Here is a 451,158-nt window from a genome sequence, read left to right as displayed (position 1 = left end):
AAGGCGCGGAGCAGGTTGAGCGTCGCCGCCGACTGGCTGTAGGCCTTGATCATCCGCTGCGGATCGGGCGCGCGGCCCGCCGGCTCGAAGGCGATGTCGTTGATGATGTCGCCGCGATAGCTGGGCAGCGAGACGCCGCCCTGTTCCTCGGTGTCCGACGAGCGCGGTTTGGCGAACTGCCCCGCCATGCGGCCGACCTTCACGATCGGCAGCTTGGAAGCATAGGTCATCACCACCGCCATCTGCAGCAGCACGCGGAAGGTGTCGCGGATGTTGTTCGGGTGGAATTCGGCGAAGCTCTCGGCGCAATCGCCGCCTTGGAGCAAGAAAGCCTTGCCTGCGGCAACCTCGGCCAGAGTCGACTGCAATTCACGGGCTTCACCGGCAAAGACCAGCGGCGGATAGCTCGACAGTTCCTTTTCGGCCGCGGCCAAAGCCGCAGCGTCCGGATATTCCGGCATCTGCACCGCTGTATGTTGGCGCCAGCTAAGGGGCGTCCAGTTCGTCGCCATGTCCAGTCCCACTTCCTTTCAGGGCGCTCCCCATGCGCGCGGGTGCTCCGAAAGGCAAGGGGAGGGTGGCTATCGATGCCGCAAGCTGCGGTTTTCGGAAACCGTCGGATCCGGGCTGCCAGGCCCGTAAGCCCGAACGCGCGCCCGAGCTTATGCGAGCATAGCCAAGCGCGCGGATGCGCGCGCCGGCGTCTGAGGAAAAATCAACGCTTTTTCCACCACATATAGGCATTGGCGAAGATGCCGAGCAGGATCACGCTGGCGATGCACAGCGCGATATAGGCTGCGTGGAAAGGCGTGACTTCGATCCAGATAAAGCCCGCAGCATAGCTGAGCGCGACCGAGACGACGAAGGTCTGGAGCGAATTGGACCCGATCACCGCGCATTGCCGCATCGGCCATAGCCGCTGCAGGCGCGGCCACATCCACAATATGCTCATGATCAGCCAGCAGACCGACAGCGCGTGGACGACCCGCACCGGCCCGATACGTATCTTGCTCTGATACTCGACCTGGAAGGAGAACCAGCCCTGTGCGAGGAAAAGAACGGTAAGCCCGGTGAAGAGCAGCGCCGGCAGCACCAGCCAGCGCCAGTCGCCTTCGGCGCGGCGCTCCATCCGGGCGAGGAGGCGATAGCGGCCGGCGGCCATCGCGCCGAAGAAGACCAACTGCCAGGAGGCGGGGTTGAAATTCCAATGCCAGTCGCCGACCGGCGAACCGCCGATGACGTTGAACCAGGCATGTTCATGCGCGAACCAGTAGAGTGAGACCGAGATGGCGAGCGCCACGAAAGGCTGAATACGCAACAGCAGTGCGAAGAGCGGCGCGGTGGCCAGCAGCACCATATAGGTGACGAGGATTTCCAGGCAGTAAGGCTGGATATAGAGGATCAGGAAGTCGATCAGCGTTGCCGGGCCGCCCTGAATGAACCAGCTGTAGAAGCTCAGGCGGGCAAGATCGCCCGACAGCAGGCACAGCGGCAGCAGGACCAGGAACAGCACTAGATTATAGACATAGAGCTTGCCGGCGCGACGCCACACCTTTCCGGCGAAATCGAGCACGGGCGGATCACGGTCCGCGCGGAAATAGACCGCGCCGACCAGATAGCCCGACAGCATGAAGAAAATCTCCGCCGCGCTGGAGAACCCCCACAGCGTCAGCGTCGGAAACTGCATGCCGACCATGTGCATGCGATCGGTGAAGCCGGTGATATGGTTGATGGTGATGGTGATCAGCGCCAGCCCGCGCAATATGTCTATACTGGCGTCGCGCTGGCTCGGGCGCGGCCCGCTGGCTTCGTTCGAATCTCTGGAGGTCACCGCGGCGGCTTACCGCAGATGGGCAAAATTTCAACTTGGTGCTCAACTCTCTGCCGCGTTCATTGATCCTGAAGAATAGGGGGACCATATAGGGGTGGAAGGTTGCGCCCACGCGGCGCTCCGATCGGAGACTGCATGACTGAGAATCTGCCCGTATTGCCGCTGCGCGATATCGTTGTTTTTCCGCACATGATCGTGCCGCTGTTCGTCGGCCGCGAGAAGTCCGTGGCGGCGCTCGAATCGGCCATGGCGGCGGACAAGTCGATATTCCTGGTCGCCCAGCTCGATCCGGCCGAGGATGATCCCGACCGCGACGCGCTCTACGACCTCGGCGTCGTCGCCACCGTGCTGCAACTGCTGAAGCTGCCCGACGGCACCGTTCGCGTGCTCGTCGAAGGTAAGCAGCGCGCAAAGCTGGAAGAGCTGCGCAGCGACGAAACGCATCTGACCGCGACGGTCGAACTGATCGAGGAAGCGGTGGCTGAGGGCACCGAAGTTTCGGCGCTGATGCGCTCGGTGATCGATCAGTTCGAAAATTATGCGCGCCTCAACAAGAAACTGCCGGCCGAGACTTCGGTCCAGCTCGGGCAGATCGAGGACGCGGCGAAGCTGGCGGACGCGGTTGCCGCCAATATCTCGATCAAGGTTGCCGACAAGCAGGCGCTGCTGATCGAGCTCGATCCGGCCAAGCGGCTCGAAATGGCGTTCGCGCTGATGGAAGGCGAGCTGGGCGTGCTCCAGGTCGAGAAGAAGATCCGCAGCCGCGTGAAGCGGCAGATGGAGAAGACCCAGCGCGAATATTATCTCAACGAGCAGCTCAAGGCGATCCAGCGCGAGCTGGGCAATGGCGAAGGCGAAGAGGGCGGCGACGAGCTGGCCGAACTCGCTGCCAAGATCGCCAAGCTCAAGCTGTCGAAGGAAGCGCGCGGCAAGGCCAATGCGGAGCTTAAGAAGCTGCGTACCATGGCGCCGATGTCGGCCGAAGCCACGGTGGTCCGCAATTATCTCGACGTGCTGCTCGGCCTGCCCTGGGGCAAGAAATCGAAGCTCAAGAAGGACATCGCGGCCGCGCAGGCGGTGCTCGACGCCGATCATCATGGGCTTGAGAAGGTCAAGGACCGGATCGTCGAATATCTGGCGGTCCAGGCGCGCACCAACAAGCTGAAGGGGCCGATCCTGTGCCTCGTCGGCCCTCCGGGCGTCGGCAAGACCTCGCTCGGCCGCTCGATCGCCAAGGCGACGGGACGCGAGTTCGTGCGCCAGTCGCTGGGCGGCGTGCGCGACGAGGCCGAGATTCGCGGCCATCGCCGCACCTATATCGGCTCGCTACCGGGCAAGATCGTCACCAACCTCAAGAAGGCCGGGACGTCGAACCCGCTGTTCCTGCTCGACGAGATCGACAAGCTGGGCCAGGACTTCCGCGGCGATCCGGCCTCGGCGCTGCTCGAGGTGCTCGATCCGGAGCAGAACAACAAGTTCCAGGATCATTATCTGGAGATCGATGTCGATCTGTCGGACGTGATGTTCGTGTGCACCGCGAACAGCCTGAACCTGCCGCAGCCGCTACTCGACCGCATGGAGATCATCCGGCTCGAGGGCTATACCGAAGACGAGAAGGTCGAGATTGCCAAGGAGCATCTGCGCGACAAGCAGATCGAGGCACATGGCCTGAAGCCCGAGGAGTTCGAGCTGACCGACGCGGGCCTGCGCGACCTGATCCGTTATTACACCCGCGAAGCGGGTGTCCGCACGCTCGAGCGCGAGATCGCCAAGCTCGCCCGCAAAAGCCTGCGCCGCATCCTCGAGGGCAAGGAGACCAAGGTCGTCATCACGCCCGAGAATCTGGCGGAGTTCGCCGGCGTGCGGAAGTACCGTTTCGGTATCGGCGAGGAAGAGGATCAGGTCGGCGCGGTGACGGGCCTGGCCTGGACCGAGGTGGGCGGCGAACTGCTGACCATCGAGGCGGTGACGGTGCCAGGCAAGGGATCGATCAGCACCACCGGCAAGCTTGGCGACGTGATGAAGGAGAGCGTCCAGGCGGCGTTCAGCTTCGTCAAGGCGCGCGCACCGGCCTACGGCGTCAAGCCGAGCCTGATCGCCCGCAAGGACATCCACATCCACCTGCCCGAGGGCGCTGTGCCAAAGGACGGGCCATCCGCCGGTATCGGGATCACGACGGCGATCGTCTCGACACTGACCGGCATTCCGGTGCGCAAGGAAGTGGCGATGACCGGTGAGGTGACGCTTCGCGGACGGGTGCTGCCGATCGGCGGGCTCAAGGAGAAGCTGCTCGCGGCCCTGCGGGGCGGCATCACCACCGTGCTCATCCCCAAGGAGAATGAGAAAGATCTCGTCGAGATTCCCGCCAATATCCGCGAGGGGCTGAAGATCGTGCCGGTGAGCCATGTCGACGAAGTGCTGGCGCTGGCGCTGGCCGACCATGTCACACCGATCGACTGGACCGAGGCCGACGATCTCGCGCTGACGATCAAGGGCGCGACGGCGCCCGACGGCGGCGAGGTGCCGGTGCGCCACTGAGCTTGCGATGATGAGAATGAGAGGGCCGGGCGGAAACGTCCGGCCTTTTTTGTCCGGGACACAGCTAGCTCGTCGCTAAACCTGCGCTTATTTTGGCTTTATGGTGATTATATATACCAAATGCGAGGACCACCAACGTCGGATAGCTCCATAGCGCTTCGGCATTGTAGTAAGTCCATGGCAGCATATTCGGCATCAGCGGCAGGAAATGCGCGAGAAGTGTCATGCCCTGCATCGCCACGACCCATAGCGGCCAATATTTCCGGGATGGGAAGGCGACGATCAGCAAGATGACGAGCAATGCTATATCGACAGACAGGACTTGTACCTCGACCTGTCCGAAAGGGTCTTCGCTGGGTTCTCGCAGAAGCACTGAGAGATATGCGGAGACGGTGACGCCGGTTATGGCCAACTTCTCTTCCCACCCGCCGCGCCGAAACGCATAGATGAAGACAGACCACATCAGGATCCCGAAGAACATCGATCGCCACATCTGTCGATGTTTGGCCTTGCGAAATGTCCACCGTCAATAATGCGCGTGCCAAATATGCAACAAAATTAGCGATGATCGGACGCGATCGATGGCCTTCGTTGATGCCGGTGGATGGCGAATGCCAGGATGAACCACTGAGGCCAACTCCACAGCGCCACCGCCCTATGCGTGGTGTAAGGCAGCATATTCGGAATCAGCGGGGCTGCATGCGCCAGCACGGTGACGCCTTGAATGGCTGCTAGCCACAGCGGCCAAAACCTATTCGACCAGAGGCCAATGCACCATAGGAGGACGAACAGGCCGAAATCCGTCAGAGCCATGTTGACTTCGACCTGGCGGAACATGCGTTCGGGAGAACTGACCACCAATACGCTGACGTAGGAATCTACGACCATAGCCGCAGCCGCGGCTCGCTCTGTCCACCCACCACGACGGAAGGCGTAGACCGTTACGATCCACATCAGCACGCCGTAAACCATTGCCCTCCACATATGACTTTCCAATCATCGAAAGGGCTTCACAGCGATACCGTGCTGTGGTGGGAGGATGTGGTAGGCAGCATGCCGTACAGCAGCTGGGCGAGATGGCCGACCATGGTTCCTCCGCGAGGCAACTATATGGTGATCCGCGATAGGTCGTCCACAAGTCACTCTGACAAGCCTGATCCCGCCGACCTTCGAGGAGTATGGCGGTGAATTGCGAAAGCCAGCACAACCAACATCGGCCAGCTCCACACGGCTACAGCTCTCCAGTAGCCCCATGGAATCATGTGCGGAACATATGGCGCCAAATGTGCCAGAACGACCAAGCTCTGCATGGCTGTAAGCCATAGCGGCCAGAATTTGTCCGATCGGATTGTCACGTACAGCAGGACAAGCAGCAAGCCGAGATCGACAAGCATGATCGAAACTTCGAGTCGATGGTAGCGGGTCGCGCTTGAGGTGAGAAACATAGTGGCGGCAGTCGTCATGTAGGAGTTGACAACAATGCCGACAGCGGCGCTCCGCTCTGCCCATCCGCCGCGGCGGAATGCGTAAAGGCATACCCCCCACATGAGGATGCCGTAGAGAATTATGCGAATCACCTCTTGAACGCATTGAATGCTGCTCGATGCGCGTCAAGAGGCAATCCGAAGAAAAGTTTTATGCGACGCGCAGCGATGGTGCTCCGGCCTCGATCAGCTTCTCGGGCGGTGTCTTCTCGCCGCCTGCCACGACAGGCAGGTTAAACTTGCGCTGCACCACAGCCAGCGCGCGATGTCCGTCTACGACCTGTCCTCGTGCCGTGACGATCGTCGAAAGCGAGTTATAAAAGTGCGTGAACGCACCCTGCGCCACCTCCATGGCAAAGTTCCCGTCAAGGCGGGCCTGCGGCAGTTCGGCTGCGAGCAGCGCGCCATGCTTGGCGGCCATATCCAGCGCCCGCTCATATTCTTCGAGCGCGGCATAAACACGCAGCGTTGCGTCATCACGGTTCTTAGACATAGCTCTCCCCTTGCGCCGGAACGGGCGCCCCGATGGGTTGATGGAAAATCCCTAGCGCTTCAGCGCCAGGAGAATGTTCGTCAAAGTGGCAAAGCCAGACAGTAACGCGCCGGCGCCCAGTCCCATTCCGAAAATCAGTACCGCGATCCAGAACAGGCGTTGGGCGATGGTCAGGTCATTGCGTGGTTTGCTCCTGGTTGGGACGGGAAGCGGAAAGTCTATGAAGCTCGTTTCACGAAAGGTCCGGTAAGGAACCTGGTCTTCCCGAAGCGCGCTCACTCCATTCCCCTGCCTGTCACCGACGATTGCCGGTGAGGTCATGATGGGCGCTTCGAGCCCGGAAACAACGGGTTCCGGTTGACTAGTCAACCGCTGACTAGGTCTGTCGCCACCCTCGAGCTCGTACGCTTCGAGGAGGCGCGCAGCTTCGAGGCGGTTCGAAACCCCGAGGGTCTGGATCGCGCTACGGAAGTGGTTGTCGACCGTCATCGGGGAAATCCCCAGCTGGCGGCCTATTTCCTTGGACTGCATATGTTGGAGGACGAGGCGCAGGCAATCGCGCTGCCGGGCTGTCAACTTGGTGATGGCCTCGTTTTCCATGTGCCTAAAATGAACGCTTCGCTGGGCCAAGTCGATGCGAAAGTTCGGCGAAATGATGCGAAAGTCTGATCCGGAAAGGGACTCAGCCCGGAAAAGCGCGAATTTCAGGCCTTGGCCGAATCAGCCCTCGGGATAGCTGATGGCTAGAATTTCGAGTTCGCGATCTCCTCCGGGCAGCCGAACCCGTCGCGTATCGCCCACAAGTGCACCTTTGAGGGCATGGGCGAGCGGCGATCGCCAGCTGATCCGGCCCTGGCCTGCATCTGCCTCATCCTCCCCGACGAGGGTGACCACGCGCTCGAGGTCATCCTCGTCGACCACTTTCACGGTCGCGCCGAAATAGACGCGGCTGCGGTCGGCCTGCCGTACGGGATCGATCACCTTCGCCGCCTTCATCCGCCGAGACAGATGGCCGAGTTCGCGGTCGATCTCGCGCAGCTTTTTGCGGCCATAGATATAGTCGCCATTTTCCGAACGGTCGCCGTTGCCCGCCGCCCAGCTGATCACCTCGACCAACGCCGGACGCTCGGTGCCGAACAGATGATCGTAGCGCGCCCGCATCGCTGCGAACCCTGCGGGGGTGATGTAATTGGGCCGGTCCGCGCTCATGCGCCAGACGTCTTCCTGGGTCGCCGCTGGTTGAGGACCTCATAGGCCATCACAGCCGTCGCGACCGCCGCGTTCAGGCTGTCCGCCTTGCCGAGCATCGGCATCTTCACCAGCAGGTCGCACTCGGCTTCGTAATCGGCGGGCAGGCCTTGCGCCTCGTTGCCGACAAGGATGAAGGTCGGCGCGGCGTAGCGCGGTTCCTGATAATCGTGGGTCGCCTTCAGGCTGGTGCCAACAAGCTGCCCGGGGCCGGCGCGCAGCCAGCCGAGAAAGTCGCTCCACCGCGCCATGGCGATCCGCTGGGTGAACAGTGCCCCCATCGTCGCGCGGACCGCTTCGACCGAGAAGGGATCGACGCAGTCGTCGATCAGGATGAGGCCGCCCGCTCCGACGGCGTCGCCGGTGCGCAGGATCGTGCCCAGATTGCCGGGATCGCGCAGCGATTGCGCAACGATCCAGATATCGGCGGCCGCGCGGTCTATTCGATCGAGGCTGGTGTCGAACTCGCGATAGACGCCGATCACGGTCTGCGGATTGTCCTTGCCAGAGAGCTTGGACAGAATGTCGCGATCGGTCTCGATCGCTTCGCCGCCCCTGGCTTCCACCTGCTCGACCAGCCTGCGGGTCAAGGGATGATCGGCGCCGTCTTTCGCAAAGAAGATCATGTCGGGCAGGACGCCGCTGTCGGCCGCCTCGGTGAGGATGCGCAGCCCCTCGGCCAGGAACAGCCCTTCGTCTTTCCGATGGCGCTTCTCGCGCAGCGACCGGACACGCTTGATCAGCGGATTGGAAAAGGCGGTAATCTGGCGGGGCAGGGAACTATCCTCTTTCTGTCATCCTGAACTTGTTTCAGGATCCACCGCGCCACAAGTCCCGACAGTGTGGATGATAAGTGGATGCTGAAACAGGTTCAGCATGACGAGTTCAGCACGACGGTTTAGTGAACCGCGCGGCTCATTCTTCGCCGAATTTGCCTTCGATCAGTTCGACCAGCGCCGCGAGCGCCTTTTCCGCCCCATCGCCCCGTGCCGAGATGATCACGCTGTCGCCCTTGGCCGCGCCGAGCATCATCAGGCCCATGATCGACGTTCCGGCGACCTTCGAGCCGTCCTTCTCCACTTCGACCTCCGCGCTATGCGCGCTTGCCATCGTGACGAACTTTGCGCTCGCCCGGGCGTGCAGGCCGCGGATATTCGTAATCTGGACCTCGCGTTGCAACGTCATGCAGCGGCTTCCCCAAGCACTTCGGACGCGACCGAGATATATTTGCGCCCGGCATCGCGCGCGGCGGCGACGGCCGCCTTGATCTTCATCATCTTGCGAGCGCCTTCGAGGCGAATCAGCATCGGCAGGTTGATGCCGGCGATCACCTCGACCCGGCCCGGCTCCATCAGCGAAATGGCAAGGTTCGACGGCGTGCCGCCGAACAGGTCGGTGAGCAGAATCACTCCCGAACCGTCATCGACGGCCTTCACCGCCCGGGCAATATCGGCGCGACGGCCTTCCATGTCGTCGTCGGGACCAATGCAGATCGCCTCTATGGCGGTCTGCGGCCCCACGACATGCTCCATCGCCGTGACGAACTCGGCCGCGAGACGGCCATGGGTAACGAGCACCAATCCGATCATTCGACTAACAATCCAACGGTCATGATCCTACGCCTGGCACGGTGCTCTCCCGAGCGTTCGACTTCGCCTGAGTCAAATCGCGGTGCCGGACCGTGGGCGAAAATCCCGCCTCGCGCAACTGGCTTGCTAGGCTTTCGGCGAAATGCACCGATCGATGCTTGCCGCCGGTGCAGCCCACCGCGACCGTAATATAGTTTTTGCCCTCGGCGTCATAGCGCGGCAGCAGCAGCGTGATCAGCCCGCTTATCCGCGCCGAAGCCTCGGCATAGGCCGGATCGGCGGCGATATAGGCGGCGACGGCCGGATCCAGCCCGGTCAGGGAACGCAGCGCCGGATCCCAATGCGGATTGCGCAGGAAGCGCATGTCGAACATCAGGTCGGCTTCACGCGGGACGCCGCGCGAGAAGGCGAAGGACATCACCGTCAGGGTGATACCGGTGTTCGCCGATTCGCCGAACCGCTCACGCAACAGGGCCTGCAGATCGTTGGTGGCGCGTCCCGTCGTGTCGATCAGGTCGTCGGCGGCCGCGCGTAACGGCGCGAGCAGTTCGCGCTCCAGGGTGATGCCATCCTCGATCTGGCGGTCCTGCGCCATCGGGTGCCGGCTGCGGGTTTCCGAATAGCGCCGGGTAAGCTCCGCACCCGACGCATCGAGGAACAGGATCGACGTGTCGCGCCCACCGTCGCGCAGCGACTGCGCGCGGCGGACGAGCTCGCGGCTGTCGAAACCCCGGGTGCGGCTGTCGATGCCGAGCGCCAGAGGCCGCTCGTCGTCCCGGCTGCCCTCGGGCGGGCTGGCGGCGAGGAGGCGGTCGAGCAGCGACACCGGCAGGTTGTCGACGGTCTCCCAGCCCATGTCCTCCAGCGCCTTGAGCGCCGTCTTCTTGCCCGAGCCCGACAGGCCGGTGACGAACAGGATGCGCCGCGGGCCCGGCTTGCTGGTCATGTCGTCCCTCCAAGGCCATGACGAAGCAGCGCCTGCTCCGCCTTGATCGCCGATGAGGCTTCGAGCGCGGCGAACGCGATCACGGGGATGTCCACGCCGCACAGCGGCGTCATGGGCAAGGGGGTGTCGGGCATGCGATCGGGCGCGCGGTCCAGATCGAGGATCAGCGCCACCGGCCCTTCGCCGGCAAAGGCCATGTCGACGATCCCGATCCCGCGAACCTCCATCTGACCCGCAATCCGCGCGGGCGGGCTTGCGTAAAGAACGCCGTCGCGCGTCGAGAGATCGGTGTAATCGTCGGAGACGAGCAGCGCCCCGCGATCGATCAGCCGGAGCGCGAGATCGGATTTGCCGCACCCCGACCCGCCGGTGAGAAGCAGCACCCGTCCGCTGATCATCACGCTGGTGGCATGGAGCGGGCTGGCCAGCGGGACGGCGGCCATCATCGGCTCCAGGCGGGGAGGCGGATCACGAATTTCGCGCCTGAGGGAGCATTGTCCCGGTCAGTTGCGATGATCGTGCCATGATGTCCCTCGACGATAGCCTTTGCGATGGCGAGACCGAGGCCGCTGTGACGGCCGAACTCCTCGCTCTCCGGGCGGTCGCTGTGAAAGCGATTGAAGATCGCCTCGCGCGCCTCGGGCGGAACGCCGGGGCCTTCATCCTCCACCCGGATCACCACATCATCGCCATCGCGGGTGGCCGCAACCTGAACGAGGCCGCCCGGCGGCGAGAAGGAGACCGCATTTTCCACGAGATTCTCGATGACGCGGGTCAGACGCGAACCGTCGCCGAACACGACCGCCGTGCCGCGATGCGGCCGGGCGAAGGCAACGCGCACCTGGCCATTGCGGCCGCGGTCTTCGCGCGTCGCCAGCAGGCCTTCGATCATGATGCCGAGGTCTATAGACTCGAAGCGCGCGCGCGCCAGTTCGGCGTCGACGCGCGACGCTTCGGCAATGTCGGTTATCAGCCGGTCGAGCCGGCCGACATCGTCGCGAATGACGTCGATCAGTTGCTTCTGGAGCGCTGGATCGGTGACCAGTCCCAGGCTGTCGACGGCCGAGCGCAGCGAGGCGAGGGGGTTCTTGAGTTCGTGGGTAACGTCGGCAGCGAAGGCTTCGGTCGCGTCGATCCGCTGGCGGATCGCGAAGCTCATGTCGGACAGCGCGCGCGCCAGCGTGCCGATCTCGTCACGGCGTTCGGGGAGGCGGGGCACCTGCACCTCGCGTGCCCGGCCGAGACGGACGCGATGGGCGGCCAGGGCCAGGCGGCGCAACGGACGGACGATGGTACGCGCGAGGAACAGCGAGAGGCTGACCGAGACGAGCACGACGATGAGCAGCACGACGCCGAGCCGTAGCCGTTCGGCGCGAACGATACGGGTGATGTCGCGCTGGTTCTCGGTCGACAGCAGGACGTTGCCGCCGCCGTTTGTCCCGCGCACGTCGATTGCGGCGATGATCATTGGCGTCCGGTCAGGCGCGCGTTGGACAGCGGTCACCATGTTGCGATCGTGCAGCGCCGTGAGCGCCTGCGGCCAGGCGGCGAGGGTGTCGACGTCGGGCTCGTGATAGTCGGTCGGGCGATCGGCGGCGACGATGACATCGATCGACCGGTCGAGAAAGCGGGCGACGCGCTTCTGCCATTCTTCCTGGCTGGGGTCGCGCAGCTGATAGGTCGCACCCGATAGCGACCAGCTGTCGAAGGCCCGTTTGATCTCCGCGGGCGGCGCGGCGGGATCGGAGTAGTGATAGACGCGCAGCCTCGTGTCGGTGAGCAGGCCGAACTTCGCCAACAGCGCAGGCCGGCCCGCCGGAGGCGTCACCGAATAAGCCTCGGCGATCAGCCGCGTCTGGGTCGCTGTCTCGTCGAGACGGGCGTCGATTAGCTGCGAGCGATAGCTGTCGAGATAGAAGAAGCCTCCCGCCAGCATGGCCAGCGCGAAGATGTTGACCGCGAGGATCCGGGTGGTGAGCGATGTGCGCGCGGCCGCCTCGGGCGTGCCGAGGGCGCTGTCATTCCTCGGCAAAGCGGTATCCCACACCGTACAGCGTCTCGATCGCCTTGAAGTCGGAATCGACCTGGCGGAACTTGCGGCGAAGCCGCTTGATGTGGCTGTCGATCGTGCGGTCGTCGACATAGACATCGTCCTGATAGGCGGTGTCCATCAGCTGATCGCGCGATTTGACGAAGCCCGGGCGCTGCGCGAGCGCTTCGAGTATCAGGAATTCGGTGACGGTCAGCGTCACGTCCTGCCCGTTCCACTGTACGCGGTGGCGGGCGGGGTCCATCGCCAGACGCCCGCGCACGATCTTTTCGGCGGGTGGCGCGTCGGGCTGGTCGTCATTCTGCGCGCGCGCCTCGGTGCGCCGCAGGATCGCGCGAATACGGGCGATCAGCAGACGCTGCGAAAACGGCTTGGTGATATAGTCGTCCGCGCCCATCGCCAGGCCGAGCGCCTCGTCAAGCTCATCATCCTTAGATGTCAGGAAGATGGTGGGAACGCTGCTTTTCTCGCGCAGCCGGCGCAGCAGCTCCATCCCGTCCATGCGCGGCATCTTGATGTCGAGCACCGCAAGGTCCGGGGGATTGTCCAGCAGCGCTTTCAGTGCGGCTTCCCCGTCGGAATAGACCCGTACGGTGAAACCTTCGGACTGGAGCGCGATCGATACGGAAGTCAGAATGTTGCGATCGTCATCGACCAGCGCGATCGTGGGCGTCATGGGACCGGAAGGCCTCCTGCTTAGATTATGGCCGTCACGCCATGGCCCGAAAATTGTGCGTCCTGCCTAGCGCAGCCCCCGGGCCCGTTCAACCTTGCTCCGCACCCCTTTACGATCCCCGCCTTTGAAACTATGCGCGATGGGAAAGATAAAGGCACGAAGGAAGCTCCCGCGCGGTCGGGGGCTCCGCTCGGGCTAACATTAGGAGTGCACTCCCGAAACCGGGGGGCTCACCCGAATAGGAGAATAACGTGCCTCAGCTCACGCCCGCCTTTGGCCTCGATAAACAGGGAATCGATGTCGGCGCCGACCTTCACTGGAATCTTGGAACCGCGCCGCTCGTCGAGCTGGCCGTGCAGCGTGGCGAAGGCCTGCTCGCCAAGGACGGTCCGCTGGTCGTCAAGACCGGCGCGCACACCGGCCGGTCGGCCAATGACAAATTCTTCGTCCGCGACGCCGAGACCGAGAACTCGATCTGGTGGGGCAAGACCAACAAGAGTATGACGCCCGAGCAGTTTGCGGCCCTCAAGGCGGACTTTTTCGCGCATCTGAACACGAAGGACACGCTGTTCGTCCAGGATCTGTTCGGCGGCTCGCAGCCCGCCCACCGGGTCAACGTCCGCGTCGTCACCGAACTCGCCTGGCACAGCCTGTTCATCCGCACGTTGCTGGTCCGTCCCGAGGCGAGCGAGCTGGCCGGCTTCATGCCTGAGTTCACGATCATCGACCTGCCGACCTTCGTCGCCGATCCGGCGCGCCATGGCTGCCGCAGCGAGACCGTGATCGCCGTGAACTTCACCGAGAAGCTGATCCTGATCGGCGGCACCCGCTATGCCGGCGAGATGAAGAAGTCGGTGTTTGGCATCCTCAACTACAAGCTGCCGGTCGCGGGCGTCATGCCGATGCATTGCTCGGCCAATATCGGCCCGAACGGTGACACTGCCGTCTTCTTCGGTCTGTCGGGCACCGGCAAGACGACGCTGTCGGCCGACGCCAGCCGCACGCTGATCGGCGATGACGAGCATGGCTGGTCGGACGAGGCGGTCTTCAACTTCGAAGGCGGTTGCTATGCGAAGATGATCAACCTTTCGCCCGAGGCCGAGCCCGAGATCTACGCGACGTCGAAGCGTTTCGGCACGGTCCTCGAAAATGTCGTGATGGACCCTGAGACCCGCGAGCTCGACTTCAACGACAACAGCCTGGCGGAGAACAGCCGCGGTTCCTATCCGATCGATTTCATTCCGAATGCGTCGAAGGACAATCTGGGGCCGGTCCCGAAGAACATCATCTTCCTGACCGCCGACGCCTATGGCGTGCTGCCGCCGATTGCGAAGCTGACCCCGGATCAGGCGATGTACCACTTCCTCTCGGGCTACACCGCGCGCGTGGCTGGCACCGAGATCGGCGTCACCGAGCCCTCGGCGACCTTCTCGACCTGCTTCGGCGCGCCGTTCATGCCGCGCCACCCCTCGGTCTACGGCAACCTGCTCAAGGAGCGGATCGCCAAGGGCGGGGTGGATTGCTGGCTGGTCAACACGGGCTGGACGGGCGGCAAATATGGCGTTGGCAGCCGCATGCCGATCAAGGCGACCCGCGCACTGCTGAACGCCGCGCTCGACGGCAGCCTCAACGACGCGGAGTTCGTCGTCGATCCGAACTTCGGCTTCCGCGTACCGCTGGCGGTGCCGGGCGTCGACAGCAAGATCCTGCAGCCGCGCGAAACCTGGGCCGACAAGGCCGATTATGACGCGACCGCCCAGAAGCTGGTCGGCCAGTTCATCGAGAATTTCGCGCAATTCGCGGATCATGTCGACGAAGGCGTTCGTCAGGCGGCCCCGAAGGCAGCCTGATGTAACTCTCGAAAGGCCTCACGGCTTTCAGGAGGGCGCCCCGGCTTCGGCAGGGGCGCCCTTCTTCTATTTTGGGGGAATGAAGATGACCAATGAAGAAGGACCGCGGCTGTTCGCGGACGACGATGCCATACGCCACATCGGACGCGGCCTGCTCGACCGCAGCCTGCCGAAGGAAGATTGGACGCACGAGGCGCACCTCGCCGCCTGCCTGTGGATAGTTACCGAACGTCCGGATATCGATCCGGATCGTGATATGCGCGCCATCATCAGCGGCTATAACGAAGCGGTTGGCGGGGTTAATGATGATCATGGCGGTTACCACGACACGATAACCCATTGCTTCATCGCGGGCGTCCGCAACTGGCTCGCGCGCTGTGAATCGCGAGCATTGGTGGAGCGGGTCAACGGTCTGCTGGAAACCGACGAAGGACAGCGTGATTGGCCGCTGCGCTTCTACAGCCGGGACCTGCTGTTCTCGGTCGACGCGCGGCGCGATCGGGTCGCGCCGGACATCAAATCTTTACCATGATCGCTCTACTGAAAATTAAGACCAAAAGCCTATGCCCGGTCGTGAACTTCTCTGAGCGGGTGTCATGTTCGAATCGAAGCCTCCTTCTTCCGCCGGCCGTAAGGGCTGGAGCCTGGACACGCTGCTTGGCCGCACGGCCGAGCCTGCCGCTGTTGCGCCTGCTGCGCCTGTGGCGCCGGCGATCCTGCATGAACCAGCCCCGACGACCGATCTTTTCACCCGGATCGGCGGTTTCCTGAAGGCGCAGCGGCTCGATCCGACCCCGGTCAACTATGACCTCGCCTATCAATATCTGGGTGGCAATGATCCCGCACTGGTGATCGCCGTCGATGCGGCCATCGCACGGGACGGCATATTGCGTCCCGACGTGGCCGAGGAGATTACGCAGGAAGCGGCCAATCAGGTCTCGTCCGAACTCGTCGAGAAGCTGATCGATCAGGCGCACCAGAGCATGACGCTGGCCGCGAGCCTGGTCGGCCAGTCGCGCACCGACGCCAAGGCCTATGGCAGCGCCCTCGACAAGGGAGCGGCGGCGATGGACGCCGGCGGCGAATCCGCGACCCGCGCGCTCGGCCTGATGGTCGAGCTGACGCGCACGATGATCGACAAGACCCAGGACGCCGAGCGCCGCCTCGCCGAAATGGGTTCGCAGATGGAATCGCTGCAGGACGACCTCGCCGAAGCGCAGGCCGTGGCCGAGAGCGATCCGCTGACCGGCCTGGCCAACCGCCGCGCCTTCCAGTCGCGCCTCGCCCGCGCGATGGCGCAGGCTGCCGCCGAGGGCACGCCGCTGTCGGTCGCCTTCTGCGATATCGATCACTTCAAGTCGATCAACGATAATCATGGCCACGATACCGGCGATCGGATCCTCAAGATGGTCGCCGACGCGCTGTCCGAAGGCGCGGGCGAGGACGCCTATGTCGGCCGCTTCGGCGGCGAGGAGTTCCTGATCCTGTTCGACGGCATCATGGCGCGCCGCGCCGCAATGCGCGTCGACGAGATCCGCGACGAACTGTCGGGCCGCCATCTCGTGTCCAAGACCACGGGCGAGCCGCTCGGCACCGTCACCTTCTCGGCGGGCGTGGCGCAGCTGCTGCCGGGAGAAGGGGACGGAGAGATGCTCCGCCGCGCGGACGAGGCGCTGTACAACGCCAAGAACAGCGGCCGGAACCGGGTGATCATTCACGGCGAAGATTGAGGATTGCCGTCGCCCCGGTCCGCAGGTGCGGGCCGGGGCGACGTTTATGTTTCAACCGCACTAGCGGTTCGCCGCGCGCCGACATATATGGCCTCGAATCCTTTATCACCTCGCGGGGATTCGACTTCATGGACATCAGCCTCGGCCTCACCTTCGACGACGTGCTCCTCCGGCCCGGCGAATCGGACGTGTTGCCGAGCCAGGCGGACACCGCCACCCAGGTAACCAAGTCGATCCGGCTCAACATCCCGATCCTGTCCTCGGCGATGGACACCGTCACCGAAGCCGACATGGCGATCGTGATGGCGCAGCTCGGCGGGCTCGGCGTGCTTCACCGCAACCTGACGGTCGAAGAGCAGGCCGCCGCGATCCGCGCGGTGAAGCGCTTCGAATCCGGCATGGTGGTCAATCCGATCACGATGCGCCCCGAACAGACCTTGTCCGAAGCGCTCGAACTCATGGCCCGGAACCGGATATCGGGCATCCCCGTGGTCCAGGCTGACGGTAAGCTGCTGGGCATCCTCACCAACCGCGACGTCCGCTTCGCGGAAAATCCCAACCAGCCCGTCGCCGAACTTATGACCAGCCAGAACCTCGCGGTCGTCCGCACCGGCGTCTCGCAGGAAGAGGCGCGGCGCACGCTGCACCAGCGCCGGATCGAGAAGCTGCTGGTGGTCGATGACGATTATCGCTGCGTCGGCCTGATCACCGTCAAGGATATCGAGAAGGCGGTGAACTATCCGTCGGCGACCAAGGACGCCAGCGGCAGGTTGCGTGTAGCGGCTGCTACAACGGTCGGCGATAAGGGCTTCGAGCGCACCGAGGCGCTGATCGATGCCGAATGCGATCTGATCGTGATCGATACCGCGCACGGCCATAACAAGGATGTCGCGCGCGCAGTCGAGCGGGTGAAGCGCCTGTCCAATTCGGTTCAGGTCATTGCCGGGAACGTCGCGACCGCCGAGGCGACCCGCGCGCTGATCGACGCCGGCGCGGACGGGATCAAGGTCGGCATCGGGCCGGGCTCGATCTGTACCACGCGCGTCGTCGCAGGGGTCGGCGTGCCGCAGCTCAGCGCGGTTATGGAATCGGCGGCCGAAGCGGCGAAGTCGGGCATTCCCGTGATCGCCGACGGCGGTCTGCGCACCTCGGGGGATTTGGCTAAGGCGCTGGCTGCCGGGGCCGGTTGCGTCATGGTCGGATCGCTGCTCGCGGGCACCGAGGAAGCGCCGGGCGAAACCTTCCTGTATCAGGGGCGCGCCTATAAGAGCTATCGCGGCATGGGTTCGGTCGGTGCGATGGCGCGCGGTTCGGCGGATCGCTATTTCCAGCAGGACATCAAGGACCAGATGAAGCTGGTTCCCGAAGGCATCGAAGGACAGGTCGCCTATAAGGGCCCGGCGCGCGACGTGATTCACCAGCTGGTCGGCGGCGTGAAGGCTGCTATGGGCTATACCGGATCAAAGACGATCCCCGATCTCCAGAAGCGCGCCAAATTCGTTCGCATCACCAATGCGGGCCTCCAGGAAAGCCATGTTCACGATGTATCGATCACCCGCGAGGCGCCCAATTACCCCACCCGGTAGGGCGTAATGACGCCCGGAGGGCGCGCGCAGGCCGCGATAGAGCTGCTCGACGAGATCATCGTTGCCGCGCGGGATGGCGGCGCCGCGGCCGACACGCTGATCGCCCGCTATTTCAAAACGCGGCGCTATGCCGGATCGAAGGATCGCCGCGCGATCCGCGATCTGGTTTATCGCGCGATCCGTCGCGCCGGCGATCCGCCCGCACATGGCCGGGCGGCGCTGGTCGGTCTGGCGCGTGAGGATAAGGAACTCGCGGCGGCATTTGACGGATCGCCGCACACGCCCGCGCCGATCACCAACGAGGAGGCCGCGACCAAATCCGGTGTGTTGCCGCGCTGGCTCGCCAAGCAGATCGACCGTGCCGAACATGCCGCCCTGCTCGAACGGGCGCCGCTCGACATTCGCGTCAACAGCCGCAAGGCCGACCGCGATACCGTCGCCGCGATGTTGCCCGATGCGGTCCCGACGCCGCATGTGCCTCATGGCCTGCGCCTGCCCGAGGGCAGCGCGGTCGAGGCGACCCAGCCATGGCTCGACGGGCTGATCGAGATACAGGATGAAGGCAGTCAGCTGATCGCACTGGCGGCCCGCGCACGCCCCGGCATGACCGTACTCGATCTGTGCGCGGGGGCGGGAGGCAAGACGCTGGCGCTGGCCGATGCGATGGCGGGCGAGGGGCGCCTGATCGCTACCGACACCAACCGCGCGCGGCTGTCGCGTCTGGCCCCGCGCGCCCAGCGGGTCGATGCGGGTTTCATCGAGACGCTGCTGCTCGACCCGGGCCGCGAGGCGGCGGTGCTCGGCGACCTCGCGCAATCCTGCGATGTCGTGCTGGTTGATGCACCCTGTTCGGGCACCGGCACATGGCGGCGCAATCCAGAGGCACGGTGGCGGCTAACGCCCGATCGTCTCGCCAAACTGGTCGAAACACAGGCGCGGCTGCTCGATATCGCCGGTAATCTGGTCAAGCCCGGCGGCGCGCTCGTCTATGCCGTCTGCTCGCTGCTGGAGGAAGAAGGCGCGGGCCAGGCGGCCGCTTTCCTGGCGCGCAGCATTGGTTTCACGCCCGACAGGGATATCTTTACTGCCGGGCGCTATCTTGGCCCCGGCAAGCTGCTGAGCCCCGCCCATGACGGCACCGACGGCTTTTTCGTCGCCAGGTTCCACCGCGCATGATAGAAGGGCGCCATGCTTCTGTTGTGGAGATGTTGATGCGTTTTTCGCCTGTTGCGATTGCTTTGTCGCTGACCCTGTTGGCGGTGTCGAGCGGGGTTAACGGCCAGAAGGCCGACGATCAGATCAACCCCAAATCCCTCGCGCTGCTGGCGCAGGGGCAGGCCGCGCTGAAGGCCGGCAATCTGGCCGAGGCCAATGACGCGCTGGAAACCGCGCTGGCGATCGATCCGCGCAACCGCGGCGCGTTCGTCGCGCTGGGCCGCGTCGCCCAGGCGCAGCAGCTGCCCGGCAAGGCGATCCGTATGTATTTCGAGGCGCTGTCGCTCGAGCCGAACGACGTCACCGCATTGTCGGCGCAAGGCGAGGCGATGGTCCAGAAGGGCGCCGTCGAACGGGCCCGCGCCAACCTCGCGCGGGTCAAGGCGCTGTGCAAGAATGAGTGCGCCCCGGCGACCCAGCTGGCCGCCGCGATCGCCAAGGGCCCGCCGCCCGCCGTCGTCGCCGCGCAGAACAGCGACAAGGTCCCGCTGAAGGGCGAGGAAAAGAGCACCGCCGGTCAGAAATAGGATTCCTTGAAATCCACCCAGCGCCGGGCGCAGAAGGGTATCAGGTCAGCGCGCGTCCCAGCGCGACGAACTCGTCGACGGACAGCGTTTCCGCGCGCCGTTCGGGATCGATCCCGACGATGGCCAGCGTCTCGACCGCGCCCTTCACGCCCTTCAGGCTCTGCCGCAGCATCTTGCGCCGCTGGCCGAAGGCGGCGGCGGTGAGGGCCTCGATAATGCCGATCGAAATACCCTCTGGCTGTTCGCCGGGCACGACATGGACGATAGCCGACATCACCTTCGGCGGCGGCACGAAGGCCGAGCGGTGGACGTTCATCGCGATCACAGGCCTGGCGCGCCACTGTGCCAGCACCGCGAGCCGCCCATAAGCGGCGGTGCCCGGCTTGGCGACAATCCGTTCGGCGACTTCCCTCTGGAACATCAACGTCAGCGACCGCCACCAGGGAGGCCAGGCATCGAGCGTCATCCAGCGCACGAACAGCGCGGTACCGACATTATAGGGTAGATTGGAGGCAATATGCGCGCCGTCGCCCGCTTCGGCGCGTTCGTCGATCTTCATCGCATCGGCGGCTATGACGCGCAGCCGACCGCCCGACGCCTGGTTGAGTTCCGCGAGCGCGGCCATGCAGCGGTCGTCGCGCTCGACAGCGACGACCTTCGCACCGGCGCCGAGCAGGGCACGGGTGAGCCCGCCGGGACCCGGTCCGACTTCGTAGACGGTTTGTCCTGACAGATCGCCGGGAACACGGGCAATCCGGTCGAGCAGCTGGCCGTCGAGCAGGAAGTTCTGGCCAAGTGCCTTGTTGGCGCTGAGGCCGTGGCGCGCGATCACCTCGCGCAGCGGCGGCAGGTCCGGCAATGCTCCGCTCATGCGTGGATGAGGCGGTTCCGCGCGGCTTCGCCGGCGAGCGCGATGGCGGCGATCATCGCGCCGGGATTTGCCTCGTTCCGCCCCGCAATGGCGAAGGCGGTGCCGTGGTCGGGCGCGGTGCGCACGATCGGCAGGCCCAGGGTCATGTTGACGCCTTCATCGAAATGCAGCGTTTTCAGCGGAATCAGCGCCTGATCATGATAGAGGCACAGCGCGCAATCATATTGGGCGCGAGCGCGGGGATGGAACATGGTGTCGGCGGCCAGCGGCCCGACGATGTCGACCCCTTCGGCCTGCAGAATCTCGACCGCGGGAATGATCAGCTCGATCTCCTCGCGTCCGATCGCGCCTTGTTCGCCGGCATGCGGGTTGAAGCCGGCAATGGCGAGGCGCGGCCGCTCGATCCCGAAATTCTTCGCCAGGCCGCGTTCGGTCGCACGCGCCTTTGCCAGAATCAGATCGATGGTTACATAGTCGGAGACATCGCGCAGCGGCATATGGGTTGTGATCGGAACGGCCCGCAGGCTGGGGCCGGCGAGCATCATCACGGCATTGGACGCCGCGATCCCGCAGCGCTCGGCGACGAACTCTGTCTGGCCGGGATGCGCGAAACCGATCGCATAGAGTTGCGCCTTGGCGACCGGCGCGGTCACGAGACCGCCGACCATCGGCGATCGAGCGAGACCGGCGGCCAGTTCGAGCGAATCGAGCGCGCAACGCGCGCCGGCCAGATCGGGTTCGCCAGGAATGATCACGCCGGTGTCGACGATCTGTATCAGCGGCAGCGCTTGCCCGAAGCATGCGGACGCTTCGTCGGGGCTGTTGATCAGCTGGATCGGCCCAGGCCAGACCGCCTCGATCGAGCGCTGATCGCCGACAGCGAAGAAGGGAGACAGCCCGTGCTGCTCACGCGCGTCCCATGCCTTGGCAACGATCTCCGGGCCAATTCCGGCGGGGTCGCCCAAGGCTATGGCGAGCGGGCTTATCTCCATCGCTTCATCGATACTCGATCACCGCGTCGCGGCGAAGGTCGCGCAGATAGCGCTGGGCGCGGCGATTCACGCGTTCTTGCTCGATCTGTGACTGGATCTGTTCGAATGACGGGCCGGCGGTCGGCGGCGGATCGTCGCGGCCGCACAGCACCAGCGCGCGAACGCCATCGGTCAGCGATCCGAAGGGCGGCGTCGCCTGGCCGACCTGAAGATTCAGCATCACGTCCTGCAACTGCGGGGGCAAGTCGCGGATTTTCATCGCGTCGTTCTGGACGACGTCGGCGCCCACCTTGGCCGCGATGTCGTTGGCGGTGCCGCAACCCTGGATGGTCTGCAGCGCCTTCGCGAAGGCCTCCACTTTCGGCGTGGCCTGCGCCTGTGTCATGCCCGCCGGGAAGGCGATGGTCAGCTGCTTCAGCGACAGCTGCGCGTCACGCGGGTCGGTGCCGAGCACTTGGCGCTTGTCGATCAGGACGATGATCGAATAGCCGCCGGGTACGGCGATGGGCTGGCTGATCTGGCCGGAATTGAGCTGGGTCAGCGTCGCCGAAAGCTGTTCGGGAAGCTGTTCCGCACGGACCCAGCCGAGGTCACCACCGACCGCCGCGGTCGAGGCTTCCGAGAATTGGCGGGCATAGGCCGGGAAGGACGCGCCCTTGCGGATCTGGTCGATGATCCGTTCGGCATTGGCCTGCGCCTCGCCCATCGTTTCCGGCGTCGCCGACAGGAATATCTCGCCGACATGATATTCATTGGCGCCCTTGGAGGCGTTGAGGCGGGCAATGATCGCGTTCACCTCTTCCTCGCTGACCGCGACGAAGGGTTCGACCCGACGGCTCAGCACGCGCCGCCATGCGGCCTCGCCCTCGATCTGGCGTTTGATCGAGGTGTCCGAGGCGCCCTGGTCGCGGAGGAATTTGCTGAACTCCTTGGGCGTCTTCTTGAAATTGGCGGCGACGCGCTCGAAGGTCTGCTGCACTTCTTCGCGCGAAACTTCGATCTTTTGCGCTGCTGCTTCCTGAATCTGCAGCGTTTCGTCGATCAGGTTGCGCAGCACCTGGAGGCGCAGCCGTTCCTTCTCCTCCTCGGGCAAGCGGCCGCCATTGGCGGCGACCACCAGGGCGAGGCGCTGATCGACATCGGTCTGGGTGATGATCGTGCCGTTCACGATCGCGGTGGCGGTACGGACATTGGGGTCCTTGTTGCCGAATATCGTGATGTCCTTGGGGATGTTGAGTCCGCCCGAAACCTCGTCGTCGCTCGGCACGGTCTGGCCTATCAGCGGCGCGGACAGAGCCATGGTTCCCACGACGGTAAACAGGAGAAACTTGCCCCGCATCAGCTTCCTTCCACGCACCTAATCACATCCTCGATCATATGGAGTGGGCGTCTCCTGTCACGCGCCCGCTGAACGCACGCTTAGCGGCCCAAATTCTTGAGCGCCAGCCGCAACAGGAAAGTATTGCCCCGGCGGGCATCCCCGATCGCGTCATATTCACGCCGCCAGGTGACACCCAGCTCGATGCAATCGTCGTCATACAGCACGCCCAGGCGATGACGGATCGGCTGATAACCATCTGAAAGCGTGAGTGGATCTTCCTTGCGGCTCGTCAGGTCGACGACGGTCGACCCGAAGATCGACCAATATTGCGCGATCTGGATACGGCCGCCGAGGCGGACCTCCTCGCGGTCGCGGAGATCCTCGATGCCGGCGGTAATGTTGCGGTTCAGCTTCAGATAGCCGACTGTCGCATAGGTCCTGCTGGTGCCGATCGTCGCGTCGATTTCGTTGCGGCGGATCGCGAAATTGTCCTTGTCGAGCCGGAAGCGGTGGGTGAACTCCAGGAAGCGGCCATATTTCAGCGTGGTTCGTCCGACGATGTCCGACAGCCGGTCGGACAGGCCGGTGCCAACCGGCAACAGGCTGGGCTTGTCGGTCAGGCGGTAGCTCTGGCCGACCACCGTGCTGAAAGCGATTCCGGGGACATCGATAGCCCATTCCGCACCATAGGTGATCCGGCTGCCGTCTTCCCAGCGATCGTAGCCAGAGAAGCGATTAAGCGCGAAAAGATTGGAATCCTCAAGGTCGATCGAACGGGCGTCCTCGTTCGGCAGGCTCAGATTACGCGTTTTCGGGCTGGCTACGATCTGGACGCGTGGGGTGATCCGCTGCGATCCGCTCATGAAGGCGCCGATCAGCGGCCAGCGGACGTCGGCGGCGAGGGCGGCGATTCCGCGCGCTGTCCAGCCCGGATCTCCGCGATAGGCGACTGTCGCTGTCCGGCCGACCTGATCGGTATGATAGATGTCGCCCCGGCCATAGGCCGTCAGCGTCACTTCCTGGCCAAGCGCGGTATAGCGGCGCAGCGTCCATTGCGCGGCGGCAAAGGCACGCTGGGTATCCTGGCCGTTGGTGCGCAGCAGCGCCAGCGAATTGGCCTGGAGCTGGATGATCCCGCCCGCCACCGGGTCGGTCATCCGCATGCGGAAATCGATGGCGGGCAGGGCAATGGGCTGCTGGCCCTGCGGATCGCTGGTACGCAACGTCTGCACCGCCCAGCCCTTGATCGACAGATAGCTGTCGGCGGTGATCCGCTCGGCATTGATCTGGTTGCGCAGCCGGTCGTCGCGCGAAATGTCGTAGCGGCGCAGGAAGGTGCGGTCGCTCGCGCCGCGCAGCGAACCCGTCAGTGTCCAGTAGGGGCCGAACTGAAAGCGGCCATTAGCGTCGATGTAGCCGCGGATATCCTTGTCGCGGTTTGGCACCGCGGCGGATGCGGAGAAACGCGAGCTGTAGGTCAGCATGCCTGCCGCCTGCCAGGCGCCATTGTCGGTCAGCGCGCGATATTGCGCTTCGATCGCCGGCAGCACCTTGGTGTAGACATGTGGAGTGATCGTCAGGTCGCGGTTGGGCGCGAGCTGGATATAATAGGGCAGGCTGAACTCGGCCCCGTTGGTGCGGCTATACTGAATGTTCGGCAACAGCAGGCCCGATCCGCCGCCAGAGCTGCCGTCGGGATGCGATAGGCCCGGCAGCCACAGGATCGGCGCGCCGAGGAAGCTGATCCGTGCGCCGTCATAGCTGATACGGTGCTTGACCGGATCATGGACGACGCGGACCGCACTGATCTTCCAGATCGGTTCCTTGGGACAACCGTCGCTGTCGATCACCGCACAGGGGGTGTAGACAGCCTTGTTGAGCGTCGAGACGCCGTTCCGCCGCTCACCATGGACGGCGGCGAGCCGCCCGCCATCGTTGAGCACGATCAGCAGATTCTCGATCACCCCGTCGCGCAGGGAGTCGGTGAGCTCGACCGAATCGCCATAGAGCGTGTCGTTGCCCGAATTGACCACGGCGACATTGCCTTCAGCGCGGACCACGCCGCTCTTCTGGTCCCAGGATATTTTGTCGGCGCGCAACCGGTCGCCACGCCGCATCATCCGGACATTGCCGGTCGCGGTCACCACCTCGGACTGGTCGTCGTAAGACAGGCTGTCGGCGGCGAAGGTGACCTCGTCCTCATTGGCCGGGGTGGGTGCATCGCCCTGCAGCGGCGGGCCCGCCGGCGGCGTCGCGAGATCCTGAGCGAGCAGCGGCGCGCCCGTTCCGAGCAGGGGAAGGGTGGCGGCCAGCAGGAAATGGATAGGCTTCTTCACACAACCCCACATGATGGGCCCACATGACGGGCGTGAACGAGCGGGCCTTCGCATCGCGTTCGCGCCGCCTATCGTACCCGGCCCCGGGCTGCAATCCTCTGGCACCTACCCTTTCGTCGGGGAAGCACCCATCAGCACCGTTGCGGCACGGAAATCGCCATCCTAGATGGGACGCACGAAGATAATAAGGAAATTCAACACATGCGTATCAGCTTTGCCGACAGCCGCCCCGCCGCGCCGCATGCGCTGGCGATCGTCGTGGCCCCCGCGACGATCAGTGGCGCCGGTCTGGCGGTCCTCTCCGAACCTGCCCAGGCGCTTGCCCGGGCCGCGGCGCAGGCCAATCGCTTCGATGGCGAAAACGGCGCCGTCGTCGAATTCTTCGGCGAGAGCGACGCCGCGCACCGCCGTTTGCTGCTCGCGGGGATCGGCTCAAAGAATGATTACGAGCGCGCAGGCGCGGCGCTGGCCGCCCGACTGCTGACATCGGGCGAAAAGACGCTGGTGGTCGATATCGCGGCTGTCGCGGGCGACAAGCCCGCCGAAGCCGCGGCCTCGCTGGCCTTCGGCGCGGTGCTGCGCAGCTGGCGGCACGACGTCTATCGCACGAAGCTGGAAGCCAAGCAGCGCCCCTCGCTGGAAGAGATCGTCATCGTCGGCGGCGGTGCGGACGCCGCAGGGCTGTGGAAGGACCGCGAGGCGGTCGCCGAAGGGGTGATGTTCACCCGCACGCTGATCACCGAGCCCGCGAACATCCTCTATCCGGAAAGCTTCGTCGAACGTTGCCGCCCGCTCGCCGATCTCGGCGTGAAGATCGAAGTCCTCGGCCGCGATGCGATGGCGGAGCTCGGCATGGGCGCGTTGCTCGGCGTGGCGCAGGGCTCGGTACGCGAGCCGCAACTGCTCGTCATGACCTGGGACGGCACCAACGGTGCGGAGCCACCGGTCGCGCTCGTCGGCAAGGGCGTCACCTTCGACACCGGCGGTATCTCGATCAAGCCCGCCGGCGGCATGGAGGACATGAAGTGGGACATGGGCGGCGCGGGTGCAGTCGCGGGGATGATGAAGGCATTGGCGCTGCGCAAGGCCAAGGCGCACGTTATCGGTGTCTGCGGCCTTGTCGAGAACATGCCCGACGGAAATGCCCAGCGACCCGGTGACGTCGTCACCTCGATGTCGGGCCAGACGGTCGAAGTGATCAACACCGATGCCGAGGGCCGTCTGGTCCTGTGCGACGCGCTGACCTGGGTCCAGAAGACCCACAGCCCCAAGACGATCATCGACCTCGCGACGCTGACTGGCGCCATCATCATCACCCTGGGCCACGAATATGGCGGCATGTTCGCGAATGACGACAGCCTGGCCGATGAACTGGCGTCGGCGGGCGCTTCGGTCGGCGACAAGCTGTGGCGGATGCCGCTGGGTGACACCTATGACAAGCTGATCGACTCGCCGATCGCCGACATGAAGAATGTGGGTCCGCGCGAGGCCGGCTCGATCACCGCGGCGCAATTCCTGAAGCGCTATATCGACGATGGCGTGCGCTGGGCGCATCTCGACATCGCCGGCATGGTCTGGTCGTCCAAGCCCGGCGCGACCTGGGACAAGGGCGCGACCGGCTATGGCGTGCGCTTGCTCGACAGGTTCATCGCCGATACCGTTGAGAAATAATAGCGACTGTTCAATTTAAGCTATTGAAAAATATTGGAAGGGGTGGGCGATATCGATCGCTCGCCCCTTTTCATGTTTTTGGTTGTTTCGGCCGGATCATAAGCCTAGAGCGGCGGTGATTTCGGGCTGGCCCGCTGATCGGAGCGGCCACCCGGCCCCGGGGAGCATCGTTCGATGTTCGACGCTTTCGATCCCGTCCTGCTCGCGCGGATCCAGTTCGGATTCACCGTCAGCTTCCATTTCATTTTCCCATCCTTCTCGATCGGATTGGCCAGCTTTCTGATGGTGCTCGAGGGGCTCTGGCTCGCGACGGGCAAGCATGTTTACGACAATCTCTACCGCTACTGGCTGAAGATCTTCGCCATCGCCTTCGCGATGGGCGTGGTCTCCGGCATCGTCATGTCCTACCAGTTCGGCACCAACTGGTCGGTGTTTAGCGACAAGGCCGGGCCGGTTATCGGACCGCTGATGGCCTATGAAGTGCTCACCGCCTTCTTCCTTGAAGCCGGCTTCCTGGGAGTGATGCTGTTCGGTGTGAACAAGGTCGGGCCGAAGCTCCATTTCGCCGCGACCTGCGCGGTGGCGGTCGGTACCTTCATATCGGCCTTCTGGATATTATCGGTGAACAGCTGGATGCATACACCGACCGGCTATGAGATCGCCGCGAACGGCCAGTTCGTGCCGGGGCCCAGCTGGCTCGCGATCATCTTCAACCCCAGCTTTCCCTATCGTCTCGTACACACCGTCATCGCCGCCTATCTCACCACCTCGCTGGTGGTGGGCGCGGTCGGGGCGTGGCATCTGATCAAGGCCCCCGGCAATCGCGGCGCGCGAACGATGTTCTCGATGGCGATGTGGATGGCGTCGCTGGTCGCGCCGATCCAGATCCTCGCCGGCGACGCGCACGGCCTCAACACGCTGGAGCACCAGCCGGCCAAGGTGATGGCGATGGAGGGCCATTATCAGAGCCATCCCGATGGCGCGCCGCTGATCCTGTTCGGCATACCGAACAGTACGGAAAAGCGCGTCGACTATGCGATCGAGATCCCCAAGGCGTCGTCGCTGATCCTCAAGCATGATCCCGATGCCCCGCTCGCCGGTCTCGACACCGTGCCCGACGACCGCGAACCGCCGGTCGGCGTGGTCTTCTGGTCGTTCCGGGTCATGGTCGGCATCGGCTTCGCGATCTTCGCGCTGGGGCTGTTGAGCCTTGTCGCGCGGGCGCGCGGCCGGCTCTATGACTGGCGGCTGCTTCACCGGCTTGCGATCCTGCTGGGCCCGGCGGGCTTCGTCGCGGTGATCGCGGGATGGATCACCACCGAGGTCGGCCGCCAGCCCTATACGATCTACGGTCTGCTACGGACCGCCGACTCCGCATCGCCGCTCGCGGCCCCCGCCGTGGGCGCGTCGCTGATCGCCTTTGTGATCGTCTATTTCGCAGTATTCGGCGCGGGGGCCTGGTATATCCTTAAGTTGATGGCCAAGCCGCCCAAGGCGTTCGAAAGCGCGGATCCGGTCGATCAGGGCCCAATCCGCAGCGCGGGCATCACCCCCGCGCCCTCGGTCGATGGAGGCAAGGCATGATGGGCCTCGATCTCACGATCATCTGGGCGGGGATCATCGCATTCGCGGTCGCCGCCTATGTGCTGATGGACGGGTTCGATCTCGGCATCGGTATCCTCTTTCCCTTCTTCCGCGTCGGCGGTGAGCGCGACAAGGCGATGAACAGCATCGCGCCGGTATGGGATGGCAACGAGACCTGGCTGGTGCTGGGCGGGGGAGGGCTGCTCGCGGCCTTTCCGCTGGCCTACGCGGTCATCCTGCCCGCGCTCTATGCGCCGCTCATCGCTATGCTGCTCGGCCTGATTTTTCGCGGTGTCGCCTTCGAGTTCCGCTGGCGCGATCCCGGTCACCGCGCCTTCTGGGATGCCGCCTTCACCGCCGGGTCACTGCTCGCGACGATGGCGCAGGGGATCACGCTCGGCGCGCTTCTCCAGGGGATAGAGGTGGAGGGCCGCGCCTATGCCGGAGGCTGGTGGGATTGGCTGACGCCCTTCTCGCTGCTGACCGGTGTCAGCCTGATCATCGGCTATGCGCTGCTCGGCGCGGGCTGGCTGATCTGGAAGACGCATGGCCCGGTGCAACAGGACGCGCGCCGGCTTGCGCGCTGGCTGGCGGTCGGCCTGCTGGTCGCGATCGGCGCGGTCAGCGCGGCGACGCCCTTCCTGGAGGGGCAATATTATCAGCGCTGGTTCGCCTTTCCGGGGCTGCTGGTGACGATCCCGGTGCCGCTGCTCGTGGCGGCGGCGGGTGTCTGGCTCTGGCGGTCGATCGGCGGCGAGCGCGACGGCCTGCCGTTCCTGCTGACCCTGGTGCTGTTCGGCCTGTCGATGGCGGGCCTCGCCATTTCGATCTGGCCCGACGTCATTCCCGGCCGCGTCTCGATCTGGCAGGCCGCCGCGCCCGAGCGAAGCCAGCTCTTCATGCTGGTGGGCGCTGCGGTGATGGTGCCCGTGATCCTCGCCTATACCGCTTGGGCCTATTGGGTGTTCCGCGGCAAGGTCGATGAAGCCGGATACCACTGACGCCGGGCCATGGTGGCGCAGGCTGGCGTGGTTCGCCGCCATCTGGGCGGCGAGCGTCGCCGTGATCGGCGCGGTCGCCTGGCTGCTGCGGGCGATATTGCTCAAATAATCGCTGGGTGAGATGTCGGTTTCCGCGAGACTGGTTCGTCGTTCACTTGCCAGGCCGATAGAGCCGTTCGAGTGAGGAGTTTGACCATGCGTGTGATGGTACTGGTGAAGGCCACCGACGACAGCGAACAGGGCTTCGATCCATCGCCTGAGACGATGGCGATGATGGAGGCCATGGGGCGCTTCAACGACGAACTTACCAAAGCTGGCATCATGGTTTCCGGCGATGGCCTCACGCCTTCCTCTCGCGGCAAGCGCATAGCCTTCGATGGCGCCGATCGCACTGTGATCGACGGCCCCTTCGCGCATCCCAGCGAACTCATTGCCGGCTTCTGGCTGTGGAACGTCAAGGACATGGACGAGGCTATCGCCTGGGTGAAGCGCTGCCCCAACCCGATGAAGGGTCCCAGCGAGATCGAGATTCGGCCGCTTTATGAAATGGAGGATCTGGGGCTGGACTGATCCGGTTCGCTTTGGTCCGAATTGAACATTTCTCCGCATGACGCGGTGATCCAGCTGTGAAACATAACATGAACACAATTTCGGGAATTTCTCATGGTTCAATTCACGGTCGGCGCTGGCTCTTCTGTCGATTTCTCGGAACTGGACCTTATCTCGCTATTGGATGGCGAAATCATCTCGCGGTCGTCCACGCAGCTGGTGCTGGGTCTGGACAGCGGTGAGCTGGAAACCTTTACGGGCGTCGATTTTATCTATGATTCCGACGGCGATCCTCTTGGTGGGACGATCACGGGGATCCGGGAAACCCTCAATGGTCAGACCGTGTTCGAGATGACAGGGCTGAACGTCTCGATCGCCCAGTTTGTCGACTGGGTGCTGAGGGACGCGAATGCAGAGGCATATCTGGGTCTCTTCTCCGGGAATGATAATGTCGTCGGCAGCGCAGAAGATGACGTGTTGGGCGGCGGTGCGGGGCATGACAATCTGTTTGGCGGGGCCGGATCGGACGATCTCGAAGGCGGCGACGGCAATGATCATCTATACGGTCAGTCGGCCAATGGCGGTGCGGACGAAGGCGACCTGATCTTCGGTGAAGCCGGCAGCGATTATATTCAGGGCAATGCCGGCAATGATTCCCTGGATGGCGGTATTGGTTCAGACCGGATTCAAGGCGGTCGTGACGAGGACAGTATAAGAGGTGGTGAGGGCAATGACACCATCAACGGCAATCTCGGCAATGATAGCGTAGAGGGCGGGACCGGGAACGATTCGATACGGGGCGGTCAGGGCAACGACCAGCTCAACGGCGGCGACGGGAATGATACTCTGTCGGGCGATCTGGGTGCCGACACGCTGACCGGTGGCGCCCTAGCGGATGTTTTTCTGTTCACCGGGGCGGGATCGCCCGTCAGCGCTTTCGACAGGATCACCGATTTTACCGACGGCGTGGATCATCTTTCGGTGGGGTATGCGCCTTTGGCGGTGCTCGCCGGCGGTAGTCTCAACAGCTTCTCAGCGGCGGCGGCTCAGGCTCAGAGCCTGTTTGACGGCCATGCCGGCAATGGCGAAGTCGCGTCGATCGCCGTGGGCAGCGATACCTATGTCTTCTTTTCGAGCAATGGCGGGTCGGTAGCCGATTCCGCCGTCCTTCTCGCCGGATATCCCTTGGCCAGCACCATCACGCTAGATGATTTCATCTGACGGTGCCGTGCGTCTGGCGATGGCCGGATGTGGCGCGCCCGACAGGATTCGAACCTGTGACCCCAAGCTTAGAAGGCTCGTGCTCTATCCAACTGAGCTACGGGCGCGCACACGGCCCCGATAGCGTGGATTGCGCTGCGATGGAACGAGGTTAGTCTGTCTTTCATGACGGATGTGACCCACGCGCCGCAGGCGCTCGATGCGGAGGCCCTGAAAGGGCGGCCGTTGCGCTATTTCGATTTCGTGATGGCGGCGTTCGTCACCATATTGCTGCTGTCGAACGTGCTGGGCGCGGGCAAGGTCGCAGTGGTCAATCTGCCTGGCATCGGCGACTGGCCGTTCGGCGCGGGCATATTGTTTTTCCCGATCGGTTATGTGCTCGGCGACATCATGACCGAAGTCTATGGCTATGCGCGCGCGCGGCGCTGCATCTGGGCGGGGACGGTGGCGCTGCTGTTCATGGCGTTCATGAGCTGGGTCGTGGTGGCGCTGCCGCCCGCCGCTGACTGGGGCGGCCAGGCAGCCTATGAGCAGGTGTTCGGACAGGTGCCGCGCATCGTCTTCGCCTCGATCGCCGCCTTCTGGGCGGGCGAATTCGTCAACAGCTATGTCATGGCGCGGATGAAGCTGCTGACACAGGGCAAACATCTATGGACCCGTACGATCGGATCGACGGTGGCAGGACAGGGCGTCGACAGCCTGATCTTCTATCCTCTCGCCTTTCTGGGCGCGGAGGGCTGGACGACGGGACTCGTGCTCAAGGTACTCGTCACCCAATGGGTGCTCAAGGTGAGCTGGGAGGCGATTCTGACACCGGCGACCTACCTGGTCGTCAACTTGCTGAAGCGGCGTGAGGGCGTCGACATCTTCGACGGCCATACCGACTTCACCCCGTTCAAGACCGGCGTTTAGGCGGCACGGGGCGCCAGCAGGATGACCGCGCTGCCCGCGATGCAGATCAGCGCGCCGATCATGTCCCAGCGATCGGGGCGGGCGCCTTCCACCGTCCACATCCAGCCCAGCGATGCGACGATGTAGATGCCGCCATAGGCCGCGAAAGCGCGCCCGGCGGCGGCGCTGTCGATCCGGGTGAGGAGCAGCGCGAACGCCGCCAGCAGCACGACCCCGCCGATGGCCCAGAACGATGATCTGCCGAGCTTGAGCCAGAGCCAGAAGGCATAGCACCCGCCGATCCCGGCCATCAGGCGACGGGCGGCGGCTGTTTCTCGACGCTGGGAATTTCGGTCGAGATGCAAGCCCATTCGGGCGCCTGCGAGGTCCAGATCGTCATCTGCGGTCCCATAAGATTGGGATCGTCGAGCGTACCGATGCGCAGGAAGATCAGGTGCGGGCGGCTGAGCGCCGCGCTGGTCAGCGGCGTGCCGCAGGTCGGGCAGAAGCCGCGCCGCAGGACATTGCCGCTATCGGCGACGCTGTCATGATAGCGGATCTCGCCGGTCCAGCTGACCTTGTCCGCCGGGAAGCAGATGTTCGCCGTCGCGGTGCCGCCGCCGAGATATTGGCATAGCCGGCACCAGCAGGTCCGCGCCGCCATCGGTTCTGCGTCGATGGTGAAGCGCACCGCGCCGCAGAGGCAGCCTGCGCCGTGCATCGTCAGGCCACCGTTTCCAGCAGGCCTTCGAACAGGCGGCGTCCGTCGCTATTGCCATGCGCCGCTTCGATGACGCGTTCGGGATGCGGCATCATGCCCAGCACATTGCCGGCGTCGTTGAGGATGCCGGCGATCCCCTTGGCCGAGCCGTTAACGGCCTCGGCATAGCGGAAGGCAATCCGGCCTTCGCCCTCGAGCCGGTTCAGCGTCTCGGCATCAGCGGTATAGTTGCCGTCATGATGGGCAACCGGGAAATGGACGGTTTCGCCCTTTTCATAGCGCGCGGTGAACGTCGACTGGCTGTTCTCGACCGTAAGCGCGACATCGCGACAGACGAAGTTCAGCCCCTCGTTGCGCATCAGCGCGCCCGGCAGCAGGCCTGCCTCGGTCAGAATCTGGAAGCCGTTGCAGATGCCGAGCACCGGCACGCCGCGCCCCGCCGCTTCGACGATCGCGCGCATGATCGGGGAGCGCGCGGCCATCGCGCCCGAGCGTAGATAGTCGCCATAGGAGAAACCGCCCGGCACCGCGATCAGGCCAATGCCTTGCGGCAGCTCGGTCTCGCCGTGCCACAGCATGTCGGGCGCATGACCGGTGACGTCGCGGATCGCGACGGCGAGGTCGCGATCGCAGTTGGAACCGGGGAAGACGATGACCGCGCTCTTCATGACCTGGGCCCTTCCTTTACGCGCCGCGTTCGATCCGGAAATTCTCGATGACGGTGTTGGCAAGCAGCTTCTTGCACATCGCCTCGATGTCGGCATCGCTGACGCCATCTTCATGGTCCAGTTCGATCAGCTTGCCGGCGCGGACATCGTTGACGCCCGAAAAGCCGAGCGAGCCGAGAGCGTGGTGGATCGCTTTGCCTTGCGGATCGAGAACGCCACCCTTGAGGGTGACATAGACGCGGGTTTTCATCGCGGCCTCATAGCTGGAAAATATGCCGCCCCTATGAAGGCGAAGGCCCGGCGGGGCAAGGGGGCGTAACCCTAATATTCGAGCATTTCGGCAAGGGCAGGGCTGATATGCTCACGATCGTCCACGAAGCGGACGGCGAGGCCCTCACGCGCGGCGAGCGCGAGCCCCTCGCCGACGCCCAGCACGGTCAATGCGGTGGCCCAGGCGTCGGCGTGCATCGCGCTGGCGTGGATGACGCTGACCGAGCGCAGCCCAGCGCTTGCGGAACGCCCGGAGCGCGGGTCGATCGTATGCGCGCCGCGCCGATAATCCCCCGATGTCGCCACGGCGAGGCCGTGCAGTGCAATCCGCAGCGGGGGAAGAGCGGCGCCGGGCGGGTCCTCCAGATCGACCCACCAGGGATCGCCATCGGGCCGCACCCCGCGGCCGGCAAGTTCGCCGCCTATCTCGACCAGCGCATGAGCGATGCTTTGATCTGCGAGGCAATCCGCCACTGCATCGACGGCATAGCCTTTGGCGATCCCCGAAAGATCGAGTGCAAGCCATCCCGGCTGCAGCAGCCGGCCATCTTCATGGCGCAGGCGATGCCAGCCCGCCTTGTCGAGGATCTCCGCGATCACCGGCTCGTCATCGTTGCGGAGAGCCGGATCGGGCCCGAATCCCCGCAGATCGACGACATGACCGATGGTGGGGTCGAACGCGCCGCCACTGCGGCTCGCGATGTCGAGTGCTGCCGTGACGACTGCATCGAAATCGTCCGGCAGGGTGGTCCAGCTGCCCGAGGCTGCGCGGTTATAGGCAGAAATCAGCGAATCCGCGCGCCAGTGGCTCATCTCGGCGATGATCGTATCAAGGCGCGCTTCGATGCCCGATCGGACGGCTTCTATGTCGATAGCGGGCGGCGCGGCGAAGCGCACCGACCAGCTCGTTCCCATCGTTTCGCCGCCAAGCATCGCCACCGGCCGCGCCGGATCGCGATCGGCGAAGGCCGGGATCGCGATGTCGCGCGGCAGGGCGATACGCATGCTCAGGGGAGCAGCACCTCTACCGTGGTGGTATAGCTCAGCCGCCGCTGGCTCGCTTTGGCTTCGGATGGCTTGTCATCGGTCAGGGTCGCATTGATCCAGTAGAGACCAGCCGCCGGCCAGTCGATCGCGACCAGACCATCGGAACCCGTCGTGAAGTCGCGCGCGCCATCGTCGTTGCGGTAACGCTTGCCCCCCGGGACCACGGTAACCTTCAAACCGCTGGCTGGCTTGCCGTCGATCAGGAAGCGGAAGCTGGCCTTTTCGCCGACGACCAGCTCATCCGGGTGCGTCACGGGCGCCAGTTCGATGCCCTTGCCGGTCCGCGCGAAGACCGTAGTGGTGGGTTGATCGGCAGTGACATAGATCTCGTTGCGGCTTACGACTTCGGTCAGCTTTACGTCGGTCGCCTCGGCCGGGATGTCGGCCACCGATATAGCCGGCGCGCGAGGTGTTCCGGCGCCGGGCTGGGCGCCGGGATTCATGCCGCCCGGCCGTCCACCAACGCGCTTTTCCTCTCCATTGAGCCTGAATGTGCCAATGACGTTGCTGGTCTGGGTGCCGATCTTCCAGGTGCCGGCTTTGTCGAGCTTGACGTCGAAGGTCGAACGGACTTCGCCGGTGGAGCCGTTCGCGATCGCTCCGGGACTGCCGTCGGGCGTCCAGACCTTGACGCCATTCAGCGGCATCGCTCGGTGATCGGCGAAGAACAGATCGTTCGAACTCGCGGCATCGACCGTCACATAGCTCGTCGTCCCGGAGAAGACGGTGGCGCTCGGCACCAACCACTGCCGATGGGCGGATGCGGCAGCAGGCAGCGTAAGCAGGGCAGTTGCGGTGAGCAGGCGAAGCTGGAAGCGCGTCATGGTCGGTCCTTTCAGCGGGCGGAGAGCGTAATCGCGCCGAGTTCGGTCTTGCCGCTCGCGCTCGCACCTTTGGCGGGCACGCTGATCGGCAGGGTGACGAGCTCGCGCCCGCCCGTCTCTCGCGCGGCTTCTACGTTGAGGATATAGGCCCCAGCGGGCAGGTTGGCCGGCAGGGATATGCTGTAGGTGCCGGGCGCGCGGGTCGCGCCGCTGATGCCGTCGGCGGGCATCTTCAGGCTCTTGCCACCCTTACGCCACCAGGCACGCAGCTCCGACAGCCATTTGGTGCCCGGCTCCTTGTCGTTCTTCTTGACCTGATACCAGACCGACAGCGTGCGCGCCGCCCCGCCGCCGGCGGGCTCCAGCCACACCGCGACATAGGGTTTATGATATTCGGCCACCTTCAGCGCCGGGATGGTGATGTTCACCGAAGCGGCCGACGCCGGAACTGCGGCGATGCCGCCAAGTAGAAGGAAAGGCGAATAACGCATTGATTATACTCTCAATGAAGGAAGAAGAGGATGATCAGCAGCGGCGCCAAAAGGCCTAGGCCGACGAGCGGCCAGGTGAGCGGGCGCGGCTTGCTGTGCATGTAGAGCAGGACCAGCCCCGTCAGCGTGAAGAGGATGCAGGCGCCCGCGAAAATGTCGATGAACCAGCTCCAGACGCCGCCGGTGTTGCGGCCCTTGTGGAGATCATTGGCATAAGAGATCCAGCCGCGGCGGGTGACCTCGGCGCTGATCGCGCCGCTCTTCCGGTCGATGCTGACCCAGGCGTCGCCACCCGGGCGCGGCAGCGCGACATAGACCTCGCTATCGGACCATTCGCCCTCCTTACCCGCGGCGTCGAGGCCGATCCGCTGGTGGATATCCGCGACGACCGGCGCGGGGAGCGGGATCGTGTCGGACGTCGGATTGTCGAGCCGGGCCAGCAGCGGGCGCGGCAATTGGCCCGTCAGCGTTCGGACCTCCGGCGTGGTGTTGATCGATGCGGCATGGTTCAGCGTGATTCCGGTGGCGGCGAACAGCAGCATGCCGATCAGCGAGATCGCCGCACTCATCCAGTGCCAGCCGTGCAGCTGCTTCAGCCACCAGCCGCGCGAGCGGTACCAGGGCTTGGGCGTCGGCTTGCGCCTGGCGGCAAAATTGGCGGGATCGGGCGGCTGGTTCACAGTCAGCCGGGTAGCGCGAAGGTCGAGTGCTCGCAATAGCTAATGCGAATAAATCGCAATACAGCCATGACATATTATGGCGTGGCTGTAACGAAGACCTTACACCGTGCCCTTCCTTCTTTCCCGTCGCGGGCGAAGGCCGGGATGAGGGTCTTTCCTGCGTCCTGATGAGCCTCCAGCGACGGCAGGCAAGGAAGACCCTCACCCAACCCTCTCCCGCGCAAGCGGGAGAGGGCAGGCCGATGGGTTTAGAATTTGGCCTTCAGTTCCACGCCCAGGATGCGCGGTTCGTTGATCATGCCGGTAAGATTGTTGAAGTCGATCGCGCTGATGCTGCGGATCTGGTTGGTGATGTTCCGGGCGAACAGCGCCGCTTCCCATCCGCCATTCGCCTTGTAGCCGAGCTTCGCGCCACCCTCGAGCAGCGACCGGCCACGGAATTCGCGCGCGGTGTAGAGGAAATAGTTGATCGCGCTGCGATAGGCCCAGTCGGTATAGGCGAACACCTCGCCGTCGCCGACCGGGATGGCATAGCGCGCAGTCGCGTTGGCGACATAGCGCGGCGCCTGCGGCAAGTCGTTGCCGTCGATGATCGCGCGGCCTGCGCCGTTGAGCGGATCGGTGACGGTGCAGAGCGAACCGCACGGCGCGATCGAGATCGTCTTGTCGCGGATCTCGGTGAAGTTGTAGCTGCCGCCCGCGGTGAGGACGAGTTCGGGCACCGGCTTGAATTCCACCGTGCCTTCGAGGCCATAGCCGACCGCCTTGTCGGCGTTGATCAAGCTTGCCGAGTTGGCCGCGCCGCCGACGGCGGTGAGCTGCAGATTCTTGGTGCGGTACCAATAGGCCGACAGGTCGAACGAGACCGCGCGGTCGCTGCTGGCGCCCTTGATGCCGGCTTCACCAGAAATGGTCGTCTGCTTCTTGGCGACCGAGGGCACCGAGAAGAAGGTCACGCGGTCCTGGATCGCCGGGCCGAGATAACCGGTGGCGAAGCGGGCATAGACATTGACCTGATCCGACACGGCATAGGTCGCGCTGGCGTCCCAGGAAACGTTGCTCGCCTTCGCGCGGTTGATTTCGGACTGCCCGGCAAGCAGCGTCGGCACAGCGAGGATCAGCTGGGTGGCGATGCTCGATGCTGCGAGCGTGGGATCGAGCGTGATCGTGTCGCGCTTCTTGTCATGCGAGTAGCGCAGGCCGGCGCGCAGCGTCAGCGCGTCGGTCGCCTTATATTCGCCCGACGCAAACAGGCCGTAATTCTCGTTCTTGTTGTCGTGCAGGATCTCGCTGACCCGGGTGCCGGTGCCGTCATAGGCAAACTCGGCGTAATCGAGCTTCTGGTGGAAATAATAAGCGCCCGCCTGGAAACGGAAACCGTTCATGTCTTCGCTGGCGAAGCGGAATTCCTGGCTGAATTCCTTCGGCTTGGTGCGGCCGCCGGTGTTCACCGGGAACAGCGCGATGCCATAGCCGAGCGCAGGGAAGGCATAGGTCGCGCCGCCGTCGATATCGCCGGTGCTCTCGACATTGGCCTTCTCATAGGCCGTGGTCGAGAAGAAGGTGCCGAGGCCCTCCGCTGCATATTCGAGATGCAGGTTGGCGCCGAACTGGGTCATGCTCTGGCTGGTGAGGCCGTCCAGCGTGACATGGTCCTTGTCGAACCCGGCGGTGAAATGGTTGCTGCCCTGCTGGAAGGTTCCGGCGCGGAAGACGCGCGGCGTGCCCTTGAGATCGCGGGCGTGGACATTGATCAGCGCGCTGAACGGGCCGCCGTCATAGGCGAGCTGGAAGCGGCCGGCCAGATCGCGATAGCCTTCGAGCTTGCGGTCGGCGAGGGTGACGAGCGTGTCGTTCTTCACCCAGTCGTCACGGCGCTGAAGCATGCCCGAGGCGCGGAAGCTGAGCCCTTCGCCCAGCGGGCCGGTGAGCGCGGCCTCGGCGTTGACGGTGTTGTAGGTGCCCCAGCTGACGCTGCCATAGCCACCGAACGTGTCGCTCGGCCGGGCCGAGTTGATCTTGACCACGCCCGCGGGGGTGTTGCGGCCGAACAGCGTGCCCTGCGGCCCGCGCAGCACCTCGACGCTCGCCACGTCGAAGATCGGGAAGGCCTTGAGCATTGCGTTTTCGAGCGCAACGTCATCGAGGACCACCGAGACGGGCTGGGCCGCGTTGGGATCGAAATCGGTATTGCCGAGGCCGCGGATGTAGAAGCGCGGGAAGGTGCGGCCGAACGAGCTTTCGACCTGAAGGCTGGGCGTGCGCGACGACAGGAAGCGGATGTCGAGGCCGCTCGAATTGAGCACCGCCAGCTTCTCGCCGCCGATCGCGGTCACCGCGACGGGGACGTCCTTGATATTCTCCGCGCGGCGGGTGGCGGTGACGACGATTTCCGTTTCATCGGCGGCCGCGTCGGGTGCGGCCTGGGCGTAGAGCGGCGTCGCGATGCACAGAGCGGCCAGGCTGACGCCGGCGGTGCGGATGGTCTTGGAAAATATGGATGTCGTGATCGATGGCATAGAAGGTCCCCTTTGACCTGTCGCACCCATCCCCTAGATGGCTTTTATCGTTGGCGGGACGCTATTGGCGGGCCCGCTAACTGTCAAAGCTGAAAGTAGCGTGATGCGTTGCACCGGGGCCACAGCCGCGGTTAAACCGACAGGGTGAGGCAGCTACCCTTCTGGCCGCGAGGCAATGTGGGCCCAGCGGTGGGCGCCTTGGCGGCCTGCCTTGTTCTCATTCTGCTTCTCATGCGCGCGCGGGGCATCTGGCTCGATGAAGCGACGAGCCTGTGGCTCACCCGCCATGACGTCAGCTTTGCCGACAGTTTCTTCGGGCGATGGGCGACCGACGTCCATCCGCCGTTGTTCAGCCTCTACGCCTGGACGCTCGAACCGCTGCTGGGCGGCTCTGTGCGGTCGATGCGGCTCGTCAATCTGGGCGGGCTGCTCTTCGCCGCGATCACCGCCATCCAGGCATGGCGGCGCGGGGGCGACCGCGATTTCCTTTTTCTGTTCGCGGTGATGGTGGCGGGGTCGCCCTTCTTCGTCCTCTATGCTGCCGAATTCCGTTCTTATTTCCTGCAACTGGTGCTGAGCGCCTGCCTGATCGTCCAGCTTCGCCTGGTGCACGAGGGCAGGGCGGCATGGCCGATGCTGGCGCTGACCGCGCTGCTGCTGACCAATCTCCACTATATGGGCAGCCTGATCGGCCTGATCCTGATCGGGGCCGAGGCGATCCACCTGTTCCGGACGGGGCGAGGCCGCGCCGCCATGGCGCTGCTGCTGATCGCGGCCGGTGCGGCGTTGCCGCTGGCATTGGCGCTCTGGCTGATGCTCCGGGCGATCGATCCGGTGGCAGTGAACGATATTTCCGCGCTGCGCAGCCTGATGGCGATCGGTGCGGTGTCGATGTCGGCGGTGCTACCCTATGTTGCGGCGCTGGGATTTCTTCCCCGCATATCGGCGCCCGAAGAAGAGAGGCGCAGTTTCCTGTGCGTGCTCACCCGGGCGCTCGCCGCCATCATGCTCGGCTATGCGCTGCTCAACCTCGCCACCCATAATCTTCTGCCGCGCCATATGATTGCCGCGGTGCCGATCGGCGCCTCGATCCTCGCTTTGCTGCTCGAAGATCTGGTAAAGGCCAACCGCATCGCCTTCGCGCTGATCTGCGCCAATGCGGTGCTGCTGGCGGGGGCGGGGACCGCCTATGGGCTGACGCACAAGCGTTGGGAAACCAATGTCCCGCTGATCGAGCGAACCCGCGCGGCCTGCCTTGGAACCCAGCTCTACGCCCTCAACCCGATGAGCCTGCTCGGCCGCAACGATCCGCTCCACGGCGTGCCGGATATCGGCCAGTTTTTCGCAACGACCTATCGGCTCATCATGCCCGACGCGGTGATCCTGCCCGATGGCCGCGTGATCCTGCCGCAGGGGCGTTGTCCCGCGCTGCTGTGGATCGAGCATCATTATGCCCGCACCGATCTCGACGATGCGGAATTGGCCCGGATTGCAGGCTTCGGTGGTGCGATACGGATCGTCCGCCTGCAACGCGGCGATGCGCGGGCGCTGTTGGCGATCTATCCAGCCCAATGAAAATCGCCCCGGCATTGGCCGGGGCGATCAAGGTCTTGATTATTGGTCGAGGAAGCTGCGCATCTTGCGGCTGCGGCTCGGATGCTTGAGCTTGCGCAGCGCCTTCGCCTCGATCTGACGAATGCGTTCGCGCGTCACCGAGAATTGCTGGCCGACTTCCTCCAGCGTGTGATCGGTGTTCATGCCGATGCCGAAGCGCATGCGCAGCACGCGCTCCTCGCGCGGGGTCAGGCTCGCCAGGACACGGGTGACCGTTTCCTTGAGGTTCGCCTGGATCGCCGCATCGACCGGGATGATCGCGTTCTTGTCCTCGATGAAGTCACCGAGATGCGAATCCTCCTCGTCGCCGATCGGCGTTTCGAGGCTGATGGGCTCCTTGGCGATCTTCATCACCTTGCGAACCTTTTCGAGCGGCATCGACAGACGCTCGGCCAGTTCCTCCGGCGTCGGCTCGCGGCCGATCTCGTGCAGGATCTGGCGGCTCGTGCGGACCAGCTTGTTGATCGTCTCGATCATGTGGACCGGGATACGGATGGTCCGGGCCTGATCGGCGATCGAGCGGGTGATCGCCTGCCGGATCCACCAGGTCGCATAGGTGCTGAACTTGTAGCCGCGGCGATATTCGAACTTATCCACCGCCTTCATCAGGCCGATATTGCCTTCCTGGATAAGATCCAGGAACTGCAGGCCGCGATTGGTGTATTTCTTGGCGATCGAGATGACGAGGCGCAGATTGGCCTCGACCATCTCCTTCTTGGCGATACGCGCCTCGCGCTCGCCCTTCTGGACCATGTTGACGATGCGGCGGAACTCGCCGAGCGCCATGCCGGTCGCCTGGGCGATCTCGCCGATCTCGTTGCGGATGCGCTCGACCGCGTCGACCTCGTTGGTAGCGAAATTCGCCCACTTCTTGTCGATCTTCGCGACCCGCTCGAGCCAGCCATCCTCCATCTCATGATTTATATAGGCGTCGAGGAAGTCCTTGCGCGGTACCTTGTGGCGCTCGGCAAGGCGCAGCATTTGTCCGCCCAGCGTGGTGAGGCGGCGGTTGAACGAATAGAGCTGGTCGACCAGATACTCGATCTTCTGGCCGTGGAACTGGACGCTCTCGACTTCGGCGGTCAGCTGCTCGCGGAGTTCCTGATAGCGATCCTCCTCGCGCGCGGGGAAGTCGTTGCCGACGCCAAGCGCGGCGACACGCGCCGCCTGGACGGCGGAGAAGCTCTTGTACAGGTCGGTGATCGCCGCGAACCGCTCGAGCGCCATCGGCTTGAGCTGCTCTTCCATCTGCGCAAGGCTGAGGGTGTTGTCCTCGTCGTCATCCTCCTGCGGGCGGGGCGCACGACGCTCGGTCATGTTCTCCTCGTCCTCGTCGGCGGGCTGCTCCTCCTCGGGCTCCTCCTCTTCCTTGAAGGTCGGGCCGGCGGTCTCGGCGGATATCTCGCCGCCCTCGTCCTCATTCTCGACCTGCTCGGCGGTCGGGCCCTTCGAGAGCATCGCGTCGAGATCGAGGATCTCGCGCAGCTGCATCGTGCCTTCGTTGAGCGCGTCGGACCAGTCGATGATCGCGTTGAAAGTGATCGGGCTTTCGCAAAGCCCCAGGATCATCGTGTCGCGACCGGCCTCGATCCGCTTTGCGATGGCGATTTCGCCCTCGCGGCTGAGCAGTTCGACCGCGCCCATCTCGCGCAGGTACATGCGCACCGGATCATCGGTGCGGTCGACGGTTTCCTTCTTGACTGTGGTCGTGAGGGTAGGGCCGGTATCGCCCTCGTCGGCGGCCGCGGCATCGTCCGCGCCGTCCTCGTCCTGCTGGTCGTCCTCGCCGGCGTCCTCGTTCTCGACGATGTTGACGCCCATCTCGTTAAGCGCCGACATGACGTCTTCGAGCTGGTCGGAGGTCATCTGGTCCTGCGGCAGCGCCTCGTTGAGCTGCTCATAGGTGATGTAGCCCTTGCGCTTGGCGCGGGCGATCAGCTTCTTGAGAGAACCTTCGTTGAGATCGATGAGCGGAGCGTCGCCTTCGGCCCGATCGCCAGCTTCGCTCCCATTCGTCTTCGCCATTAAGACAACCCTCAATCAAAAGTCCGGATCGCTCCGGTAAAATAGTTAAAGGCTCTCGCCGTCCCCGCCCTGTGCGAGATCGGAAAGAGCACGCTTCGCTTCCGCCAATGCTGCGGACACGCGCTGCTGCTCCGACAGGTTAGCGTCGGTAGTTTCGATGCCGAGTCTCTCAGTCGCTTCGCGGACGGCCATCTCCAAAACTGGGATGGCTGCTAAAGCGTCGATTGTCGCCGTGAGGTTCTGCACGGCGCGATTATACTCGGCATTGCCACGTAAAAATGAAAAGGCAAGCGTCTTCGTCGTCTTGAGCTCCTCGATCACCGCCCCAAGACCCGCTTCCCGCAATATGGTTTCGAGGCTGTCCTTTTCAAGCGGGGCGCCCGAAAAGCTGGCATCGAAGGCGGCGGCGCGCAGTCGCTCCAGGGGTTCGTCGTCGATCCTGATGGCGCCGACCGTCTCGATATTTTCGGCGAGAACGCTCGGATATTGCAGCAGCCCGGCCATCACCGCTCGGATCACGCGCGGATCGATCCCCGTCTGGTTGACGGCGTGGGCCAGACGCGACGGCGGCAGGATTTCCGGTTTCCATGGTTGCCCACGGCGCTGGCCGCGCGGTTGGAAGGGGGGGCGGTCGAAGCTGCGGCGGGGCTGGGGTCCGAAAGCTTCATCGAAGCGGCGGCGGAACTCGGACTGATATTGTTCGCGGACGTCGCGGTCCTGTATCGCGGCGGCGAGATCGCCGAGCCGCTTGCGCAGACCCGCGCGCGCCTCGGGCGTGCCGAGCGGCTGCGCCTCATATTCGGAACGCCACAGCAACTCGTCGAGGCTGATCGCCTGGTTCAGCACATTTTCGACCGCCGCCGCACCGCCGCTCTTCACCAGATCGTCGGGATCCTGGCCATTGGGCAGCAGCGCGAAGCGCAGCGTCCGGCCCGGCGCGATCATCGGCATCGCGCGATGGGCGGCGCGGACGGCGGCTTTCTGTCCGGCCTTGTCGCCGTCGAAACAGAGGATCGGCACCTCGGACATCCGCCACATACGTTCGAGCTGGACCTCGGTCATCGCGGTGCCGTTCGCCGCCACCGCCTCGTCGATCCCGGCCTTGGCCAGCGCGATCACGTCCATATAGCCTTCGACCGCGATCACCCGGTTGGCCTTTCGCGATGCAGCGCTGGCGCGTTCGATATTGAACAGGGTGCGGCCCTTGTCGAACAGCGGCGTGTCGGGCGAGTTGAGATATTTGGGCTCGCCCTTGTCGAGGATGCGCCCGCCAAAGGCGATGACCCGCCCGCGCTGGTCCTGGATCGGGATCATGATGCGGCCTCGGAACCGGTCGTAGGGCTCCTTGTCTTCGACCAGGATCAGCATGCCCGTCTCGATCAGCTTGCCGTCGCCGAAGCTCTTGAGTGCGGTCCTGAGCTTGCCGCGCGAATCGGGTGCGAAGCCGATGCCGAACTTCTTGATCAGTCGCTCGTCGATCCCGCGCCGCTGCAGATAGGCGCGCGCCTCCGCCCCCTCGATCCCGCCCAGCTGCTCCTGATACCAGCTCGCCGCCGCTGCCATGACGTCATGCAGCCCGGCCTGCATCTCGTTGCGCTGTGCCGCGCGCGGATCAGGGGCAGGGACGTCCATGCCCGCGGCGGCGGCAAGTTCCTTCACAGCATCCATGAAGGGCAAGCCCTTCGCCTCGGTCAGGAAGCGAATCGCGTCGCCATGCGCCGAGCAGCCGAAGCAGTGGTAAAAACCCTTGTCGTCATTGACGTAGAAGCTGGGCGACTTTTCGTTATGGAACGGGCAGCAGGCCTTATATTCGCGGCCCGCCTTCACGAGCTTCACCGACTTGCCGATGAGCGTGGAGAGGGTGGTGCGGGCGCGCAACTCGTCGAGGAATTGGGGAGAGAGGGACATTACTGCTCCCCCTCCCTGCCAAGGGAGGGGGCCGGGGGGTGGGTCACGCCGCCGAGAAGTTCGGCCTTGGAAGGGCGTCCCTTCGCCGCCGCAACTATCGTCGACAATACGCCATCGAGATTTTCTCCGACCTCTGCATTCGTAAACCGCAACACCTGATACCCCATGCGCCCGAGCGCATAGTCTCGCTCGGCGTCATGCGCTCGCTCTTGGGTATCACCATCGATCTCGATCACGAGACGCAGATTGCGACAGACGAAGTCGCAGATGAAGCCCCCCAGTATGATCTGGCGTGAGAATTTCAGGCCGCCGAGGCGGGAGGCTCGGATCTGTTGCCACAGCTTGTCTTCAAAAGGCGTGGGTTGTGCCCGCATGTCGCGGGCAAAGGTGGCAAGCCTGGGATTTACCCTTCGCGGAATGACCCACCCCCAACCCCTCCCTCGGCAGGGAGGGGAGCTTACGAAAGACGCGCCTTCACCAGCCCGCTGGCCTTGGCCATGTCCATCTGCCCGGCATGGCGCTCCTTCAGCGCCGCCATCATCCGCCCCATGTCCTTGACCGACGCTGCGCCGATCTCGGTAGCGATCGCGTCGATCGCGGCCTTCGCCTCGTCCTCGCTCATCTGCTGCGGCAGGAAGCGCTCGATAACCGCCACTTCGGCGGCTTCGGCGGCGGCGAGCTCGGGGCGATTGCCCTTTTCGTACATCTCGATCGATTCGCGGCGCTGCTTGATCATCTTCTGCAGCACTTCGGTGATCAGCAGATCGTCGTCGGGCTGGGTCGCCGCAGTGCGCAATTCGATGTCGCGGTTCTTCACCGCCGACTGAATCAGGCGGATTGCCGCAGTCGTGGTGGCGTCGCGCGCCTTCATCGCGACGACGAGCGCCGTCTTGATATCGTCTCGAATCATGGGGAACCTGTCATGGAAGGACCGGGAAAGGCGGAGCGTTAGCACAGAGAAACTTATTTTAATAGAATTGACCCCGGGCGGATGGCTGCTAGTTACGCCGCCGTTTGCCCAGCACCCCGTTGCCAAGAGGAGAGCCCGATCGTGGCCGAAACCGAACACGCGCGTCTGACACCCCCCGAGGGCGCCACGGGCGTTTTGGTATTGGGCGATGGGACCGTTATATGGGGGCGCGGTTTCGGCGCGATCGGCGATGCTGTCGGCGAAGTGTGCTTCAACACCGCGATGACCGGCTATCAGGAGGTGATGACCGATCCCTCCTATGCCGGGCAGATCATCACCTTCACCTTCCCGCATATCGGCAATGTCGGCACCAACATTGAGGATATCGAGGCGATCAACCCGCATGCGCTGGGCATGGTGGTGCGCGAGGATGTCACCGATCCCGCCAATTTCCGCTCGACCCAACCGCTCGACGCCTGGCTGAAGGCCAATGGCCGCATCGGCCTGTCGGGGGTCGACACCCGCGCGCTGACCCGCGCGATCCGCGTGGGCGGCGCGCCCAACGGCGTGATCGCGCATGATCCCAAGGGGCAGTTCGATATCGCCGCGCTCCAGAAGAAGGCGCGCGAATGGCCGGGGCTGGAGGGGATGGACCTCGCCAAACAGGTCTCTTCGACCCAGAGCTATAAGTGGAATGACGGGCTGTGGACGCTCGGCGAGGGCTATGATGTCGACGCCGCGCCCGCCGATGCGCCGCACGTCGTCGCGATCGACTTCGGCCTGAAGCGCAACATTCTGCGCAACCTCGTCGCCGCGGGCGCGCGGGTGACCGTCGTACCCGCCACGGCGAGCTTCGACGATGTGATGGCCCATAATCCCGACGGCGTCTTCCTGTCGAACGGGCCGGGCGACCCCGCCGCGACCGGCGAATATGCGGTGCCGGTGATCCGCAAGCTGCTCGAGATCGGCAAGCCGATCTTCGGCATCTGCCTCGGCCATCAGATGCTCGGCCTCGCGGTCGGCGCGAAGACCTTCAAGATGCATCAGGGCCACCGCGGCGCGAACCATCCGGTCAAGCGCACCGACGACGGCCGGGTCGAGATCACCAGCATGAACCACGGCTTCGCGGTCGACACCGAGACGCTGCCCGCCAATGCCGAAGCGACCCACATCTCGCTGTTCGACGGCTCGCTGGCGGGCCTGCGCCTGACTGACAAACCCGCGTTCAGCGTGCAGTATCACCCCGAAGCGAGCCCCGGCCCGCAGGACAGCCATTATCTGTTCGAGCAGTTCGTCGGAGGTCTTAAATGAATGAGCCGACAGATTATTTAGTCGCTGCGATTACTTACCGTTTTGCTCAAGAGGGAACTGATTTTGATTTTCCGGATAATTTCGCTGATTTAAAAAAAGATTTGGATATCTATTTTTCGATTGATATCGATCATTCTTTTTTACGGCATGCCGTGGAAATTATGGATAAAATTGGCATTATATCTTTTACAGAAGATAGATATGCTGGGGAATCTCTATCAGCAAAACAAGACGATATTGATGATTATTATAAAAAGGCCGCAGAAGATGAGGGGACTGTTTTTGTCCCAATCTCTGAAAAAGCCTCCGAATTTTATGATAGAGTTTTCGAAAATAAGCAATTCTGGATTGATTTACAAAATCAAATCAGCAGCGAAATTTCTGGTGATATCAGAAAATTAACAGCCGTTCCCGCTTCCGATCGAGTTGTCACTATTCTTCATAATTCCGAAGAAGGTCGAGTTATTGAGGAATCTCTGGACTTAATAATCAGTGATCTAAATCTTAATAATGAAATAGCGAGCAGCGCGGGAGCTGATCGACCAAGATTTATAGCTGAAGCCAAAGCTGCGAAAGAACTCGTTCGCGGAGAAAGTGTTCGAAAATCAGCACTAATTGAAATTTTGTGGAAATTTCTCAGGGAGATTTCCGCCAAATTTAAAGAAAAAATTGGTGATTGGGGTATCGAAAAAGTTCTGCAACTTCTTGATGATATGTTGGATTTGATAAAATAATGCCCAAACGTACCGACATCTCCTCGATCCTTATCATCGGCGCCGGCCCGATCGTCATCGGCCAGGCGTGCGAGTTCGACTATTCGGGGACGCAGGCGTGCAAGGCGCTGCGCGAGGAGGGCTATCGCATCGTCCTCGTCAACTCGAACCCCGCGACGATCATGACCGATCCGGACATGGCCGATGCGACATATGTCGAGCCGATCACGCCCGAGATCGTCGCCAAGATCATCGAGAAGGAGCGGCCCGACGCCGTCCTGCCGACGATGGGCGGGCAGACCGCGCTCAACACCGCGCTGGCGCTGTTCAACGACGGCACGCTGGAAAAGTACGGCTGTCAGATGATCGGCGCCGATGCCGAGGCGATCGACAAGGCCGAGGATCGGATGAAGTTTCGCCAGGCGATGGACAAGATCGGCCTGGAAAGCCCGCGCTCTGACGTCGCTCACACCCTTGACGAGGCGCTGCGTGCGCTCGACCATGTCGGGCTGCCTGCGATTATCCGGCCCAGCTTCACCATGGGGGGTACCGGCGGCGGCATCGCTTATAACAAGGATGAGTTCGTCAAGATCGTCACCGGCGGGCTCGATGCTTCGCCGACCACCGAAGTGCTGATCGAGGAATCGGTGCTCGGGTGGAAGGAATATGAGATGGAGGTCGTGCGGGATCGCAACGACAACTGCATCATCATCTGCTCGATCGAGAATGTCGATCCGATGGGCGTCCACACGGGCGACTCGATCACCGTCGCCCCCGCGCTAACGCTGACCGACAAGGAATATCAGATCATGCGCAACGCGAGCATCGCGGTGCTGCGTGAGATCGGCGTCGAGACCGGCGGTTCGAACGTCCAGTTCGCGGTCAACCCCGCCGATGGCCGCCTCGTCGTGATCGAGATGAACCCGCGCGTGTCGCGTTCGTCGGCGCTGGCGTCGAAGGCGACCGGCTTCCCGATCGCCAAGGTCGCTGCCAAGCTGGCGGTCGGCTATACGCTCGACGAGATCATGAACGACATCACCGGGGCGACCCCGGCGTCGTTTGAGCCGACGATTGACTATGTCGTCACCAAGATCCCGCGCTTTGCCTTCGAGAAGTTCAAGGGCGCCGAGCCGCTACTATCGACCGCGATGAAGTCGGTCGGCGAGACGATGGCGATCGGCCGCAGCATCCACGAGTCGATGCAGAAGGCGCTGCGCGGCCTGGAGACCGGGCTGGCCGGCTTCAACGTGGTCGACAGCCTGAAGGGCGCGTCCAAGGCCGAGATCGAGGCCGAACTGGCCCGGCCGACCCCGGATCGCCTGCTCGTCGCCGCGCAGGCGCTCCGTGAGGGCCTGACCGTCGAAGAAATCCACCGCATCTCGAAGTTCGAACCCTGGTTCCTCGACCGGCTTGCCGAGATCGTCGCCGCCGAGGAGCAGGTGTGCCGGGACGGTCTGCCGCAGGATCCGGCCGCGATGCGCCGCCTGAAGGCGATGGGTTTCTCCGACAAGCGGCTCGCCTGGCTGGCGCTGCAATCGGCCAATCTCGCGGGCATGGCGCGCGAGCAGGCGCGCGGCAGTGGCATCGTCCATGACGCCGCCAGCGCGATGACCGGCGGTATCACCGAGAAGGAGGTGCGCGCACATCGCCACAAGCTCGGCGTGCGCCCGGTCTTCAAGCGGATCGACACCTGCGCGGCTGAGTTCGAGGCGAAGACGCCCTATATGTACTCGACCTACGAGGCCCCTAGCTTCGGCGAGCCGGAGTGCGAGAGCAACCCGACCGACCGCGAGAAGATCGTCATCCTCGGCGGTGGTCCGAACCGGATCGGGCAGGGGATCGAGTTCGACTATTGCTGCTGCCACGCCTGCTTCGCGCTGGCGGACGCGGGTTATGAGACGATCATGGTCAACTGCAACCCCGAGACCGTCTCGACCGATTACGACACCTCGGACCGCCTCTATTTTGAGCCGCTGACCGCCGAAGACGTGCTCGAAATCCTCCATGTCGAGCAGTCGCGCGGTACGCTGAAAGGGGTCATCGTCCAGTTTGGCGGCCAGACGCCGCTCAAGCTCGCGCAGGAGCTCGAGGATGCGGGTATCCCGATCCTCGGCACCTCGCCTGACGCGATCGACCTCGCCGAGGACCGCGAGCGCTTCGCTGCGCTGGTGAGCCAGCTTGGCCTGCGCCAGCCGCGCAACGGCATCGCGCGCAGCCGCGACGAAGCGCTGATCGTTGCCGAGCGGGTCGGCTATCCGGTGCTGATGCGGCCCAGCTATGTGCTCGGTGGCCGCGCGATGGAGATCGTCGAGGATCCGGCGCAGCTCGAACAATATATCAGCACTGCGGTCCAAGTATCTGGTGATTCGCCGGTTTTGATCGATCAGTATCTGCGCGACGCTATTGAAGTCGACGTCGACGCGCTGTGCGATGGCGACGATGTCGTGGTTGCGGGCGTGCTCCAGCATATCGAGGAGGCGGGTGTCCATTCGGGCGACAGCGCCTGCTCGTTGCCGCCCTACAGCCTGCCGAAGGAGATCATCGCCGAGATAGAGCGCCAGACCGATGCGCTGGCCCGCGCACTGATGGTACGCGGCCTGATGAACGTCCAATATGCGGTCAAGGACGGCGCGGTCTATCTGATCGAGGTCAATCCGCGCGCCAGCCGTACGGTGCCCTTCGTCGCCAAGGCGATCGGCCAGCCGATCGCCAAATATGCGGCCCGGGTCATGGCGGGCGAGAAGCTGAAGGCACTGCCGCCGATCAACCTCGACATCGATCATATCGCGGTCAAGGAAGCGGTCTTCCCCTTCGCGCGCTTCCCCGGCGTGGACCCGGTGCTGAGCCCGGAGATGAAGTCGACCGGCGAGGTCATGGGCATCGACAGCGATTTCGGCCGGGCCTTCGCCAAGGCGCAGCTCGGCGCAGGCATGAAGCTTCCGCTCGGCGGCACCGCCTTCGTCTCGGTCAAGGAAAGCGACAAGGGCCACATCCTGCCCGCGGTGAGGCAGTTGATCGACATGGGGTTCACGATCATGGCGACCAGTGGCACGGCGGCCTATCTGCGCGGTCAGGGGCTGGAGGTCGAAAGCGTGTTGAAGAAGCACGAGGGCCGGCCGAACATCGTCGACCGGATCGTCGACGGCGACGTCGACCTGATCTTCAACACCACCGAGGGCTGGCAATCGCTGCTGGACTCGAAGGCGATCCGCACATCGGCGCTATATGGCCGGGTTCCCTACTTCACCACCGCCGCCGCGAGCGTCGCGACTGCACAGGCAATCGCGGCTTTGCGGGAGCGCAAGCTTGAAGTGCGCGCGCTTCAATCCTATTATTCAGCTTCGCACGCCTGATCCCCACATTGCAGGAGACGGTGCGGGCGGCCCAGACCGGGCCGTCCGGGGATCAGGGTTTTTGACGAAGGGGTTCGTGTACGATGGCGAGCGTTGAGAAGATGCCGATGCTGGCGGAGGGGCAGAAGATGCTCACCGAGGAGCTCGCACGCCTCAAAGCCGAACGGCCGCTGATCATCGACGCGATCGAGGAAGCGCGCGCGCATGGCGACCTTTCGGAAAATGCCGAATATCACGCCGCCAAGGAGCGTCAGGGCCAGATCGAAGCCTCGATCGCCGATATCGAGGACCGGCTGAGCCGGGCCCAGGTCATCGATCCGCGCGACTTGTCGGGCGACAAGATCGTGTTCGGCGCAACGGTGACTCTGCTCGACGACGATGACAAACCGATCCGCTACCAGATCGTCGGCCAGACCGAGGCGAATGCCAAGGAAGGCAAGATATCGTACAATTCGCCGCTCGGCCGCGCGCTGATCGGCAAGAAGGTCGACGACGAGGTGGAGGTGACGGTGCCGTCGGGCGACCGATTCTACGTCGTCTCCAAGATCGAATTCATCTAAGCGCGCCGCGGCATCGATGCGATTGCCGCGCACGCCAGCAACCAGCTTCATCGCCGCAGCGACGGTGGCGGTGCATGTCGTCGTCGTCCTGACGGGGATGGCCGAGGCCGCCGACATGATCGGCGGTTTCATACCCGCGCGGGCAAGCGGCTATACGCTGCCAGGCACGCTGCCCGTCTGGATCACGCCGCTGACCGCGACCTTGCTGCACGGCGGGCTTGTTCATCTCGGTTTCAACATGCTGATGTTGATATTCTGCGGCAGGATGGTCGAGGCCGTGACCGGCTCCGCCGGACTGGTCGTCCTCTATCTGATCGGGGCCTATGCCGCTGCGGGGGCGCAATATCTCGCCGGCCCCTATGACCTGTCGCCGATGATCGGGGCCAGCGGGGCGATCTCCGCGATCTTCGCGGCCTATGCGCTGCTCTACGGTCGCCCGCGCGGCTTTGCGGCGCATCCGCGTATCGGCCTCGCCGTCAACATCCTGTGGCTTGCTGCCGCGTGGATCGGCGTCCAGTTCCTGATGGGGCTGGCTTTCGCCGACATGGGCATGTCGATCGCGACCGCCGCGCATGTCGGCGGGTTCATCGCCGGGCTGGCGCTTATCAAACCCGTGCTGATGTGGCGGGGACGTAAAGGCTGAGATACTCCCGCGCCGCTTCAGCCCAGCTCGGGTTCCAGCAGCTTGTGGAGATGAACCACGACATATTTCATCTCGGCGTCGTCGACCGTGCGCTGTGCCGCCCCGCGCCATGCCTTCTCGGCGCTCTTATAGTCCTCGTAGAAACCGACGACGTCGATCTGGTTGAGGTCCTCGAAGTCGAGCCCGCGCGGATCCTTGACGCGGCCGCCGAACACCAGGTGGATCTTGCTCATCCGAAATACTCCGTTGGTCGCCGCGATGGACGAAGCTGCGTTTCGCTCCCATGTGAAGCGGCGACCTTCGGACTGGGGAGGAATGGGCCGCCTTCCGCGAAGCGGATAGCCCAATATCCCTGAATGGCAAGGGGGGGCGGTCTGCGCCCGGCCCCCCAAATGGGTTTAGCCGCGGGCCTTCATCATCGCGATCAGGCCGTCGATGCCCTTGCGCTGGATGATCGCGTCGAAGTCCTGCCCCTGGGTTACCGCCAGGTTGATGTTGGCCACGGTCAGATTGGTGACCTTGAACGCGCCGCCGACCTTGGCGACCGACCATACTGCCGTGATCGGCTGCGCGCCGGGCTTCTGAACCTGCGTGGTCACGTTAAAGCCGCTGCCGGCGGGGGCGGTGCGGATCACCTTCATCGTGGCGTTCGCATAATCATAGAGATTGTCCGAATAGGTGCCGATGATGAAGTTCGGGATCGCCTGCTTATAGGCTGCCTTCTGCGCCGGGGTGATCTGGTTGACCCAGCGGCGGATCAACCGGTCGCCGATCGCGTCGATCGCGAAATGGGTCGACAGCAGCTCGCGGAACTTGGCGCGGACTGCGGCCTTGTTGCCGGTCTTGAGCACCGCGAAGGATTCGGTGCCCAGCGAGCTGATGAAGGTGGCGGCGTCCTGATTGGCGACCACGGCGGCCTGCGCCGGGGCGATCGGGGCGGTCAGCGACGCGGCGGCGATCATCGCGGCTGCGGCAAAGGCGGAATAGCTGTTCATTATCTTCATCTTCTCCATCGGCACGCCAGACGGTGCACCGTTCAGTCATGTGTGTAGGAAGGGGGCGATGAACCCCGATTGAACCGTGGCGAAACGAACCAGTCAGTGCCGGGCGGCCTCGACCGCGGCGCTGCCGGCGGTTTCGGCGACCTGAGCGATCGATTCGATCAGCTTGCCGACCTGTTTGCCGGCGGCATCACCGCTGATCCCCAGTTCGTCGAGCTTGGCCTGTCCTGCATCGCGCGCGGCGAGCGCCGCATCCTTCGCGCGTTCGTTCAGGCTTTCGCCGAGCGAGCCCAGCAACTGCTCTTCCTGCCGGGTACGGGGCAGCAGCGCACCCACGACCGCGCCGAGCGCAAGCCCGCCCAGCAGCGCGGCGACGGGGAAGTCCTCGACGCCTTCGGCCGCCTTCCGGGTCGCCGTCTGCCCGCTGCTACGAAGTTTCTCGCCCGCGCTCGCTACCCGCTGCTTAATGGGAGCCTTGTGCGGGGCTGGCTTTTTGGGAGCCGTCATGAACCTGTCTCCTCGTCTGATGATGCCGGTCGTCCGGCATGCTTGTTCGTGAAACTCGCGGGGCTCTTGCCGGTTGCACGGCTCCACAGTCCCGTAGCGATGCGATAGAGCGGCGGCCGGGCGATCAGCAGGATAACACCAAAGATCGCCGCCGCGGCCTTGCCGGGCCGCCGCCGGGCAGCGTCGATCGCGCGATGGCTGAGCGCCTGGGCATGATCGACGACCTCATCGACCAGATCCGCGATCAGCGCCTGCGGGTGCAGCCGGATCTGGGTCTCGTCGACAGTCGAGGCAAGTTGATTACGCGCTGCTCGCGATTTTGCGCGCATCCGTTCGAACAATTCGTCGAGCGGAGCGATGCCCTTGGCCTGGTCGCGGTCCTCCTCGTCGAAGTCCTCGACGACCAGCATCAGCTTGCCGACGCCGATCCTGATCAGCGCTATCGCCAGGCCGATGCCAAGCAGCACGGAAACCGTCGCCCCGCCGAGGCGTCCGATCCAGGGGGTCAGCACGAAGGACAGCGTGACCAGAAAGGTCACCGCCGCCGCCTGGCCCATGATCGCGCCGATCAGGCACAGCAACGCTCCTGTTCGAGCCCGGCCGATCCGCCGGTAGAAATCGGTACGGAACAGCGCGAGTTCGGCCTTGGCGAGCGCGCGCGCATCCTCGATCAGCCGCGCCAACAGCACGCCGATCGGTTCACGCTCCTGTTCTGGCCCCGTAAACAAGGATCAGGCTGCTGGCGTCGAGCCGTCCGGCGCCGGGTTGTCGGCGATCGGGGTATCGGCAAGCGGTGCCTTGGGCGCGGCGGCCCGAGCCTTGGGTTTCGCCGCAGCCTTTACCGGCGCGGCCTCGGCCGCGGTGGGCTTCGCCGGAGCCGCCTTGCGAGCCGCGGGCTTGCTTGGCGCCGCCGGACGCGCCGCCGGGGCAGGGGAGGCAGCAGGCGATTCACCGGTCGCCTTGGGGGTGAGCCCGGACTTCACGACGCGCGCCACCAGGAAGCCGACCGCCGCCGCCGCCGCGACCGCGATGGCGGGCGAACTGCGCACCGCATTGCGCGCGTCATCGAGCAGATCGTCGGGATCCTTGTCGCGCAGCGTGCTCGCAAGGCCGCTCACCGCGTCGGCGGCCTGCTGGATATAGCCGCCATATTGCTCGCCAAGCTTGCCGCTCACCTGATTGGCGGCGTCGCCGACCAGGCTCGCGACATTGTCGAGTGCATCTACCGCGCGGTCCTTGCCCTGTGCGGCATAATCGCGCGCCCGCGCACCCGCCTGCTCGCTGAAGCTGGCCGCCGTGTCGCCGAATGCCTTCTTCGCGCTGTCGAACGGGCTCTCGCCACCGGTGCCCATATTGTCGGTCGCCATGTCGATCGTCTCCATGAGAGGAAAGTTTCCCCATCAACCAAGTGGGATGAATAGCGTTCCTTTACCAGACCCGAAACGACTTCATATTTGCCTATCTTTCGTCACGCGGATAGAGCGCGCGCATCCTAACGTCATCAGCAAAAGGTTGAGCCGCCCATGACCGCCATCGTCGACGTCCATGCCCGCCAGATCATCGACAGCCGCGGCAATCCCACGGTCGAGGTAGACGTCACGCTGGAAGATGGCAGCTTCGGCCGCGCCGCAGTGCCCTCGGGTGCGTCGACCGGCGCCTATGAGGCGGTGGAAAAGCGCGACGGCGGCAAGGCCTGGCTCGGCAAGGGCGTGCAGGATGCCGTCGATGCCGCCAATGGCGAGATCGCCGACGCGATCATCGGCATGGAAGCCGAAGACCAGAGCGAGATCGACGCCCGTATGATCGAGCTCGACGGCACCCCGAACAAGGGCCGCCTTGGCGCCAACGCAATTCTCGGCGCGAGCCTCGCGGTCGCCCGCGCTGCCGCCGATGCCCGCGCGTTGCCGCTCTACCGCTATGTCGGCGGCGTCTCCGCCTCGGTGCTGCCGGTGCCGATGATGAACATCATCAACGGCGGTGCGCATGCCGACAATCCGATCGACTTTCAGGAATTCATGATCATGCCGGTCGGCGCGCCGACCTTGTTCGACGCGGTGCGCGCGGGTTCGGAGATCTTCCACACCCTCAAGAAGGCGCTGCACGACAAGGGCCTGGCGACGGCGGTGGGCGACGAGGGCGGCTTCGCGCCTAATCTCGCCTCCGCTCCCGACGCGCTCGATTTCGTCATGCAGTCGATCGAAAAGGCCGGCTACAAGCCCGGCGACGACGTCGTCCTCGCGCTCGATTGCGCGGCGACCGAGTTCTTCAAGGACGGCGTCTATGATTTCCACGGCGAAGGCGTGAAGCGCTCGCCCGCCGAAATGGCCGCTTATCTCGCGGATCTCGCCGCCAAATATCCGATCGTCTCGATCGAGGACGGCATGGGCGAGGATGATTTCGAAGGTTGGAAGATCCTGACCGACAAGATCGGCGGAACGTGTCAGCTGGTCGGCGACGACCTGTTCGTCACTAACCCGAAGCGCCTGGCGCAAGGCATCAAGGACGGCCTCGCCAACTCGCTTCTCGTCAAGGTCAACCAGATCGGCACGCTCAGTGAAACGCTCGAGGCGGTGAACATGGCGCAGCGCGCCGGCTATACCGCCGTGATGTCGCACCGCTCGGGCGAAACCGAGGACTCGACCATTGCCGACCTCGCGGTCGCCACCAACTGCGGCCAGATCAAGACCGGCAGCCTGGCGCGCTCGGACCGGCTCGCCAAGTATAACCAGCTCATCCGTATCGAAGAGGAACTGGGCACTGTCGCGACCTATGCGGGGCGCAACGCGATCAAAGCACTCCGCTGAAACCGTTTCTCGGGCAAAAACATGGTTTTGCCCGGCGACATGCTGCGATACCCTCGCTCGCCACTGGCATGATTCACCGGCGAGCGAGGCTTAATATATGGATTTAAACCGACTGGTCGGCTTGATCATGATCCAGCACAGGATCACGGCGGCGGGCGGCGGCCTCCAGGCGGTCATGCAGGCGATCGTCGACGAACAGTCGGTGATGCCCCAGGCCAATGGCATCGTGGTCGAGCTGCGCGACGGCGATCAGCTTTATTATGCCGCTGCCAGCGGCTCGTCGGCTGAACTGGTCGGGCTTCGCCTTCCACTCAACGCGAGCCTGTCGGGCCTCAGCATCCTCAGCGGCGAGCCGCTCGAGTGCAGCGATTGCGAAACCGATGAGCGGGTCAACCTGCCCGCCTGCCGCCGGGTCGGCCTGCGCTCTATGATCGTCATCCCGATCCCGCATCAAGGGCAGACGGTCGGCGTGCTGAAATATCACGCGCCGACGCCGAACGCCTTCAGCCAGGAAGACAAGCTCATCGCGCACCTGCTGGTTGGGCCGCTCGCGGTCGGCTTCAGCAGCATCGCCGAGGCGGATGCCGAGCGGGCCAAGGCCGAACTGCAGAAGATCATCAAACTGAAGGAGCAATTCGTCTCCACCGTCAGTCATGAACTGCGCACGCCGCTGACGTCGATCGCGGGCGCGCTGACGCTGCTCAACAGCGGGAATGTTGCCTTGCCCGACACGGCGACCCCGCTCGTCGAAATCGCTTCGCGCAATGCCAGCCGGCTCAAACGCCTCGTCGACGACCTGCTCGACCTCGATCGGATCGACGGCGGCCGTATGAACTTCAAGATCGAATCGACCGACATCGGCGCGGTGCTGCTCGACGTGATCGAGCAGACCTCGACCTTCGCTTCGCAGGCCGGCGTCCGGCTGACGCTCGACGTGCCGCGGACCCCGGTCTTTGCGATCACGGACGGCGATCGCCTGTTTCAGGTCGTCGCGAACCTGATCTCCAACGCCGCCAAATTTTCACCTTCCGGGTCCACGGTCGGCGTCGTGCTGGCGCCGAAGCCCGATGGTGTGCGTATTCGGGTCACCGATCAGGGGCCCGGTATTCCTGCAGAATTCCGGTCACGCCTGTTCGATCGCTTCAGTCAGTCTGTACATACCCAGGGGCTTACGAAGCTACCGGGCACGGGGCTTGGCCTCGCCATCTCCAAGGCTATCGTCGAGCAGTTGGGCGGCAAGCTGAGCCTCGACGAGAATTATGTGGCGGGCGCGGCGTTCGATATCGACCTGCCGCTGGAAGCGCCAGCGCAGCAGCAGGACGCGGCCTGAAAATCAGTCCTTTACTGCACTGCAGCAAAGTTAAACGTCCGCAGGGTGGCATTTCGCGACGGCATCGCCTAACCGGGCGGCGACTCTCGCACCCTTTCAGGAACGCCGCGCATGAAAACTCCGACCACGCCCGCCCCCGATAAAGTCACGATCAAGCGCGCGCTGCTCTCGGTGTCGGACAAGAGCGGTCTGGTCGAACTGGGTAAGGCTCTGGCGGAGTGGGGTGTCGAACTGGTGTCGACCGGCGGCACCGCCAAGGCGCTTCGCGAAGCGGGCCTGGCCGTCAGGGACGTTTCCGACATCACCGGATTCCCCGAGATGATGGATGGCCGGGTCAAGACGCTGCACCCGATGGTCCATGGCGGCCTGCTCGCCGTCCGCGACGATCCCGAACATGCGAAGGCGATGACCGACCATGGCATCGGCGCAATCGATCTGGTCGTCGTCAATCTCTATCCGTTTGCGCAGACCGTCGCCCGCGGTGCCGAACGCGAGGAGATCATCGAGAATATCGATATCGGCGGCCCGTCGATGGTCCGCTCGGCGGCCAAAAATCACGGCTATGTGACGATCGCGACCGACCCCGCCGACTATGCCGAGATCATTTCGACCGGCGGCGCGACGACGCTGGAACAGCGCCGCCGGTTCGCGGCCAAGGCGTTTGCGGCGACCGCGACCTATGACTCCATGATCTCCTCCTGGTTCGGCCATGCCGATCAGGGCCAGCTATTCCCCGAAACGCTGTCGGTGCCGGTCCGCAAGGCCGAAGGCCTTCGCTATGGCGAAAATCCGCACCAGCAGGCGGCGCTCTATGTACCCGCCGGGTCGGGTGCGCGCGGCATCGCCCAGGCGACGCAGATCCAGGGCAAGGAACTGAGCTACAACAATTACAACGACGCCGACGCCGCGCTCGAACTGGTCAGCGAATTTCGCGACGGACCGCCGACCGTCGTGATCGTCAAACATGCCAACCCCTGTGGTGTTGCGACCGGCGAGACGTTGATCGAGGCATATGAGGCGGCGCTCGCCTGCGACAGCGTGTCGGCATTCGGCGGCATCATCGCCGTCAATCGCCCACTCGACGGCAAGACCGCCGAGGCGATCAGCGGGATCTTCACCGAGGTCGTCGCCGCGCCCGATGCCGACGATGACGCCAAGGCGGTGTTCGCGAAGAAGAAGAACCTCCGCCTGCTGCTCACCGGGGATCTGCCCGATCCCGCGCGGCCCGGCCTGTCGATGAAGACGATCGCCGGCGGCCTGCTGTTCCAGACCCGCGACAATGGCCGGATCGGCGAGGCTGACCTGAAGGTCGTCACCAGGCGCGAACCCACGCCGCAGGAGCTCAAGGACTGCCTGTTTGCCTGGACTGTTGCCAAACACGTCAAGTCTAACGCAATCGTCTATGCCAAGGACGGATCGACCGCCGGCGTCGGCGCGGGGCAGATGAACCGGCTCGAGTCGGCGCGCATCGCCGCGTGGAAGGCCAAGGACGCCGCCGACAAGGCGGGCTGGGCCGAGCCTCGTACGATCGGTTCGGCTGTGGCGTCGGACGCATTCTTCCCCTTCGCGGACGGCCTGCTGGCTGCGGTCGAGGCGGGCGCTACCGCGGTGATCCAGCCCGGCGGATCGATCCGCGACGCCGAGGTGATCGCCGCCGCCGATGAGGCCGGGCTGGCCATGGTCTTCACCGGCATGCGCCACTTCCGGCATTGATCCGAAGGGCCGCGCCCGAATCGTCCGGCGCGGGCCGGGCAGGAGAATGAACTGACATGGCCGATGGCGGCAGCGAAGCGACGGGACGAATCGGGCCTTTCGACCCGCTGCGTCACCGGCTGTTCCGCCGGATCTGGACTGCCAGCCTCTTCTCCAATTTCGGCCAGCTGATTCAGGGTGTCGGTGCCGCCTGGGCGATGACCCAGCTCACCGGGCGCGCCGATCTCGTCGCGCTCGTCCAGTCGGCGACCTTCGCGCCGCTGATGTGCCTGTCGCTGATCGCGGGCGCGATCGCCGACAGCTATGACCGGCGCAAGATCGCCCTGTTCGCGCTCAGCATGGCCTTGCTCGGCGCAGCGGGCTTGAGCCTCATTACGGCGCTCGACCTGCTCACACCGGCCTGGGTGTTCTTCTTCTGCTTCGTGGTGGGCACCGGTACGGCGCTGTTCGGACCTGCCTGGCAGAGTTCGGTGGGCGAACAGGTTCCACAGCGCGAGCTGCCCGCGGCGATCGCGCTCAACGCGATCAGCTATAATATCGCACGCAGCTTCGGGCCGGCGATCGGCGGTGTCCTCGTCGCGGCTGCGGGCGTGCTCGCCGCCTTCGCGTTCAATGCGTTGGCCTATATCCCGCTGATCGTCGTGATGTATTTCTGGCGGCGCTCGCCGGAAAAGTCGCGACTGCCGCCGGAGGCGCTGGGGCGCGCGGTGATTTCGGGGGCCCGCTACGTTCTCCATTCGCCGACCATCCGGGCGATCCTGATCCGCACCGCGCTGATGGCGCTGGCGGGGACTTCGGCATCGGCGCTGATGCCGCTGATCGCACGCGAGCTGCTTAAAGGCGACGCGGGACTATATGGCATCCTGCTCGGTTGCTTCGGCGTCGGCGCGGTCGCCGGCGCAGTCCTGCTGCCGCGACTCAAGGAGAAGCTGTCCGATGAACGGGCCGTGGTCTTCGCGTGCCTGCTGATGGGTGTCAGCCTGATCGGCACCGGGCTCAGCACCCATGCCGTGCTTACCGGCCTGCTGCTGGCCGGGGTCGGTGCGGGGTGGATGATCGCGCTGTCGGTCGCGGGGATCAGCGTCCAGATTTCCTCCCCGCGCTGGGTCACCGCGCGGGCCCTGGCGGCCAGCTATACCGCGGTCTGCGGCGGCATGACTTTGGGGGCCTGGGGATGGGGCAGGGCAGCCGCCAGCTTCGGCACCGACATCGCCCTGGTCGTGTCGGGGCTGGTGACGATCGCGACCATCGCGGCGAGCCTGCAATGGCGCATGCCCGCCACCGAGCAGCAGCGCGATCCGGAGCAACCGCTGTCCGATCCGGAAACCAACCTCGAACTGACGGGACGCAGCGGCCCGATCTCGGTGGTGCTCGAATATCGCGTGCCGGTGGAGCAGGCGCGCGCCTTTTACACCGCGATGACCGCGCTCGAATCGATCCGTCATCGCACCGGCGGCTATAACTGGTCGATCGCCCGCGACGTCGGCGATCCGGAGCTGTGGACCGAGCGCTATCACACGCCGACCTGGCACGATTATCTCCGGCAGCGCAGCCGGCTCACGGCCGCCGACCTCGAAATCTGGCAACGCGCGGTCGATTTCCACAAGGGCCCCGGCGACATCCGGGTCCGCCGGATGCTCGAACGGCCCTATGGTTCGGTCCGCTGGAGCGAAGATGTTCCGGACCGCGGTGTCATCGTGCCTCTCCCGGGGCAGGGAAACTGATCGTCAGGCTTTCCGGAACAGCATCCGGTCTTCGCTGGTGAAGCCGAAGCGCCAGATCACTACGCCGAAGGTCAGCAGGATCGCGGGAACGCCGAACGCCAGCTCGACCCATTCGGGCAGCCGTGTCGCGACATAGCCTACCACCCCCGCCGCCATCGCCGCCCAGATCAGCGGCCATCGCCAGCTGAACACCGGGGCATGGAGCAATTGCGCCAGCAGCCGCGCCTTCAGCACCGACGCGACGCCGAGCGCCAGCGCCAGCGCGATCGCGGGCCCCGCCGCCTGCCAGAGCAGGGGAAGGCCAAGGTCGCGCATGACGAACACGATGGCGAAGCTCAGCGCGATCTGGATCCCGATCATGCCGAGCGATATCCACAGGTTGAGGTGGCGCGCGACATAGATCAGCGCCGCTTCGGAAACGACGGCGGTCGCCGCGACCACCTCGGCGAGCAGCAGGAAGGCGAGCGCGCCGTTACCGCCGACGAAATTGGGGCCGACCAGACCCATGACACCTTCGCCCGGAATGCCGAGCGACAGGCCGATCGCGGCCTGGGCGGCGATGATCCAGAAACCGACCTGGGCGACCTGCTTCGCGACGGCAGCGCGGTTGCCATTCTCCAGATTGCGGGTGATCACCGGGCCGAGGATCGGATCGAAACTGGTCTTGAGCTTCTGCGGCAGCGAGGCGACCTGCTGCGCGACATAATAGATGCCGACGATCGCGGGCGAGAAAAACAGGCCGAGGATGGCGATGTCGAGGCGGCGCGATCCCCATTCGATCGCATCGGCGGCGGCGAGCGGCACATTGTGCCGGGCGAGCATGAACAGGCTGGCGGGGCGCGGACGCCAGCCGCGGGGCCAGCCGAAACTCCTGAACAACGGCCAGGCCGACGCGATCAGCGCCGCCGCCATCGAGACGACATAGGAGATGATCAGCCCGTCGCGCAGCGAGTAGAAGGCGAGGGCAAAGGCGGCGATGCTGATCGTCCACGGTTCGATAATCGACCGCGCCCGCACCGTCGCGCCGATGTCGAGCCGGTAGGCGAGCGCCGCGAGCGAAATATCCGACCAGGCGAGCGCGAAGATCGTCAGCGGCAGCAGCCATTCGAGGCCGTTGATCCCGCTGTTGGGGAACATCAGCTGCGGCACCATCGCCAGGATCGCCGCCGCCACCGCCGAGGCGATCGCCGCGACCAGCAGCGCATCCCAGACGACATGGACATGCGGCCGGTCGGTCGACGACAATTGCTGGGCGAGGCCGCGCTTGAGGCCCAGCGTCGCCAGCGTCGCCACGAACTCGACGATGATCACCGCATAGGCGAAGCGGCCCAGCGCCTCCGCGCCATACCAGCGGCCCGCGATGATCAGAAAGGGAATGCGCGCGGCGAGGCGGAGCAGGAAACCGAAGAAATTGGTCCGCCCGCCCTTGGCGAGCGCCTGGATATCCGCGCCGTCCTTCAGCGCGTCAGGCGTGAGGGGGCCGGCGTCGGGAGCAAGGCTCAATGCGCGGCGCCCCAGCTCGTGCCGGTGCCGATCTCGACGCCGAGCGGCACCGACAGGCTGACGATCGGCTCGGCGGCGCCCGCCATGACCTCGCGGATCACCGCCGATGCGGCGTCGACCTTTTCGGGCGGCAGTTCGAACACCAGTTCATCGTGAACCTGGAGCAGCATCCGCACGTCGGAGAGGCCGGCGGCGGCGAGCGCGGGCTCCATCCGGATCATCGCGCGCTTGATGATGTCGGCGGAGGTGCCCTGGATCGGCGCGTTGATCGCCTGCCGTTCGGCCGACTGGCGCTCGCCCTGCTTGGCGCTGCGAATCCAGGGGAGGTGGGTCTTGCGGCCGAACAGGGTGGTGACGAAACCCTGCTCGCGCACCTGGCCCAGCGTCGCCGCGATATAATGGTTGATGCCGGGGAAGCGGGCGAAATAGCGGTTGATCATGTCCTGCGCTTCCTCGCGCGAGACCTCGAGACGGCCGGCGAGGCCCCAGGCGGAGATGCCGTAGAGGATCGAGAAGTTGATCGTCTTGGCGCGGGCGCGGGTGTCGCGGGTGACTTCGCCGAACACCTCCTGCGCGGTCAGCGAATGGATGTCGTCGCCCCGGGCGAAGGCATCCTTGAGCGCGGGCACATCGGCCATATGCGCGGCCAGCCGCAATTCGATCTGCGAATAGTCGGCCGACAGGATCACCTTGCCGGGTTCGGCGACGAAGGCGTCGCGGATGCGGCGGCCATGTTCCGAGCGGATCGGGATATTCTGTAGGTTGGGATCGGTCGAGGAGAGCCGCCCGGTCTGCGCCACCGCCATCGAGAAGCAGGTGTGGACGCGGCCCGTCTCGGGATTGATCTGCTGTTGCAGCGCATCGGTATAGGTCGACTTGAGCTTGGTGAGCTGCCGCCAGTCGAGCACGAGCCGCGCGATCGGCACGCCTTCGCCCGCCAGCCGCTCCAATTCGGTGACGTCGGTCGAATAGACCCCGGTCTTGCCCTTGCGCCCGCCCTTCAGGCCCATCTTGTCGAACAGGATGTCGCCGAGCTGCTTGGGGCTGCCGACGGTGAAGGGCGTGCCCGCCTCGGCATGGATCTCGGATTCGAGGCGGGTCGCTTCGCCCGAAAATTCGGCGGACAGCCGCGCCAGCTCCTCGCGATCGACCCTGATCCCCGCCATCTCCATCCGCTGAAGCACGGGCACGAGCGGGCGATCGACCAGTTCATAGACCCGCGTCGCCGCCTCCCCGGCGAGACGGCCCTTGAGCCGCTGCCACAGGCGCAGCGTCACGTCGGCATCCTCGGCGGCATATTCGGTGGCGACGTCGAGGGTCACCTTGTCGAAGCTGATCTGGGTCTTGCCGGTGCCGCACACCGTCTTGAACTCGATACAGGCATGATCGAAGTGGCGTTTCGCCAGCTCGTCCATGCCATGGCCGCCAAGCCCCGCGTCGAGATCGTAGGAGAGCAGCATCGTGTCGTCATAGGGCGCGACGTTGATCCCGGCGTTCCGGGCGAGGACGACCATGTCATATTTGATGTTCTGGCCGATCTTCAGCACGTCGGGCGCTTCGAGCAGCGGCTTGAGCCTGGCCATCGCCGCCGCCATCGGGATCTGCCGCGGCGTTTCCGACAGCAGGCCGTCGCCGACATGGGCGAGCGGGATATAGCATGCCTTGCCCGGCGCGGTCGCGAGGCTGACGCCGACCAGGCGGGCGCGGACCGGATCGACATTGTCGGTCTCGGTATCGACCGCGATGCGGCCGCAGGCGAAGCCCTCGGCGATCCAGCGGTCGAGCGCGGCCTCATCGACGACGGTCTCATAATCCTTGTGGTTGAACGGCACCTGCTCGACCAGCGGGGCGGGCTTCTCGGCCGGGCCGGGGGTGAGCGCCAGCATGGTCGGGCCGCCGCCGGGCAAGGTGGCGGGACCATCGCCGCCACCGACCTTGGCAAGCAGCGACTTGAAACCCTGATCCTCCAGAAAGGCGCGCAGCGGCTCGGGCGGCAGGCCCTTCAATTCGAGCCCGTCGAGCGGCTCGGGCAGCGGCGAATCACATTTCAGGCGGACGAGCTCGCGCGACAGGCGGGCATTGCCGGCATGATCGATCAGCGACTGCTTGAGCTTGGGCTTGGTGATCTGATCGGTTCCGGCCAGCACCGCCTCCAGCGTGCCGAACTGCTGGATCAACTGGCTGGCGGTCTTGGGGCCGATGCCGGGGACGCCGGGAACATTGTCGACGCTGTCGCCCATCAGCGCGAGGACATCGCCCAGCGCCTCGGGCTCGACCCCGAATTTCTCCAGCACATGCTCGCGGCCGAGGCGGCGGTTGTTCATCGTGTCGAGCAGATCGAGGCCCGGCCGGATGAGCTGCATCAGATCCTTGTCCGACGAGACGATCGTCACCTGCCAGCCCGCCGCCAGCGCGGCTTCGGAATAGCAGGCGATGATGTCGTCGGCCTCCAGCCCGATCTCCTCGATGCACGGCACCGAAAAGGCGCGCACCGCATCGCGGATCAGCGGGAATTGGGGCACCAGATCCTCGGGCGGCGGCGGGCGGTGCGCCTTGTACTGATCGTACATCTCGTTGCGGAAGGTCTTCGATGAGGCGTCGAGAATCACCGCGAGATGGGTGGGCCCGTCGGCCTGGTGAAGCTCGTTGATCAGCTTCCACAGCATCGTCGTGAAACCATAGACCGCGCCGGCCGGAATTCCGTGGCGGTTGGTGAGCGGCGGCAGGCGGTGATAGGCCCGGAAAATATAGCCCGAACCGTCGACGAGATAGAGATGCTTGGCTGACATGGGTGGGGTGGATAGCAGGGGCCGGGGCAGGGGGGAAAGAAATAAGGCGGGGTCCGCGGCCGCCAGGGCCATCATATCTGGAATGCGTCGTCAGGGCCCCGAACGGGGAGCCCGCTTCCTTCTCTGGCCGAACAGGAAAAGCGGGATCCCGGATCAGGTCCGGGAGGACGGTGGTAGTGGAGGTGGAGGCGGCGGTGGCGCGAACGCCCCCGGCCGGCGCCTGTTCGCAAGGTGCATGGGGTTGTTTGCCCAGATAGATGGGGCGCCCTTCGAGACGCCATTCCGACGAGCGCAATGGCGCCCCGGGATGCGCGGAAAGATATGAGGCGCCGAGCGTCGCCAGTCTGGCCCGGGCGAGGAGCAGCCCGGTCGCGCGAATATAGCGGGCGATGTCGCGGAGCCGGCCCGACCGGCCGCCATGTTTCCAGGCGTTGCGATTGCCGCGCGGCGCGCCGCTTCGCTTGCCGCCGTGCATCCGGCAGCGTGCGCCGCCGTGGATCGCCGGCGATCGGCACGGCCCGCCCGTACGGGTGCGCGCGCCGCAGCGGGGGGCGGCAGCGAGGCGCGGGGGCTGCATCGCTGTCCGCGCTCTCAGATGTCGGCCGGGTGGAGATCGGCAGAGTTGACGTCGCCGGGGTGAACCAGGCGCAGCCATGCCGGCAAGGCGCCGGCCCGATCGAGCAATGTGATGATGTGGCGGAGTTGCTGTTCGACCTCCGCGTCGCTCATCGCGGCGATCTGATCCTCGCCCGATGGCGCGGCGGGCGCGAGCGCGGCGGCGAGGTGGACATAGCGTTGCGGCGCCCATGTCCGCACCCGCCGGATCGCCTCGCGGCCATGCTCGCGCCAGTCGGCGATCAGTTCGTCGACGAAAGCCGGGGGGATCGTGGCGGGCGGCGCGGCGCGCGCGGCGCTGACGGACCGGCCTATGCGCGCGGCGGCGGGCGGGCGGTTGCGGCTCATAGACCGGCCCCGCCTTCGGCGTCGCCATGGCGCGCGGCCAGCGCCTCGCGATAGCGAAGGCGCGACATCGCCTCGATCGAGGCACGGCAGTTCCACTGCGCGCGAAAGGCGAGCCGCGCATAGGCCTCGGCGGCGACGGGAAAGTCGGTGATGTTGGCGGCGGCGTGGCCGACGAGATCGGCGAACAGCGCGTCGAGCGACTGCGCCTGCGCGGCGAGCATGTCGCTCAATGGAGCGGTGGGATCGGCGGGGGCGGGGCGGTCGAACGCTGTGGGGTCGGGAATGCGGTTCATGGCGGCGGGGTGCTCGGCGTTTCAGAGTGGGCCGGGCTGCCTTAGCAGAAAGGGGTGGAAAAAGCAAGAACAAAGAGAGAACATGGCTTTCGCGATGGGTCATATAGCGGGTTCGATGTTGGCGGATAATTTGGGCAAAACCGAGATTGAGCGCGTGTCTCAATCGGCATGGCCCAAGTTTGAACCCAGTGCTTAAATCATGTCCTCATGCGTATTTTCAACGGCCGCACGATCGACAGCCTACCTGTAGAACCACCCGCGTCGTTTTGGAGGTGATCTTTTGACTCTGACAGTCACTCGTTTCTCTATCGCCTCCAATGCGCTGCGCCCGGATCAAAGTGACGACGGTCAGTAAAAAACTCTTAGGTGCGCGTAGCGACGGGTTATTGATTCAGTTTAAGTTGTTCGACCCTTACACATAATTAGGATGCGGTCGTGAAATGCATGTTCAGCAACGATGAGACATCAAGCGAGGAGCATGTCTTGCCGCGCTGGATGCAGAAACGATTTTCGCTTGCGAACCAGACTTACACACTCCCGAACGGGAGTCAGATCGCCTATCGGAACGCGAAAGTGCCCGCGGCTGCTATCCACAATGGGAAGTTCGGCGAGATAGAGGATCGACTTTCCCGGGATGTCGCGTCCTTGCAGGACATGTATCTCTGGGCCTTTAAGGTCCATATCGGGCTGATCTATCGCAGTGCATCCCTTCGCATTGATATTCGTAGCCCGACTTCTCCCAATTTTTGGAAAGTAGAGGGCTTTGGGCAGGAAATTTGGCTGTTTCAGCAACTGTATGCGGTCTGGGCTCGAGGAGGCACGATTCAACCCGATCCATTTGGCTCGGTGTTCCGCATGAGGGCGTTGACCCCTGCGCCACGCTTTGACTTCATCCATAACATACAGTCAGGAACGCTGTTCTTCCAGCTCGGCGACGACGTGATTTTTGTGGCGCTCTACGATCAGGCGCGTGCGATGACGTCCAACATTCCGGCCCAGTTTGAATGGTCTCGCGGCTACATATCGAAGCTTCCAGAGGGGCAACGCGACGACGCAGCTTTCATGGCGCAACGCATCTGGGCTTCGGAGAGCGCCTATTTTCTCTACAGATCTCGTGGAGGAATGAGCTACGTCGCGACGGAGGACTCCTTTTCTGTCATTCCTCCGTTTTCGCCGCCGGTTACCCGTCCTAGCGACAAGGACGAATATCGCAGCTTTTGCCGCTCCTTTGGTTTGAAGCTCGAAAGTTTCGGCGGTGAATCAGGTCATGCCTACTCGCCGTTCTCATCTGAAGACGTCGCTGCGCTCCGGTCTGGCCAAGCACCGACGGCTTGATTGCACGTGCGGTCTATTGCGCTGCCAAGGCCTGCGCCGCGATGTGCGGCTGGGGAATCGGCCCCGACCATTCCCCAGATTCCGTTGGCAAATGGGCCGTGTGCGACCTGTCGGCTTTCGGGTAGATAGCGCTGGAAAACTAACATTAGTAGCGCGTCGCGGCTTCTGCATTGGTCGGCGTTACCTAGTCACCAGTCCCCGCGATCCATATCAGCGCGCTAATATCTGCCAGATGCCCGCAGAGTAGAGCCGGGAGCTATCATAAGGTCAAACGACGCTTCGAGCGCAGTATGATGTCACCCCCTTGTTCGGATCCGCGTCCGATTAGACAATGCGAGTTGCTCCGCCTTCGACCGTCACCCTATAAAGCAGGGGGCGGAGGATCGAAAAGCCATGACGGTGGATGAAGGGTATGAGGCCGCAGCGGCAATCCTAAAGGAGGCAGCAGATCGGTTGCCCGAAATCCGTTCAGAAGAGGATGCAAAGGTCCAGATTATCACCCGCCTCTTGATCGAGGCGCTCGGCTGGCGCCACGGAGATATGGTTTGCGAAGCTCACCATGAAAATGGCTTTTCCGACTACCTGGTGAGCGATGGCGAGCGGAAGGCGTTCGTCGTCGAGGCGAAACGCCTCGGAGAGATCGTCCTTGGGACAAGCTCGAAGTCGAAGGGCTATTACAAGCTTGCCGGGCCGGTCCTGAAGCAAGCCCACTCCGGCATCATTCAAGCCGCATCATATTGCCAGCCCTACGGCATTCCCGTGTCCGTGCTCACTGATGGCATCAATTGGGTGATCTTCCGACCATGGGTGCCCCAAGCCTATTACATGGATAAGCAGGCCATCGTGTTTCCGGGACATGAAGCAATTCTCCAGGATTTTTCTCTCTTCTATGAGCTCCTATCCAAGGAAGATCATCGCCGATCCACATATCAAGTCGTGTTCGACCGCATTCATGAGAATCGACTGGTTCTCGACCAAGCCCTCACATCGCCGATCGCGTCATCCGAAAATGGGATCGTTCAGAAGTCCTCTCTCGCATTCGATCTGGAACAGGTCTTCTCGAACTTCTTTGCCGGACTTACAGGCGACGACGACCCTGGGATGATCATTGATTGCTTCGTGGAGACGCGCGAGAGCCGCGTCGCGGATTTTTCTCTCGACCGTATCACTCGAAACGTGCTCGGCAATCTTAACCCGCAAGAAAGGGACATTGGCGAGGGGCTGAAGACGATCGTTAAGGAAACGGTCGCAGGGGAGGTGGGGCAGACGATCTTCATTGTCGGCCCGTCGGGCGCGGGGAAAAGCACCTTCCTTCACCGTTTCTTTGAGCGGACCCTCTCTCCTGATGTCCGTGAGCGCTGCATTGTCATTAAGGTTGACGCCTTGGATGCGAGCGGCGCCGAAGCCGTTGCTCTCCCATGGATGACAGAACGCGCGATCACATCGATAGAGAAACAGCTGTTCACCGATGGATATCCACTCTGGAATGAACTTTTAGCGCTTTACCATCTGGAATATAAGCAGAAATCGAATGGTATTGACGCTCTGCTGTACCAAAGGGACAAGAACGCGTTCAAGGAAAAGTTTGCCGGTTTTGTCGAGGAGCAGGTAGCGAAAGACCGAGAGGGATACCTTAGACGCCTGCTATCGAATATCGTAAGAAATAGAAAAAAGCTTCCAATTTTTGTTATCGATAATACCGATGAGTTTAGCCTTGATTATAAAATCGTTGTCTTTCAATTTTTTCAAGCCCTTCGTCGCTCGGTAGACCATTGTTTGCTTTTATTTCCGGCTACCGATCGCTCGGCTTGGACGTTCTCTAATTTGATATCTTTAATATTTATTCCTCTAGGTCATTTTTCCTTCCCACCCCGTCTCCTCGAGAAATGTTTCGTAAAAGAATTGAATATCTAAAAGGGAAATTGAGGGCCGATACCGAAAATCGTCGCACCAATTATTTTTTAGGAAGGGGCATAAAGGTAAAAATAAACGACCTTTCGGCCTTTGCCGAGGTAATAGAAAATATTTTTGTGGATCAGGATTATGTTGCCAAGCAAGTCGGAGAGCTATCCAACTACAATATGAGAAAATCGCTAGGACTTTCAAAACGCGTCATCACATCATCAGTCTTGAAGGTGGATGATTTGGTGCGGTCTTATCTCACTGGTCAAATCGTTACGCCAACGCCTGAGCGGTTCATGAATGCCCTCCTGAAAGGAGACTATGAGTTCTATAAACCTGGCGACGAACCTCTCATATTTCCGATTTACCAAGTTGACTCTACGATCAAACAGTCTCCCCTGATTCATCTTAGGATACTAGTATATCTACATGACCTTTTTCGCGGCACGTCGGACGATGCGGAGCGGTACGCATCGGTCAGCTCGCTGTTCGCCTATTTCGACGTAATGTCTATTTCGGAAGTTGCGCTTCAGCGTGCTGTTGCAGCTCTACTTTCAGCCGGCCTTGTTCAGCCGTATGACCTCTCCAAAAAGGGATATTCTGATGATCAGCGGATCGCTATCACTGAAAGTGGGCTGATCCATCTGGAGCTAGCGATATATAATCCGGTCTTCTTCGAGCAGATGGCACTTACCACGCGCGTCACCGACCCTGACGCCGCTCAAAAGATCAAGGAAGCCTACACGGCAAAGGTCCCGCTGAACCAACGGCTCGAGAATGTGAGGAGTCTATTCTGCAAGTTTCTTACTTCTGAGGATATGCAGCACTGCAAAGTCCCAGAGGGAGCCGAGTTCCACGCACAAGCCGAGATCGCATTTGAGCTTGCGCGCAGATGGCAGTCATCTTCTGCATCGGTCAACGAAATGTTGCAGCTTCCCGAGGTTGCCGCTGAAGGTGTGCGAGGGATAGTCGAGCAGTTTGACTACGCACGCGGCTTCGGTTTTGTCGATATCCCCTCCCTAAAAGATCGCGCGTTCCTTCATGCCTCAACCATTGAGCGAAGTGACGCGGGTGATATTTGCGATGGTGATGATATTATTTGCGACATCGCCCGCAACAATAAGGGACTGGCAGTTTCAAAAATCGTCGAGGTCAGCCGCGCCGAAAGCCCAGCCTTCCGCAGCGTTGTCATAAAAATCCTTGAAGAGCGGGGTTACGGCTTCGTCCATATCGAAGAAACCGGAATTGACGCCTTCTTCCACTTTCACCTTTTGTCCTCTCGACAGCGCTCAGAACTATACGAAGGCCAGGAGTTGTTGGTCGAGGTCAAAACCGACAAGCAAGGCAAATCCCAGGTCCGGCGGGTCATTGGCTAAAGCGGTGTTCAGAACCGCCTGTCTCCTATCATCTTCCGACGACATATCCGGCTCTGGCCATAACCGAAAAATTCGCGGAAAGATGGCGCGGCATAACAGGGGAGGGTGGATATGGCGTCAGCGTCCGAGGAGTCCGGTCCGAAGCATCACCGCGCCACGCAGAATGAGAAGCTGGTCATCGCCGCTTCCTCGCTCGGCACCGTGTTCGAATGGTATGACTTCTACCTCTACGGCCTGCTGGCGACGGTCATTTCGGCCAAATTCTTTTCGGGGGTGAACGAGACGACGGGGTTCATCCTGGCGCTCGCGGCCTTTGCGGCGGGGTTTGCGGTGCGGCCCTTCGGGGCGCTGGTGTTCGGCCGGGTCGGCGATCTTGTCGGGCGCAAGAACACCTTTCTGGTGACGATGGGGATCATGGGCCTGTCGACCTTCGCGGTCGGCCTGCTGCCATCCTATGAGACGATCGGCGTGGCCGCGCCGGTGATCCTGGTGGCGCTGCGCCTGTTGCAGGGGCTGGCGCTGGGCGGCGAATATGGCGGGGCGGCGACCTATGTCGCCGAGCATGCGCCGAACAACCGGCGCGGCCTGTATACGAGCTGGATCCAGACGACGGCGACGCTGGGCCTGTTCGCGGCCTTACTGGTCGTGATCGGGGTCCGCTTCGCGCTGGGCGAGGATGCGTTTGGCGACTGGGGGTGGCGCGTGCCCTTCCTGGGGTCGATCATCCTGCTCGCGGTGTCGATGTGGATCCGCCTCCAGCTCGCCGAAAGCCCGGTGTTCCAGAAGATGAAGGACGAGGGCACCACATCCAAGGCGCCGCTGACCGAGGCATTCGCGCGCTGGGGCAATCTGAAATGGGTGGTGATCGCGCTGACCGGCGCGGTCGCGGGGCAGGCGGTGGTCTGGTACACCGGCCAGTTCTACGCGCTGTTCTTCCTCGAAAAGACGCTGAAGGTGGATGGCGCGACCACCAATATCCTGACCGCGATCGCGCTGGGCATCGCGACGCCCGCCTTCGTCTTCTTCGGATGGCTGTCCGACCGGATCGGGCGCAAGCCGATCATCCTGGCGGGCTGCGCGATCGCCGCGCTGAGCTATTTTCCGCTGTTCAGCGCGCTGACCGAAGCCGCCAACCCGGCGCTGGCGCGGGCGCAGGCTTCGGCGCCGGTCACCGTCATCGCGCATGACGGCGATTGTTCGGTGCAGTTCGACCCGATCGGCAAGAACAGGTTCGACGCGCGCAGCTGCGACATCGTCAAGGCGTTCCTGGCCAAGGGGGGCGTCAGCTATGGCAATGCCGACGCGCCGGCGGGGACGATCGCATCGATCCGGATCGGCGGCGCGACGATCATGGCGCCCGATCCCGCGAAGAGCAGCGGTGCGGACCGTAAGGCCGCGATCGACGCCTTTCAGGACGAGGCCGGCGCGGCGCTGCAGGCGGCGGGCTATCCGGCCAAGGCCGATCCGGCGGCGATCGACAAGCCCAAGGTGGTGCTGGTCCTCACCCTGCTCGTGCTGCTGGTGACGATGGTCTATGGCCCGATCGCGGCGTTGCTGGTCGAGCTGTTCCCGAGCCGGATCCGCTATACGTCGATGTCCTTGCCCTATCATATCGGCAATGGCTGGTTCGGCGGCTTCCTGCCGACCATCGTGTTCGCGATGGTCGCCGCGTCGGGGGACATGTATTACGGCCTGTGGTATCCGATCATCGTCGCGGCGGCGACCGTGGTGATCGGGCTGGTCTTCCTGCCCGAGACGTACAAGCGCGATATCGATCAGTAGGAGCGAGCGAGCTGCGCCCTAGCGCGCGGGCTCTTCGATGTCCTCGTCGCCCAGGCGACGGCCGCCGAGGCGGGGCAGGCGATTGATCTGCCCCATCTCCATGATCTTCGAGCGCAGTTCGGCGCGCTTTTCGTGGATCGAGGCGATCACCGGGCCCATCGCCACGCCGAGATCGACGAGCACCGCCTCCGACAGCTGGAGCGAGGATTCGAGCGTTTCGGGCACCGCGTCGGTCGCGCCCGCCCGATAGAGTTCGGCGGCGTGGTTCGGATCGCGGGCGCGCGCGACGATGGTAAGCTCCGGGTGAAGCTCCCGCGCGTGGCGGGTGATGCGGACGAGCTGCACCGGATCGTCCATCGTCAGGATCAGTGCGGTCGCCTTGGCGAGATCGAGATGCTCGATCATCCCCGGGCGGGCGATATCGCCGAACATGATGTCATAGCCGCGCCGCCGCGCGCTGATCACCGCGTCGATATCGGCATCGACCGCGAGATAGGGGCGGCCATGCGCGTCGAGCATCTGCGCGACCAGCCGGCCGACCCGGCCGAAACCGGCGATGATCGCGCGGCCCTGCGCCGTCGCGGCGATGGCGGGATCGGGCTGGCTCTCGCGCTCATCGAACTTGCGGGCGATGTCATGGCCCACCTTGGCGAGGATCGGCGTGATCGTCAGGCCGATCGCGGTGACGACCTGCCAGAAGGCGGCGTCGGCGGGGGCGATCAGCCGGGCCTGCGCCGCCGCGCCCAGCACGATCAGCGTGGTTTCGGACGGGGAGGACATCAGCAGCCCGGTTTCCGCCGCCACCGCCCGCTTGGCCCCCCAGAAGCGCAGCAGCAGCGCGGTGATCAGCGCCTTGGCGATCACCACCGCGACCACGGCGAGCGCCAGTTCCTGCCAGTTGGCGAGGATCATCACCGGATCGAGCGACATGCCGACGGTGATCAGGAACACGCCCAGCGCCAGCCCCTTGAACGGCGCGGTGACGAGATCGACCTCGGCATGATAATCGGTCTCGGCGATCAGCAGGCCCGCGATCAGCGCGCCGACGATCGGCGACAGGCCGGCCACCGTGGTGGCGATACTCGCCAGGATGACGACGAGCAGGCTGGCCGAGAGGAACAGCTCCGGATTCTTCGCGCGCGCGGCCTGGGCGAACAGGCGGGGGAGGACGAAGCGCCCGCCGATCATCATCACCGCGATGACCGCGAAGCCCATGCCCAGCGTGCGCAGCAGCCCGTCCCAGCCCGCGCTGTCGCCATAGGGCGCGAGCGCGCCGAGGATGAAGATGATCGGCACCAGCGCCAGATCCTCCAGCAGCAGGATCGCGAAGGCGCGCTTGCCGACCGCGCCGGTCGTCCCGACCATCGGCAGCACCAGCGCGGTCGACGACAGCGCGAGCGCGAGGCCGAGGCCCAGCGCGCCGGTGGGCAATGCGCCGAACAGCCAAAGGCCCATGCCGATGATCCCCGCCGACAGGAGCAGCTTCGACGAACCCAGGCCGAAGACCGCGCGGCGCATCCCCCAAAGTCTGCGAAAACTCAGCTCCAAGCCTATGGAAAACAGCAATAATATGATGCCGAACTCGGCAAAGGGCTCGATCGAGTGCGGGTCGCTGATGGTGACGTAGTAGAGCCACGGGAAATCGTCGGTGAGATGGCCGAGCGCATTGGGGCCGACCAAGGCGCCGACCAGGATGAAACCGATGACCGGACTGATCCTGAATCGTGTAAAAGCGGGAATGACGAGACCGGCGGCGCCAAGGATGACGAGCGCGTCGCTGAAGCCGACCGAAGACAGAGAAAAGGCCATGTTTGCGATAGTGGCGGCAAAGCAACGAAAACGCCACCCGTCAGGGGAGAGGAATGACGATGCATAAACGATTGGTGATCGCGGGCGGCGGACCCGCGGGCATGATGGCCGGGCTATTGTTCGCCCGCGCCGGAGTCGAGACGCTGGTCATCGAGAAGCATGGCGATTTCCTGCGCGACTTTCGCGGCGATACGGTTCACCCCTCGACGATCGAGCTGTTCGACGAGCTCGGCCTCGGCGATGCGCTGCTCGAACGCGAGCATGACGAAGTCATCGACATCAGCGCGCGGATCGGCGGGCGCTATTATCGGGTCGCCGACCTCAGCCATCTGCCGGTGCGGCATCGCTTCATGGCGATGATGCCGCAATGGCATTTCCTCGATTTCGTCCGCGACGTGGCGTCGGCCTGGCCGGCCTTCTCGCTGCGCATGGACGCCGAAGTGACGGGATTGACCGAGCGGGCGGGCAGGGTGACCGGGGTGCGCCTGGCCGATGGCGAGGAGATCGGCGCCGACCTGGTGATCGCGGCCGACGGGCGCGGATCGGTCCTGCGCGACGCGGCCGGGCTGGAGAAGCAGGATCTCGGCGCGCCGATCGACGTCTTCTGGTTCCGCGTGCCCAAGCGGCGCACGGCGCATAACGAGACGGCCGGGCAGTTCGCCCCGGGCACGGTGATCGCGATGATCGACCGGGGCGATTACTGGCAATGCGCCTTCGTCTTCGCCAAGGGCGGGGCGGAGAAGATCCGGGCCGAGGGGCTCGAAGCGTTCCGCAGGCGCGTGGCGTTCGCCGTCCCCGAGATCGCGGATCAACTGGACGCTGTCGCGTCCTGGGACGATGTGAAGCTGCTGTCGGTCTCGCTCGACCGGCTGCGCCGCTGGCACCGGCCCGGCCTGCTCGCGATCGGCGACGCGGCGCATGCGATGTCGCCGGTCGGCGGGGTGGGCATCAATCTGGCGATCCAGGACGCGGTCGCCGCGGCCAACATCCTGGCGCTGCCGCTGTCGCGGGGCGAGCCGGTCGATGCGCTGCTCGGCGCGGTGCAGAAGCGCCGGCTTTTCCCGGTGCGGGTGATCCAGGCGATGCAGCGCGCGGTCCATGCCGGGGTGCTGGGGCCGACGCTCGGCGCGACGGCGCAGATGGAGGCGCCGCTCGCGGTGCGGATGCTCGACCGCTTCCCGATGCTCCAGCGCATTCCCGCGCGGATCGTCGGGCTCGGCGTGCGGCGCGAGCATATCCGATCGCCCATGAAAAAGGGCGCCATTCCAATGGAATGACGCCCCTGTTTCAAACTGGCGCCGAACTTACGCCCAGGCGGCCATTTCCTTTTCGAGGTTCACACGGATTTCCTCGAAGAACTGCTCGGTGGTCATCCAGGGCTGGTCCGGGCCGATCAGGATGGCGAGATCCTTGGTCATGCCGCCCTTTTCGACGGTCTCGATGCAGACGCGCTCAAGCGTCTCGGCGAACTTCACGACGTCGGGCGTGTCGTCGAACTTGCCGCGGAACTGCAGGCCCTGCGTCCAGGCGAAGATCGAGGCGATCGGGTTGGTCGAGGTCTGCTTGCCCTGCTGGTGCATGCGATAGTGGCGGGTGACGGTGCCGTGCGCGGCTTCGGCCTCGATCGTCTTGCCGTCGGGCGACATCAGCACCGAGGTCATCAGGCCCAGCGAGCCGAAGCCCTGCGCGACGGTGTCCGACTGCACGTCGCCGTCGTAATTCTTGCAGGCCCAGACGAACTTGCCGCTCCACTTGAGTGCGGAGGCGACCATGTCGTCGATCAGGCGGTGCTCATAGACGATGTTGCGCGCCTTGAACTTGGCGGCGAACTCGGCGTCGAACACTTCCTGGAACAGGTCCTTGAACTGGCCGTCATAGGCCTTGAGGATCGTGTTCTTGGTCGACAGATAGAGCGGCCATCCACGGTCGAGCGCATAGTTCATGCTGGCGCGGGCAAAATCGCGGATCGATTCGTCGAGATTGTACATGCCCATCGCGACGCCCGACGACGGATAGTCGAACACTTCATGCTCGATCCGCTGGCCGTCTTCGCCTTCCCACACCATGCGGAGCTTGCCGGGGCCCGGGACGCGGAAGTCGGTGGCGCGATACTGGTCGCCGAAGGCGTGGCGGCCGACGACGATCGGGTCGGTCCAGCCCGGAACCAGCCTGGGGACGTTCTTGATCACGATCGGCTCGCGGAAGACGACGCCGCCGAGGATGTTGCGGATCGTGCCGTTGGGCGACTTCCACATCTTCTTGAGCTTGAACTCCTCGACGCGGGCTTCGTCGGGGGTGATCGTCGCGCATTTGACGCCGACGCCGTACTTCTGGATCGCCTTGGCGCTGTCGATGGTGATCTGGTCGGCGGTCTCGTCACGCTTCTCGACGGAGAGATCGTAATATTTCAGGTCGATATCGAGATAGGGAAGGATCAGGCGTTCGCGAATCCACTGCCAGATGATGCGGGTCATCTCGTCGCCGTCGAGTTCGACGACCGGGGTCTTCACCTTGATCTTCGCCATGTTTCTCTGTCTCCGGGGAGGGATATTTCGCGAGGTCCCTAGGCCACGAAATCCGTGGGATCAACCGTCGCCGCGTCGATTTTTTGGGCATTTCGGGCCGAGCGGGGGAACGGGAACGCGGCGGCGGCGATTGTCAGCCATCGCGCGGACGCCTAGGGTGGTGTGATGACTTCACTCGATAAACCAGACATCGGAACCACTTCGGTCAAGTGGCGCTGGCCCAGCGTGCACCCCGAAGGCCGCAAGTTCGTCCTGCTCTCGGCGGTGATCGCGCTCGTCTTCGCGCTGCTCGCCTGGGAGACGCTGGCCTGGCCGATGCTCGGCATCACCATCTGGGTCGCGGCCTTCTTTCGCGATCCGATCCGCACCACGCCGACCGGCGACGGGCTGGTGATCGCGCCCGCCGACGGCCTCGTGACGATGATCACCACCGTGCCGCCGCCGCGCGAAATGGCGGGCGAGGACGGACTGGGGGATGCGCCGATGACCCGCGTCTCGATCTTCATGTCGGTGTTCGACGTCCACATCAACCGTACCCCGATCGCGGGGACGGTCCGCAAGGTCGCCTATATCCCGGGCAGCTTTCTCAACGCCGACCTCGACAAGGCCAGCGAGGAGAATGAGCGCCAGCATATCCTGGTCGAAGGCGCCGACGGCACCCGCATCGGCTTCACCCAGATCGCCGGGCTGGTCGCGCGGAGGATCGTGCCCTTCGTCAAGGCGGGGGACATCGTTGGTCTCGGCCAGCGCATCGGCCTGATCCGATTCGGCAGCCGCGTCGACGTCTATCTGCCCGCGGGCACCGGGCATCGGGTGACGCTGGGCCAGCGCACGATCGCGGGCGAGACCGTCATCGCCAGGCTCGGCGAAGCCGAACGGACCATTGGTGCGGCGCAATAATCCAGAAGCGAGGATGACGAAGCGATGATGCGCGGACGTCGGGCGAATATCAGGCGTGGCATTCCGGCGCGGGCGGTCGCACCCAATGCGGTGACCGCGCTGGCGCTCTGCTCGGGCCTGACCGGCGTACGCTTCGCGATCGCGGGCGATTGGGAAAAGGCGCTGCTCGCGATCCTGATCGCCGGCATCCTCGACGGGCTCGACGGCCGGATCGCGCGGCTGCTGAAGGGTGAGAGCCGGTTCGGCGCGGAGCTCGATTCGCTTTCCGACGTGATCGCGTTCGGCGTATCCCCCGCGATCATCATGTTCCTTTGGTCGCTGAACGAGATACCGCGCTTCGGGTGGATCTTCGCGCTGGGCTATGCCGTCTGCGCCGCGTTGCGCCTGGCGCGCTTCAACGCGTCGATCGACAGCGCCGAGCATCCGCGCAAGACTGCCGGTTTCCTGACCGGGGTCCCGGCGCCCACCGGCGCAGGGATGATGCTGGTGCCGGTGGCGATGTGGCTGTGGAGCGACCTCGATATCTTCCGCGATCCCTATTTCATCTGCGGATGGGCGGCGCTGATCGGCTTCCTGATGATTTCGGACCTCGCGACCTACAGCTGGTCGTCGCTCCATATCTCGCGCGCCTGGCGTCTGCCCGCGCTGCTGCTGGTAGCCATGGCGGGCGCTGCGTTGTTCACCGCACCCTGGCACACGCTCAGCGCGCTGATGCTGTTCTACCTCGCGACGATCCCGTTCAGCGTCCTCGCCTATGCCCGGATCAGGCGGCAGCGCGGAACGATTGCCGCGACGCAGGCTGCGCCGGGCGAATGACCCGGACGCGCGGTTCGCGCGTGTTGTGGAGCGGTGGAAGCGGCGCGGGATCGATGCCGAGCGCGCGCAGGATATAGGGCAGCTCAGCCTTGACCGTGGCGACGATCGCCAGGATCGAAATCAGCGTGACCGTCGAGAACAGCGCGAAGGAAAGAAACTGAACCATCATATTCATCCTTTGTCGTCCGTTCCCCACGCTTTGGCGATTGCAGTGCCGAAAAAGCGCCTGAAACGGTGTGCTGTTCCCTATGTTCATGTTTTGTTCTTGCATGTCAACCCTTGATTTTGCACGGCAGGTCGCATAGAGGCCCGCGCATTCCACATGTGGGGCATCCATACCGGTGCCGGGTTTCCCGGTTCCCGCCCCACAGAGGTTCAACCGGGTAAGGAGAAAATCCTATGGCGGCTCCCACCGTCTCCATGCAGGCGTTGCTCGACGCCGGCGCGCATTTCGGTCACCAGACTCACCGCTGGAACCCGAAGATGAAGCCGTATCTCTTCGGAGACCGCAACGGCGTCCACATCATCGATCTCTCGCAGACCGTTCCGCTGTTCGCGCGCGCGCTCGAGTTCGTGGCCCAGACCGTCCAGAATGGCGGCAAGGTCCTGTTCGTCGGCACCAAGCGCCAGGCGCAGGAACCGATCGCCGAGGCCGCGCGCCGTTCGGGCCAGCATTATGTCAACCATCGCTGGCTGGGCGGCATGCTCACCAACTGGAAGACCATCTCGAACTCGATCAAGCGCTTCAAGGCGCTCGAAGAGCAGCTGTCGGGCGACACCCACGGCCTGACCAAGAAGGAAGTCCTTCAGCTCACCCGTGAGCGCGACAAGTTCGAGCTGTCGCTCGGCGGCATCCGCGACATGGGCGGCATCCCCGACGTCATGTTCGTGATCGACGCCAACAAGGAAGAGCTGGCGATCAAGGAAGCCAACACGCTGGGCATTCCGGTCGTCGCGATCCTCGATTCGAACGTCAGCCCCGACGGCATCGCCTTCCCGGTGCCCGCCAATGACGACGCCGCCCGCGCCATCCGCCTCTATTGCGAGTCGATCGCCGAGGCCGCGACCCGCGGCGGCAACGACGCGCGCCAGGCGCGCGGCGAGGATTTCGGCGCTGCGGCCGAGCCGCCCGTCGAGGAAGCTCTGGCGAACTGATCCGGCGGCGGCCGGAAGGCCGCTGTCATAAAAGTGTTCGGGCTTAACGCCGACACGAGCGGGGGTAGGGGCGGCAACGCTCCTTCCCCCGTCCCGTAAGCAAGAAGGAAGAAGAATATGGCGGAGATCACCGCTGCTGCCGTCAAGGAACTGCGCGAGAAGTCCGGCGCCGGCATGATGGACTGCAAGAAGGCGCTGACCGAGACCAATGGCGACATGGACGCCGCGATCGACTGGCTGCGCACCAAAGGCCTCGCCACCGCCGCCAAGAAGTCGAGCCGAACCGCGGCCGAGGGCCTGGTCGGCGTTGCCGTCGAGGGCACCAAGGGCGCTGCCGTCGAGGTCAACTCGGAGACCGACTTCGTCGCCAAGAACGAGCAGTTCCAGGATTTCGTCCGCACCGTCTCGGCGCTTGCGCTCAAGACCGGTGACGACATCGCCGCGCTCGGCGCTGCCGCCTATCCGGGCGGCGAAGGTTCGGTCAGCGACAAGCTGACCTCGAACATCGCCACGATCGGTGAGAATCAGACGCTGCGCCGCGCGAAGATCGTCGAAGTGTCGCAAGGCGCGGTCGTGTCCTACATGCACAACGCCGTGTCGCCGGGCCTCGGCAAGATCGGCGTGCTCGTGGCACTCGAGGGCGACGCCCCGGTCGACGCGATCGAGGCGCTGGGCAAGCAGGTCGCGATGCACATCGCCGCCGCCTTCCCGCTGTCGCTCAACGAGGATGGCCTCGACCCGGCCGTGATCGAGCGCGAGCGCGCGATCGCCGTCGAGAAGGCCGCCGAATCGGGCAAGCCCGCCGACATCATCGAGAAGATGGTCCAGGGTGCGGTCGCCAAGTTCCGCAAGGAAAATGCGCTGCTCAGCCAGGTCTTCGTGATCGACAACAAGACCCCGATCGCACAGGTCGTCGCCAACGCCGCCAAGGCGGCCGGCGGTTCGATCACGCTGAAGGACTATGTCCGCTTCCAGCTCGGCGAAGGCATCGAGAAGGAAACGAGCGACTTCGCCGCCGAAGTCGCCGCCGCGGCCAAGGGCTAAGCCCGAAAACCAGGCCCGCCCTCCCGCGCAAGCCGGGAGGGCGGGCCTTTTTCATGCACGCTTGGCAGGCTCGAAACCTGCTTCTAAGGTGCCCCCCGCTTCCCGTAAGATATGAGATCCGAACCTATGGACCGTCCGCGCTTCAAACGTATCCTGCTGAAGCTGTCGGGTGAGGTGCTGATGGGGCAGGGGCAGTTCGGGATCGATCCCGACACCGTCACCCGCGTCGCCCGCGAGATTGCCGATGTGGCGGCGAATTACGAGCTGTGCCTCGTCGTCGGCGGCGGCAACATCTTCCGTGGCCTCGCCGCCGCGGCCAAGGGGTTCGACCGGACGAGCGCCGATTATATGGGGATGCTCGCCACGGTGATGAACGCGCTCGCGGTGCAAAATGCGCTCGAGCAGATCGGCGTCGATACCCGCGTCCAGTCGGCCATTCCGATGAGCACGGTGTGCGAACCCTTCATCCGCCGCCGCGCCGAGCGCCATCTCGACAAGGGCCGGATCGTGATCTTCGCGGCGGGAACCGGCAATCCATATTTCACCACCGACAGCGCCGCCGCGTTGCGCGCCGCCGAAATGGGCTGCGACGCGCTGCTCAAGGGCACCTCGGTCGACGGTGTCTACGACGCCGATCCAAAGAAGGTGCCCGACGCCAAGCGCTATGACACGGTCACGTTCAACCGCGTCCTCGCCGACAATCTGAAGGTGATGGACGCCAGCGCTGTCGCGCTGTGCCGCGACAACAACATCCCGATCGTGGTATTCAACATCCGGGAGCAGGGCAATCTGGCCCAGGTGCTCGCCGGATCGGGCACCGCCACGATCGTCCAGAATTAAGGGGAGACGACAATGCCCGCTTTCGACAAGGCCGATCTCGAACGGCGCATGCATGGCGCGGTCGAGGCGCTGAAGAGCGACCTCATCGGCCTTCGCACCGGCCGCGCTTCGGTCAACCTGCTCGATCCGATCACGGTCGAGGTCTATGGCGCGCACATGCCGCTGAACCAGGCCGCCACGGTGACCGCGCCCGAGCCGCGGATGCTGTCGGTACAGGTGTGGGACAAGAGCAATGTCGGCCCGGTCGACAAGGCGATCCGCTCGGCCGGGCTCGGCCTCAATCCGATCATGGACGGGCAGACGCTGCGCATCCCGATCCCCGACCTGACCGAGGAGCGCCGCAAGGAGCTCGCCAAGCTCGCCGGCCAATATGCCGAAAAGGCCCGCGTCGCCGCGCGCAACGTGCGCCGCGACGGCATGGACAATCTCAAGACCGACGAGAAGAAGGGCGAGATCAGCGAGGACGAGCGCAAGCGCCGCGAAACCGAGGTGCAGAAGCTGACCGACAGCACGATCGCCGAGATCGACGCGGCGGCCGGCGCCAAGGAAAAGGAAATCCTCGGCAAGTGAGCGGCCTTTCGGCCAGCCCCGTTTCCACCGCCGATGCGGCGACGGGCGCTGGTCCGCGCCATGTCGCGATCATCATGGACGGCAATGGCCGCTGGGCCAAGCGCCGCTTCCTGCCACGCGTCGCCGGCCATCGCGCCGGCGCCGAGGCGGTGCGCGTCACCGTCAAGGCCGCCGCCGACATGGGGCTCAAGGCGCTGACGCTGTACGCTTTCTCCTCGGAGAACTGGCGGCGGTCGACCGAGGAAGTCTCAGACCTGATGGGGCTGCTGCGCCATTATCTGCGCAAGGAGATTGCGGGCATGGACCGCAACGGCATCCGGCTGCGCACGATCGGCAATATCGATGGCCTCGATAACGAGCTCATCAACCTCGTCCGCGAGGGTGTCGAGCGGACCAAGAACAACCGCCGGCTCGATTTCGTGCTGGCGCTCAATTATGGCGCGCAGGACGAGATGGTCCGCGCGATCCGGGACATCGCCACCGACGTGCAGTCGGGCGTGCTCGCGCCGGAAGATATAGATCCCGCCGCGATCGAGGCCCGGCTCGATACCAGCGATCTGCCGCCGCTCGACCTGCTGATCCGCACGTCGGGGGAGCGGCGTCTCTCCAACTTCCTGCTGTGGCAGGCGGCTTATGCCGAACTGTTGTTCGTCGACACGCTCTGGCCCGATTTCGACGGCGAGGCGCTAGCCGCCGCCATTGCCGATTTCGGTACGCGGGAGCGCCGCTTCGGCGGACGATAAACCGGTCATGAACAAGGCCCCGGCCTCCGAACTCCAGCTGCGCGTCCTGTCGGGCGTCGCGATGATCGTCGTGGCGATCGGTGCGCTGTGGCTGGGTGGTATTGCCTTCTGGGCGCTGGTCTCGCTGCTCGCGGTGCTGATGATGGTCGAATGGGCCGCCATGGCGCAGGCCTCACGCTGGCAGACCATCCTTGCCGCGCTGTTGGCCGCTGGGCTGATGGTTTCGGCTTTGGCCCTCATCAACCCCATCGATCTCGCCGCCTATCAGGACCGGCTGATCGCGCAGACCGTCGATCTCACTGGGCTCGGCGCGATCCTGCTCGCGGTCGTTACCTTCCGCGCTCGACTCGGTGCGGGGCTGCTCTATGCTGTGCTGCCCGCGGCCGCGCTGATCTTCCTGCGCGAACAGCCGGGGCAGGGGCTCATCCTCGCGCTCTGGACGCTCGTGATCGTCTGGGCGACCGACATCGGCGCCTATTTCGCAGGCCGTACGATCGGCGGGCCCAAGCTCGCGCCGACGCTCAGCCCGAACAAGACCTGGGCAGGGCTGATCGGCGGGATGGCGGCGGCGGCGATCGCCGGCGCGGGGGTGGCCTCGCTCGGCAAATTGCCGCTCGCCTGCTGGATCGCGGGAGCGCCACTTGCCGCGGCGGCGCAGATGGGCGACCTGTTCGAAAGCTGGCTGAAGCGCCGTTCGGGGGTGAAGGACAGCGGCAAGCTGTTGCCCGGCCATGGCGGCGTGCTCGACCGGCTCGACGGCGTGGTGCCGGTTGCGGTGCTCGTCGCGGCGGGCGTGGCGGCCGGACTGATATGACCGTGCGCAGCATCTCCATCCTCGGCGCGACCGGATCGATCGGCACATCGACCCTCGATCTCCTCGAGCGCGAGCCCGATCGTTTTCAGGTCGCCGCCCTGACCGCCCAGCGCGATGTCGACGGCCTCGCCCAGGCGGCGCGGCGCACCCGCGCGAAGCTGGCCGTGATCGGCGACGCTTCGCTCTACGGCCCGCTCAAGCAGGCGCTGGCGGGTACCGAAACGCTGGTCGCGGCGGGGGAGGCGGCGATCGTCGATGCTGCGGCGCTCGGCGCAGACTGGACGATGGCGGCGATCGTCGGGATCGCCGGGCTGAAGCCGGCGATGACCGCGCTCAACAATGGCGGTACGGTTGCGCTGGCCAACAAGGAATCGCTGGTATCGGCGGGGACGCTGATGACCGGCGCGGCGAAGGCCAATGGCGCGACACTCTTGCCGGTCGATTCAGAGCATAATGCGGTCTTCCAATGCTTCGACCATGCCGCGCCGGGCAGCATCCGCAAGGTCACGCTGACCGCGAGCGGCGGCCCGTTCCGCGACTGGAGCATCGATGCGATGCGCGCAGCCACCCCGGCGCAGGCGGTGAAGCATCCCACCTGGTCGATGGGCGCGAAAATCTCGGTCGACAGCGCTACGCTGATGAACAAGGGCCTCGAACTGATCGAGGCCTATCACCTCTTCCCGCTGCCGCCAGAAGCTTTCGACGCGATCATCCATCCGCAATCGGTTGTGCATGCGCTGGTCGACTATATCGACGGTTCGGTTCTGGCGCAGCTCGGTACGCCCGACATGCGCACCCCTATTGCACACTGTCTTGCATGGCCCGCGCGCATGGCGACACCCTGCCGCACGCTCGACCTCGCGGCGATCGGCCGGCTCGACTTCATGGCTCCCGATCCCGAACGCTTTCCAGCGCTCGGCCTCGCCCGCGCGGTCCTGGCGGCTGGCGGCGCACGCCCGGCGATCCTCAACGGCGCAAACGAGGTCGCGGTCGCAGCGTTTCTCGCGGGACGTATCGGCTTCCTCGATATCGCGTTAATCGTACAGAAGGTCTTGGATCGCTATGATCCGGCGGCTCCGGCTTCGCTCGACGACGTTTTCGCGATCGATGCCGAAGCCCGCAGGGCCGCGCAGGCGGCGATGGAGATTATCACGGCGTGACAGATAGTCCTGGTATCCTATTCACGATCCTTGCCTTTCTGCTCGTCATCGGGCCGCTGATCTTCGTCCATGAGCTCGGCCATTACCTGGTCGGGCGTTGGTGCGGGGTGAAGGCCGACGTCTTTTCGATCGGCTTCGGCCGCGAGATTGCCGGCTATACCGATTCGCGCGGCACCCGCTGGAAACTCGGCTGGATGCCGATGGGCGGCTATGTGAAATTTGCCGGGGACATGAACCCGGCCAGCCAGCCGACCCCCGAATGGCTCGCCCTGCCCGATGAGGAGCGCGCGCAGACCTTCCAGGCCAAGGCGGTATGGCAGCGCTTCCTGATCGTTCTCGCGGGACCGGTCACCAATTTCCTGGTCGCGATCGGCATCTTCATGGCCTTTTTCGCGGCTTACGGTGTGCCCCGGACCCCGCCGGTCTTTTCGGCAGTGATCGAGGGCTCCCCTGCCGACAAGGCCGGATTCCTGCCAGGGGACCGCGTCGTCGCGATCCAGGGACGGCCGGTCGACACCTTCGACGATCTCGCCGAAATGATCCGTTTCCGGCCCGACGAACGGCTGAACATCGACATCGTGCGCGGTGGCGCCCAGCGGACCCTGCCGGTCCTGACCGCCGCCAATATCGAGCGCGACCGCTTCGGCAACGAATTCCGCAAGGGCACGATCGGCGTCATGTCGGGCGAGCAGATCATCGAGCCGGTGCCGCTCGTCCGGCTGCCGCTGGAGGCGACGAAGCAGACCTTCGGCATCGTCCGCACGATGGTCGACACGCTCGGCCAGATCATCACCGGCCGCCGCTCGGTCAAGGAACTGGGCGGTCCGATCAAGATCGCCCAGGTGTCCGGTCAGCAGGCGTCGCTGGGCCTGCTCAACTTCGTCATGCTGATGGCGCTCATTTCGATTAATCTGGGATTCATCAACCTCTTGCCAATCCCCATGCTCGACGGGGGCCATCTGGTCTTTTACCTGTTCGAAGGTTTGGCGCGGCGGCCCGTGCCGGAAAAGGCGATGGAATGGGCGTTTCGATCGGGATTGGCGGTTCTTTTGTCCTTCATGCTGTTCGTGACGCTCAACGATATTCTTGCCCTCGGGGCGCTCTAGAAGCTTGCCGGGTTGATCGGCTGAGCTTGTTGGGGCAGTGCATGCGCACGCGTCCTTGAACAAGGCGCACGGATTCTATGAAGGCGGGGAACGCGTGACGGCGACGACGACGAATTTCACTCGGGCGCGGATGATGTCCGCGCTCCTCGTCAGCACGATGCTCGGCGGCATGGCGCAACCTCTGCTGGCGCAGGAGGCGGCTGCGCCCGCGCCCGCCCCGGCGGCGGCTCCGGCAGGGGCAGGCATCGTAAAGTCGGTTAACGTCGCGGGATCGGAGCGGCTGGAGGCCGATACCGTGCGCTCCTATGTCAAGCTGACCCCGGGCGAGCCCTATACCCGCGAAACGCTCGACGAGGCGCTGAAGGACCTCTACGCGACCGAATTGTTCGCCGACGTGCAGATCCGCGACGATGGCGCGGGCAACATCACCCTGCAGGTTCGCGAGAATCCGGTGGTCAACCGGATCGTCATCGAGGGCAACAAGCGCCTCAAGGCCGAGAAGATCAATCCCGAGATCAAGCTCGCCGCGCGCCAGATATTCACCCGGTCCAAGGTGCGCGCCGACGTCAACCGGATCATCGAGCTCTACCGCCGCCAGGGCCGCTTCGCCGCGACGATCGAGCCCAAGATGGTGCTGCTCGACCAGAACCGCGTCGACATCATCTTCGAGATCCACGAGGGCGCGAAGTCCAAGGTCCGCAAGATCAACATCATCGGCAACGAGAAATTCTCGGACGGCCGCCTGCGCGGCGAGATGGCGACTAAGCAGACGGGGCTCACCAAGATCTTCTCGTCGGGCACCAGCTATGACCCCGACCGCATGTCCTATGACCAGCAGAAGCTGCGGCAATTCTATCTGACCAACGGCTATGCTGATTTCCGCGTGGTCTCCGCAGTCGCCGAGCTGACCCCGGACCGCAAGGACTTCATCATCACCTATGTGGTCGAGGAAGGCTCGCGCTATAAATTCGGCGACGTCGACCTCGAAAGCGAGATCCGCGACATCAAGGCCGCCTCGTTCAAGCATCTGCTGCCGATGAAGAAGGGCGACTGGTATAACGCCAAGCTCGTCGAGGACACCGTCGACTCGATCACCGAGGCGACCGGCCTGTTCGGCTTCACCCCCGATGTCCGCCCCGATTTCACGCGCGACAAGGACGACCTCACCATGGGGGTCGTCTTCAAGATCAACCAGGCGCCGCGCGTCTATGTCGAGCGGATCGACATCAACGGCAACACCCACACCAAGGACAAGGTGGTCCGCCGCGAATTCCGCCTGTCCGAAGGCGACGCGTTCAACAGCTTCAAGGTCAAGCGCTCGCGCGACCGCATCCAGTCGCTCGGCTTTTTCCAGGAGAAGCTCGAGGTCGAGCAGAAGCCGGGCTCCGCGCCCGACCGCACCATCCTCGAAGCCAATGTCGAGGAAAAGTCGACCGGCGAGCTGCAGGTTTCGGCGGGCTATTCGAGCCTCGAGAAGTTCATCGTCGATCTGTCGATCCGCGAACGCAACTTCATGGGCAAAGGCCAGGAAGTCCGCGCCGGCGTCAGCTATTCGACCTATTCCAAGTCGGTCGAGCTGGGCTTCACCGAACCCTATATCTTCGACAAGAACATCGCGGTCGGCTTCGACATCTTCCGCCGCGATTACAATTCGTTCCAGTACGGCACCGGCGGTGATCGCAACACCACCTATGAGCAGTCGACCACCGGCTTCCAGATCCGCGCGGGCGTGCCGCTGACCGAGTTCATCACCCTCGCGGTGCGTTATGGGCTGAGCTATGACGACGTCTCGCTGAACAAGTTCACCTATTACACCAATGGGGCTTGCGATCCGCTCATTGCAGGTCGCTATCTCTGCGACGCGATCGGCAAGCGGCTCACCTCATCGGTCGGCTATTCGCTCGTTTACGACAATCTCAACAACCGCATACGCCCGACCCGCGGCCAGCGCGTCGTGCTGAGCCAGGATTTCGCCGGTCTCGGCGGCGAGGTCCGCTATATCAAGTCCTCGTTCGAGGCGACCAAATATTGGGGCGTCGGCAGCGGCTTCGTTTTCTCGGCCGGCCTCGAAGGCGGCTATATCAAGGGCCTGGGGCAGGCAGTGCGGCTCACCGACCGCTTCTTCCTGGGCGAGCCCGACATGCGCGGCTTCGGCATCCGCGGCGTTGGCCCGCGCGTGAAGAGGTCCTTTTACAGACCCGGTGAAACTCCGGCGTTCCCGGACAATAAGAACAACACCACCGATGATGCGCTGGGCGGCAACACCTATTATCGCGGCCGGCTGGAACTCGAGATTCCGCTCGGCAATGGCGCGCGGGAACTGGGCTTGCGTCCGTCGATCTTTTTGGACGCCGGCGCGGTGTTTGGCGTGAAAAAGCCCTCACTGATCGCGCCCGAGATTGCGGGCTACCCGTTCGGCGTGGACTCCAACGGCAACTTCATACCGAGCTCCCGCAACCAGCTCGACAGCAAAGGCCGGCAAATCTATCAGGTTCCTGAGAACGCCGGCGCAAATGTTGGCGCATTAACGCTGTGCTCAACCGGCTTTTCGAACTCGGCCAAGGATCCTTGTGTCGGATCGTCGGTCAACACTCCTTACTCCACCCCGATCCAGCCCTTCCGGGAGGATTTCTACGGCGACAGCGCGATGCCGCGCGTCTCGGTCGGTTTCGGCGTCAACTGGAACTCGCCCTTCGGCCCGTTCCGGATCGACGTCGCCAAGGTCCTTCTCAAGGAGAAGGGCGATAATACGAAACTCTTCACATTCAACGTAGGGACACAATTCTAATGAAATCGCTTCTGAAGTCGGCCGCGCTGGCGGCCGCCATCGCGCTCGTGCCCGCCGCCGCGAATGCGCAGGCCGCAGCAGCCCCCGCCGCCGCGATCAACACCGGCGTCGCGGTCGCGAACCTTGAGGCCGCGATCGCCAACTCGGCTGCCTACAAGGCCGCGATCACCCAGATCCAGACCACCTACAAGGCGCAGATCACCGCGTTCCAGACCCGCCAGACGGCGCTGCAGAACGAGATGACCCCGCTCCGCACCGAGATCGAAACGCTCCAGAAGAACCCGGCGACGCCGCGCGCGACCCTGGAAGCCAAAATCGCCGCCTTCCAGACCAAGGGCCAGAACGCCCAGAACGAACTGCAGCGCCTGACGATGCCGTTCGCACGCCCCGAAGCCTATGTGAAGGAGCAGATCGGCGCGAAGGTCGAGCAGGCGCTCAAGGCCGCGATGTCGGCCAAGAAGATCGGCATCGTGCTGGCCCCCGAAGCGGTGGTCGCGGTGCAGGGCGCATCTGACATCACCCTCGACGTCGTGACCCAGCTCAACGCGCTGGTTCCCAGCGCCTCGATCACGCCGCCCGCCAACTGGCAGCCCGGCCAGGCCGATCAGGCTGCCGCGGCCCCTGCTGGACGCTGATCGGCAGCAATGAGCGACGCTGAAGCCCCGGCCACGCTGGGTCCGCTGGACGTCCGGCGGGTCATGGCCGCCTTGCCGCACCGCTACCCCATGCTCCTCGTCGATCGCGTCGAGGAGCTGGTGGTGGACGAGCGCATCTCGGCCATCAAGGCGGTGACGATCAACGAGGAGTTCTTCCAGGGGCATTTCCCCGGAAGGCCGATCATGCCGGGCGTGCTGATCGTCGAGGCGCTGGCCCAGGCGGCCGGCGTGCTCGCGGTGGAATCGCTGGGCCTCGCCGGCACGGGCAAGCTCGTCTATTTCATGGCGATCGACGAAGCGAAGTTCCGCGCGCCGGTCGAGCCCGGCGTGCTGCTGCGGCTGGACGTCGCCTTCGTCCAGAAGCGCGCGAGCGTTTGCAAGTTCGAAGGCAAGGCCTATGTCGGCGACAAGCTCGCCGCGCAGGCCAATTTCACCGCGATGATCGCGGATCCGCCCAAGGAATAAGCGGACCCTTGCCAATCCATGGCACAGGCTGTAGGGGCGGCGCTTCGCTTTCCGGGCTGGTTGGAACCAGCCGCCTTTTCGGAGCCAGACGATGAAGAAAGATATCCATCCCGATTATCATCGGATCACGGTGCAGCTGACCGACGGCACCACTTACCAGACCCGTTCGACCTATGGCGCTGAGGGCGACACGCTTCAGCTCGACATCGATCCCTCGGTGCATCCGGCCTGGACCGGCGGCCGCGGCACGATGCTCGATTCGGGTGGTCAGGTTGCCCGCTTCAACAAGCGCTTCGGTGGTCTCACGCTCGGCAAGAAATAAGCCGGGCGTCCCCTTCGGGCACATGGATATGGCTGGGCATTTGCCCGGCCATTTTCATTTAGGGGTATCGGGATGCTGATTGAAACCTACCGCCGCTTCCGTACGCCACTGTTCTGGGCATTGGTGGCAGGGGCCTATGTCGCGGCAATCGTGCCGAGCCGACAAGCGCCCGATATCGGCGCGGGCGACAAGGTCAACCATATCGCCGCCTTTCTCGTCATCACACTGGTGGGACGAACAGCCTATCGCCGCAAGCCCGCCTGGCTGCTCGCAGGCGGGCTCTCGCTGTTCGGGGTGCTGATCGAGCTGACGCAGGCGATACCCGCGCTCCAGCGCGATGCGAGCCTGTGGGACTGGGTGGCTGACAGCATCGCGATCCTGGTGGCGCTGGCCGCCGCGGGCGTGATCGAGCGTTGGGCGCCCCGCCTGTTCGCCGCGTGACCCTGGCACCGCCCAGACCCGGCAGCGCGGCCCAGCGCCGTTTCGAGAGAGCTGCGGAGGCGGCGGCGTATGACCCTCGCGACCGCTGGGTCGGCGGCTATGCCGATTATGAGTGGAATCATCTCCGCCTGGCGCTGGATGCTTACAGGATCGACGTCGCCGGCCGGGATGTGCTCGAGTTCGGCTGCAATGTCGGCGGGTCAGCGGTCGTTCTCGCGGCGCTCGGCGCGCGCGTGCAAGCGGTCGATATCGATCCGCAGCTGACCGCGATCGCCGAAGCCAATCTCACGCGCTACGGCCAGAAGGGAATGGTCACGCGGATCGACGAAGGCCGGGTGATGCCTTTCGCCAGCGCGAGCTTCGATCTGATCGTCGCCAACAGCGTGCTCGAATATGTCGACCCTTCCGGGATCGCGATGGTAGCCGACGAGTTTCGCCGCCTGCTGCGTCCCGGCGGACGCCTGTTCATCTGCGGCACGGCCAGCCGCCTGGCCCCGCGGGAGCGCCACAGCGGCCGCTGGCTGGTCAACCTGCTGCCGCGTTTCGTCGATCGGCTGACGGGCAAGAGCTTGCAGCGAGGGCTGTCACCCTGGACGCTGGCGCGGGCTTTGCGCGACGGCTTCACCGCCGACGATGGCGACGGCTGGCTGCTAGCGCGCCAGTCCATTCACGGCCGGTCCTCATTGGCCGTGCGGGTCCTGGCGCGGCTGGGGCGCCTGATCGGACATACGCCGGGGTGGTTTGCACCTACGATCGAATTGTCGCTCCGGCGCGACTGAGCTGCGGCGCACGATTCGTCGCATAGTCGTTACACGCAAGATTCTATTAACCTGTCGGAAAGCCTGACGCGATAATCCGGACAGAAGCCGCCCATTGAGCGGCTGAGATCAAACACATCAACATCTTAACCGACATTGTTAAGCCAATGTCGGAGCGGAGACGCTCGGCCCGGGCGTCTGACGGGAGGCGATGCGATGGCCTATCTGAACTATTTCGGGCAGGTGATGCCCACCACGCCCTGGTCGTCCAACGTGATCACCGGAAGCAGGCTTGCCGAGGATGCCGCGACCACGCTGATGGGCACGGCGGGCAGCGACAATATCGTTCCCAAGGCGGTCCTGAACCTAGCGGGCGGCGCGGGCGACGACGGCTATCAATATGTCACAAGCGCCACCAGGGTGATCGAAGCGGCGGGGCAGGGCACCGACACGCTATTCGTGTCGGGCGACTATGCGATGCCCGCCAATGTCGAGAACCTCACCATCTGGTACGCACGCGCGGTGATCGGCAACGCGCTGGGCAACCTGATCATCGGCAGCAGCGGCAACCAGACGATCAACGGCGGCGGCGGCAACGATCTGCTCCAGGGCAAGGGCGGCAATGACGTCTTCCGCTTCGACGCGGGATCGGGCCATGACGTCATATCGGACTTCGCGACCTCGGGTGCCGACGCGGACATGGTGCGGCTGGCCGGCTACAGCCACTATATCAGCTTCGCGCAGGTCAAGGCGGCGATGACCCAGAACGGAAGCGACGTGATCCTCCAGCTCGACGGCAATGACGCGATCAAGTTCACCGGGCACGGCATCGCCGATTTTCGCGCGGAGAATTTCGAACTCGGGCTCGATCGCAGCACGCTCAAGCTGACCTTCAACGAGGATTTCAATGCGCTGAGCCTGTGGAACGGGTCGACCGGCACCTGGCGGACCAATTTCGGCAATGATTATAATCCCGATGCGCTGAGCACCCGCACGCTCAACGACGAGCAGGAAATCTATATCGATCCGATGATGAAGGGCACGGGCACCAGCCCGATCGGCATCAGTCCCTTCTCGGTCAGCGACGGCGTGCTGACGATCACCGCCGCGCCGACCCCCGATTCGCTGAAACCGGTCCTGTACGACATGGACTATGTCTCGGGCCTGCTCACCACCAAGCAGAGTTTCGCCCAGCAATATGGCTATTTCGAAGCGCGGATGGACGTGCCGTCGGGCAAGGGGATGTGGCCGGCCTTCTGGCTGCTGCCCGCCAATGGCGATTGGCCGCCCGAGATCGACGTGATGGAGAATTACGGCGCCGGACAGACGAGCTTCACCGTCCACAGCAATTCGACCGGTGTCGAGACCCAGGCCTATTCCTTCGATTTCGATCCCAATGTCGCCGAGGGCTTCCACACCTATGGTGTGCTGTGGAACGAAGCGAAGATCGTCTGGTATCTCGACGGCGTCGAAATATACGAGCAGCCGACCCCGCCCGACCTAAACCAGCCGATGTACATGCTCCTCAACCTGGCAGTCGCCAAGGAGGCGCAGCCGGGCATGACGGGCGAATTGAAGATCGATTATGTCCGCGCTTATACGGTCGATCCGAGCATGGCCAATGTCCAGAAGCTGATCGGGACATCGGCCAACGACAGCTATACGGTCACGTCGAGCGGCGACCGGATCACCGAGCTTGCCGGAGGCGGCACCGACAGCGTGATCGCCAAGGCCGATTATGTGCTGCCCGACAATGTCGAGAAGCTGACCCTGTCGGGCACCGCCATCAGCGGCACGGGCAATGCGCTGGCCAACAACATCACCGGCAACGCCCTCGACAACCGGCTGACCGGCCTCGGCGGCAACGACACGCTCAACGGTGGCGCGGGCGCCGACCTGATGACCGGCGGTGCGGGCAATGACAGCTATTATGTCGATAATGCCGGTGATCGCATCGTCGAGCTGGCGGGCGAGGGCACCGACAGCGTGTTCGCCACGGTCGATTACAACCTGTCCGCCGAAGTCGAGAATCTGACGCTGACCGGAAATGCCCTGCGCGGGATCGGCAACGACCGGGCCAATTCGATCACCGGCAATGCGCTCGACAATGAATTGCAGGGCGGCGGCGGCAACGACATGCTGAAGGGCGGCGCGGGGGCCGACCGGATGATTGGCGGTGCGGGCAATGACAATTATTATGTCGACAATGCCGGCGACACCATCGTCGAACTGAGCGGGGAGGGGACCGATAGCGTCTCCGCGTCGGTCAGCTTCACCCTATCGTCCAACGTCGAAAATCTCACGCTGACCGGCGCCGCCGTTCGCGGGACGGGCAATGACCGTCCCAACATGATGACGGGCAACGACCTCGACAATATTCTGGAGGGGCTCAGCGGCAATGACACAATGAAGGGCGGCGCCGGGGCCGACACGCTGATCGGCGGGGCTGGCAACGACAGCATGACCGGCGGGACCGGAAGCGACATGTTCGTCTTCGCGCCGGGCTTCGGCAAGGACGTCGTGACCGATTTCGACGTTGCGGCGGATCAGATTGACTGGAGCGCGCTGTCGGCTGCCAATATCCTGCCGCTGATCTCCGCCACCAGCGTCGGCTCGCTGGTCGTTTTCGGCACGGACAGCATCGCTTTTCAGGGCGTCACGCCCGATCAGCTGCTCGATCACCATATATTCTGAGGACCGGCCTTCGTCGTGAGAGCCGGTCCTCGAAAACTTACGCCTTCGCGGCGACGATGATGATCTCGACCTTGTAATCCGGGGTTGCCAGCTTGGACTCGCCCGTGGCCCGCGCGGGCGGTTCATTGCCCGCGATCCAGGCGTCCCAAACCGTGTTCATCTCGGCGAAGTCGGCCATGTCGGCCAGCCAGATGGTCGCGGAGAGCAGATGCGCCTTGCTGCTGCCGGTGCGGGCCAGCAGCGAATCAACCTGATCGAGCACCGCCCTGGTCTGCTCGGCCACCGGCGCGCCCGGCGCGCCGACCTGTCCCGCAAGATAGACGGTGTCATTATGGACGACCGCCTGGCTCATGCGGTGGTTGCTGTCGAGGCGGGTGATCGTCATGCCAAATCCTTGAAGATGGTGGCGGAGAGGGTGGGATTCGAACCCACGGTGAGCTTGCACCCACGGCGGTTTTCAAGACCGCTGCCTTAAACCACTCGGCCACCTCTCCGCAGGGATGTCCGAGCGGAACGCTGCCCATATCGCCGCTGCGCCCTTCCGTGCAAGCCGCGAGATCAAAGCATTTCACCACATCGCCAAGCTGTGGCAAGGCAGTTCCCGAAACGAAGGGGACAGAATGCGTAGCGTCTTGCGTGCGACGGCGATGGCTTTGGGATTGGCGCTGGCGATCGGACAGGGTTTTTCCGCCGCCGCCCAGACGATAGCGGGGGAGGGGCAGTCGCCCGACGACGCCGCACAGATCCCCGACACCCCCGCGCCCGCCATTCCGACCGAGACCGCCAATCTGCGCGCCTATATCGCCACCTTGCGCGATCGCGCCATCGCCATGGGGGTCACGCCCACGCTGTTCGACGCGACGCTGCCGACGCTCAATTTCAACGCCCGCGTCATCCGGCTCGATCGGGCGCAGCCCGGCGCGACCCCGGCGAGCGTCGCGAGCCCGCCCGATTTCGCGCCCTATCTGGCGAGCCATGTCGACCGCGTCCGCATCGGCATGGGCCAGTCGCGCTATGGCAAGCTGCGCCCGCTGCTGGTCGGTATCGAGCAGAAGACCGGCGTGCCCGAACAGATCATGCTGGCGATCTACGGCCATGAAACCGGCTACGGCACCTTTACCGGCAATTTCGATCTTCTGAACTCGCTGGGCACGCTCGCTTATGAGGGGCGGCGGCGCGAGCTGTTCGCCGGGGAATTCCTCAACGCGCTGCTGCTGCTCCAGCGCGGCGTGCCGCGCGACCAGCTGAAGGGCAGCTGGGCCGGGGCGACCGGCTATCCGCAATTCCTGCCGAGCGTCTATCTGCGCCTCGGCACCGACGGGGATGCGGACGGCAAGATCGACATCTGGCGCAGCGAACCCGATGCGCTCGCGTCGATCGGCAATTATCTGCGCGATGCGGGATGGAAGCCGGGGGTGCCGTGGGGCGTGGCAGTGCGCGTACCCGAAGGGATGGATCGCGCGGCGGTTCGGTCGCCATTGGCGTCTCCGCGCTGCCCCCGTGTCTTCGCACGGCAGAGCCGCTGGCTCACCATCTCCGAATGGCGCGACAAGGGGGTGATGATGCTGAGCGGCGTCGTCCCCGCCGAAGACGAGCTGGCCACGCTGATCGAACCCGACGGCAATGGCCGGACCGGCTATCTGCTCACCAGCAATTATCGTGCGATTCTCGACTATAATTGCTCGAACTTCTACGCGCTCTCGGTGGGCCTGCTCGGCGATGCGATCGTCCAGTAGGGCCGCGGCGCTCGCGCTGGTCCTGCTGCTGGCGGGCTGCGGCATCCCGCGCCCCGAAGCGCCCTCGTCGGGCCGCCCCAAGCCAGGCCGCCCTGTGCCGCCGCCGCGCCCGCAAAGCCCGGTCGCCGATTCGCCGGTGAAGATCGGCAAACCCTATCAGGTCGCCGGCATCTGGTATTATCCGGCCGACGACGGCGGCTATGACGAGGTCGGCCTCGCCTCCTGGTATGGTGCGCAATTCCATGGCGGGCAGACCGCCAATGGCGAGCGGTTCGACATGGACAGGGTCGGCGCGGCCCACAAGACGCTGCCCCTGCCGAGTTATGTCGAGGTGACCGCGATCGACACCGGGCGCACCATCCTGGTCCGCATCAACGATCGCGGCCCCTTCGTCACCAACCGGATCATCGATCTGTCGCGCCGGTCGGCCCAATTGCTGGGGATCGAGCGGAGCGGCGTGTCGCGTGTCCGCGTGCGCCGGGTCTATCCGTCCGACGCCGACCGGCTGGCGCTGCGATCGGGCCGGACGGCATCCGAGCGCCCTTATGCGACGACCGCCGAGCTCGCCGCGCTGAAACAAAGGTTCGCGGTCCGGCCGCCCGATCCCGTCGCGCCGCCGCTGGTCGCCGCCGCGGTACCGGTTTCGGCGGTGCCGGTCGGCGGCTGGTTCATCCAGGTGGCCGCGCTCAGCAACCGCGACAAGGCCGAGGAGATCGCCGAATTCGTCGCCGGGCGGGTCGAGCAGGCCGGCGCGCTGTGGCGGGTGCGGATGGGGCCCTATAAAAGCGAGGCGGAGGCGACCGCCGCGCTGGCGCAGGTCCGGTCGGACGGCTATCAGGATGCCAGGCTGGTCCTGATCGCCAGCAACAGCAAGATTCCAGAGGGAACGACATCACGATGACGCGCCGCAAGATCGCCCTGCTTCCCGCCATTTTTCTCCTTGCGGGCCTGCCTGCCCAGGCCGCCGCGCCGGTGTTCGACACGCCCGCGCCGGTGGCTTTCATCAAGGACCTGTCCTCGGGCGCGGTACTCTTCGCAAAGAATCCGGACCAGCGCATGCCCCCCGCATCGATGGCGAAGATGATGACTGTCTATGTCGCCTTCGACCTGATCAAAAAGGGCGAACTCAAGCTCGACGCGATGGCGACGGTGCGGCCCGAAACCTGGAAGCAGTGGCATGGCCCCGCCGCCGGATCGACGATGTTCCTGTCGCCGGGCGAGCAGGTCAGCGTCGCCAACCTGCTGTTCGGCATCGTAACCCTGTCGGGCAATGACGCCTGCGTCGTGCTGGCCGAGCATATCTCGGGCACCGAACAGGCCTTCGTCGCGCTGATGAACCGCCGCGCCAAGGAAATGGGGCTGACCAACAGCCATTTCGGCACTTCCAACGGCTGGCCCGACGGCGGCGTCACCTATGTCAGCGCGCGCGACCTGGCGACGCTCGCCGAGAAGACGATCGAGGAGCATCCCAAGCTCTACAAGACCTTCTACAGCCGCCCCAATTTCACCTGGGGCAAGACGATGGGCAGCGGGACGGCGATCACCCAGGCCAATCGCGATCCGCTGCTCGGCCGCGTCGCGGGCGCGGACGGGCTGAAGACGGGCCATACCGAAGAGGCGGGCTATGGCTTCACCGGCTCGGCCGAGCAGAATGGCCGCCGTCTGGTCATGGTGCTGTCGGGTCTGACCTCGTTCAACCAACGCATCGACCAGTCGGTCAGCTTCATGAACTGGGGCTTCCGCGCATGGCAGGCCAAGCCGCTCGTCGCCAAGGGCCGCAAGGTGCAGACCGCCGAGGTCCAGCTGGGCGACAAGCGCGAGGTCGGCCTGGTCGCGCCAAAGGATCTGAGTGTCACCATCCCGGCGGGGCTCGGCTCCGACCTGCAGACCAAGGTCGTCTATCAGGGGCCGATCAAGGCGCCGTTCAAGAAGGGCGACCATATCGCCGACCTCGTCGTCAGCGGGCCCGACATGGTACCGCAGAAGCTGCCGCTGGTCGCCGACAGCGACGTCGGCGAGGCCGGTTTCTTCGGCCGGATGATGGCGGGGCTGCGCTGGCTGTTCGGCCTAGCCTGAGGCTTTTGGCGTGACGTTGATCGGTCATGATGCGCAGATCGCCGCCTTCCGCGAGGCGGCGGACAGCGGGCGGCTGCATCATGCCTGGCTGCTGACGGGGGCCGAGGGTGTCGGCAAGGCGAGTTTCGCACTGGCCGCCGCGACACGCCTGCTCGCCGATGCGGCGGGGCCGCGCGTGCATCTGCCCGGCCTGGAAACGCCCGAAGACCATCCGATCGTCAACTATATCCGCGCGGGCAGCCATCCCGACCTGCGCATCCTCGCTCGGCTCGCCAAGGACAAGTCGGAGGATCTGGCGCGCTCGATCAGCATCGATCAGGTGCGGTCGCTGCAAGGACTGTTCGCGACGACACCCAGCCTGTCGCCGCGCCGGGTGGTGATCATCGACGCGATCGACGATCTCGAACGGCCCGCGGCCAATGCGCTGCTCAAGAATTTGGAGGAGCCGCCCGCCGGCACGATCTTCTTCCTGATCAGCCATGCGCCGGGCCGGCTGCTGCCGACGATCCGGTCGCGTTGCCGCCTGCTGCGCTTCGCCGGGCTCGACGACGGGCAGATGCTGACCGCGCTGCAACGGCTGCTGCCCGAGGAACCGCGCGACGAGATCGAGGCGCTGGTCGGCGTCGGCCGGGGATCGCCGGGCAGGGCGCTTGGCTTCGCCGGGCTCGACATCGCCGCGCTCGATCAGGCGATCGACCGGCTGGTGAGCAGCGGCGACCCGACCAATGCGGTACGCGCGGCACTGGCCAAGCAGCTCAGCACCAAGGCGTCGCAGGCGCGCTACGAAGCCTATCTCGAGCGCGTGCCCGCCCGCATCGCCGCCGAGGCCCGACGCCGGGAGGGCCCGGCGCTGGCCAATGCGGTGGCGCTCTGGGAAGAAGCGCGACGGGTCAGCGAGAGCGCGGTGCATCTGTCGCTCGACCAACCGACCACGGTTTTCGAACTGGCGAGCATGCTGGCGAAACTGGCGCCGGCCTCCGCCCGCTGACCGTCGTCGGGGGAAAGGCGCTGTACCGGGCAATCGGGGCGTTGCGGTCCGCGCCGACGGTCCCTAATGCCTAGCGCCATGTCCGAACCTTATTATATCACCACCGCGATCAGCTATCCCAACGGACGCCCGCATATCGGCCACGCCTATGAAGCGATCGCCGCCGATGCGATCGCGCGCTTCCAGCGCTCCATGGGCCGCGACGTGCGTTTCCAGACGGGCACCGACGAGCATGGCCTGAAAATGGCGCAGGCGGCCCGCAGCCGCGACATCACCCCGCGCGCTCTTGCGGATGAAATGTCGTCTTATTTCAAGGAAATGTGCGACACCCTTAATATATCCTACGATCGCTTCATCCGCACCAGCGATGCCGATCATTATGCCGCCAGCCAGGCGATCTGGCGGGCGATGGAGGCCAATGGCGATCTCTATCTCGACCGCTATGAGGGCTGGTACTCGGTCCGCGACGAAGCCTTTTACGACGAGAAGGAACTGATCAACGGGGAAGGGGGCGCGAAGCTTTCGCCGCAGGGCACCCCGGTCGAATGGACCAAGGAGGAAAGCTGGTTCTTCCGCCTGTCCAAATATCAGCAGCCGTTGCTCGATCTATACCGCGATCAGCCTGACTTCATCCGGCCCGAAAGCCGGAAGAACGAGATCGTCAGCTTTGTCTCGGGCGGGCTGAGCGACCTGTCGATCTCGCGGACCAGCTTCGACTGGGGCGTGCCGGTGCCCGGCAGCCCCGGCCATGTCATGTATGTCTGGGTCGACGCGCTGACCAATTATCTGACGGGCATCGGCTATCCCGACGAAAAGGCGGCGCTGGGCAAATATTGGCCCGCGAGCCTGCACCTGATCGGCAAGGACATCGTCCGCTTCCACACCGTCTACTGGCCCGCCTTCCTGATGTCGGCGAAGATCGCGCTGCCGAAGCAGGTCTTCGGCCATGGCTTCCTGCTCAACAAGGGCGAGAAGATGTCGAAGTCGGTCGGCAATGTCGTCGATCCCGCGGCGATGGCCGAGCGCTATGGCGTCGATCAGCTGCGCTATTTCCTGTTGCGCGAGGTGAGCTTCGGCCAGGATGGCAGCTATGGCCATGAGGCGATCGTCAATCGCTGCAACGCCGAACTCGCGAACAGCTTCGGCAATCTGGCGCAGCGCACCCTGTCGATGATCTTCAAGAATCTCGACGGCGAATTGCCCGCGCTCGACCGCAACGAGGATGATGCGGCGCTGGTCCGTGCGGTCGCGGCCGCGTGCCTCGACGAGACACCGCGCGCTTTCGAGCAGCTGGCCTTTTCGGTGGGCATCGAAGCCTGGATGAAGGCGGTGTTCGCCTGCAACCAATATGTCGATGCGCAGGCGCCCTGGGCGCTGCGCAAGAGCGATCCCGAGCGGATGAAGACCGTGCTCGGTACGTTGTTCACCGTGATCCGCGATCTCGCCATCGCGATCCTGCCGATCATCCCTGATAGTGCGGGCAAGCTGCTCGACCAGATGGGCATTGCGGCGGACAGCCGCGATTTCGCGGCGATCGAGGATCAGAGCTGGTATGATGCGCTACGAGCGTCGGGCTACAAGGTCGGGCAACCGGTGCCGCTCTTCCCGCGGCTTGAACTCGACGTCGCCGAGGCCTGATGTTCGTCGATAGCCATTGTCATCTGAACTATGCCGGGCTGGCCGAGCGCCAGCAGGAAGTGCTCGATGCCGCGCGGGCGGCGGGCGTGTCGACGATGCTCAACATCTCGACCCGCGCCGCCGAATGGGACGCGGTACTGGCGACCGCCGAGCGCGAGCCCGATGTCTGGGCGAGCATCGGCATCCATCCCCACGACGCCGACACGCATGAGGATATCGAGACCGCGCTGCTGGTCGAAAAGGCCGCGCATCCCCGGATCATCGGCGTCGGCGAGACCGGGCTCGACTTCTATTATGACAAGTCTGATCGCGACCGGCAGCGGGCCAGCTTCCGCCGCCATATCGCCGCCGCGCGGGAGACCGGCCTGCCGCTGATCGTCCATACCCGCGAGGCCGAGGCCGATACGATCGCGATCATGGACGAGGAGATGGGGAAGGGGGCGTTCACCGCCGTCATCCACTGCTTCACCGGCAGCGCCGGGCTGGCGCGGGCAATGCTCGACCTCGGCTTCTCGATCTCGCTGTCGGGGATCGTCACCTTCAAGAACGCCGGCGATTTGCGCGAGACCGCGCATGCGATCCCGCGCGACCGGCTGCTGATCGAAACCGACAGTCCGTTCCTTGCCCCGGTCCCGCATCGCGGCAAGCCGTGCGAGCCGGCCTTCGTCACCGATACCGCCCGCTTCCTGGCACAAGAACTCGGCTGGGAGATCGGCGATCTCGCCGCAAGGACGAGCGATAACTTCTTCAATCTGTTCACGAAAGCCAGGCGATGAAGCTTCGCATCCTGGGATGCGGCACTTCGTCGGGCGTGCCGCGGATCGGCAATGACTGGGGCGATTGCGACCCCGCCGAGCCGCGCAATCGCCGCAGCCGCGCGTCGATCGTCGTCGAGAACGAGACGACGCGACTGCTGGTCGACACCTCGCCGGACCTGCGGCAGCAGCTGCTCGACGCCGATCTGATCGATATCGACGCGATATTGTGGACGCATGACCATGCCGACCACTGCCATGGCATCGACGATGTCCGGCAGATTTTTCATGCCCGCCGGACGCCGGTGCCCGGCTATGCCTTCGCCGAGGCGATGGCCCAGCTCAAGACGCGCTTCGGCTATGTCTTCTTTGGGCGCGACGGCTATCCTCCGACGGTCGCCGAGCATCATCTGTCGCCCGACATGGAGATTGGCGGTATGCGGGTCCGCACCGTCGCGCAGCCCCATGGCAGCATCTACAGCGCCGGATTCCGCTTTGATGCCGATGGCAGGTCCATAGGATATTCCACTGATTTCCATGCATTTACGGACGATATGCTGGATCTGTTCACAGGCGTCGACATCTGGGTGGTCGATGCGCTGCGCGTGAAACCGCATCCCACGCATGCGCATCTCGATCTGACGCTCGAGGCGATCGCGCGGTGCGCGCCCGGGCGCGCGATCCTGACGCATATGGACCAGTCGATGGATTATGCGCGCTTGCGCGACAGGCTGCCCGATGGGGTCGAGCCCGGATATGATGGGCTGGAGGTGGTGATTTGACCGGGGACAAGATCGTCGCGGTCATCGCGATCATGGGTATGCTGATGCTCGTCATTCCACGCTTGGTCGATCGTCAGCTTCCCGGATCGAAGCTGCTGCGCATGGCGCTGCTATGGGTGCTGATCGTCGCGGTGGTGGCCGCGGTCATATTCCTGATGAAGCCGCTCGGCTGAGTTATCGGACCTAAGTGGTTGAGAGGGTGAAGAAATCCGGTCCAGTCATATCGCCATTTAACATAATATATATTATCGGACTTAGGCAGATTTGGAGGGGCGTGGCTATTCGGCCGCCCTCTCTCCCGCTTTTCGCCGCCAATCGGCGGCAAGACCAAAAGCGATGCCGCCGAGGATGAGGACCATCCCGGCCAGATGATAGCCATGGAGTTTCTCGCCCAGCACGGCGGCGGCGATCAGCGCACCGAACAGCGGCAACAAGGAGGTGGTCTGACCGGTGCGCGCGCTTCCGATCTTCTCCACGGCGCGGTTGAACATCAGATAGCTGAGCACCGACGGGAAGATTCCGACATAGAGCACGGCGGCGATCGTGCCTGGCCCGCCATGCGGACGATGGCCGGCCGCCCACTCCCAAACCGCCATCGGCGCCATGCAGAATATGCCGATCAGGAATGTCGCTGCCAGGAAGCTCAGCGAATGCACCTGCGGCCGGATACGCAACAGGCTAGTATAGAGCGCCCAGAGCGCGACCGCGATGAGCACGAGAAGATCGCCGATGCCGAGATGCAGGCCCGCCAGCACCGAGATGTCGGCCCTGATCACGACGATGATGACGCCAATGGCCGACAGCAATACGCCCGCGACGCGGGCCGCGGGTGCGGATTGCGCGAAAACAAGGCGATCGGCGAGCAGCACCAGGCCCGGCACGGCGGCCTGAAACAGCATGGCATTGGTCGCATTGGTGAAGTGGAGGCCGAGATACATCAGGCCGTTGAAGCTGCCGACACCGATCACACCCAGCAGCAATATCGGCTTCCAGCCCTGTATCAGCGCCGCGCGGTCGGCCCGGAGATGCCGCCAGCTCAACGGCAGAACCACCGCGAAGGCGATCAGCCAGCGCAGGAACGCCAGGGTGAACGGCGGAACATCGGCGCGCATCAACCGGCCGACAATCGCGTTGCCGGCCCAGAAGAGCATCACGAAGATGAGCGAAAGATAGGCGTAGAGCGCCGCGCGGTCACGGGTCATCGAATGAAGATCACTTGCGGCCGAACAGTTTCTCGATATCGCCATGCCCGAGCTTGATCCAGGTCGGCCGGCCGTGGTTACACTGGCCAGAATGCGGCGTCACCTCCATTTCGCGGAGCAGCGCGTTCATCTCGGCGACCGACAGGGTTCGGCCGGCGCGCACCGAGCCATGGCAGGCCATGGTGGCGGCGACATGGTCGAGCTTCTCCTTCAGCGACAGCGCCTGATCATAGGCCCCCAATTCATCGGCGAGATCGACCACCAGCCCCCGCACGTCGCCCTGCCCGAGCAATGCCGGGGTGGCGCGGACGAGCATCGCCTTCGGACCGAAGCGTTCGAGTTCGAGGCCCATTTCCTCGAGCTCACCGATGCGTGCCTCGAGCCGGTCGCAGCCGACGTCATCGAGCTCGACCACCTCCGGCAACAGCAGCGCCTGGCGCGAGACGCCGCCCTCGGCCATCGCCTTGCGCATCCGTTCGAGAACCAGCCGCTCATGCGCGGCATGCTGATCGACAATCACGAGACCATCCTCGGCTTCCGCGACGATATAGGTCGCCGCCACCTGCCCGCGCGCCACGCCCATCGGAAAGGCCTTGTGCTCCGGCGGCGCGGCATAAGCGGGTTCGGCGCGCGCCATCGGCTGCGGCACATAGTCGGCCACGCGATCCCATACGCTGCCCTGCCCGTTCGCGGCCGCCATGGCGGGAAAGGCGAAGCCGTTGGGAATCGACGAGGGCGACGGCGATCCGCCGCCTGCCTGCCAATTGCCCAGCGCGCCCGCCGACGGCCGCTGGACGCTGCGATGGCCTGCGGCATCGAGCGCGGCGCGCAGGCCGCCGACGATCATCCCGCGCACCAGCCCCGGATCGCGGAAGCGGACCTCGGTCTTGGCCGGGTGGACGTTCACGTCGACCAGATCACCCGGCAAATCGACGAACAGCGCCACCACCGGATGCCGGTCGCGCGCCAGCATGTCCTGATAGGCCGCACGCACCGCGCCAATCAGCAGCCGGTCCTTCACCGGCCGGCCGTTGACGAACAGGAACTGATGGTCGGCGACGCCTCGGTTGAAGGTCGGGAGCCCGGCGACCCCCGTCAGCGACACCGCTTCCCGGGCGAAATCGACCGCGACGCTGTTCTCGGCCAGGTCACGGTCGGTCAGCGCCGCGACGCGGTCCACCCGCGCCTCGCCGGGCGCGGTCAGGATCGCCCGCCGCCCCTCATGCTCCAGGGTGAAGCCGATATCGGGCCGCGCCATGGCGAGCCGCTTGATGACGTCGACGCAGGCGGCATATTCGGCGCGCGCCGAGCGCAGGAATTTGCGGCGGGCGGGGACCTTGGCGAACAGGTTGGATACCCTGATCCGCGTGCCCGGGGGCAGCGCGGCGGGCCCCTCCCCGGCCAGCTGGCCATGATCGATCCGGCGATACCAGCCATCCGCGCCGCGCACCCGGCTCTCGATCGTCAGGTCGGCGACGCTGCCGATCGAGGGCAGCGCCTCGCCGCGGAAGCCCAGGGTCGTCACCGCCTCGATCGCGTCGTCGGGCAATTTGGACGTCGCATGCCGTTCGAGCGCGAGCGCGATCTCCTCGGGCATCATGCCGCATCCGTCGTCGGCGACATCGATCGAAGAAAGTCCGCCTTCTGAGAGGCTTACCGAGACACGCGTCGCTCCCGCGTCGATCGCGTTCTCGACAAGTTCCTTGAGCGCGCTGGCGGGTCTTTCGACCACTTCACCGGCAGCTATGCGATTCACCAGATGCTCTGGCAGGCGGCGTATTGACATGACCCTAGCTCTAGCCCAAGCGGCAGCTTTCCGCATCCCTTGATAGCAGCCCGGTTTCAGGGCTTCATCGGGGCGATGCGCGCATAGCCAGACCGGCTTTGGGGCGGGCCAAGAAAGACGGACGAAAGCATGTTCCTGCAGCGCTATTTCAAATTCATGTCGCACGATATGGCGATCGACCTCGGTACCGCGAATACGGTCGTTTACGTGCGCGGTCGGGGTATCGTCCTGAACGAGCCGTCGGTGGTGGCGATCGAGACGATCAATGGCGTCAAGCGCGTCCGCGCCGTCGGTGACGACGCCAAGCTTATGATGGGCAAGACCCCCGGCTCGATCGAGGCGATCCGCCCCTTGCGCGATGGCGTCATTGCCGACATCGACGTCGCCGAGCAGATGATCAAGCACTTCATCCAGAAGGTGCATGGGCCGCGCCGCTTCCCGCGCTGGCCCGAAATCGTGATCTGCGTGCCGTCGGGATCGACATCGGTCGAGCGCCGCGCGATCCGTGACGCCGCGTCGAACGCGGGCGCGTCGCAGGTCTGGCTCATCGAGGAACCGATGGCCGCCGCGATCGGCGCGGGCATGCCCGTCACCGAACCGATCGGATCGATGGTGGTCGATATCGGCGGCGGCACGACTGAAGTCGCGGTGCTGTCGCTGCGCGGCCTCGCCTACACCACCTCGGTCCGCGTCGGCGGCGACAAGATGGACGAAGCGATCGGTTCCTATGTCCGCCGCAACCATAATCTGCTGATCGGCGAAGCCACCGCCGAGCGGATCAAGCAGGAAGTCGGCGTCGCCAAGATGCCGGCCGACGGCAAGGGCGAGACGATCCACATCAAGGGCCGCGACCTCGTCAACGGCGTGCCCAAGGAGATCACCATTACCCAGGCGCAGATCGCCGAAGCGCTGACCGAACCGGTCTCCGCGATCGTCGAGGGCGTCCGGATCGCGCTGGAAAACACCGCGCCCGAACTGGCCGCCGACATCGTCGACCAGGGCATCGTCCTCACCGGCGGCGGCGCGCTGCTCACCGGTATCGACGAAGTGCTGCGCGAAGCGACCGGGCTTCCGGTGTCGATCGCCGACGATCCGCTCACCTGCGTTGCGCTGGGCACCGGACGCGCGCTGGAAGACCCGGTCTTCCGCGGCGTGCTCCAGACCGCCTGAACGGCCCTGATCGGCAATGGCGGCGCCCCGCCACCGGCGTCGAGGCTTTTCACGCCGCGTCCAATATGGCCTGTTCGCGGGCTATGTGATCGCGACCGTCGGGCTGGTGGCGGCGTTCGCGCTGCTGCTGATCGCGCGTTTCGATCCCAAGGCATTTGGGACGCTGCGCGGCGTGGTCGTCGATGCGAGCGCGCTGTTCACCGGTGCAGGCCGTGCGGGCGTGCGCGGGCTCTATGCCGCCGGCGAGGAGATCGATGCCTATTTCGAGGCGGGCAGCCAGAATCTGTCGCTGCGCCGCGAACTGGCGGCGGAACGGCGCGCCGTGATTGCCGCCAAGGCCATCGCCGCCGAAAACGCACGACTGAAGAAGCTCGCCCGTCTTATCGAGCATCTGCCGGCGCCGATATTGTCGGCGCGGCTGATCGGATCGACCCCCAGCGGCCAGCGGCGTTTCGCCACTCTCGCCGCGGGCACTGCGGAAGGCGTGCGGCCGGGCATGACGGTGCGGTCGCCCGAGGGCCTGGTGGGCCGCGTCTTCGAGAGCGGGATCTTCGCGTCGCGCGTCCTGCTGCTCACCGATGGCGAAACCGCCGTGCCGGTGCGCATCACCCGCAACGGGGTCGCCGCGCTCGCCACCGGCCAGGGCGACGGCACGATGGAAATACGCGGACTGATCGCCGGGGGCAGCCCGTTCCGGCGCGGCGATCTGGCCGTCACCTCGGGCACCGGCGGCGTCTATTCGCCTAATGTGCCCGTTGCCGTGATCACCTCGGTGCGCAACGACCGGGCGATAGCGCATCCCCTTGCCGATCCCGCTCGCGCCGATTTCGCAACGGTCTATCCCATCTTCCAGGCGCCCGTGCAGGAGCTGCCGGCGCAGCCCAAGCCATGATCGTGCGCCGCGACACTAACCCCTATGCGGAGAAGCCGCCGCTCCGTACGATCGCGGTGCCGGTAGGATCGATCCTGCTCGGCTCGACCATGGGGCTCGTCCCGATCATCGCGACCGAACCGATCGTTCCTCCCTTCGGCCTGATGCTGCTGCTCGCCTGGCGGTTGCTGAGGCCGGAACTATGGGCAGCCTGGGCAGCGCTGCCGCTCGGACTGGCCGACGACCTGATCAGCGGTCATTATCTCGGCACCTCTATGATGTTGTGGACGGTGGCGCTGCTGGTGCTCGATTGGGTCGATCATGTTCTGGTCTGGCGCGACTGGTGGATGGAGTGGCTGATCGCCGCCATAGCCATCACCGCCATCGACGTTGGCGCCTGGGCGCTGTCGCAACCGCTCGCAAGCCATACCCCGCTGTCCACCCTCATGCCGCAGCTGGTCGGCGCTATCCTGCTCTTTCCGGCTGTGTTGCGGCTGACCGCATCGCTCGACCGATGGCGGCTGAAGCGATGAAGCGCGGCCGCATCATCACCGAACAGAGCCAGAATTTCTCGTTCACCCGCCGGGCGTTCGTGCTGGGCGGCCTGCAGGCCGGGGTCGGCGGGCTGCTCGCGGCGCGGATGGCCTGGCTCTCCGTCGCGCAGAACGAACGCTATACGACCTTGTCCGAAAGCAATCGGGTCCAGCTGACCCTCGTGCCGCCGCGCCGCGGCTGGATCATCGATCGCGCCGGCAAGCCGATCGCGATCAACCGCACTACCTTCCGCGTCGACATCATCCCCGATCAGCTGAAACATGCCGATGCCGTCCTCGGCCAGCTTCAGCAACTGCTTGCGCTGACCGCCGACGATCTCGAGCGGATCCGCGACGATCTCGCCAAGGCGCGCGGCTATCAGCCGGTGCCGGTCGCCGAGAATATCGATTATGAACGCTTCGCCGCGGTCAGCGTGCGGCAATCGTCCTTGCCCGGCGTCGCGCCCGCCAGCGGCTATGGCCGCTATTATCCCGCGGGCGCAGCTGTCGCGCATCTCGTCGGCTATGTCGGCCCCGCCTCCGCGGCTCAATATGACAAGACGCGTGACCCGCTGCTGATCACACCCGGATTCAAGATCGGCAAGGAAGGTCTTGAACGGAAAATGGAAAAGTGGCTCCGCGGCAAACCCGGAGCCAAGCGCAGCGAGGTCACCGCGCATGGCAAGGTCGTCCGCGAGCTGACGACCCGGCCGGAAATGGTCGGCAACGCGCTGCAACTCACCATCGACGCGGGGCTGCAACGCTATACCGCGAGCCGGCTCGGCAGCGAGAGCGCCTCGGCGGTGATGATCGACACCCGGACGGGGGGCATCCTCGCCATGGCGTCGATGCCCGCCTTCGATCCGAACAGCTTTTCCGACGGCATCAGCCATGCCGAATGGGACCAGCTGTCGAATGACGATCATCTGCCGCTGACCAACAAGGTGATGCAGGGGCTCTATCCGCCGGGATCGACCGTCAAGCCAATGGTTGCGCTGGCGCTGCTCGAGGCCGGGGTGGACCCCAACCAGACCGTCACCTGTTCGGGAAGATACCGGCTCGGCAACAGCTATTTCCACTGCTGGCGGCACGGCGGGCACGGCAGCGTCGACATGCACCGGGCCGTCGCGGCGAGTTGCGACATATATTTCTACACCATGGCGCGGTTGATCGGGATCGACCGGATCGCGGCGATGGCGCGGCAACTGGGCCTCGGCGAGGAATATGAATTGCCGATGCCGTCGCAGCGCTATGGCACGGTGCCCGATACCGAGTGGAAGGCGCGCCGCTACAAGGGCGCGCGCTGGACGACCGCCGACACGCTCAACGCGACGATCGGCCAGGGCTATATGCTCGCCAATCCGCTCCAGCTGGCGGTGATGGCCGCCCGGATCGCCAGCGGCACCGCCCTCGCCCCCCGACTGATCGTCAACAAGCGCTATCCCCCGCAAGGCGGCGCGCTCGATGTCTCGCCCGAGCATCTCGCGCTCGTCCGCGATGCGATGAGCGGCGTCGTCAACGGTCCGTTCGGCACGGGCGGTTCGGGGCGGCTGAACCTCGATGCCAACACGCTGATGGCGGGCAAGACCGGCACCGCGCAGGTCCGCCGCATCACCATGGCGATGCGCGCGGCGGGCGGCGAGTTCGGCGGCTATGGCGTGCCCTGGAAATATCGCGACCATGGCCTGTTCGTCGGCTTCGCGCCGGTGGTCGATCCCCGCTATGCGGTGGCTGTCGTGATCGAGCATGGCATGCACGGCGCGGCGGGCGCGCCGATCGCGCGCGACATGATCACCTATATGTACGATCGCAAGCGGGCCGAGGAACGGCTGGCTTTCCTCGAGGAAGGCTGGGGCGGCTCGATCGAGGCGCGGATGGCGCGCAAGGCCGAGGCCTGGAGCCATCGCAACGACCCCGAGCCAATGGCGGCCGACGCCCCCTCCCCGCCGCCCGCCGCCGCGCCCGCGCCACCGCCGGCCGCGGCCCCCGGCCAGAGCGAGGCGGACCTCGAATGAGCCGCGATTCCATCGTCCCCGCGCCGCTGCAGCATCTGCCCTGGCGCGTGCTCGCGCTGGTTGCCGCGATCGGGGGTTTCGGCCTGATCGTGCTCTATTCGGCCGCCGGCGGCAGCATGACGCCATGGGCGCTGTCCCAGGGCATCCGCTTCCTGATGTTCATCGGCCTGGCGATCTTCATCTCCTGGGCCGGCGAAGCGCGGCTCAAGATGGCGGCGCTGCCCACCTATGCCGTCCTGGTTCTGCTGCTGATGGCCGTGGAGCTGTTCGGCTTCGTCGGGGGAGGCAGCCGGCGCTGGCTCGATCTCGGCTTCATCCGGCTGCAGCCGTCCGAACTGATGAAGCCGGTGATCGTCCTCGCCGTGGCGCGCTTCTACGATCTTCTGCCCGCGAGCGAAATCCGCCGCTGGAGCGCGGTGTGGCCGCCCGCGCTGCTGATCGGCGTCCCCGCCCTGCTCGTGCTCGTCCAGCCCGATCTGGGCACCGCGCTGATGATCTGCGCGGGCGGCATCACCGTCGCCTTTCTCGCCGGGCTGCCGCTGCGCCTGTTCGGCGGCGCGGCGCTGGCGCTCGCGGCCGCTTTCCCGATCGCCTATTCGCTGATGCACGACTATCAGCGCGACCGGATCACGACCTTCCTCAACCCCGAGAACGACCCGCTCGGCACCGGTTACCACATCATCCAGTCGAAGATCGCGATCGGATCGGGCGGGGTGTTCGGCAAGGGCTTCCTCGACGGCACCCAGAGCCATCTCGACTATCTCCCCGAACGTCACACCGACTTCGTCTTCGCGACGATGGCGGAGGAATGGGGGCTGGCCGGCGGCGTCCTGCTGATCCTCGCCTATATGCTGGTGATCCGCTGGGGCATGCGCGTGGCAGGCCGTGCGCGCAGCCGCTTCGCCCGGCTGACCGCCGCGGGGCTCGCCACCACGATCTTCTTCTATGTCGCGATCAACCTGATGATGGTGATGGGGCTGGCGCCCGTCGTCGGCATACCGCTGCCGATGGTGTCGTTCGGCGGCTCGGCGATGATGACCGTGCTGATCTGCATCGGCATGCTGATGGCGATCGACCGCTCGTCACGCCCGGCCTGATCCTGATCTTAACCGGTAGGCCGCCATTTTCGGGCGTTTTTCGGAAGAAAGTCACGGCTCCGAAAAATTATCGTTGAAGACGGTTTACATCCCGCCCGACCCGATGCTAATGGCGCGCCTCCACGACGGGAAGCCAACACCCGACAGACGGATAAGTGGACGCATAGCTCAGTTGGTAGAGCAGCTGACTCTTAATCAGCGGGTCCTAGGTTCGAGCCCTAGTGCGTCCACCAAATCCCTTAAAATCAATATTTTAGCTAAGACATCGGCCGACCGGTCGCCCGGCATGTCCGCGCGCAATGCCGCAGATGGAGCAGCGCCCCGCATTCGTGACGCGCGGGTCGGGGGACAGGCCTCCGCCTTCGTCAAGCGAGCATTCGGCTGGCGCGTCGGCGCCTTATTTCGCGCCGAAGTTCGGGAAGCCGTAATTCTGCGCCACCAGCATCGTGTGCGTGCCCGCGACATGGTTCACCACCTGGACGACCTCGCGCGTGTAGCGCAGCAGGTTGTAGGGGTTGCGGTAGGACGCGCTGATCAGGATGTCGAAGGCGTTCGAACCGTGGATGATGCTGGCGTTGGTCAGCAACAACGGCAGCTTGCCGCCATCGAGATTCTCCTCGATCCAGATTCGCGACCGGTCGATGATCTCGGTGACGATGCGCTCCTGCGACGGCTCGGCGCCTTCGCGCGTCCCTTCCCAGGACAGCCGTTCCTCGCGCAACGAGCCGAGATCGACCGACACCGCGATCATGCCCTGTTCGGGCAGCTGGATCTTTTCCGAATGGCCGCGCGGCCATAGGACCTCGCCGATCGTCCCGTCGCTGATCAGCCGTGACAGCGCCCGGGCGACCGCCTGCCGCTCATTCTCGCTCAGGCCGGGTTCGCCATCCTTCTCGAACCATTTGAGCAGCGACGGGCTGTCGAGCAGGCTCTGCCGGTCGAGCAGCCGCGGAAACTCCGCCGCCAAGGCACGGAGAATGCGCTCGGACGCACTTGCACGGCGCGCCGAGGCCGTATCGTCACTATCCTTCATGCTGCTCCCGCTATTCTGTTGAGCCCGCTACTGCCGTACCGGGACGGCGCCATCACCTTCTTTATCGCAGGATGGCTGTCCCGCGCGAATCGACCAACGACCGCTCCGCCCGATGGACCGTCCTGAAACGGACCCGTCCGCGTCAGGCCGGCACCCTGGCCAGCGCATCGCGCACCGCCGCGACGGCCTCGCTTGCCTTGCCGCCGTCAGGACCGCCGCCCTGCGCCATGTCCGGCCTTCCGCCGCCGCCCTGCCCGCCCAGCGCCGCCACCGCCGCCTTGACGAGATCGACCGCGCTGATCCGGTCGGTCAGGTCGCCGGTCACGCCAGCGGCGACGCTGGCGCGGCCTTCATTGATCCCGACGATCAGCGACACGCCCGACCCGAGACCCGTTTTCGCATCATCGACGAGGCCCCGCAGCCCCTTGGGATCGAGACCTTCGATGACCTGCGCCAGGAACTTCACGCCGGCCACATCTTCCGGCCCCGCCGCTTCGGCCTTGCCTCCGCCGCCCAGCGCCAGCGCCTTCCTGGCCTCCGCAAGTTCGCGCTCGAGCTTGCGACGCTCCTCGACCAGCGCAGCGATCCGCGCGGGGACATCGTCGGGCGACGTCCTGAGGGCGGCAGCGGCTTCCTTCAGCCGCTCGTCGCGCTGGGTCAGCCACAGCCGGGCCGCCTCGCCGGTCAGCGCCTCAATGCGGCGCACCCCGCTCGACACCGCGCTCTCGGAGACGATCTTGAACAGCGCGATATCGCCGAGCGCGGAGACATGCGTGCCGCCGCACAGCTCGACCGAATAGCTGTTGTCATCGGCCCGGCCCATCGACAGGACGCGGACTTCCTCGCCATATTTCTCGCCGAACAGCGCCATCGCGCCCGCTTCGATCGCCGCGTCAGGGGTCATCAGCCGGGTCATGACCTCGTCATTCTCGCGGATGTGCAGGTTCACCTCGGCTTCCACCGCCGCGATATCCTCAGGGCTCAGCGCCTTGGGGTGCGAGAAGTCGAACCGCAGGCGATCGGCAGCGACTAGGCTGCCCTTCTGGGTGACGTGGCCGCCCAGGCGCTTGCGCAGCGCCGCGTGCAGCAGGTGGGTCGCCGAATGGTTGGCGCGGATCTGCGTCCGGCGCGTACCGTCGACGCTCAGATGCAGCGCGTCGCCCGGCTTGACGCCGCCGCTCACCACCTTGCCGCGATGCGCGTGGATGCGGCCGAGCGGCTTCGCGGTATCGCTGATCTCGATGACCAGGCCATTATCGCCGGTGATCCGGCCGGCATCGCCCATCTGGCCGCCGCTTTCGCCGTAGAAAGGCGTCTGGTTGGTAACGAGGGTGACCTCGTCGCCCGCCGCGGCGGCGTCGACACGCTTGCCGTCCTTGACGATCGCGAGCAGCTGGCCGTCGCCTTCCTCGCTGACATAGCCTGTGAACTCGGTGCCGCCATGTTCCTCGGCGATGTCGAACCAGACCTCATCCGACGCCTTCTCGCCCGAGCCTTTCCAGGCAGCGCGCGCCGCGGCCTTCTGCTCGGCCATCGCCGCATCGAAGCCGGCGCGGTCGACGCCGAGATCCTGGGCGCGCAGGGCGTCCTCGGTCAGGTCATAGGGAAAGCCGAAGGTGTCGTAGAGCTTGAAGGCGACTGCGCCGGGCAGGACATCGCCAGCCTTCATGCCGCCCGTCGCCTCGTCGAGCAGGCGAAGGCCATTGGCGAGTGTCTGGCGGAAGCGCGTTTCCTCGAGCTTCAGCGTCTCCTCGATCAGCGGCTGCGCGCGGACGAGATCGGGATAGGCCGCGCCCATCTCGGCAACCAGGCTGGGCACCAGGCGGTGCATCAGCGGCTCGGCCGCGCCCAGCAGATGGGCGTGGCGCATCGCGCGGCGCATGATCCGCCGCAACACATAGCCGCGGCCCTCATTGGCGGGCAGCACGCCGTCGGCGACGAGGAAACCCGCGGCGCGGAGGTGATCGGCGATCACCCGATGCGACGCCTTGTTCGCGCCGTCGGTGGCGGTCTTCGTCAGCTCGCCCGAGGCAGCGATCAGCGCCCTGAAGGTGTCGGTGTCGTAATTGTCATGGACGCCCTGCAGCACCGCGGCGATCCGCTCCAGCCCCATGCCGGTGTCGATCGACGGCTTGGGCAGGTCGATGCGGGTCTCCTTGTCGACCTGCTCATATTGCATGAAGACGAGGTTCCAGATCTCGACGAAGCGGTCGCCGTCCTCCTCCGGGCCGCCGGGAGGACCGCCATAGATATGGTCGCCATGATCGTAGAAGATTTCGGAACAGGGACCGCAGGGGCCGGTGTCGCCCATCGACCAGAAATTGTCCGAGGTGGGGATGCGGATGATCCGGCTCTCGGGCATGCCGATCTTCTTCCAGAGATCGAACGCTTCGTCGTCGGTATGATAGACGGTGACGGTCAGCTTGTCCTTGGGGATGCCCCAAGTGCCGGTCAGCAGGCTCCAGGCGAGGCCGATCGCGCGTTCCTTGAAATAATCGCCGAACGAGAAATTGCCGAGCATCTCGAAGAAAGTGTGGTGCCGCGCCGTGTACCCCACATTGTCGAGGTCATTATGCTTGCCGCCGGCGCGCACGCACTTCTGCGACGAGGTCGCGGTCGAATAAGGGCGTGTCTCCAGGCCGGTGAAGACATTCTTGAACGGCACCATGCCCGCATTGACGAACATCAGCGTGGGATCGTTGTGCGGCACCAGCGGCGCCGATGGCACCGGGGCGTGCCCCTCCTTCGCGAAATGGTCGAGGAACGAGCGGCGGATGTCGTTGGTCGAGGTCATGGGTGCGGCTTAGGCGAGCGAGGGCCGCTTCTCAAGCGGTTCGGCATGTTTCGGGGTATCGTCATGCCGAGCCTGGCTCGGCATGCCCCGCCAGGACGCCGCGATAGAGCTTTTTCACCTCACGCAAAAGCGTATGGCCCGCCCTTTTCCAACGCCGCCTGATAGGCAGGGCGGGTATGGATGCGATCGAGCCAGTCGATGATGGTCGGGCGTTTGCCGTCGAGCTTGAGGCGCTGGCGCGCGGCTTCGAGGGGGAAGCTCATCATGACGTCGGCGGCGGTGAAGGCGTCCCCGGCGAACCATGGCCGCTTGCTGAGTTCAGCTTCGACATAATCGATATGCGTCATCGCGAAGCGGGTGACGAACTTGCGCGCGGGCCAGCCAAAGGGTCCCATCCGCCCTATCATGAGCGACAGGAGCAGCGGCGGCATCAGCGAGCCTTCGGCATAATCGAGGAAATAGCGCCAGCGCAGCGCGGCATCGGGGCCTTCGGGCGGGCCGAGGCGGCCGCCCGCGATCGCCACCAGATATTCGACGATCGTCGCCGTCTCGGCGATGATGCGGCCATCATGCTCGATCAGGGGCGATTTGCCGAGCGGATGAAGCTTCTTGAGCTCGGGCGGCGCGAGCATCGTCTTCCTGTCGCGCTCGTAGCGCGTCACCTGATAGGGAAGGCCGAGTTCTTCGAGCAGCCAGAGGATGCGCTGCGATCGTGAATTTTCGAGATGGTGGACGATGATCGTCATGCCGGCTCCCATGAATGAGCCGCAGACACCCCCGTCAGCCCGGCTCGTTCACATAGACGGCCAATTCGTTACCCGAAGGCTCGCGGAAGTGGAAGCGGCGGCCACCGGGGAAGGCGAATATCGGCCGGACGATTACGCCGCCCGCCGCCTCGACCGAAGCCTGCGCGGCCTCGAGATCGTCGGTCTCGATCACCGCGAGCGGCCCCTTGGTCGCTTCGGCCGGATCGCCGTTGAGGCCAAGATCGGTGCCCTGCCCCATCGTCGCGGCATAGTCGGGTCCGAAGCCGGTGAGCGACCAGCCAAAGGCCTTTTCGAAGAAGGCCTTGCTGCCGGCGGTGTCACCGACCGGCAGCTCGACATAGTTGAGACGTGCGATCATCGCGCGTTCCTCAGAGATCGTCGTCCTCGGACGGGCCGGCCATCAGCGCCTCGCCGACATCGTCGCTGTTGCCGCGGATTGCCGCTTCGAGCTTGGCGGCCAGCTCAGGGTTCTCGCGGAGGTAGGTCTTGGAGTTCTCGCGGCCCTGACCGATGCGGATCGAATCATAGCTGAACCAGGCGCCCGACTTCTCGACCAGCCCGGCCTTGACGCCGAGATCGATAAGTTCGCCGACCTTGGACACGCCCTCGCCATACATGATGTCGAACTCGACCTGCTTGAACGGCGGCGCGACCTTGTTCTTGACGACCTTAACGCGGGTCGCGTTGCCGACGACCTCGTCGCGATCCTTGATCGAACCAGTGCGGCGGATATCGAGCCGGACCGAGGCGTAGAATTTGAGCGCGTTGCCGCCGGTCGTCGTCTCGGGCGAACCATACATCACGCCGATCTTCATGCGGATCTGATTGATGAAGATGACGAGGCACTTCGAACGGCTGATCGAACCGGTGATCTTGCGCAGCGCCTGGCTCATCAGGCGGGCCTGCAGGCCGACATGGCTGTCGCCCATCTCACCCTCGATTTCGGCCCTCGGCACCAGCGCCGCGACCGAATCGATCACCAGCACGTCGATCGCGTTCGAACGCACCAGCGTGTCGGCGATCTCGAGCGCCTGCTCGCCCGTGTCGGGCTGCGAGACGATCAGTTCGTCGATGTCGACGCCCAGCTTCTTGGCATAGACCGGGTCGAGCGCATGTTCGGCGTCGACGAAGGCGGCGGTGCCGCCCGCCTTCTGCGCCTCGGCGATCGCGTGGAGCGCCAGCGTGGTCTTGCCCGAGCTTTCCGGCCCGAATATTTCGACGATACGGCCCTTCGGCAGACCGCCGATGCCCAGCGCGATATCGAGCCCGAGCGATCCGGTCGAGATCGCCTCGACCTGCATCGCTTCCCGCGAGCCGAGCTTCATCGCCGAGCCCTTGCCGAAGGCGCGATCGATCTGCGCCAGTGCGGCTTCGAGGGCCTTTTGTCTGTCCATATTTGCCGCGTCCTTCTCGGATCCGATGAGCTTCAATTGAGCCGCCATTGCGTTCACTCCCTCGTAGATCGGGTGACCCGAACGTTCAAACTGGAAGTTGTGTACACATAATGTTCCATCAGAACAAGAGGGAAACATTCGTGGTTTGTTCCAGGCTTTGGAGGCTAGCCGACCGCCTCTGCGCGTGCGTGGTCGGCGAGCGCCTCGCGCGCCGCCTGCCCGATCTGCTGGACCGAGAAGGGCTTGGGCAGGAAGCCGATATTCTCGAGGTCGATCGACTTACGCAGCTGTTCCTCCGCATAGCCCGACATGAAGATGATCGGCAGATCGGGCCGCTTCTCGCGTGCGGCGCGGGCCATGGTCGGGCCGTCCATCGTCGGCATCACCACATCGGAAATGACGAGATCGATCGGCTCCGTCCCCGCCTCTATCACCTCCAGCCCCTCCTCCCCGTTCGTCGCGGTGAGGATCTTGTAGCCCTGCCGTGCCAGCGCGCGCTCGGCGACGGCGCGCACCATCGCCTCGTCCTCGACCAGCAGGATCGTGCCCGTCCCCCACAATTCGGGGCTGGCCTCCTTGGGCGCGGCGCGCGGGGCCGCGACATTGGCCGGCGCCTCATGGACCGGCAGATAGATGACGAAGCTCGTGCCCCTGCCGATCTCGCTCTCGGCGAAGATGAACCCGCCGGTCTGCTTGACGATACCGTAGACGGTGGACAGGCCGAGGCCGGTGCCCTTGCCGACCTCCTTCGTGGTGAAGAAGGGCTCGAAGATCTTGGTGATGATATCAGGCGCGATGCCGCTGCCGGTGTCGGTCACCTTCATCGCGGTATATTCGGTGACGGGCATGATCTCGATGCCGAGCCGCCGGACGTCGGCCTGGGAGAGGCCATAGGTCTGGATCGTCAGCGTGCCGCCATCGGGCATGGCGTCGCGCGCGTTGACCGCGAGGTTGACGATCACCTGCTCCAGCTGCCCAGGATCGGCGCGCACGGTGCCGAGGTTGCGGCCGTGCCGGACCTCGAGATGCACCGTCTCGCCAAGCAGCCGCTTGAGAAGGTTTGAGATTTCCGAGATGACGTCGGGAATCTGCAGGATCTGCGGGCGCAGCGTCTGCTGGCGTGAAAAGGCCAGCAACTGGCGGGTCAGGGCCGCCGCGCGGTTCGAATTATGCTTGATCTGCTGGATGTCGTCATAATCGCTGTCGCCGGGAATGTGGCGCATCGTCATCAGGTCGCAATGGCCGATGATCGCGGTCAGGATATTGTTGAAGTCATGCGCGACGCCGCCGGCAAGCTGGCCGACCGCCTGCATCTTCATCGCCTGCGCCACCTGGCGCTTCAGCTTCGATTCCTCGCTATTGTCCTTGAGGCTGAGGAGAACCGCGGCATTGCCCAGCCCCTTGGCCGCCGCGATGGTGAGCGAGACATTCTCCTCGGGCCGCGCCTTGAGCCGCACCGACAGGTCGCTGGCCGACCCGCGGCCCGCCGAGAAGCGGCGAACGGCATCTGACACCGCCGCCTTGTCCTCCTCGACGACCAGATCGCCCGGATAAACGATCGCCGAGTCGGGACCCAGCCCCGCCGCCCGGCGGAACGGCGCGTTCATGAACAACACCCGGCCATCGCGCTCGGCTACGGCAAGGCCCAGCGGCAACATGCCGAGCAGGGCGTGAAGGTCGCCGGTCGCGGCCGCGCGGGTGGCACTGCCCGCGGCGCCCGCCGGTTCGTCGAGGAGCAGGAAAAGCGTCGCATTAACGGCGCTCTGCTCGTCGAGCGGAATCTGGATCAGCCGCACCGGATCGGCGCTGGCCGGATCGGCGGCAAGGCGGATGACGTCGCCATCGCTGCGCAGCAGTTCGGCGAAGGCCCACCCTGCGCTCGGCGCTTCGGCGGATCCCAAAGCGCGCTGCAGGAAGACGCGGTTGGCCTCGATGCCGATACCGTTGCCGTCGACGAGCGCCGCCATCACTCCGGCGCTGCCGATCCGCCGGCCGATGTCGCTGCCCAGGATGCGCACCATATCGGATACACTGTCGAACTGGCCCGAGCGGCGGAAGCGCCACACCAGGTGGCCATCCTCATTACCCGCGCGGCGCACGATCACGTCGATGAAGCCACGGTCGGTCTGCACCTTGGACAGCGCCGCGCGCCCATCGCGCCGGGCCGCCACAGCGGCGGCGGCGAGCCGGGTCCGGACGTCGAGTTCGAGGGGCAGTTGCGGCGGCACCGGCAGGCCGCCGAACCATGCTTCGAACGGCCGATTGGCGCAGATCAGCTCCCCGCCCGGCCCAGTGATCGCGATCGCCGTCTCCGCATCCTCGATGCTGCCGCGCAACAAGCCGATATCGGTCTGCCGGACGGGGCGGACATGGATCTGGGCGCGAATCATCGCGACCAGCAGGATCATGCCGATGCCCAGGCAGAAGGCGAGCATGAACAGGCCCGCGACCAGGAGATTGTCGGTCGCGCCCCAGATCATGCCCGCCATGCCCACCGAGGCGACCAGCGTCAGCAATCCGAGCAGGGCATTCAGCACCACGCGCCCGGATGAAGCGGACATGGTCGTGGCGGGGAGCGAAGTCGGCATGGCCGCCTTGTCCCCCCGCCCCCATGGCCTCGTCAAGCGGGCTTCACCAGATCCGGATGCGATCGGCCGGGGCGAGATACATCGCCTCGCCCGCCTTGACGTCATAGGCCGGATAGAAAGGGTCCAGATTGCGAACCACCCAGCTGCGCTGGACCGAGGGCGAATGCGGGTCGGTCAGCAGCCGCTGGCGGAGATTGGCCTCGCGATAGTTGCGCCGCCACACCTGCGCCCAGCCCAGATAGAAGCGCTGGTCTCCGGTGAAACCGTCGAGGACCGGCGCCTTCCTGCCCTTCAACGCCATATGATAGGCCTCATAGGCGACGGTGAGGCCGGCGAGATCGGCGATATTCTCCCCCTGGGTCAGCGCCCCCTGGACATGCATGCCCGGCAGCGGTTCATAAGCGTCATATTGTTTGACGACCTGATTGGTCAGCGCGCCGAAGCGCTTGACGTCTTCGGCCGTCCACCAGTCGGACAGCCGGCCGTGCATGTCGTATTTCGCGCCCTGATCGTCGAAATGATGGCTGATCTCGTGGCCGATCACCGCGCCGATGCCGCCATAGTTGACCGCCTGATCGGCATGCGGATCGAAGAAAGGCGGCTGCAGGATAGCGGCCGGGAAAACGATCTCGTTCATTCCGAAATTGGCGTAGGCGTTGATTTCCATCGGCGTCATCTGCCATTCGGTGCGGTCGATCGGCTTGCCGAGCTTGTCGAGGCCGCGCTGCCATTCGAAGGCCTGGGCGCGCATCACATTGCCGAGCAGATCGCCGCGCCTGATCTCCAGCGCCGAATAGTCCCGCCACTTGCTGGGATAGCCGATCTTGGGTGTGAATGCCGCCAGCTTGGCGCGCGCCTTGACCTTGGTCTCCGCCGACATCCAGCGCAACCCGTCGATCCGCTTGCCCATCGCGGCGATGACGTTGCGGACCAGCTCGTCGGCGGCCGCCTTGGTTTCGGGCGTGAAATAGAGCTTCACATATTCCTGGCCGAGGTCCTCGCCGATCAGGTCCTTGACCAGCGTCACACCGCGCTTCCACCGCTTCTGGATCTCGGGCGTGCCCGACAGCACCGTCTGGTTGAACGCGAACTCGGCGTCGACGAAGGGCTTCGACAGATAGGGGGCTTCGGCGTTGAGCGCCGCGACGAGCAGATAATCCTTGAGCACGTCGATCGGCGCGGCCCCGATCGCCTGCGCCATACCCGTGAAGGCTGTGGGCTGCGCGACCAGAATGGCCCCCTGGCCATCGATCCCCGCCGCCTTGAAATAGGCGTCCCAGTCGAAGCCGGGCGCGTTGCGCGCGAAATCGGCGCGCTGCCACTTGTTGTAGGTCTTGGTGCTGTCGCGGCTGTCGACGCGGGTCCACTGCACCGTCGCCAGCTGGGTTTCGAAGGCGAGCACTTTCGCGGCGCGCTCGGCCCCGTTCGGCTCGCCCGCCATCGTCAACAGCCGGGCGACATAATCCTGATAGGCGGCACGGGTCTTGGCGATCTCCGCATCGGTCTTCAGATAATAGTCGCGGTCGGGCATGCCCAGGCCGCGCTGGCGCATCTGGACGATATAGCTGTCGGGGTCCTTATCGTCCTGATCGACATAAATGCGGAACGGCGTCGCCATGCCGATGCGCAGCAAATCGCCCATCTTGGCAGCCACTGCAGTCTTGCCGTCAAGCGCCTTGATCGCGTCGAGCGTCGGCTTCAGCGGCGTGATACCGGCGCGGTCCGCCGCCTGCTCGTCCATGAAGCTCGCGTAGAAGTCGCCCATTCGGCTGCCTGGTGCGGCGGCGGCCTTTTCCAATATCTCATGGCTGCGCTGGGTCGAGAGATCATCGAGCACGGTGAACATGCCGAAATTGGAGCGGTCAGCCGGGATCGGCGTCGACTTGGCCCAGTTGCCGTTGGCGAACTCATAGAAATCCTGGCCCGGTTTGACGCTCCGGTCCATGCCCGCGGTATCGAAGCCGAAGTTGCCATAGGTCGGCTTGGCTGGCGAATGTGCGGACGGGCCCTTCGCCGCCGTCATCGTGACGGGAACGATCATGCTGCTCGCCGCAAGGGCGATCAGGAAATATTTCATGGAAACCTCGGTGTATGATCTGACTATGACGGTTGGCTTACCATCAACGCTGTCAGGATCAACCCTCGGGCTGGGCCGCCCGCTCGGCGCGATGACGTTCGCGCAGATGCCATTTCCGCGAAATCCAGGCCTTCCAGAGGCAACCAGACAGGAGATAGCCGACCGCTGCCGTGACCACCGAGATCACGAACAGCCCCGCGATCAGCGCGGGCGCGGCGGAGGACGCCGCCCAGGCCGCCCATTCGGCAAGGCTGGCGCCATGATCGATCATCATCGTCACGGTGCCGAGGTCGGCAGTCGAATGGACGAAGTGGTTTCCGACGATCAGTGAGAGATACAGGATGAACGGCGTGGTCGCAGGATTGGACAGGAAGGTCATCGCAACTGCGATCGGCACATTCGCACGGCAGGGCAGCGCCAGCAGCGCCGCACCGATGATCTGCAGCCCCGGTATCATCAGGAAGATTCCGACGATCAGCCCAAGCGCCACACCCCGCGGCACCGAGCGGCGGGTGAAGCGCCATAGCGACGGTTCGAGCACGCGATGCGCGAAGGGGCGCAGCCAGCGCACCTCTTCCAGCGATTCCCGGGTGGGTGCGTTCTTGCGCCACCAATTGCCGATGCTGTCGAACATCAGCCTCTTTCTCTCAGCAGGCGGCCCTGCTCACGCTTCCAGTCGCGGGCCTTTTCGGTCTCGCGCTTGTCGTGCAGCTTCTTGCCCTTGGCGAGCGCCAGTTCGACCTTCGCCCTGCCCCGTCCGTTGAAATATATCGACAGCGGGATCAGCGTCATGCCTTCGCGCGCCACCGCGTTGCGCATCTTGTCGATCTCGCGCTGGTGCAGCAGCAGCTTGCGGGGGCGCTTCGGCTCATGGTTGAAGCGGTTGCCATGGCTGAATTCGGGCACGTTCGAATTGACCAGCCAGACCTGCTCGCCCTTCACCTCGGCATAGCTTTCGGCGATCGATCCCTCGCCGAAGCGCAGCGACTTCACCTCGGTCCCGGTCAGCGCGATGCCGGCCTCGAAGAACTCCTCGAGGAAATATTCGAAGCGGGCGCGCCGGTTCTCGGCGACGACCTTCTTCTTCTCGAACTCGGCGGGGCGTGGGCGAACCATGAATATGTCTAACGCAAAAGCTGAAGGTTCGTCCCGAGCGACCCCGAACGAAATGAAGGAACATCACATAGGGATTCGTTGCGCCTCACGAAACCCCCGCATGGGCGAGCGCCGCGTCGACCGCCTTGCGGCTGGCTTCGGACGGCCAGGTCATCGGCATGCGCAGTTCCGCCGGGAAATCGGCATAGGTGCGGGTCAGCGCATATTTAACGGGCCCCGGCGACGCGTCGGTGAACAGCGCGCTGTGCAGCGGAAAAAGTTTGTCCTGATAGGCGAGCGCGTCGCTCCACCGGGCTTCGGCGCAGGCCTGCTGGAACTCGGCGCACAGCTTCGGCGCGACATTGGCGGTCACCGAGATGCAGCCGGCACCGCCCGACGCATTGAACGCGAGCGCGGTGTCGTCATTGCCCGACAGCTGGCAGAAATCGGGGCCGCAATGCAGGCGCTGCGCCGAGACGCGCTCCATTTTGCCGGTCGCGTCCTTGATGCCGATGATCGTCTTGATCTCGGCGAGCTTGCCCAGCGTTTCGGGCTGAATGTCCGTCACGGTGCGTGCGGGCACGTTGTAGACGATGATCGGCAGGTCGCAATGTTCGGCCAAATGACCGAAATGCAGCAGCAGGCCGTCCTGGTTCGGGCGATTGTAATAAGGCAGCACCACCAGCGCCGCATCCGCGCCCGCCGCCTGGGCGGACCGCATATGCTCGAGCGCGACCGCGGTGTCGTTCGATCCGCAGCCCGCGATCACCGGCACCCGGCCGGCGGTCTGCTCGATGCAGACCCGCACGACATGATTGTGCTCCTCGATCGACATTGTGGCGCTTTCGCCGGTCGTGCCGCAGGGCACCAGCGCGCTCGATCCCTCGGCGATCTGCCAGTCGACGAAGCCGCGAAAAAGTTTCTCGTCGAACGCTCCGTCGCGAAACGGCGTCACAAGGGCTGGTATCGACCCGCTGAACATCACGCTCTCCCTTCACCTGGAGCACTTCGAGGGCCATAATGGCGCAATGAAGTCTGTCCGAGAAACGACTGCGCCCAATAGGTTCGGGCACCCGCCCCTGTCCAGCCGGAGTCGGCGTCTTTTTGCAGGAGCCGCCTTGCTGGTCTCCACCGCGGCGATCGCGGCGACGGTCGCGCCCGAAATACCGTCGCCCAGCGCGCTGAAATCCCCCGTGGCCGCCGCGCCGGCCTGGCGCGAGGACGTGCTGCAGGGGGTGATCGCCGAGTGGCGGCGCCTCCAGCAGAGCGATTCGCTGCCATTCAAGGATTATGCCGCTTTCCTGATCGCCCACCCCGGCTGGCCGGGCGAGTCGGCGATGCGCCGGGCGGCCGAGCGGCGAATCGACCCGAACAATTATGATCCGGCGCTCGTGGTGCGTTTCTTCACCGGCTTCGCCCCGCTGACCGCCGCAGGCCAGGCGCGCTATGCAGAGGCGCTGGCGGCGACCGGCCGCACCGCCGAGGCGCGCAGCAACGCGGCGGGCGCCTGGACGACGCGGGGCCTCTCCACCGACGATGAAGCCCGGCTGATGGCGCGCTTCGGATCGACGATGACCCGCGCCGACCATGACCGGCGGATGGAAAGATTGCTGCTCGATCGCGCCACCACGCCGGCCGCGCGGCAGATCGCCAATGTATCGCCATCGAAGCAGGCGCTGTTCGCCGCGCGGCTGGCGTTGCTGCGCAACGACGCCGACGTCGACGCGCGAATCGCGGCGGCCGGCGACGCGGTCAACCATGATCCCGGCTATATGATCGAGCGCGCCCGCTATCTGCGCGATCGCGGCGACAGCGTGGGAGCGCGCATCTGGCTCGGCAAGTCGCGCGACCTCACCAGCCCCCCGTTCGACACCGCCTATTTCCTCGACAACCTGCTGAGCTTCGCGCAGGCGGCGAACGCCGACGGCCAATATGACATGGCTTTGGCCATCGCCAAACATGCCGAACAGGCCTTTCCGCCGGGCACCAGGGTCCGCGACCGCCCCTTCGCCGAGCGTGACGACTATACGAGTCTGGTGTGGCTCGCGGGCCGCGTCGCGCTCGACAAGCTCGCCCGCTATGACGACGCGATGGCGATGTTCGATCGCTATGCCCGCGCCGCGCAGACGCCGGGCACCCAGACCAAGGGCTGGTACTGGGCCGCCCGTGCCGCCGAACGCGGCGGCAAGCCCGACTGGGCGCAAAGCTACCTCGCCCAGGCTGCGCCGCATATCGACCAATATTATGGCCAGCTCGCCGCCGAGCGGCTGGGACGCGATCTCGTCCTGCCGCCCGAGCCCGCGCGCGGCGCGGTGTCGGCGACCGAACGCGCAGCGTTCGAGGCAAGCGAGGTGGTCCGCGCAGCCCGACTTCTCGGGCGGACGGGGTCCTGGCAGGACCAGACCGCCTTCATCCGGCTGATCGCCGCCAACGCGAAGACCGACAGCGATCACATATTGGCGGGCGAGCTCGCCAAATCGATCGACCGGCCCGATCTCGGCGTAATGGTGTCGCGCGCCGCGCGCACCAGCGGCACGCCCGATCCGCTGCGGATCGGCTTCCCCGAGGTGCCCGTGCCGCCGGCGATGGCAAGCCACTGGACGCTGATCCATGCGATCAGCCGCCAGGAAAGCCAGTTCGACCGGCAGGCGACGAGCCGCACCGGCGCGCGCGGGCTGATGCAGCTCATGCCCGCCACCGCGCGCGAGCAGGCGGGCAAGCTCGGCCTCGACCATGACCCCGCCAAACTCACCGACATCGGCTATAACGTCATGCTCGGATCGGCCTTCTTCGACCGGATGTTGACCTATTATGGCGGCAACTACGTCCTCGCGATCGCGAGCTACAATGCCGGGCCCGGCAATGTGAACAAGTTCATCCGCGCCAATGGCGACCCGCGCCTGCCCGGCGTCGACGTGGTCGAATGGGTCGAAGCGATCCCATTCACCGAGACCCGCGGTTATGTCCAGAAGGTGCTCGAAAATGCGGTGGTATATGACATGCTCAACCCCGCGAAGGCGCGTGGCGTAACCCGCAACCGGCTGTCCTCCTATCTCGGCAAGGTCAAGCCCGGTTGAGGCCGAGGAACCCGGCTCCATCTGGCAGCGTTTAGCGCCGCGGGGGGGTATAGTTTCCGGCGAAACAATCTCTCTCGCAAAGCCTCTTGTGCAGCGCAGCGAAGCGATGCACCATCGGGCTTGTCGATCAGGCTGATAACGGAGCGATATGGCAGGGGCAGGCGCTTTCGACGAAATCCGGGGCACCCCGGGCGATCCGGCAGGACGGCCCGAATTCGCCCGGCTTTCCCAATGGATAGAAACCACCCCGGCCAGCGAGCTCGATCGCAGGCAAAAGGCCGCCGAAGCGGCGTTCCGGCAATTGGGCATCACCTTCGCGGTCTATGGCGAAGAGGAGTCCGCCGAGCGAATCATCCCGTTCGACATCGTACCCCGCATATTCACCGCCGGGGAATGGGCCAGCCTGTCCGAGGGCCTCGTCCAGCGCGTCGAGGCGATCAATGCCTTCCTCACCGACGTCTATGGCGAACGGAAGATCCTCAAGGACAAGATCGTCCCCGAGGAACTGATCCTTGCCAATCCGCAATTCCGCCCCATGCTTGCGGGCGCCAGACCGCCGCACGGCGTCTTCGCGCATATCTGCGGCATCGACCTGGTCCGCACCGGGCCCGACGAATTCTGGGTGCTGGAGGACAATGCCCGCACACCGTCTGGCGTTTCCTACATGCTCGAAAATCGCGAGGCGATGCTGCGGCTCTGCCCCGAACTGTTCGAGCAGTTCGACGTCAAGCCGATCGACAGCTATCCCGACGCGCTGCTCGAAACGCTGCAGTCGGTCTCGCCTCGATCGCGCGGCGCGGAGGCGACCTGCGTGCTGCTGACCCCGGGCCATTTCAATTCAGCCTTTTACGAGCACAGCTTCCTCGCCGATTCGATGGGGATCGAGCTGGTCGAGGCCGCCGATCTGGAAGTCGACGACGACAAGGTGTGGATGCGGACGATCGAAGGCCGCGTCCAGGTCGACGTCATCTATCGCCGGATCGACGACGATTATCTCGATCCGCTGGTGTTCAAGCCGGATTCGCTGCTCGGCGTGCCGGGCATCATCGCGGCCTATATGGCGGGCAATGTAGCGCTGGTGAACGCGCCGGGCACCGGCATCGCCGACGATAAGGCGATCTACAGCTATATGCCGGAGATCGTGAAATATTATTCGGGTGGCGACGCGAAGCTTCCCAATGTCGAGACCTATCGCTGCCGTGAGGCCGACGCGCTCCAATACACGCTGGAAAATCTCGACAAGCTGGTGGTCAAGCTGGTCGACGGATCGGGTGGCTATGGCATGCTGGTCGGGCCAACCGCGACGAGGGCGCAGATCGAAGAGTTTCGCGCCGCGCTGATCGCCGAACCGCAGCGCTATATAGCGCAGCCGACGCTCGCGTTGTCGACGGTGCCGACGCTGACCGAAAGCGGTGTCGCGCCGCGCCACGTCGATTTCCGGCCTTTCGTCCTGTCGGGCGCCAAGGGTGTCACCGTCACCCCGGGCGGCCTGACCCGCGTCGCGCTGCGCGAAGGGTCGCTGGTCGTCAATTCGAGCCAGGGCGGCGGCACCAAGGACAGCCTGATCCTCGCGGGTCCGGGGGGAGCCGCCTGATGCTCTCGCGGACCGCAAACTCGCTCTACTGGATCGGCCGCTATGTCGAGCGCGCCGAGTTCACCGCGCGGCTGATCGAGGCGACGATCCGGCTCGACGCCCTCTCCCCGCGCCCCGCTGGCCAGGGAGCATGGGACAGTGCGCTGCTCGTCGCCGCCGCCGATTCGGATTTCAACCTGACCGGCGAGACGCGCTCGCCGCTCGCCATCAGCCGTTACCTCACGCTGTCGGCGGGCAACCCCAATTCGATCCGCTCCTGTCTCGATGCTGCGCGCAGCAACGCCAAGTCGGTGCGCACCGCGCTGAGCCGCGACGCCTGGGAAGCGATCAACCGAGCCTGGCTGGGCTTGCGCGGCCGGGCCTCGACCGGCGGCAGCCAGACCACACTGAGCCTGGTAGAGCAGATACGCGCCGAAACCCGCGGTTTCGAAGGCGCACTGCACCGGATGCTGCGCAACGAGGCGTACAGCTTTATCGGCCTGGGTGCGGCGATGGAGCGCGCCGACAACACCGCGCGGCTGATCGACGTCAAATATCATCTGCTGCTGCCCGAGGGCGAGAAAGTCGGCGGACCGATCGACCGCGACCAGTGGACGACGATCCTCCACACCGTCTCGGCAGTCACCGCCTATCGCTGGCTCTACAGCGAAGGCCTCAAGCCCTGGCTCGTCGCCGAACTGCTCTGCCTCAAGCCCGAGCTGCCGCGCTCGCTGATCGCGTCTTCGGAAGAGGTGGTGGCGCATCTCAACGCGATCGGGAAGCGCACCGGCTTGCAGGGCGAAGCCGACCGGCTTGCCCGGGTGCGGCACAATGCGCTCGAGCGGACCTCGATCGACACGATTTTCGCCCAGGGTTTACATGAGTGGCTGACTGCCTTCATCTATGAGAATACCCGCACCCACCAGGCGATCGGGCAACAATTCCGTTTCGGTTGAGATCGAATCGCCATGCGCCTCCTGATCCAGCACCAGACCGAATATCGCTTCACGGAGCCGCAGACGCGCGTGGTGCAGATGCTGCGGCTGACGCCGGGCAGCCATATCGGCCAGAACATCGTCCATTGGCGGATCGACGTCGACTGCGACGCCCGGTTGAAACATGCGAGCGACGGCTTCGGCAACATCATCTCGATGCTCTATCTCGCCGGGCCGGTCGAACGGATCGGCCTGCATGTCACCGGCGAAGTGCTGACCGAGGATCGCGCCGGCGTGGTGTCGGGCGCGGTAGAGACGCTGCCGCCCGCGGTCTTCACCCGGCCCACCGATCTGACCGCCGCGGATGACGCGATCGCCGCGATCGCCCGGGAGCATGGCGGCGGTTCCGACGACGCGCTGACCCGCGCCCACCGCCTGACCAGCGCCGTTCATGGCCTGATCCGCTGCCGGGCGGAGCGCAGCACCGACGTCCGCAAGGCGAGCGAGATCGTCGCCGCCGCCTCGGGCTGCAGCATGGATGTGGCGCATGTTCTTGTGGCGGCCGCGCGCGCCGCCGGTTTCGCGGCGCGCTTCGTGACCGGCTATATCTACAGCGGCAAGGCCGCCAGCGCCCAGACGCAGGCACCGCATTTCTGGGCGGAGATCGACGTGCCGGGCTATGGCTGGATCGGCTTCGATCCCGCCAACGATCATTGCCCCGACGAGCGCTATATAAGGGTCGCCAAGGGGCTGGATTTCCGGGATGCCGCGCCTATCTCGGGCGCACGCGTGGGCGGCGGCCACGAGGTTCTGAACATCGGCATCGATGTGACGCTCTCTCAGGGGCAGGTCCAGGCCTGAACGATGGACGGCCGCCACAAGGCCGCCTATCTGCACCATGGTTGTTTTTCGGGATTGTGATCACCGCATGAAGCTCGTTCGGGGCATCTGGAAATTGCTGGTCGGGATCAAGGACGCGCTCGTCCTGGTCGCGATGCTCATCTTCTTCGCGGCGCTGTTCTTCGCGCTGTCGATCAAGCCCAACACGGTGCTGCCTACCTCCGGTGCGCTGGTGGTCGATCTCAGCGGCACGCTGGTCGAGCAACCGGCCGATACCGACACGCTGGGCCTGATCACGGGCAAGGACGGCTTCACCCGCGAAACCCGGCTGCGCGATCTCGAACGGTCTCTGCAAGCCGCCGCGACGTCGGGTGCGGTGAAGGCGGTCGTGCTGGATCTCGACGCCTTCATGGGCGGCGAACAGGCCACCCTCGCCGCGGCAGGCAAGGCGATCGACACGGTGCGCGCCGCGGGCAAGCCCGTCTTCGCCTATGCGACCGGCTATAGCGACGATGGCTATCTTCTCGCCGCACATGCCAATGAAATCTGGCTCAATCCGCTGGGCGGGGTGATCCTCGTCGGGCCGGGCGGATCGCAGCTCTATTATAAGGGGCTGATGGACAAGCTCGGCATCACCGCCAAGATCTACCGGGTAGGCACCTTCAAATCGGCGGTCGAGCCCTTCATGCGCAGCGACCAGTCCCCCGAAGCCCGCGCGGCCAATCAGGCGCTGGCCAATGCGCTGTGGGCGAGTTGGCAGGCCGATGTCGGCAAGGCGCGTCCGAAGGCCAAGCTCGCCGCCTACATCAACGCGCCGGCAGCGGCGGTCGCCGCGGCGGGCGGGCAGATGTCGCAGGCGGCGCTGCGCAACGGGCTGGTCGACAAGCTGGGTGATCGCAACGCCTTCAACTCGCGCATCGCCGCCATCGCGGGCGATGCGGACGATGGCGGGATCAACGATTTCAAGGCGATCCCACTCGAGGACTGGGCGGCGGCGCATCCCGAGAGATCGAGCGGCCCGGCAATCGGCGTGCTTACCGTCGCGGGCGACATCGTCGACGGCGAGGCGCCATCGGGCACAGCGGGGGGATGGACCGTCTCCAACCTGCTGCTCGACGAACTCGCGCGCAAGCGGATCAAGGCGCTGGTGGTGCGGATCGATTCCCCCGGCGGATCGGTGACCGGGGCCGAGCAGATCCGCTCGGCGATCGCCCAGGCGCGCGGTCTCGGCCTTCCCGTCGTCGTCTCGATGGGCGGGCTGGCGGCGAGCGGCGGCTACTGGATCGCCACCCCGGCGCAGCATATCTTTGCCGACCCGGCGACGATCACCGGATCGATCGGCGCGTTCGGCATATTGCCGACCTTCGAAGGCTCGCTCGCCAAGCTCGGTCTCTCCGCGGATGGCGTGAAGACCACGCCGCTTTCGGGCGAGCCCGACGTTTTCCGGGGCACCTCGCCCCAATTCGACGCTCTGATGCAGGGCTCGATCGAGGATATCTACCGCCGCTTCATCACCCAGGTTGCGCAGTCGCGCAAGTTGCCGGTCGAGCGGGTCGAACAGATCGCCGAGGGACGTGTCTGGGCTGGCGCGAGCGCGCGGCAGATCGGGCTGGTCGACGGCTTCGGCACGGTCGACGACGCCGTTGCCTATGCCGCAAAGCTCGCCAAGGTCGATCCCGCCAAGGCGCGCCCGCTCTACATCGAAAAGCAGCTGTCGCCGTGGAAGCAGATGTTCAAGTCGCTCGTCGCGCCCAATGAGGAGGGAGAACAGGCAACCCGGCGTGGCGATGCCTGGGCGATCGCCGCGGGGCGGCCCGAACGCACGCTGGTCCGGGCGCTCGCCGATGCGCAACGCATCCTGACCGGGGCCACCATCCAAGTGCGCTGTCTGGAATGCGCCGGCATGGGCGCCCCGCCCCGCCCGGGCGACGAAAGCGCCGCGCGCCGTCTGCTGGCCTGGGCGATGCGGTGACGATCCGGCCGGTCCGGCGCGAGGATGCTGAGGCGATCGCGGCGATCTACGCGCATTATGTCCGCAACAGCGTCATCACCTTCGAGCTCGATCCGCCCGATGCCGCGACGATGGCGGCGCGGATCGGCAGCCTGCTCCCGCTCTATCCATATCTGGTCTTCGAGCGCGACGGCGCGGTGCGCGGCTATGCCTATGCCGGGCGGCTCTACGATCGTGCCGCCTATCGCTGGGTCGCCGAGGCGACCGTCTATGTCGCGCACGACCAGCGCGGGCAGGGGATCGGCCGCGCGCTGTACAGCGAACTGATCGCGTCACTGACCGCGCAGGGTTTCCAGTCGGTGATCGGCAAGATCACCCTGCCCAATCCGTCCAGCACGCTGCTGCACGAGGCGTTCGGCTTCCGCCAGACCGGGCTGCTGAGCGGCGTCGGCTACAAGCAGGGCACGTGGCACGATGTCGGCATCTATCAGCTCGACATCGGCCCGCGATCGTACAGCCCGGAAGAACCCCGGCCCTTCCTGACCTAGCCGAAGCGCGCAGTGCACATCTTCATGACCTCGGCGGGTGCGCCGAGCCGGGTCATCTTGACCAGTGCGCCCTGCTTGAGGTCGAGCGTCTTTTCATAATCGCCCGCCCCGCGCGCATTGATCGACTTGCCGATCGATCCATCGAGATTGCGCTTCATCTGCTGGAAGGCGGCGAAGCGCTCCTGCGCCTTCGGATCGGTCGTCGTGACGGTCTTCACCAGGAAATCGGCCATGGCGTAACAGCCTAGCTGCGCATCGAAGCGTGCCTCGGGCAACGCGATGCCGCTCGTCTTCTTCACTTCGGGGAAGGCCTGATCGCAGGGGGCGACGAGATCCTGCCACTTTCCGTTGGTGATATTGGCCTCGACCTCGCTCATCCGGCTGACGACCGCCGAGGCGGTCTTGGTCGAGAAACCGTCGCCATCGATCCCGGTGAGCATGGCGTAGTGGATGATCCGTGTCTGGGCGTCGAAATCCAGGTCACCCTTTGCGTTCGGGTTCTGCTGCCGCGCATTCGCCGCGCTCACCACCGCGCAGGTCGCGGCCTTGTCGACCGGATCGGCCGGCAGCGCCAATTGCTTGGGTCCGCAGGCGGACAGCATCAGCGCGCTTGCCGACACCAGGAACATCGCACTCCGCATCATCACTCCTCGATCCAACGTCCACCATTGTACGTTCCGGCCCGCATAGGGGTTCCCTACCCTTTGCGATAGCAACATGTCGCTAAGGTGAACGGCGGTCAGTCGCGATATGCCGGAAGCGCGAGCCCGCGGGTGATGGCGAAGGCGCGCAGCGCGAACCCGGCTGCCGCCGCGATGCCGGCCGCCGGCAGCACCGGCGCGCCGGCCATCATCAGCAGGACGAACAAGCCCGAGGCCAGCGCCGCCGCCGTCACATAGATTTCGGGCCGCAGCAGGATCGACGGCTCGCCCGCCAGCACATCGCGGATCACGCCGCCCATGCAGGCGGTGACGACGCCCATCATAGCAGCGCCGAGCGGCGGCACCCCATAGGCCAGCGCTTTCCAGGATCCGAACACCGCATAGGCGGCGAGACCCGCACCGTCGAACCATTCGAGCGCGTTGACCGGCCAGACCCGCCGAGGCGTCAGCCACACAGCGAGCGCAGCGACCAGGCAGACCGCCAGCGCACGATTGTCATAGATCCAGAAAACCGGCGCTCCGATCAGCAGGTCGCGCAGCGTGCCGCCGCCGGTGCCCGTCACCGCGGCGAAGAACAGGAAGGTCACGATCGTCTGCCCCCGCCGCGCCGCCGCGAGCGCGCCGCTGACCGCGAAGATCGCGATTCCCGCAATATCCAGCAACGGCAGGACGGAGCGCGCCATCATGAGATCGGGAAGCTGCATGACCCCGCATGTGCGCCATATCGGCGAGTGCTTTCAAGATGGCTATATGACGTGCGAAGGGGCCATCGCGGCCGATCGTTTCCCCTCCCTTGAAAGCCTCGCTGAAAATGTTGACTATACATTATGAGTGAATCGCGCCCCTCGATCCGAATCCGCACCGTCCGGGAAGTCGATGTCGACGCGCTGCTGGTGCTTGCCGAAAGCGCGGGGCCGGGCTTCACCAACCTGCCGCCCGACCGCGCGTCGATCGCCGATCGTATCGCCCGCAGCACCGCTTTGCTGGACGGCGCGCAGCTTGGCGGCGCGATCATCCTCGTATTGGAGATCGACGGTCGGGTGCGGGGCTGCGGCATGGTGTTTCCGCGCCTCGGCGTAGACTGGCCCTTCTACAGCTACAGGATCAGCTATACGACGCAGCGTTCGAGCATCGACGGCAAGATGGTCCGCTTCCCCGTGCTGACGCTGACCAACGATCTCGAGGATTGCGCCGAAGTCGGCGGGCTGATGATCGATCCGACGCTGCTCGGCGGCGGCTATGGCCGGATGATCGCGCGCAGCCGTTATCTGTTCATTGCCGCGCACCGCAAGACTTTCGGCCGGCGCGTCCTCGCCGATCTGCGCGGCTGGTCGGACAAGGGCCAGTCGCCGTTCTGGGACGCCGTCGGCGGGCGCTTCTATGCGATGAGCTTCGCCGAGGCCGACCATATTTGCGGCACTACCGGCAACCAGTTCATCGCCGACCTGGGCCCGCGCGCGCCGATCTACGTCAACATGCTGTCCGAAGACGCCCAGCGGGTGATCGGCAGGGTACATGACGACGGCCGCAAGGCGCTCAGCCTGCTGATCGAGGAAGGTTTTCGCGACGAAGGCTATGTCGACATCTTCGACGCGGGGGTGACGATGGTCGCCACCATCGACGATCTTCGCGCGATCCGCGATTTGCGCCATGCGAGCCATGCGGGCACCGATGATGGCGACGTGCTGCGCGATCATCTCCTCACCAGGGGCAATGGGCCGGGCTTTTGCTGCACGCTCGGTTCGATCGAAACCGCAGGAGGACAGGCGGTGACCGACCCCGCGAGCGCCGCGATACTCGGCCTCTCCGAAGGCGACCGCTTCTCTTATCTGGCGCTATGATGACGATGGAAATCAACTTCGACGGCCTGATCGGGCCCATGCACAATTATGCCGGACTGTCCGCCGGCAATGTCGCGAGCGCCAGCAATGCGGGCGCGGTGTCGCAACCGCGCGCCGCCGCCTTGCAAGGCCTCGCCAAGATGAGGCGGCTGATGGACCTCGGCCTGACGCAGGGCTTCATTCCCCCGCCCCGCCGCCCCGCGGCCGCAGCATTGCGCGCGCTGGGCTTCAGGGGAGACGACCAGGCGGTGCTGGTGCGCGCCGCCACCGAGGATCCCGTGCTGTTCAACAATGCCTGCTCGGCCTCGGCGATGTGGGCGGCCAATGCTGCAACTGTTATCGCGGGCGCAGACAGTGGCGATGGCCGCGTCCACCTCGTCACCGCCAATCTTTCGACCATGCTGCACCGGAGCTTCGAAGCCCCCGACACCTATGCGATGCTGCGCACCATCTTCCGCGACGACCGCCATTTCGCGGTACATCCGGCGCTGCCGGGGACGCAGCATTTCAGCGACGAGGGCGCAGCAAATCATATGCGGCTGACACGCCGTCATGGCGAGCGCGGGCTGAACGTCTTCGTGCATGGCGCGGCGCGGGGCAGCCGCTATCCCGAGCGGCAGGCCCGCCGCGCGGGCGAAGCGGTGTCACGGATCGCCGGGATCGAGGGCTTCCACACGCTGCAATCACAGGCGGCGATCGAGGCGGGTGCCTTCCACAATGACGTCGTCGCAGTCGCGAACGAGAACGTCCTGCTCGCCCATGCCGCGGCGTTTGAGGACCGTGACGGCCTGTTCGCTGCAGCGGCGCGCGCGGTGCCCGATTTCGTGCCGGTCGAAGTCGACAGCATCACCCTCGAAGACGCGATTGGCTCCTATCTGTTCAACTCGCAACTCGTCACCCTGCCCCATGGCGGGATGGCACTGATTCTGCCCGGTGAGGCGTGCGAAAACAGCCGTGTCTGGCAGGCCGTCGAAACGATCGTCGCGGGCAACAACCCGATCGCCGAAGCGATCGTCGTCGACGTACGCGAAAGCATGCGCAATGGCGGCGGCCCCGCCTGCCTGCGCCTGCGCGTGCCGGTGAGCGATGCGGCGCGCGGCGGCATCGATCCGCGTTTCATGCTCGACGAACGCCGCTGGGCCGCGCTCAACGAACTGGTCGAACGCCACTGGCCCGAGCGGATCGACGCCCGCGACCTTGCCGATCCCGCGCTGTGGGAAACCGCGTTCGCCGCGCATGACGCGCTCGACGCGCTGCTCCGCTCCATTTGAACTTGGCGCACGAATGACGCACAACATGCCGATGGCTTTCCATCTCCACACTTTTCCGCAGCCGCGCTGATGCTGGTCGTCCGTCCCGCCGGTCCCGCCGATCTCGATTCGCTGATGGAGCTCGCCGTGCTGTCGGGACGCGGCTTCACCAGCCTGCCCGAGGACGAAGCGACACTGCTCAACCGGCTGACCCTGTCCGAAGCCAGTTTCACCGGCGCGATCGCCCCGCGCGAGGCCTGGTACACGCTGATGCTGGAGGACGGCGAGACCGGCCGGATCGAGGGACTGTGCGGGGTCCGCGCGGCGGTGGGCGTCGCCAGGCCGCATTTCTCCTTCCGGGTGATGACCCTCGCCCAATTCTCCTCGGCGATCGGCACCCGCTTCGACCATCAGGCGCTGGTGCTGGTCAACGAATGCGCGGGGTGGACCGAGGTCGGATCGCTCTATCTGCGGCCCGAGCGCCGGTCGGGTGGCGCGGGCAGCCTGCTCGCCCGGTCGCGCTACATGCTGATCGGGGTCGAGCGGACACGCTTCTCCGAGACAGTGATGGCCGAACTGCGCGGCTATTTCGCCCCCGACGGCACCTGCCCCTTCTGGGAAGGCGTCGCGGTGAAGTTCTTCCAGCTACCCTTCGACGAGGCCGATCATATGGTGATGTCGACCGACGGTCAGTTCATCCTCGACCTCGCTCCGCGCCATCCGATTTATGTCGAGTTGATCCCCGAGGCCGCCCAGGAAGCGATCGGCCGGGTCCATGTCGAGGGTCGGGCCGCCCGGGCAATGCTCGAGCATGAAGGCTTCCGCAGTTCGGGGCTGATCGACATCTTCGATGGCGGGCCGACCTATTCGGCGCCCCGCGACACGATCACGACGATCCAGCGGACCATAGCGCTGCCGCTTGTGCAGGGCGATCCCGCCGACGCGCCCGAACTGCTGGTATCGACCGCTTCGGTCTCCGATTTCCGGGCGGTCCGCGCCCGGGTGCGGATCGAGGACGGCGCCGCGGTGCTCGACGCCGCCGCGATCGATGCGCTGCGGCTGAAACCGGGTGAGACAGTGAGGGTCAGGCAATGATGCAGTCGATCGATCCGGCCAGCGGTCAGGTCATCTGGGAGGGTGAGGAAACCGCGGTCGAGACGATCCCGGCGATGGTGGCGCGCGCCCGCGCCGCTCTCCCCGCCTGGGCCGCGCTGACGATCGACGAGCGCGTCGCCATCCTCAAGCGCTATGCCGATACGCTGAAGGAGCGCAGCGAGGACATCGCCCGCGACCTGGCGCGCGAGACCGGCAAGCCGCTGTGGGAGACGCGCACCGAACTCGCCTCGATGGTCGGCAAGGTCGGGGTCTCGATCAACGCCCAGGCCGAACGCGCCGGCAGCCGCACCGCCGAAATGGCGTTCGGCCGGGCGACGCTGCGCCACAAGCCGCACGGCGTCATGGCGGTGCTGGGCCCCTATAATTTTCCGGGCCACCTGCCCAACGGCCACATCGTCCCCGCGCTGCTCGCGGGCAATACGGTGCTGTTCAAGCCGTCGGAGGAAACCCCGCTCACCGGCCAGCACCTGACCCGCGCCCTCCACGACGCGGGCGTGCCCGAAAATGTCTTTCAGATCGTCCAGGGCGGGCGCGATCAGGGCGCGGCACTGATCGCCGCCGATATCGACGGGCTGCTGTTCACCGGCGCGGCCACCACCGGCGCGTATTTCCGCCGGGCGATGGTCGATCGGCCGCATGTCATCCTCGCGCTCGAACTGGGCGGCAACAATCCGCTGATCGCCTGGGGCGATGCCGACACATCGGCGGCGGCGATCGTCCAGTCGGCGTTCATCACCACCGGTCAGCGCTGTTCCTGCGCCCGGCGGCTGATCGTCCCCGAAGGGGTCGAGGGCAACGCGATCGTCGAGGCGGTCCATACCCTCGCCTCGCGACTGCGGATCGGGGCATGGGACGATGCCGACGAGCCTTATATGGGCCCGCTGATCTCCGCGCGGGCGGCGCAAAATGCGATCGATGCGGTGGCGGCGCTCAAGGCGCAGGGTGCGAAACCGCTGCTGCCCTTCGAGCGGCTCGAACGCAGCGACGCCTTCGTGACGCCCGCCATCTATGACGTGACCGGTATCGATGCGCCCGACGCGGAGATTTTCGCGCCGGTGCTGCAGGTGACGCGCGTTCCCGATTTCGACGCGGCGATCGCGGCGGCCAACGCTACCAGCTTCGGCCTGTCCGCGGGCCTGCTGAGCGACGATGCCGCGCTGTGGCAGCGTTTCCTGAATGAATCGCGCGCGGGCGTGGTCAACTGGAACCGCCCGACGACGGGCGCCGCCGCGAACATGCCGTTCGGCGGCCTAGGCCAGTCGGGCAATCACCGGCCCAGCGCTTATTATGCCGCCGATTATTGCGCCTATCCGGTCGCGAGCTTCGAGGCCGATGCGATAACGGATTTGAGCAGCGAACTGACGGGCCGTCTGCTGTGATCGAGCAGCACCGCGCCGCACTCGATGCCGCTGCTGCGGCGCCGATGCTGGCGCAGGTGCGGGCGTGGAGCACAGTCAACAGCGGCTCGCGCAACCTCAACGGACTCGGAACGATCGCCGGGTTGCTCGCCGATGCCTTCGCGGTCCTGCCGGGCGATATCGCGCTGCGCGATCCGGTGCCGGGCGAGGAAGTCGACCGGGCGGGCAAGACCAACGCCATCGCCTTCGGGCAAAATCTCCATGTCCGCGTTCGTCCGCAGGCGCCGGTGCAACTGCTGCTGACCGGGCATATGGATACCGTCTACGGGATCGATCACCCCTTCCAGGCGCTGACCGATCTCGATGGCGGCGCGGTGATCAACGGGCCCGGCGTCGCCGACATGAAGGGCGGAATCGCGCTGATGCTGGCCGCGCTGGCCGCGCTGGAGGCGTCGCCGCTGGCGGAGCGGATCGGCTATGAGGTAATCGTCAATTCGGACGAGGAGATCGGCTCACCCGGCTCCGCCGCGCTGATCGCATCCTGCGCGAAGGGGAAGCTTGCCGCGCTGACCTATGAGCCCTCCGCCCTGCCCGACGGCACGTTGGCGGGGGCGCGGCCGGGCAGCGGCAATTTCTCGATCATCATCACCGGCCGATCGGCGCATGCCGGGCGCAATCCGGAGGATGGCCGCAACGCCATAGTCGCGGCGGGCGATCTGGCGCTGCGCCTGTCGCGGGCACGCCGCGCCGGGTTGGCGATCAATCCCGCGCGGATCGACGGCGGCGGGCCGAATAATGTGGTGCCCGATCAGGCCGTACTGCGCGTCAACCTGCGCCCCGCCTTGCCCGCGGATCAGACCGCCGCCGAAACGCTGATCGCCGATCTCGCCCGCACGATCGCCGCCGAGCATGATGTCGCGATCCGTGTTCATGGCGGCTTCGGACGCCCGCCCAAACCGATCGACGGCAAGGCCGCGCGGCTGTTCGCGCTGGTCGAGGACAGCGCCGCGCTGCTGGGCCGCCCAATCACGCACAAGGCGAGCGGCGGCGTCTGCGACGGAAACAACATCGCCGCCTGCGGCGTGCCGGTGGTCGACACGATGGGCGCGCGCGGCGGCGCGATCCACTCGCCTGACGAATATGTGATCGTCGAGAGCCTGGCCGAACGGGCCAGGCTCTCGACGCTCGTCATGCTGCGCCTCGCGGAGCGCGGGACGCTCTGATCATTCGGGTAGTTTGAGCGCCTTCACGATGTCCGCCCAGGCGGCCAGCTTGAAGTTCTGCGCATGGGCGTCATTCTGCCCGTCCTGGGCGACGAAGATGCCGCCCGGATAATCCGGCCCGAAATCGCCCGCGATCAGTTCGATGCCGTCGGTCTCCTCGGCCGCGCCGACCTTGCCGGCGGCGATGCGGAAGCGTCCGACGAAGCTGTCATCGGCGATCCGGTAGACCGCATAAGCATTGTCGCCCTGGCTCGACAGCACGACATAGCCGTCCTTCTCGCCGATCGCGGCAATCGCCACGCCCTCGGCGTCGGCGACGATGTTCTTGCCGTCCGCGGCCGCAATCTTGGTCGCTGTGGTGGAGCCCGCCGCCTTGGCGTCGAACTTCCACAGCCCGACATCCTCTTCTGCGACATAAAGGACGCCGGTCCGGTCGTCGGCGGCGCAGCCTTCGGACTGGGTGCCCAGTTTCATCGTGCGGACGATCGATCCGCTGGGCTTCGCCCCGCCGACGTCGAGCGCGATCTGGTTGATCGTGCCGTCCTTCAACACGATGAAGGCATAGAGCCCGGCGGCATCGCGATACATGCACAGGCCATAGGCTTCGCCCGCACCCGCCGCGATGGTGCCCAGCGCGCTCAGCTTCGCGGTCGTCGTGTCGAGCCGGAACAGCGCGAGTTTGGCATTCGCCTTGTCGTTGCGGTCGCTGGCGACGACCAGCACGCCCTGCCCGTTTCCGATGGCCACGCCGTCCTTGAGGTCAACATTGTTGACCCGGCCGGCATCGATGAAGTGGCGGATCCTGCCGTCGAGGCCATAGACGTAAAGCCCGGCCTTCTTGTCGGTGCCGACGATCAGGCTGGCCGCAGGATCGGCAGGGTTGCGCCACACCGCCGGATCGTCGGCGGCATCGGCGTTGGTGGTGCCGACCGGTGCGGTTTCGCCGCGCGCGGCGATCAAGACCGTCGTGCTTGCGGCCGGAGAGGCGACCGGAGCTTCGGCGCCGCCGCAACCGGCCAGACCGGCGAGCGAGGCGATGAGGAGCGAGCGGCGCAGCATCAGAAGGCCGCCGTCACGCCGAACTTCGCGGTCCAGCTATATTCTTCATATTGCAGGAGGCGTCGGCCGTTGTTGAGGTTCTGATAAGCGAAATAGGGTTCGTCGGTCACATTCACCCATTCAGCGAAGATACGGATGCCGTCGGTGATCTTGTACTTCGCGCTCAGGTCGAGCTGGAAGTGCTTCGAAACATAACGATCCGACGAGGGATCGTCGCCGACTTCGTCGAGATATTTGTCGCGGAAGGTGCCCGCGGCGCGCAGGCTGAGCGGTCCCTTCTCATAGCCCAGCACCGCGTTGAAGGTGTGCTTGGACGATGCGGGCAGCCGGATGCGGCGCGGATCGGTGATGTCGCCATCGGTGAACACCGTGCCCTTGGCGTCGGTATAGGTGTAGTTGAGCTGGGTCAGCAGCCCGTCGAACGGCGCGGGCAGGAAATCGAACGCCTGGCTGTAGCTCAGTTCCAAGCCCTTCACCTTCGCCTTGGGGCCGTTGATCGAGGTCTTCGCCTCGTCGAGCAGTACGCCGTTATAGAGGACATCCTCGCTGACGACGTCGACGATATAATCCTTGATGTCCTTGTAGAAGAAGCCCGCCGAGATCGCGGCGTTGCGGCCGAGATAATATTCGACCGACAGGTCGATATTCCACGCCTTGTAGGGCTTGAGCGCGGGATTGCCGAACTCGCCCTCACCATCCTCGATCACGGCGCGCGGCGCGAGCTTGGACAGCTTCGGACGGACCAGGCTCTTATAGCCAGCGGCGCGCAGCACGAAGTTGCGGACCGGCTCGTAGCGGACTGTAAGGCTCGGAAGAATGTCGGTGTAGTTGCGCTTGAAGCTCTGCGCGGTGACGAAGACGCTGTCTTCATCGACTTCGACGCCCTGATATTCGTCGCCTTCCTCGACCAGGGTAAGCTGGTTGCCGGTGATCCTGTTACGGGTCCGCTCGATGCGGACGCCGCCGATCACACGGACCTTGTTGCTGTCCCAGCGGCCAAGCAGATAGCCCGACGTGATATCCTCATCGACGCGGAAGTCGGATTCGGCCGAGGCGGCGTCGGTGTCAAACTGGTCGAGTTCGAAATCGCTGAGGTTGGTGCGGAAGAAGGAACGGAACGAGGTCTTCGCCAGCACCGGATCGATCGACGCGAGCCCATAATCCTGCTTGCCGAGGAAGTCGGCCAGGGTCAGGTCGCCCGCGCCATAGCCTTTGTAGATGTCGAACGTGGCGTTGTAGGTCTTCTTGCGCCAGCGCTGCTTCGCGCCCGCCTGGACGGTGAAGGTACCGCCATCCACCGCGAAGGCGCGCGAGATATCCGCCTTGACCGCATATTCCTCGTCCTGCGCGTCGCTCAGCGTGGTGCGCTCGACCTTGTCGAACTCATATTCGCCGGGATCGAGGAACAGGTTGTTGCCTGCGGTCACCGCATAGCCGGTGAACTTCGGCTTGCTATAGTCGAAGGTGACGCCGAACTCGCCCGGGTCCTCGAACTTGCGCTCGAAATTGACCGGATCGATCGAGCCGTTCTCGCGCTCGCTCGACTTCGCCCAGCTGGCAGAATAGGTCGCCTTCCAGGGGCCGGTCTCGGTCTCGCCGCCGAGCACCAGCGAACGGATCTTCTGCGATTCGAAGCGGTCCTTGAGGTCGCGCTGGACACTGATCTCGCCATCATCGGACAGGAAACTCGCGGTGGTCGCGGTGCTGCTGCTCGGGCCCTCGTCCATTTCGAAGGTCAGGCGGCGGCGATATTCCTGATCGTCGAACTGGCTGTACAGGCCACGCGCATAAAGCGTCGTGCTGTCCCCGGCCTTGAAGTCGAATGACAGCGAGGCGCTGATCCGCTCGCGCTCTACGTCATAGTCGCGATATTCGACGGTGTCGGCATAGGCATTGCCCGCGCCGTCGACGTCCCAGCCATCCATTTCCATATTATCGGTGGCGAACTTGCGCTTGTAGTAGGACAGGCCGCCCGACACGCCGACGCCCTCACCGAGCCTGGTCGAGAAATCGATGCTGCCCTTCGGCGAAACCTTCTCGGTCAGGTCGTTATAGCTGCCCTCGGCGGAGATCTTGAGCAGGTCCTTCTTGCGGTCGAAGGCGCTGGTCGTCTTGATCTCGATCGAACCGCCGATCGTGTCTGCATCCATGTCCGGAGTGAGCGACTTCTTGACCTCGATCGATTCGATCAGGTCGCTCGAGATCACGTCGAGCGCGACCGAGCGGACATCGGATTCGGGCGCAGGCAGGCGCACGCCGTTGACCGACGAGGAGTTGAGTTCGGGATCGAGGCCGCGGATCGAGACGAAACGGCCCTCGCCCTGATCGTTGAGGATATTGATACCCGGCAGGCGGCGCAGCGATTCGGCGACATTCTGGTCGGGAAACTGGCCGATCGCGTCACGGGTCAGGACGCTTTCGACGCCGTCGGCGGCGCGCTGGCGCGACAGCGTGCTCGCCTGGTTGGCGAGCTGGCCGACGACGATGATCGAATTGCCGCTGGCCGCGCCCATCGCGATATCGGCGCGGGTATCATCGGTCGCGCCGACGGTGATGCTGGTGCGCACAGTGTCCGCGCCGACATAGCGCGCTTCGATCGTGTAGGTGCCGGCTGGAACGTCGGGGAAGCGAAAGCTGCCGTCACGCGCCGCCTCGGCCACGCGACCGAGTTCGACGATCCGAAGCTGGGCCCTTTGCAGCGCACGGGTGCCGCTGCCGTCCGACACCGTGCCGACCACCGTACCGGCCATCGCCATGCCCGAGGACATGAGAGCAAGCGTCGTGGCGGCTTGGCTAGCGCCGCGTAAAATCCGGTTCATTCTGGGTTCCCCTTGTGATGTGGGAAGCCCAGTGGCAGCGCTTTTTGACGCTTCGATTGCGGGTGAAAGTCAAAACGATGTCATGTAGCGCCCACGATACGGTAACAAATGGGCTACAGGAAAAGGCCGGTTTTCCGCGGTTCCCGCCAATCCCGGTTGACACTCGCCGCCCCGCCGCCTCTTCTGGCGCCCGTGGAGCGGGGTGATCGGCACAGCATGAACGAGGACAAGCTCGACGCAGCCTTTGCCGAGGCGTCGCGCCTCGTAACCGAGGATGCCGCGAAGGCCCTGGCCATCGCCGAAGGAATAGCGCGCCAGGCCCCGAAAAGCGCCGATGTTCAGCGTTTGCTGGGCCACATTCATCGCGCCCTCGGCCATGACAGCGCCGCCGAACATGCGGAACTCGGCGCGATCGTGCTGTCCGCCGAGCATCCCGAACTGCGCCGTGCCGCGCTGGCGCTCGTCGAAAACGAACTACATGTCGCCGAACCGCTGCTGCGCGCGCGGCTGAAGGCTTCGCCGTTCGACGTCGCCGCGATCCGGATGATGGCCGAACTCGCGGCGCGGATCGGCCGCTACCGCGACAGCGAAGCGCTGCTCCGCCGCGCGCTCGAACTCGCCCCGGCCTTCATCCCCGCCCGCGCCAATCTCGCCACGATCCTCCATCGCCAGAACCGCACCGCCGAGGCGCTTGCCGAACTCGATCGTCTCAATGCCGCGGATCCCGGCAATGCCGCGCATGACACGCTGCGCGCCGCTGTGCTGGGCCGGATCGGCGACTATGACGAGGCGATCACGCTCTATCGTGACATACTCGCGAAACGCCCGGACCAGCCCAAGCTGTGGATGAGCTATGGGCACGCGCTGAAAACGGTGGGACGGCAGGAAGATGCCATCGCCGTCTATCGCCGCGGCCTCGACGTCGATCCGGCGCTTGGCGAAATCTGGTGGAGCCTCGCCAACCTCAAGACGGTGCGGTTCGACAAAGCCGATGTCGCGCGAATGAAGCAGGCGCTACAAAGTCCCGGCCTGTCCGACGAAAACCGGCTCCACCTCGATTTCGCGCTCGGCAAGGCGTTGGACGATGCCGGAGACGCCGACGCCGCATTTGGCCATTATGCCGCCGGCAACGCGCTGCGGCGCGCGCAGATCGATTATGATCCGGACGACATCAGCCGCCAGGTCGACGAGATGATCGACCTGTTCCAGCCCGATTTCCTCGCGGCGCGTGCCGGCCAAGGCTGCACCGCGCCCGATCCGATCTTCATCCTCGGCATGCCGCGCGCCGGATCGACCCTGATCGAACAGATTCTCGCCTGTCACTCGATGGTCGAAGGCACGATGGAACTGCCCGACATCCCGCGCCTCGCCGCGAAGGTCGAGGGCCGCTATCCTGCCGATCTCGCAGTGCTGGATGCGGCAGAACTTGCCGCGCTGGGCCAGGACTATCTCGATGGAACGCGGATCCAGCGCCGCGAAGGCAAGCCGCATTTCATCGACAAGCTTCCCAACAACTGGCTGCACACGGGTTTCATCCACCTGATCCTGCCCCAGGCGAAGATCATCGACGCGCGGCGGCACCCGCTCGATTGCTGCTTCTCCAACTTCCGCCAGCATTTCGCGCGCGGCCAGGGCTTCAGCTACGGGCTCGACGATATCGGTCGCTATTATGCCGATTATGTGCGGCTGATGGCCCATGTCGACCGGGTGATGCCGGGGCGCGTCCACCGCGTAATCCACGAGCAGCTTCTCGACGATCCCGAAGCCGAGATCCGCGCGCTGCTCGCCGCGCTCGGACTGCCCTTCGAACAGGCGTGCCTGGACTTTCACAGCAGCGGGCGCGCGGTACGCACCGCGAGCAGCGAGCAGGTCCGCCGCCCGATCAACCGCGATGGCGTCGGCCAGTGGCGGCCTTACGCCGACAAGCTGGGTCCGCTGCGTGATGCGCTCGGCCCCATACTCGACCTCTACCCCGCCGCCCCGTAGCTGTGTTCATTACGCAACACAGTGGAAAATTAACAAGCTTGTAGATGAAGCCTTTCCATAGGGTCTTGCGCCGCAACAATTTTCATGGGGAATTGTCACCATGATAAAGGGGGACCCCGTGAAAACTGCACATCTCCGCCCCGTTCGCCGCATGATGGCGACCATCTTCCTCGCATCGACCTGCCTTGCCACCTCCAGCGCCGCGTTCGCCCAGACCGCCGCCGAAGGATCGAGTGACGGCGAGATCATCGTCACCGCGACGAAGCGCAACGAAAGCATCCAGAAGGTGCCGATCAGCCTGCAGGCGCTGGGCACCGAGACGCTGGCGCAGCATCAGGTCAGCAATCTCGACGATTATGTGAAGCTGCTGCCCAGCGTCAGCTTCCAGACCTATGGCCCCTCGCAGTCTGACATCTCGATCCGCGGCGTCTCGACCGGCGGCATCAACCTGCCCGGCGGATCGCTGCCGACGGTCGGCATCTATCTCGACGAAGTCCCGGTCTCGACGATCGGCGCGATGCTCGACGTCCACGCCTATGACCTGGCGCGCGTCGAAGCGCTGTCGGGTCCGCAGGGCACGCTCTACGGCGCGAGCTCGCTCGCCGGCACGATCCGGATGATCACCAACAAGCCGGCCATGGGCAAGTTCGAGGGCGGCTACGACGTCAACCTCAATAAGTTCGGCAAGGGCAACGTGGGCGGCAGCGCCGAAGCCTTCGTCAACATACCCGTCGGCGACGCGGCGGCGGTGCGCGCGGTCGGCTGGTATGTCCGCGACGGCGGCTATATCGACAACACGCTGGGCAGCCGGACCTACACCCTTTCGGACGCCGATCCGACCAACGACCTGACGGTCACCAACGCCGCCTATGTGAAGAAGGACTTCAACGAGGCTGACACCTATGGCGGCCGCCTGGCGCTGGGCATCGAGCTCGACGACAACTGGACGATCGAGCCCAAGATCCAGGGCCAGTATCAGAAGGCCAAGGGCGCTTTCAATTTCGACCCGGTCCGCGCCGGCGATCTCAAGGTACATGAGTTCGCGCCCGACCTGAATATCGACAAATGGTATCTCGCCAGCCTGACCATCCAGGGCAAGGTCGGCGATTTCGACCTGACCTATGCGGGCGGCTATCTGAAGCGCAAAATCAACAATGATCAGGATTACAGCTACTACACCGTCTATTATGACAACATCACGGGCTATACCAACTTCCCGGATGGCAATGGCGGCTTCCTCGATCCGACCCAGCGCTATCATAACGATCAGAGCCTGACCAAGCAGAGTCATGAGGTCCGGATCAGTTCGGACCGCGACAAGCGTTTCAGCTTCATCGCCGGTCTCTTCTATCAACGTCAGTCCAACAACAATTTCGCCGATTATTACGTGCCTGGTCTGGGCGCGACCGGCTATCCGGTGACGTTCGGCGACGATATCTTCACGACCGACACGCATATCGTCGCGCGCGATTATGCGGCCTTCGGCGAAGCTTATTTCAAGATCACCGACGATCTGACCCTCACCGGCGGCATTCGCGGCTTCAAGGCCCGCAACACCCTGGAGGGTTTTTCGGGATTTGCTTCGAACGCCACGGGCGCGGGTTGCCCCTTACCGATCACGCCAGGCGGCTGTCAGAACATCATTGCGGATGATGGCACGCCAGGTAAGACCTATAAGGAAAGCGGCGAGACCCACAAAGTCAGCCTCGCCTGGCAGATCGACACGGACAAGATGGTCTACGCGACCTACTCGACCGGCTTTCGCCCGGGCGGCAACAACCGGCGGCCGGGGATCAACCCCTACAAAGCCGATACGATCGACAATTTCGAACTCGGCTGGAAAACCAGCCTGCTCGACCGGAAACTCCGTTTCAACGGATCGGTCTATTATATGGAGTGGAACAAGCTCCAATATACGCTGGCGCCCATCGGCTCGGTCGGCGTGGTCAATATCTATAACTCGGGTGATGCGCGCATCTATGGCGCGGAGATCAGCGCGGCCTATAGCTATGGCGGCCTGACCCTGTCGGGTTCGGGAACGTTCACCGACGCCAAGCTGACCACCGACTTCTGCGCGATCAACGCCCAGGGTAATTCGGACTGCTCGCTGGGCGGCGCTCCCGCCGCTCCCAAGGGCACCCGCCTTACGGTCCAGCCCAAGTTCAAGGGCACCGCCACAGCGCGTTACGACTTCGAACTCGCGGGGAACGAGACGTTCGTGCAAGGGTCCGTGCTGCAACAGGGCGCGGCACGCCAGTTCCTCGCCACCGCAGACGATGCGGCGGTCGGCCGCACCAAGGCCTTCACCACCTTCGACTTCTCGGCGGGCATGTCCTTCGGCGAACTCAAGGTGGAAGCCTATATCCAGAACGCCTTCGACAAGCGCGGCATCGCCAGCAAGAACACCTTCTGCGCGCCGACCTATTGCGGGCAATATGCGCGGTCCTATCCGATCAAGCCGCAGCTGTTCGGCATGAAGGTCTCGCAGCGTTTCTGATGGTGGCCTGAGTATGGCGGGCGGTGGCAAGGCTGCCGCCCGTCCGCTCGGGCTGGTCATGGCGACGGCGCTGGTCGTCGGCAACATGATCGGCTCGGGGGTCTACATGCTGCCTGCCAGCCTTGCCCCCTATGGCTGGAACGTCATCCCCGCCTGGGGAATCACCATCGCCGGTAGCCTGTGCATCGCCGCGGTGTTCGCGGGGCTATGCCGGTCGCGGCCACAGGCGGGCGGACCCTATGTCTATGTCCACGCCGCCTTCGGCAACGACGTCGCCTTCTTCATCGCCTGGGCCTATTGGATCTCGCTGTTCGTCGGCAACGGCGCGATCGCGGTCGCGGCGGTCAGCTATCTGTCGGCCTTCATCCCGGCGCTGGCAACCAACGCCTTGTGGTCGACCGGCGTCACCATCGCCCTCGTCTGGACGCTGACCGCAGTTAATATCAGCGGCACGCGCAACATGGGCTGGGTGCAGATCGTCACCACCGCCCTGAAGGTGATGCCGCTTATCGCGGTGGTGATCATCGCCGCGATGGCGGCGCCGGCGGGCGACCTCACCCTGCCCGATCCCAACAAGCCCGAAATCGGCCTCGCCGCGATCACCACCGCGGGCACCCTCACCCTCTGGGCTTTTCTCGGCCTGGAATCGGCGACGGTCCCGGCAGGCAAGGTCACCGATCCCGAACGCACCATCCCGCGCGCCACGCTGGGCGGCACCGCGCTGACCGGGCTCATCTACCTCTTCGCCTGCATGGCGGTGATCCTGCTGCTCGCACCCGATGTCGCCGCGCATTCGGCGGCGCCCTTCGCCGAAGTGATGGGCCGCTATTGGGGCAGCGGCGCGGCGCATGTCGTCGCCGCCTTCGCGATGATCAGCGCGCTCGGCGCGCTCAACGGCTGGATATTGCTCCAGGGCGAGATGCCTGCGGCGATGGCGGCCGGCGGCGTCTTTCCCCGCGCGCTCGGTAAGGTCGCCGCCAATGGCGTGCCGGTCCGCGCGCATCTCCTGTCGAGCGGGCTCGTCACCATCGTCCTCGCGCTCAACGCCAGCAAGACGACGGTCAACCTGTTCACCTTCATCGCGCTGCTCGCGACGACCGCCGCGCTGGTCATGTATCTCTTCGTCGCGGCGGCGGCGCTGAAGCTCGGTGGCGTCAAGCGTTGGGTAGCGATCGCGGGCGCGGTCTATTCGGTCTGGGCGCTCTACGGCGCGGGGCTAGAGGCGAATATGTGGGGGGCCGTGCTGATCCTCGCCGGGGTGCCGGTCTGGTGGATCATGCGGGGCCGCAAGGCAGCCGCTTCGATCTAGTGCGGCGGTACTTCATATTGTCACCCCGGGCTTGACCCGGGGTCCCGCTTCTTTCCAACGTGGAGGTAGAAAAGCGGGATCCCGGGTCAAGCCCGGGATGACGAAGTGAGAGTGATGAAACTCGGATTTGCGTGACTAGCCGAACAGCCGCCCCAATCCCCGGTCCGCCAATATCGCCTGTGCCGCATTATGCCCCGGCGCGCCGGTCACGCCGCCGCCTGGATGGGTGCCCGCGCCGCACATGTAGAGCCCTTTGATCGGCCCGCGATAATCGCCGTGGCCCAGGATCGGCCGGGCGCCCCACAGCTGGTCGAGCGCCATATGGCCGTGCATGATGTCGCCGCCGACCAGACCGAAGGTGCGCTCCAGATCGAGCGGCGACAATATCTGCCGCCCGACCACCGATTTGGCGAAGCCGGGCGCATGCGCCTCCACCGTGGAGATGATATGATCCGCCGCCGCCTCGCGCTCATCGTCCCAGTTGCGGCCATCGGGCAGCACGGGCGCGAATTGCTGGCAGAACAGGCTGGCGACATGGCCGCCCCTGGGGGCGAGGCTGTCGTCGACGGTCGACGGGATCAGCATCTCGACAATCGGCTGCTTCGACCACCCAAAGGCGCGTGCATCGGTGAAGGCGCGGTCCATATAATCGAGCGTCGGCGCTATGATGATGCCGCTGCGATGATGCTCGCCCTCGCCCGGCAAGGCGGTGAAGTTCGGCAGCTCGGACAGTGCGACGTTCATCCGGAAGGTCCCCGACCCGGCACGGAAGCCCTTCATCCGATGCTTGAAGTCGGCGTCGAGATCGCCCTGGTCGATCAGCTTGCGATAGAGCAGGCCCGGCCCGACATTGGACGCGACGACCGGGGCCATATGCGCCGCGCCGCTGGCGGTGCGGACGCCGACCGCCCTGCCGCCATCGACCAGCACCTGTTCGACCGCGCTGTCTGTGTCGATGATGACGCCATATTCCTCGCACGCCGCGCGCATCGCCTGGGTGATCGCGCCCATGCCGCCGATCGCATGGCCCCAGGCGCCCTTCTTGCCGTTCACCTCGCCGAAGACATGGTGGAGCAGGACATAGGCCGATCCGGGCGTGTCGGGGCTGGCATAGTTGCCGACCACCGCATCGAAGCCGAAGGCGGCCTTGACCGCGTCGCTCTCGAACCAGCCATCGAGGAAGGTGCGCGCGCTCTTGACGAACAGGTCGAGCATGTCGCGCTGGGCCGACAGCCCCGCCATCGCGATCTTGCGCCCCTGCGACGCCGCCTTGAACAGCTCGAGCAGCCCGCCACCCGCATTGGGCGGAATCTTGAGCGCAAGGTCGCGCAGCACGTCGGCCACGCCTTCGAGCGCGTCATAATAGGCGGGCAGCGCCTCGGCATCGGCGGTGGAGAAGCGCCGGAACTCGGCCTGGGTCCGCTCCAGCCCGCCGCCGAGCTTCAGATAGCCGCCATCCTCCAGCGGCAGGAAATTGGAGATCGGCCGCTCGACGACGCGCAGGCCACGTTCGTGCAGCCGCATGTCGCGGATGACGCGGGGTTGGAGCAGGCTGACGGTATAGCTCGCCACCGAATTGCGGAAGCCGGGGTGGAATTCCTCGGTCACCGCCGCACCGCCGACGACGCCCCGCCGTTCGACGATGCGGACCTTGAGGCCCTTCACCGCGAGATAGAAGGCGCAGACGAGCCCGTTATGCCCGCCGCCGATGATGACGACATCCTGTTTGGTGGTCACGAAATATGCCCTTCGACGCTGTTGGCGCTCCAGCCCATCGGCGGTCGCTTTGGCTGGCGCGCCTCGGGAATGAGCGTGCGAAACTTCTTCGCAAAGCTCTTGAGGCAGACCTCGCTATTACCCAGCGGCCCCTGCGTATAGCTCTCGCTCGCCATCCCGTCCTGCACGCGGGCGACCAGCGTCGTGTCCTCGGCATTCACGAGCCGGTTGATCCGCCAGTTGAGATAGCGCGCCGCCTTCATCTCGCGCCGCTCGTCGGGCAGCACATAGGCGATCTCGCGGATCATCGTTTCGGTCGGGGAGATAGGAATGAACTGCATGAAGTCGATCTGGTCCGGGTAGATGTCGAACGCGGTGTTCGGCCACAGCTTGAAGTAGATCCACAGCCGCTGCCGCTCGGGCGGCAGATGATCGACCATAGGGAGATATTTGCGGTAGAGCGCTTCCGAGGAACTGCCCGGCACGCCGTCGAGCAGCGGGCCATACATCTTGTCGACCCACTCGCTCGCCTCGATCCCATAGCCGGGGCCGAACAGCCGCTTGAGCCCCGGATGCGCGACCGGGATGTGGAGCCCGTCCGAATAATTGTCGGCGATATTCTTCCAGTTCACCGTGCGCGGCCGCATCACCACCCGGCCAAGCGCGCGCATGTCCTCGAAGCGGTAGGGCGCGACCTCTTCCTCATAGGGCGCCATCATCTCGGCGACCGATGGCCCGTCGCCCTCGATCCGCACGAAGATGAAGCCGCGCCAGACTTCGGTGGCGAAGCGGTGAAGCCCGTAATCGGCCATGTCGAAGGCCGGATAGTCACGCTTGCCCGGTACGCCGCTCAGCCGCCCGTCGAGTTCATAGGTCCAGGCGTGATAAGGACAGATCAGCTTCCTGGCGCAGCCCTGATCGCCATCGACCAGACGCGCCGCACGGTGGCGGCAAACGTTCGACAGCGCGCGGACGCCGCCATCCTCGCCACGGACGACGATGATCGATTCATGTCCGATCGCCAGTGACTGCCAATCGCCCGCCTTGGGGATGTCGCTCAGATGACAGACGAGCTGCCAGCTGCGGCGGAAGATCCGCGCCTGTTCGAGCGCGAACACCTCCGGGTCATGATAGAGCCAGCCCGGCAGGCCCATATTCGCATCGGGATCGATCGCCGACCCCACATCGTTCACGGCGCGCAAAGTCATAGTTTTCACCTTTGTCAGCAGATTGCCAATCTGCGTCTCAAAGGGCAATCAAATCTGATTTGCCGCACTGCAACATCGTTGTTGCGCACCGCACATGTTGGACTACACTCGCCCGCATTGGATCGCCACCCGGGGAGTCGCAGCCATGAAAACGAGCCAAACCGCCACGCTGCCCAAACCTGCGCCGCGCAGTTCCGATCCGGCGACGCTGGCCGGGGAAATCATCGAGCGGCTCACCTATCGCATTGGCAAGAACGCGGTGGCGGCCAAGAGCCATGACTGGCTCGCCGCGACGATCCTGGTGATCCGCGACCGGGTGATCGACAGCTGGATCGAGAGCACCGAGGAAACCTACAAGGCGGGGGCCAAGCGGGTCTATTATCTCAGTCTCGAATTCCTGATCGGCCGGCTGATGCGCGATGCGGTGTCGAACCTCGGCCTGATGGACGAGATGCGCGCCGCTCTCGCCTCGCTGGGCGTCGATATCGACATCATCCGCGAGCTGGAGCCCGACGCGGCGCTCGGCAATGGCGGCCTCGGCCGCCTCGCCGCCTGTTTCATGGAGTCGATGGCCTCGGTCGATATCCCCGCCTACGGCTATGGCATTCGCTATGTGAACGGCATGTTCCGCCAGGAAATCTCGGACGGTTGGCAGGTCGAGCTGCCCGAAACCTGGCTGGCGCATGGCAATAACTGGGAGTTCGAGCGGCGCGAGGCGAGCTATGAGATCGGCTTCGGCGGGGTCGTCGACCTGGCCGCGGCCGACGGCAGCGGCGATCATGCACGGCTATGGAAGCCGCACGACCGCATCATCGCCACCGCCTATGACACCCCGGTGGTCGGCTGGCGCGGCGAGCGGGTCAACACGCTACGGCTGTGGACCGCGCAGCCGATCGATCCGATCCTGCTCGACGCCTTCAACGCGGGCGATCACATCGGCGCGCTGATGGAGAGCAACAAGGCGGAATCGCTGACGCGCGTCCTGTACCCCGCCGATTCCCACAAGGCGGGCCAGGAATTGCGCCTGCGCCAGGAATATTTCTTCTCCTCGGCCTCGCTGCAGGACATCGTCCGCCGCCACGTCCAATATTTCGGCGACATCCGCACCCTGCCCGACAAGGCGGCGATCCAGCTCAACGACACCCATCCGGCGGTCTCGGTCGCCGAACTGATGCGGATCCTGATCGATCTCCATAATATCGACTTTGACGAGGCGTGGGACATCACCCGTGCCACCTTCGGCTACACCAACCACACACTGCTGCCCGAAGCGCTCGAAAGCTGGCCGGTGCCGTTGTTCGAACAGCTGCTGCCGCGCCATATGCAGTTGGTCTATGCTATCAACGCCAAGCTGCTGATCGAGGCGCGCAAGCAGCACGGCTTCGACGATGCCGGGATCAGCGCGATCTCGCTGATCGACGAGGGCGGCGACCGCCGGGTGCGCATGGGCAACCTCGCCTTCGCGGGCTCGCACAGCGTCAACGGCGTGTCGGCGCTGCACACCGAACTGATGAAGGAGACGGTGTTCGCCGATTTCCACCGGCTCTACCCCGACCGGATCAACAACAAGACCAACGGCATCACCCCGCGCCGCTGGCTGATGCAGTGCAATCCCGAACTGACCGGCCTGATCCGCGAGGCGATCGGCGATGCCTTCCTCGACGATAGCGAGGCGCTGTCGGCGCTCGGGAAATTCGCCGACGACAGCGCCTTCCAGGAGAAATTCGCGGCGGTGAAGCTGAGCAAGAAGGCGGTGCTGTCGAACCTGCTGCGCGAGCGAATGGGCCTGAAGATCGATCCGGCGGCGCTGTTCGACACCCAGATCAAGCGCATCCACGAATATAAGCGCCAGCTGCTCAACATTATCGAGGCGGTGGCGCTTTACGACCAGATACGCTCGCACCCCGAACGCGACTGGGTGCCGCGGGTGAAGCTGTTCGGCGGCAAAGCCGCGCCGAGCTATCACAATGCCAAGCTGATCATAAAGCTGGCCAACGACGTCGCGCGGGTGATCAACCATGATCCGGCGGTGCAGGGCCTCCTCAAGGTCGCCTTCGTGCCCAATTACAACGTCTCGCTCGCCGAGATCATGATGCCCGCCGCCGACCTGTCCGAGCAGATCTCGACTGCGGGCATGGAGGCGTCGGGCACCGGCAACATGAAGTTCGGGCTCAACGGCGCGCTGACGATCGGCACGCTCGACGGCGCCAATGTCGAGATGCGCGACCATGTCGGCGCGGACAACATCATCATCTTCGGCCTGACCGCCGCCGAAGTGGGCAAGGCGCGCGCCGAGGGGCATGACCCCCGTCAGATCATCGAAAGCTCGCGCGAGCTGAGCCAGGCACTACAGGCGATTTCCGGAGGCGTCTTCTCGCCCGACGATCGCGACCGCTACAAGGCGCTGATCGCGGGCCTCTATGATCATGACTGGTTCATGGTCGCCGCCGATTTCGACAGCTATGCCGCTGCCCAGCGCGACGTCGACGCGCTCTGGGGCCGCAAGACGGAATGGAATGCCAAGGCGATCCGCAATGTGGCGGGGATGGGCTGGTTCTCATCCGATCGTACCATCCGGCAATATGCCTCTGAAATATGGGGTGTTCTCTGACTTTATCCACCCCTTATCCCCTGACTTGTGCCCGGCTGAGGATGGCGTAGCATCGCGACCGTGACCGACCTCAGCAAAGCCGAAATCTCCTCCCTCATGAGGGGCAGGCATGGCGACCCTTTCGCGGTGCTGGGGGTCCATGCCGCCGGGAACGGCTTCATCGCCCGCACCTTCATCCCCGGCGCGGAGACGGTGGAGGCGCTGACCCTCGGGGGTAAAAGCGTCGGCACACTCGACCGGATCGACAAGGCCGGACTGTTCGAAGGCGCGCTGAGCATCCGCGAGCAGCAGCCGCTGCGCTATCGCGCCGCCAATGCCGATGCGACGTGGACCGTCGCCGATTCCTACAGCTTCGGCCCGGTGATGGGGCCGATGGACGATTATTATATCGCCGAAGGCTCGCATCTGCGCCTGTTCGACAAGATGGGCGCGCACAAGATCCGGCACGAAGGCGCGGATGGCGTGCATTTCGCGGTCTGGGCCCCCAATGCCCGCCGCGTCTCGGTCGTCGGCCTGTTCAACGCCTGGGACGGCCGCCGTCACATGATGCGGCTGCGGCGCGACACCGGCATCTGGGAGATTTTCGTTGCCGATATCGGCGAAGACGAACCCTATAAGTTCGAGATCGCCGGCCCGGACGGCAAGCTGCTGCCGCTCAAGGCCGATCCCTTCGCTTTCCGTTCCGAGCTCCGCCCCGCCACCGCTTCGGTGACCGCCGCACCGCTCGCCCATGACTGGCAGGATCAGGCGCATCGCGATTTCTGGAGCAAGGCCGATATCCGCCGCCAGCCCATCTCGATCTACGAGGTCCACGCCGGATCGTGGCAGCGCGACGAACAGGGCCAGTTCCTGCACTGGGATGCGCTGGCCGACCGGCTGATCCCCTATGTGGCCGACATGGGCTTCACCCATATCGAGTTCCTGCCGATCACCGAGTTCCCCTATGACCCCAGCTGGGGCTACCAGACCACCGGGCTGTACGCGCCGACCGCCCGCTTCGGTTCGCCAGAGGCCTTTGCCCGCTTCGTCGACGGTGCGCACAAGGCCGGGATCGGGGTAATCCTCGACTGGGTGCCGGCGCATTTCCCGACCGACGAGCACGGCCTGGCGCGCTTCGACGGCACCGCGCTCTACGAACATGCTGACCCACGTAAGGGCTTCCACCCCGACTGGAACACCGCGATCTACAATTTCGGGCGTCGGGAAGTGATGGCATTTCTCGTCAACAACGCCTTGTTCTGGGCCGAGAAATATCATCTCGACGGCCTGCGCGTCGATGCCGTCGCGTCGATGCTCTACCTCGACTATTCCCGCAAGGACGGCGAATGGCTGCCCAATGAGAAGGGCGGCCGCGAGAATCTCGAGGCGGTCGAGTTCCTGCGGCGGATGAACAAGGAGCTGTACGGCCATCATCCCGGCGTGATGACGATCGCCGAGGAATCGACGAGCTGGCCTAAGGTGTCGCACCCCGTACATGAAGGCGGCCTCGGCTTCGGCTTCAAATGGAATATGGGCTTCATGCACGACACGCTGCGCTACATGGCGCGCGAGCCCGTCCACCGCGTGCATCATCACAACGACATCACCTTCGGGCTGCTCTATGCCTTTGGCGAGAATTTCGTGTTGCCGCTCAGTCATGACGAGGTCGTTCACGGCAAGGGGTCGCTGCTCAACAAGATGGCGGGCGACGACTGGCAGAAATTCGCGAACCTGCGCGCCTATTATGCGTTGATGTGGGGATATCCCGGCAAGAAGCTGCTGTTCATGGGTCAGGAATTCGCCCAGCGCGCCGAATGGAGCGAAGAACGCGCGCTCGACTGGCATCTGCGCGATGCCCCCGCGCATGAAGGCGTCCGCCGCCTCGTCCGCGACCTCAACCATGTCTATCGCGACCGCCCCGCCCTCCATGCCCGCGATTGCGAGGCCGAGGGATTCCGCTGGGTGGTGGTCGACGATGCTGCCAATTCGGTCTTCGCCTGGGAGCGCCATGCGCCGGGCGAGAGGCCGATCGCGATCATATCGAACATGACCCCGGTGCCGCGCCACGATTACGGCCTGCGCCTGTCGCGCGGCGGCGCGTGGCGCGAGATCATCAACAGCGACGCCGCGATCTATGGCGGTGGCAATATGGGCAATAGCGGAGTGATCATGGCCGCCGAAGATGGTTATGCGAGCGTAACATTGCCGCCGCTTTCGACCCTCATGATCGAGGCGGCGTGATGGCGGGAGGCAAGGCGATGCAGGAACGGCGCAATCAGCCGCTGGCGCGTGACGCGATGGCCTATGTGCTGGCGGGCGGGCGCGGCAGCCGCCTGTATGAATTGACCGACCGGCGCGCCAAGCCCGCGGTCTATTTCGGCGGAAAATCCCGGATCATCGATTTCGCACTGTCGAATGCGCTCAATTCGGGCATCCGCCGGATCGGCGTCGCGACCCAGTACAAGGCCCATTCGCTGATCCGCCATCTCCAGCGCGGCTGGAACTTCCTGCGCCCCGAACGCAACGAGAGCTTCGACATATTGCCGGCGAGCCAGCGCGTTTCGGAACATCAATGGTATGAGGGGACCGCCGACGCGGTGTTCCAGAATCTCGACATCATCGAGTCCTACGGCCCCGAATATATGATCATCCTGGCGGGCGATCACATCTACAAGATGGACTATGAGCTGATGCTCCGCCAGCATGTCGACGCCGGGGCGGACGTCACCGTCGGCTGCCTGGAAGTGCCGCGCATGGAAGCGACCGGCTTTGGTGTGATGCACATCGATGCCAAGGCGCGGATCAAGCAGTTCATCGAAAAGCCCGCCGATCCGCCCGCCATGCCCGACAAGCCCGACATGGCGCTGGCCTCCATGGGCATCTATGTCTTCAACACCAAATTCCTGGCCGATCAGCTCCGCCGTGATGCCGCCGATATGGAATCGAGCCATGATTTCGGCAAGGATCTGATCCCCTATATCGTCAAGAACGGCAAAGCCGTCGCGCATCTCTTCTCGCAAAGCTGCATCCGGGCAGAAAGCGAGCCCGAGGCCTATTGGCGCGACGTCGGCACGATCGACGCCTATTGGGAGGCGAATGTCGACCTGACCGACGTCGTGCCCCAGCTCGACCTCTACGAGCGCGACTGGCCGATCTGGAGCTATGCCGAGGTCACCCCGCCCGCCAAATTCGTCCATAATGACGAGGGCCGCCGCGGCGCCGCCACCTCCTCGCTGATCGCGGGCGGCTGCATCATCTCGGGTGCGTCGCTCCACCGCAGCCTTTTGTTCACCGGCGTCCGCGTGAACAGCTTCTCTTCGGTAACCGAGGCGGTGATCATGCCCGGTTGCCAGATCGGCCGCGAGGCAAGGCTGCACAAGGTGGTGCTCGATCAGGGGGTGCAGATTCCCAAGGGTCTAATCGTCGGAGAGGACCCGATCGCCGATGCCGAACGCTTCCGCCGGACCGAAAAGGGGGTGTGCCTGATCACCCAGGACATGATCGACCGGCTGGTGGCATAAGGCGGCCATGGCTTTGCGCGTCCTGTCGGTCACCTCCGAACTCCATCCGCTCGTCAAGACCGGCGGACTCGCCGATGTCGCTGGCGCGCTGCCGATCGCGCTGGTCCAGCATGGCGTCGAAACGCGGTCGCTGCTCCCCGCCTATCCGCAGGTGCTGCGCAAGATCGGCAGGGCCAAGGCAGTTCACAGCTACAAGGCGCTGTTCGGCGGGCCGGCCAAACTGCTCTCCGTGCAAACCAACGGACTGGACCTGCTGCTGCTAGACTCCCCTTCGCTGTTCGGCTCGCGCGAGGGCGGCCCATATGGCGACCTTTCGGGCCATGACTATGCCGATAACTGGCGGCGTTTCGCGGCTTTGTCGGCGGTCGCTGCCGACGTCGCGGCCGGAGCGCTAAAGGGCTGGCAAGCCGATCTGGTCCACGCCCATGACTGGCAGGCGGCTATGACCGCCGCCTATGTCCGCCATGGACGTGCACCGCAGACCCCGGTGGTGCTGACGGTCCACAATCTTGCCTTCCAGGGCCGGTTCGATGCGGGGATATTTCCCGCGCTCGGCTTGCCGCAGAGCGCCTATTCGGTCGATGGCGTCGAATATTATGGCGGGGTCGGCTATCTGAAGGCCGGGCTGCAATATGCCGACGCGATCATCACGGTCAGCCCGACCTATGCCGACGAGATCCGCACCCCCGCCTTCGGCATGGGGCTGGACGGGCTGCTGCGCGGGCGCGGCGATGCGGTACATGGGATCGTCAACGGCATCGACACCGCCGAATGGAATCCCGCCGCCGATCCGCATCTCGCCGCCGCCTTCTCGATGCGCTCGCTCGGTGCGCGCTCCGGCAACCGTCGCGCGCTGGAAAAGCGCTTCGGGCTCAAGCGCGGCAAGGGACCGGTCTTCGCGGTGATCAGCCGGCTGACCTGGCAGAAGGGCATCGACCTGATCGTCGACGCGGTCGAGCATCTTGTGGCGCATGGCGGCCGCCTCGTGGTGCTGGGATCGGGCGACAGCGCCTTCGAAGGCGCGCTCCTCGCCGCCGCGGCGCGGCATCGCGGGCTGATCGGCGTGGTGACGGCCTATGACGAGCCGCTCGCGCATCTGATCCAGGGCGGGGTCGACGCGATCCTGATCCCGTCGCGCTTCGAACCCTGTGGCCTCACCCAGCTGTACGGCCAGCGCTACGGCACCATCCCGATCGCCGCACGCACCGGGGGGCTGGCCGACACGATCGTCGATGCCAATGATGCGGCGCTGACGGCGGGTTGCGCCACCGGCCTGCTCCACGACCCCAATTCGGGCGAGGCGCTGAAAGCGGCGATCAGCCGCGCAATCGCGCTGTATTGGGCGCCGGGCGTCTGGTCCGCCCTGCGCAAACAGGGCATGCGTGCCGATTATGGATGGGGGCGGAGCAGCGCACGCTACGCCGCGCTGTACCGCTCGCTGGTGGACAGGAACCGGACCGCATGAATATCCGCGAGGTCGCGACAAAATCTTTTGACGACCAGAAGCCCGGTACCTCAGGGCTCCGCAAGAAAGTGCCGGTGTTCCAGCAACCCGGCTATGCCGAGAATTTCATCCAGTCGATCTTCGACGCGCTCGACGGTTTCGCCGGCACGACGCTGGTGATCGGCGGCGACGGCCGCTTCTATAATCGCGAGGTGATCCAGACCGCAATCCGCATGGCGGCGGCCAATGGCTTCACCACGATCATCGTCGGGCGTGGCGGCATCCTCTCCACGCCCGCCGCCAGCCATATGATCCGGCACTATGGCGCGTTTGGCGGTATCATCCTGTCGGCCAGCCATAATCCGGGCGGGCCGACCGAGGATTTCGGGATCAAGTACAACATCTCGAACGGCGGCCCCGCGCCCGAGAAGATCACCGACGCGATCTATGCGCGCAGCAAGACGATCGACCGCTACCTGACCATCGAGACACCCGATATCGATCTCGACCAGGATGGCGAGACGCAGGTGGGCGACGCGGTCGTCCGGATCATCGATCCCGTCGCCGACTATGCCGCGCTGATGGAAACGCTGTTCGATTTCGAGGCGATCCGGGCGTTGATCGGCGGCGGTTTCCGCATCGCCTTCGACGCGATGAGCGCGGTCACCGGGCCCTACGCAACCGAGATATTGGAACGCCGTCTCGGCGCGCCCGCAGGCACGGTGCGCAACGGTACGCCCCTGCCCGACTTCGGCGGCCATCATCCCGACCCCAATCTCGTCCACGCCAAAGATCTGTATGACGAGATGATGAGCGCCGACGCGCCCGATTTCGGTGCGGCGTCGGATGGTGACGGCGACCGCAACCTGATCATCGGCAAGGGCATCTTCGTCACCCCGTCGGATTCGCTGGCGATGCTGGCCGCCAACGCCCATTTCGCGCCAGGCTATGCCAAAGGGCTGGCCGGTATCGCGCGCTCGATGCCGACCAGCTGCGCGGCCGACCGCGTCGCCGAGCAACTCGGCCTGCCGCTGTTCGAGACGCCGACCGGCTGGAAATTCTTCGGCAATCTGCTCGATGCGGGCAAGGCGACGATTTGCGGCGAGGAAAGCGCCGGCACCGGATCGGACCATGTCCGCGAGAAGGACGGGCTCTGGGCGGTACTGCTCTGGCTCAACATCCTCGCGGCGCGGGGCGAGAGCGTGCACGCCATCGCCGAGGCGCATTGGCGGCGCTTCGGGCGGAATTATTATGCCCGCCACGATTATGAGGGCGTCGACAGCGCCCGGGCCGATGCGCTGATGGCCGATCTGCGCAACCATCTGCCCACGCTTCGCGGCACGGCGATCGGCGCGTTGAGGATCGAGGCCGCCGACGACTTCGCCTATCATGATCCGATCGACGGATCGGAGAGCCGCAACCAGGGCATTCGCATATTGTTCGAGGGCGGATCGCGCATCGTCTTCCGCCTGTCGGGCACCGGCACCTCGGGCGCGACGATCCGCGTCTATATCGAGCGTTACGAACCGGCGGACGGCGATCTGGGCCGCGAGACGGGCGATGCTATCGCCGACCTGATCGTCGCGGCGGAGGAACTCGCCGGCATCGCGCGCCATACCGGGCGGGCCAAGCCGGACGTGATCACCTGATGGCCACCCCGCCCGATCGCTTCGGCGCCACGATCACGCCCGATGGCGTGCATTTCGCGCTCTGGTCCGAATGCGCGACCGCCGCCTGGGTCTCGATCTTCGACGCCGAGAGCGATGTGGAAATCGACCGCATCGCGCTGGAGCGCGGTCCGGCGGACATCTTTCAGGCGCGTGTTCCGGGCCTCGGCGCGGGCACCCGTTACGGCTTTCGCACCGACGGCCCCTATGATCCCGCGCAGGGTCACTGGTTCGATCCCGCGAAGCTGCTGGCCGATCCGCATGCCGTCGCGATCGACCGGCCCTATGTCCATGATCCCCGGCTGGCGGCGCGGCGCGACGAAGGCATCGACAGCGCGCCGCTGATGGCCAAGGCGATCGTCACCGCCCTGCCCGATCCGGTCGTGCATCGGGCCCCGACCTTTGTCCCCGGCGGACTGGTCTACGAGGTCAACGTCCGCGGTTTCACCATGCTGCACCCCGACGTGCCCGAGAAGCAGCGCGGCACGATCGCGGCGCTCGCCCATCCGGCGATCATCGCGCACCTCAAGAAGCTCGGCGTGTCGGCGGTCGAGCTGATGCCGATCACCGCCTGGATCGACGAGCGGCATCTCGGCCCGCTCGGCCTGTCAAACAGCTGGGGCTATAATCCGGTCGGCTTCATGGCGCTCGATCCCCGGCTCGCACCCGGCGGCATCCTCGAACTGCGGAAAACGGTTGAGCTACTGCACGAAGCCGGCATCGCCGTGCTGCTCGACGTCGTCTTCAACCATAGCGGTGAAAGTGATGCGCAGGGCCCCACCCTGTCGCTGCGCGGGATAGACGCCCGCGCCTATTTCAGCACGATCCGCGACGAGCCCGGCACGCTCGCCAATGACAGCGGCTGCGGCAATACACTCAACTGCGATCATCCCGCGACCCGGCGGCTGATCTTCGACGCGATGCGGCACTTCGTGACCTATGCCGGGATCGACGGCTTCCGCTTCGATCTCGCGCCGATCCTCGGCCGCGCCCGCGACGGGTTCGAGCCCGACGCCGCCTTCTTCCGCGAGCTGCGCCGCGATCCGATCCTGAGCGACCGGATATTGATCGCCGAGCCGTGGGATATCGGCCCCGGCGGCTATCAGCTCGGCAATTTTCCGGACGGCTTCCTCGAATGGAACGACCGCTACCGCGACGATGTGCGCCGCTTCTGGCGCGGCGATCCGCACAGCGTCGGTGATCTCGCCACCCGGCTCGCCGGATCGTCGGATATCTTCGGGCATCATGGCCGCACCCACAGCCGCAGCGTCAACTTCATCGCCGCCCATGACGGTTTCACCCTCGCCGATCTGACCGCCTATGCCGCCAAGCATAATGAAGCGAATGGCGAGGCGAACCGCGACGGCCACAACGACAATCTCAGCTGGAACTGCGGCGTCGAGGGCCCCAGCGACGAACCCGCCGTCGTCGCGGCGCGCATGGCCGACCGCAAGGCGCTGCTCGCCACGCTGTTCGCTTCCCGGGGCACGATCATGCTGACGGCGGGCGACGAGTTTGGCCGCACCCAGCAGGGCAACAACAATGCCTATGCCCAGGATAATCCGATCAGCTGGATCGACTGGGCCGGCCGGGACGCCGTTCTGGAGGATTTCACCGCGCGTCTGGCGGCGATCCGCGCCGCGCATCCCGCGCTCGCCGATCCCGTGCTGCTCGGGGCCGCCGACGTCGACTGGATGACATGCGACGGCCGCCCCTTCGAGAACGAGGACTGGCACGATCCCAAGACGGCGAGCCTCGTCATGCTGCTCCATCTGCCCGAACAGCCCCGGCGCATCGCGGTCGCCTTCAATCGCAGTCCCGACGGTCTTGGCCTCGATCTGCCGACCGGCACCGGCCGTCATTGGCGGCGGCTCGACGAGCCCGGCAACGCGATGACGCTCGCGCCGCGATCGGTCGCCTATCTGATCGAGGACGAGCAATGACGCAGGATCACGACCGGGACTGGTGGCGCGGCGCGGTGATCTATCAGGTCTATCCGCGTTCGTTTCAGGACAGCGACGGCGACGGCATCGGCGACCTCAAGGGAATCACCGCCCGGCTCGATCATATCGCCTCGCTCGGCGTCGACGCGATCTGGGTGTCGCCCTTCTTCAAGTCGCCGATGGCCGACATGGGCTATGACGTTTCCGACTATCGCGATGTCGACCCGATGTTCGGCACCCTTGCCGATTTCGACGCCATGCTCGATCGCGCGCATGCGCTAGGCCTGCGGATCATCATCGATCAGGTGCTCAGCCACACGTCCGACCAGCATGACTGGTTCAAGGAAAGCCGGTCGAGCCGCGATAATCCCAAGTCCGACTGGTATGTCTGGGCCGACGCGAAGCCGGACGGGACCGCGCCCAACAACTGGCTGTCGGTGTTCGGTGGACCCGCCTGGGAATGGGACGGGACGCGGATGCAATATTATATGCACAGCTTCCTGGCGTCGCAGCCCGACATCAACTTCCATTCGCCCGAGGCGCGCGACGGCCTGATCGAGGCGATGCGCTTCTGGCTCGATCGCGGTGTCGACGGCTTCCGGCTCGATGCCTGCAACCATTATTTCCACGACGCCAGGCTGCGCGACAATCCGCCCGCGAAGCGCGCCTCGGCGCATGACGTGCCCGACACCAATCCCTATGGTTTCCAGGAGCATGTCTATGACAAGACCCAGCCTGAAAATCTGACGTTTCTGAAGCGGGTTCGCGCGCTGCTCGATGAATATCCGGGCACCGTGGCGGTCGGCGAGGTCGGCGATGGCGACCGTTCTCCCGCGACGGTCGGCCTCTACACCTCGGGCGGCGATACGCTCCATTTCTGCTATACCTTCGACCTGTTCGGCCCCGATTTCTCGGGAGAATATTTCCGCGACACAGTCGGCAAGTTCGAGGAGGCGGCGAAGGATGGCTGGGTCTGCTGGGCCTTTTCCAATCATGACGTCATGCGCCATGTCAGCCGCTTCACCCGGCCCGGCGACGATCCCGACCGGATCGCGCGGCTCTCGCTCGCCATATTGATCGCGCTCCGGGGAACGATCTGCCTCTATCAGGGCGAGGAACTAGGGTTGACCGAGGCAGATATAGCGTTTGAGGATCTGCGCGACCCCTATGGCATCCGCTTCTGGCCAGCCTTCAAGGGCCGTGACGGCTGCCGGACGCCGATGCCCTGGTCCTCGGCGAAGAGTCATGCGGGCTTCTCCACCGTCAAGCCCTGGCTGCCGATCCCCATCGAGCATCGCGCCCGCGCGGTCGATGTCCAACAGGACGATCGGCGCGCCACCCTCGCCTTTTATCGCGAGGCGCTGGCCTTTCGACGCGGCAACCCGGCGATCCAGTGCGGCGACATCGGCTTCATCGAAGCGAATGAGGAGATATTGGCCTTTACCCGCAGCCATCGGCAGGAAAGGATTTTGTGCCTCTACAACCTGTCGCGCGAGCCGGTCGACTGGACCCTGCCCGCAGAGTTCACCAGCGCTATCGTCGACCCGGTCTCCGCGCCCGGCATCACCCTGAACCGCAAGAAAGCACGGCTTCCCGCCCGCAGTTGGGCTTTTCTGCGCTGAACGCAGCTCCGGGTTGCGGCAGGAGGCCCAACGCCATGCAGGCTACCCGCAGAATTTCGATCCACTTGCAGGCCGCGACATCCGGGTCAGGGCGCGCGTCTGCTCTCAAGCGCGTGGCAGAATCCCCACATCGCCGGACAATCTACGGCGATCGCTGGACATCAACTTCCAACGCCATGGCTTTCGCTGGAACAGCCGATGGATGTCGTCTAACAGCCATCACCCATGATAGGTCATCGCATCTTCTTCCGTTACGGAATATCCCGCAGAATTAGTTGGCTTCATCTGCTGACAACTTTGTCAATTATTGCGGTTTCCGGCACCGCCGCGCGTGCGGAGGAAAAAGAAGACATCGCTATCCTGGTCGTCGGCCAACGCGACCGCCCGATCAGCATCGAACCACGTGGCCTCTCGGTCAGCCTGGGAGACCGGCAGTTCGCCGGCGTCAACGCCGCGAATGCGGAAGACCTGATCAAATATGCCCCCGACTTCTTCGTCCGCAGCCGCTTCATCGGCGACAATGCCGCGGTGGTCGGTTTCCGTGGCACCCATACCACCCAGAGCGCCCGCGCGCTGGTGATGGTCGATGGCTTCGTGATCTCGAACTTTCTCGGCAACAGCTTCGGCTTCCCGCCCGCCTGGGGCATCGTGAGCCCCGGCGAGATCGGCCAGTTCGATGTCGTCTATGGCCCTTACTCGGCCCGCTATCCGGGCAATTCGATGGGCGGGATCGTCAACGTCACCACGCGCGCGCCCGAGCGGACCGAAGCCTTTGGCAATGTTCAGGGTTTCATCCAGCCTTACCGCCATTATGGCACGCAGGAGAGCCTGTGGGGCGGATCGGTCGAAGCGGGTTTCGGCTTCAAGCAGAAGGATGGTCCCTTCTCGCTGCGCGTCTCCGGCCGCCGGCTTCGCAACAATACCCAGCCCCTGTTTTTCTATCAGCTCGTTCCCGCGGCGCCCGGCGCGCCAGCGACACCGATCAGCGGCGGCATCACCGATCGCGGATCGCTGATCAAGGCGCCGATCGCGGGTGACTATGCGACCGCGCATACCAAGCAGGATCAAGCCCGTGCGCAGCTCCGCTTCGACAGCGGCGACGTTCATGTCGAGGCGCTGTTCACCTATTGGTGGAACAGCGACCGGCAACTCGATCCGAAGACCTATCTGCGCGGTCCGAACGGGCTGCCCTTCTACGGATCGCAGGCAAATGGCGGACGGGTGCTGCTCAATGGCGCGGCTTATACACTCAACCCCTTCCTCAGCTTCAATCAGGGCATCGCCGACAAGGACGAATGGCTGGCGGGGCTGAAGGTCGCCGCGCCCGTGCTGGGCTTCGATATCACCGCCACCCTGTCGACGTTACAATATGACCGCCTGAGGACCCGGCGGTCCAACGGCTATCTGGCCGGGCTGAGCAACGGCCCCGGCATCCTGATCGCTCAGGGCCCGACCGATTGGTACACGCTCGATGTCACCGCCGCGCGGACGATCGGCGCGCATGCGATCGCGCTCGGGCTCAATGCCAACCGCTACCGCACCAGCCAGCTCGGCTACAGCACGCTGCGCTGGCGCGACGCCGCGACGCCGAGCTTCATCAGCCTGACCGGCGGCAAGACCCGCTTGTTCGGGGTCTTCGCCGAGGATGAGATCAGCCTCGCCGACGGCCTGACTGTCACCCCAGGGGTCCGTGCCGAATTCTGGCGATCCTATGATGGACGCCGCATCCTCGGCCCCGCCGTGACGCGCTATGCGCCGCGCCGCGACCATCGCGTCGATCCGAAGCTCTCCGCGCGCTGGGTGTTCGCGCCGGGCTGGGCCACCGAACTGAGCCTCGCCACCGCGACGCGCTTCCCCACGGTCGGCGAACTGTTCCAGGGTTCGCTCAACGCCGATGGGAGCTTCAGTGTCACCAGCTTCGATCCCACGCTGAAACCCGAGCATAGCCGCGACGCCAACCTGCTGCTCCGCCGCGACCTCGGCCGCGTCACTCTGACCGGGAGCCTGTTCTATCAACGGGTGCGGAACACGATCTTCAATTATCTTGGCTTCAACGCGAATAATGTCGCGAGCCTCACCTTCCGCAATATCGACGTCACCCGCCAATATGGCGCCGAGCTGATCGCCGAAGCCCGGAACTGGCCGTTCGAGGGCGTGGACCTCGACGCCAATGCGGCGCGGATCGACGCGATCACGGTGCGCAATCGCGCGGATCCAGCATCGGAAGGCGTGCAATTTGCGCGCATCCCCAAATGGCGGCTCAACGCCAATCTGCGCTACCATATCGATGACGGCACCCTGTTCGCGCTGGGCGCGCGATACGCGTCGCGCCCCAATAGCGACATCGATGGGCTGCTGCGCGGCGATTCCTATGGCTATACGTCCGAACTGCTGCAGGTCGACGCGAAGCTCAGCCACCGGATCAACGCACAGTTGCACATCTCGGCGGGAGTGAACAACCTGACCAATGACAAATCCTGGGTCTTCAACCCGGTCTCGCAACGCACCTTCCTGATCGAGGCAGGCTGGACGCTTTAGCTTTCCGCGTCATAAGGCTGCAACGCTGGAGGCGCAGTCGATGACGATGATATCCCGCCGCGATCTTCTCATCGGCGCAGGCGCAGGCCTGATCGGCGCGCCCGCAATCCTGCGCGCCCAACAGCTCTTCACCGCCTTCCCCTTCCGGCTCGGCATCGCCTCCGGTAATCCCAGCCATGACGGCTTCGTCATCTGGACGCGGCTATGCCCCGATCCGTTCGACGAGCATGGCGGGATGCCGACCGGCCCGGTCGACGTCGACTGGGTTGTTTATGAGGATGAGGGCATGCGCCGCGTTGCGCAGAAGGGCGTCGAACGCGCCTGGCCGGAACTCGGCCATTCCATCCATGTCGAACTGAGCGGCCTTCGGCCCGACCGGCCCTATTGGTACCGCTTCACCGTCGGCCGCGAGAAGACCGTGCTGGGGCGGACCCGCACCCTGCCGCCGCCCGGTGCTCCGCTCGACCATATCCGCTTCGGCGTGGCGGGCTGCCAGCATTTCGAGGACGGCTATTACACCGCCTTCGACCATCTCTCGCGGGAGGATGTCGCCTTCGTCTGGCATTATGGCGACTATATCTATGAGGATCGCGCGCGGCAGGTGAACTATGAGCGCGACGGTTCGCCCAAGGTCCACGTCCGCGATCATGCCGGCAGCGATTGCTATACGATCGGCGATTATCGCCGGCGCTATGCACAATATAAGATGGACCCGGACCTGCAGCGCGCCCATCTCGCCGCACCCTGGTTCACCACCTTTGACGATCATGAGGTCGTCGACAACTGGACCGCCGCGACCAGCCCCTATCAGAAGGACCCGGCGCTGTTCGCGATCCGCCGCGCCGCCGCGATGCAGGCCTATTACGAACATATGCCGCTGCGCCGCAGTTCGATGCCCAATAGCGGCGCGATGCAGCTCTATCGTCGCGCACGCATCGGCGATCTCCTCACCGCCCATTTCCTCGACACCCGCCAATATCGCAGCTCCCTGCCCTGCACGGGATCATTCGAGCCGGTCTGCGGCGATGTTGCCGCCCCGGGCCGCACGGTTATCGGCGACGCGCAGGAATCCTGGCTGCGAGAGGGGCTCAGCGCACGGGACAGCCGCTGGAACCTGATCGCGCAGCAGGTGATGATGATGCCGCTCGACCGGCGGACCGAGCCAGGGCCGGTGGAAATCCGCAATATGGACAGCTGGGCCGGCTATGACGCCGCGCGCGAACGGCTGCTCGAAGGGTTCCAAGGGCTCGGCAATGTCGTGGTCATGACCGGCGACGAGCATCAGAATTTCGCCGGCGAACTGCGCCGCAACGCAGGACGCGGCGAGGCGGTAGCCATAGAACTGGTCACGACCTCGATCAGTTCGGGGGGCGACCGCTGGATCAAGCCCGAGGCGGCGCAATATATCGGAACCAACAACCCTTTCCTGAAACATAGCAGCGACCGGCGCGGCTATGTTGTCTGCGACCTGTCGAAAGCGCGCTGGCAGGCGAGCTTCCGGGGCGTAGATCACGTCACGACGCCCGGCGCCGCGATCTCCACCCTCGCCACCGCGACGATCGAGCATGGCCGGCCCGCCGTCAGGATGTCGTGACGGTCCGCTGCTTCAGCATGTCCAGTACCGACTGCTTCCAGCGATCATCCGCCGCCGCCCAGGCCGCGATCTCGTCGATCGTCCGGCGGCAGCCCCGGCAATAGCCGCTTTCAGGATCGATCACGCAGACCTGATTGCAAGGCGATGGCACCGTCATGCCGCCGCCATTCCCCAAGCCTCGGCCGCTGGCAAGCCATGACGGCATAAACCGCGCATCCGTGCATATTTCACGATCCCGCCGGGAGCAGCGTTAAGGACTTCTTTACGACTTTGGCCCAGCAATCCATGTGGTTACGCAAAGGATTGCACAATGACCAGATTGCAGCGTCCAAGGGTACATCTCCACGCCAAGGCGCTGTTGATAGCCGGCACCTGGACAGGCTGTGCCTTGCTGGCCGCGATGTTGACCCAACACACCGCCGGCTTGGCGATGATCTGGCCCGCCAATGCGATTCTCACCGCCGCCCTGCTGATCGAGCCGCGCCGCCGCCATGCGCCCTATCTCTCGGCGGTGTTCGCCGCTGCCTGCCTGTTCAACCTCGTCGTCGGACGTCCGCCGTCGATTGCGGCCGCGCTCGCCGCCAACGGCGTCGGCGAAGCGGCGCTTGCCGCCTGGCTGATCGGCCGGGCCAGCCTGACCGAGCGCCTCTTCGAGACACCAGGCAACATTTTCCGCTTTGCAATCGCAGCGGTGCTCGCCTGCCTGCCTTCGTCGCTGATCTCCGGATTGCTGCTGATGGCGGACGGCGGCCCCTATTGGTGGCAGATCGCGATGAACTGGCTGCCCGCCCATGGCTGCGGCTTCCTGATCATACTGCCGATGATCCTGATCATGCGCCGCAGCCTGGCAATGCTGCGCACCAATCCCTTGAGTATTCGGCAGTGCGGCCGCGGCGCGATGATGTTCGGCCTGGTCGCCGCGGTGACAGTGCTGGTGTTCAGCCAGTCGGCCTATGCGCTGACCTTCCTGATCCTGCCCGCGCTTCTGATCGCGACCTTCCACCTTCGGGCGCCGGGCGCCGCGGGTTCGGTCATGATCATCGCGCTGATCAGTTCCTCGTTCATGGTGCTCGGCGACGGGCCTTTCGTGCTGATGAAAGTCTCCAACGCGGAACGCACCTATGTGATGGAACTCTTCATCGTCACGATGTTTATGTGCGCCCTGCCGCTTGCCGCGGTGCTCGACCAGCGCGACCGGCTCGCCCTCGACGCCACGCAGCATCTGACCAATTTGCGCAACGTTGCCGAGCGGATCGGCGAGGTGCTCTTCCGCGTCGACGAGAAGGGCCGCTGGGCCTATCTCAGCCCCTCCTATGAGACGATCACCGGCCGGACGGTCGCGAAATCGATCGGCCGCAGCGTCTTTGCCGAACTGCCCCGGGCGGATCATCGGCGGGTGCTACGCCTGGTCCGGATGCTGCGCGACGGTGACGTCGCCGATCTCAACTTCTCGACAACGATTATCGACCATTGCGGCGTTGTGCGCCACGTCGAGATCGCGATGTTCCACGCATTGATCGACATGGGCCAGCGGGTAGCGGTCGGCGGCATCATTCGCGACGTCACCGCGCGCAAGCTGCTCGACGCCCAGCTGCGTGATCGCGCCCACAGCGCCCTGCTGGCCGCCGAACGCAGCGAAATGGCCGCGCGCACCGACGAACTGACCGGCCTGCCCAATCGCCGGGCTTTCTTCGAGCAGATCGAACACCGTCTGCAGCGCAATGAGCCGGTCACGCTCGCCTTGCTCGACATCGACCATTTCAAGCGGATCAACGACACCCACGGCCATCTGGCGGGCGACGCCGTGCTGCAGAACATCGCCGCCATCGCCCGGACGCAGCTCGGCGAACGCGATCTGATCGCACGGATCGGGGGCGAGGAGTTCGCGATCCTGCTCGGCCACCACGCTTTTTCGGACGCCATGGCGACCGCCCAGCGCATCATCCGCGCGGTTTCGGCGACACCCACGGCTTTGTCAGGCGAACTGACCGGCAGCGCCAACGACATCTCCGTCGAGGCAACCGTGAGCATGGGCATAACCCCTGCGCATCCCGGGCAGAATGTCGCGCGGCTTCTCGCCGAGGCCGATCGCGCCCTCTATGCCGCCAAGGATGGCGGCCGCAACCGGATTGCCCTCGCGGCCTGAACCGCCGGTCAGCGCGGTCAGGGTGTCGGGGGCCAGCAACTGGGGTAGGGTCTCGACCCGCCCGTCGCGATGGTAGAAGAGATAGAGCGGCACGCCCGAGCGGCCCTGGGCCTCCAGGAAACGGCCGATCGCCGGATCGCCGTTGGTCCAGTCGCCGACCATCACCGTCACGCCGGACCGAGCGAAATGATCGCGTACCGCCTGGCGCTCGATCGCGGCTTTTTCGTTCACCTTGCAGGTCAGGCACCAGTCCGCGGTGAAATAGAGGAAGACCGGCTTCTTCTCGGCCTGCAATGCGGCAAGCCGGGCTTCGCTGAAAGGCTCGGCATCGCCCTTGACCGCTTCTGCGGCGGGGGCTGCCGCAGTGCCCGAGGGAATGATGAGGATCGCCGCCGCCACGGCCATGACCGGCACGACCGGGGCCCAGCTGAACCGGCGTCCGTGCGCCTGCCGGGTGCCGACCCACCACAGGGCAAGACCGAGGAGCAACGCCGCGCCGAGGCCCAGCACCATCCGGTCGACGCCCGCCTGCCGCCCCAATATCCAGGCGAGGCCCAGCGCGGTCGCGAACATCGGCACAGACAATATCCGCCGGAGCCGGTCCATCCACGCGCCCGGCTTGGGCAGGCGGCGGCGCAGCGCGGGCACGAAGCCCATCAGCAGGAAAGGCAAGGCGAGACCAAGGCCGAGGCCCGCGAACACCGCGACCGCCGCGCCCGGCGGCAGCAGCAGCGCCGCGCCGACCGCGCCCGCCATGAACGGCCCGCTGCAGGGTGTCGCGATCAGCGCCGCGAGCACCCCTGTCCAGAAAGCGGGCACCGCTCCCTGCCCGCGCGTCATCGCCTCACCCAGGCCGATCGCACCCAGCTCGAACAGACCAGCCAGATTGAGGCTGATCGCCGTCACCAGCAACAGCAGGAACAGCACCATGCGCGGGTCCTGAAGCTGGAAGCCCCATCCGGCCGCCAGCCCGCCCGCCCGTAGCGACAGCAGAACGAGCGCCAGCAGGACGCAACTGAGGATGACCCCGCCGCTATAGGCCAGCGCCTCGACCCGCGCCTTGCCATCGGTCTCGCCGCTGCGCGCGAGGCTCAATGCCTTGAGGCTGAGAATCGGGAAGACGCAGGGCATCGCGTTGAGCAGCAGCCCGCCGAGCACCGCCCCGCCCAGCGCCAGCAAAAATATCCGCCATCCGCCCTCAGGCACGTGGTCTTCGCTCGATGCGATCGGAACGCCTGCGGTGGGAACCTTGCCGGGCCGCGCGGCGATCGAGAGGCCGCGATCGGGACCGATGGCGATGACGCCCTCGATAGTTCCGGCGGGCTGGGCCTGCGCCGCCGCCTTCGCTTCGACGATCAGCCTGTCGCCGTGCCGGCTGATGACCTGCGGCGCGGCATAATTGATCACCCCATCGGTCGTGGGATAGAAATAGGGGTCGGTCACCGCCCGGCTCGCCGGGAAGGGGATCGCGATGCGGACCTTGCCCGCCCTGGTCTCGAAACTGGCGGGCTGCCCCAGCGGCATCGGCAGCTTGGCGCGCCAGCCATCGAAACGCGCGCGCACGCCGGCAGGCACAGCGCCGTCACCGACCATCAGGTCGATAGCCACCGGCCCCTGCTCAGGTACGCAGACCGTCGGCGAACAGGCGAGCCAGCGCGCCTTGCCGCCGATCCTGAGCGGCGTGCCGGGCTTCAGCCCTTTGGGCACGGTCAATGTCATCAGCAGCGCATAGGGCCGCTCATAGACATAGTTCATCAGCCCCTGGACGATCAGCCGTTGCGGCACCGGATAGCGCATCGCGCCGACGCTCACGCCGGCGGGAAGTGTCCAGGCGATATCGGCGGGGGCGCCCGCGTCTCCCGGATTGATCCAATAGCCGTGCCAGTCGCGCTCCGGCGCCATCGTCAGCGCCAGAGTGACCCGGCTACCCGGTGCGGGGCGCACCGTTTCCGCCTCCAGCTTCGCGCGGATATGCGCGGCCTGGGCCGCGATCCCGCCCATCAGCAGCATTGCGATCCACAGGCGGACGAGGAAGCTCAGATATCGCATGAGCGGCTTATGGCCCTGTCGGCGACGGCTGGGAAGCCGTTCGATCAAAGGCTGCGTTCTTCCTCATAGGCATAGCCGTCGCCGTCGCGAGTGAAGCCCTTCGACAGCAGGAAGTCGCCGACGCGGGGCATGGTGGGCCGCACGAAGGCGCGGACGCGGAACTTGGTCATCGACAGCACGGTGATCTGCTGCTGTTCGCGCCCGCTCAGGCTGGCGAGATCGAAGGCCAGTTTGCCGTCGCGGCACAGCGCCGGCCCGCTCATCTCGCCGGGGAGGCCGACCGCAGGCAGCGCGCCCGAAAGATAGGCGCGGACTTCGCCGCTGCCATCGGTGCATTCGCCGCCGGGGAAGCGCGCCTTAAGATTGTCGAGGATCAGCGTGACCTCGCCGATCGGCGGCGGACCCGCCATCGCCGGCATGCCGACGGTGAAATTGTCGATGCCCGCGCCACCCAGGCCATAGCTGAACACGCCCGCGAGGCGCGACACTTCATCGCTGCCTTTGATGTTGAGCTTGATCCGTCCGCTGGTGATATCCTCGAGCGACAGCTTGCTGTGAACGTCGCCCAACTCGATCTTGCCGAGCCGGGCGTCGTACAGCTGGCCCTCCCAGAGATTGCCCTCGATCTGCGAAGCTTCCAGTCCCACCTTGCGGAGCTGGAGCAGGTCGATCGCGGTCGACAGCGGCATGAAGGGGATCGCCGCGAAGGCTGCGCCCACTATCACCAGAAACCAGAAAATCGTCTTCATCGTGCCCCTCCCCTCAACGCGCCCTTTCGAGCCGCGCCGAAATCGATAATGTCCTGTCGTCATTCGCCCGCGCCGACAGCCGCGTGACGAACAGCCCGCGCCGCTCCTTCATCGCGGCCAGCCAGGCGAAAAAAGGTTGCGGCCGGACCGCACCGATCACCAGCACCGCGCCAGTACCCTCGCGGGTCACGCCCGAGACGGTGAAACCCGCGCGCTCGGCCTCGCTGGCGACCAGCGCCTCGATCGGGGCGGGATTAAGCGGCGAACGGTGGGCCGCCTTGATCTTGCCCGCCATCAGCAGCACGTCCGCCAGCGACCGGGCCTCGGCATCCCGTGCGAGGCGGGCACGTTCGATGGCCCGGTCGAACGGGCGGATCACGCCATAATAACTAACGATCGGCGCCGCGATCAGCGCGAGCAGGATCAGCAGCCCCCGTTCACGCGGCATCCGGTCCCGCCACCAGCGTTGCAGCGTTGCGATCATGGGCGCTTGATCCGGATATCGGTGAGGCCTTGCCCGGCTTCGCCGCTCTCTACGACCAGCCCGCTCGCCCCGATCCGGCGCATCAGTTCGGCAAGGTCATCCGCGCTCGCCGTCCGCACCCGCGCCGACAATATCCCCTGATCGTCGAAACCAGCTTCAGCCAGTTCGACATTCGGCGTCTGGCGCACAGCGCCGAACAGCACGGCCGCGCCATCGACAAAGCCCATGCCGGGCCCCTGAAGTTGCTCCACGCGCTGCTGCATGGCGGCACGCGGATCTTGCGGACGCTCGCGCAGGCCCAGCGTGGCTTGCGCGACCGTTCCGGCTTCGCGATGCAGCTGATGCGCGTCCCAGCTGATCCGCGCCAGACGGGCGACCGGGATCAGCGCGAGCAGAACCGCGGCGGCCAGAGCATAGCGGAGCATGCGCTGCCGCCATCCGCTGTCACCCCTCCAGACGCGCCGCCGCCGCCACATTCCCTGCCGCAGGTCCAGCGGCAGCGTGGCGAGCGCGGCGGGCAGCTCGGTCTCGAAGCGGACATCGTCCATCGGCTCGACATCCTGCCCGGCGAGCACGGCTTCGGCGAGGCCGGGCTCAAGCGCAAAGGCCTGTATATGACCATGGACCAGCGTGCGCCCGGCACGAGCCCATACCCGCGCCGGGCCCTCGCCATAGGCAATCAGTAAGGGCAAGGGGACCACATGGTCGGGATCGATTCCGAGACCCGCCGCCCAGTCGAGCCAGGCGGCCATCCGCTCCGTCGCGATCGACGCGGCCAGCCTGTGCCCGCCATGGATTCGTCCGAGCGCGATATGCAAAGCTTCGACGGGGCCCAGACTGCTATCGCCGATCGCGATCCGCGCCGCGGCTAGCGCCTGCGCCTCGGTGAGCACCGGGGGAAGCTCGATCCAGCGCATCGCGACTTCACTGCCGGACAGCAGCAGGAACAGCCGCTCGTCATCGTCGCGATCGGGCAGGCCGTCGAGCGCCTTGCCCCGCGCCACGACGCGGCCGTCGGCAAGCCGGAACCATCCTTCGATGGACCCGACATCCTCTTCGGCAAATAGCAGGACCGCCCGCATCCGCTATCGATTCCCCCAGGCCCGCGCGACCACGCGCGATGGCGCGATTCCGCCATCGATCAGGGCCACTTCCTTCACCTGCGCACCGTCCAGCGCCACGTCAAGCTCCAGCGTGAACCAGCGGGTGCGAACCGCGATTTCTTCGGCAGCGCCCGCCGCGCTCGCCATCGCGGCGATCGCCGGCTGCCGGCGGAAATCGGCGCTGCTCGGCCAGCCTCCCGCAGGACGGCTTAGCAGGATCGCCGCCGCCTGCCCCACCGGCATCCGCCCGCCATAGAGCATCGCCAGCAACGGCGCGCGCGCGGGCGGCAGGATGTTGACGTTGAGCGGCGCGACCTCTGCGGTGGGCAAGGCGCAGACCCAGGGCCTCATCGCGGCGTAGACGGCAGGAGTCACCCCGGCCACCGCGCGCAATTCGCTGACATCGGCCATCAATGTGTCGGCGGCGCGATAGGGCACCGGCGCGCGCGCATAGGTCTCGTCCTCAGCGCCCTGGCGTTGCGGCACGCTGTCGCTGTCGATCCAGTCGGTGATCGCGGCCGCGACCGGACGGGCGCGCAACGGCGGAACGCCGGTGATCTCCAGCAACGTCACGAGCCGTTCCACCATCTGCGGTCGCGCGGTGAAGCCGGTGAGCGCGCTGCCGGTGACGAGGCTGTTGAGGTTGAAGCAGGAACCGCCATCGCCGAGCCGGGCGCGGATCAGCCCGCCTTCGACCGGGATCGTCCGGGTCTCGCCCGCCCAGCCCGCGGGCAGCGACGCCTCCCCCCTGCCGCGATCGCTGAGCCGGTCGACGATCAGCGTCGCGAGCCCTTCGGCCCCCAGCGCATAACCGCGCGCCTGATCAATCGACCGGGCATTGCCCGCGAGCCGGGTCGCCAGCGCGAGGCGGTCCATCGCCAGCGCCGCGAGCGTCGCGATCAGCGCGACGAGCAGCAGCACCGCGAGCAGCGCCGCGCCGCGCTCGCCCCGCTTCATCGCCCGATCCCCACCAGGAACAGCTGACGGATATCGCCGAGCCCGTCGACGGTGAGCACCAGTTCGACCGCATCGGGCAACTCGTCGGGCAGGCGCGGCCGCCATGTCTCGGCCCAGACCCCATGCCGTCGATAGCGCAGCGCGATCTTAGAAACGCCGGTCATCAGCGGGCTGCGCACAGCGCGATCGGGCGCGACGCCGTCGACCATCGGCCAGCTGGTCCGGACCAGCGCGCGATCGACGAGGCTGTAGGAGACCTTCTGCAACGAGGAACGCGGCGCGTCGCTGTCGTTGCTCCAGCCCCCGCGGACGAAGCCGAGGGTCGTCTGGTCACCAACCACCGCCGGCTGACGATCGCCCCGGTCGTCGCGGCTGATCCGGGGCAGCAGCTGCGCCATATCCGCCGTGAGCAGCACCGAGGCGCGGCGCACCGTGGCGATCCTGTCGAGCGACTGCCCCGTGCTGTCCTGCGCCCGCAACGAGAAGCCGAGCAGATAGCCTCCCGCGACCGCGATCAACCCGAAGATAGCGAGCGCGACGAGCAGTTCGATGAGGGTGAAGCCGGATTGCCGCGCCATCACGCCGTCCGCCGATAGACGGTCAGCGACGCCGCCTCGCCGCCGAACGGGCTCGCGACGATGACGCGGACCTCGACCAGCCCGGCATCGGGCATTGGCCGCGTGATACGAACCCAGGACCAGGGCCGTCCCGCCTGCATCTCGCTGCCGCTCGCGGTGCCGATGACCGGGGCGTCGGGATCGGTCAGCACCTCGACCGCGCGGTTGCGCGCGACGATCTCGGCAGCAGCGCGGACTTCGAGCATCCGAGCGTTGGTCATGGTCGCGCCCTCGAGGCGCAACAGGGTGAGCGCGGCAAGGCTGAACACCGCGAGCGCGACGAGCACCTCGATCAGCGTGAAGCCGCGTTCGGAGGGCCGCTTATCCGCCAAGCGTCACGCCCCCGCCCGCATCGACCGTCACCGTCCGCCGCAGCCCGCGATAGCCGAGCGTCAACACCACCGGATCGGCGAGCCCGGTTGTGTCGAAACGTATGCGCTGCTCGCCCGACGGCACCGCGACCACCGCCATCCCCTCGGGCAGCCCGACCGCGCGGAACGGTTTTTCGGTTTCCGCCGCCCAGCCCTTGCCGTCGAAGCTTTCGAAGCGATAGCCCCCCGCGACGAGGCGGATCGCCATCGGCCGCGACGACATCACCGCCGCGTCGCGCAGCGCCGCCGCCTGGGCGGCAAGCCGTTCGCTGCTGTCGCGCAGGGTGCGCTCGGGCCCCGGAAGGCTGAGCATGACGGCGGTCGCGCCGACCGCGATGATCGCCAGGACGACGATCAGCTCGATCAGCGTGAAACCGCGATCGCGCCCGTCGTCACTTCCAGTTGCCGATATCGGCATCCTGCCCCTCGCCGCCCTCGCGATTGTCCGCGCCAAGGCTGTAGATGTCGACCGCGCCATGCCGTCCCGGCGTCTGATAATGATAGGGGTTGTCCCAGGGATCGTCGGGCAACCGCTTGATATAACCTCCCGCCGGATAGCGCTCGGGGTGCGCCAGTCCCGCCGGCGCCTGGACCAGCGCCTGCAATCCGGCCTCGGTGGGCGGATAGGCGAACATGTCGAGCCGGTAGCGTTCGGCGGCCTGTTCGAGCAGCGCGATATCGGTCCGTGCCTTCTCCGCCATCGCCTTGTCCTGCGCTGGCATGACGTTGATCACCACGACCGTCGCGAGCAGGCCGAGGATGAGGAGAACGACCATCAACTCGATCAGGGTGAAGCCGTTTTCGTCGATCTTCTCCCCTTCCTCGTCATTCCCGCCCTTCGACTGCCTGCAAGGCAGGCGCTCAGGATAAACTTCAGCCGAAGGCTGAAGGCGGGAATCCATATTCTCAGAGGCTCGAACCTCTTGCGGCTCGGAGGTTATGGATCCCCGCGCCCGCGGGGATGACGGAGTAAATGAGATAAGCATCATGTCAGTCCCGCCAGAGTGTCGAGCTGCAGCACCGGCAGCAATATCGCCAGGATGATCAGCGCGACGATCGCGCCCATCACCACGATCACCGCCGGTTCGAGCAGCGACAGCAAGGTCGATGTGAACAGGTCGAACTCGCGCTCCAGATAGTCGGCGGCGTGTTCGAGCATTTCGTCGAGCCTTCCCGCCGCTTCGCCGCTCGCCGCCATATGCACGAAGATCGCGGGAAACAGCCCCGCGCGGCGTAGCGCGGCAGACAGGCTGGAGCCACCCTTGATATCCTCGACGATCGTCTGCGAGGCGCGGCGCAGCGCCTGGTTGCGCAAGGTCGCGGTGGTCATCTGGATGCCTTCGACGAGCGGCAGCCGGCTCTCGACCATCTTGGCGAGCGTGCGCGCCATCCGCGCGGCGTGGAGATCGCGGATCAGCCGCCCGAGCAACGGCAGCCGCAGCAGCCAGGCGTCAAAACCATGGCGGCGCTCGGCATCGGCGAGCAGGCGAACGCCCAGCACGGTGCCCGCCGCCACGCCCAGCACCATCGCCCACCACCAATTTCCGATGAAATGCGACGTCGCGATCACGATCCGGGTGAGCAGCGGCAATTGCTGCCCGACCGTGTCGAACTGCTCGACGATCTTGGGCACGACGAACAGCATCAGCGCCAGCACGACCCCGGCGGCGACCAGCGCCAGCGCGGCGGGATAGGCCAGCGCGGTGACCAGTTTGTTGCGCACCACCGCCTGCCGCTCCTGGAGATCGGCGAGCCGTTCCAATATGTCGGGCAGCGCGCCGCTCGCCTCGCCCGCCGCAACCATCGCGCGATAGAGCGGCGGGAAGCTGGCCGCTTCGACCGCCAGCGCATCGGCGAGCCGGTGGCCGCTGAGCACCGAGCCGTGCACCGCCTCGATCACCACCACCGCGCGTGGCTTCGCGGTCTGCTGGGCGATGCTGCGCAGCGCCTCCTCGATCGGCATGACGCGAACCAGCGTGGCGAGCTGGCGGGTGAACAGGGTGAGTTCGCGGATGCCCAGCTTCGGGTGACGCTTGAGGATATTGCTGGTCAGGCTGGGCCCCGGCCCCTCGCCTGCCTTGTCGACCGCGACGACATAATAGCGGCGCGCCTCGAGCCGAGCCTTCGCCAGATCGGGCGTTTCGGCCTGCATGCGGCCCCGGCGTTCGCGCCCGCCCGCGTCGATCGCGCGCCAGGCATATTCAACCATCGCCGGCGTCGCTGCGCAATATCCGCAGCGCCTCCTCCGCACTGGTCACCCCCTCGCGAACCAGACGGCGCGCCGCCTTGGCGAGCGTGTCGCCATCGGCGAAGGCGATCTTCGCGATCGCATCCTCGCTGGCATTGTCGTTGATCGCGGCGCGCAGCCGATCGTCGATCCGGACCATTTCGAACAGCCCGATCCGCCCGCGATAGCCGCTATGGCCGCAGGCGTCGCATCCGCGCGGCACGCGGACCAGTTCGTCCTTCTTGAGCTTGAGCGCGCTACGCACGCCCGGCGGCGGATAATCGGTGATGTTGCAGGCCGGGCAAAGCCGCCGGACGAGCCGCTGCGCGATCACCGCGCGCAGGGTGGAGGCGATCAGGAAGGGCTCGATCTTCATGTCGCGCAGCCGGGTGATCGCGCCGACCGCATCGTTGGTATGGACGGTCGACAGGACGAGATGGCCGGTCAGCGACGCCTGGATCGCGATGTCGGCGGTCTCGCGGTCGCGGATTTCACCCACCATCACGACATCGGGGTCCTGGCGCAGGATCGCGCGCAGCCCCGCCGCGAAATCGAGGCCGACCTTTGGATTGACCTGGGTCTGGCCGACGCCATCGACCGCATATTCGACAGGGTCTTCGACCGTCAGGATGTTGCGGCTGCCATCGTTGAGCAGGCGCAGCGCCGCATAGAGCGTCGTCGTCTTGCCCGATCCGGTCGGCCCGGTGACGAGAATGATGCCGTTCGGATCGCCCAGCGCCTGCTCGAACGCCGCCTGGATCGTCGCCGGCATGCCCAAAGCATCGGGCGCGATCCCCGCCGCCGCCTTGTCGAGGATGCGCAGCACCACGCGCTCGCCAGCCCGCCCCGGCAGCGTCGAGACGCGCACGTCAAGCAGCCGCCCGGCGATCGACAGGCCGATGCGGCCGTCCTGCGGCAGGCGGCGTTCGGCGATGTCGAGCCGCGACATCACCTTGATCCGGCTGGCGACCAGCGGCGCGACCGCGATCGGCAGGCGAAGCCGCTCCGCCAGCACCCCGTCGATCCGCATACGGACGACCAGGCCACTCTCATAAGGTTCGAAATGGATGTCGGAAACGCCGTTGCGCACCGCTTCGGCGATCATGCCGTTGATCAGGCGGATGACCGGCGCGTCGTCGGCGCTGTCGAGCAGATCGGCGCTGGTCGGCAGTTCGCTGGCGAGCGCGCTCAGTTCCTCGCCCATCACCAGCGCGCCGCCCAGCAATTCGGCGGTCTCGCCATCGACGGCATAATGTTCGGACAATGCACGTTCGAAACGCTCGGGTGTCAACGCCTCGATCGCGAAACCATGGCCGAGATGGCGGCGAAGCTCGATCAGCGCGCTGCGATCGGCGGCGCTGCTCATCCCGATCAGCGGACGGCCCTCGGCATCATTACCGGGCAAGGGCACCAGTCCCATGCGCCGCGCAAAGCCATAAGGGATGTCGGCGGACGCGATCGTCGCCTCCCCGCTCATTGCTCGCGCGGCGGGGTCGCGGGGCGGAAGACCTGGCTCGACGTCGTCACCTTGGGCACGATGATCTCGGGCTGGCCCGGCGGCGGGGCGGCGGCGACAGGCGGCGCGACCGGGGCGACCGGGGCGACCGTTCCCATATAATCGGTGACCAGTTCGTCGATACCGGGCTCCTCGCCGGGCTTGCCGTAGCGGATCTGTTCGCCGCGGATATAGCCGTATCGCTGCGCGGCGAGGCGCTGCGCATCGGCAGGGTTGCGCAGTATGGTCGGGCGGATGAAGACCATGAGATTGGTCTTCACATGGCTGCGCGAGCGCGACTTGAACAGCTCGCCGATCGCCGGGATGCGGCTGAGCAGCGGGATCGCCTCGATCGTGCGGCGTTCATTGTCGTCGAGCAGGCCGCCCAGCGCGATGATGTCGCCGTCATCGACGGTGACCGTGGTCTCGATCTCACGCTTGTTGAGGATCAGATCCGACGATCCGCTCGCCACCGGCCCGGCGATCGACGATACCTCCTGCCGCAGGAACAGCTTGATCGCGCCGCCCGCGTTGATCTGCGGCTTCACCTCGAGCTGGATGCCGACATTCTCGCGTTGGACGGTGCGGAACTGGTTCTCGAAATTGTTCGACAGCGCCTGGCCGGTGGTGATCGGGATCTCCTGACCGACGAGCAGCTTGGCTTCCTGATTGTCGAGGGTCAGCACCGACGGCGTTGAGAGGATGTTGGACTTGGTGTCGGTCTGCACCGCATTGATGATCGCGCCGAAGATCGCATTCTTGCCGATCTTGTCGGCGAAACCGGCGAAACCGCCGCCTGCGTTGAGGATCGAACTGACCGCGGCCTCGGCCAGCTGGTCACTGATTGCCGTGTTCTCGGTCGTCGTCGTCGTCGTGCCGTTGACCACTGTGGTCTTGGTCGAAAGCTCGCGCGCGCCGACCGCGCCTGCGATGGTCAGGATGTTGGGCGCGGCGTTCGAATAGTTTGTCGCCGCGATCGGCACGCCCGATCCCGGCTTGCCGCCAAGCAGGAACTGGACGCCCAGCTTGCGCGCGGCATCGTTCGATATCTCGACGATGATCGCCTCGACGAGCACCTGATCGCGGCGCGTGTCGAGCTGGCGGATCACCTCGCCCAGCGTGCGCTGGACATCGGCAGGCCCGGCGATGATGATCGCGTTCGCTCCCTCATAGCGGGTGACGACCGCCCCGCCCCGTCCCGACGCCATCGGCGCCGGAACCGGCGCGGCAGCCGCCGTAGCGCTGGCCGGCGCGGGCACCGTCGCTGCGGCATCGCCTGTCTGGCCGACAAGCTGCTGAAGGACGGGCATCAGCTTCGCCGCGTCGGCATATTGCAGGAAGATCACGCGGATTTCGGATGCGCTCGCCGCGCGCCGGTCGAGATCTTCGGCCAAGGCCGCCATCCGCGCCACGCTCGACGCATCACCCCGCAGAAGCAGCGCATTGCCGCTGTCGACCGCGACCACTGTTGCGCCCGCCGCCCCGGCCTGACCGGCGGTGAGCGTGCTCAGCGCCGAGGCGATCTCGCGCGCGCCCGCATTGCGCAGCGGGATCATCCGGGTAGACATGCTGTCGCGGTCGATTCGCGCGATCAGGTTGCGCATCTGGCGCAGATTGTCGGCATAGTCGGCGATCACCAGCGAATTGGCGCTGCGGTTCGCGGTTATCGACCCCTGCGGGCTGACCAGCGGCTTGAGCGTGTCGATCGCGCTCGCCGCGTCGATCGCGCGCAAGCGCACGACATCGGTGACGAAATTATTGGCCGAGCCGCTGCTCCGCCCGCTCAGCGCTGCCGCGCCATCGGCGGGCTGGATGCGGAAGGAACCGCCCGCCATCGGCACCGCGACAAGGTTGTTCGCCCGCAGTGTCGACAGGAACAGCTCGAAATATTCGCTCTTGCTCAGCGCCCGGTCGGTGACGACCGAGACCTTGCCCGTGACGCGGCTGTCGATGATGAAATTGCGCCCAGTGACGCGCGCCGCATCCTGGATGAACGCACGGATATCGGCGTCACGCAGGTTCAGCACCTGCTGCGCCGACAAGGGGGCCGCCGCCAGCGCGAGCGCCATGGCGATGATGCGGGTCGTGCCGCGCGGGTTCATTTGCCGCCTCCCACGGTCAGTGAAACCCGCTTGCCGCCGCGTTCGACCTCGACGGTGACCGCCTGACCACCGCCCGCAAGCTGCTCGAGCCCCGCACCATTACCAACCGTGCGGCCATCGATCGTCATCAGCACGTCGCCCGGCTGGAAACCCGCCGCAGCGAAAGCGCTGCCGATCGATCCGGGCTTCAGGACATAGCCGTCGATCCGGCCGCCGCGCATCCGGGGTTCGGCCGAGATGTCGGCGATCAGCGGCGGCGCGGCGGCGGGCGCGCGGATCGCTGCGAACGGATCGGGCTGGGCCGGGCCGGCCGAAACCGGGGCGACCGGCGCAGCGACCGACTGATCGAGGTAGAGCGTCTCGCGCGCGCCGTCGCGCAGGATGGTGACGCTGTCGAAAGCCACCGCCGCCAGCACCGCGCCAGGCACGATCTCATCGCCCACCGCATAGCTGTTCTGGGTACCGTCGGGCAGGCCGATGATCGCCGATCCACGGCCCGACACGCTGTCGGCGCGCACGCCATGAAGCGTCAGGTTCAGCGAGGTGACGACTCCCGGGCCGCCCGCGCCGAGGTTGAGCCGGAAGAAGGGATCGAACGCCGCGAAGGCCGACGGCGAAGCATCGAAGCGGACCGGGGCCGACGAGGCGGCGTCATCGCGCGCGGCCGGCGCGGCGAGCGCCCAGACCAGCCCGAGCGCGGTCGCCGCCACCACGCCGATCATCGCATATTCGAGCGGCTTCTGAAGCTGTACCGCGCCAAGTTCCCCGGGCCGCGCCCAGGCACGCCAGTCGATCGCGCGCCAGTCCAATCCCACGGCCACTCTACCCCCCGAAAGTCCCTCGCGCGCCAGCTATACGCGAGATTAGAGCGGCTTAGGAAGCGCCTTATCCATGCCCGCGCGACAAGCCGAGGGCGTTACCGCCCGCCGGAAAAGCCGTGCATGCGCCGCGCCCATTGCAATCCGATGACCGCTCCCTTGGCGGGCTGGATCATCAGCAGGGCAATCACCAGCGCGAGACCGGGCCACAGCGTCATCTGAACCCATATCGGCATGTCGTAGCGCAGGTTCACCGCGACGACGATCGGCACCAAGATATGACCGAGGATCAGCACGACGAGGTAGGCGGGCAGATCGTCCGCCCGCTGGTGGGCCCAGCTTTGTCCGCAGGCCGGGCAATGCCCGACCGGTTTCAGAAAACGCGCGAACAGCCGCGCTTCGCCGCAGGCCGGGCAGCAGCCCTTGAGACCGCGGGTCATGGCGGTGCGCAGATCGCGCTGGTGGACTGAATAGTGATCGGTCATGGCGACCACTTAGCAGAATAGCGCGCTATTCCCACTATCACCTGTTAGCCGCCGGAATCGCCAGAAGGCGGTTGATCGCCGATGAGCGACCGGCTAACGATGCCGCCGCGCCCAAGGGCGCCGCGCGGGTGTAGCTCAATGGTAGAGCAGAAGCTTCCCAAGCTTACGACGAGGGTTCGATTCCCTTCACCCGCTCCAATCCCCGCCAAGTGACTGGACGTTGCCGCGCAGGCGGACTAGGAACCGCCTCCGTGGTTCCGTAGCTCAGCCGGATAGAGCGCCACTTTCCTAAAGTGGGCGTCGGGGGTTCGAGTCCCTCCGGGACCACCATTTACCCCGAAACGTCGGTTAATTTTCGCTGTTCGGCGGGCGGACGGGCAACAGCAGCGGCGCGACCGGCACGCCTTCCTCGATCAGCGCCTTCGCCTCCTCGATCGAGGTCTGGCCGTGAATCGGGCGGGCGTCCTGTTCACCCAGATGCATCGAACGCGCCTCATCGGCGAATTTCGCGCCGACATAGTCCGATCCCTCGAGCATCTTGCCCTGAATCTCGGCGAGCTTCGCGACCATTGCCTTGAACTGCTCCGGCGTCGGCGTGTTTGCCGCCGCGGAAATCGTCGCGGGCAGGGTTTCGCTGCGGGCATTGCCCTTGGGCGCGACGTTCGGCGCCATCACCGCCTTGTCGACATCGGTCGATCCGCAATAAGGACAGGACACCAGCCCGCGCGCTTTCTGGTCCTCATAATCGGCGGACGATCCGAACCAAATTTCAAAGACATGGCCGGTATTCTTGCAGCAGAGATCGAAGACGATCATGCGGCGATCTCGGGCGTCGTGATCGGCCGGCGGTGGCGCAGCGCGGGCACCCGGGCGCGAACATCGGTGAGCCTGGCCATGTCGAGATCGGCGAAGCCGACACCCTCGCCTTCGCCCATGTCGAGCAATATCTCGCCCCAGGGGTCGATCACCAGCGAATGGCCGAAGGTGGCGCGGCCATCGTCATGCTGGCCCCATTGCCCGGCGGCGACGACGAACGCCCCCGCCTCGATCGCGCGGGCACGCAGCAGAACGTGCCAATGCGCCTTGCCGGTGGGCACGGTGAAGGCGGCAGGGACCGACAATATCTCCGCGCCCGCATCGCTCAGCGCGCGATAGAGGTCGGGAAAGCGCATGTCGTAGCAGATCGACAGGCCGATCTTCGCCCAGGGGGTCGTCGCGATCACGGTGCGTTCGCCGGGCGCATAGGCGGAGGATTCGCGCCAGCTCTCGCCAGTCGGCAGATCGACGTCGAAAAGATGGATCTTGTCGTAGCGCGCGCGGATTTCGCCCCGGTCGTCGATCACGAAGGCGCGGTTGACGAGGCGGCCATCCGCGCCGCCGGTCAGCGCGAGCGAACCGAGATCGACCCATATCCGATGATGCGCCGCGGCGGCGCGAACCGCCGCCAGCACCGGGTCGTGCGCTTCGTCCCGGCGATGTTCGGCGGCGCGCTTGCGATCCTGATCCAGCAGGCCGCACATCTCCGGGGTGAAGACCATGTCCGCCCCGCCCGCCTTCGCCTGGCCGATCGCCTCGACGATCGCGCGGGCATTGGCAGCGGGATCGATCCCAGTCCGGCTCTGGTGGATCGCGACGCGCATCAGGCCGTCAGCAGCGGGTCGAGCTTGCCCGCCCTGTCGAGTGCGTGGATGTCGTCACAGCCACCGATATGGCGATCGTCGATGAATATCTGCGGCACGGTCGAGCCGCCATTGGCGCGCTGGAGCATCTCGGCGCGCTTAGGCCCGCCCATGCTGATGTCATATTCCTCGAAGCTGACGCCCTTGGTTTCGAGCAGCGCCTTCGCGCGCGAGCAGTAGGGGCAGAAAGCCTTGGTGTAGATTTCGACCTTGGGCATGTGATCACCGTCCTCGTTTCAGCCGAAATGTTGTCGGCGGGCGCGAAAGTCAACGCGCGACATCGTCATCCTGCACCACGCGCGCCCAGCTCAACACCTCGACCCGGGCCGCGCCCGCGCGCTTCAGCGCCTTCGCGCAAGCGTTGACGGTCGCGCCGGTGGTATAGACATCGTCGATCAGCAGGACCGGCCGATCCGCGACCAACGTCCGGTCGCGGACGGCGAACGCGCCGCGCACCGCCTTGGCGCGGCGATCGGGGCCAAGGCCGCGCAGCGAGGGCGTCGCCCTGGTCCGCGTCAGCAGATCGAGCGCGAGGCGGTGCGCCGTCCCGGCCGCCAATGCCCGCGCCACCAGCGCGGACTGATTGTAGCCGCGCCGCCAGATTCGCCATCGGTGCAGCGGCACCGGCGCGACCAGCCATTCGCCCTCGCGCGGCATATGCCGCCGCATCTGCGCAGCCATGGTGTGGGCGATGCCCGGCCGCCGCCCATATTTCAGCTTGAGCGCCAGCGCCCGCGCGATCGGGCCATAGGCGACCGCGGCGCGCATCGCGTCGATCGGCGGCGGATCTGCATGGCAGCCTCCACACAGCGCCTCGGGCCCCGGATCGACCTCGAACGGCAAGCCGCAGCGGGCGCATTGCGGATCGCCGAGGAAATCGAGCGCGGACCAGCAATCGAGGCAGAAGACATGGACGTCAGGCGTGATCACCCCGCAACCGGGACAACGCGGCGGCAAGGCGAAGCGCACCGCCGCGTCCAAGATCGCCCTGCCCGTCCCGATCAGCCCCATAAGCATCCTTGTCATGCAAGCGCCCCGGCGGCACAAGCGCGGGCGATGGACCAGCCCGAGATTTTCGATCGGCGATTGCGCCGGCTGCGGCGGGACCGCGCCGCGCCGGACTTCGCCGAACACGCCTTCCTGATCGAGCATATGGCCGACGAACTGGCCGAACGCCTGTCGATCGTGAATCGCGAATTCGGGCGGATGCTGCTGCTCGGCAGCCACGACGGAAGCCTCGCCGTGCGTTTCGCCGCGCCGGGCCGACATATCGTCCAGGCCGATGCGGGCTTCGACTTCGCGCGCATGGCGGGCGGGGTGCAATGCGACGAGGATCGCCTGCCTTTCGCCGACGCGAGCTTCGACCTCGTCCTGTCGGTGGGCGTGCTCGACAGCGTAAACGATCTGCCGGGCGCGCTGACGCTTATCCGCCGCATATTGCGTCCCGATGGGCTGTTCCTGGGCGCCTTCACCGGGGCGGGGAGCCTCGCCTGGCTTAAATCCGCGCTGCTCGCCGCCGACAGCGCCACGAGCGGCGGCGCGGCGGCGCGCATTCATCCGCAGATCGACATAAGATCGGCGGGCGACCTGCTGTCGCGCGCAGGCTTCGCGCTGCAGGTCGCCGACGGCGAACGGCTCGACGTGGGCTATGGCGATCCGGTCCGGCTGCTCCACGACCTGCGCGGCATGGCCGCCACCAACATATTGGCGCAGCGATCGCGCCGTGTGCCGGGCCGTGACTGGCTAGGCGAGATATTCGGGCGCTTCCAGGCCGCGGCCGGCCCCGACGGACGGCTGCGTGAGACGTTCGAGATCGTCTATCTCACCGGCTGGTCGCCCGCGCCCGACCAGCCCAAACCAGCGCGCCGCGGCAGCGCGACCGCTTCGCTAGCCGAGGCGCTGAAAGCCAAGTCCGATTAGACTATGGACTTGTTAAGCGTCCTGCGTGTATCAGCGCTCCACCATGACGCGGCACAACGCCCTTCTCCTGCTTCGACTTACGCGCCCTTAGGCGCGCGATTTCGCTTGGGGTCGACAGGCCCGGCAAGCCACGGCGTCTAAGGGTCAAAAACAAGCCCAGAATGACCACCCTGCAGCAGGAGCAGGTTCCGTGACCAAGACCATCAAGATTTTCGACACCACCTTGCGCGACGGCGAGCAGTCTCCCGGCTGTTCGATGAACCTCGAAGAAAAGCTGCAGGTCGCCGCCCAGCTGGAGACGATGGGCGTCGACATCATCGAGGCCGGTTTCGCCATCGCCTCGCCCGGCGATTTTGAGGCGGTGTCCGAAGTCGCCCGCCAGTGCAAGAAGGCGACCGTCGCCAGCCTGGCGCGCGCCGCCAACGCCGATATCGAGCGCGCGTGGGAAGCCGTGCAGCACGCGGTCGCACCGCGCATCCACACCTTCATCGCCACATCGCCGCTGCACATGCGGGTGAAGCTCAACAAATCGCCCGACGAGGTGCTGGAGGCGATCGACCGCACCGTGCGGCTGGCGCGCAGCCTGTGCCCCGACGTCGAATGGTCGGCCGAGGACGCAACCCGGTCGGAGCCCGATTTCCTGGCGCGCGCGATCGAGACCGCGATCGCGGCCGGCGCGCGGACGATCAACCTGCCCGACACGGTGGGCTATGCCACGCCCGAAACCTATGGCGCGATGTTTCGCGACATGATCAACCGCGTGCCGAACGCCGATCTCGCCACCTTCTCGACCCATTGCCACAACGACCTGGGCCTCGCCGTCGCGAACACGCTGGCGGCGGTGATGGCGGGCGCGGGCCAGGTCGAATCGACGATCAACGGTATCGGCGAGCGCGCCGGCAACGCCGCGATGGAAGAGATCGCGATGGCGCTGAAGGTCCGGCAGGACGTGATGCCGGTCCGCACGGGCATCGTCTCGACCGAGATCACCCGTGCCTCGCGCCTGATCTCGGGCATCACCGGTTTTCAGGTGCAGCCGAACAAGGCGATCGTCGGCGCCAATGCCTTCGCGCATGAGAGCGGCATCCATCAGGACGGCATGATCAAGGACAGCTCGACCTATGAGATCATGACGCCGGAGAGCGTCGGCCTGACCCAGTCGAGCCTGGTGATGGGCAAGCATTCGGGCCGCGCCGCCTTCCGCCAGAAGCTCGAGGAACTGGGCTATGCGCTGGGCGACAACGCCTTTCAGGACGCCTTTGGCCGCTTCAAGCAACTCGCCGACGCCAAGAAGGCGGTCTACGACGAGGACATCGTCGCGCTGGTCGATGATGAGGTGCTGCGCGGCCATGACGCGATCCAGGTCAAGGAAGTCGAGGTCTATTGCGGCTCCAACGGCCCGCAGCGCGCGATCCTGACGCTGGAGGTCGACGGCGAGGACAAGACCGTCACCTCGAAGGGCAACGGTCCGGTCGATGCGCTGTTCAACGCGATCCGCCTGATCGTGCCGCACGACAGTTCGGCGCTGGAGCGTTACGAGGTCCATGCCGTCACCGGCGGCACCGACGCACAGGCCGAGGTCTCGGTCCTGCTCTCGGAAAATGGCCGCACCACGCGGGGGCGCGGGGCGCACCAGGACACGATGGTCGCCTCGGTGCGGGCCTATGTGAACGCGCTCAACAAGATGATGGTCAAGCGCGGCCGCGCGCCGGTCGGTCAGGCCGTCGGCTGATCCTTCTGTTCCCTCCCCTGCGGGGGAGGGATTCGAGGCACCCCATGTCTTCCAACGAACGTCACACCGCCCGCTGGCGGCTGGCCGGCTTTGCCTTGTCGGCGGGCGGCGCGATGCTGTTCGCGCTCAAGGGCATCCTGATCAAGCTGATCTATGCCTATCCGATCGACGCAACCGCGCTGCTCGCCGTGCGGATGATGCTGTCCTTCCCGGTCTTCCTGACGGTGGGCATCGTCCAATGGCGCCGCCGCCCTCCCGATCTGCGCCCCGAAGCGACGAACATGGCCTTGGCCGCGCTGATCGGGGTGCTCGGCTATCACATATCGTCCTGGCTGGATTTTAAAGGTCTTCACACACTCGAAGCACAGACCGAGCGACTGATCCTGTTCACCTATCCCTTTCTGGTCATCGTCTTCGGGCGGCTGCTGCTCGGCCATCCGCTACGCGCTCACGCGCTGGCGGGGGCGGGACTGAGCTATGCGGGGCTGATCGTCATGTTCGGCTCCGATCCGGCGCGGCTGACATCCGCGATGCTGGGCGGCGCAGCCCTGGTCGCGGCAGCGGCCTCTACCTTCGCGCTCTATCAGTTGTTCGCACGCGAGATCATCATGCGCTGCGGCCCCGCACTGTTCACCGCCATCGCGATGTGCGCGGCGAGCGTGACGACGGTGGGCCAGTTCCTGCTGACCCATGACATGACAATGCTCGCCCTCCCTCGCCACGCCTGGACCCTGATGTCAGGCCTTGCCATATTCTCGACGATCGTGCCGACCTTCATGATGTCGGCGGGAACCGCGCGAATCGGCGCACAGGGCACCGCGATCATCTCGACGCTGAGCCCGGTGCTGACGATCATCCTCGCGACGTCGCTTCTCGCCGAGCCCTTCGGTTTGCCGGAGGCGGCGGGCACCGCCCTGGTGATAGGCGGCGTCGCCCTGTTCAGCTGGCTCGACAGCCGCAGAACGGCAGCGAAATCCGGATAACGGGCGCCGGAGCACTTCACGGTTATGGACAAATGTTTCCATCTGTCCTTCGATGGGAGGAGCGGCAGACGGCCGGCATCTGGAAGGGATGATGAGATGAGCGATACCACCAGCTTTAGACCAGAAACCCTGGCCCTTCATGCCGGCTGGCGGGCCGATCCGGCGACGGGGGCCGTGGCACCGCCGATCTATCAGACGACATCCTATCAGTTTCAGGACACCGGCCATGCGGCGCGGCTGTTCGCGCTCGAAGAGGGCGGCAACATCTATACCCGGATCGGCAACCCGACGACCGGGATATTGGAGAATCGCATCGCGGCGCTCGAAGGCGGCGTGGCGGCGATGGCGGTGGCGTCAGGACAGGCGGCGACCGCTTTCGCCGTCCAGAACCTGGCCAATGCCGGCGACAATATCGTCAGCGGCACCGACCTCTACGGCGGAACATGGAATCTTTTCGCAAATACGCTGAAGGCCATGGGGATCGAGGTACGCTTCGTCGATCCCGCCGATCCGCAGGCCTTCGCCCGCGCGAGCGACGCGCGCACCCGCGCCTGGTATGTGGAAACGCTGCCCAATCCGAAGCTTTCGGTCTGCCCGATCGACGAAATCGCGGCGATCGGACGCCCGATGGGCATTCCGCTGATTGTCGACAACACCGCGGCCCCGCTGATTGCCCGGCCGTTCGACCATGGCGCCGCGATCGTGGTCTATTCCACGACCAAATATATCGGCGGCCACGGCACCTCGATCGGCGGGATGATCGTCGATGGCGGCAATTTCGATTGGAGCGCCTTTCCGGACCGGCAGCCCAACCTGAACACTCCCGATGCCGGCTATCACGGTGCGGTCTGGGCCGAGGCAGCAAAGCCGTTCGGCCCGATCGCCTATATCCTGCGCGCGCGAACCGTGCTGCTGCGCGATCTCGGCGCGGCGCTGTCGCCCTTCAACGCCTTCCAGATCCTGCAAGGTCTGGAAACCCTGCCGCTGCGCATGCCGCGCCACTGCGAAAACGCGCTGGCGGTCGCCCGCTATCTCGGCGCCCGCAAGGACGTCACCGCCGTCATCCACCCGTCGGTGCACAGCGGTATTCAGGCCGAACGCGCGGCACGGATCATGACCGGCGGCCTCGGCGGGCTGCTCGGCTTCGAGCTGGCGGGTGGCAAGGCCGCAGGCAACCGCTTCATCGATGCGCTCAAGCTGTTCTACCATGTCGCCAATATCGGCGATGCGCGGAGCCTGGCGATCCACCCCGCGTCCACCACCCATTCGCAATTGTCACCCGAAGAGCAGCGCGCGACGGGGATCAACGATGGCTATGTGCGGCTGTCGATCGGGTTGGAGCATATCGACGATATCCTCGCCGATCTGGAACAGGCGCTCGATGCCGCGGGCGGCTGATCAGATGCCGGCGTACCAGGCGTAATCATGATGATCCTCCCAATAGCCGCCCTTGCCCAAGCCGTGCCGGCCCAGACTGTCCACCGCCTCGATCCGCTGGACATATTTGGCGTGTTTATAGCCAAGCTGCCGTTCGACCCGCAGCCGTAGCGGCGCGCCGTTGGCCACCGGCAACAGCTGACCGTTCAGCCCCCAGGCGAGGATCGTCTGGGGGTGGAAAGCGTCGATCAGGTCGATGCTCTCATAATAATCCGCCTGGGCGTAGCGGTCGGCGCAGTGGAAGATGAGATAGCGCGCGTTCGATCGCAGTCCTGCCTGGTCGAGCAGCAGCCTGAGCGGCGCTCCGGTCCATTGCCCGATCGCGCTCCATCCCTCGACACAGTCATGGCGGGTGATCTGGGTCCGGCGCGGCATCGCCCGGATCTGCGCCATCGACAGCGACAGCGGGCGGGCGACCAGCCCGTCGATCGTCAGCCGCCAGTCGGCGAACCGGCCGAGACGGTGGGCTTCATAGTCCGCCCCGGCGGGCTGGCGCGTGCCATTGGCGCGGAACACCGGCGACAGATCGGCAGCAGTGAATTCGCGTGCAAGATCGCCACGGTCGGCGATGATCCGCTGCGCACGCATCGTCAGCCCCTCGGCGCTCTGGAGCAGCGAGCGGACGCCGGGATTGACGTTGATCCTGTTGCAGCCAGAGAGCAGCAGGCCGCCCGCCCCCGCCGCCAGCGATCCGATCAATCCGCGCCGCGTGATCATAGCTCGCGCTCCTCTGGAATCCGATACCATCCGGTGATCATCGACCGCAGCTCGTTGATCGGCCCGGCGAGCAACACCATCAGCAGATGGACAAGAATGAACAGCACGAAGCCAAAGGCGCACAGGAAGTGGATCGACCGTGCCGACTGCCGCCCGCCGAACAGATCGACCAGCCAAGGCCAGGCGGCGTTGACGCCGGGCGACATGGTCAGGCCAGTCAGAATGATCAGTGGGATCAATCCAAAGATAACAGAGAGATAGGCGATCTTCTGAAGAATATTATATCGCAATGCTGCCACGCCGCGCGGAAAGCGCAGCCGGGCGTGATCGGCGATGTCCCGCCAGATATGGCGAAGCCCGAGCTCACCGCGTCGGGGCAGCAGATCGCGCTGGACATGGCGATTGACGAGGCTGACCATCCAATAGCCCAGCGCGGCGATCACCAACACCCAGGCGAAGAAGAAATGCCACAGCCGCGCATCGGCGAGGCTGTAGCTTGACGGGATCGTTGCCCACCAGGGAAAGGCGCGGCGTTGCTCCCGCCCCGCCGGATCCTTCCACAGGCCCAGAACGCCCGTGGTGTCATAAGGCGTATCGCCGACGACGAGCAGACCCCGGTCGCCCTTGGAGCCGATCATCAGCCAGGCATGATCGCTGTTCGCGCCATAATGGCCCCAGTACAGCCGGGGATGTGCGTTGAAGATCATCAGCCCGCTCATCAGCATGACGAAGATGGTGAACGCGTTGACCCAATGCCATAGCCGAACCGGCAAGCGATGCCGGCGCACCAGATCGCCGCCGACCGGCACGGCAGGCGGGTTTTCGGGCCTGTCTCCCGCTGCTTCCGCTTCGCTCATCCCGCCGCGCTCCGTTCGACCAAAAGCTGTCCGGAAAATCTGTCATCAACGGACCGCATTAGCGATTCATTAGCGATAATCCGCCATAGTTGCCGCATCGGAATGTTTGTGATTCTCGGATGCACGATCCAATGGCCTTCGCCAGTGAACAGCAACAAGCGGATGCCCGCCGTCATGGGCGCCACCGCATCATGCTCGCCGCCACCTTCTTCTCGGTGCACGGCGAGGCGAATGGCGTGCTGCTCGACGTGTCGCAGGGCGGCGCGATGCTCAGCGCCTCGCCGCCGCCGCCGGTCGGTTGCCGTCTGCTGCTCGAACGCCAGAACCTCGAAGTCCCGGGCATCGTCCGCTGGGTCGAGGGCAATCGCTTCGGCATCCAATTCGAAGAACCGCTGAGCGAATCGGTCGTCATGGCGATCGTGTCCAAGGGTTCGCAGCACAACGCCAACTAACCTCCGATAGCGTCCATAGCCTTATTCGTCCGGACGGGACAAAAGGTTACAGGGCGTCACGCCATCATTCGCGTCAGCGCCTGTGCGGTGAAATCGACCATAGGAACGATCCGCGCATAATTCAGCCGGGTCGGCCCGATCACCCCGACCACGCCGACCACCCGGCCGTCGGCGCCGCGATAGGGCGCTGCGATCACCGATGAGCCCGACAGCGAGAACAGCTTGTTTTCCGCGCCGATGAAGATCTTCATCCCCTGCCCCGCACGCGCGCTTTCCAGCAGCCGGGCAATCTCTTCCTTGCCCTCGATCTCGTCGAGCAGCTGGCGGACCCGTTCGAGGTCGGCCGCCGCCATCGGATCAATAAGATTGGCCTGGCCGCGCACGATCAGTACGGGCCTTGCGCTGCCATCCTGCGACCAGACCGCGAGCCCGCGCTTGACGAGCGAGGCCGCCGCCGCGTCGAGCGCCGCGCGCTCCTTGCCGATCTCGGCTTCGATCCGCCCGCGGGCCTCGGTCAGGGTCAGGCCAGCGAGGCGCTCGCTGATGAAGTTGCCGGCTTCCACCAGCGCGGAGGACGGCACGCCCGGCGGCAGATCGACGACCCGGTTTTCGACGCTGCCGTCATGGCCCACCATCACTGCGACGGCCTGCTCGCGCGACAGCGGAATGAAGCTGAACTGGCGCAGGACCGGCTCGTTGCGCGGCACCAGCACGATACCCGCACAGGCCGAAAGCCCCGACAGCACCGCACTGGTCTGCGCCAGCGCTTCTTCGACCGGGCTGCCGCGGGCGGCGCGCGCCTCGATCGCGGCGCGCTCTTCGGGTGACGGCTCGGCGGTCTGCATCATGCCGTCGACGAACAGCCGCAGCCCCGACTGGGTCGGCATCCGCCCCGCCGAGGTGTGCGGCGCTTCGAGCAGGCCCAGTTCCTCCAGGTCCTGCATGACGTTGCGGATCGACGCCGGCGACAGGTTCAGTCCCGCAAGCTTGGATATGGTGCGCGAGCCGACCGGCGTCCCGCTACCCAGATAGCTTTCGACCACCACGCGAAACACTTCGCGTGCGCGGCTCGACATTTCGGACATCGGCTGACTGCTCACGCCCTACAGATAGGGAAGCCGGGGCCGCTGCTCAACAGGCTTCCAACTTGCGCCGTCCGCTCCTAAGAGCAGGCCGATCATAGCTAAGAAGGACTATCCATGCGCCCATCCGGCCGCGCCCCCGATCAAATGCGGGCGATCAGCATCGAAACCGGCTTCACCGTCCACGCCGAAGGATCGGTGCTGATCAGCTTCGGCGACACCCGCGTCCTCGTCACCGCCTCGGTCGAGGAAAAGGTGCCGCCCTTCCTGCGCGGCAAGGGCAGCGGCTGGGTCACCGCCGAATATGGCATGCTGCCCCGCGCCACCCACACCCGCGGCAGCCGTGAGGCCGCCAAGGGCAAGCAGTCCGGCCGCACCCAGGAAATCCAGCGCCTGATCGGCCGCTCGCTGCGCGCCGTTGTCGACATGGAAAAGCTCGGCGAGCGCCAGATCGTGATCGACTGCGACGTGATCCAGGCCGATGGCGGCACCCGCACCGCGTCGATCTCCGGCGGCTGGGTCGCGCTGCGCCTCGCGGTCGACAAGCTGCTGGCTTCGGGCGCGCTGGCCGAGGATCCGATCACCGCACAGGTGGCGGCAGTCTCCTGCGGCATCCATGAGGGAACCCCAGTGCTCGATCTCGATTATATCGAGGATTCGAATGCGCATGCCGACGCCAATTTCGTGCTGCTCGACAATGGCAATATCGCCGAGGCGCAGGCGACCGCGGAAGGGGCGACTTATGACGAGGAAGCATTGTTGAGGCTGCTCCGCCTCGCCCGCATCGGCTGCACCGAGATCTTCGCCGCACAGCGCAAGGCGACCGGCCGGTGAGCGAGGCCGCCGATATCCCGCACCGCAAGCTCGCCCCCGGCAAGCTGGTGATCGCCAGCCACAACAAGGGCAAGCTGCGGGAGATCGGCGAACTGCTGGCACCCTTCGGGATCGAGACCGTCTCCGCCGCCGCGATGGACGTGCCCGAGCCCGAGGAGACCGGCACCAGCTTCATCGCTAACGCCGAGCTCAAGGCGCGCTTCTCGGCCGACCTGACCGGCCTTCCCGCGCTTGCTGACGACAGCGGATTGTGTGTCGAGGCGTTGGGCGGAGAGCCCGGCATCTTCTCGGCGCGCTGGGCCGAGATGGAGGATGGCCGCCGCGATTTCGACGAGGGCATGCGCCGCGTCCACGATCGCCTGCTCGAAGCGGGCGAAGAAGCCGGACGCGATGCGCATTTCGTCTGCGCGCTGTCGATCGCCTGGCCCGACGGCCACGTCGAGACTTTCGAAGGCCGGGTCGACGGCATATTGGTCTGGCCGCCGCGCGGCAGCCAGGGTTTCGGCTATGACGCGATGTTCCAGCCCCTGGGCCATGACATCAGCTTCGGCGAGATGGACCCGGCTGCGAAGCATGCGATGAGCCACCGGGCAGACGCCTTCGCCAAGCTGGTCGCGGCGGTCTTTTGAACTCCACGCCACCAGAGGAAGCGCTCGCCCTCTATATCCACTGGCCGTTCTGCGTCTCGAAATGCCCCTATTGCGATTTCAACAGCCATGTCCGCGAAAGCGTCGATCAGAACGCCTGGCGCGCCGCGATGCTTCAGGATCTGGCCTATGAGGCCGCGCAGCTTCCCGGCAAAAGACTGACCTCGATCTTCTTCGGCGGCGGCACGCCGTCGTTGATGCCGCCCGAAACCGTCGCGGCGCTGATCGATGCCGCTGCCGGGCATTGGGACGTCGCCGACGACATCGAAATCACGCTGGAGGCGAACCCCTCGTCGGTCGAGGCCGCGCGCTTCGGCGATCTGTCGCGCGCTGGTGTGAACCGCGTGTCGCTCGGCCTTCAGGCGCTCGATGACGAGATGCTGGGCTGGCTCGGCCGTGCGCATGATGTGCGCGAAGGGCTCGGTGCGCTCGATACCGCGCAGGCGGTTTTTGCAAGGGTCAGCTTCGACCTGATCTACGCCCGGCCTGGCCAGACTCCCGAAAGCTGGCGCGACGAGCTTGCTCGCGCCCTGTCGTTCGGCACCGAGCATCTCTCCCTCTACCAACTGACCATCGAGCCGGGCACGCAATTCGCCGCACGTTTCGCCAAGGGTGAACTGCCGGTGCTCGATCCCGATCTCGCCGCCGATCTGTTCGAACAGACCCGCGCCCAGACCGTCGCAGCCGGCCTGCCCGCCTATGAAATCTCCAACCACGCCCGGCCCGGTGCGGAGAGCCGCCACAATCTGACCTACTGGCGCTATGGCAGCTATGCGGGGGTCGGCCCCGGCGCGCATGGCCGGCGCGGCGGCATGGCGACCGTCCGCCGCAGGAAGCCCGAAAACTGGCTGAGCCGGGTCGACGCCAACGGCCATGGCATCGAAAGCGAAGAAATTCTTTCCCCTGCTGCACGTGCACAGGAAGCCCTGTTGATGGGTCTACGGCTACGAGAGGGCGTCGATCTCGAGCGGGTCGTTGCGCTGAGTGGAATGCCAATCGCGCAACTGGTTGACGGGCACGCGATTGAAAGGCTCGAAAAACTGGGATTTTTGGAAAGAAGCGGTTCATATTTAAGGATTTCGGAAGCGGGCGTTCTTTTGCTCGACGCAATCCTTGCTGAGGTCGTTAGCGCCTGAAATCGTCATCTAATTGCAAGAAATGAGCAAGATTGCACTTTGTGCAATCGCGATGGCACGTTTTGAAATTGCCATCAGCCGTTGATCGCGTCTATTTCTGCTGCACCGCACAAACAAATAGTGCGGAGGGAAAAAGTCCCGTTCGACAGGAGCATATCATGAAGTACTTCGAAAGCGCCGCCAGTGCGTTGTTCGCGATCGCAGCGCAGGCGCTTGCGGTCGGCGTCATTGTCGCCCTCTAACACCGCACCCGCCTAGGGCCTCCCCACGGGGAGGCACCGGGCGGGCGCGAATAGCTGCTCGACGAATATGTCTGGACGCCGGCAGATATGCCGCAGCGTCCTTTTTTATATCCGGGGCGCAGCGAAGCAGCCCTGCCCCCAATATGCTCTCCCGCGCCTTAACCAGAGATTAGAAGGAAGACTTAGGCGATCGGGCGCATCCCTTTTGGCGCAATTCGGCGCAACCAAGGGGATCGACGTGCGCATAGTGGCATTGGCATCGCAGAAGGGCGGCTCGGGAAAGACCACCTTGTCCGGGCATCTGGCCGTTCAGGCGGAGCGCGCGGGCGCCGGTCCGGTCGTCCTGATCGACATCGATCCGCAGGCATCGCTGGCCGACTGGTGGAACGAGCGTGAGGCGAGCGAACCTGCCTTCGCCACCACCACCGTGGCCCGGCTATCGAGCGATCTCGACGCGCTGCGCCAGCAGGGTTTCAAGCTGGCGGTAATCGACACGCCGCCCGCGATCACCGTCGCGATCCAGAGCGTGATCTCGGTGGCCGACCTCGTCATCATCCCCACCCGGCCCAGCCCGCACGATCTCCGCGCGGCGGGGGCGACGGTCGACCTGTGCGAGCGTGCGGCGAAGCCGCTGATCTTCGTCGTGAATGCTGGCACGCCCAAGGCGCGGATCACCTCCGAAGCCGCCGTCGCCCTGTCGCAGCACGGCACCGTCGCCCCGATCACCATCCATCAGCGCACCGAGTTCGCCGCGTCGATGATCGACGGCCGCACCGTGATGGAAATCAATCCGGACGGGCGCTCCGCCGCCGAGATCGAACAGCTCTGGGGCTATGTCGCCGACCGGCTGGACAAGAATTTCCGGCGCACCGTGATAGGCGCGATGGGCAATTGGTCGGGCGCCAGCTTCGGCCGCCGTGTGGCGGGATAACAGGAGGGAATGGCTATGTCCGAACCCAAGCCGATCGCATCGCTCAGCGGGGGACTGCTCGCGCGCAAGGGCGAGGCGCATCCGGCGATTCGCCGCGCCCCTGTACCGATGATCGGGGTCGCGCCGCGCGACCAGCAGGCGCGCCTGATGCTGAGTTTCGCCCGCCAGAAGCCGGAATTGGCGATTGCGGAGGATGCGCCGCCGGTTGAAGCCGCCTTGCCGCGCAAGGCCAGGGCTGCCTTTACCCTGCGCCTCGACTCCGACCGCCATCTGCGCCTGCGCCTCGCCAGCGCGGTGGCCAACCGTTCCGCCCAGCAGATCGTCACGGAAGCGCTCGACGCCTTCCTCGACAGCCAGCCCGGCCTCGACACGCTGGTCGCCGAGGCACGGAAGATCACCGCCGACAGGTTAAAATCGTCAAGCTAACCTTGGGCGCGTCATCGATTAGGGGATTCCCAATTGCGCATGTGGTCTGCGCCTATCAATCGAGCGCCGGCGGAAAAGGAAGGGATCGGCCGAAGCAAAGGCGGACTGAGTACCAAGCTCCGCGCCTTGTGCGACGCTGTCGGCAACCCGGTCGCCTCCCATCTGACGCCAAGACATCTCCATGATCTTCTGATGCCCGGGAGCTTGTCGTTGATCTCCTCAATGCAGGCGGCGTGCAAATCGTTATCCCGTCAAAGATCAATCATACCTACAGACGCAGGCACGACCGACATCTCTATGCGGCTCGACACCTCGTCGGAAACTTCTTTGCCAAGCTCAAGGCATTCCGGGGCATCTCAGCCCGCTACGACAAACGCGGACAGATCTTCCTCGGCACCATCCACATCGCTTCGGCCGTCAGCATGCTCAATTGATGAAACGCCGAAGTTCAGCACGACGATCCGGATAGATCAGCGCGCCTCGAAGCGCGCCAGATCCTTGTCGGACAGCCGCACCTCGACGATCATCCGGCCGCCTTCGATCTCCTGACCGATCACTTCGCCGTTGGCGTGCAGCCAGGCCATTGCCGCGCCGTCACTGAGCAGGACCGGAAGCGTCCGCACACGATTGCCGGTCGACAGCCGTTCGGACACGACGCGGCGCAGCGTGTCGACACCCTCGCCGGTCAGCGCCGACAGGGTGACGACATCCTCACGCCGCTCGGCTTCCGCCTCGGTCGCGGCGTGGGTTTCGGGATCGAGCATGTCGACCTTGTTCCACACCTCGATGATCGGCGCGCCATCGCCGCCTTCGCTTTCGGGCGCGCGCGGGCCGACGCCGATCTCGCCGAGCACCGTCAGGACGTCGGCGGCCTGCGCGTCGCTGTCGGGGTGCGCGATGTCGCGGACGTGGAGGATGATGTCGGCGCCGGTCACCTCTTCCAGCGTCGCCCGGAAGGCGGCGACCAGCTGGGTCGGCAGATCCGATACGAAGCCCACCGTGTCCGACAGGATCGCCTTGTCGATGCCAGGCAGCGTGATCTGCCGCATCGTCGGGTCGAGCGTCGCGAAGAGCAGGTCCTCGGCCATCACCTTCGCCCCGGTCATCCGGTTGAACAGCGTCGACTTGCCGGCATTGGTGTAGCCGACCAGCGCGATCACCGGCCAGGGCGCGCGCTGCCGCCGGGCGCGGTGGAGACCGCGGGTGCGGCGGACCTGCTCCAGCTCGCGGCGCAGCTTGGCCATGCGATCACGGATCAGGCGGCGATCGGCCTCGATCTGGGTTTCGCCCGGGCCACCGAGGAAGCCGAAACCGCCGCGCTGACGCTCGAGGTGGGTCCAGCTCCGCACAAGGCGGCCCGCCTGGTAATCGAGATGGGCAAGTTCGACCTGGAGCCGGCCCTCGGCGGTCGCCGCGCGTTCACCAAAAATTTCCAGGATCAGGCCGGTGCGGTCGATGACCTTGGCCTCGGTCGCCTTTTCCAGATTGCGCTGCTGGATCGGGGTCAGCGCGGCGTCGACGATGATCAGCTCGGCCTCGCCCATCCGTGCGGCGGTGGCGATCTGGTCGACCTGCCCCGATCCGAACAGCGTCGCCGGCTTGGGGTCGCGCAGGCGGAAAGCCAGCTTCTCGACGACATCGACGCCAATCGCGGCGGCCAGGCCCGCCGCCTCGTCGAGCCGCGCCTCGGCGCTGCGCTGGCTGTCGCCCGCACGTTCGGGCAGAGCCACCAGCGCCTTCGCGCCGCGGCTCAGCCCGTCGTCATCCTCGCGGTTGAATACGCTCATGCCGAGCTAAACGCTCAATCCTCGTCTTCGTCGTCGATTTCGGCGAGGTTGATAGGATGGGCCGGCTGCACGGTCGAAATCGCATGCTTGTAGACGAGCTGGCTCAGGCCATCGCGCCGCAGCAGCATGCAGAACAGATCATAGGCCGCGATCTCGCCCTGTAGCATCACGCCGTTGACCAGGAACATCGTCACCGGCTCGCGCGCCTTGCGGACCGCCGACAGGAAGACCTCCTGCAGCAGATGCGACTTCTTGTCCTCAAAACCCTTGTCGATCTCGCTCATGTCGATCGGATGCGCGGGCATCACCGTCGAGATCGCATGCTTGTAGATCAGCTGCGACTGGCCGTCGCGGCGAAGCAGCACCGAGAAATTGTCGAACCAGGTGATGATGCCCTGGAGCTTGACGCCCTTGACGAGGAACATCGTGACGGGGGTCTTGGTCTTCCGAACCGAGTTCAGGAAGATGTCCTGGAGGTTATTGACCTTTTCGGCCATATTACCGGTCTCCGGTCTTGGCGGGTCATGGCCCGCTATGTGCGCCGTGCTTAGCGTCGTGCAGCCCTCGCCTTATACGGGACTGGCGCCATGATATCGGAGCAAATCGCCCCCGTCCATCTCGCAGTTGCAGCATTTTATAAGCGGCGGCTCATTCCTCCTCGTCTTCCCGCGAGTCGACGAGGCCGAGCGTCTTCAACTTCCGGTGAAGCGCCGATCTTTCCATGCCGATGAAGGTCGCAGTGCGCGAGATATTGCCCGAGAAGCGGCGTATCTGGACGCGTAGATATTCGCGCTCGAAGGTCTCGCGCGCCTCACGCAGCGGCGTTCCCATGATCGAGCGTGCAGCCTCTCCCGGCGCGAGCCGCGCCTGATCGCTCAGCACCTCGGGCGGCAGCATGTCGAGTTCGATTCGCCCGATCCGGTCGCCCGGCGCGAGGATGATCGTGCGTTCGACGATGTTGCGCAGCTGGCGGACATTGCCCGGCCAGTCATAGGTCTGGAGCGCACCGACCGCATCCTCGGTGACGGTCGGGGTCGGCACGCGCCGCTCGGATGCGAAGCGCGCCAGGAAATGCTCGACCAGGGCGGGGATGTCCTCGCGGCGTTCGTTGAGCGCGGGGATATGAACCGGCACCACATTGAGCCGGTAATAGAGGTCCTCGCGGAAACGGCCGGCCTCGATCTCCTCGCTCAGGGTGCGCGCGGTGGCCGAGACGACACGGACGTCGACCTTGACGATGCGCTGGCCGCCAACGCGGTTGAAAGCCTGCTCGGTCAGCACGCGCAGGATCTTGGCTTGCGTGGTCAGCGGCATGTCGGCGATCTCGTCTAGGAACAGCGTCCCGCCATGCGCCTGCTCGAGCAGGCCGGGGCGGATCAGTTCGCCATTCTCCTCGACTCCAAACAGCTCCTCCTCGACGCGCTCGGGCTCCATCCGCGCGGCGCTGACGACGATGAACGGCGCCTGCGCCCGGTTGCTCCACAGATGCAGCAAGCGCGCGGCAACCTCCTTGCCGACGCCCGCGGGGCCGCTGATCAGCACGCGGCTGCCGGTGGCGGCGACGCGCTTCAGGGTCGCGCGGATGCCGTTGATCGCGCCCGAATTGCCGGTGAGTTCCTCTTCCTGCCCGATCTGGGCCTTGAGCGTCGCATTTTCACGGCGCAGGCGGTCGGTCTCGGTTGCACGACCGACGAGGAGCAGCAATTGCTCGGCCTCGAACGGCTTCTCGATGAAATCGGTTGCGCCGCGCCGGATCGCCGCGACGGCGGTGTCAAGATTGCCATGGCCCGAGATCATCAGCACCGGCAGGCTCGGGTCGCGGCGCTTGATTTCGTCGAGCAGGTCGAGCCCGTCGAGCCGCGATCCCTGCAGCCAGACGTCGAGCAGAACGAGCGACGGGCGGCGGTCGTCGATCGCAGCGAGCGCGGCATCGCTGTCCGCCGCCGTCCGCGCGGTATAGCCCTCATCCTCGAGCACCCCCGCCACCAGCTCGCGGATGTCCGCCTCGTCGTCGACAATCAGGATTTCCAGCGCCATGCCTCAACCAATTCCACTTCTTGTAAGTTCGGGTATCTTCGCCTGCTCGCTATCTGCCCCGCCGCCTTCGCCATCAGCGGTGTCGAGGCTGCGCAGCGCTTCGAGATCGAAATCGAGTTCGACCAGCGTGCCGCCGCCGGGCCGGTCGCGAAACGCCAGCGTGCCGAGATGGTCCTCGACAATCTTGCGCACGATCGCGAGGCCCAATCCGGTGCCGCGTTTGCGGGTCGTCATATAGGGCTCGGTGATCTGGTTGCGCTCCAGCGGCAGGCCTGGGCCGTTGTCGGCGAGGACGAGGCGCAGGCGGCGGCCATCGGTCCGTATCGTCATCGCGATCACGCCGGGCGCCTGCTGATCGGGATTCTCCTCGATCGCCTCGACCGCGTTCTTGACGAGGTTGGTGAGCGCCTGCCCCAGCTGGCGGCGATCGCAGACCATCACCGGGGCAAGGCCCTCGCTGTCGAGGCTGAAACTGATCTTCGGGTGCGCGACTTCGTGGAGGAACAGCGACTGGCGGGCGATGTCGACCAGCGCCTCTTCCCGGAAGGCAGGCTTCGGCATGCGCGCGAAGGATGAGAATTCGTCGACGATCCGGCGCATATCGCCGACCTGACGGACGATCGTCGCGGTCAGCCGCTCGAACACGCCGGGATCGGAGGTGATCTCCTTGCCATAGCGCCGTTGGAGCCGTTCGGCGGCGAGTTGAATAGGAGTCAGCGGATTCTTGATCTCATGCGCGATCCGCCGCGCGACATCGGCCCAGGCGGCGCGGCGCTGATCCGCCAGACGCTGGGTGATGTCGTCGAAGGTCAGGACATGTGCGCCCTCTGCGGCGACGCAGCGCACCGACAGCGTCCGCGCCTCGCCATCGACGACGATCTGCACCACCACCTCGCGGTCGCCGCTGTCGATGACATGGTCGAGCTCGGGCGCGACCTCGGTCAGCGCCCGGCCCTCGGTCGGCTCGTCCAGCGCCAGCATCGATCGCGCGGACGGGTTGACCAATGTGATGTGCCGCGCGCCATCGACCGAGATCACCCCCGCAGTGACGCCCGACAGCACCGCTTCGATGAAGGCGCTGCGGCTTTCGAGCTGGCCGTTCGCGGCTAGGATCGCGCCGGTCTGCTCACCCAGCTTGCGGGTCATGCGGTTGAACGCGCTGCTCAGCGTGCCGATCTCGTCCGGGGTCGGGGCATTATGGACCCGCGCCGACAGGTCGCCCGCGGCCACGCGCCGCGCCGCCGCCACAAGCTCGTTCACCGGCCGGACGAGCCGGTCGGCCACCGTCATCGCCACCCATATGGCAAGCGCGAGGATCAGCAGCGAGATGATCATCAGCAGGATGTTGAACCGAAGCTGCAATGCCCGGGCCCGATCGATCGTAGCGATATAATCGCCCAGCGCCGACCGCGCGCGTGCGGCCTGCGACAATATGTCGCGGTCCGACTGGCGCGAGATGTAGAGATAGGTCTTGCTGGCTGCGTCGAGCAGGATCGTGCCCTCGATCCGGTCGCCCGCCTCGGCGGTGATGCGCGGCTGCCCGCCTTGCAGGAACGGCAGGGTGGCGGGCGGCAAGCGCTTGTCGAGCGCACGCTTGTCGAGGTTCGCCAGCGCGATCAGCTGCGGCGTGCCGGTGCGGTCGATGGTGATGATCGCCGATTCAGACAGGCCGCGATAGACGACCTGGCGCGCGAAGAAGGGCGCGAAGCGCGGATCGTCGACCGTCGTCGCAGTCAGTGCGCCGCGCAGATCCCCCGACATGGCAAGGATGTCGCCCAGCAACCGCTCCTTGCTTTCGGTGACATAGGCCTGTGCCACGCTTTCCGAGCTTTTCAGCACGACGCGCGCCTTGTCCGAGAACCAGAATTCGGTGCCGACCTGGAACAGCAGCGACGCGAACACCACAACCAGCAAAGTCGGCACGGTGGCAATCAGCGAGAAGAAGGCGACAAGCCGGACATGAAGCCGCGCCTTGCCCCCAAGTTCGGACCGCGCCGCGCGATGCTGCGCCACGCGCCGCGCCGCGAGCACCATCAGCCCCATGAAGGCGACGAGGTTGGCGCCAAGCAACAGCGCAGCGACCGATGGGGAGATCGGCGCGTCTGGCTGCCCGCTGCCGGTGACGATGCGATAGCTGATGATGACGACCAGCAGCGTCGCGATCGGCACCAGGAATTCGAGCAGCGGGATCAGCCGGCGTGGCCGCCACGCCATCGCTGCACGCCTCCGCCACCTCTTATATGCGAGACTCAACGCCGCCATCGTGGCTGGATTACCACAAGGGCGTGGCATCTGGAACACACTATCCGCGCGGCTGGGCGACGCCAGCCATCGGATCGCCGGGGCAACGGGCCGCTACGGCCGGGCCGGCCTCATCAATCGCCGCGCCGCGCCGCGCCCGCGTCGATCGACAGGTCGGTCAGCTTCTTGCGCAGGGTGTTGCGGTTGATACCGAGCAGACGCGCCGCGCGCAGCTGATTGCCCTTGGAGGCCGCCATGCTCAGTTCGAGCAGCGGGCGTTCGACCTCGGCCAGCACCCGGTCGTAAAGCCCGTCGGGCGGAAGATCGCGGCCGAAAGTCGCGAAATAGCGGGCGAGATGATGTTCGACCGCATCGGCGAGCCCCCCGCCCTGTCCGCTCGGCGGCGGCGCATTCTCGACCGGCGCGGGGTGGTGGAATTGCTGCTCGACGATCGCGGCGGTGATCACGTCTTCGCGGCTCAGCACCGCCAGGCGGCGCATGAGGTTTTCGAGCTCGCGGACGTTACCCGGCCAGCCGTATTGGATCAGCCGGGTGATAGCCCCCGGATCGAGGATTTTGCGCGGCAGACCATCCGCCGCGGCGCGATCGAGGAAGAAACGCGCCAATTCGCCGATATCCTCGCCGCGCTGGCGCAGCGCCGGCAGGCGAATCGGCACGACGTTGAGTCGGTAATAAAGATCCTCGCGGAAGCCGCCATCGGCGATCAGCCGGGGCAGATCCTTATGCGTCGCGGCGATGATGCGGACGTCAGCGCGGATCGACCGGGTGCCGCCGACGGTGGTGAACTCACCAGCCTGCAACACGCGGAGCAGCCGGGTCTGGGCTTCCATCGGCATGTCGCCAATCTCGTCGAGAAACAGGGTGCCGCCCTGCGCCTGCTCGAAGCGGCCTGCGGTGCGCGCCTGCGCGCCGGTGAAGGCGCCGCGCTCATGGCCGAACAGTTCGGATTCGATCAGCTCGCGCGGGATCGCCGCCATATTGATCGCAACGAAGGGCGCTGCGCTGCGTGGCCCGAAATCATGGATGGCGCGCGCGACCAGTTCCTTGCCGGTGCCGGATTCACCGAGGACGAGCACGGTCAAGTCGTTGGCGACCACGCGCGCGATCGTCCGATACACCTCCTGCATCGGCGGCGAGCGCCCGATCAGCGGCAAGTCCTCGGCATTTTCGGGATCGCGCACCGCGCTGCCGCTGGCGGCGCGGGCGGCGAGCGCATCGGCGACGGCGCGAGTCAGCTCGCCCAGGTCGAAGGGCTTGGGCAGATAGTCGAACGCGCCCTGTTCGGTGGCGCGCAGCGCGGTGGTGAAGGTGTTCTGCGCCGACAGCACGATGATCGGCAGGCCCGGATTGCGCTCGAGCACCTCGGGGATGATGTCGAGGCCGTTGCCGTCGGGCAGGACGACGTCGGTCACCAGCACCTGCGGATCGAAGCTCGCGAACAGCCGCCGCTGTTCGGCGACCGACGCCGCGGTCTCGACCACATAGCCCGCGCGGCGCAACGCTTCGCGCACCACGGTGCGGATAGCACCGTCATCATCGACAACTAGGACGCGCCCCCCCAAACTCGTCATGCTGTCACCCTCGCCCTTGGCAGCAGCAGGCGGAACACCGTCTTGGCCGGGGTTCCCTCCCGCGAATATTCGATGATCCCGCCCTGATCGGACACCAGCTTCTCGACCAGCGCCAGGCCAAGGCCGCTGCCGGTGCGTTTGGTGGTGACGAAGGGATCGAACAGATGGCCTTCGATGTCCTCGGGTGCGCCGGGGCCCTCGTCGATCACGCACAGCTCTATCGGCAGCGGCTGGCGCGCATCGCCGTCGGCACGCCGCATCGACACGCCATGGCGGTAGGCGGTGGTCAGTGTGATCGTCCCTGGTTCGTCGCCCATCGCCTCGGCGGCGTTCTTGAGCAGGTTGATCAAAATCTGGACGAGCGAATCGCGATGGCCGAGCACCGCGGGCAGCGAGGGATCGTAAACCTCGCGGATCGTCCGCCCATGCGCGAATCCCTTGAGCGCCACTTCGCGCGCATGGCCGAGGATCGCATGGATATTCTGCGGCGTCATCTCGATCGGGCGGGTGTCGGTGAAGCCCTGCATCCGGTCGATCAGCGCGGCGACGCGATCGACCTCCTCGCGAATCAGCCGGGTCAGTCCGCGCGACTCGTCGTCGCAACTCGTCTCCAGCAGCTGCGCCGCCCCGCGTACCGCCGAGAGCGGGTTCTTCACCTCATGCGCCAGCATCGCCGCCGCTGCCACCGCGGTGCGGGTGCCGCCCTCGCGATCGATCGATCGCGCCCCGAGCGCGCTGCGCGCATGGCCGTGGATCGACACTGCGCGCCAGCCAAGCCGATCGGGCAAGGGCGCTACCATGAGGTCGACGCGCATCCGCCGCCGGTCCGTGAGGATGATTTCGACGTCATAGGCCGCGAAGGGTGCGTCGCTGGGCATCGTCGTCAGCGGATGGCCGATCGCATCGAGGATCGCGCGGCCGACAATCTGGCTGCGGCTGAGATTGAACAGCGATTCGCAGGCGGCGTTGACCTCGATCACCTCGCCATCGGGATCGATCACCAGCACCGCCGTCGCCATCGCCGCCATGATCTCGCCGGCCGATGGGGGTTCCGCCGGCTTGTCCGCCGCCGACCCCCGCCGGGCGAAACGGATCAGGCCGCTACCCGAGAGAGCCATGGCTTGTAGAATTCGCGGAGCATTTCCAGCACGATCTTGGAATCGGGCTGCTGGTTGACGCTATTCCTGAAGTCGGCCGAGCCCGGCAGGCCCTTGGTGTACCAACCGATATGCTTGCGGGCCATATTGACTCCGACTTCATTGCCGTACAGTTCAAGCATCGCGTGATAATGCGCTGTAATCAGATGATATTGTTCTTCCAGTGTCGGATCGGGACGGCGCTCGCCGGTCTCCAGATAATGCATCACCTGCGACAGCAGCCAGGGGCGGCCATAAGAACCGCGGCCGATCATCAGCCCGTCGGCGCCCGACTGGTCGAGCGCGGCGTCAGCGTCCTCGATCGAGCAGATGTCGCCATTGACGATCACCGGGATCGACACCGCATCCTTCACCTTGCGGACGAAGGCCCAATCGGCCGAACCCTTATACATCTGACAGCGGGTCCGACCATGGACGGTGATCATCTTGATCCCGACATCCTGGGCGATCCGGGCGAGTTCGGGGGCGTTGAGGCTGTCATGGTCCCAGCCCATCCGCATCTTGAGCGTGACCGGCACGTCGACCGCCTTGACCGTTGCCTTGACGATCTCGACCGCCAGCTCGGGCGTACGCATCAGCGCCGAACCCGCATCGCCATTGACGACCTTGCGGACCGGACAGCCCATGTTGATGTCGATGATCGCCGCGCCCTTGTCCTGACTCAGCTTCGCCGCTTCGCCCATTTCATAGGGGGTGCAGCCGACGAGCTGCATCGACACCGGCTCCTCGGCCGGATCCCACAATGCCTTCTGCACTGACTGGCGGGTTTCGCGGATTGCCGCCTGGCTGGCGATCATCTCGGTGACGTTGAGGCCCGAGCCATAGCTCCGCACGACCTTGCGGAACGGCAGGTCGCTCACCCCGGTCATCGGCGCGAGAATCACGGGGCAGTCGATCCGTACGGGACCGATATCGATGGGACGCAATCTGGGGGTCATGTCAGCCGTTGCCTAAAAAAGCGGCACACCCCTAGCCGCAAAGCGGCTGGCGGGCAAGCAAAGCCTCGGCTAAGGCCCGCGCGATGCAGGGGAAGCCCAGAATAGCCGCTTTGATCGTCGCCGCCGGACAAGGTGCGCGCGTCGGCAGCGGCATGCCGAAGCAATATCGCATGGCGGCGGGCAAGCCGGTGCTGGCGCACGCCGCCGACGCGCTGCTTGGCCACCCCGCAATCGATGCCGTTCAGGTGGTGATCGGTGCAGGGCAGCAGGCCCTCTACGACGCCGCAATCGGAACTCGGCGCCTTCCCGCCCCCGTGACCGGCGGCGCGACGCGGCGGGATTCGGTGATCGCCGGGATCGAGGCGACCGAGGCGGATATCGTCCTGATCCACGACGCGGCCCGCCCCTTCCTGCCCGCCGCCGTCATCGACCGGCTGATCGCGGCGCTGGACCATAGCGACGGCGCGGTGCCGGCGCTGGCTGTAGCCGACACGCTCGCCCGGGGCGGCGATCTGCTCGGCGACACCGTCGCCCGCGACGGCCTCTACCGTATCCAGACGCCGCAGGCCTTTCGCCGCGATGCGATCCTCGCCGCCCATCGTGCCTGGGACGCCGCTCGCGAGGCGACCGATGACGCGCAGGTCGCCCGCGCCCATGGCCTGACCGTGGCGATCGTCGAGGGCGACCGCGCTCTCGAGAAACTCACCTTCGTCACCGATTTCGAGGCTCTCGATGGAACTCCAACGATGATCAGCCGCACCGCCATGGGTTTCGATGTCCACGCCTTCGCCGCGGGCGACGCGGTCCAGCTCGGCGGCGTCCGCATCCCGCATGATCGCGCGCTCGCCGGGCATAGCGACGCCGATGTCGCGCTTCATGCGCTGGTGGACGCGATTCTGGGGACGATCGCCGCGGGCGACATCGGCAGCCATTTCCCGCCGAGCGATCCGCAATGGCGCGGCGCGAATTCGGAGATTTTCGTCGCCCGGGCGTGCGAACTGCTCGCCGAGGCTGGCGCCGTCATCGATCATGTCGACCTGACGATCATCTGCGAGGCCCCCAAGGTCGGTCCGCACCGCGATACCATTCGTACACGGATCGCCGCTATGCTGGGTCTCGCCATCGATAAGGTGAGCGTGAAGGCAACCACGACCGAGCGGCTGGGTTTTACAGGCCGGGGCGAAGGCATCGCCGCACAGGCCGTCGCCAGCGTGCGCGTGCCCCGGAACTAGGATAGCAGGACGATATCGTGCCCGAACATCATGACACCATCCTTCCCGCCGAGTTGATCGACGCCGCAAAGCGCGTGATCGACGCGAATCGCGCCGCGGGGCGCAAGATCGCGGTGGCGGAAAGCTGCACCGGCGGGCTGGTCGCGGCGGCGCTGACCGAGATCCCCGGATCGTCGGATGTGCTGGGCTCGTCCTTCGTCACTTATTCGAACGAGGCCAAGGTCTCGATGCTCGGCGTGTCGTTCGAACTGATCGAGACCTTCGGCGCGGTGTCGATCGCGGTCGCCTGGGCGATGGCGCGGGGGGCCGTCGAGCGCAGCGACGCCGATATCGCGGTCGCGATCACCGGAGTGGCCGGGCCGGGCGGCGGCAGCGACAAGAAGCCGGTGGGAACCGTGGTGTTCGGGCGGGCCCGCAAGGGCGGCGATGCCGAGGATATCGCCGCCGACAAGCGCCATTTCGGCGACCTTGGCCGCGGCGGCGTCCGGCTTCAGGCCGCGCTGTGTGCGCTCGAACTGCTGATGCCCGGCGCGACCTTGGGCGACGAGGCGTAGAGCCTGGCGGCGCGCTCCTCGAACGCACCGATCATGGTCCGCAACGCGCGGTCGAATACCTGCCCGGCGACCATTTCGAACAGCCGCGACTTGAACTCGAACTCGATCGAGAATTCGACGAGCGATCCCCCCTGCCCATCGCTAGCAAAGCGCCAGTCATTGTGGAGATATTTGAGCGGCCCATCGACATAGTCGACATGGATTTCCGCCGGGCGGCGCTTGCTCACCTTCGACGTAAACTTCTCGCGCAGCGCCTTGAAGCCCACCATCAGGTCGGCGACCATCTCGGTCTCACTGTCCGAACGGATGCGCACCGCCGACACCCAGGGCAGAAACTGGTCGTAGGCCGCGACGTCCGCGACCAGATCATAGAGTTGCTCGGGCGTGTAGGGCAGCCGGCGGGTTTCGCTATGCCGGGGCATGTCAGGCCGTCTTAGTGGCCGCCTTGCGCGCCAGCTCGGCATTGCGGGCATCGCGCAGCTTCGCGAAGTCGTCACCGGCGTGATAGCTCGACCGGGTCAGCGGGCTCGCCGCGACCAGCAGGAAGCCCTTGGCGCGCGCGATCGCGGCATAGGCCTCGAAGGTCTTGGGCGCGACGAAATCGATCACCTTGGCGTGCTTAGGAGTCGGCTGGAGATATTGGCCCATCGTCAGGAAATCGATCTGCGCCGAGCGCATGTCGTCCATCACCTGATGAACCTCGAGCCGCTCCTCGCCGAGCCCGACCATGATGCCCGACTTGGTGAAGATCGTCGGATCGAGCCGCTTGACCGTCTCCAGCAAACGCAGCGACGCATAATAGCGCGCGCCGGGGCGGATCGTCGGATAGAGCCGCGGCACCGTCTCCAGATTATGATTGTAGACGTCGGGGCGCGCCGCAACGATCGCCTCGATCGCGGCGTCGGCCTTGTTGCGGAAATCCGGGGTCAGGATCTCGATCGTCGTGTTCGGTGTCGTCCGGCGGAGCGCCTCGATCACCTTGACGAACTGGCTCGCGCCGCCATCGGGCAGATCGTCGCGATCGACCGAGGTGATGACGATATGTTCCAGCCCCAGCTCGGCCGCAGCGTCGGCGGTGTGCTGCGGCTCTAGCGCGTCGACGGCGCGCGGCATGCCGGTCTTGACGTTGCAGAAGGCGCAGGCCCGCGTGCAGGTGTCGCCCAGGATCATCACCGTCGCGTGCTTCTTGGTCCAGCACTCGCCGATGTTCGGGCAGGCCGCCTCCTCGCACACCGTGTTGAGGTTGAGCTTGCGCATCAGCCCCTTGGTCTCGGTGAAGGTCTTGCCCATCGGCGCCTTGACCCGAATCCAGTCGGGCTTGCGGAGGCGTTCCGGGGCGGGATTTGGCAGGGCGTCGCTCATGCGGTGCCAGATAGGCGATAAGAGCTCCACTTGCCAGCCCCCCGCATGATGATTAGGGCGTGCCGCCATGACCGACTTTTCTGGACTGATCGAAGGCTATCGCCGCTTCAAGACCACCGGATGGCAGCAACAGCGCCAGCGCTGGGGGCAGCTTGCCGAGGGGCAAGACCCCAAGCTGATGGTGATCGCCTGTTCGGACAGCCGGGTCGATCCGACGATCATCTTCGATACTTCGCCCGGCGAGATCTTCATGGTCCGTAACGTCGCCAACATGGTGCCGCCGTTCGAGACCAACCCAGGTCACCACGGCGTTTCCGCTGCGCTCGAATTCGCCGTGACCCAGCTCGAGGTTCCCGAAATACTCGTGCTTGGCCATCAGAGCTGCGGCGGCTGTGCGGCGGCGCTGACCCAGCGGTTCGAGAACAAGCGGCCCGGCGAAGGCGGCTTCATATCGGATTGGATGTCGCTGCTCGATGAGGCGCGCGAGAAGGTCGTTGCCGAACATGGCACCGGCCCCGAGGCCGTCCGCGCGCTCGAACTGGAAGCGGTGCGGGTATCGATCGCCAATCTGCGCACCTTCCCTTGCGTCCCGGTGCGCGAAAAGGCCGGACGGCTTCGCATCCACGGCGCCTATTTCGGCATTGCCGAAGGCGTGCTTCATGTGCTCGACGAGGCCAGCGGAAACTTCCATCCGGCGTGATCGTTAAGGCTCCAACCAGTGAGAGGAGCTTATCATGTTCACCCGTTCGATAATCGCGATCACCGCGCTGATCGCCGTCGCGCCGCTGGCGGCGCAGAGCGCCGACAAGAATGACGCTGCCCATCAGGCTGCCGACGCCCGCGAAATCCCGCAGACCCAGTCGTTGAACAATCAGGTCGGCGGCGCGATCGCCCAGGCGCAGACCAACAATGCTGTCGCCCAGGCGCAGAACGACATCAACCAGCAGGAATATGCCGCGGACAAGGCCGCCTATGAGCAGGCGTTGCGCGATCATCACCGCGAGGTGCTGGCGACTGACGCCACCTTCATCCGCCAACAGCAGGCCTATGCGCTCGCGATGCGCGATTGGCGCGCTCAGGTCGCGATGTGCAAGAAGGGCTATCAGAGCGCCTGCAACCTGCCCGCGCCCGACCCGATGAAATATATGTAAGACACGGAAAGGGGAGCGGGTTCGCTCCCCTTCTCTTATCCGGATCAGCGCGTCAGCTTCTTGTAGGCGCTTGACCCTGGCCGATCGGCGGCATCGCCGAGACGCCGTCGCTTATCTTCCTCATAGCTCTCGAAATTGCCCTCGAACCATTCGACATGGCCATTGCCTTCGAAGGCCAGGATGTGCGTGGCAAGGCGATCGAGGAAGAAACGGTCGTGGCTGATCACCACGGCGCATCCCGCGAAATTCTCCAGCGCATCCTCGAGCGCGCGCAGCGTCTCGACGTCGAGGTCGTTGGTCGGTTCGTCGAGCAGCAGGACGTTGCCGCCCTTGCGGAGCATCTTCGCCATGTGGACGCGGTTGCGTTCACCGCCCGATAGCTGGCCGACCTTCTTCTGCTGATCGGGCCCCTTGAAGTTGAACGCGCCGACATAGGCCCGGGTCGACATCTCGAACTTGCCGACGGTCATGATGTCATGACCTTCGGAAACTTCTTCCCAGACATTCTTGTTCGAGTCGAGCGCGTCGCGACTCTGGTCGACGAAGCCGAGCTTCACCGTCGGGCCGATATCGATAGAGCCTGCGTCGGGAGTTTCCTGACCGGTGATCAGCCGGAACAGCGTCGTCTTGCCGGCACCGTTCGGGCCGATGACGCCGACGATGCCGCCGGGCGGCAGCGTGAAGTCCAGGCCTTCGAACAGCTTCTTATCGCCATAGGACTTGGTCAGCCCCTTGGCCTCGATCACCTTGCCGCCGAGACGCTCGGGGGTCTGGATGACGATCTGGGCTTTGCCGGGCGCGCGGTTGTTTTGCTTTTCGACCAGTTCGTCGAACGCGCGGATACGCGCCTTCGACTTGGTCTGGCGTGCCTTCGGGCTCTGCCGAATCCACTCCAGCTCTTCCTTGATCGCCTTCTGGCGGCCCGCGTCCTCGCGCTCTTCCTGCTCCATCCGCTTCGCCTTGGCGTCGAGCCAGGAGGAGTAGTTGCCCTCATAGGGAATGCCGCGGCCGCGATCGAGCTCGAGCACCCAGCCCACGACATTGTCGAGGAAGTAGCGGTCGTGGGTGACGAGGATGACGTTGCCGGCATAATCGACAAGATGCTGTTCGAGCCAGGCGACGCTTTCGGCATCGAGATGGTTGGTCGGTTCGTCGAGCAGCAGGATATCGGGCTTTTCCAGCAAAAGGCGACACAGCGCGACGCGGCGCTTCTCACCACCCGACAGGCCGGTGACGGGCAGATCGCCCGGAGGGCAGCGCAGCGCTTCCATCGCGATTTCGAGCTGGTTGTCGAGCGTCCAGCCATCGGCCGCGTCGATCTTCTCCTGAAGGACGCCCATCTCCTCCATCAGCGCGTCGAAATCGGTGTCGTCCTTGGGATCGCCCATTTCGGCCGAGATCGCGTTGAAGCGCTCGATCATGTCCGCGACCTCGCGGACGCCGTCCATCACGTTCTGCTTGACGGTCTTGTCGGGATCGAGCTGCGGCTCCTGCGGCAGATAGCCGACGCTGACGCCTTCGGCGGCCCAGGCCTCGCCCGAATAATCGGTGTCCATGCCGGCCATGACCTTCATCAGGGTCGACTTACCCGCGCCGTTGACGCCGATGATCGCGATCTTGGTGCCCGGCAGGAACTGCAGGTGGATATTGTTGAACAGCGGTTTGTTGGCGCCGGGAAAGGTCTTGGTCAGACCCTTCATCACGAAACTATATTGCACGGCCATCGGTCGCGGACCCTCGTCGAGCTGGATTGGGGCTGGAAAATGTGCCGCCGCCACTAACCGACAGCACGGCAATTGGCAAATGGCGAGCGCGCCGATAGCTTCAACCCCATGATGAAATTTTCGAAGCTCGCGCTCGTCGCGTCCGCCGCCCTTTCCTTTCCGCTCAACGCCCAGGCGACGCCGCAGGAGACCGCCAGACTGCGCGACGCCGCGATGACCGATTCCCTTGCCTGGGAGATCACCGAAGGCCTGACCACCGAGATCGGCCAGCGCAAGGCGGGCAGCGATGCCGAGGCGCGCGCCCGCGACTGGGCAGTCGCCAAGCTCAAGGCGCTCGGTTTCGCCAATGTGCGGGTGGACCCCTTCGAGGTGCCCTACTGGGAGCGCGGCGAAGCAACAGCCGAGATCGTAGCCCCCTTCCCCCAGTCGCTAACGCTCACCGCGCTGGGAAATAGTGCCGGGACACCGTCCAAGGGATTGAAGGCCGAGGTGATCGGTTTCGATAGCCTGGCCGCGCTCAGCGCCGCCGATCCGGCCAGCATCAAGGGCAAGATCGTCTTCGTCACCCATCGCATGGCACCCGCGCAGGACGGCTCGCCTTACGGTCCCGTCGGCGCGATCCGCCGTACCGGTCCCTCGATCGCCTCGAAGCTGGGCGCCGCCGCGATCCTGATCCGCTCGATCGGCACGGACAAGCATCGCAACCCGCACACCGGCGCGCAGGCCTGGGCCGAAGGCGCGAAGCCGATTCCCGCGCTCGCGCTGGCCAATCCCGACGCCGACCAGCTCGAACGCATCCTCAAGCGCGGACAGCCGGTGACGATCGCGCTCAACGTCACCGCGAAGATGGCGGGCAAGCGCCCGTCAGGGAATGTTATCGCGGAGGTGCCGGGCCGTGACCCTAATGCCGGGATCATCGTCGTCGGCGGCCATCTCGACAGCTGGGACCTCGGCACCGGCGCGATCGACGATGCAAGCGGCGTCGCGATCACGACCGCGGCGGCGAAGCGGATCATGGACGCCGGGCAGCCACTGCGAACGATCCGTGTCGTCTGGTTCGGATCGGAGGAGATCGGCCTGTTCGGCGGAATCGACTATCGCGAGAAGCATGGCGCGGAAAAGCACCAGCTGCTCGCCGAATCGGATTTCGGCGCCGATCGCGTCTGGCGCTTTGAAACCAATGTCGCCGGGGCAGCTTTGCCGGCGATGAAACCGATCGCCGCTGCTTTGTCGCCGCTCGGCATCGAGCAGAATCCGAGCAATGGCAATGCGAGCGGGTCGGACATTTCCGAAGTCGCCAAGCTGGGTATCCCGGTGCTGGAACTCAGCCAGGACGGCACCCGCTATTTCGATCTCCACCACACGCCGGACGATACGCTGGACAAAATCGATCCGGCCCAGCTTCGCCAGAATGTCGCGGCGTGGACGGCGATGCTGTCTGTGACCACGAACGATCCGACCGAATATGGCCCGGTGGCGGTGAAGAAATAACACGTCATCCCGGCGGAGGCCGGGATCTCAGGCGGTAGCGCGCGCGAACCTCTCCCGATGTCCCGGCCTCCGCCGGGATGACGCCAGGTCGACGGATCAAGCCCGCGCCGGAATCTCCAGCCCGCGCTGCACCGCCGGGCGGGCGAGGCCGCGCTCCAGCCAGTCCGGCACATTCTTCAACGTGTCGAAGGCGATCAGGTCGCGTGCGTCGTAGAAGGTAATCAGGTTACGGATCCAGCCCAGCGTCGAGATGTCGGCGATGCTGTAATCCGCACCCATGATCCAGTCGCGGCCCTGGAGGCGGCGATCGAGCACGCCTAGCACACGCTTGGACTCGTCGACATAGCGCTGCAGCGGCCGCTTATCCTCGATCGCCCTGCCCGCAAACTTGTTGAAGAAGCCGACCTGTCCGAAGATCGGCCCCATCCCCGCATTCTGGAAGATGACCCATTGGATCGTCTCATAGCGGGCAGCGGGGTCGGCGGGGACGAACTTACCGGTCTTGTCGGCGAGATAGATCAGGATCGCGCCCGATTCCGCGAGCCCTATCGGCTTGCCGCCGGGTCCATCGGGATCGATGATCGCTGGTATCTTGCCGTTCGGATTGAGCGAGAGGAATTCGGGCGTGTGGCTCTGATTGTCCATGATGTCGATCAGATGCGCCTCATAGGGCAGCCCGGTCTCCTCCAGCATGATCGACACTTTCACGCCATTGGGCGTGTTGAGCGAATAGAGCTGGATGCGATCCGGATGTTTGGCCGGCCAGCGCTTCGTGATCGGAAAAGCGGAAAGGTCGGCCATGGCATGCTCCATCTGTTGGTTGCCGCGCCGAGTTGGCGATGATGCAGAGGTTAGACAATAGCCGCCGTCAGTTGGGCAGACCCTTGCCCTCTTCCGGCGCTGCCAGCAGATCGACCGCCGGTTCGCTGGCGCGCGTCTCGATCGCGGCAGCTTCCTCTATCTCCTTGCCGCCCGTCTCGATGTTGAGATCGCGGAACTTGCGGCCTGTGACGAGCACCCGGCCCTCGAAGCTCGCCACGAACTTGTTGTAATTCTCGACCGCGCTGTTGAGGCCGCCGCCGACGCGCTTGAGATGGGTCGCGGCGACCGACAATCGCTCGAACATTTCCTTGCCGAGCTGACCGATCTGGCGGGCCTCCTCGGCCATCTTCTCCTGCCGCCAGACACTCGCCACGGTGCGGGCGAGCGCGACGAGGTTGATCGGACTCGCGATCAGCACGCGGCGTTCGTGCGCCCAGTCCCACAGCTCGGGGTCCTGCTCCATCGCCGCCGACAGGAAATGCTCGCCGGGTATGTACATCACCACATAATCGGCGGCCTCGCCGAACCGGTCCCAATAGCTTTTCTGGCCAAGCTGCGTCGCGTGAAGCCGCAGCGCGGCGGCATGCGCCTTGAGGAAGCCGAGCCGGGCCGCCTCGTCAACTTCCTCGCTCGCATCCATATAGGCGTTGAAAGAGCATTTCGCGTCGATGATCAGCCGCCGTCCGCCCGGCAGCCGCACGATCACGTCCGGCCGCAGCCGCCCATCCTCGGTATCGACCGACACTTCGGTCGCGAAGTCGGCGTAAGGCGACAGCCCCGCCTGTTCGAGGACATTGCGCAGCGACTGCTCGCCCCAGCGGCCCCGCGCCTTCGGGCTGGCGCGCAGCGCGTTGACCAGCTTGGCAGCCTCATCGCGGACCTGCCCCTGCCCCACCCGCACCTGATCGACCGCCTCGCGCAGCCCCGCATAGCTGTCGACGCGCTCCTTCTCGACGCGCTGCAGGCCTTCCTCATAGCGTTTCAGGGTCGATTCGACCGGGTTGAGCAGCGCCTTGAGCTGCGCCTCGCTCTTTTCACCCGCCTGATGGAAGCGCTGATCTGCGCGTTCGAGGAACTGGCGCTGTGCCTGCTCGAGCAATTTGCCGCCGACCTCGGCGAACTGCGCCGAAAGCTGATCCTTGGCCTCCTGCAACTGTCTGAGCTGCGCCTCGAACGCTTCGGTCCGCGCCTGCCGTTCGCCCAGCAGGCCCGATTTCTCGATCTCGGCACGGTTGAGCGCATCGCGGGCCGCCTCCAGCGCCTTGCGCAGATCGGCCGCCTCGCCCGCACCCGCCGCCTGCATCCGCCCGCGCGCAAACCAGCCCAGGATCAGGCCCGCGACAAGGCACAATGGCAGGGCAATGGCAATCAGCGATGACATCAGAGCAGGCCTTCTTGGAACAGAAAGCGAACCTTGCCCGCCGGACTTTGACTTTGCAAGCCAAACTCCGCGCTTCCCATCGCGCGCGCAGAAGCTAATATCGGCGCGGGGCACTACGGGGGATATAGGGGATGCCGGACAGCGTCGAACGCGCGTCGATCATGACGCGCCTGCAGGGGATCGGCCCTGTCGTTCGCAAGACTTTAAAGCAGATCGGTCCCACCCGGCTGGTGGTGACCGCGATTTTCCTCGCACTCGGCCTGCTCTTCGCCAAGTTCAGCTGGAACATCATGCTCGCCCAGGACGCAGAGCGCGCTCTGTACGACGTGCGCGCGCTGCTGTCCGCCAAGCATGTCGAAACCGACCCGCGCATCGTGATGGTCACGTTCAACGAGGAGACGCTGCGACTCACCGGGCGGCGCTCGCCGCTCGACCGCGCGATGCTCGGCAAAGCGCTGACCCAGCTCGACAAGATGAAGCCGAAAGCGATCGGCATCGATATTCTGATCGACCAGCCCACCCCCGAGGACCAGCAGCTGATCGACGCCTTCCGGGGCATGAAGACGCCGACCTATCTCGGTTTGGCGACGAACAAGTCGAACCCGGCCTTCATGACCTATGATCAGGAACAGTTCCTGCGTGATTTCCAGAAGCAGACCGCGCCCGGCAATGTCCATTTCACCAGCATCCGGGTGGAGGCCGACCGCGACGACGTAATGCGCAGCTGGCCCGAACAGCTTCGCGACCTGCCCCCGCTGATGGCCAATTCGCTGACGCAGGGCTTTCCCGAATATCGCGATCATCAGGGATCGATCCGCTATCGCCTGCCGGTCAATTACGAGCGGCCGGTCTTCGACAAGCTGCCCGTCGAGCTGATCGCCAATCCCGATCTGGTCGAGGCATTGAAGCCGCAGATCGAGGGCCGGTACGTCCTGATCGGCGGCAACATCCCCGACGTCGACCAATTCCAGACCCCCGCTTCGCGGATGAAGGATCCGGTCACGGGCCGCGTCGGCGAGACGACGATCGGGCTGGAGATCCACGCGACCCTGCTCGCGCAGATGCTCGATCATTTCATGTACAAGAAGATTCCCGGCTGGGGCCTCTGGCTGATCGCGATCGGCGTCGTCCTGCTCGGTTCGCTCACCGCGATGTCGAACCTGAAGATCTGGAAGCTCAGCCTGATCCTGCTCGTTCAGGCGGGCGCGGTCGTCGCGGTGCCGTTCATCTGGCAGTTCAACGGTGTCGATACGCAGGGTTTGCCGGTGTTCGGCTGGGTGATCGGCTGGATCTTCGCCTATACCGCCGTCGGCACCGCCGCGCGTGGAATCGGCGCCGAACAGCGCAATTTCGCACAGGGCGCGCTCGGCAAATATCTGCCCGGTGACATCGCCAAGGACATCATGAAGAATCCCGAGCGGCTCCAGCTGCACGGCGAGAAGCGCGACATCATCGCCGTGTTCAGCGATCTGGAGGGTTTCACCAAGCTCAGCCACCAGATCGAGCCGGAAATGGTGGCTCTCCTGCTCAACCGCTATCTCGACCTGCTATCGGAAACCGTGCTCGCGCACGGTGGCACGCTCGACAAGTTCGTCGGGGATGCCATCGTCGCCTTCTGGGGCGCTCCGATCAGCCGGCCCGATGATGCCGACCGCGCCGTCAAATGCGCGATCGCGATGTATGAAGCCGGTGAGCAATTCCGGCGCGAGGCACCCGAGGGCGTGCCGCCGATCGGCGTCACACGGGTCGGTTGTCACCGGGGTGAGGCTATCGTCGGCAATTTCGGCGGCGAAGGCCGCATCCAGTACACCGCACTGGGCGACTCGATGAACACTGCCGCGCGGCTCGAAGGCGCGAACAAATATCTGAAGACCAAAACGCTGGTCAGCGACACCGTCGTCGAGAAGTCGACCCTGGGCTATTTCCGCCCTATGGGCCGCATCGCGGTGTCGGGCCGATCGACCCCGATGATCATCTACGAACCCGTCCCCGATTTTTCTGCTACGGCTGTGCAACAGTTCACAGACACGCTGCGTAGATTCGATGATGGAGATACCACTGCTCTGGCCGAGTTCGAACAAATGGCCGCAAAGAATCCTGATGATAAGGCGCTCGCCAATCTGATAAAGCGCCTTCATGAGGTTGGACCGGGAGGTTATAGTGCTCTGGATAAATAAGCGCTCGTCGCAGGCTGTTGCGACACTCGCAGGATTGATGCTCGCAGGCACGGCTATGGCCGCGCCGCTGGTCGTCCGATCGGCCGGTCCGTCGGCCAAGACCTATCCCGCCGGCAAGGCGATCCCCGACACGGCCAAGATCGTCCTGAAAGCCGGCGACACGATCGTCCTGCTCGACGGCAAGGGCACCCGCACGCTGAGCGGCCCGGGCACGTTCAGCGCGACCGCCACCGCGACCGCAGCGGCGTCGACCGGATCGACGCTCAATGCGCTGGTATCGGGCGGCGGCGAGCGACGCGCCCGCATCGGGGCCGTCCGCAGCGCCAGCGGCATCGACAAGAACGCCGGCAAGAACCCGAACGTCTGGTATGTCGACATCGGCCGCAGCTCGAACATGTGCATCGCCGATACCTCGACCGTGACCGTGTGGCGTCCGAGCGCCGACAAGGCCGCGACCGTGACGGTCACCGGCCCCAGCGGCCAGGGCACGATCGACCTGCCCGCCGGCCAGTCGGCGGCGCTATGGCCTTCGAGCGTGCCGGTCGTCGACGGCGGCGCCTATAAGCTAAGCTGGGAAGGCGCCAAGGCCCCGACCTCGCTGAAGTTCATCGTCGTGAAACCGACCACGGCCGGGCTCGAGGACATGGCGCAATCGCTGATCAAGGCCGGCTGCAATGCGCAGCTCGACCTGCTGATCCAGACGGTCGCGCTGCCCGATGGTTCTCCGAAGGGCTGATCCCCGCGCGAGCGGCAAGGCAAAAGAGCCGGCGGGGAAACCTGCCGGCCTTTTCGTTTGGCCGCCGCCCCGCAAAAATCTCTCTGGAGCCTCGCACGATATCGCTTATGGAAGCGCGCATGACCGCTACCGCTCCCTCCGGCGCGCCACTCACGCTGTTCGACAGCCTGACCCGCGCCGCCCGCGCTTTCGAACCGATCGATCCGACGATGGTGCGGCTCTACAGCTGCGGCCCAACGGTCTATAATTTCGCGCATCTCGGCAATCTGCGCGCCTATGTCTTCACCGATACGCTGCGCCGGACGCTCAACTGGAAGGGCTGGCCGGTCAACCACGTCATCAACATCACCGATGTCGGGCACCTGACTTCCGACGCCGATGAGGGCGACGACAAGATGGAGGCCGCCGCCGCCAAGGCGGCGAAGACGATCTGGGAGATCGCGGCCTTCTACACCGATGCGTTCAAGGCAGACCTCGAGGCGCTCAACATCATCGCGCCGACGCTGTGGAGCGTCGCGACCGACCATATTCAGGACATGATCGCCTTCGCGCGCGCGATCGAGGATGCCGGGGCGAGCTATGAGCTCGACAACGGCCTCTATTTCGACACGTCCAAGGTTCCCGATTATGGCCGCCTCGCCGGCGCGCGCGGCGACGACACGGTCGGCCGCATTGCCGAGGTCGAGGGCAAGCGCAACCCGGCCGACTTCGCGCTGTGGCGGCGATCAGCGCCGGGCGAACAGCGGCAGATGGAGTGGCTGTCGCCCTGGGGTCCGGGCGCGCCGGGCTGGCATCTCGAATGCTCGGTGATGAGCATGAAATATCTGGGCACGCAGTTCGATATCCACACCGGCGGGATCGATCATCGCGAAATCCACCATTGCAACGAGATCGCGCAGAATCAGGCCTTCACCCGCACCGAACGATCGGGCGCGAATTTCTGGATGCATAACAATTTCCTGGTCGATCGCGGCGGCAAGATGTCGAAGTCCAAGGGCGGCTTCGCGACGCTGGCAGGGGTGATCGCGAAAGGCGTCCATCCCCTCGCCTATCGGCTGCTCTGCCTGTCGGCGCATTACCGGTCCGAACTCGAATTCTCGTCCGAGGCGCTCGCCGCAGCACTGACCCGGCTGACCCGCCTAGTTCTCGCCGCCGAGCAGCTCCGCGACAAGGCGGGCTCGCCCGAATGGCTGCGGCTGTTCACCGAGAGCCGAGCGAGCAAAGGCGCGTCATTCGCCTATCAGCGGTCGGTGGTCGAGGCCGGGCTCGGCCCGAAGGCGCAGGCGCTGCTCACCCAGTTCGACGAGGCGCTATCGAGCGACCTAATGGTGCCGCAGGCCTTGCCGCTGCTCGAGCAGTCCCTCGCCGACAAGGCGATTCCCGCGGACGAGAAACTGCGCCTGCTCGCGACGATGGACCTGGCGCTCGGGCTCGACCTGCTCAGCATTCGCCGCATCGACCTGCGCCGCCGCCCGGCCGACTCGGCGATGACCGAGGAGGATATAGAAGCACAGCTCGCAGCCCGGCAGGAGGCGCGCGCGGCGAAGGATTTCGCAGCGTCCGACCGGATACGCGATGCGCTGGCGGCGAAGGGGGTCGCGGTGATGGATGGCGGCGGCGACATGCGTTGGGACTGGATTCTCGATCTCTGAAACAAACGAGCAGAATCAATCCGCAACAGATTGTAAAAAGTCCTGTTCCCCGTCCCAGAAATGACTTAGCAATCCGGCATCTTGCGCGGGCGCAGCAGGGGCGCGCCACGAACAGGGGGAGCAAATCATGGGCACCAAGGCATCCGATCTCTTCATCCAGTGCCTGGAGGAAGAAGGCTGCGAATATATCTTCGGCGTTCCCGGCGAAGAAAATCTCGACATGCTGGACAGCCTGTCCCGCTCCAAGAAGATCAAGCTGATCCTCACCCGCCACGAACAAGGCGCAGGCTTTATGGCCGCCACCTATGGCCGCCACACCGGCAAGACCGGCGTCTGCATGGCGACCCTCGGGCCGGGCGCGACCAACTTCGTCACCGCCGCCGCCTATGCGCAGCTCGGCGGCATGCCGATCCTGATGGTCACCGGCCAGAAGCCGATCAAGAAGTCCAAGCAGGGCCGCTTCCAGATTCTTGAAGTCGTCGAGATGATGAAGCCGATCACCAAGTTCACCCACCAGCTCGCCTCGGCCGACAATATCCCGAGCCGCGTGCGTGAGGCCTATCGCCTCGCCGAGGAAGAGAAGCCCGGCGCGACCCATATCGAGTTCCCCGAGGACGTCGCCGACGAGCACACCGATTCGACCCCGATCAAGCCGTCGCTGGCACGCCGTCCGGAGGCCGAGGACAAGGCGGTTCGCGCTGCGGTGAAGATGATCGAGGACGCCAAGACGCCCATCTTGGTGATCGGCGCGGGCGGCAACCGCAAGCAGACCGGCCGGATGCTGCTCCAGTTCATCGAGAAGACCGGCATCCCCTTCGTGACGACCCAGCTCGGCAAGGGCGTGATCGACGAGACCCATCCGAAATTCCTCGGCTGCGCCGCGCTGTCGGCCGGCGACTTCGTCCATCGTTCGATCGAGCATGCCGACCTGATCATCAACGTCGGCCATGACGTGATCGAGAAGCCGCCCTTCTTCATGAAGAATGGCGGCACCCCGGTCATCCACGTCAGCACCAAGACCGCCGAGGTCGATCCGGTCTATTTCCCGCAGGTCGAGGTCATCGGCGACATCGCCAATGCGATCTGGAAGATGCAGAAGGACATCGTTCCCTCGGGCCGCTGGAACTTCGACTTCATGATGAAGGCCCGCAAGGCCGAAGTCGCGCACACCGAGTCGCTCGAAGGCGACACCCGCTTCCCGATCTTTCCGCCGCACCTCGTCCGCGAGGTCCGCAGCGCGATGCCCGCCGACGGCATCATCTGCCTCGATAACGGCGTCTACAAGATCTGGTTCGCGCGCAACTATCCGGCACGCCAGCAGAACACCGTGCTGCTCGACAATGCGCTCGCCACGATGGGCGCGGGCCTGCCCTCGGCCATGGCTTCGGCGATGGTCTATCCCGACAAGAAGGTCATGGCGATCTGCGGCGACGGCGGCTTCATGATGAACAGCCAGGAGATGGAGACCGCGGTGCGCCTCGGCCTCAACATCACCGTGCTGATCCTCAACGACAGCAGCTATGGCATGATCCGCTGGAAGCAGGCGAACATGGGCTTCGAAGATTGGGGGCTGACCTATGGCAACCCCGACTTCGTCAAATATGCCGAGGCCTATGGCGCCAAGGGCCATCGCGTCGAAAGCGCCGAGCATCTGAGCAAGCTGCTCAAGGAATGCCTCGACACGCCGGGCGTCCACCTGATCGACTGTCCGGTCGACTATTCCGAGAATGATCAGATTCTCAACAAGGACATCAAGACGCTCAGCAAGGAAATATCATAATTCCGTTAGGACCGATTACGGCGGGGGCTCCGCGCTGCATATATCTAGCCGCAACCCCCGCCGCTCCCGGCGACGACGATAACGGATGATCCGCGATGAAGCTGAAAGATACCTACCCGCTCTACCTCGCCAACGAGGCGCAGCAGCCGAACACCGATCTCAAGGTGACCGACAAGTTCACCGGCGAGGTCGCGACGCGGGTCGCGCTGGCCGATGCGAAGACGATCGACAAGGGCATCGAATGGGCGGTGAAGGCCGCCGAGCCGATGGCGAAAATGGCGAGCTACGAGCGTCAGGCGGTCCTCCAGCATTGCGTCGACCGTTTCACGGAGCGCAAGGATGAGCTCGCCTATGCGCTGTGCATCGAGGCGGGCAAGCCGATCAACGACAGCCGCGGCGAAGTCGGCCGCCTGATCGACACCTTCCGCATCGCCGCCGAAGAATCGGTCCGCATGACCGGCGAGGTTCAGCCGCTCGACATCTCGCCGCGCGCCAAGGGCTATCAGGGAATCTGGAAGCGGGTGCCGATCGGCCCCTGCTCGTTCATCTCGCCGTTCAACTTCCCGCTCAACCTCGCCGCGCACAAGATCGCGCCGGCGATCGCGGTCGGCTGCCCCTTCGTGATGAAGCCCGCGAGCCGCACGCCGTTGGGCGCGATCATCATGGGTGAGGTGCTGGCCGAGACCAACCTGCCCAAGGGCGCCTTCTCGATCCTGCCGGCGGCGCGCGACGGCGCGGACCTGTTCACGGTCGACGACCGCCTCAAGCTGCTGTCCTTCACCGGCTCGCCCGATGTGGGCTGGGATCTGAAGGCGCGCTGCGGCAAGAAGAAGGTCGTGCTCGAACTGGGCGGCAACGCCGCCGTGGTGATCGATGCCGACGCCGATCTCGACGACGCGGTCGAACGCACCGTGTTCGGCGCCTTCTACCAGTCGGGCCAGTCGTGCATCGGCGTGCAGCGCATCCTCGTCCATGATGCGGTCTATGACGCGTTCAAGGCGAAGCTGGTCGCCAAGACCAAGACGCTGATCGCGGGCAACCCGCATGATGAAAAGACCTTCGTCGGCCCGATGATCGACGTGAAGGAAGCCGAGCGCCTCGACAATTGGGTCCAGGAAGCGACCGCCAAGGGCGCGACCTTGCTGTGCGGCGGCAAGCGCGAAGGCGCGATGCTCGAAGCGACCCTGCTCGAAAATGTCGACCTCGAGACCAAGATCAACCGCGAAGAGGCCTTCGGCCCCGTCGCCTTCCTGATCCGCTTCAGCGACTGGCACGAGGCGCTGAAGATCGTCAACGACTCCAAGTTCGGCCTGCAGGCCGGGATATTCACCCGCGACATCTTCAAGATCCTCGACGCCTGGGACGATCTCGATGTCGGCGGCGTCGTGGTGAACGACGTGCCGAGCTACCGGGTCGACAACATGCCTTATGGCGGGGTCAAGGATTCGGGCATCGGACGCGAGGGAATCCGGTTCGCGATGGAGGACATGACCGAGATCCGCAATCTCGTGATCCGTCGCCGGAGTGTCTGATAAGCGTTTGAATGATTGCACTTCGCCTGCGAAACGGCGATAGACGGAAAGACAGTAGCGGCATCGGGGCCAAGGCGCCGCTACATGTGCGGATCGGCAGTTAGGGAGCGCCGAATTGGGGGGTAGAGTCTCGGGCAGGCTGTCCTTTATGTGCGGCGCATTGGGCGTCGCGCTCCTCGGCTGCGCCATCTTTTTCTTCGCCCTGACCAGCGCCGCCGACCGGGCGGTCGCTTCGTCGGCCTCCCCTGCCTCCTCGTTCAGCCATGTCGGCGTCGCGTCCTGTTCGGGCTCGACCTGCCATGGCCGCAGCGAGCCGACCGGCAAGGTCGTTCGCCAGGACGAAATCCTGCAGTGGCAGAACGCGTCGAGCCGCACCGGCGCGCACAGCCGCGCCTTCGCCGTGCTCGCCTCACCGCGCGGCCAGGCGATCGCCGCAAAGCTCGGCATCGGCCCGGCGACCTCAGCGGGCGAGTGCCTCGGCTGCCACGCCGATCCGGCCTATGCCGGCAAAGGCCCGCGCTGGCATGTCGAGGACGGCGTCGGCTGCGAGGCCTGCCATGGCGGCGCGCAGCAATGGCTGACCAGCCATTATGCCGTCGGCCAGACCCATGCCGCCAATGTAGCGCGCGGCCTCTATCCGCTCGATCAGCCCCGCGCCCGCGCCGAGAAATGTCTCGACTGCCACTTCGGCAGCGACAAGCCCGGCCAGTTCGTCTCGCACCGCATCATGGCCGCCGGCCATCCGCGTGTCGCTTTCGAGGTCGACCTCTTCTCCGCGCTCCAGCAGCATCATGACGAAGATACCGACTATGCGCAACGCAAGCGCCACACCAACAACGTCCAGCTCTGGGCGGTCGGCCAGGCGAGCGCGGTGGGCCGCGCCACCGCGCTGTTCGCCAACCCGCGCCTGGGCACCGACGGCATCTTCCCGGAGATTTATTTCTTCGATTGCCACACCTGCCATCGCCAGATCGTCGATGGCCCCAACGGCCGGGCGAACTGGCTCGCCAATCCGGGCCGCCCCATCCCGTCGGGCATGCCCGCCTTCAACGATGAGAATATGATCATGCTCTCGGCGGCGGCGAAGGTCGCCGCGCCGGGCGCGGCGGCGAAGTTCGACGCCGATTCGCGTGCCTTCCACGCCGCGCTGGCGAAGGATCGTCCCTCGGCGGTGGCTGCCGCCCGCAAGCTCGGCGCTTCGGCGGGCGTGCTCGCCGACACGATGGGCCGCACCGCCCTCGGCCGCGCCGAAACCTTCGCGATCATCGACAGCATTTCCAGCAGCGCTATCGCCGCGCGCTTCACCGATTATGAAGGCTCGGCGCAGGCGGTGATGGCGATCGACACGCTGCTCAACGCGCTGGTCCGCCAGGGCCATGTCAGCGAGGAACGGGCGCGCGGAGCCCGGGGCGCGATCGATCGGGCCTATAAGGCGGTCGGCAACAGCAATGCCTATCGTCCAGCAGAATTCCGGGCGGCGCTGGGTCAGGCAGCGGCGTCGATAAGGGCCCTCAAATGACATTGTTTTCGCGTGCCGTAGCTGTATTGACCACCACCGCCTTTCTGCTCGCATCCTGCGGCGGAGGCGGCGGCAGTTCGTCGACTCCGACCACCCCGACCACGCCTTCGCAAACGCCGGTCTATGCGGTCCCTGCCCAAGAGGCGCTGACCGTACCGGATGTCGAAAAGATCCTTGCCCAGGCGGTTGAGGAAGCGAGCGCGCGCAACAAGCCCGCCACTATCGCCATCACGGATCGGGTGGGCAACGTCCTGGCCGTTTTCCAGATGAACGGCGCGCCGGGCACACTCACGATCAAGACCACCAATCGAGCGGTAACGCCGACAGACGTCGAAGGGCTTGTCGCGCCGGGAGCAGTGGCGGCTGCCGCAATCGCAAAGGCGATAACCGGCGCATATCTCTCTTCAGGCGGAAATGCTTTCTCCACCCGAACCGCCAGCTTCATCGTTCAGGAGCATTATCCTCCCGGCAACAATATGCTGGCCGCTGGCCCGCTTTTCGGGGTGCAGTTCAGTCAGCTTCCCTGCTCGGATTTCAACCGCCGCTATCTCGTGGGGGGCGGGCCTGCCGCCTTCATCGGGCCGAAGCGTTCGCCCCTTGGCCTGGCGGCTGATCCCGGCGGCTTTCCCATCTATAAGAACGGCGTGGTTGTCGGCGGTATCGGCGTGATGTCGGACGGCCTCTATAGTTTCGATGCGAACGTCGACGATTTCGACAAGGATGATGATGAAATCATCGCGACGGCCGGCATAACCGGCTTCGAAGCGCCGGAAGCCATACGCGCCAACAATATTCAGGCGGTGGTTCAACTTCGCTACAGTGATGTGCAATCCGGAGATCTGAGGTCCACGCCGACGAGCGCCCGAGCATTCTCGGCGCTGAACGGCACCGCTGGTTCGCTGATTTCGATCCGCGGATATTATGCCGAAGGTTCCACGCCATCGATTCTCGCCGGCACCGCTTATGGCACCGAGGCCTCCGGCATTCGCAAGGCGACAGCGGCGGAACGCGCAGCGGGCACGGTGATCGACAATGTCGACGCTTTCATCTTCACCGATGGCTCAGGCAACCCTCGTTATCCGATAAGGGCAGGAACCGACGGCGCGGACGTCGCATCTCCGCTCACCGCCGCCGAAGTGAAGGCTTTGCTGGAAGAAGCTTTCAAGGTCATGAGCCGCGCCCGCGCCCAGATACGCAAACCCTTGGATAGCCCGGCGCAGGTCACAATGACCGTGGTCGACACTCATGGCTCGATCCTGGGCCAGGATCGCTCGCCGGATGGACCGATCTTCGGAAGTGACGTTTCCATTCAAAAGGCACGGACTGCGACATTCTTCTCCGGCGCCCACGCCGCTGGGGATCTGCTCGGCAATCCATCGCCTGATGTGCAATCCTTCGTCGGAAAAGTTCGCACGTTCCTGAACGACCAGACCGCGCTGACCGGAAAGATTGCGTTTGCCGACCGCTCGGGCGGCAACCTGTCGCGTCCCTTCTTCCCCGATGGGGAAGAAGGGCGGCCTAACGGCCCTCTGTCGCGCCCTTTCAATCAATGGAGCCCCTTCTCCACCGGCCTCCAGAGCGCACTTATTCTGACCAACCTCGCGGAACATCTCGGATTCGTCCTCGGCGCATCCGCTTCTGACACCCGGCAACGCTGCACCTTTGCACCCGATGTCGCGGGCAAGGCGCAGAATCGCCTGCAAAATGGCATCCAGATTTTCCCGGGGTCGGTGCCGATATACCGCGGCAACACGTTGATCGGCGGCCTTGGCGTGTCAGGTGACGGTATCGATCAGGACGATATGATTTCGTTCCTGGGTACGCATAACGCCGGCCTGCGCGTCGGCGGCATAGGGAATGCCCCCACTGGTATCCGCGCGGACACGATCGTCGTGGACGTGGGCTCGGGGGTCAGGCTGCGCTACGTCAACTGTCCGTTCGCACCGTTTCTCGACACCTCCGAACAAGTCGTGTGCGACGGTAAATAATGTCGGCGGCGCTCTCATCCCTGCTGCTGCAAGCCGTCGCGCTGGCATCGACCGGCGGCGCGTCGGATGAGCCGGCGGCGGCGCCCGTTCAAACCGCGTCCGAAGCACCGGCACAGCCCGCGCCACTAGGCGACCCGAGTCTGCTCGCCGTTCCGGCCAATGCTCCAGCCTCCACCGTCGACGATCCGATGATCGACGGCCGTCGGCGACCGGGTTACGTCACCGAACTCCCGGCGCCCGTCAGCCAACACAATGCCGGTGCAGTGAGCGCGCCGCCGCCCGAGGCATTTCCGACCGATCAGTTTCCGATCCCGGACCGCTGGCGCCTGGTCAAGGCGTTGTGCCCCGACAAGAATTTCACGGGCCTTCAGGCGGTCTGCCATTCGAAGCTCGATCCCTATCACCAGAATCCGCTCAAGGCGGACGTCCCGATCCAGATCGACAAGAAGCCCTTCTTCCTGCCGATCACCGGGGACGACTGGTTCTTCGGCCTGAACGCGATCTCGGATTCGGTCCTCGAGCCCCGCTCCTTCCCGACTCCCGTCGCCGACCAGACCAGCACGAAACCCGGCGCGATCGGCCAGTTCGGCCGTGACCGCAGCCTGGTCGCCGCACAGACCTTCATCCTCGGCGCGGGCCTGAGCAAGGGTTCGACCGCCTATAAGCCGCCGGATGTCGAATACCGCATCGCGGTCGCCTATCAGGTCAATTATGTGAACGTGCAGGAACGCCGCGTCCTGCACGTCGAATCCTCGCGCCCCACGCACCGCACCGACAAATTCCTCGGCTTGCAGGAACTGTTCGTCGACAAGCATCTCGGCAACCGCTCGGACCGCTTCGACTTCGACTCGTTGCGCATCGGCATCCAGCCATTCCAGTTCGATTTCCGCGGCTTTCTGTTTCAGGACAACCAGCTCGGCGTCCGCTTCTTCGGCAATCGCGACAACAACCGCTACCAGTTCAACGTCCAGGGCATCTGGCGTCTCGAAAAGGACACCAACAGCGGCCTGAACGACATCACCCGCAAGCCGCGCGACGATTATATCCTCGCCGCGAACCTGTTCATGCAGGATTTTCCGCTGGCGGGCCTGACCTCGCTGGTCTCCGCCACCGCGAACATCAACCGCGAAAAGGACCGGACGCTCGATCATAACGGCTTCCCGGTGCGCCCCGCGCTGCTCGGCGATCAGCGGCCGCGCGAATATGACGTCTTCTATGTCGGCTACAGTCTCGACGGCCGCGTCAAACGCTTCAACACCTCGACGACCTTCTACGCCGCATTCGGCCAGGACCGGAACAGCTTCTTCACCTCGAAGAAGGCGCGCATCCAGGCCTTCTTTGCCGCCAGCGAACTGAGCTACGACCTCGACTGGATCCGCGTGAAACTCTCGGGCCTCTACGCCACCGGCGACGGCAAGCCGAAGGACAACAAGGAAACCGGCTTCTCGGCGATCTTCGAGAATCCGATCTTCGCGGGCGCGGACACGAGCTACTGGATCCGCCAGGCGGTCCCCTTCGCGGGCGGCGGCGTCAACGTCGCGATCGCGCCGCGTAACGGCATATTGAATGACCTGCGCACGTCGAAGGAAGAGGGGCAGTCCAACTTCAACAACCCTGGCACGATGCTGCTCGGCGTCGGCGCGGATTTCGACATCCTGCCGCAGCTGCGCTTCTCGACCAATCTCAACCATCTCTGGTTCGAGAATACCGCCACGCTGCGCGAGCTGCGCAACGAGGGCAGCATTCCGAAGTCGATCGGCTGGGACTTGTCGGGCGCGCTGATCTGGCGGCCGAGCATGGTGCAGAACGCCGTGTTCCGCCTGTCGGGTGCCGTGTTCGATCCGGGCAAGGGTTTCTCCGATCTTTTCACCAACTCGCGCGGCGACGACCGATATTATTCGGTGCTGTTCAACGCGATCCTGTCTTTCTGAGGACGTAAATGCGGGCTCTGGGTTCACTGATGACGATGCGATGGGCGGTCCGCGGCGCGCTGGTGCTGGCGGGCGCGGTCACCATCATCGTCTCCGCCCCTACCCCCGCCCCCGCCTCCGAGGGCGAGAAACCCGTCGCCCGCACCTACCCGAAGTTCGCCGATGCGCCGCGCACCCAGGATTGGGCCGAGGGCGATGCCAAGAGTGCGGGATGCGTCTCCTGCCACACCGCGACCGATCGCAAGACGATGCACCAAACCGAAGCGGTCGTGCTCGGCTGCGTCGACTGCCATGGCGGCGACGCGACCGTCAAAGTCGACAGCCATCTCAAGATGACCGATCGGGCCTATGTCGCTGCGCGCGACAAGGCGCATGTCCTGCCCAAATATCCGCAGGCCTGGCATTGGCCGTCTTCGGCCAACCCGAAGCGCAGCTATACCCTGCTCAACAAGGAAGCGCCCGAATATATCCGCTTCGTCAATCCGTCGGACTATCGCGTCGCGCGCCAGGCCTGCGGCTCCTGCCATATCGACATCATCCAAGCGGCCGAGCGGTCGCTGATGGCCACCGGCGCGATGCTGTGGGGCGGCGGCGCCTATAATAACGGCATCGTTCCCTATAAGAATTATCTGTTCGGCGAGGCCTATACCGCCCATGGCGAGCCCGCGCAGATCAAGTCGCCGGGCGTTACGCCAGGGACGGTGACCCCGGAGCAGAAGGCGCGCGGCGCGCTGCCGGTCATGTATCCGCTGCCCACTTGGCACGTCATCCCGCCGGGCGACATCTTCCGCGTATTCGAGCGCGGCGGCCGCAACATCAACAGCACCTTCGCCGAAATCGGCCTGCCCAACTCGCTCGGCAGCATCCAGCGCCTCGAGGAACCGGGCCGGCCCGACCTCAAGCAGTCGAACCGCGGCCCGGCCACCGGCCTGCGCGTCGCTATCCCCGTGCTCAACATCCACAAGACGCGCCTCAACGATCCGTTCATGTGGTTCATGGGCACCAACGACCAGCCCGGCGACTATCGCAATTCGGGCTGCGCCGGTTGCCACGTCGTCTATGCGAACGATCGCGAGCCCAAGCACAGCCTGATATACGCTAAATATGGCCGCGACGGACAGACCGCGACGGTCGATCCGACGATCAAGGACAAGCTCGAACCCAAGGACGATGGCCATGGCGGTCATGGCGGCGGCCATGGCAAGGCGGCTGAGGACCACGGCCCGCCCTCGCCCGATCATGATGGCCATGGCGTCGACAAGGCGGCGCATGGCGCGGAGGGCGTGCCCCAGCATCCGATCGGCGCGCAGAAGGAAAAAGGTCACCCGATCCAGCACGCCTTCACCAAGGCGATCCCGACCGCGCAGTGCATGAACTGCCACATGCACCAGCCCAACATCTTCCTGAATAGCTATCTCGGCTACACGATGTGGGACTATGAGTCCGACGCGCCGCTGATGTGGCCCGAGAAGCAGAAATATCCGACGATCGCCGAACGCCGCGCGGTCAACGAGCGCAATCCGGAAGCAGCCGCCGCGATCGGCAAGTGGAGTGACATCGACTTCCTGCGCAACGTCGCCGACGATGTGAACCCGAAGGCGAAGGACACCCAGTTCGCCGACTATCATGGCCATGGCTGGAACTTCCGCGCCATCTACAAGCGCGATCGCGAGGGCAATTTGCTCGACGCGAACGGCAACATCGTCTCGCCCGACGATCCTGAGAAGTTCCGCAAGAACGGCGTCGGCATGTTCGCCGAGATCGGCGAGCAGAAGGGCAAGGCTGTCCACATGATGGACATCCACGCCGAAAAGGGCCTGCAATGCGCAGACTGCCATTTCGGGCAGGACAGCCATGGCAACGGCCTGATCTACGGTGAGGTCGCCAACGCGGTGGAGATCGGCTGCAAGGATTGCCACGGCACCGCCGACGAATTCCCCACGCTGCGCACCTCGGGCCCGGCAGCGCCGCCAAATGGAAACGATCTATCGCTGCTCCGCAACCAGGACGGCAAGCGCCGCTTCGAATGGACCACCGATGCCAAGGGCGAACGCGTGCTGATCCAGCGCTCGATCGTCGACCCCAAGCTCGAATGGAAGGTCAGCCTGGTCAGGGAAGCCGTCGACCGCGACAGCGCCTATTTCAACCCGCTCGCCGCGCGATCGAAGCTGATGGGCAAGGTCGGCAAAGAGACGGGCAGATATGAATGGGGCCCTGGCGTCGCCAAGAGCGATCGCGCCCACGACACCGACAAGATGGCCTGTTTCACCTGCCACCTGTCCTGGACGACGTCGTGCGGTGGCTGTCACCTCCCGATCGAAGCGAACTGGAAGACCAGCAGCCACAAATATGACGGCATCGAGACGCGCAACTTCGCGACCTACAACCCGCAGGTCGCGCGCGACGAGATGTACCAGCTCGGCATCCATCAGACGACCAAGGGCAATATCATCGCCCCGATCCGTTCGACATCGGCGCTGGTGCTGTCCTCGACCAACCTGAACCGCGAGCGGATCTACATCCAGCAGCCGCCGATCTCGTCGGCCGGCTTTTCGAGCCAGGCCTTCGCGCCGCACTTCCCGCATACGGTCCGCAAGACCGAAACGAAGAAGTGCACCGATTGCCACCTGTCGGATCAAGACGACAACAACGCGATCATGGCGCAGCTCAACCTGCTCGGCACCAATTTCGTCAACTTCGTCGGCATGAATGCCTGGACCGGCCTTGAGAAAGGCATCGAGGCGATCCGCGTCACCGAATGGGACGAGCCTCAGGCCGTGATCGGGTCCTATCTGCAGAAATATGCCTATCCCGACTATTTCAGGGCGCATCTGGAGCATGGCCGCGAGCTGATCGAATGGGTGCGCGGCAAGCGCTTCGGGCCGAAACTCTCGGGCGAGCCGCATTCGGTCGAGGAGTTTGCGAACACCCATCACCCGACCGGCGGTGCGGCGCGCTGCCTCCAGCTGCGCGGCGAATATATGTATGTCGCCCAGGGCAAGGCCGGCTTCGAAGTCTATGACGTCGCGTCGATCGCCAACAAGGGCACGTCGCAGCGCATCCTGACCGCGCCCTTCTCGCCGCTGGGCCACGACACGCGCGTCGAGAGCAAGAATGCGACCTGCATGGCGCTACCGACCGGCCAGTCGATCTCGACAGAGCGCAACGATCACATCCTGAAATATTATCCCGAGAACGAAGAGCAGAAGATGGGCGAGATTTATCGCTACGCCTTCATCACCGACTCGGAGGAAGGTCTGATCGTCGTCAATGTCGAGACGCTGGCCGATGGCGAACCGCGCAACAACTTCCTCAAGCGCACCGTCACCTGGAACGAGAACAACATTCTCGCCGGTGCGCGGCACATCACGCTGGGCGGAAACTATGCCTATATCACCGCCGATGTGGGCCTCGTCGTCGTCGATCTGACCAACCCCAAGCAGCCACGCCTGGCGGCCACGGTTCCGCTGCGCGACGCCCGCGCCTCGGCGCTTCAGTTCCGCTATCTGTGGGTGACCACCGCCGAGGGCCTACAGCTCGTCGACGTAACGCATCTCGACAAGCCGGTGCTGGTGCCCCAGGCGACGCTGCCGATCGCCAACGCCCAGCGCATCTACCTCGCCCGCACCTATGCCTATGTCGCGGCGAAGCAGGACGGCCTGATGATCGTCAACATCACCCGCCCGCTGAAGCCGGTGCTGTACCAGAAGGTCACCTTCGACGATAAGTTGAACGATGCCGAGGACGTGATCGTCGGAACCACCAACGCGTCGCTGTTCGCTTATGTCGCCGACGGCCGCAACGGCCTGAAGGTGATCCAGCTGACCTCGCCCGCGAGCCAGCCCAATTTCTACGGCTTCTCACCCGCGCCGATGCCCGAGTTGATTGCCTGGGCGAAAACCCCCTCGCCTGCGCTGGCGTTGTCGAAGGGCCTCGATCGTGACCGTGGCGTCGACGAAAGCGGTAACCAGATCGCGATCTTCGGCCGAATCGGGTCGCGCCCGTTCAAGCGCAGCGAGATGGAGCGGCTGTTCCTTAACTCGAAGGGCGAGGTGTGGAAGGTCAACGACCGTCCCACCTTCGCCGACTGGGTCCCTGCGCGGAGATAAGATTTCGAGCCGTTCCCCCGCTTGGCGGCGGATAGGGCTCGGACGTCTTAGCCCAGCGACTTTTCGAGCACGACCATCCGCAGCGGCGGATCGAGTTCGACCGGGAAGGCGCGATATTCGCCGGTGAGCCGATAGCCGCGGCGCTGATAATAGGCGATCAGTTCGCTCCGTTGCTCGATCACCGTCATTTCGATGGCGTGCGCCTCGAAGGCGGCGACCGCGATCCGCTCCGCCGCGTCGATCAGCCGCTTGCCCAGCCCGCCCGCCTGCAATTGCGGATCGACGGTCAGCAAGCCGAGATAGGCCATACCATGCCCGCGGTCGCTGACTTGGACGCAACCGACGATCCCGCCATTCTCGATCACCACCAGCAGCCGCTCATTGTCGTCATCGATGCTGGCCGCCAATATGTCATGGCTGGTGCGCTGGCCTTCGCGGATGATGTCGGCTTCGTGGGTCCAGCCAGCCTTGGCGTCTTCACCCCGATAGGCGCGCTCGATCAGCGCATGGAGTTCGACCAGATCGCCATGCCCGGCGGGTCGTATCAAAATATCGCGTTCCATGCGGTCATGCCCTCGGATGCGCGTTGCGATAGACGTCCATGAGATGCGCGGCATCGACGCCGGTATAGACTTGGGTCGACGACAGGCTGGCATGGCCGAGCAGTTCCTGCAGCGAGCGCAGGTCGGCCCCGCGCCCCAACAGATGCGTCGCGAAACTATGGCGCAACGCATGGGGGGTGGTACGCTCGCCCAGCCCCAGGCGTACCCGCGCAGCCTGCACCGCGCGGCGGATGAGTTCGGGCGCCAACGGCCCGCCCCGTGCGCCGCGAAACAATATCTCGCCGCGCGCGGCACCGTAAGGCGATAGCGCGACATAGCGCTCGATCGCTTCACGCACCGGTCTCAGCATCGGCACGACGCGGGTCTTGGCGCGCTTGCCCGTCACCACCAGCGTATCGCCGAGTGGCAGGATATCGCCGGTCAGCGCCATCGCCTCGCCGATTCTCAGGCCCGCACCATAGAGCAGCAGGAGCACCGCCTCGTCGCGCGCCGCGATCCACGGTTCGCTAGCGGACTCGGCGGCATCCTCGGCGATCGCGCCGATATCATCGGGAGAAACCGGGCGCGGCACGCCTTTCTTGATGCGCGGCCCCTTGATCTTGACCGGTCTGGCCGCGCCTTCGCGCTCGGCGACATAATCGAGGAAGGTTCGGATCGCCGACAGCTCGCGCGCGGTCGAGGCATTGGTGAGTCCCTCTCCCCGCCGCTCGGCCAGATAGCCGCGCACATCACCGCGATCGAGCTTCGACAGCAAAGGCCCGTCGATCGCGGTGCCCCGATGCCGCCCGAGAAAGGCTATAAGCCGATGCGCTGTGGCGAGATAGGCGCGAATGGTATGTTCGGAACGACGCCGGTCGCGGCGCAGATGATCGGCCCATTCGACCGCAAGGGTCCGGGCCGGATGATCATCAAGGCTTAAGGTAGCAACCACCGCCCTATCATGCGCGAAAGCATCGCGCCGAGAAAGCCCAGCAATTCGGAACCGGCGCGGGTCTCGAAACCCTGCGGGCGGCGCTGGCCGAGCGCGATGACGCCACCCGGCAGCGGCGGTTCGGACGGCAGACGAACCAGCGCTTCGGCCCGGATCAGCTCGGAGGCGGGGCCGAACAGCGGATGCCCGCGCTCGACGCCGCGCATCACCACGCCGTCGATATCCTCGATCGATCGCTCGATGATGCGGCGCTCGACGAACTGCATCCCCGACGCGTCGGCACGCAGCCCCTGATCGCCGACGAAGAGCGCGACCGACACCGCGTCAAGGCCGAGCATGTCGGGCCACACCTGCGTCACGATATGGATGAGATGGTCGAGGCCATCGGCCTCTGTGGCCGCCAGCACCGCGGCATGGATCGACGATACCGCGCCGCTATGCCCGCGTGCGAAGGCGATCAGGTCCTGATTGGCTTCCTCGACTTCGGCCATCCGCCGCTTGAGCGAGGCCATCGCGCCGCCTTCGAAATCGATGACACTTCCCATGCGGCGCAGTGTACGCCGCAATGGTTAACACACAATGGTGGTTTTTTGGCAGCGCCCTCAGTCGCCGGGCGCCGACATCCGTCGGCTAGGCTGTCCTCGCATAAGCTCGGGCGGCCATTCGGCCTTGCGGGACGCCTTGTGTCCCGGAGCTAGAATTCAGCGTCGGAGCCCGACAGGGCTCCGCAAGCGCGAAGCGCACGCCGGACCCGGACACAGTCCGGGGAGGATAGCCAAGCGGGCGGATGCCCGCGCCGGCGCCTGAGGCTAAATTACAATATGCTTTGCCCGGTCTTGGCCCAATCGGCCATGAAGCCCTGGATGCCCTTCTCGGTCAGCGGGTGATTGAACAACGCGCGGATCACCGATGGCGGCGCGGTCATCACATCGGCGCCGATCTTGGCCGATTCGAGGATGTGGATCGGGTGGCGGACGCTGGCAACCAGGATCTCGGTGCCGAAGTCGTAATTGTCATAGATCTGACGGATGTCCGCGATCAGCGCCATGCCGTCGAAGCCGATATCGTCATGCCGCCCGACGAAGGGCGAGATGAAGGTCGCGCCCGCCTTGCCCGCCAGAAGCGCCTGATTGGCTGAGAAGCACAAAGTCACATTGACCATCGTGCCGTCGTCGCTCAGCGCCTTGCAGGTTTTCAGCCCGTCGATCGTCAGCGGCACTTTGATGCAGACGTTGTCGGAAAGCTTCCGAAGGACCTCGGCTTCCTTCATCATCGTCGCATGGTCGAGCGCGACGACCTCGGCCGAAACCGGCCCTTCCACCAGCTTGCAGATCTCGGCGATCACCTCGACGAACTGACGCCCCGATTTGGCGATCAGCGAGGGATTGGTGGTGACGCCATCGACCAGTCCGGTCGCAGCCATATCGGCGATTTCGGCGGTGTCGGCGGTGTCGACGAAGAATTTCATGAAGGCGCCCCTTGGATACGCGATAAACTGGTCCCGCCTATAACGGGGGCCGCCGCCTCCGCCTAGGCGCTGATCCGATCTCGCCGACAAAAGCCTGTGGACGAGCATTGCGGGCTCCGGCCCCGCCCCCTAATCACGACGCATGGCTCGCGCCCATGTGCTTCTCCTCAACCCAGCCCTCGGCCCGCTCGATTACCGGGCGGATCGCGAGCATGTGATCGAGCCGGGCAGCATTGTCCTGGCCCCGCTCGGCCCGCGCCAGATCGTCGGCGTCGTCTGGGAAGAGGAGACGCTGCCATCGGCCGACCAGGTCGGCGACAATCGTTTGCGGCCGCTACTCGAGGTCTATGACGTGCCGCCGATCGCCGCGCCGTTGCGCCGCCTGATTGAATGGACCTCGGATTATTATCTCGCTCCCCCCGCCGCGGTGCTGCGGATGACTTTGCCCTCGTCGAGCGCGCTCGATGGCGCGCGGACGATCGTCGAATATCGCGCCACCGGGGAAAGGCCGGGGCGGATGACGCCGCAGCGCGAACAGGCGCTCGACCGGATCGGTCAGCGCCAGGGGCTGATCCGCGAACTGGCGACGATTGCCGACGTGTCGGACGCGGTGATCCGCGGGCTTGTCAAATCGGGCGCGATCGAGGCGGTGACGGTATCGATCGACACGCCTTGGCCCTCCCCCGACCCCGCTTTCGCACCCGCCGATCTGTCCGGCGAGCAGCAGCTTGCCGGCGGCGTTCTCGCCGACGCGGTCAAGGCCAGGGAATTCCATCCCTTCCTGCTTGATGGCGTCACCGGATCGGGCAAAACGGAAGTCTATTTCGAGGCGATCGCCGAAGCGCTGCGGATGGACCGCCAGACGCTCGTCCTGCTTCCCGAGATCGCGCTGACCGAACCCTTTCTGAAGCGCTTCGAGGCGCGCTTCGGGCATCTGCCCGTCGTTTGGCACAGCGAGTTACGCCAGTCGCAGCGGCGGCGCGCCTGGCGCGGCATCGCCCATGGCGAGGCGAGGGTCGTGGTCGGCGCGCGATCAGCACTGTTCCTGCCTTATCGCAACCTCGGCCTGATCATCGTCGACGAAGCGCACGAGACCAGTTTCAAGCAGGAGGACGGCGTCCTCTACCATGCCCGCGACGTCGCGGTGATGCGCGCGAAGCTCGAGGAAATCCCTATAGTCCTCGCCACGGCTACCCCGGCGATCGAGACGCGCCAGCAGGCGGCAATCGGCCGCTACACCGAATTGAAGCTCACCGCGCGGCATGGCGGTGCGGAGATGCCGACGATCAAGGCGATCGACCTGCTCGCCGATCCGCCGCCGCGCGGCCGCTGGATCGCACCCGAACTGGTCAAGGCGATCGAGGAACGGCTCGAGAAGAAGGAACAGAGCCTGCTCTTCCTCAACCGGCGGGGCTATGCGCCGCTGACATTGTGCCGGACCTGCGGCCATCGCTTCCAATGCCCCAACTGCACCGCCTGGATGGTCGAACATCGCCTGCTCAGCCGGCTGCAATGCCACCATTGCGGGCACAGCATGCCGCCGCCCGCCGAATGCCCCGAATGCAAGGACGAGGACAGCCTGGTCGCCTGCGGCCCCGGCGTGGAGCGCATCGCCGACGAAGTGACAGCGCTGTTCCCCGACGCGCGGATCGCCATCGCCACATCGGACACCCTCTCCACGCCCGCCCGTGCGGCCGAGTTCGTCGAGCGGATGGAGGCGGGCGACATCGACGTCGTGGTCGGCACCCAGCTCGTCACCAAGGGATATCATTTCCCCGACCTGACGCTGGTCGGGGTGATCGACGCCGATCTCGGCCTCGCGGGCGGCGATCTGCGCGCCGCCGAGCGCAGCTTCCAGCAGATCGCCCAGGTCGCCGGCCGCGCGGGGCGCGGCGCGAAGCCCGGCCATGTCTATATCCAGACCCATGCTCCCAAGGCCCCGGTGATCCAGGCGCTGCTCTCGGGCGACGCGCAAAGCTTCTACGCGGCCGAGACCGAGGCGCGGAAACTGGCCGATGCTCCGCCTTTCGGCCGTTATGCCGCGATCATCATCTCTTCGGAAAAACTCGACGAGGCTACCGTCACCGCCCGGCTGATCGGCCGGACCTCGCCCGCGGTCGAGGGGATGCATGTCTACGGCCCCGCACCCGCCCCGCTGGCGATGCTGCGCGGGCGGCACCGGCAAAGATTGCTGGTCCATGCCAAACGCTCGCTCGACGTCCAGCAGGTGATCCGGGACTGGCTCGGCCCGCTCGAATGGCCCCGCGGCGTGCGCGTCGCGGTCGATGTCGATCCCTATAGTTTTCTGTGACCTGAATTCGCTTTGTTGTGGATAATCCGGCGTTCGCCGGAACGACGGCATTCACAGCAAGACGAACCGCTTGAAGTTAACCGGTCCAAGTGCTGAAACCCGATCATGACGGCTCCGCGCATCCGATCGATTCTGTCTTTCGCCGCCTTGCTGTTCGCGGTCCTCCTCCTCGCCGATCCGGCCCTCGCGTCGACCGCGGGCCCCGCCCAGACAGGCGCGCTCGATCGAGCGATGACGACCATCTCGGGCGACGGACGCCCGCTGTCGCTGTCGCTCCAGATCCTCGTGCTGATGAGCCTGCTAACGGTGCTGCCGTCGCTGGTGCTGATGATGACGAGCTTCACCCGGATCATCATCGTGCTGTCGCTGCTGCGCCAGGCGCTGGGGCTTCAGCAGACTCCGCCCAACCAGGTACTCGTTGGCCTTGCCCTGTTCCTGTCGATGTTCGTGATGAAGCCGTCGATCGACCAGATCAACGCCACCGCCTTCAAGCCTTATGGCGCGGGGCAGATCACGATCGAGGAAGCCGTCACCCGCAGCGGCACCGTGCTCCATCGCTTCATGGTCCTCCAGACCCGCCAGACCGACCTCAAGCTGTTCGCCGATCTCGCCAAGGCGCCGCGCTTCGCCCGCGCCGCCGACATTCCCTTCTCGATCCTGCTGCCGGCTTTCGTGACGAGCGAATTGAAGACCGCATTCCAGATCGGCTTCCTGATATTCCTGCCCTTCCTGGTCATCGACCTCGTGGTAGCGTCGACGCTGATGTCGCTCGGCATGATGATGCTATCGCCTGCCATTATTTCCATGCCTTTCAAGCTCTTGCTGTTCGTTCTTGTCGATGGATGGGCACTGACGATGGGCTCGCTGGCGGGCAGTTTCGCGACATGACGGGGCGCTAGGGCATGGATAGCGCAGCCTCCGCCGACTATTTCATCGGCGTCGCCCAGCAGGCGATGTGGATCCTGGCGCTGGCGTCCGCACCGATCCTGATCCCGGCGCTGGTGGCGGGGATCATCCTCGGCATGATCCAGGCGGCGACCTCGATCAACGAACAGACGCTGAGCTTCGTCCCCAAGCTGATCGTCGTCGGCATCGCACTGGCGTTGTTCGGCAGTGCGATCATGATGTTGCTCGCCGATTTCACACGCGAAGTGTTCGCGCGCATCCCGGACATGCTCAGATGATTCCCCAGGGCCTTGCTGGGCTGGAAACCCAGCTCTGGCTCTGGATGATCGCGATGATCCGTCCCGGCGCCGCCTTCATTGCCGCGCCCGTCTTCGGTGCGCCGCAGGTGCCGCTACAGGTTCGCGCGGTCGTGGCGTTGGCGATCGGCGTACCCGCGCTCGCCAACACGCCCTTCGTGATGCCGGTCGACGGCGTCGTGTCCATATCCGGATTCCTGTTGGTGACCGGCGAAGTGCTGGCGGGGCTTGCCATCGGCTTCGCGGTGCAGATCGGCTTCTCCGCAGCGCTGGTGGCAGGCGAAGTCATCGGCAATGCGATGGGCCTGGGCTTTGCGGGGATGATGGACCCGGCGACCGGCGCGCCCTCCCCCGCCGTCAGCCAATATCTGTCGCTGATGGCGATCTTCCTGTTCCTGGCGACCGGCGGACATCTCCAGCTCGCGGCGATCGTCGTCGAAAGCTATCGCGCGCTGCCACCGGGTGAGGCCTGGATGGGCGCGAAGAGCCTCCAGGGCCTCGTCCTGTTCGGCGGCGATCTGTTCGCGGCGGGGCTCGCCATCGCCCTGCCGGTCGGCTTTGCGGTGATCCTGGTTCAGCTCGTCATGGCTATGCTCGCCCGTTCGGCGCCACAGATGAACATCTTCTCGGTCGGCCTGCCCGCTACGCTGATGGCCGGACTCGTGCTATTGGCGATCGCCGCGCCGGTGATGGCCGACGGCATCACCGCGGCGCTGCAACGCGGGCTCGCCGAAGCGCGCCTGATCGCGAACGGGCGCTGACATGGCCGAGGGTCCCGAGGACGACGAGAAGACCGAAGCCCCAACCCCCAAGCGGCGGCAGGATGCGGTCGAGAAAGGCGATGTCCTTCAATCGAAGGAGCTCGGCGTCGCGCTGGTGATGATCGTCGGCGCGGGGTGGATCGCGGTCGCCGGCCCCTGGGCGATAGCCGCGCTCAAACGGATGCTGTCAAATGCACTGTCCTTCGACAGCAGCGCGATCGAGACGTTCGATCCCGGCTCGGCGATCCTGACCACGCTGGCCACGGTGGCCTTGCCGATCGCGCTGCTCTTCCTGCTGACGCTGGCGGCGGCAATCGCTGCGCCGGCGATGCTCGGTTCGCTCGGCTTTCGCTGGTCGGCGATCGCCTTCAAGGGCAACAAGCTCGACCCGATCGCCGGGATCAAGCGCATCTTCGGGGTGCAGGGGCTCATCGAACTCGGCAAGTCTCTGCTCAAGATCGTGGCGCTCGGCGCGGTCGGCTACTGGCTGCTAATGGATCAGATCGCCGCGATCGTGACGATGGGGCAACAGGATCTGCGCACCGCGCTAGACAATCTGGGGGCGACCTTCGTTTTCGCGGTGCTGGTGATGACGCTGGCGCTCGCGGTGGTGGCGGGCGCCGATGTCCCCGCGCAGATCTTCCAGCGCGGCAAGCGGCTGCGCATGTCGAAGCAGGAAATCAAGGACGAGAGCAAGCAGACCGAAGGCTCGCCCGAACTCAAGGCGGCGATCCGCCAGAAGCAGATGCAGGCCGCCAAGGGCTCGGCGCGCAAGGCCGTTCTGGAATCCACGGTGGTCCTGACCAACCCGACCCATTTCGCAGTCGCGCTACGCTACAAGCCTGGATATGACGTTGCCCCGGTCGTCCTCGCCCGCGGCCGCGGCGCGACCGCCCAGGCCATCCGCGAACTGGCGACCGAGAATGCCGTGCCGATGCTGCAATATCCGCAGCTCACCCGCGCCATCTACTATACGAGCCGATCGGGCCAGCTGATCCGCGAGGACCTGTTCATCGCGGTCGCCGCGATCCTCGCCTTCGTCTTCAACCTGGACCGCGCCATGGCCGAAGGGATCGTCCAGCCCGACGTCGACGTGCCCGTTGGCGCCCGGTTCGACGAGGACGGCAAAGTGGTGAATTGAGGCTAATGAACGTCCTCAACGCCCATTAGGGATTTTAAAGGACTTGGCGGGTTAAACACTGCCTCCAATGCGCCGTTACCGGCAGCAGCGAAGGTGGTCGTTCACATGGTTACGTCGGTTGGTTCTTCGATTCTCACATCGCTGGGTGCGTCGAGCATCGATACGGCGTCGCTCGTCGATCAGCTCGCCACCGCGACGATCGCCAGCAAGAAAGAAGCGCTGACCAACCGTACGACCGCCAATACGAGCAAGATTTCCGATCTCGGCAATGCGGTCAGCTCGATCAACGGCTTCTCGACGGCGCTGTCGAGCCTGATCTCGGGCGGCACCCTCTATACGCAACCGACCACCTCGAACAGTTCGATCGCCAATGTCAGCGCCCTGGCCGGCGCGCGGCTGAAAGGGCTGTCGGCGAGCATCAAGGTCGGGCAGCTCGCGACCGCGCAGACGCTGACCGCGGCGCCCCTCGCCTCCTCGGCTACCGCGGTCGGCACGGGAACGCTGACGCTGACGGTCGGCAGCCAGACCAAGACGATCACGATCGATTCGACCAACAACTCGCTGGCCGGCCTCGCCAAGGCCATCAAGGACAGCGGCCTGGGCGTCACCGCCAGCACCGTGACCGACTCGACCGGCACCCGCCTTGTGATCAAGGGCGCGACCGGCGAGGCCAACGCCTTCTCGCTGACGCAGGCGAGCGGCGATCCTGCAGGGCTCGGGCGCTTCACCTTCGACGCCACCACCTATGATCCCGACGCTATCACCGGCCTCGAGCTGCAACAGGAAGCCCAGAATGCCGAGCTGATCGTCGACGGTGTCGCGGTGAGCAAGGCAAGCAACAGTTTCAGCGACGTGATCGAGGGCGTGAAGATCGATCTGGTCTCGGCAGCGCCAGGCACCACCATCACGATCGGATCGAGCCAGCCCGTAGACGCGATCAAGACTGCGGTGAGCGACTTCGTCGCCGCTTATAACGAGATGAAGACGACGCTGGCGACGATGACCGGCACGACCGGCTCGCTGCGCAGCGATTCGGGCATCCGATCGCTCGTCCAGCGGCTCGGCGCGCTGACCTCGACTAAGCTGACCTTCGCCACCGACGGCAGCCCCACCACCCTTGCCGAGATTGGCGTATCGACCAACCGCGACGGCACGCTCACGCTCGACGCGGCCAAGCTGTCCTCGGTGATGACGTCCAACCCCGATGCCGTCGAAGCCATGTTCAATCCGGGCCAGCGCAGCAGCAACGCGCTGATCCAGATCACGAGCCAAGTCGGCAAGGTGAAGGGCGGCGTCTACACCGTCACCAACGCCACCCCTGGCAACGGCACCACCGGCGCATCGGCGACGCTGGACGGCGGCTATACCCTGCCGGTGGGCGCAACCGGCGTGTCGGCTTCCTACCTGTCTGCCGCCGCTGGCCTGTCGTTCGATGTACTCGGTCCGGTGGCCAGCGCGACGATCACGATCGACCTCGGCATCCAGGGAGCGCTCGACGCCATCAAGAACGATCTGACCGCCAGCGCCGGCCCGCTCACCTCTTCGCAGAAGAAGCTGGAGACCGAGAAGGCGGCGATCGCCAAGGAGCAGGAGAAGCTGACCGCGAAGGACACGGCCTACCGCGAACAACTCTCCGCTCAGTTCACGCGGATGCAGAGCGCCCTGCTCGCCTACAGCTCGACCCAGAGCTATCTGACGCAGCAGGTCAAGCTCTGGACCAATGAAAACAACTAATCTCAACCCATAGAGAACAAGAGAGAATATCATGTTCATGAGCAATGGCTATGGCGCGATGGGCGGTGCGAAGGCGCGCTATCAGACGGTCGACGTCGCGAGCCAGGTCGAGGGCGCCTCGCCGCACCGGCTAATCGGCATTCTCTTCGACGAGCTTATGAAAGCGACCGAGATCATGATCGCCGCGATGCGCGCCGGCAACCGCGCCAAGATGATCGACAAGCAGGCCCGCGCGTCGAACATCCTGCTCGCGCTGGAGACCAGCCTCGACTTCCACAACGGTGGCGAGATCGCGGTCAACCTCGCCCGGGTTTATCGCGAATCCCGCCGCCTCGTGCAGCTCGGCGGCCGGACCAACGATCCGGCGCAGGTCGAAACCGCGCGCGGCTATCTCAGCGAGATCGTCGATGCCTGGGAATCGATCGGCTGATTTAAGACTCTCTTAACGCTGCCTGGCGCATCGTCGCCGGGCAGGAGGCGAGCATGGCGTTGAAGCACAAGACCCAGATCGAGGCTGTCCCGTTCAAGGAGCGGCGCACCAAGGGCCGCCTCGTCGCGTTCAACGCGGATATCGTCGCCGAACATGTCCCCTCGCCTGCGCACGCGCTTCAGCAGATGCTGGCCGAGCGCACCGCCGACGGCTTCATCGCCGATCCGGTGCTGCGGCGTCAGGCGCTGGTCCGCTTCGTCGGCGCCTTCGTGCTGTTGTGGGGCGGCAGCGCCGCAGCGCTCGTCACCATGCTGGTGCTGGCCAGATAAATAGCATCCCGGTGAAAGCCGGGACTTCCATCATTCGTCGATCTTCGCTCCATCGAGCAACCTGTCAGCGCGCGCCTTGTCGGCGCGGTCGCGGTCCTTTTCAGCCTTGGTCCGCCCGAATTTCGCGCGATTGGCATCGGCGGCGGTGCGCGCATCGGCTTTCGTCTTCGCCTTGCGCGCCTTGTTGAAATTGACCACGTCGCCCATCGCTCTACCGTGACGCTCCGCCAGAGGTGACGCAATCCCCCATATGCGTTAGGAGCGCGCCGCATGAATGAAGACGTACTCCGCGCCTGGATCTCGGCGACGCTGGGCCATGCCCCCCGCGACGTCGCGCTGTTCCAGCGTGCGCTGACCCATGGCAGCTACGGCTCGGCGCACTATGAACGGCTGGAATTCCTGGGTGACCGGGTGCTCGGCCTCGTCGCCGCCGACTGGCTCTATGCGCTGTTTCCCGACGAGCCCGAAGGCAAGCTGTCGCGCCGCCTCAACGCGATCGTCAGCCGCGAGACCTGCGCCGAGATTGCGCGCGAGATAGGCGTGGCCACCCATTTGAAGCTCGGTAAACAGGCCCGCGACGACGGCGCGGTCGAAAGCGACAATGTGCTGGGCGATGTCGTGGAGGCGCTGATCGGCGCACTTTTCCTCGAAGGCGGGTTGCCGGCTGCGGCGGGTTTCGTGCAGCGCGCCTGGGAGCAAAAGGTCAGCGGACAGGCCCAGGCCCCGAAGCATCCCAAATCGGCCTTGCAGGAATGGGCTGCAGCGCATCGCTGCAAGCCGCCGGTCTATACCACTGGAACCCGCACCGGCCCGCACCACGCGCCGCGCTTCACTGTCAGCGTCGAAATCCCCGGCAAGGCCGAGGCGAGCGCCGAGGGCACGTCGAAGCAGGAAGCCGAAACCGCCGCAGCCAGGGCGCTACTGGAGAAATTGTCATGACCGAACGTTGCGGCTTCGTCGCCGTCGTCGGCGCCCCCAACGCCGGCAAATCCACCCTCGTCAACGCGCTGGTCGGCCAGAAGGTCGCGATCGTCAGCCCCAAGGCGCAGACCACGCGAACCCGGCTGATCGGCGTCGCCATCGCAGGCGAGAGCCAGATATTGCTGGTCGACACCCCCGGTATCTTCGCGCCGCAGCGGCGGCTCGACCGGGCGATGGTGGCTGCCGCGTGGAGCGGCGCGCAGGACGCCGACCTGATCGCCTTCGTGATCGACGCCAAGACCGGGATCACCCACAAGATCGCCGATCTGCTCGACACATTGGCAACGCGGCGTGAGCCCAAGATATTGGTGCTCAACAAGGTCGATATCTGCGCCAAGGAAAAACTGCTCGAACTCGCGGTCCGGCTGCAGGACAAGCTTGCGCCCGAGGCGATCTACATGATCTCGGCCAGCACCGGCGACGGGGTCGATGATCTCCGACAGGCGCTCGCCGCCCGAATGCCCGAGGGCCCTTGGCACTTCCCGGAGGAGCAGGTCTCCGACGCCACCGACCGGATGCTCGCCGCCGAAGTGACCCGTGAGCAGCTTTATCTCCAGCTCCACGCTGAACTCCCCTATGCCTCGGCGGTCGAGACCGAGAAATATGAGGAACGGCGCGACGGCTCGGTCGCGATCCATCAGCAGATTCTGGTCGGGCGCGAAACGCAGAAGGCGATCGTCGTCGGCAAGCGCGGCGCGCGCCTCAAGGAGATCGGCTCGCGGTCCCGCGAGGAGCTGGAAAAGCTGCTTGACCGTAAGGTCCACCTCTTCCTGCACGTCAAGGTCGCCGAGAAATGGGAAGAGGATCGCGGCCTCTACCGCGAGATCGGGCTCGACTGGGTCGATTAATCTCGCGCGGCCAGTAGTTCGCCCACCCATTCGGGCACCAGCTCGCTTGCGGCCCCCATCCGGCTTTCGTGAAAGAAGAAACTTCCCTCGGACGGATCCAGATTGAGTTCCAGCGTCTGAGCGCCGAAATGCCGCGCGCTTCGAACAAAACCGGCAGCGGGGTACACTGCGCCCGAGGTACCGATTGACAGGAAGAGGTCGGCGCGGCTCAGGGCGCGATCGATGCGGTCCATCTCATAGGGCATTTCACCGAAGAAGACGATGTCAGGGCGGAGCGTGTCGGCCGCCCCGCAACTGCCGCACAGCGTGCCGTCGAGCATCGATCCGCCATAGCCCGCCCGCGCGCCGCATGCTTCGCACAGCGACGACATGAGTTCGCCATGCATGTGCAGCAGCCGCGTGGCCCCTGCCCGCTCATGCAGGTCGTCGACATTCTGGGTGACGATCAGCAACTCGCCCGGCCATTCGCAATCAAGCCGCGCCAGTGCCTCATGCGCCGCATTGGGCTTCACCGTCGCCAGCGCGGCGCGGCGTTGATCATAGAAGTCGAGCACCAGATCGCGATTCCGCGCTAATGCCTCCGGTGTGCAGATATCCTCGACCCTGTGCCCCTCCCACAGTCCTCCCGGTCCCCGAAAAGTCCCCAGCCCGCTCTCTGCGGATACGCCCGCGCCGGTGAGGATGACGATGTTGTGGATGCCGCTCATGACGCATGGATAATGCGCTGCGGCTTCCGGCGCTACGGCTCGATCGGCGGCATCTGCGTGATGCCATGCTTGGTATCGCGGTCATAGGCGCGCTGGATCGCGTCAATCCGGACCTGGGTCTGTTCGGCGACCTTCCGCACCGAATTGCAGCTGGCCTTCAGCGCCGCCCGGTTGAAATCGTTGCGATGTTCCCAGGCAATCCGGGCGTGACCGGCTTCGTGGATTTCGAGGCCCGCGATCGCCGCGCGCCAGAAGGCCAGCCCCTCGGGGGTCACCTCATGCTGATTGATGAGGCGCGGCAGATGGACGGTTATCGACAGACTCGATAGCGGATCGCTGACATCGCAGCTCTTGCCGCGCCGTACCTCGCGCCACCCTACCTTCAGGTTCCACGCGGTCTTGGCAATGCCGCCGCCGTCGCTCGCGCCCGCCGGCGCGCGGGCCTTCATCGAGGCATAGATATCGGCGGCGGTGAGACCCTCGACGTCATGATATTCGAACGTCACGCCGGGGATGCCGTCAAAGGGTGAAGGGCCGGCGGCCATCGCGGGCATGGGCATAAGGACCAGGGCGGTGACGGCGATTCGAACGCATTGACCCACGGCACCATCCCACATCTTCATCACGCTGAAACAGCTTCAGCACGACGATAGTTGCAAGACCAGCCCCATCACCACGCTTGCGTCATCCCGGCCACGCGGCCATGAAGCGCGCGGGTTTCGACGAACGGGGCACGGGCATGACCAGGATCGGCATATTGGGCGCGAACGGACGGATGGGCCGCGCGATCGCCGACGTCGCCGCCGATCTGGGCGCCATCGTCGCGGGCGGGGTAGACCTGTCGGGCGCCGTGTTCGGCGAGCATCGCGATGCCGCCGCGCTGGCCGCCGCCAGCGACGTGCTGGTCGACTTCTCCGCTCCCGCCGCCCTCGCCGGCCATCTCGAGGCCGCGCTGGCGGCGAAAGTTCCGCTCGTCATCGGCACCACCGGCCTCCAACCCGAGCACCACAAGCTGATCGACGACGCCGCCGCGCATGGGCTCGCGGTCCTGCAATCGGCGAACACTTCGCTCGGCGTCAATCTGCTCAGCCATCTCGTCCGCGAGGCCGCCGCCCGGCTTGGCGATGACTGGGACATCGAGATCGTCGAGATGCATCATCGCCACAAGGTCGACGCGCCATCGGGCACCGCGCTGCTGCTCGGATCGGCCGCCGCCCAAGGGCGCGGCTCGACGCTGCAGGAGCTCAGCCGCTACGACCGGATCGGCCATGGCAACGACAAGCCGCGCGAAGCCGGGACGATCGGCTATGCCAGCCTGCGCGGCGGATCGGTCGCGGGCGATCATATGGTGGTGCTGGCGACCGAAGGCGAGCGGATCGAACTGGGCCATCGCGCCGAGACCCGCGCCATCTTCGCGCGCGGCGCGGTCAAGGCATGCCTGTGGATGCAGGGCAAGCCCGCCGGGCGCTATACTATGGGCGATGTGCTGGGCCTGTGAAGAAGGCTGACGTCTTCGAGTTCTACCGCCGGCTCGCCGAGAATGATCCCGCGCCGCAAACCGAACTCAACTATGTGAACCCCTATACGCTGCTGGTCGCGGTAGCGCTATCGGCGCAGGCGACCGATATCGGCGTCAACAAGGCGACCGGCCCGCTCTTCGCCAAGGTGACGACTCCGCAGCAGATGCTCGATCTGGGCGAGGACGGGCTCAAGCAGCACATCAAGACGATCGGTCTGTTCAACATGAAGGCGAAGAACGTCATCGCCGCGGCGCAAATTCTGGTCGACAAATATGACGGCGAAGTGCCGCGGAGCCGTGAGGCGCTGGAGGAACTCCCCGGGGTGGGCCGCAAGACGGCCAACGTCGTGATGAACACTGCCTTCGGCGCGGAGACGATCGCGGTCGACACCCATATCTTCCGCGTTTCTAACCGGACCGGCCTGGCCCCGGGCAAGAACGTCCTTCAGGTCGAGCTCAAGTTGGAGAAGGTGACGCCCAAGCCCTTTCTCCAGGGCGCGCATCACTGGCTGATCCTGCATGGGCGCTATATCTGCAAGGCGCGCAAACCCGAATGCTGGCGCTGTCCGGTCGCCGATCTGTGCGCTTTCAAGCCCAAGACCCCCGCGCCGAAAGAGAAGATGATTTCGGCCTGAGCCCAAATCGCTCTAGCCCCGCGGGATTCGCTTTGCTAAGCGCAGCCCGACGCACCCGTAGCTCAGCTGGATAGAGCGCTGCCCTCCGAAGGCAGAGGCCAGGGGTTCGAATCCCTTCGGGTGCGCCATTTCCCAACATCAGCCGCAGGCGGCGACGCTCAATTATATGTCACGGTGACCGTGAAGGAGCCCGAATAATAGCCGCGCACCACGGTGCCGCTGTTGACGCTTATCGTTCCGCCCACGCCCAGAATGAGCTCTCCGGTACCCCCCATCGTCTGGTTGCCGGTGGCGGTCTTGGCCATGGTGACGCTGAGGCTACCGCTGCCCGACTGGTTGTTCATGGTGACGTTGCCAGTCGGTAGGTAGCTGATCGCATAGGTCGTCCCCGGCTCGCCGGTGATGGTGAACTTGGCGCGCCCGAAGGATGAATCGGGGCCACCGCCCGCAGGCACCTCCAGCGGCGGCGCGGTGCCCGAAACGGTGCGGGTGCTGTCGGCGGTCGAAGAGATGATGACGTTACCCGATCCGCTGGCGCGCTTGACCAGCGAGCCAAAGCGCAGATCCGAATTCTTGGTCATGCGGAGAGCACGGCGCACGGTGATCGTCGCGGCTGCCGTCAGCCCGGTCGTCGGCACCGTCGGGTCCTTGGCGACATAGACATAATAGGTGTTGGTCAGCGCGCCGGTGGCGCCCCCCTCGTCGTCGCCCGCGACGGGCATCTTGGTATCGAGCAGGAAGGTCTTGTTGCCGGTGCCGGTAAAGCCCGACATCACGAAATCGAGCGTCGATCCAGACGTCGTGCCCGAGATCGTCCCCGTTCCGGCTATCGCGATGAATTGGGAAAAGGGCTTGGCCCGTCCGCTCGTGCTGAGATTGCCGACGACGATCCGCGCATTGTTGCCGACCACGCCGCAAGAATTGGGGCTGCCCGAACCGGTGCAGCGAATCGTCACGGTAGCCCGGCGAACCGTGCCCTTGATGCGCGCACCGCTCCCCGATTGAACAGACACAGTGGTGTTGTTCTGGTAAAAGACGGTATCGCCGGTCGCTGCGGCCGCTACCTCGCCATAAGCGGTGATCGGATTGATGCTGTTGACCGTGTAGGTTTGCGCCAGCCCGGCGGTTCCCCGGAGGAGCGCGGCTAGCAACGCCCATCTGACCGCGCTTCTCCCGATCATTGAAAGACCACCACGCCCTGCACGTCGGGTGCGGCCCCGCCGCTGGCGCCGATGGTGAAGCGCACTGGCGCCTCGAGCCGCATCTTCAATCGCTGCGCCTGCTGCTCGACCAGTTCGAGGCGATAGCCGCCGGGCCGGAGCGAGTCGAACAATACGCTGCCGTCATATTCGGTCAGCGCCTCGCGCTCGTCCCCATTGTCTCCGATCACACGCAACATAACGGCGGAAAGCCCTACCTTCTTCTCACCACGACGGACGAAGATGCTGACCATGACTTCGCCTTTCGCCTGGATGGGATAGGATACTACCGCAACCGTGCCCGCGCGTGGTGTGAATTCGATCACTGGCGGCGGCCCCGCGACATTGTCCAGCGCGACATTGTCCAGATTGGTACGGACCTGCGCGACGCTGCCATAGCCAAGGCCCGTCACCAGTGCGCGGCCCTTTTCGTCGGTCTGGATTTCCTCGCCCGCCGCACCCGCCATGGCCACGCCGGGCAATGGCTCCTCGGTCTTGTCGAAGCGGCCATTGCCGTTCTCGTCGAGGAAAGCCTGCAATGCCATATTGCCCCCCGCCGCGGCGCCGGGGCGCTGGAAGGTGTAGCTCCCGCCCAGCGGGCTTCGCACCAGGCTGAACGCCAGTTGCAAACCGATCCGCCAATCATTCTTGGGCACGCTATATTCGGCGTCGAGTGCCAGATCAGCGAAGCCGAGCCTGCGGATCGCCGAAGCCTGCACCGTCGTCTCCTTGTCACCGATAAAGCTGTGGCCGAGGCCGAAGCGGAGCGCGGTGCTGTCCGAGAGATTGCGATCGGCGGTAACCGATGCCGCGCGCACCCGGCTCCTGGGCAATATCTGATAATCGAGGCTGCTGCGCAGCTGCCATTTGAACAAAGCAAAGGAGGAAGCGCTAAGCGAACCGCTCATCCGGTTGCTCGTCGGCCCGAGCACCGGATCATAGCGCTCGAAATCGAGACCGCTCGACAGATAGACGCCGCCGATCGCGCTCGACGCGCGAAACAGCCCGTTCCAGCTGAGATCGCCATTGGCATATTCGTCGCGCGAGGCGCGCACCGACATCGGAACGACCAGCTTGGCGGGGCGCAACTGCCAGTCGAGGTCGACCTCGCTCGACCGCTCCAGCGCCCGGCCATCCCCTCCGCGCGGGGTCGTCTCATCGACGAAGGCGCCGCGATATTCGGAATGTCGCAGCACCCCGGAAACGCCCTTATATTCGCTGGCGAGGCCGACCGCATAGGCGGTGCCGTTCCGGTCGTCGCGCGCGACATCGAGCTGGGTGGCTATGCCGCGGATCGAGGTGCGTATCCCGCCGGTGGCCACGCGGCGCTGCCCCAGCCCGGTGGGCGAATAGCTGCCGAGACCGCCCGCGAGCGTCACCGTCTCGCTGAGACCGTAGAGGATGTTCATCGCGAGCCGGAGATCACCGACGCCGGGCGAGGTGATTACGCTCGAATCCCTGGAGTTGAACTCAATCAGCGACCGTTGCTGCTGCGCGGCGCCGAAATCGACGACGAACTGCCCCTTCTCGAGCTGGCCGCCGCCGACATTGACGACCTTGACCTCTTCGCTGCGCTCGCCGCGCGGTCCATAGGCGACGATGCGGATGATGTTGATCCCGCGGATCAACGGGACGTCGCGAAACTCGTAGCGGCCTTGCACCGGCGTCGACTGGCCGCTGCGCAGCACGTCGTTGACATAGAGTTCGACATCATAGCCCAGCGGCAATTCGCCGCGCAGGTCGATCCGCCCGAACACGCTCTGCTGCGTCAGCGGCGCGGTCGAGAAGGAGAGGCCGCGTCCCGCCTGGCTGCGCGGTCCGAGCGGCAGCGCAGGCGTATAGATGTCGCCTGCCGAGACCCGCGTGAATCCCAGCGGCCCCAGCGCATGCCCAGAGGCGTCACGCCGTTCGAGCAAGGCGCGGGCGTTCACCGGCCGTCCCTTCTCGTCGGAACCCAGATAGCCCTGGAAATTGCTGAAGAGCAGATCGCCGCCCGCGCGGACGTCATAGCGGTACGGCGTGTGCGGGGTCTCGCTCTGCCCGCCCGCGTCGAGCGACACATCGAAGCTCGGCAGGGTGAACAGCTTCGGTGTGGACCTGATCCGGTAGACCTCGTCCGCTCCGCCGCCGCCGCCCGGCGAAAGCCCGCGCAGACGCTTCAGCCGGTCGAGCCGTGACTGGATCGGCAAGGGCTCCAGAGCGGTCAGCACGAGGCGCAGGCCCGCGCTATCGAAGCGGACTTTAACCGGCAGGAATTTTTCCAGCAGGTAGCTGCGAACATAGATGTCGTTCGCACCCACCACCATGTCGCCGGCAAGAAGCAGCTGGGTACTGCCCGCGACACGGACAATTGCGTTATCCTTATCGACCAGCACCGGCCGGCGCGCTTCGCCGATCGTGCCGACGATACGCCGCTCGCCCATCTGGACGGTGATATCGACGTCGAGCAGGCGCGCCAGTTCGCCGACCGGTATGAGCAGCCCTCCTGGCGCGTCATAGGCGGTCATCGCATCGGTCAGGCTGAGCTGGTCCAGCGCGACTTCGACGAGAAGCAGATTGTCGTCGCTGATCGGATCGGAAGCCGGCAGCTGCGGATCGTCGAAAGGGTCGGCGGCGACATTCGCCGTCTGGGCACTTTCGGAAAACAACGCAAACGCAACCGACACCAGGAAAACCGCCGCTCCGGGCGGCCGCCTCACGGTGCCGTCAACGAAGCCTTACTGAGGACGGTACCCGGCTTGCTGTCGTCATCGGTAAACTGGATCTCCAACTGCTCACCCGGCGTGGGCAGGCGCGTCAGAGTCACAGTGACCATACGACGGTCAATTTCCGGATAGACGCCGATACCGCGCACCGCGCCGATCGGCTCGCCCCCCTTCTTGCTTCCCCTTACCTCCAGATCGCCGAACAGCGAATTGGCCCCCTGCCGTACGAGTTCGAACTTCAAAATTGCGGTGCGCACCGGCGCGGCCTGCCCATTTGGCGAGATGTTCTCGAAGCTCAGCACGGGCTTTTCGATCGCAGCGCGAACGTCGATCGGGCCAACGCGCAGGATCACGGGGATGGAAATGGCCAGCACCGAATTGATCCGGAAGGACAGCTGCCCTTCCTTCTGATTGGCGGCCTGTTCGGCAGTAAGACCGGTGTCCGCCGGCGGAATGCCGGTAACGGTCAAGTGTGAACGATATTCGCCGGGCGCCAGATCAGGCGAGGCCGCGGCGCGCAGCCGGATCGTCTGTCCCGCGCCGGGGGCGACACGGATGCGACGAGGCGTGACCACCAGCAGCGACTTGGCGGACTTGAGCCGTTCCGCCTCGGGTTTGCCGGCGGCATCGGCGAGCGGGATGATCTGGCCATCGGGAAGCATGACGCGATCGATCATTTCAACGTCGAACGCGCCGCTGCCGCTGCCGGTCGAAACCGAAACGGTGGCGGATTTGCCGGGCCGGTCGAAAGTGATGCGCTTCGGGGTGAGATTGACGCTGGCGGCGGGCGCCTGCGGGACGGGAGCGTTTTCCGCGAAACCGGCCGACGGCAGCAATGCCATTGCCGCACCGATCATTAAGGCCCTGCTGCAAAAGCGACGTCCGAAGCGCCCTTTTTCCTCCACCTCGGTCAAGGCCATATCGTTCGCTTCACCCCGGCTATGCTGGCTTCGCCCGCATCAATTATATTGGACTGTTACTTTCAGCACGCCCGCATAATCGCCTGCGGAAGCGGCCGGCGACGGTTGCAGCCGCCCACCGACATCGAACGCCAACTCACCCGTCCCTTCTGCCGTGGCATGCAACAAACCTTCGGCGCCACCCATGCTGGTGACGGGACTGAACTCGACTTGACCATCTCCGCTCAGCCGCGACAGTGAAATCGTCGGCGGCACCGTGACCGAGATGACCTGATCCCTGTCACCGATAATGGTGAAGCTCGCCTGCTGCAATCCCGCTCGGCTGATGACCTGAGCGATGTCGCGTTCGATCGATTCGGTGCCGATCCGCACGGCCCCGGCACTGCTGAAGGTCTGTGGCGGAAGGCCGAGCGATCCCGCGCTGCTGCCGATCGCCGACACCAGAGGAAGCGTGACCATGCCGGTCACCAACTCCTGGTCGGTGACCGCCGAACTCGGCGCGAGGATGGAAAGCGTGGCGTCGGTGGTGACCGACGAGGCGGCCCACAGCGCCGCGGCGCCCGTCGTCATCGACAAAGCCAGAATATAGCTCAGGGAACGGACAGATGATCGGCCCATGACACACCCCGCCACGCGGCCAGCCCATCAGGGCTGGCGCAACGCATTTTCATCCCGCCGACGCGGAACGACTCAGTTATAGGCGAGAGTGGTTGAAAAACTACCGCTATAATCACCGCTCGCCGTGGAGCTGCTGACCGAGAAGGCGCCGCCGACATACAGCGTGCCGTCGCCCGAGAAGCCGCCGGTGGAGCCCAGCGCACCCGAGAGCGTGTCGGAGGTGGCTTCCGGGGTCAGGGTGACGACGATCGAACCGGAAACGCTCCCGGTCATCGTGACGGACGCAGGAACGGTGATCGACACCGACTGGTTGCCTTCACCGGCCGCGGTGTAGGAAGCGCGCGTCTTCGTGCCCGAGCTCAACAGCACCGCGTCGCCGCCGCCGGTCAGCGCCGGCGTGTCGGAGGTGGTGGAGATCGTCACGGTGTTAGTGCCGGTGGACGGACGGACGACGGTGCCGAAAGCCAGGTTGTTCACCTTCGTCAGGGCGATGCCCTGAATGATGCGGACCGTGCTGGTGGTGGTTTCCGAATCGGAGATCTGGGCGAATGCCGGAACGGAGACGCCACCGACGAGCAAGCCGGCCACCAGAAACTTACCAAACGCGTTCATACTAACCCCCACAAAAAACGATGCAACAGCAACAACTTAGGAAGAGTGCGCTCGAAAAAGCCGCGTGCACGCCCCCGCAGGATGAAGACCGCCCCCGTGGCAATCCGCACCCCCGAACCTGCCCACCATTCGCGATGGCGATCGTTTCGGTAAGGAATTTTTTACAATATTTCGCGACGTTTTGATAGGGAATTCCCCCGTGTAACTACACTGTTGACAAATATCTCAGTAGATCAACGGCTTGGTGACCCAAAAACGATTAAGGCCCCGTCGATTAAGGATATTTTTGGAGAAAAATTCCCGAAACGGGGCGTTTTGCCGCCATATCGGAGCAGCTTCACGCGGGGCCGGCGACGTTGTAGCGTCGCCCGCAGGACGGCAGCGAAGGATATTGCCTGTTGAGCATGAGCGGCAGCGCGATGGCGCGGATCGTCGGCTTTCAGACCGTGATCCAGTTCGCGATCGATTTCACCGCCAGCCTGATCGTCGCCCGCCTGTTGTCGCCGCACGAAATCGGCGCCTTCTCGATCGCGCTCGCCGCGGTGGTGATAGCCCAGACATTGCGCACGGCCGGCGTGAACATGTTTCTGATCGCCGCGCCTTCGCTCGACAGGGGGCAGATCCGGACGGCGCTGGGCCTGGCGATGATCGCGAGCTTCGCCTTCGCCATCGTCATCTTCCTCGCCGCGCCGTTGGTCGCTGATTTCTACCGCGAACCGGTGATAACGCAGGTGTTGAGGATCATCTGCATCACCTATGTCCTCGCCCCCTATCAGGTGCTGGGCCACGGCCTGCTGACACGGGCACTTCGCCTGAAGACACTCATGGTCGCAACGCTGGCGGCCGCGGCCGCCGGGGCTGCGACCACGGTCACGCTCGCCCTTCAGGGCTGGGGAACATTGGCGATGGCCTATGGCTCGCTCGCGACCGCGATCGTCGCCACGGTGGCTATCATCGCAGGCCGCCCGCCCCAGTTCGTCTTCCGCCCCGCCTTCCAGCATTGGCGGTCGGTATCGGCGTTCACAAGCTGGGTTCTCGGCGGCACCCTGCTGGGCCAGTTCGGTCCGCGCCTGAACGAACTGTTCGTCGGCCGGGCGATGGGCATCGCCCCCGCCGCCTTCCTCGACCGCGCCGAGATGCTGCCGCGCATGCTGTGGAATTATGCCGCGCCGCCCGTGCTCAGCATCCTCTCGCCGCTCGTCGCGCATGAGCAGCGCAACGGCATCGACGCGCGCAGCACCATATTGCTGCGCATGCGGCTGTTCGGTTGCATCTTCTCGCCGATCCTGATCGGCATCGGCACGCAGTCCGCCCCGATATTGATCGGCCTCTACGGCTGGCAGTGGCAGGCATCGATCGCTCCGGCCCCCTGGCTGTGCGTGGCGGCGGCGATCACCGGGCAGTTCGTCGTGCTCAACGCGTCGCTCAACGGGCTGGGCGAGGCGCGCGCGCTGTTCTTCCTCGCCCTCATCGAGCAGGCCGCCCGCGTTGCGATGCTGCTGCTCCTGTCCTGGACCAGCATCGAACTGGTGGCGGTCGGAACGATCGCCGTCGCGCTGATCTACGCCGCGGCCGCCATCCGGCTCGGCACCCGGCTGGGCCTTTTCTCGCCGCGCGAAGTCATTGCCGGTCTCGCGCCGTCGGTCGCGATCTGCGCGGTCGTCGGTGCAGCGGGCATCGCCATAGACCTGATCCGGGGCGGCGGCATTCCGTCGGAGCCTATTCCTGCGGTGCTCGAGGCGGCGGCGATCCTCGCCGTCACCTGGATCGCTGCGGTGTTCGTCTTCCAGCGTCCGGTGATCGCTGCCTTGTGGAAGGTCGTGAAACATTGAGCGGCCCCGCCCCGATATTGTTCGTGACCAACATGATGCCGCCGCTGATCGGCGGCACGCCAATGGTCTATGACCGGATGGCGCGCCATGCCGCCCCCGCAGTCCATGTGCTGACCGCCTGGCGAGATCCGGACATCGCGAGGCCGATCCCGAGATGGCGGGAAAGCGATGCGGCGCGGCCCTATCCTATCCATCGCATCGCCTGGCTTCGTCCGCCCCGTATCGAGGCGCTACGCCGGCGCATCGGCTTGCTCGATCTGCTGCTCATCGACCTGCCGGTCATGCTGTACGCGCTCATATCGGTGATCGTCATGGCGCTGCGCCTTCACGCCCGCACCATCGTCATCGGCGAACTGCAGGGCTTGGGCTGGCTCGCGATAGCGCTCGGCTGGATCACGCCCTGGCGGATCGTGATGTACACGCATGGCGAGGAGGTAGTGCAGACCGCCTACAACCGGCTCGCGCGGCTGCGCGGCCCCGCGCTACGATCAGCCGATGCCGTGCTGACGGTGTCCAGTTTCACCCGAGATCGGCTTATCCGCGATTTCGGCGTCCCGCCCGGCCATATCCATCTGGTCACCCCCGGCGTCGACCTCGACCGCTTCACTCCGGGCGCTTCTCCCGCCGCGCCCTTCATCCTGAGCGTCGGCCGGCTGATCGAGCGCAAGGGGTTCGACCGGCTGATCGACGCCTTCGCGGAGGTCGCGGGCGAGTTTCCCGGCTATCGTCTCGTCATCGCCGGAGGCGGCCCGGAGGAGGAGGCTCTCAAGGCGCGCGCGGCGGCGAGCGGCGCGGGCGTCCGGATAGAGTTTGCAGGCGGCGTCGACGACGCCCGGCTGACCGCCCTCTATCGCGGCTGCACGTTGTTCGCGATGCCCAACCGCACTCTCGCCGATGGGGATACCGAAGGATTCGGACTGATCTTCCTCGAGGCGAACGCCTGCGGAAAGGCGGTTATCGGCGGGCGGGCGGGCGGCGCCACCGACGCGATCGTCGATGGCGAGACCGGGCTGCTGGTCGATGGTTCCAACACAGGCGCTATCGCTGCCGCGCTCCGCCGCCTGCTCGGCGACGCGGCGTTCCGCGAGCGACTAGCGGCCGGCGGTCTGGCCCATGCGCGCCGCCACGGCTGGGACCGATCGGCGGCGCGCTTCATCGATGCCGTGGAGGGCTGAAGAATGCCGACACGAAACGCCTGGTGGTCCGGCAAGGTCTATGTCGCCCTGCTCCTGATCCTGATGGCCGTTCCGTTGCTGTGGCCCGCCGTCCCGCCGCTCGACGATATGCCGACGCATCTCGGACGCTTCCGTATCCAGGCGGGGATGCAGGACGCTCCCACGCTGGCACGGATTTTCTCGATCCACTGGATGCCCGTCGGCAATCTCGGCGTGGATCTTCTGGTGCTGCTTTTCGGCCCGCTGCTGGGTGTCGAACTGGCGGCCAAGCTCGTCGTCATCCTGATTCCGGTGCTGAGCGCGGGCGGGCTGCTGCTCATCGCCCGCGAAGCCCATGGCGAATTGCCGGCCTCGGCGGGTTTCGCGCTGCCGCTCGTCTATGGCTACGCCTTCCAATATGGCTTCATAAACTTCTCGCTCGCGGCCGGGCTGGCGCTGCTGATCTTCGGGCTGGTCCTGCGCTATCAGCGGCTCGATCGCCCGCAAATCTGGCGAGCGCTGATCCTGCTGGGCAGCGTGATCATCTACTTCGCGCATATCTTCGGCTGGGTGCTGTTCGGTCTGCTGGTCGGCGGCAACGCGCTCTATCGCCATGTCACCAGCTCGCGGATAAGTTTGCCGATGGTCCGCCGCGTGATCCTCGAAGGTCTGCTGCTGGCGCTGCCTTTGATCTTCATCATCGCCTGGCGCAGCGGCGATAACCAAGGCGAAACAAGCGCTTATTTCGACATCTTCAACAAATGGGGATGGATCGAAAGCGCGATGCGCGACCGCTGGGTGCGTTGGGATGGGCTGTCGGCCCTCGGTTGCGTCGCACTGATCCTGCTCGGACTGTTCGGCGTCGCGCGGATGAACCGGCGGCTGCTGATCGTCTTCCTGGTGATGGCGGTGTTCTACCTGTTCATCCCCTACGCCTTTCACGGGCTGATCTATGCCGACATGCGGATCGCGCCGCTGATGCTCGCGATCGGGATCGTCGCGCTCGCGCCGCGGCCCGGCTGGGGAAAGCGCGTCATCACCGGCGTCGCGCTGCTTGCGCTGGGCTTCGTCGCCGCCCGCGCCGCGACCACCACGATCAGCTATCTAGGCTATGCCGGGGATCATGCGCGCTATCTCCAGGCGCTGCCCCATATTCCAAAGGGCGCGCGTGTGGTCGCGCTGATCGCCCCCCCCTGCCCGCGCGGCTGGAACGTACCGCGGATCGTTCATCTGCCCAGCATGGCAATCGTGCGCCGCGACGCCTTCGCCAATGACCAGTTCGACATGCCGGGCGCGCAGCTCGTCGCGGTCGGCCCGGAGATACCGCGGGACTTCGCCTATCACAGCAGCGAGCAGGTCCGCCTGCCCGGCTGCGAGCGGCCGGAGCCGCTGCTTGCCGACCGCATAGGACAGATACCGCGTGGCACGTTCGACCAGCTGTGGCTGATCGGCGTCGATCCCGCCAACCGACCCCGTCTGCCTTGGCTGCGTCAAGTCTGGGCCGACGACCGCAGCGCGCTCTACGCGATCGTTCGACAGACGCGATAAATTGCTGTTATCTGCGCGACAGGGGTAGCGCGAGGGGGACGGGATGAGTTTGATCGCAGGCCGAAAGACGCCGAAGGAACGGCTCACCGCCCCCGATATCTCGATCGTCATCCCGACCTACAACGAACGCAGCAACATCGCCCCGCTGGTCGACGCGGTCAGCGCCGCTCTGGGCGACATTCCCTGGGAAATGATCGTCGTCGACGACGACAGCCCCGACCAGACCTTCAGCGAAGTCTCGAATCTGGCGCGGCAGGAGCCGCGGCTGCGCTGCCTGCGCCGTGTCGGCCGTCGCGGCCTAGCCTCGGCGGTGATCGAGGGCGCGCTGGTCGCCAACGGCGCGGTGATCGCGGTGATGGACGCCGACTTCCAGCATGACGAGCGCATCCTGCGCCCGATGTTCGAAAAGATGATGGCGACTGATGCCGACATCGTCGTCGGCACCCGCTACGCCGAAGGCGGCGGTATCGGCGAGTGGGATGCGACCCGTGCGCGGATGAGCGATTTCGCCACCCGCATGGCGTGCATGCTGGTCGGCAACCAGACCACCGATCCGATGAGCGGCTTCTTCATGGTCCGCCGCGAGATTTTCGCCAGCGAAATCTACGACTTGTCGCAGCAGGGCTACAAGATCCTGCTCGACATCATCAGCAGTTCGCATGTGCCGCTGAAGATCGAGGAAGTCCCCTATGTCTTTCGCACCCGCCAGGCGGGCGAAAGCAAGATCAGCATCATGGTGCTGGCCGAATTCCTGTTCCTGATCATCGAGAAGCTGACCCACGGCCTGATCCCGCCCCGCTTCGCGCTGTTCAGCATCGTCGGCGGCATCGGTCTTGGCGTCCACCTCGCCGTGCTCAACAGCCTGAAGCTGTTCGGTTTCGAGTTCCTCGGCGCGCAGATCGCCGCGATCGGGGTGTCGATGGTGTCGAACTTCATCATGAACAACGAGTTCACCTATCGCGACCGGCGGCTGACCGGGCTGTCCTTCGTCGCGGGCCTGATCCTGTTCTGCCTGGTCTGCAGCTTCGGCGCGCTCGCCAATGTCGGCGTGGCCGAAATCGCGATCAAACAGGTCGACAACTGGTCGATCGCGGGCCTGTTCGGCGCGATCATGGGCGCGGTGTTCAACTTCTCCGCAGCGACCAGCCTGGTCTGGCGGCGGCCGCGCAAGCGCATCTTCGCTCCCGCCAAATGATCCGCGCCTGACGTGAGCCCCGCGCCCGATGATCGCCTGTGGGGCCATTGGCGGACGATCGCCCTGCTCTGCCTCGGCGCGGCCGCGGCGCGGATCACGACGAGCTATGCGCTGCCCAATGTCGCGCATCCTGACGAGACCTTTCAATATCTCGAACAGGCCTATCGGCTGGTCACGGGCAAGGGACTGATCCCCTGGGAATATCAGGTCGGCGCGCGGTCCTGGCTGTTGCCCTGGATCATCACTCCCGCCGTCGCACTCGGCCATCTGCTGTCGCCCGACCCGGTCGTGCTGCGAACGGTCGTGGCCGCTTTCCTTGCGATCCTGTCGAGCGGCGCGGTGATCGCCGCCTACCGGATCGGGCTGGTTAAGGGCGGGCGCATTCATGCTCTGTTCGCGGGCCTCCTCACCGCCTGTTGGGCGGAGATCGTCCAGCTGTCACCGCACATGCTGGCCGACACGATCTCGGCGATCACCCTGATCGCGGCGCTCGCCTTTGGCGCCCGGCTGGGACGATCGACCCGCCGCGAAATCCTGTTCGCCGGAATCATGCTCGGGCTGACGATCATCGTCCGCCCCCAGCTTGGCCCTGCCTGCGTGGTCGCGGGACTAGCCGTCGCCGGCCTGCTGCCCGACCGCCGCTGGGTGCCGATGGCGGTCGGGCTGCTGCTGCCGATCGCCTTGCTGGGCGTAACCGACTGGCTGACCTGGGGAGAACCCTTCCACTCGGTACTGCTCTATGTCCGCATCAACGGCGGCGGCATGGCCAATCTCTACGGCACAGCACCGCCGGGCTGGTACGTCGCCAACGAGGCGATGATCTGGGGCGTGGCGCTTCCAGCGATCATACTCTCCGCCGTCTTTGGCGCACGCCGCGCGCCGCTGCCGCTCGCCGCCGCGCTGATCATCATCGCGACATTTTCGGCAGTCGCGCACAAGGAATGGCGCTTCATCTTCCCGGCGCTCCCGCTGCTCTTCACGGTGTGCGGCATCGGCACGGTAGAACTGGCGCGGATCGCTGCCGATCGTTTCGGCGGTCCTTTCACGCGCCGACGGCTCTATGTCGCAAGCGCCCTGCTATGGATCACCTTGTCCCTTCTCAGCGGGGTGCGGGGCATGATGCGCCCGCTATGGCTGCAGGATGCGGGTGCGATCCATGCGCTCGATCGGGCCAGCGCCGATCCCGGGGCCTGCGCCATCGGCATCGACAGGCCCGAGCAGTGGGCCCATAGCGGCATGGTCCGGATACGGCCCGACATGCGGCTGTACGCCGCGGTTGCGGCGGCTGCGCCCGACTTCAACTATATCCTTTCCTTCACGGCGGCGCAGACCTCGGATCGCTTTGCATCCTGGGGCTTTGCGCAGATCAGCTGCGCCGACGACGGCGCATGCCTCTATCGCCGCCCCGGCGGCTGCACGGACGGCAACGCACATCAGCTGCAGGCGCCGCCCGCCGAAGACGCTCGCCGGCTGCTCGAGGATTTCCGAAGGCGCTGATTAGCGCTTTGCGCCGATCCGGTTGAGCGCCTCGACGATTTCGGTCCGGCCATAGGGCTTGGAAATCACCCCATGCGCCGCCAGGTCGCCGCTGAGTTGCGCTTGCTCACCATAACCGCTGGCGAAGACGAAGGGGACGTCCAGCGCCCGCAATTCCTCGGCGATCGTCAGGCTCGATTCCGTACCCAGATTGATGTCGAGAATCGCGAAGTCGATCTCGCTGGTCGCGATCGCCTCACGCGCCTGCCGCACCGACGACGCGGTGATCACCCGCCTGGTGCCCAGCGCCTTCAACGCCTCTTCGACATCGAGCGCGATCAGCATGCTGTCCTCGACCAGCAGCACCGTCGCCGGCACCTTACCGTCAAGCTCGATCCGCGGTCCGGCCGCACCGCCTGTTCCGGCAACCACACCAACGCCCACCGTGACGAATTTGGCAGGAATGGTGAACTCGGCCTCGAGACCGCTGAGCTTGTAGCTCAGCCGGGCCCGGCCGCCGAGATCATAGGGCACCGACCGCTCGATGATCGTGGTGCCGAACCCCTTGCGCGAAGGTGCGCGGACCGGCGGACCGCCCGTCTCGCGCCAGGTGATCAGCAACGAGCCGTCGACATCGACGCCCCAGCGCAGATCGACATGCCCGCTGTCGCTGAGCGCGCCATATTTGGCGCAGTTGGTGATGAGTTCGTGCAGCACCAGCGACAGCGTGTTGAACGCGGTCGGATCGAGCGACACATTCGGCCCAGACAGGCGCACCCGCTCGCCGCCTTCGGCCAGATAGGCATTGGCCTCGGCACGAACCAGCGGTTCGATCTCGGCAGGCCCCCAACGCTTCGTGGTGAGCTGATCGTGCGCGCGCGCCAGCGCCTGCACCCGGCCCTCGAGCGTCTCTGTGAACTCCTCATGGCTCTGCGTGCTGGCGCGCGTGCGCGAGATGAGGCTGCGCACCAGGCTCAATACGTTGCGGACGCGGTGGTTGAGTTCGGCGATCAGCAGATCCTGCCGCTCATGCGCCCGCGCCTGATCGCTCTCGCGCCCCTCCGCCAGCAACAGCACGACCTCGAGTAACGAGGTGCGCACCGCCTCGGCGACACGCTGCTCGGCCGAGGTAAAAGGCTCGCTCACCCCCTGGACCAGCTGACGCCACGCCTCGAAGCTCTTGCGCGGCGACAGGCGGACACCATGGGCATCTTCCTCCATCGCCTTTTGGGGATCGCCCGCCCAGCGCACCGAGTGCACCTTCTCGCTACGGAAAAGGATCACATAGTCGCGCGGCGAGCGCGAAATGGGGATAGCGATCATCCCAGCCGAGCGCTCCGAATAGGCACTGGCCGGCGGGTGGATACGCGCGATGCAGTCGGTGATCACGATCTGCGACGCTGCACCGCGGCTGAGATCGCGGACCAGCGCCCGGAACTGCGCCTCGTCCGGCGCCATGCCCGACAGCGATATGCGTCCGTCGAGATATACGCCGACGCCGTCGTTCGGGATCGCCGCGCCGATCGTCTCACCGATCCATTCGGGGTTGTGAAGCAGGTCGGCGTCCTGCGCGACGACGGCCATCAGCCGATCGGTGATCGCGCGCGATCGCTGCTCATAGGCAGCGGTTTCCTCACGTTCGCGCGATTCGAGCATCATCGAGAACATCCGCCCGAACAGTTCGGCGGCGGTGCGCTGCTCCAGCGTCGGACGTAGAGGGCTGTAATGGTGACAGGCGATCAGGCCCCACAAACGCCCTTCGCACACCACCGAGATCGACAGAGACGCGCGCACGCCCATGTTCGAGAGATATTCGATGTGAACGGGCGAGACCGAACGCAGCACCGACATCGACAGGTCGATCGGCTGTCCGTTCAGATCGCGCTCGGGCAGGATGCGCGATCCGGGATCCTGAAGATCGGCGATGACCCGAAGGACATTGCGCACATAGAGAGCGCGCGCCTGCTTCGGGATATCGGTCGCCGGATAGCGCAAGCCGAGGAAGGATTCCCGCTTCGACACCACCGACTCGGCGACGACCTCGCCCGCCCCGTCATTGTCGAAGCGGTAGAGCATGACCCGGTCGAACCCGGTGATCGCCCGGATTTGGCGGACCGCGTTGAGCCGGAAATTCTGGATCGAACTCGCCTGGCTCTGCCGCATCAGCATAGATCGCACGGTGATGCCGATATCTTCATGCCCGGCCGGCCCGCTGGGCTCACCTTCGATGATGATCATGCTCTGGCTGAAATGGATCGCCACGTCATATTCGGGCAGATCGGGCTTGAGCTGGATACGCAGCAGTCGTTCGACCGAATCCTCGCCTTGCAGATAGGCGATGCGGTTGCGGATATCGTGGACCGCCTGTTGGCTCACCAGCCGCTCGAACGGCTGGCCGATCGCGTCATCCCAGGCCGTACCGAGATGATCCGCGATATTCTCCGACACCCGGCTCACCAGCCAGTCGGAGGAAACAGCGATCAGGAAACCGAAGCTCTGGACGGCGCCTAACAGATGTATAGGCTCACGGTCGCAGATGGTCAGGTCAGGCTGGTCGGTCGTCAACTCGTTCAAAATCGGCTCGTTCTCGTGGAGGCGCTGTAAGTGGCCCGCCAGGCCTTTTCAAAAAGGCCAAACACGAACAGAGCATCATCAATGATGTCGCGACCATTAGCATGGACGCCATGATCATTCTGTAGAGTAGTGAACAATCGCTTCCAAGGCTCCATCACCGCCGATTCAGTGAGATATGCGCTTGCCGCTACGGAATAGTTTGGCGCTTTAGCCTTCAGCTCGCGCAGGAGGACACTCGATCCCAGCCGCGACCCCTCAAGCACATAACGATGCCCGAGCGACGCGTGCGACGGTACGTCGACATCGGACAGAGGTTCGGGAACCGGCAGGCCCAGCGTTTCAAGGTCGCTCCGCAGCGCTTCCGCCCGCGCGAGCGATTCGCTGTCGAGGATCGGCCTCAACGTCTCCCAGGCCGCCGCTTGGGCGAGCAGGAAGCGACCGTAACCTTCCGCATCAGCGAAATCGCATGAACCGAACAGCGCGTCGACGCGCGCATGGGCGTCGGCGGTCTCAAGCCGGAGCCTGTCCCGCAATGGCATGATGTTGACGTCAGACAAAAATCCCCCAGACCGTTCGAAATCTGCGTAACCTTTCAGGCAACGAAACGTGCGACGGCGCGTTAGGGTCCAGGAAATAGTTACGGTGCCAGAATCAGGCGCCGCCAGTATATCAGGCGGGGAATGTCGGGCGAAATCTTTCAGACCGGGGCGAATTGCTGGCGGATCGAGCATGGCAAACGTATCGCCGTGATCGTCGATGCCGCCGACTATTTCCGCGTCGCGCGCGATGCGATGCTCCAGGCGCGCGAACAGATCATGCTGGTCGGCTGGGACGTCGATCCGCGCATATTGCTCGATCCGGAAGATGGCGACGGCGGATCCCCAAATTGCCTCGCGGAGTTCATCCCCTGGCTGGCGAAGCGGCGGCCCGAATTGCGGATCAACCTGCTGATCTGGAACATGGGCTTCCTCAAGATGCTCACCCGGGGGCTCTCGGCCCTCACCCTTGCCCGTTGGAAGATGGCACGGCATGTCCGCATCCATTTCGACAGCAGCCATCCGCTCGGCGCGACCCATCATCAGAAGATATTGGTGATCGACGACAGCCTGGCGCTGTGCGGCGGCATCGACATGACGTCCGACCGCTGGGATACGCCCGAGCATCGCGATCCCGATCCGCGCCGCAAGCGGCCGAGCGGGATTCGCTACATGCCCTGGCACGACACCGCCGGCGTGATCGAGGGCGATGCCGCAGCGGCCCTCGGCGAGCTCGCCCGCGAACGCTGGCAGCGTGCGACCGGTTTCGAATTGCCCGCCCCCACCCGGCACGACGGATGCTGGCCGGACCAAGTCGATCCGCTCTTTACCGATCGCAACGTCGCCATAGCGCGCACGGTCCCCAAGGCCGAAGGCGTCGAGGAGGTCCGCGAGATCGAGCAGCTCTATGTGGATATGATCGAGCGCGCCCGGGATTTCATCTACGCGGACAATCAGTATTTCGCGTCACGCCGGATCGCCGAGGCGCTGGCCCAGCGACTAGCCGAGAAGGACGGACCGGAGATCGTGATCGTCAATCCGATCAGCGCCGACGGCTGGCTCCAGGAGGCGGCGATGGGCAGCGCGCGCGCCGCCCTGTTCTTCCCGCTCGCCGAAATCGACCGGCATGACCGCTTCCAGATCTACACACCGGTCACCACCGCCGGTAATCCGATCTACGTCCATTCCAAGCTGATGATCGTCGACGACCGCATTCTGCGGGTCGGCTCGTCCAACATGAACAACCGGTCGATGGGCCTCGACAGCGAGTGCGACCTGGCCCTTACCGCCGAGGATGAAAGCCAGCCCGATCCCGCGATCCGAGCGCTACGCGAGCGGCTGATAGCCGAGCATCTCGGCAAGACACCCGAAATCGTCGCCCGAGCCTTTGAGCAGATCGGTTCGCTGATCGGTACGATCGAATGTCTGCGTGGCGACGGCAAGACACTGGTACCGTTCGAGCCCGGAGCATGGAGCGACGCGACCCTTGCGATCGGCGCAAGCGAACTGCTCGACCCGGAATCGGTCGACGAACGCTGGGAGCCGCTCTCGAACCGGGGCCTGTTCCGTGGCTTCCTGCGGCGCGGTACGCGGCAGCTGTTCGACAGGATCCGCGCGCGGCGCAAACGCAATCGCGGGCGCTGGAAGCGCAAGTTCCGCGATTTCCTCCAGCATCATCATCTGCCTGGGCATCGCGATTGACGCAGTCTCGATCGCGCGTCACCTTCCTGCTTTCACTGTTGTCAGGAAGCATCTCATGCGCCGCGCCATCCGCCCCTTTCTCGCCGCATTGGCCTGCGCGATAGCCCTGCCCGCGCCGGCCGCGACCATCAGCCGCGATCAGCATGACGAGACGCTGGCCATATGGAAGAAGATGGTGTCGATCCCCACCGTCCAGGGCCGAGGCCAGATGCCGGTGATGGCGAACTATGTGGCCGAGCTGCTTCGCAAGGGCGGGTTCGCCGCGGCTGACGTGATCATCGAGGGGGATGGCGATGCGACAAGCCTGGTCGCCCGCTATCGTGGCACCGGCAAAGGCAAACCCATCCTGCTGTCGGGCCACATGGACGTGGTCGAGGCGCGCGCCGCGGACTGGACCCGCGACCCCTTCGTGCCGGTCGAGGAGAATGGCTATCTCTACGGGCGCGGTTCGCTCGACATGAAGTTCGGCGATGCGGTGCTGGTGTCGACGCTGCTGAAGCTGAAGGCGGAAGGATTCCGCCCAGGCCGCGACATCATCCTGCTGCTCTCGGGCGACGAAGAGACCGAGATGGCGACCACCCGGCGGCTCGCCCAGCAATATGGCGTCGCCGAACTGTTGCTCAATGCCGATGGCGGCGGCGGGCTGCTTGATGCGCAGGGCAAGCCGGTCGCTTTCTACGTCCAGGGCGCCGAGAAGACCTATGCCGATTTCGAGATCAGCATCACCAACCCGGGCGGCCATTCGAGCCGCCCCGGCGCGACCAACGCGATCTACGATCTAGCCAAGGCGATCGACCGCATCGCCGCTTATCAGTTTCCGGCGCAGGTCAGCGAACTCACCCGCGCTTATTGGCAGGCGACGGGCAAGCTTGTCGGCGGCCAGCTCGGCGCGGCGATGCACGCTTTTGCGGAGAATCCGAAAAACGAGGCCGCGCTCGCCACATTACGCGCCGATCCCGAATATATCGGCATAACCGGCACGACCTGTGTCGCGACAATGCTGTCGGGCGGACATGCGCTCAACGCCCTGCCGCAGAAAGCCAGCGTTTCCGTTAATTGCCGCATCTTCCCGGGAACGACGATCGAGAGCGTCAAGGCAAAACTGGCCGACGTGATCGCCAATCCGCAGGCGACGATCACCACGCTGGGCGGTCCGGTCGCGAGCGACGCCTCGCCTTTGCGCCCGGACCTGATGAAGGCGCTGCGCAAGGGCGTCGACCTCAGCTATCCCGGGCTGCCGATCATTCCCCAAATGTCGGCGGGTGCCACTGACAGCCTCTATTTCCGGGCCGTCGGCATTCCCAGCTACGGGGTGATCGGCATGTTCATCAAGCCGGAGGACGACTATAGCCACGGCCTGAATGAACGCGCGCCGGTCGCCAGCCTCGATCCCGCGCTGCTGATGATGCGGACGCTGTTGGTCGATCTGGCCAAATAGCGCCCATCCTCGTCCTGGCGAGGAGGAATGGATTCAGCTCAGCCGAACCTCGAGGAAGCTCGGCACCGGGCCGTTCCAGCCATCGTCGGGACCATCATCCTGCTCATCACGGCGTGGACGGCGGCGATCGTCGTTGCGGGAGTCGCGCGGCGGGCGGGTATCGCGCGGCGCCTCACGTGGAGCACGAGGCTCCCGGGCGTCTCTCGGTTCGCGCGCGGCAGGCGCTTCGCTCGCCTCTGCCTTGGTCTCCGAACGGCGGCCACGGCCACGCGCGGGCTTCGGCGCATCCTCACGCGCGTCGCGCGCCGCCTCGGGCTTCGATCCGCCGGTCCGAGCAATCTTGTGCCCAGTCAGCTTCTCGATCGCTTCGATCGCCTCGGCGTCCTCTGGCGTTACCAAGGTAATCGCCTTGCCGGTCGCACCGCCGCGCCCGGTGCGGCCGATACGGTGGACATAATCATCGGGATGCCAGGGAACGTCGAAATTGAAAACGTGGCTCACGCCTTTGATGTCGAGCCCGCGTGCTGCAACGTCGGACGCGACGAGGATGTTGATCTCGCCGCCCTTGAACCGGTCAAGTTCGCGAAGCCTCTCCGGCTGCTCCATGTCGCCATGAATCTGTCCGGCTCGGAAGCCGTGGCGGCCCAGGCTTTGCGCCAGATCGCGCACCGTCGTCTTGCGGTTCGAGAAGATGATCGCGGTCGTCACATCCTCTGCGCGCAGCAGGTCGCGCAGCGTGTCGCGCTTGCCCCGGCTCGACGTTTCGACAAGCGCCTGATCGATCGACAGATTGGCGCTCGCGGGGCGCGAAACCTCGATCTGCTTCGGGTTCGACAGGAACTTATCGGCCAGCTTCTTGATCGGCGCGGGCATCGTGGCCGAGAAGAGCAGCGTCTGCCGCTGCGCCGGCAGCTTGGTGCAGATTTCCTCGATGTCGGGGATGAAGCCCATGTCGAGCATCCGGTCAGCCTCGTCGATGACGAGCAGGCTGCATCCGGTCAGCAATATCTTGCCGCGCTGGAACAGGTCCATCAGCCGGCCCGGGGTCGCGATCAACACGTCGACCCCTTTTTCGAGCGCGGCGACCTGTTCGCCCATGTTAACGCCGCCTATCAACAGAGCCATGCTAAGTTTGTGATATTTACCGTATTTCTCGAAATTCTCAGCCACCTGCGCGGCAAGCTCGCGGGTCGGCTCCAGAATTAGCGACCGCGGCATGCGGGCGCGGCTGCGGCCATGGGCGAGGATGTCGATCATCGGCAAAACGAAGCTGGCGGTCTTGCCCGTCCCCGTCTGGGCGATGCCGATCAGGTCCTTCATCATCAGGACAGGGGGGATCGCCTGCGCCTGGATCGGCGTCGGGTCATTATAACCGGACTCCGCGACAGCGCGGAGAAGTTCATCGGAAAGGCCGAGATCGGCAAACGACATATTATATCCGGAAATAGGGCGGCACGGCGCACCGCTCGAAGCGCCGCGATTGGGCGCGGAGGCGCGATTTGTCAAGGTAATTGGGGTGTATAAGCTCGTTTGCGCGGGCCTGGCGCGCCCATCAGGTCGGACGGATCAAATCAATCGTCCGGTACCAGCTTGCGAAAACGCTTGATTTCGCACTGTCCGCCCGCGCGGGTGCGGATCATGTCTCGATCGGCGCAGATGCGGCCATCTTCGGTCGGCAAGATGTAGAAGCCCGAATAATAGTCGAGCGCAGGGCATCGCGACGAGAATTGCGCGCGCAGCCGCTGCCCGCCTCTCAGCGCCAGATCGATCGCGTCATCGGCAACCACTGCGGCGCCAGCGATCGACGACATAGCCACGCATTTCGGGCCTTTTTTCGACTTCCACTTGAGCGGCTTGGCCGGCGTGCGACGCGGCACGCGAACGATCAGCGACTGCTCGATCGTCAGCTGAGCGAAGGCGAGCGGGCGTCCGCCATCGACGCCCGGCGCCGCGACGGCGACTGCCGCGAACATCGCCAAAGGGGCTCCGGCGCACAGCAGTCGCGGCAAACGGCCCAGCTTCACGATCGAAGATCCACCCTTTCGAAGGCCCCGGCTTTGTGCGCGATCACCCTAACCCTTTCATCCTTCGGCGCAATTGGTTGAACAGCGGATTAACTGGCAAATCGCGCGGGGCCTAGATTATGTTCCCGCCATGGCCGACCTCAACTTTCCCGACAAGCAACTGCTCGACAAGCTCGCGACCCTGCTCGGCCCGCAGGGTTTCATCGCCGACCGCGATCTGATCGCTCCGTGGCTGGTCGACTGGCGGGATCGCTATCATGGTGAGAGTGCCGCGCTGCTCGCCCCGGCCGACGCCGCACAGACCGCTGCGATCGTCCGCCTGTGTGCCGAGGCGCGGGTCGCGCTGGTCCCGCAGGGGGGCAATACCGGTACGGTCGCGGGCGCGACCCCCGCCGCCGACGGCTCGGCGCTACTGCTGTCGACGCGGCGAATGAACCGGCTTCGCGCCATCTCCGCGGACGACAATTCGGTGATTGCGGAGGCCGGGGTGATCTTGTCGGACCTCCACGACGCCGCCGCTGCGATCGGGCGGCGCTTCCCGCTGTCGCTGGCGGCGAAGGGCTCCGCGACCATCGGCGGGCTCGTCTCGACCAATGCCGGTGGGACGCAGGTACTGCGCTTCGGCCCGATGCGCGCGCTGGTTCTGGGGATCGAGGCAGTGTTGCCCGACGGATCGCTGTTCGACGGGCTGGCGACGCTTCGCAAGGACAATCGCGGTTATGATCTGCGCCAGTTGCTGACCGGTGCGGAAGGCACGCTCGGCGTCGTCACTGCCGCTGCGCTGCGACTGGTGCCGGCCATTTCGGGACGCGCCGTCGCCTGGGCAGGCCTGTCAAGCCCGCGCGATGCGCTCACCCTGCTGCGCCGCCTCGAAGAACGGACCGGCGAAGCGGTGGAATCGTTCGAACTGGTGCCCGCCAACGCTCTGGCGCTGGTTCTGCGCAACATTCCGGGCACGCGGCCGCCGCTCGACGCAAGCCACGCGTGGAACGTCCTTATCGAAGCCGTCGGCGGACGGGGCGCTGATCCGGAGGCCATGCTGGAACAGGGGCTTGCCGCCGCCATCGAGGACGGGCTCGTGCAGGATGCGACCATCGCGTCGAGTGAAGCGCAGGCAGAAGCCCTGTGGACTTTGCGCGAATCCATCTCTCCGGCCGAGAAAATCGACGGTCACTCGCTCAAGCACGACATATCGGTCCCGGTGCTCGATATGCCCGCCTTTCTCGATCGCGAGCGGGACCGCCTGGAAGCGCACTTTCCGGGATCGCGGATCATCGCCTTCGGCCATCTCGGCGACGGCAACATCCACTTCAACCTGTTGCCCCCGCCCGGCGAAGACCGGCTGGCGTGGATCGCGCGGCATGGCGCGGAGGCAAGCGCGATGGTCCACGATCGCGTTGCTGCGGCCGGCGGCTCGCTGTCGGCCGAACATGGCATCGGCCAAGCCAAGCTGGCCGAGTTCGCCCGGCTGACCGACCAGCCCCGGCTCCACACTCTCCGGGCGATCAAGCGGGCGCTCGATCCCTTGGGCATCATGAACCCCGGAAAGCTCGTTCCGCCTGAATGACAGGCCCTTGCTTCCGGCGATCAGGGTCAATAGACGGCGGGGGCATTAAATGGGGCTTTGCGCCTCTCGATAATCTGACCGGCATTTTCAGGAGAATCCTCAATGGCGAGCGCCCCGGCCAACGCCCTGCCCCTTTTCTACAATGAGCTGCAGCCGCTCTCGAGCCAGCTCCACGCTGGTTGGAAGGCCCGCACCCTCGAAACCGCGCCCTTTTTCGCCAAGGCGCATGCGGTGCCGCTGACGGTTGAGGAGTTCATCCTCGCGCAGCGCCACTACCCGATCGTCTTCTCGGCAGGCCCGAACCCGGTGCCGCTCGGCCTGTTCGGCCTGAACGAGGGCGTCAACGTCTTCACCGACGAAAATGGCATCCCGACCAACAACCTCTACGTGCCGGCCTATGTTCGCCGCTATCCTTTCATGCTCGCCAAGCTCCGTCCCGACAGCGATGATCTGTCGCTCTGCTTCGACAGCAGCTCGGGCGTGATCGGCGAGTTCGAGGACGGTGCCCCGCTGTTCGAGGGCAGCGAGCCTTCCGACGCGATCAAGAACACGCTGGGCTTCTGCGAGCAGTTCGAACAGGCCGGCATGCGCACCGGCATGTTCATGGAGGAGCTGATCCAGAACAAGCTGCTGATCGATGGCGAAGTGACGATCGAACCGGAAGGCGCTGACCAGCCCTTCGTCTATCGCGGCTTCCAGATCGTTTCGGAGGAAAAGCTCAAGGAACTGCGCGGCGACGTTCTGCGCAAGATGGTCCAGAGCGGCCTCTTGCCGCTGATTCATGCGCATCTCTTCTCGCTGTCGTTGATTCGCGACGTGTTCGCTATGCAGATGCAGCAGGGCAAGACGCCGGCGCCGAACCCGCCGCTCACCGCCTGAGAGGCCCGGAATAGCGCCTAAATACCCGGCGAGATAAGGAATTTCCCCAATGAGGGCGAACTATCCTTGAAACGCCCGGTGAACCCCCCTATCTTGCATGTGTACGGCGGTCGTGCCCCCCTTTCGCGGCCTCGTACGGCGCATCCTCCGGGATGCGTTCCTCCCTGAACCTTGGCCACCTCGTGCGAAAGCACGGGGTGGTTCTTTTTTGAGTATAACGACTTAGCAGTTTCCACCGCCATTTGCCGTGCTTCATCCGGCCTTGTTTCGTATACGCAATAATGCCGTGTGCGCCTTCACCAAAGGCCATCACGGCTGGGGAAGAAGCCATCCCTTTACGTAAAGGGGCGTCGTCTGCCCGCGCATCCACCTGCTCATTCGGCTGCGACCGGCAGACTCGACTCGAACAATCCGGCGATTTTGTCGACAATCAGCGCCAGCAGGCGCGCACACCCGTCAAGATTGCTCGCCGGAGCATCGAGACTCGCATCCAGGTAAAGCGACCGGTCATATTCTATCTGGATTGCATGCACCTGCTTGCGCGGGCGTCCATGCCGATCGATCGTGTAGCCGCCGGCATAGGGATGGTTTCGCGCGACACGCAGCCCCGCACCTTCGATCACCGCCATGGCGACATCGACCACTGATGAAGCTGCGCCCGCCCCGAACCTGTCACCGACCACGATCCGCACCGGCCCGCCGGCCTGCCGCACCGGCAGCGGCGGCATCGAATGGCAATCGATCAGCACCGCCGCCCCGAACAGCGCCCTGGTGACCTCCAGCCGCTCGGCGATTGCGCGATGATAGGGCACATGCGCCACGGCGATGCGGCGTTCGGCCTCGGCCATCGTCATCCGCGTGCGCCACAGTTCGCCGCATGACGGCAGACGGCGTGGAAACAAGCCCAGCCCCGCGCGGACCTTGCCGCTCAGCACCAGGCCTTCAGCGCTGCCCCGGTCCTCGATCATGGCGGGGTCGATCTCGCGCGGATCGCGGTTGAGATCGATCGCCGCGCGGGCGGTGCGGGCGACGATGGCCGTCGCACCCCCGGCCACCGCCTGTTCGACCAGCCGGTCGGCGTGCCGATCCTCCAGCGCGCGCAGCCGCTCGATCGGTACCCGCGCCGCTGCGACCAGGTCGGGCGCATAGCTTCGTCCGGCATGCGGCACCGCGAGCAGCACCGGCGATTGCGGTGTCGCGGGGCCCAGCATCGAGAAAGCGGCTTCGGCAGTCATTACCCGATTGCTAGGTCCGCGCTTGTCAGCGCGCAACCGCGGCGACCGGCGGACTGGCGCAAATTCTGCGTTCCATGCTGGAATTTGTTAAGTGGTTGTCGCATAATGGAGCATGCTTCACCGGCACGAGGCCGGTTGGGGGATGCGATCAAGGGCTATGATCCGGATATTATTGGCCGAGGACGACGATTCGATGCGCGAGTATCTCGCTCGCGCGCTGGAGCGTAACGGCTATGCGGTGACCAGCGTCGATCGCGGCACGGCGGCCCTCCCGCTGCTCGAAAGCGACAGCTTCGATCTGCTGCTCACCGACATCGTCATGCCCGAGATGGACGGCATCGAGCTGGCCCAACGCGCCAACGTGATCGCGCCCGACATGCGGGTGATGTTCATCACCGGCTTCGCGGCGGTGACGCTGAAGGCCGGAGCGACGCCGCCCGACGCCAAGGTATTGTCGAAGCCCTTTCACCTGCGCGACCTGGTTCTCGAGGTCGATCGCATGTTCCAGATCGGCAGCGCGACCGGCATCTGATAAAAAGCTTTTTAGCGGGGTTGCGTGGCCGCAAAGGCTCCGCTAGTGAGCCCCGCGTTGGGCGTGTAGCTCAGTGGTAGAGCACTGTGTTGACATCGCAGGGGTCGCAAGTTCAATCCTTGCCACGCCCACCATTAAAAACCCCAGCAAGCCTTTCGGTTTGCTGGGGTTTTTCGTTTATCCGCCGCGGTAATAATCTCGCCGAAATTCGTTAGAAAAGTCAGCCAGCCGCCCCTCGCCGATCGCCGCGCGCAGGTCTGCCATCAGCGCCTGGTAGAAGCTCAGATTATGCTCGGTCATCAGCATCGCGCCCAGAATCTCGCCCGCGCGGATCAGATGGTGGATATAGGCGCGGCTGAACTGGCCGCAGACCGGACAGGCGCATCGCTCGTCGAGTGGGCGCTGATCCTCGCCGAACTTGGCGTTGCGCAGGTTGATCGGCCCCGAGCGTGTGAACGCCTGGCCATTGCGGCCTGATCGGGTCGGCAGCACGCAATCGAACATGTCGATGCCGCGCTCGACCGCACCGACGATGTCGTCGGGCTTGCCGACGCCCATCAGATAACGGGGCTTGGCCGGATCGAGCTGGCCGGGCGCGAAATCGAGCGTGGCGAACATCGCCTCCTGCCCCTCGCCCACCGCAAGGCCGCCGACCGCATAGCCGTCGAAGCCGATGTCGAGCAGCGCGTCGGCCGATGCCTTGCGCAGCTTCTCGTCGAGCGCGCCCTGCTGGATACCGAACAGCGCCGCGCGTTCGGCATGTTCGCCGCCCGCGTCGAAAGCTGCGCGTGAACGCCGCGCCCAGCGCATCGAACGCTCCATCGCCTCGGCCTGCTGCTGGGACGTGGACGTGGTCGGCACGAGTTCGTCGAACGCCATGACGATATCCGAGCCGAGCAGCCGCTGGATCTCCATCGACCGCTCGGGGCTCAGCATATGCGCCGAACCGTCGAGATGGCTCTTGAAGGCGACGCCTTCCTCGCTCCGTTTGGTCAGCGCCGACAGGCTCATCACCTGATAGCCGCCGCTGTCGGTGAGGATCGGGCGATCCCAGCGCATGAACTGGTGCAACCCGCCCAGCCGCGCGACGCGCTCCGCGCCCGGGCGAAGCATCAGATGATAGGTGTTGCCGAGGATGATGTCCGCTCCGGTCGCGCGGACATCGGCGGGCTTCATCGCCTTCACCGTCGCGGCGGTGCCCACCGGCATGAAGGCGGGCGTGCGAATCTCGCCGCGCTGCATGCTGATCGTGCCGGTGCGCGCCTTGCCGTCGGTCGCGGCGATCGAGAATTGGAAGCGGGGAGCTGTCATGGCCGCAGGCCATAGACTCGGCGCTCCGCAGTGCCAAGGCTTGCGCCGCGCCGCGCCGTGCGGCACGGGCGGAATATGGATTTCGGCCTCGACACCTATGCGATCCTGACGCTGATCGCCTTCATCGCGGGGTTCATCGACGCGATCGCCGGCGGCGGCGGATTGCTCACCATCCCTGCGATGCTATCGGCCGGGATCCCGCCGGTCGCGACCCTGGCCACCAACAAGTTACAGGGCAGCTTCAGCTCGGGCACCGCGACAATCAGCTTCTCGCTGAAGAAGATGGTCGACTGGCGCACCTATTGGCCGCAGATAGTGGTCATCGCTTTGATGTCGGGTCTGGCGGCGTGGATCGTCCAGTCGATCAAGACCGACGTCCTCGAACTCATCGTGCCCGTCCTGCTCGTCGCGGTCGCCGCTTATGTGCTGCTCAGCCCGCGCATGACCGACGAGGACGTCCACCAGCGGCTGACACCCAAGGCCTATCTGCCGGTCGGCGGCGCGATCGGCTTTTACGACGGCTTCTTCGGGCCCGGCACCGGCAGCTTCTTCGCGACGAGCCTCGTCTCGCTGCGCGGCATGGGCCTGATCCGGGCGACCGCCCACACGAAAGCGTTCAACTTCGCCAGCAATGTCGGCAGCCTGATCGTCTTCCTGATCGGCGGGCACGCGCTGATCCTGCTCGGCCTTTGCATGGCGATCGGCTCCGCCTCGGGCGCCTATACCGGCTCGCACACCGCGATGCGCTTCGGCGCGAAGGTGATCCGCCCGGTGCTGGTGACGATCAGCCTCGCCCTCACCGCCAAACTGCTGTGGCAAGCGCTGAGCTGAGGCCGCTTCCGGATTATTACCCATGCACCCCGGTGGGGGATTCCCCACGCCCCGCCGATCGAATATGGTGAATCCGCCAAAGCCGTTCGCCACGGTGCCGGAACGACTCGGCGAGGCTCACTTGCCTTTCCGAACCGCCGGCGCTTCGATGGCGGCGGCATGATCAGGAGAGTTTTGCGTTGGACGACAGCAGCACACCGAAGGCCGAAACGAGCAAGCGGAAGCTCCCCTCGGTGCCCAAGATCACCAAGAAGACAGCGGTCGTCGGCGCGGCGATCGGCATCGGATCCGCCGCGATCGTCGCAGCGCTGCTCTACGCCAACCGCGGCGGCAACAAGAACTGAGCCGGAGGGGTGCAATTCCCGCGCCCCTTTCCCACCTCTGCCCGATGAAGATCTTCACCATCGGTTATGAAGGCGCGACCCAGGGCGAGTTCATCGCGCGGCTTCGGGAGGCCGGGATAAAACTGCTCGCCGACGTCCGCGCGGTGCCGCTATCCCGCCGCCCCGGCTTCTCGAAGAACATTCTGGCCGCGGGGCTTCGCGAGGCGGGGATCGATTATGTCGGCCTGAAGGCGCTGGGCACACCGCCCGAGGGGCGCGAAGCCGCACGCAAGCATGATCTCGCCCGGTTGCGCCATATCTATATGGGCCAGCTCGAACTGCCCGAGGCGATGGTCCAGGCCGCACAACTGCTGGATATGGCGACGGAACGGCCTACCGCGCTGCTTTGCTTCGAGCGCGAACCCGCTTGTTGCCACCGCTCGCTACTGGTCGAAGCGGTGATGCCCGATGCGGAAGTCGTCGACCTCTTCGTCTGATCATGGGATCATCGGCGGCGGCGCGGCGTTTGGTTCGCATGCCATCTACCGTCATCCGAAGCTTCGATTATGATCCGGAAGAACGGCGTCTCGACATCCAGTTCGTGACCGGCCGGCGTTACAGCTATCACGATGTTCCGGCGCGGATCGTCGCGGCGATGCGGTCCGCGCGGTCGAAGGGGCAGTTCTTCAACGCCCGGATCCGCGACCATTTCGCCTTTACGCGCAAGCCGTGACGCAGGCGATCTATGTCGGGACAGCGGGCTGGTCGATCCCATCGCGATATCGCGACGCCTTTCCCCACGAACACTCCCATCTCGAGCGCTATGCCGCGCGATTCAACGCGGTCGAGATCAACAGCAGCTTCTACAGGCCGCATCGCCGCACCACCTATGAACGCTGGGCGGCAAGCGTACCGCCGACGTTCCGTTTCTCGGTAAAGCTCCCGCGCAGCATCACCCATGAACATCGCCTGGCCGGCGCCAATGCATTGATAACCTCCTTCGCCGAAGAGATCGGCGGGCTGGGTGAAAAGCTCGGCACGATATTGGTGCAGTTACCGCCGAGCCTTACTTTCGACCCGGCTGTGGCGGGTGACTTCTTCGACGCGCTTCACACCGCGATACCGGCATCGATCGCATGCGAACCGCGGCATGCGAGCTGGTTTGCCCCCGTCGCAGACGAACTGCTTCGCAATGCGCGCGTCGCGCGGGTCGCCGCCGATCCCGCCCGTGTGGCCGGAGCGGAGCTACCCGGGGGAACCACTTCGCGCTGCTACTTCCGTCTCCATGGCTCGCCAGTTATCTACCGATCGTCCTATGAAGAGGCGCGGTTGCGAACCTATGCGGACCTAATCGGCAGGCCGGCCGCCTATGAGGCCTCCTGGTGCATCTTCGACAACACCGCCAGCATGGCGGCGCTCGGCAACGCTCTGCGTCTTCGTGAAATCCTGGCCTAAACTCAGGTTAATGCAGGGAACGGCTCGATCTCCCGATCGTTGGCGCGCCGACGACACCTAGGAGAGTTTCATGAATAAAATTATATTGATCGCGTCGGCCGGCATCCTGTCGCTGGGCCTCGCGAGCTGTGGCCAGAAGGCCCAGAACACCGCCGAATCCGCAACCAACAGCGCGATGGAGACCGCCGATACCGCCGGCGCGATGGCGTCCAATGCGATGGTCGATGTCCAGCAGGCGATGACGCCTACGCCCAACGGCCAGGGCTTCGTCGACCAGGCAGCCCAGTCCGACGCCTTCGAAATCGCCGCGGCCAAGATCGCAGCGACCAACGCCGCGTCGCAGGCGGTCAAGGACTTCGCGGCGGAGATGATCAAGGCGCACACCGAATCGACCGCCAAGATCAAGGCCGCCGCCGCCGCCGCTAGCCCGGCGCTTACGCCCAATGCGACGCTGACCGAAGACCAGAATGAGGACCTGGCCGAGCTACGCGCACGGAAGGGCGCGGAGTTTGACGAACGTTATGTCGATGGCCAGGTGGACGCGCATCAAACTGCACTGGCGTTGATGCGCGACTATGCCGAGCATGGCGACACGGCGTCGCTCAAGACCGCCGCAGGCGAGATCGCCCCGGTGGTCCAAAAGCATCTCGACCATGCGAAGATGCTCGACAAGTAGCCTGACGTCGAAAGGCCGGGTCCCCGGGGTCCGGCCTTTTCGATCCCGCCAGCCTAGCCGGCCTGTTCCCCGACCAGCAGCACGATCTTGCCGATATGGTCCTGCTCGAGCCGACGGTGCGCGTCGGCGGCCTGTGCGAGCGGAAAGGTAGCGTCGATCACCGGCTTCAGCCGCCCTTCCTCGACATGCGGCCATACGACCGCCGCGATCTCCTCGGCCACCGCGGTCTTGAACGCGACATTGCGCGGCCGCAGCGTCGATCCGGTCAAGGTCAACCGCTTCTGCATGATCTTCCAGATCGGGATTTCGGCCTTCGCACCACCCAGCACCGCGATAGAAACATGGCGGCCGTCATCGGCCAGGCAGTCCAGATTGCGCGGCAGATAGTCGCCGCCGACCATGTCGAGCACCGCATCGACACCTTTTCCGCCCGTGATCCGCTTCACCTCTTCGACATAATCCTGGGTGCGGTAGTTGATCGCATGCGCCGCGCCGAGCGTCACGGCCGCCGCGCATTTCTCGTCCGATCCGGCGGTGACGATCATCTTCACCTGAAAGATCCTGCCGAGCATGATCGCCATCGTACCGATCCCGCTCGTGCCGCCATGGACAAGGACGCTGTCGCCGTCAGCGACATAGGCGCGCTCGAAGACATTGCTCCACACGGTGAACAGCGTCTCGGGGATCGCCGCCGCCTCGATCATCGACAATGTGTTCGGTACCGGCAGGCATAGCCCGGCGTCGGCGACGACATATTCGGCATAACCGCCGCCCGCGACCAGCGCGCAGACCGGCTGGCCGAGCAGTTCAGGCAGCGTCCCCTCGCCCAGCGCTACCACCTCACCCGCGACTTCGAGGCCGGGTATCGATGGCGCGCCCGGCGGCGGCGGATAGGCGCCCATGCGTTGCGAGACATCGGGCCGATTGACGCCAGCGGCGGCGACTCGGATGAGCAACTGATCGCGCCCTGGGCGGGGCACGGGCCGCTGCACCGGTGCCAACACCTCTGGTCCGCCCTTCTCGGCAGGGTCGATCGCCGTCATCCATTCGGGAATTTCGGCCATAAAGTCCCCCATTTTCGCGCCGAACCGGCCGGATTCGACGAAGGGTTTATTGACATGCGGCCCGCTGCGGTCAACGCTGTGTCCATGGAGCCAGACGATCTTTTCGCGAAGCGCCCCGATGATCCGGTGAATCAACTCACCCGGCAGGATATCGATCATCTTTCCGTGGACGAACTCGAGGCGCGGATCACCGCGCTGGAAGGCGAAATCGCCCGCTGCCGGACAAAAATTAAAAATGCCGTTAACCATCGCGCAACCGCTGAAAGCCTATTCAAGCGATGAAGGCGCGCTGTCGAGATCGGCGCTTCGCTGTCTCGGCAGAGGCCGGTTCTTGATGAACGGCCCTGGGCACCCGACATATGCGTTACCGGCATGGTCCCTTCCATGTCGCGAGGAGTATTAGAATATGCCTTCCTTCGCCCGCGAACTCGAACAGACGCTGCACAATGCGCTGAGCGCAGCCAGCAGCCGGCGCCATGAATATGCGACGCTCGAGCATCTTCTGCTCGCGCTGATCGCCGATGAGCATGCGTCGAAGGTGATGACCGCCTGTGGCGTCGAACTGACCGAGCTTCGCAACGCAGTGACGAACTATCTCGACACGGAGCTCGACGCGCTCAAGGTCGAGGGTGAGACCGATCCGTCGCCGACCAGCGGCTTCCAGCGCGTCGTTCAGCGCGCGATCCTCCATGTCCAGTCTTCGGGCCGCGAGGAAGTGACCGGCGCCAACGTTCTCGTCGCCCTGTTCAGCGAGCGCGAGAGCTACGCCGTCTTCTTCCTGCAGCAGCAGGATATGAGCCGCCTCGATGCGGTCAGCTTCATCAGCCACGGTGTCGGCAAGGCCGGACAACCCACGGAGCAACGCGAAGTGAAGGGCGCCGAAGAAGAGAAGAGCCAGGCCAAGTCCGACGGCAAGAAGGGCGAAAGCGCGCTCAAGCAGTTCTGCGTCAATCTCAACGAGAAAGCCAAGAACGGCAAGGTCGATCCGCTGATCGGCCGCGGCCCCGAGGTCGATCGCACCGTCCAGATCCTGTGCCGCCGCTCGAAGAACAACCCGCTCTATGTGGGCGATCCAGGCGTCGGCAAGACCGCAATCGCCGAGGGTCTGGCACGCAAGATCGTCGAAGGCGACGTGCCCGAAGTGCTGCTGCCCGCGGTCATCTATTCGCTCGACATGGGCGCGCTGCTCGCCGGCACCCGCTACCGCGGCGATTTCGAGGAACGGCTGAAGCAGGTCGTGACCGAGCTCGAGAAGCTGCCCCACGCGGTTCTGTTCATCGACGAGATCCACACCGTGATTGGCGCGGGCGCGACCAGCGGCGGCGCGATGGATGCGTCGAACCTGCTCAAGCCGGCGCTCTCGGGCGGTACGATCCGCTGCATCGGATCGACCACCTACAAGGAGTTCCGCAACCATTTCGAGAAGGATCGCGCGCTGCTGCGGCGCTTCCAGAAGATCGACGTGAACGAGCCGACCAACGAGGATACGATCAAGATCATCTCGGGCCTGCGTTCGGCGTTCGAGGAGCATCACAACGTCAAGTACACGCCCGATGCGATCAAGGCGGCGGTCGAGCTGTCGTCGCGCTACATCAACGACCGTAAGCAGCCCGACAAGGCGATCGACGTGATCGACGAGGTCGGTGCGTCGCAGATGTTGGTGCCCCCGGCCAAGCGCAAGAAGGTTATTACCCCGAAGGAGATCGAGGCGGTGATCGCGACGATGGCGCGCATCCCGGCCAAGTCGGTGTCGACCGACGACAAGAAGGTGCTTGGCTCGCTTGAGACCGATCTCAAACGCGTCGTCTTCGGCCAGGACAAGGCTATCGAACTGCTCAGCTCGGCAATCAAGCTGAGCCGCGCGGGTCTGCGCGATCCGGACAAGCCGATCGGCAACTATCTGTTCTCGGGGCCCACCGGTGTCGGCAAGACCGAGGTCGCGCGTCAACTCGCCTCGATCCTGGGCATTCCGCTCCAGCGCTTCGACATGTCCGAATATATGGAGCGCCATTCGGTCAGCCGCCTGATCGGCGCGCCTCCGGGCTATGTCGGCTATGATCAGGGCGGCCTGCTGACCGATGCGGTCGACCAGCATCCGCATTGCGTGCTGCTGCTCGACGAGATCGAGAAGGCGCATCCCGACCTGTTCAACATCCTGCTGCAGGTGATGGACAACGGGAAGCTGACCGATCACCACGGCAAGACGGTCGATTTCCGCAATACGATCCTGATCATGACCACCAATGCCGGCGCGTCCGACATGGCGCGCGAGAGCCTGGGCTTCGGCAACCTCACCCGCGAAGGCGAGGATGAGGAAGCGGTCAAGAAGATGTTCACGCCGGAATTCCGCAACCGTCTCGATGCGATCGTCCCCTTCGGCTATCTGCCGACCGAGGTCGTCTCGCGCGTGGTCGAGAAGTTCATCCTCCAGCTCGAACTGCAGCTGGCGGACCGCGACGTGCACATCAGCCTCGACGACGACGCCAAGACCTGGCTGACCGCCAAGGGCTATGACAAGCTCTATGGCGCCCGTCCGATGGGCCGGCTGATCCAGGAGAAGATCAAGCAGCCGCTGGCCGAGGAGCTGCTGTTCGGCAAGCTCGTCCATGGCGGCGAGGTCAAGGTGAAGCTCAAGGATGAGACGCTCGCCTTCGAGATCGTCCCGGCCGCGCCGAAGCGCCCGAAAAAAGGCGGCAGCGCCAAACCGAAGGTTAAGGCATAACCCTCCGGAGCAAATGAAGTGGGCCCGTCTCGAAAGAGGCGGGCCTTCTTCTTTGCCCTGCCCGATCGTTCGTCCCACCCCTCTTGCCGCGTTAACCATATCTCCAACCTTCGCGTGCAGAAGGGTGCGTCGGACTCGCGATGGCGGGCAATCCGGGGGATGTGATGCGCTACGAATTGATCGTGATAGGCAGCGGACCGGCGGGACGCCGCGCCGCCATTCAGGCCGCCAAGCTGGGCAAGTCGGTGCTCGTTGTCGAGAATCGCTATCGCGTCGGCGGCGTGTCGGTCCACACAGGCACCATTCCCTCCAAGACGCTGCGCGAGACCGTCCTCAACCTGACCGGCTGGCGCGAGCGAGGCTTCTACGGCCGCGCCTATCGCGTGAAGAAAGACATCGAGGGCAAGGATCTCAATGCCCGGCTCCAGATGACCCTCGATCATGAGATCGACGTGCTCGAACATCAGTTCACCCGCAACGGCGTGCGCACCATCGAAGGCGTGGCCCAGTTTCGCGGTCCACATGAGATCGCTGTCACCGGGCCGAAGGGCGAGGTGCATATCTTCGAGGCTGAGCGCGTGCTGATCGCGGTGGGTACCACCCCCTACCGTCCCTCATCGATCCCTTTCAACGGCACTAATATCCTCGACAGCGACGACCTGATCTCCGAGCCGCGCGTGCCGCGCAGCCTGACCGTGATCGGCGCGGGCGTGATCGGGATCGAATATGCGACGATCTTCTCGGCGCTCGATGTCCCCGTCACGCTGATCGAGCCGCGCGACAGCTTCCTCGACTTCGTCGACCGCGAGATCATCGACGATTTCGTCCATCAGCTCCGCGACCGCGGCATGGCGATCCGCCTCGGCGCGAAGGTCGACCGCGTCGAGATCGACGGCCAGGGCTGGGCGATTTCGGTGCTCGAAGACGGCCGCCGCATCCGTTCGGAGATGCTGCTCTACGCCGCCGGTCGGATCGGCGCGACCGCTCCGCTGGGTCTGGAGAATTGTGGGCTGGAAGCGGACAGCCGCGGACGTCTCACCGTCGATCCGGTGACGCTGCAGACCAGCGTGCCGCACATCTACGCCGCCGGTGACGTGATCGGCTTCCCCAGCCTCGCCTCGACCTCGATGGAGCAAGGCCGCATCGCTGCCTGCCACGCCTTTGGCGCCCCCATGCCCCCCGCCCCCGCCTATTTCCCCTATGGTATCTACGCGGTGCCCGAAATCTCGACGGTGGGCCTGTCCGAACAGGAAGTGCGCGAGAAGGGCATTCCCTATGAATGCGGCATCGCCCGCTTCCGCGAGACCTCGCGCGGTCATATCATGGGTATGCAGGCCGGCATGATGAAGCTGATCTTCGCGCTGGAGGATCGCCGTCTGCTCGGCGTGCACATCATCGGCGAAAGCGCGACCGAGCTGATCCACATCGGCCAGGCGGTGCTGAACCTGGGCGGGACGATCGACTATTTCGTCGAGAACACCTTCAACTATCCGACTCTCGCCGAGGCCTACAAGATTGCCGCGCTCGACGCCTGGAACCGCATGCCGCGCTGCGACGACCATCACCAGAGCGCGCTCGATCGGGCGCTACCCGAACTCAAGCGGCTGAAGGCCAAGGCCCAGAGCCTCGCGGCGAAGGCCGCCTGAGCCTAGCGGGACACGAACCGTATTACGCCTATGATACGGTAAATTCGGCTCTGGGCCATTGATAGTCGGGCAGGCGATCCTCATGTTGCACTACAGCAACGACAGAGGAATGCCCCACCCGCATGACTTCCCCCATCATCGACGCCGGCGCGGTCCGTCTCGCGCTTGGCAAGGGTCCGGCGCGGGTCGACATCCTCAAAGGCATTGATCTGGCAATCGGCACCGGGGAAACCGTGGCACTGCTCGGTCCGTCGGGATCGGGCAAATCCTCGCTGATGGCGATTCTGTCCGGGCTCGAACGCGCCGACGACGGGCGGATCATGATCGCGGGTCTGGACTTCTCCCGCCTTGATGAGGACGCGCTCGCCGCCGCCCGGCGGGGACGAATCGGCATCATCCTCCAGGCCTTCCACCTGCTCCCCACCATGACCGCGCTCGAAAATGTCGCGGTGCCGCTCGAACTCGCCGGGGAGGCTGACGCCTTCGATCGCGCCAGAGCCGAGCTGGAAGCGGTCGGCCTCGGCCACCGCCTCGACCACTATCCCGCGCAGCTTTCGGGCGGCGAGCAGCAGCGCGTCGCCATCGCCCGCGCCACCGCGCCGCGACCGGCGATCCTGTTCGCCGACGAACCCACCGGCAACCTCGACGCCGCGACCGGCACCGCGATCATGGGCCTGCTGTTCGATCGCCAGCGCGAGACCGGCGCGACGCTGCTGGTCATCACCCATGATCCCGCGCTGGCGCAGCGCTGCGCGCGGGTCGTGGAAATGCGCGACGGCTTGATCGTCTCCGATCGCACCGCCGCATGAGAACCGCCTGGACGCTGGCGCTGCGCGATCTGCGTGGGGGTCTTCGCGGGCTGCGCCTGCTGATCATCTGCCTGTTCCTCGGCGTGGCCGGTCTGGCGGGCGTCGGCAGTCTGAGTCAGGCGATCACCGCCGAGCTCGACGCGCGCGGCCGTGAGATATTGGGCGGCGACATCGAGATGCGCGTCGCCCAGCGCACCGCCGATCCCGCCGAACGCGCGGCTTTCGCGCGGCTTGGCGCGGTATCCGAGACGATCAAGATGCGCGCGATGGTGTCGCGGCTCGATGCGAGCGCGTCGGTGCTCGCCGAACTGAAGGGCGTCGACACGCGCTGGCCGCTCTATGGCAATTTCACCGTCGCACCTGGCGCACTCGCCACGCGCCCCACCGGCTTGGACGCGGCCATCGCGCCAGCGCTGGCCGAACGGCTGTCCCTGCGCGTGGGCGACAACGTACGCGTCGGCGAGACGAAGCTGCGCGTGATCGGGCTGATCGACGACGAACCCGATCGGGTCGGCGAAGGCTTCACTCTTGGCCCGTCGATCATCACGTCGCAACAGGGGCTCGACGCCACCCGACTCGTCCAGCCCGGCAGCCTCTACGCCGCGCGCTACCGCATCCGCCTGGCTGGCAATCCCGATATCCGCATACTCGCCGATGGCCTCGCCGACCGCTACCGCAACGCCAATTGGGAGGTCAGCGACCGCACCAACGCGGCGCGCGGCCTGCGCCGCTTCGTCGATCAGCTTGGCCAGTTCCTGATTCTCGTCGGGCTCACCGCGCTGATCGTCGCCGGGATCGGCGTCGGCAACGGCGTGTCGTCCTGGCTCGACCAGCGGCGGCCCGGCATCGCCACGCTCAAGATCCTCGGCGCATCTTCGCAGACGATCTTCCAGATCTATCTGATTCAGATCGCGGTCGTCGCCACGGCGGCGATCCTCGGTGGCCTCGCCGTCGGCGCTGCGGTCCCCGCGATCGTCGGGCAGATCGCCGGAGACGCCCTGCCCGTTCAGCCCAAATTCGCGCTCTTCCCGGTGCCGCTGCTGGTGAGCGCGGCCTATGGCCTGCTTGCCGCGCTACTGTTCAGCCTTGCCCCGCTCGCCCGCGCGGGAGAGATCAGCCCGGCGGCGATCTTCCGTGCGCGGATCGAACCCTTTGGCCTGCCGCGCTGGCGCGTGCTGCTGGTAATGGGCGTCGCGGCGCTCGGCATCGCCACGCTCGCCATCGGCACCGCGCGGCAGCCGCTGCTCAGCGCGGGCTTCCTCGGCGGGATGGTCGCGGTCTTCGCCCTACTCGGACTGATAGGCCGCCTAGTCCGGCGTGGCGCGCGTGCGCTGCCCCGCCCGCGCCGACCGCTGCTTCGGCTCGCCATCGCCAACCTCCATCGCCCGGCGGCGCAGACCGACCGGCTGATAGTAGCGCTCGGCCTCGGCCTCACCCTGTTCGTGATGCTGGCGGTGCTCCAGAGCAACCTGGCCAATCAGATCGAGCGAACCATCCCCGCCGCCGCGCCAAACTTCTTCGCGCTGGATATCAGCACCGAGGATATCGATCGCTTCCGTGCCGTCGTGAAGGCCCGCGCGCCCGAAGCGGTGATCGACAGCGTTCCGTCGCTGCGCGGTTCTGTCGTCGCCGTGCGCGGCGTGCCCGTCACCGACATCAAGCCGATCCCCAAGGGTGCCTGGATCCTCAACGGCGACCGGGGGCTGACCTATTCGACGAAGCTGGCCGAGGGCAATGAGATCGTCGCGGGAAAATGGTGGCCCGCCGATTATGCCGGCCCGCCGCTGATCTCGATTGAGGAGCAGGCCGCCGAGGCGCTCAGCCTCAAGCCGGGCGACAGGATGACCCTGTCGGTGCTGGGGGTCGAGATCGACGCGAGGATCGCCTCGATCCGGCGGGTGAACTGGGAAACGATGGGCTTCAACTTCGGCATCGTCTTCGCGCCGGGGACTCTTGAGGGCGCGCCGCACAGCTATATGGCGACGATCACCATCCCCGACGCGCGCGAGGCTGCGGTCAACCGCGCGGTTATCGCCGATTTTCCGGCAGTTTCGCTGATCAGGGTGAAGGATGTGGTCGGGCAGGTTTCGACGATCTTCGGTCAGCTCGCCACCGCGATCCGCGCCGCCGCGTCGGTGACCCTGGCGGCGGGCATCGCCGTGCTGGTCGGCGCGATCGCAGCGTCGCGCCGGGCGCGGCTCTACGATGCCGTGCTGCTCAAGCTGCTCGGCGCGAACCGTCGCCAGATTCTCGCTGCCCAGGCGATCGAATATGCGTTGCTCGCGCTGATCATCTCGGGCCTCGCGCTTGCGGCGGGCAGTGTCGCGGGCTGGTACATCGTCACCTCGATCTTCGAGATGAAATGGGCACCTGACTGGGCGGTCGTGTTCATCACGCTCGTCGTCGGTGCGCTGGGTACGCTCGGCATCGGCCTGCTCGGCGCGCTCCCGGCGCTGGCGGCACGCCCGGCGGCAGCGCTACGGACGCTCTGACCGGGCTCGCGCCTCCGCCAGCGCGTCGGGCGTGTCGATATCGTACAGCACCCCGGGGTCGTCGCAGTCGAGCCATTGCGTCTCGTGATGCGCCAGCAGGGCTCGTCCGCCGGTATCGCCGGTCGAACGCGCGAGCGCGGCGAAGAAGCTCCGCCCCCACAGGACTGGATTGCCGGCCCGGGAATTGAACCGCGGCCTGACGATGCTATCCGGCGTCGCCCTGTCGACAAGCATCGCCAGCGTGCCGGGGCAAACGAAGGGCATATCCCCCAGGCAGATGATCGCCGCGCTCCAGTCCAGCGGCGCCGCGCGGATCGCCGCCGCGAGCGAGTGGCCCATGCCCAGCGCATGATTCTCGACCTCGACCAGGGCGGCGCGCCCCGCGATCAGCGGAACCACGGCGCTGCCAGGCGAAACCGCGACGACCGGCTGGCCGAGCCCCGCCGCCATGATCGCCTCGAAGGCATGCAGGAGCAGCGGCTTGCCGCCAAGATCGGCGAGCAGCTTGTCCTCGCCCATCCGGCGCGCGCCGCCCGCGGCGAGCAGGATCGCGCCGACGGTCACGCCATGCGCAGCGCGGCGGTCGCCCCAGCCAGGATCGACAGCGCGATTTCAGCCGGGGTCGCCGCGCCTATCGCCAGTCCGGCGGGGCCATCGATCCGCTCGAGCACCGCTTCGTCGAAACCTTGTGCGCGGAGCCGGTCGAGCCGTGCGGCGTGGGTACGGCGCGATCCCAAGGCGGCGATGTAGAAGGCTTCGCTGCCTAGCGCCGCAGCGAGCGCGGGGTCGTCGATCTTCGGGTCGTGGGTCAGGGTGACGACCGCGGTGCCGCCATCGGGCTTCCAGTCAGCGAAAGCCTCGTCGGGCCAGCGCGTGTCGACGTCGATATCGGCGAAGCGGCTCGCCGCGGCGAAGCTGTCGCGCGGATCGACGAGCAAAACCCGGTAGCCGAGCTGCCGCGCCAGCGGCACCAGCGCCTGGCTGACATGGACCGCGCCCACGATCATCATCCGCAGCGGCGGCGGGTAGAGATTGGTGAAAAAGCCCTGGGTATCACCGGCTTCGCCCTCGACGCTTGCACCCGCCGACAGGTCGGTCGTGATCGGGATCGCGCGTCCCAGCGCACGCTCCTCAATGACCCGGTCGAGCAGTCCGGGCGAAAAATGCGCCGCGTCGACCGTCTGGATCAGCACCGATATGGTGCCGCCGCAGGCCAGCCCGAAGGTCCAGGCGCTTTCATCCTGCACGCCATAGTCGCGCCGCTCGAAACCGCCGCCGGTGCGCAACAGCGCCTGCGCCGCGACGATGACGTCGCCTTCGACGCAGCCGCCGCTTACCGATCCTTCGAACAGCCCGTCGTCGCGGATGATCGCGTGTGATCCCCGGCGGCGCGGGGCCGAGCCCCAGGTCTGGATCACGGTGGCGATGGCGACGCCATGGCCGGCCTCCCGCCAAGCGCGCGCGCTGCGCATCAGGTCGTCAAGTTCGTCGAGCATAGATTCGGTCAATCACGTCCGGGGCTTGCCGCCACGCGCGGCGCGCGGCATGGGAACAGCGGCTTTGCCACAAAATTTCCACCGGCGCACCCGCCCACCATAAAGGCCCGTTCATGACCGAAGCGACCCTCGACGTCGTCGGAATCGGCAACGCGATCATCGATCTGCTCACCCATGCCGATGACAAATTCCTCGAGCGCCACCAGCTGGCCCGGGGCGCGATGACGCTGATCGATGAGGCAACGGCCGAACGCCTTTACGCCGCGATGGGCCCGGTCACGCGGGCCTCGGGCGGTTCGGCGGGCAACACGATCGCCGGTCTCGGCTCGCTGGGAGCGGCCTGCGGCTATATCGGCAAACTGCGCGACGACGAACTCGGCGCAGCCTATCGCCATGACCTCCTTGCCGCGGGCGTTCGCTTCACCACCGCGATGGCGACCGACGGCCCCGCCACCGCTCGCTGCATCATCTTTGTCACCTCGGACGGCGAGCGGACGATGAACACCTATCTTGGCGCCTGCGTGAACCTGACCGCCGACGATATCGACGAAGCACTCGTCGCATCGGCCAAGGTCACCTATCTCGAGGGTTATCTCTACGACGATCCCCAGGCCAAGGCCGCCTTCCACCGTGCGGCGGACATCGCCCACGCCGCGGGCCGCAAGGTCGCGCTGTCGCTGTCCGATGCCTTTTGCGTGGAGCGCCACCGCGCCGACTTCCTCGACCTGGTCCAAAATCGCGTCGACATCCTCTTCGCCAACGAGACCGAGATTGCCTCGTTGTTCGAGAGCAACGATCTCGACAGCGCTTTTGCGAAGCTCGCCGCGATGGTCGAACTCGCAGCGGTTACGCTCGGTTCGGAAGGTTCGGTCGTCGTGTGCGGCGATGAGCGGATCAAGAGCCCGGCCGCCAGGGTGGAGCGCGTCGTCGACACAACCGGCGCGGGCGATCTTTACGCCGCCGGCTTCCTCTATGGGCTCACCCGGGATCAGCCGCTTGCGGAATGCGCGCGGATCGCGGGACTCGCCGCGGCGGAGGTCATCTCGCATTTCGGCGCTCGGCCGGAGACGCCGCTGCGCGAATATGCCGGGCTAGCATAAGACCCTGACCAGCCACCGGACAAACAAAAAGGGCGGCCCCGAGAGGCCGCCCTTTCTGATTCAGACGGAGGGAAACGCCTTAGAAGGCGCCACCATAAGCCTCGTTGCCGACGAAGCCCATCTTCTCGACCTGCGCGCGCTTGGTGATCGCGAGCACTTCGTCGACCAGCACATACCGCGCCTGCGGATCGGGCTGCAGATGCAGCTCGGGAATCGGGTTCATCGTCTGGGTGATGTCCAGATACTGACGCAGCTGGACTTTCGAGATCGGCGAACCATTCCAGAGGATCTCACCACCGGGCGTGATCACGACCTTGTTCTTCACCGGATCGACCGGCGGCGGGGTGTTGTCACCCGAGTCGACCGGAAGGTCGAGCTTCACCGCGTGAGTCTGGATCGGAATGGTGATGATGAACATGATCAGAAGCACCAGCATCACGTCGATCAACGGCGTGGTGTTGATGTCCATCATGGGCTCGCCTTCGGTCGTACTTGCGGCCATTGCCATGACTAAAACTCCTCGAAAGCGATATCAGAGACGCGCGGTGGCATAGCCGGCTGGCGGCTCGGAGATGAAGCCCACGCGGGTGAAACCGGCACGCTGCATGGTGAACACAGCGCCCCCGATGCAACGGTAGGGCGTGTTGATATCCCCGCGGATATGGACTTCGGGAAGCTCGAGGCCCGGTGCGGTCGGACCGCCCTGCTTGTCGATTTCCTTCTTGAGCTTGACGACCGCGCGGTCGATCAGCTCTTGAGCAGTAACCCGGGTCTGGCCCCAATAGACCTCACAAGCGCCGTTCGGAGCGGCGCGCACGCTCAGCGCGACATTCTCGGGCTTGGTCGTGGTCGGCTCGAACACCACATTGGGAAGCTTGACGGGGACCGTCTGGATCACGACCGGAACGGTGATGAGGAAGATGATGAGCAGCACCAGCATGACGTCGACGAGCGGCGTCGTGTTGATGTCCGACATCGGGCTGTCGTCTTCGGCGGGGCCCGCACTCATGGCCATCGGCACAAATCCTATCTACTTGGGCGGCTCAGCGGATCACCAGCGTGGCCGCCGGTCCTGGCCTTCTCATTCCTAATCGAACACGGCGGACGCTTTCGCGCCCGCCCCTATTCGTCGGCCGCTTACTTCTTGACGGCAACCGGAGCGGCCTTCACCGGAGCGGCGGGCTTCACCGCACCGGCCGAGACCATGTAGCCGTGCAGGTCGGTCGCGAAGGCCGACAGCTCTTCGGCGACGACCTTATTGCGGCGGATCAGCCAATTGTAGCCGAGCACGGCCGGAACGGCCACGGCGAGACCGAGCGCGGTCATGATCAGCGCTTCACCGACCGGGCCGGCGACGGCGTCGATCGAGGCCTGACCGGCGGCGCCAATCTTGATGAGCGCGCGGTAGATGCCGATAACCGTACCGAACAGACCGATGAACGGCGAGGTCGAGCCAACGGTCGCGAGAACCGCCAGGCCGTTGCCGAGCTTCGAGTTGATCGCGGCCTGGCTGCGGGCCAGCGAGCCGGTCAGCCACTCATGCTGGTCGACCGGATCGGTCAGCTTGGTGTGCTGCTCCTGTGCGATCAGGCCGTCGTCGACGACCTGACGGTATGCCGAGTTCTTCTCGAGCTTGGCCTGGCCGTCCTTCAGGCTCGGCGCGGTCCAGAAGGTCGCGCGAGCCTTCTTGCCCTGGTTCAGAATCTTCTGCTGCTCGAGCAGCTTGGTGAACATGATGTACCAGGACGCCGCCGACATGACGACGAGGATGATGAAGACGGTCCAGGCGATCGTGCCACCCTGCTCGAGAGCGGCCATCAGGCCATAAGGGTTGGAACCGGCGGCTGCGGGACTAGCCATAAACTGAATTTCCTTCTCTGAATCTTGTCTAAATTAATGTCGTGAGGTCCAGCCCGGGACTGGGCCGGACCTGTCCGATCAATCCTTCGGGATTCGCCAAGTGAAGCGGCCGTTGTAGACACCGGTAACCGGGTTACCTGCAGCGTCCTTGCCGATGTTGAACCGGGCGCGGCGCTGCAGCAGACGGCAGGCCGTGGTATCAAGCGCGGGAAACCCGCTGCTTGCCGTAACCGTACACGCCGTCACCTTGCCGTCGGTTCCGACGTCAAGCCTGTAGGCCACCGTTCCCTCTTCGTTGTTACGAAGCGACGACGACGGATAATCCTCGGTCGACATCAGGGATTGGAAATTACCCTTGGGCGTCACGCGAACCGCCTGGCTAACCGGCGGAGCCGGTGGCGCAGTGGGCGTGATGACCGGCGGCGGAGCGACCGGCACCGAGACGATCGGCGGAGCAACCGTCGGCGCGACCTGGACGATCGGCGGCGGCGCCACGACGGGCGGCGGCTCGACGACCTGTTCGGGCGGCGGCGGGGGCGGCTGGTCCGGCGGCGGAGGAGCCTCTTCTTCCACGTCGAACGTCTTCAGGTCGCGGGCGACCTTCTTCACGACGTTGTACGCAAGCCCGGTAACGAACGCGTAGCCGATGATTGCATGAAGCAGGATCACCAGGCCGATCGACACGGCCTTGCGCGTGCTCATCGATTGATCAGCATAAGCCATTAAGGAACTGCACTCCCTCCAATCCATAAGCCTGCAAAAGGCGCCGGATAGCCCCAATGGTCCTCCATCGGTGCTCCGGCCCCACACCCGCCACACATGTTCTAATATTTAGCGGAGGTGTGTCCTTATCGCGACAGTTCGACGGACGCAATAACCCAAACGCCAAGCGGCTTACGGTTTTCAGGCATGGCTCCGCCGCGCTCTAAAGGTTATTGATGACCGTCTTGTTGCGGCAATGAGGATTTCACCAATGCGTCGACCGGGTAGAACCCGTCCGAGATTAACTTTTGGTACGACTTTTGCTTTAGCTGGCCTGCCAATTGTCGCGAGCGCGCTCGCCGTCCCGCTTGCTCCGATCTCCGCCCAGACAGCGCCGAGCCCCGAATTTCGGGCCTTTTCTTATGCAGATCTTGCTGATCTGGCACTGCCCGCGCAACTCGTCGCCGGGGTGACGATCGTCAAAGCCGAGCGCCTTAAGGGGGAGCTCGCTCCCGGTCTGGCGCCCGGCAAAGCACGATTCCTGGTCCAGGCAAGCACCGATATGTTGCTGCGCGGAGCAGGCGGGATGCCCGGCGCGGTCAGCTATATCGTCGACATTGCGCTCGATGCGAAGGGCAAAGCGCCTAAGTTGAAGAAGAGTCGGTTCATCCTGTTCGCTGACCGGGTCGTCGGACGTCCGCAAGAAATCCGCCTGACTTCGCCCTTTTCCCAGCTGGAACGGACGCAAGCCAACGAATCGCGTCTCCGCGCGATTCTTACCGAAGCCAGCGCAGCATCGAGCCCGCCCTATGTCACGGGAATCGGCAATGCCTTTCATGTTCCGGGCGCGATTCCAGGTGAAAGCGAATCCCAGATCTTTCTGACGACGCCAGACAACCGGCCGATTTCGCTGTCGATCCTCCGCCGCCCCGGCGAGCAGCCGAACTGGTCGGTCGCCCTCGGCGAAATGGTCGACGACAGTGCGACGACGCCCGCGCGTGACACGCTGCTTTGGTATCGCCTCGCCTGCTTCCTGCCGTCGCATCTGCCGGCGCGCAGCGTCGCGGCGCTGTCCGAGGCCGACGCAACCGCCGTGCGCGCCGATTATCGCTATGTCCTGGAGCAGTTGGGCGCGTGCGGCCGGACGATCGGCACCGGTCCCGCCTCAGAATGAACTGAGTTCGACCCCGACCGCCGCACAATCCGGATACACGTCGGGCTTGCTGGTCGCGACCCGCAGGCCTTTGACCCCCGCCCGGGCTGCCACCAGCGTATAAATCTCGCGCGCGAGCGTTTCCTGCAGATTGTAGCGCCGCCCTTCGACGAGGCGGAGGATCTCGGTGCGCAGGAAGTCGTAGTCCCATGCGGTCGAGACCACGTCCTCGGCGGCGAAACTGGCCTCGTCGAGCCAGATTTCGACGGACACGAAGATGCGCTGGGGATTGCCGACCTCGAACTCGTGAAAGCCGATGTCCACCGGTACCGAGAAATCCTGAAGCAGGATGCGCCGCGTGCGGGGCAGCAGTAATTCGGGCACGAGCCCGTCGAGCGAAACGGGATCCATCAGGACTCCATATATTGAACGTCGCGCGGCAGGCCGAGAAAGCGCTGACCGCCGTCGAGGGTGATCGTCTGCCCGGTGATGGTCGGCACAGCGATGAGAAAGCGAAGCGCGGCAACGATTTCCGTAACGTCGACTCCGCGTCCCAAGGCATTGAGATCATGGACCTTGTCGAAATTCTCACGGCTCTGCGGCCCCGACACCAGCGTAACCGACGGCGCGATCGCATTCACCCGCACCTTTGACGCCGCAAGACTGCGCGCGATCAGTTCATGCACCCCGGCAAAAGCGATCTTGGAGATGGTGTAGGTGAAGAAATCCGGATTGAGCGCAGACAGCTTGGCATCGAGCATGTTGACGATCAGCGCACCCGACCCCGCCGGCACCGCCCCGGCGAAAGCACGCGCCAGAAGCGCTGGTCCCCGCGCATTCGCCGCCATGTGCATGTCCCAGGCGTCGACCGAAAAGTCGTCGAAACTGTCATAAACGAAGCTCGACGCGCTGTTCACCAGCAATCCCGGCGGCGGCATGCCGTCGAGCGCGGCGACCACCCTCTCCGCCCCGTCCGCCACGGCGAGGTCGGCCTGGACCGTCCGCGCACGCGGCAGGCTGGCGGCGAGCGCCCGCGCTTCCGTTTCCGAATTGCGGTAGTGTATCAGGACGTCCCAGCCGTCGGCCGCCAGCGCCCGCGCCATTTCCGCGCCGATTCGCCTCGCGGCGCCGGTAACGATAGCGGTTCTGCTGGTGCCGAATTCAGGCGTCATGGCTATCTGCGATAAGCGCTGCCCGAAAATCGGGCAAGCCGGTGGCCATCGCCCGATAGCGACTTCGCATAGTCCTTATCCACAGCTTATCCACAGGCTTTCCACGATCGGTGGGGAAAAAGCTCATGCCGCGGCCGATGGCCGGGCGGATACCGCGCAATGCCAGCGCGCCAGCGCGGGATGATCCTCGCGCGGGTCTGGCAGGCGTGTGCCGATCCCGAAGTCGATCGCCACCAGAGCGGCGATATCGGCCATCGAGAAATAATCGCCGACGAGGAAAATATGTTTTGCAAAATGCGCGTCCAGCACGTCGGCGAAGGCGGCCCACATCAGGCGCCCGCGGTCGACCATCTCAGGAATCTGCTCGATCGGCGGCCATTCGCCGCTCACCGCGCGACCGGCGAAGGCGCTCACCTTGTTGCGGAACGCCGCCGCGACCGCCTGAAAACAGTCATGCTCCACCCTGCGCAGCCACGACTCGACCAGGCCTATTTCCAACGGCGTTCTGCCGAACAGCGGCGGATCGGGCTGAAGCGCCTCGAAATAGCGGCATATACCGAGCGAATCGTCGATCAGCGTGCCGTCGTCGAGCAGCAGCGCCGGCATCTGCCGCTGCGGGTTCAGCGCGACATAACCGGGCTGGAGATGTTCGCCGCCCTTGATGTCGATCTGAACCCGTTCGACCGGGATTTCCTTCTCGGCGAGATAGATTCGCACCCGGCGGGGGCTCGGGGCCCAATCGGCATCGAAAAGCTTCATAAAAGCGCAACTCGAATTTGCTTGGCATTCATCTGTGAACCGCTAAACGCGCCCGTCCGCTCCGTCCAGACGGCGCGGCATCTTCATGACGCAAGGATCCTCCTTCGAATTGATCACGCTCGTTCCTATCGCCTCTGTCGCTTCCTCCGACGTAGAGGCGCTTCTCGATCAGGCCTTCGGCACGGACCGCCACCAGCGCACCGCCTATCGCCTGCGCGCGGGAACCGATCCGGTCGCCGGACTGAGCCTGGCCGCGGTCGACGACGGGATGCTGGTGGGATCGATCCAATGCTGGCCGGTCCAGCTGACAGAGGCCGAGGGCGCGGCCACGCCTCTGATCCTCGTCGGCCCGGTCGCGGTGCGGCCCGACCGGCAGCGCGACGGCATCGGCCGCATGCTGATGGAAGCATCGCTCGCCCGGGCCGACGGCGCCGGCAGTGCGCCGATGACGCTGATCGGCGATGCAAGCTATTATGGGCGCTTCTTCGGTTTCTCCGCCCACCACACCGGCGGCTGGACCCTGCCCGGTCCGGTCGATCGCGACCGCCTGCTCGCGCGTCTTCGCCCCGGCCAGTCGGTCCCGGCCAGCGCCGTTCTCGGTCCGCGCCACGCCGCCGAGCTTGTGCCGGGGCGCGATTGACGGCACATCGCCGTCATGCCCGAGACACACCCGCCCCAAGACTTCGCCGGCCTGTCGCTCAGCGACATCGCGGCGCTCGGCGCGCAGAACAAGCTGCCTCCGGTCGACCAATGGAATCCCGCCCATTGCGGCGACAGCCAGATGCGCATCGCCAGCGACGGCACCTGGTTTCATGAGGGCTCGCCCATCGGCCGCCTCGCGATGGTCCGCCTTTTCTCGACGATCCTGCGGCGCGAACCCGATGGCGGCTATGTGCTGGTCACCCCGGCCGAAAAGCTCTCGATCGAGGTCGACGACGCCCCCTTCGTCGCGGTGGAGCTCAAAAGCGAAGGCGCGGGGGAAAGCCGCCGCCTCGCCTTCCGGCTGAACACCGGCGACCTCGTCATCGCCGATGGCGATCATCCGCTGCGCGTCGTCGACAAGCCCGACGGCCCGCATCCCTACGTCGCCGTGCGCAAAGGACTCGACGCGCTCATCGCCAGGCCGGTCTATTATGAACTGGTCAATCTTGCGCTCGAAGAGGACCTTGCGACCCCGGGCCTGTGGAGCGAAGGCCATTTCTTCGCGCTCGAGGCGCAATGAGCAGCCTTGCCGAGCGCCTGCGGCGCAGCTTCGCCGCGCATCCCGAAGCCGACGCTGAACCCTTTCTCCACCATAGCGACCTCATTGGCGACGTCGCGCAACTGATTCGCGCCGCGGTGCTCGTGCCGATCATCGACGCAGCGGCCCCGCGCGTCCTGCTCACCGTTCGTCACGCCGGGCTGCGCTCGCACGCGGGACAGGTCGCCTTTCCCGGCGGGCGGATCGACCCCGGCGACGACGGCCCGGTCGGCGCGGCGCTGCGTGAGGCCTGGGAAGAAGTCGGTCTTCCCGCCGATCAGGTCGACGTGATCGGTCCCGCGCGCTCCTACGGCACCGGCTCGGGCTATCTCATCACCCCGGTCGTCGGCGTGATCCCGGAGGGGCTGGTGCTGACGCCACACGAAGCCGAGGTCGCAGGCCTGTTCGAAGTGCCGCTCGACCATCTCGTCGCCGAGAGCAATCACCGGCCGAACTCGGTCATCCGGGAAGGAACCGAACGGCATTTCTACGAGATCGACTGGCCGGCCGAGCGGATATGGGGCGTGACCGCGGGCCTGATCGTCAACCTGGCGCCGCGCCTGCGGGACGCCCTGGGTTGGCCGGCATGACGCGGCTTCCCAAGGCCGGCTGGCGCGACAATCCGGCGCTCGACAGGCTGATGGATGCGCTCGGCGCGGACGACGGCGACGTCCGCTTCGTCGGCGGCGCGGTGCGCGACACGCTGCTCGGTATCCCAGTCAAGGATATCGATTGCGCCACCCGGCTGCTGCCCGAAGAGAGCAGCCGCCGGATCGCCGCAGCGGGCTTCAAGGCGATCCCCACCGGCATCGCCCATGGCACGGTTACTGCGCTGCTTCCCTCGGGCCCGGTCGAGGTTACCACCTTGCGGCGCGATATCTCCACCGATGGCCGCCGCGCCATCGTCGCCTTCACCGACGAATGGCGCGAGGATGCGGCACGGCGCGACTTTACGATCAACGCGCTCTCAGCCGATCCGCTGACCGGCGACGTCCAAGATTATTTCGACGGCCTAGCCGATCTGGAGAAGGGAACGGTCCGCTTCATCGGCGATCCGCTCAAACGCATCGCCGAAGATCATCTGCGGATTTTGCGCCTGTTCCGTTTCCATGCCCGCTTCGGCCGGGGAGAACCCGACGCGAAGGCGCTCGCCGCCTGCATCGCCCGCGCCAACGACCTGATGGCGCTGTCGCGCGAGCGGATCGCTGACGAACTGCTCAAGCTGCTCGCCTGCACCGATCCGGGCCCGACCGTCCGGCTGATGGCAGAAAGCGGCATATTTCGTCCGATCGTCCCGGAGATCGACGACGCCGGGGTCGATCGGCTGGCGCGGCTGATCAACCGCGAACGGGCGGCGGGTGTCACGGGCGATGCGCTGCGCCGTCTCGGCGCGCTGCTTCCGCGCGACGCCGCCACCGCGGTGTCGATCGCGCAACGCCTGAAGCTTTCGAAGGCCGCTACCCGCCGTCTCGAACAGGCGGCGTCAGCAGATGATGCCCCGGCGCGCGCCCTCGCCTATCGCTATGGCCCCGAGGTGGCGGCAGACGTCCTGCTGCGCGGAGACCATGACGCGACCCGGCTGGGGCTGGGACATCTTGGCGACTGGACGCGCCCTCGCCTGCCCATAGGCGGCGGTGACCTGATCGCGCAGGGGTTGAGCGCCGGACCGCTGGTTGCCGCGACGCTGCAGGCGATCGAACGGCGCTGGATCGACGAGGATTTTCCGGATGCCGATCGCGTCGCCGCGATCGCCGCCGAAGAGGTCGATCAGACTATCCGCGCACGCAGATAGTCATAGGCCTCGTCCGACGGCAGCGGACGGGCAAAATAATAGCCCTGCGCCACGTCGCAGCCCAGCCCGATCAGCGTCTCGACCAGTTCCTGCGTCTCGACGCCCTCGGCCGTCGTGCTCATGCCGAGCGCCGAGGCAAGCCCGAGCACCGCGCGGACGATCGCCACAGAATCACGATCCTCTAGCATCGGCGCGATGAAGCTGCGGTCGATCTTGAGCACGTCGATCGGCAGGCGCTGGAGATAGGCGAGGCTCGAATAGCCGGTACCGAAATCGTCCATCGCGATCAGCACGTCGAGATCGTGGATCGCCCGCAGGACATTGGCGATGCCGTCTGGATCGCTGACGATACAGCTTTCTGTCAGCTCGATCTTGAGCCGGTTGCCCGCGATGCCGCTTTCGGTGAGCGCAGCATTGACCGCGGCAACGACGTCGTCGCGCTGAAACTGCACCGCGGAGACGTTGACCGCCATGTGCACCGGCAGGGCCATCCCCGCCTTGCGGTCCCATTCGGCCAGGGTGCGGGTCGCGGCGCGCAGCGCCCAACGGCCTAGCGGCACGATCAGACCTGATTCCTCGGCGACCGGAATGAATTCGACCGGGGAGATGGTTCCCTTTTCTGCATGTTCCCAGCGGGCAAGCGCCTCGAAACCCGAAACCTTGCCGGTCTGCAGATCGATCAGCGGCTGAAATGCCAGTTGCAGTTGATCACGTTCGATCGCGCGCCGAAGTTCGGTTTCGAGGCTGAACCGCTGGCGCGCGGCGGTGCTGTCGCAAGCCTGATAGATTTCGGCATGGCCCGAATGCTTGGCGCGCTTCATCGCGAACTGGGCGTTGCGGATCAGGTCTTCGGCAGCGTCGATCGACGACGACATCATCGCGACGCCCACGGCGCAGTCGATCTTGATCTCCAGGTCGCCAAGGCGGATCGGCGTCGACAGACAGGCCTGCATGCGGCGCGCGGCGCGCATCGCTTCGGAACTGTCGTCTGCGACGCTCAGCAGCACCGCGAATTCGTCGCCCGCCAGCCGGGCAAGCAGATCGCCCGCGCGTAGTGCCGAGATCAGCCGGCGCGCCACGGTGATGATCAGTTCGTCGCCCGCCAGCGATCCGACGCCTTCGTTGACCCGGCTGAAGCGCGTAAGGTCGACGAGCAGGACTGCGAACTGGCGGCCCTCGGTCTCGAAATTCTGCATCGCGCCTTCGACCTGCTCGGCGAAGGCGGCGCGATTCGGCAGGCCGGTCAGGCTGTCTCGCATCATCTGCGAGCGCAGCGAACGCTCACCCTCGACCTGCTGGGTGCGGTCGATCAGCGACACGATGCAACGCGGCGCATGTGATTCGTCACCGCTCAGACGGGCCAGGCGTATCGCGAAATGGCGGCCGCTGATGCCGTCGCCTTCTTCCATGTCGAACGAGCTTTCCCGCTCTTCGGAGAGCAGGAAGTCTTCGATCACGGGGAGCAGCGGCAGCGCGATGCCGGTGCAGAGGTCGCGTCCTGCATCGACCTCGATGAAGCTGCCGCGGCGATCGGCGAGCTGCAAAAAGCTCCGGTTTCTGCTCAATATCGTGGCTTTGCGGTCGACCAATGCGACGATCGCTATCGCGATCGGCAGCGTGTCGATGAATTCCTGCCGCTCGGCGCTGCGGGGCGTATCGAGCAGTTCCTGAAAGGCGACGGGCAGGATGTGCGACGGCGATGCGGCGGGCGCTTCGCCCTCTCCGCTGGGTATGACAATCTGGGTTTTCGCCGCCCGCATGGTCTGACGGCATTAGCAGGCCAGGGTTAACGCACTGTTTCGAAAGAGTTAGCGTTTTGCTTACTGGACAGTAGACTTAGCCGAAACGCTCATCCACCAAAGCGGTTGTCGCGCGGAAAGCCGACCGGCGGCATGCGCCCCGCCGCGCCGCGCGCCGCGCGCCAAGGCGTCAGATCCGCCTCGGTGCGGGTTCGGCCAGTGTCGCCGCCCATCGCCCAGCTCAAGCCGTTTTCCAGCCTGAAGCTGATCGCGTCGGACAGACCGCCATCCTTGTAGCGCTGGATCGTAACACCCTGCCCGCGCGCCATGCGTGGCAGCTCGCTGAGCGGAAAGACCACCATCTTGCGGTTCTCGCCGATCGCCGCGACATAATCGTCTTCGGGCGCGACCGGATGGACGACGCGGAGCCGTCCGCCCTCGCGCAGGTTCACCACCTGCTTGCCCTTGCGGGTCTCGGCGGTCACCTCCCCCATGTCGACGACGAAGCCCTTGCCGTCGGCAGAGGCAAGCAGCAGTTCGTGGCCGGCGCGCGCGACGAGCAACGCCGATATCCGCGCGTCGGCGTCGATATCGGCGAACAGCCGGACGGGCTCGCCAAAGCCGCGCCCGCCGGGCAGCTTGTCCGCCGGGAGCGTGTAGAAACGCCCCTGGTCGGTGGCCAGCAGGATGCGGTCGGTGGTTTGCGCCCGGATCGCATAGGACGGGCCGTCGCCCTCCTTGAACTTCACGCCCGCGATCGCGGCTTCGTCGACATGACCCTTCATCGCGCGGATCCAGCCGCGCTGCGACAGGATCACCGTCACCGGCTCGCGTTCGATCATCGCTTCGAGCGGAATCTCGCGCGCGGGGCCCGCTTCGGACAATATCGTTCGCCGTGCGCCGAGCGCGGTCTCGGGGCCATAGCGCTCGCGCAGCGCGGACAGGTCGCGCTTCATACGGGTGCGCTGCCGCGCGGGGCTCTCGATCAGCGCCTCAAGGCCCTTGCCCTCGGCGTCGAGCGCGTCGCGCTCCTTCTTGATCTCATATTCCTCGAGCCGGCGCAGGCTGCGCAGCCGCATGTTGAGGATCGCCTCGGCCTGGCGGTCGGTCAGCCCGAATTCGGCGATCATCACCGGCTTGGGCTCGTCCTCCTCCCGAATGATCTGGATCACCCGGTCGAGGTTCAGATAGGTTATCAGATAGCCGTCGAGCAGTTCGATCCGGTCGGCGATCTTGGCCAGACGGTGCTTAGAGCGGCGGACCAGCACTTCGAACTGATGCTTGAGCCAGGCGGTCAGCACATCCTTGAGGCTCATCACGCCCGGGGTACGGCTGTCGTCGAGCACGTTCATGTTGAGCGGAACGCGCACTTCTAGATCGGTCAGCCGGAACAGGCTTTCGGTGAGCGTGTCGGGATCGACCGTGCGGCTGCGCGGTTCGAGGACGATGCGGATATCCTCGTCGCTCTCGTCACGGACATCGGCGAGGATCGGCAGCTTCTTGTCGTTGATCAGTTCGGCGATCTGCTCGATCAGCTTCGACTTCTGAACCTGAAATGGAATCTGGCTGACGACGAGGTGCCAGCCGCCGCCCTTCTCGTCGACTTTCTCGATCAGCGCGCGGACACGGAACGCGCCCCGTCCGCTCGCATAGGCCTCGGCGATCACTGCTGCATTGTCGACCAGCACGCCGCCGGTCGGGAAATCGGGGCCGCGAACGAACTGGAGCAGTTCGGCATTCTCGGCTTCCGGCTTGTCGATCAGCAGAACGGCGGCATCGATCAGCTCGGTGACATTATGCGGCGGGATCGAGGTCGCCATGCCGACGGCGATACCGCTGGCGCCGTTGGCGAGCAGGTTCGGGAACAGGCCGGGGAAGATCTCGGGCTCTTCCTCCTCACCGTTATAAGTTGGACGGAAATCGACCGTGCCTTCGTCGAGCCCGGCCATCAGCTCGCCCGCGGCGGCGGTCAGCCGGGCTTCGGTATAACGCATCGCCGCGGCGTTATCGCCATCGACATTGCCGAAATTGCCCTGCCCGTCGACCAGCGGATAGCGCAGCGAGAAGGTCTGGGCGAGGCGGACCATCGCGTCGTAGACTGACTGGTCGCCATGCGGGTGATATTTGCCGATGACGTCGCCGACGACGCGCGCGCATTTCTTGTAGCCAGACGCCGGGTCGAGCCGCAGCAGCCGCATCGCCCAGAGCAGCCGCCGATGAACCGGCTTCAGCCCGTCGCGGACGTCGGGCAGCGAGCGCGCGGTGATCGTCGACAACGCATAGACCAGATAGCGGTCGGAAAGCGCACTGTCGAAGGGGGTATTGCGGATGCTGTCGTCGGGCAACTCGGCGAGATCGGTCATGGCCAAGCTCTAGCGGGAAAAGGGCGCGCCGGGGAAGCCTTGTTGAGCGCCCGAAATCACGATGCCGCAACCTCGCTCAAAAGCCACTCGCGAAACGCCTTCACCTTGGCCGAACCATAGCGATGCTCCGGGCATACCAGCCAGAAGCTGCTGCCCGCGCCGATATGTGGAAAAAGCTGCACCAGCCGACCGGTCTCCAGCTCATAGGGCCAGAAGCGCGGCGTGAGCATCGCCACCCCTTCGCCCGCAATCGCGGCCATGCCCTCGATCACCTGAGAGTCGACGTGGAGCGACTTCTGGGTCAGGTCGTCGGGGATCGGGACGCCGAGCTGGGTGAACCAGGCGCGCCACCACACATCGTCCGAGTTCAGCCGCAACACGTCGAGCAATCGCGCCGGATCGTCGAACGGGCCCATCCGCTCGACATAGGCCGGGCTGCACATCGGCGTGTAATCCGCCGGGAACATCTCGACCGCGCGCAGGCCGGGCCACTCGCCCCGACCGATGCGGATCGCGACATCGACGCCATCATGGCTGAAATCGGCGAGATCGCCGGTCGCCAGCAGGCGGATTGCGATGTCGGGTTTCTTCATCTGGAAACGTGCGAGCCGTGGACCGAGCCAGCTTGCCGCGATTCCCGGCGCAGCACTGATCGTCAGCACCCCGCTTTCGGACTCGCGCACCTTGGCGAAGGCCTCGTCGAGCAGGTCGAATGCAGCCGAAATCTGCGGCGCGAGCCGCTGCCCCGCCGGGCTCAGCGACACCCGCCGGCCGGACCGCACGAACAGGCTCGCGCCCAGCCGGTCCTCGATCATCCTGATCTGATAGCTGACCGCGGCCTGGGTCATCGCCAGTTCCTCGGCGGCGCGCGTGAAGTTCAGATGGCGGGCCGCGGCCTCGAACACCCTGACCGCGCTGAGGGGAGGAATCTGTCGCGCCATATAGATAAACTCACCTTATCTATGGCGCCCGATAACCGATTGGCGTCGCCGATGGAATATTCATATTTAAAGGGTCGTCGAAACGATGGAGACGACCATGGAACAGATAAAGGCATATAATCAGCACGAAGACTTTCGGAGCCGCTTTGAAACGCTGCGGCAGAAGGTCGCCAGCGGGATGAAATGGTGGGCCGAACATCAGGCATGGCCGGCGACCGATGAGATTCGCATCGATCGCCACCGGTCGACCTGCGGCTGATGATGATTTGCTATGCAATGCTGCGGGGGGTGACGAACGCGGGATAAGGCGGCATGGTCCCGTCGAAATCACAACGGACCAGTCCGCGATGCGTTGTTACTCCCTGCTTACCCTGGCCATCCTTACGCTGCCCCCTTCCCAACCCGCCCACGCGACAGACCAGAGCCGGCCACAGCCGCTTCCGATCGAACGGCAGGTGCCTGCTGCCCGCGACATCCCCTATCCGGGCGTGATCGGCCTTGCCGTGGACGCCACCGATGTCGCGCGCGGCATCTTCCGGGTGCAGGAACGAATTCCCGTTCCTGCTTCGGGCAAATTCCACCTGCTTTATCCACAATGGCTTCCGGGCAATCATGCGCCGCGCGGGCCCATCGACGATGTCGCTGGCCTCACCATCTCGGCCAACGGGCGCCCGCTGGACTGGCGGCGCGATCCAGTGGACGTCTATGCAATCCAGGTCGATGTGCCCGAAGGCGTGCAGGCGATCGACCTCGCCTTCGATTATGTCTCGCCGGTTTCGTCCGCGCAGGGCCGCGTGGTGATGACCCGCGAGATGCTCAGCCTCCAGTGGAATCTGACCGCCTTCTATCCCGCCGGCTATTTCACCCGGCGGATCATGGTCCAGCCCAGCGTCACCCTGCCTGCCGGCTGGAACTTCGGAACGGCGCTCGAACCGCTTCCAGGCAAGACGGCCGGGCCTATCGGCTTCCGGCCGGTCGATTTCGAGACGCTGGTCGACAGCCCCATGCTGGCGGGCCGCTATTTCCGCCAGGTCCAACTCGGCGCGAAGGAGCGCCTCAACATCGCCGCCGACCGGCCCGAGGAACTGGCCGCCACCGATGCCCAGCTAACGGCGCATCGCCGCTTGGTCGAACAGGCGGGCAAGCTGTTCGGCGGCAAACATTATGACCGCTACGAATTTCTGCTCTCGATCAGCGACCGGCTCGGCGGGATCGGGCTGGAACATCAACGGTCGAGCGAAAACGGCGTCGCCACCGGCTATTTCACCCGTTGGGACGAACAGACCGCGCGCCGCAATCTTCTGCCGCATGAATATACGCACAGCTGGAACGGAAAATATCGCCGCGGCGCCGACCTCTACACCCCCGATTACAGCGTGCCGATGCGCAATTCGCTGCTCTGGGTCTATGAGGGCCAAACCCAATTCTGGGGTTATGTCCTGCAGGCGCGCTCGGGGCTGGTCTCGGCCGACGATACGCTCGCCAGTCTCGCGATGATCGCGGCGGCGCTCGATACGCGGCCTGGCCGGCAGTGGCGGCCGCTGATCGACACCACAAATGATCCGATCATCGCCGCCCGGCGGCCCCAGCCGTGGCTCAGCCTTCAACGATCGGAAGATTATTATAACGAGGGCATGCTGGTGTGGCTCGACACCGACATGCAATTGCGCGAACTGACCGGCGGACGGCGTTCGCTCGACGATTTCGCCAGCGCCTTTTTCGGCGCGCGCGATGGCGATCTCGGTATTCTGACCTATGACTTCGAAGATGTCGTGAACGCGCTTCAGGCCATCGCACCCTTCGACTGGGCCGCCTTCCTGCGCGAGCGCGTCGACCGGACGCAATCCCACGCGCCGCTGGCAGGCTTTGCCAGAGGCGGCTACCGCTTGGTCTTCGCCGGGGAGCCGACCAGTTTCTGGCGAACCGAAGAGCGGCGTCGCAAACAGGCTGACTTCAGCTATTCGCTCGGCATCGTCGTCGACAATAGCGACAAGGGTATCGAGCAGGTGATCTGGGACAGCCCGGCGTTCGAGGCCGGCCTCACCAATAGCGACACACTCGTGGCACTCGACGGCGAAACCTTCGACTCGGCAGAACTTTCGCAACGGATCGCGACCGCCGCAACGACCCGCAAGCCTATTGAGCTGCTGGTCCGCCGAGGCGATCAATATCGCACAGTGTCGATCGCCTATTATGGCGGCAACCGCTATCCACGGCTCGAGCGCACCGGCAACGCGCCGGGCTGGCTCGATCAGCTGCTGCAGCCCCGAAAATAAGCGGGCGCCGCCGGTTCAGCCGACGAACGCCTTTTCGATCACGAAGTCGGCCGGCTTGGCGTTCGAGCCTTCCTCGAAGCCCAGACGCTCGAGGATCGCCGAACAGTCGCGGATCATGTCCATGCTGCCGCACATCATCACCCGGTCGGTGGCCGGGTCGAGCTTCGCTTCGCCATCGACGCCCGCGAACAGCCCGCCATCCTCCATCATCGTGGTGATGCGCGCCTGCCGTTCGAACGGCTCACGGGTGACGGTGGGAACGTAGCGGAACTTGGCGGCGGCCTCTTCCTCAACCAGCGGATCGCCGGCAAGCTTGCTCTCCAGCACGTCGCGGAAGGCAAGATCGCTCACCCGGCGGACGCTGTGGACGATGACGACCTGTTCGTAGCGCTCATAGATGTCGGGATCACGCATGATCGACAGGAATGGCGCGAGTCCGGTGCCGGTCGCGAGCAGGAACAGGCGCTTGCCCGGCGTGAGCGCGTCGGCGACCAGCGTGCCGGTGGTCTTACGCGCGACATAGATTTCGTCGCCGGCGATGATGTGGCGCAGGCGTGAGGTGAGCGGGCCGTCCTCGACCGCGATCGACAGGAACTCGATCTCGTCCGAATAGGATGGGCTGGCGATCGAATAGGCGCGCAGCAGCGGCCGGGCTTCGGTCGGCAGGCCGATCATCACGAATTCGCCCGACCGGAAGCGCAGCGAAGCCGGCCGGTCGACCGCGAAACTGAACAGATGATCGTTCCAATGCTTCACCCAGAGCACCGTCTGGGTGTTGAAGGCATCGTTCGGCGCGATCTTTACCGCTTCCGTACGGCTGCTCATTATTCCGCTTCCTTCTTAAAATCCGTGGCGCGACGCCAATATGCGCGCTCCCATAGAGCCCCGGACGGGCCCACGCCACATCGGATTATTTTGGAAGCCGGACAGCTTAGCTTCATCGACTTTGAATGATGCAACCCCGTCCGCCCCCCGGAGATGGGACGGACGGGGCGCGAAACCGTCCTAGGGACGGAACAGGGGCGGCGAAGCGCCGCGCGGCGCACCGGCGACGCCGAGCGCGATATGATCGATGCCCCGGAGCGCCGGAGCATGCCCCGGCTCGGCCAGATCGATGAAACGGTCGAGCAGTTCCTCGCCCTCTGGCCACCAGCCCAGGCCATCCTGCGGACCGAAATGGCCGCACGTGCCGAAGCGCGCGAACCCCGCCCCCCATTGCCGTGCGAGGCTGAAACACCGCTCGGGCGAGATGGCGGGGTCATCGTCGCTGGCGACCACCAGCGCGGGAAACGAAAAGATCGCCGACGGCAACGGCGCGAAGGATTGAAGCCGCGGATCGGCACCTTCCGCCGCCGGGTCGCTGGGCCCAATCAGCAGCGCGCCCGCGATCGCTCCTTCGTCTTCGCTGCTCATCAGTCCGGCCCAGGCCGCGATCGTCAGCGCGCCGAGCCCATGGCCCACCAATATCAGCGGCGCATCGATCCCACGCAATGCATGATCGAGCCGCGAAACGCAGGCGTTGCGATCGGGAATGCGGGCATGGCCGAGATCCACCGTGCGGCAGTCGATCCGCGTCTCCGCCCAATGATCCTGCCAATAAGATCGTCCCCCGCAATCGAGGTCGGGGAGCAGGAGCGCCAAGGGCGCCGATGTGCGATGCTCGAAACGGGACGTCGCCATGCTTCGGTCCTCTCCGACTCGGGATGAAATACCCTAAGTTCGGGGAGGGAGACTATCTCTAGCATGTGAGTTGTAAATAGCGGCTGCGCCCAAATGCGGCAGGATTGCGGCGAGCCGGAGCCGGTTGAGACAGCCTCTCAACCGGCTCCGCTCAAGCTCTTGAAATCACTTGCCGCGATTCTTGCGGTGGGTTTCCAGGTCGAGGATCATATTGTCGCCATCGGGCATCAGGCCGAGGCGGCGGGCGATTTCCTGATAGGCTTCGACCTCGCCGCCCAGATCCTGGCGGAAACGGTCCTTGTCCAGCTTCTCGCCGGTGGTCATGTCCCACAGGCGGCAACCGTCCGGACTGATCTCGTCGGCCAGGATGACGCGACTATAGTCATTGTCCCAGAAACGGCCGAATTCGAGCTTGAAGTCGACGAGGCGGATGCCGATCCCGGCGAACAGGCCGCACATGAAGTCGTTCACGCGGATCGCCATATCGGCGATGTCGTGCATCTCCTCCTGGCTCGCCCAGCCGAAGCAGGCGATATGCTCGTCGGCGACCATCGGATCGCCCAGCGCATCGTCCTTGTAATAATATTCGATGATCGTGCGGGGCAGCTGCGTCCCCTCCTCGATCCCCAGCCGCTTGACGATCGATCCTGCGGCGACGTTACGCACCACCACCTCGATCGGGACGATCTCGACCTGCCGGATCAGTTGCTCGCGCATGTTCAGGCGGCGGATGAAATGGGTCGGCACGCCGATCGTGCTGAGGAGCGTGAAGATATGCTCGGAGATGCGGTTGTTCAGGACGCCCTTGCCGTTGATCGTGCCCTTCTTCTGGGCATTGAACGCGGTCGCGTCGTCCTTGAAATACTGGATCAGCGTGCCGGGCTCGGGACCCTCGTACAGGATCTTGGCCTTGCCTTCGTAGATTTGGCGGCGGCGGGTCATCTTGGTCGGGCCTCCGGAGGCGCGGGAAACAGAGAAGCCCCGGAGACAACGTCGATTCGGACGCGCCACCGGGGCAGTTCGAAGCCGCCTTTACCCCGATTGATCCCGCCACGCAAACAATGCCGCATCGCAACAACATTTCGCGTGCATTATACCCCTGACAGGCCTACTCCGCCCGCCGATTCGCCGATGAGGGCTGCTCGATGCAGAGTGATGAGGCCGACGCCAGGGCGGGACAACCGCGCACCCGGCGTCGCAAGGACACGATGGCTGCGCTGACGCTCGGGGCGCTCGGCGTGGTGTTCGGCGATATCGGCACCAGCCCGATCTACGCCTTTCGCGAGGCGCTCGGTCAGGCGGCCGCCGACGGCATAGTCGCGGGCGAGATACTGGGCGTTCTCAGCCTGGCGCTCTGGGCGCTTATCCTCGTCGTCACCTGCAAATACGTCCTGTTCCTGATGCGCGCCGACAATGGCGGCGAAGGCGGGGTGCTGGCGCTGATGGCGCTCGCCCAGCGATCGACCCGCAGGCGGCGGACATTGGTCATGGCGCTCGGCGCAGCGGGCGCGGCGCTCTTCTACGGTGACGGGATCATCACCCCAGCTCTCTCGGTGCTGTCGGCGGTCGAAGGCCTCAAGACGATTCCCGGCCTCGAACATGCCATCTCGCGCGGCGAGATCATCCTGATCACCTCGGGCATCATCATCGGCCTGTTCCTGATGCAGGCGCGCGGCACCGCTATCGTCGCGCGGCTGTTCGGTCCGGTCTGCCTGCTGTGGTTCATGACGATCGCGGCGATCGGCTGCATCCACATCTTCGACGAACCTGCGATATTGATGGCCTTCCTGCCGCACAACGCGGTGCTTTTCATGGCCAATCACGGCGTCGCGGGCATGTTCGTGCTGGGTGCGGTGTTCCTGACCGTGACCGGCGCGGAGGCGCTGACCGCCGACATGGGCCATTTCGGGGCCAAGCCCATCCGCATTGGCTGGCTCGCCATCGTCTTTCCGGCGCTTGCGCTCAACTATCTCGGCCAGGGGGCCTTCGCGTTGCACGGTCTTGAGGTGGCAGCGGCCAACGGCACCGAATTCACCAACCAGGACTGGTTCTTCCTGATGGCGCCGGGCGTCGCGCGCATACCGCTGGTGATGCTCGCCACCTGTGCCACCGTCATCGCCAGCCAGGCAGTGATCACCGGAGCCTATTCGCTGACCCAGCAGGCGATCCAGCTTGGCCTGCTGCCCCGCCTCAAGATCCGCCAGACCTCCGAACATGCCGCAGGCCAGATCTATCTGCCTTCGATCACCGGCTTGTTGTTCTTTGGCGTCATGGTTCTCGTCCTGGGCTTCGGCTCTTCATCGGCGATGGCGGCAGCCTATGGCATCGCGGTCTCGGGGACGATGGTCGTGACGACCTGCCTCGGCTTCATGGTGATACGGCGAACTTGGGGCTGGCGGCTGCCGCTGGCGCTGGCGGTGATCGCGCCGCTGCTGGTGCTCGACCTCTTCTTCTTCGGCGCCAACGTCCTGCGTATCTACGAAGGCGGCTGGGCGCCGCTCATCGTCGCGGGCGGCGTCGGCATCCTGATCCTGACATGGGTTCGCGGCCGCAAGCTGCTGCTGGCGATCGACCAGAGCCAGGCGATCGCGCTCGAAGAGCTCGCCCGCATGCTGCGCGTGCGCCCGCCAGAGCGTGTTCCCGGCATGGCGATCTTCCTGTCGTCCGACATGGAGGCCGCGCCGAGCGCGCTCCTCCACAATCTCAAGCACAACAAGATTCTCCACGAGCGCAACCTGGCGCTCACCATCAAGACGACGAATGTGCCGACGGTCGATGCCGCCAAGCGGCTCGAACTGATCAACATCGACGAGAATTTCACCCGCGCGGTGCTCAATTACGGCTTCATGGAAAGCCCCGATGTTCCGCGGGACCTGGCTTATGCGCTGCGGCTGAGCGACAACAAGCTCGAGCCGATGCAGACGAGCTATTTCATCGGCCGCTCCACTCTGCGCCCCTCGAAGAACAGCGGCATGCCTTTCTGGCAGGATCTGCTGTTCATCTTCCTGCATCGCAATGCGTCGGACCCCACCGACTTCTTCCGAATTCCGCCAAACCGCGTAGTCGAACTCGGCTCACAGATGACGATCTGAAGGGTTGCGCGGACGAGATAACGCCCTATGCGGGATAGGATGACCGAAACGCTCGACCTCTTGAATGCGCGTTTGAGCGCCGGTGGGCATACGAAAGACATCGGCCTTCGGCTGGTCGCCCATGGCGACAACTGGGCGGAGCTTGCCTTCGATTATGATCCGCGGCTGGCCAGCAGCGCTGAAACCGGCATCCTCGCTTCGGGACCCATCGTTTCGCTGATCGACACCGCGTCCGGCGCGGCCATCATATCGACCAATGCCGGAATGCAGTCGATGGCCACGCTCGACCTGCGGGTCGACTATATGCGTGCCGCGATGCCGGGGCGGACGATGCACGCCCGCGCGACGTGTCACCGTGTCGCACGCAACATCGCCTTCGTGCGCTGCGAAGCGCATGACGGCGACCCCGGCGATCTCGTCGCGACCGCGATGGGCAGCTTCTACTTCACGACGGAATGATGACCAGCAAGGCTCCCTATGCAGAAATGATCGGCGCGCGCCGTGCCGATGGCGCCGAGCCGATTCTAACGGTCAATTGGCGCGCAGAGATGGAGGGACGCCCCGGCTTCTTCCATGGCGGCGTCATCGCCGGACTGCTCGAAATGGCTTGCTACCAGGCTCTCCACGAAGCGCTGAGCCAGGAATTCCCAGACATCGCCCTGCCGGGTTTCAAGCCGATCAACGTCTCGGTCGATTATCTGCGCGGCGGCGTGATGACCGACATGCACGCTCTGGCGCAGATCGTGCGTATCGGCAAACGGGTCGCTAATGCGGCGGCATCCTGCTGGCAGGACGACCGCAATATGCCGATCGCGACAGGCCGCATGCATTTCCTCATCGATCGCTGAAAAAGGTACGGCCATGACCGACTTCGCCAGCCTGTTCGTTCCCGATCGCGGCGAAACCGCGCACAGCCTGACGCCGGTTGCCGCCGATGGCTTCGATGCCTGGCTGAAGGCGCAGCCCCCGCAGACCCGCACATTGGCGGCGGCCGGGCAGTTCAAGGCCAAGCCGGGCGAGGTGCTGATCCTGCCGGGTCGGAAGGATGGAGAATGGTCGGCGGTCTATGGCCAGACCAAGACATCCAGTCCCTGGGATCTCGCCGCCGTCGCACAGAAGCTGCCCGCAGGCAGCTATCGCATCGACGGCAACTGGCCGGCCGAAAGCGCGCTGGGCTGGCTGCTCGCGCATCACCGCTTCGATCGCTATCTGGCGAAGCCCGATCCCATCCCGCAGCGCATATTGCTGACCAGCGACCCGGCGGCGATTCCGGCTCAGATAGCGCTGGCGGAAGCCGTGGCGCTGGTCCGCGATCTCGTCGACACGCCCGCCGCCGATATGGGGCCCGCCGAACTCGCCGCCGCATCAGAGGGCGTCGCGAAAGCGTACAGCGCGGATTATCGCCTTACCCAGGGCGACACGCTGGAACAGGGTTATCCGATGATCGCGGCGGTCGGCCGAGCTGCAGTCCGCGAACGCGCGCCACGGCTGATCGAACTCGAATGGGGCAATCCCAAGCACCCGCGCATCGCGATCATCGGCAAGGGCGTCTGTTTCGATTCGGGCGGGCTTGATCTCAAACCTTCCTCGGCGATGCTGCTGATGAAAAAGGATATGGGCGGCGCTGCGCATGCACTGGCGCTCGCCCAGCTCGTGATGCACGCGCGGCTCCCGGTACGGTTGCACCTTCTCATACCGGCGGTCGAGAATGCCGTGGCGGGCGATGCCTTCCGCCCCGGCGATATCCTGCGCAGCCGCAAGGGAATATCGGTCGAGATCGGCAACACCGACGCCGAAGGGCGGCTCGTGCTGGGCGACGCGCTGACCCGGGCCGGGGAGGACAAGCCCGAACTCATCCTCGATTTCGCCACGCTGACCGGGGCCGCCCGCGTGGCGCTGGGGCCCGATCTGCCCGCGCTCTTCGCGAATGACGATACGCTGGCGGCCGACATAGCCGCAGCGGCAAGCGCCGCATCCGACCCCGTCTGGCGGCTACCGCTGTGGGGTGACTATGCCGACATGCTGAAGTCGACCGCGGCCGACATCAACAATGCGGGCGAAGGCGGCATGGCCGGCGCGGTAACCGCCGCCTTGTTCCTGCAGAGATTCGTGCCTGACGGCACGGCCTGGGCACATTTCGATACCTTCGCCTGGCGTCCGTCGCCGAAACCGGGAAGACCGAAGGGCGGCGATGCGCTCGGCCTACGCGCAGCTTTCGCGATGTTGCTTGCCAGATTCGTTACGCCCTGAGGCCAGACGCAAGATTCTAGCGGCAAGGCGCGAAAAAACATAATGCTGTGGTGAAACGAAAAGCGTTCGCATGTGTTCTTGTTGAAGGGGTGATCAACCGCAACGAGTAACATGTAAAGGGCGCTGCAAAATGGCCGATTCTCAGCTTTCCCAGTGGATGCGAGCCTTGGTCTCTTATGTCCGGTCGGGTCAGCCCGACCTCACCAACCGGCAAATGGCACTGCTGCTGATCAGCTACATCACCCCCGGCCCCCACACGGTCCGCGGTCTTGCCCAGCAACTTGGTGTCTCCAAGCCCGTCATCACGCGCGCCTTGAATACCCTGGGCTCGCTCGGCTATCTGCGCCGCGAGCGTGACGATAATGATCGTCGCAACATATTCGTCGCAAAGACCGATAAAGGGGCCGCCTTCCTCGATGCATTCGGAAAGTCCATCGATCTCGAGAAGATACGCGGCTGATTCCTCCGGCGGCTGCGCGCCCGCGACCGCCTTTTATCTCGATGGCCCGACGCGGCGGCTCGACGCGCGAACCAACGCCTTTCGCCCCGACATCGCCGACGTCGCGTTGGCGGGCACTCTGTTCGCACCGCATTATGCCGCGCCGATGGTCCGCATGGCAACCAGCGCCGCGATGATCCGCACCGCCGCGAGCCATCATGCCGAGGCCGCATCGCAGCTTCTGCCCGGCGAGGAATTCGCGGTGCTCGATCTCGCGGGCGGCTGGGCCTGGGGCTATTCGCGGCACGATCATTATGTCGGCTATGTCGCCGCGGACAGCCTCGGCGCGCCGGTCGAGCCGACGCACCGCGTCGCGGTACGTGAGGCGCTGCTCTTCGCAGGACCGTCGATCAAGACGCCGATGGTGGGCACCCTGCCCTTCAGCGCGCGCCTTGCCGGCGAAGCGCAGGACGGCTTCGTCGCCACCGGCGCGGGTTTCGTCCACATCCGCCATCTCGCCCCCATCGGTGCCCATGCGCCCGACGCGGTTGCCGTGGCCGAACTTTTCCTGGGCATGCCCTACCTATGGGGTGGCCGGGGCCAGGATGGCATCGATTGTTCGGGGCTGGTGCAGGTCGCGCTCGCAGCGACCGGCATCGCCGCGCCGCGCGATACCGACATGCAACGCGAGACCGTCGGCGAAAACCTCGCCGCGGAGGCCCGCCTCCGACGAGGGGACATCGTCAATTTCCCTGGCCATGTCGGGCTGATGGTGGACGAGACGCTGCTGATCCATGCCAATGCGCATTGGATGAGCGTCGTCGTCGAGCCCCTCGCCGACGTCGTGGCCCGCCTTGCCCCCAATCATGACCGGCCGATACTGAGCCGGCGAAGGATCGAAAACGCATGACCGCGAAGGTCTTCATCGACGGTGCCGCTGGCACCACGGGTCTGGAAATCCGCGACCGGCTTTCGGGGCGCAGCGACATCGAACTGCTCACCATCGCCGAGGACCGGCGCAAGGATGCCTCCGCGCGCGCGGAGGTGCTCAATGCTGCCGACGCGGTGATCCTGTGCTTGCCCGACGACGCCGCGCGCGAGGCCGTGGCGCTGATCGACAATCCGGCGACCCGGGTGATCGACGCGTCGACCGCGCACCGCACCGCCGCCGACTGGACCTACGGCTTCGCCGAGCTCAATCCGGGCCAGCGTGATATATTGCGCAACGCGACGCGCATCTCCAACCCAGGCTGCTATCCCACCGGCTTCCTCGCGCTGGTGCGCCCGCTGGTGCGCGCCGGGCTGCTGCCCCCCGCCACCCCGGTCTCGATCAACGCCGTCTCGGGCTATTCGGGTGGCGGCAAGTCGATGATCGCGATGTTTGAGGATCCCGCCTCACCCGACGCGACCGACACCGCCTTTCGCGCTTATGCGCTCGGCCTCGGCCATAAGCATGTACCCGAGATGCAGAAGCGGGCGGGTCTCGCCCATCCCCCGATCTTCTTCCCTTCGGTCGCGCGCACCTATCGCGGGATGCTCGTCGAAATACCGCTGCACCTGCATCTGTTGCCGGGACGGCCGACTGGTGCTGCGATCCGCGATACGCTGGCCGAAGCTTATGCCGGCAGCCGGGTCGTGCGCGTCGCCAGCGACAATCCGGGCTTCCTGACGATCGAGCAGGCCGCCGGCACAGACCGCCTCGACCTGTTCGTCTATGCCGACGATGAGGCCGGGCAGGCCCGCATGATCGCAGCGCTGGACAATCTCGGCAAGGGTGCAGCGGGCGCAGCGGTTCAGAACCTCAATATCGCGCTCGGGTTCGACGAAGCCGAAGGACTAAAGCTATAGCTGAAGACGAGCGTCCTCCTGAACGTTCAGGAGGACGTCCCGAAGGGTCGCAGCACCTCTCTCAACTGTGCCATTGTCATCGCTGAGGAACAGGCGCATCCTCCCCACGTCGATAGCGATTGGGGGAGGTCGCCATGGTTCCCATCTGGTATTGGGTGGTTTCGGCTATCCTGTTGATCTGGAACCTGATCGGCTGCGGCGCCTGTGCCAACCAGATGCGGATGCCCCCCGACAAGATCGCCGCCCTGCCCGACCAACAGCGCGACGCCTGGCTCGCCATGCCCGCCACGGCGAAGATCGCCTATGTCGTCGCGGTCGGCGCGGGACTGCTCGGCGCGATCGCGCTGCTGTTGCGCAGCGTTGCGGCGGGCCCGCTGTTCATAGCGTCACTGGTCGGTGTGATCGTACAATTCGGCTGGTTCTTCATCGTCTACAAGGGCTGGTCGAAACTCGGCGCGTCCTCGGCGGCCTTTCCCGGCTTCATCGCCATCGTAGCCTTGGGCCAGATCGCCTTCGCCTGCGCCGCCAAGGCGCATGGCTGGCTGAGTTGAATTCACGATCTTTGTCGGATCACAGCGATGCCCATCGTCGTCACGGCACCGCACCTGAACATGGGGAGATGAATGATGAGCGATACGAGCGAAACAGCGGCTGCTCCAAATTGGTTCATGGCCGTTGGCGTCCTGTTCCTGCTGTGGGGCCTGGCCGGTATCTACGCCTTCTATTCGCAGCTCACGACACCTTATGAGCAGCTCGTGGCACAGATGGGCAAGGCAGGTGCCGATTGCATCGCCGCCATGCCGCAATGGCTGTGGTGGGTCTATGGCGTCGCGGTGTGGAGCGGGACCTTCGGCAGCGTTGCGCTGCTGCTGCGCCGCGCCTGGGCGCAGCCGCTCTATTTGCTCTCGCTGGCCGCGGTGATCATCCAGTTCGGCCACAGCTTCGGCGTCGCCAAAATTCAGGACATCATGGGCTGGGGCGCGGCGGCCTTCCCCGCCTTCATCATCGCGATGGCGATAATCGAGCTATGGTTCGCAACGTCCGCTAAGAAGAAAGGCTGGATCGTCTGATCCGCCACCGCCGATCCAGCAAAGCTGGGATGACGGTCTTCGCCTACATCTCGCCCCGCGCGCGGCGGATCGCGTAGAAGCGCTGCACATTGGCATTATGCTCCGCCAGCGTGTTGGCGAAGACATGCCCGCCCTTGCCGTCCGCCACGAAATAGAGCGCCGTGCTCTTGGCCGGATCAAGCACCGCTTCGATCGCGGCGCGGCTGGGATTGGCGATCGGTCCCGCGGGCAGACCCGCCGAGGCATAGGTGTTGTAGCCGTTGACCGCATTGAGCTCGGACCGCTTGATCCGGCGGCCCAGCGGCTTGCCCTTGGTGATCGGGTAGATCACCGTCGGATCGGCCTGCAGCTTCATCCCCTCGCGCACCCGGTTCGAATAGACCGACGCGACCATCGGCCGTTCGGAGGCGATCGCGGTTTCCTTCTCGACGATCGAGGCGAGGATGACCGCTTCTCGCGGGGTGCGCGCCACGCTCGTCGGCTTGCGCGCGGCCCAGGCTTCGTCCAGCGCGGTGCGCATCGCCGCCTGCATCCGGGCGAGCACCGCCGCGCGCGGTTCGCCGGCTTCGAAGCTGTAGCTGTCGGGTAGCACCGATCCTTCGGCGGGAACGTCGATCTGGCCGGTCAGCTGCGGCTCGGCCATCAGCCGCTCATAGACGAGGATCGAGGGCATGCCCTCTGGGATCGTCACCAGATGCTGAACCGGCTTGCCGTTCTGCAGGATGTCGAGGATCGCCCGGCCGCTGGCGCGCGCCGGAATCGTAAACTCGCCTGCGCGGATCGGCGCGTCGGGGCCGAAGCGGCGGGCGAAGCGCAGGAAGTTGGTGGTCGAACGGATCGCGCCCGCCTTTTCCAGGGCACGTGCCGCCGACGCGAGCGTATCGCCCTTGGCGACGACGACGCTCACCTCCTCATTGGAGGGTCCGTCGCTCCACCAGTCGCGTGATATCCAAGCCGCCGCCCCGCCCCCGATCAACGCGAGGATCAGGACCAGGGCTATGGCGCGGCGAATCATCGACGGCTTCCTGCGGCGGCGGCTCAATCCTCTACAGCGCGCATGATCAGGCTGGCGTTGGTGCCGCCGAAGCCGAAGCTGTTGTTCAGTACGGCCTTCACCTTGCGCTTCTTGGCTTTGAGCGGGACGAGGTCGAAATCCTCCAGACCGTCACTCGGGTCTTCGAGATTCAGCGTCGGCGGCACGATCTGATCGCGCATCGCCAGGATGCAGAAGATCGATTCGACCGCGCCCGCGCCGCCGAGGAGATGGCCGATCGCCGACTTGGTAGAGCTCATCGACACCGTCTTGAGCGCGTCGCCGAACAGGCGGCGGACCGCCCCGGCCTCCAGCTCGTCGCCGAGCGGGGTCGAGGTGCCATGCGCGTTGATATAGTCGATGTCAGACGGCTGCAGCCCCGACTTCTTCAGCGCCATCGCCATCGAACGATAGGCGCCCGAACCTTCGGGGTGCGGCGCGGTGACATGATAGGCGTCGCCCGACAGGCCATAGCCGATCACCTCGGCGTAGATCTTCGCACCGCGCGCCTTGGCATGCTCATATTCCTCGAGCACGACGATGCCCGCGCCCTCGCCCATGACGAAGCCATCACGGCGCTTGTCATAGGGGCGCGAGGCCTTTTCGGGCTCGTCGTTGAAATCGGTCGATAGCGCGCGCGCCTGGGCGAAACCGGCGATGCCGAGCGGGCAGATCGCACCTTCCGCGCCGCCCGCCAGCATCACGTCGGCATCATCCATCGCTATCATCCGCGCAGCGTCGCCGATCGCATGCGCGCCGGTCGAGCAGGCGGTGACGACCGCGTGATTCGGGCCACGCAGACCATATTTGATCGATACCTGACCCGAGATCAAGTTGATCAGCCGGCCATGGACGAAGTGCGGCGAAACGCGCTTCGGGCCCTTGGTCTCGCAGACGATCGATTCGCTGGCGATGCCCGGCAGGCCGCCGATGCCCGAACCGATCGACAGACCGGCGCGATAGCTTTCCTCTTCGCTCATCTCGGTCAGGCCAGCGTCTTCGAGCGCCTGGCCTGCGGCGTCGATGCCATAGATGATGAAGGGGTCGACCTGGCGCTGCACCTTATGGTCGACGCGCTTGTTGGGATCAAAGCCATAGGGGTGGTCGGCGGGCTTCACCTCGCAGGCGATCTTGCAGACCTGTTCGGTGGTATCGAAGCGGGTGATGGGGCCCGCGCCCGATTTGCCGGCGATGATGTTGGCCCATGCGGTCTCGACGTCCGCGCCCAGCGGCGTGACAAGGCCCAATCCGGTTACGACCACGCGGCGCATGGCATTCTCCTGCATTCGGGGCCTGCGCCCCACGTCTCGAACGGCAAAGCGGCCCCCCGTCCCATCGGATAGTCCGGGGTCGGGGAGCCGCTGAAACTGCTCGGCTCTATCACCTGCCCCGGTCGATCAACGGCCGGCCGGCGGAATGATCAGCCCTTGTTGCTATCGATATAGCTGATGGCGTCCTTGACGGTCGCGATCTTCTCGGCCGCGTCGTCGGGGATTTCCACGCCGAACTCTTCTTCGAAGGCCATAACCAGCTCGACGATGTCGAGGCTGTCCGCGCCCAGATCGTCGATGAAGCTGGCTTCCTCGGTGACCTTCTCGGCCTCCACGCCCAGATGCTCGACAACGATCTTCTTAACGCGCTCGGCGGTCTCGCTCATGTTCTAAACCTTCCTTAGGGTCTCTTTCGCCTGCCCTAACGAGGGCCGACAAAGCTTGCAAGCTTGCTTTGATGACGGGTGCAACGGTGATGTGGGGTTTTCGCGCCAGAGGTCGATTGCCCCCGGCTCAGATCATGGCCATCCCGCCGTTGACGTGCAGCGTCTGACCAGTGACATAGGCGGCTTCCTGGCTGGCCAGATAGACCACCGCCGCGGCGATGTCGCCGCCCTCACCCAGCTTGCCCGCCGGGATCTTGCCGAGCAGGGCCTCCTTCTGCGCATCGGGTAGGACATCGGTCATGGCCGAGGAAATGAAGCCCGGCGCGACGCAATTCACGGTGATGTTGCGGCTCGCCAGTTCCTGCGCCAGCGCTTTGGACATGCCAACCAGCCCCGCCTTCGACGCGGCATAATTGGCCTGCCCCGGATTGCCGGTGGTCCCGACGACCGACGTGATCGTGATGACGCGCCCGAAGCGCGCCTTCATCATCGGCTTGGTCGACGCGCGGATCAGTCGGAAGGCGGCTTCGAGGTTGACCGAGATCACCTGATCCCATTCCTCGTCCTTCATCCGCATGATCAGATTGTCGCGGGTGACGCCGGCGTTATTGACGAGGATATCGAGCTTGCCGCCCAGCGCCTCGACCGCGCGGGGCACCAATCCGTCAACCGCCTCGGCATCGCCCAGGTTGCACGGCAGAATGACGGCATCGCCGCCGATCTCCGCCGCCACCGCCTTCAGCGCATCCTCACGCGTGCCCGAAAGCGCGACCTTCGCACCCTGCCCGGCCAGCGCCTTGGCGATCGCCGAGCCGATGCCGCCCGATGCGCCGGTGACCAGTGCGGTCATGCCTGAAAGATCGAACATAGTCCTCGCCTTCCCCTTCCCGTCATTCCCGCGAAAGCGGGAATCCACGGTCACGATTCAATAGAAGCTCCAGCGCGCCGCCGTCCATGGATTCCCGCTTTCGCGGGAATGACGACCGAGATGGAGCGGTTGATTAGAGCGAAGCCACCAGAGCTTCGATATCGTCCATGCTGACGACGCTGGTCGCGGCCGCCTTGTCGGTGATGTCCTTGACCATCGGACCGACGACCTTGCCGCCGAACTCCACGAACTGTTCGACGCCCGCATCGGCCATGGCCGCGACACTCTCGCGCCAGCGCACCGTGCCCGTCACCTGCTGGACGAGCAGTTTCACGATATCGTGCGGATCGGCGACCGGCGCGGCGGTGACATTGGCATAGACCGGCACCAGCGGGCTCTGCACCGCGGTCTTGCCCAGCGCCTCGGCCATCGCCTCGGCGGCGGGCTGCATCAGCGAGCAATGGAACGGCGCGGAGACCGGCAGCAGCAGCGCGCGCTTGGCGCCCTTCGCCTTGGCAATCTCGATGGCGCGCTCGACCGCGCCTTTGTGCCCCGACACGACGACCTGACGGTTGCTGTTGTCGTTGGCAGCCTGGCATACCTCGCCCTGGGCAGCTTCCTCGGCAACCGCGCGGGCGCCATCGAAGTCGAGGCCGAGGAACACCGCCATCGCGCCGACACCGACCGGCACCGCCGCCTGCATCGACTGGCCGCGCAGCTTGAGCAGCCGTGCTGTGGTAGCAAGGTCTATCGCCTCCGCGGCGCACAGCGCGCTATATTCGCCCAGGCTGTGACCCGCGACGAACGCCGCCTTGTCGGCCAGGCTGATGCCGCCTTCCTTCTGCAACACCCGGAAGGTAGCAATGGCGTTGGCCATGATCGCGGGCTGGGCGTTTTCGGTCAGGGTCAACTCGTCGGCGGGCCCTTCGGCCATCAGCCGGAACAGGTTCTGGCCGAGCGCATCGTCGACCTCCTGAAAGACTTCACGCGCCACCGGACTCGCGGCGGCGAGCGCCTGACCCATGCCGACAGCCTGGCTGCCCTGTCCGGGGAAGATGAATGCACGCATCGGGAGCTCCCTATGTTCTGGCGTGCGCCCTTAGGGCCTGTCCTCGCAATCGGCAACGGTCTGATCGCATGCCGGTGGGCACGGCCCCGCCGTTTCGGCCACCCTTCAGTCGTTGCCGATCAGCGCCTTCACATCGCCCAGCGCCATCAGAAAGCCGAGCCCGCCCTGGCTCGCCACATATCGAGGGCTCCAGGTCGGCGTGAACTTGCTCTTATAGGCGCGCAAGCCGTCGAAACCATAGAAGCTGTTGCCATACCGCACGACGAGCGCCGCGGCCTTTGACCAGGCCGGCGACAATTGCCGCGCTTCGATGCCCGACAGCGGCGCCATGCCGAGCGAGAAGCTTCGATACCCATTCGCCTTTCCCCACACCATGAGTTCGACAAACAGGAAATCCATCACGCCATAGGGCATCTCGGCGCGGTGCCGCATCAGGTCGACCGAAAGCTCGGCATGGTTCGGGGTGGCCCAGATGTTCGCGAAGGCGACGGCTCGTCCGTGATGCGACACCAGCGCACAATCAAAACGGGTCATATAGTCACGCCCGAACCGGCCGATACTGAATCCCTTCTCGGCCGCGCCCTTGCTCCGCATCCATTCGTCGGAAATCTCCGCGAGCTGGTCGAAGATGGCTGGCACCTGAGCGGCAGGGACGATGGTGAAGCTCAGGCCCTCGCGCTCGGCCCGGCGAACCGCGTGGCGCAACGGCCGCCGTTCGGGGCCCTCGAGCGTGAAGCCTTCAAGATCGACGCTGGCCGATTCCCCGAATTTGACGATCTGCAAACCCATCTCGATCATCATCGGCAAGGATTTCTCGCTGATCTGATAGAAAAGCAGCCGTCCCTGCGCCGCGTCGACCAGCGTACGCATCTCCCAGAACAGGTCGGCCCAGCTTTCGGTAGGACCGATCGGATCACCCATCACGATCCAGCTCGCACCCTTGATCTGATACATCAGGAACGCGTCGTTGCCGGGCGATACCAGAAAGCGCTTGTCGCCGGTGAAGGCCAGCATCGCATCCGTACGATTGCTTTCCGCAATCGCCCTTTCGGCGGTTTCGGGCGGCAGGGCCTGGACGGCGTGGGTGATCGGGGCCGGGGCGAACAATCGCCATATGGACCAGAAGATCAGCAGCGCCCCGGCGGCGACGGTGGCGCGCAGGAAGCGGGAGGCGTCGCCCCGCAGTGCAAATTCCAACCAGAGGTCGTCGCGATAGGCGACATGCTTGAACGCGAAAAAGCCGATCCACAGCGACAGCAACAGCACCGAAAGCACCGCCGCGATCCATTTCGGGGTGAAGGGGGCCGCAATCAGCGCGGTCTTGCGATAAAAGGCGCACCGCGAGAATTGCAGCAGGCCGGCTGCGGCGAGCATCGCCGTCGCCTCTTCATAATCCAGCCCTTTGAGCAGGGATAATATCGCTCCGGCGAGCAGTAGCAGGCGGGTCGCATAGAAAGCGCCATCGAGCCGGCGGTATAGCCCGGGCGTCATCAGCAGCAGCGCCGTACCCGTCATGCTGGCGAAGACATGGGCCATTTCGATCAGCGGCAACGCTATGATATCGTGCAAGTCGCGCATCCGTCCCGGCACCGCCGGCAGCGATCCCGACACCAGCAGCACGGCGCCCGCCAGGAATATTATCGTGCTGGCCAGCAGCGGCACGATGCCGTCGGCGATGAGGCGCGCATCCGACAGCGCCTGGCCGATCCTTGCCTGCCAGCGCTTTCCCTCCACCCAGGCCATCAGCGCCGCCGCACCGATCAGCGGCAGGATATAATAGATGAGCCGATAGGCGATCAGCGCCGCGGCGATATCGGTGGGATCGCCTGGTGTCGTTGCGATGATCACCGCTTCGAAGACACCGATCCCCCCCGGAACATGGCTGATCAGGGCGATGATGATCGCCATCGCATAGCCGAGGAAGAAGTCGGGCCAGGCCGCAAAGGTCGCGCCGGGGAGCAGGATGAACAGCGCCGCGCTCGCCACCGACAGATCGACGGCCGACACGGCGATGATCGCGACGCCCTGCCCGGGAGATGGCAGCGCCACCCGCCACCCGAACAGGCTGGCCGAGCGCCAGCGCATCAGGGCGGCCAGCGACAGCGCGATCACGCCGACGAACGCTCCCCCGGCCAATATCTGCAGCGCGCGGGGAACGGCGTAGCCGGCCATGTCGAGCGTTCCCCATCCCATCAGCATCGTGATCGCGGCAACGGTGAACACGCCCGTCCAGAAGGCGATCGATGCGATGGCGATGACGCGCGCGACGTCGGTGCTGTCGAGGCCGGCCCTGCTATAGATGTGAAAGCGTGCCGACCCGCCGGTGAGCAGGGAGAGACCGAGATTATGGCTGAGCGTATAACTCGCGAACGAGGCATAGGCGGCGGTTCGCCACGGCAGCCGACGCCCGATCACGCGGAGCGCGACCACGTCGTAAAGCGTCAATGCGAGATAGCTCATCACGGTCAACGCGATGGCGCCGGCGACATGCGTGGCTGGCAGGGCGTGGAACGCGCGGCGGACATCCGACAGCGCCACTTCCTCGGTCAGGCGGTGGAGCGCTCCGAAACCGAATGTCGTGATCAGCAGCACCGCCACGACATTTGCCTTGGCCCGGTGACGGCGGAAAACCTCCGTCCACCGCGCGTGGTTCAGTGCGGTCATCGGGTCGGCAGCGCCTTGTCGATAGCGCGCCGCAGCACTGCATAAACTGCCGCGTCATCATGGTGAAGCGGATGACCGCCCGGCAATTCCACTCGTCGGGCCGCCGTTTCCGGCAGATGCGGGCAAAGACTGTCGGTTTCCTCGCTGCCGAAAATGCAGATGGTGGGGACCCAGCCCAGCTGCCGGGCGGAAGGAACGGCATCCTGTTCCGCATCACCGAAACTGAACAGGTTCGATGGGGAGGCGCGGAAGGAGAGCGTTTCGCCCGGGACTACGAGGGCGACCATCGCGACGTGCCTGCGCAGTTCAGGCGGCGCAACCGAAAGCCCCGCCTGCAGCATGTCCGCACCGAAGGACTGACCAATCAGGGCGACGCGGTCGACACGGCCGAGCGCCATCGCCCGCGCCATCGCCGCCGCGATGAGGTCCGCTGCCTGCCGCGGGTCGCGCCGTGACCGGAAAAAGCTGAGCGAGTTCACGCTGACCACGGCTATGCCATCGGCGGATAGCCGTTTCTCGATCGCGGGGCCCATGCCCGTGTTGAAGCCCATATCCCCGGAAAAGATGACCACGGCGCGCGCAGGCTTCCCCGGACCGGGCGCATATTTCGCCGGTGTCTCCCGGAAGAGCTCGCCGCCGAAGTAGCCGAGATAGGCGACATAGCCCACCGCCCCGCCAAGGAGCGTGGTGATCGCTGCGATCGTGATCGCCAGATGGTGTGGACCCGCTCGATTGGACCGGATGACGACAGCTGCGACGACCGCTCCGACCGCCATCATGCCCAACGCTTTTATCACCCGGCACGTCTCCGGCCCCCGTAGCGGTCATCACCGCCGGCAACGCTACGCTGCGTGGCCGAAACGAAGGCAGCGCGCATGTACGCCCTTCCGGCCGCTTCGCCAAGACGTTCGCGCAGCCTTGCCTTCGACGGGATATTCCGCCATAGGCAGCGACAGCCGGGGTGGAGACTCGTTCTCCGCCCCCTGCTCATTTTGGAAGAAAGCCGGAGGGGCGTCCGTGATTGGCACGGCGTCAGCGATCGGCCAAATGAAGGAAGACGCGAACATGGCTCTCTACGAGCATGTGTTTCTCGCGCGTCAGGATCTGGCACAAGCCCAGGTCGACGCGCTGGCGGAAGCCGCCACCAAGATCGTCGAGGAAGGCAATGGCAAGGTCGTGAAGACCGAGACCTGGGGCCTTCGCAGCCTCGCCTATCGCATCGCGAAGAACCGCAAGGCGCATTATGTCATGCTCCAGATCGACGGCCCCGCGGGCGTCGTCGCCGAGCTCGAGCGCCAGACGGCGATCAACGAAGACGTGATCCGCTACATGACCATCCGCGTCGACGAGCTCGAGCAGGGCCCGTCCGCGATGATGCGCCGTGGCGACCGCGATGGCCGCCGCGACGGCCGTGGCGACCGCGGTGATCGTGGCGATCGTGGTGACCGGGGTGATCGCCCCCGCCGCGAAGACCGCGAATTCGCGTAAGGAGATAGAGACACATGGCACGCGCATTTTTCCGCCGCCGCAAGAGCTGCCCCTTCTCCGCGAAGGACGCTCCCCGGATCGATTATAAGGACGTTCGTCTGCTGCAGGGCTTCGTGTCCGAGCGTGGCAAGATCGTCCCGAGCCGCATCACCGCGGTTTCCGCCAAGAAGCAGCGCGAACTCGCCAAGGCGATCAAGCGCGCCCGTCACATCGGGCTGCTTCCGTACATCGTCAAGTAAGAAGGGAGGACCGCCAACATGGACGTGATCCTGCTCGAACGCGTTGAAAAGCTGGGCCAGATCGGCGACGTCGTCTCGGTCAAGGCCGGCTTCGCGCGCAACTATCTGCTGCCGCGCAAGAAGGCGCTGCGCGCCAACGAAGCCAATAAGAAGGTCTTCGAGGCGAACCGCGCCCAGATCGAGGCCGACAACGCCAACCGCCGCGTCAACGCCGAAAAGGAAGCCGGTGCGCTCGACGACAAGTCGGTCACGCTGATCCGCCAGGCGTCGAACACCGGCCAGCTCTACGGTTCGGTTTCAACCCGTGACGTCGCCGAGGCGCTCGCCGAGGACGGCATCAAGGTCGCCAAGTCGGCAATCGTTCTGGCCCGCCCGATCAAGACGATCGGCGTCCACGAGGTGAAGATCACTCTTCACGCCGAGGTCAGCCGCTCGATCAAGGTCAACGTCGCCCGCTCGCCCGAAGAGGCCGAGCTGCAGGCGCAGGGCGTCGACGTCATGGCCTCGATGTTCGAGCGTGACGAAGCCGGCTTCACCGAGGAATATGATCCGAACGCAGAGCCGGGCGAAATCCCGACCGACCTGCAGGACGAGGCGCCCGCCGCCGAGGCTTCTGAAGAAGCCTGATCCTTCGGGACAGACAAACGAAAAGGCCGTCCGGAGCGATCCGGGCGGCCTTTTTGTTTCCTTAAAGCGCTCTCCCGCCTTCGCGGGAGAGGGAGAAGTCACGCTGCTACCGCCTCGTACTTCGCCTTCTCGACCCCGATCAGGATATCCGCGAGGAACCAATAGGCCTCGCCCCAGGCTTCCAGCACCTGATCGTTCACCGCGTCGCCCAGCACATCCTTGATCGCGGGCAGCAGCGCCGCCGCGACCGCCGGATAATGTTCGGGCTTCACGCCGGTCTCGACATGGCGGGTCGTCATCCGCTCGACCGCCTGGGTCAGCGCACCGAGATTGTCGACATTCTTCGAGAAGGCAAGAATCGCGCCCGCCAGCCGCTTGGGCTGCTCGCCCGATTCCTGCGCCGCCATGTCGAACAGTTTCTTGATCTCCGGATCGACGAACAGCCGCTCATACATGCGGCTGGTGATCGCGACGCCATGCTGTTGCAACGCGGGCGCAGTGGATTTCACGATGGCGATGGTCTCGGCGGAAAGCGGCTTTGTCATGAAACACCCCTCTAAAGATGTAATTCAAATGCACCTATATTGAGTCGATTAAAGATGCAATTTGAATCTATCTTTAAAACGCCCTATGATGCGGCATGCGTCTGTCCCGCCATACCGACTATGCCCTGCGCGTCCTGATGCACCTTGCCGTCGATCCCGATCGACGGGCGTCGATCGCCGAGATCGCGCGTGCTTATGCGATTTCCGAGAACCATCTGATGAAGGTCGTCCACATGCTCGGCCGCGCCGGCTTCATCCGCACGGTGCGCGGCCGCGGCGGCGGCATCACCCTCGCCCGCGCGCCCGAGACGATCGGCGTCGGCGACGTTGTCCGCCATGGCGAACCCGACCTCGTTCTGGCCGACTGCGGTAGCTGTGTGATCGCACCCGCCTGTGGGCTCAACGGCGCGCTGGGCGAAGCGCTCGGCGCCTTCCTGGCGGTGCTCGACCGGTACACGATCGCTGACGTCACCCGGCGGCGAACCGATCTCGCCGCGCTGCTCGGCCTGCCAGCTTTGGCGTCAGAGGGCGCGGTGCCCCATGGGGCCGCGCCCCTGCCCTAGCCCCGGCGCGGCGAGCAACGCCGCGCGGACGAACGCTCGCGCTCGCGCGATGGCGTCTGGCAAACCCATGCCCTGCGCCAGTCCCGTCGCGATCCCGCTTGCGAGCGTGCAACCCGTACCATGGTCGTGGATCGTATCGATCCATCCGGCTTCCCAGCGCTGCTCGGCGCTTCCCGCCTGAAACAACATATCGCGCAATCCATTGCCCGACCGGGTGCCCGTCGCCAGGATTGCGCCGCTTCCTCCCGCGATAAGGCGCTCGGCGGCTGTCGCGATAGCACTCTCGCCGGTAAGGGACTCGCCGGCCAAAGCCTCCAGTTCATCGAGATTGGGCGTCGACACCGTCGCCCGGCGCATCAATCGTCCAAAGGCCGCGATCGTCGCATCATCGGCCAGGCGGCTGCCGCTGGTCGCTATCATCACCGGATCGAATACGACCGGCACGCCGACGAGATCGGGCCGGTCGAGCCGGTCGGCCACCGCCTCGACGGTCGCCGCCGATCCGATCATCCCGATCTTCACCGCATCGACCCCGATGTCGGATGCGACCGCGTCGATCTGCGCGATTACCATCTCGACGGGAATGGGATGGACGCCGGTGACGCCCAGCGTGTTCTGTGCGGTGATCGCGGTTATCGCGGTCATCGCATGGCCGCCCAACAGGGTGACCGTTTTGATATCGGCCTGGATACCAGCACCGCCGCCCGAATCCGACCCGGCGATGACGAGGACGCGGGCGATCGTCATGGGGTCACGCCGCCTTGCGCACCGCCTCGCAAATCTGATCGACCATCGTTTCGACCAGCTTGCGGTCCTCGCCCTCGGCCATCACCCGGATCAGCGGCTCGGTCCCCGACTTGCGGATCACCAGTCGTCCGGTGCCGTTCAGCTTCTCCTCGGCGTCGGCGATCGCGGCGATCACCTTGTCGTCCTTCAGCGGCTCGCCGCCCGCGAAGCGGACATTCTTGAGCAATTGCGGCAGCGGATCGAACTGGTGCAGGAGTTCGTGCGCCGGGCGGCCTTTCTCGACAAGCTGGGCGAGCACCTGAAGAGCTGCGACGAGCCCGTCCCCGGTGGTCGCATGGTCGGACATGACGATATGGCCCGACTGCTCGCCGCCGATATTATACCCCTCAGCGCGCATCGCCTCGACGACATAGCGGTCGCCGACCTGGGTGCGGTGCAGGGACAGCCCCTTGCCGCCAAGGAAGCGCTCCAGCCCGAGATTCGACATCACGGTGGCGACGATGCCGCCGCCCTTGAGCTCGCCGCGCTGATGCGCGCCGCCCGCGACCAGCGCCATCAATTGATCGCCATCGATCACCTTGCCATTGTCGTCGACCACGATCAGGCGGTCGGCATCGCCATCGAGCGCGATGCCGATGTCGGCCCGCGTCTCGCGCACCTTGTCCTGCAATGCCTTCGGGTCGGTCGATCCGCATTTGTCGTTGATGTTGATGCCGTTCGGGTTGACCCCGATCGTGATCACATCGGCCCCCAATTCCCACAGCGCCGAAGGAGCGACCTCATAGGCCGCGCCATTGGCGCAATCGACCACGACGCGCAGCCCGTCGAGGCGGAGATGCTCGGGAAAGCTCGATTTCACCGCATGGACATAGCGCCCACGCGCATCCTCGACACGGCGGGCGCGGCCGATATCGGCCGACGGGGCGAGCTTGACCGGCTTGTCAAGCCGCGCCTCGATCGCCGCTTCATCGTCATCCGACAACTTGTAGCCGTCTGGACCGAACAGCTTGATGCCATTGTCGGCGAACATATTGTGGCTGGCGGAGATCATCACGCCAAGGTCCGCGCGCATCGATCGGGTGAGCATCGCCACCGCCGGAGTCGGCATCGGGCCCATCAGCACCACATCCATGCCCACGCTGGTGAACCCGGCGACCAGTGCGGATTCCATCATATAGCCCGACAGGCGGGTATCCTTGCCGATGACGACGCGATGGCGATGGTCCCCGCGCAGGAAGTGCGCGCCCGCCGCCTGCCCCACCTTCATGGCGATCTCGGCGGTCATCGGGCTTTCGTTGGTCCGGCCGCGAATGCCGTCGGTTCCGAAATATTTGCGCGCCATCACAACCCCCGCCGAAAACACGCCGCTAGATGCGCCGATTTTCGCTGCGCCTCAAGCCCATAGCCCTCTTCCAACAGGAAGCGGCCAGGATGCCGGATCAGCGTTCGTATGCCTTGGGCAGCGCCTTCTCCACTGGATCGAGATAGCGGTCGCGCAGCCGGGTCTGGCGGCTCGTCATCGGCTGGGCGACCCCATCGATGAAGATCGCTTCCGGCGCCGATGCGAGTTCGAGCGGGTCGCCGTCCCAGATCACGACATCGGCCCGCCGCCCGGGGCGGAGCGAACCGATCTCGCCATCCATGCCGATCGCCGCGGCGGGCTTCGACGTTATTGTGGCGAATGCCGCGCCCCAATCGAGCCCCTGCGCGCCAGGCACCTTGGTCAGCGCGACGAGGTTGCCGGCATATTGTGCGAGGTAGGACTCATACGGCCCTTCCGAGATCCCTGAATTGGAGATCGCAACCGTCACCCCGGCGCGCACCAGCCGCCCGACATTGGACTGGGTGGCCGCCAGCGTCTCGAACTTCTCAGGCAGATCGACCAGCGCGGCGGCGATCACCGGCACGCGCGCGGCGGCGATCTGGTCGGCAATCATCCATCCTTCGGTCGCGCCGACCAGCACCAGTTTGATCGCCGGATATTGCGCCTTGAGCGCGAGCACGGCCTTGATGTCGGTCACCCGTTCGGCATGGGCGAGCAGCGGGATCTTCCCCCGCACGATCGGACCCAAGGCCTCGGCATCCTGGCGGGTGATCAGCGACTCCTTGCTGGCGATGCCGATCGCCGCGGGATCGGCCGCCGCCGCCATCGCCGCGCGTAAAAGGACATGCGCGGCCGGACGGCTCCCGCCGCCGGGCCCGGCTCCGTCCTCGCCCAGCTCGACGAACTGGAAGGCGCGTGCCCGCGTCACCGGCTCATAATCGGCGCCGAGATCGATCACCGCGCCCTGTCCCGCAAACATCGTATTGCCGGTGCCTGGCATCACGAAGGCGCGGGTGACGCCTGCCGACCGTTCGATGGCGATACGCTGGCCGGTCGGATTGATCGCGGGGGCGATGTCGATCGCCGCCGAGAAGGGCGACTTGTCGGCCGACCCGTCATTGGTCTCGGGCATGCCATAGCCATCGAGGATGCCCAGCGTGCTGACCGCCGCGACGATCCCGGGCGAAACCCATTTGCCGCTGGCGTCGATCACCCGCGCGCCCGCCGGCACCGCAGCGCCCGCCCCGGCACTCACCACGCGGCCGTTGGCGATGACGACGGTGCCGCCCCGGATGGGCGCGGAGCCATCCCCGATCGCGACGGTGCCGCCGGTGATGGCGATGGTTTCCGCAGGCGCGGGAGCGGCGATCAGCGCCGCTGCGGCGAGAAGGAGGTGCTTCATTTAACATCTCCCTCACCCGGCTGGCCCAGCTCGAAATCGCTGACCGGACGCAGCCGCGGATTGTTCATGTCGTAAAGCATCGCCCCGTCGATCCAGACCTTTTCGGGCCGGGTGTAGACGCTGAACGGATTGCCATTCCACAGCACGACGTCGCCCATCTTGCCAGGCTTCAGGCTGCCCGTGCGGTCGGCGATGCCCAGCGCGCGGGCCGGATTGATCGCCAGCCAGGTCCAGGCCTGTTCGTCGCTGATGCCGATGCCTGCCCGCCGCGCGGCGGCGAGGCCCTTGGCGACTTCCTGGTTGAGACGCTGGATGCCATTCTGATCGTCCGAATGAATCATCACGCAGACACCTGATTTTTCAAGGATTCCCAAGTTCTCGGGAATTCCGTCATAGCTTTCCATCTTGAAGCCATACCAGTCGGCCCACACCGCAGCACAGGTGCCATTGGCCTTCAGCAGATCGGCGATCTTGTAGGCTTCGACCGCATGGTGGAAGGCGGTGACGTGGTAGCCGAACTCCTTCGCCATATCGAGGACGATGGCCATCTCATCGGCGCGGTAGCAATGGTTGTGGACGAGGATATCACCGTCGAGCACGCCCATCAGCGTCTCCATCGCGACGTCGCGCGCGGGCGGCTCGCCGCCCTTCTCTTCATATTTCGCCCATTTGCGGCGATAGTCGGCGGCTTTCATCCAGGTTTGCCGGTCGACTGCGATATTGCCCATACGGGTGGATGGCTCGCGATTCTTGCCGCCATAGACCCGCTTGGGATTTTCGCCGCACGCCATCTTCAAACCATAAGGTGCGCCGGGAAATTTCATTCCCTGCATCGTCCGCGCATAGACATTCTTCAGCGTCACCGACCGGCCGCCGAACAGGTTGGCCGAACCGGGCAGGATCTGCAGCGTCGTCACCCCGCCATTGACGAGCGCGCGGCTGAAGCCCGGGTCCTGCGGCCAGACGCTATGTTCAGCCCAGACGTCGGCGGTAACCGGCGCGGTCGCCTCGTTGCCGTCCGACAGCGCCTTGACCTGCGGCGACGGATAATCGCCGAGATGGCTGTGCACGTCGATGACGCCGGGCGTGACCCATTTGCCTTTGCCGTCGATCACCGCCGCGCCCGCCGGTATCGCCAGATCGGGACCGCCGATCCCGGCAACCTTGCCGTCGGCGATCAGCACCGTCCCGTCCTCGATCCGCCCGCCCTCGCCGTCATAGACCGTCGCGTGGACGATCGCGGTCGGCACGCCCGGATAGGCATGATAGGTCGACGGATAGGGATCGCGGTTGAACCCCTTGCCCTTGCCGGGCGGCGGGCTGTCCGACGAAGCCGATTTGGGGGCGGCCCCGCTGGTGCAGGCGCTGAGCGCCATCACCAGTGCGATGGCGATTCCGAGTTTACTGGACACCGTGCATGAACTTTTTGATCAGCGGCGAGACGACCAGCAGCACGACCGCGATGCCGATCGAGACAAGGCCGATCGTCTGGAAGACGGCGGCATAGGTATCGAGGCTGACCTTCAAATTGGTCACCTGTCCGCCCACCGTCTCGACGCTGGCGAACTGCGCCACCACGCCCGCGACATATTGCGCGCAGCTGATCGACAGGAACCACAGCCCCATCATCAGGCCCACCACGCGAACGATCGACAGCTTGGTAATCATCGACAGGCCGACCGGCGAGATGCACAGTTCGGCCATCGAATGGATCAGGTAGAGCAGCGCCAGCCACCACACCGCCACCTTGAAGTCCGGCCCGGCATAGGCGGTGCCCCAGACCAGCGCGAGGAAACCGAGGCCGACCCCCGCAAGCGCGATCGCGAACTTGATCGGGATCGACGGCTCCAGCCCGCGGCGGCCCAGCGCGTTCCACATTATCGAGGTCAGCGGCGCCAGCACGACGATGAAGAAAGCGTTGAAGAACTGGGTCTGCCCCGCGGTCATCTGCCAGCCGCCGATGATGGTGAGGTCGGTGTTGCGGTCGGCGAACAGCGTCAGCGACGATCCTGCCTGCTCGAACAGCGTCCAGAAGGTGACGTTGAAGACGATCAGCACGATCGCCGCGACCATCATCTGGAACTCGACCTTGTTGCCCACCTTATAGGCCCAGATCGGAATGCCGATCACCGACAGCAGGAAGGTGAAGAACAGTACCTTGCCCATGATCGGAAGCGCCAGCAGATAGCCGGCGATCCCGCTGCCGGCCGCGGCGGGCTCGGACGTCATCAGGTTCATGAATAGGAACCAGCCCACCGGGATCGCCGCGAGCGCGCCGATATAGATCAGCAGCGAGCGGTCCTTGGTCTGCCCCGGAGGCGGATCGCCATAGCCCGCCAGCTTCTCGCCTGCGAACTGGATCAGCGCCCAGCTGATCATCATGCCGATCGCGGCCAGGCCGAAGCCTGCCCACCAGCCGAGCGCGACCGCGAGAAAGGGACAGAGTATCTGCGAGAAAAGCGAGCCGAGGTTGATGCCCATGTAAAATATGGTGAAGCCCGCATCGCGCCGCCGGTCGCCCTGTTCATAAAGCGTGCCGACGATCGTCGAGATATTGGGCTTGAAGAAGCCGTTGCCGATCGTGACCATCGCCAGCGCCACCAGCATCAGCCCGGTGTAGAAATTGCTGCGGTCGGCATCCGACGCGAAGCTGCCCTTGGCGATGCTCCGCGCCACGCTGCCGTCAGGCGCGACGAGATGGACCGAGCCATCCTCCTGGCCCTTGATCGCCAGCTTCTGCGCGCCATCGATCACATATTGCTGCTTGGCTTCGTCGATGACGACTTCGTAGCGTGCGCCATCGACCAGCGCATAGGGCTTGGCGGTGGGCCCGCCGAAGCACAGCACCAGATAGCCGAGCGACATCAGGATCGCGCCGAACTTCACCGATTTCTTGGAGCCGAGATAGCGATCGGCAAGCAGGCCGCCGACGAGCGGGGTGAGATAGACCAGCGCGGTGAAGCCTCCATAAAGGCCGTTGGTGGTCTGGTCGCTGAACAGGAAGTGCTGGGTCAGATAGAGCGTGAGCAGTGCCCGCATGCCGTAATAGCCGAAGCGTTCCATCGCCTCGGTCGAGAAGAGCCGGGCAAGTTGCCTCGGATGCCCAAACCATGTGTCGCCGTCGGATCGGCTGATATGGGACGAGCCGGGCTCGGTGGTCGCGTCAGCGTCGGGATTGACCATGAAGTTCTTTCTGTTCTGCGTGGCCGGTGCGCGGCGCTTCCCCCAAAGGACGGCGCGACCTCATGGACGCCGACGATAGCAACGATTCCCGCGCTGTGAAGCGGTTATTGTTTCGCTTGAAACGACATTGCCCAGGATCAATGGTTCGGCGAAATAGAATTACCCAACAGCTCGATTTGCACGCTCAAGAGCCTGATATTCGTCCGAAACACCCCATATTGCCCAACCCGTTGTCGTGCGACGGGGCAGCCCCTAGATGATGGCGATGTTCAACGACCTCTCCTCGACCGCCGCTCTTCTCGCCACGCGCCGCTCAGGCAAACCCCGCGACATGATCGCGCCGGGGCCGGATTCGGCACAACTCCGGCAAATCCTGGAGGCGGCGATGCGCGTGCCCGATCATGGCAAGCTCGCCCCTTGGCGCTTCGTCATTATCGAGAGCGACCGGCGCGAGGCCTTCGCCGACCTGCTCAAAGATGCCTATCGCGCCGAGAAGCCCGAGGCTGGGCGCCTCGAACTCGAATCGATGGATCAGTTCGCCCGCCAGGCCCCGGCGCTGGTCGCGGTACTGTCGACGCCAGTGGAAAACAGCAAGATCCCGGCCTGGGAGCAGCAGTTGTCGGCGGGTGCGGCCTGCATGAACCTGCTGCTGGCGACTCATGCCGCGGGCTTTGTCGGAAGCTGGCTGACCGGATGGCCCACCTATAATGGCGACGTGCTCGCGTCGCTGGGCGGCGCGCCGCAGGATCGCATCGCAGGTTTCCTGTTCCTGGGTTCGCCCGGGCGCGCGCTCGAGGAGCGCCCTCGCCCGGCGTATGAAGCTGTCGTTTCGACGTGGAAAGGCTGATTGTGATTGACGCGCCATGCTGTGTTAGCACAGTGTGACGCCATGAGCAGCCAGGACCGCCCCGTCTATCTCCGCCTTCGCGACATCATCGCCGAATCGATCCTCGACGGCACCTATGGCGATGGCGACGCCCTGCCCTCGGTCCGCGCCTTTGCCGCGCAGCACGGCGCCAACCCGCTGACCGCCGCGAAGGCCTATCAGGGCTTCCAGGACGAAGGCTTCGTTTCCGTGAAGCGCGGCGTCGGCATGTTTGTCGCCGAGGGCGCGACCGCCCGTCTGCGCCGCGACGCGCGCGACGCCTTCCTGCGCGACGAATGGCCGCGCGTCGTGCGCAGCATGCGCCGCCTGAAGATCGACCCGGCCGACCTGCTGGAGCGTGTCGAGGGATAACGCCTCCGCCAGTCGTCATTTCCGCGAAAGCGGGAATCCATGGAAAGGTGACGCATTAAACTGGACGTTCCGCCGTCCATGGATCCCCGCTTTCGCGAGGATGACGGTCGGGATAGCTGCTCCAATTTGCGCGAAGACCAGCTTTCGCTGGAATGACGGCAGGAGCTGGGGTAGCCGCGCCGCGTGACCGAAACCCGCATCATCCCCGCAGACGAAGCCGGCATCGGCGAAGCCGCGACGCTGATCCTGCGCGGCCAGCCCGTCGCGGTGCCGACCGAGACGGTGTACGGCCTCGCCGGAGACGCGACATCGGGCGAAGCGGTCGCGGCGATCTATACCGCCAAGGGCCGCCCAAGCTTCAACCCGCTGATCGTCCATGTCACCGATCAGGCGATGGCGGAAACCATCGCGGAGTTCCCGCCACTCGCCCGCAAGCTGGCGAAGGCTTTCTGGCCCGGGCCGCTGACGATGGTCCTCGACAAGGCTCCCGGTGCGCCCGTTGCCAGCCTGCTCACCGCCGGCCTGCCTACCGTCGCCATCCGCATGCCGTTGCATCCCGTGATGCGCGCGCTGATTGAGACGACGGGCCGTCCCCTCGCCGCCCCCTCGGCCAATGCCAGCGGCTCGATCAGCGCCACCCGCGCAGACCATGTTGCCCGCTCGCTCGCCGGCAAGATCGAATTGGTGCTCGACGGCGGACCAACCGCTGTCGGCATCGAATCGACGATCGTCGCGGTCGGCAATGATGGGTTGCGGCTGTTACGACCCGGCAGCGTCACGGTGGAGATGCTCGAGACCGCGACCGGATTGACGATCGAGACCAGCGACAGTGGCAAGATCGAAGCCCCCGGCCAGATGCTCAGCCATTATGCTCCGGCCAAGCCGGTGCGGCTCGACGCGCTAAGCGCCAAACCCGGCGAGTTCCTGATCGGCTTCGGCGCAGTCCAGGGGGATGCCAGCCTGTCGCCTTCCGCCGACCTGACCGAGGCCGCCGCGCATCTGTTCGATGTCCTGCACGTCGCCGATGGCTCGGCGGCCGCCGCGATCGCGATCGCGCCGATCCCCGACCGCGGGCTAGGCCTCGCGATCAATGACCGGCTGAAACGCGCGGCAGCCCCGCGTTAGACCTTGGCGCTGTCCTTCAACCGCGCCGCATAGCTCTTGCGGAACTTCGCCAGCTTCGGCGCGACGACCATCACGCAATAGCCGTTGTTCGCTCCTTCCTTGGCGAAATATTCCTGGTGATAGTCCTCCGCCTCATACCAGGGCGCATCGGGCTCGATCGTCGTCACGATCTTCTGTGGCCAATCGGCCTGGGCGCGTTCAATCGCCGCCTTCGCCTCGGCTTCCTGCGCATGGGAATGCGGGAAGATCGCCGAGCGGTACTGGGTGCCGACGTCATTGCCCTGCCGATTGAGTTGGGTCGGGTCATGGACGTGGAAAAAGATGTCGAGCAGATCGGCATAGCTGATCACAGCCGGATCGAAGGTGACGCGGATCGCCTCGGCATGGCCGGTGTCGCCATTACATATCTGCTTGTAGGTGGGGTTGGCCGTGTGGCCACCGATATAACCGCTCTCGACCGAGCTGACCCCGATCACATCGTCGAACACCGCCTCGACGCACCAGAAACAACCACCGGCCAGCGTCGCGATTTCCTCAGCCATCATCGTCCTCCGAACTCAGGCTCAGAAGATAGGCGATCGGAACGGCGTTGCAATGGAAGACGCTGATGGAATCCGCTTTACGGATGCTGGCTTGGTCCGCTCGAAACGCGGCGTTGCGCGCGTTTGCGCGCGCGGGCGGCGGGCGACTGCATGTTGCGGAAACCACGCTGCTTCCCCGCGGGCCTGCGTCTGCGGAGATAGGCGATTGCCGCGAAAGCCGTGAGAGCGGACAGAAACAGCAGCAGCGGCGCCCACTGAATTTCCGTTTCCATGGTCATTTTCCCCCTGGCCGCGCTAGTAAAGCCGCATCACGGTGCGCGGGGCAAATAAACAATTGTAAATCGCACGTCCGATCGAAGGAAAAAGCCAGAGGGCCTGTAAGCCGGGTTCTGTCCACCAGCTTGCGCTGGATGGGCGATCATTCCTCTAGGACCGGACTCGCGCCCGGCCTCCAGCAATCAACCCGGACGACCGGGCGGAGTAGCCCATGCGCCGTCCCTATTCGATCTTGCTCCCGGTGGGGTTTACCATGCCGTTCCCGTTGCCGGGCCCGCGGTGCGCTCTTACCGCACCCTTTCGGCCTTGCCCGGAACCGCCAGAAAAATCTGGAAGGTCCGCCGGGCGGTCTGCTTTCTGTGGCACTGTCCCTGGGGTCGCCCCCGCCGGGCGTTACCCGGCACCGTTACTCCTTGGAGCCCGGACTTTCCTCCCCGCACCGCATAAACGATGCGCGGCGACCGCCCGGCCCTCTGGCGCCAGGCCGTCTAGGCGCTTTTCCTTCTGGTCTCAAGTGTAAGCCGGGATGCTGAGCATCCCGCAAGCGCGAACGCGCGCCCGAGCCGATGCGAGGAAGCCTAGCAGGGCAGATGCCCTGCGCCCGGCGTTTGAGGGCTAATCAAATAGGATCGTGCCTCGGCTCAAGCAGCGCGTCGCCTTCGCGGTGCAGAAGAAGCCGCAGCAAAATGCCCCGCGTCTCGCCGTCGGCGATGCCGTCGATCGTCTCCGGCCTGAACCGTCGCTGGAACGCGGTGACCGCGGCGGGCCCGTCGCTGACGTCATAGCCGAAGCGTTCGAGCGCCAGCAGGAAGCCGCCCGGCGTCCAGTGCGGATCCTGCAGTCCGTGGCGCGGGCGCTTGAGCGCGAGGCCAAGCTTCCCGAGCAGCGGCCAGTCGAACAACTCGCCCGGGTCCTGCTTGCGCGCGGGGGCCACATCCGAATGGCCCACGACATTCGCAGGCTCGATACCGTGCCGTTGCACGATATCGGCAATCAGCGGCACCAAGGCATCCATCTGCGCTTGCGGAAAAGGCCGATAGCCGAACTCATGGCCCGGATTGACGATCTCGATGCCGATGCTTGCCGAATTGACGTCGGTGATCTTGCGCCAGAAGGACTTGCCCGCATGCCAGGCACGCCGTTCCTCGGGCACGAGACGGATCACCTGCCCATCCTCGGCAACGAGGTAGTGGCTGGAAACCTTGGCGGCCGGGTCGGTCAGCCGTGCGATTGCCGACGCCGCGTCCTGCATGCCGGTATAGTGAAGCACCAGCATCGAGATCGGCAGCGTGCGTTCGTCATGGTTGGGCGACGGACAGTCGATGATCTCGCTCATGCGTCCTCATTAAGGGTCGCAGGCGATTGCCGCAACGCCGTCAGGCGGCGTCGGACAATCCGGCATAAGCCGTTGAACGATAAACCGTCTGAGCCTTCGGATCGCTGACGAAGCGCGACGAACTGCCGAGCGCGGTTTCGCCTGCTCCCAGCAGCAGCGCGCCGTCCGAGGCCAGGGCCAGCGAAAGCCCCTCGAGCATCTGGTGCCGCCGTTCGGGCGAGAAATAGAGCAGCGCGTTGCGGCACAGGATCAGGTCGAACCGCCCGCCCGCCGGCGGCGGCCCCAGCAGATTGTGGCGCATGAACGTGACGAGTGAGGTCAGCGCCGGCTTCGCGCGCCAGCCCTGGTCGAGCACCGGATCGAACCAGGCGATCAGCTGGCGGATCGGCAGGCCGCGTTGCACCTCGAATTGCGTATAGAGCGCGCCGCGCGCCTGCTGGATCGCCGAGCGGGAGATATCACTCCCCAATATCTCGATCTTCCACCCATCCCAGCGCTTGCCCTGATCGGCGAAAAGCATCGCCAGCGAATAGGCTTCCTGCCCGGTCGAGCAAGCCGCCGACCACAGGCGCAGGCGTTTTTCACGCTGCCGGCTGGCGGCGAGCTGCGGCAATATCTGGTCCGCGACCAGCGAGAAGACCATAGCGTCGCGGAAGAAGCTGGTCTCATTGTTGAGCAGCGCATCGATCATGTCGAGCGACAGTTCGGGGTCCGCGGAACGTTCGAGGGTCAGAGCGAGCTGATCGAAGCTGTCGATGCCGCGCGCCCTGCAGAAAGGCGTAAGTGTCGTACCGATCCGCCAGAAGCGCTCCTGCGACAACACCTGCCCGGTCGCCTTCTCGAAGAGGCTGGCGATGATCATGGCGGCGCGGGGGCTTACTTCCATGCGGCACCCAGCACGCGGTTACAGACATGGCGTGCCAATTCCTCGGGCGGCATCACCAGCGAGGCGAGCCCCGCCTGCGCCACCGATCCGGGCATACCCCAGACCACCGAAGTCCCCGAATCCTGTGCCAGTATCTCGCCGCCATGGCGCACCATCACTTCGGCACCAAGCGTGCCGTCGCGGCCCATGCCGGTCAGCACGACGCCAACGCCTTCGGGCCCGAAAACCTCCGCCACCGCTTCGAACATCGGGTCAACCGACGGCATGCAGCGACTGGGCGCAGGGGTAGAATCGATGTGGACGACGACCCGTGATCCGTTGCGGACGAGGCGGATATGCCCCTCGCCCGGCGCCACCAGCATTTCACCGGGCACCAGCGGGGAACCTTCGGCCGCGACCGAGGTCGGCCGGCCGGCGATATCGCGCAGCTGTGCTGCGAAATAGGGCATGAAGGGCGGCGGCAGATGCTGGGTAATGAGGATCGGCGCCTTGAAACGCGGCGACAGCCGCCGCAGGAAGGCCGACAGCGCGTGCAGCCCGCCGGTGGATGCGCCGATCGCCAGGCAGGCGACGTCGCCGCTGCGCGCCGGCCGCAGCGCGACGATCGGCGTTGGGGCCACCGGCCGGGGCGCGGCATCGCGCGGTCGTCCTTCGGCCCGGTCGGGCGCATGATTTGCATGGCCGATGCGCAACAGGGCATCGACGAATTTGTGCGCGAACTCCCCGGCGAAATTGCCGGCGGTCGGCTTGAGCAACGTGTCCGCCGCACCCAGCGTCAGCGCCCGCACCGTCGCCGATGCGCCGGCTTCCGCCGCCGACGACACGATCAGCACATGGGTGCCATGGCTCGCCGCGAGGATTTCGGGAAGCGCGGTCAGCCCATCCTTGCCGGGCATTTCAACGTCCAGGACGACGATGTCGATATCATGTGTCGTCAGGAAGACGATCGCCTGGTCGGCGGTCGGGGCCGCGCCCGCGATCTCGAACTCGGGCCGGTTTTCCAGCAGGCGCGCCAGCACGGTGCGGGCGACGAGCGAGTCGTCGACCAGCAGCACGCGGATAGGGCGGACGGCGGCCCGTCCGTTATCCGCTGTTCCATATCTGACGTTGCCCCTTGGGCCCGCCACGGTCATGATTCAGGCGACGCCGACGAGCTGCAGCTTGCTTTCGAGCGTCTCGCGATCGAAAGGCTTCATCATATATTCGTCCGCGCCCGCGTCGATCGCGGCGCGGATATGCGCGACATCATTCTCAGTGGTGCAGAAGACGACCTTCGGGCGGTTCGCTATGCCCGACGCGCCCAGCGAACGCAGGAATTCCATGCCGGTCATCACCGGCATATTCCAGTCGAGCAGGATGACGTCGGGCAATTCCTGCCCCGCCGTCGTGCAGCGATCGAGCGCTTCGCGGCCGTCGCCGGCCTCTTCGACATTGAACTGAAGCGCTTCCAATATGTGACGAGCGACCTTTCGGATCACCTTGGAATCGTCAACCACCAGGCAGGTCTTCATCACGATCTTCCGTCTTTGTCAGTGCGTCTTGCCGCACATGGTAAAGCTGTACCGGTAAGCGCCCCGTTAACGGCCGGAGCTCAGGCAGCGAGATCGAGCGGTCCGGCGATCATCGCCGGCACGTCGATCAGCAGCAGTGGCTGACCGTCATGTTCGAGCACGCCCTTGGAGAAGCGGACCCAGCCCGGCGACAGCAGCGCCCGGGGCTTTGCCGCGGCGCCCTCGATCGGCACGACATCGTCGACATTGTCGACGAGCAGGCCATAGAGATGGCCGTCGACAGTAACGATCACCGCCTGCTTCTCGCCCCGGGCGCTCTGTCCCTCGCCCAGCGCCGCGATCGTGTCGATCACCGTCAGGACGCGGCTACGCAGCGCGAACAGGCCGAAGACATGCGGCGGCGCGCAGGGCACCGGGGCGATATCCTCCACCTCGACCACCGATTCGACGAAGGAGGCGGGCAGCACGGCGCGCTGGCCGGCGATTTCCACTATCAGATAGAGATCCTGCATCATCATGCGCCTCGCTTGTTCCAATGCCGGCGCAGTTCGGCGGTCAGGCCGGCGCGGTCATATCGCCAGAAGCTCTCGGGCGAAGCGCCCCTTTCCTCGGAGGTCGGCCGCAGCCGCACTACCGCCCCGGCCTCGACCGGCCCGGCTGCCGATCCGTCAGCCATGATCACCAGATCGGCCTTGACCCCGCCGGGCTCGTCCTGAGCGAAGACCACGCTGTAACCCGCGCTCTCAACGAGCGGCGCGAGCACCTGCCGGGTCCAGGGATCCTCGTCGGACAGCAGGCACACCGGACGCTGGGCCGGCGTCGGATCGTTACCCAGCCCTTGCGCGAACAGCCAGAAGGCGTCGATGAACTCGACCGGGCGTTCGTCGACCAGCATCACCCCGGCGACCGGCCCAGCCACTCTGCTGCGTTGCAGGTCGACCGTCACCGGCACGATGTCGATCACGCTGTCGATCGCATAGGCCAGCTCTTCATTGCCGTCATGCATGCGCAGCACCCGTACCTTCATGTCGGTGATCGGCGCGCCGCACGTGACGAGCGGGACAAGGCGACCGTCGATGTTGAGCCGCGCACGGCCCGCCGTCTTGCTGATCGATGCGGAGAAACAATCCTCGATACGCTCGACCAGCGCGAGCGGAATGCCGCGCTCGACGCCGTCGAGATCGCGGAACAGCAGCACCGGCACCGCGCCTTCATTTTCCATCACATCCTCGACATCCTCGGCGACGGCATCGGCGGTCCCCTTCTCCTCGCGGCGAACCCCGGCCTTTTCGGCGACGCCCGCTACGTCGAGCAGCAGCATCGGCCGGCTGTTGTCGGGCAAGGTGGTGCCGCCATAGATGCCGCACGCCATCACGACGGGCGCGGCCGGCTTGACCACCAGTTCCTCATGGTCGTGCACCGCCTCGACCGCGAGCGCATAACGCGCGCCGCCGGACAGTTTGAGCACCACCAGATTGGCTGGCTCGCCGCCTTCGGCCAGGCCGATTACATTGCTGAGCGTGACCACCGGCAGGCGGGTCCCGCGGATGAAGACGATATCCGCGCCGCCCAGCGTACCCATCTTCACCGCATCGCCGCCGATGCGGACGATCTCGTCGATCGCCGAGCGCGGGATGGCGAAATGCTGGCCGCCGCTGCTGATGGTCAGCGCCGGGATGATGGTGAGGGTCAGCGGCACCCGCAGCGTCAGGCGCAGGCCCTGACCCGGGCGGCTGTCGAGATCGACGAGGCCGCCGATCCGTTCGACGTTCGCGCGGACGACGTCCATGCCGACGCCACGTCCCGAAATTGCGGTCACTTCCTGCGCGGTCGAAAGTCCGGGCTCGAAGATCAGCTCCAGCTTGCGGTCCCAGCTCAGCGACGCCGCGCGCTCTGCACTGATCACGCCATTGGCGACAGCCTTCTGGACGAGCTTGTCGGCGTCGATGCCGCGGCCGTCGTCGATGATCTCGATCAGGATCTGGTTGCCCACCTGACGCGCGCTGACGTGCAGGCGGCCAGCCGCCGGCTTGCCGGCCAGGATCCGCGCTTCGGGCGCTTCGATGCCATGGTCGATCGCGTTACGGACGATATGGGTCAGCGGATCGCGAATCATCTCGATCATCTCGCGATCGAGCTCGACGTCGCCACCGTCGATCTCCAGCTGGACCTGCTTGCCCAACTCGGCCGACACGTCGCGGACCATGCGCGGAAGCGCCGTGAAGAGATGCTCGACCCGCGCCATGCGGGTTCGGGTGATCGCGTCGCGCATTTCGGCGATGCATAGCGACAATCGCTCGAAGGCGACCTCAGTGGTCGACTCGGTGCCGCTGTCGCGCAGACGGCGGGCGAGTTCGTTGCGTGCCAGCACCATGTCCGAGACCCCCGCCATCATCCGGTCGAGCAGGTCGACCGGCAAGCGGATGGTGCGCGACACCGCGCGCGGCGTGGCCGACGCGACGGTCACGGGTCCAGCTTCGACAGGGGCGGTCTCGACCGTTTCGACCGTTTCAGCGGCTTCCACGGGGTCGATCGCGAGTGCAGCCTCTACCGCGAGCGAAAGTTCGAGGTCGGCATCGGTCTCGTCGCGCGGCTCATCCGCAGCGGCGTCGGGCTGGAGCGCGGCGATCAGCAGATGATCGTCGGCGTCCGAAATGACATGACCGGTCTCGATCGCGTCGGTCAGCTCGGCGATCCGGTCGAGCATGGCGAGCACGGCGCTCACCAACTTCGAGTCGGGGCGGCGGCGGTCGGCGCGGACGTCGGCAAGGACATCCTCGGCGGCATGGCTGAGCTTTTCGAGGCGGGGCAGATCGAGGAAGCCGCAGCTTCCCTTCACCGTGTGGACGAAGCGGAAGATGGCGTCGAGCCGCGAGCGGTCGTCGGGCGCGGCCTCCCACGCGACGATCTCGCCAGCCAGAGCTTCGAGCGTCTCGCGTGTTTCCGCGACGAAATCGCCGAGCAGATCGTCCATCTCATCCTTCCCGAACCAAAAATCCGGGTCGTGATGGCATCGATATGGTTAAGACCGGGTATACGGCGGCCGATAAAGCGGCTTCGCCTGCGGTTCAGAGCGGCAGGTTCGCTCCGATCATCAGCACACCCTCTTCGGGTTGCGACACCTGCACGGTGCCGCCATGCTCGTCGAGCAGCAGATGGACCAGCCAGGCGGCGGCCGCGCGCGGGCTGATCATGTCGGGATCGGATTCGCCGAGCAGCGCATTCCTGATCTCGGCGTCGAGAATCAGCCGGGGGCCTTCGGCGCGGATCACGATCTCGCCGCCCTCGGCGCCGATATCCAGCTGCCCGCCGCGGACCAGCGCGTCGCCTGCGATCAGTGCGAGATTGAGCAGCACTTTCAGTGCGGCCTTGGGCAGCGTCGCGGCCTCGACCATCCAGCCGAGCTTTACCTTGCCGGCCGGACCGTGCAGTCCTTCCAGCGCGGTCAAGGCCTCACGGCTGTCGACCTGTTCGCCGAAGCCGCCCGCCGCACCGAAGGCGAGCCGGAAGAATTTGAGCTTGTTGGCCGAGGTCCGCGCGCTTTCCGCCAGCAATTCCATGCAACGCTCGCGCATCTCCGGATCGGTCTCGTCGGCCAGCAGTTCGATGCCGTTGTTGAGCGCGCCGACCGGCGACAGCAGGTCATGGCACAGCCGCGAACAGAGCAGGCTGGCGAATTCTGCCGAGCGGTTGACCATGGGCAATTCCTTGTTGGCGACCACATTGGCTATTTCTGGTCGGGTCTTTCGGGTCGCGTCTTTTGACAAGCGGCGGCACGTTGCGCAATCAGCGATTGTCGGGCTCGACCAACGTCATCGGGTCGAAACGCCCCGCCGCTGCGGCGAACCAGCCGCGCACGTCGTTCCCGGCGATGATGATCCAGCAACTGCCGGGCTCGGCCGCCTCGGCGTCGCGTGCCGACGGCGTCGCCGTCCCGCGCGGGTGCGAATGGTAATGGCCGATCACCGCCGGCCCGCCCGTCCGCGCGGCGCGGTGCGCGGCGATCAGCGCCACAGGATCGATCTCGAAACTGTCCTCCGGCATGGCGGCGACATTGTCGCAGGGCAACAGCCCTTCTATCCGGCGGTTCCGGCCCAGCAGCAGTCCGCAGATCTCCCTGTCGGGGCTTGCCGCGGCGGCCCGTCGCATTTCGTCCAGCAGTACCCTTGATATCGTCAGATCCATCGCCACATCGCTACAGGATGACCGGGGGGAAATCGACATTGCAGGCAGTCATGCCGCAGGACGCACAGGGCTGGCGGCTCGATCGCGCCCTCGCCATCGCCATTCCCACTCTCTCGCGCGAACGGCTGAAGGCGCTGATCTCGTCCGGGCAGGTCAGCACCGAAAGCGGCGGGCTCGCCCGCGATCCGGCGATGAAGGTCGTGCCCGGCGCGCGCTTCACCGTGGTCGTGCCCGATCCCGCCCCCGCGCATAACGAGGCGCAGGATATCCCGCTCGTCATCGCCTATGAGGATGAGCATCTCATCGTCGTCGACAAGCCCGCCGGGCTGGTCGTCCACCCCGCGGCAGGCAATTTCGACGGCACCCTCGTCAACGCCCTCCTCCACCATTGCCGCGGCACCCTGTCGGGCATTGGCGGGGTCGAGCGACCCGGTATCGTCCACCGCATCGACAAGGACACGTCGGGGCTAATGGTCGCCGCCAAGACCGATCCGGCGCATGTCGGCCTCGCCGCGCAGTTTGCGAAGCACAGCATCGACCGGCGCTACAAGGCGATCGTCGCAGGGTTGCCACGGCCCGCCGAAGGCACGGTCGATGCTCCGCTCGCGCGATCGAGCGCCAACCGCAAGAAGATCGCGATCGTCGAGGACGGACGCGGAAAACGTGCAGTGACCCATTACAGCACGATCTCGCGGCTTCGCGGCGCCGCTATGGTCGAGTGCCGGCTGGAGACCGGCCGAACGCATCAGGTCCGCGTTCACATGGCGTCGCTCGGCCATCCGTTGCTCGGCGACCCGGTCTACGGGCGCACCCGGCCGGAACACCGTGAGTTGCTCAACCGTTTGAATTTCAAACGCCAGGCGCTCCATGCCGCCCGCTTGGGGTTCATCCATCCGGTGACAAGCGCGCCTTTATGTTTCGAAAGCGAAATTCCGCCGGATATGTGCGAATTGTTCAGCGAATTGACAAATTAGGTGGTATAGATGTTACAGAACGGTACGGGGTGATTCTCCGACGCCGGTTTGAACAGGGTTCGAAAGGTCCGATGCGCCTCCAGGCATCGAGATGGGAGTGGTATTGATCATGGCAAGCGGAAAGAACGTGCCCGCCACGATCCCCGCACTGGGCGGGGAGCAGAGCCTCAACCGCTATCTGGCCGAGATCCGGAAGTTTCCGCTGCTGACGGCGGAAGAAGAATATATGCTCGCCAAGCGCTTCCAGGAGCATGGCGATCCGGAGGCGGCGACCCGCCTCGTCACCTCGCACCTCCGCCTCGTGGCGAAGATCGCGATGGGTTATCGCGGCTATGGCCTGCCGGCGAGCGAGCTTATCTCCGAAGGCAATATCGGCCTGATGCAGGGTGTTAAGAAGTTCGAGCCTGATCGCGGCTTCCGCCTCGCCACCTATGCGATGTGGTGGATCAAGGCCTCGATCCAGGAATATATCCTGCGCTCGTGGAGCCTCGTGAAGATGGGCACCACCGCCGCGCAGAAAAAGCTGTTCTTCAACCTGCGGCGGATGAAGTCGAAGCTCGACGCATTCGAGGACGGCGATCTTCGTCCTGAAGACCTGCGCAAGATTGCGACCGATCTCGGCGTGTCCGAGGAAGAAGTGACCAACATGAACCGCCGCATGTCGATGGGCGGGGATGCGTCACTCAACGTTTCGATGCGCGAAGATGGCGAAGGCGAGTGGCAGGACGCTCTGGTCGACCAAGGCGCGCTGCAGGACGAGCGGATCGCCGAGGCCGAGGAAAAGAGCGTGCGGCACAACATGCTCAATGAGGCGCTGGCTGCGCTTAACGATCGTGAGAAGCATATCCTGGTCGAGCGGCGGCTGGTCGACGAGCCCAAGACGCTCGAGGAATTGAGCCAGGTCTATGGCGTCAGCCGCGAGCGCGTGCGCCAGATCGAGGTACGCGCCTTTGACAAGCTGCAGAAGGCGATGATGCGGATAGCCGGCGAACGGCGCCTGCTTCCCGCCGCCTGACCGCCACGGCTTCTGAAGCATAGGGGCGTCGCCTGCGGGCGGCGCCCTTTTCGTATCGCAGCGGCAAAGGGCTGTGACGACCGACACTGACAGCCGTTGCACAGGCTGTTAAGGTGCGTGGCATGGCGGGGGTCATGACAGCGCGGGGGGCACCGCGATCGATGGGAAGAGGCGGACGCGCCGCGCTGGCCGCGGTGTGCGCCATCCTCGTCGCGTCGGCGCTGCTCACCGGCCCGTCGCTCGACGATTTCTGGACACTCTATCTGTCAGATTCCGCGCGCGGCCTGCCTGCGCTGGTCGATGCCCGCTGGATTCAGGACATCCATCCGCCGCTGTTCAACGCCTGGGCGACATTGCTGTCTATGGCGGGGGTCGGCTCGGTGCCGATCGCCCGGCTGCTGTCGAACCTGCCCGCGCTGCTCGTCCTGCTGTTCACCGCGCGGCTTTTCCGGAGGCGGCTTCCCGAACAATCGGCCTTCTACAAGATATTTCTGCTGCTGATGCTGTCGGCGCCCGCGACGATCACCGCCTTCGGCATCTATCGCGGCGATTTCTGGCAACTCGCCGCCTTCGCTATCCAGATGATGCTCGCGCGGCACATCATTTTCGTCCAGCAGGATTATCGCAGCAGCCGCGACGGACTGCTCCTGTTGATCGCGATGCTGGCGACGATCGTGTCGATCACGCTCGATTATGGCGGCGCGCTGTTCGGCGGCGTGGTCGCGATGGCGACGGTGCTGGCGGCTATCGCACGCGGCCTGCGGCGCTGGGCCCGCTCGCTATTCATCGCGCTCGTCATCGCGGTGACGACGGTGGTATACGCGATCTCCTGGCAGGCCCTGGCCTGGAACGCGACTTTCGACCTCTACCAGAACTGGATCGAGATGGGGGACGCGACCGCGAGCGGCATCCTGTTCGGCCTGATCTTCAGCACGTTGTTCCATAATCCCATAGCTCTCGCAGGCGGTTATCTCGGCCGCGAGAACTGGGACAAGAGCGACAGCGCCTTCGCGGTGTTGACCGGCGCCACGCTCGTCGCCGCGCTGGTCGCGATCAGCCAGGTCGATGCACAGCGCCGGCTGATAACCGATAGCAACACCGCCGACATCGCCGTGATGGTCACCGCGCTGATGGCGGCCGCCGGCGCGAAGATTGCCCGGCGGCGGCTGTGGATGAACGTCCTCGCGGCGGTGGCTGTCCTGTCGAGCGGCGTGGCGCTGGTCGCCATCGGGCTGCACGGCGGCTGGCACACCGCCGCCAAGAAGATCGCCCGTACGATCCGGGAGTGTCCGGCAACACGCGTCTATGCCGCATCGGGCTGGCGGCTCGACGACGGCGCCCGATCGAGCGCCGCCCGGCGCGAGGAGCCCGTCTTCAAGATGGGCTATCGCCTGATCGGTGGGGCGCATGGCTTCAAGCCGCCCGTCATCCACCCCGACACGCCAACCATCGTCACCCCTAACGGATGCCCGGTGCTATTGTGGATCGAGCGCGTTCCGGCGCGCAGGACGATCAAGCCCGTCAAGCTGATCAAAGCCGTCGATCTTAGGGGGCTCGATACAGCCCGCCTCTCCGTAGTCCGCACCGAAACGGGGCTTATACTGCGCGCCGACCCCTGATATCGGCATCTCCATGGCCAAACAGACCGTTGCGCGCAGCGTCAGCCGCTGGATCATCAAGGGACTGCTCATCTTCGTCATCGGCTCGATCGTCTGGGTCGGCCTCTACCGTTTCCTTCCTCCACCGGTGACCGTGACGATGCTCGCCAACGCCGTGGATGGGCGCGGCATCACGAAGGACTGGATGTCGCTCGACGCGATGTCGCCGAATATGGCGCGCGCCGCGATCGCCGCCGAGGACGGCAATTTCTGCAGCCATTTCGGCTTTGATTTCAAGGCGATGCAGAAAGCTTTCAAGAGCAATCTACAGGGTGAACGGCGGATCCGCGGCGGCTCGACGATCAGTCAGCAGACCGCCAAGAACGCGTTTCTCTGGCAGAATGGCGGCTATCTCCGCAAAGGGCTGGAGGCCTGGTTCACCCTGCTGATCGAGTTGATGTGGCCCAAGCACCGCATCATGGAAGTCTATCTCAACATCGCCGAAACCGGGCTCGGCACCTATGGCGCGAATGCCGGGTCGATGCGCTATTTCAAGCATGATGCCTCGCGACTGAGCCGCGCGGAAGCCGCCAGGATCGCTGCGGTCCTGCCCCTTCCCAAGAAACGCGCCGCGATCGCGCCGACCGGCTTCACACGACGTTATGGCGACAAGATCGCTCGCCGCATCGGTCAGGTGCAGCGTTACGGACTGGACAGCTGTTTGAAGTGAGGCGGTCCCCGCCTCTCCTCAGCTGAACGGCAGCTTGAACCCTGCCGGAAGCGGCAGGCCCTGCGTCAGCTTCTGCATCTCGGCGTTCGACGCTGCGTCGGCCTTGGTGCGGCAGTCGTTGATCGCAGCGGCGATCAGGTCCTCGAGCATCTGCTTTTCCGACGCCGCCATCAGCGAATCGTCGATCGACACGCCAAGGATGCGGCCCTTGGCGGTCGCGCGGATCTTGACCAGGCCGCCGCCCGCTGCGCCTTCGACCTCGATCTTGTCGAGCCCGGCCTGCGCCTGTTCCATCTGCGTCTGTATCGTCTGCGCCGCGTTCTGGGCGGCGGCGATCATTTCCTCGAGGCTTTTCATGATGCGAGACTCCGTGGTTCGGGCGCGCTGTAGCTGATCAGCTCGGCATCGGGAAAGGCCTCGCGCGCAGCCTTGATCAGCGGCGAATTGAGAATGGCGTCCTTGGCGGCGTCGGCCTCCGCCAGTTCGCGGTCGCGCAGCGATGGCGCGCCGGGTTCGGACACCGCTTGCACGGTCCAGCGCTCGCCGGTGATGTCCTTCAGCGCGGCGACCATATTGCTGTAGAAATCGGGCTTGAGCTTGTCGGTCTCGCTGAGCAGGAGCTCCAGCCCGTCAAGCTTCACCAGCCGCCCATGATCGTGCAGTTGCAGCGCCAGCAAAGCCGAACGCGGCTTCAGCAGGTCGTGCAGCGCCTCGATACTGCCTGGGAGCGATGGCGCAGCCTCTCGGGCGGGAGCCGGCGGCGCGATCGGTGCCGGCTCGATCGCCTGCGGTTGCAGAGCCGGTCCTGCGACCGGTGCCGGAGCCGGAGCGGCAGCGGGTGCAGCGCTGGGCGCGGCCCCTACGCTGATCTCGCCCGAGGCGAGCCTGCGCGCCAGTTCGCCGGGATCGGGCAGCTGGCTGGCATGGACGACACGGAGCAGCGCCATTTCCGCCGCCTCGATCGGCATAGCGGCGGTCTGCACTTCGCCATGCCCCTTGAGCAGCAGCTGCCACAGCCGGTGCAGCGTCGCGAAGCCGAGCTTGCCCGACCATATGGCGAAGGCCTCGCGCTCCTCGACCGACAGCGCCGGATCATCGGTGCCCGCAACCTTGGCGCGGGTGACGCCATGGCAGGTTTCGAGCAGCCCGTGCAGCATCGCCGCAGGCTCGACGCCCAGATCATATTGGCCGCGCACACCCGCCAGGACAGCGGTCGCATCGCCCTTCAGCAGGTCGCCGAACAGCCGCCGGATCGCGCCGCGATCGGACAGGCCCAGCATGTCGCGGACCTGCGCGGCCTCGACCCGGCCAGAACCATGGGCGATCGCCTGGTCGAGGATCGACAGGCCGTCGCGCGCCGATCCTTCCGCCGCACGGGCTATCAGCGCGAGCGCCTCGGGCTCGGCCTCGACGCCCTCGGCCGTGACGACCGAGGTGAAATGCGCGGCGAGCTTGTCGGCAGGAATGCGGCGCAGATCGAACCGCTGGCAGCGCGACAGCACGGTGATCGGCACCTTGTTCACCTCGGTCGTGGCGAACAGGAACTTCACATGGCCCGGCGGTTCCTCCAGCGTCTTGAGCAGTCCGTTGAAGGCCGCCTTCGACAGCATATGGACTTCGTCGATGATGTAGATCTTGTAGCGCGCCGAGACCGATGCATAGCGCACCGCCTCGATGATCTCGCGGATGTCGTCGATGCCCGTGTGGCTGGCGGCGTCCATCTCGACCACGTCGATATGCCGACCCTCGGCGATCGCGACGCAGGGTTCGCAGACACCGCAGGGATCGATCGTCGGCCCGCCCTGCCCGTCCGCGCCGACGCAGTTCAGCGCCTTCGCGATCAGCCGCGCCGTCGAGGTCTTGCCGACCCCGCGAACCCCGGTCAGCAGGAAGGCATGGGCCAGCCGGTCCCGCCGGATCGCATTGGCCAGCGTCGTCACCATCGCATCCTGGCCGATCAGCTCGCCGAAATTCTGCGGCCGATATTTGCGCGCGAGGACGCGGTAAGGTTGCGGAGATTCGGACATCGCCATGAGCTTAGCCAGCCTAGCCCTACTTGTCTTTGATTCTTGCGCGGTCTTCGGCCAGCACGCCGGCGCGGTTGGCGTATCGTAGATTGGCTCAGGCCGAGCTGAAAATAGTGACGTTCGAAAACCGTCGCACAGCGTACTTCGGTACGTGAGCACCGGAAGCGCATAAGGATGCTGATTGCAGGCTGGGCTGGGTCAATTGACGACATGCCTGAGGTGGGAGCCGGAACGACCCGACACGAAATCGTTGCGGCTGCTTCCTTCCGGACCTGACCGGGTTGGCGACGGCACCGTCCGCCCGACTCCCGCGGCGCATATGGGGGAAGCTGCGCGGCGATGCAAGGCCGCCCTTTTCAGGATATCCTCTCCGCCACCCTCATTCGATTTCGAGGGTCAACCCAGCGCCTTCTTGAGCAGGTCGTTGACCACGCCCGGATTGGCCTTGCCCTGCATCGCCTTCATCGTCTGGCCGACGAAGAAGCCGAACAGCTTGTCCTTGCCGCCGCGATATTCTTCGACCTTGTCGGCATTGGCGGCCATGATCTCGGCAATCACCTTTTCGATCGCGCCGGTGTCGCTGGTCTGCTTGAGCCCGCGCTCCTCGACGATCTTCGCGGGATCGTCGCCGGTTTCGAGCATGATCTCGAACACCTGCTTGGCAAGCGTGCCGGACAGCGTGCCGTCGGCGACCAGACCGAGCAGTTCGGCGCCCTGTTTCGGACTGACCGGGCTTTCGCCGATATCCTTGCCGAGCCGGTTGAGCGCGCCAAACAGGTCCGAAATCAGCCAGTTCGAGGCGGCACGGCCAACCTCGCCCGCCGGCTTGCCGGTGGCAGCGACCAATTCCTCGAACCAGCGCGCGGTCTCGACATCGGCAGTGATCACCGCGGCATTATAGGCTGGCAGACCCAATTCACCCTCATAGCGGCGGCGCTTGGCGTCGGGTAGTTCAGGCAGCTCGGCGGCGCAGGCTGCGACGAATTCCTCGCTCAGCTCTAGCGGCAGCAGGTCCGGATCTGGGAAATAGCGATAGTCATGCGCATCCTCCTTGGAGCGCATCGACCGCGTCTCGTTGCGATCGGGATCGTAGAGGCGGGTTTCCTGGACGATCTTGCCGCCGGCTTCGAGCACGTCGACCTGGCGGTTCGCCTCGCCCTCGATCGCCGCCATCACGAAGCGGATCGAATTGACGTTCTTGGTCTCGGTGCGGGTGCCGAGTTCGTCGCCGACCTTGCGCACCGAGACGTTGACGTCGGCGCGCATCGAGCCTTCTTCCATATTGCCGTCGCACGAACCGACATAGCGAAGAATCGATCGTAGCTTCCGGAGATAAGCCCCTGCTTCGGCAGGCGAACGCATGTCCGGCTTGGAGACAATCTCCATCAGCGCGACGCCCGAACGGTTAAGATCGACATAGGAGCGGGTCGGGTGCTGGTCATGCATCAGCTTGCCCGCGTCCTGCTCGACATGAAGCCGTTCGATGCCGATCGTCTTGGGTTCGGCGATGCCGGCCTTCTCATCGGCGTCGATCTCGATCGCGCCCTCGCCCACCAGGGGATGGTAGAGCTGGGAGATCTGATAGCCCTGCGGCAGATCGGCGTAGAAGTAGTTCTTGCGATCGAAGCGCGACCAGCGGTGGATTTCCGCGCCCAGCGCCATGCCGGTCTTCACCGCCTGGCGAATGCACTCCTTGTTCGGGACGGGGAGCATGCCCGGCATCGCGGCGTCGATCAGCGACACATTGGCGTTGGGCTCGGCCCCGAAGGTCGCCGAAGCGCCCGAGAAAAGCTTGGCCTTCGACACGACCTGCGCATGGACCTCGAGGCCGATCACGACCTCCCATTCGCCCGTGGCGCCCTGGATACGATAGCTGCTCATTTCGCCCACCAGTTCTGCGGCTTGGCAGTGAAGCCCGCGCGCTCCTCGATCGCCAGACCGGCGTTCAGCACGCCCTGCTCGTCTAGCGGGCGGCCGATGATCTGCAGGCCCAGCGGCAGGCCCTTGCTGTCGAGCCCGGCGGGAACCGACATGGCCGGCACACCGGCGAGGCTCGCGGGCACGGTGAAGACGTCGTTCAGATACATCTCCAGCGGATCGGCGCTCTTTTCACCCAGCGCGAAGGCCGCCGACGGCGCGGTCGGCGTCAGCAATATGTCGACCTGCTTGAACACCTCCTCGAAGTCGCGGGCGATCAGCGCGCGGACTTTCTGCGCTTTGGTGTAATAGGCGTCGTAAAAGCCCGCCGACAGCACATAGGTGCCGATCAGGATGCGGCGCTTGACCTCGGGCCCGAAGCCTGCCGCGCGGGTCGCAGCGTACATGTCCTGAAGGTTGGCGCCCTCGGGCAGGTCGCGCAGGCCGTAGCGTACGCCATCGTAGCGGGCGAGGTTCGACGAGGCCTCGGCGGGGGCGATGATATAATAGGTCGGCAGCGCATAGCGCGTGTGCGGCAGCGATACGTCGACGATCTCGGCCCCGGCGTCGCGGAGCCAGTCGATCCCCTTCTGCCACAGCGCGTCGATCTCGGGCGGCATGTTGTCGACCCGATATTCCTTGGGGATACCGACCTTCTTGCCCTTGAGGTCGCTGGAGAGGTCAGCCTCCCACTGCGGCACCGCGACGTCGAGCGAGGTCGAGTCCTTCGGATCGAAGCCTGACATAACCTCGAGCAGGATCGCGCTGTCGCGGACGTCCTGCGCCATCGCCCCGGCCTGATCGAGTGACGAGGCGAAAGCGACGATGCCGAAGCGCGAGCAGCGGCCATAGGTCGGCTTGATGCCGGTGATGCCGGTGAAGGCGGCGGGCTGGCGGATCGAGCCGCCGGTATCGGTGCCAGTCGCGGCGGGTACGATCCGCGCCGCGATCGCCGAGGAGGAACCGCCCGACGAGCCGCCCGGCGCCAGCGCCGCGTTGCCGCCGTTGTTGCGCCGCCACGGCGAGACGACATTGCCGAAGGCGCTGGTCTCGTTCGACGAGCCCATCGCGAACTGGTCGAGGTTGAGCTTGCCGAGCATGCCCGCGCCCGCTGCGAACAGCTTGCCGGTCACGGTCGATTCATAGGTCGGGGTGAAGCCGCCGAGGATGCCGCTCGCCGCCGTCGTCTGATAGCCCTCGGTGCAGAACAGGTCCTTGATGCCCAGCGGAACGCCCGACAGCGGCCGCAGATCACCCGCTGCGCGCGCCTTGTCGGCGGCGTCGGCCGCGGCCAGCGCATGATCGGGCGTCTCGATGATGAAGGCATTGAGCGCTTTCGCCGACGCCACCGCGCCGTTGAACGCTTCCGCCACCTCACGTGCGGTGAATTCGCCCGCGCGGAAACCGTCGCGGATTCCCGCAATGCCCAGATCGGTGATTTCAGCCATTATTCGATCACCTTCGGCACCGCGAAGAAGCCATGCTCGGCCTGTGGCGCATTCGCCAGCACCTTGTCGCGGATATTGCCGTCGGTGACGACATCCTCGCGCAGGCGCTGATGATTGGGGATGACGGCGGCAAGCGGGGCGACACCATCGGTGTTCACCTCACCCAGCTGCTCGATCCAGCCCAGGATGTTGTTGAGTTCGGGAACCATCGCTTCGACATCGCCGTCGGTGACGGCGATGCGGGCCAGGCTCGCGATCTTGCGGACGGTAGCGGCATCGACTGACATGGCCGGGCGGCTAGCATCCGGCGGTCTTTGCTTCAAGCAGACATCTGAGCGCCGGATGGGTTGGACGCACGCGCGATTGCCCGCTACGCACTTGCCCGACCGCCTATTTCATGTTGCACTGCACCATCGGAGCCCGAATTGCTCGCTCGCCGTTTCCTCTACCTGATCGCGGGGTTGATCGTGCTGACACTGGCCGCCGGTATTGGCTGGACGCTGTTCCAGGATCAGCTTCTGCGCTTTGCCTTCGTTCCCAACGGCCGGTTCTCGGCTTCGGCGGCGGGCCCCTCTCCCGACTACAGCAAGGCCGGAGCATGGCTGTCGCGGCCCGACCTGTCCGACGATCCGTCGCGCTGGGCGCCGCCGGGGCATAGCGCGGCAACGCGGCCCGACATCGCGGTCTTCTATGTGCCGCCGACCACCTATTACGCCAAGGCAAGCTGGAACGCACCGCTCGATAATGAGGAATCGCGCCGCTGGCTGCGGGTCTTCGGGTGGAGCGAGGCGAGCGCCTTCAACAGCACCGCAATGATCTGGGCCCCGCGCTACCGCTCGGCGGCGCTCGGCGCCTTCCTGACCGCGGCGCCCGATTCGGCGCGGGCGCTCGATCTCGCTTATGGCGACATCAGCCGCGCGTTCGACGTCTTCCTCGCCCAGACTCCGGCGTCGCGACCGATCATTCTCGCCGGGCACAGCCAGGGCAGCGTTCATTTGATGCGCCTGATGAAGGAACGGATTGCCGGCACGCCGACCGCAAAGCGGATCGTCGCCGCCTATCTGGTCGGCTGGCCGATCTCGGTCGAGGCCGACATCCCCGCGCTCGGCCTGCCCGCCTGCACCGCGCCAGGGCAGCCGGGCTGTATCCTGTCATGGCAAAGCTTCGCAGAACCCGCCGAACCGCGCATGATCCGCGAATTGTTCGAACAAACACCCGGCCTGACCGGCAAGAGCCGCAAGGGCACCACAATGCTCTGCGTCAACCCGCTTACCGGAGCGCCCGGCACCGCCGCCCTGCCCGCCGCCAATCTCGGCTCGCTCATGCCGCGTCCCGACTTCATGGGCGCGGAGCTGAAGAAAGGCGCGATCGCTGCGCGCTGTGATCCGTCCGGGCTGCTGCTGATCGGCGGCCCGCCCAAGGGCTTCGACAGCTATGTGATGCCGGGCAATAATTATCATGTGTTCGACTATGCGATGTTCTGGGGCAATATCCGCGCTGATGCCGAAGCCCGTGCAAAGGCCTTTCTGACCCAGTGATCTGCACCTCCACCCTGGATTTTCGCGACGCGCTGCCCGATCGCGGGCGGCTCGCCGGGCTCGACGTCGGCACCAGGACGATCGGGGTAGCGCTGTGCGACGCCGGCTGGACGATCGCGAGCCCGGCCGAGACGATCATGCGCGCCAAGTTCAGCGTCGATGCAGCAAAATTGCGCGCCTTGCTGACGGCGCAATCGGCGAAGGGGATGGTGATCGGCCTGCCGCTGAACCTCGACGGCAGCGACAGCCCGCGCACGCAATCGGTCCGCGCCTTCGCCCGTAATGTCGAGGGAATCGGCCTGCCGATCCTGCTGTGGGACGAGCGCTGGTCGACCGCCGCGGTCACCCGCACCCTGATCGACGCCGACGCGAGCCGCGCCCGCCGCGCCGAACTCGTCGACAAGCTGGCGGCCGCTTATATTTTGCAGGGCGCGATCGACGCGATGATTTGAGCGGTTGAGCTTACCGCAACACCGGTCTACAGCGCGGCTTTAATGTCTTCATCATTTCCGCACCGCCACCTCACGGGCATCTACGGACTTCAGCCGCACGAAATCCTGTTCCTGCTCGACGAAGCCGAGCAGTGGATCACGCTGAACCGCGCCACCACCAAACATGACGGCCGGCTGTCGGGCCTGACCCTGATCAACGCCTTCTTCGAGAACTCGACGCGCACGCTGCTGTCGTTCGAGATCGCGGGCAAGCGGCTGGGCGCCGACGTCGTCAACATGGCGGTCGGCCAGTCGAGCGTGAAGAAGGGCGAGACGCTGATCGACACCGCAGTCACGCTCAACGCGATGCGCGCCGACATGATCGTGATCCGCCACCAGTCCTCCGGCGCGGTGCAGTTGATCGCCGACAAGGTCGATTGCCCGGTGCTCAACGCGGGCGACGGGCGGCACGAACACCCCACACAAGCGCTGCTCGACGCGCTGACGATCCGCCGCCGCAAGGGGAAGATCGGCGGACTGACGGTCGCGATCTGCGGCGATGTACTGCACAGCCGGGTCGCGCGCTCGAACATCCTGGCACTCACCGCGCTGGGGGCCGAAGTTCGCGTGGTCGCCCCGCCGACGCTGATGCCCGCCGCGATCGACCGGTTGGGCGCGATACCCTTCACCGATTTCGACGCGGGCCTCGACGGCGCCGACGTGGTGATGATGCTCCGTCTCCAGAATGAACGGATGGACGGGGCCTATCTCCCCTCTCCGCGCGAATATCATGCGCTCTACGGGCTCACCCCCGAACGGCTGGAGCGCGCCGCGCCCGACGCGCTGGTGATGCATCCGGGGCCGATGAACCGGGGCGTCGAAATCACCAGCAGCGTCGCCGATCACCCTACCCGATCGGCGATCACCGAGCAGGTCGAGATGGGCGTCGCAGTGCGCATGGCCTGCCTCGACGTGCTGACCCGCCGACGCCGCGGCGTGGAGGGCTGGGCATGACCGCGCCGCTCGCCATCCTCAACGCGAAGCTGGTCGATCCGGTCGCGGGAACGGTCTCGAACGGCGGCGTCCTGATCCGCGACCGCCATATCGCGGCGACGGGCGCATTCGACCTGCCCGCCGATATCGAGACGATTGACGCCAAGGGCGCGCATCTCGCCCCTGGGCTGATAGACCTCGGCATCTTCGCGATCGACATGCCCGCCTTCACTGCGGGCGGCATCACCCGCGCGGTGCTGATGCCCGATCAGTCGCCGCCGCTCGATCATGCCGCGCTGGTCCAGCGCGCCGCCGCCGCAGGCAAGCCCGATGTCTGGATCCACCCGCTCGCCGCCGCGACCAAGGGGCTGCGCGGCGAAGAACTCGCCGAGATCGGCCTGATGAAGGCAGGCGGCGCCTGCGCGGTCGCCACCGGGCGGGACTGGATCGCCGATTCGGGGGTGATGCACCGGTTGCTGTCCTATGCGCATTCGCTTGGTCTGCCGGTGATCAGCCATGCCGAGGACAGCGGACTTACGGCAGGCGCGGTCGCGACCGAGGGCGAATATGCCACCCGCATGGGCCTGCCCGCCGCCCCTGCCGCCGCCGAGGCGATGGCGGTTGCGCGCGACATCATGCTTGCCGAACAGAGCGGCGCGCGCCTCCATTTCCGTCAGTTGTCGACCGCGCGCGCCTTCGACCTGGTCCGCGACGCCAAGAGGCGCGGCCTGCCGGTCAGCTGCGGGATCAGCCCGGCGCATCTGTTGCTCTCCGACGTTGCCATCGGCGGCTTCCGCACCTTCGCCCGGCTGTCGCCGCCGCTACGCGCAGAGGATGATCGTCAGGCCGCGCTGGCAGCGCTCGCCGACGGCACGATCGACCTGATCTGCTCGAGCCATGATCCGCAGGGCCCCGAGGCCAAGCGCCTGCCCTTCGCCGATGCCGAAGCGGGCATGTCCGGCGCAGAGACGTTGCTCACCCTGTCGCTGGCGCTGGTTCGCGACGGCGTGATCGATTTGCCCCGGCTGATTGCCCTGCTCTCCTCAGCGCCCGCGCTGCTGCTCGGGCTTCCCGGCGGCACGCTGGACGTCGGCGGAGAGGCGGATCTGGTGCTGTTCGATCCCGATACGCCGTGGCGGATCGATTCGGATCATATGGCGTCGCGGGCGGGCAACACGCCATTCGACGGCCTGCCGGTTCAAGGCAAGGTGCTGAAGACGATCAAGGGCGGCGTGGCGCTCGGCTGAGCGCAGCCCGGCTCAGACGGGCTGCTCGGCGCGGCTCCGTAACGCCCAGGTCATCGGCCGGTCGCCGCTCATGTTGCGGACGAAGCACTTACCACCACTCGCCTTGATCCGCACGCACAGGCTGGTCGCCTCGGCGCGGGTGGGCAGGCCGCTGACCGACAAGCGGTACAGCGTGGCCTTGCCCCAGCGCAGTCCCGAACCAGTCGGCGTATAGGCGTTGAGAAAGCGCGCCTTGCCGCTGAGCTTGCCCCAGGCGATCTCGGTGCGTTGTTCCGAAGAGAAAGCGCCAAGCTGGACAGCCCAATTGCCTGCCCCCTTGCCGGGCGCGGGTTTCAGCGAGACATGGGACACCAGCATCACCGGCTTGGCCGCCTTGCGCGAGCGGGGCAACGACGCGTCGATGACGCGGGACTGCCGCATGCGAGGCGGCCCCGCCCATGCCGCAACTGCCGGGACGGCGGCGGCGGCCTGAACCGGTTGGGCTCCAGCCTGAACGACAGCGGACTCAGGCCTGGCGGCCAGCGCCTCCAGGGCCGGCGGGGTGAAGGACGTTGTCGTCACGACCGCGCCGCTCTCGGCATGTACGACCGGAGCCACCAGCATGGCCGGTGCAACCGGCTCGGACGCTGCGGCAAGCACGGCCGGCGCATCCGGCGCTGCGGCGGGGGCGGCAAGCGCCAGAGCCTCGGGTTGCCCCTGATCGACGGCCGGCGTGACACCGAGGATCGCCCCGACCTGCATCGCCCGGTCGGCATTCAGCTGCGCGATCGTGGTCCAGCGGCGCAGGCGTTGTGGCATCATATCGGCGGGAACATCCTGTTCCGCTATCGCCACCGCCTCGCTCCAGCGGCCTTGCAGCGCATAAGCGAGACCGAGATTCTGGCGCGTGCGCGCATCCGCACCCTGGCTTCGCGCCGCCGCGTTCAAGCGCGCGAGAGCATTGTCTCCATCGCCCAGCAGCACCAGCGCGAGACCGATATCGGCATCAGCGGCATGCCCCTCCGCCGCCATGAGCGAAGCACGCGCGGCGGCTTCCTGCCCCAACGCGATCTGGGCAAGCGCGCGGCTGATCGACGCGCGCGTCAGCGCAGGATCGAGCGTCAGCGCATCGCGGAACGCGGTGTCCGCAGACGCAAAGCGTCCCGCCGCCAGATAGGCCCGGCCGAGCAACAGCCGGTTTTCGGCGTCGCGCGGCGACAACAGCGCGGCGGCCTCCGCGTCCTGGACCGCCTTGACGGCATCACCCTTGCCAAGCGCGGCCCAAGCCGATGCCGTGAGCGACGCGACCCGTCGTGTCGCCGGCTGCGCAGACTGGTCGGAGGCAGCCCAGGCGGGGGCCGCCGCCAGCAGCGCCGTGCCCGCCACTCCGATCCAGCGTGATATCATGTCGCCGCTCCATTATGCGCGAAACCGCGCCTTCATTTCGCGGGCGTGCCATACGCGCTGCTAAGCAATGGTTAACAACGGCTGTTATCATGTGATTCAGATTGGACTTTCGCCAATCCGCGCTAACGCGCTATCAATCGGCAAAACCATGCCAGGACTTTGGGGGCGGTTGAGTATGAGAAGCTTGTTCTTGGGCGGAGCGCTGTTCGCACTGGCGAGTGCGTCACCCGTGCTGGCCGGCGTCGAGGAAGGCGTCAAAGCCTGGACGGCGGGCGATTTCCCCAAGGCGGTGGCCGAATGGCGCGGGCCGGCCGCCGCGGGCGACCCCGATGCGCAGTTCAATCTGGGACAGGCCTACAAGCTGGGCCGCGGCGTGACCGCGGACAGCGCCGTCGCGCTCGACTGGTACCGCAAGGCCGCCGCCGCCGGCCATGAACAGGCGCAGGCTACGCTCGGGCTCCAGCTGTTCCAGAGCGGGCAACGTGACGAGGCCATGATCTGGCTGAAGAAAGCCGCCGATCAGGGCGAAGCCCGCGCGCAATATGTCGTCGGAACCGCCTATTTCAACGGTGATTCCCTGCCCAAGGACTGGGCGCGCGCCTATGCGCTGATGACCCGCGCCAATGCCGCCGGAATCGGGGCGGCCAAGACGAGCCTGACACAGATGGATCAGCTCATTCCCGAGCAGCAGCGCGCCGCCGGCCTCGCCCTCGCCCGGGAGATGGAACGGACCGCCGCGCTGCGCGCCACGGACGCTCCCGGCCCGGGCATGCCGCTGACGATGCGCAGCACGCGCACGCCGCAGGCCAGCGCGGAGCCCAACACCGCACCACCCGCCACGCCTCCCGCCGCATCTCCGGCTGCCGCCGCCGCAGCGGGTAACAACCAGCCCTGGAAAGCCCCGGCCACGACACCTGCCAAGGTCGCGGGGGCCAAGCCAATCGCCCCGCCCCCCGCCGCTTCCGCCCCCAAGCCTGCCGCGCCGATCGTCGCGTCGGCGGGTGGCGGCTGGAAGATCCAGCTTGGCGCCTTCTCCAGCCCCGATGGCGCGAAGAGCGCGTGGGGCGGACTGGTGGCCCGCGCCCCGGCGCTCAAGGCGCTCAGTCCTAGCTACAGCGCCGCGGGTAACTTCACGCGGCTGCAGGCAGGCCCCCTCGCCACGCGCGCCGCAGCGGCCCAGGCGTGTGCAGCGGTCAAGACCGCCGGCTCCGCATGCTTCCCGGTCGCGCCCTGAGAGCGGAACTGTCTAACGGCCATTAACGCTATTTTCGGGAATATGGGGGATAACCGCCCCTGATATGAAGCGGGTAGCGTAGAATGAGCTTTTGGCGGCGGGTCGACCGGCCGGTGGCGATGGCGAGCCGATGGCGCCGCCGGCGGCTATGCGAACTTCGTGCCGACGGCCTGTCCCAGATGGTCGCTCTGCGCGATATTTCGGGCAGCGGCGCCCGGCTCGAAACCGGCAACCCACCCGCTCTCGGAAGCCAGGTAGAGCTCATCCATCCCGATGCAGGATCGATCAGCGGCCGCGTGACCGAACTCAGCCAGCGCGACATCCGCATCAGCTTCGACGTTTCGGAACGCACCATCGCCTTCGCACTGAACGCGATCGCGGCGGACATGACGCGCGGCTGACGCTAGAGCTCCAGCACCCAGTCCTTGCGGGCATAGCCCTGCGCATATAGCAGCGCGGTGAGATCGCCATGATCGATCCGCGCGCCCGCAGCGGCAGCCGTCTTCGGCTTGGCGTGGTACGCCACCCCCAGCCCCGCCGCCTCGATCATCGGAATGTCGTTCGCACCGTCGCCCACCGCGAGGCACTGTTGGGCGGAAATGCCGTGCGCCGCCGCCTCGGCGAGCAGCGTCTCGCGCTTCGCCGCCGCCCCGATGATCGGGCGCGCCACAGTCCCCGACAATTTGCCGTCCGTGAACTCGAGTATGTTCGACAGCGCGCTCGTGAAGCCGATCTCGGCGGCGACGCGGTCGGCGAACAGAGTGAAGCCGCCCGAGACGAGATAGCAGTCGGCATCGTTGGCGCGCATCGTGCGGACCAGTTCGCGCGCGCCGCCCATGATCACTACGCGCTCGGCGTGGCAGCGGTCGATCACCGAGGCGTCGAGCCCCTTGAGCAGCGCGACGCGGGCATCGAGCGCCCCTTCGAAATCAAGCTCGCCACGCATCGCCCGTTCGGTGATCTCGGCGATCTGGGGTTTGATACCGGCATAATCAGCCAGTTCGTCGATGCATTCGATCGTGATCATCGTCGAATCCATGTCGGCGACGAGCATGCGGCGGCGGCGGCCGGCCTCGCGCTGGACGATCACGTCGACGCCGGCGAGAAAACCCTCCAGAGCCGCGCGCCCCGCGACCGGATCGCCTTCGAAGCGCAGATCGCACGCCACGCCCTGCTCGATCCACTCCGAACCGCCGACATTCAGGCCCGCCGCGGCGAGCAGGTCGGTAGCGGTCGAAATATCGCCTGCTTCCAGCGTTTCCGATGCTATCAGCGTCGCGATGAACAAGAGCGTCTCCCCGTCTAGAAAATCGATCGCGCTTATTGCGGGACCGACCGCCAGCGGCAAGTCCGCATTGGCAGTACGGCTTGCGGAACTTGCCGACGGTGTCGTGATCAACGCCGATGCCAGCCAGGTCTATGCCGATCTGCGCGTCCTGTCGGCTCGGCCCGACGCAGCCGAAACGGCGCGCGCGCCGCATCGGCTGTTCGGCTATCGCGATGCCGCCACCGCCTGTTCGGCCGCCGATTGGGCCGACGATGCCCGGCATGAGATAGCGTTGGCGCATGACGCGGGCCGCCTGCCGATCATTGTCGGCGGCACCGGCCTCTATATGCGAACGCTGCTCCACGGCATCGCCCCGGTTCCCGACATCGATCCGGCGATCCGCGCCGAAGTGCGCGCCATGTCGGTCGGCCGCGCCGCGGTCATGCTCCGCCGCGAGGACCCCGAGGCGGCGGCACGGCTCAAACCGCAGGACATCACCCGCATCAGCCGTGCGCTGGAAGTGATCCGTTCCACGGGTCGCAGCTTATCCTCCTGGCAACAGGAACTGAGCGGCGGGATCATCGGCCAGGTCTCAATAGCGCCGGCCATATTGCTGCCGCCGCGAGACTGGCTTTACACACGCTGTAACGCCCGCTTCGAAACCATGCTCGAACATGGCGCGATCGAGGAGGTCGAGGCATTGCGCGCCCGGGGGCTCGATCCCAGCCTGCCCGCGATGCGCGCGATCGGCGTACGCGACATCATCGACTGGTGCGAAGGCCAGACCAGCCGGGAGGAGATGATGGAACGCGCCCAGGCGGCCACTCGCCAATATGCGAAACGCCAGTACACCTGGTTCCGCCACCAGCTCCCAGCCGAATGGCGGAGAATTGAGACGCAACTCGATGACCAAAACATCGATCAATTCGTAATTAAATTACATAAGCAGGCGTTGACAGAGTAGTTTGTTACCGATAGGGCAGCCGCCTTCAAGAACGCGCTGCGGCGCACAAGAGGACCATGTGATGACCACCGAGATGACCGGAGCCGATATCTTATTGCAGGCGCTGACGGATCTCGGTGTCGAGGTCGTCTTCGGCTATCCGGGCGGCGCGGTCCTTCCGATCTATGACGCGATCTTCAAGCAGAAGCGTATCCGCCACATCCTCGTCCGCCATGAGGCCGGTGCGGTGCACGCCGCGGAAGGCTATGCGCGCTCGACCGGCAAGCCGGGCGTAGTGCTGGTGACGTCAGGACCCGGCGCGACCAATGCGGTGACCGGCATCGCCGACGCGCTGATGGATTCGATCCCGCTGGTGGTGCTGACCGGGCAGGTCGGCACCCCGCTGATCGGTACCGACGCATTTCAGGAATGCGACACGGTGGGCATCACCCGTCACTGCACCAAGCATAATTATCTGGTGAAGGACCCGGCGCAGCTGGGCGACGTGATCCACGAGGCGTTCCACATCGCGACCTCGGGCCGCCCCGGCCCGGTGGTGGTCGATCTGCCCAAGGATGTGCAGGTGGCGACCGCGCCTTATCGCAAGCCGACGATCCAGGCGCTGCCACACAAAGGCTACAAACCCGCGGTTAAGGCCGATGCAAAGCTGATCGAAGCGGCGGTGGAGATGATCGCGGCGGCCGAGCGGCCGATCCTGTACACCGGCGGCGGCATCATCAATTCGGGCCCGGTGGCGAGCCAGATCCTGCGCGATCTGGCGCGGATCACCGGCGCGCCGGTGACGTCGACGCTGATGGGCCTCGGCGCCTTCCCTGCGTCCAGCCCGCAATGGCTGGGCATGCTGGGCATGCACGGCACCTATGAAGCCAATATGGCGATGAACAAGGCCGATCTGATCATCTGCCTGGGTGCGCGCTTCGACGATCGCGTCACGGGCCGGCTCGACTCCTTCTCGCCGCATTCGAAGAAGATCCACATCGATATCGACCGCTCGTCGATCAACAAGACGGTGCGTGTCGACCTGGGTATCGTCGGCGATGTCGGCCGCGCGATGGAGGACATGATCAAACTGTGGAAGGCGCGCCAGCACCAGCCGCAGGATCTGGCCCCCTGGTTCGCCCAGATTGACCAGTGGCGCGCGAAGAAGTGCCTGAAGTTTGGCCCGTCGACGAAGGAGATCATGCCCCAGCTCGCGATCCGCAAGCTGTGGGAAGCCACCCATGCCAGCAAGCCGATCATCACCACCGAGGTCGGCCAGCATCAGATGTGGGCTGCGCAGCACTATGATTTCGAGGCGCCGAACAAATGGCTCACCTCGGGCGGCCTCGGCACGATGGGCTATGGCCTGCCCGCCGCGATCGGCGCGCAGCTGGGCAATCCCAACGCGCTGGTGATCGACATCGCGGGCGAGGCATCGATCCAGATGAACATCCAGGAACTGGGCACCGCGACCCAGTACCGGCTGCCGATCAAGGTCTTCATCCTCAACAACGAATATATGGGGATGGTGCGCCAGTGGCAGGACCTGACCTATGCCGGCCGCTATTCGGAATCGTACAGCGATGCCCTGCCCGACTTCGTCAAGCTGGCCGAAGCCTATGGCTGGAAGGGCGTGCGGATCGAAAATCCGGACGATCTGGAAGCCGGCATCGCCGCGATGATCGAGCATGACGGGCCGGTGATGGTCGATTGCCGGGTGGCGAAGCTCGCCAATTGCTTCCCGATGATCCCGAGCGGCGCGGCGCACACCGATATGATCCTGGAGGCCGATGAGGTGGTCGGCGAGATGGACGACGAGGCCAAGGCCCTCGTCTGATCCTCCTCCCCCACCCAATTCGACAGAGAAACATCATCATGCATATCAAGAAGGAAGCCACCGAGCGGCATACGCTGTCCGTGACCGTGGACAATGAATCGGGCATCCTCGCCCGTATCGCCGGCCTGTTCTCCGCGCGCGGCTATAATATCGACAGCCTGACGGTGGCCGACGTCACCGAGGACGAGAAGATCAGCCGCATCACCATCGTCACCACGGGCACGCCCGAAGTGATCGAGCAGGTCGTGGCGCAGCTCGACCGAATGATCCCGGTCCACAAAGTGACCGATCTCACCGCCCTCGGCCCGCATGTCGAGCGCGAGCTGGCGCTGGTGAAGGTGGTCGGGACCGGTGATCACCGGATTGAAGCGCTGCGCCTGGCCGAGGTCTACCGCGCCCGCGTGGTCGACGCGACGATCTCCAGCTTCATCTTCGAGGTCACCGGCGGGACCGAGAAGATCGACAAGTTCCTCGAGCTGATGCGTGAGGTCGGCCTGGTCGAAGTCGCGCGCACCGGCGTAGCCGCGATCGCCCGGGGCAAAGAGCCGCTTTAGGGGCCTTTCATTAAAGCAGGCTCGACGGACGGGCACTTGCCCGTTAGGGGGCCACCACGAATTTCAACCAATGGGCCGTTCCCGCAACAGGATGTCCGGCCGCGCGATAGGGAAGCAACACATATGCGCGTCTATTATGATCGTGATGCCGACATCGGCCTCATCAAGACCAAGAAGGTCGCCATCCTCGGCTATGGCAGCCAGGGCCACGCCCATGCCCAGAACCTGCGGGACTCGGGCGTCGCGGAAGTCGCGATCGCGCTGCGTCCCGGCTCGGCCACCGCACAGAAGGCGGAAGCCGCCGGCTTCAAGGTGCTGTCGAACGCCGAGGCCGCCAAGTGGGCCGACATCGTGATGATCCTCGCGCCCGACGAGCATCAGGCCGCGATCTACAATGACGATCTCAAGGACAATCTGAAGCAGGGTGCAGCGCTTGCCTTCGCCCATGGCCTCAACGTCCATTTCGGCCTGATCGAGCCGCGCGCCGACCTCGACGTGTTCATGATCGCGCCGAAGGGCCCCGGCCACACCGTCCGTTCTGAATATCAGCGCGGCGGTGGCGTACCCTGCCTGATCGCGATCGCGCAGGATGCCAGCGGCAATGCCCATGACGTCGCCCTCTCCTATGCCAGCGCCGTCGGCGGCGGCCGTTCGGGCGTGATCGAGACGACCTTCAAGGAAGAGTGCGAGACCGACCTATTCGGTGAGCAGGCCGTGCTGTGTGGCGGCCTGAGCCACCTGATCATGGCCGGCTTCGAGACGCTGACCGAGGCGGGCTATGCCCCCGAGATGGCCTATTTCGAGTGCCTCCACGAAGTGAAGCTGATCGTCGACCTGATGTATGAAGGCGGCATCGCCAACATGCGCTACTCGATCTCGAACACCGCCGAATATGGCGACATCCACACCGGTCCGCGCGTCATCACCTCGGAAACCAAGGCCGAGATGAAGCGCGTCCTCGACGACATCCAGAAGGGCAAGTTCGTCAAGCGCTTCGTCCTCGACAACCGCGCCGGCCAGCCCGAGCTGAAGGCGAGCCGCAAGCTCACCGCCGAGCATCCGATCGAGAAGGTCGGCACCGAACTGCGCGCGATGATGCCCTGGATCGGCAAGAACCAGCTCGTCGACAAGACCAAGAACTAAATCCGCGACGCAGCGAAACACATCGTTTCGCTATGCAGGGTTGTTGATGGGGCGGCAGGCGATAGTCTGCCGCCCTTCTAATGTCGGGAGTCGATGATGTTCCGTTCCGCCACCATCCTGCTGCTGGGCCTTTCCGCCGCCGCGCCGCTCGTCGCGCAGATGCCGAAGACTCCGCCGGGCATCTCCGACGTCCGCCGCGTCGCCGCCGGCACCTACACCGTCGATCCGGGCCACAGCCAGGTAACCTTCACCGTCAACCATCTCGGCTTCAGCACCTATCGCGGCATCTTCGGCGACCTGACCGGATCGATGACGATCGATCCTAAATCGCCTGCCAAGGCGAAGGTGTCTATCGACATCCCGATCAAGCGGGTCACCACCACCTCGGACAAGCTCGACGAGCATCTGCTGGGGGCGGACTTCTTCGACGCCGCCAATCATCCCACTGCCCATTTCGAATCGACTTCGATCCGGCCGAGCGGCAAGGCCGCGCGGATCAGCGGCAACCTGACCATCAAGGGCATTACCAAGCCTGTCGTCCTCGATGCGGTCTTCGTCGGCGCAGGCACGATGATGGGGAAGCGGACGATCGGCTTCGACGCGACGACCACCATCAAGCGCAGCGACTTCGGTGTCAGCTATGGCATCCCGCTGGTGCCCGACGCCGTCCCGCTCCAGATATCGGTGGCGTTCGAGCGCCCCGAAAGCTGATCGATGCACTATGAGCTCCGGGCCTCGGTCCGGACCATGGCGTGGCACTTCCCGCTGGACAGCTTCTGCGGCGCTGATCATCATCGGCGAATGGCCACGATATTGCCCGCCTGAGCCAATGCGTGCCCTCGCCGGCCCGGCGCTGTTCCTCCTCCTGCTGATTTCGGCGCCGCCCGTGTCTGCCGCGCCAATCTCGGCGGGCGGCGAGCCGCGCGCCGATGCGGCGCATATGGCCAGCCTGCTCAGCGGTCCGATCGCGCTGGCGCGAAAAAGCCGCCTCAAGGAGGCGCAGCGCGCATTCGATCGCAAGCTCGCCGCGCAGAAAACGCCAATCGCCCGGGCGGACCTTATCGAGGCGTTCGGGGTCGAGCTTTACGCGACCGCCGATCCTGGCCAACGCGCGATGATCGAGACTTCGCTTGATTATCTGGTGCGCGGCGCGGACGCCTATCGGCTGATCCTGGGCAGCGATCACCCCGAGCTGGCCACCGCACTGGTCCGTCAGGCCGAGGTCGAGCGCCAGCTGCGCCCTGACAATCCCGATCCGTCGGCCGATATCGCCTATGAAAGCGCGTATCGCATCCGTCTGGCGAAGCTCGGCGCGACGGCGCTCCCGACGCTGAGCACCTTGATTCCGATGGCGCAGTTGAAGGCGCTGCCATCCCGCGCCGATGGCGATCCCGACAAGATCGAAAGTGCAGCGGCGTTGCTCCGTCAGGTCGCCGATGCGACAGCCAGCTCGACCGATCCCGAGGCGATGACCCTTCATACCGATGCGATGCAGGCATTACAGACTCTCGACGCCGCTTATGGCGCAGGCCAGCCCTCGGGCCGCCGCCCCCAGATCCTGCTGCCCGACATCTCGCAGGGTTGCGGCGCGAGTGGACCCGACGATGTCATGGTCTTTTCGGGCGATGCCGACGCGCTAAGGATCGTGCGGGACCGCTTCGCCAAGGCCCGGCTGATCACCCGTCCTTGCGGTGCGGCGCTGCTCTTCCCCCTCGGCCCGGGCGTCGATCCCTTTCCGGTGCTCGACCTGCTGAACAGCATCTCCGCCGGACGCATGAAGGGGGTTCGCGTCAACCTGATCGAGGCCGACAAGGCCGCCCTGCGCTAGACCAACGCGTCGAGCAGACCGATCAGCGGCTTGTCGGCGGGCGGCATGTCGAGCCCGTGCAGTTCGACCGGACGGACCCATTTCAGCGCCGTCGCCTCCAGCGGCTGCGGTATGCCGGTCCATTTGCGGCAGATATAGACCAGCAAAATCATGTGGCGCTCGCCCAGCGCCTCGCTGGCGAAACAGGCGGGCGCGAGACAGGCCTGCTGGACATCGATGCCCAGTTCCTCGCGCAATTCGCGGATCAGTGCAGCCTCCGGCGTCTCGCCGCGTTCGACCTTCCCGCCGGGAAATTCCCATAGCCCGGCCATGGCCTTTCCGGGCGGACGCTGCTGAACCAGGATGCGGCCGTCGCCATCGACAAGGGCGACTCCAACCACGATTAAGGGCGCACCCTTGTCCATAAGTATTAGGCCCTTAGCGGTTTTTTAATCCGGCACGCCTACGAAATAAGCATCTGCAGATCAAAGCGATATGGGCGACGGCCCGTCGCGCCGAAGGAAGAAGCTATGAGAGGCCCTGTCCGTCAGGCGCGCATTCGCGCTCTCCTTACTGACCAGCGAGGCGCAAGCGCCATGGAATATGGGCTCATTCTCGCGCTCATATTTCTGGCGGTCATGGGCGGAGTCTCCTTACTGGGCGAATCCGTGCGCGGCCGCTGGGACGACATTTCCAATAAGGTCACGTCAATCTGACGCAAATGCCGCGAATCGCCGCGGCGTTAACGGTTTAACAGTAACTCGCCCGTTACAACGCAAACGTTGGCCCACGGTTTTAGGCCAGCCGGGCCGGAGTTACCACCCGAATCGGGAAGCGGGAGTTAGAGTTATGAAGTTCGTTGCAAAACTGCTGAAGAACAACAAGGGCGCTACGGCTATCGAATATGGCCTGATCGCCGCCCTTATCGCCGTCGCCGCGATCACCGCGATGACGAGCCTCGGCAATCAGCTTCAGAAGACGTTCAACAACGTCTCGAACAACATGAAGGCCAGCTAAGCTCAAGCCTTTCAACGGCTGAAGGCTGGCTTGAAAAGGGCGGCGGACGAGAGTTCGCCGCCCTTTTTGCGTTTTTGCTTAGCCTCAATCGCCGGCGCCGGCATTCGCCGGGCTTAGGCTTTCCTCCCCAGACCATAACCAGGTCCGGGTCCGGCGCGCGCCTTGCGCTTGCGGAGCCTTTTGCTCCGACTTGCGGCTCTACCGCACCACCAGCTTCACGCGATCGCCGGCCTTCAGCGTCTGGCCCCGCTGCATACCGTTCAGGACCAGGAAGCGATCGAGCGGATTGTCGGGGAAGGCCATCTGCTTCGCCAGGCTTTCCGGCGTGTCGCCTGCTTTCACCCGGACCACCCTTATCTTGAGCGGCTTGATGCCGGTGGCTTCGGACGAGCTCATCCGTCGCATGCTCTCGACCAGCGGCGCGAACGGGCCGATGCCCTGTCCCGCGCGCGCGATCGTCACGAAATGATAGGCGACCGCGCTACTGTCGGGCCGATAAGCGAAGACGCCCACGTCGACCTGGCCGGCATTGCTGTTGGCCTGACCGAAGGCATAGCGGAAGTCCATGCCATTGGCCTTGCCGGTCTGAATCTGGCCCGCCCTGATGCTGCCGCCCAGGCCCGCGAAGACCTGGCTGACATAATCGTCGAGCCCGCCCATGCCCACCCGGCCCCCGGTGAAGCTCGCCTGCCCGCCCGATCCGGCGATGGTCACGGCATCGTCGGCGTTGTTGATCGCGTAGCCGCTCGGCACAGTGAAGGCGAGCCGCTGAACGGGAAGCCGGAACTCCCGTCCCTCGACATAGCCTTTCTCGGGATTGTCGCCCCAGGTGAGCCCATCGACGGCATCGAGCAGCGCATCGCGGTTGCGCTGCCCGCGTCCCGCCGCTCCCGTCTGGCTGGCCTTGTCCCGCGCGCGCTTGACCCGATCGGTTGAATTGGGATGGGTGCTGGCCCAGGTCGGCAGGCTGTTCTTCTGTCCGCTGATCCGCGCTTCCAGAGACTGTTGCGCGCCGAGAATCGCCAGCATGTCGGCCGAGCCCAGCGGATCATAACCCGCCCCGGCAAGGTAGCGCACGCCGAGATCGTCAGCCTGATATTCCTGCGTGCGCGAGAAGCCCTTGGTGATCAGGTCCGCGCCGAGACCGGCGCCGCGCCCCACAAGATCACCGATGCCGCTGTTGCCGGCGACCGCGCCGACGACACCCGCCAGCACCTGCGCGATCGTGTTGGTCTGCTGGCGCTTGGCCGAATGGCGGGCGGCGACATGGCCGATCTCATGCCCCAGCACCGAAGCGAGTTCGGCCTCGTCGTTCATCAGCGCGAGCAGGCCGCGGGTCACATACACATAGCCGCCGGGGATCGCGAAGGCGTTGTTCACTGGTGAATCGAGCAGAGTGACGGTGAAATCGCGCTCGGAATTGGAGAGGCCCGATTGCACCGCGATCTTGCGGCCGACGCGCGTCACATAGTCGGCCGCCGGCCCCCTCATCGCGCCGCCGAACTGCTGCACCAGCTGGGGATGGGCCTCGGAGCCCGCCTTCTTGTCGCTGGCGGATATCGCCTGCGCCTGGGCGAGGACTGGAGCCGACGGCGCGGCTAGCAGCAAGGCGAGAAACAGTGCGGTCTTCTTCATTATGCGTCCTCCCAACGGAGCACATAAAGCAGAGCCAGGCTGAACGGTTCCGTTACGGGAACGATATTAGCGAAATCAGCCGATCGCCAGGAACTTGTCGCGCCGCGCCGCGCGGATCGTGGCGGGCTTCTTGCCGGCCAGCTTGTCCAGCTCCTCGCCGATCGCAGCGCCCAGCGCCGCGATGGCGGCGGCGGGATCGCGATGCGCGCCGCCCATCGGTTCGGGCACGACGCGGTCCACCACGCCGAGCTTCTGGAGATCGGCGGCGGTCACCTTCATCGCCTCGGCGGCCTCGGCGGCCTTGTCGCCGGTCCGCCACAGGATCGATGCGCAGCCCTCGGGCGAGATCACCGAATATACGGCGTGCTCGAACATCAGCACCTTGTTCGCGGCCGCGACGGCGATCGCCCCGCCCGATCCGCCTTCGCCGACGATCGCGGCGACCATCGGCACGCCCAGCGCCAGGCACTGCTCGGTCGAACGCGCGATCGCCTCGGCCTGACCGCGCTCCTCCGCCTGGATGCCTGGAAAAGCGCCTGAAGTGTCGACAAGGCTGACCACCGGCAAACCGAATTTGTCGGCGAGCTGCATCAGCCGGATCGCCTTGCGATAGCCTTCGGGCTTGGCCATGCCGAAATTATGCTTGAGGCGCGACGCGGTGTCGTCACCCTTCTCATGGCCGATCACCATGACCTTGCGGTCGCCGAGTCGGCCCAGCCCGCCGATGATCGCCTGATCGTCGGCAAAGGCGCGATCACCGGCCAGCGGCATGAAATCGCTGATGAAGCCGGCGACATAATCCTTGAAATGCGGGCGCGCGGGATGGCGGGCGACCTGCGTCTTCTGCCACGGCGTCAGCTTCGAATAGGTATCGCGCAGGAGCTTTTCGGACTTGGTCTCTAGCTTGGAGACCTCGCTGCCGATGTCCAGCGATCCGGCGTTGGCGGTCGAGCGGAGTTCGGCGATGCGCGCCTGCAGTTCCGCGATCGGCTTTTCGAATTCGAGATAGGCAACCATCGGCCCCGGTTAGGCGGGCGCGGCGCCACAGTCAACGAAACCGCATTCCCACCCTCTTGAAGCCGTCTCGCAGCTTCCTATCTCGCCCTGCGTCAGCTGTCGCCAGATGGGGCGGCCGGCATGGCCCGGCGGGTTGCCCGCGGGCCTTCGAACATTGGTCAATATCGCTTCATGAGGAACAGACCTATGCGTAGTCTTGATTTCGCTCCCCTCCTCCGGTCCTCGATCGGCTTCGAAAATCTGAATCGCCTCGTCGATTTCACCCGCGGCGAGAGCGACAGCTATCCGCCTTATAATATCGAGAAGACGGGCGACGGCGCCTATCGCATCCAGATGGCGCTCGCCGGCTTCACCCGCGACGAGATCGACGTCACCGTGCAGGACAATATGCTGATCATCGTCGGCCGCGCCGGCGAAGCCGCCGATGGCGAACAGCGCGAGTTCCTGCACCGCGGCATCGCCAAGCGCGCGTTCGAGCGCCGTTTCCAGCTGGCCGACACCATCAAGGTTACGAGCGCCGGCTATGAAAACGGCCTGCTCAACGTCGAGCTGGTCCGTGAGATTCCCGAGCATAAGAAGCCGCGCCGCATTGCCATCGACGGTGTCGAGCCCGCCCAGGTGATCGACGCCGAGCCTTCGAAGGCCGCCGCATAACGGCGTCGTGCCGACGGTCGATAGGAAGAGGAAAGCCGGGCCGGAAGGTCCGGCTTTCTGATTCAAGACGCCCAGCGAGCCGAGGATTTCGCGCTATCCGTCGCGATACCGTTTCTTGTCCCCTTCCCGCCTTGCATCATCGGGACTCCCCTGCTAACCGGCCCGCGACCCATGCGGGGACGCCTTGCGGCGCCCCCTTTTTCGCATGGGGCCAAATCCATTTGGGGGATTAGACGCGCGTGGAGAATTCCGGCGGTATTCAGGCTAGCCTCAGCGGACGTTATGCGACCGCATTGTTCGGACTGGCCCGTGACGAGAAGGCTATCGACGCCGTTTCGGCGAGCCTTGCGACGCTGAAGTCGGCGCTGGCCGATTCGGAGGAGTTTCGGCGCCTGACCACCAGCCCGCTGGTGTCGCGCGATCAGGCAACCAAGGCGGTTGCCGCGACGGCGACGAGCCTCGGCCTCGACGCTCTCACCACCAAGTTCCTCGGCGTGCTCGCGCAGAACCGCCGCCTCGGCCAGCTCGGCGCCGTGATCCGCGCGTTCGGCCAGCTGGCGGCGGCGCACCGCGGCGAAGTCACCGCCGACGTCACCTCGGCCCATCCGCTGACCGCCACCCAGGTCAAGGCGCTGAAGGCCAAGCTCAAGACCCAGCTCGCCCGCGACGTCGCGGTCGACCTCACCGTGGATCCCGCGATCCTCGGCGGACTGATCGTCAAGATCGGCTCGCGCCAGATCGATGGCTCCATCCGCTCCAAACTGAACACCCTCGCGATTGCGATGAAAGGCTGAACATGGACATCCGCGCCGCAGAAATCTCCAAGGTCATCCGCGACCAGATCGCCAGCTTCGGCACCGAAGCGCAGGTCTCCGAAGTCGGCCAGGTGCTGTCGGTGGGCGACGGCATTGCCCGCATCCACGGCCTCGACAACGTCCAGGCCGGTGAGATGGTCGAGTTCTCCAACGGCATCAAGGGCATGGCCCTCAACCTCGAAGCCGACAATGTCGGCGTCGTGATCTTTGGCTCGGACAGCCAGATCAAGGAAGGCGATGTCGTCAAGCGCACCGGCACCATCGTCGACGTGCCCGTCGGCAAGGGCCTGCTCGGCCGCGTGGTCGATGGTCTCGGCAACCCGATCGACGGCAAGGGCCCGATCGTTTCCGATCAGCGCAGCCGCGTCGAAGTCAAGGCCCCCGGCATCATCCCGCGCAAGTCGGTGCACGAGCCGGTGCAGACCGGCCTCAAGGCGCTCGACGCGCTCGTTCCCGTCGGCCGCGGCCAGCGCGAACTGATCATCGGCGACCGTCAGACCGGCAAGTCCGCCGTCGCAATCGACACCTTCATCAACCAGAAGGCCGCCAACGCCGGAGATGATGAGAGCAAGAAGCTCTACTGCGTCTATGTCGCGATCGGCCAGAAGCGCTCGACCGTCGCGCAGCTCGTCCGCACGCTCGAGGAAAATGGCGCGATGGAATATTCGATCGTGGTCGCCGCGACCGCGTCGGACCCCGCCCCGCTCCAGTATCTCGCGCCCTACACCGGCGTCGCGATGGGCGAATATTTCCGTGACAACGGCATGCACGCCCTGATCGTCTACGACGATCTGTCGAAGCAGGCCGTCGCCTATCGTCAGATGTCGCTGCTGCTGCGCCGCCCGCCGGGCCGCGAAGCTTATCCGGGTGACGTGTTCTATCTCCACAGCCGCCTGCTGGAGCGCGCCGCCAAGCTGAACGATGCCAACGGCAACGGCTCGCTGACCGCGCTGCCGATCATCGAGACCCAGGCGGGCGACGTGTCGGCCTACATCCCGACCAACGTGATCTCGATCACCGACGGTCAGATCTTCCTCGAGACCGACCTGTTCTATCAGGGCGTCCGTCCGGCCATCAACGTCGGCCTGTCGGTGTCGCGCGTCGGCTCGGCCGCGCAGACCAAGGCGATGAAGAAGGTCGCCGGCTCGATCAAGCTCGAACTCGCCCAGTATCGCGAAATGGCGGCCTTCGCGCAGTTCGGTTCGGACCTCGACGCCTCGACCCAGAAGCTTCTCAACCGGGGCGCGCGCCTGACCGAGCTGCTCAAGCAGCCCCAGTTCCAGCCGCTGCCGTTCGAGGAGCAGGTCGCGTCGATCTTCGCCGGCGTGAACGGCTATCTCGACGGCATCCCGACCGGCGACGTCGTCCGCTTCGAGGCAGGCCTGCTGGCCGACCTTCGCTCGAAGGGTGCCGACATCCTCGCCGACATCCGCGACACCAAGGATCTGTCGGACGCGACCAAGGAAAAGCTGAAGGCCGCGATCGCAGCCTTTGTGAAGACCTTCGCGTAACATACTGCGGTGCCAGCGAAAGCTGACGCCGCAAAAGGAAGGAAGACGGACAGGTAATGCCCAGTCTGAAGAGCCTGAAGGTCCGCATCACCTCGGTGAAGTCGACCCAGAAGATCACCAAGGCGATGAAGATGGTCGCCGCCGCCAAGCTGCGCCGCGCGCAGCAGGCCGCCGAGGCTGGCCGCCCCTATGCGGAGCGGCTCAGCGCGGTGATGGCGAGCCTCGCTTCTAAGGTGACGGTCGGCCCGCAGTCGCCCAAGCTGCTTGCCGGCACCGGCAGCGATCAGGTTCACCTGCTCGTCGTCGCGACGTCGGAGCGCGGCTTGGCGGGCGCGTTCAACACCAACATCGTCCGCGCGGCGCGCAAGACCGCCGACGCCCTCATCGCCGAGGGCAAGACGGTGAAGTTCTACCTGATCGGCAAGAAGGGCCGCGCGGTCATCTCGCGCCTCTATCCGGGCAAGATCGTCCATCAGGTCGATCAGAGCCACATCAAGAACGTCGCCTTTTCGGATGCGCATGAAGTCTCCGAAGACTTGATCCAGCGTTATGCCGCGGGCGAGTTCGACGTGGCGCACCTGTTCTTCGCCAAGTTCCAGTCGGCGCTGGTGCAGGAGCCGACCGAGCTGCAGATCATCCCCGTGCCGCTCGCCGCCGACAGTGGGGCGGCCGCGCAGGGCGCTTCGGCGGCGGTCGAATATGAACCCGACGAGGAAGCGATCCTCGCCGAGCTGCTGCCGCGCAACGTGGCGGTGCAGCTGTTCCGCGCGATGCTGGAGAATGCCGCGTCCGAGCAGGGCAGCCGCATGACCGCGATGGACAACGCCACCCGCAACGCCGGTGACATGATCAACCGCCTGACGATCCAGTACAACCGGACCCGCCAGGCCGCGATCACCACCGAACTCGTCGAAATCATCTCGGGCGCCGAAGCGCTCTAACGAACCAGGCCAGCAAGGAAACGCATCATGGCTACCACCACCAACAATGTCGGCCGCATCAGCCAGGTCATCGGCGCCGTCGTCGACGTGACTTTCGATGGCGGCACGCTGCCCGCCATTCTGAACGCGCTCGAGACGAAGAATGGCGACAACCGCCTCGTTCTCGAAGTCGCGCAACATCTGGGCGAGAACACCGTCCGCACGATCGCAATGGACGCGACCGAGGGTCTGACCCGCGGCCAGGAAGTCACCGACACCGGCTCGCAGATCCGCGTTCCGGTTGGCCCGAAGACACTCGGCCGCATCCTCAATGTCGTCGGCGAGCCGATCGACGAGCGCGGCCCGGTCAACGCCGAGACCACGGCTCCGATCCATGCCGAGGCTCCGCTCTTCGTCGACCAGTCGACCGAGACCTCGATCCTCGTCACCGGCATCAAGGTGATCGACCTGCTCGCGCCTTATGCGAAGGGCGGCAAGATCGGCCTGTTCGGCGGCGCCGGCGTGGGCAAGACCGTGCTGATCCAGGAGCTGATCAACAATATCGCCAAGGGCCATGGCGGCACCTCGGTGTTCGCAGGCGTCGGTGAGCGTACCCGCGAGGGCAACGATCTCTATCACGAGTTCCTCGACGCGGGCGTCATCGCCAAGGACGCCGACGGCAACCCGACCCCGGAGGGTTCGAAGGTGGCGCTGGTGTTCGGCCAGATGAACGAGCCGCCGGGCGCCCGTGCGCGCGTCGCGCTGTCGGGTCTAACGATCGCCGAATATTTCCGCGACCAGGAAGGCCAAGACGTGCTCTTCTTCGTCGACAACATCTTCCGCTTCACCCAGGCGGGTTCGGAAGTGTCGGCGCTGCTCGGCCGTATTCCTTCGGCGGTGGGCTATCAGCCGACCCTGTCGACCGACATGGGCGCGCTGCAGGAGCGCATCACCTCGACTAACAAGGGCTCGATCACCTCGGTGCAGGCGATCTACGTTCCCGCGGACGACCTTACCGACCCGGCGCCGGCCACCTCCTTCGCCCACCTCGACGCGACCACCGTGTTGAGCCGCGCGATTTCGGAGCTCGGCATCTATCCGGCCGTCGACCCGCTCGACTCGACTTCGCGCGTGCTCGAACCGCGCGTCGTCGGCCAGGAGCATTATGAGACCGCCCGCGCCGTCCAGGAGACGCTGCAAAAGTACAAGTCGCTGCAGGACATCATCGCGATCCTCGGCATGGACGAGCTTTCGGAAGAAGATAAGCTCACCGTGCAGCGCGCCCGCAAGATCCAGCGCTTCCTGTCGCAGCCGTTCCACGTCGCCGAGGTCTTCACCGGCATCAGCGGCAAGTTCGTCGCGATCGAGGACACCGTGAAGTCGTTCAAGGCGGTCGTCGACGGCGAATATGACCACCTGCCCGAAGCTGCCTTCTACATGGTCGGCGGCATCGACGAGGTCGTCGAGAAGGCCAAGAAGCTGGCGGCCGAAGCGGCCTGATGACGAGCGGCCTGCGCCTCGAGGACGCGGTCAACGAAGTCTGTCCCTGGTCGGGTGACCCGGTCTCGGCAGATTCGCTGACCCTCTACAAGGGGCAGGTCGTCGGCTTCTGCAACAGCGGCTGCCGGGACAAGTTCGAAAAGGCCACCACGGCGTTCGACCTCGCCCTTGCAGCGAAACAGGATTGATCATGGCAGACCTGCATTTCGAACTCGTCACCCCCGAAAAGCTCCTCCGCTCGGAGGAGGTCTATATGGTGGTGGTGCCAGGCACCGAGGGCGACTTCGGCGTGCTCGCGGGACATGCGCCCTTCATGTCGGTGGTCCGCTCGGGCGAACTGGCGATCTATTCGGGTCCGAACACCGTCTCGGCGCGCATTCAGGTCGAAGGTGGCTTTGCCGAGGTCAACGAAAAGGGCCTGACGGTCCTGGCCGAACAGGCGACCGAAGCCTAATCTCGACTCTCCCGATTAACGAAAAGGCCCGGACCGCAGCAGCGGCCGGGCCTTTTCTTTTCGGTCATTTCTCGACGAACGCCTTCAGCCGGCCCAGCGCGTCGTCCCATTGACGGCTCACCCGATCGAGATAGGCGCGGGCTTCATCGAGCGGTTCGAGCCGGCAGCCGAAACGGCGTTCGCGGCCATGCCGCACGCATTCGACCAGACCGGCATCCTCAAGTACCCGCAGATGCTTGGTCACCGCCTGTCGGGTCAGGCTGGTATCAGAAGACAGCATCGTGATCGAGCGGGTGACGCCGTCGCTGAGCCGCATCAGCAGCGACAGGCGGGTGCGGTCGCCCAGTGCCGCAAAGACCGGTGCCGGATCGTTCCCTCTCGCCGCCTCAGCCATCGACATGGACCCGGATATTCTCGATCTGCGCGGTCCACCCGCCGCCGTTCATCCGCAGCGCCTCGTCGCGCCGGTACGCGGGTATCCGGTCGAAACCGGATTCGGTGATGGTGAGATACGTCCCCTCCCCGCGCGTCTCCAGGCGGAACTCGACGAGGGTCGGTTCCTCCTGCGAATAATCAGCCGCGGGGTCGACGGCATAGGGGTGCTAGGTGAAGGCAAAGCGGTGCGGCGGTTCGAGCACGACCGTCCGCGCCGTCCAGCGGACATGCTCATATCCCTAATGGGTGATGTGTCCGCTGCTCAGCTCGCCGACCAGGAATGGCCCATCGAGGGCAACCCGAAACCATTGCCCGAATTCGCGATGGTCGGTCACTGCCCGCCAGACGCGCTCGATAGGCGCGTCGAGTTGGATTTCACGCTGGATCATATCGGACATATCGGCACCCTCCGAGGTGAATTTTTAGGACCACCGGGCCGATATGCAACCATATCGTTGCTCTTTTGAACCATTACGGTGTCGTTGCGGCTACCCGAAGACTCGCTGCGGCCAACTGAATGACGGCCAACCCTACAAACAGCAGCGATTAACCTGCGAGCCGCTAGGCCATGTGCTCGGAATCAGGGAGCGGCGCCCAGGCTTGGCGCGTCAATTTGACCTTATGTCGCCAAAGCGGATGTAAACAGGCTTGCTCCCGCTATGATATGGTGGCGACACGGGCGGGGCAGTGAGCGGGGGTAGATTGTGGCGTCGATCAATTCGGTTCAAGATCAAGAAGTGACGTTCATCAGCGGCGTCGATTCGTCCGGACGCGCGGCTCCGATCAGCTTCGGCACCTGGAATTATGATTCTCCCGCGACCTATGATGGCAGCGCGGGCAACAATTACACCGCCAAGTTCGGCCCGGCCACCTCGGGAACGGGCGCGACCATCACCTATGCGTTCGACATCGCGTCGAATTGGACTGCAACAGAAAAAGCTGCCTTCGTCGCCACCGCAAAACTGTGGTCGGCGGTTGCCGACGTCACCTTCGTCGAAGCCTCTCCATCGTCCGCGCAGGTCATGCTCACCCGCAGCACCGACGAAAGCGCATCCGGCGGCCCCGACCGGTTCACGACCGCGACGACCGGTACCAACCAATTGGGCGTCGCCAGCACGGCGAGCATCAATATCGACACCACGGTCGCCGCCTTCGGGCCGCTCGGCACCAGCCTGTCCAACTATGGCGGCTATCCTTACACTACGCTGATCCATGAATGGGGCCATGTTCTCGGCCTGGGCCATGGCGGCCCCTATAATGCCGGCGACGTCGACGAGACGCCCTATACCGGCTTCGACAATGTCGCCTGGACGATCATGTCCTATAATGACCAGTCCGCCGAATGGGGCGTTTCGCGCGGCGATGACGGCCTTTTCTATGGGCGCTCGCCGACGACGTGGATGCCCCTCGACATCATCGCGGCGCAGCGTCTCTACGGCGTCGCGGTCAACACGCCGCTATCCGGTGGCCAAGTCTATGGCTTCAACAGCAACATCACTGGAGAGATCGCGAAATTCTTCGATTTCAACCAGAATACGCGGCCCATCGTCACGCTGTGGAACAAGGGCGTGAACAACACGCTCGATCTCTCCGGTACGAGCTTCGCATCGACCGTCGACATGCACGATGGCGCCTTCAGCAGCGTGATGAACCTCGAGGACAATCTGGCGATCGCCTATGGCACGCGGATCGACACGGTGATCACCGGCGCGGGCGGCGATATGGTCACGGGCAATGACAACAGCAATTATGTCCTGGCCGGGGCCGGGGCGGATTCGATAATCGGCGGCAGCGGCAACGACCATCTCTATGGCGCTGCGGCGGTCGCGGTGGCGGGCGACGGCGCCGACACGATCGGCGGTGGTGCGGGCAGCGACTATATCCAGGGCAATGCGGGCGACGACCGGCTGAACGGGGGTGACGGGTCGGACCGCATCCAGGGCGGCCAGGGCAACGACAGCATCCTTGGCGACGCCGGCAACGACACCACCAACGGCAATCTCGGCAACGACAGCATCGACGGCGGCGAGGGCAATGATTCGCTGCGCGGCGGTCAGGGCGCCGACAGCATCACCGGCGGCATCGGAAACGACATGCTGCTCGGCGATCTCGGCGTGGATACGCTGTCGGGCGGCGCGGGTATCGACCTGATGAGCGGCGGCGGCGATCCCGACATCTTCACCTTCGCCGAAGGCGACGCGAGCTTCGGCAATGGCAGCGCGACCGACGTGATCACAGACTTTACCGACGAGATCGACCATATCCACATGGCGTTCGGCTTACCCAGCGCAGTGCTTCATGGCGCCGCGGCCGATAGCTTCGCCCAGGCGGCGGCCAGCGCGCAGCAGATCCTCAACGGCCAGGCGGGCTTCACCGATGTCGCGGTTCTCCAGGTGGGGACCGACGTCTATCTTTTCTACGACACCGGCGCTGCCGCTCCGCTGGAAGCGATCAGGCTTGGGGGCATCGCCGATGCTGCGGTCATCACCATTACGGACTTTACCTGAGCCACCGCGCCGCGATTAACCGTTTTTGAGGGCTTTATCGTTACTGCAAGCCTGTTCGGTCCGAGTCCGGCCGCCCGGGGAAGAGTTGCGATGAGTGCTTTCGGCAAGCGTGGAGCGATGACGCATGGAGCCAAGCCCGCCTTCGGCGTGGCCAGGCCGATGCAGGGTGACGCCCCCGCCCCAGGTCCGTTGACCGGCGGCCTGCAATTCCCGCCGCTCGACAATGTCTCGCTGTCCGCATCCGATCCCTTCGCCGGGATGCCCAGCTTCGACGACCCGATCAACATCGATGAAGATCAGGTCGAACTCCCCAAACATGCCGACGCCATGGCGCGGCTCGCGATCCGCGAGGCTGCGTCGGGCGATGCTGGGCGTTCGCGGGTCGAGGGCTTCGAGGCGTCGATCCACAAGATCAAGGAACAGGTGCTTCCCCGCCTGCTCGAGCGCGTCGATCCCGAAGCCGCCGCCTCGCTGAGCAAGGACGAGTTGGCCGAGGAGTTCCGCCCGATCATCGGCGAAGTGCTCGCCGAGTTGCGCATCACCCTCAACCGCCGCGAACAGTTCGCGCTGGAAAAAGTACTGGTCGATGAACTGCTCGGCCTCGGCCCGCTCGAGGAGTTGCTCGGCGATCCGCTGATCACCGACATCATGGTCAACGGCCCCGACCAGACCTATGTCGAGCGCAAGGGCAAGCTTGAACTCGCGAAGATCAATTTCCGCGACGAGGAGCATCTGTTCCAGATCGCCCAGCGTATCGTGTCCAAGGTCGGCCGCCGCGTCGATCAGACGACCCCGCTCGCCGACGCGCGGCTTACCGACGGCAGCCGCGTCAACGTGATCGTGCCGCCGCTGTCACTACGCGGCACTGCGATCTCGATCCGCAAATTCTCGTCCAAGCCGATCACCCTCGACATCATGGCGCGCGGCGGATCGATGAGCGAGAAGATGGCGACCTTTCTGAAAATCGCCGGCGCGAGCCGCTTCAACGTCGTCATTTCGGGCGGCACCGGCTCGGGCAAGACGACAATGCTGAACGCGCTGTCGAAGATGATCGATCCGGGCGAGCGCGTGATCACCATCGAGGACGCGGCCGAACTCAGGCTGCAGCAACCGCACTGGCTGCCGCTCGAAACCCGTCCGGCCAACCTTGAGGGCCAGGGCCAGATTTCGATCCGCGACCTCGTCGTCAACGCGCTCCGTATGCGTCCCGACCGGATCATCCTGGGCGAAATTCGCGGCAGCGAATGTTTCGACATGCTGGCCGCGATGAACACCGGCCATGACGGCTCGATGTGCACCCTCCACTCCAACAGCCCGCGCGAGGCGCTGGCGCGTATGGAGAATATGGTGATGATGTCCGACATCAAGGTGCCGAAGGAAGCGATTTCGAAGCAGATAGCCGATTCGGTCGACCTGATCGTCCAGGTGAAACGCCTGCGCGATGGCTCGCGTCGCGTCACCAGCATCACCGAAGTGCTCGGCATGGAAGGCCCGGTGATCATCACCCAGGAATTGTTCAAGTTCGAATATCATGCCGAGGATTCGGAAGGGAAGATCGTCGGCGAATATGTCTCGTCGGGCCTGCGTCCCTATACGATCGAAAAGGCGCGCCAGTTCGGCTTCGACCAGCCCTTGCTCGAAGCCTGCCTCTGACGGCCGGGCGTCAGTTGCCCTTGACCCACAACGCCGCGCAATAGGCTGCGGCGATCAACGACAATATCGACAGCAGCGGCCAGGGCATCCACCCTGCTCGTCCGGCCGCGCGGTCGGCCTCGCGCCGGCGATGACGGCGCCAGTCCGCCGCGACGGACAGTATCGCCAGTGCGACGAACGCCAGCGTCGGTATCGCGTAATCCGATTGCACCTTGCGCGATCTCCGTCATCATTGCGCCCATGATCCATATCGGGAGATGCGTTTTGCGCCATCTGTTTCTTACCGCCGCCACAGCCCTGATCGCCCTCGCGCCGACGGCAGCGCAGGCCAAGGGCGATCCGGTAATCGCCAAGGCTATCGCTGACCCCGCCCGCAGCGAGGCCAATCGCGCGCGGGATATTTATCGCCATCCCGTCGAAACCCTTGCCTTTTTTGAAGTGAAACCGGGGCAGACCGTTATCGAATATTATCCCGGCGGCGGTTGGTATACCGAGATCCTGGCCCCCGCGTTACGCGGCAAGGGCCGCTATGTCGCGATGCCCCCCTCCAGCGAACGAGGCCTCGCAGCGGTCAAGACAATGCTGGACAAGAACAAGGAGCGGTTCGGAGACGTGGAGGTCTATCCGTTCAGCGCCACCGCGCCGTTGACCTTTCCCGCCGGCACTGCCGATCGCGTGCTCACGTTCCGCAACGTCCACAATCTGCTGATGCAAGGTGAGGACGTCGCCGCCAAGGCGTTCGCCGATTTCTATGCGGCGCTGAAGCCGGGCGGCATATTGGGCGTGACGGATCACCGGCTGCCGGAAACCATGGACAGCGCGCTCGAAAAGAAGAGCGGCTATATCAAGAAGTCGACCGTCGTCCGGCTGGCCACCGCCGCGGGCTTCAAGCTGATGGGCGAGTCCCAGGTCAACTCTAATCCAAAGGACACGCACGACTGGCCCGAGGGGGTCTGGACGCTTCCGCCCACATTCCGGCTCGGCGATGTGGATCGCGCGAAATATCAGGCGATCGGCGAGAGCGACCGGATGACGCTGAAGTTCGTGAAGCCGGCCAAATAACCGGCGCCACGCCCGTCACGGCATCACTTCAGCTTGTTGATCTGGTCCTGCATCGCGGCCAGTTGCGCCTTCAGCGCCTCGACTTCGCTGCGCGGCGCATCCGCAGCGGGAGCGGCCGGCGTGGCGGCGGGGCCCGCCGCACCGCCCGCCTTGGGCTTGAAGGCGCTGGCCGCAGCTTCGAACATGTCCATGTTGCGCTTGGCGATCTCCGCGAACGGACCGCCGGCGAACGCGCCTTCCATCGCCTGGCGGAATTGCGTCTGGTTACGACGGAACGCATCCATCGAGGCTTCGAGATATTGCGGCACCATCGATTGCATCGAATCGCCGTAAAGCGAGATCAACTGTCGCAGGAAGTTCACGGGCAGCATCGTCTGCCCGCGATTTTCTTCTTCCATGATGATCTGGGTCAGGACATTATGCGTGATGTCCTCTTCGGTCTTGGCATCGATAACCTTGAAATCGCGTCCTTCACGCGTCATCGCTGCAAGATGGTCGAGTGTGATGTAGCTCGATGTTTCCGTATTATACAGCCGGCGATTGGCGTATTTCTTGATGATGACCGTTCCCGAGCCGTCCGATGATTTCGCCATGATATCCCGCCTGCCGACAAATGTTGCCGACAGCATAGCATCAAATCTTTCCGCGCCGCAACACAGGCCGCGCCCGTTGCCGCTATTCCTCGATATGCTGCGCAACGAAACCAGCGGAGCACCCGATCGGATGCGCCTGGCGCTCGCCGGACTGAAATCCTACCAGAGCGCACCGCGGCCCCCACGGCCGCCTGTATCCTCGGTCATCGCACGCATCGGCCGGGTTTCGCTGCGCAGCTATGGAGCGCAAGGCCGCCCGGCACTGTTCGTGCCGTCCCTGATCAACGGCTCCGAAATACTCGATTTGACCTTTGAAAACTCGATGCTGCGGGGGATTGCCGCGCGCGGCGTCAACCCGGTGCTGCTCGACTGGGGATCGCCCGGTGCGGAGGACCGCGATCTGACCGTCGGCGGCCATGTCGAGAAATATATCCTGCCCGCTCTCGACGCGCTGGGGCAGGATGCTGCGCTGGCCGGTTATTGCCTTGGGGGGACGATGAGCATCGCGGCGGCGATGCTGCGCCCCCCTGCCGCCTTGATCCTGATCGCCGCCCCGTGGAATTTTGGCGGCTTTCCTTCGCAGACGCGAAACGATCTGCTCGAACTTTGGCGCGCTGCGGAACCCGTGGCCGAGGCGCTCGGCCTCCTGCCGGCGGAAGTGCTGCAGCAGATTTTCTGGAAAATCGACCCGGAGCGCACCATCGCCAAGTTCGAGCAATTCGCCGGCAAGGATGCTGCCAGCCCCGAGGGACAGAATTATGTCGCGGTCGAGGACTGGGCCAATGACGGCCCCCCGCTGACCCTCGCCGCCGGCCGCGAACTGATGGAAGGTCTGATGACGGGCAATGCGAGCGGCGAAGGGCGCTGGCAGGTGGGCGGGCGGGTGATCTCCCCGTCAGAACTGGGAATACCGCTGCTCAACATCGTCTCGACGGTCGATCGGATCACCCCTGCCGCCAGCGCCTGGAAGGGCGGCGAGCGCGTCGAGCTCGCCGAAGGACATGTCGGCATGGTTGTCGGACGCAAGGCGCCGGGCTCGCTATGGGCCAAAGTCGCATCCTGGCTTTCGCAACTGCGGGACTCCTGATAGGTCGGCGCTCGAAAATCATAGCGCGAGTCGGCGAAAGCAGTTCCGCAACGCCGTTCGCACGCGCAACATAGAGCAGGAGCGAGCATGACCGACATCGTGATAACCGGCGCCAAGCGGACTGCGGTCGGCAGCTTCCTCGGCGCCTTCGCATCGACCCCCGCGCACACACTCGGCCAGACGGCGATCATCGCCGCGCTCACTCAGGCCGGCGTCGACGCCGCCGAGGTCCAGGAGGCGATCCTCGGTCAGGTGCTGTCGGCAGGCCAGGGACAGAACCCCGCGCGCCAGGCGGCGATGAACGCCGGGCTCCCCAAGGAGGCGACCGCGTTCGGCGTCAACCAGGTGTGCGGTTCGGGGCTGCGCGCCGTCGCCCTCGCCGCGCAAGCGATCAAATGCGGTGACGCGCGCGTCGTGGTCGCCGGCGGCCAGGAGAATATGTCGCTGTCGGTTCATGCCCGGGCGTTGCGCGCGGGCGCGAAGATGGGCGATATCTCGCTCGTCGACACGATGATCGTCGACGGCCTGACCGATGTGTTCAACGGTTATCATATGGGCATCACTGCCGAAAATCTGGCCGAGAAATATCAGATCGGCCGCGCCGAGCAGGACGGCTTCGCGGTAGCCAGCCAGAACAAGGCCGAAGCCGCCCAGGCGGCCGGCCGCTTCAAGGACGAGATCGCGCCAGTCACCATCAAGGGCCGCAAGGGCGACACCATCGTCGACCAGGATGAATATATCCGCGCCGGCGCGACGATCGAGGCGATGGCCGGGCTGAAGCCCGCCTTCAAGAAGGACGGCACCGTCACCGCCGCCAATGCCAGCGGCATCAACGACGGCGCGGCGGCGCTGGTGCTGATGTCGGCCGACGACGCGGCCAAGCGCGGTGCGCCGGTGCTCGGCCGGATAGCGAGCTGGGCGACCTGCGGCGTCGATCCGTCGATCATGGGCATCGGCCCCGCCCCGGCCAGCAAGCTGGCGCTGGAGAAGGCCGGATGGAAATTGTCCGATCTCGACCTGATCGAGGCGAATGAAGCCTTTGCGGCGCAGGCGCTGGCCGTCGGCAAGGAACTCGGCTGGAACGCCGATATCGTCAACGTCAACGGCGGCGCGATCGCGATCGGCCACCCGATCGGTGCGTCGGGCGCGCGCGTGCTCACCACATTGCTGTACGAGATGGGCCGCCGCGACGCGAAGAAGGGCCTGGTCACGCTGTGCATCGGCGGCGGCATGGGCATCGCGATGTGCATCGAACGCTGAGACGATAAAAAAAGCGCGTCCGCTCCCCTTTTCAGGCGGCTCTTAACCCGACCTCAATCATTCCAAAGTCTAATCGCTCGCGCGATAGTCCAACCGAGGAATGACGATGGCCGGGGCCGTTGAGCAACAGTCTGTGCAAGCGGGGAAGCGGACGCGGCAGCGCGACAGCCTGCTGCTGATGGGCACGATCAAGGCCGCGGGCGATTATGCCCGCGACACCCAGTCCATCCGCATACGCAACCTGTCGTCGACCGGCCTGATGGCCGATTCGCAGGTCGCCTATGATCTCGGCGCGATCGTCGAGGTCGGACTGCGAGGGATCGGGATGGTCACAGGCGAGATCGTCTGGGTGCGCGACGGCCGGATGGGCATCACCTTCCGTGAGACCATCGATCCGAAACGCGCGCGCCAGCCCGTCGTCGCCGGCAGCGACGAGCATCTGCGTAAGCTTATCGATCTTGGTAAGGTGCGCCGCCCTGGATTGAGGATCGACTGACCCTCAATCCCCTGTGGCGGCGTCGTGTGTCAAAGACGCGCGAGCGCTTCTTTGATCCTGAGTTTCTGCTTCTTCAGCTGGGTAATCAGCACCATGTCCGGTGCCGGTCGTCGAGACTCCGCTGCGATCCGGGCTTCGATCCCGGCGTGCTTCGCGAGCATTGCGGACGAGTGGGTAGTCAACATCTAGGCTGTCTCCTTTCACTCCGACTGGGCCGATCAATAGATCACGATTTGCACCGTCTGTCTTGCCCAAAAATATGGTTGATCCGATGTTGAACACGATTGAGCGTGACGCCTTGGAAACGCATATTTTTGTCGTGCGGCAAAGCCCCGCCCGGGCTTGAGCGGCACGTAGCTCTGCCGCTAGAATCGCGCGGCGAACCGATCTGGAGCGAGTCGTTTGGACAGTGAAGTCATTGCGCGGCGAATCGAACTGCTCCGGCAGGAGCATGGTGACCTCGAGGCCGCGATCGACGCGCTGCTCGACGCGCCCGCTATCGATCAGCTGCAGATCGCCCGGATCAAGAAGCGCAAGTTACGCCTGAAAGACGAGATAGCGCAGCTCGAGGACATGCTGATTCCCGATATTATCGCGTGATTTCGGGACCTCAGGTGCAATAGCTTGAGTAAAGCGGCTCAACCGCCAATTCGTCATCCTGAACCTGTTTAAGCGTCCACCCTTCAACACGAGTGCCGCGCAAGATCGCGAGTGAATGCTGAAACAAGTTCAGCATGACGAGTCTATGAGCGAAGTGGGTCGAAGTATTTTGGAGACCAGGTAAGCGCGACGATTACTCTTCGCGGCTGACCTTCTCGTTCCGCTCGTGGCGCTCCTGCGCCTCGACAGTCATGGTCGCGATCGGCCGGGCTTCGAGGCGGCCGAGTGAGATCGGCTCGCCGGTTACCTCGCAATAGCCATATTCGCCCTCCTCGATCCGGCGCAGCGCGGCGTCGATCTTGGAGATCAGCTTGCGCTGGCGGTCGCGGGTGCGCAGCTCGATCGACCAGTCGGTCTCGCTGGACGCACGATCGGTGAGGTCCGGTTCGCGGAGCGAATCGATCTGCAGCTGCTGAAGCGTCCCCGCAGATTCCTTGAGGATCGCTTCCTTCCAGCCAAGCAGCTTCGCCTTAAAATAGGCAAGCTGCCGATCGTTCATGAAAGGTTCGTCAGGTGAGGGCCGATAGCCGTCGAGATCTGTTGCAGGTACGTCCACCGGTTCCCGCCCATCAAATACGCCACTCAGCGACGATGCCATGCGACTCTCCGCTTTGCCCTCGACCAAGCCAGGCTAGGCAGCTGACAGCGAGGGTCGCCCGCGGCGGGCTATAGACAGCGAGGCGCCCGCGCACAAGCCGGGAAGCTGTGCGCGGGCGCAGAAACTTGGGGATTATTTGGAGCGGACTCAGCCGGTCGGAACGGCGGTGCCCTTGGCGGCAGCCTCCAACTGCGCCTGCGTCATGCCGATCACCGGGCCGTTGGGCCCCTGCGCGATCGCGCTCTTGGGCAGCTTGGCCTTTGCGTTCGGCGTAGCGACGGTCACCAGATCGCCTTCCACCGCCTCGATCGTGCCGACAGCGCCGCCATTCTGGTCGGTCACCGCCGTGCCCGGCTTCAGCGAGGCGAGGAACTGCTGCTGCGCGCTCGCCGCCGCGCCCTGAGCGGCTGCTTCAAGTTCGGTCTTGGTCATGCCGATCAGAAGGCCCTTGTCGCTCTGCGCAAAGGCAGAGGTGGGAACACTGGCCTTGACGACGCCGGTATCGATCACCGCGATATCACCACTGACAGACGCGATGGTTCCGACAGCGCCACCTTTCGCGTCCGAAACACTCGCCCCCGCCGTCACATTGGCCTTGGCGGGCGCGGCCGCCGGTGCGGCCTGGGCAAAGGCCGGGGCAGCGCCGCCTGCCATCAACAAAGCGGTGGCAAGGAAAGCAGCTCGAAAAGTCACATCCATACTCCTCTTTGGACAATCACCCAATTGACGCACGGGGACACCGCCTAGTTCCACCCCGTTTCGATGGGTCGCGCCCAGCACGGGGCGAAGCGACCTGCTATGTGCACGAATGACGCAACCTCGGCATCGTTCGACGGTTGGTAGGCGTATGCGCGGCGGTTGCGCGGTTCGCGCTTCGGGGCCATAGGGCGGCGATGCACGATATCCGCCTGATCCGCGATGAACCCGCCGCTTTCGATGCCGCGCTCGGCCGCCGCGGCGTAGCGCCCGTGTCTGCGTCGCTTCTCGCCCTCGACGAACGCCGCCGCGCCATCACCACTGAATTGCAGCAGGCGCAGGCGCGCCGCAACGATGCGTCCAAGGCGATCGGCCAGGCCAAGGCGCAGAAGGATGAGGCTACCGCAGCGACGCTGATGGCCGAGGTCGCGGCGCTCAAGGAGAAGATGCCCGCGCTTGAAGCCGAGGGTGGCGAGGTCGACGCCGAACTGCACACCGCGCTCGCCGCCATCCCCAATCTCCCTGCCAGCGATGTGCCCGAGGGCGCAGACGAAGCGCATAATGTCGAGCAGCACGTCTGGGGCACCCCGCCCGCTTTCGACTTCACCGCGCGTGAACATCCCGATTTCGCGGGCCCGCTCGGCCTCGACTTCGAAGCCGCGGCCGCCATCTCGGGAGCCCGCTTCGCCGTGCTCAAGGGCGGAGTCGCCCGTCTTCAGCGCGCACTGGGCGCCTTCATGCTCGATCGCCAGACTGCCGCCGGCTTCACAGAGGTGATCCCGCCGCTACTTGTCCGCGACGAGGCGGTGTTCGGTACCGGCCAGCTTCCGAAGTTCGCCGAGGATCTGTTCCAGACCACCGACGGCCGCTGGCTGATCCCCACCGCCGAAGTCAGCCTGACCAACATGGTCCGCGAGCAGATCCTCCCCGAGGCCGAGCTGCCGCTGAAGTTCACCGCGCTCACCCAATGCTTCCGCTCCGAAGCGGGGGCGGCCGGACGCGACACCCGCGGCCTGATCCGCCAGCATCAGTTCGAGAAGGTCGAACTGGTGGCGATCACCACACCCGAGCAATCGGACGCGGTCCATGCCGAGATGACCCGCGCCGCCGAAGCGATCCTCGAAGAGCTCGGCCTGCCCTATCGCCGCGTCCTCCTCTGCACCGGCGACATGGGCTTCACCGCGCGCAAGACCTTCGACCTCGAAGTCTGGCTGCCGGGCCAGGGCTGTTATCGCGAAATCAGTAGCATCTCCAACTGCGGCGACTTCCAGGCGCGGCGGATGAGCGCGCGCTATCGTCCAACTGGCGAAAGCAAGGGCACCCGCTTCGTCCACACCCTCAACGGTTCGGGCCTTGCTGTCGGGCGGACGCTGGTAGCGGTGCTGGAGAACTATCAACGCGCCGATTGCTCGGTGGCGATTCCGGAAGCGCTGCTCCCCTATATGGGCGGGCTCACGGAGCTACGCCCGGCATGAGGATATTGTTGTGCAATGACGACGGCGTGCACGCGCCGGGCATGGCCGTGCTCGAACGGATAGCACGCAAGCTATCCGATGACGTCACGATCGTCGCGCCATCGGGCGAAAAATCGGGCGCGGGCCGCTCGCTCACCCTCACCCGCCCCCTGCGCATCCGCCAGCTCGGCGAACGCCGCCATGCGGTCGCGGGAACGCCGACCGACGCCGTGATGATGGCGCTCGGCCTCATCATGAAGGATAATCCGCCCGACCTGATCCTGTCAGGCGTCAATCGCGGCGCGAACCTGGGCGAGGATGTCAGCTATTCGGGCACGGTGTCCGCCGCAATGGAAGGCGCGCTCGCCGGGATCCGCTCGATCGCGCTCAGCCAGGTCTATGCTAAGGCCGGCGCGGGCGAGAATGTCAGCTTCGCGGCGGCCGAGGCATGGGGCGAACGCGTGCTCCGCCCGCTGCTCGACGCACCTTGGGCGCCGCGGACATTGGTCAACATCAACTTCCCGGCCCGCGCGGCGGGTGATGTGCTCGGCATCCGCGTCGTCGGCCAAGGGTTACGCGACTATGGCGAGACCGAACTGATCAAAGGCACCGACCCGCGCGGCTTCGACTATTACTGGCTCAAGCTGGCCGGCATGCCGCACACGCCCGCGCACAGCACCGACCTCGAGGCCGCCGCCGACGGTTGGGTGACTGTCACCCCGCTCCACTGCGACATGACCCACCACGCCTCGATGGCCGCCATTGCGAGCTTGTACAGCTGAGACGCCGGTGGCCATCTTGGCCCGCCTGCATCGAGAGGGTGGCATCGCCGCTCAAGGCTGCTAACAGAACCGTCATGGCCTTGCCGACCATCCGCCCGACAGGTTGCGCGCTCGTCGCATTGCTGCTGATGACGTCCGCCTGCATTCCTGCGCAGGATCGCGCCGAAACCCGCCGCCCCGCCCCGACACGCCAGCGCGCCGCAACGCCGCCGCCAGCGCCCGTGCCGTCCGCGAAAGCCGTCGCTCCCGTTGAGGAGCCGGTAATCGCCCCCGGCCCGCCGCCGCCCGCGGTATCGGAGAATGTGCCGACTCCGCCGCCGCCCGCGTGGCAGGTGAAGACGGTCGCGCCATCGGCGATCGAGGTCGCCGCCTCGACCTATGTCGTGAAGCCCGGCGATACGCTGCGCGCGATTTCGGACAAGACCGGCGCGGGCTCGGAAGCGATCGCGCGGGTCAACCATATCGCGGCGCCCTTCAAGATCATCGTCGGCCAGAAGCTCAAGGTCCCCGGCGGGCGCTATCACCGCGTCGGCAAGGGCGAGACCGGCATCGCCATCTCACGCGCCTATGGCGTTGAATGGGGCCGGATCGCACAGCTCAACGAGCTCGAAGAACCCTATGTGCTTCGCGAAGGCCAGCGGCTCGTTTTGCCGAGCCAGCGCGAGGTCGCCAGCATGACGTCGGATCAGCGCGAGGCCGCATTCCGGCTGGATATCGAGGACCTGATCACCGGATCGGAACCCGCGCTCGCCACCCGCGAGAGCCCCAAGCCGCCGGTCGTGACGCCCAAGATAGTGGCGCCCACCGTCGCGGTCGCCGAACCGGCGCGGTTCGCCGGGCGGTTCGACTGGCCGGTGCGCGGGCCGATCCTCCGCCGCTTCGGGCGGCATGCGAGCGGGCAGCAGAATGACGGCGTCAACATCGGCACGCCGCGCGGCACCCCGATCACCGCCGCCGCCGATGGCGTCGTGGCATATGTCGGTCAGGATATCCCGGCCTATGGCACGCTGGTGCTGCTGCGCCATGGCGATGGCTGGATCAGCGCCTATGGCTATGCCGACAGCATCACCGTCACGCGCGGGCAGAAGGTGGTGCGCGGGCAGACGATCGCGAAGAGCGGCAGCAGCCCCTATAGCGCTGAGCCCCAGCTTCATTTCGAGATCCGCAACGGCCGCAAACCGGTGGACCCGCTGAGCTACCTGCCCTCACGCAGCTGAGTGCCTCGCGCCGCCTCGACGGCTTGATCGAGCGTCGCCTTGAATCGAACATGTGGCGGCCGAACCCCATGCGCGAACAGGACCCGCCTGATCCTGGGGCCAGTGCCCGATAGATAGAGCGGTACGCCGAGACGCTTCGCCTTCTGCGCCAGGCCCTTCATGGTTGCGGCGGCGGTCGCATCGACGATCGGGACGGCGGAAAAATCGACGACATAGGCCTTGGGATGCTCACCGATATGGTCGAGCGCGGCGCTCACGGTGCCCGCCGCGCCGAAAAAGAACGCGCCGGAAATCCGATAGACCAGAACGAACGGGTCCGCCGCCAGAGCGGCGTCATAAGGCGTGCGCTGCTCGCCGCTGCCCCGGTCCGCCTTGTCCAGTTCGACGATGGGGCGCGAGCTGTCGACCTCCACCGCCTGGGCCATGCGATGAAGGAACAGCAAGGCACCCAGCCCGAACCCGACCATGATGCCTTCCGAAAGGTCGCGGAAAACGACGAGCAGGAACGTGCCGAGCAGGACCACAGCGTCGCCGCGCGATGATCGCAGCAAGGTCCAGAATTCTTGCTTTTCCGCCATGTTCCAACAGACGACGGCAAGGACGGCGGCGAGCGCCGACAGTGGGATATAACCCGCCAGCGGCGCCGCGATCAGCATGAACAGCAGCAGGAAGACCGAATGAAGCATGCCGGCGATCGGACCCCGCGCGCCCGCACGCACATTGGTCGCGGTGCGGGCGATAGTGCCCGTGACGCAGATGCCGCCGAACATGGCGGATCCGATGTTGGCCAGGCCCTGCGCGACCAGCTCGGCGTTGGAGCGGTGCCGCCGCCCGCTCATGCTGTCGGCCACCACTGCCGACAGCAGGCTTTCGATGCTGCCCAGCAGCGCGAAAGACAGGGCGGCCGGAAGAACCGCGACGACCTTGTCCAGCGATAGCGCCGGCAGCCGTGGGCTGGGCAGCGATTGCGGTATCCCGCCGAAGCGGGTGCCGATCGTCTCGACGGGCATCCCCAGCGCACCGGCGAGGATCGCGGCCAGGCCGATTCCGATCACGAAGGCCGGCCAGTGCGGCCGAACGCGCCGCACCGAGACGATCGTGCCGATCGTGAACGCGGTGATCGCCATCGAGGGCATGCTGGCCGACGGCAGCGCCCCGGCCAGCACATGGAGCTTGGGGATGAGCGCTCCGGGCTCCTTTCCCGTCAGGCTGAGCCCAAGCAATTCCTTGATCTGGCTGGCGAAGATCACGACGGCGATGCCCGACGTGAAGCCGACCGTCACGGGATAGGGGATATATTTGATGAAGGTGCCAAGCCGAAGCAGGCCGACGGCGAGCAATATCAGGCCGGACAGGATCGTCGCCAGCAGCAGGCCATCGACGCCATGGGCTTCGACGGTCGTGGCGACAAGGACGATAAACGCGCCCGCCGGTCCGCCGATCTGGAAGCGGCTGCCGCCCAGCAGCGAGACGATGAAGCCGCCGACGATCGCGGCATAGAGGCCCCGGTCGGGCGTGACGCCCGATCCGATGGCGATCGCCATCGACAATGGCAGGGCGACTATCGCCACGGTGAAACCCGCGACGGCATCCGCCCTCAGGTCGGCCAGACGATAGCGTTCGCGCAATATGGTGACGAGCTTGGGCGTGAACAGTTCGACGAAACTGGGTCTTGCCCGGTGAGCGACCATTATGATCCGCTTTCCCTCATCACCGGCGGCCTATTTGCCGCCCGATCCTTTGGCGAGCTTGTAGCGGACCCCCCGCCCCGCTCCGCTGCTTGCCGCATTCTCGCCGATCAGCTCGATGCCGGCCGCATCGAAGGCGTCGACGATCTTGGTCAGCGTATCGATCACGCCCCTCACCCTGTCCTCGCTGGCCTCCATCCGCTGGATGGTCGGCACCGACAGGCCCGACATTTCGGCGAGCTGGCGCTGATCGATACCCAGCAAGGCCCGCGCCGCACGCATCTGCGATGCCGTGATCATAAACTCTTCACCTTGCTCAAGCTATTATCAAACATGATAATTGATGTCTAGAACATCAATATACAGTGCTAGACCATCAGAAATGTCTCGATTGATTGGCGGAAGTACCCGTCGTAGCATGCCCTGGCCTGGGCTTCCCGCGCCCAGGCCTCGCATTTTGCCTCGAAACCGCCTATGTGCGCGCGCTCCATGGCAATTGAACTCCCCTCCCCGCCGAAGATCGGCATGGTTTCGCTCGGCTGTCCGAAGAATCTGGTCGACAGCGAACGCATCCTCACAAAGCTGCGGTCGGACGGCTATGGCTTGTCGCCCGACTATGCCGGAGCGGACGTCGTGCTGGTCAACACCTGCGGCTTCCTCGACAGCGCGAAGGAGGAAAGCCTGGAGGCGATCGCTGAGGCAATTGCGGAAAATGGCCGCGTGATCGTCACGGGCTGCATGGGCGACGAGGCGGACAAGATCCGCGCCCGCTTTCCCAACGTTCTCGCGATCACCGGCGCGCATCAATATGAAGAGGTCGTCGGCGCGGTGCATGAGGCGGCCCCGGTCCCGCCCTCGCCTTATGTCGATCTGGTGCCCGAAGCGGGACTGAAGCTGACGCCGCGCCATTACAGCTATTTGAAGATTTCCGAAGGCTGCAACCACCGCTGCAGCTTCTGCATCATCCCGTCGATCCGAGGCGATCTCGTCAGCCGCCGGCCCGACGCGATCCTGCGCGAGGCCGAGAAGCTGGTCGCCGCCGGCACTCGCGAGCTGCTGGTGATCAGCCAGGACACCTCTGCCTACGGGCTGGACCTCAGGCACAAGAGCTTCCCGCTGAAGGGCGGCGGCGAAGTGCGCGCGCACATGACCGATTTAGCCCGCGAACTGGGCAAGCTCGATGCCTGGGTGCGGCTCCATTATGTCTACCCCTATCCGCATGTCGATCAGGTCATTCCGCTGATGGCAGAGGGGCTGGTGCTCCCCTATCTCGACATCCCGTTCCAGCATGCCTCGCCGCGCGTGCTGAAGGCGATGAAGCGCCCGGCCAACGACGCAAAGGTGCTCGAACGGCTCGCGGCGTGGCGCGCCGTCTGCCCCGATATCGCGGTCCGCTCCTCCTTCGTCGTCGGCTTCCCCGGCGAGACCGAAGAGGATTTCCAATATCTGCTCGACTGGCTCGACGAAGCGCAGCTCGACCGCGTCGGCGCCTTCCGCTTCGAACCGGTCGCGGGCGCGGCCGCCAACGACCTGCCCGGTGCGGTGCCCGAGGAGGTCAAGGAAGAGCGCTACGCGCGGATCATGGAACGGACAGCCGCCATCTCCGCCGCCAAGCTCGAAGCCAAGATCGGCCGCACGCTCGACGTGATCATCGACGTCGTCGACGGTGAAGGCGGCGCGACCGGCCGATCGAAGGCGGACGCGCCCGACATCGATGGGGAAGTCCATCTGCGCGACGCCGAAAAACTAGCCCCCGGCGACATTGTTCGGGTCGAGATCGAGGATGCCGACGAGCATGATCTGTTCGGCGTGCAAAGCCCTTCATAGAGTCTGCCAAGCGGCGCACAGCATCACAGGGAGGTCATCCATATGCCCGGAGTCTGGTTCGACGAACTCGAGGTCGGTCAGCTGTTCAAGCACCCCATTTCGCGAACGATCACCGAAACCGACAATGTGCTGTTCACGACGATGACGCACAATCCGGCACTGCTCCACCTCGACGAGGAATATTGCCGGACCCAGACCGAATATGGCCAGCGGCTCGTCAACAGCTGCTTCACCCTGGGCCTGATGGTCGGCATCTCGGTCGGCGATACCACGCTCGGCACCGCGGTCGCCAATCTCGGCTGGGATGAAGTGCGTTTCCCGAAGCCGCTGTTCCACGGCGACACCGTCCGCGTCGAGACCGAGGTGGTCGAGCTGCGCGAATCCAAGTCGCGGCCCGACCAGGGCATCGTCACCTTCCTGCACCGCGCCTATAACCAGCATGGTGATCTCGTCGCCCACTGCAAGCGCTCGGGGCTGCAGCGCAAGCGTCCCAAAGCCTGATCCTTCAGACCGTCGGCAGCTTCTCGATCAGCTTATCGACGGTCATCGGATAATCGCGCAGACGGATGCCGGTCGCGTTGTAGATGGCGTTCGCGACCGCTGCGCCCGCGCCGCAAATGCCGAGCTCGCCGACGCCTTTCGCTTTCATCACCGAGCTCTTGTCGTCGAGCTCGTCGATGAAGATCACGTCCTGATCGGGAATGTCGGCATGGACCGGCACATGATATTCGGCGAGATCGCGGGTCACGAAATAGCCGAAGCGCTTGTCGACGATCAGTTCCTCCATGAGCGCCGCGCCCGCGCCCATCGTCATCGCGCCGATCACCTGACTGCGCGCCGATTTCGGGTTGATGATCCGCCCGGCCGCAAAGGCCCCGCCCTGCCGGCGGATACGAACTTCACCGGTCAACGCATCGACACCGACCTCGCAGAAGTGCGCGCCGAATGTGGCCTGGGCATAGGTCTTGGTCAGGCGGCCATAGTCCATCTTGCCTTCGACGGTGACGCCCTCCGCGCCCGCCGCTTCGCCGATCCGGACGCGCCGGTTGCCGCTGACCAGATAGCCGTCGGCAAAATCGGCGTCGGTGGCGTTGAACCCGGCCTTCTGCGCAAGCGCGGAACGCAACGCCATGCAGGCGGCGTAGACGCCCGCAGTAGAGCTGTTGCCGCCCCACTGCCCGCCTGAACCCGAGGATTGGGGAAAGAGGCTGTCGCCGAGGCGAACGCGGACCTTGTCGAGCGGAACGCCCATCACCTCGGCGGCGGTCTGCGCGATGATCGTGTAGCTGCCGGTACCGATGTCGGTCATATCGGTCTCGATCGTGACCACGCCTTTGGCATCGGCGCTCGCCCGCGCCGCCGACGGCATCACCAGGTTGTTGCGGAAGGCCGAGGCGACGCCCATGCCGACGAGCCAACGGCCATCGCGCTGCTCCCCCGGCACCGGGTTGCGCCGCGACCAGTGGAAGCGCTCCGCACCGACGCGCAGGCATTCGACGAACTTACGGCTGGAAAAGGGCCGGCTGGGCCCCTTCTCCGGATCGAACTGAACATCGTTGCGAATGCGCAGCTCGACCGGGTCGAGTCCCAGCTTCTCAGCCAGCTCGTCCATTGCCACTTCCAGCGCGAGCAGTCCGACCGCTTCTCCCGGCGCGCGCATCGCATTGCCTTCTGGCAAGTCGAGTTCGGTCAGATAATGCGCCGTCATCCGGTTCTCACCGCGATAGAGAAGCCTTGTCTGCTGCGCCGCGGTCTCCGCACTGCCGCCGGGCAGGTCGCCCGACCAGCTCTCATGCGCGATCGCATCGATCAGCCCATCCTTGTCCGCTCCGATGCGAACGCGCTGGATCGTCGCCGGGCGGTGGACCGTGTTGTTCACGATCTGGGGCCGCGCCAGCGCGACCTTGACCGCGCGGCCGAGCTTGCGCGCCGCTACTGCCGCCAGCACGGCGTCGGCCCGTACCCACAGCTTCGCCCCGAAACCACCGCCGATATAGGGGGAGACGAGCCGGATATTCTCCTTGGCCATGCCGAGCGTCGCCGCCATGTCCCGAACGCCCCAGGCGACCATCTGATTGGAGGTCCAGAGCGTCAGCCGCTCCCCCTCCCATGCCGCGATGCTGGCGTGGGGCTCCATCATCATGTGGCTCTGGTCGGGGGTCGTGTAGACTTCGTCCACCTTGACCGCGGCATTGGCGAAAGCCGCATCGAAATCCCCCACGCTGGTAGCCGCTGGTCCGTCGAAACCCGGCGGCGAAGCGCGGGCATGATCGCGCGCCGCCGCCAGATCGAAGCGCCCCTTGGCAGTCGCGTAATCGACCTGGACCAGCCTCGCGGCATCGCGCGCCTGTTCGAAGGTCTCGGCGACGACGAGGGCCACCGCCTGATCGTAATGCTCGACCTTCGGCCCCGCGAGCAGCGCTGCGGTGTTCGAGTCCGACTTCTTCAGCGGCCCGGCGTTCGCCGCGGTGATCACGCCCAGTACACCGGGCGCAGCCTCTGCGGCGCGCGTATCGATCGAGCTTATCCGCCCCGTCGCGATAGGCGAACCGACGATCCAGCCATAAGCGGCGTTCGGTGCGGCCTCGTTCTGTTCATAGGCATAGGGCGCAAGCCCGCAGACCTTGAGCGGCCCGTCGATCCGGTCGACCGGGTGGCCTACCACCCGCTGCCGGTCGATCACATTGTCACCGGCGGGCGCATCGAATTTCATGGTCATGCCTTGGCCTCCGCCAGCACCGCGCCCAATGCGCGCCTCAACAGCGGCAGCTTGAACGCATTCTGCTCGGTCGTCTTCGCACCCAGCGTCACCGACGCAGCGATCGCCTCGGCACCTGACAGCGTCTCGGCAGCCTCGACCCGCCAGGGCTTGTGCGCGATGCCACCAAAGGCAAAGCGCTGGCCCTGCGGCCCCACGACCGCCGCGACCGAAACCAGCGCGAACGCATAGGAGGCCCGATCGCGGACCTTGTGATAGATGTGCATGCCGCCAAGCGGGGCGGGCAGCGCCACCCCGGTGATCAGCTCGCCAGGCTGCAACACGGTCTCGATATGCGGCGTCTGACCCGGCAGCTTGTGGAAATCGGCGATGGGGATGGCGCGCGTCGCGCCGTCAGGGCTGACCGTCTCGACCACCGCGTCAAGCAGGCGCATCGCCACCGCCATGTCCGACGGATTGGTCGCGATGCACTGATCGCTGGTTCCCAGTACCGCCAGACCGCGATTGATCCCGCCGAGCGCGGCGCAGCCCGATCCCGGCTTTCGCTTGTTGCAGGGCTTGGTGGTGTCGTAGAAATAGGGGCAGCGGGTTCGCTGGAGCAGGTTGCCTGCGGTGGTCGCCTTGTTACGCAACTGACCCGACGCGCCCGCGACCAGGGCCCGCGACAGCACCGCATAGTCGCGCCGTACCCGTTTGTCGGCGGCAAGATCGGTGTTGCGGACCAGGGCCCCGATCCGCAGACCGCCCTGATCGGTCGTCTCGATGCGATCGAGGCCGAGATGGTTGACGTCGATCAGATGGGTCGGCGTCTCCACCTGGACCTTCATAAGGTCGAGCAAGTTGGTGCCGCCCGCGATGAAGCGCGCGCCGGGATGTTCGGCGGCGGCCTTCGCCGCGCTTACCGGATCGGCGGCGCGCTGGTAGGTGAAGGGCTTCATGCGCGCGCCTTCCCGGCCACATCGCGGATCGCCGCGATGATGTTGGGGTAGGCGGCACAGCGGCAGATATTACCGCTCATCCGCTCACGCACCTCAGCATCGGAGAAGGCGATGTCCATCAGGTCCGCGCTTGCATGGCTCGGCACCCCCGCTTCGATCTCCCTGAGCACCGACACCGCCGAGCAGATCTGCCCCGGGGTGCAATAGCCGCATTGATAGCCGTCATGGGTGACGAAGGCCTTCTGCATCGGATGAAGATCATCGGGCGTACCCAGTCCCTCGATAGTCGTGACCGCATCGCCGTCATGCATCACCGCCAGGGTCAGGCAGCTGTTGATCCGCCGCCCGTCGACGATAACCGTGCAGGCGCCACACTGGCCGTGATCGCAGCCCTTCTTGGTGCCGGTAAGATGGAGATGCTCCCGCAGCGCGTCGAGCAGGGTGGTGCGCGGATCGAGCGACAGGCTGCGATCCTTGCCGTTCACCTTCAACGTGACCGGCATCGGCGGCGGAGGAGTCTTCTGGCCGCTAGGGGCCGCTTCGACGCCTTTGGCTGTCGCCAGACCTGCCGCCGTCGCCGCACCGGCAGCCAGCACCGTACGCCGTGTCATTCCGTCGTCCCCATCATCCGATATCGTGTCCGTCATCATGCCAGCCCCCGCGAAGTTCGCGCCGGGATGGCAACCTGTGGCGGCGGCGTTCGTTCCGCGAGCTTCGTTCGACCGTCGAAAACCACCGATATCCGCCAGTCTATCAGCCCGCCGATCAGGGAAGCAATGCCGGAAGCGTCCTGATCAGCCCCAGAGGCTCGCCGGCGCGGGAAAGGCGACCCCGCGTTCGAATCGTACCGGATCGGGCCGGTCCGCGCCAAGCAGCAGCGGCCCATCGATATCGACCCAGCGCGCGCCCTGTGCGACGAGAATGGCGGGCGCGATGCCGAGCGAGGTCGAAAGCATGCAACCGACCATCAGCTCGAGCCCGGCGTCGCGCGCCGCGGCAGCCAGCGCCAGTCCCTCGGTGAGTCCGCCAGCCTTGTCGAGCTTGATGTTGATCGCATCATAACGTCCGCGGCAGCGGTCGAGATCCGCGCGATCCTGGCAGCTTTCGTCAGCACATAGCGGGATGGGAGACACCACGCCGTCGAGCAGATGATCCTCGCCTGCCCTCACAGGCTGTTCGATCAGTTCGACCCCGTAAGGAAGCAGCGCCGCGGCCTCGGCGCAGACGTCGCGTCCCGTCCAGCTCTCATTGGCGTCGACGATCAGCCGGGCATCGGGCGCGCCGCAGCGCACGGCCGCCACCCGCTCGATATCGCCCTCCCCGGCCAGCTTGAGCTTGAGCAACGGATAGATGCGCGCAGCCTTGCGCGCATCTTCCTCCATCTTCTCGGGCGCGCCGAGCGAAATGGTGAACGCCGATTGCAGCGGCACGAGCGGCGCCAGCCCCGCGAGCGACCAGACCGGACGCCCCTCGCGCTTAGCTTCGAGGTCCCACAGCGCGCAGTCGATGGCGTTGCGCGCCGCCCCGCGCGGCATCTGCCGCAGCAGATCGGCCCGCTCGATCCCGCGGGCGATGTCTTCGGCCATGGCCGCAGCCTGCGCCAGCACGCTCTCGGCGCTCTCGCCATGGTAATAGATCGCGGTCCCCTCGCCGTGCCCGCTATGGACGCCATCACTGATCGTCACGGTCACCACATCGACATGGGTCTTGGCACCGCGCGCGATGACGAAGCTGCCCGCCACCGGCCAGGTCTCGATCCGCGCCTTAAGCTTCGGCCCCGCGCGCACCGCCATCAGGTGAGCGACGCTCCGTTGGCCGGCTGGCGGGGGATCGTGCGCGGCGCGGAACCGGGCCACAGGTTGCGCGGGAGGATGCGGCCCTTACGATCGAATGCGGCCTTCACCTCCGGCCGCGTCATGAAACCACTCCACAGGTCGCGAAGGCGGGACGGCGTGGGGGCCCATAATGACGGGCCCGGCTGGAACTGCAACACCAGATCACTCGCCACATCATTGTCCTGAAAGGCTTTTATCGCGATCTGCGAAGCTTCGACCGAACGATGCGCGCAGAGCAGCGCCTCAATCACTGCGGGCTGATTCTGATCCGCCATCCCTTTCAACGCGTCCATCGCACTGTTCGCTTCGGAGGTCCGGCCCAGCGCCATCAGCGAGCAGACAGCGGTGCGATCCAGCCAGCGCTTACCGAGATCGGTCAGGAGCCCGCCTGCCTGCGCCAGCGTATTACGAGCAACGGTCAGCGCCTTGGCGGGCCGGCCGATCTCATCGAGGAACTCGGCATAGCTCACCAGCGCGGTCGACGCGGTCGGCGCGCGCCGCAAGTCCAGTGTCGTGAAGCCGCCGAGCAGCGCATCGGCCTCGTCATTGCGGCGAAGCGCTGCCAGCGCCCGCGCCCGATAGAGAACGGTGCGCACCGCATCACGGCTCATGCCCTCGGCGACGCGAATATCGCCGCTCATGTCGAGCACATCCTGATAGCGGCCGAGCAGCAACATGGCGTTGACCGCGTCGCGCAGCGCGACTTCCGAATCGGGGGTGCTGGCATAGACGGAGAGCTTGTCGCGTGCGAAACGATCCACCGATGTCCCGCTTGCCGGGCCGAGCCGCGCCTCCAGCGCGGGCCAGAGTTTCGCATAATGGCGGTCGACGGCCATCGACGACAGCATTTCGGGTTGATCGATCCGTTCCAGCAGGCCTTCGGCCTCGACGGATTCACCCTTGTCGATCAGCGCCCCGATCGCGCCCTCGGCAAAGCCGATCCGCAGTTCGGGAATGTCCGACGGTTCCCAGTCGGCGCGAGCGAGCGCAATGAGCATGCGATCGCGCGCCTCGCGCGCCTTGGTCTCGTCAAGACGCATCGAAATGGCCCGTACCGACGCCCCCGTGAGGATATTCAGCGCCTTGGGCGATGTGTCGGCAAGGACGGCGATCTGCTCCGCCGCATCTGCGAAGCGATTTTCATCAGCGGCGATGAGCGCCCCAAACGCTTTCACCAGCCCGTCGCGGGGCATGGTCTGCGCCAGTTCGCGCTGGACCGCTGACAGATCGCCCGCGCGCCCTTCGGCACCGAGGCAGACGAGGCGCATCCGCTGGACGGCGTCCCGGTCTCCGCCCGCGCCAAGACCGGGAACGACCGGATCGAGCGCCGCGAGCACCCCAGCGCAATCTTCGCGCGATGCGGCCTCCTGCGCCTTTCCGATCGCTGCCGGAAGATCAGCGGATGCGTCCGCTGCCTGCGCCTGGAGAGGCGCACCGAGCGAAAGCGTCAGCGCGATGATGGGTGCGAGGGCGAAAGCCCTAGCGCGCATGCGCCGCAATCCACTCGTCGACCACCGGAGCGATCTGCTCACGCCAGCGGCGGCCGTTGAAGATGCCGTAATGGCCGACCCGCTCCGCCATCAGATATTTCTTGTTCGCATCGGGCAGTTCGGTCGCCAGGGTCAGCGCGGCCTTGGTCTGGCCAAGGCCCGAAATATCATCGCGCTCGCCTTCGATCGCGAGCAGGCCGACATCGGTGATCGCACCCGGATCGACCTTGCGTCCCCGATGCAGGAACTCGCCGCGCGGCAAGAGGTGGCGCTGGAACACCGCATCGATCGTCTGGATATAGAACTCCTCGGTCATGTCGCAGACCGAGCGATATTCGTCATAGAAAGCCTTGGTCGAATCCGCGCTCTCCTCGTCGCCATCGACCAGGTGCTTGAACATGCTCCAGTGGCTGACGAGGTGGTTGCCGAGATTCATCGCCATGAAACCCGACAGCTGGAGGAAGCCCGGATAGACCTTTCGCCCCGCACCTGGATAGAAGACCGGGACGGTGTGAATGACGTTCTGCTCGAACCAGGCGAGCGGTCGCTGGGTCGCCACGGTGTTGACCGCCGTCGGCGCCTCGCGCGTGTCGACGGGGCCGCCCATCATCGTCAGCGTCGCCGGGCGACAGGGATTCTTGTCGGCGGACATCACTGCGGTCGCAGCATACGCCGGAACCGAGGGCTGGCAGACCGCGAGCATATGCGTGCCCGGGCCGATCTTCTCGAGGAAGGCGATAAGATAATCGATATAATCGTCGAGGTCGAAGCGCCCCTCGCCGACGGGCACCAGCTTGGCGTCGCGCCAGTCGGTGATGTAGACGTCATGATGCGTCATCATCCGCTCGACGGTGCCGCGCAGCAGCGTGGCATAATGGCCTGACATCGGGGCGACGATCAGCAGCTTCGGCTGTCCGGTGATCCCCTTGCGGCGGAAGCGCTTGAGCTGGCCGAAGGGCTTGCGAAGGATGATCTCCTCGGTGACGGACACCATCTTGCCGTCCACCTCCACCTCGGTAAACCCGAAATCAGGCTTGCCGCGCGAGGCCGAAGCATGGGCGAACACGTCGAGTCCCGACGCCATGATCGGCGCCATCGTGCCGTAGGACATCGGGTTGAGCGGGTTCTTGAGCCATTGTCCGCTCAGATCCGCCCAGGCGCTGGCCGCGGACATCCACGAACGCTGGACCTCATAGACATTGTACAGCACACGCTTCTCCCAACCGACCCCGCCCCCGGCTTTACGTCCAAAATGGTGCATCGCGCAATGAGAAGGATGCAACCGCGCTCCGATGAACGATGTGGGGATAGCATCGGCGGATTGCCATAAGGTGAAAGACATCGCGCTCTCGGGTGCGCGCAAAGCGCTTTCCCTTTCGCCCGCCACGCTTTAGGGCGCGGGCGATGGCGAAGAAGAACGACTCTCCGGAGGCCCCCGCCCGCAAGATCGGCGAACTGGCGATGATCTGGCGTTTCGCCCGAGCCTATCCGGGACGGATCGCCGCCGCCGCAGGCGCACTGGTCGTCGCCGCCGCCGCGACACTCGCCATTCCCGGCGGTTTCCGGTTGGTGATCGACAAGGGCTTCATCGCTTCGCGCGGCGACGTCGGGCCCTATTTCCGCTATCTGCTGATCATCGTTCTCGTCCTCGCGCTCGCCACCGCGCTGCGCTTTTATTTCGTGTCCTGGCTGGGCGAGCGCGTCGTCGCCGATATCCGCGTTGCGGTGCAAAAAAACCTGCTTCGCCTGGCCCCGCGCTTCTTCGAGGAGAACCGCCCGTCGGAAATCGCGTCGCGCCTGACCGCTGATACCGCGGTGATCGAGCAGGTCGTGGGAACCACCGTCTCGGTCGCGCTCCGCAACATCGTACTGGCGATCGGCGGGGTGATCTATCTTTTCGCGATCGCGCCCAAGCTGGCCGGGATGCTGCTGCTCGGCATTCCATTGGTCATGCTGCCGGTGATCTTCATGGGCCGGCGACTGCGCAATCTGTCGAAGAGCACCCAGGACCGCATCGCCGATGTCGGCGCGACCGTCTCGGAAACGCTGCGCGCGATGAAGATCGTCCAGGGCTTCGGCCAGGAAGCCCGCGAGGCTGAACGCTTCGCAGAGGTGGTCGGCGAAGGCTTCCTGACCGCGCGGCGGCGCATCCGCGTCCGCGCGGTGATGACCGCGATCATCATCGGCCTGATCTTCGGATCGATCACGATGGTGATGTGGCAGGGCGCAGTGGATGTTGCCGCCGGACGGCTGTCGGGCGGCTCGATCGCGGCATTCATCCTGACCGGCGGGCTCGTCGCGGGCGCGTTCGGCGCACTGGCCGAGGTTTATGGCGATATCGTCCGCGCGGCAGGTGCTGCGGCGCGGCTGTCCGAACTTCTGTCTGCCGAACCTGAAATACGCGCGCCCGCGCATCCCGTGGCGCTGCCGCAGCCGCCCCGAGGTCTGCTCGAGTTCGATCATGTCGGCTTCCGCTACCCCACCCGGCCCGACGTCAGCGCGCTCGACGATGTCAGCTTCACCGTCCAGCCCGGTGAGGTGGTCGCCGTTGTCGGCCCGTCGGGCGCGGGCAAATCGACGATCCTGCAGCTTGCCCAGCGCTTCTATGATCCCGAGTCGGGCGTGATCCGGCTCGACGGCGTCGCCCTGCCCGATGCCGATCCGGGCGACGTCCGGGCGCGGCTGGCGGTGGTGCCGCAGGACACGGTGATCTTCGGCGCATCGGCGCGCGACAACCTGCGCTATGGCCGCTGGGACGCCGATGACGACGACATCTGGGCCGCCGCGGAGGCCGCTAACGCCGCCGCCTTCCTGCGTGCGCTCCCCGATGGCCTCGACAGCTTCCTCGGCGAAGCGGGTGCGCGGCTGTCCGGCGGCCAGCGTCAGCGCCTCGCCATCGCCCGTGCGCTGCTGCGTGACGCGCCGCTATTGCTGCTCGACGAGGCAACCTCGGCGCTCGACGCCGAATCCGAGAAGCTGGTGCAGGATGCGCTCGACCGGCTGATGAAGGGCCGGACGACAATCGTCATCGCCCACCGCCTCGCCACCGTTCGCGCCGCAGATCGTATCCTGGTTATGGATCAGGGCCGCATTGTCGAACAGGGCACCCACGCCAGCCTGACCGCACAAGAGGGTCTATACGCCCGCCTGGCGCGTCTCCAGTTTCAGGATGTGACGGCGTAACTTCCCCTCCCTGACAGGGAGGGGAGGTTCGCTACGCTTTGAAGCTGCCGTCGAGCAGCTTGATGATCGCCGAGAAGTCCTTCCCCGCGCCACCGAGATTGGCGAACGCCTGATAAAGATGCTCGGCCGCACCGCCCATCGGCACGCTTGCCCCGACGCCCTGCGCCGCCTCGACCGCGAGCTTGAGGTCCTTGAGCATCAGCCCCGCCGCGAAACCGCCCTCATAGTCGCGGTCGGCCGGGGTTTCCGGGCCGACGCCGGGCAGCGGGCAATAGCTGGTCATCGACCAGCTCTGGCCGCTCGCCTTGGACGAGATGTCGAAGAAGGTCTGCGGATCGAGGCCAAGCTTCTGGGCGAGCGCGAAGGCCTCGCAGGTCGCGACCATCGTCGCGCCGAGGATCATGTTGTTGACGATCTTCGCCGCCTGCCCCGAACCGTTGGCGCCGGCATGGATCACCGCCTTGCCCATCAGCGCGAGCAGCGGCTCGGCCCGGGCGAAATGCTCGGCGCTACCACCGACCATGAAGGTCAGCGTCCCGCCATTGGCGGCGGCGATGCCGCCCGACACCGGCGCATCGACCATCGCCAGCCCCTTGGCCGCCGCCGCCGCGCCCACCGCCTTGGCGGTACCGACGTCGATCGTCGAACAATCGAGCAGCAACGCAGCGGCGGGCACCGCGCCGAAGATCTCGTTTTCATAGACCGCACGGACATGTTGGCCGGCCGGCAGCATCGTCACGACGAACTCGGCGTCGGCGACCGCCTCGGCCGCCGAGCCAACGGCGAGGCATCCCGCCGCCACCGCCCTGTCCAGCGCATCCTTCGACAGATCGAAAGCGCGCACGTCATGGCCCTTCTTGGCCAGGTTGGCGGCCATGCCGCCGCCCATATTGCCGAGCCCGATGAAACCGACCGTTGCCATATTATCTCCCAGTCCAGTTGCCCGGACGCTTCTCGACGAAGGCGGTCATGCCTTCGGCCTTGTCTTCGGTGGCCGCGAGGCCGTGGAACAGACGCCGCTCGAACACGAGACCCATCGCCAGGCCGGTTTCGAAGGCCGCGTTGACCATCTCCTTATTGGCCAGCGCGGCGAGCGGCGGCATGCCGGCGATCAGGGTCGCCATCTTGAGCGCCTCGTCCATCAGCTCGGCGGCGGGCACGACCTTGCTGCACAGGCCGCCGCGCTCGGCTTCGGCGGCATCCATCATCCGCCCGGTCAGACACATGTCCATGGCCTTCGACTTGCCGACCGCGCGGGTCAGGCGCTGCGACCCGCCCATGCCGGGGGCGACCCCCAGCTTGATCTCGGGCTGACCGAACTTGGCAGTGTCGGCGGCGATCATGATGTCCGCCATCATCGCCAGTTCGCAGCCGCCGCCCAGCGCAAAGCCCGCGACCGCCGAAATCCACGGCTTGCGCGTGGCGGTGACCTTCTCGAACCCCTGGAAGAAATTCTCGGCGTACATCGTCGCGAAGCCCTTGGCCTGCATCTCCTTGATGTCCGCGCCCGCCGCGAAGGCCTTCTCGCTGCCGGTCAGCACCGCGCAGCGCTGCGAGGGATCTGCGTCATATTTGGCGAAGGCGTCGATCAGGTCGGCCAGCACCTGCGAATTCAGCGCGTTGAGCGCCTGGGGCCGGTTCAGGCGGATGATCGTCACCGCGCCCTGGGTTTCGACGAGGAGGGTTTCATAGGACATGGGCGAACCTTTCAGGCGTTGGGCAGAGGCGTCCAGGCCTCGGCAGGCGGGAGCGGCGCGAAGATCGCGTCGATTTCAGCTTCGCTGACCGCCTCCGGCGTTGGGGGATTCCAACGCGGCGCATTGTCCTTGTCGACGATCAGCGCACGCACACCCTCGACGAAATCGGGGCGCGCGATGACATGGGCGGCTAGCGCATATTCCCTGCTCATCTCAACGGCGAAATCATCGATCTTCGCGGCCTCCGCCAGAAGACGCAGCACCACCTTGCACGATTGCGGCGATTTGCCTTCGAGCGCCTTAAGCGTCGCCAGCGCCCATTCACCGCCATCGGCGGCCAGCGCCGCGAGAATGTCCTCATAGTGATCCGAGGCGAACAGCCGGTCGATCTCCACGCGTCGATCGAGGATCGGCGCGGCCGGGATCGGGCTCACCGCGCTGCGCAGCGCGGCATCGGCCGCCTTGGGATTGCCCAGGATCGCGGCCTTGAGCGCGTCAACATCGTCGCCCGCGACATAATGGCTGCCCAGCGCAAGCGCGAGGCATTCAGCGCCATTGAGCCGCGCCCCTGTCAGCCCGACATATTGTCCGGTGCGCCCCGGCATCCGCGACAGATAGCGCCCCCCACCGACATCGGTGAACAGGCCGATGCCAGTCTCAGGCATGGCATACATCGTCCGGTCGGTGACGACGCGGATCGAACAGGGCTGCGAGATGCCGACGCCGCCGCCCATCGTGATCCCGTCCATGAAGGCGATCGTCGGCTTGACATAGGTGAAGAGCAGATGGTTGAGGCGATACTCCTCATGGAAGAAGGCGCGTGCCGCCTCTCCCCCCACCGCCGCGCTCTCGGCGATCGCCCTGATGTCCCCGCCCGCGCAGAAGCCCCGGCCCTCGGCATGGTCGATCATCACGAGATCGATTGCGTCATTGGCGGCCCAGTCGATCAGCGCCGCGATCATCGCGGTGCACATCTCGTGATTAAGAGCGTGCAGCGCCTTCGGGCGGTTCAGCCGAATGCGGCCGGTACGTCCCTCGACAAAGATGAGGACGTCATCGGTCATTGGCGCAGCAAATCGCGGCTGGTGATCATCCGCATGATTTCGTTGGTCCCTTCGAGGATGCGGTGGACGCGCAGGTCGCGCCAGAAGCGCTCGATCGGGTAATCCTGCAGATATCCATAGCCGCCATGGAGCTGCAACGCGCGGTCGACCACCGACGATCCGGTGTCGGTGGCGAAACGCTTGGCCATGGCGGCGAATTTGGTCTTGTCGGGCGCGTTGGCGGTCACCTTCGCCGCCGCGGTGTAGAGCAGCATACGCGCCGCCTGAAGCTCGGTCTCCATGTCGGCCAGGGTGAACTGGGTCGACTGGAAATCGGCGATCGGCTGGCCGAACTGCTTTCGCTCCTTCACATAATTCACCGCCTCGTCGAGGCAGCGCTGCGCACCGCCCAGCGAGCAGGCGCCGATGTTGAGACGCCCGCCGTCGAGCCCGGCCATGGCGATGCGGAACCCCTCGCCTTCCGCACCGACGCGGTTGGCGACAGGCACACGGACCTCGTCGAAATTGACCTGCGCGGTGGGCTGCGAATGCCAGCCCAGCTTCTTCTCCTGCGCGCCGAAGCTGACGCCCGGCATGTCCTTGTCGATCACCAGACAGGAAATGCCCTTGGGGCCGTCCTCGCCGGTGCGAACCATCACGACATAGACCTCGTTCTGGCCGCCGCCCGAGATGAACGCCTTCGATCCGCTGACGACATAGTCGTCGCCATCGCGCACCGCGCGGGTCTTCAGCGCGGCGGCGTCCGATCCCGCACCGGGCTCAGTCAGGCAATAGGAAGCGATCTTCTCGCACGCGACCAGCGCGGGCAGGTAACGACCCTTCACATCGTCCGCGCCGAAGCGGTCGATCATCCACGCGGCCATATTGTGGATCGAGATGAATGCGGATGTGGAGGGACAGCCATAGGCCATCGCTTCCATGATCAGCGCGGACTCAAGCCGGCCAAGACCGATGCCGCCGGCGTCCTCGGAAACGTAGATGCCGCCGAAGCCCAGCGCCGCCGCCGCCTCGATCGTCTCGCGCGGGAAGATGTGATGCTCATCCCATTCGCCGGCTAAGGGGGTGATCGCATCGGCAGTGAACTTCTGCGCCATCTCCTGGATCGCGCGCTGTTCTTCGGTCAGGTCGAACTGGTCGGTCATGCGCTGTTCCTAGCAATTCCTCCCCCGCAAAGGGGAGGAATATCGCCTCACCCCATCGTCGGGATGACGAAGGCGCTGTCGTCGCTCGCGCCGCCATCGGGCCAGCGCTGGGTGATCGTCTTCACCTTGGTGAAGAACTTCACGCCTTCCATGCCGTGCTGGTTGGTGTCGCCGAACGCCGAGCGCTTCCACCCGCCGAAGGTATGATAGGCGACCGGCACCGGGATCGGCACGTTGATGCCGACCATGCCGACATTGACCCGCGCCGCGAACTCACGCGCGGCATGGCCGTTGCGGGTGAACAGCGCGACGCCATTGCCATATTGATGCTGGCTAGGCAGCGCGACCGCTTCCTCGAAATTGGCGGCGCGGACGATCTGGAGGACCGGGCCGAAAATCTCCTCCTGATAGCTCTGCATGCTGGGCTTCACATGGTCGAACAGCGTCGGGCCGACGAAGAAGCCCTTCTCATGACCCTGCAGGCTGAAACCGCGCCCATCGACCACCAGCTCCGCGCCTTCGCGCACGCCCATGTCGATATAGCTCTCGATCTTCGCCTTGTGCGCGGCGGTGACGACCGGGCCGTAATGTGCGTCCTTGTCGGTCGACACGCCGACGCGCAGCGCCTCGATCGCCGGGATCAGCTTGGCGCGGAGGCGATCGGCGGTGTCCTCGCCCACCGGCACGACCACCGGCAGCGCCATGCAGCGCTCGCCTGCCGAACCGAAGGCCGCGCCCGCCAGATCGTTGACGACCTGATCGAGATCGGCGTCGGGCATGACGATGCCGTGATTCTTCGCCCCGCCCATCGCCTGCACGCGCTTACCGGCGGCGACGCCGCGCTGATAGACATAATGGGCGATGTCGGACGAGCCGACGAAGCTGACCGCCTTGATCTCGGGATGGTCGAGGATCGCATCGACCATCACCTTGTCGCCATGGACGACCTGGAGGATGCCGTCGGGAAGACCGGCTTCCTTCATCAGCTCGGCAAGACGCACCGGCACCGAGGGATCGCGTTCGGAAGGCTTGAGGATGAAGGCGTTGCCCACCGCGATGGCGACACCGAACATCCACATCGGGATCATCGCCGGGAAGTTGAACGGGGTGATACCGGCGACGATGCCGAGCGGCTGGCGCATCGAATAGACGTCGATGCCCGGGCCCGCGCCGATCGTATATTCGCCCTTCAGGACATGCGGGATGCCGCAGGCGAACTCGATCACCTCCAGCCCGCGCTGGATGTCGCCCTTGGCGTCCGCGATCACCTTGCCATGTTCGGACGACAGGAGATGCGCCAGCGAGTCCATATTGGCCTCGATCAGCTCCTTGAACTTGAACATCACCCGCGCACGGCGCTGGGGATTGGTCGCCGCCCAGGCCGGCTGCGCCGCCTCTGCCAGCGCTACCGCCTTTTCGAGATCGGCGGCGCTACCCAGCGCGACCCGCGCCTGCACGCCGCCGCTGTTGGGATCGAACACGTCGCTGAACCGCTCGGCGGCGGTAGGCGAACCGTCAGCGAAGAAATGGGGGATATCGCGCACCTGGGTAGCCATGATCTTCTCCCTCGGGCGATGCGTCACGGACGGTTGCTCCATGACCTGGCAATCGCGCCGGATATGTTGCGGCGGCTCATCCGCCGGATACCGCCTCGTGCATCGGCCCGTCACGCGGCGCTTGCAAGCCCGCGCGGTGCAGGACATAGCTGCATAAATGCAGCCACTTCGTTGGGATGACCTACAATTTTTCCTGACCCTAGCGCGGGCGGGCCTTTTGACGATGGCTGCTCGCCAGCTGGATGTCGACGCGACGACGGTCGGCCGCCGCATCCGCAGGCTGGAACGCAGCCTGGGTGGACAGACATTGTTCGCACAGGGCCGTGACGGGCATATCCTCACCGAAAGCGGCCGCCGCCTGCTGCTGCGCGCCGAGGCGATCGAGCGTGAGACCGACGCGATACTCGGCGGCGGGGATCAACCCAGCGGCGAGGAGATTCGCGGACGGCTGCGGATCAGCACTTCCGAAGGCTTTGGCAGCTGGCTGATCGCCTTTCATATCGGCGCCTTCGCGACCGCGCATCCGCACCTCTCGATCGACCTTGCCGCGAACACCGGCTTTCTCGATCCGTCGCGGCGCGAGGCCGACGTCGCGATCCTGCTCGCCCGTCCGCAACGCGGTCCGCTGATCGCCAAGAAGCTCACCGACTATCGACTGCGTGTCTATGCGTCGCGAAGCTATGTCGCGGAGCACGCCGCGATCCAATCGAGCGCCGACCTCGCCGGCCACCGGATGATCGGCTATATCCCCGATCTCCTCTATTCGCCGGAGCTCAACTATCTCGATGAAGTCGGGCCTGGCATCGAAGCGCAACTGCGGTCGTCGACGATAAACGCCCAGCACCGCCTGATCGCGGCCGGCGCAGGGATTGGTGTGCTGCCCTGCTTCATCGGCGACAGCGATCCCGATCTCGTCCGGCTGCTGCCCGATATCGTCATCACCCGCTCCTTCTGGCTGGTGACGCATCAGGACAACCGGCATCTGCCGCGCAACGCGGCGTTCGTCGAATGGCTGTCGGCGCTCGTCCAGCGCCAGCGCGTGCAGCTGTTAGGTGAGCTGGGCTGAAGTAATCAGCGCTAACTATCGGTAAACGCCGGGATTCCGTTTCGACGCAGAAATTTTTTGCCTCCGGCTGTGTATCCCAGTGAACATATTCGGGGGTGAAACGTTTGGAACTCGACTTTGTGGAGTTGAGTATGGTCGATACAGACACAGCCTTGCAGAACCGTTTGCTTGCCGCGTTGAAGCCCGAGGATCTCGCGCTGCTGCTGCCCTCGTTCACCGTACATGAGTGCCACGCCGGCAAGATATTGCAGGAAGCAGGAAGCGATGTGCGCTTCGCCTGGTTCCCGTTATCCGCCGCCGCCGCATCCTTCGTCGTCGCGGCCGACGCCAACCATATGGTCGATGCCGCGCTGATCGGCCGTGAAGGCGCGGTCGGCGGGATCGTGTCGACCGGCCGCCTGCCCGCCTATGCCCGCGCCCATGTCCAGTTCGGTGGCCGCTTCCTGCGCATACCCCTCAGCGCCCTCGCGCAAGCCAAGGCCCAATCGCCGGCGATCGCCCATTGGCTCGCCCGCTATTCGGACTGCCTGCTTGCCCAGCTGTTCCAGTCAGCGGCGTGCAACGCGTCGCACACCATCGCCCAGCGCCTCGCCCGCTGGCTGATCGCCACCCGCGATCGGATCGGCCGTGACGAGATCGTCATTACCCAGGAACAGCTCGGTGAGATGCTGGGCGTCGGGCGCAGCTTTATCAACCGGTCGCTGCGCCAGCTGGGTTCCGCTGGAATCGTCGGATCGCGGCGTCGCCGGATACTGATCCTCGACATCGATCGGCTCAGCGCGATCGCCTGCGACTGCAACCATCGGATCCGCGAGCATTTCGAAACGATCCTCACCGGGGTTTACCCGCGAGAGGTCGATTCCGTGGCGGCATAAGCCGCCGCTTTATCTTCGTGAGTGGGGGAACACCCGCGAAACAATCTCAATCTGGAGGAGAATGTCATGAAGAAGATGTTGTTTGCGAGCGCCGCGATCGCGCTCGGCCTGATGTCGGTTTCGGTCTCGGCGCAGCTTGGTGGCGCAGTTGGCGGAACCGTCGGTGGTGCGTTGGGCGGCAGCGCAGGCTCGATCGGCTCCACCCTTGGCGGCAGCGCCGCGCTCGACACCTCCACCGATGTCAATCCGCGCACCGGCAACAGCTCGGTCGGCGCGGGCGCTACCGGGACACTGGACAGCAGCACGAAGGCCGCAGGTACGAGTCTCGGCGCAAATACGGCAGGTTCGGCCAATGCCGGTCTCACCGCGCAGACCCCTGGCACCGGCTCCGTGACGAGCACGGTGAACAGCACCGCCGACGCTGCGAAGCAGACCACGCGGAGTGCCGCCAACGACCTCAAGCGTGCGACGCGCAAGACAAAGCGCGACACGGCGAATGCGCTCAATAACGGCGCTGCCGTCAGCGGCAATGCCGCTGCCGGCGCAGCGGTAGGCGCGCGCACCCCCGGCAACTGATCCGGCATCCGCCGGAATGCGCGGCGCCGGTGCAACCAACGCACCGGCGCCGCGTTCGCGTTTGAACGATGATCGAGGATTTTACGACCGTGACGCTTGGCCAGGAACTTGCTCCCCACCTACCTTTTCTTCGCCGTTATGCCCGCGCGCTGACCGGGTCGCAGGCGGAGGGCGACGGCTTCGTCCGCGCGACGCTGGAGACGATCGTCGCTGCACCTGCCGATTTCCCGCGCGACGTCGATCCTCGCCTCGGTCTCTATGCGGCTTTCAACCGGCAATGGGACGCCACGCGCGCCGATGAGGATGGTGCGGGCGGCCTCGGCCGCCTCAGCCGGATTACCCCACGGTCGCGCCAGGCGTTGTTGCTGACCGCGATGGAAGGGTTCACGCCTGAGGACGCCGGCTATCTCATGGGTTGCAACCGCGCATCGGTCGAGGAACTGGCGCAGGAAGCGCTGGCGGAGATCGAGCGGCAGCCCAGTACCGACGTCCTGATCATTGAAGACGAACCGATGATCGCGATGGATCTGGAAACGCTGGTCCGCGATCTCGGCCATGACGTCAGCGGCATCGCCGTCACCCATGACGAAGCCGTCGCCAGCGCCCGCGCGCGGCGGCCAGGCCTCGTTCTCGCCGACATCCAGCTGGCAGACGATAGTTGCGGGCTGGAGGCAGTTCAGGAGATATTGGGCGACTTCGCCGTGCCGGTCATCTTCATAACCGCTTTTCCGGAACGGCTGCTTACCGGGGATCGCCCCGAGCCCGCCTTTCTGATCACCAAGCCGTTTCAGCATTCGACGGTAAAGGCCGCGATCAGCCAGGCGCTGTTTTTCGGTCGCGCGGCAATTCCCGCCTGATCAAAGGAACGTTTCGGATCAGAAAATAATATAAATCAGTATCTTGGAGGAACATCCTACAAGCGCGAACCGTTCTTCGAACAGCTGAAACAGTAGAGGATGTTCGACATGGGTGAGATGCTGGACAAGGCCAAGGGCCACGCCAACGAGGCCATCGGCAAGGCCAAGCGCGCAATCGGTGACGCCACCGATCGGCCGGATATCCGCGCCGAAGGTGATGCCCAGGAAGCAAAGGGCGATCTGCAAAAGGCGAAGGGTGAGGTCAAGGGCGTCATCAATCGCGTCTGACGCCGCAGAGGCTCAACGAAAGGCCGTGCCGGCAACGGCACGGCCTTTTGCCATTCACCGTCACATTGCCTTCATCGGCGCCCGATTCCCGCACAACAGTCTTCTCAAATCCAATATTTCGATTATTCTGGAAATATGGAATCAAAAAAGGCCGTCGAGTCGCTGTCGGCACTCGCGCATGGACATCGCATCGCGATATTTCGCCTGCTCGTCCGCACGGGTCCGGAAGGACTGCCGGCGGGCGAGATCGCGCGCGAAATAGGGATCCTGCCGAACACGCTGTCAGCACATCTTGCCATCCTCAGCCATGCCGGGCTGGTACGATCGCGCCGCGAAGGTCGTTCGATCATCTATTCGGCGCACTATGACGCAATGCGTGCTTTGCTCGATCATCTCGTCGCTGACTGCTGCGGCGGGCGTCCGGAGGTTTGCGGACCTTTTGCGAAATTGAATATGTGCGATGGCTGAGCGGCAAGCCGACGCCTGCACCATGAGCAGCACCCCACTCCTGACACAACGGCTGGCGGCCGAGTGTACCGGCACGACCGCGCTGCTCGCTATCGTCGTAGGATCCGGCATAATGGGCGAACGGCTCGCGGGCGGAAACGATGCGCTCGCGCTGCTCGGTAACACCATCGCGACCGGCGCCGGGCTCGTCGTGCTCATCCAAATATTCGCGCCCGTTTCAGGTGCACATTTCAACCCGGCGGTCACGCTAATGCTTGCCGCCCAGCGGCTGATCGACTGGCATTTGGCGATCCTCTATGCGGCGGCCCAGATGGCGGGCGCGATATTCGGGGTATGGCTGGCTCACGCCATGTTCGCCGAACCCCTGCTGCAGATATCGGCGAAGACGCGCGATGGCGCGCCGCAGGGCCTCGCCGAGTTCGTCGCCACATTTGGCCTGATCGGGACGATCCTTGGCACACAGCGCGCGCGGCCGGATTTTACGCCCGCTGCCATCGGTCTCTACATCACCGCCGCCTACTGGTTCACGGCATCCACCTCCTTCGCCAACCCTGCCGTGACGATAGCCCGCAGCCTGTCCGACACCTTCGCGGGGATAGCGCCGCAATCGGTGACGATGTTCATCGCCGCGCAGCTTGCCGGCGCCCTGGCGGCGCTCCGCTTCTTCACCTGGCTCTTCAACAAGGATCGCCCGCTATGACACAGGCCTTTCCTGTCACGATCTATCATAACCCGGACTGCGGCACGTCACGCAATGCGCTGGCGATGATCGAGGCCGCAGGACAAGCGCCGACGATCGTCGAATACCGCCAGAGCGGATGGACGCGACCTCTGCTCGAACAACTTCTGACGGCCATGAAGGCAAGCCCACGCGACCTGCTCCGCGAAAAAGGCACGCCCGCAGCCGAACTGGGCCTTCTTGCGCCGTCGGTGACGGACGACGCCCTCATCGCAGCGATGCTGGCGCACCCCATCCTGGTAAACCGGCCGATCGTCGCAACGCCGAAAGGCACGAAGCTTTGCCGTCCCTCCGAACTGGTGCTGGATCTGTTAGAAAATGCCCCGGCGCAGTTCACCAAGGAAGACGGCGAAATCGTCCGTCGCTGATCGGCCCGGCCGAGCTGTCCGCCATAGCATGCGGCGAGGGAGATCGTGACGCTCTCTGATCAAAAATACAATGATTTCAGATATTTCTGGCGGAGACGGAGGCCGCCAAAAAGCGTTGATATTACGTGAGAAATTCCGACTTTCAGTTTGACGCCATAAACCTAGTCATAACCGCCGCCATGAGCTTGAGCGGTCGCCTGCGGTCCCTGCCGCTCAGCCGCAACATCTGCGCGACCTGCCGGCTTCAAATAGATCACTCAGCGGAGCCGTCGGTTCATCCATATCGTTGATATCAAGTAGGCAGTCGCGGGCGCATCCGATTTCACGGCCACCCATGCTCCCCAAAATCTCGCCGCACGCACCACTCCAGAGCAGCGCCAAAGCGGCCGTCTAAGCTCGAATTTCTCAACCCGTAAATCTCAAACTGAGGGTCGACCCTCGGTTAGAAAAGGAAATTGCGGTGGGTTATTCGAAGAGATTGGCGGAAGCGACGGCGCAGATAGACATTGCTGATATGCCTCGCGAAGTTGGGGAAAAATATTTTCTCGATCCAATGCCCTGGGACGTGACGGGGGTCACTCCGCCTGCGATACGTCAGAAAACCAAGCGGAAGCGCCCCAAGGCTTAGACTTCTTTCTTGGCACGCCCGCTCGGCACAGACATTGTCGAGCGGGCGGTCATGTCAGCTAGGCGCCCTAATTTCAGCCGTTCAGCCTGCGCTTGCTGACACCCAAAACCTGCCGTTCGTTCATGCTGGGCAGGCTGGGGTGGGAACGACCGGCTTTGGGACTTTGCTGCCGTTCGCCTGCGACGTGTCGACCGGCGGCTCTTGTCAGAAGCCGACGTTCAACATTCGCCCGACCGGCATCTGGGAACGTCAGAAGCTGGCCGGGTGCGGACTGGCAGCTTTTAGCGAATCGATACATGAGAGCTGTCGTCTCAGCGGTTGAATGTGCGCGGCCTTCGCCTCACGATCGGATTGATCGCTAATCCATTTGCTCTAGAACAAGCAGTGAGAGATGATACACTGGGAATTGCGCGCAAACTTAGTCGCACACCAGACAACTTCAGCGGAAGTTCGATCACATTAGAATCTGGCCGTCAACGCCAACCCGCCTCCACTCCCACCGCCCCAGGCCGAGATATCGACCGGACGATTGGCGCGATGCGTCAGCAGAAAACCCGACGCCGATCCGATCACGGCCCCCGCTGCGACATCATACCAATGGTGACGCTTCGCCTCGACACGCGCGACGCCGACGAAGCTGGCTAAGGCGAAGGCCGGAAGACCGGCTTGCCAGCCATAGCGGTTCTCAAGCGAAGCAGCCGCAGCGAAGGAGAAGCTCGAATGTCCCGAAGGGAAGCTGTGACGATCGCTGCCGTCGGGCCGGCGTTCGTGGACAAGCGACTTCAGCGCGAACGCGGTGCCGGTGCCAGCTACCATACTGAGGCCAGCCTGCGCCATGCCCGCCTCGTCGGACTTTATCAGCGGGACACCCAATGCGAGGGCGGCAATGGCATCCGCCGTCACGCTGCTAGCCTGATCCCAATGATGCAGCGATCGTGCCTCACCCGGCGATGCCGCTGCCATCACGCAGCCGCACATCAAAACCGTCATTCCGATCCGCATGGCGTCCCTCCCCTTGTCAGGAAGGGGACGCCGCCCAAGGGGGTCCACCCCAGTGTGGCTCAGAAGTTTTTCTGGATTCTCACCGTCAATGTGCGTGGCTGGAGCGGCGTGCGCTGCTCGATGCTGCGCAGCGTGAACGGATTACCGAATCCGAAGCTGTTTTCGCGCTGGCCGAGCAGGTTTGCGACAGTGAGCCCGGCCTTCCACGTGCCCCTCGATGCTTCGAGGCCAACGTCGCTGACCCAATAGTCGCCCATCGCCCGGCTGAGGGTCGGATCGAAACTCAGCCGCGCCGCGCCAAGGTAGCGCGCGCTGATAAACCAGTGGGTATCGATGCCGGCAGCGGAGCGCACATAGGACAGCTTCAAGCCACCGGCATAATCTGGCAGAACCGGCAGCCGGTTGTCATCGCCCAAGGCGCTTGCCGCGGCGGATGGCCGGTAGAGCCGGGCATGTTGAACGGTCAGATTGCCCTCGATCTCAAAGGAGGCGAAGCGAAGCTTTCCGCCAAGCTCGGCACCGAAGTTGCGCGCCCTTCCCGCATTGATCGTGCGGACCAGGCTGTCCGCGCCCAGAATGTCGCTCTGGACATTCTCCCAGCGCAAACCGAACAGGCTGCCGTTCAGCGTGAACCGCCCATCGGCCATCGTCAGCCGCCAGCCCAGTTCGATATTCTTGAGGTCATCCGATCGGAAGGTCCGGGATGTCGGATCGCCATCGGTGTTGATGCCGCCGGGTCGAACGGCGCTCGCATAGCGCAGCCAGACGACATCCCGGGCGTCCGGATGCCAGGACAGCGTCAGGCTCGGCGTTACCCCCGTCTTGGTCGCGCGGCGCCGCGCCTGGCCATTTTGCTCATTATCGACGCGGGCGTAATAGCCCCTTGCGCCCAGCGTCACCGACCAGGCGCTGCCGAGAGGCTGGGTGATCTCGCCGAACAAAGCGGCCTCGATGCTGTCATTGTGGAGCGAAGATATGGAGAGAGCCGGAGGCTCCGCGGGCAGGAAGCTGCTCCGGACGGTATTTTCGGCCTGAAGCCAGGTCAACCCCGCTACCCAGGGCCGCGAAGCGCCGCCATCGCTCAGGCGAAGCTCCTGGGTCGCAAGCCGCAAAAGGCGAAGATCCTCGAAGGCAAGCGGGGCTGATAGGCCGCGCGCATTGGCCTGCGTGGTGGCATCGAAGATGCTGCTGAACTCGTGCGTGACATAGGCCGTCGCCGATGTGAGATCGAGCGATCCGAGCTTGCCCCGGATCGTCGCCGTGGCCGCGAGAAAGTCATTGTCGTGCGGCTCCGCCCGCGCGGTCGTCCGCTCGAGGCGGCGGAAGGCATATTGGCTGTCGCGGACATTGAGCCATTGTGCGGTGATGCCGGCATCGACATGCCATTCGTCCACCACCTCCCAACCAAGCGCGGCCCGGGTCCCGAAGCGGCGACTGCGGTTTACGTTTTGCTTGCGGCGCCCGGCGTCATCGATCCAGCCGCCGCCCTGATCGGCATAGGCCGCGAGTCTCAACGCAAGCTTATCGGAGATGAAGGGTGCGTTGAGCACGGCTTCGATCGCGCCGCCGGAGCCGCCATGGGCGACCTGGCTTCCCTCGGCCGCTGCCATTCCCGACCAACGGCTCAGATCGGGCTTGTTGGGCACGATCCGGACGATGCCGCCGAGCGCGCCGGACCCGTAGAGCGTCCCCTGTGGCCCGCGAAGCACCTCGATCCGATCGATGTCCACGAGCCGGAGATCCGGATCGGGCGTCGCATAGCTGACACGAGCATCGTCCAGATAGAGATTGACGGTCGACTGGGTCAACCCATTGAAGGCGCTGTCGGCGACGCCGCGCAGAAAAATGCGGTCACGTCCCGGCCCCAAATTGGTCGTGAACGCTCCCTCGGCAAAACCCAGCGCATCGTGCACACCGCGCTGTCCCGCCATCGCGCTCGCCATGTCGGGCCGCACGACGCTGATCGAAACGGGCACATCGGTAAGGCGTTCTTCCCGCTTGCGGGCCGTGACGACAATGTCGTCGAGGGCGGTTGCAACGGGAGCAAAGACCGAAACCGCCGCCGGCGGTGCCTCACGTTCGAGACGCCAGGTCCCCGGCCCGGCGCGTACCGCTCTGAGCCCCGATCCACGCAGCAATCTGCCGAGCGCTGCCTCTGGCTCCATCGTGCCGCGAATGCGCCGTGTCGGGCGAGCGGGTATATTGCCCGCCAGCCCGACCGAGATCCCCGTCTGGCTGGACAATTGGGTCAGGGCCGAGGGCAGCGTGCCGGCGGGGATGTCGATCCGTCGCGGTGCGGCGGTCAGGGTCGTGAGTGGAAGGCTAGCGAGCGCCGCTCCGAACCAGACGAACCGCATCCTTCGAGACGACAGCTTTGATCGGTAGCAGGGCCTCGATCTGTTGAATAAGCCGAGAACCATCACCGATCGCAAGCACCCCCGAAACACGCAGATCGCCGATCGCCGGGTCGACGGAAACCAGGAGCCCCACATAGCGTGACAGATCCGTTGCGACCAGAGCGAGTGGCGTATCCTGATAGACAAGCTGACCATTGCGCCATGATCCGACGCTGCTTGCAGCAATCGTCCGAACCTCGCCCTCGCCGGTCTCGGTCGCCACATCGATCCGCTGGCCGGCCTTTATGGCGGTCCCCTCGCCATCCTTAGGGGCGACGGTCAGCCTGCCTTCGCTGACGGCGACACCAAGCGCCTGGGGCGCCATCACCACATCGAACTTGGTCCCGATATCGCGGACCTGATAGTCTCCGGCCGTGACCACGAACGCGCGCGAGGGATCGTGACGGACATCGAAGAAGGCGGCGCCACCCTGCATCTCGACCCTTGGCACTGCACCATCGGCGAGCGCGAGACGCGAATTGCGATCGAGCAGGATATGACTGCCATCCTCGAGGTCGATCATACGCGTCTCGGTAGGGCCGGTACGGTAGGCGACCAGCGTCTCTGCCGTGAACGTCGACATCTGGGGCACGATCAGGGCGGCGATCGCCGCGGCGGCAGCAAGGCCCCCACTAGCCCACCGGCGTGCCCGCGCGGGACCGGCGATATGTCCATCATCGGCACCGTCATTGGCCGGAAGCGTGGATAGGATGGCGTCCCGTTGATCGGCGATATCCGCGTCAAGCAGCGCGATGGCGTCATAGGCGTCGCGATGGGCCAGATCGGCATCGAGCCAGAGGGCAAAGGCGTCCCAGTCCATGTTAGGCGCGTCGAGGCGGGCGTGCCATTCGGCCGCCTGCATCGCGATATCGCCCTCCTCGGAGGCCGGGCTCGTCATTTCGATCTCCCGTTCATCGCCGTCGTCATCCCTTTTCCTCCTGACGCCGCCGGCTGCACAGCACCCCAGTCCACGAATTTCATCTTTGCATCGCTTCGCGCAAATGCCGCAACGCCACTGCGATATGCTTCTCGACAGCGCTTCGGGTGATCCCCAGTTCGGCCGCCACTTCGCTGTGGCTCAAGCCATCAAGCTTGTGTCGGCGAAAGACGCGGGCCGCGCCTGCCGGCAGGGCTTCGATCGCGGCGGCCAGGCGTCTCGCCTGTTGACGGCCATCGACGATGTCCTCCGGTGAAGGCCTGTCGTCGGCGGCCTCCCCGCCCCGCTGTTCGATAGCGACATCGGACCAGCCCTGTTCGCGTTTCGCGCGGCGCTGCCGTTCGCGGACGCGATCGAGCACGATGTTCATGCCCACGCGATGCAGGAAAGCGAGCGGATTGGCGACAGGCCCCGTGTCGGCGCGTGCGACATGCAGCCAGATTTCCTGCACGACGTCCTCCGCCTCCGCCGGGCTCCCGGTACGGCTGGTGAAGAAGCGAATGAGCTGGGGTCGGTTCGCTGTTAGTACGGCCGTCAGGCCGCCCGCGTCCTCTTGTTGATCCTCTACGGCCGACCTCCTGGCCCGAAATTCCGGGCATGGCTCAACGGGCCGATGTGCGATGTGCACCGCACGCGACTGGTCCGCATCCACTATATTGCCGCTGAGCCTCGAGGATGTCGCCCCAGAAATGGCGGAACCGATCTAACGGATTTCGCCGCAGGCGACGCGCGTGCCCGCGCCCCCGATAGGCTGGGTCATATAATCGTCGGGCATGGCGTGGATGACCAGCGCCGAGCCGTCCGCATCAAGGAGATTGGCCCGCGCGGTGCCCGCCTGCAGGGAGACGAACGGCGAGAAAATCTCGGCCGCTCCACTGCCATCAGCCCCGATGAACAGATTGGGCAAATCCCCGAGGTCGTTCGCCTCCGAGTTCAGAAGACCATGCACGGTCGGCGCCATCATATGGACATGGCCGCCTGCCGACTTGAACATCGCGTCGCTGCAATCAGCCTTCTCGTGGAAATGGACGGCGTGCCAGCCAGGTGTGAGCCCATGCGCCTCAACATGAAGGAGCACACCCTTGGGTGCGTCGGTCAGGGTTACCTGCCCGATCGCAGCGCCCGTCGCGCCTTTCAGGGCATATGTCCTCGGCGCGGCGACAGGTGCCGCCGCGACCAGGGCAAGCGAAGCGATCAGCAGAAGGGAAGGTCGGTACAAGGCGCTTCTCCTTTTTCAGGGCGTCGAGAGGATTCGGTGCGGGTGAGACGCCGCCGCCGGCATGCTCCCTCAGTTCGCCCCTCTTCCGCTCGCACCAATCTCGATGGGACCGTGCACATCGACACTGTGGTGCTCGGTCTGCAGCGGCGTCTTGCCAGGAATCCTGCCCGCGACCGGGCGATGAGGAGTATGAGATGAGCCTTATTGGAACGAAGATTTTCCGGCGGTTGCTGGGTCTCACCCTGGCAAGTTGCGTGCTTGCGCCGACGGTTGCGGCCGCCGCGGATCTGGATGTCACAGCCGCTCAGATCATGCCGGGACCGGGTTCAATCCGCTTCGTCCTCTACCACAGTGCGGACGGTTTTCGTCACGAGGACAAGGCGTTCAAGGTCCTGAGCGCCCGCGCCGATGGCGCTTCCGCATCGGTGCATTTCCAGGATCTGCCGCCTGGGCAATATGCCGTCATGGCCTATCACGACGCCAATGGAGATCAGAAGCTCGACCTGCGGTTCGGCATGTTCCCGAAGGAAGGCTGGGGCCTCTCAAACAATCCGAAGGTAATGGGGCCGCCCAGCTTCTCCGCATCGAGCTTGGCGCTCGCCGACCAGAACAAGTCGATCAAGATCGAGATGCATTACTGAGCATAAGCTCAGCCAGCGTAGGCGAGTGCGAAGAGTCCCTGAACGCCGGATGCCACCGATCGAGGTTCGATGCTGATGCTTGATGGGTCGAAGCCGCCATCGACAAGGGCTGCCTGGAGTTCATCGGAGTTGTAGAGTCGGTGGAGGCCAGCGCCCGTAAAGGCCCATTTCTCCATACTTTGGCGATCGGTGACGTACGCGACCAGACGGCCACTCGGCCGTAAAACCGTGCGAAGCGCCGCAATCATTCGGCTGTCCGGGTCGCAAAAATAGAGGATGTTGAGCGCGAGCACGGCATCGATGCTGCCAGGCTCACAGGGCAACGCCTCGATGCTGGCCTGATGGACCTCGACCATGCCGCTGCGGCTTCGCCCGGCGAGGCGGGCCCGGGCCCGACGGATCATCGTCGTCGACTGATCGACGGCGATGACGTGGCACTCCGCGCGCCGCAATATCGCCGCGCTGGCCGCCCCGGTCCCGCACCCGGCGTCGAGCACCGTCTCGCCGGGCCCCGGGCATAATATGTCGATCGCCCGCTGCAGCGGCGCCCGGTTAGCCACATCCATCGCCAGGCCGCACAGCGCGCCGGCGATGCCGGTCGGCGCCGCGAGCTGGCGGGCGAGACCGTGGGCAAAGCGCATCAGCCGATCTTCTTGAGCAACGCCTGAACCTCGCCCCGCCGACCGGCGTCCCAGACGGTGCGGTTGGGATCATGCGGCGCACGGAGCGCTTTCAGCAACGCGGCCTTGGCGCCGGCCTTGTCGCCCTGATCATAGAGGAAATCGCCCCAGAAATAATTGGCGTCGAGGCCATTCGGGTCAAGCGCCAGAGCCTGTTGCAAAAGCTGGCGCGCGCGCGCGTCGTCGCCAAAGCCGATCGGCGAGCCGGGCACCTTATAGTAGAGCACGCCGAGGCTCATCGCCGCACCGCCATTGCCCGCCCTGGGATTGAGCGAATAAGCGCGGGCGAGAATGTCGCGCGCGCGGGTGGCCAGGCTCAGCTTGTGGAAGATGTTGGCCCGATTGGCCTGTTCGCTGACGACGATTCCCTGCCAGAGCAGCGGCTCGGCCTGTCCGGGATAGCGGGCGACGATGACGTCGGCTTGGTGCGCGAGCTGGTCGAGCGCCGTCGTCTGATGGCTTGAGCCGTTCATCTGATAGGAAATGTGCGCCCAGTTGTCGTTGATGGACTTCACGTCCTCGGGCATCCCCGCTGATGCGACACCAGGCAAGGCGGCGGCGATCATCGCGGCCAGCACGATATATTTTTTCATGTGCATGTCTCTCCTATGCTTGATCAACAAAACTCGGCGCGCGCACGGCGAATTTGCGGTGCGATGCCATTGTCTATGATGCGGGGGGCCAGCGCGTTGATGATCGCGTAGAGCCGCTCCATCCAACCGATTGTGACCGTTGCGCGCCGGTTCACGATCGCGTCGACAATCCGCCGTGCAACCATTTCCGGCTCGTCCGCCTTCATATGGGTGATGTCGAGGAAGCGATTGACCTCGCTGTTGTTGAGCGGGGTTTTCGCCGCGCGGGGGCTGACATGGGTGACAGCGACGCCGCTGCCCGCCAGCTCGCGTCGCAGGCTCTGGCTCAGCGCCGCTAGCCCCGCCTTGCTGCTCGAATAGGCCGCGAACCAGGGATAGGGGATCGCACCCAGAACCGAGCCGATATTGACGATCTGACCGTGCCCGCGTGCCCGCATCGGGGCGGCAACCGCCTGTGCCAGCACTGCGGGGACATAGAGGTTTACCCGATAGCACAGCGCCAGCGCCTCGCTCGGCTGATCTTCATGCAAGCCGAACCGCATGACGCCAGCCAGGTTCACCAGGATGTCCGGCGTGTCGCGGGTGAGCTCCTTCACGAGCGTCGCCAGCGACGCATCGTCGGAGAGATCGGTCAATATGCTGTTGTCGCAGGCCGGGCATTCGACCCGGTCGATGCCGGCGACATGGGCTCCTCTTTCCCGCAACAGCCGCGCCAGCGGCGCCCCAAGCCCGCCCGCCGCGCCGGTGACCGCGATGCGCTTCCCGTCAAGCCACTTCATGGACAGCCTCCATCGGAATGGCGGCGAAAATACCGCCGAAAAGGTCGAAGATGTCGTTGGCCATGGCGACGATCGCATCTTCGTCTTCGCGGTCATCGAGCCCGTTCACGAGGGTTTCGAAGAAGCGCATATGATCCTGATCGAGTGCGCCGTGCGACGTCAGATAGGTGAAGGCAGACTTCGGCAGGCCAAGGCTCGATCGCACCGCTTCCGCGCCGTTGCTCGCCAGCGCGATGCTGGTCCCCTCGAGAACGAAGACCATCCCGAAGAAGGCTGCGGGATTGCCAGACCGAAGCGTCGCATAGGCGTGGTCGACCATGCGAGTGGTGGCGGGCGATGCGCCTGCGGTCATAACCGCATCGGCGTCCCCTCCGGCCGCGCTTATGTCGTTGAGGACCCACTGCTCGTGGCCCTCTTCTTCGTCGATATAATCGTCGAGCGCCTGAACGAGGCTTGGCTTGGCTGCCAGGCCTTCGCGCGCGAGCCGCATCAGCGGCACCGTGTGGCGGACATGGTGATAAGCCTGCGCGAGATAGGTCAAATACATGTCCCGACTGATCCGCCCGGCCAGCCCCGCCTGAAGCTGGGGCACCGCCATCAGCCGTGCTCGGGCGGGCGCGGTCTCGGCGCAGAGCCGTTCGAAGAATGGCCTATTGATCGCGCGCTCCATGATCGCGGCGCGGCGCAGTCTTCCGTTCGGCGTAAGGGTCCCATCTGCCGGCGTGAATGGCCGACCGGGCTGCCAGCGATCCACGCGGGCATAAGGCGGCAGCGCCGCATTGGCTGCCGCCACGCCGGCCGCGATATCGGCATCGATCGCGGACGGTACGATAAAGGCCCGCAGTTCCGCTTCGCCATCGCCATAGACCATGGCCTGCGCGATCTGGGGCTGGGCGACGAGCTGCTCTTCCACCCATTCGGGTGCGACATTGCGGCCGAAGCTCGTGATGATCAGGTTCGACTTGCGGCCGACGATCGAAACGCGGCCAAGTTGGTCAATCTCGCCGACATCGCCTGTAAAGATCGGGCCATTCCGCCTCGGATGTCCGACCGTTCCCAGATGGAAGTTCCCATCGACGACGATCTCGCCATCCGGCGCGAGGGACACCATCGCATGGCGCAGGGGCTGGCCGACGGTGCCGCGATCGCGCTCGCCCATCCCCTCAAGGCATATGACCGAACCACATTCGGTGAGGCCATAGCCTTGGATCACGGGGAGCCCGACGCGGTCGGCACGCTCAAGCAGCGCGACGGGTACCCGCGAACCGCCGACCGCGACCAGTTGGAGATTTTTGAGGCGTGTTCCCGACCGTTCGAGCCGATCGACGATACGGGCGAGATATTCGGGGACGAGAATGAGGCTGGTCGCACCACTGTTGTCGATTGATGCGACCAGCGCGGCGTCATCGATCATGAAGGGATTGGTGAGCCCGATCGACGCCGACGCTTTGACCAGATAGCGGCCGCCGGCGAGCAAGGTCGCATAGAGCCCCGCGACATTCTCGAGCAGCACAGCGAGCGGCAGAATCGGTACATGGACGCCGGCCATGTCTTCGCCGAGCCGCGCTACGATCGCCTGGGCGGTTTGCAGCATGAGGCTCTCGCCAAGGCAGATGCCTTTCGGATCGCCGGTCGAACCCGAGGTGTAGCTTATCTTCGCCGTACCTGAGGGGATATCGCGCGCGCCATACTCGTGCAGGACGATGCCGTCACGCCTGATCGTCGCGGTGGCGCCGGCATCGGCCAGCGCAGCGCTGCGCTGGTCTGCCGTGAAAAATGGGGGCAGCGGGATGCACGGCCGCCCGAGCGACAACAGCGCAAGATCCGCGATCACCCAATCAATGCCATTGTCGAGGTCGATCCCAACCGGACCCGGGCCACTAGCCTCGTCGCGGATGACCTCAGCCATGTCACCGATCGCAGCGGGCAGGTCCGCATAGCTGATCTGGTGCAGCCCATCATCGAGGGCAACGCGACGTCCCGCCTGTTCGGCGCGCGCGAGAATTGCCTGCAGGAGCATGCTCATGGACGTTCCCCGGCGCGGAAAGATCGTAGTGCCGCCCTCCCCGCTACGATGTCGCCGGCGCAAACGACGGGCTGAGTTTCATAGTAGCGGCCCCAGCGATCGCGGGCCTCGTGGTGCAAACTCTGCGGACTTGCCATGGCCAGTTCGATGAATGGTAGGCCAACCCGCGCGAACATCTTGCGGAGCGGCAAGGTGAGGGTTGCGACCGCAATCGAATGGCTGTCGGACAGACGGTCTGCCGCTTCGCTCCAAAGGCGGAGCATCGCCGACGTAGGTGTTGCTGCCAGGCAGCCGATCTCAACAATTGCGGCTCGGGGAATGTCACGGCCGAACGCCGCCGAGACTGCCGATTCGACTGGCTCGCTGAGATAGGTTTCGAGAAAGAGACGCTCATCAGCCGCGCTTCTGACGGCAAGCGCCGCTCTCGGCTGATCGGGCGCGGCATGGACGACGTGCCAGTTCCCATAGTCCATGCAGGGCTTCGCCCCATGCTGTTCCGCAAACCGATCCGCCACAAAGGCCCGAACTGCTTCGCTCATCGCTACACTCACGCTGTTTCGTCGAATGGACGCCGCCGCAGAGCGAGCACCTCAGTTTGGGATTAAAAACTCCCAGTGATCGGCGTAGATGAGCGCATCAGGCTTATGGGCCGAATTTATCCGCCACGCACTGACAGACGGCCGCTTTCAGGCTCGCCGTCCAGCTTACTCAATGCCCGATTTTAAGCTCAAAGCTGCCCATGCCCGTCGGACAGCATGCAGCAAAACTGCCGGCGCGAGCGCCGGCAGGATCCGCTTACCCTACGCAGCCCTCGATAATATCGGCTAACCGGATCAGCGCCCACGGGATGGGCCCAACTTCGGTCGGCTCAAGGGCGTCGATAAATACTAGCGCCTCTTTCAGCTCCGCAATCGTTCCAAAGGCGCCGAGCCCCCGCCCCAGCGTATAGTTGTCTATGAACGCGCCCGCTGGCGCGGCAATCTCTGTGATCATGATCGCCGAAACCGGATCGCTCATGCGCTGGCGGCGGCGCGCTTCAGGGTCAAGCACCGGCGGCAGCGAGCCCCGCTCACCTTTGTTCCAACGGTCGAACGCGGCGCGGTCTATCCTCGGCAAGAAGAGACGCGAGGTTAGCACTCAACGTGGCAATCTTGGGGAACCTGGCCTCTCCCGCCATCGCACGCTTCTGAAGTTCGGTGAGGCGGACTTTGCGAGCGCGATCGGCTTCCTCCGCATCCAGCTTCCCGACGAAGTCGCGCCGATGCGCGACGACTTGGTCCGCAATCTTGACGTCTGCGGCAAGCTTAGCCTCGGCGGCGGCCCGGTTTTCCAGCGACGCGGCGTTGCTGGCGTCGGCCGGGGTGAGCCGCAGCGCCTCGAGATCCGCGATTAATAGCGACTTTTGGGAGGCCGCAGCCTCAAGCGCCACGCTTGCCTTATCGTGTTGCGACGCGAAGAGACTCATGCTTGCACCGCGATAGCGAGGGCCTCCACGGTCGCTACCGCGACCGCGGAGAAGATGGTGCGGCGCGAGTTGATGCGCCTACCTTGAAGGAGCAAGCCGGCGCGCTCCCACCTCCAAAGCGTTGAGTCGACGCCAACGTGGCGCGCCAATTCTGAGCGTGTCATTTGAACCTCGTTGTTGCACCAACTGATGTGCTGGCTCCACAATCGTGCAACAAAAGGCTGTCCGCATTGAGGTCGGTTTGGATAGTGCTATATATCCATAAATACATTTGTGGTCGACGGGCCTTCAATTCCTGTCCGCCACGGCCCGCCATCGTCCGCCTAGATCAGCGCAGAAACTGGGCATAGACATGGGCGCGGAGCGACTTCTCGCCTCTAAATCATTGATTTTGTTGAAGTTCTGGCGGAGACGGAGGGATTCGAACCCTCGGTAGGAGTAATCCCCCTACGGCGGTTTAGCAAACCGCTGGTTTCAGCCACTCACCCACGTCTCCGGGAAGGCAGAGGCCGGGCTATAGCGAGCGGGTGCGGTCCGATCAACCGCCTTCCCGTGCAAAAATCGCGACGGCAATAATCCGCTGGCTGTTCATTGCAGCGACAGGGAAAAGAGGCTTTATTGGGCGCGGCAAGGCCTTTGCGGAGAGTGGCGATGAAGTTCGGATATGTGCTGTGCCTTACGGCGCTGATGACGCTCGGCAATGCGGGGGTCGCTCAGGCGCAGGCGCGCACCATCGATCCGAACCAGGCGAGCGACCTCGCTCCCGTTCCCGCCAGCGAAGCCGATTATGGGACGAAGGTTAGCGCTCCCGCGCCCGCCGCGCCGCAGAGCACCGAGGCTGCCGCGGACGCAGTCGCCAGCGAAGCCGAGCCCCCGGCCCCGCCCCCCGCGACGGCGCGGGCACAGGCAGCCGATGCCTCGGCGAACAACACCTATGCCCAGGACGACGTGCTGAGCGCGGCGGAAGGCGTATTCGGCAAGGGCGCGGAAGGCCTCGCCAAACTGATCGAGAAGATCCTGAAGGATCAGGGCCAACCCAGTGCCTATATCGCAGGCCGCGAGGCGGGCGGCGCGATCGTCGTCGGCGTGCGTTATGGTTCGGGCACGCTGTTTCACAAGGTCGAGGGTCAGCAGCCGATCTACTGGACCGGCCCGTCGCTGGGCTTCGATCTCGGCGCGAACGGCTCGAAAAGCTTTGTGCTGGTCTACAATCTCTACGACACCGCCGACATCTTCAAACGCTATCCGGCGGTCGAAGGCACAGCCTATGTCGTCGGCGGCTTCACCGCCACCTATCTGCGCCGCGGCGATGTCGTGCTGATCCCGATCCGGCTCGGCGTCGGCTGGCGGCTCGGTATCAACGTCGGCTATATGAACTTCACCCGTAAATCAAAGGCCGTGCCGTTTTAACGGCAGACCCTGCCGTGTCGCGCTACTCCGCGATTCAATTAATCCGGTAGCCCAATCAGCGATATTTGCCGCCCATATCCCGGCTCGCCTAGATGGGTTGCGCGCCGGAAGCTGAAGAAGCGCTCCGGCTGGGCATAGGTGTCCTCGCCAAGCGCGATCACCCGGCCGATCCCGGCGGCGGCGAGACGATGTGCAACATAGGCCTCGATATCGAACTGCGCATGGCCCGGCTTGCGGCCATCGGCGAAGAAGCGCTCGTTCGCCGGATCGTCAGCCTCAAAGCGCCGGACGAAGCCTTCGTCCACCTCATAGCTTACGCGCGCGATGCATGGGCCTATCGCCGCGACCATGTTGGCGCGGTCGGCGCCGAGCTTCTCCATTTCGTCTAGCGTCCGGTCGGTGACGCCGGTGATTGCGCCCTTCCAGCCGGCATGCGCCGCACCCACCACCCCCGCCCCGGCATCCGCGAACAGCACCGGCACGCAATCAGCGGTCAGGATGCCGAGCAGCAGGCCCGGCCGGTCGGTGACCAGCGCGTCGGCATGCGGCCGGGCTTCGTCGGCAAACGGCGCGGTCACGGCCACAGCATCGGGCGAATGGACCTGGTGCAGCGTAACCAGCGCATGCGCCGGCGCGACCGCCTCGACCGCGCGGCGGCGATTCTCCAGGATCGCGGCGCGATCGTCGTCCGACCCGAGACCGACGTTGAGCCCTGCATGAATGCCCGCCGACACCCCGCCCTCCCGTCCCAGAAAGCCGTGCGGCAGGCCGTCCAGCGCGGCGACGGTGATCGGGCGCACGCTCATACGGTCGGCTTCTGGGCGAAGCCCGCGGCGACAACGCCGGGGGTATCCTCGACGATCACCGCATCGACCCGCGACGGCGGCGAACCCCGATGGCAGCGCGCTATCAGTTCCTCGACCTTGTCGGCCGGTCCTGCCGCCACCGCCTCGACCGATCCATCATGGCGATTGCGGACCCAGCCATCGAGGCCCAGTTCGGTCGCCTGTTCGACCGTCCAGGCGCGGAAGAACACGCCTTGCACCTTGCCTTTGACGTGGATGCGGCGCGCTATCCGCTCGTCGCTCATCCCACCTGCGCCCGGTGCAGCAGCTTCTGATCGGCCAGCACCAGGGCCATCATCGCCTCGACCACCGGCGCGGCGCGGATACCGACGCAGGGATCATGGCGGCCCTTGGTGCGGATATCCGATTCCTTGCCATCACGTCCGATCGTCTCGACCGGGGTCAGGATCGACGAGGTGGGCTTAAGCGCGACGCGCACCACCACCGGCTGGCCGGTCGAAATGCCGCCCGCGATCCCGCCGGCATGGTTGGCGAGGAAGACCGGCGCGCCGTCATTGCCGGGCCGCATCGGATCGGCGTTAGTCTCACCGGTCAGCCGCGCGGCGGCAAAACCATCACCGATCTCGACGCCCTTGACCGCGTTGATGCTCATCATCGCCGCCGCTAGCTCGCTGTCGAGCTTGGCGTAGAGCGGCGCTCCCCAGCCCGCCGGAACCCCTTCGGCGACGCATTCGACCACCGCACCGACCGACGAGCCCGCCTTACGCGCATCATCGACGATTTTTTCCCAGCGTGCCGCCGCTGCCCGGTCCGGACAGAAGAACGGATTCTCGTCGATCGCCTTGTCGTCGAACGTCGCCCGGTCGATCGCGTCGCCGCCCAGTTCGACCAGATAGGCGCGAATCCGCACCTCCGGGATCACCAGCCGCGCGACCGCCCCCGCCGCGACCCGCGACGCGGTCTCACGCGCCGAGGAGCGTCCGCCGCCGCGATAGTCGCGAAAACCATATTTGGCGTCATAGGCATAGTCGGCATGGCCCGGCCGATAGGCGAGCGCGACTTCCGAATAATCCTTCGAACGCTGGTCGACATTCTCGATCATCAGGCTGATCGGAGTGCCGGTGGTCTTCCCCTCGAACACGCCCGACAGGATGCGGACTGCGTCTGGCTCCTGCCGCTGGGTCGTGAAGCGAGAGGTGCCCGGACGGCGCTTGTCGAGCCAGGGCTGCACATCGGCCTCGCTCAACGCCAAGCCCGGTGGGCAGCCATCGACCACCGCGCCGATCGCGGGCCCATGGCTCTCCCCCCAGGTGGAGAAACGAAAGAAGCGGCCGAAGGTGTTGTAGCTCAAAGCCCCTCTCCCTGCGGGAGAGGGAGGGGCCCATGCGCAGCATGGGAGGGTGAGGGCACGCGCTCGAGCAGGGCAAGCCGAACGACTTCCAGCACGCCGTCGAGATTTCCCGTCACGTCATTGTTCCAGAAGCGGACCACCCGATATCCCTCGCGTTTCAGATATGCGTCGCGCCGTACGTCATATTCTTGGTTTTCGCCATGCTGCGATCCATCGGCTTCGACAACCAGTCCCGCCTCGATGCACGCGAAGTCGGCTATATAATTACCAATCCAATATTGCCGACGAAACTTGAAGCCTTCCAAGCGACGAGAGCGCAATCTGCTCCACAACATCCGCTCCGGCTCCGTCGCGAACTTTCGCAGCTCGCGGGAGCGGGCAAGAGCATCAGTGCCGTCGATCGACTTCATCCGCGTGCCCTCACCCTCCCACCGCTACGCGGCGGGCCCCTCCCTCTCCCGCCCGGGAGAGGGATTCAGATCAAGCCAGCGCGATGTCCGGGGCGTCTTCGGCCTTCATGCCGATGACGTTGTAGCCCGCGTCGACATGGTGGATCTCGCCGGTCACGCCGCTCGACAGGTCCGAGAGCATGTAGAGGCCGGCGCCGCCGACATCCTCGATCGTCACGTTGCGGCGGAGCGGCGAATTGAGCTCGTTCCACTTCAGGATGTAGCGGAAGTCGCCGATGCCGCTGGCCGCCAGCGTCTTGATCGGGCCCGCCGAGATGGCGTTGACGCGGATATTTTCCGGGCCCAGGTCCATCGCCAGATATTTGACGCTGGTCTCCAGCGCCGCCTTGGCCACGCCCATGACGTTGTAATGTGGCACGACCTTCTCGGCCCCATAATAGCTGAGCGTCAGGATCGACCCGCCATTGGGCATGAGCGGTCTCGCCCGCTTGGTCACGGCGACAAGGCTGTACGCGGATATGTTCATCGTGAGCAGAAAATTGTCGAGGCTTGTGTCGACATATTTGCCGCGCAGCTCGTTCTTGTCCGAAAAGCCGATCGCGTGGACGAGGAAATCGATCGTCGGCCAGCGTTCCGCTAGCTGCCCGAAGGCCACGTCCATCGCGGCGTCGTTCGAAACGTCGCATTCGATCAGGAAATCCGAACCGACCTGCTCGGCCAGCGGGCGCACGCGCCGCTCCAGCGCCTCGCCCTGATAGCTGAAGGCCATTTCGGCCCCCTGATCGTGAAGCGCCTTTGCGATTCCCCACGCCAGCGAGCGATCATTGGCGAGCCCCATGATCAGCCCGCGCTTCCCCTGCATCAAACCCGCCACATGATCTCCCTTACTGATTGGGCGTGTCGTCCTTTACAGATGTTTCGGGGGTTTCGGCTAGAGCCGCGTTGAGATGTGCGCCGAAAACCAGGCCGAGGCCGACCAGCCAGAAAAACAGCAGTGCGACGATCACGCCGGCCAAGCTGCCATAGGTGCGGCCATATCCACCAAAGGCAGCAACCACGATCGGCAGCAGCATCGTTACCGCCATCCACCAGAGCGCGGTGAAGATCGCGCCCGGCCATTTGGGATAAGGGCCGATACGGTATTTCGACGGCGTCAGCGTTGCGAACATCGCATAGAGCGCGCCGATCAGCATCAGCAGCGGCGCGATCCGCGAAAGGTTGATCAGCGGTTGGAATTGGGTGCCGATAGGTAGCAGCCGCCAGATCAACTGCTCGACGCCGGTCAGCACCACCTGGGCGCTGAACGCCGCCATCGCCAGGATAACCGACATGAAAATGATCAGGATCGATCCTGCACGATAATGCCAGAAGCCCTTCGATGGCTTGGTGCCATAGGCGCGATACAAGATGTCGCGAATCGTCTCGACAAAGCTTCCGACGGTCCACAGTCCGACGATCGCGCCGAGCCACAGCAGCGTCCCCTTTTCATTGACGGCGAGCACGTCGTTGATCGGCTGTGCGATCAGGTCTCGGACCGAGCGCGGCACCGTCTGGAGAAATCCGTACACGGCATGCTGGACATCGGGAGTGCGGCCGAACAGTTGCGCCAGAGCAGCCATCACGATGAAGAAGGGGAACATCGTCAGTAGCGCGAGATAGGCGATGTTGCCCGCGTGGATGAAGCCATCGGCATAGACGCCTACGGCAGCGCGCTTGAACACCGTGTAGATCCGCCCGCCGGGCCGCATCTGGTTGAGGTGCTTGTCGAACGGCCGGCGGCGGCGCGCTTCGGGGGATTCATCCGTCACCAAAGCGCGCCGCTCCTATCCCTTTGAAATGCTCTGCTCTTAAACGCCCAGATTGGCGCGCGGGTTGCGCTGCCCCTTGCCCGACCATTTTTCCACGAAGGCCTCGAGTTCGGCATCGTCGGCGGGAATGTCGATCATCACCGTCACCAGCTGATCGCCGCGCGTTCCATCCTTGCGGTGGAAGCCCTTGCCCTTCAGCCGCAGCGTTTTGCCGGAGCCTGTGCCCTTGGGGATGCCCAGCATCACCGCGCCATCCACCGTCGGCACCTTCACCTTGGCCCCCGCGACCGCCTCGTCTAGCGCAACCGGCAGGTCGAGCCGAACGTCGTCCCCGTCGCGGGTGTAGAAACGGTGCGGGCGCACCTCCACCGTAATGATCGCGTCGCCATTGCCGCCTGGCCCGGCATCGCCCTGCCCGCTCAGACGCATCTGGATGCCGGTCTCGACCCCATTGGGCAGCTTGACGTCGATCGTCTTGCCGCTGGACAGGGTGATGCGTTGCGGCTTCAGCGCCGCCGCATCCTCGAACGGCACTGCGAGCCGATAGGACACGTCCGCGCCCTTGCTCGGCATGCCGCCGCCCTGCGTGCCGAAGCCGCCGAAGCCGCCGGGGCGGCGCGGACCGCCACCTCCGCCACCGCGGGACCGGCCGAAAATGCCTTCGAAGATGTCCCCGAAATCGGCGCCATCGCCGCCGAATTCGAAGCCGCCGCCGCCCGGGCCCGGGCCCGGCCGGAAGCCACCGCCACCGCCGCCGCGGCCACCGAAGCCGAAGGGGCCGCGCGGATTGCCCTGCTCGTCGATCTCGCCGCGGTCATATTGGGCGCGCTTGTCGCGATCGGACAGCAGGTCATAGGCCGCCGTTACATCGGCGAAGCGCTCGGTGGCTTTGGGATTATCCTTGTTACGGTCGGGATGAAGCTCCTTGGCGAGCTTGCGGTACGCCTTCTTGATCTCGGCCTCGTCCGCGCCCTTCTTCACCCCAAGCTTCGAATAAAGGTCCGCCATAGTCGTCGTCGTCATCCTGCGTCGCACCCTGTTGCATTTTTGCAACAGATCAGATGTGTAGCGAGACGCCATTGCGCAAGTCAAAATTTGTAGCGCCGATGGCAACCCGCCGGTTCCGCCCGCGTTCTTGCGGCCTAAACCGCCCAACTACAAGCGAGTTACCTTTTCATGGCGCCCTATCCGTGCCCCAATTGCCAGCGCCTCAATCATTTCGAAGTGCGTGTCTGCCCATCCTGCGCCTTCACGCTGGGCTATGACCCCGCGTCGGACGGCTTCCTGTTCCTGGGCGACGGCGCGACCACCTGGCGCGACGGCAGGGGCGACGCACATGACGTCGCCGTCTGCGCCAACAACAACGCCCATGGGGTCTGCAACTGGCTGGTGGCGACGAACGACGCCACACCCTATTGCCGGGCCTGCCGCCACAACCGGACCATCCCCGATCTGACGGCCGCGACCGTGCCCGAGCGCTGGGGCAAGATTGAAGCCGCCAAGCGGCGCTTGTTCCACACGCTGATCAAATTGGGCCTGCCACTCGAAACGAAGGCCGAAGAAGTCGATAATATCCAAGGACTTGCTTTCGATTTCTTATACGACCCCTCAGCTGAAGAGCTGGGTCAGGCGCAGGTCTATACCGGACATGACGGCGGTATCATCACGCTCAACCTGATCGAAGCGGACGACGCGGCGCGCGAGCAGGCGCGTAGTGCGATGGGCGAGCCCTATCGCACACTGCTGGGCCATTTCCGGCACGAGGTCGGCCATCATTATTGGTCGCGGCTGGTCGAAACCAACCCGCAGGAGCTCGCGGCCTTTCGCGCGGTCTTCGGTGACGAGACGATCGACTATGCCCAGGCGCTCGCCGATCATTATGCCGGAACCGGCGGCAAGATCTGGACCGACGACTATGTAAGCTATTACGCCACCTCCCACCCTTGGGAGGACTTCGCAGAGACCTTCGCCCATTATCTCCACATGGTCGATACGCTGGCCACGATCGGCGGAGTCGACATGCGCATGGCGCCCTTCCCCGGTCCGGAGAGCAATGCGGGCGCCCGGGTGGACTTCGATCCCTATACTGCGCCGACCGACGCCCTGACCGCACAGATGGTACCGTACAGCTTTGCGCTCAACGCGGTGAACCGCAGCATGGGACAGCCCGACCTCTATCCCTTCCACCTGTCTCCGGCGATCACGGGCAAGATCGACTATGTGAACCGGCTGGTGGCGAAGGCGGCGGGACGGGGCAACATGGCCGACACTCATGCCGACGCTGCCTAGCCGATCGGCTCCACGTCCACGGAAACCTCGATCTTCTGGCCATCCTGTCCGGTGAAGACACCGTCGATCGGCGCTACGTCGGCATAATCGCGGCCCATCGCGGTGATGATATGATCCTCACCGACCATGCAGGCATTGGTCGGGTCGAAGCCCAGCCAGCCGCGCTTGGGGCCGCACCAGATCACGACCCAGGCATGGGTCGCGTCGGCGCCAACCAGCCGCTCCTTGCCCGGCGGCGGAATGGTGCGGAGATATCCCGAGACATAGGCCGCCGCTATTCCCGCGCCGCGCAGTCCCGCGATCATGATCTGGGCGAAGTCCTGGCACACGCCATGGCGCTTCTCGAAGGCTTCCTGCGGCGTGGTGTCGACTGTCGTTGCGCTGCCGTCATAGGTGAAGCGGTCGTGGATGCGGGTGGCGAGCGCCAGCCCGGCTTCTACGATGCCGCGATGCGCGTCGAGATGCTCCGAACACCAGGCGGTGATCTCGGAACTCAGCGGAATCGACGGCGATGGGAAAAGATAATTGGCCGGGCTTTCAACGCCCAGGTCGAGCGTGGTCCGCGCCGCCGCCGACACCTCGGCAATCGTGGCGTCATCGCGGCGCGGCACCGGCGTGGCGCGATCGACCCGGATACGGAAATGGCTGTCGATCACCAGTTCGCGGGTCGGCCGCTCCATCACCATGCGGCTGACGTTTCCAAGATAGCCGATCGGCCGCGTACCGGTGATCCGGGCCGGCGACGACAATTCCAGATCATAGCTTTCCAGCGTCTGGCCCGCCCATTCGACGGGCCGCAGCCGCAGGTTGCAGCGCGCGAAGCTCACCGGATAGGCGTATCGGAAGCGGGTCTTGTGGCGGACCTGATAAAGCGTCACGCCAGCGTCATCCCGGCCATGCGATAGCCTTCGCTGCCCTGCAGGAAGAAGCGGGCGCTGATCGCATTGGACAGTTCGGACAACATATTCTCGATGCCCAGCATCATCGTCCCGTCGAGCGTCTCCGCGCTGGCGGTGCGGATCGCCGCCTCGATCCGGTAGAAGATCGTGACGTGCGGCTCGGCCATGAAGTCGTCGCGCAGCGCGGGCAGCGCCTTGAGATGCTCGGATATCCGTTCGGCCTGATAGGCGACCGAGCGAGGATTATAAGGATCGAGCGCGACCAGATCGCGCACCGGCTCAAGCGCGAGCCCGGCAAGATAGCGCGCCCGGTAGCTGATCTGGCTGTCGCACAGGTCGAGCAGCGTGGTCAGGTCGTCTGCCGAGGCGTCCTTGCCGCCGAATATGCGAACGAGCCGGGATGTCCACAGCGCGCGTTCGATCCGGCGGCCCATATCCTGAAAGCGCCAGCCCGCGGTGCGGCCCATATTCTCCGCCGACAGGCCCGCCAGCGCCGAAAAGCGCTCCTGCAGGTCGATCGCCCGCGCCAGCGTCGCCTCGGCATCATCGGAGGTGGCGCGCGGCAGCGGCGCATCGACCAGCCGCCAGACGTCGGCCGACAGCCGGTCGCGCGTGCCACTGGCGATCGACCGCGCATTGCGCATCAGGCTCGCGACACTGGCTGCCCCCTGACCGTCGAGCGCGAGGAGCGCCAGTTCGCGCAGGTCGTGGGTCTCGCCCGCATCCTCATCAGGCTCCTCTTCATCGGCATGCTCGTCGCGATCCTGCGCCGCCGCCCCCGAGGCGACGAGCATCGTGCCGAGCCGGTCCAGCGTCAGCGGGAAAAGCGCCGCGCCGCCATCGGCGACGATCGATCCGCCGAGGGTGGCGCGGACCAGCCGCAACGTCGCTTCGCCTCGTTCGAGATAGCGGCCGAGCCAGTAGAGATTGTCGGCGGCACGACTGGGCAATGTGCCGGGATTCCGCCGGATCGGCACCTTCTGGGGCAGTAACGACACGGGCTCGACGGTCCGGCTGCCGACCACGCAGACGTCCGCCGAGAAAGCCCCATCGCCCATCACCGTTGCGCGCGCGTCGGAATCGTCACCGATCCGGGCGAAACCGCCGGGCATCACCGTCCATTGTCCCTGCCCGTCGCGGGCCGCGAACACGCGCACGGTGAACGGGCGCGGCACCAGTTGGCCATCCTGTACCGCCGGCGTGGTTGACAGGTGGACATCCTCCTGCGCCACATAATCCTCGGGACGGCGCGCCATATCGGCAAGCAGCGCCGCCCGCTCCGCCCCGCTCAGCGTCGCTGCAAGCACGGGCCGTCCACGCGGCAGGCCGACCGGCGCGTCGGTAAAAGCCGGCGCGATCAGCAGCTCGTCGAGCCGCGCCTCGACCTCGGCGCGCGGCTTTTCCTGACCGCACCACCAGGTCGCGATATTGGGCAGCTTGAGGTCCTCGCCGATCAGGCGGCGTGCGAGTGATGGCAGGAAAGCGCCCATCGCGGTGGATTCGACGACGCCCGCGCCTGGCGCATTGGCGATCACCGCCTGCCCCGCCGCCATCGCATCCATCAGCCCGGGCACGCCGATCGCCGAATTGCTGTCGAAGGCGAGCGGATCGAGCAGCCGCGAATCGATCCGCCGCCACAGCGCGTCGACCCGCTTCAGCCCCTCGATCGTGCGGACGAACAGTCCGTCATCGCGCACCGCGAGATCGCTGCCTTCGACCAGCAACAGGCCGAGATAGCGCGCGAGATGCGCCTGTTCGGCATAGCTTTGGTTATAGCGCCCCGGAGTGAGCAGGCCGATGCGCGGCTCCGACCGGCGGCATGCCGCCGCCAGCCCCTCGCGGAACGCCGAGAAGAAGGGCGCCAGGCGCTCTACGTGCAGGCGTGTCTGCAATGCACCCATCAACCGGGTCGAGGCGAGCCGGTTTTCCAGCGCATAGCCTGCACCGACCGGCGCGCGAACATGGTCGTCGAGCACCCGCCAGTCGCCACCCGGATCGCGGCACAGATCGACCGCGTAGATGTGGAGGCGATGGCCGCCGGGCGGCGGGACCCCGATCTGCGAGCGCCAATAGGCGCGGCTGCCGGTGATCAGCGCCGCGGGCAGCCCGCCCGATGAGACCAGCTTCTGATCGCCAAAAATGTCGTCGAGCAGCAATTCGAGCAGTTCGGCGCGCTGCGCCACGCCCGCGGCGATGATAGCGAAATCATCTTCACCGATCAGCAGCGGCATCGCCGAAACCGGCCAGGGGCGCTCGCGCTCTTCTCCGGGCAGACGAAAGGCGGTGCCGAGTTCCTGGACCTGCCGGGCCATGCGCTGCTGGAGCAGGTCGAGCCGTCCCTCGCTCAGCCGCGCGACGCCTTCGAACAGGCCATGCCACCATTTCGCACCGCGCCCGACATCGCCACGCAACGCGTCGGCAGTGCCCGCCTTGGCAATATAACTGTGGAGCCAGCCTTCCCCCAGGCTGGGCATTCCCGGCAACTCGGCCATCATGTCCCCCTGCATGGCCCTGTTCACCAGTTAGGCGGCGCGCGAAGGTCAAGCGTCATCGGGAACTCGCTCGGGCGTTCAACCAGCGGCATCGTCACCGGCCCCGGCGTGTGGCCGTGATTCTGGAAGCGGGCGCGGCGGCGCGCCTCGGCTTCGAGATCGTTGATCGGCACGCTGTCATAATTGCGTCCCCCCGGATGCGCGACATGGTAGACGCATCCGCCTAGCGAACGACCATTCCACTTGTCGAGCAGATCGAAGGTCAGCGGCGCATCGGCATCGAGCAGCGGGTGGAGGCAATTGGCCGGCTTCCAAGCCTTGTAGCGCACCCCGCCGACCGCTTCGCCCGGCACGCCGGTCGGCGTCATCGGCACCGCGCGGCCGTTGACCGCGACGATATGGCGGCCCGGCACAAGCCCGCTCGCCTTGACCTGGAGCCGCTCGGTCGAACTGTCGACATAGCGCACAGTGCCCCCGATTGCTCCGGTCTCGCCCAGCACATGCCAGGGCTCGAGCGCATGGGCGATCTCCAGCGTCACCCCACCCGCCGAAACGGTGCCATGCACCGGGAAGCGGAACTGGCGCTGCGCCTCGAACCATGCGGGATCGAAATCATAGCCTGCATGGCGCAGGTCGCCCAGCACCTCCAGGAAATCGGCCCAGACGAAATGGGGCAGCAGGAAGCGGTCGTGGAGCGCGGTGCCCCAGCGGACCAGCCCGCCCTTTTGCGGTTCGCGCCAGAACCAGGCGGTGAGCGCGCGCAGCAGCAATTGCTGGGCAAGGCTCATCTTCGGCTCAGGCGGCATTTCGAAACCGCGGAATTCGAGCAGGCCGAGCCGCCCGGTCGGCCCGTCGGGCGAGAACATCTTGTCGATGCAGATCTCGGTGCGATGGGTGTTGCCGGTGACGTCTACCAGCAGATTGCGGAACAGCCGGTCGACCACCCAGGGCGGCGGGACCTCGCCCTCGCCCGGTGCGGGCACCTGCGCCAGCGCGATTTCCAGCTCGTACAAGCCGTCATGCCGCGCCTCGTCGATGCGCGGCGCCTGGCTGGTCGGACCGATGAACAGCCCTGAGAAAAGATAACTTAGGGCCGGATGCCGCTGCCAATAGAGCACGAAGCTCTTGAGCATGTCGGGGCGGCGAATGAAGGGGGAGTCGTTCACCGATCGCCCGCCCAGGACGATATGATTGCCGCCCCCGGTGCCGATCGCGCGGCCATCGACCATGAACTTGTCGGCGGTCAGCCCGATTTCGCGCGCCAGATCATAGAGGCCGGTGGTGATGTCCACCGTCTCGGCCCAGCTCGCGGCGGGATGGACGTTCACCTCGATCACGCCCGGATCGGGGGTCACCTTCAGGACATTGAGGCGCGGATCGGGCGGCGGGCCATAGCCCTCGATGCGGACGGGCACGCCGGTACGGGCGGCGGTCGCCTCGATCTCGGCGACGAGCTCGAGATAATCTTCCAGCTTCTCGGTCGGCGGAAGGAATACCGCGATATGGTCGCCCCGCGCCTCGGCGGTCATCGCGGTGCGCACCGCGCCTTCGATGATCGTCTGCTCCTGCCGTTCCTGCGCCGCCGCGCCGCCGGCGACGGGCGCGACCGTTTCCGAACGCTGGGCCGGAGCTTCGCTGCGCTCCGCCGCGAAATCGGGCAAAGGACCGCGAATCTCGGTCGTATCCTGGACGTGGAGATACGGATAGTCGGCTGGCGGCACATAGGGCAGCGAACCGAGCGGCAGGCGATAGCCGATCGCGGCGTCGCCCGGCATCACGAAAAGCTTGCCGCGCCGCACCTGCCACCGCTCCGACCGCCAGCGGCCGGGGCTTTTCTCCTGCTTCACATTCCAGCGCTGGATCGGCAGGACATGGCCCACCGGCTTGCTCAGGCCGTGTTCGAACGCCTTGACCATGCGGTGACGGGCTTCAGGATCATCGATCTTGGGATCGGTGGGATCGACATTCTCCGGCAGCTGGGCTTCCTTGACCGCCCATTCGATGCCGTCCTCATAAGCCTCCTGAACCATCGCGCCGCCGACGCCCAGCCCTTCGGCGATCTCGGTCAGGAAGGTCCCGGCATCGCCGTTGTCCACCGTCTTGCCAGTCTCTCCGCCCGCGATCAGGGCGGCGTCCTTCCAGACGGGCACGCCATCGGTACGCCAATAGACCGAATAGCCCCAACGCGGCAGGCTTTCACCGGGATACCATTTGCCCTGGCCATGGTGGAGCAGACCGCCCGGCGCATAACGGTCGCGCAGCTTGCGGATCAGCCGGTCGGCATAGCCCGCCTTGGTCGGGCCGACGGCATCGCCATTCCACTCGGGCGCCTCGGGGTCGTCGAGCGCGACGAAGGTCGGCTCGCCGCCGGTTGTCAGCCGCACGTCCTGCGCCACCAGATCGGCATCGACCTTCTCGCCCAGCGCATCGAGCGCATTCCAACGCGCGTCGGTAAAGGGCTTGGTGATCCGCACCGCCTCGGCGATACGCTGGACGGTCATGTCGAAATGGAAATCGACATGCGCGGGCTCGAGCAGCGCGCCCTCGATGGGGGTCGCCGACCGATAATGCGGGGTGGCGGCGAGCGGGATGTGCCCCTCGCCCGCGAACATGCCCGACGTCGCATCCATGCCGATCCAGCCCGCGCCGGGAACGAACACCTCGGCCCAGGCGTGCAAGTCGCAGACGTCGGCGGCGACGCCCTTGGGCCCCTCGATCGGCACGATATCGGGCGTCAGCTGAATCGAATAGCCCGAGACGAAGCGCGCGGCGAGGCCGAGGCGGCGGGCGACTTGCACGAGCAGCCAGGCCGAATCGCGGCAACTGCCGCAGCCGATCGAAAGCGTATCCTCGGGCGACTGCACGCCCGGTTCCATTCGGATGACGTAGTTGACCCGCTGGTTGATTGCGACGTTCAGGTCGACGAGAAAATCGATCGTCCGGGTGCGCACGTCGGCGAACTGCGCGACGAAATCCTCGAACAGCGGGCCTTGCGGCTCGATATCGAAATAGGCCGCGAGATCGGTCGCCAGCTGGGGGGCATAGGCGAATGGGCGCTCCTCGGCATAATCCTCGACGAAGAAATCGAAAGGATTGACCACCACCAGATCGGCGATCAGATCGACCGTCACCGAGAATTCGTTGGTCCGCTCCGGAAAGACGAGCCGCGCCAGCCAGTTGCCATGCGGGTCCTGCTGCCAATTGACGAAATGATTCTCGGGCGTGATCCGCAGCGAATAGTTGTTCACCGCCGTCCGGCTGTGCGCCGCCGGGCGCAGCCGGATGACCTGCGGCCCTAGCTGGACCGGATGGTCATAACGGTAAATCGTCCGATGGTGCAGCGCCGCCTGAATCATGACCGGGAGAGTCAGCACATCCCGTTGTGCGGTGCAATGAAGACTTCACTTTTGCGTTAGATCAGGCCGCGCCAATTACCTCCAGCAAGCCCGGCAGCAGCGACAGGACGAGCAGCGCCGCCATACCGATGTTGAACGCCCGCAGCATCTCCGGCCGGGTCAGCAGTCGGCGCACCACCGTTCCGCCCCCCGCCCACAGCATGATGCAGGGCAGCCCGCAGAAAACGAGCGCCATCGCGATCACGGAGATATCGCCGAACAGATGGTCGCTCCGCGAGAAGCTGGTCGCTGCGCCCAGCGTCATCGCCCAGGCCTTTGGATTGACCCATTGGAAGGCCGCCGCGTCGAGGAAGCTCAAAGGTCTGGTCCGTGCAGACGCGCCGCCCACCCCGACCGAGGTCGCGATCCGCCAGGCAAGATAGAGAAGATAGGCGGTCGATGCGACGTGGAGGACCGTATAGAGCCACGGCACGCGCCCGATCACGCTCGCCAATCCGAGGCCGAGCAGAAGCACCATGAAGACGCAGCCGAGGCTGATGCCGATGATATGAGGCAGCGTCCTCCGAAAGCCGAAGGTGGCTCCCGACGACAGCAGCATCATATTGTTCGGACCCGGCGTGACCGTCGAGACGATACAGAATGTCACCAACGCGATGAACGTATCGAGCGGCATCGTCATCGCCTTATCGTCTGGGCGAGTTCGAATTGCGCATCGATCATCATGGTACGGCCCTGTACACGCGCATCGGGCTCTCCCGCCGCCGCGATCGCCGCGGCCGAAACCACGGCAGCAAAACCAACCAGCGAGAAGCTAGCGAGGGCCGTCATCCATATCTGTCTCATTGTCCCTATCCTGGTTGGCATTGACATGCACCAATTGCCGCGCAATGTACCACATGTCAAAGATGATATTGTCACTATGACATTAGTCTGGAATGATCCTGAGAGCACCGATGAGCTGGACCCCCGTGTTGGATGAAAATGCTGCGGCAACTGTGTCAGGGCGGCTGCTAGCGGCCTTGCGGCGCGACATCGACGACGGACAGTTGACGCCCGGCACGAAACTGCCGCCGCATCGCGACCTCGCCCACCAGCTCGGCATCGGCATCGGGACGGTGACGTCGGTCTATGGCGAAGCGGCGCGTCAGGGCCTGCTCACAGCCACCGTGGGCCGGGGCAGCTTCGTCGCCGACAACGTTCCGCGCCAGGGTGGCCATGACGGACTCATCGAACTGTCGCGTAACGTCCCGCCCCTTGGCCTTGCGCAGCGGCGTTTCGGCCCCACCCTTGCCCGGCTCGGCAAGCGCGGCGACCTCAACCAGCTCCTCGATTATGCGCCCCCCGCCGGTGAGGAGGCGCACCGCCGTTCGGCGGCCGCCTGGTTGCGGCGGGTAAGCGGTTTGCGCGATGCCCGCGCCGACCGGCTCGTGATCACCGGCGGCGCACAGCAGGCCATGTCGCTGGTGATGGATCTGTTGTGCCGTCCCGGCGACACGATCATGACCGAGGCCGCGACCTATTTCGGCATTCGCTCGATCGCGCAGGAGGGCGGCTATCGCACGCTCGGCCTCGCGATGGACGAGGAAGGGCTGCTTCCCGATGCTTTCGATCGCGCTGCGGCGGCGGGCGCCCGGATACTCTACACGCTGCCCACCCTGCAGAACCCGACCGGGCGGATCATGGGCGACGCCCGCCGCGCCGAAATCGCCGCCATCGCCCGTAAACATGGGGTCTGGATCGTCGAGGACGATCTCTATTCGATCTTCGCGACCGGCAACGCGCCGCCTCCGATCGCCGCCTATGCGCCCGACCGGACTTTCTATATCCATGGTACCTCGAAGGCGATCGCACCGGGCCTGCGCACCGGCTTCCTGATCGTACCCGACGACGATCATCTCGATCGCGTTCTGCGCCGGATCCGCGCCCATATCTATGCGCCCTCGGCGATGGGCGCGCTGATCGGCAGCCAGTGGATGGAAGACGGCACCGCCGACGAGATCGTTGCCGAAAACCAGGCCGAAATGCTGGCGCGAGGGCGGATGGCGGCGGAACGGCTGGGGCCGGCGCTGAGCGCGCCCGCCGATCCGCGCAGCCCGCATCTCTGGCTGCCCATGTCCGAACTCGAGGCCGAGCGGATGGCGGCGCGCGCGATGCGCGCGGGGGTCGAGGTGACGCCGCCATCGGCGCCGCTCATCGACCCTAGCTCGATCTCCGGGGTTCGCCTATGCCTTGGTCCGGCAACCGACCGCGCGCAATTGGGCGTCGCGCTCGATCGCGTCGCGGCCGCACTCGACGCGGCGCGCACCGAAGTTGCCGCGACGGTGATTTGATGACGACCCTGACCGATCCCTTCCCGCTTTTCGACCAATGGTTTGCAGAGGCGCGCGAGGCTGAGATAAATGATCCGGAAGCGATGGCGGTAGCGACCGC

General features: G+C 65.2%; 423 protein-coding genes, 8 tRNA genes, 2 other RNA genes and 2 pseudogenes (2 of these 435 only partly in view). 222 read left to right on the top strand and 213 right to left on the bottom strand.

Annotation, left to right across the window (positions count from 1 at the left end; all coding sequences use genetic code 11):
• Both ASE00_RS04460 and opgC read right to left on the bottom strand, forming a co-directional pair.
• On the bottom strand, positions 1-512 hold the beginning of the coding sequence (locus tag ASE00_RS04460) for a class II 3-deoxy-7-phosphoheptulonate synthase (RefSeq protein ID WP_056377956.1). 862 nt of this gene lie to the left of the window's left edge; 512 of the gene's 1,374 nt are visible here — the first part of the coding sequence; it begins with the start codon at positions 510-512; its stop codon lies off the left edge, out of view.
• Positions 513-715: 203 nt separating this feature from the next.
• Positions 716-1,831, bottom strand: a complete 1,116-nt coding sequence (opgC, locus tag ASE00_RS04455) for an OpgC domain-containing protein (RefSeq protein WP_082594459.1) — start codon at positions 1,829-1,831, stop codon at positions 716-718.
• A 135-nt stretch (positions 1,832-1,966) separates the two neighbouring features.
• Between opgC and lon the strand changes: the two genes are divergently transcribed.
• A complete protein-coding gene (gene lon / locus ASE00_RS04450) occupies positions 1,967-4,369 on the top strand; it encodes an endopeptidase La (RefSeq protein WP_056377954.1) in 2,403 nt (800 codons plus the stop codon).
• A gap of 64 nt (positions 4,370-4,433) precedes the next feature.
• Here lon and ASE00_RS04445 read toward each other — a convergent pair whose 3' ends face one another.
• From ASE00_RS04445 to ASE00_RS04385, 12 genes are all read right to left on the bottom strand, one after another.
• The gene (locus ASE00_RS04445; protein ID WP_156405263.1) at positions 4,434-4,850 is read right to left on the bottom strand and encodes a hypothetical protein; all 417 of its coding nucleotides are present in this window, start codon (positions 4,848-4,850) and stop codon (positions 4,434-4,436) included.
• A 77-nt stretch (positions 4,851-4,927) separates the two neighbouring features.
• On the bottom strand, positions 4,928-5,341 hold the full coding sequence (locus ASE00_RS04440) for a hypothetical protein (RefSeq protein ID WP_156405262.1): 414 nt from the start codon (positions 5,339-5,341) through the stop codon (positions 4,928-4,930).
• Between the two features lie 663 nt (positions 5,342-6,004).
• Complete coding sequence (locus ASE00_RS04430) at positions 6,005-6,346, bottom strand: hypothetical protein (RefSeq protein ID WP_056377950.1); 342 nt, start codon at positions 6,344-6,346, stop codon at positions 6,005-6,007.
• Between the two features lie 51 nt (positions 6,347-6,397).
• Positions 6,398-6,946, bottom strand: a complete 549-nt coding sequence (locus ASE00_RS04425) for a helix-turn-helix domain-containing protein (RefSeq protein WP_056377949.1) — start codon at positions 6,944-6,946, stop codon at positions 6,398-6,400.
• Positions 6,947-7,066: 120 nt separating this feature from the next.
• Positions 7,067-7,555: a GreA/GreB family elongation factor gene (locus ASE00_RS04420; protein ID WP_056377948.1), complete on the bottom strand. Its 489-nt coding sequence runs from the start codon at positions 7,553-7,555 to the stop codon at positions 7,067-7,069.
• The gene (locus ASE00_RS04415) at positions 7,552-8,370 is read right to left on the bottom strand and encodes a TrmH family RNA methyltransferase (protein WP_056377947.1); all 819 of its coding nucleotides are present in this window, start codon (positions 8,368-8,370) and stop codon (positions 7,552-7,554) included. The genes ASE00_RS04420 and ASE00_RS04415 overlap by 4 nt, the downstream gene beginning before the upstream one ends.
• A 139-nt stretch (positions 8,371-8,509) precedes the next feature.
• Positions 8,510-8,779 carry an HPr family phosphocarrier protein gene (locus tag ASE00_RS04410; RefSeq protein ID WP_056377946.1) on the bottom strand — a complete coding sequence of 90 codons (270 nt, stop codon included), beginning with the start codon at positions 8,777-8,779 and terminating at the stop codon, positions 8,510-8,512.
• The gene (locus ASE00_RS04405) at positions 8,776-9,183 is read right to left on the bottom strand and encodes a PTS sugar transporter subunit IIA (protein ID WP_046193854.1); all 408 of its coding nucleotides are present in this window, start codon (positions 9,181-9,183) and stop codon (positions 8,776-8,778) included. Before ASE00_RS04405 ends, ASE00_RS04410 begins: the two co-directional genes overlap by 4 nt.
• 19 nt (positions 9,184-9,202) lie before the next feature.
• On the bottom strand, positions 9,203-10,129 hold the full coding sequence (rapZ, locus tag ASE00_RS04400) for an RNase adapter RapZ (RefSeq protein ID WP_056377945.1): 927 nt from the start codon (positions 10,127-10,129) through the stop codon (positions 9,203-9,205).
• The gene (locus tag ASE00_RS04395; protein WP_056377944.1) at positions 10,126-10,572 is read right to left on the bottom strand and encodes an HPr kinase/phosphorylase; all 447 of its coding nucleotides are present in this window, start codon (positions 10,570-10,572) and stop codon (positions 10,126-10,128) included. The genes rapZ and ASE00_RS04395 overlap by 4 nt, the downstream gene beginning before the upstream one ends.
• On the bottom strand, positions 10,572-12,161 hold the full coding sequence (locus ASE00_RS04390) for a sensor histidine kinase (protein ID WP_056377943.1): 1,590 nt from the start codon (positions 12,159-12,161) through the stop codon (positions 10,572-10,574). The genes ASE00_RS04395 and ASE00_RS04390 overlap by 1 nt, the downstream gene beginning before the upstream one ends.
• Positions 12,148-12,855 carry a response regulator transcription factor gene (locus tag ASE00_RS04385; RefSeq protein WP_056377942.1) on the bottom strand — a complete coding sequence of 236 codons (708 nt, stop codon included), beginning with the start codon at positions 12,853-12,855 and terminating at the stop codon, positions 12,148-12,150. Before ASE00_RS04385 ends, ASE00_RS04390 begins: the two co-directional genes overlap by 14 nt.
• Positions 12,856-13,106: 251 nt before the next feature.
• Between ASE00_RS04385 and ASE00_RS04380 the strand changes: the two genes are divergently transcribed.
• The 6 genes from ASE00_RS04380 (at position 13,107) to ASE00_RS04355 (ending at position 19,763) form a co-directional block, all read left to right on the top strand.
• Complete coding sequence (locus ASE00_RS04380; protein ID WP_056377941.1) at positions 13,107-14,705, top strand: phosphoenolpyruvate carboxykinase; 1,599 nt, start codon at positions 13,107-13,109, stop codon at positions 14,703-14,705.
• Between the two features lie 79 nt (positions 14,706-14,784).
• Positions 14,785-15,237, top strand: a complete 453-nt coding sequence (locus ASE00_RS04375; protein ID WP_321164001.1) for a hypothetical protein — start codon at positions 14,785-14,787, stop codon at positions 15,235-15,237.
• A gap of 64 nt (positions 15,238-15,301) precedes the next feature.
• On the top strand, positions 15,302-16,435 hold the full coding sequence (locus ASE00_RS04370) for a GGDEF domain-containing protein (RefSeq protein ID WP_056377940.1): 1,134 nt from the start codon (positions 15,302-15,304) through the stop codon (positions 16,433-16,435).
• Positions 16,436-16,563: 128 nt separating this feature from the next.
• Positions 16,564-18,021, top strand: a complete 1,458-nt coding sequence (gene guaB / locus ASE00_RS04365; RefSeq protein ID WP_056377939.1) for an IMP dehydrogenase — start codon at positions 16,564-16,566, stop codon at positions 18,019-18,021.
• Between the two features lie 6 nt (positions 18,022-18,027).
• Positions 18,028-19,197 carry an RsmB/NOP family class I SAM-dependent RNA methyltransferase gene (locus tag ASE00_RS04360; protein WP_056377938.1) on the top strand — a complete coding sequence of 390 codons (1,170 nt, stop codon included), beginning with the start codon at positions 18,028-18,030 and terminating at the stop codon, positions 19,195-19,197.
• A 35-nt stretch (positions 19,198-19,232) separates the two neighbouring features.
• Positions 19,233-19,763: a tetratricopeptide repeat protein gene (locus ASE00_RS04355; protein WP_056379305.1), complete on the top strand. Its 531-nt coding sequence runs from the start codon at positions 19,233-19,235 to the stop codon at positions 19,761-19,763.
• Between the two features lie 40 nt (positions 19,764-19,803).
• On the opposite strand, the gene rsmA is transcribed toward ASE00_RS04355, so the two are convergent.
• The 4 genes from rsmA to ASE00_RS04335 all read right to left on the bottom strand — a co-directional run bounded on the left by rsmA (position 19,804) and on the right by ASE00_RS04335 (position 25,295).
• Positions 19,804-20,634: a 16S rRNA (adenine(1518)-N(6)/adenine(1519)-N(6))-dimethyltransferase RsmA gene (rsmA, locus tag ASE00_RS04350; RefSeq protein ID WP_056377937.1), complete on the bottom strand. Its 831-nt coding sequence runs from the start codon at positions 20,632-20,634 to the stop codon at positions 19,804-19,806.
• Positions 20,631-21,626 carry a 4-hydroxythreonine-4-phosphate dehydrogenase PdxA gene (gene pdxA / locus ASE00_RS04345; protein WP_056377936.1) on the bottom strand — a complete coding sequence of 332 codons (996 nt, stop codon included), beginning with the start codon at positions 21,624-21,626 and terminating at the stop codon, positions 20,631-20,633. Before pdxA ends, rsmA begins: the two co-directional genes overlap by 4 nt.
• 4 nt (positions 21,627-21,630) lie before the next feature.
• The gene (locus ASE00_RS04340) at positions 21,631-22,965 is read right to left on the bottom strand and encodes a peptidylprolyl isomerase (protein ID WP_056377935.1); all 1,335 of its coding nucleotides are present in this window, start codon (positions 22,963-22,965) and stop codon (positions 21,631-21,633) included.
• An 80-nt stretch (positions 22,966-23,045) separates the two neighbouring features.
• The gene (locus tag ASE00_RS04335) at positions 23,046-25,295 is read right to left on the bottom strand and encodes an LPS assembly protein LptD (RefSeq protein ID WP_200957871.1); all 2,250 of its coding nucleotides are present in this window, start codon (positions 25,293-25,295) and stop codon (positions 23,046-23,048) included.
• A gap of 189 nt (positions 25,296-25,484) precedes the next feature.
• Between ASE00_RS04335 and ASE00_RS04330 the strand changes: the two genes are divergently transcribed.
• The 6 genes from ASE00_RS04330 (at position 25,485) to ASE00_RS04310 (ending at position 31,309) form a co-directional block, all read left to right on the top strand.
• A complete protein-coding gene (locus ASE00_RS04330) occupies positions 25,485-26,954 on the top strand; it encodes a leucyl aminopeptidase (protein WP_056377933.1) in 1,470 nt (489 codons plus the stop codon).
• A 174-nt stretch (positions 26,955-27,128) separates the two neighbouring features.
• Positions 27,129-28,538 (top strand): cytochrome ubiquinol oxidase subunit I, encoded by a 1,410-nt coding sequence (locus ASE00_RS04325; RefSeq protein ID WP_056377932.1) that lies wholly within the window; start codon positions 27,129-27,131, stop codon positions 28,536-28,538.
• Positions 28,535-29,539 carry a cytochrome d ubiquinol oxidase subunit II gene (gene cydB, locus ASE00_RS04320; RefSeq protein ID WP_056377931.1) on the top strand — a complete coding sequence of 335 codons (1,005 nt, stop codon included), beginning with the start codon at positions 28,535-28,537 and terminating at the stop codon, positions 29,537-29,539. The genes ASE00_RS04325 and cydB overlap by 4 nt, the downstream gene beginning before the upstream one ends.
• Entirely contained in the window at positions 29,520-29,648 is a 129-nt protein-coding gene (locus tag ASE00_RS22790) for a DUF2474 domain-containing protein (RefSeq protein ID WP_082594457.1), read from the top strand. Before cydB ends, ASE00_RS22790 begins: the two co-directional genes overlap by 20 nt.
• An 86-nt stretch (positions 29,649-29,734) precedes the next feature.
• A complete protein-coding gene (locus ASE00_RS04315) occupies positions 29,735-30,109 on the top strand; it encodes a YciI family protein (RefSeq protein WP_056377930.1) in 375 nt (124 codons plus the stop codon).
• A 93-nt stretch (positions 30,110-30,202) separates the two neighbouring features.
• On the top strand, positions 30,203-31,309 hold the full coding sequence (locus tag ASE00_RS04310; RefSeq protein WP_056377929.1) for a calcium-binding protein: 1,107 nt from the start codon (positions 30,203-30,205) through the stop codon (positions 31,307-31,309).
• A 30-nt stretch (positions 31,310-31,339) separates the two neighbouring features.
• On the opposite strand, the gene ASE00_RS04305 is transcribed toward ASE00_RS04310, so the two are convergent.
• Positions 31,340-31,416: transfer RNA gene (locus tag ASE00_RS04305), tRNA-Arg, on the bottom strand.
• A 58-nt stretch (positions 31,417-31,474) separates the two neighbouring features.
• Between ASE00_RS04305 and ASE00_RS04300 the strand changes: the two genes are divergently transcribed.
• A complete protein-coding gene (locus tag ASE00_RS04300; RefSeq protein WP_056377928.1) occupies positions 31,475-32,221 on the top strand; it encodes a queuosine precursor transporter in 747 nt (248 codons plus the stop codon).
• On the opposite strand, the gene ASE00_RS04295 is transcribed toward ASE00_RS04300, so the two are convergent.
• The 9 genes from ASE00_RS04295 to ASE00_RS04255 form a co-directional block, all read right to left on the bottom strand.
• Positions 32,218-32,511, bottom strand: a complete 294-nt coding sequence (locus ASE00_RS04295) for a YnfA family protein (protein WP_082594456.1) — start codon at positions 32,509-32,511, stop codon at positions 32,218-32,220. The genes ASE00_RS04300 and ASE00_RS04295 overlap by 4 nt on opposite strands.
• On the bottom strand, positions 32,511-32,921 hold the full coding sequence (locus tag ASE00_RS04290) for a GFA family protein (protein ID WP_056377926.1): 411 nt from the start codon (positions 32,919-32,921) through the stop codon (positions 32,511-32,513). Before ASE00_RS04290 ends, ASE00_RS04295 begins: the two co-directional genes overlap by 1 nt.
• Positions 32,922-32,923: 2 nt before the next feature.
• Positions 32,924-33,589, bottom strand: coding sequence for a phosphoribosylformylglycinamidine synthase subunit PurQ (gene purQ / locus ASE00_RS04285; RefSeq protein ID WP_056377925.1), 666 nt, complete (start codon positions 33,587-33,589; stop codon positions 32,924-32,926).
• 16 nt (positions 33,590-33,605) lie between these two features.
• A complete protein-coding gene (gene purS / locus ASE00_RS04280) occupies positions 33,606-33,839 on the bottom strand; it encodes a phosphoribosylformylglycinamidine synthase subunit PurS (RefSeq protein WP_056377924.1) in 234 nt (77 codons plus the stop codon).
• 71 nt (positions 33,840-33,910) lie between these two features.
• On the bottom strand, positions 33,911-34,864 hold the full coding sequence (locus ASE00_RS04275) for an FAD:protein FMN transferase (RefSeq protein WP_235538536.1): 954 nt from the start codon (positions 34,862-34,864) through the stop codon (positions 33,911-33,913).
• A 2-nt stretch (positions 34,865-34,866) separates the two neighbouring features.
• On the bottom strand, positions 34,867-35,730 hold the full coding sequence (locus ASE00_RS04270; protein WP_056377923.1) for a DUF4198 domain-containing protein: 864 nt from the start codon (positions 35,728-35,730) through the stop codon (positions 34,867-34,869).
• Between the two features lie 11 nt (positions 35,731-35,741).
• Positions 35,742-36,221 (bottom strand): DUF2271 domain-containing protein, encoded by a 480-nt coding sequence (locus tag ASE00_RS04265; protein ID WP_056377922.1) that lies wholly within the window; start codon positions 36,219-36,221, stop codon positions 35,742-35,744.
• 11 nt (positions 36,222-36,232) lie between these two features.
• Entirely contained in the window at positions 36,233-36,901 is a 669-nt protein-coding gene (locus ASE00_RS04260) for a PepSY-associated TM helix domain-containing protein (protein ID WP_414819839.1), read from the bottom strand.
• Positions 36,902-37,149: 248 nt separating this feature from the next.
• Complete coding sequence (locus ASE00_RS04255; RefSeq protein ID WP_414819828.1) at positions 37,150-39,420, bottom strand: TonB-dependent receptor; 2,271 nt, start codon at positions 39,418-39,420, stop codon at positions 37,150-37,152.
• A 231-nt stretch (positions 39,421-39,651) separates the two neighbouring features.
• Between ASE00_RS04255 and ASE00_RS04250 the strand changes: the two genes are divergently transcribed.
• Positions 39,652-40,995, top strand: a complete 1,344-nt coding sequence (locus tag ASE00_RS04250; RefSeq protein WP_056377921.1) for a hypothetical protein — start codon at positions 39,652-39,654, stop codon at positions 40,993-40,995.
• Between the two features lie 39 nt (positions 40,996-41,034).
• On the opposite strand, the gene rpoD is transcribed toward ASE00_RS04250, so the two are convergent.
• Genes rpoD through ASE00_RS04230 form a run of 4 tightly spaced genes read right to left on the bottom strand, consistent with a single transcriptional unit; the run spans position 41,035 to position 45,877 of the window.
• Entirely contained in the window at positions 41,035-43,059 is a 2,025-nt protein-coding gene (gene rpoD / locus ASE00_RS04245; RefSeq protein ID WP_056377920.1) for an RNA polymerase sigma factor RpoD, read from the bottom strand.
• A gap of 45 nt (positions 43,060-43,104) precedes the next feature.
• Complete coding sequence (dnaG, locus tag ASE00_RS04240; protein WP_056377919.1) at positions 43,105-44,967, bottom strand: DNA primase; 1,863 nt, start codon at positions 44,965-44,967, stop codon at positions 43,105-43,107.
• The gene (locus ASE00_RS04235) at positions 44,967-45,386 is read right to left on the bottom strand and encodes an endonuclease domain-containing protein (protein ID WP_268801349.1); all 420 of its coding nucleotides are present in this window, start codon (positions 45,384-45,386) and stop codon (positions 44,967-44,969) included. The genes dnaG and ASE00_RS04235 overlap by 1 nt, the downstream gene beginning before the upstream one ends.
• 38 nt (positions 45,387-45,424) lie before the next feature.
• Positions 45,425-45,877, bottom strand: a complete 453-nt coding sequence (locus tag ASE00_RS04230) for a GatB/YqeY domain-containing protein (RefSeq protein WP_056377917.1) — start codon at positions 45,875-45,877, stop codon at positions 45,425-45,427.
• A gap of 141 nt (positions 45,878-46,018) precedes the next feature.
• Between ASE00_RS04230 and carA the strand changes: the two genes are divergently transcribed.
• The 5 genes from carA to ASE00_RS04205 all read left to right on the top strand — a co-directional run bounded on the left by carA (position 46,019) and on the right by ASE00_RS04205 (position 52,457).
• On the top strand, positions 46,019-47,188 hold the full coding sequence (gene carA / locus ASE00_RS04225) for a glutamine-hydrolyzing carbamoyl-phosphate synthase small subunit (RefSeq protein ID WP_056377916.1): 1,170 nt from the start codon (positions 46,019-46,021) through the stop codon (positions 47,186-47,188).
• On the top strand, positions 47,185-47,922 hold the full coding sequence (locus tag ASE00_RS23290; protein WP_156405261.1) for a hypothetical protein: 738 nt from the start codon (positions 47,185-47,187) through the stop codon (positions 47,920-47,922). Before carA ends, ASE00_RS23290 begins: the two co-directional genes overlap by 4 nt.
• Positions 47,922-51,254 (top strand): carbamoyl-phosphate synthase large subunit, encoded by a 3,333-nt coding sequence (gene carB, locus ASE00_RS04215; RefSeq protein ID WP_056377914.1) that lies wholly within the window; start codon positions 47,922-47,924, stop codon positions 51,252-51,254. The genes ASE00_RS23290 and carB overlap by 1 nt, the downstream gene beginning before the upstream one ends.
• 83 nt (positions 51,255-51,337) lie before the next feature.
• Positions 51,338-51,814 (top strand): transcription elongation factor GreA, encoded by a 477-nt coding sequence (gene greA, locus ASE00_RS04210; RefSeq protein ID WP_056377913.1) that lies wholly within the window; start codon positions 51,338-51,340, stop codon positions 51,812-51,814.
• Between the two features lie 16 nt (positions 51,815-51,830).
• Positions 51,831-52,457 carry a rhomboid family intramembrane serine protease gene (locus tag ASE00_RS04205; protein WP_056377912.1) on the top strand — a complete coding sequence of 209 codons (627 nt, stop codon included), beginning with the start codon at positions 51,831-51,833 and terminating at the stop codon, positions 52,455-52,457.
• A 17-nt stretch (positions 52,458-52,474) separates the two neighbouring features.
• Here the strand turns inward: ASE00_RS04205 and ASE00_RS04200 are convergent, their stop codons facing one another.
• The 5 genes from ASE00_RS04200 to ASE00_RS04180 form a co-directional block, all read right to left on the bottom strand.
• The gene (locus ASE00_RS04200; RefSeq protein WP_056358997.1) at positions 52,475-52,690 is read right to left on the bottom strand and encodes a DUF4170 domain-containing protein; all 216 of its coding nucleotides are present in this window, start codon (positions 52,688-52,690) and stop codon (positions 52,475-52,477) included.
• Between the two features lie 165 nt (positions 52,691-52,855).
• A complete protein-coding gene (locus tag ASE00_RS04195) occupies positions 52,856-53,452 on the bottom strand; it encodes a phospholipid-binding protein MlaC (RefSeq protein ID WP_056379297.1) in 597 nt (198 codons plus the stop codon).
• 102 nt (positions 53,453-53,554) lie between these two features.
• Entirely contained in the window at positions 53,555-53,965 is a 411-nt protein-coding gene (locus tag ASE00_RS04190) for a hypothetical protein (RefSeq protein WP_056377911.1), read from the bottom strand.
• The gene (locus tag ASE00_RS04185) at positions 53,962-54,648 is read right to left on the bottom strand and encodes a DUF3618 domain-containing protein (protein WP_162256404.1); all 687 of its coding nucleotides are present in this window, start codon (positions 54,646-54,648) and stop codon (positions 53,962-53,964) included. Before ASE00_RS04185 ends, ASE00_RS04190 begins: the two co-directional genes overlap by 4 nt.
• 48 nt (positions 54,649-54,696) lie before the next feature.
• A complete protein-coding gene (locus tag ASE00_RS04180) occupies positions 54,697-55,347 on the bottom strand; it encodes a hypothetical protein (RefSeq protein ID WP_056377909.1) in 651 nt (216 codons plus the stop codon).
• Positions 55,348-55,488: 141 nt separating this feature from the next.
• Here ASE00_RS04180 and eno point away from each other — a divergent pair, with 141 nt between their 5' ends.
• The 4 genes from eno (at position 55,489) to ASE00_RS04160 (ending at position 61,536) form a co-directional block, all read left to right on the top strand.
• Complete coding sequence (gene eno, locus ASE00_RS04175) at positions 55,489-56,769, top strand: phosphopyruvate hydratase (protein ID WP_056377908.1); 1,281 nt, start codon at positions 55,489-55,491, stop codon at positions 56,767-56,769.
• Between the two features lie 97 nt (positions 56,770-56,866).
• Positions 56,867-58,099, top strand: coding sequence for a GAF domain-containing sensor histidine kinase (locus ASE00_RS04170; protein ID WP_056377907.1), 1,233 nt, complete (start codon positions 56,867-56,869; stop codon positions 58,097-58,099).
• A 111-nt stretch (positions 58,100-58,210) separates the two neighbouring features.
• Positions 58,211-59,812, top strand: a complete 1,602-nt coding sequence (gene purH, locus ASE00_RS04165) for a bifunctional phosphoribosylaminoimidazolecarboxamide formyltransferase/IMP cyclohydrolase (RefSeq protein ID WP_056377906.1) — start codon at positions 58,211-58,213, stop codon at positions 59,810-59,812.
• Positions 59,813-59,868: 56 nt separating this feature from the next.
• Positions 59,869-61,536 carry an MFS transporter gene (locus ASE00_RS04160; RefSeq protein ID WP_056377905.1) on the top strand — a complete coding sequence of 556 codons (1,668 nt, stop codon included), beginning with the start codon at positions 59,869-59,871 and terminating at the stop codon, positions 61,534-61,536.
• A gap of 3 nt (positions 61,537-61,539) precedes the next feature.
• On the opposite strand, the gene ASE00_RS04155 is transcribed toward ASE00_RS04160, so the two are convergent.
• The 5 genes and pseudogenes from ASE00_RS04155 to ASE00_RS04140 all read right to left on the bottom strand — a co-directional run bounded on the left by ASE00_RS04155 (position 61,540) and on the right by ASE00_RS04140 (position 67,084).
• On the bottom strand, positions 61,540-63,039 hold the full coding sequence (locus ASE00_RS04155; protein ID WP_056377904.1) for a lipopolysaccharide biosynthesis protein: 1,500 nt from the start codon (positions 63,037-63,039) through the stop codon (positions 61,540-61,542).
• A complete protein-coding gene (gene polA / locus ASE00_RS04150; protein ID WP_056377903.1) occupies positions 63,036-65,828 on the bottom strand; it encodes a DNA polymerase I in 2,793 nt (930 codons plus the stop codon). The genes ASE00_RS04155 and polA overlap by 4 nt, the downstream gene beginning before the upstream one ends.
• Positions 65,829-66,288: 460 nt before the next feature.
• Positions 66,289-66,405: pseudogene (locus tag ASE00_RS24410) on the bottom strand (HGGxSTG domain-containing protein); the annotation flags it as partial.
• 14 nt (positions 66,406-66,419) lie between these two features.
• Entirely contained in the window at positions 66,420-66,791 is a 372-nt protein-coding gene (locus ASE00_RS04145) for a hypothetical protein (RefSeq protein ID WP_056377902.1), read from the bottom strand.
• Positions 66,788-67,084 (bottom strand): hypothetical protein, encoded by a 297-nt coding sequence (locus ASE00_RS04140; protein WP_156405260.1) that lies wholly within the window; start codon positions 67,082-67,084, stop codon positions 66,788-66,790. Before ASE00_RS04140 ends, ASE00_RS04145 begins: the two co-directional genes overlap by 4 nt.
• 435 nt (positions 67,085-67,519) lie before the next feature.
• Between ASE00_RS04140 and ASE00_RS04135 the strand changes: the two genes are divergently transcribed.
• The 4 genes from ASE00_RS04135 (at position 67,520) to ASE00_RS04120 (ending at position 73,479) form a co-directional block, all read left to right on the top strand.
• The gene (locus tag ASE00_RS04135; RefSeq protein ID WP_156405259.1) at positions 67,520-68,419 is read left to right on the top strand and encodes a hypothetical protein; all 900 of its coding nucleotides are present in this window, start codon (positions 67,520-67,522) and stop codon (positions 68,417-68,419) included.
• A gap of 393 nt (positions 68,420-68,812) precedes the next feature.
• Entirely contained in the window at positions 68,813-70,333 is a 1,521-nt protein-coding gene (locus ASE00_RS04130) for a hypothetical protein (RefSeq protein WP_056377899.1), read from the top strand.
• An 8-nt stretch (positions 70,334-70,341) separates the two neighbouring features.
• The gene (locus tag ASE00_RS04125) at positions 70,342-71,697 is read left to right on the top strand and encodes a cold-shock protein (protein WP_162256403.1); all 1,356 of its coding nucleotides are present in this window, start codon (positions 70,342-70,344) and stop codon (positions 71,695-71,697) included.
• 111 nt (positions 71,698-71,808) lie between these two features.
• On the top strand, positions 71,809-73,479 hold the full coding sequence (locus ASE00_RS04120) for an MFS transporter (RefSeq protein ID WP_056377897.1): 1,671 nt from the start codon (positions 71,809-71,811) through the stop codon (positions 73,477-73,479).
• Positions 73,480-73,497: 18 nt separating this feature from the next.
• Here the strand turns inward: ASE00_RS04120 and ASE00_RS04115 are convergent, their stop codons facing one another.
• Positions 73,498-75,288 carry a cation:proton antiporter gene (locus ASE00_RS04115; protein WP_056377896.1) on the bottom strand — a complete coding sequence of 597 codons (1,791 nt, stop codon included), beginning with the start codon at positions 75,286-75,288 and terminating at the stop codon, positions 73,498-73,500.
• 59 nt (positions 75,289-75,347) lie between these two features.
• Between ASE00_RS04115 and ASE00_RS04110 the strand changes: the two genes are divergently transcribed.
• On the top strand, positions 75,348-76,565 hold the full coding sequence (locus tag ASE00_RS04110) for an FAD-dependent oxidoreductase (protein ID WP_056377895.1): 1,218 nt from the start codon (positions 75,348-75,350) through the stop codon (positions 76,563-76,565).
• A gap of 27 nt (positions 76,566-76,592) precedes the next feature.
• Here ASE00_RS04110 and ASE00_RS04105 read toward each other — a convergent pair whose 3' ends face one another.
• Positions 76,593-77,813 carry an NADP-dependent isocitrate dehydrogenase gene (locus ASE00_RS04105; RefSeq protein ID WP_056377894.1) on the bottom strand — a complete coding sequence of 407 codons (1,221 nt, stop codon included), beginning with the start codon at positions 77,811-77,813 and terminating at the stop codon, positions 76,593-76,595.
• Between the two features lie 165 nt (positions 77,814-77,978).
• Here ASE00_RS04105 and ASE00_RS04100 point away from each other — a divergent pair, with 165 nt between their 5' ends.
• Together ASE00_RS04100 and ASE00_RS04095 are read left to right on the top strand one after the other, a co-directional pair.
• On the top strand, positions 77,979-78,713 hold the full coding sequence (locus ASE00_RS04100) for a phosphatidylserine decarboxylase (RefSeq protein ID WP_056377893.1): 735 nt from the start codon (positions 77,979-77,981) through the stop codon (positions 78,711-78,713).
• Positions 78,714-78,740: 27 nt separating this feature from the next.
• Positions 78,741-79,529, top strand: a complete 789-nt coding sequence (locus ASE00_RS04095; RefSeq protein ID WP_056379295.1) for a CDP-alcohol phosphatidyltransferase family protein — start codon at positions 78,741-78,743, stop codon at positions 79,527-79,529.
• Here the strand turns inward: ASE00_RS04095 and ASE00_RS04090 are convergent.
• Positions 79,477-79,695 (bottom strand): hypothetical protein, encoded by a 219-nt coding sequence (locus tag ASE00_RS04090; RefSeq protein WP_156405258.1) that lies wholly within the window; start codon positions 79,693-79,695, stop codon positions 79,477-79,479. The two genes, ASE00_RS04095 and ASE00_RS04090, sit on opposite strands and share 53 nt — an antisense overlap.
• A gap of 233 nt (positions 79,696-79,928) precedes the next feature.
• On the opposite strand from ASE00_RS04090, the gene rpsB reads away from it, so the two are divergent.
• From rpsB to ASE00_RS04015, 15 genes are all read left to right on the top strand, one after another.
• Positions 79,929-80,684 (top strand): 30S ribosomal protein S2, encoded by a 756-nt coding sequence (gene rpsB / locus ASE00_RS04085; protein ID WP_056377891.1) that lies wholly within the window; start codon positions 79,929-79,931, stop codon positions 80,682-80,684.
• A 117-nt stretch (positions 80,685-80,801) separates the two neighbouring features.
• Positions 80,802-81,728: a translation elongation factor Ts gene (gene tsf, locus ASE00_RS04080; RefSeq protein ID WP_056377890.1), complete on the top strand. Its 927-nt coding sequence runs from the start codon at positions 80,802-80,804 to the stop codon at positions 81,726-81,728.
• A gap of 126 nt (positions 81,729-81,854) precedes the next feature.
• Positions 81,855-82,568, top strand: coding sequence for a UMP kinase (gene pyrH / locus ASE00_RS04075; protein ID WP_056377889.1), 714 nt, complete (start codon positions 81,855-81,857; stop codon positions 82,566-82,568).
• Positions 82,569-82,580: 12 nt separating this feature from the next.
• Positions 82,581-83,138, top strand: coding sequence for a ribosome recycling factor (gene frr, locus ASE00_RS04070; protein ID WP_056377888.1), 558 nt, complete (start codon positions 82,581-82,583; stop codon positions 83,136-83,138).
• Positions 83,135-83,881 carry an isoprenyl transferase gene (locus tag ASE00_RS04065; protein WP_056377887.1) on the top strand — a complete coding sequence of 249 codons (747 nt, stop codon included), beginning with the start codon at positions 83,135-83,137 and terminating at the stop codon, positions 83,879-83,881. Before frr ends, ASE00_RS04065 begins: the two co-directional genes overlap by 4 nt.
• Before the next feature lie 7 nt (positions 83,882-83,888).
• Positions 83,889-84,695 (top strand): phosphatidate cytidylyltransferase, encoded by an 807-nt coding sequence (locus tag ASE00_RS04060; protein ID WP_056377886.1) that lies wholly within the window; start codon positions 83,889-83,891, stop codon positions 84,693-84,695.
• A complete protein-coding gene (locus ASE00_RS04055; RefSeq protein ID WP_200957870.1) occupies positions 84,692-85,855 on the top strand; it encodes a 1-deoxy-D-xylulose-5-phosphate reductoisomerase in 1,164 nt (387 codons plus the stop codon). The genes ASE00_RS04060 and ASE00_RS04055 overlap by 4 nt, the downstream gene beginning before the upstream one ends.
• Entirely contained in the window at positions 85,852-86,961 is a 1,110-nt protein-coding gene (rseP, locus tag ASE00_RS04050) for an RIP metalloprotease RseP (RefSeq protein WP_056377884.1), read from the top strand. The genes ASE00_RS04055 and rseP overlap by 4 nt, the downstream gene beginning before the upstream one ends.
• A 94-nt stretch (positions 86,962-87,055) precedes the next feature.
• Positions 87,056-89,749, top strand: coding sequence for an outer membrane protein assembly factor BamA (gene bamA / locus ASE00_RS04045; protein WP_082594555.1), 2,694 nt, complete (start codon positions 87,056-87,058; stop codon positions 89,747-89,749).
• Positions 89,749-90,384, top strand: coding sequence for an OmpH family outer membrane protein (locus ASE00_RS04040; protein ID WP_056377883.1), 636 nt, complete (start codon positions 89,749-89,751; stop codon positions 90,382-90,384). Before bamA ends, ASE00_RS04040 begins: the two co-directional genes overlap by 1 nt.
• A gap of 9 nt (positions 90,385-90,393) precedes the next feature.
• On the top strand, positions 90,394-90,870 hold the full coding sequence (fabZ, locus tag ASE00_RS04035) for a 3-hydroxyacyl-ACP dehydratase FabZ (RefSeq protein ID WP_056377882.1): 477 nt from the start codon (positions 90,394-90,396) through the stop codon (positions 90,868-90,870).
• A gap of 91 nt (positions 90,871-90,961) precedes the next feature.
• Entirely contained in the window at positions 90,962-91,192 is a 231-nt protein-coding gene (gene rpmE, locus ASE00_RS04030) for a 50S ribosomal protein L31 (RefSeq protein ID WP_056377881.1), read from the top strand.
• Positions 91,193-91,264: 72 nt separating this feature from the next.
• Positions 91,265-91,633 carry a hypothetical protein gene (locus ASE00_RS04025; RefSeq protein WP_056377880.1) on the top strand — a complete coding sequence of 123 codons (369 nt, stop codon included), beginning with the start codon at positions 91,265-91,267 and terminating at the stop codon, positions 91,631-91,633.
• Complete coding sequence (locus tag ASE00_RS04020; protein WP_056377879.1) at positions 91,630-92,412, top strand: class I SAM-dependent methyltransferase; 783 nt, start codon at positions 91,630-91,632, stop codon at positions 92,410-92,412. The genes ASE00_RS04025 and ASE00_RS04020 overlap by 4 nt, the downstream gene beginning before the upstream one ends.
• Positions 92,413-92,607: 195 nt before the next feature.
• A complete protein-coding gene (locus tag ASE00_RS04015; RefSeq protein ID WP_056377878.1) occupies positions 92,608-95,085 on the top strand; it encodes a family 16 glycosylhydrolase in 2,478 nt (825 codons plus the stop codon).
• A 37-nt stretch (positions 95,086-95,122) separates the two neighbouring features.
• Here ASE00_RS04015 and ASE00_RS04010 read toward each other — a convergent pair whose 3' ends face one another.
• Positions 95,123-95,470 carry a RidA family protein gene (locus tag ASE00_RS04010; RefSeq protein WP_056377877.1) on the bottom strand — a complete coding sequence of 116 codons (348 nt, stop codon included), beginning with the start codon at positions 95,468-95,470 and terminating at the stop codon, positions 95,123-95,125.
• Between the two features lie 19 nt (positions 95,471-95,489).
• Positions 95,490-95,579, bottom strand: a tRNA-Ser gene (locus tag ASE00_RS04005).
• Positions 95,580-95,705: 126 nt separating this feature from the next.
• Between ASE00_RS04005 and ASE00_RS04000 the strand changes: the two genes are divergently transcribed.
• From ASE00_RS04000 to ASE00_RS23285, 8 genes are all read left to right on the top strand, one after another.
• Positions 95,706-96,821: a lytic transglycosylase domain-containing protein gene (locus ASE00_RS04000; RefSeq protein ID WP_056379291.1), complete on the top strand. Its 1,116-nt coding sequence runs from the start codon at positions 95,706-95,708 to the stop codon at positions 96,819-96,821.
• Positions 96,805-97,722 (top strand): septal ring lytic transglycosylase RlpA family protein, encoded by a 918-nt coding sequence (locus ASE00_RS03995; protein WP_056377876.1) that lies wholly within the window; start codon positions 96,805-96,807, stop codon positions 97,720-97,722. Before ASE00_RS04000 ends, ASE00_RS03995 begins: the two co-directional genes overlap by 17 nt.
• The gene (locus ASE00_RS03990; RefSeq protein WP_056377875.1) at positions 97,719-98,897 is read left to right on the top strand and encodes a D-alanyl-D-alanine carboxypeptidase family protein; all 1,179 of its coding nucleotides are present in this window, start codon (positions 97,719-97,721) and stop codon (positions 98,895-98,897) included. Before ASE00_RS03995 ends, ASE00_RS03990 begins: the two co-directional genes overlap by 4 nt.
• 10 nt (positions 98,898-98,907) lie before the next feature.
• Positions 98,908-99,885: an AAA family ATPase gene (locus ASE00_RS03985; protein WP_056377874.1), complete on the top strand. Its 978-nt coding sequence runs from the start codon at positions 98,908-98,910 to the stop codon at positions 99,883-99,885.
• Between the two features lie 78 nt (positions 99,886-99,963).
• Positions 99,964-101,523, top strand: coding sequence for a methionine--tRNA ligase (metG, locus tag ASE00_RS03980; protein WP_056377873.1), 1,560 nt, complete (start codon positions 99,964-99,966; stop codon positions 101,521-101,523).
• Complete coding sequence (locus ASE00_RS03975; RefSeq protein ID WP_056377872.1) at positions 101,523-102,299, top strand: TatD family hydrolase; 777 nt, start codon at positions 101,523-101,525, stop codon at positions 102,297-102,299. The genes metG and ASE00_RS03975 overlap by 1 nt, the downstream gene beginning before the upstream one ends.
• Complete coding sequence (locus tag ASE00_RS03970) at positions 102,296-103,060, top strand: MBL fold metallo-hydrolase (protein ID WP_056377871.1); 765 nt, start codon at positions 102,296-102,298, stop codon at positions 103,058-103,060. The genes ASE00_RS03975 and ASE00_RS03970 overlap by 4 nt, the downstream gene beginning before the upstream one ends.
• Positions 103,057-103,233: a hypothetical protein gene (locus tag ASE00_RS23285; protein WP_156405257.1), complete on the top strand. Its 177-nt coding sequence runs from the start codon at positions 103,057-103,059 to the stop codon at positions 103,231-103,233. The genes ASE00_RS03970 and ASE00_RS23285 overlap by 4 nt, the downstream gene beginning before the upstream one ends.
• A gap of 105 nt (positions 103,234-103,338) precedes the next feature.
• On the opposite strand, the gene ASE00_RS03965 is transcribed toward ASE00_RS23285, so the two are convergent.
• Positions 103,339-104,262, bottom strand: a complete 924-nt coding sequence (locus ASE00_RS03965; protein ID WP_056377870.1) for a DMT family transporter — start codon at positions 104,260-104,262, stop codon at positions 103,339-103,341.
• Between the two features lie 10 nt (positions 104,263-104,272).
• Positions 104,273-106,048 carry a DNA mismatch repair endonuclease MutL gene (gene mutL / locus ASE00_RS03960; protein ID WP_056377869.1) on the bottom strand — a complete coding sequence of 592 codons (1,776 nt, stop codon included), beginning with the start codon at positions 106,046-106,048 and terminating at the stop codon, positions 104,273-104,275.
• 129 nt (positions 106,049-106,177) lie between these two features.
• Between mutL and ASE00_RS03955 the strand changes: the two genes are divergently transcribed.
• The 6 genes from ASE00_RS03955 to ASE00_RS03930 all read left to right on the top strand — a co-directional run bounded on the left by ASE00_RS03955 (position 106,178) and on the right by ASE00_RS03930 (position 111,967).
• On the top strand, positions 106,178-107,218 hold the full coding sequence (locus ASE00_RS03955) for a rod shape-determining protein (RefSeq protein WP_056377868.1): 1,041 nt from the start codon (positions 106,178-106,180) through the stop codon (positions 107,216-107,218).
• 16 nt (positions 107,219-107,234) lie between these two features.
• Positions 107,235-108,110 (top strand): rod shape-determining protein MreC, encoded by an 876-nt coding sequence (gene mreC, locus ASE00_RS03950; RefSeq protein WP_056377867.1) that lies wholly within the window; start codon positions 107,235-107,237, stop codon positions 108,108-108,110.
• Entirely contained in the window at positions 108,107-108,622 is a 516-nt protein-coding gene (mreD, locus tag ASE00_RS03945) for a rod shape-determining protein MreD (protein WP_056377866.1), read from the top strand. The genes mreC and mreD overlap by 4 nt, the downstream gene beginning before the upstream one ends.
• Complete coding sequence (gene mrdA / locus ASE00_RS03940) at positions 108,619-110,637, top strand: penicillin-binding protein 2 (protein WP_056379290.1); 2,019 nt, start codon at positions 108,619-108,621, stop codon at positions 110,635-110,637. Before mreD ends, mrdA begins: the two co-directional genes overlap by 4 nt.
• Complete coding sequence (rodA, locus tag ASE00_RS03935; protein WP_056377865.1) at positions 110,634-111,734, top strand: rod shape-determining protein RodA; 1,101 nt, start codon at positions 110,634-110,636, stop codon at positions 111,732-111,734. The genes mrdA and rodA overlap by 4 nt, the downstream gene beginning before the upstream one ends.
• Positions 111,735-111,891: 157 nt before the next feature.
• Positions 111,892-111,967, top strand: a tRNA-Lys gene (locus ASE00_RS03930).
• 164 nt (positions 111,968-112,131) lie between these two features.
• Here the strand turns inward: ASE00_RS03930 and ASE00_RS03925 are convergent.
• The 10 genes from ASE00_RS03925 to dapA all read right to left on the bottom strand — a co-directional run bounded on the left by ASE00_RS03925 (position 112,132) and on the right by dapA (position 124,464).
• On the bottom strand, positions 112,132-112,767 hold the full coding sequence (locus tag ASE00_RS03925) for a hypothetical protein (RefSeq protein WP_235538535.1): 636 nt from the start codon (positions 112,765-112,767) through the stop codon (positions 112,132-112,134).
• Between the two features lie 142 nt (positions 112,768-112,909).
• Positions 112,910-115,561 carry an alanine--tRNA ligase gene (gene alaS, locus ASE00_RS03920; protein ID WP_056377863.1) on the bottom strand — a complete coding sequence of 884 codons (2,652 nt, stop codon included), beginning with the start codon at positions 115,559-115,561 and terminating at the stop codon, positions 112,910-112,912.
• 119 nt (positions 115,562-115,680) lie between these two features.
• Positions 115,681-116,307: a glutathione S-transferase family protein gene (locus tag ASE00_RS03915; protein WP_056377862.1), complete on the bottom strand. Its 627-nt coding sequence runs from the start codon at positions 116,305-116,307 to the stop codon at positions 115,681-115,683.
• Positions 116,308-116,341: 34 nt separating this feature from the next.
• Positions 116,342-116,686, bottom strand: a complete 345-nt coding sequence (locus tag ASE00_RS03910; protein WP_200957869.1) for a VOC family protein — start codon at positions 116,684-116,686, stop codon at positions 116,342-116,344.
• A gap of 10 nt (positions 116,687-116,696) precedes the next feature.
• Positions 116,697-117,770 (bottom strand): recombinase RecA, encoded by a 1,074-nt coding sequence (gene recA, locus ASE00_RS03905; protein ID WP_056377861.1) that lies wholly within the window; start codon positions 117,768-117,770, stop codon positions 116,697-116,699.
• Between the two features lie 116 nt (positions 117,771-117,886).
• Complete coding sequence (locus ASE00_RS03900; protein WP_056377860.1) at positions 117,887-120,310, bottom strand: response regulator; 2,424 nt, start codon at positions 120,308-120,310, stop codon at positions 117,887-117,889.
• Between the two features lie 43 nt (positions 120,311-120,353).
• On the bottom strand, positions 120,354-122,387 hold the full coding sequence (locus tag ASE00_RS03895) for a M13 family metallopeptidase (protein WP_056377859.1): 2,034 nt from the start codon (positions 122,385-122,387) through the stop codon (positions 120,354-120,356).
• Between the two features lie 58 nt (positions 122,388-122,445).
• Complete coding sequence (locus tag ASE00_RS03890) at positions 122,446-123,021, bottom strand: DUF2062 domain-containing protein (RefSeq protein ID WP_056377858.1); 576 nt, start codon at positions 123,019-123,021, stop codon at positions 122,446-122,448.
• On the bottom strand, positions 123,021-123,503 hold the full coding sequence (gene smpB, locus ASE00_RS03885; RefSeq protein WP_056377857.1) for an SsrA-binding protein SmpB: 483 nt from the start codon (positions 123,501-123,503) through the stop codon (positions 123,021-123,023). Before smpB ends, ASE00_RS03890 begins: the two co-directional genes overlap by 1 nt.
• An 85-nt stretch (positions 123,504-123,588) precedes the next feature.
• Positions 123,589-124,464 (bottom strand): 4-hydroxy-tetrahydrodipicolinate synthase, encoded by an 876-nt coding sequence (gene dapA, locus ASE00_RS03880; protein WP_056377856.1) that lies wholly within the window; start codon positions 124,462-124,464, stop codon positions 123,589-123,591.
• Positions 124,465-124,600: 136 nt separating this feature from the next.
• On the opposite strand from dapA, the gene ASE00_RS03875 reads away from it, so the two are divergent.
• From ASE00_RS03875 to ASE00_RS03850, 6 genes are all read left to right on the top strand, one after another.
• A complete protein-coding gene (locus ASE00_RS03875) occupies positions 124,601-126,559 on the top strand; it encodes a lytic transglycosylase domain-containing protein (RefSeq protein ID WP_235538534.1) in 1,959 nt (652 codons plus the stop codon).
• A gap of 148 nt (positions 126,560-126,707) precedes the next feature.
• On the top strand, positions 126,708-128,153 hold the full coding sequence (locus ASE00_RS03870) for a circularly permuted type 2 ATP-grasp protein (RefSeq protein ID WP_056377854.1): 1,446 nt from the start codon (positions 126,708-126,710) through the stop codon (positions 128,151-128,153).
• Positions 128,153-129,088 (top strand): alpha-E domain-containing protein, encoded by a 936-nt coding sequence (locus ASE00_RS03865; protein ID WP_056377853.1) that lies wholly within the window; start codon positions 128,153-128,155, stop codon positions 129,086-129,088. Before ASE00_RS03870 ends, ASE00_RS03865 begins: the two co-directional genes overlap by 1 nt.
• A gap of 12 nt (positions 129,089-129,100) precedes the next feature.
• Positions 129,101-129,928, top strand: coding sequence for a transglutaminase-like domain-containing protein (locus tag ASE00_RS03860; RefSeq protein WP_056377852.1), 828 nt, complete (start codon positions 129,101-129,103; stop codon positions 129,926-129,928).
• A 67-nt stretch (positions 129,929-129,995) separates the two neighbouring features.
• A complete protein-coding gene (sppA, locus tag ASE00_RS03855; protein ID WP_056377851.1) occupies positions 129,996-131,879 on the top strand; it encodes a signal peptide peptidase SppA in 1,884 nt (627 codons plus the stop codon).
• Entirely contained in the window at positions 131,876-132,406 is a 531-nt protein-coding gene (locus ASE00_RS03850; protein WP_235538533.1) for a GNAT family N-acetyltransferase, read from the top strand. The genes sppA and ASE00_RS03850 overlap by 4 nt, the downstream gene beginning before the upstream one ends.
• Here the strand turns inward: ASE00_RS03850 and ASE00_RS03845 are convergent.
• Together ASE00_RS03845 and ASE00_RS03840 are read right to left on the bottom strand one after the other, a co-directional pair.
• Positions 132,403-133,047, bottom strand: coding sequence for a hypothetical protein (locus ASE00_RS03845; RefSeq protein WP_235538532.1), 645 nt, complete (start codon positions 133,045-133,047; stop codon positions 132,403-132,405). The genes ASE00_RS03850 and ASE00_RS03845 overlap by 4 nt on opposite strands.
• A gap of 98 nt (positions 133,048-133,145) precedes the next feature.
• Complete coding sequence (locus tag ASE00_RS03840) at positions 133,146-133,772, bottom strand: trimeric intracellular cation channel family protein (RefSeq protein ID WP_056377849.1); 627 nt, start codon at positions 133,770-133,772, stop codon at positions 133,146-133,148.
• On the opposite strand from ASE00_RS03840, the gene ASE00_RS24210 reads away from it, so the two are divergent.
• The 6 genes from ASE00_RS24210 (at position 133,771) to ASE00_RS03815 (ending at position 139,856) form a co-directional block, all read left to right on the top strand.
• Positions 133,771-133,899, top strand: coding sequence for a hypothetical protein (locus ASE00_RS24210; RefSeq protein WP_268801337.1), 129 nt, complete (start codon positions 133,771-133,773; stop codon positions 133,897-133,899). The two genes, ASE00_RS03840 and ASE00_RS24210, sit on opposite strands and share 2 nt — an antisense overlap.
• A complete protein-coding gene (locus tag ASE00_RS03835) occupies positions 133,896-134,909 on the top strand; it encodes an arginine N-succinyltransferase (RefSeq protein ID WP_056377848.1) in 1,014 nt (337 codons plus the stop codon). The genes ASE00_RS24210 and ASE00_RS03835 overlap by 4 nt, the downstream gene beginning before the upstream one ends.
• Positions 134,906-136,180 (top strand): N-succinylarginine dihydrolase, encoded by a 1,275-nt coding sequence (locus ASE00_RS03830; protein ID WP_056377847.1) that lies wholly within the window; start codon positions 134,906-134,908, stop codon positions 136,178-136,180. The genes ASE00_RS03835 and ASE00_RS03830 overlap by 4 nt, the downstream gene beginning before the upstream one ends.
• A gap of 69 nt (positions 136,181-136,249) precedes the next feature.
• Positions 136,250-137,254: an arginine N-succinyltransferase gene (locus ASE00_RS03825; RefSeq protein WP_056377846.1), complete on the top strand. Its 1,005-nt coding sequence runs from the start codon at positions 136,250-136,252 to the stop codon at positions 137,252-137,254.
• A complete protein-coding gene (gene astD / locus ASE00_RS03820; protein WP_056377845.1) occupies positions 137,251-138,654 on the top strand; it encodes a succinylglutamate-semialdehyde dehydrogenase in 1,404 nt (467 codons plus the stop codon). Before ASE00_RS03825 ends, astD begins: the two co-directional genes overlap by 4 nt.
• Positions 138,651-139,856, top strand: coding sequence for a hydrolase (locus ASE00_RS03815; protein ID WP_056377844.1), 1,206 nt, complete (start codon positions 138,651-138,653; stop codon positions 139,854-139,856). The genes astD and ASE00_RS03815 overlap by 4 nt, the downstream gene beginning before the upstream one ends.
• Here the strand turns inward: ASE00_RS03815 and ASE00_RS03810 are convergent, their stop codons facing one another.
• Both ASE00_RS03810 and ASE00_RS03805 read right to left on the bottom strand, forming a co-directional pair.
• Positions 139,857-140,915, bottom strand: a complete 1,059-nt coding sequence (locus ASE00_RS03810; RefSeq protein WP_056377843.1) for a phytase — start codon at positions 140,913-140,915, stop codon at positions 139,857-139,859.
• On the bottom strand, positions 140,915-143,734 hold the full coding sequence (locus tag ASE00_RS03805; protein WP_056377842.1) for a TonB-dependent receptor: 2,820 nt from the start codon (positions 143,732-143,734) through the stop codon (positions 140,915-140,917). Before ASE00_RS03805 ends, ASE00_RS03810 begins: the two co-directional genes overlap by 1 nt.
• A gap of 216 nt (positions 143,735-143,950) precedes the next feature.
• On the opposite strand from ASE00_RS03805, the gene ASE00_RS03800 reads away from it, so the two are divergent.
• The 3 genes from ASE00_RS03800 to ASE00_RS03790 all read left to right on the top strand — a co-directional run bounded on the left by ASE00_RS03800 (position 143,951) and on the right by ASE00_RS03790 (position 149,526).
• Complete coding sequence (locus ASE00_RS03800; RefSeq protein WP_056377841.1) at positions 143,951-145,720, top strand: tetratricopeptide repeat-containing sulfotransferase family protein; 1,770 nt, start codon at positions 143,951-143,953, stop codon at positions 145,718-145,720.
• Between the two features lie 118 nt (positions 145,721-145,838).
• Positions 145,839-148,217: a TonB-dependent receptor gene (locus tag ASE00_RS03795; protein ID WP_235538531.1), complete on the top strand. Its 2,379-nt coding sequence runs from the start codon at positions 145,839-145,841 to the stop codon at positions 148,215-148,217.
• 13 nt (positions 148,218-148,230) lie between these two features.
• The gene (locus ASE00_RS03790; RefSeq protein ID WP_056377839.1) at positions 148,231-149,526 is read left to right on the top strand and encodes an amino acid permease; all 1,296 of its coding nucleotides are present in this window, start codon (positions 148,231-148,233) and stop codon (positions 149,524-149,526) included.
• A gap of 135 nt (positions 149,527-149,661) precedes the next feature.
• Here the strand turns inward: ASE00_RS03790 and ASE00_RS03785 are convergent, their stop codons facing one another.
• Together ASE00_RS03785 and ASE00_RS03780 are read right to left on the bottom strand one after the other, a co-directional pair.
• Positions 149,662-151,263 (bottom strand): phytoene desaturase family protein, encoded by a 1,602-nt coding sequence (locus tag ASE00_RS03785; protein WP_056377838.1) that lies wholly within the window; start codon positions 151,261-151,263, stop codon positions 149,662-149,664.
• Complete coding sequence (locus tag ASE00_RS03780) at positions 151,260-152,450, bottom strand: aromatic ring-hydroxylating oxygenase subunit alpha (protein ID WP_056379284.1); 1,191 nt, start codon at positions 152,448-152,450, stop codon at positions 151,260-151,262. The genes ASE00_RS03785 and ASE00_RS03780 overlap by 4 nt, the downstream gene beginning before the upstream one ends.
• Positions 152,451-152,595: 145 nt before the next feature.
• Between ASE00_RS03780 and ASE00_RS03775 the strand changes: the two genes are divergently transcribed.
• From ASE00_RS03775 to ASE00_RS03735, 9 genes are all read left to right on the top strand, one after another.
• Positions 152,596-155,061, top strand: a complete 2,466-nt coding sequence (locus tag ASE00_RS03775; RefSeq protein ID WP_056377837.1) for a glycogen/starch/alpha-glucan phosphorylase — start codon at positions 152,596-152,598, stop codon at positions 155,059-155,061.
• 60 nt (positions 155,062-155,121) lie between these two features.
• The gene (gene glgB, locus ASE00_RS03770) at positions 155,122-157,281 is read left to right on the top strand and encodes a 1,4-alpha-glucan branching protein GlgB (protein WP_414819827.1); all 2,160 of its coding nucleotides are present in this window, start codon (positions 155,122-155,124) and stop codon (positions 157,279-157,281) included.
• Entirely contained in the window at positions 157,281-158,561 is a 1,281-nt protein-coding gene (gene glgC, locus ASE00_RS03765; protein WP_268801336.1) for a glucose-1-phosphate adenylyltransferase, read from the top strand. Before glgB ends, glgC begins: the two co-directional genes overlap by 1 nt.
• 7 nt (positions 158,562-158,568) lie before the next feature.
• Positions 158,569-160,026: a glycogen synthase GlgA gene (gene glgA, locus ASE00_RS03760; protein ID WP_056377835.1), complete on the top strand. Its 1,458-nt coding sequence runs from the start codon at positions 158,569-158,571 to the stop codon at positions 160,024-160,026.
• Positions 160,023-161,654 (top strand): alpha-D-glucose phosphate-specific phosphoglucomutase, encoded by a 1,632-nt coding sequence (locus ASE00_RS03755; RefSeq protein WP_056377834.1) that lies wholly within the window; start codon positions 160,023-160,025, stop codon positions 161,652-161,654. Before glgA ends, ASE00_RS03755 begins: the two co-directional genes overlap by 4 nt.
• A complete protein-coding gene (gene glgX / locus ASE00_RS03750; protein WP_056377833.1) occupies positions 161,654-163,615 on the top strand; it encodes a glycogen debranching protein GlgX in 1,962 nt (653 codons plus the stop codon). Before ASE00_RS03755 ends, glgX begins: the two co-directional genes overlap by 1 nt.
• Entirely contained in the window at positions 163,612-165,237 is a 1,626-nt protein-coding gene (locus tag ASE00_RS03745) for an alpha-glucosidase family protein (protein ID WP_056377832.1), read from the top strand. Before glgX ends, ASE00_RS03745 begins: the two co-directional genes overlap by 4 nt.
• A 297-nt stretch (positions 165,238-165,534) precedes the next feature.
• Positions 165,535-167,775: a TonB-dependent receptor gene (locus ASE00_RS03740; protein ID WP_235538530.1), complete on the top strand. Its 2,241-nt coding sequence runs from the start codon at positions 165,535-165,537 to the stop codon at positions 167,773-167,775.
• Positions 167,776-167,815: 40 nt separating this feature from the next.
• Complete coding sequence (locus ASE00_RS03735) at positions 167,816-169,369, top strand: alkaline phosphatase D family protein (protein WP_321163999.1); 1,554 nt, start codon at positions 167,816-167,818, stop codon at positions 169,367-169,369.
• Here ASE00_RS03735 and ASE00_RS03730 read toward each other — a convergent pair.
• Entirely contained in the window at positions 169,356-169,526 is a 171-nt protein-coding gene (locus ASE00_RS03730; protein WP_082594553.1) for a DUF1289 domain-containing protein, read from the bottom strand. The genes ASE00_RS03735 and ASE00_RS03730 overlap by 14 nt on opposite strands.
• 153 nt (positions 169,527-169,679) lie before the next feature.
• On the opposite strand from ASE00_RS03730, the pseudogene ASE00_RS22785 reads away from it, so the two are divergent.
• Positions 169,680-171,446, top strand: a pseudogene (locus tag ASE00_RS22785) (diguanylate cyclase domain-containing protein); the annotation flags it as partial.
• Here the strand turns inward: ASE00_RS22785 and ASE00_RS03715 are convergent.
• From ASE00_RS03715 to ASE00_RS03650, 14 genes are all read right to left on the bottom strand, one after another.
• Complete coding sequence (locus tag ASE00_RS03715) at positions 171,345-173,564, bottom strand: protein-disulfide reductase DsbD family protein (protein WP_235538528.1); 2,220 nt, start codon at positions 173,562-173,564, stop codon at positions 171,345-171,347. The pseudogene ASE00_RS22785 and the gene ASE00_RS03715 sit on opposite strands and share 102 nt — an antisense overlap.
• A 44-nt stretch (positions 173,565-173,608) precedes the next feature.
• Entirely contained in the window at positions 173,609-174,313 is a 705-nt protein-coding gene (gspN, locus tag ASE00_RS03710) for a type II secretion system protein N (RefSeq protein ID WP_056377828.1), read from the bottom strand.
• Positions 174,314-174,326: 13 nt separating this feature from the next.
• Positions 174,327-174,797 carry a type II secretion system protein GspM gene (gene gspM, locus ASE00_RS03705; protein WP_056377827.1) on the bottom strand — a complete coding sequence of 157 codons (471 nt, stop codon included), beginning with the start codon at positions 174,795-174,797 and terminating at the stop codon, positions 174,327-174,329.
• Positions 174,794-175,879 (bottom strand): type II secretion system protein GspL, encoded by a 1,086-nt coding sequence (gspL, locus tag ASE00_RS03700; protein ID WP_056377826.1) that lies wholly within the window; start codon positions 175,877-175,879, stop codon positions 174,794-174,796. The genes gspM and gspL overlap by 4 nt, the downstream gene beginning before the upstream one ends.
• A 3-nt stretch (positions 175,880-175,882) precedes the next feature.
• Positions 175,883-176,857: a type II secretion system minor pseudopilin GspK gene (gspK, locus tag ASE00_RS03695; RefSeq protein WP_056377825.1), complete on the bottom strand. Its 975-nt coding sequence runs from the start codon at positions 176,855-176,857 to the stop codon at positions 175,883-175,885.
• The gene (gene gspJ / locus ASE00_RS03690; protein ID WP_056377824.1) at positions 176,854-177,435 is read right to left on the bottom strand and encodes a type II secretion system minor pseudopilin GspJ; all 582 of its coding nucleotides are present in this window, start codon (positions 177,433-177,435) and stop codon (positions 176,854-176,856) included. Before gspJ ends, gspK begins: the two co-directional genes overlap by 4 nt.
• Complete coding sequence (gene gspI, locus ASE00_RS03685) at positions 177,435-177,806, bottom strand: type II secretion system minor pseudopilin GspI (RefSeq protein WP_056377823.1); 372 nt, start codon at positions 177,804-177,806, stop codon at positions 177,435-177,437. The genes gspJ and gspI overlap by 1 nt, the downstream gene beginning before the upstream one ends.
• On the bottom strand, positions 177,796-178,263 hold the full coding sequence (locus tag ASE00_RS03680; protein ID WP_056377822.1) for a GspH/FimT family pseudopilin: 468 nt from the start codon (positions 178,261-178,263) through the stop codon (positions 177,796-177,798). Before ASE00_RS03680 ends, gspI begins: the two co-directional genes overlap by 11 nt.
• Entirely contained in the window at positions 178,238-178,747 is a 510-nt protein-coding gene (gspG, locus tag ASE00_RS03675; protein ID WP_082594443.1) for a type II secretion system major pseudopilin GspG, read from the bottom strand. The genes ASE00_RS03680 and gspG overlap by 26 nt, the downstream gene beginning before the upstream one ends.
• Positions 178,748-178,830: 83 nt before the next feature.
• On the bottom strand, positions 178,831-180,054 hold the full coding sequence (gspF, locus tag ASE00_RS03670) for a type II secretion system inner membrane protein GspF (protein ID WP_056377821.1): 1,224 nt from the start codon (positions 180,052-180,054) through the stop codon (positions 178,831-178,833).
• Positions 180,047-181,549, bottom strand: a complete 1,503-nt coding sequence (locus tag ASE00_RS03665; RefSeq protein WP_056377820.1) for a GspE/PulE family protein — start codon at positions 181,547-181,549, stop codon at positions 180,047-180,049. The genes gspF and ASE00_RS03665 overlap by 8 nt, the downstream gene beginning before the upstream one ends.
• Positions 181,546-183,669, bottom strand: coding sequence for a type II secretion system secretin GspD (gene gspD, locus ASE00_RS03660; RefSeq protein ID WP_156405256.1), 2,124 nt, complete (start codon positions 183,667-183,669; stop codon positions 181,546-181,548). The genes ASE00_RS03665 and gspD overlap by 4 nt, the downstream gene beginning before the upstream one ends.
• A complete protein-coding gene (locus ASE00_RS03655) occupies positions 183,666-184,490 on the bottom strand; it encodes a type II secretion system protein N (protein WP_156405255.1) in 825 nt (274 codons plus the stop codon). Before ASE00_RS03655 ends, gspD begins: the two co-directional genes overlap by 4 nt.
• 95 nt (positions 184,491-184,585) lie before the next feature.
• A complete protein-coding gene (locus tag ASE00_RS03650; RefSeq protein ID WP_056377818.1) occupies positions 184,586-184,972 on the bottom strand; it encodes a DUF983 domain-containing protein in 387 nt (128 codons plus the stop codon).
• Between the two features lie 124 nt (positions 184,973-185,096).
• On the opposite strand from ASE00_RS03650, the gene ASE00_RS03645 reads away from it, so the two are divergent.
• Together ASE00_RS03645 and ASE00_RS03640 are read left to right on the top strand one after the other, a co-directional pair.
• Positions 185,097-185,170 (top strand) — tRNA-Gly (locus ASE00_RS03645).
• A gap of 55 nt (positions 185,171-185,225) precedes the next feature.
• A tRNA-Arg gene (locus tag ASE00_RS03640) sits at positions 185,226-185,302 on the top strand.
• An 18-nt stretch (positions 185,303-185,320) separates the two neighbouring features.
• Here ASE00_RS03640 and ASE00_RS03635 read toward each other — a convergent pair.
• From ASE00_RS03635 to ASE00_RS03620, 4 genes are read right to left on the bottom strand one after another with little or no spacing between them, the layout of a single operon-like run.
• Positions 185,321-185,788: a DUF1178 family protein gene (locus ASE00_RS03635; RefSeq protein ID WP_056377817.1), complete on the bottom strand. Its 468-nt coding sequence runs from the start codon at positions 185,786-185,788 to the stop codon at positions 185,321-185,323.
• On the bottom strand, positions 185,785-186,612 hold the full coding sequence (locus ASE00_RS03630) for a carbon-nitrogen hydrolase family protein (RefSeq protein WP_056377816.1): 828 nt from the start codon (positions 186,610-186,612) through the stop codon (positions 185,785-185,787). The genes ASE00_RS03635 and ASE00_RS03630 overlap by 4 nt, the downstream gene beginning before the upstream one ends.
• Entirely contained in the window at positions 186,612-186,869 is a 258-nt protein-coding gene (grxC, locus tag ASE00_RS03625; protein WP_056377815.1) for a glutaredoxin 3, read from the bottom strand. The genes ASE00_RS03630 and grxC overlap by 1 nt, the downstream gene beginning before the upstream one ends.
• A 49-nt stretch (positions 186,870-186,918) precedes the next feature.
• Positions 186,919-187,677 (bottom strand): ComF family protein, encoded by a 759-nt coding sequence (locus ASE00_RS03620; protein WP_056377814.1) that lies wholly within the window; start codon positions 187,675-187,677, stop codon positions 186,919-186,921.
• Positions 187,678-187,707: 30 nt separating this feature from the next.
• On the opposite strand from ASE00_RS03620, the gene ASE00_RS03615 reads away from it, so the two are divergent.
• From ASE00_RS03615 to ASE00_RS03600, 4 genes are all read left to right on the top strand, one after another.
• Positions 187,708-188,571: a class I SAM-dependent methyltransferase gene (locus ASE00_RS03615; RefSeq protein WP_056377813.1), complete on the top strand. Its 864-nt coding sequence runs from the start codon at positions 187,708-187,710 to the stop codon at positions 188,569-188,571.
• 190 nt (positions 188,572-188,761) lie between these two features.
• Positions 188,762-190,303, top strand: coding sequence for a 2-isopropylmalate synthase (locus tag ASE00_RS03610; RefSeq protein ID WP_056377812.1), 1,542 nt, complete (start codon positions 188,762-188,764; stop codon positions 190,301-190,303).
• 44 nt (positions 190,304-190,347) lie between these two features.
• Complete coding sequence (locus ASE00_RS03605; protein ID WP_056377811.1) at positions 190,348-191,286, top strand: DMT family transporter; 939 nt, start codon at positions 190,348-190,350, stop codon at positions 191,284-191,286.
• A gap of 96 nt (positions 191,287-191,382) precedes the next feature.
• On the top strand, positions 191,383-192,684 hold the full coding sequence (locus ASE00_RS03600; RefSeq protein ID WP_056377810.1) for an O-acetylhomoserine aminocarboxypropyltransferase/cysteine synthase family protein: 1,302 nt from the start codon (positions 191,383-191,385) through the stop codon (positions 192,682-192,684).
• Here ASE00_RS03600 and ASE00_RS03595 read toward each other — a convergent pair whose 3' ends face one another.
• Both ASE00_RS03595 and ASE00_RS03590 read right to left on the bottom strand, forming a co-directional pair.
• The gene (locus ASE00_RS03595) at positions 192,685-193,440 is read right to left on the bottom strand and encodes a molybdopterin-binding protein (RefSeq protein WP_056377809.1); all 756 of its coding nucleotides are present in this window, start codon (positions 193,438-193,440) and stop codon (positions 192,685-192,687) included.
• Positions 193,437-194,297 carry a cytochrome b/b6 domain-containing protein gene (locus ASE00_RS03590; RefSeq protein ID WP_056377808.1) on the bottom strand — a complete coding sequence of 287 codons (861 nt, stop codon included), beginning with the start codon at positions 194,295-194,297 and terminating at the stop codon, positions 193,437-193,439. Before ASE00_RS03590 ends, ASE00_RS03595 begins: the two co-directional genes overlap by 4 nt.
• Before the next feature lie 131 nt (positions 194,298-194,428).
• Here ASE00_RS03590 and ASE00_RS03585 point away from each other — a divergent pair, with 131 nt between their 5' ends.
• Positions 194,429-194,749: a PilZ domain-containing protein gene (locus ASE00_RS03585; RefSeq protein WP_056377807.1), complete on the top strand. Its 321-nt coding sequence runs from the start codon at positions 194,429-194,431 to the stop codon at positions 194,747-194,749.
• A gap of 56 nt (positions 194,750-194,805) precedes the next feature.
• Here the strand turns inward: ASE00_RS03585 and hrcA are convergent, their stop codons facing one another.
• Positions 194,806-195,834, bottom strand: coding sequence for a heat-inducible transcriptional repressor HrcA (hrcA, locus tag ASE00_RS03580; RefSeq protein WP_414819838.1), 1,029 nt, complete (start codon positions 195,832-195,834; stop codon positions 194,806-194,808).
• Between the two features lie 114 nt (positions 195,835-195,948).
• On the opposite strand from hrcA, the gene rph reads away from it, so the two are divergent.
• The 3 genes from rph to hemW are packed head-to-tail and all read left to right on the top strand — an operon-like array spanning position 195,949 to position 198,448.
• Positions 195,949-196,665 carry a ribonuclease PH gene (rph, locus tag ASE00_RS03575; protein ID WP_056377805.1) on the top strand — a complete coding sequence of 239 codons (717 nt, stop codon included), beginning with the start codon at positions 195,949-195,951 and terminating at the stop codon, positions 196,663-196,665.
• Positions 196,662-197,294 carry an RdgB/HAM1 family non-canonical purine NTP pyrophosphatase gene (gene rdgB, locus ASE00_RS03570; protein WP_056377804.1) on the top strand — a complete coding sequence of 211 codons (633 nt, stop codon included), beginning with the start codon at positions 196,662-196,664 and terminating at the stop codon, positions 197,292-197,294. Before rph ends, rdgB begins: the two co-directional genes overlap by 4 nt.
• Positions 197,291-198,448, top strand: coding sequence for a radical SAM family heme chaperone HemW (hemW, locus tag ASE00_RS03565; RefSeq protein WP_056377803.1), 1,158 nt, complete (start codon positions 197,291-197,293; stop codon positions 198,446-198,448). The genes rdgB and hemW overlap by 4 nt, the downstream gene beginning before the upstream one ends.
• Before the next feature lie 74 nt (positions 198,449-198,522).
• Here hemW and ASE00_RS23280 read toward each other — a convergent pair whose 3' ends face one another.
• On the bottom strand, positions 198,523-198,693 hold the full coding sequence (locus tag ASE00_RS23280) for a hypothetical protein (protein WP_156405254.1): 171 nt from the start codon (positions 198,691-198,693) through the stop codon (positions 198,523-198,525).
• A 235-nt stretch (positions 198,694-198,928) separates the two neighbouring features.
• Between ASE00_RS23280 and ASE00_RS03560 the strand changes: the two genes are divergently transcribed.
• The 3 genes from ASE00_RS03560 (at position 198,929) to ASE00_RS03550 (ending at position 200,481) form a co-directional block, all read left to right on the top strand.
• Positions 198,929-199,621, top strand: coding sequence for a ParA family protein (locus ASE00_RS03560; RefSeq protein WP_056379274.1), 693 nt, complete (start codon positions 198,929-198,931; stop codon positions 199,619-199,621).
• A 15-nt stretch (positions 199,622-199,636) separates the two neighbouring features.
• Positions 199,637-200,047 (top strand): hypothetical protein, encoded by a 411-nt coding sequence (locus tag ASE00_RS03555; protein ID WP_082594550.1) that lies wholly within the window; start codon positions 199,637-199,639, stop codon positions 200,045-200,047.
• A 233-nt stretch (positions 200,048-200,280) separates the two neighbouring features.
• Entirely contained in the window at positions 200,281-200,481 is a 201-nt protein-coding gene (locus ASE00_RS03550; RefSeq protein WP_056377801.1) for a transposase, read from the top strand.
• Between the two features lie 36 nt (positions 200,482-200,517).
• On the opposite strand, the gene hflX is transcribed toward ASE00_RS03550, so the two are convergent.
• The 7 genes from hflX to dusB form a co-directional block, all read right to left on the bottom strand.
• A complete protein-coding gene (gene hflX / locus ASE00_RS03545; RefSeq protein ID WP_056377800.1) occupies positions 200,518-201,834 on the bottom strand; it encodes a GTPase HflX in 1,317 nt (438 codons plus the stop codon).
• Between the two features lie 14 nt (positions 201,835-201,848).
• Positions 201,849-202,370 carry an RNA chaperone Hfq gene (gene hfq, locus ASE00_RS03540; protein ID WP_268801348.1) on the bottom strand — a complete coding sequence of 174 codons (522 nt, stop codon included), beginning with the start codon at positions 202,368-202,370 and terminating at the stop codon, positions 201,849-201,851.
• Positions 202,371-202,482: 112 nt separating this feature from the next.
• Positions 202,483-203,871: a sigma-54-dependent transcriptional regulator gene (locus ASE00_RS03535; RefSeq protein WP_056377798.1), complete on the bottom strand. Its 1,389-nt coding sequence runs from the start codon at positions 203,869-203,871 to the stop codon at positions 202,483-202,485.
• 3 nt (positions 203,872-203,874) lie between these two features.
• Positions 203,875-206,085, bottom strand: coding sequence for an ATP-binding protein (locus ASE00_RS03530; RefSeq protein ID WP_235538527.1), 2,211 nt, complete (start codon positions 206,083-206,085; stop codon positions 203,875-203,877).
• Positions 206,086-206,246: 161 nt separating this feature from the next.
• On the bottom strand, positions 206,247-207,704 hold the full coding sequence (gene ntrC, locus ASE00_RS03525; RefSeq protein ID WP_056377797.1) for a nitrogen regulation protein NR(I): 1,458 nt from the start codon (positions 207,702-207,704) through the stop codon (positions 206,247-206,249).
• Positions 207,701-208,822, bottom strand: a complete 1,122-nt coding sequence (locus ASE00_RS03520) for a two-component system sensor histidine kinase NtrB (RefSeq protein WP_056377796.1) — start codon at positions 208,820-208,822, stop codon at positions 207,701-207,703. Before ASE00_RS03520 ends, ntrC begins: the two co-directional genes overlap by 4 nt.
• Positions 208,798-209,799 (bottom strand): tRNA dihydrouridine synthase DusB, encoded by a 1,002-nt coding sequence (dusB, locus tag ASE00_RS03515; protein ID WP_056379271.1) that lies wholly within the window; start codon positions 209,797-209,799, stop codon positions 208,798-208,800. The genes ASE00_RS03520 and dusB overlap by 25 nt, the downstream gene beginning before the upstream one ends.
• An 83-nt stretch (positions 209,800-209,882) precedes the next feature.
• Between dusB and ASE00_RS03510 the strand changes: the two genes are divergently transcribed.
• A complete protein-coding gene (locus ASE00_RS03510) occupies positions 209,883-211,031 on the top strand; it encodes a bifunctional 2-C-methyl-D-erythritol 4-phosphate cytidylyltransferase/2-C-methyl-D-erythritol 2,4-cyclodiphosphate synthase (RefSeq protein ID WP_056377795.1) in 1,149 nt (382 codons plus the stop codon).
• A 17-nt stretch (positions 211,032-211,048) separates the two neighbouring features.
• Positions 211,049-211,585, top strand: coding sequence for a CinA family protein (locus ASE00_RS03505; protein WP_056377794.1), 537 nt, complete (start codon positions 211,049-211,051; stop codon positions 211,583-211,585).
• Here the strand turns inward: ASE00_RS03505 and ASE00_RS03500 are convergent.
• Together ASE00_RS03500 and lipA are read right to left on the bottom strand one after the other, a co-directional pair.
• On the bottom strand, positions 211,522-212,007 hold the full coding sequence (locus tag ASE00_RS03500) for a type II toxin-antitoxin system RatA family toxin (RefSeq protein ID WP_056377793.1): 486 nt from the start codon (positions 212,005-212,007) through the stop codon (positions 211,522-211,524). The genes ASE00_RS03505 and ASE00_RS03500 overlap by 64 nt on opposite strands.
• Position 212,008: 1 nt before the next feature.
• Positions 212,009-212,947 carry a lipoyl synthase gene (gene lipA, locus ASE00_RS03495; RefSeq protein WP_056377792.1) on the bottom strand — a complete coding sequence of 313 codons (939 nt, stop codon included), beginning with the start codon at positions 212,945-212,947 and terminating at the stop codon, positions 212,009-212,011.
• Positions 212,948-213,014: 67 nt separating this feature from the next.
• Between lipA and ASE00_RS03490 the strand changes: the two genes are divergently transcribed.
• Together ASE00_RS03490 and ASE00_RS03485 are read left to right on the top strand one after the other, a co-directional pair.
• On the top strand, positions 213,015-213,647 hold the full coding sequence (locus ASE00_RS03490) for a carbonic anhydrase (RefSeq protein WP_056377791.1): 633 nt from the start codon (positions 213,015-213,017) through the stop codon (positions 213,645-213,647).
• Positions 213,648-213,681: 34 nt separating this feature from the next.
• Positions 213,682-214,098, top strand: a complete 417-nt coding sequence (locus ASE00_RS03485; protein WP_056377790.1) for a hypothetical protein — start codon at positions 213,682-213,684, stop codon at positions 214,096-214,098.
• Between the two features lie 44 nt (positions 214,099-214,142).
• Here ASE00_RS03485 and ettA read toward each other — a convergent pair whose 3' ends face one another.
• Positions 214,143-215,822, bottom strand: a complete 1,680-nt coding sequence (gene ettA / locus ASE00_RS03480; protein ID WP_056377789.1) for an energy-dependent translational throttle protein EttA — start codon at positions 215,820-215,822, stop codon at positions 214,143-214,145.
• A gap of 111 nt (positions 215,823-215,933) precedes the next feature.
• Between ettA and ASE00_RS03475 the strand changes: the two genes are divergently transcribed.
• Positions 215,934-217,313 carry a M28 family peptidase gene (locus tag ASE00_RS03475; protein WP_056379270.1) on the top strand — a complete coding sequence of 460 codons (1,380 nt, stop codon included), beginning with the start codon at positions 215,934-215,936 and terminating at the stop codon, positions 217,311-217,313.
• Positions 217,314-217,409: 96 nt separating this feature from the next.
• Here the strand turns inward: ASE00_RS03475 and ASE00_RS03470 are convergent, their stop codons facing one another.
• Together ASE00_RS03470 and rmuC are read right to left on the bottom strand one after the other, a co-directional pair.
• Positions 217,410-218,114, bottom strand: coding sequence for a glutathione S-transferase N-terminal domain-containing protein (locus ASE00_RS03470; protein WP_056379268.1), 705 nt, complete (start codon positions 218,112-218,114; stop codon positions 217,410-217,412).
• 67 nt (positions 218,115-218,181) lie between these two features.
• A complete protein-coding gene (gene rmuC / locus ASE00_RS03465; protein WP_056377788.1) occupies positions 218,182-219,516 on the bottom strand; it encodes a DNA recombination protein RmuC in 1,335 nt (444 codons plus the stop codon).
• A 131-nt stretch (positions 219,517-219,647) separates the two neighbouring features.
• Between rmuC and ASE00_RS03460 the strand changes: the two genes are divergently transcribed.
• From ASE00_RS03460 to ASE00_RS03420, 9 genes are all read left to right on the top strand, one after another.
• Complete coding sequence (locus ASE00_RS03460) at positions 219,648-221,693, top strand: adenylate/guanylate cyclase domain-containing protein (RefSeq protein ID WP_056377787.1); 2,046 nt, start codon at positions 219,648-219,650, stop codon at positions 221,691-221,693.
• Entirely contained in the window at positions 221,677-222,429 is a 753-nt protein-coding gene (locus ASE00_RS03455) for a hypothetical protein (RefSeq protein ID WP_056377786.1), read from the top strand. Before ASE00_RS03460 ends, ASE00_RS03455 begins: the two co-directional genes overlap by 17 nt.
• A 119-nt stretch (positions 222,430-222,548) precedes the next feature.
• Positions 222,549-224,081, top strand: a complete 1,533-nt coding sequence (gene cysS / locus ASE00_RS03450) for a cysteine--tRNA ligase (protein ID WP_156405253.1) — start codon at positions 222,549-222,551, stop codon at positions 224,079-224,081.
• Positions 224,082-224,208: 127 nt separating this feature from the next.
• Positions 224,209-225,861, top strand: coding sequence for an acetolactate synthase large subunit (locus tag ASE00_RS03445; RefSeq protein ID WP_056377784.1), 1,653 nt, complete (start codon positions 224,209-224,211; stop codon positions 225,859-225,861).
• 95 nt (positions 225,862-225,956) lie between these two features.
• Positions 225,957-227,393 (top strand): aldehyde dehydrogenase family protein, encoded by a 1,437-nt coding sequence (locus tag ASE00_RS03440; protein ID WP_056377783.1) that lies wholly within the window; start codon positions 225,957-225,959, stop codon positions 227,391-227,393.
• A gap of 148 nt (positions 227,394-227,541) precedes the next feature.
• On the top strand, positions 227,542-228,912 hold the full coding sequence (locus ASE00_RS03435; RefSeq protein WP_056377782.1) for a multiheme c-type cytochrome: 1,371 nt from the start codon (positions 227,542-227,544) through the stop codon (positions 228,910-228,912).
• Positions 228,909-230,900 (top strand): heme-binding protein, encoded by a 1,992-nt coding sequence (locus ASE00_RS03430; RefSeq protein ID WP_056377781.1) that lies wholly within the window; start codon positions 228,909-228,911, stop codon positions 230,898-230,900. Before ASE00_RS03435 ends, ASE00_RS03430 begins: the two co-directional genes overlap by 4 nt.
• A complete protein-coding gene (locus ASE00_RS03425) occupies positions 230,900-232,831 on the top strand; it encodes a hypothetical protein (RefSeq protein ID WP_056377780.1) in 1,932 nt (643 codons plus the stop codon). The genes ASE00_RS03430 and ASE00_RS03425 overlap by 1 nt, the downstream gene beginning before the upstream one ends.
• A 35-nt stretch (positions 232,832-232,866) precedes the next feature.
• Positions 232,867-236,940, top strand: coding sequence for a multiheme c-type cytochrome (locus ASE00_RS03420; RefSeq protein ID WP_056379267.1), 4,074 nt, complete (start codon positions 232,867-232,869; stop codon positions 236,938-236,940).
• Between the two features lie 47 nt (positions 236,941-236,987).
• Here ASE00_RS03420 and ASE00_RS03415 read toward each other — a convergent pair whose 3' ends face one another.
• The 4 genes from ASE00_RS03415 to fsa all read right to left on the bottom strand — a co-directional run bounded on the left by ASE00_RS03415 (position 236,988) and on the right by fsa (position 239,902).
• Complete coding sequence (locus tag ASE00_RS03415) at positions 236,988-237,503, bottom strand: GNAT family N-acetyltransferase (protein ID WP_056377779.1); 516 nt, start codon at positions 237,501-237,503, stop codon at positions 236,988-236,990.
• Positions 237,504-237,507: 4 nt separating this feature from the next.
• Positions 237,508-238,434, bottom strand: coding sequence for a tyrosine recombinase XerC (locus tag ASE00_RS03410; protein WP_056377778.1), 927 nt, complete (start codon positions 238,432-238,434; stop codon positions 237,508-237,510).
• Positions 238,419-238,979, bottom strand: a complete 561-nt coding sequence (locus ASE00_RS03405; RefSeq protein ID WP_056377777.1) for a DUF484 family protein — start codon at positions 238,977-238,979, stop codon at positions 238,419-238,421. The genes ASE00_RS03410 and ASE00_RS03405 overlap by 16 nt, the downstream gene beginning before the upstream one ends.
• A gap of 269 nt (positions 238,980-239,248) precedes the next feature.
• Complete coding sequence (gene fsa, locus ASE00_RS03400) at positions 239,249-239,902, bottom strand: fructose-6-phosphate aldolase (protein ID WP_056377776.1); 654 nt, start codon at positions 239,900-239,902, stop codon at positions 239,249-239,251.
• Between the two features lie 142 nt (positions 239,903-240,044).
• Here fsa and ASE00_RS03395 point away from each other — a divergent pair, with 142 nt between their 5' ends.
• The 8 genes from ASE00_RS03395 to ASE00_RS03360 all read left to right on the top strand — a co-directional run bounded on the left by ASE00_RS03395 (position 240,045) and on the right by ASE00_RS03360 (position 247,810).
• Positions 240,045-242,213: a primosomal protein N' gene (locus ASE00_RS03395; protein WP_056377775.1), complete on the top strand. Its 2,169-nt coding sequence runs from the start codon at positions 240,045-240,047 to the stop codon at positions 242,211-242,213.
• A gap of 105 nt (positions 242,214-242,318) precedes the next feature.
• Positions 242,319-243,101, top strand: a complete 783-nt coding sequence (gene fliP, locus ASE00_RS03390) for a flagellar type III secretion system pore protein FliP (protein ID WP_056377774.1) — start codon at positions 242,319-242,321, stop codon at positions 243,099-243,101.
• A 14-nt stretch (positions 243,102-243,115) separates the two neighbouring features.
• On the top strand, positions 243,116-243,397 hold the full coding sequence (gene fliQ / locus ASE00_RS03385) for a flagellar biosynthesis protein FliQ (protein WP_056377773.1): 282 nt from the start codon (positions 243,116-243,118) through the stop codon (positions 243,395-243,397).
• Positions 243,394-244,176: a flagellar biosynthetic protein FliR gene (gene fliR, locus ASE00_RS03380; RefSeq protein WP_056377772.1), complete on the top strand. Its 783-nt coding sequence runs from the start codon at positions 243,394-243,396 to the stop codon at positions 244,174-244,176. Before fliQ ends, fliR begins: the two co-directional genes overlap by 4 nt.
• A 1-nt stretch (position 244,177) precedes the next feature.
• The gene (flhB, locus tag ASE00_RS03375; RefSeq protein ID WP_056377771.1) at positions 244,178-245,317 is read left to right on the top strand and encodes a flagellar type III secretion system protein FlhB; all 1,140 of its coding nucleotides are present in this window, start codon (positions 244,178-244,180) and stop codon (positions 245,315-245,317) included.
• A gap of 105 nt (positions 245,318-245,422) precedes the next feature.
• Complete coding sequence (gene fliD / locus ASE00_RS03370; RefSeq protein ID WP_056377770.1) at positions 245,423-247,051, top strand: flagellar filament capping protein FliD; 1,629 nt, start codon at positions 245,423-245,425, stop codon at positions 247,049-247,051.
• A 31-nt stretch (positions 247,052-247,082) separates the two neighbouring features.
• The gene (fliS, locus tag ASE00_RS03365; protein WP_056377769.1) at positions 247,083-247,481 is read left to right on the top strand and encodes a flagellar export chaperone FliS; all 399 of its coding nucleotides are present in this window, start codon (positions 247,083-247,085) and stop codon (positions 247,479-247,481) included.
• Positions 247,482-247,534: 53 nt separating this feature from the next.
• Positions 247,535-247,810: a hypothetical protein gene (locus ASE00_RS03360; RefSeq protein WP_056377768.1), complete on the top strand. Its 276-nt coding sequence runs from the start codon at positions 247,535-247,537 to the stop codon at positions 247,808-247,810.
• Positions 247,811-247,840: 30 nt separating this feature from the next.
• Here ASE00_RS03360 and ASE00_RS22780 read toward each other — a convergent pair whose 3' ends face one another.
• Positions 247,841-248,017 (bottom strand): DUF4169 family protein, encoded by a 177-nt coding sequence (locus ASE00_RS22780; RefSeq protein WP_082594440.1) that lies wholly within the window; start codon positions 248,015-248,017, stop codon positions 247,841-247,843.
• Positions 248,018-248,080: 63 nt separating this feature from the next.
• Between ASE00_RS22780 and rnc the strand changes: the two genes are divergently transcribed.
• Both rnc and era read left to right on the top strand, forming a co-directional pair.
• Positions 248,081-248,749 (top strand): ribonuclease III, encoded by a 669-nt coding sequence (gene rnc / locus ASE00_RS03355; protein ID WP_056377767.1) that lies wholly within the window; start codon positions 248,081-248,083, stop codon positions 248,747-248,749.
• Positions 248,746-249,639, top strand: a complete 894-nt coding sequence (era, locus tag ASE00_RS03350) for a GTPase Era (protein WP_056377766.1) — start codon at positions 248,746-248,748, stop codon at positions 249,637-249,639. Before rnc ends, era begins: the two co-directional genes overlap by 4 nt.
• Here era and ASE00_RS03345 read toward each other — a convergent pair.
• On the bottom strand, positions 249,636-250,346 hold the full coding sequence (locus tag ASE00_RS03345) for an NAD-dependent deacylase (protein WP_056377765.1): 711 nt from the start codon (positions 250,344-250,346) through the stop codon (positions 249,636-249,638). The genes era and ASE00_RS03345 overlap by 4 nt on opposite strands.
• A 32-nt stretch (positions 250,347-250,378) precedes the next feature.
• Entirely contained in the window at positions 250,379-250,891 is a 513-nt protein-coding gene (locus ASE00_RS03340; RefSeq protein ID WP_235538526.1) for a DUF922 domain-containing protein, read from the bottom strand.
• A gap of 194 nt (positions 250,892-251,085) precedes the next feature.
• On the opposite strand from ASE00_RS03340, the gene dapB reads away from it, so the two are divergent.
• From dapB to ASE00_RS03325, 3 genes are all read left to right on the top strand, one after another.
• Entirely contained in the window at positions 251,086-251,844 is a 759-nt protein-coding gene (gene dapB, locus ASE00_RS03335) for a 4-hydroxy-tetrahydrodipicolinate reductase (protein WP_056379263.1), read from the top strand.
• Positions 251,841-252,500 carry an endonuclease III gene (gene nth / locus ASE00_RS03330; RefSeq protein WP_056377764.1) on the top strand — a complete coding sequence of 220 codons (660 nt, stop codon included), beginning with the start codon at positions 251,841-251,843 and terminating at the stop codon, positions 252,498-252,500. Before dapB ends, nth begins: the two co-directional genes overlap by 4 nt.
• 51 nt (positions 252,501-252,551) lie before the next feature.
• Positions 252,552-252,628: transfer RNA gene (locus ASE00_RS03325), tRNA-Arg, on the top strand.
• A 30-nt stretch (positions 252,629-252,658) separates the two neighbouring features.
• On the opposite strand, the gene ASE00_RS03320 is transcribed toward ASE00_RS03325, so the two are convergent.
• The 5 genes from ASE00_RS03320 to ASE00_RS03300 form a co-directional block, all read right to left on the bottom strand.
• Positions 252,659-253,681 (bottom strand): DUF4402 domain-containing protein, encoded by a 1,023-nt coding sequence (locus tag ASE00_RS03320; protein WP_082594439.1) that lies wholly within the window; start codon positions 253,679-253,681, stop codon positions 252,659-252,661.
• Positions 253,678-256,365 carry a hypothetical protein gene (locus tag ASE00_RS03315; protein WP_156405252.1) on the bottom strand — a complete coding sequence of 896 codons (2,688 nt, stop codon included), beginning with the start codon at positions 256,363-256,365 and terminating at the stop codon, positions 253,678-253,680. Before ASE00_RS03315 ends, ASE00_RS03320 begins: the two co-directional genes overlap by 4 nt.
• Before the next feature lie 29 nt (positions 256,366-256,394).
• On the bottom strand, positions 256,395-257,261 hold the full coding sequence (locus ASE00_RS03310) for a fimbria/pilus periplasmic chaperone (RefSeq protein ID WP_056377761.1): 867 nt from the start codon (positions 257,259-257,261) through the stop codon (positions 256,395-256,397).
• 102 nt (positions 257,262-257,363) lie between these two features.
• On the bottom strand, positions 257,364-257,894 hold the full coding sequence (locus ASE00_RS03305; protein ID WP_162256401.1) for a DUF4402 domain-containing protein: 531 nt from the start codon (positions 257,892-257,894) through the stop codon (positions 257,364-257,366).
• Between the two features lie 120 nt (positions 257,895-258,014).
• Positions 258,015-258,554 carry a DUF4402 domain-containing protein gene (locus ASE00_RS03300; protein ID WP_056377759.1) on the bottom strand — a complete coding sequence of 180 codons (540 nt, stop codon included), beginning with the start codon at positions 258,552-258,554 and terminating at the stop codon, positions 258,015-258,017.
• A 404-nt stretch (positions 258,555-258,958) separates the two neighbouring features.
• On the opposite strand from ASE00_RS03300, the gene ASE00_RS03295 reads away from it, so the two are divergent.
• The 5 genes from ASE00_RS03295 to ASE00_RS03275 are packed head-to-tail and all read left to right on the top strand — an operon-like array spanning position 258,959 to position 265,780.
• Complete coding sequence (locus tag ASE00_RS03295) at positions 258,959-260,386, top strand: oligosaccharide flippase family protein (RefSeq protein WP_056377758.1); 1,428 nt, start codon at positions 258,959-258,961, stop codon at positions 260,384-260,386.
• On the top strand, positions 260,383-261,561 hold the full coding sequence (locus tag ASE00_RS03290; RefSeq protein ID WP_235538525.1) for a glycosyltransferase family 4 protein: 1,179 nt from the start codon (positions 260,383-260,385) through the stop codon (positions 261,559-261,561). Before ASE00_RS03295 ends, ASE00_RS03290 begins: the two co-directional genes overlap by 4 nt.
• Positions 261,562-261,564: 3 nt before the next feature.
• Complete coding sequence (locus tag ASE00_RS03285) at positions 261,565-263,088, top strand: hypothetical protein (RefSeq protein WP_056377757.1); 1,524 nt, start codon at positions 261,565-261,567, stop codon at positions 263,086-263,088.
• Between the two features lie 43 nt (positions 263,089-263,131).
• Positions 263,132-264,283 (top strand): glycosyltransferase, encoded by a 1,152-nt coding sequence (locus ASE00_RS03280; protein WP_056377756.1) that lies wholly within the window; start codon positions 263,132-263,134, stop codon positions 264,281-264,283.
• A 12-nt stretch (positions 264,284-264,295) separates the two neighbouring features.
• Positions 264,296-265,780, top strand: a complete 1,485-nt coding sequence (locus tag ASE00_RS03275; protein WP_056377755.1) for a hypothetical protein — start codon at positions 264,296-264,298, stop codon at positions 265,778-265,780.
• Here ASE00_RS03275 and ASE00_RS03270 read toward each other — a convergent pair whose 3' ends face one another.
• Positions 265,781-268,333, bottom strand: a complete 2,553-nt coding sequence (locus ASE00_RS03270; RefSeq protein ID WP_056377754.1) for an HWE histidine kinase domain-containing protein — start codon at positions 268,331-268,333, stop codon at positions 265,781-265,783.
• Positions 268,330-268,890 carry a biliverdin-producing heme oxygenase gene (locus ASE00_RS03265; RefSeq protein ID WP_156405250.1) on the bottom strand — a complete coding sequence of 187 codons (561 nt, stop codon included), beginning with the start codon at positions 268,888-268,890 and terminating at the stop codon, positions 268,330-268,332. Before ASE00_RS03265 ends, ASE00_RS03270 begins: the two co-directional genes overlap by 4 nt.
• A 123-nt stretch (positions 268,891-269,013) precedes the next feature.
• Between ASE00_RS03265 and ASE00_RS03260 the strand changes: the two genes are divergently transcribed.
• Positions 269,014-270,570: a phospholipase D-like domain-containing protein gene (locus tag ASE00_RS03260; protein ID WP_056377752.1), complete on the top strand. Its 1,557-nt coding sequence runs from the start codon at positions 269,014-269,016 to the stop codon at positions 270,568-270,570.
• Between the two features lie 55 nt (positions 270,571-270,625).
• A complete protein-coding gene (locus ASE00_RS03255) occupies positions 270,626-272,008 on the top strand; it encodes a M20/M25/M40 family metallo-hydrolase (protein WP_056377751.1) in 1,383 nt (460 codons plus the stop codon).
• 33 nt (positions 272,009-272,041) lie between these two features.
• Here the strand turns inward: ASE00_RS03255 and ASE00_RS03250 are convergent, their stop codons facing one another.
• A complete protein-coding gene (locus ASE00_RS03250; protein WP_056377750.1) occupies positions 272,042-273,439 on the bottom strand; it encodes a DEAD/DEAH box helicase in 1,398 nt (465 codons plus the stop codon).
• 140 nt (positions 273,440-273,579) lie between these two features.
• The gene (locus ASE00_RS03245; protein ID WP_235538524.1) at positions 273,580-274,032 is read right to left on the bottom strand and encodes a hypothetical protein; all 453 of its coding nucleotides are present in this window, start codon (positions 274,030-274,032) and stop codon (positions 273,580-273,582) included.
• Between the two features lie 130 nt (positions 274,033-274,162).
• Here ASE00_RS03245 and ASE00_RS03240 point away from each other — a divergent pair, with 130 nt between their 5' ends.
• Positions 274,163-275,599, top strand: coding sequence for an FAD-binding oxidoreductase (locus ASE00_RS03240; protein ID WP_056377748.1), 1,437 nt, complete (start codon positions 274,163-274,165; stop codon positions 275,597-275,599).
• A gap of 102 nt (positions 275,600-275,701) precedes the next feature.
• Entirely contained in the window at positions 275,702-276,478 is a 777-nt protein-coding gene (locus ASE00_RS03235; RefSeq protein WP_056377747.1) for a SapC family protein, read from the top strand.
• Positions 276,479-276,852: 374 nt separating this feature from the next.
• On the opposite strand, the gene ASE00_RS03230 is transcribed toward ASE00_RS03235, so the two are convergent.
• A complete protein-coding gene (locus ASE00_RS03230) occupies positions 276,853-277,713 on the bottom strand; it encodes an N-formylglutamate amidohydrolase (RefSeq protein ID WP_056377746.1) in 861 nt (286 codons plus the stop codon).
• 157 nt (positions 277,714-277,870) lie between these two features.
• Between ASE00_RS03230 and cpdR the strand changes: the two genes are divergently transcribed.
• Both cpdR and ASE00_RS03220 read left to right on the top strand, forming a co-directional pair.
• Complete coding sequence (cpdR, locus tag ASE00_RS03225) at positions 277,871-278,245, top strand: cell cycle two-component system response regulator CpdR (protein WP_056377745.1); 375 nt, start codon at positions 277,871-277,873, stop codon at positions 278,243-278,245.
• A 59-nt stretch (positions 278,246-278,304) separates the two neighbouring features.
• Positions 278,305-278,379: transfer RNA gene (locus ASE00_RS03220), tRNA-Val, on the top strand.
• Positions 278,380-278,422: 43 nt separating this feature from the next.
• On the opposite strand, the gene tgt is transcribed toward ASE00_RS03220, so the two are convergent.
• Positions 278,423-279,556 (bottom strand): tRNA guanosine(34) transglycosylase Tgt, encoded by a 1,134-nt coding sequence (gene tgt, locus ASE00_RS03215; protein ID WP_056377744.1) that lies wholly within the window; start codon positions 279,554-279,556, stop codon positions 278,423-278,425.
• A gap of 75 nt (positions 279,557-279,631) precedes the next feature.
• On the opposite strand from tgt, the gene ASE00_RS03210 reads away from it, so the two are divergent.
• The 6 genes from ASE00_RS03210 to ASE00_RS03190 all read left to right on the top strand — a co-directional run bounded on the left by ASE00_RS03210 (position 279,632) and on the right by ASE00_RS03190 (position 282,841).
• Complete coding sequence (locus tag ASE00_RS03210; protein ID WP_056377743.1) at positions 279,632-280,387, top strand: TSUP family transporter; 756 nt, start codon at positions 279,632-279,634, stop codon at positions 280,385-280,387.
• A 179-nt stretch (positions 280,388-280,566) separates the two neighbouring features.
• A complete protein-coding gene (locus ASE00_RS23820) occupies positions 280,567-280,731 on the top strand; it encodes a hypothetical protein (RefSeq protein WP_200957868.1) in 165 nt (54 codons plus the stop codon).
• Positions 280,732-280,775: 44 nt separating this feature from the next.
• On the top strand, positions 280,776-281,207 hold the full coding sequence (locus ASE00_RS03205; RefSeq protein ID WP_056377742.1) for a DUF488 family protein: 432 nt from the start codon (positions 280,776-280,778) through the stop codon (positions 281,205-281,207).
• Between the two features lie 38 nt (positions 281,208-281,245).
• Entirely contained in the window at positions 281,246-281,443 is a 198-nt protein-coding gene (locus ASE00_RS03200) for a KTSC domain-containing protein (RefSeq protein ID WP_056379260.1), read from the top strand.
• Positions 281,440-282,165, top strand: coding sequence for a DUF72 domain-containing protein (locus ASE00_RS03195; RefSeq protein WP_056377741.1), 726 nt, complete (start codon positions 281,440-281,442; stop codon positions 282,163-282,165). Before ASE00_RS03200 ends, ASE00_RS03195 begins: the two co-directional genes overlap by 4 nt.
• 70 nt (positions 282,166-282,235) lie before the next feature.
• Complete coding sequence (locus ASE00_RS03190) at positions 282,236-282,841, top strand: DUF4142 domain-containing protein (RefSeq protein WP_056377740.1); 606 nt, start codon at positions 282,236-282,238, stop codon at positions 282,839-282,841.
• Between the two features lie 53 nt (positions 282,842-282,894).
• Here the strand turns inward: ASE00_RS03190 and ASE00_RS03185 are convergent, their stop codons facing one another.
• On the bottom strand, positions 282,895-283,905 hold the full coding sequence (locus ASE00_RS03185) for an NAD(P)H-quinone oxidoreductase (RefSeq protein ID WP_056379258.1): 1,011 nt from the start codon (positions 283,903-283,905) through the stop codon (positions 282,895-282,897).
• An 84-nt stretch (positions 283,906-283,989) separates the two neighbouring features.
• Between ASE00_RS03185 and ASE00_RS22775 the strand changes: the two genes are divergently transcribed.
• The 5 genes from ASE00_RS22775 to ASE00_RS03165 all read left to right on the top strand — a co-directional run bounded on the left by ASE00_RS22775 (position 283,990) and on the right by ASE00_RS03165 (position 291,574).
• Positions 283,990-284,187 carry a DUF1192 domain-containing protein gene (locus tag ASE00_RS22775; protein ID WP_200957902.1) on the top strand — a complete coding sequence of 66 codons (198 nt, stop codon included), beginning with the start codon at positions 283,990-283,992 and terminating at the stop codon, positions 284,185-284,187.
• Positions 284,188-284,311: 124 nt separating this feature from the next.
• Entirely contained in the window at positions 284,312-286,627 is a 2,316-nt protein-coding gene (clpA, locus tag ASE00_RS03180) for an ATP-dependent Clp protease ATP-binding subunit ClpA (RefSeq protein WP_056377739.1), read from the top strand.
• 164 nt (positions 286,628-286,791) lie between these two features.
• Positions 286,792-288,273 carry a Si-specific NAD(P)(+) transhydrogenase gene (sthA, locus tag ASE00_RS03175; RefSeq protein ID WP_235538523.1) on the top strand — a complete coding sequence of 494 codons (1,482 nt, stop codon included), beginning with the start codon at positions 286,792-286,794 and terminating at the stop codon, positions 288,271-288,273.
• Between the two features lie 122 nt (positions 288,274-288,395).
• Complete coding sequence (locus ASE00_RS03170; protein ID WP_056377738.1) at positions 288,396-289,082, top strand: ABC transporter ATP-binding protein; 687 nt, start codon at positions 288,396-288,398, stop codon at positions 289,080-289,082.
• Positions 289,079-291,574, top strand: a complete 2,496-nt coding sequence (locus ASE00_RS03165; RefSeq protein WP_056377736.1) for an ABC transporter permease — start codon at positions 289,079-289,081, stop codon at positions 291,572-291,574. The genes ASE00_RS03170 and ASE00_RS03165 overlap by 4 nt, the downstream gene beginning before the upstream one ends.
• Here the strand turns inward: ASE00_RS03165 and ASE00_RS03160 are convergent.
• Both ASE00_RS03160 and ASE00_RS03155 read right to left on the bottom strand, forming a co-directional pair.
• Positions 291,560-292,138 carry an NTP transferase domain-containing protein gene (locus tag ASE00_RS03160; protein ID WP_056377734.1) on the bottom strand — a complete coding sequence of 193 codons (579 nt, stop codon included), beginning with the start codon at positions 292,136-292,138 and terminating at the stop codon, positions 291,560-291,562. The genes ASE00_RS03165 and ASE00_RS03160 overlap by 15 nt on opposite strands.
• Positions 292,135-293,070: an XdhC family protein gene (locus ASE00_RS03155; protein WP_056377732.1), complete on the bottom strand. Its 936-nt coding sequence runs from the start codon at positions 293,068-293,070 to the stop codon at positions 292,135-292,137. The genes ASE00_RS03160 and ASE00_RS03155 overlap by 4 nt, the downstream gene beginning before the upstream one ends.
• Positions 293,071-293,183: 113 nt before the next feature.
• Here ASE00_RS03155 and ASE00_RS03150 point away from each other — a divergent pair, with 113 nt between their 5' ends.
• Positions 293,184-294,170, top strand: a complete 987-nt coding sequence (locus ASE00_RS03150; RefSeq protein WP_056377730.1) for an adenosine kinase — start codon at positions 293,184-293,186, stop codon at positions 294,168-294,170.
• Between the two features lie 79 nt (positions 294,171-294,249).
• Here the strand turns inward: ASE00_RS03150 and ASE00_RS03145 are convergent, their stop codons facing one another.
• The 4 genes from ASE00_RS03145 to ASE00_RS03130 all read right to left on the bottom strand — a co-directional run bounded on the left by ASE00_RS03145 (position 294,250) and on the right by ASE00_RS03130 (position 296,753).
• Positions 294,250-294,678 (bottom strand): ExbD/TolR family protein, encoded by a 429-nt coding sequence (locus ASE00_RS03145; protein ID WP_056377728.1) that lies wholly within the window; start codon positions 294,676-294,678, stop codon positions 294,250-294,252.
• A gap of 24 nt (positions 294,679-294,702) precedes the next feature.
• Positions 294,703-295,185 (bottom strand): ExbD/TolR family protein, encoded by a 483-nt coding sequence (locus tag ASE00_RS03140; RefSeq protein WP_056377727.1) that lies wholly within the window; start codon positions 295,183-295,185, stop codon positions 294,703-294,705.
• 122 nt (positions 295,186-295,307) lie between these two features.
• Positions 295,308-296,030, bottom strand: coding sequence for a MotA/TolQ/ExbB proton channel family protein (locus ASE00_RS03135; protein WP_056377725.1), 723 nt, complete (start codon positions 296,028-296,030; stop codon positions 295,308-295,310).
• A gap of 78 nt (positions 296,031-296,108) precedes the next feature.
• Positions 296,109-296,753, bottom strand: a complete 645-nt coding sequence (locus ASE00_RS03130) for an energy transducer TonB (protein WP_056377723.1) — start codon at positions 296,751-296,753, stop codon at positions 296,109-296,111.
• Positions 296,754-297,201: 448 nt separating this feature from the next.
• Here ASE00_RS03130 and ASE00_RS03125 point away from each other — a divergent pair, with 448 nt between their 5' ends.
• Positions 297,202-297,906, top strand: a complete 705-nt coding sequence (locus ASE00_RS03125) for a hypothetical protein (RefSeq protein WP_235538522.1) — start codon at positions 297,202-297,204, stop codon at positions 297,904-297,906.
• Here ASE00_RS03125 and ASE00_RS03120 read toward each other — a convergent pair.
• From ASE00_RS03120 to ASE00_RS03110, 3 genes are all read right to left on the bottom strand, one after another.
• The gene (locus ASE00_RS03120) at positions 297,898-298,296 is read right to left on the bottom strand and encodes a dihydroneopterin aldolase (RefSeq protein WP_056377721.1); all 399 of its coding nucleotides are present in this window, start codon (positions 298,294-298,296) and stop codon (positions 297,898-297,900) included. The two genes, ASE00_RS03125 and ASE00_RS03120, sit on opposite strands and share 9 nt — an antisense overlap.
• Positions 298,296-299,057, bottom strand: a complete 762-nt coding sequence (locus ASE00_RS03115; RefSeq protein WP_056377719.1) for an SDR family oxidoreductase — start codon at positions 299,055-299,057, stop codon at positions 298,296-298,298. The genes ASE00_RS03120 and ASE00_RS03115 overlap by 1 nt, the downstream gene beginning before the upstream one ends.
• Positions 299,058-299,180: 123 nt before the next feature.
• A complete protein-coding gene (locus tag ASE00_RS03110) occupies positions 299,181-299,816 on the bottom strand; it encodes a glutathione S-transferase family protein (RefSeq protein ID WP_056377717.1) in 636 nt (211 codons plus the stop codon).
• Positions 299,817-299,925: 109 nt separating this feature from the next.
• Here ASE00_RS03110 and ASE00_RS03105 point away from each other — a divergent pair, with 109 nt between their 5' ends.
• From ASE00_RS03105 to ASE00_RS03090, 4 genes are read left to right on the top strand one after another with little or no spacing between them, the layout of a single operon-like run.
• Complete coding sequence (locus tag ASE00_RS03105) at positions 299,926-300,456, top strand: GNAT family N-acetyltransferase (RefSeq protein ID WP_056379254.1); 531 nt, start codon at positions 299,926-299,928, stop codon at positions 300,454-300,456.
• A 15-nt stretch (positions 300,457-300,471) separates the two neighbouring features.
• Positions 300,472-301,038, top strand: a complete 567-nt coding sequence (locus ASE00_RS03100; protein WP_056377716.1) for a DUF1285 domain-containing protein — start codon at positions 300,472-300,474, stop codon at positions 301,036-301,038.
• Positions 301,035-301,646 (top strand): CoA pyrophosphatase, encoded by a 612-nt coding sequence (locus tag ASE00_RS03095; protein WP_056377714.1) that lies wholly within the window; start codon positions 301,035-301,037, stop codon positions 301,644-301,646. The genes ASE00_RS03100 and ASE00_RS03095 overlap by 4 nt, the downstream gene beginning before the upstream one ends.
• Positions 301,643-302,848, top strand: a complete 1,206-nt coding sequence (locus ASE00_RS03090) for a CCA tRNA nucleotidyltransferase (RefSeq protein ID WP_056377712.1) — start codon at positions 301,643-301,645, stop codon at positions 302,846-302,848. The genes ASE00_RS03095 and ASE00_RS03090 overlap by 4 nt, the downstream gene beginning before the upstream one ends.
• Here the strand turns inward: ASE00_RS03090 and ASE00_RS03085 are convergent.
• From ASE00_RS03085 to gcvA, 3 genes are all read right to left on the bottom strand, one after another.
• Entirely contained in the window at positions 302,824-304,608 is a 1,785-nt protein-coding gene (locus tag ASE00_RS03085; protein WP_056377710.1) for a putative bifunctional diguanylate cyclase/phosphodiesterase, read from the bottom strand. The genes ASE00_RS03090 and ASE00_RS03085 overlap by 25 nt on opposite strands.
• A gap of 89 nt (positions 304,609-304,697) precedes the next feature.
• A complete protein-coding gene (gene parC / locus ASE00_RS03080) occupies positions 304,698-306,950 on the bottom strand; it encodes a DNA topoisomerase IV subunit A (protein ID WP_056377708.1) in 2,253 nt (750 codons plus the stop codon).
• Positions 306,951-307,006: 56 nt separating this feature from the next.
• Complete coding sequence (gcvA, locus tag ASE00_RS03075; protein WP_056377706.1) at positions 307,007-307,891, bottom strand: transcriptional regulator GcvA; 885 nt, start codon at positions 307,889-307,891, stop codon at positions 307,007-307,009.
• 85 nt (positions 307,892-307,976) lie between these two features.
• Here gcvA and ASE00_RS23275 point away from each other — a divergent pair, with 85 nt between their 5' ends.
• Both ASE00_RS23275 and ASE00_RS03070 read left to right on the top strand, forming a co-directional pair.
• Positions 307,977-308,150, top strand: coding sequence for a hypothetical protein (locus tag ASE00_RS23275; protein WP_156405249.1), 174 nt, complete (start codon positions 307,977-307,979; stop codon positions 308,148-308,150).
• A gap of 88 nt (positions 308,151-308,238) precedes the next feature.
• A complete protein-coding gene (locus tag ASE00_RS03070; RefSeq protein ID WP_056377704.1) occupies positions 308,239-310,167 on the top strand; it encodes a M61 family metallopeptidase in 1,929 nt (642 codons plus the stop codon).
• A 15-nt stretch (positions 310,168-310,182) separates the two neighbouring features.
• Here the strand turns inward: ASE00_RS03070 and ASE00_RS03065 are convergent, their stop codons facing one another.
• From ASE00_RS03065 to purC, 3 genes are all read right to left on the bottom strand, one after another.
• Positions 310,183-310,992, bottom strand: a complete 810-nt coding sequence (locus ASE00_RS03065) for a ferredoxin--NADP reductase (protein ID WP_056377702.1) — start codon at positions 310,990-310,992, stop codon at positions 310,183-310,185.
• 180 nt (positions 310,993-311,172) lie between these two features.
• Positions 311,173-311,847, bottom strand: a complete 675-nt coding sequence (locus ASE00_RS03060; protein ID WP_056377700.1) for an RBBP9/YdeN family alpha/beta hydrolase — start codon at positions 311,845-311,847, stop codon at positions 311,173-311,175.
• A 165-nt stretch (positions 311,848-312,012) separates the two neighbouring features.
• Entirely contained in the window at positions 312,013-312,789 is a 777-nt protein-coding gene (purC, locus tag ASE00_RS03055; protein WP_056377698.1) for a phosphoribosylaminoimidazolesuccinocarboxamide synthase, read from the bottom strand.
• Between the two features lie 203 nt (positions 312,790-312,992).
• Between purC and ASE00_RS03050 the strand changes: the two genes are divergently transcribed.
• From ASE00_RS03050 to ASE00_RS03010, 9 genes are all read left to right on the top strand, one after another.
• Positions 312,993-314,939 carry a potassium transporter Kup gene (locus ASE00_RS03050; protein ID WP_056377696.1) on the top strand — a complete coding sequence of 649 codons (1,947 nt, stop codon included), beginning with the start codon at positions 312,993-312,995 and terminating at the stop codon, positions 314,937-314,939.
• A gap of 39 nt (positions 314,940-314,978) precedes the next feature.
• Entirely contained in the window at positions 314,979-315,398 is a 420-nt protein-coding gene (locus tag ASE00_RS03045) for a PaaI family thioesterase (protein ID WP_056377694.1), read from the top strand.
• Positions 315,398-315,787, top strand: a complete 390-nt coding sequence (locus tag ASE00_RS03040) for a PaaI family thioesterase (protein ID WP_056379253.1) — start codon at positions 315,398-315,400, stop codon at positions 315,785-315,787. Before ASE00_RS03045 ends, ASE00_RS03040 begins: the two co-directional genes overlap by 1 nt.
• A 13-nt stretch (positions 315,788-315,800) precedes the next feature.
• Positions 315,801-317,189 (top strand): leucyl aminopeptidase family protein, encoded by a 1,389-nt coding sequence (locus tag ASE00_RS03035; protein WP_056377693.1) that lies wholly within the window; start codon positions 315,801-315,803, stop codon positions 317,187-317,189.
• Between the two features lie 130 nt (positions 317,190-317,319).
• Positions 317,320-317,649: a MarR family transcriptional regulator gene (locus ASE00_RS03030; RefSeq protein ID WP_082594435.1), complete on the top strand. Its 330-nt coding sequence runs from the start codon at positions 317,320-317,322 to the stop codon at positions 317,647-317,649.
• A complete protein-coding gene (locus ASE00_RS03025; RefSeq protein WP_056377689.1) occupies positions 317,606-318,538 on the top strand; it encodes a C40 family peptidase in 933 nt (310 codons plus the stop codon). Before ASE00_RS03030 ends, ASE00_RS03025 begins: the two co-directional genes overlap by 44 nt.
• A complete protein-coding gene (gene argC / locus ASE00_RS03020) occupies positions 318,535-319,476 on the top strand; it encodes an N-acetyl-gamma-glutamyl-phosphate reductase (protein ID WP_056377687.1) in 942 nt (313 codons plus the stop codon). Before ASE00_RS03025 ends, argC begins: the two co-directional genes overlap by 4 nt.
• Before the next feature lie 134 nt (positions 319,477-319,610).
• Entirely contained in the window at positions 319,611-320,027 is a 417-nt protein-coding gene (locus ASE00_RS03015; protein WP_056377686.1) for a hypothetical protein, read from the top strand.
• Between the two features lie 75 nt (positions 320,028-320,102).
• Positions 320,103-320,546, top strand: a complete 444-nt coding sequence (locus tag ASE00_RS03010; protein ID WP_235538521.1) for a hypothetical protein — start codon at positions 320,103-320,105, stop codon at positions 320,544-320,546.
• 43 nt (positions 320,547-320,589) lie between these two features.
• Here the strand turns inward: ASE00_RS03010 and mltG are convergent, their stop codons facing one another.
• From mltG to ASE00_RS02975, 7 genes are all read right to left on the bottom strand, one after another.
• A complete protein-coding gene (gene mltG, locus ASE00_RS03005; RefSeq protein WP_056377681.1) occupies positions 320,590-321,561 on the bottom strand; it encodes an endolytic transglycosylase MltG in 972 nt (323 codons plus the stop codon).
• A 23-nt stretch (positions 321,562-321,584) separates the two neighbouring features.
• Positions 321,585-322,850 (bottom strand): beta-ketoacyl-ACP synthase II, encoded by a 1,266-nt coding sequence (fabF, locus tag ASE00_RS03000; RefSeq protein WP_056379250.1) that lies wholly within the window; start codon positions 322,848-322,850, stop codon positions 321,585-321,587.
• A 149-nt stretch (positions 322,851-322,999) separates the two neighbouring features.
• Complete coding sequence (locus tag ASE00_RS02995; RefSeq protein ID WP_046193348.1) at positions 323,000-323,236, bottom strand: acyl carrier protein; 237 nt, start codon at positions 323,234-323,236, stop codon at positions 323,000-323,002.
• Positions 323,237-323,363: 127 nt separating this feature from the next.
• Positions 323,364-324,104 (bottom strand): 3-oxoacyl-[acyl-carrier-protein] reductase, encoded by a 741-nt coding sequence (gene fabG / locus ASE00_RS02990; RefSeq protein WP_056377679.1) that lies wholly within the window; start codon positions 324,102-324,104, stop codon positions 323,364-323,366.
• A 133-nt stretch (positions 324,105-324,237) separates the two neighbouring features.
• Positions 324,238-325,173 (bottom strand): ACP S-malonyltransferase, encoded by a 936-nt coding sequence (gene fabD / locus ASE00_RS02985; protein ID WP_056377677.1) that lies wholly within the window; start codon positions 325,171-325,173, stop codon positions 324,238-324,240.
• Between the two features lie 105 nt (positions 325,174-325,278).
• Positions 325,279-327,837 (bottom strand): bifunctional lysylphosphatidylglycerol flippase/synthetase MprF, encoded by a 2,559-nt coding sequence (gene mprF, locus ASE00_RS02980; protein WP_056377675.1) that lies wholly within the window; start codon positions 327,835-327,837, stop codon positions 325,279-325,281.
• Complete coding sequence (locus ASE00_RS02975) at positions 327,834-328,616, bottom strand: AcvB/VirJ family lysyl-phosphatidylglycerol hydrolase (RefSeq protein ID WP_056377673.1); 783 nt, start codon at positions 328,614-328,616, stop codon at positions 327,834-327,836. Before ASE00_RS02975 ends, mprF begins: the two co-directional genes overlap by 4 nt.
• A 286-nt stretch (positions 328,617-328,902) precedes the next feature.
• On the opposite strand from ASE00_RS02975, the gene rpsF reads away from it, so the two are divergent.
• The 3 genes from rpsF to rplI are packed head-to-tail and all read left to right on the top strand — an operon-like array spanning position 328,903 to position 330,191.
• A complete protein-coding gene (rpsF, locus tag ASE00_RS02970) occupies positions 328,903-329,325 on the top strand; it encodes a 30S ribosomal protein S6 (protein ID WP_056379248.1) in 423 nt (140 codons plus the stop codon).
• 14 nt (positions 329,326-329,339) lie between these two features.
• A complete protein-coding gene (gene rpsR / locus ASE00_RS02965) occupies positions 329,340-329,564 on the top strand; it encodes a 30S ribosomal protein S18 (RefSeq protein ID WP_056377671.1) in 225 nt (74 codons plus the stop codon).
• 18 nt (positions 329,565-329,582) lie between these two features.
• A complete protein-coding gene (gene rplI, locus ASE00_RS02960) occupies positions 329,583-330,191 on the top strand; it encodes a 50S ribosomal protein L9 (RefSeq protein WP_056377669.1) in 609 nt (202 codons plus the stop codon).
• A gap of 98 nt (positions 330,192-330,289) precedes the next feature.
• On the opposite strand, the gene ASE00_RS02955 is transcribed toward rplI, so the two are convergent.
• The gene (locus ASE00_RS02955; RefSeq protein ID WP_056377667.1) at positions 330,290-330,736 is read right to left on the bottom strand and encodes a globin domain-containing protein; all 447 of its coding nucleotides are present in this window, start codon (positions 330,734-330,736) and stop codon (positions 330,290-330,292) included.
• Positions 330,737-330,831: 95 nt separating this feature from the next.
• Between ASE00_RS02955 and ASE00_RS02950 the strand changes: the two genes are divergently transcribed.
• The gene (locus ASE00_RS02950; protein ID WP_056377666.1) at positions 330,832-331,299 is read left to right on the top strand and encodes an RrF2 family transcriptional regulator; all 468 of its coding nucleotides are present in this window, start codon (positions 330,832-330,834) and stop codon (positions 331,297-331,299) included.
• Here the strand turns inward: ASE00_RS02950 and thiD are convergent.
• From thiD to ASE00_RS02925, 5 genes are all read right to left on the bottom strand, one after another.
• Positions 331,258-332,046: a bifunctional hydroxymethylpyrimidine kinase/phosphomethylpyrimidine kinase gene (gene thiD, locus ASE00_RS02945; protein ID WP_056377664.1), complete on the bottom strand. Its 789-nt coding sequence runs from the start codon at positions 332,044-332,046 to the stop codon at positions 331,258-331,260. The genes ASE00_RS02950 and thiD overlap by 42 nt on opposite strands.
• Positions 332,047-332,050: 4 nt before the next feature.
• The gene (gene glmM / locus ASE00_RS02940) at positions 332,051-333,388 is read right to left on the bottom strand and encodes a phosphoglucosamine mutase (protein ID WP_056377661.1); all 1,338 of its coding nucleotides are present in this window, start codon (positions 333,386-333,388) and stop codon (positions 332,051-332,053) included.
• Between the two features lie 97 nt (positions 333,389-333,485).
• On the bottom strand, positions 333,486-334,772 hold the full coding sequence (locus ASE00_RS02935; protein WP_056377660.1) for an amidohydrolase family protein: 1,287 nt from the start codon (positions 334,770-334,772) through the stop codon (positions 333,486-333,488).
• Positions 334,769-336,148: an amidohydrolase gene (locus ASE00_RS02930; RefSeq protein WP_056377659.1), complete on the bottom strand. Its 1,380-nt coding sequence runs from the start codon at positions 336,146-336,148 to the stop codon at positions 334,769-334,771. The genes ASE00_RS02935 and ASE00_RS02930 overlap by 4 nt, the downstream gene beginning before the upstream one ends.
• Positions 336,149-336,173: 25 nt before the next feature.
• Positions 336,174-337,955 (bottom strand): peptide MFS transporter, encoded by a 1,782-nt coding sequence (locus ASE00_RS02925; RefSeq protein ID WP_056377657.1) that lies wholly within the window; start codon positions 337,953-337,955, stop codon positions 336,174-336,176.
• Between the two features lie 265 nt (positions 337,956-338,220).
• Here ASE00_RS02925 and ASE00_RS02920 point away from each other — a divergent pair, with 265 nt between their 5' ends.
• The 3 genes from ASE00_RS02920 to ASE00_RS02910 all read left to right on the top strand — a co-directional run bounded on the left by ASE00_RS02920 (position 338,221) and on the right by ASE00_RS02910 (position 340,317).
• On the top strand, positions 338,221-338,802 hold the full coding sequence (locus ASE00_RS02920) for a nitroreductase (protein ID WP_056379246.1): 582 nt from the start codon (positions 338,221-338,223) through the stop codon (positions 338,800-338,802).
• A 42-nt stretch (positions 338,803-338,844) separates the two neighbouring features.
• Complete coding sequence (locus ASE00_RS02915) at positions 338,845-339,192, top strand: GntR family transcriptional regulator (RefSeq protein WP_056377656.1); 348 nt, start codon at positions 338,845-338,847, stop codon at positions 339,190-339,192.
• A gap of 183 nt (positions 339,193-339,375) precedes the next feature.
• Entirely contained in the window at positions 339,376-340,317 is a 942-nt protein-coding gene (locus tag ASE00_RS02910; protein ID WP_056377654.1) for an L-threonylcarbamoyladenylate synthase, read from the top strand.
• Here ASE00_RS02910 and msrA read toward each other — a convergent pair.
• The 11 genes from msrA to ASE00_RS02860 form a co-directional block, all read right to left on the bottom strand.
• Positions 340,314-340,859, bottom strand: coding sequence for a peptide-methionine (S)-S-oxide reductase MsrA (gene msrA / locus ASE00_RS02905; RefSeq protein WP_056379244.1), 546 nt, complete (start codon positions 340,857-340,859; stop codon positions 340,314-340,316). The genes ASE00_RS02910 and msrA overlap by 4 nt on opposite strands.
• 77 nt (positions 340,860-340,936) lie before the next feature.
• Entirely contained in the window at positions 340,937-341,137 is a 201-nt protein-coding gene (locus tag ASE00_RS02900; protein ID WP_156405247.1) for a hypothetical protein, read from the bottom strand.
• 84 nt (positions 341,138-341,221) lie between these two features.
• Positions 341,222-341,612, bottom strand: an RNA gene (gene rnpB, locus ASE00_RS08765) — RNase P RNA component class A.
• 142 nt (positions 341,613-341,754) lie between these two features.
• Positions 341,755-342,471, bottom strand: a complete 717-nt coding sequence (locus tag ASE00_RS02895) for an N-acetylmuramoyl-L-alanine amidase (RefSeq protein ID WP_056377650.1) — start codon at positions 342,469-342,471, stop codon at positions 341,755-341,757.
• A 40-nt stretch (positions 342,472-342,511) separates the two neighbouring features.
• On the bottom strand, positions 342,512-343,357 hold the full coding sequence (locus ASE00_RS02890) for a CheR family methyltransferase (protein WP_056377648.1): 846 nt from the start codon (positions 343,355-343,357) through the stop codon (positions 342,512-342,514).
• Positions 343,348-344,412 (bottom strand): chemotaxis-specific protein-glutamate methyltransferase CheB, encoded by a 1,065-nt coding sequence (gene cheB, locus ASE00_RS02885; protein ID WP_235538520.1) that lies wholly within the window; start codon positions 344,410-344,412, stop codon positions 343,348-343,350. The genes ASE00_RS02890 and cheB overlap by 10 nt, the downstream gene beginning before the upstream one ends.
• Positions 344,413-344,493: 81 nt before the next feature.
• A complete protein-coding gene (locus tag ASE00_RS02880; RefSeq protein ID WP_056377646.1) occupies positions 344,494-344,868 on the bottom strand; it encodes a response regulator in 375 nt (124 codons plus the stop codon).
• 80 nt (positions 344,869-344,948) lie between these two features.
• Positions 344,949-345,386, bottom strand: a complete 438-nt coding sequence (locus tag ASE00_RS02875; protein WP_235538519.1) for a chemotaxis protein CheW — start codon at positions 345,384-345,386, stop codon at positions 344,949-344,951.
• Positions 345,383-347,842, bottom strand: coding sequence for a chemotaxis protein CheA (locus tag ASE00_RS02870; RefSeq protein ID WP_056377644.1), 2,460 nt, complete (start codon positions 347,840-347,842; stop codon positions 345,383-345,385). The genes ASE00_RS02875 and ASE00_RS02870 overlap by 4 nt, the downstream gene beginning before the upstream one ends.
• Positions 347,843-347,936: 94 nt before the next feature.
• Positions 347,937-348,566 carry a histidine phosphotransferase family protein gene (locus tag ASE00_RS02865; RefSeq protein ID WP_056377642.1) on the bottom strand — a complete coding sequence of 210 codons (630 nt, stop codon included), beginning with the start codon at positions 348,564-348,566 and terminating at the stop codon, positions 347,937-347,939.
• 88 nt (positions 348,567-348,654) lie between these two features.
• Positions 348,655-349,053: a Mov34/MPN/PAD-1 family protein gene (locus tag ASE00_RS02860; RefSeq protein WP_056377640.1), complete on the bottom strand. Its 399-nt coding sequence runs from the start codon at positions 349,051-349,053 to the stop codon at positions 348,655-348,657.
• A 17-nt stretch (positions 349,054-349,070) separates the two neighbouring features.
• Here ASE00_RS02860 and ASE00_RS02855 point away from each other — a divergent pair, with 17 nt between their 5' ends.
• The 4 genes from ASE00_RS02855 (at position 349,071) to mtgA (ending at position 353,370) form a co-directional block, all read left to right on the top strand.
• On the top strand, positions 349,071-350,027 hold the full coding sequence (locus tag ASE00_RS02855) for an RluA family pseudouridine synthase (protein ID WP_056377638.1): 957 nt from the start codon (positions 349,071-349,073) through the stop codon (positions 350,025-350,027).
• Between the two features lie 109 nt (positions 350,028-350,136).
• Positions 350,137-351,042 (top strand): RNA polymerase sigma factor RpoH, encoded by a 906-nt coding sequence (gene rpoH / locus ASE00_RS02850; protein ID WP_056377637.1) that lies wholly within the window; start codon positions 350,137-350,139, stop codon positions 351,040-351,042.
• Between the two features lie 122 nt (positions 351,043-351,164).
• Positions 351,165-352,661 carry a hypothetical protein gene (locus ASE00_RS02845; protein ID WP_056377635.1) on the top strand — a complete coding sequence of 499 codons (1,497 nt, stop codon included), beginning with the start codon at positions 351,165-351,167 and terminating at the stop codon, positions 352,659-352,661.
• Positions 352,662-352,674: 13 nt separating this feature from the next.
• The gene (gene mtgA, locus ASE00_RS02840; RefSeq protein ID WP_056377633.1) at positions 352,675-353,370 is read left to right on the top strand and encodes a monofunctional biosynthetic peptidoglycan transglycosylase; all 696 of its coding nucleotides are present in this window, start codon (positions 352,675-352,677) and stop codon (positions 353,368-353,370) included.
• Between the two features lie 18 nt (positions 353,371-353,388).
• On the opposite strand, the gene ASE00_RS02835 is transcribed toward mtgA, so the two are convergent.
• From ASE00_RS02835 to gatC, 6 genes are all read right to left on the bottom strand, one after another.
• Complete coding sequence (locus tag ASE00_RS02835) at positions 353,389-353,727, bottom strand: YbaB/EbfC family nucleoid-associated protein (protein ID WP_056377631.1); 339 nt, start codon at positions 353,725-353,727, stop codon at positions 353,389-353,391.
• On the bottom strand, positions 353,724-355,556 hold the full coding sequence (locus ASE00_RS02830; protein WP_268801334.1) for a DNA polymerase III subunit gamma/tau: 1,833 nt from the start codon (positions 355,554-355,556) through the stop codon (positions 353,724-353,726). Before ASE00_RS02830 ends, ASE00_RS02835 begins: the two co-directional genes overlap by 4 nt.
• A 56-nt stretch (positions 355,557-355,612) precedes the next feature.
• An RNA gene (gene ffs / locus ASE00_RS22770) (signal recognition particle sRNA small type) lies at positions 355,613-355,710 on the bottom strand.
• Between the two features lie 83 nt (positions 355,711-355,793).
• Entirely contained in the window at positions 355,794-357,278 is a 1,485-nt protein-coding gene (gatB, locus tag ASE00_RS02825) for an Asp-tRNA(Asn)/Glu-tRNA(Gln) amidotransferase subunit GatB (RefSeq protein WP_056377629.1), read from the bottom strand.
• On the bottom strand, positions 357,275-358,762 hold the full coding sequence (gatA, locus tag ASE00_RS02820; RefSeq protein ID WP_056377628.1) for an Asp-tRNA(Asn)/Glu-tRNA(Gln) amidotransferase subunit GatA: 1,488 nt from the start codon (positions 358,760-358,762) through the stop codon (positions 357,275-357,277). Before gatA ends, gatB begins: the two co-directional genes overlap by 4 nt.
• On the bottom strand, positions 358,762-359,049 hold the full coding sequence (gene gatC / locus ASE00_RS02815) for an Asp-tRNA(Asn)/Glu-tRNA(Gln) amidotransferase subunit GatC (protein ID WP_056377626.1): 288 nt from the start codon (positions 359,047-359,049) through the stop codon (positions 358,762-358,764). The genes gatA and gatC overlap by 1 nt, the downstream gene beginning before the upstream one ends.
• 138 nt (positions 359,050-359,187) lie before the next feature.
• On the opposite strand from gatC, the gene ASE00_RS02810 reads away from it, so the two are divergent.
• The 4 genes from ASE00_RS02810 to ASE00_RS02795 are packed head-to-tail and all read left to right on the top strand — an operon-like array spanning position 359,188 to position 362,971.
• Positions 359,188-360,300 carry a DUF3089 domain-containing protein gene (locus tag ASE00_RS02810; protein ID WP_056377624.1) on the top strand — a complete coding sequence of 371 codons (1,113 nt, stop codon included), beginning with the start codon at positions 359,188-359,190 and terminating at the stop codon, positions 360,298-360,300.
• Positions 360,297-360,752 carry a Holliday junction resolvase RuvX gene (gene ruvX / locus ASE00_RS02805; RefSeq protein ID WP_056377622.1) on the top strand — a complete coding sequence of 152 codons (456 nt, stop codon included), beginning with the start codon at positions 360,297-360,299 and terminating at the stop codon, positions 360,750-360,752. Before ASE00_RS02810 ends, ruvX begins: the two co-directional genes overlap by 4 nt.
• A 42-nt stretch (positions 360,753-360,794) precedes the next feature.
• Positions 360,795-361,745, top strand: a complete 951-nt coding sequence (locus ASE00_RS02800; protein ID WP_056377620.1) for an aspartate carbamoyltransferase catalytic subunit — start codon at positions 360,795-360,797, stop codon at positions 361,743-361,745.
• A complete protein-coding gene (locus ASE00_RS02795) occupies positions 361,742-362,971 on the top strand; it encodes a dihydroorotase (protein WP_056377619.1) in 1,230 nt (409 codons plus the stop codon). Before ASE00_RS02800 ends, ASE00_RS02795 begins: the two co-directional genes overlap by 4 nt.
• 12 nt (positions 362,972-362,983) lie before the next feature.
• Here ASE00_RS02795 and ASE00_RS02790 read toward each other — a convergent pair whose 3' ends face one another.
• Positions 362,984-364,357 (bottom strand): SPOR domain-containing protein, encoded by a 1,374-nt coding sequence (locus ASE00_RS02790; protein ID WP_056377617.1) that lies wholly within the window; start codon positions 364,355-364,357, stop codon positions 362,984-362,986.
• Positions 364,358-364,532: 175 nt separating this feature from the next.
• Between ASE00_RS02790 and ASE00_RS02785 the strand changes: the two genes are divergently transcribed.
• Together ASE00_RS02785 and ASE00_RS02780 are read left to right on the top strand one after the other, a co-directional pair.
• The gene (locus ASE00_RS02785; protein ID WP_056377615.1) at positions 364,533-365,591 is read left to right on the top strand and encodes an SPOR domain-containing protein; all 1,059 of its coding nucleotides are present in this window, start codon (positions 364,533-364,535) and stop codon (positions 365,589-365,591) included.
• A gap of 83 nt (positions 365,592-365,674) precedes the next feature.
• Positions 365,675-365,992 (top strand): PilZ domain-containing protein, encoded by a 318-nt coding sequence (locus ASE00_RS02780; protein ID WP_235538518.1) that lies wholly within the window; start codon positions 365,675-365,677, stop codon positions 365,990-365,992.
• A 2-nt stretch (positions 365,993-365,994) separates the two neighbouring features.
• On the opposite strand, the gene serB is transcribed toward ASE00_RS02780, so the two are convergent.
• Complete coding sequence (gene serB, locus ASE00_RS02775) at positions 365,995-366,879, bottom strand: phosphoserine phosphatase SerB (protein WP_056377613.1); 885 nt, start codon at positions 366,877-366,879, stop codon at positions 365,995-365,997.
• On the opposite strand from serB, the gene miaA reads away from it, so the two are divergent.
• The 6 genes from miaA to ASE00_RS02745 all read left to right on the top strand — a co-directional run bounded on the left by miaA (position 366,872) and on the right by ASE00_RS02745 (position 373,163).
• The gene (miaA, locus tag ASE00_RS02770) at positions 366,872-367,822 is read left to right on the top strand and encodes a tRNA (adenosine(37)-N6)-dimethylallyltransferase MiaA (RefSeq protein ID WP_056377612.1); all 951 of its coding nucleotides are present in this window, start codon (positions 366,872-366,874) and stop codon (positions 367,820-367,822) included. The genes serB and miaA overlap by 8 nt on opposite strands.
• Positions 367,823-367,883: 61 nt before the next feature.
• A complete protein-coding gene (locus tag ASE00_RS02765) occupies positions 367,884-369,638 on the top strand; it encodes an acetolactate synthase 3 large subunit (RefSeq protein WP_056377610.1) in 1,755 nt (584 codons plus the stop codon).
• A 38-nt stretch (positions 369,639-369,676) separates the two neighbouring features.
• Positions 369,677-370,192, top strand: coding sequence for an acetolactate synthase small subunit (ilvN, locus tag ASE00_RS02760; RefSeq protein ID WP_056377609.1), 516 nt, complete (start codon positions 369,677-369,679; stop codon positions 370,190-370,192).
• A 123-nt stretch (positions 370,193-370,315) separates the two neighbouring features.
• Positions 370,316-371,335, top strand: coding sequence for a ketol-acid reductoisomerase (gene ilvC, locus ASE00_RS02755; RefSeq protein WP_056377607.1), 1,020 nt, complete (start codon positions 370,316-370,318; stop codon positions 371,333-371,335).
• A gap of 96 nt (positions 371,336-371,431) precedes the next feature.
• Positions 371,432-372,046 carry a YceI family protein gene (locus ASE00_RS02750; protein WP_056379232.1) on the top strand — a complete coding sequence of 205 codons (615 nt, stop codon included), beginning with the start codon at positions 371,432-371,434 and terminating at the stop codon, positions 372,044-372,046.
• Positions 372,047-372,164: 118 nt separating this feature from the next.
• Positions 372,165-373,163: a hypothetical protein gene (locus ASE00_RS02745; RefSeq protein WP_056377605.1), complete on the top strand. Its 999-nt coding sequence runs from the start codon at positions 372,165-372,167 to the stop codon at positions 373,161-373,163.
• Here the strand turns inward: ASE00_RS02745 and ASE00_RS02740 are convergent.
• Entirely contained in the window at positions 373,160-373,567 is a 408-nt protein-coding gene (locus tag ASE00_RS02740) for a (deoxy)nucleoside triphosphate pyrophosphohydrolase (RefSeq protein ID WP_056377603.1), read from the bottom strand. The two genes, ASE00_RS02745 and ASE00_RS02740, sit on opposite strands and share 4 nt — an antisense overlap.
• A 424-nt stretch (positions 373,568-373,991) precedes the next feature.
• Between ASE00_RS02740 and ASE00_RS02730 the strand changes: the two genes are divergently transcribed.
• Positions 373,992-374,159 carry a Flp family type IVb pilin gene (locus ASE00_RS02730; protein ID WP_011951464.1) on the top strand — a complete coding sequence of 56 codons (168 nt, stop codon included), beginning with the start codon at positions 373,992-373,994 and terminating at the stop codon, positions 374,157-374,159.
• A 198-nt stretch (positions 374,160-374,357) separates the two neighbouring features.
• Here ASE00_RS02730 and ASE00_RS02725 read toward each other — a convergent pair whose 3' ends face one another.
• Positions 374,358-375,794 carry a M48 family metalloprotease gene (locus tag ASE00_RS02725; RefSeq protein ID WP_056377600.1) on the bottom strand — a complete coding sequence of 479 codons (1,437 nt, stop codon included), beginning with the start codon at positions 375,792-375,794 and terminating at the stop codon, positions 374,358-374,360.
• A gap of 75 nt (positions 375,795-375,869) precedes the next feature.
• Positions 375,870-376,811 carry an acetyl-CoA carboxylase carboxyltransferase subunit alpha gene (locus tag ASE00_RS02720; RefSeq protein WP_056377598.1) on the bottom strand — a complete coding sequence of 314 codons (942 nt, stop codon included), beginning with the start codon at positions 376,809-376,811 and terminating at the stop codon, positions 375,870-375,872.
• A 186-nt stretch (positions 376,812-376,997) separates the two neighbouring features.
• On the opposite strand from ASE00_RS02720, the gene ASE00_RS02715 reads away from it, so the two are divergent.
• The 7 genes from ASE00_RS02715 to ASE00_RS02685 all read left to right on the top strand — a co-directional run bounded on the left by ASE00_RS02715 (position 376,998) and on the right by ASE00_RS02685 (position 382,665).
• The gene (locus ASE00_RS02715) at positions 376,998-377,465 is read left to right on the top strand and encodes an Hsp20 family protein (RefSeq protein WP_056377596.1); all 468 of its coding nucleotides are present in this window, start codon (positions 376,998-377,000) and stop codon (positions 377,463-377,465) included.
• Between the two features lie 239 nt (positions 377,466-377,704).
• On the top strand, positions 377,705-378,259 hold the full coding sequence (locus ASE00_RS02710; protein WP_056377594.1) for a F0F1 ATP synthase subunit delta: 555 nt from the start codon (positions 377,705-377,707) through the stop codon (positions 378,257-378,259).
• 2 nt (positions 378,260-378,261) lie between these two features.
• A complete protein-coding gene (gene atpA, locus ASE00_RS02705) occupies positions 378,262-379,791 on the top strand; it encodes a F0F1 ATP synthase subunit alpha (RefSeq protein ID WP_056377593.1) in 1,530 nt (509 codons plus the stop codon).
• A gap of 56 nt (positions 379,792-379,847) precedes the next feature.
• Positions 379,848-380,732, top strand: coding sequence for a F0F1 ATP synthase subunit gamma (locus ASE00_RS02700; protein ID WP_056377591.1), 885 nt, complete (start codon positions 379,848-379,850; stop codon positions 380,730-380,732).
• A gap of 27 nt (positions 380,733-380,759) precedes the next feature.
• Positions 380,760-382,211 (top strand): F0F1 ATP synthase subunit beta, encoded by a 1,452-nt coding sequence (gene atpD, locus ASE00_RS02695; RefSeq protein WP_056377588.1) that lies wholly within the window; start codon positions 380,760-380,762, stop codon positions 382,209-382,211.
• Complete coding sequence (locus ASE00_RS02690; protein WP_056377586.1) at positions 382,211-382,399, top strand: glutathione S-transferase; 189 nt, start codon at positions 382,211-382,213, stop codon at positions 382,397-382,399. Before atpD ends, ASE00_RS02690 begins: the two co-directional genes overlap by 1 nt.
• Positions 382,400-382,401: 2 nt before the next feature.
• A complete protein-coding gene (locus tag ASE00_RS02685; protein ID WP_056377585.1) occupies positions 382,402-382,665 on the top strand; it encodes an ATP synthase F1 subunit epsilon in 264 nt (87 codons plus the stop codon).
• A gap of 64 nt (positions 382,666-382,729) precedes the next feature.
• Here the strand turns inward: ASE00_RS02685 and ASE00_RS02680 are convergent, their stop codons facing one another.
• Entirely contained in the window at positions 382,730-383,065 is a 336-nt protein-coding gene (locus tag ASE00_RS02680) for an ArsR/SmtB family transcription factor (RefSeq protein ID WP_056377583.1), read from the bottom strand.
• Between ASE00_RS02680 and ASE00_RS23815 the strand changes: the two genes are divergently transcribed.
• The 3 genes from ASE00_RS23815 to ASE00_RS02665 all read left to right on the top strand — a co-directional run bounded on the left by ASE00_RS23815 (position 383,064) and on the right by ASE00_RS02665 (position 387,260).
• Positions 383,064-383,567, top strand: coding sequence for a hypothetical protein (locus ASE00_RS23815; protein ID WP_056377581.1), 504 nt, complete (start codon positions 383,064-383,066; stop codon positions 383,565-383,567). The genes ASE00_RS02680 and ASE00_RS23815 overlap by 2 nt on opposite strands.
• Positions 383,568-383,837: 270 nt before the next feature.
• On the top strand, positions 383,838-385,607 hold the full coding sequence (locus ASE00_RS02670; protein ID WP_235538516.1) for a M10 family metallopeptidase C-terminal domain-containing protein: 1,770 nt from the start codon (positions 383,838-383,840) through the stop codon (positions 385,605-385,607).
• Positions 385,608-385,697: 90 nt separating this feature from the next.
• Positions 385,698-387,260 (top strand): CpaF family protein, encoded by a 1,563-nt coding sequence (locus tag ASE00_RS02665; RefSeq protein ID WP_056377578.1) that lies wholly within the window; start codon positions 385,698-385,700, stop codon positions 387,258-387,260.
• A 10-nt stretch (positions 387,261-387,270) separates the two neighbouring features.
• Here the strand turns inward: ASE00_RS02665 and ASE00_RS02660 are convergent, their stop codons facing one another.
• Complete coding sequence (locus ASE00_RS02660; protein ID WP_056377576.1) at positions 387,271-387,471, bottom strand: hypothetical protein; 201 nt, start codon at positions 387,469-387,471, stop codon at positions 387,271-387,273.
• Between the two features lie 29 nt (positions 387,472-387,500).
• On the opposite strand from ASE00_RS02660, the gene ASE00_RS02655 reads away from it, so the two are divergent.
• Entirely contained in the window at positions 387,501-388,322 is an 822-nt protein-coding gene (locus tag ASE00_RS02655; protein ID WP_414819826.1) for a class I SAM-dependent methyltransferase, read from the top strand.
• Between the two features lie 23 nt (positions 388,323-388,345).
• On the opposite strand, the gene phaR is transcribed toward ASE00_RS02655, so the two are convergent.
• Positions 388,346-388,915: a polyhydroxyalkanoate synthesis repressor PhaR gene (gene phaR / locus ASE00_RS02650; protein ID WP_056377575.1), complete on the bottom strand. Its 570-nt coding sequence runs from the start codon at positions 388,913-388,915 to the stop codon at positions 388,346-388,348.
• A 94-nt stretch (positions 388,916-389,009) separates the two neighbouring features.
• Here phaR and ASE00_RS02645 point away from each other — a divergent pair, with 94 nt between their 5' ends.
• The 3 genes from ASE00_RS02645 to ASE00_RS02635 all read left to right on the top strand — a co-directional run bounded on the left by ASE00_RS02645 (position 389,010) and on the right by ASE00_RS02635 (position 391,758).
• The gene (locus tag ASE00_RS02645) at positions 389,010-390,002 is read left to right on the top strand and encodes an alpha/beta fold hydrolase (protein ID WP_235538515.1); all 993 of its coding nucleotides are present in this window, start codon (positions 389,010-389,012) and stop codon (positions 390,000-390,002) included.
• Between the two features lie 87 nt (positions 390,003-390,089).
• Positions 390,090-391,262 (top strand): acetyl-CoA C-acetyltransferase, encoded by a 1,173-nt coding sequence (locus tag ASE00_RS02640; RefSeq protein ID WP_056377571.1) that lies wholly within the window; start codon positions 390,090-390,092, stop codon positions 391,260-391,262.
• A gap of 106 nt (positions 391,263-391,368) precedes the next feature.
• On the top strand, positions 391,369-391,758 hold the full coding sequence (locus ASE00_RS02635) for a PilZ domain-containing protein (RefSeq protein WP_056379229.1): 390 nt from the start codon (positions 391,369-391,371) through the stop codon (positions 391,756-391,758).
• Between the two features lie 29 nt (positions 391,759-391,787).
• On the opposite strand, the gene ASE00_RS22760 is transcribed toward ASE00_RS02635, so the two are convergent.
• Positions 391,788-391,943: a YdcH family protein gene (locus ASE00_RS22760; protein ID WP_082594431.1), complete on the bottom strand. Its 156-nt coding sequence runs from the start codon at positions 391,941-391,943 to the stop codon at positions 391,788-391,790.
• Between the two features lie 217 nt (positions 391,944-392,160).
• Here ASE00_RS22760 and ASE00_RS02630 point away from each other — a divergent pair, with 217 nt between their 5' ends.
• Positions 392,161-392,358: a YdcH family protein gene (locus ASE00_RS02630; protein ID WP_056377567.1), complete on the top strand. Its 198-nt coding sequence runs from the start codon at positions 392,161-392,163 to the stop codon at positions 392,356-392,358.
• Between the two features lie 193 nt (positions 392,359-392,551).
• Here the strand turns inward: ASE00_RS02630 and dksA are convergent, their stop codons facing one another.
• Together dksA and ASE00_RS02620 are read right to left on the bottom strand one after the other, a co-directional pair.
• Positions 392,552-392,917, bottom strand: coding sequence for an RNA polymerase-binding protein DksA (gene dksA / locus ASE00_RS02625; protein ID WP_414819837.1), 366 nt, complete (start codon positions 392,915-392,917; stop codon positions 392,552-392,554).
• A gap of 246 nt (positions 392,918-393,163) precedes the next feature.
• Complete coding sequence (locus ASE00_RS02620) at positions 393,164-393,709, bottom strand: hypothetical protein (protein ID WP_156405245.1); 546 nt, start codon at positions 393,707-393,709, stop codon at positions 393,164-393,166.
• Between the two features lie 200 nt (positions 393,710-393,909).
• Here ASE00_RS02620 and serS point away from each other — a divergent pair, with 200 nt between their 5' ends.
• The 3 genes from serS (at position 393,910) to ASE00_RS02605 (ending at position 397,165) form a co-directional block, all read left to right on the top strand.
• Positions 393,910-395,187, top strand: coding sequence for a serine--tRNA ligase (serS, locus tag ASE00_RS02615; RefSeq protein WP_056377561.1), 1,278 nt, complete (start codon positions 393,910-393,912; stop codon positions 395,185-395,187).
• Positions 395,184-395,948: a 5'/3'-nucleotidase SurE gene (surE, locus tag ASE00_RS02610; RefSeq protein WP_056377560.1), complete on the top strand. Its 765-nt coding sequence runs from the start codon at positions 395,184-395,186 to the stop codon at positions 395,946-395,948. Before serS ends, surE begins: the two co-directional genes overlap by 4 nt.
• Before the next feature lie 74 nt (positions 395,949-396,022).
• Entirely contained in the window at positions 396,023-397,165 is a 1,143-nt protein-coding gene (locus ASE00_RS02605) for a M23 family metallopeptidase (protein WP_056377558.1), read from the top strand.
• On the opposite strand, the gene ASE00_RS02600 is transcribed toward ASE00_RS02605, so the two are convergent.
• Positions 397,144-398,856 (bottom strand): SulP family inorganic anion transporter, encoded by a 1,713-nt coding sequence (locus ASE00_RS02600; RefSeq protein ID WP_056377555.1) that lies wholly within the window; start codon positions 398,854-398,856, stop codon positions 397,144-397,146. The two genes, ASE00_RS02605 and ASE00_RS02600, sit on opposite strands and share 22 nt — an antisense overlap.
• A gap of 30 nt (positions 398,857-398,886) precedes the next feature.
• On the bottom strand, positions 398,887-399,153 hold the full coding sequence (locus ASE00_RS02595; protein ID WP_056377553.1) for a helix-turn-helix domain-containing protein: 267 nt from the start codon (positions 399,151-399,153) through the stop codon (positions 398,887-398,889).
• A gap of 189 nt (positions 399,154-399,342) precedes the next feature.
• Between ASE00_RS02595 and rimO the strand changes: the two genes are divergently transcribed.
• The gene (rimO, locus tag ASE00_RS02590; RefSeq protein ID WP_056377551.1) at positions 399,343-400,680 is read left to right on the top strand and encodes a 30S ribosomal protein S12 methylthiotransferase RimO; all 1,338 of its coding nucleotides are present in this window, start codon (positions 399,343-399,345) and stop codon (positions 400,678-400,680) included.
• A gap of 42 nt (positions 400,681-400,722) precedes the next feature.
• A complete protein-coding gene (locus ASE00_RS02585; protein ID WP_056377549.1) occupies positions 400,723-401,181 on the top strand; it encodes a MaoC family dehydratase in 459 nt (152 codons plus the stop codon).
• Positions 401,182-401,185: 4 nt separating this feature from the next.
• Here ASE00_RS02585 and paoC read toward each other — a convergent pair whose 3' ends face one another.
• The 6 genes from paoC to ASE00_RS02555 all read right to left on the bottom strand — a co-directional run bounded on the left by paoC (position 401,186) and on the right by ASE00_RS02555 (position 408,872).
• Positions 401,186-403,393 carry an aldehyde oxidoreductase molybdenum-binding subunit PaoC gene (gene paoC, locus ASE00_RS02580; protein WP_056377547.1) on the bottom strand — a complete coding sequence of 736 codons (2,208 nt, stop codon included), beginning with the start codon at positions 403,391-403,393 and terminating at the stop codon, positions 401,186-401,188.
• 2 nt (positions 403,394-403,395) lie between these two features.
• Positions 403,396-404,337 carry an FAD binding domain-containing protein gene (locus ASE00_RS02575; protein WP_056377545.1) on the bottom strand — a complete coding sequence of 314 codons (942 nt, stop codon included), beginning with the start codon at positions 404,335-404,337 and terminating at the stop codon, positions 403,396-403,398.
• The gene (gene paoA / locus ASE00_RS02570; RefSeq protein WP_156405244.1) at positions 404,334-404,948 is read right to left on the bottom strand and encodes an aldehyde dehydrogenase iron-sulfur subunit PaoA; all 615 of its coding nucleotides are present in this window, start codon (positions 404,946-404,948) and stop codon (positions 404,334-404,336) included. Before paoA ends, ASE00_RS02575 begins: the two co-directional genes overlap by 4 nt.
• Before the next feature lie 183 nt (positions 404,949-405,131).
• Positions 405,132-406,130 (bottom strand): N-acetyl-D-Glu racemase DgcA, encoded by a 999-nt coding sequence (gene dgcA / locus ASE00_RS02565; protein ID WP_056379226.1) that lies wholly within the window; start codon positions 406,128-406,130, stop codon positions 405,132-405,134.
• Positions 406,130-407,662, bottom strand: a complete 1,533-nt coding sequence (locus tag ASE00_RS02560; protein WP_056377543.1) for a hypothetical protein — start codon at positions 407,660-407,662, stop codon at positions 406,130-406,132. Before ASE00_RS02560 ends, dgcA begins: the two co-directional genes overlap by 1 nt.
• Positions 407,652-408,872 (bottom strand): polyhydroxyalkanoate depolymerase, encoded by a 1,221-nt coding sequence (locus ASE00_RS02555; RefSeq protein ID WP_056377542.1) that lies wholly within the window; start codon positions 408,870-408,872, stop codon positions 407,652-407,654. Before ASE00_RS02555 ends, ASE00_RS02560 begins: the two co-directional genes overlap by 11 nt.
• Positions 408,873-409,066: 194 nt before the next feature.
• Here ASE00_RS02555 and ASE00_RS02550 point away from each other — a divergent pair, with 194 nt between their 5' ends.
• Positions 409,067-410,845, top strand: a complete 1,779-nt coding sequence (locus ASE00_RS02550) for an ABC transporter transmembrane domain-containing protein (protein ID WP_056377540.1) — start codon at positions 409,067-409,069, stop codon at positions 410,843-410,845.
• A gap of 31 nt (positions 410,846-410,876) precedes the next feature.
• Here the strand turns inward: ASE00_RS02550 and mmsB are convergent, their stop codons facing one another.
• From mmsB to ASE00_RS02525, 5 genes are read right to left on the bottom strand one after another with little or no spacing between them, the layout of a single operon-like run.
• A complete protein-coding gene (gene mmsB / locus ASE00_RS02545) occupies positions 410,877-411,767 on the bottom strand; it encodes a 3-hydroxyisobutyrate dehydrogenase (protein WP_056377539.1) in 891 nt (296 codons plus the stop codon).
• A 1-nt stretch (position 411,768) separates the two neighbouring features.
• Positions 411,769-412,542: an enoyl-CoA hydratase-related protein gene (locus ASE00_RS02540; RefSeq protein WP_056377536.1), complete on the bottom strand. Its 774-nt coding sequence runs from the start codon at positions 412,540-412,542 to the stop codon at positions 411,769-411,771.
• An 11-nt stretch (positions 412,543-412,553) separates the two neighbouring features.
• The gene (locus ASE00_RS02535; RefSeq protein ID WP_056377534.1) at positions 412,554-413,606 is read right to left on the bottom strand and encodes an enoyl-CoA hydratase/isomerase family protein; all 1,053 of its coding nucleotides are present in this window, start codon (positions 413,604-413,606) and stop codon (positions 412,554-412,556) included.
• Positions 413,603-414,748: an acyl-CoA dehydrogenase family protein gene (locus ASE00_RS02530; protein ID WP_056377532.1), complete on the bottom strand. Its 1,146-nt coding sequence runs from the start codon at positions 414,746-414,748 to the stop codon at positions 413,603-413,605. Before ASE00_RS02530 ends, ASE00_RS02535 begins: the two co-directional genes overlap by 4 nt.
• A 47-nt stretch (positions 414,749-414,795) precedes the next feature.
• Entirely contained in the window at positions 414,796-416,304 is a 1,509-nt protein-coding gene (locus ASE00_RS02525) for a CoA-acylating methylmalonate-semialdehyde dehydrogenase (protein ID WP_235538514.1), read from the bottom strand.
• A gap of 157 nt (positions 416,305-416,461) precedes the next feature.
• Between ASE00_RS02525 and ASE00_RS02520 the strand changes: the two genes are divergently transcribed.
• From ASE00_RS02520 to arsC, 8 genes are all read left to right on the top strand, one after another.
• The gene (locus tag ASE00_RS02520) at positions 416,462-417,370 is read left to right on the top strand and encodes a LysR family transcriptional regulator (protein ID WP_056377530.1); all 909 of its coding nucleotides are present in this window, start codon (positions 416,462-416,464) and stop codon (positions 417,368-417,370) included.
• 131 nt (positions 417,371-417,501) lie between these two features.
• Positions 417,502-418,245, top strand: a complete 744-nt coding sequence (locus ASE00_RS02515) for a Crp/Fnr family transcriptional regulator (protein WP_056377528.1) — start codon at positions 417,502-417,504, stop codon at positions 418,243-418,245.
• A gap of 66 nt (positions 418,246-418,311) precedes the next feature.
• On the top strand, positions 418,312-418,821 hold the full coding sequence (locus ASE00_RS02510; RefSeq protein WP_056377526.1) for a hypothetical protein: 510 nt from the start codon (positions 418,312-418,314) through the stop codon (positions 418,819-418,821).
• A gap of 89 nt (positions 418,822-418,910) precedes the next feature.
• A complete protein-coding gene (locus tag ASE00_RS02505) occupies positions 418,911-419,678 on the top strand; it encodes a response regulator (protein ID WP_056379222.1) in 768 nt (255 codons plus the stop codon).
• Positions 419,679-419,795: 117 nt separating this feature from the next.
• The gene (locus tag ASE00_RS02500) at positions 419,796-419,966 is read left to right on the top strand and encodes a CsbD family protein (RefSeq protein WP_321163996.1); all 171 of its coding nucleotides are present in this window, start codon (positions 419,796-419,798) and stop codon (positions 419,964-419,966) included.
• A gap of 135 nt (positions 419,967-420,101) precedes the next feature.
• Positions 420,102-420,434, top strand: a complete 333-nt coding sequence (locus ASE00_RS02495) for an ArsR/SmtB family transcription factor (protein WP_056377523.1) — start codon at positions 420,102-420,104, stop codon at positions 420,432-420,434.
• Positions 420,427-421,134: an MIP/aquaporin family protein gene (locus ASE00_RS02490; protein ID WP_235538513.1), complete on the top strand. Its 708-nt coding sequence runs from the start codon at positions 420,427-420,429 to the stop codon at positions 421,132-421,134. Before ASE00_RS02495 ends, ASE00_RS02490 begins: the two co-directional genes overlap by 8 nt.
• Complete coding sequence (arsC, locus tag ASE00_RS02485) at positions 421,131-421,541, top strand: arsenate reductase (glutaredoxin) (protein WP_056377521.1); 411 nt, start codon at positions 421,131-421,133, stop codon at positions 421,539-421,541. Before ASE00_RS02490 ends, arsC begins: the two co-directional genes overlap by 4 nt.
• A 1,087-nt stretch (positions 421,542-422,628) precedes the next feature.
• Here the strand turns inward: arsC and ASE00_RS02480 are convergent.
• The 5 genes from ASE00_RS02480 to sodC all read right to left on the bottom strand — a co-directional run bounded on the left by ASE00_RS02480 (position 422,629) and on the right by sodC (position 427,723).
• The gene (locus ASE00_RS02480) at positions 422,629-423,159 is read right to left on the bottom strand and encodes a phosphatase PAP2 family protein (RefSeq protein ID WP_162256399.1); all 531 of its coding nucleotides are present in this window, start codon (positions 423,157-423,159) and stop codon (positions 422,629-422,631) included.
• 71 nt (positions 423,160-423,230) lie between these two features.
• On the bottom strand, positions 423,231-425,528 hold the full coding sequence (locus tag ASE00_RS02475; protein ID WP_056377517.1) for a TonB-dependent receptor domain-containing protein: 2,298 nt from the start codon (positions 425,526-425,528) through the stop codon (positions 423,231-423,233).
• Positions 425,494-426,465, bottom strand: a complete 972-nt coding sequence (locus ASE00_RS02470; RefSeq protein ID WP_056377515.1) for a FecR family protein — start codon at positions 426,463-426,465, stop codon at positions 425,494-425,496. Before ASE00_RS02470 ends, ASE00_RS02475 begins: the two co-directional genes overlap by 35 nt.
• Positions 426,466-426,544: 79 nt before the next feature.
• Positions 426,545-427,156: an RNA polymerase sigma factor gene (locus ASE00_RS02465; protein ID WP_235538512.1), complete on the bottom strand. Its 612-nt coding sequence runs from the start codon at positions 427,154-427,156 to the stop codon at positions 426,545-426,547.
• Positions 427,157-427,207: 51 nt separating this feature from the next.
• Positions 427,208-427,723 (bottom strand): superoxide dismutase[Cu-Zn], encoded by a 516-nt coding sequence (gene sodC, locus ASE00_RS02460; protein WP_056377514.1) that lies wholly within the window; start codon positions 427,721-427,723, stop codon positions 427,208-427,210.
• 194 nt (positions 427,724-427,917) lie between these two features.
• Here sodC and ASE00_RS02455 point away from each other — a divergent pair, with 194 nt between their 5' ends.
• Positions 427,918-428,364, top strand: a complete 447-nt coding sequence (locus ASE00_RS02455; protein WP_082594430.1) for a DUF2141 domain-containing protein — start codon at positions 427,918-427,920, stop codon at positions 428,362-428,364.
• A gap of 8 nt (positions 428,365-428,372) precedes the next feature.
• On the opposite strand, the gene ASE00_RS02450 is transcribed toward ASE00_RS02455, so the two are convergent.
• The 8 genes from ASE00_RS02450 to ASE00_RS02415 all read right to left on the bottom strand — a co-directional run bounded on the left by ASE00_RS02450 (position 428,373) and on the right by ASE00_RS02415 (position 434,403).
• Entirely contained in the window at positions 428,373-429,005 is a 633-nt protein-coding gene (locus ASE00_RS02450) for a class I SAM-dependent methyltransferase (RefSeq protein WP_056377510.1), read from the bottom strand.
• Entirely contained in the window at positions 429,005-429,637 is a 633-nt protein-coding gene (locus ASE00_RS02445; RefSeq protein ID WP_056377508.1) for a tetratricopeptide repeat protein, read from the bottom strand. The genes ASE00_RS02450 and ASE00_RS02445 overlap by 1 nt, the downstream gene beginning before the upstream one ends.
• Positions 429,638-429,660: 23 nt before the next feature.
• Positions 429,661-430,416: an SDR family NAD(P)-dependent oxidoreductase gene (locus tag ASE00_RS02440; RefSeq protein WP_056377506.1), complete on the bottom strand. Its 756-nt coding sequence runs from the start codon at positions 430,414-430,416 to the stop codon at positions 429,661-429,663.
• Complete coding sequence (locus ASE00_RS02435; protein ID WP_056377504.1) at positions 430,403-432,442, bottom strand: AMP-binding protein; 2,040 nt, start codon at positions 432,440-432,442, stop codon at positions 430,403-430,405. Before ASE00_RS02435 ends, ASE00_RS02440 begins: the two co-directional genes overlap by 14 nt.
• Positions 432,439-432,981, bottom strand: a complete 543-nt coding sequence (locus ASE00_RS02430; protein ID WP_056377502.1) for a thermostable hemolysin — start codon at positions 432,979-432,981, stop codon at positions 432,439-432,441. Before ASE00_RS02430 ends, ASE00_RS02435 begins: the two co-directional genes overlap by 4 nt.
• 256 nt (positions 432,982-433,237) lie before the next feature.
• On the bottom strand, positions 433,238-433,459 hold the full coding sequence (locus ASE00_RS02425; protein WP_156405243.1) for a hypothetical protein: 222 nt from the start codon (positions 433,457-433,459) through the stop codon (positions 433,238-433,240).
• Between the two features lie 52 nt (positions 433,460-433,511).
• Positions 433,512-433,907 carry a hypothetical protein gene (locus ASE00_RS02420; RefSeq protein ID WP_056377498.1) on the bottom strand — a complete coding sequence of 132 codons (396 nt, stop codon included), beginning with the start codon at positions 433,905-433,907 and terminating at the stop codon, positions 433,512-433,514.
• Positions 433,908-434,310: 403 nt separating this feature from the next.
• A tRNA-Ser gene (locus ASE00_RS02415) sits at positions 434,311-434,403 on the bottom strand.
• Between the two features lie 155 nt (positions 434,404-434,558).
• Here ASE00_RS02415 and ASE00_RS02410 point away from each other — a divergent pair.
• Entirely contained in the window at positions 434,559-435,317 is a 759-nt protein-coding gene (locus ASE00_RS02410; protein ID WP_056377496.1) for a DUF1134 domain-containing protein, read from the top strand.
• A gap of 38 nt (positions 435,318-435,355) precedes the next feature.
• Here the strand turns inward: ASE00_RS02410 and pgeF are convergent, their stop codons facing one another.
• The 7 genes from pgeF to ASE00_RS02375 all read right to left on the bottom strand — a co-directional run bounded on the left by pgeF (position 435,356) and on the right by ASE00_RS02375 (position 440,700).
• On the bottom strand, positions 435,356-436,123 hold the full coding sequence (pgeF, locus tag ASE00_RS02405) for a peptidoglycan editing factor PgeF (protein ID WP_056377494.1): 768 nt from the start codon (positions 436,121-436,123) through the stop codon (positions 435,356-435,358).
• Positions 436,120-436,407: an acylphosphatase gene (locus tag ASE00_RS02400; RefSeq protein ID WP_056377493.1), complete on the bottom strand. Its 288-nt coding sequence runs from the start codon at positions 436,405-436,407 to the stop codon at positions 436,120-436,122. Before ASE00_RS02400 ends, pgeF begins: the two co-directional genes overlap by 4 nt.
• Positions 436,404-437,474 carry a chorismate synthase gene (aroC, locus tag ASE00_RS02395; protein ID WP_056377491.1) on the bottom strand — a complete coding sequence of 357 codons (1,071 nt, stop codon included), beginning with the start codon at positions 437,472-437,474 and terminating at the stop codon, positions 436,404-436,406. The genes ASE00_RS02400 and aroC overlap by 4 nt, the downstream gene beginning before the upstream one ends.
• Positions 437,471-437,884, bottom strand: a complete 414-nt coding sequence (locus tag ASE00_RS02390; RefSeq protein WP_056377489.1) for an endonuclease domain-containing protein — start codon at positions 437,882-437,884, stop codon at positions 437,471-437,473. The genes aroC and ASE00_RS02390 overlap by 4 nt, the downstream gene beginning before the upstream one ends.
• A 70-nt stretch (positions 437,885-437,954) precedes the next feature.
• Positions 437,955-438,758, bottom strand: coding sequence for an enoyl-ACP reductase FabI (fabI, locus tag ASE00_RS02385; RefSeq protein ID WP_056377487.1), 804 nt, complete (start codon positions 438,756-438,758; stop codon positions 437,955-437,957).
• Between the two features lie 10 nt (positions 438,759-438,768).
• Positions 438,769-439,692, bottom strand: coding sequence for a YihY/virulence factor BrkB family protein (locus ASE00_RS02380; RefSeq protein WP_235538511.1), 924 nt, complete (start codon positions 439,690-439,692; stop codon positions 438,769-438,771).
• Positions 439,693-439,731: 39 nt separating this feature from the next.
• Positions 439,732-440,700: a DnaJ C-terminal domain-containing protein gene (locus ASE00_RS02375; RefSeq protein WP_056377485.1), complete on the bottom strand. Its 969-nt coding sequence runs from the start codon at positions 440,698-440,700 to the stop codon at positions 439,732-439,734.
• A gap of 168 nt (positions 440,701-440,868) precedes the next feature.
• Here ASE00_RS02375 and ASE00_RS02370 point away from each other — a divergent pair, with 168 nt between their 5' ends.
• A complete protein-coding gene (locus ASE00_RS02370; RefSeq protein WP_056377483.1) occupies positions 440,869-441,981 on the top strand; it encodes a putative zinc-binding metallopeptidase in 1,113 nt (370 codons plus the stop codon).
• Here ASE00_RS02370 and ASE00_RS02365 read toward each other — a convergent pair.
• The 5 genes from ASE00_RS02365 to ASE00_RS23705 all read right to left on the bottom strand — a co-directional run bounded on the left by ASE00_RS02365 (position 441,978) and on the right by ASE00_RS23705 (position 449,556).
• Entirely contained in the window at positions 441,978-442,859 is an 882-nt protein-coding gene (locus ASE00_RS02365) for a transglutaminase family protein (RefSeq protein WP_056377481.1), read from the bottom strand. The two genes, ASE00_RS02370 and ASE00_RS02365, sit on opposite strands and share 4 nt — an antisense overlap.
• The gene (locus ASE00_RS02360) at positions 442,856-445,387 is read right to left on the bottom strand and encodes a circularly permuted type 2 ATP-grasp protein (protein ID WP_056377479.1); all 2,532 of its coding nucleotides are present in this window, start codon (positions 445,385-445,387) and stop codon (positions 442,856-442,858) included. The genes ASE00_RS02365 and ASE00_RS02360 overlap by 4 nt, the downstream gene beginning before the upstream one ends.
• Positions 445,388-445,395: 8 nt before the next feature.
• Positions 445,396-448,728, bottom strand: a complete 3,333-nt coding sequence (locus ASE00_RS02355) for a DUF2126 domain-containing protein (RefSeq protein ID WP_056377478.1) — start codon at positions 448,726-448,728, stop codon at positions 445,396-445,398.
• 61 nt (positions 448,729-448,789) lie between these two features.
• Positions 448,790-449,401, bottom strand: a complete 612-nt coding sequence (locus ASE00_RS02350) for a LysE family translocator (RefSeq protein WP_056379213.1) — start codon at positions 449,399-449,401, stop codon at positions 448,790-448,792.
• Positions 449,402-449,403: 2 nt separating this feature from the next.
• Positions 449,404-449,556: a hypothetical protein gene (locus tag ASE00_RS23705; protein ID WP_162256371.1), complete on the bottom strand. Its 153-nt coding sequence runs from the start codon at positions 449,554-449,556 to the stop codon at positions 449,404-449,406.
• A gap of 107 nt (positions 449,557-449,663) precedes the next feature.
• Between ASE00_RS23705 and ASE00_RS02345 the strand changes: the two genes are divergently transcribed.
• Positions 449,664-451,058, top strand: a complete 1,395-nt coding sequence (locus ASE00_RS02345) for a PLP-dependent aminotransferase family protein (RefSeq protein WP_235538510.1) — start codon at positions 449,664-449,666, stop codon at positions 451,056-451,058.
• Positions 451,058-451,158, top strand: the beginning of a protein-coding gene (gene pdxH, locus ASE00_RS02340) for a pyridoxamine 5'-phosphate oxidase (RefSeq protein ID WP_200957867.1). Its footprint extends 484 nt past the window's final position; only the first 101 of its 585 coding nucleotides appear in the window; its start codon is at positions 451,058-451,060; its stop codon lies beyond the right edge, outside the window. The genes ASE00_RS02345 and pdxH overlap by 1 nt, the downstream gene beginning before the upstream one ends.

The organism is Sphingomonas sp. Root710 (genome assembly GCF_001429065.1).
Lineage (GTDB): Bacteria > Pseudomonadota > Alphaproteobacteria > Sphingomonadales > Sphingomonadaceae > Rhizorhabdus.
Note: the sequence above shows the minus strand (reverse complement) of the source record. Positions and strands in the feature narration are given on the sequence as shown.

What these genes read in the sequence shown, in the direction of transcription:
- purQ (WP_056377925.1), bottom strand. Translation starts at nt 33,589, where the DNA reads ATGAAGAGCGCGGTCATCGTCTTCCCCGGTTCCAACTGCGATCGCGAC.
- rodA (WP_056377865.1), top strand. Translation starts at nt 110,634, where the DNA reads ATGAGCCGCGATTCCATCGTCCCCGCGCCGCTGCAGCATCTGCCCTGG.
- ASE00_RS04315 (WP_056377930.1), top strand. Translation starts at nt 29,735, where the DNA reads ATGCGTGTGATGGTACTGGTGAAGGCCACCGACGACAGCGAACAGGGC.
- gspG (WP_082594443.1), bottom strand. Translation starts at nt 178,747, where the DNA reads ATGGATTCCCGCCTTCAGCCTTCGGCTGAAGTTTATCCTGAGCGCCTG.
- msrA (WP_056379244.1), bottom strand. Translation starts at nt 340,859, where the DNA reads ATGGCTGAGGAAATCGCGACGCTGGCCGGTGGTTGTTTCTGGTGCGTC.
- ASE00_RS02655 (WP_414819826.1), top strand. Translation starts at nt 387,501, where the DNA reads ATGATCCATATCGGGAGATGCGTTTTGCGCCATCTGTTTCTTACCGCC.
- dnaG (WP_056377919.1), bottom strand. Translation starts at nt 44,967, where the DNA reads ATGTCCCTCTCTCCCCAATTCCTCGACGAGTTGCGCGCCCGCACCACC.
- ASE00_RS03010 (WP_235538521.1), top strand. Translation starts at nt 320,103, where the DNA reads ATGAGCGATACGAGCGAAACAGCGGCTGCTCCAAATTGGTTCATGGCC.
- purS (WP_056377924.1), bottom strand. Translation starts at nt 33,839, where the DNA reads ATGAAAACCCGCGTCTATGTCACCCTCAAGGGTGGCGTTCTCGATCCG.
- ASE00_RS03620 (WP_056377814.1), bottom strand. Translation starts at nt 187,677, where the DNA reads ATGACAAGGATGCTTATGGGGCTGATCGGGACGGGCAGGGCGATCTTG.
- smpB (WP_056377857.1), bottom strand. Translation starts at nt 123,503, where the DNA reads ATGGTTCGCCCACGCCCCGCCGAGTTCGAGAAGAAGAAGGTCGTCGCC.
- ASE00_RS03680 (WP_056377822.1), bottom strand. Translation starts at nt 178,263, where the DNA reads ATGCCGATATCGGCAACTGGAAGTGACGACGGGCGCGATCGCGGTTTC.
- ASE00_RS02445 (WP_056377508.1), bottom strand. Translation starts at nt 429,637, where the DNA reads ATGAAAAAATATATCGTGCTGGCCGCGATGATCGCCGCCGCCTTGCCT.
- ASE00_RS03890 (WP_056377858.1), bottom strand. Translation starts at nt 123,021, where the DNA reads ATGTTCGACAGCATCGGCAATTGGTGGCGCAAGAACGCACCCACCCGG.
- ASE00_RS04010 (WP_056377877.1), bottom strand. Translation starts at nt 95,470, where the DNA reads ATGACGATCACCCGCCTCGACAGCAACCACCGCATGAGCCAGGCGGTC.
- thiD (WP_056377664.1), bottom strand. Translation starts at nt 332,046, where the DNA reads ATGACGATCGCCCGCGTCCTCGTCATCGCCGGGTCGGATTCGGGCGGC.
- ASE00_RS03555 (WP_082594550.1), top strand. Translation starts at nt 199,637, where the DNA reads ATGTCCGAACCCAAGCCGATCGCATCGCTCAGCGGGGGACTGCTCGCG.
- ASE00_RS02800 (WP_056377620.1), top strand. Translation starts at nt 360,795, where the DNA reads ATGTCTTCATCATTTCCGCACCGCCACCTCACGGGCATCTACGGACTT.
- ASE00_RS03305 (WP_162256401.1), bottom strand. Translation starts at nt 257,894, where the DNA reads ATGACGACGGGCGCCGCGGCGCTGTGGGCCGCCTCGTCGGTCACCACC.
- era (WP_056377766.1), top strand. Translation starts at nt 248,746, where the DNA reads ATGACCGAACGTTGCGGCTTCGTCGCCGTCGTCGGCGCCCCCAACGCC.
- ASE00_RS02550 (WP_056377540.1), top strand. Translation starts at nt 409,067, where the DNA reads ATGGCGAAGAAGAACGACTCTCCGGAGGCCCCCGCCCGCAAGATCGGC.
- ASE00_RS03340 (WP_235538526.1), bottom strand. Translation starts at nt 250,891, where the DNA reads ATGGCCGCCGGCCCTTCACCCTTTGACGGCATCCCCGGCGTGACGTTC.
- ASE00_RS02575 (WP_056377545.1), bottom strand. Translation starts at nt 404,337, where the DNA reads ATGAAGCCCTTCACCTACCAGCGCGCCGCCGATCCGGTAAGCGCGGCG.
- pgeF (WP_056377494.1), bottom strand. Translation starts at nt 436,123, where the DNA reads ATGAGCGTGCGCCCGATCACCGTCGCCGCGCTGGACGGCCTGCCGCAC.
- ASE00_RS04015 (WP_056377878.1), top strand. Translation starts at nt 92,608, where the DNA reads ATGGCCTATCTGAACTATTTCGGGCAGGTGATGCCCACCACGCCCTGG.
- pyrH (WP_056377889.1), top strand. Translation starts at nt 81,855, where the DNA reads ATGGACCGTCCGCGCTTCAAACGTATCCTGCTGAAGCTGTCGGGTGAG.
- ASE00_RS04275 (WP_235538536.1), bottom strand. Translation starts at nt 34,864, where the DNA reads ATGCGTATCGCCCTGCCGCGCGACATCGCGATCCCGGCCTTCGCCGAT.
- ASE00_RS02595 (WP_056377553.1), bottom strand. Translation starts at nt 399,153, where the DNA reads ATGATCACGGCATCGCAGATGCGTGCGGCGCGGGCCTTGCTGGGTATC.
- ASE00_RS02635 (WP_056379229.1), top strand. Translation starts at nt 391,369, where the DNA reads ATGGCCGGGGCCGTTGAGCAACAGTCTGTGCAAGCGGGGAAGCGGACG.
- ASE00_RS03405 (WP_056377777.1), bottom strand. Translation starts at nt 238,979, where the DNA reads ATGGGAAGTGTCATCGATTTCGAAGGCGGCGCGATGGCCTCGCTCAAG.
- ASE00_RS02355 (WP_056377478.1), bottom strand. Translation starts at nt 448,728, where the DNA reads ATGATTCAGGCGGCGCTGCACCATCGGACGATTTACCGTTATGACCAT.
- gatC (WP_056377626.1), bottom strand. Translation starts at nt 359,049, where the DNA reads ATGTCAGTCGATGCCGCTACCGTCCGCAAGATCGCGAGCCTGGCCCGC.
- frr (WP_056377888.1), top strand. Translation starts at nt 82,581, where the DNA reads ATGCCCGCTTTCGACAAGGCCGATCTCGAACGGCGCATGCATGGCGCG.
- ASE00_RS03860 (WP_056377852.1), top strand. Translation starts at nt 129,101, where the DNA reads ATGCGCCTCCTGATCCAGCACCAGACCGAATATCGCTTCACGGAGCCG.
- ASE00_RS02425 (WP_156405243.1), bottom strand. Translation starts at nt 433,459, where the DNA reads ATGAGCGATCCGGTTTCGGCGATCATGATCACAGAGATTGCCGCGCCA.
- ASE00_RS03845 (WP_235538532.1), bottom strand. Translation starts at nt 133,047, where the DNA reads ATGCGGAGTGCGATGTTCCTGGTGTCGGCAAGCGCGCTGATGCTGTCC.
- sthA (WP_235538523.1), top strand. Translation starts at nt 286,792, where the DNA reads ATGCGCTACGAATTGATCGTGATAGGCAGCGGACCGGCGGGACGCCGC.
- ASE00_RS03120 (WP_056377721.1), bottom strand. Translation starts at nt 298,296, where the DNA reads ATGGATCCCGTTTCGCTCGACGGGCTCGTGCCCGAATTACTGCTGCCC.
- ASE00_RS02690 (WP_056377586.1), top strand. Translation starts at nt 382,211, where the DNA reads ATGACGAGCGGCCTGCGCCTCGAGGACGCGGTCAACGAAGTCTGTCCC.
- ASE00_RS03040 (WP_056379253.1), top strand. Translation starts at nt 315,398, where the DNA reads ATGACCAGCAAGGCTCCCTATGCAGAAATGATCGGCGCGCGCCGTGCC.
- ASE00_RS04445 (WP_156405263.1), bottom strand. Translation starts at nt 4,850, where the DNA reads ATGTTCTTCGGGATCCTGATGTGGTCTGTCTTCATCTATGCGTTTCGG.
- ASE00_RS02440 (WP_056377506.1), bottom strand. Translation starts at nt 430,416, where the DNA reads ATGAAGTGGCTTGACGGGAAGCGCATCGCGGTCACCGGCGCGGCGGGC.
- ASE00_RS04170 (WP_056377907.1), top strand. Translation starts at nt 56,867, where the DNA reads ATGGATTTAAACCGACTGGTCGGCTTGATCATGATCCAGCACAGGATC.
- mmsB (WP_056377539.1), bottom strand. Translation starts at nt 411,767, where the DNA reads ATGGCAACGGTCGGTTTCATCGGGCTCGGCAATATGGGCGGCGGCATG.
- rpoD (WP_056377920.1), bottom strand. Translation starts at nt 43,059, where the DNA reads ATGGCGAAGACGAATGGGAGCGAAGCTGGCGATCGGGCCGAAGGCGAC.
- ASE00_RS04330 (WP_056377933.1), top strand. Translation starts at nt 25,485, where the DNA reads ATGCGTATCAGCTTTGCCGACAGCCGCCCCGCCGCGCCGCATGCGCTG.
- ASE00_RS02600 (WP_056377555.1), bottom strand. Translation starts at nt 398,856, where the DNA reads ATGGTCGCTCACCGGGCAAGACCCAGTTTCGTCGAACTGTTCACGCCC.
- argC (WP_056377687.1), top strand. Translation starts at nt 318,535, where the DNA reads ATGACCGCGAAGGTCTTCATCGACGGTGCCGCTGGCACCACGGGTCTG.
- ASE00_RS02780 (WP_235538518.1), top strand. Translation starts at nt 365,675, where the DNA reads ATGAGCTTTTGGCGGCGGGTCGACCGGCCGGTGGCGATGGCGAGCCGA.
- ASE00_RS03805 (WP_056377842.1), bottom strand. Translation starts at nt 143,734, where the DNA reads ATGAACCGGATTTTACGCGGCGCTAGCCAAGCCGCCACGACGCTTGCT.
- ASE00_RS03260 (WP_056377752.1), top strand. Translation starts at nt 269,014, where the DNA reads ATGTCGGGCGAAATCTTTCAGACCGGGGCGAATTGCTGGCGGATCGAG.
- ASE00_RS02540 (WP_056377536.1), bottom strand. Translation starts at nt 412,542, where the DNA reads ATGTCCTATGAAACCCTCCTCGTCGAAACCCAGGGCGCGGTGACGATC.
- ASE00_RS02515 (WP_056377528.1), top strand. Translation starts at nt 417,502, where the DNA reads ATGGTCGATACAGACACAGCCTTGCAGAACCGTTTGCTTGCCGCGTTG.
- ASE00_RS03590 (WP_056377808.1), bottom strand. Translation starts at nt 194,297, where the DNA reads ATGAGCGAAGCGGAAGCAGCGGGAGACAGGCCCGAAAACCCGCCTGCC.
- ASE00_RS03360 (WP_056377768.1), top strand. Translation starts at nt 247,535, where the DNA reads ATGGCGTTGAAGCACAAGACCCAGATCGAGGCTGTCCCGTTCAAGGAG.
- ASE00_RS02795 (WP_056377619.1), top strand. Translation starts at nt 361,742, where the DNA reads ATGACCGCGCCGCTCGCCATCCTCAACGCGAAGCTGGTCGATCCGGTC.
- grxC (WP_056377815.1), bottom strand. Translation starts at nt 186,869, where the DNA reads ATGCCCAAGGTCGAAATCTACACCAAGGCTTTCTGCCCCTACTGCTCG.
- ASE00_RS03165 (WP_056377736.1), top strand. Translation starts at nt 289,079, where the DNA reads ATGAGAACCGCCTGGACGCTGGCGCTGCGCGATCTGCGTGGGGGTCTT.
- ASE00_RS02880 (WP_056377646.1), bottom strand. Translation starts at nt 344,868, where the DNA reads ATGAAGACCTGCCTGGTGGTTGACGATTCCAAGGTGATCCGAAAGGTC.
- ASE00_RS03300 (WP_056377759.1), bottom strand. Translation starts at nt 258,554, where the DNA reads ATGAACGCGTTTGGTAAGTTTCTGGTGGCCGGCTTGCTCGTCGGTGGC.
- ASE00_RS03070 (WP_056377704.1), top strand. Translation starts at nt 308,239, where the DNA reads ATGCGTTGTTACTCCCTGCTTACCCTGGCCATCCTTACGCTGCCCCCT.
- ASE00_RS03830 (WP_056377847.1), top strand. Translation starts at nt 134,906, where the DNA reads ATGATGACGATGGAAATCAACTTCGACGGCCTGATCGGGCCCATGCAC.
- ASE00_RS04090 (WP_156405258.1), bottom strand. Translation starts at nt 79,695, where the DNA reads ATGGTTCAGTTTCTTTCCTTCGCGCTGTTCTCGACGGTCACGCTGATT.
- ASE00_RS03970 (WP_056377871.1), top strand. Translation starts at nt 102,296, where the DNA reads ATGAAGCTTCGCATCCTGGGATGCGGCACTTCGTCGGGCGTGCCGCGG.
- ASE00_RS03595 (WP_056377809.1), bottom strand. Translation starts at nt 193,440, where the DNA reads ATGATCACGCGGCGCGGATTGATCGGATCGCTGGCGGCGGGGGCGGGC.
- gspD (WP_156405256.1), bottom strand. Translation starts at nt 183,669, where the DNA reads ATGAACCCGCGCGGCACGACCCGCATCATCGCCATGGCGCTCGCGCTG.
- ASE00_RS04370 (WP_056377940.1), top strand. Translation starts at nt 15,302, where the DNA reads ATGTTCGAATCGAAGCCTCCTTCTTCCGCCGGCCGTAAGGGCTGGAGC.
- ASE00_RS03205 (WP_056377742.1), top strand. Translation starts at nt 280,776, where the DNA reads ATGAAGATCTTCACCATCGGTTATGAAGGCGCGACCCAGGGCGAGTTC.
- mltG (WP_056377681.1), bottom strand. Translation starts at nt 321,561, where the DNA reads ATGATTCGCCGCGCCATAGCCCTGGTCCTGATCCTCGCGTTGATCGGG.
- polA (WP_056377903.1), bottom strand. Translation starts at nt 65,828, where the DNA reads ATGTCAGCCAAGCATCTCTATCTCGTCGACGGTTCGGGCTATATTTTC.
- dapA (WP_056377856.1), bottom strand. Translation starts at nt 124,464, where the DNA reads ATGTTCAGCGGGTCGATACCAGCCCTTGTGACGCCGTTTCGCGACGGA.
- mtgA (WP_056377633.1), top strand. Translation starts at nt 352,675, where the DNA reads ATGGCCAAACAGACCGTTGCGCGCAGCGTCAGCCGCTGGATCATCAAG.
- gatB (WP_056377629.1), bottom strand. Translation starts at nt 357,278, where the DNA reads ATGAGCAGCTATCGTATCCAGGGCGCCACGGGCGAATGGGAGGTCGTG.
- ASE00_RS02535 (WP_056377534.1), bottom strand. Translation starts at nt 413,606, where the DNA reads ATGACCGATGACGTCCTCATCTTTGTCGAGGGACGTACCGGCCGCATT.
- parC (WP_056377708.1), bottom strand. Translation starts at nt 306,950, where the DNA reads ATGACCGATCTCGCCGAGTTGCCCGACGACAGCATCCGCAATACCCCC.
- ASE00_RS03730 (WP_082594553.1), bottom strand. Translation starts at nt 169,526, where the DNA reads ATGACGGTGCCATCGCCTTGCAATCAGGTCTGCGTGATCGATCCTGAA.
- ASE00_RS03445 (WP_056377784.1), top strand. Translation starts at nt 224,209, where the DNA reads ATGGGCACCAAGGCATCCGATCTCTTCATCCAGTGCCTGGAGGAAGAA.
- ASE00_RS03185 (WP_056379258.1), bottom strand. Translation starts at nt 283,905, where the DNA reads ATGGCCGAAATTCCCGAATGGATGACGGCGATCGACCCTGCCGAGAAG.
- ASE00_RS02390 (WP_056377489.1), bottom strand. Translation starts at nt 437,884, where the DNA reads ATGAAGTCGATCGACGGCACTGATGCTCTTGCCCGCTCCCGCGAGCTG.
- ASE00_RS03840 (WP_056377849.1), bottom strand. Translation starts at nt 133,772, where the DNA reads ATGCAGCTTCCCGATCTCATGATGGCGCGCTCCGTCCTGCCGTTGCTG.
- ASE00_RS03810 (WP_056377843.1), bottom strand. Translation starts at nt 140,915, where the DNA reads ATGCTGCGCCGCTCGCTCCTCATCGCCTCGCTCGCCGGTCTGGCCGGT.
- ASE00_RS04310 (WP_056377929.1), top strand. Translation starts at nt 30,203, where the DNA reads ATGGTTCAATTCACGGTCGGCGCTGGCTCTTCTGTCGATTTCTCGGAA.
- ASE00_RS03100 (WP_056377716.1), top strand. Translation starts at nt 300,472, where the DNA reads ATGCCCGAGACACACCCGCCCCAAGACTTCGCCGGCCTGTCGCTCAGC.
- rimO (WP_056377551.1), top strand. Translation starts at nt 399,343, where the DNA reads ATGGCAATTGAACTCCCCTCCCCGCCGAAGATCGGCATGGTTTCGCTC.
- ASE00_RS03800 (WP_056377841.1), top strand. Translation starts at nt 143,951, where the DNA reads ATGAACGAGGACAAGCTCGACGCAGCCTTTGCCGAGGCGTCGCGCCTC.
- ASE00_RS22775 (WP_200957902.1), top strand. Translation starts at nt 283,990, where the DNA reads ATGGAGCCAGACGATCTTTTCGCGAAGCGCCCCGATGATCCGGTGAAT.
- ASE00_RS02975 (WP_056377673.1), bottom strand. Translation starts at nt 328,616, where the DNA reads ATGATGGCGGTCGGAGCGGTCGTCGCAGCTGTCGTCATCCGGTCCAAT.
- ASE00_RS02370 (WP_056377483.1), top strand. Translation starts at nt 440,869, where the DNA reads ATGGCGCCCTATCCGTGCCCCAATTGCCAGCGCCTCAATCATTTCGAA.
- ASE00_RS03280 (WP_056377756.1), top strand. Translation starts at nt 263,132, where the DNA reads ATGAGTTTGATCGCAGGCCGAAAGACGCCGAAGGAACGGCTCACCGCC.
- ASE00_RS03130 (WP_056377723.1), bottom strand. Translation starts at nt 296,753, where the DNA reads ATGGCTTATGCTGATCAATCGATGAGCACGCGCAAGGCCGTGTCGATC.
- ASE00_RS04055 (WP_200957870.1), top strand. Translation starts at nt 84,692, where the DNA reads ATGACCGTGCGCAGCATCTCCATCCTCGGCGCGACCGGATCGATCGGC.
- ASE00_RS02790 (WP_056377617.1), bottom strand. Translation starts at nt 364,357, where the DNA reads ATGATATCACGCTGGATCGGAGTGGCGGGCACGGCGCTGCTGGCGGCG.
- fliS (WP_056377769.1), top strand. Translation starts at nt 247,083, where the DNA reads ATGTTCATGAGCAATGGCTATGGCGCGATGGGCGGTGCGAAGGCGCGC.
- ASE00_RS03825 (WP_056377846.1), top strand. Translation starts at nt 136,250, where the DNA reads ATGCTGGTCGTCCGTCCCGCCGGTCCCGCCGATCTCGATTCGCTGATG.
- gatA (WP_056377628.1), bottom strand. Translation starts at nt 358,762, where the DNA reads ATGGCTGAAATCACCGATCTGGGCATTGCGGGAATCCGCGACGGTTTC.
- ASE00_RS03060 (WP_056377700.1), bottom strand. Translation starts at nt 311,847, where the DNA reads ATGGCGACGTCCCGTTTCGAGCATCGCACATCGGCGCCCTTGGCGCTC.
- rnc (WP_056377767.1), top strand. Translation starts at nt 248,081, where the DNA reads ATGAATGAAGACGTACTCCGCGCCTGGATCTCGGCGACGCTGGGCCAT.
- ASE00_RS02890 (WP_056377648.1), bottom strand. Translation starts at nt 343,357, where the DNA reads ATGGAAGTAAGCCCCCGCGCCGCCATGATCATCGCCAGCCTCTTCGAG.
- ASE00_RS02455 (WP_082594430.1), top strand. Translation starts at nt 427,918, where the DNA reads ATGAGCCTTATTGGAACGAAGATTTTCCGGCGGTTGCTGGGTCTCACC.
- hflX (WP_056377800.1), bottom strand. Translation starts at nt 201,834, where the DNA reads ATGAGCGTATTCAACCGCGAGGATGACGACGGGCTGAGCCGCGGCGCG.
- ASE00_RS02720 (WP_056377598.1), bottom strand. Translation starts at nt 376,811, where the DNA reads ATGGTTGCCTATCTCGAATTCGAAAAGCCGATCGCGGAACTGCAGGCG.
- gcvA (WP_056377706.1), bottom strand. Translation starts at nt 307,891, where the DNA reads ATGGCGCGACAGATTCCTCCCCTCAGCGCGGTCAGGGTGTTCGAGGCC.
- ASE00_RS02915 (WP_056377656.1), top strand. Translation starts at nt 338,845, where the DNA reads ATGAGCAGCCAGGACCGCCCCGTCTATCTCCGCCTTCGCGACATCATC.
- ASE00_RS03420 (WP_056379267.1), top strand. Translation starts at nt 232,867, where the DNA reads ATGCGATGGGCGGTCCGCGGCGCGCTGGTGCTGGCGGGCGCGGTCACC.
- ASE00_RS02870 (WP_056377644.1), bottom strand. Translation starts at nt 347,842, where the DNA reads ATGGACGATCTGCTCGGCGATTTCGTCGCGGAAACACGCGAGACGCTC.
- ASE00_RS02360 (WP_056377479.1), bottom strand. Translation starts at nt 445,387, where the DNA reads ATGCAGGGGGACATGATGGCCGAGTTGCCGGGAATGCCCAGCCTGGGG.
- ASE00_RS04105 (WP_056377894.1), bottom strand. Translation starts at nt 77,813, where the DNA reads ATGGCGAAGATCAAGGTGAAGACCCCGGTCGTCGAACTCGACGGCGAC.
- ASE00_RS03665 (WP_056377820.1), bottom strand. Translation starts at nt 181,549, where the DNA reads ATGAGCGGGGAGGCGACGATCGCGTCCGCCGACATCCCTTATGGCTTT.
- rapZ (WP_056377945.1), bottom strand. Translation starts at nt 10,129, where the DNA reads ATGACCAGCAAGCCGGGCCCGCGGCGCATCCTGTTCGTCACCGGCCTG.
- gspM (WP_056377827.1), bottom strand. Translation starts at nt 174,797, where the DNA reads ATGATCGCAACGCTGCAACGCTGGTGGCGGGACCGGATGCCGCGTGAA.
- rplI (WP_056377669.1), top strand. Translation starts at nt 329,583, where the DNA reads ATGGACGTGATCCTGCTCGAACGCGTTGAAAAGCTGGGCCAGATCGGC.
- ASE00_RS02520 (WP_056377530.1), top strand. Translation starts at nt 416,462, where the DNA reads ATGCAGCCACTTCGTTGGGATGACCTACAATTTTTCCTGACCCTAGCG.
- ASE00_RS02480 (WP_162256399.1), bottom strand. Translation starts at nt 423,159, where the DNA reads ATGACGGTTTTGATGTGCGGCTGCGTGATGGCAGCGGCATCGCCGGGT.
- fabG (WP_056377679.1), bottom strand. Translation starts at nt 324,104, where the DNA reads ATGTTCGATCTTTCAGGCATGACCGCACTGGTCACCGGCGCATCGGGC.
- mutL (WP_056377869.1), bottom strand. Translation starts at nt 106,048, where the DNA reads ATGTCAATACGCCGCCTGCCAGAGCATCTGGTGAATCGCATAGCTGCC.
- ASE00_RS02475 (WP_056377517.1), bottom strand. Translation starts at nt 425,528, where the DNA reads ATGCGGTTCGTCTGGTTCGGAGCGGCGCTCGCTAGCCTTCCACTCACG.
- ASE00_RS23275 (WP_156405249.1), top strand. Translation starts at nt 307,977, where the DNA reads ATGGAGACGACCATGGAACAGATAAAGGCATATAATCAGCACGAAGAC.
- ASE00_RS03780 (WP_056379284.1), bottom strand. Translation starts at nt 152,450, where the DNA reads ATGACTTTGCGCGCCGTGAACGATGTGGGGTCGGCGATCGATCCCGAT.
- ASE00_RS04425 (WP_056377949.1), bottom strand. Translation starts at nt 6,946, where the DNA reads ATGGAAAACGAGGCCATCACCAAGTTGACAGCCCGGCAGCGCGATTGC.
- lipA (WP_056377792.1), bottom strand. Translation starts at nt 212,947, where the DNA reads ATGAGCGACGCCCTGCCAAATCCCGCCCCGGAACGCCTCCGCAAGCCC.
- ASE00_RS02430 (WP_056377502.1), bottom strand. Translation starts at nt 432,981, where the DNA reads ATGAGCGAAGCAGTTCGGGCCTTTGTGGCGGATCGGTTTGCGGAACAG.
- ASE00_RS03925 (WP_235538535.1), bottom strand. Translation starts at nt 112,767, where the DNA reads ATGAAGGATAGTGACGATACGGCCTCGGCGCGCCGTGCAAGTGCGTCC.
- ASE00_RS03230 (WP_056377746.1), bottom strand. Translation starts at nt 277,713, where the DNA reads ATGACTGCCGAAGCCGCTTTCTCGATGCTGGGCCCCGCGACACCGCAA.
- ASE00_RS04100 (WP_056377893.1), top strand. Translation starts at nt 77,979, where the DNA reads ATGACTTCACTCGATAAACCAGACATCGGAACCACTTCGGTCAAGTGG.
- ASE00_RS04180 (WP_056377909.1), bottom strand. Translation starts at nt 55,347, where the DNA reads ATGGAGACGATCGACATGGCGACCGACAATATGGGCACCGGTGGCGAG.
- ASE00_RS04440 (WP_156405262.1), bottom strand. Translation starts at nt 5,341, where the DNA reads ATGGTTTACGGCGTGCTGATGTGGATCGTAACGGTCTACGCCTTCCGT.
- ASE00_RS02875 (WP_235538519.1), bottom strand. Translation starts at nt 345,386, where the DNA reads ATGATGATGCAGGATCTCTATCTGATAGTGGAAATCGCCGGCCAGCGC.
- glgX (WP_056377833.1), top strand. Translation starts at nt 161,654, where the DNA reads ATGGCCACCCCGCCCGATCGCTTCGGCGCCACGATCACGCCCGATGGC.
- clpA (WP_056377739.1), top strand. Translation starts at nt 284,312, where the DNA reads ATGCCTTCCTTCGCCCGCGAACTCGAACAGACGCTGCACAATGCGCTG.
- ASE00_RS03045 (WP_056377694.1), top strand. Translation starts at nt 314,979, where the DNA reads ATGACCGAAACGCTCGACCTCTTGAATGCGCGTTTGAGCGCCGGTGGG.
- ASE00_RS04395 (WP_056377944.1), bottom strand. Translation starts at nt 10,572, where the DNA reads ATGGCCGCCGTCCCGCTGGCCAGCCCGCTCCATGCCACCAGCGTGATG.
- ASE00_RS03140 (WP_056377727.1), bottom strand. Translation starts at nt 295,185, where the DNA reads ATGGCCATGAGTGCGGGCCCCGCCGAAGACGACAGCCCGATGTCGGAC.
- ASE00_RS04205 (WP_056377912.1), top strand. Translation starts at nt 51,831, where the DNA reads ATGCGATTGCCGCGCACGCCAGCAACCAGCTTCATCGCCGCAGCGACG.
- ASE00_RS23815 (WP_056377581.1), top strand. Translation starts at nt 383,064, where the DNA reads ATGGACCCGGATATTCTCGATCTGCGCGGTCCACCCGCCGCCGTTCAT.
- ASE00_RS02785 (WP_056377615.1), top strand. Translation starts at nt 364,533, where the DNA reads ATGAGAAGCTTGTTCTTGGGCGGAGCGCTGTTCGCACTGGCGAGTGCG.
- glgA (WP_056377835.1), top strand. Translation starts at nt 158,569, where the DNA reads ATGGCTTTGCGCGTCCTGTCGGTCACCTCCGAACTCCATCCGCTCGTC.
- ASE00_RS03395 (WP_056377775.1), top strand. Translation starts at nt 240,045, where the DNA reads ATGGCTCGCGCCCATGTGCTTCTCCTCAACCCAGCCCTCGGCCCGCTC.
- ASE00_RS04290 (WP_056377926.1), bottom strand. Translation starts at nt 32,921, where the DNA reads ATGCACGGCGCAGGCTGCCTCTGCGGCGCGGTGCGCTTCACCATCGAC.
- ASE00_RS03755 (WP_056377834.1), top strand. Translation starts at nt 160,023, where the DNA reads ATGAATATCCGCGAGGTCGCGACAAAATCTTTTGACGACCAGAAGCCC.
- mrdA (WP_056379290.1), top strand. Translation starts at nt 108,619, where the DNA reads ATGAAGCGCGGCCGCATCATCACCGAACAGAGCCAGAATTTCTCGTTC.
- ASE00_RS03135 (WP_056377725.1), bottom strand. Translation starts at nt 296,030, where the DNA reads ATGGCTAGTCCCGCAGCCGCCGGTTCCAACCCTTATGGCCTGATGGCC.
- ASE00_RS03435 (WP_056377782.1), top strand. Translation starts at nt 227,542, where the DNA reads ATGTGCGGCGCATTGGGCGTCGCGCTCCTCGGCTGCGCCATCTTTTTC.
- ASE00_RS03975 (WP_056377872.1), top strand. Translation starts at nt 101,523, where the DNA reads ATGTTCGTCGATAGCCATTGTCATCTGAACTATGCCGGGCTGGCCGAG.
- ASE00_RS03520 (WP_056377796.1), bottom strand. Translation starts at nt 208,822, where the DNA reads ATGGCTCTCTCGGGTAGCGGCCTGATCCGTTTCGCCCGGCGGGGGTCG.
- ASE00_RS02400 (WP_056377493.1), bottom strand. Translation starts at nt 436,407, where the DNA reads ATGAGCGACGAGCGGATAGCGCGCCGCATCCACGTCAAAGGCAAGGTG.
- ASE00_RS03110 (WP_056377717.1), bottom strand. Translation starts at nt 299,816, where the DNA reads ATGAAGCTTTTCGATGCCGATTGGGCCCCGAGCCCCCGCCGGGTGCGA.
- ASE00_RS23290 (WP_156405261.1), top strand. Translation starts at nt 47,185, where the DNA reads ATGAATGAGCCGACAGATTATTTAGTCGCTGCGATTACTTACCGTTTT.
- ASE00_RS04145 (WP_056377902.1), bottom strand. Translation starts at nt 66,791, where the DNA reads ATGAGCCGCAACCGCCCGCCCGCCGCCGCGCGCATAGGCCGGTCCGTC.
- ASE00_RS02745 (WP_056377605.1), top strand. Translation starts at nt 372,165, where the DNA reads ATGCGTGCCCTCGCCGGCCCGGCGCTGTTCCTCCTCCTGCTGATTTCG.
- ASE00_RS03775 (WP_056377837.1), top strand. Translation starts at nt 152,596, where the DNA reads ATGAAAACGAGCCAAACCGCCACGCTGCCCAAACCTGCGCCGCGCAGT.
- ASE00_RS03030 (WP_082594435.1), top strand. Translation starts at nt 317,320, where the DNA reads ATGGCCGATTCTCAGCTTTCCCAGTGGATGCGAGCCTTGGTCTCTTAT.
- ASE00_RS03900 (WP_056377860.1), bottom strand. Translation starts at nt 120,310, where the DNA reads ATGCCGACTTCGCTCCCCGCCACGACCATGTCCGCTTCATCCGGGCGC.
- dgcA (WP_056379226.1), bottom strand. Translation starts at nt 406,130, where the DNA reads ATGGCGGTGCGCGCGGGGCCGAAGCTTAAGGCGCGGATCGAGACCTGG.
- ASE00_RS03235 (WP_056377747.1), top strand. Translation starts at nt 275,702, where the DNA reads ATGGCGAGCGCCCCGGCCAACGCCCTGCCCCTTTTCTACAATGAGCTG.
- ASE00_RS04250 (WP_056377921.1), top strand. Translation starts at nt 39,652, where the DNA reads ATGCGCGCGCGGGGCATCTGGCTCGATGAAGCGACGAGCCTGTGGCTC.
- ASE00_RS22760 (WP_082594431.1), bottom strand. Translation starts at nt 391,943, where the DNA reads ATGTTGACTACCCACTCGTCCGCAATGCTCGCGAAGCACGCCGGGATC.
- fliD (WP_056377770.1), top strand. Translation starts at nt 245,423, where the DNA reads ATGGTTACGTCGGTTGGTTCTTCGATTCTCACATCGCTGGGTGCGTCG.
- gspL (WP_056377826.1), bottom strand. Translation starts at nt 175,879, where the DNA reads ATGCGGGCGGTCCTGCTATTTGCCGAAGAGGATGTCGGGTCCATCGAA.
- ASE00_RS04120 (WP_056377897.1), top strand. Translation starts at nt 71,809, where the DNA reads ATGGCGTCAGCGTCCGAGGAGTCCGGTCCGAAGCATCACCGCGCCACG.
- ASE00_RS03475 (WP_056379270.1), top strand. Translation starts at nt 215,934, where the DNA reads ATGAAATTTTCGAAGCTCGCGCTCGTCGCGTCCGCCGCCCTTTCCTTT.
- ASE00_RS03035 (WP_056377693.1), top strand. Translation starts at nt 315,801, where the DNA reads ATGACCGACTTCGCCAGCCTGTTCGTTCCCGATCGCGGCGAAACCGCG.
- ASE00_RS04385 (WP_056377942.1), bottom strand. Translation starts at nt 12,855, where the DNA reads ATGACGCCCACGATCGCGCTGGTCGATGACGATCGCAACATTCTGACT.
- ASE00_RS03430 (WP_056377781.1), top strand. Translation starts at nt 228,909, where the DNA reads ATGACATTGTTTTCGCGTGCCGTAGCTGTATTGACCACCACCGCCTTT.
- arsC (WP_056377521.1), top strand. Translation starts at nt 421,131, where the DNA reads ATGACACAGGCCTTTCCTGTCACGATCTATCATAACCCGGACTGCGGC.
- ASE00_RS04230 (WP_056377917.1), bottom strand. Translation starts at nt 45,877, where the DNA reads ATGATTCGAGACGATATCAAGACGGCGCTCGTCGTCGCGATGAAGGCG.
- ASE00_RS04195 (WP_056379297.1), bottom strand. Translation starts at nt 53,452, where the DNA reads ATGAACAGCTATTCCGCCTTTGCCGCAGCCGCGATGATCGCCGCCGCG.
- ASE00_RS02525 (WP_235538514.1), bottom strand. Translation starts at nt 416,304, where the DNA reads ATGGCTACCCAGGTGCGCGATATCCCCCATTTCTTCGCTGACGGTTCG.
- ASE00_RS04270 (WP_056377923.1), bottom strand. Translation starts at nt 35,730, where the DNA reads ATGACGCGCTTCCAGCTTCGCCTGCTCACCGCAACTGCCCTGCTTACG.
- ASE00_RS04335 (WP_200957871.1), bottom strand. Translation starts at nt 25,295, where the DNA reads ATGTGGGGTTGTGTGAAGAAGCCTATCCATTTCCTGCTGGCCGCCACC.
- ASE00_RS03200 (WP_056379260.1), top strand. Translation starts at nt 281,246, where the DNA reads ATGCCATCTACCGTCATCCGAAGCTTCGATTATGATCCGGAAGAACGG.
- ASE00_RS02495 (WP_056377523.1), top strand. Translation starts at nt 420,102, where the DNA reads ATGGAATCAAAAAAGGCCGTCGAGTCGCTGTCGGCACTCGCGCATGGA.
- ASE00_RS03425 (WP_056377780.1), top strand. Translation starts at nt 230,900, where the DNA reads ATGTCGGCGGCGCTCTCATCCCTGCTGCTGCAAGCCGTCGCGCTGGCA.
- fabF (WP_056379250.1), bottom strand. Translation starts at nt 322,850, where the DNA reads ATGCGCCGCGTGGTCGTAACCGGATTGGGCCTTGTCACGCCGCTGGGC.
- rmuC (WP_056377788.1), bottom strand. Translation starts at nt 219,516, where the DNA reads ATGTCATCGCTGATTGCCATTGCCCTGCCATTGTGCCTTGTCGCGGGC.
- ASE00_RS03255 (WP_056377751.1), top strand. Translation starts at nt 270,626, where the DNA reads ATGCGCCGCGCCATCCGCCCCTTTCTCGCCGCATTGGCCTGCGCGATA.
- ASE00_RS02925 (WP_056377657.1), bottom strand. Translation starts at nt 337,955, where the DNA reads ATGGTCAATCCCGACGCTGACGCGACCACCGAGCCCGGCTCGTCCCAT.
- ASE00_RS03115 (WP_056377719.1), bottom strand. Translation starts at nt 299,057, where the DNA reads ATGACGCCTGAATTCGGCACCAGCAGAACCGCTATCGTTACCGGCGCC.
- fliQ (WP_056377773.1), top strand. Translation starts at nt 243,116, where the DNA reads ATGGATAGCGCAGCCTCCGCCGACTATTTCATCGGCGTCGCCCAGCAG.
- flhB (WP_056377771.1), top strand. Translation starts at nt 244,178, where the DNA reads ATGGCCGAGGGTCCCGAGGACGACGAGAAGACCGAAGCCCCAACCCCC.
- ASE00_RS03285 (WP_056377757.1), top strand. Translation starts at nt 261,565, where the DNA reads ATGCCGACACGAAACGCCTGGTGGTCCGGCAAGGTCTATGTCGCCCTG.
- ASE00_RS03470 (WP_056379268.1), bottom strand. Translation starts at nt 218,114, where the DNA reads ATGGCCGACCTTTCCGCTTTTCCGATCACGAAGCGCTGGCCGGCCAAA.
- ASE00_RS03490 (WP_056377791.1), top strand. Translation starts at nt 213,015, where the DNA reads ATGACCGACTTTTCTGGACTGATCGAAGGCTATCGCCGCTTCAAGACC.
- ASE00_RS02725 (WP_056377600.1), bottom strand. Translation starts at nt 375,794, where the DNA reads ATGAAGAAGACCGCACTGTTTCTCGCCTTGCTGCTAGCCGCGCCGTCG.
- ASE00_RS03915 (WP_056377862.1), bottom strand. Translation starts at nt 116,307, where the DNA reads ATGACGATCATCGTCCACCATCTCGAAAATTCACGATCGCAGCGCATC.
- ASE00_RS03870 (WP_056377854.1), top strand. Translation starts at nt 126,708, where the DNA reads ATGGCAGGGGCAGGCGCTTTCGACGAAATCCGGGGCACCCCGGGCGAT.
- ASE00_RS03025 (WP_056377689.1), top strand. Translation starts at nt 317,606, where the DNA reads ATGCATTCGGAAAGTCCATCGATCTCGAGAAGATACGCGGCTGATTCC.
- ASE00_RS02900 (WP_156405247.1), bottom strand. Translation starts at nt 341,137, where the DNA reads ATGACCATGGAAACGGAAATTCAGTGGGCGCCGCTGCTGCTGTTTCTG.
- ASE00_RS04130 (WP_056377899.1), top strand. Translation starts at nt 68,813, where the DNA reads ATGACGGTGGATGAAGGGTATGAGGCCGCAGCGGCAATCCTAAAGGAG.
- rsmA (WP_056377937.1), bottom strand. Translation starts at nt 20,634, where the DNA reads ATGAGCGGAGCATTGCCGGACCTGCCGCCGCTGCGCGAGGTGATCGCG.
- rph (WP_056377805.1), top strand. Translation starts at nt 195,949, where the DNA reads ATGCGCCCATCCGGCCGCGCCCCCGATCAAATGCGGGCGATCAGCATC.
- ASE00_RS03635 (WP_056377817.1), bottom strand. Translation starts at nt 185,788, where the DNA reads ATGATCGTCTTCGATCTCTGCTGCAAGAATACCGGCCATGTCTTTGAA.
- ASE00_RS02350 (WP_056379213.1), bottom strand. Translation starts at nt 449,401, where the DNA reads ATGCCGCTCGATACGTTCATCGCGTTGGTGACATTCTGTATCGTCTCG.
- ASE00_RS24210 (WP_268801337.1), top strand. Translation starts at nt 133,771, where the DNA reads ATGACCCCGCATGTGCGCCATATCGGCGAGTGCTTTCAAGATGGCTAT.
- mprF (WP_056377675.1), bottom strand. Translation starts at nt 327,837, where the DNA reads ATGACCGCACTGAACCACGCGCGGTGGACGGAGGTTTTCCGCCGTCAC.
- ASE00_RS04300 (WP_056377928.1), top strand. Translation starts at nt 31,475, where the DNA reads ATGACGGATGTGACCCACGCGCCGCAGGCGCTCGATGCGGAGGCCCTG.
- ASE00_RS03295 (WP_056377758.1), top strand. Translation starts at nt 258,959, where the DNA reads ATGAGCGGCAGCGCGATGGCGCGGATCGTCGGCTTTCAGACCGTGATC.
- ASE00_RS02435 (WP_056377504.1), bottom strand. Translation starts at nt 432,442, where the DNA reads ATGAGCATGCTCCTGCAGGCAATTCTCGCGCGCGCCGAACAGGCGGGA.
- ASE00_RS02765 (WP_056377610.1), top strand. Translation starts at nt 367,884, where the DNA reads ATGACCACCGAGATGACCGGAGCCGATATCTTATTGCAGGCGCTGACG.
- ASE00_RS04360 (WP_056377938.1), top strand. Translation starts at nt 18,028, where the DNA reads ATGACGCCCGGAGGGCGCGCGCAGGCCGCGATAGAGCTGCTCGACGAG.
- glgC (WP_268801336.1), top strand. Translation starts at nt 157,281, where the DNA reads ATGGCGGGAGGCAAGGCGATGCAGGAACGGCGCAATCAGCCGCTGGCG.
- tgt (WP_056377744.1), bottom strand. Translation starts at nt 279,556, where the DNA reads ATGACAGCTCCCCGCTTCCAATTCTCGATCGCCGCGACCGACGGCAAG.
- rpsB (WP_056377891.1), top strand. Translation starts at nt 79,929, where the DNA reads ATGGCGGCTCCCACCGTCTCCATGCAGGCGTTGCTCGACGCCGGCGCG.
- ASE00_RS03585 (WP_056377807.1), top strand. Translation starts at nt 194,429, where the DNA reads ATGGCCTTCGCCAGTGAACAGCAACAAGCGGATGCCCGCCGTCATGGG.
- greA (WP_056377913.1), top strand. Translation starts at nt 51,338, where the DNA reads ATGGCGAGCGTTGAGAAGATGCCGATGCTGGCGGAGGGGCAGAAGATG.
- ASE00_RS02715 (WP_056377596.1), top strand. Translation starts at nt 376,998, where the DNA reads ATGCGTAGTCTTGATTTCGCTCCCCTCCTCCGGTCCTCGATCGGCTTC.
- alaS (WP_056377863.1), bottom strand. Translation starts at nt 115,561, where the DNA reads ATGACCTCGACCAACGACATCCGCCGCTCGTTCCTCGACCATTTCGCG.
- ASE00_RS03250 (WP_056377750.1), bottom strand. Translation starts at nt 273,439, where the DNA reads ATGTCGTTTGCCGATCTCGGCCTTTCCGATGAACTTCTCCGCGCTGTC.
- ASE00_RS04110 (WP_056377895.1), top strand. Translation starts at nt 75,348, where the DNA reads ATGCATAAACGATTGGTGATCGCGGGCGGCGGACCCGCGGGCATGATG.
- rpmE (WP_056377881.1), top strand. Translation starts at nt 90,962, where the DNA reads ATGAAGAAAGATATCCATCCCGATTATCATCGGATCACGGTGCAGCTG.
- ASE00_RS04420 (WP_056377948.1), bottom strand. Translation starts at nt 7,555, where the DNA reads ATGAGCGCGGACCGGCCCAATTACATCACCCCCGCAGGGTTCGCAGCG.
- ASE00_RS04060 (WP_056377886.1), top strand. Translation starts at nt 83,889, where the DNA reads ATGAACAAGGCCCCGGCCTCCGAACTCCAGCTGCGCGTCCTGTCGGGC.
- ASE00_RS03240 (WP_056377748.1), top strand. Translation starts at nt 274,163, where the DNA reads ATGGCCGACCTCAACTTTCCCGACAAGCAACTGCTCGACAAGCTCGCG.
- lon (WP_056377954.1), top strand. Translation starts at nt 1,967, where the DNA reads ATGACTGAGAATCTGCCCGTATTGCCGCTGCGCGATATCGTTGTTTTT.
- ASE00_RS03345 (WP_056377765.1), bottom strand. Translation starts at nt 250,346, where the DNA reads ATGAGCGGCATCCACAACATCGTCATCCTCACCGGCGCGGGCGTATCC.
- ASE00_RS03440 (WP_056377783.1), top strand. Translation starts at nt 225,957, where the DNA reads ATGAAGCTGAAAGATACCTACCCGCTCTACCTCGCCAACGAGGCGCAG.
- ASE00_RS03085 (WP_056377710.1), bottom strand. Translation starts at nt 304,608, where the DNA reads ATGCGGGCGGCGAAAACCCAGATTGTCATACCCAGCGGAGAGGGCGAA.
- ASE00_RS03415 (WP_056377779.1), bottom strand. Translation starts at nt 237,503, where the DNA reads ATGGAACGCGATATTTTGATACGACCCGCCGGGCATGGCGATCTGGTC.
- ASE00_RS03910 (WP_200957869.1), bottom strand. Translation starts at nt 116,686, where the DNA reads ATGATCGCACGTCTCAACTATGTCGAGCTGCCGGTCGGTGACACCGCC.
- guaB (WP_056377939.1), top strand. Translation starts at nt 16,564, where the DNA reads ATGGACATCAGCCTCGGCCTCACCTTCGACGACGTGCTCCTCCGGCCC.
- ASE00_RS03530 (WP_235538527.1), bottom strand. Translation starts at nt 206,085, where the DNA reads ATGGCGTGGCGGCCACGCCGGCTGATCCCGCTGCTCGAATTCCTGGTG.
- ASE00_RS03190 (WP_056377740.1), top strand. Translation starts at nt 282,236, where the DNA reads ATGAATAAAATTATATTGATCGCGTCGGCCGGCATCCTGTCGCTGGGC.
- ASE00_RS03310 (WP_056377761.1), bottom strand. Translation starts at nt 257,261, where the DNA reads ATGATCGGTGCGGCAATGGCATTGCTGCCGTCGGCCGGTTTCGCGGAA.
- ASE00_RS03965 (WP_056377870.1), bottom strand. Translation starts at nt 104,262, where the DNA reads ATGACCCGTGACCGCGCGGCGCTCTACGCCTATCTTTCGCTCATCTTC.
- surE (WP_056377560.1), top strand. Translation starts at nt 395,184, where the DNA reads ATGAGGATATTGTTGTGCAATGACGACGGCGTGCACGCGCCGGGCATG.
- gspN (WP_056377828.1), bottom strand. Translation starts at nt 174,313, where the DNA reads ATGAAGACGATTTTCTGGTTTCTGGTGATAGTGGGCGCAGCCTTCGCG.
- ASE00_RS23705 (WP_162256371.1), bottom strand. Translation starts at nt 449,556, where the DNA reads ATGACGGCCCTCGCTAGCTTCTCGCTGGTTGGTTTTGCTGCCGTGGTT.
- ASE00_RS02500 (WP_321163996.1), top strand. Translation starts at nt 419,796, where the DNA reads ATGCTGGACAAGGCCAAGGGCCACGCCAACGAGGCCATCGGCAAGGCC.
- dapB (WP_056379263.1), top strand. Translation starts at nt 251,086, where the DNA reads ATGACCAGGATCGGCATATTGGGCGCGAACGGACGGATGGGCCGCGCG.
- ASE00_RS04340 (WP_056377935.1), bottom strand. Translation starts at nt 22,965, where the DNA reads ATGCGGGGCAAGTTTCTCCTGTTTACCGTCGTGGGAACCATGGCTCTG.
- ASE00_RS03605 (WP_056377811.1), top strand. Translation starts at nt 190,348, where the DNA reads ATGTCTTCCAACGAACGTCACACCGCCCGCTGGCGGCTGGCCGGCTTT.
- ASE00_RS02750 (WP_056379232.1), top strand. Translation starts at nt 371,432, where the DNA reads ATGTTCCGTTCCGCCACCATCCTGCTGCTGGGCCTTTCCGCCGCCGCG.
- paoC (WP_056377547.1), bottom strand. Translation starts at nt 403,393, where the DNA reads ATGAAATTCGATGCGCCCGCCGGTGACAATGTGATCGACCGGCAGCGG.
- ASE00_RS04375 (WP_321164001.1), top strand. Translation starts at nt 14,785, where the DNA reads ATGAAGATGACCAATGAAGAAGGACCGCGGCTGTTCGCGGACGACGAT.
- ASE00_RS04410 (WP_056377946.1), bottom strand. Translation starts at nt 8,779, where the DNA reads ATGACGTTGCAACGCGAGGTCCAGATTACGAATATCCGCGGCCTGCAC.
- ASE00_RS02995 (WP_046193348.1), bottom strand. Translation starts at nt 323,236, where the DNA reads ATGAGCGAGACCGCCGAGCGCGTTAAGAAGATCGTTGTCGAGCATCTG.
- ASE00_RS03790 (WP_056377839.1), top strand. Translation starts at nt 148,231, where the DNA reads ATGGCGGGCGGTGGCAAGGCTGCCGCCCGTCCGCTCGGGCTGGTCATG.
- ASE00_RS02665 (WP_056377578.1), top strand. Translation starts at nt 385,698, where the DNA reads ATGAGTGCTTTCGGCAAGCGTGGAGCGATGACGCATGGAGCCAAGCCC.
- ASE00_RS02640 (WP_056377571.1), top strand. Translation starts at nt 390,090, where the DNA reads ATGACCGACATCGTGATAACCGGCGCCAAGCGGACTGCGGTCGGCAGC.
- ASE00_RS02730 (WP_011951464.1), top strand. Translation starts at nt 373,992, where the DNA reads ATGAAGTTCGTTGCAAAACTGCTGAAGAACAACAAGGGCGCTACGGCT.
- ASE00_RS03745 (WP_056377832.1), top strand. Translation starts at nt 163,612, where the DNA reads ATGACGCAGGATCACGACCGGGACTGGTGGCGCGGCGCGGTGATCTAT.
- eno (WP_056377908.1), top strand. Translation starts at nt 55,489, where the DNA reads ATGACCGCCATCGTCGACGTCCATGCCCGCCAGATCATCGACAGCCGC.
- ASE00_RS02835 (WP_056377631.1), bottom strand. Translation starts at nt 353,727, where the DNA reads ATGAAAAGCCTCGAGGAAATGATCGCCGCCGCCCAGAACGCGGCGCAG.
- ASE00_RS04025 (WP_056377880.1), top strand. Translation starts at nt 91,265, where the DNA reads ATGCTGATTGAAACCTACCGCCGCTTCCGTACGCCACTGTTCTGGGCA.
- ASE00_RS03650 (WP_056377818.1), bottom strand. Translation starts at nt 184,972, where the DNA reads ATGACCGATCACTATTCAGTCCACCAGCGCGATCTGCGCACCGCCATG.
- ASE00_RS02510 (WP_056377526.1), top strand. Translation starts at nt 418,312, where the DNA reads ATGAAGAAGATGTTGTTTGCGAGCGCCGCGATCGCGCTCGGCCTGATG.
- fsa (WP_056377776.1), bottom strand. Translation starts at nt 239,902, where the DNA reads ATGAAATTCTTCGTCGACACCGCCGACACCGCCGAAATCGCCGATATG.
- ASE00_RS03600 (WP_056377810.1), top strand. Translation starts at nt 191,383, where the DNA reads ATGAGCGATACCACCAGCTTTAGACCAGAAACCCTGGCCCTTCATGCC.
- ASE00_RS04405 (WP_046193854.1), bottom strand. Translation starts at nt 9,183, where the DNA reads ATGATCGGATTGGTGCTCGTTACCCATGGCCGTCTCGCGGCCGAGTTC.
- fliP (WP_056377774.1), top strand. Translation starts at nt 242,319, where the DNA reads ATGACGGCTCCGCGCATCCGATCGATTCTGTCTTTCGCCGCCTTGCTG.
- ASE00_RS03065 (WP_056377702.1), bottom strand. Translation starts at nt 310,992, where the DNA reads ATGAGCAGCCGTACGGAAGCGGTAAAGATCGCGCCGAACGATGCCTTC.
- gspK (WP_056377825.1), bottom strand. Translation starts at nt 176,857, where the DNA reads ATGAAGCGGGGCGAGCGCGGCGCGGCGCTGCTCGCGGTGCTGCTGCTC.
- ASE00_RS02585 (WP_056377549.1), top strand. Translation starts at nt 400,723, where the DNA reads ATGCCCGGAGTCTGGTTCGACGAACTCGAGGTCGGTCAGCTGTTCAAG.
- miaA (WP_056377612.1), top strand. Translation starts at nt 366,872, where the DNA reads ATGAACAAGAGCGTCTCCCCGTCTAGAAAATCGATCGCGCTTATTGCG.
- paoA (WP_156405244.1), bottom strand. Translation starts at nt 404,948, where the DNA reads ATGACACGGCGTACGGTGCTGGCTGCCGGTGCGGCGACGGCGGCAGGT.
- ettA (WP_056377789.1), bottom strand. Translation starts at nt 215,822, where the DNA reads ATGGCCGTGCAATATAGTTTCGTGATGAAGGGTCTGACCAAGACCTTT.
- ASE00_RS03460 (WP_056377787.1), top strand. Translation starts at nt 219,648, where the DNA reads ATGCCGGACAGCGTCGAACGCGCGTCGATCATGACGCGCCTGCAGGGG.
- ASE00_RS02700 (WP_056377591.1), top strand. Translation starts at nt 379,848, where the DNA reads ATGCCCAGTCTGAAGAGCCTGAAGGTCCGCATCACCTCGGTGAAGTCG.
- ASE00_RS02855 (WP_056377638.1), top strand. Translation starts at nt 349,071, where the DNA reads ATGACCGGGGGGAAATCGACATTGCAGGCAGTCATGCCGCAGGACGCA.
- glmM (WP_056377661.1), bottom strand. Translation starts at nt 333,388, where the DNA reads ATGGCGCGCAAATATTTCGGAACCGACGGCATTCGCGGCCGGACCAAC.
- ASE00_RS03995 (WP_056377876.1), top strand. Translation starts at nt 96,805, where the DNA reads ATGCGATCGTCCAGTAGGGCCGCGGCGCTCGCGCTGGTCCTGCTGCTG.
- carB (WP_056377914.1), top strand. Translation starts at nt 47,922, where the DNA reads ATGCCCAAACGTACCGACATCTCCTCGATCCTTATCATCGGCGCCGGC.
- ASE00_RS02740 (WP_056377603.1), bottom strand. Translation starts at nt 373,567, where the DNA reads ATGGACAAGGGTGCGCCCTTAATCGTGGTTGGAGTCGCCCTTGTCGAT.
- ASE00_RS03155 (WP_056377732.1), bottom strand. Translation starts at nt 293,070, where the DNA reads ATGCTCGACGAACTTGACGACCTGATGCGCAGCGCGCGCGCTTGGCGG.
- ASE00_RS04200 (WP_056358997.1), bottom strand. Translation starts at nt 52,690, where the DNA reads ATGAGCAAGATCCACCTGGTGTTCGGCGGCCGCGTCAAGGATCCGCGC.
- ASE00_RS22790 (WP_082594457.1), top strand. Translation starts at nt 29,520, where the DNA reads ATGAAGCCGGATACCACTGACGCCGGGCCATGGTGGCGCAGGCTGGCG.
- ASE00_RS04040 (WP_056377883.1), top strand. Translation starts at nt 89,749, where the DNA reads ATGAAATCGCTTCTGAAGTCGGCCGCGCTGGCGGCCGCCATCGCGCTC.
- ASE00_RS03990 (WP_056377875.1), top strand. Translation starts at nt 97,719, where the DNA reads ATGACGCGCCGCAAGATCGCCCTGCTTCCCGCCATTTTTCTCCTTGCG.
- ASE00_RS03615 (WP_056377813.1), top strand. Translation starts at nt 187,708, where the DNA reads ATGGACCAGCCCGAGATTTTCGATCGGCGATTGCGCCGGCTGCGGCGG.
- ASE00_RS02955 (WP_056377667.1), bottom strand. Translation starts at nt 330,736, where the DNA reads ATGACAAAGCCGCTTTCCGCCGAGACCATCGCCATCGTGAAATCCACT.
- ASE00_RS02895 (WP_056377650.1), bottom strand. Translation starts at nt 342,471, where the DNA reads ATGAGCGAGATCATCGACTGTCCGTCGCCCAACCATGACGAACGCACG.
- rpsR (WP_056377671.1), top strand. Translation starts at nt 329,340, where the DNA reads ATGGCACGCGCATTTTTCCGCCGCCGCAAGAGCTGCCCCTTCTCCGCG.
- ASE00_RS02470 (WP_056377515.1), bottom strand. Translation starts at nt 426,465, where the DNA reads ATGACGAGCCCGGCCTCCGAGGAGGGCGATATCGCGATGCAGGCGGCC.
- ASE00_RS03715 (WP_235538528.1), bottom strand. Translation starts at nt 173,564, where the DNA reads ATGCGATATCTGAGCTTCCTCGTCCGCCTGTGGATCGCAATGCTGCTG.
- ASE00_RS03735 (WP_321163999.1), top strand. Translation starts at nt 167,816, where the DNA reads ATGACGATGATATCCCGCCGCGATCTTCTCATCGGCGCAGGCGCAGGC.
- ASE00_RS02920 (WP_056379246.1), top strand. Translation starts at nt 338,221, where the DNA reads ATGTTCAACGACCTCTCCTCGACCGCCGCTCTTCTCGCCACGCGCCGC.
- ASE00_RS02530 (WP_056377532.1), bottom strand. Translation starts at nt 414,748, where the DNA reads ATGACCGACCAGTTCGACCTGACCGAAGAACAGCGCGCGATCCAGGAG.
- ASE00_RS03865 (WP_056377853.1), top strand. Translation starts at nt 128,153, where the DNA reads ATGCTCTCGCGGACCGCAAACTCGCTCTACTGGATCGGCCGCTATGTC.
- ASE00_RS03090 (WP_056377712.1), top strand. Translation starts at nt 301,643, where the DNA reads ATGACGCGGCTTCCCAAGGCCGGCTGGCGCGACAATCCGGCGCTCGAC.
- ASE00_RS02410 (WP_056377496.1), top strand. Translation starts at nt 434,559, where the DNA reads ATGAAGTTCGGATATGTGCTGTGCCTTACGGCGCTGATGACGCTCGGC.
- ASE00_RS03150 (WP_056377730.1), top strand. Translation starts at nt 293,184, where the DNA reads ATGACCGAAGCGACCCTCGACGTCGTCGGAATCGGCAACGCGATCATC.
- atpD (WP_056377588.1), top strand. Translation starts at nt 380,760, where the DNA reads ATGGCTACCACCACCAACAATGTCGGCCGCATCAGCCAGGTCATCGGC.
- ASE00_RS03835 (WP_056377848.1), top strand. Translation starts at nt 133,896, where the DNA reads ATGAGTGAATCGCGCCCCTCGATCCGAATCCGCACCGTCCGGGAAGTC.
- mreD (WP_056377866.1), top strand. Translation starts at nt 108,107, where the DNA reads ATGATCGTGCGCCGCGACACTAACCCCTATGCGGAGAAGCCGCCGCTC.
- ASE00_RS02860 (WP_056377640.1), bottom strand. Translation starts at nt 349,053, where the DNA reads ATGGATCTGACGATATCAAGGGTACTGCTGGACGAAATGCGACGGGCC.
- ASE00_RS02845 (WP_056377635.1), top strand. Translation starts at nt 351,165, where the DNA reads ATGGCGGGGGTCATGACAGCGCGGGGGGCACCGCGATCGATGGGAAGA.
- gspJ (WP_056377824.1), bottom strand. Translation starts at nt 177,435, where the DNA reads ATGGCGCGGCAATCCGGCTTCACCCTCATCGAACTGCTCGTCGCGCTC.
- cpdR (WP_056377745.1), top strand. Translation starts at nt 277,871, where the DNA reads ATGATCCGGATATTATTGGCCGAGGACGACGATTCGATGCGCGAGTAT.
- ASE00_RS02450 (WP_056377510.1), bottom strand. Translation starts at nt 429,005, where the DNA reads ATGCGCTTTGCCCACGGTCTCGCCCGCCAGCTCGCGGCGCCGACCGGC.
- ASE00_RS04325 (WP_056377932.1), top strand. Translation starts at nt 27,129, where the DNA reads ATGTTCGACGCTTTCGATCCCGTCCTGCTCGCGCGGATCCAGTTCGGA.
- fliR (WP_056377772.1), top strand. Translation starts at nt 243,394, where the DNA reads ATGATTCCCCAGGGCCTTGCTGGGCTGGAAACCCAGCTCTGGCTCTGG.
- ASE00_RS04190 (WP_056377911.1), bottom strand. Translation starts at nt 53,965, where the DNA reads ATGACGGCTCCCAAAAAGCCAGCCCCGCACAAGGCTCCCATTAAGCAG.
- pdxA (WP_056377936.1), bottom strand. Translation starts at nt 21,626, where the DNA reads ATGGAGATAAGCCCGCTCGCCATAGCCTTGGGCGACCCCGCCGGAATT.
- ASE00_RS03170 (WP_056377738.1), top strand. Translation starts at nt 288,396, where the DNA reads ATGACTTCCCCCATCATCGACGCCGGCGCGGTCCGTCTCGCGCTTGGC.
- ilvC (WP_056377607.1), top strand. Translation starts at nt 370,316, where the DNA reads ATGCGCGTCTATTATGATCGTGATGCCGACATCGGCCTCATCAAGACC.
- purH (WP_056377906.1), top strand. Translation starts at nt 58,211, where the DNA reads ATGAAAACTCCGACCACGCCCGCCCCCGATAAAGTCACGATCAAGCGC.
- ASE00_RS02375 (WP_056377485.1), bottom strand. Translation starts at nt 440,700, where the DNA reads ATGGCGGACCTTTATTCGAAGCTTGGGGTGAAGAAGGGCGCGGACGAG.
- ASE00_RS02680 (WP_056377583.1), bottom strand. Translation starts at nt 383,065, where the DNA reads ATGTCGATGGCTGAGGCGGCGAGAGGGAACGATCCGGCACCGGTCTTT.
- mreC (WP_056377867.1), top strand. Translation starts at nt 107,235, where the DNA reads ATGGCGGCGCCCCGCCACCGGCGTCGAGGCTTTTCACGCCGCGTCCAA.
- hrcA (WP_414819838.1), bottom strand. Translation starts at nt 195,834, where the DNA reads ATGTCCGAAATGTCGAGCCGCGCACGCGAAGTGTTTCGCGTGGTGGTC.
- ASE00_RS03955 (WP_056377868.1), top strand. Translation starts at nt 106,178, where the DNA reads ATGTTCCTGCAGCGCTATTTCAAATTCATGTCGCACGATATGGCGATC.
- ASE00_RS03015 (WP_056377686.1), top strand. Translation starts at nt 319,611, where the DNA reads ATGGTTCCCATCTGGTATTGGGTGGTTTCGGCTATCCTGTTGATCTGG.
- ASE00_RS03535 (WP_056377798.1), bottom strand. Translation starts at nt 203,871, where the DNA reads ATGGCGCTGGAAATCCTGATTGTCGACGACGAGGCGGACATCCGCGAG.
- phaR (WP_056377575.1), bottom strand. Translation starts at nt 388,915, where the DNA reads ATGGCGAAATCATCGGACGGCTCGGGAACGGTCATCATCAAGAAATAC.
- ASE00_RS03500 (WP_056377793.1), bottom strand. Translation starts at nt 212,007, where the DNA reads ATGCCCCGGCATAGCGAAACCCGCCGGCTGCCCTACACGCCCGAGCAA.
- ASE00_RS03210 (WP_056377743.1), top strand. Translation starts at nt 279,632, where the DNA reads ATGGATTTCGGCCTCGACACCTATGCGATCCTGACGCTGATCGCCTTC.
- dksA (WP_414819837.1), bottom strand. Translation starts at nt 392,917, where the DNA reads ATGAACGATCGGCAGCTTGCCTATTTTAAGGCGAAGCTGCTTGGCTGG.
- ASE00_RS04115 (WP_056377896.1), bottom strand. Translation starts at nt 75,288, where the DNA reads ATGGCCTTTTCTCTGTCTTCGGTCGGCTTCAGCGACGCGCTCGTCATC.
- purC (WP_056377698.1), bottom strand. Translation starts at nt 312,789, where the DNA reads ATGACCCGCCGCCGCCAAATCTACGAAGGCAAGGCCAAGATCCTGTAC.
- rpsF (WP_056379248.1), top strand. Translation starts at nt 328,903, where the DNA reads ATGGCTCTCTACGAGCATGTGTTTCTCGCGCGTCAGGATCTGGCACAA.
- ASE00_RS04265 (WP_056377922.1), bottom strand. Translation starts at nt 36,221, where the DNA reads ATGCGTTATTCGCCTTTCCTTCTACTTGGCGGCATCGCCGCAGTTCCG.
- ASE00_RS03895 (WP_056377859.1), bottom strand. Translation starts at nt 122,387, where the DNA reads ATGAAATATTTCCTGATCGCCCTTGCGGCGAGCAGCATGATCGTTCCC.
- ASE00_RS04355 (WP_056379305.1), top strand. Translation starts at nt 19,233, where the DNA reads ATGCGTTTTTCGCCTGTTGCGATTGCTTTGTCGCTGACCCTGTTGGCG.
- ASE00_RS04095 (WP_056379295.1), top strand. Translation starts at nt 78,741, where the DNA reads ATGCGCGGACGTCGGGCGAATATCAGGCGTGGCATTCCGGCGCGGGCG.
- ASE00_RS02345 (WP_235538510.1), top strand. Translation starts at nt 449,664, where the DNA reads ATGATCCTGAGAGCACCGATGAGCTGGACCCCCGTGTTGGATGAAAAT.
- ASE00_RS03630 (WP_056377816.1), bottom strand. Translation starts at nt 186,612, where the DNA reads ATGCGCGTCGCGATCCACCAGAGCCGGACTGGGATCGATCCCGCTGCC.
- ASE00_RS04430 (WP_056377950.1), bottom strand. Translation starts at nt 6,346, where the DNA reads ATGTCTAAGAACCGTGATGACGCAACGCTGCGTGTTTATGCCGCGCTC.
- fabZ (WP_056377882.1), top strand. Translation starts at nt 90,394, where the DNA reads ATGAGCGACGCTGAAGCCCCGGCCACGCTGGGTCCGCTGGACGTCCGG.
- ASE00_RS02605 (WP_056377558.1), top strand. Translation starts at nt 396,023, where the DNA reads ATGGCCTTGCCGACCATCCGCCCGACAGGTTGCGCGCTCGTCGCATTG.
- metG (WP_056377873.1), top strand. Translation starts at nt 99,964, where the DNA reads ATGTCCGAACCTTATTATATCACCACCGCGATCAGCTATCCCAACGGA.
- ASE00_RS04160 (WP_056377905.1), top strand. Translation starts at nt 59,869, where the DNA reads ATGGCCGATGGCGGCAGCGAAGCGACGGGACGAATCGGGCCTTTCGAC.
- ASE00_RS02935 (WP_056377660.1), bottom strand. Translation starts at nt 334,772, where the DNA reads ATGAAGCACCTCCTTCTCGCCGCAGCGGCGCTGATCGCCGCTCCCGCG.
- cysS (WP_156405253.1), top strand. Translation starts at nt 222,549, where the DNA reads ATGACCGCTACCGCTCCCTCCGGCGCGCCACTCACGCTGTTCGACAGC.
- recA (WP_056377861.1), bottom strand. Translation starts at nt 117,770, where the DNA reads ATGGCGGCTCAATTGAAGCTCATCGGATCCGAGAAGGACGCGGCAAAT.
- gspF (WP_056377821.1), bottom strand. Translation starts at nt 180,054, where the DNA reads ATGGTTGAATATGCCTGGCGCGCGATCGACGCGGGCGGGCGCGAACGC.
- serS (WP_056377561.1), top strand. Translation starts at nt 393,910, where the DNA reads ATGCACGATATCCGCCTGATCCGCGATGAACCCGCCGCTTTCGATGCC.
- dusB (WP_056379271.1), bottom strand. Translation starts at nt 209,799, where the DNA reads ATGACCCCCAGATTGCGTCCCATCGATATCGGTCCCGTACGGATCGAC.
- ASE00_RS03095 (WP_056377714.1), top strand. Translation starts at nt 301,035, where the DNA reads ATGAGCAGCCTTGCCGAGCGCCTGCGGCGCAGCTTCGCCGCGCATCCC.
- ilvN (WP_056377609.1), top strand. Translation starts at nt 369,677, where the DNA reads ATGCATATCAAGAAGGAAGCCACCGAGCGGCATACGCTGTCCGTGACC.
- ASE00_RS03145 (WP_056377728.1), bottom strand. Translation starts at nt 294,678, where the DNA reads ATGGCAATGGCCGCAAGTACGACCGAAGGCGAGCCCATGATGGACATC.
- ASE00_RS02490 (WP_235538513.1), top strand. Translation starts at nt 420,427, where the DNA reads ATGGCTGAGCGGCAAGCCGACGCCTGCACCATGAGCAGCACCCCACTC.
- ASE00_RS04295 (WP_082594456.1), bottom strand. Translation starts at nt 32,511, where the DNA reads ATGGCCGGGATCGGCGGGTGCTATGCCTTCTGGCTCTGGCTCAAGCTC.
- ASE00_RS02560 (WP_056377543.1), bottom strand. Translation starts at nt 407,662, where the DNA reads ATGCGCGCTAGGGCTTTCGCCCTCGCACCCATCATCGCGCTGACGCTT.
- atpA (WP_056377593.1), top strand. Translation starts at nt 378,262, where the DNA reads ATGGACATCCGCGCCGCAGAAATCTCCAAGGTCATCCGCGACCAGATC.
- ASE00_RS02950 (WP_056377666.1), top strand. Translation starts at nt 330,832, where the DNA reads ATGCGTCTGTCCCGCCATACCGACTATGCCCTGCGCGTCCTGATGCAC.
- ASE00_RS02645 (WP_235538515.1), top strand. Translation starts at nt 389,010, where the DNA reads ATGCTGCGCAACGAAACCAGCGGAGCACCCGATCGGATGCGCCTGGCG.
- ASE00_RS03050 (WP_056377696.1), top strand. Translation starts at nt 312,993, where the DNA reads ATGCAGAGTGATGAGGCCGACGCCAGGGCGGGACAACCGCGCACCCGG.
- sppA (WP_056377851.1), top strand. Translation starts at nt 129,996, where the DNA reads ATGAAGCTCGTTCGGGGCATCTGGAAATTGCTGGTCGGGATCAAGGAC.
- ASE00_RS02685 (WP_056377585.1), top strand. Translation starts at nt 382,402, where the DNA reads ATGGCAGACCTGCATTTCGAACTCGTCACCCCCGAAAAGCTCCTCCGC.
- ASE00_RS03510 (WP_056377795.1), top strand. Translation starts at nt 209,883, where the DNA reads ATGCAGGGGAAGCCCAGAATAGCCGCTTTGATCGTCGCCGCCGGACAA.
- ASE00_RS02420 (WP_056377498.1), bottom strand. Translation starts at nt 433,907, where the DNA reads ATGAGTCTCTTCGCGTCGCAACACGATAAGGCAAGCGTGGCGCTTGAG.
- ASE00_RS04140 (WP_156405260.1), bottom strand. Translation starts at nt 67,084, where the DNA reads ATGAACCGCATTCCCGACCCCACAGCGTTCGACCGCCCCGCCCCCGCC.
- cydB (WP_056377931.1), top strand. Translation starts at nt 28,535, where the DNA reads ATGATGGGCCTCGATCTCACGATCATCTGGGCGGGGATCATCGCATTC.
- ASE00_RS03485 (WP_056377790.1), top strand. Translation starts at nt 213,682, where the DNA reads ATGTTCACCCGTTCGATAATCGCGATCACCGCGCTGATCGCCGTCGCG.
- ASE00_RS22780 (WP_082594440.1), bottom strand. Translation starts at nt 248,017, where the DNA reads ATGGGCGACGTGGTCAATTTCAACAAGGCGCGCAAGGCGAAGACGAAA.
- tsf (WP_056377890.1), top strand. Translation starts at nt 80,802, where the DNA reads ATGGCGGAGATCACCGCTGCTGCCGTCAAGGAACTGCGCGAGAAGTCC.
- ASE00_RS03320 (WP_082594439.1), bottom strand. Translation starts at nt 253,681, where the DNA reads ATGATCGGGAGAAGCGCGGTCAGATGGGCGTTGCTAGCCGCGCTCCTC.
- fabD (WP_056377677.1), bottom strand. Translation starts at nt 325,173, where the DNA reads ATGCGTGCATTCATCTTCCCCGGACAGGGCAGCCAGGCTGTCGGCATG.
- astD (WP_056377845.1), top strand. Translation starts at nt 137,251, where the DNA reads ATGATGCAGTCGATCGATCCGGCCAGCGGTCAGGTCATCTGGGAGGGT.
- ASE00_RS04000 (WP_056379291.1), top strand. Translation starts at nt 95,706, where the DNA reads ATGCGTAGCGTCTTGCGTGCGACGGCGATGGCTTTGGGATTGGCGCTG.
- ntrC (WP_056377797.1), bottom strand. Translation starts at nt 207,704, where the DNA reads ATGACGAGTTTGGGGGGGCGCGTCCTAGTTGTCGATGATGACGGTGCT.
- ASE00_RS04255 (WP_414819828.1), bottom strand. Translation starts at nt 39,420, where the DNA reads ATGCCATCGATCACGACATCCATATTTTCCAAGACCATCCGCACCGCC.
- rpoH (WP_056377637.1), top strand. Translation starts at nt 350,137, where the DNA reads ATGGCAAGCGGAAAGAACGTGCCCGCCACGATCCCCGCACTGGGCGGG.
- ASE00_RS02865 (WP_056377642.1), bottom strand. Translation starts at nt 348,566, where the DNA reads ATGGTCAACCGCTCGGCAGAATTCGCCAGCCTGCTCTGTTCGCGGCTG.
- ASE00_RS02930 (WP_056377659.1), bottom strand. Translation starts at nt 336,148, where the DNA reads ATGGCGCTCAGCGCCTGCACCAGCGGGGCCGCCCCCAAATCGGCTTCG.